Annotated in this window: 311 protein-coding genes, 5 tRNA genes, 2 other RNA genes, 4 pseudogenes and 2 riboswitches (1 of these 324 running past the window's edge); of the genes and pseudogenes, 199 read left to right on the top strand and 123 right to left on the bottom strand. The window is 65.2% G+C overall.

Features of this window, described 5'->3' with window-relative positions:
* Nucleotides 1-303 precede the first annotated feature (303 nt).
* The 4 genes from F791_RS0102455 (at nt 304) to F791_RS0102440 (ending at nt 3,630) form a co-directional block, all read left to right on the top strand.
* Entirely contained in the window at nt 304-654 is a 351-nt protein-coding gene (locus F791_RS0102455; protein WP_018137560.1) for a hypothetical protein, read from the top strand.
* A gap of 94 nt (nt 655-748) precedes the next feature.
* On the top strand, nt 749-1,366 hold the full coding sequence (lexA, locus tag F791_RS0102450; protein WP_018137559.1) for a transcriptional repressor LexA: 618 nt from the start codon (nt 749-751) through the stop codon (nt 1,364-1,366).
* 4 nt (nt 1,367-1,370) lie between these two features.
* The gene (gene imuA / locus F791_RS0102445) at nt 1,371-1,994 is read left to right on the top strand and encodes a translesion DNA synthesis-associated protein ImuA (RefSeq protein ID WP_018137558.1); all 624 of its coding nucleotides are present in this window, start codon (nt 1,371-1,373) and stop codon (nt 1,992-1,994) included.
* A gap of 169 nt (nt 1,995-2,163) precedes the next feature.
* Nucleotides 2,164-3,630, top strand: coding sequence for a DNA polymerase Y family protein (locus F791_RS0102440; RefSeq protein WP_019592127.1), 1,467 nt, complete (start codon nt 2,164-2,166; stop codon nt 3,628-3,630).
* Nucleotides 3,631-3,660: 30 nt separating this feature from the next.
* Here F791_RS0102440 and F791_RS0102435 read toward each other — a convergent pair whose 3' ends face one another.
* Entirely contained in the window at nt 3,661-4,680 is a 1,020-nt protein-coding gene (locus tag F791_RS0102435; protein ID WP_019592126.1) for an NAD-dependent epimerase, read from the bottom strand.
* A 390-nt stretch (nt 4,681-5,070) separates the two neighbouring features.
* Here F791_RS0102435 and F791_RS0102430 point away from each other — a divergent pair, with 390 nt between their 5' ends.
* Genes F791_RS0102430 through F791_RS0102420 form a run of 3 tightly spaced genes read left to right on the top strand, consistent with a single transcriptional unit; the run spans nt 5,071 to nt 8,850 of the window.
* A complete protein-coding gene (locus F791_RS0102430) occupies nt 5,071-6,201 on the top strand; it encodes a polysaccharide export protein (protein WP_018138354.1) in 1,131 nt (376 codons plus the stop codon).
* A gap of 2 nt (nt 6,202-6,203) precedes the next feature.
* Nucleotides 6,204-6,647, top strand: a complete 444-nt coding sequence (locus F791_RS0102425; RefSeq protein ID WP_018138353.1) for a low molecular weight protein-tyrosine-phosphatase — start codon at nt 6,204-6,206, stop codon at nt 6,645-6,647.
* A 22-nt stretch (nt 6,648-6,669) separates the two neighbouring features.
* Nucleotides 6,670-8,850 (top strand): polysaccharide biosynthesis tyrosine autokinase, encoded by a 2,181-nt coding sequence (locus F791_RS0102420; protein ID WP_018138352.1) that lies wholly within the window; start codon nt 6,670-6,672, stop codon nt 8,848-8,850.
* 488 nt (nt 8,851-9,338) lie between these two features.
* On the opposite strand, the gene F791_RS0102415 is transcribed toward F791_RS0102420, so the two are convergent.
* The 4 genes from F791_RS0102415 to F791_RS0102400 form a co-directional block, all read right to left on the bottom strand.
* On the bottom strand, nt 9,339-11,432 hold the full coding sequence (locus F791_RS0102415; RefSeq protein ID WP_019592125.1) for a YjbH domain-containing protein: 2,094 nt from the start codon (nt 11,430-11,432) through the stop codon (nt 9,339-9,341).
* Nucleotides 11,433-11,449: 17 nt separating this feature from the next.
* Complete coding sequence (locus F791_RS0102410) at nt 11,450-12,193, bottom strand: capsule biosynthesis GfcC family protein (RefSeq protein WP_018649039.1); 744 nt, start codon at nt 12,191-12,193, stop codon at nt 11,450-11,452.
* A 38-nt stretch (nt 12,194-12,231) separates the two neighbouring features.
* Nucleotides 12,232-12,771 (bottom strand): YjbF family lipoprotein, encoded by a 540-nt coding sequence (locus F791_RS0102405; protein ID WP_018138349.1) that lies wholly within the window; start codon nt 12,769-12,771, stop codon nt 12,232-12,234.
* Nucleotides 12,772-12,918: 147 nt separating this feature from the next.
* Complete coding sequence (locus tag F791_RS0102400) at nt 12,919-13,221, bottom strand: hypothetical protein (protein WP_018138348.1); 303 nt, start codon at nt 13,219-13,221, stop codon at nt 12,919-12,921.
* A gap of 274 nt (nt 13,222-13,495) precedes the next feature.
* On the opposite strand from F791_RS0102400, the gene F791_RS0102395 reads away from it, so the two are divergent.
* Nucleotides 13,496-13,951, top strand: coding sequence for an RT0821/Lpp0805 family surface protein (locus tag F791_RS0102395; RefSeq protein WP_018138347.1), 456 nt, complete (start codon nt 13,496-13,498; stop codon nt 13,949-13,951).
* Nucleotides 13,952-14,019: 68 nt separating this feature from the next.
* Here the strand turns inward: F791_RS0102395 and soxB are convergent, their stop codons facing one another.
* The 3 genes from soxB to F791_RS0102380 all read right to left on the bottom strand — a co-directional run bounded on the left by soxB (nt 14,020) and on the right by F791_RS0102380 (nt 17,897).
* Nucleotides 14,020-15,831: a thiosulfohydrolase SoxB gene (gene soxB, locus F791_RS0102390; protein WP_019592124.1), complete on the bottom strand. Its 1,812-nt coding sequence runs from the start codon at nt 15,829-15,831 to the stop codon at nt 14,020-14,022.
* A gap of 253 nt (nt 15,832-16,084) precedes the next feature.
* The gene (locus F791_RS0102385; RefSeq protein ID WP_018138345.1) at nt 16,085-17,527 is read right to left on the bottom strand and encodes a M48 family metalloprotease; all 1,443 of its coding nucleotides are present in this window, start codon (nt 17,525-17,527) and stop codon (nt 16,085-16,087) included.
* A gap of 58 nt (nt 17,528-17,585) precedes the next feature.
* Nucleotides 17,586-17,897: a hypothetical protein gene (locus tag F791_RS0102380; RefSeq protein WP_012982042.1), complete on the bottom strand. Its 312-nt coding sequence runs from the start codon at nt 17,895-17,897 to the stop codon at nt 17,586-17,588.
* A 268-nt stretch (nt 17,898-18,165) separates the two neighbouring features.
* On the opposite strand from F791_RS0102380, the gene F791_RS0102375 reads away from it, so the two are divergent.
* The 20 genes from F791_RS0102375 to F791_RS0102280 all read left to right on the top strand — a co-directional run bounded on the left by F791_RS0102375 (nt 18,166) and on the right by F791_RS0102280 (nt 35,636).
* Nucleotides 18,166-18,495, top strand: a complete 330-nt coding sequence (locus tag F791_RS0102375) for a rhodanese-like domain-containing protein (protein ID WP_018138344.1) — start codon at nt 18,166-18,168, stop codon at nt 18,493-18,495.
* Between the two features lie 140 nt (nt 18,496-18,635).
* Nucleotides 18,636-18,866, top strand: a complete 231-nt coding sequence (locus F791_RS0102370; RefSeq protein ID WP_012982044.1) for a sulfurtransferase TusA family protein — start codon at nt 18,636-18,638, stop codon at nt 18,864-18,866.
* Nucleotides 18,867-19,054: 188 nt separating this feature from the next.
* A complete protein-coding gene (locus tag F791_RS0102365; protein ID WP_017941141.1) occupies nt 19,055-19,729 on the top strand; it encodes a 4Fe-4S dicluster domain-containing protein in 675 nt (224 codons plus the stop codon).
* 45 nt (nt 19,730-19,774) lie between these two features.
* A complete protein-coding gene (locus F791_RS0102360; RefSeq protein ID WP_018138343.1) occupies nt 19,775-21,181 on the top strand; it encodes a heterodisulfide reductase-related iron-sulfur binding cluster in 1,407 nt (468 codons plus the stop codon).
* A 23-nt stretch (nt 21,182-21,204) separates the two neighbouring features.
* Complete coding sequence (locus tag F791_RS0102355) at nt 21,205-22,233, top strand: FAD-dependent oxidoreductase (RefSeq protein WP_018138342.1); 1,029 nt, start codon at nt 21,205-21,207, stop codon at nt 22,231-22,233.
* Nucleotides 22,208-23,044: a hypothetical protein gene (locus F791_RS0102350; protein ID WP_038038661.1), complete on the top strand. Its 837-nt coding sequence runs from the start codon at nt 22,208-22,210 to the stop codon at nt 23,042-23,044. The genes F791_RS0102355 and F791_RS0102350 overlap by 26 nt, the downstream gene beginning before the upstream one ends.
* A gap of 49 nt (nt 23,045-23,093) precedes the next feature.
* On the top strand, nt 23,094-23,810 hold the full coding sequence (locus F791_RS0102345; RefSeq protein ID WP_018138340.1) for a 4Fe-4S dicluster domain-containing protein: 717 nt from the start codon (nt 23,094-23,096) through the stop codon (nt 23,808-23,810).
* Nucleotides 23,803-24,714, top strand: coding sequence for a CoB--CoM heterodisulfide reductase iron-sulfur subunit B family protein (locus tag F791_RS0102340; RefSeq protein WP_018138339.1), 912 nt, complete (start codon nt 23,803-23,805; stop codon nt 24,712-24,714). The genes F791_RS0102345 and F791_RS0102340 overlap by 8 nt, the downstream gene beginning before the upstream one ends.
* 95 nt (nt 24,715-24,809) lie before the next feature.
* Nucleotides 24,810-25,256: a glycine cleavage system protein H gene (locus F791_RS0102335; RefSeq protein ID WP_018138338.1), complete on the top strand. Its 447-nt coding sequence runs from the start codon at nt 24,810-24,812 to the stop codon at nt 25,254-25,256.
* Nucleotides 25,257-25,264: 8 nt separating this feature from the next.
* On the top strand, nt 25,265-25,672 hold the full coding sequence (locus tag F791_RS0102330) for a DsrE family protein (protein WP_018138337.1): 408 nt from the start codon (nt 25,265-25,267) through the stop codon (nt 25,670-25,672).
* 37 nt (nt 25,673-25,709) lie between these two features.
* Nucleotides 25,710-26,147 carry a glycine cleavage system protein H gene (locus F791_RS0102325; RefSeq protein WP_081601199.1) on the top strand — a complete coding sequence of 146 codons (438 nt, stop codon included), beginning with the start codon at nt 25,710-25,712 and terminating at the stop codon, nt 26,145-26,147.
* Between the two features lie 77 nt (nt 26,148-26,224).
* The gene (locus F791_RS0102320) at nt 26,225-27,403 is read left to right on the top strand and encodes a radical SAM protein (protein WP_018138335.1); all 1,179 of its coding nucleotides are present in this window, start codon (nt 26,225-26,227) and stop codon (nt 27,401-27,403) included.
* Nucleotides 27,396-28,487, top strand: coding sequence for a biotin/lipoate A/B protein ligase family protein (locus F791_RS0102315; RefSeq protein WP_038056957.1), 1,092 nt, complete (start codon nt 27,396-27,398; stop codon nt 28,485-28,487). Before F791_RS0102320 ends, F791_RS0102315 begins: the two co-directional genes overlap by 8 nt.
* A gap of 37 nt (nt 28,488-28,524) precedes the next feature.
* Nucleotides 28,525-29,607: an NAD(P)/FAD-dependent oxidoreductase gene (locus tag F791_RS0102310; RefSeq protein ID WP_019592122.1), complete on the top strand. Its 1,083-nt coding sequence runs from the start codon at nt 28,525-28,527 to the stop codon at nt 29,605-29,607.
* A gap of 50 nt (nt 29,608-29,657) precedes the next feature.
* Complete coding sequence (locus tag F791_RS0102305) at nt 29,658-30,830, top strand: radical SAM protein (RefSeq protein ID WP_018174695.1); 1,173 nt, start codon at nt 29,658-29,660, stop codon at nt 30,828-30,830.
* Nucleotides 30,831-31,079: 249 nt separating this feature from the next.
* Nucleotides 31,080-32,399 carry an OmpP1/FadL family transporter gene (locus F791_RS0102300; RefSeq protein WP_018993701.1) on the top strand — a complete coding sequence of 440 codons (1,320 nt, stop codon included), beginning with the start codon at nt 31,080-31,082 and terminating at the stop codon, nt 32,397-32,399.
* 212 nt (nt 32,400-32,611) lie between these two features.
* Nucleotides 32,612-33,583, top strand: a complete 972-nt coding sequence (locus F791_RS0102295) for a hypothetical protein (protein WP_019592121.1) — start codon at nt 32,612-32,614, stop codon at nt 33,581-33,583.
* 142 nt (nt 33,584-33,725) lie between these two features.
* On the top strand, nt 33,726-34,145 hold the full coding sequence (locus F791_RS0102290) for a hypothetical protein (protein ID WP_012982060.1): 420 nt from the start codon (nt 33,726-33,728) through the stop codon (nt 34,143-34,145).
* Between the two features lie 3 nt (nt 34,146-34,148).
* Nucleotides 34,149-35,195: a lipoate--protein ligase family protein gene (locus F791_RS0102285; protein ID WP_012982061.1), complete on the top strand. Its 1,047-nt coding sequence runs from the start codon at nt 34,149-34,151 to the stop codon at nt 35,193-35,195.
* Nucleotides 35,196-35,249: 54 nt separating this feature from the next.
* The gene (locus tag F791_RS0102280; RefSeq protein WP_018174698.1) at nt 35,250-35,636 is read left to right on the top strand and encodes a hypothetical protein; all 387 of its coding nucleotides are present in this window, start codon (nt 35,250-35,252) and stop codon (nt 35,634-35,636) included.
* A gap of 91 nt (nt 35,637-35,727) precedes the next feature.
* Here the strand turns inward: F791_RS0102280 and F791_RS0102275 are convergent, their stop codons facing one another.
* The gene (locus tag F791_RS0102275; RefSeq protein WP_012982063.1) at nt 35,728-36,045 is read right to left on the bottom strand and encodes a hypothetical protein; all 318 of its coding nucleotides are present in this window, start codon (nt 36,043-36,045) and stop codon (nt 35,728-35,730) included.
* 245 nt (nt 36,046-36,290) lie between these two features.
* Between F791_RS0102275 and F791_RS0102270 the strand changes: the two genes are divergently transcribed.
* The 3 genes from F791_RS0102270 to F791_RS0102260 are packed head-to-tail and all read left to right on the top strand — an operon-like array spanning nt 36,291 to nt 40,923.
* Entirely contained in the window at nt 36,291-37,151 is an 861-nt protein-coding gene (locus tag F791_RS0102270; protein WP_012982064.1) for a CbbQ/NirQ/NorQ/GpvN family protein, read from the top strand.
* A complete protein-coding gene (locus F791_RS0102265) occupies nt 37,148-39,706 on the top strand; it encodes a nitric oxide reductase activation protein NorD (RefSeq protein ID WP_019592120.1) in 2,559 nt (852 codons plus the stop codon). Before F791_RS0102270 ends, F791_RS0102265 begins: the two co-directional genes overlap by 4 nt.
* Nucleotides 39,703-40,923 carry an acetoin utilization protein AcuC gene (locus tag F791_RS0102260; protein ID WP_019592119.1) on the top strand — a complete coding sequence of 407 codons (1,221 nt, stop codon included), beginning with the start codon at nt 39,703-39,705 and terminating at the stop codon, nt 40,921-40,923. The genes F791_RS0102265 and F791_RS0102260 overlap by 4 nt, the downstream gene beginning before the upstream one ends.
* 12 nt (nt 40,924-40,935) lie before the next feature.
* On the opposite strand, the gene F791_RS0102255 is transcribed toward F791_RS0102260, so the two are convergent.
* The 4 genes from F791_RS0102255 to F791_RS0102240 all read right to left on the bottom strand — a co-directional run bounded on the left by F791_RS0102255 (nt 40,936) and on the right by F791_RS0102240 (nt 45,624).
* The gene (locus tag F791_RS0102255; protein ID WP_018138327.1) at nt 40,936-41,496 is read right to left on the bottom strand and encodes an SRPBCC family protein; all 561 of its coding nucleotides are present in this window, start codon (nt 41,494-41,496) and stop codon (nt 40,936-40,938) included.
* A gap of 130 nt (nt 41,497-41,626) precedes the next feature.
* Nucleotides 41,627-42,853 carry an MFS transporter gene (locus F791_RS0102250; protein WP_019592118.1) on the bottom strand — a complete coding sequence of 409 codons (1,227 nt, stop codon included), beginning with the start codon at nt 42,851-42,853 and terminating at the stop codon, nt 41,627-41,629.
* The gene (locus tag F791_RS0102245; protein WP_018138325.1) at nt 42,854-44,392 is read right to left on the bottom strand and encodes a GTPase family protein; all 1,539 of its coding nucleotides are present in this window, start codon (nt 44,390-44,392) and stop codon (nt 42,854-42,856) included.
* On the bottom strand, nt 44,389-45,624 hold the full coding sequence (locus F791_RS0102240; RefSeq protein ID WP_019592117.1) for a GTPase family protein: 1,236 nt from the start codon (nt 45,622-45,624) through the stop codon (nt 44,389-44,391). Before F791_RS0102240 ends, F791_RS0102245 begins: the two co-directional genes overlap by 4 nt.
* A gap of 133 nt (nt 45,625-45,757) precedes the next feature.
* Here F791_RS0102240 and F791_RS0102235 point away from each other — a divergent pair, with 133 nt between their 5' ends.
* The 6 genes from F791_RS0102235 (at nt 45,758) to F791_RS0102210 (ending at nt 49,920) form a co-directional block, all read left to right on the top strand.
* Nucleotides 45,758-47,122: a replication-associated recombination protein A gene (locus F791_RS0102235; protein ID WP_018993696.1), complete on the top strand. Its 1,365-nt coding sequence runs from the start codon at nt 45,758-45,760 to the stop codon at nt 47,120-47,122.
* Nucleotides 47,123-47,128: 6 nt separating this feature from the next.
* Nucleotides 47,129-47,821, top strand: coding sequence for a TVP38/TMEM64 family protein (locus F791_RS0102230; protein ID WP_012982072.1), 693 nt, complete (start codon nt 47,129-47,131; stop codon nt 47,819-47,821).
* A 14-nt stretch (nt 47,822-47,835) separates the two neighbouring features.
* Complete coding sequence (locus tag F791_RS0102225) at nt 47,836-48,540, top strand: TIGR04283 family arsenosugar biosynthesis glycosyltransferase (RefSeq protein WP_019592115.1); 705 nt, start codon at nt 47,836-47,838, stop codon at nt 48,538-48,540.
* Nucleotides 48,533-49,219 (top strand): TIGR04282 family arsenosugar biosynthesis glycosyltransferase, encoded by a 687-nt coding sequence (locus F791_RS0102220; RefSeq protein WP_026296494.1) that lies wholly within the window; start codon nt 48,533-48,535, stop codon nt 49,217-49,219. The genes F791_RS0102225 and F791_RS0102220 overlap by 8 nt, the downstream gene beginning before the upstream one ends.
* 10 nt (nt 49,220-49,229) lie before the next feature.
* Nucleotides 49,230-49,472, top strand: a complete 243-nt coding sequence (locus F791_RS0102215) for a hypothetical protein (protein ID WP_012982075.1) — start codon at nt 49,230-49,232, stop codon at nt 49,470-49,472.
* A gap of 91 nt (nt 49,473-49,563) precedes the next feature.
* Entirely contained in the window at nt 49,564-49,920 is a 357-nt protein-coding gene (locus tag F791_RS0102210; RefSeq protein WP_012982076.1) for a DsrE family protein, read from the top strand.
* A 228-nt stretch (nt 49,921-50,148) separates the two neighbouring features.
* Here the strand turns inward: F791_RS0102210 and F791_RS0102205 are convergent, their stop codons facing one another.
* From F791_RS0102205 to hisI, 5 genes are all read right to left on the bottom strand, one after another.
* Nucleotides 50,149-51,957 carry a long-chain fatty acid--CoA ligase gene (locus F791_RS0102205; protein WP_019592114.1) on the bottom strand — a complete coding sequence of 603 codons (1,809 nt, stop codon included), beginning with the start codon at nt 51,955-51,957 and terminating at the stop codon, nt 50,149-50,151.
* An 80-nt stretch (nt 51,958-52,037) separates the two neighbouring features.
* Nucleotides 52,038-53,156, bottom strand: a complete 1,119-nt coding sequence (locus F791_RS0102200; protein ID WP_018994669.1) for a nickel/cobalt transporter — start codon at nt 53,154-53,156, stop codon at nt 52,038-52,040.
* Between the two features lie 69 nt (nt 53,157-53,225).
* The gene (locus F791_RS0102195) at nt 53,226-53,882 is read right to left on the bottom strand and encodes a DUF1007 family protein (protein ID WP_018138308.1); all 657 of its coding nucleotides are present in this window, start codon (nt 53,880-53,882) and stop codon (nt 53,226-53,228) included.
* Between the two features lie 2 nt (nt 53,883-53,884).
* Nucleotides 53,885-55,309: a cysteine--tRNA ligase gene (gene cysS / locus F791_RS0102190; RefSeq protein WP_018138307.1), complete on the bottom strand. Its 1,425-nt coding sequence runs from the start codon at nt 55,307-55,309 to the stop codon at nt 53,885-53,887.
* Nucleotides 55,306-55,749, bottom strand: a complete 444-nt coding sequence (hisI, locus tag F791_RS0102185) for a phosphoribosyl-AMP cyclohydrolase (protein WP_026182199.1) — start codon at nt 55,747-55,749, stop codon at nt 55,306-55,308. Before hisI ends, cysS begins: the two co-directional genes overlap by 4 nt.
* A gap of 290 nt (nt 55,750-56,039) precedes the next feature.
* On the opposite strand from hisI, the gene F791_RS0102180 reads away from it, so the two are divergent.
* From F791_RS0102180 to F791_RS0102170, 3 genes are all read left to right on the top strand, one after another.
* Nucleotides 56,040-57,407, top strand: a complete 1,368-nt coding sequence (locus F791_RS0102180) for a PAS domain S-box protein (protein ID WP_018174720.1) — start codon at nt 56,040-56,042, stop codon at nt 57,405-57,407.
* 168 nt (nt 57,408-57,575) lie between these two features.
* Nucleotides 57,576-58,556: a M14 family metallopeptidase gene (locus F791_RS0102175; protein ID WP_018993691.1), complete on the top strand. Its 981-nt coding sequence runs from the start codon at nt 57,576-57,578 to the stop codon at nt 58,554-58,556.
* Between the two features lie 6 nt (nt 58,557-58,562).
* The gene (locus F791_RS0102170) at nt 58,563-59,342 is read left to right on the top strand and encodes a sulfite exporter TauE/SafE family protein (RefSeq protein WP_018993690.1); all 780 of its coding nucleotides are present in this window, start codon (nt 58,563-58,565) and stop codon (nt 59,340-59,342) included.
* A gap of 130 nt (nt 59,343-59,472) precedes the next feature.
* Here the strand turns inward: F791_RS0102170 and F791_RS0102165 are convergent, their stop codons facing one another.
* The 3 genes from F791_RS0102165 to F791_RS0102155 form a co-directional block, all read right to left on the bottom strand.
* Nucleotides 59,473-60,531, bottom strand: coding sequence for a GTP-binding protein (locus F791_RS0102165; protein WP_019592113.1), 1,059 nt, complete (start codon nt 60,529-60,531; stop codon nt 59,473-59,475).
* A gap of 63 nt (nt 60,532-60,594) precedes the next feature.
* Nucleotides 60,595-62,136: a S10 family peptidase gene (locus tag F791_RS0102160; RefSeq protein ID WP_019592112.1), complete on the bottom strand. Its 1,542-nt coding sequence runs from the start codon at nt 62,134-62,136 to the stop codon at nt 60,595-60,597.
* Nucleotides 62,130-62,885 carry an FKBP-type peptidyl-prolyl cis-trans isomerase gene (locus F791_RS0102155; protein ID WP_019592111.1) on the bottom strand — a complete coding sequence of 252 codons (756 nt, stop codon included), beginning with the start codon at nt 62,883-62,885 and terminating at the stop codon, nt 62,130-62,132. Before F791_RS0102155 ends, F791_RS0102160 begins: the two co-directional genes overlap by 7 nt.
* A gap of 194 nt (nt 62,886-63,079) precedes the next feature.
* On the opposite strand from F791_RS0102155, the gene F791_RS0102150 reads away from it, so the two are divergent.
* Complete coding sequence (locus F791_RS0102150) at nt 63,080-64,441, top strand: sulfite oxidase (RefSeq protein ID WP_018138298.1); 1,362 nt, start codon at nt 63,080-63,082, stop codon at nt 64,439-64,441.
* 60 nt (nt 64,442-64,501) lie between these two features.
* Nucleotides 64,502-64,825 carry a cytochrome c gene (locus tag F791_RS0102145; protein ID WP_018138297.1) on the top strand — a complete coding sequence of 108 codons (324 nt, stop codon included), beginning with the start codon at nt 64,502-64,504 and terminating at the stop codon, nt 64,823-64,825.
* A gap of 161 nt (nt 64,826-64,986) precedes the next feature.
* Here F791_RS0102145 and rlmKL read toward each other — a convergent pair whose 3' ends face one another.
* The 5 genes from rlmKL to F791_RS0102120 form a co-directional block, all read right to left on the bottom strand.
* Nucleotides 64,987-67,191, bottom strand: coding sequence for a bifunctional 23S rRNA (guanine(2069)-N(7))-methyltransferase RlmK/23S rRNA (guanine(2445)-N(2))-methyltransferase RlmL (gene rlmKL / locus F791_RS0102140; protein ID WP_019592110.1), 2,205 nt, complete (start codon nt 67,189-67,191; stop codon nt 64,987-64,989).
* 50 nt (nt 67,192-67,241) lie between these two features.
* Nucleotides 67,242-68,030: an ABC transporter permease gene (locus F791_RS0102135; protein WP_018138295.1), complete on the bottom strand. Its 789-nt coding sequence runs from the start codon at nt 68,028-68,030 to the stop codon at nt 67,242-67,244.
* Nucleotides 68,030-68,935, bottom strand: a complete 906-nt coding sequence (locus F791_RS0102130) for an ABC transporter ATP-binding protein (protein WP_026332994.1) — start codon at nt 68,933-68,935, stop codon at nt 68,030-68,032. The genes F791_RS0102135 and F791_RS0102130 overlap by 1 nt, the downstream gene beginning before the upstream one ends.
* A gap of 161 nt (nt 68,936-69,096) precedes the next feature.
* Nucleotides 69,097-69,537, bottom strand: coding sequence for a DsrE family protein (locus F791_RS0102125; protein WP_018138293.1), 441 nt, complete (start codon nt 69,535-69,537; stop codon nt 69,097-69,099).
* 288 nt (nt 69,538-69,825) lie between these two features.
* Nucleotides 69,826-70,269 carry a DsrE family protein gene (locus tag F791_RS0102120; RefSeq protein ID WP_018993683.1) on the bottom strand — a complete coding sequence of 148 codons (444 nt, stop codon included), beginning with the start codon at nt 70,267-70,269 and terminating at the stop codon, nt 69,826-69,828.
* Between the two features lie 561 nt (nt 70,270-70,830).
* On the opposite strand from F791_RS0102120, the gene F791_RS0102115 reads away from it, so the two are divergent.
* Entirely contained in the window at nt 70,831-71,748 is a 918-nt protein-coding gene (locus F791_RS0102115; protein ID WP_018138292.1) for an NAD(P)-dependent oxidoreductase, read from the top strand.
* A gap of 9 nt (nt 71,749-71,757) precedes the next feature.
* On the opposite strand, the gene F791_RS0102110 is transcribed toward F791_RS0102115, so the two are convergent.
* The 3 genes from F791_RS0102110 to F791_RS0102100 all read right to left on the bottom strand — a co-directional run bounded on the left by F791_RS0102110 (nt 71,758) and on the right by F791_RS0102100 (nt 75,671).
* On the bottom strand, nt 71,758-73,059 hold the full coding sequence (locus F791_RS0102110) for an NRAMP family divalent metal transporter (protein ID WP_018138291.1): 1,302 nt from the start codon (nt 73,057-73,059) through the stop codon (nt 71,758-71,760).
* 100 nt (nt 73,060-73,159) lie between these two features.
* Nucleotides 73,160-74,743 (bottom strand): membrane-bound lytic murein transglycosylase MltF, encoded by a 1,584-nt coding sequence (gene mltF, locus F791_RS0102105; protein ID WP_019592108.1) that lies wholly within the window; start codon nt 74,741-74,743, stop codon nt 73,160-73,162.
* 67 nt (nt 74,744-74,810) lie between these two features.
* Complete coding sequence (locus F791_RS0102100; protein WP_018174730.1) at nt 74,811-75,671, bottom strand: diiron oxygenase; 861 nt, start codon at nt 75,669-75,671, stop codon at nt 74,811-74,813.
* Between the two features lie 119 nt (nt 75,672-75,790).
* Here F791_RS0102100 and F791_RS0102095 point away from each other — a divergent pair, with 119 nt between their 5' ends.
* The 6 genes from F791_RS0102095 to greA all read left to right on the top strand — a co-directional run bounded on the left by F791_RS0102095 (nt 75,791) and on the right by greA (nt 81,898).
* Nucleotides 75,791-76,132: a DUF1820 family protein gene (locus tag F791_RS0102095; RefSeq protein ID WP_018138288.1), complete on the top strand. Its 342-nt coding sequence runs from the start codon at nt 75,791-75,793 to the stop codon at nt 76,130-76,132.
* Nucleotides 76,133-76,225: 93 nt separating this feature from the next.
* Nucleotides 76,226-76,316 (top strand) — tRNA-Ser (locus F791_RS0102090).
* A 34-nt stretch (nt 76,317-76,350) separates the two neighbouring features.
* Nucleotides 76,351-76,502: non-coding RNA, RtT sRNA (locus tag F791_RS13375), on the top strand.
* Nucleotides 76,503-77,008: 506 nt separating this feature from the next.
* Nucleotides 77,009-78,142, top strand: coding sequence for a glutamine-hydrolyzing carbamoyl-phosphate synthase small subunit (gene carA, locus F791_RS0102085; RefSeq protein ID WP_026182198.1), 1,134 nt, complete (start codon nt 77,009-77,011; stop codon nt 78,140-78,142).
* A 46-nt stretch (nt 78,143-78,188) separates the two neighbouring features.
* On the top strand, nt 78,189-81,422 hold the full coding sequence (gene carB / locus F791_RS0102080; protein WP_018138286.1) for a carbamoyl-phosphate synthase large subunit: 3,234 nt from the start codon (nt 78,189-78,191) through the stop codon (nt 81,420-81,422).
* Entirely contained in the window at nt 81,419-81,898 is a 480-nt protein-coding gene (gene greA, locus F791_RS0102075; protein WP_018138285.1) for a transcription elongation factor GreA, read from the top strand. The genes carB and greA overlap by 4 nt, the downstream gene beginning before the upstream one ends.
* 21 nt (nt 81,899-81,919) lie before the next feature.
* On the opposite strand, the gene yhbY is transcribed toward greA, so the two are convergent.
* Entirely contained in the window at nt 81,920-82,219 is a 300-nt protein-coding gene (gene yhbY / locus F791_RS0102070; RefSeq protein ID WP_017925966.1) for a ribosome assembly RNA-binding protein YhbY, read from the bottom strand.
* A gap of 73 nt (nt 82,220-82,292) precedes the next feature.
* Here yhbY and rlmE point away from each other — a divergent pair, with 73 nt between their 5' ends.
* The 40 genes from rlmE (at nt 82,293) to F791_RS0101870 (ending at nt 123,688) form a co-directional block, all read left to right on the top strand.
* Entirely contained in the window at nt 82,293-82,919 is a 627-nt protein-coding gene (gene rlmE, locus F791_RS0102065) for a 23S rRNA (uridine(2552)-2'-O)-methyltransferase RlmE (RefSeq protein WP_018138283.1), read from the top strand.
* 45 nt (nt 82,920-82,964) lie between these two features.
* Complete coding sequence (gene ftsH / locus F791_RS0102060) at nt 82,965-84,917, top strand: ATP-dependent zinc metalloprotease FtsH (RefSeq protein ID WP_018138282.1); 1,953 nt, start codon at nt 82,965-82,967, stop codon at nt 84,915-84,917.
* A gap of 91 nt (nt 84,918-85,008) precedes the next feature.
* Entirely contained in the window at nt 85,009-85,902 is an 894-nt protein-coding gene (gene folP, locus F791_RS0102055) for a dihydropteroate synthase (RefSeq protein WP_019592107.1), read from the top strand.
* 33 nt (nt 85,903-85,935) lie between these two features.
* On the top strand, nt 85,936-87,276 hold the full coding sequence (gene glmM / locus F791_RS0102050; RefSeq protein ID WP_018993678.1) for a phosphoglucosamine mutase: 1,341 nt from the start codon (nt 85,936-85,938) through the stop codon (nt 87,274-87,276).
* A gap of 183 nt (nt 87,277-87,459) precedes the next feature.
* A complete protein-coding gene (tpiA, locus tag F791_RS0102045; protein WP_018138279.1) occupies nt 87,460-88,227 on the top strand; it encodes a triose-phosphate isomerase in 768 nt (255 codons plus the stop codon).
* The gene (gene secG, locus F791_RS0102040) at nt 88,224-88,604 is read left to right on the top strand and encodes a preprotein translocase subunit SecG (RefSeq protein ID WP_018138278.1); all 381 of its coding nucleotides are present in this window, start codon (nt 88,224-88,226) and stop codon (nt 88,602-88,604) included. Before tpiA ends, secG begins: the two co-directional genes overlap by 4 nt.
* 26 nt (nt 88,605-88,630) lie before the next feature.
* A tRNA-Leu gene (locus tag F791_RS0102035) sits at nt 88,631-88,715 on the top strand.
* 264 nt (nt 88,716-88,979) lie between these two features.
* The gene (locus F791_RS0102030) at nt 88,980-89,336 is read left to right on the top strand and encodes an NADH-quinone oxidoreductase subunit A (RefSeq protein ID WP_012982121.1); all 357 of its coding nucleotides are present in this window, start codon (nt 88,980-88,982) and stop codon (nt 89,334-89,336) included.
* Entirely contained in the window at nt 89,327-89,803 is a 477-nt protein-coding gene (locus F791_RS0102025; RefSeq protein ID WP_012982122.1) for an NADH-quinone oxidoreductase subunit B family protein, read from the top strand. The genes F791_RS0102030 and F791_RS0102025 overlap by 10 nt, the downstream gene beginning before the upstream one ends.
* Before the next feature lie 17 nt (nt 89,804-89,820).
* Nucleotides 89,821-90,540: an NADH-quinone oxidoreductase subunit C gene (locus F791_RS0102020; RefSeq protein WP_018138277.1), complete on the top strand. Its 720-nt coding sequence runs from the start codon at nt 89,821-89,823 to the stop codon at nt 90,538-90,540.
* The gene (locus tag F791_RS0102015; RefSeq protein ID WP_018138276.1) at nt 90,533-91,786 is read left to right on the top strand and encodes an NADH-quinone oxidoreductase subunit D; all 1,254 of its coding nucleotides are present in this window, start codon (nt 90,533-90,535) and stop codon (nt 91,784-91,786) included. The genes F791_RS0102020 and F791_RS0102015 overlap by 8 nt, the downstream gene beginning before the upstream one ends.
* Nucleotides 91,786-92,316, top strand: a complete 531-nt coding sequence (nuoE, locus tag F791_RS0102010) for an NAD(P)H-dependent oxidoreductase subunit E (protein ID WP_018141819.1) — start codon at nt 91,786-91,788, stop codon at nt 92,314-92,316. The genes F791_RS0102015 and nuoE overlap by 1 nt, the downstream gene beginning before the upstream one ends.
* A 1-nt stretch (nt 92,317) precedes the next feature.
* Nucleotides 92,318-93,598, top strand: coding sequence for an NADH-quinone oxidoreductase subunit NuoF (gene nuoF, locus F791_RS0102005; RefSeq protein WP_012982126.1), 1,281 nt, complete (start codon nt 92,318-92,320; stop codon nt 93,596-93,598).
* Nucleotides 93,599-93,632: 34 nt separating this feature from the next.
* Nucleotides 93,633-96,029, top strand: coding sequence for an NADH-quinone oxidoreductase subunit NuoG (gene nuoG, locus F791_RS0102000; RefSeq protein ID WP_019592106.1), 2,397 nt, complete (start codon nt 93,633-93,635; stop codon nt 96,027-96,029).
* Nucleotides 96,030-96,042: 13 nt separating this feature from the next.
* Nucleotides 96,043-97,107, top strand: a complete 1,065-nt coding sequence (gene nuoH / locus F791_RS0101995) for an NADH-quinone oxidoreductase subunit NuoH (protein WP_018138272.1) — start codon at nt 96,043-96,045, stop codon at nt 97,105-97,107.
* 10 nt (nt 97,108-97,117) lie between these two features.
* Nucleotides 97,118-97,606: an NADH-quinone oxidoreductase subunit NuoI gene (gene nuoI / locus F791_RS0101990; RefSeq protein WP_018138271.1), complete on the top strand. Its 489-nt coding sequence runs from the start codon at nt 97,118-97,120 to the stop codon at nt 97,604-97,606.
* Nucleotides 97,607-97,621: 15 nt separating this feature from the next.
* Complete coding sequence (locus F791_RS0101985) at nt 97,622-98,275, top strand: NADH-quinone oxidoreductase subunit J (RefSeq protein ID WP_018138270.1); 654 nt, start codon at nt 97,622-97,624, stop codon at nt 98,273-98,275.
* Nucleotides 98,276-98,364: 89 nt separating this feature from the next.
* On the top strand, nt 98,365-98,670 hold the full coding sequence (gene nuoK, locus F791_RS0101980) for an NADH-quinone oxidoreductase subunit NuoK (RefSeq protein WP_012982131.1): 306 nt from the start codon (nt 98,365-98,367) through the stop codon (nt 98,668-98,670).
* Nucleotides 98,671-98,676: 6 nt separating this feature from the next.
* Nucleotides 98,677-100,686 (top strand): NADH-quinone oxidoreductase subunit L, encoded by a 2,010-nt coding sequence (nuoL, locus tag F791_RS0101975; protein WP_019592105.1) that lies wholly within the window; start codon nt 98,677-98,679, stop codon nt 100,684-100,686.
* Nucleotides 100,687-100,738: 52 nt separating this feature from the next.
* Nucleotides 100,739-102,253: an NADH-quinone oxidoreductase subunit M gene (locus F791_RS0101970; protein WP_018174736.1), complete on the top strand. Its 1,515-nt coding sequence runs from the start codon at nt 100,739-100,741 to the stop codon at nt 102,251-102,253.
* A 13-nt stretch (nt 102,254-102,266) separates the two neighbouring features.
* Nucleotides 102,267-103,715 carry an NADH-quinone oxidoreductase subunit NuoN gene (nuoN, locus tag F791_RS0101965; protein WP_018138267.1) on the top strand — a complete coding sequence of 483 codons (1,449 nt, stop codon included), beginning with the start codon at nt 102,267-102,269 and terminating at the stop codon, nt 103,713-103,715.
* 3 nt (nt 103,716-103,718) lie between these two features.
* Nucleotides 103,719-104,063: a DUF2818 family protein gene (locus tag F791_RS0101960; RefSeq protein ID WP_018138266.1), complete on the top strand. Its 345-nt coding sequence runs from the start codon at nt 103,719-103,721 to the stop codon at nt 104,061-104,063.
* Nucleotides 104,064-104,160: 97 nt separating this feature from the next.
* Nucleotides 104,161-104,237 (top strand) — tRNA-Met (locus tag F791_RS0101955).
* A gap of 201 nt (nt 104,238-104,438) precedes the next feature.
* On the top strand, nt 104,439-104,894 hold the full coding sequence (gene rimP, locus F791_RS0101950; protein ID WP_026182197.1) for a ribosome maturation factor RimP: 456 nt from the start codon (nt 104,439-104,441) through the stop codon (nt 104,892-104,894).
* A gap of 59 nt (nt 104,895-104,953) precedes the next feature.
* Entirely contained in the window at nt 104,954-106,441 is a 1,488-nt protein-coding gene (gene nusA / locus F791_RS0101945) for a transcription termination factor NusA (RefSeq protein WP_018174738.1), read from the top strand.
* 79 nt (nt 106,442-106,520) lie between these two features.
* Complete coding sequence (gene infB, locus F791_RS0101940; protein ID WP_018174739.1) at nt 106,521-109,265, top strand: translation initiation factor IF-2; 2,745 nt, start codon at nt 106,521-106,523, stop codon at nt 109,263-109,265.
* Nucleotides 109,265-109,708, top strand: a complete 444-nt coding sequence (gene rbfA / locus F791_RS0101935; protein ID WP_018138262.1) for a 30S ribosome-binding factor RbfA — start codon at nt 109,265-109,267, stop codon at nt 109,706-109,708. The genes infB and rbfA overlap by 1 nt, the downstream gene beginning before the upstream one ends.
* 18 nt (nt 109,709-109,726) lie before the next feature.
* A complete protein-coding gene (truB, locus tag F791_RS0101930; protein ID WP_019592104.1) occupies nt 109,727-110,686 on the top strand; it encodes a tRNA pseudouridine(55) synthase TruB in 960 nt (319 codons plus the stop codon).
* 111 nt (nt 110,687-110,797) lie between these two features.
* Nucleotides 110,798-111,067, top strand: coding sequence for a 30S ribosomal protein S15 (gene rpsO / locus F791_RS0101925; RefSeq protein ID WP_012982141.1), 270 nt, complete (start codon nt 110,798-110,800; stop codon nt 111,065-111,067).
* Between the two features lie 125 nt (nt 111,068-111,192).
* Nucleotides 111,193-113,280 (top strand): polyribonucleotide nucleotidyltransferase, encoded by a 2,088-nt coding sequence (gene pnp / locus F791_RS0101920; RefSeq protein ID WP_018138260.1) that lies wholly within the window; start codon nt 111,193-111,195, stop codon nt 113,278-113,280.
* 65 nt (nt 113,281-113,345) lie between these two features.
* A complete protein-coding gene (locus F791_RS0101915; protein ID WP_019592103.1) occupies nt 113,346-113,969 on the top strand; it encodes a class I SAM-dependent methyltransferase in 624 nt (207 codons plus the stop codon).
* A 152-nt stretch (nt 113,970-114,121) separates the two neighbouring features.
* Nucleotides 114,122-114,553 carry a nucleoside-diphosphate kinase gene (gene ndk, locus F791_RS0101910; protein WP_018138258.1) on the top strand — a complete coding sequence of 144 codons (432 nt, stop codon included), beginning with the start codon at nt 114,122-114,124 and terminating at the stop codon, nt 114,551-114,553.
* Between the two features lie 143 nt (nt 114,554-114,696).
* Nucleotides 114,697-115,830, top strand: a complete 1,134-nt coding sequence (locus F791_RS0101905; RefSeq protein ID WP_019592102.1) for a bifunctional tRNA (adenosine(37)-C2)-methyltransferase TrmG/ribosomal RNA large subunit methyltransferase RlmN — start codon at nt 114,697-114,699, stop codon at nt 115,828-115,830.
* Entirely contained in the window at nt 115,830-116,600 is a 771-nt protein-coding gene (gene pilW, locus F791_RS0101900) for a type IV pilus biogenesis/stability protein PilW (RefSeq protein WP_018138256.1), read from the top strand. Before F791_RS0101905 ends, pilW begins: the two co-directional genes overlap by 1 nt.
* On the top strand, nt 116,590-117,789 hold the full coding sequence (locus tag F791_RS0101895; RefSeq protein ID WP_019592101.1) for a RodZ domain-containing protein: 1,200 nt from the start codon (nt 116,590-116,592) through the stop codon (nt 117,787-117,789). Before pilW ends, F791_RS0101895 begins: the two co-directional genes overlap by 11 nt.
* A 57-nt stretch (nt 117,790-117,846) precedes the next feature.
* Nucleotides 117,847-119,130: a histidine--tRNA ligase gene (gene hisS, locus F791_RS0101890; protein WP_018649002.1), complete on the top strand. Its 1,284-nt coding sequence runs from the start codon at nt 117,847-117,849 to the stop codon at nt 119,128-119,130.
* Between the two features lie 43 nt (nt 119,131-119,173).
* Nucleotides 119,174-119,788, top strand: a complete 615-nt coding sequence (locus tag F791_RS0101885; RefSeq protein ID WP_018138253.1) for a tetratricopeptide repeat protein — start codon at nt 119,174-119,176, stop codon at nt 119,786-119,788.
* Nucleotides 119,789-119,803: 15 nt separating this feature from the next.
* Complete coding sequence (gene bamB, locus F791_RS0101880) at nt 119,804-120,994, top strand: outer membrane protein assembly factor BamB (RefSeq protein WP_018138252.1); 1,191 nt, start codon at nt 119,804-119,806, stop codon at nt 120,992-120,994.
* A 50-nt stretch (nt 120,995-121,044) separates the two neighbouring features.
* Complete coding sequence (der, locus tag F791_RS0101875; RefSeq protein ID WP_012982151.1) at nt 121,045-122,499, top strand: ribosome biogenesis GTPase Der; 1,455 nt, start codon at nt 121,045-121,047, stop codon at nt 122,497-122,499.
* Nucleotides 122,486-123,688, top strand: coding sequence for an aminotransferase class I/II-fold pyridoxal phosphate-dependent enzyme (locus F791_RS0101870; RefSeq protein ID WP_019592100.1), 1,203 nt, complete (start codon nt 122,486-122,488; stop codon nt 123,686-123,688). Before der ends, F791_RS0101870 begins: the two co-directional genes overlap by 14 nt.
* A gap of 834 nt (nt 123,689-124,522) precedes the next feature.
* Here F791_RS0101870 and F791_RS0101865 read toward each other — a convergent pair.
* The 3 genes from F791_RS0101865 to F791_RS0101855 form a co-directional block, all read right to left on the bottom strand.
* Nucleotides 124,523-126,193 (bottom strand): Na/Pi symporter, encoded by a 1,671-nt coding sequence (locus F791_RS0101865; protein WP_019592099.1) that lies wholly within the window; start codon nt 126,191-126,193, stop codon nt 124,523-124,525.
* 214 nt (nt 126,194-126,407) lie between these two features.
* Nucleotides 126,408-127,799, bottom strand: coding sequence for a sodium-dependent transporter (locus F791_RS0101860; protein WP_019592098.1), 1,392 nt, complete (start codon nt 127,797-127,799; stop codon nt 126,408-126,410).
* A gap of 22 nt (nt 127,800-127,821) precedes the next feature.
* Nucleotides 127,822-129,459, bottom strand: a complete 1,638-nt coding sequence (locus tag F791_RS0101855; RefSeq protein WP_018174750.1) for an alpha-D-glucose phosphate-specific phosphoglucomutase — start codon at nt 129,457-129,459, stop codon at nt 127,822-127,824.
* Between the two features lie 250 nt (nt 129,460-129,709).
* Between F791_RS0101855 and F791_RS0101850 the strand changes: the two genes are divergently transcribed.
* Nucleotides 129,710-130,192 (top strand): DUF1249 domain-containing protein, encoded by a 483-nt coding sequence (locus F791_RS0101850; RefSeq protein ID WP_012982156.1) that lies wholly within the window; start codon nt 129,710-129,712, stop codon nt 130,190-130,192.
* Nucleotides 130,193-130,222: 30 nt separating this feature from the next.
* On the opposite strand, the gene fabA is transcribed toward F791_RS0101850, so the two are convergent.
* Together fabA and F791_RS0101840 are read right to left on the bottom strand one after the other, a co-directional pair.
* Nucleotides 130,223-130,735, bottom strand: coding sequence for a 3-hydroxyacyl-[acyl-carrier-protein] dehydratase FabA (fabA, locus tag F791_RS0101845; protein ID WP_012982157.1), 513 nt, complete (start codon nt 130,733-130,735; stop codon nt 130,223-130,225).
* A gap of 108 nt (nt 130,736-130,843) precedes the next feature.
* Nucleotides 130,844-131,158 carry a hypothetical protein gene (locus F791_RS0101840; RefSeq protein ID WP_012982158.1) on the bottom strand — a complete coding sequence of 105 codons (315 nt, stop codon included), beginning with the start codon at nt 131,156-131,158 and terminating at the stop codon, nt 130,844-130,846.
* Nucleotides 131,159-131,352: 194 nt separating this feature from the next.
* Here F791_RS0101840 and F791_RS0101835 point away from each other — a divergent pair, with 194 nt between their 5' ends.
* The 9 genes from F791_RS0101835 (at nt 131,353) to mnhG (ending at nt 139,504) form a co-directional block, all read left to right on the top strand.
* A complete protein-coding gene (locus F791_RS0101835) occupies nt 131,353-132,741 on the top strand; it encodes a hypothetical protein (RefSeq protein ID WP_012982159.1) in 1,389 nt (462 codons plus the stop codon).
* A gap of 129 nt (nt 132,742-132,870) precedes the next feature.
* Nucleotides 132,871-133,560, top strand: coding sequence for a TIGR04211 family SH3 domain-containing protein (locus F791_RS0101830; RefSeq protein ID WP_018138673.1), 690 nt, complete (start codon nt 132,871-132,873; stop codon nt 133,558-133,560).
* A 220-nt stretch (nt 133,561-133,780) separates the two neighbouring features.
* Nucleotides 133,781-136,084 (top strand): putative monovalent cation/H+ antiporter subunit A, encoded by a 2,304-nt coding sequence (locus F791_RS0101825; RefSeq protein WP_019592097.1) that lies wholly within the window; start codon nt 133,781-133,783, stop codon nt 136,082-136,084.
* Nucleotides 136,081-136,506 carry a Na+/H+ antiporter subunit B gene (locus F791_RS0101820; RefSeq protein ID WP_012982162.1) on the top strand — a complete coding sequence of 142 codons (426 nt, stop codon included), beginning with the start codon at nt 136,081-136,083 and terminating at the stop codon, nt 136,504-136,506. The genes F791_RS0101825 and F791_RS0101820 overlap by 4 nt, the downstream gene beginning before the upstream one ends.
* Nucleotides 136,506-136,853 carry a Na+/H+ antiporter subunit C gene (locus F791_RS0101815; protein WP_012982163.1) on the top strand — a complete coding sequence of 116 codons (348 nt, stop codon included), beginning with the start codon at nt 136,506-136,508 and terminating at the stop codon, nt 136,851-136,853. Before F791_RS0101820 ends, F791_RS0101815 begins: the two co-directional genes overlap by 1 nt.
* On the top strand, nt 136,850-138,355 hold the full coding sequence (locus F791_RS0101810) for a Na+/H+ antiporter subunit D (protein ID WP_018649001.1): 1,506 nt from the start codon (nt 136,850-136,852) through the stop codon (nt 138,353-138,355). The genes F791_RS0101815 and F791_RS0101810 overlap by 4 nt, the downstream gene beginning before the upstream one ends.
* Nucleotides 138,352-138,825 carry a Na+/H+ antiporter subunit E gene (locus tag F791_RS0101805; protein ID WP_012982165.1) on the top strand — a complete coding sequence of 158 codons (474 nt, stop codon included), beginning with the start codon at nt 138,352-138,354 and terminating at the stop codon, nt 138,823-138,825. Before F791_RS0101810 ends, F791_RS0101805 begins: the two co-directional genes overlap by 4 nt.
* Before the next feature lie 15 nt (nt 138,826-138,840).
* Nucleotides 138,841-139,116 carry a cation:proton antiporter gene (locus tag F791_RS0101800; protein WP_018138677.1) on the top strand — a complete coding sequence of 92 codons (276 nt, stop codon included), beginning with the start codon at nt 138,841-138,843 and terminating at the stop codon, nt 139,114-139,116.
* On the top strand, nt 139,109-139,504 hold the full coding sequence (mnhG, locus tag F791_RS0101795) for a monovalent cation/H(+) antiporter subunit G (protein ID WP_018138678.1): 396 nt from the start codon (nt 139,109-139,111) through the stop codon (nt 139,502-139,504). Before F791_RS0101800 ends, mnhG begins: the two co-directional genes overlap by 8 nt.
* 121 nt (nt 139,505-139,625) lie before the next feature.
* Here mnhG and F791_RS0101790 read toward each other — a convergent pair whose 3' ends face one another.
* Entirely contained in the window at nt 139,626-140,078 is a 453-nt protein-coding gene (locus F791_RS0101790) for a hypothetical protein (RefSeq protein WP_017925939.1), read from the bottom strand.
* 199 nt (nt 140,079-140,277) lie between these two features.
* Here F791_RS0101790 and F791_RS0101785 point away from each other — a divergent pair, with 199 nt between their 5' ends.
* Both F791_RS0101785 and F791_RS0101780 read left to right on the top strand, forming a co-directional pair.
* Nucleotides 140,278-140,952 (top strand): metalloregulator ArsR/SmtB family transcription factor, encoded by a 675-nt coding sequence (locus F791_RS0101785; protein WP_018993666.1) that lies wholly within the window; start codon nt 140,278-140,280, stop codon nt 140,950-140,952.
* Nucleotides 140,953-141,350: 398 nt separating this feature from the next.
* On the top strand, nt 141,351-142,670 hold the full coding sequence (locus tag F791_RS0101780) for an MFS transporter (RefSeq protein WP_018993665.1): 1,320 nt from the start codon (nt 141,351-141,353) through the stop codon (nt 142,668-142,670).
* A gap of 15 nt (nt 142,671-142,685) precedes the next feature.
* Here F791_RS0101780 and F791_RS0101775 read toward each other — a convergent pair whose 3' ends face one another.
* Nucleotides 142,686-143,144 (bottom strand): DUF6231 family protein, encoded by a 459-nt coding sequence (locus F791_RS0101775; protein ID WP_018993664.1) that lies wholly within the window; start codon nt 143,142-143,144, stop codon nt 142,686-142,688.
* Between the two features lie 103 nt (nt 143,145-143,247).
* On the opposite strand from F791_RS0101775, the gene F791_RS0101770 reads away from it, so the two are divergent.
* The 5 genes from F791_RS0101770 (at nt 143,248) to F791_RS0101750 (ending at nt 148,713) form a co-directional block, all read left to right on the top strand.
* Entirely contained in the window at nt 143,248-143,730 is a 483-nt protein-coding gene (locus tag F791_RS0101770) for a Crp/Fnr family transcriptional regulator (RefSeq protein ID WP_012982173.1), read from the top strand.
* A gap of 17 nt (nt 143,731-143,747) precedes the next feature.
* Nucleotides 143,748-144,536, top strand: a complete 789-nt coding sequence (locus F791_RS0101765; RefSeq protein WP_018138682.1) for a YdcF family protein — start codon at nt 143,748-143,750, stop codon at nt 144,534-144,536.
* A 62-nt stretch (nt 144,537-144,598) separates the two neighbouring features.
* The gene (locus F791_RS0101760) at nt 144,599-146,599 is read left to right on the top strand and encodes a hypothetical protein (RefSeq protein WP_018993663.1); all 2,001 of its coding nucleotides are present in this window, start codon (nt 144,599-144,601) and stop codon (nt 146,597-146,599) included.
* Nucleotides 146,600-146,685: 86 nt separating this feature from the next.
* The gene (locus tag F791_RS0101755) at nt 146,686-147,318 is read left to right on the top strand and encodes a YdbL family protein (RefSeq protein ID WP_038038620.1); all 633 of its coding nucleotides are present in this window, start codon (nt 146,686-146,688) and stop codon (nt 147,316-147,318) included.
* A 36-nt stretch (nt 147,319-147,354) separates the two neighbouring features.
* Nucleotides 147,355-148,713: a YhjD/YihY/BrkB family envelope integrity protein gene (locus F791_RS0101750; protein WP_018138685.1), complete on the top strand. Its 1,359-nt coding sequence runs from the start codon at nt 147,355-147,357 to the stop codon at nt 148,711-148,713.
* Between the two features lie 15 nt (nt 148,714-148,728).
* Here the strand turns inward: F791_RS0101750 and F791_RS0101745 are convergent, their stop codons facing one another.
* Both F791_RS0101745 and F791_RS0101740 read right to left on the bottom strand, forming a co-directional pair.
* Nucleotides 148,729-149,343 (bottom strand): YceI family protein, encoded by a 615-nt coding sequence (locus tag F791_RS0101745; protein WP_018993662.1) that lies wholly within the window; start codon nt 149,341-149,343, stop codon nt 148,729-148,731.
* A complete protein-coding gene (locus F791_RS0101740) occupies nt 149,340-150,116 on the bottom strand; it encodes a CDP-alcohol phosphatidyltransferase family protein (RefSeq protein WP_018138687.1) in 777 nt (258 codons plus the stop codon). The genes F791_RS0101745 and F791_RS0101740 overlap by 4 nt, the downstream gene beginning before the upstream one ends.
* 110 nt (nt 150,117-150,226) lie before the next feature.
* Here F791_RS0101740 and F791_RS0101735 point away from each other — a divergent pair, with 110 nt between their 5' ends.
* The 5 genes from F791_RS0101735 to F791_RS0101715 all read left to right on the top strand — a co-directional run bounded on the left by F791_RS0101735 (nt 150,227) and on the right by F791_RS0101715 (nt 154,249).
* On the top strand, nt 150,227-151,204 hold the full coding sequence (locus tag F791_RS0101735; protein ID WP_019592096.1) for a zinc-binding alcohol dehydrogenase: 978 nt from the start codon (nt 150,227-150,229) through the stop codon (nt 151,202-151,204).
* A gap of 31 nt (nt 151,205-151,235) precedes the next feature.
* A complete protein-coding gene (locus tag F791_RS0101730) occupies nt 151,236-151,634 on the top strand; it encodes a 6-carboxytetrahydropterin synthase (RefSeq protein ID WP_018138689.1) in 399 nt (132 codons plus the stop codon).
* Nucleotides 151,635-151,637: 3 nt separating this feature from the next.
* Nucleotides 151,638-152,681, top strand: a complete 1,044-nt coding sequence (locus F791_RS0101725; protein WP_019592095.1) for a glycosyltransferase family 4 protein — start codon at nt 151,638-151,640, stop codon at nt 152,679-152,681.
* A gap of 1 nt (nt 152,682) precedes the next feature.
* A complete protein-coding gene (locus tag F791_RS0101720) occupies nt 152,683-153,483 on the top strand; it encodes a hypothetical protein (protein WP_019592094.1) in 801 nt (266 codons plus the stop codon).
* A gap of 523 nt (nt 153,484-154,006) precedes the next feature.
* Nucleotides 154,007-154,249, top strand: coding sequence for a hypothetical protein (locus F791_RS0101715; RefSeq protein ID WP_019592093.1), 243 nt, complete (start codon nt 154,007-154,009; stop codon nt 154,247-154,249).
* Between the two features lie 86 nt (nt 154,250-154,335).
* Here F791_RS0101715 and F791_RS13875 read toward each other — a convergent pair whose 3' ends face one another.
* Nucleotides 154,336-155,127, bottom strand: coding sequence for a hypothetical protein (locus F791_RS13875; RefSeq protein ID WP_018138693.1), 792 nt, complete (start codon nt 155,125-155,127; stop codon nt 154,336-154,338).
* Here F791_RS13875 and F791_RS0101705 point away from each other — a divergent pair.
* The 7 genes from F791_RS0101705 to F791_RS0101675 all read left to right on the top strand — a co-directional run bounded on the left by F791_RS0101705 (nt 155,126) and on the right by F791_RS0101675 (nt 160,586).
* Nucleotides 155,126-155,839: a hypothetical protein gene (locus tag F791_RS0101705; RefSeq protein ID WP_019592092.1), complete on the top strand. Its 714-nt coding sequence runs from the start codon at nt 155,126-155,128 to the stop codon at nt 155,837-155,839. The two genes, F791_RS13875 and F791_RS0101705, sit on opposite strands and share 2 nt — an antisense overlap.
* 214 nt (nt 155,840-156,053) lie before the next feature.
* A complete protein-coding gene (locus F791_RS0101700; protein WP_018138695.1) occupies nt 156,054-157,643 on the top strand; it encodes a dynamin family protein in 1,590 nt (529 codons plus the stop codon).
* Nucleotides 157,644-157,729: 86 nt separating this feature from the next.
* Nucleotides 157,730-157,873 (top strand): hypothetical protein, encoded by a 144-nt coding sequence (locus tag F791_RS13750; RefSeq protein ID WP_018138696.1) that lies wholly within the window; start codon nt 157,730-157,732, stop codon nt 157,871-157,873.
* A gap of 116 nt (nt 157,874-157,989) precedes the next feature.
* On the top strand, nt 157,990-158,460 hold the full coding sequence (locus tag F791_RS0101690; protein WP_018138697.1) for a DsrE/DsrF/DrsH-like family protein: 471 nt from the start codon (nt 157,990-157,992) through the stop codon (nt 158,458-158,460).
* Between the two features lie 205 nt (nt 158,461-158,665).
* Nucleotides 158,666-159,559: an aldo/keto reductase gene (locus tag F791_RS0101685; protein ID WP_018648995.1), complete on the top strand. Its 894-nt coding sequence runs from the start codon at nt 158,666-158,668 to the stop codon at nt 159,557-159,559.
* 25 nt (nt 159,560-159,584) lie between these two features.
* Nucleotides 159,585-160,277 carry a DUF6064 family protein gene (locus F791_RS0101680; protein ID WP_018993657.1) on the top strand — a complete coding sequence of 231 codons (693 nt, stop codon included), beginning with the start codon at nt 159,585-159,587 and terminating at the stop codon, nt 160,275-160,277.
* Nucleotides 160,278-160,310: 33 nt separating this feature from the next.
* The gene (locus F791_RS0101675; RefSeq protein ID WP_018138700.1) at nt 160,311-160,586 is read left to right on the top strand and encodes a cupin domain-containing protein; all 276 of its coding nucleotides are present in this window, start codon (nt 160,311-160,313) and stop codon (nt 160,584-160,586) included.
* 323 nt (nt 160,587-160,909) lie between these two features.
* On the opposite strand, the gene F791_RS0101670 is transcribed toward F791_RS0101675, so the two are convergent.
* The 4 genes from F791_RS0101670 to ssrS all read right to left on the bottom strand — a co-directional run bounded on the left by F791_RS0101670 (nt 160,910) and on the right by ssrS (nt 162,935).
* Entirely contained in the window at nt 160,910-161,587 is a 678-nt protein-coding gene (locus F791_RS0101670) for a glutathione S-transferase family protein (RefSeq protein ID WP_018138701.1), read from the bottom strand.
* Nucleotides 161,588-161,591: 4 nt separating this feature from the next.
* Nucleotides 161,592-162,056 carry an EVE domain-containing protein gene (locus F791_RS0101665; protein ID WP_018138702.1) on the bottom strand — a complete coding sequence of 155 codons (465 nt, stop codon included), beginning with the start codon at nt 162,054-162,056 and terminating at the stop codon, nt 161,592-161,594.
* A 32-nt stretch (nt 162,057-162,088) separates the two neighbouring features.
* On the bottom strand, nt 162,089-162,724 hold the full coding sequence (locus F791_RS0101660) for a 5-formyltetrahydrofolate cyclo-ligase (protein ID WP_038038657.1): 636 nt from the start codon (nt 162,722-162,724) through the stop codon (nt 162,089-162,091).
* A 25-nt stretch (nt 162,725-162,749) separates the two neighbouring features.
* Nucleotides 162,750-162,935, bottom strand: a non-coding RNA gene (gene ssrS, locus F791_RS13365) — 6S RNA.
* 226 nt (nt 162,936-163,161) lie between these two features.
* Between ssrS and F791_RS0101655 the strand changes: the two genes are divergently transcribed.
* Together F791_RS0101655 and F791_RS0101650 are read left to right on the top strand one after the other, a co-directional pair.
* Complete coding sequence (locus F791_RS0101655; protein WP_018138704.1) at nt 163,162-164,328, top strand: aldo/keto reductase; 1,167 nt, start codon at nt 163,162-163,164, stop codon at nt 164,326-164,328.
* 149 nt (nt 164,329-164,477) lie between these two features.
* Nucleotides 164,478-166,067 (top strand): DNA mismatch repair protein MutS, encoded by a 1,590-nt coding sequence (locus F791_RS0101650; RefSeq protein ID WP_019592091.1) that lies wholly within the window; start codon nt 164,478-164,480, stop codon nt 166,065-166,067.
* 15 nt (nt 166,068-166,082) lie between these two features.
* Here F791_RS0101650 and F791_RS0101645 read toward each other — a convergent pair whose 3' ends face one another.
* The 3 genes from F791_RS0101645 to fnr are packed head-to-tail and all read right to left on the bottom strand — an operon-like array spanning nt 166,083 to nt 167,909.
* On the bottom strand, nt 166,083-166,652 hold the full coding sequence (locus tag F791_RS0101645; RefSeq protein WP_018138706.1) for a DUF2058 domain-containing protein: 570 nt from the start codon (nt 166,650-166,652) through the stop codon (nt 166,083-166,085).
* Nucleotides 166,653-166,699: 47 nt separating this feature from the next.
* A complete protein-coding gene (locus tag F791_RS0101640) occupies nt 166,700-167,185 on the bottom strand; it encodes a TIGR02444 family protein (RefSeq protein ID WP_018648993.1) in 486 nt (161 codons plus the stop codon).
* Nucleotides 167,178-167,909 carry a fumarate/nitrate reduction transcriptional regulator Fnr gene (fnr, locus tag F791_RS0101635; RefSeq protein WP_018138708.1) on the bottom strand — a complete coding sequence of 244 codons (732 nt, stop codon included), beginning with the start codon at nt 167,907-167,909 and terminating at the stop codon, nt 167,178-167,180. The genes F791_RS0101640 and fnr overlap by 8 nt, the downstream gene beginning before the upstream one ends.
* 230 nt (nt 167,910-168,139) lie before the next feature.
* On the opposite strand from fnr, the gene F791_RS0101630 reads away from it, so the two are divergent.
* The 17 genes from F791_RS0101630 to cobJ all read left to right on the top strand — a co-directional run bounded on the left by F791_RS0101630 (nt 168,140) and on the right by cobJ (nt 188,914).
* Entirely contained in the window at nt 168,140-169,378 is a 1,239-nt protein-coding gene (locus tag F791_RS0101630; protein ID WP_018138709.1) for a cyclopropane-fatty-acyl-phospholipid synthase family protein, read from the top strand.
* Nucleotides 169,379-169,488: 110 nt separating this feature from the next.
* Complete coding sequence (locus tag F791_RS0101625; protein ID WP_018138710.1) at nt 169,489-171,387, top strand: hypothetical protein; 1,899 nt, start codon at nt 169,489-169,491, stop codon at nt 171,385-171,387.
* Between the two features lie 45 nt (nt 171,388-171,432).
* Nucleotides 171,433-171,682, top strand: a riboswitch (cobalamin riboswitch).
* A gap of 141 nt (nt 171,683-171,823) precedes the next feature.
* The gene (locus F791_RS0101620) at nt 171,824-173,641 is read left to right on the top strand and encodes a TonB-dependent receptor domain-containing protein (RefSeq protein ID WP_018174772.1); all 1,818 of its coding nucleotides are present in this window, start codon (nt 171,824-171,826) and stop codon (nt 173,639-173,641) included.
* Nucleotides 173,642-173,644: 3 nt separating this feature from the next.
* Nucleotides 173,645-174,199, top strand: a complete 555-nt coding sequence (locus F791_RS0101615; protein ID WP_018174773.1) for a cob(I)yrinic acid a,c-diamide adenosyltransferase — start codon at nt 173,645-173,647, stop codon at nt 174,197-174,199.
* Nucleotides 174,200-174,323: 124 nt separating this feature from the next.
* Nucleotides 174,324-178,793 carry a cobaltochelatase subunit CobN gene (locus tag F791_RS0101610; protein ID WP_019592090.1) on the top strand — a complete coding sequence of 1,490 codons (4,470 nt, stop codon included), beginning with the start codon at nt 174,324-174,326 and terminating at the stop codon, nt 178,791-178,793.
* A gap of 136 nt (nt 178,794-178,929) precedes the next feature.
* A complete protein-coding gene (locus tag F791_RS0101605) occupies nt 178,930-179,373 on the top strand; it encodes a MotA/TolQ/ExbB proton channel family protein (protein WP_018174775.1) in 444 nt (147 codons plus the stop codon).
* Nucleotides 179,370-179,660 carry a DUF2149 domain-containing protein gene (locus tag F791_RS0101600; RefSeq protein WP_018138715.1) on the top strand — a complete coding sequence of 97 codons (291 nt, stop codon included), beginning with the start codon at nt 179,370-179,372 and terminating at the stop codon, nt 179,658-179,660. Before F791_RS0101605 ends, F791_RS0101600 begins: the two co-directional genes overlap by 4 nt.
* A 52-nt stretch (nt 179,661-179,712) precedes the next feature.
* The gene (cobO, locus tag F791_RS0101595) at nt 179,713-180,327 is read left to right on the top strand and encodes a cob(I)yrinic acid a,c-diamide adenosyltransferase (protein ID WP_018648990.1); all 615 of its coding nucleotides are present in this window, start codon (nt 179,713-179,715) and stop codon (nt 180,325-180,327) included.
* A complete protein-coding gene (locus tag F791_RS0101590; protein WP_019592089.1) occupies nt 180,324-181,616 on the top strand; it encodes a cobyrinate a,c-diamide synthase in 1,293 nt (430 codons plus the stop codon). Before cobO ends, F791_RS0101590 begins: the two co-directional genes overlap by 4 nt.
* Nucleotides 181,613-182,467 carry a uroporphyrinogen-III C-methyltransferase gene (gene cobA, locus F791_RS0101585; protein ID WP_019592088.1) on the top strand — a complete coding sequence of 285 codons (855 nt, stop codon included), beginning with the start codon at nt 181,613-181,615 and terminating at the stop codon, nt 182,465-182,467. The genes F791_RS0101590 and cobA overlap by 4 nt, the downstream gene beginning before the upstream one ends.
* A gap of 22 nt (nt 182,468-182,489) precedes the next feature.
* Nucleotides 182,490-183,599, top strand: a complete 1,110-nt coding sequence (locus F791_RS0101580; protein ID WP_026332993.1) for a cobalt-precorrin-5B (C(1))-methyltransferase — start codon at nt 182,490-182,492, stop codon at nt 183,597-183,599.
* Complete coding sequence (locus tag F791_RS0101575; protein WP_018993649.1) at nt 183,596-184,540, top strand: ABC transporter ATP-binding protein; 945 nt, start codon at nt 183,596-183,598, stop codon at nt 184,538-184,540. Before F791_RS0101580 ends, F791_RS0101575 begins: the two co-directional genes overlap by 4 nt.
* Nucleotides 184,537-185,310, top strand: a complete 774-nt coding sequence (locus tag F791_RS0101570; protein ID WP_081622247.1) for an ABC transporter permease — start codon at nt 184,537-184,539, stop codon at nt 185,308-185,310. Before F791_RS0101575 ends, F791_RS0101570 begins: the two co-directional genes overlap by 4 nt.
* Nucleotides 185,311-185,329: 19 nt before the next feature.
* Nucleotides 185,330-186,724, top strand: a complete 1,395-nt coding sequence (gene cobG / locus F791_RS0101565; RefSeq protein WP_019592085.1) for a precorrin-3B synthase — start codon at nt 185,330-185,332, stop codon at nt 186,722-186,724.
* The gene (locus F791_RS0101560; protein ID WP_018648985.1) at nt 186,721-187,374 is read left to right on the top strand and encodes a precorrin-8X methylmutase; all 654 of its coding nucleotides are present in this window, start codon (nt 186,721-186,723) and stop codon (nt 187,372-187,374) included. Before cobG ends, F791_RS0101560 begins: the two co-directional genes overlap by 4 nt.
* Entirely contained in the window at nt 187,371-188,126 is a 756-nt protein-coding gene (locus F791_RS0101555) for a precorrin-2 C(20)-methyltransferase (protein WP_038056873.1), read from the top strand. The genes F791_RS0101560 and F791_RS0101555 overlap by 4 nt, the downstream gene beginning before the upstream one ends.
* On the top strand, nt 188,123-188,914 hold the full coding sequence (gene cobJ / locus F791_RS0101550) for a precorrin-3B C(17)-methyltransferase (protein ID WP_019592083.1): 792 nt from the start codon (nt 188,123-188,125) through the stop codon (nt 188,912-188,914). Before F791_RS0101555 ends, cobJ begins: the two co-directional genes overlap by 4 nt.
* On the opposite strand, the gene F791_RS0101545 is transcribed toward cobJ, so the two are convergent.
* Complete coding sequence (locus F791_RS0101545; protein WP_019592082.1) at nt 188,887-189,705, bottom strand: cobalt-precorrin-6A reductase; 819 nt, start codon at nt 189,703-189,705, stop codon at nt 188,887-188,889. The two genes, cobJ and F791_RS0101545, sit on opposite strands and share 28 nt — an antisense overlap.
* A gap of 4 nt (nt 189,706-189,709) precedes the next feature.
* On the opposite strand from F791_RS0101545, the gene F791_RS0101540 reads away from it, so the two are divergent.
* The 3 genes from F791_RS0101540 to cobM are packed head-to-tail and all read left to right on the top strand — an operon-like array spanning nt 189,710 to nt 192,167.
* The gene (locus F791_RS0101540; protein ID WP_019592081.1) at nt 189,710-190,945 is read left to right on the top strand and encodes a bifunctional cobalt-precorrin-7 (C(5))-methyltransferase/cobalt-precorrin-6B (C(15))-methyltransferase; all 1,236 of its coding nucleotides are present in this window, start codon (nt 189,710-189,712) and stop codon (nt 190,943-190,945) included.
* Nucleotides 190,946-190,974: 29 nt separating this feature from the next.
* Complete coding sequence (locus tag F791_RS0101535) at nt 190,975-191,403, top strand: cobalamin biosynthesis protein (RefSeq protein ID WP_018174786.1); 429 nt, start codon at nt 190,975-190,977, stop codon at nt 191,401-191,403.
* The gene (gene cobM / locus F791_RS0101530; RefSeq protein WP_019592080.1) at nt 191,403-192,167 is read left to right on the top strand and encodes a precorrin-4 C(11)-methyltransferase; all 765 of its coding nucleotides are present in this window, start codon (nt 191,403-191,405) and stop codon (nt 192,165-192,167) included. The genes F791_RS0101535 and cobM overlap by 1 nt, the downstream gene beginning before the upstream one ends.
* A gap of 195 nt (nt 192,168-192,362) precedes the next feature.
* Here the strand turns inward: cobM and F791_RS0101525 are convergent, their stop codons facing one another.
* Both F791_RS0101525 and F791_RS0101520 read right to left on the bottom strand, forming a co-directional pair.
* A complete protein-coding gene (locus tag F791_RS0101525) occupies nt 192,363-192,923 on the bottom strand; it encodes a cytochrome c (RefSeq protein WP_012982222.1) in 561 nt (186 codons plus the stop codon).
* A 21-nt stretch (nt 192,924-192,944) separates the two neighbouring features.
* The gene (locus tag F791_RS0101520; protein ID WP_019592079.1) at nt 192,945-194,060 is read right to left on the bottom strand and encodes a porin; all 1,116 of its coding nucleotides are present in this window, start codon (nt 194,058-194,060) and stop codon (nt 192,945-192,947) included.
* Nucleotides 194,061-194,188: 128 nt separating this feature from the next.
* Nucleotides 194,189-194,423: riboswitch (cobalamin riboswitch) on the bottom strand.
* Nucleotides 194,424-194,692: 269 nt separating this feature from the next.
* On the opposite strand from F791_RS0101520, the gene F791_RS0101515 reads away from it, so the two are divergent.
* Nucleotides 194,693-195,673 (top strand): cytochrome-c peroxidase, encoded by a 981-nt coding sequence (locus tag F791_RS0101515; RefSeq protein WP_018138730.1) that lies wholly within the window; start codon nt 194,693-194,695, stop codon nt 195,671-195,673.
* Between the two features lie 68 nt (nt 195,674-195,741).
* Here F791_RS0101515 and F791_RS0101510 read toward each other — a convergent pair whose 3' ends face one another.
* Complete coding sequence (locus F791_RS0101510) at nt 195,742-196,185, bottom strand: DUF4399 domain-containing protein (protein WP_018138731.1); 444 nt, start codon at nt 196,183-196,185, stop codon at nt 195,742-195,744.
* 138 nt (nt 196,186-196,323) lie between these two features.
* Between F791_RS0101510 and gltX the strand changes: the two genes are divergently transcribed.
* From gltX to F791_RS0101490, 4 genes are all read left to right on the top strand, one after another.
* On the top strand, nt 196,324-197,730 hold the full coding sequence (gltX, locus tag F791_RS0101505) for a glutamate--tRNA ligase (RefSeq protein ID WP_019592078.1): 1,407 nt from the start codon (nt 196,324-196,326) through the stop codon (nt 197,728-197,730).
* Between the two features lie 42 nt (nt 197,731-197,772).
* Nucleotides 197,773-197,848: transfer RNA gene (locus F791_RS0101500), tRNA-Ala, on the top strand.
* A gap of 25 nt (nt 197,849-197,873) precedes the next feature.
* Nucleotides 197,874-198,104 (top strand): hypothetical protein, encoded by a 231-nt coding sequence (locus tag F791_RS0101495; protein WP_012982227.1) that lies wholly within the window; start codon nt 197,874-197,876, stop codon nt 198,102-198,104.
* Between the two features lie 20 nt (nt 198,105-198,124).
* Nucleotides 198,125-198,200: transfer RNA gene (locus F791_RS0101490), tRNA-Glu, on the top strand.
* 80 nt (nt 198,201-198,280) lie between these two features.
* Here the strand turns inward: F791_RS0101490 and F791_RS0101485 are convergent.
* The 6 genes from F791_RS0101485 to F791_RS0101460 form a co-directional block, all read right to left on the bottom strand.
* Nucleotides 198,281-202,102 (bottom strand): AAA family ATPase, encoded by a 3,822-nt coding sequence (locus F791_RS0101485; RefSeq protein ID WP_019592077.1) that lies wholly within the window; start codon nt 202,100-202,102, stop codon nt 198,281-198,283.
* Nucleotides 202,103-202,250: 148 nt separating this feature from the next.
* A complete protein-coding gene (locus F791_RS0101480; RefSeq protein WP_018138734.1) occupies nt 202,251-202,751 on the bottom strand; it encodes a hypothetical protein in 501 nt (166 codons plus the stop codon).
* 139 nt (nt 202,752-202,890) lie between these two features.
* Nucleotides 202,891-203,154: a hypothetical protein gene (locus F791_RS0101475; RefSeq protein ID WP_018138735.1), complete on the bottom strand. Its 264-nt coding sequence runs from the start codon at nt 203,152-203,154 to the stop codon at nt 202,891-202,893.
* A complete protein-coding gene (locus F791_RS0101470; RefSeq protein ID WP_019592076.1) occupies nt 203,151-204,590 on the bottom strand; it encodes a deoxyribodipyrimidine photo-lyase in 1,440 nt (479 codons plus the stop codon). Before F791_RS0101470 ends, F791_RS0101475 begins: the two co-directional genes overlap by 4 nt.
* Nucleotides 204,590-206,122 carry a cryptochrome/photolyase family protein gene (locus tag F791_RS0101465; RefSeq protein WP_026332992.1) on the bottom strand — a complete coding sequence of 511 codons (1,533 nt, stop codon included), beginning with the start codon at nt 206,120-206,122 and terminating at the stop codon, nt 204,590-204,592. Before F791_RS0101465 ends, F791_RS0101470 begins: the two co-directional genes overlap by 1 nt.
* A 63-nt stretch (nt 206,123-206,185) precedes the next feature.
* Nucleotides 206,186-207,169: a MerR family transcriptional regulator gene (locus F791_RS0101460; RefSeq protein WP_038038618.1), complete on the bottom strand. Its 984-nt coding sequence runs from the start codon at nt 207,167-207,169 to the stop codon at nt 206,186-206,188.
* Between the two features lie 253 nt (nt 207,170-207,422).
* Between F791_RS0101460 and F791_RS0101455 the strand changes: the two genes are divergently transcribed.
* Nucleotides 207,423-209,279: a thioredoxin domain-containing protein gene (locus tag F791_RS0101455; protein WP_018174792.1), complete on the top strand. Its 1,857-nt coding sequence runs from the start codon at nt 207,423-207,425 to the stop codon at nt 209,277-209,279.
* Between the two features lie 126 nt (nt 209,280-209,405).
* On the opposite strand, the pseudogene F791_RS13150 reads toward F791_RS0101455, so the two are convergent.
* From F791_RS13150 to F791_RS13345, 11 genes and pseudogenes are all read right to left on the bottom strand, one after another.
* Nucleotides 209,406-210,110: pseudogene (locus F791_RS13150) on the bottom strand (DUF6361 family protein); the annotation flags it as partial.
* Between the two features lie 206 nt (nt 210,111-210,316).
* A complete protein-coding gene (locus F791_RS0101445; RefSeq protein ID WP_018174067.1) occupies nt 210,317-211,024 on the bottom strand; it encodes a M48 family metallopeptidase in 708 nt (235 codons plus the stop codon).
* A gap of 8 nt (nt 211,025-211,032) precedes the next feature.
* Nucleotides 211,033-214,287 carry a type I restriction endonuclease subunit R gene (locus F791_RS0101440; RefSeq protein WP_018174068.1) on the bottom strand — a complete coding sequence of 1,085 codons (3,255 nt, stop codon included), beginning with the start codon at nt 214,285-214,287 and terminating at the stop codon, nt 211,033-211,035.
* Entirely contained in the window at nt 214,280-215,596 is a 1,317-nt protein-coding gene (locus F791_RS13660; RefSeq protein ID WP_155996918.1) for a restriction endonuclease subunit S, read from the bottom strand. The genes F791_RS0101440 and F791_RS13660 overlap by 8 nt, the downstream gene beginning before the upstream one ends.
* Nucleotides 215,589-218,321, bottom strand: coding sequence for a type I restriction-modification system subunit M (locus F791_RS0101425; protein ID WP_019592072.1), 2,733 nt, complete (start codon nt 218,319-218,321; stop codon nt 215,589-215,591). The genes F791_RS13660 and F791_RS0101425 overlap by 8 nt, the downstream gene beginning before the upstream one ends.
* A 7-nt stretch (nt 218,322-218,328) precedes the next feature.
* Nucleotides 218,329-218,630 (bottom strand): annotated as a pseudogene (locus F791_RS13145) (integrase core domain-containing protein); the annotation flags it as partial.
* 210 nt (nt 218,631-218,840) lie between these two features.
* Nucleotides 218,841-219,542, bottom strand: coding sequence for a YajG family lipoprotein (locus F791_RS0101415; protein WP_018174074.1), 702 nt, complete (start codon nt 219,540-219,542; stop codon nt 218,841-218,843).
* A 61-nt stretch (nt 219,543-219,603) separates the two neighbouring features.
* A complete protein-coding gene (locus F791_RS13745; RefSeq protein WP_018174075.1) occupies nt 219,604-220,170 on the bottom strand; it encodes a hypothetical protein in 567 nt (188 codons plus the stop codon).
* A complete protein-coding gene (locus F791_RS0101405) occupies nt 220,167-221,198 on the bottom strand; it encodes a YafY family protein (RefSeq protein WP_018174076.1) in 1,032 nt (343 codons plus the stop codon). The genes F791_RS13745 and F791_RS0101405 overlap by 4 nt, the downstream gene beginning before the upstream one ends.
* A gap of 164 nt (nt 221,199-221,362) precedes the next feature.
* On the bottom strand, nt 221,363-221,989 hold the full coding sequence (locus F791_RS0101400; RefSeq protein WP_018174077.1) for an outer membrane protein: 627 nt from the start codon (nt 221,987-221,989) through the stop codon (nt 221,363-221,365).
* 98 nt (nt 221,990-222,087) lie between these two features.
* Nucleotides 222,088-222,327, bottom strand: coding sequence for a hypothetical protein (locus F791_RS13345; protein WP_018174078.1), 240 nt, complete (start codon nt 222,325-222,327; stop codon nt 222,088-222,090).
* Between the two features lie 190 nt (nt 222,328-222,517).
* Between F791_RS13345 and F791_RS0101395 the strand changes: the two genes are divergently transcribed.
* The 3 genes from F791_RS0101395 to F791_RS0101385 are packed head-to-tail and all read left to right on the top strand — an operon-like array spanning nt 222,518 to nt 224,508.
* On the top strand, nt 222,518-222,721 hold the full coding sequence (locus F791_RS0101395; RefSeq protein ID WP_018174079.1) for a hypothetical protein: 204 nt from the start codon (nt 222,518-222,520) through the stop codon (nt 222,719-222,721).
* Nucleotides 222,722-222,766: 45 nt separating this feature from the next.
* Complete coding sequence (locus tag F791_RS0101390; RefSeq protein WP_019592070.1) at nt 222,767-223,759, top strand: hypothetical protein; 993 nt, start codon at nt 222,767-222,769, stop codon at nt 223,757-223,759.
* Nucleotides 223,759-224,508 carry a DUF3320 domain-containing protein gene (locus tag F791_RS0101385; protein WP_018174081.1) on the top strand — a complete coding sequence of 250 codons (750 nt, stop codon included), beginning with the start codon at nt 223,759-223,761 and terminating at the stop codon, nt 224,506-224,508. Before F791_RS0101390 ends, F791_RS0101385 begins: the two co-directional genes overlap by 1 nt.
* A gap of 51 nt (nt 224,509-224,559) precedes the next feature.
* On the opposite strand, the gene F791_RS0101380 is transcribed toward F791_RS0101385, so the two are convergent.
* The 5 genes from F791_RS0101380 to F791_RS0101360 all read right to left on the bottom strand — a co-directional run bounded on the left by F791_RS0101380 (nt 224,560) and on the right by F791_RS0101360 (nt 226,955).
* On the bottom strand, nt 224,560-224,892 hold the full coding sequence (locus F791_RS0101380; RefSeq protein ID WP_026305341.1) for an MbcA/ParS/Xre antitoxin family protein: 333 nt from the start codon (nt 224,890-224,892) through the stop codon (nt 224,560-224,562).
* A 93-nt stretch (nt 224,893-224,985) separates the two neighbouring features.
* On the bottom strand, nt 224,986-225,195 hold the full coding sequence (locus F791_RS0101375; protein ID WP_018174083.1) for an MbcA/ParS/Xre antitoxin family protein: 210 nt from the start codon (nt 225,193-225,195) through the stop codon (nt 224,986-224,988).
* A gap of 146 nt (nt 225,196-225,341) precedes the next feature.
* The gene (locus F791_RS0101370; protein WP_018174084.1) at nt 225,342-225,551 is read right to left on the bottom strand and encodes an MbcA/ParS/Xre antitoxin family protein; all 210 of its coding nucleotides are present in this window, start codon (nt 225,549-225,551) and stop codon (nt 225,342-225,344) included.
* Nucleotides 225,552-225,623: 72 nt separating this feature from the next.
* On the bottom strand, nt 225,624-226,274 hold the full coding sequence (locus F791_RS0101365) for an SOS response-associated peptidase (protein WP_018174085.1): 651 nt from the start codon (nt 226,272-226,274) through the stop codon (nt 225,624-225,626).
* 444 nt (nt 226,275-226,718) lie between these two features.
* The gene (locus F791_RS0101360; protein WP_026301057.1) at nt 226,719-226,955 is read right to left on the bottom strand and encodes a type II toxin-antitoxin system Phd/YefM family antitoxin; all 237 of its coding nucleotides are present in this window, start codon (nt 226,953-226,955) and stop codon (nt 226,719-226,721) included.
* Between the two features lie 937 nt (nt 226,956-227,892).
* Here F791_RS0101360 and F791_RS13740 point away from each other — a divergent pair.
* Together F791_RS13740 and F791_RS13655 are read left to right on the top strand one after the other, a co-directional pair.
* Complete coding sequence (locus F791_RS13740) at nt 227,893-232,650, top strand: hypothetical protein (RefSeq protein ID WP_038056868.1); 4,758 nt, start codon at nt 227,893-227,895, stop codon at nt 232,648-232,650.
* Nucleotides 232,651-232,667: 17 nt separating this feature from the next.
* Nucleotides 232,668-233,339: a hypothetical protein gene (locus tag F791_RS13655; protein WP_155996919.1), complete on the top strand. Its 672-nt coding sequence runs from the start codon at nt 232,668-232,670 to the stop codon at nt 233,337-233,339.
* A 126-nt stretch (nt 233,340-233,465) separates the two neighbouring features.
* On the opposite strand, the gene F791_RS0101340 is transcribed toward F791_RS13655, so the two are convergent.
* Together F791_RS0101340 and yjjJ are read right to left on the bottom strand one after the other, a co-directional pair.
* Nucleotides 233,466-234,578, bottom strand: a complete 1,113-nt coding sequence (locus F791_RS0101340) for a Fic family protein (RefSeq protein ID WP_018174089.1) — start codon at nt 234,576-234,578, stop codon at nt 233,466-233,468.
* Nucleotides 234,579-234,749: 171 nt separating this feature from the next.
* Complete coding sequence (gene yjjJ / locus F791_RS13135; protein ID WP_019592068.1) at nt 234,750-236,144, bottom strand: type II toxin-antitoxin system HipA family toxin YjjJ; 1,395 nt, start codon at nt 236,142-236,144, stop codon at nt 234,750-234,752.
* A 221-nt stretch (nt 236,145-236,365) separates the two neighbouring features.
* On the opposite strand from yjjJ, the gene F791_RS0101315 reads away from it, so the two are divergent.
* Nucleotides 236,366-237,127 carry a SprT-like domain-containing protein gene (locus F791_RS0101315; protein WP_018174092.1) on the top strand — a complete coding sequence of 254 codons (762 nt, stop codon included), beginning with the start codon at nt 236,366-236,368 and terminating at the stop codon, nt 237,125-237,127.
* Between the two features lie 16 nt (nt 237,128-237,143).
* Here the strand turns inward: F791_RS0101315 and F791_RS0101310 are convergent, their stop codons facing one another.
* Nucleotides 237,144-240,416, bottom strand: a complete 3,273-nt coding sequence (locus F791_RS0101310; RefSeq protein WP_019592067.1) for a helicase-related protein — start codon at nt 240,414-240,416, stop codon at nt 237,144-237,146.
* A gap of 670 nt (nt 240,417-241,086) precedes the next feature.
* Nucleotides 241,087-242,034, bottom strand: coding sequence for a LysR family transcriptional regulator (locus tag F791_RS0101305; protein WP_081622244.1), 948 nt, complete (start codon nt 242,032-242,034; stop codon nt 241,087-241,089).
* Between the two features lie 84 nt (nt 242,035-242,118).
* On the opposite strand from F791_RS0101305, the gene metE reads away from it, so the two are divergent.
* The 3 genes and pseudogenes from metE (at nt 242,119) to F791_RS13130 (ending at nt 246,247) form a co-directional block, all read left to right on the top strand.
* Nucleotides 242,119-244,437, top strand: coding sequence for a 5-methyltetrahydropteroyltriglutamate--homocysteine S-methyltransferase (gene metE, locus F791_RS0101300; protein ID WP_019592065.1), 2,319 nt, complete (start codon nt 242,119-242,121; stop codon nt 244,435-244,437).
* A 601-nt stretch (nt 244,438-245,038) separates the two neighbouring features.
* Nucleotides 245,039-245,329: pseudogene (locus tag F791_RS0101295) on the top strand (IS30 family transposase); the annotation flags it as partial.
* Nucleotides 245,330-245,365: 36 nt separating this feature from the next.
* Entirely contained in the window at nt 245,366-246,247 is an 882-nt protein-coding gene (locus F791_RS13130) for an IS3 family transposase (RefSeq protein WP_018875089.1), read from the top strand.
* Nucleotides 246,248-246,370: 123 nt separating this feature from the next.
* Here F791_RS13130 and F791_RS0101285 read toward each other — a convergent pair whose 3' ends face one another.
* From F791_RS0101285 to F791_RS0101260, 5 genes and pseudogenes are all read right to left on the bottom strand, one after another.
* Nucleotides 246,371-246,820 carry a DsrE family protein gene (locus F791_RS0101285; protein WP_018873758.1) on the bottom strand — a complete coding sequence of 150 codons (450 nt, stop codon included), beginning with the start codon at nt 246,818-246,820 and terminating at the stop codon, nt 246,371-246,373.
* Between the two features lie 407 nt (nt 246,821-247,227).
* A pseudogene (locus tag F791_RS13125) lies at nt 247,228-248,284 on the bottom strand (IS3 family transposase); the annotation flags it as partial.
* 74 nt (nt 248,285-248,358) lie between these two features.
* A complete protein-coding gene (locus tag F791_RS0101270; RefSeq protein WP_019592062.1) occupies nt 248,359-249,672 on the bottom strand; it encodes a serine hydrolase in 1,314 nt (437 codons plus the stop codon).
* 147 nt (nt 249,673-249,819) lie between these two features.
* The gene (gene hdhA, locus F791_RS0101265; protein WP_018174400.1) at nt 249,820-250,587 is read right to left on the bottom strand and encodes a 7-alpha-hydroxysteroid dehydrogenase; all 768 of its coding nucleotides are present in this window, start codon (nt 250,585-250,587) and stop codon (nt 249,820-249,822) included.
* Nucleotides 250,588-251,386: 799 nt separating this feature from the next.
* Entirely contained in the window at nt 251,387-252,286 is a 900-nt protein-coding gene (locus F791_RS0101260) for a cation diffusion facilitator family transporter (RefSeq protein WP_019592061.1), read from the bottom strand.
* Between the two features lie 91 nt (nt 252,287-252,377).
* Here F791_RS0101260 and F791_RS0101255 point away from each other — a divergent pair, with 91 nt between their 5' ends.
* Complete coding sequence (locus tag F791_RS0101255) at nt 252,378-253,259, top strand: LysR family transcriptional regulator (RefSeq protein WP_019592060.1); 882 nt, start codon at nt 252,378-252,380, stop codon at nt 253,257-253,259.
* Between the two features lie 767 nt (nt 253,260-254,026).
* Here the strand turns inward: F791_RS0101255 and F791_RS0101250 are convergent.
* The 6 genes from F791_RS0101250 to F791_RS0101220 form a co-directional block, all read right to left on the bottom strand.
* Nucleotides 254,027-254,566 (bottom strand): META domain-containing protein, encoded by a 540-nt coding sequence (locus tag F791_RS0101250; protein WP_018174397.1) that lies wholly within the window; start codon nt 254,564-254,566, stop codon nt 254,027-254,029.
* A gap of 1,219 nt (nt 254,567-255,785) precedes the next feature.
* Nucleotides 255,786-257,150: a hypothetical protein gene (locus F791_RS0101245; protein WP_231364677.1), complete on the bottom strand. Its 1,365-nt coding sequence runs from the start codon at nt 257,148-257,150 to the stop codon at nt 255,786-255,788.
* 334 nt (nt 257,151-257,484) lie between these two features.
* Nucleotides 257,485-258,936 (bottom strand): efflux transporter outer membrane subunit, encoded by a 1,452-nt coding sequence (locus F791_RS0101235; protein ID WP_019592058.1) that lies wholly within the window; start codon nt 258,934-258,936, stop codon nt 257,485-257,487.
* The gene (locus F791_RS0101230; protein WP_019592057.1) at nt 258,929-262,063 is read right to left on the bottom strand and encodes an efflux RND transporter permease subunit; all 3,135 of its coding nucleotides are present in this window, start codon (nt 262,061-262,063) and stop codon (nt 258,929-258,931) included. The genes F791_RS0101235 and F791_RS0101230 overlap by 8 nt, the downstream gene beginning before the upstream one ends.
* The gene (locus F791_RS0101225) at nt 262,063-263,088 is read right to left on the bottom strand and encodes an efflux RND transporter periplasmic adaptor subunit (RefSeq protein WP_231364676.1); all 1,026 of its coding nucleotides are present in this window, start codon (nt 263,086-263,088) and stop codon (nt 262,063-262,065) included. Before F791_RS0101225 ends, F791_RS0101230 begins: the two co-directional genes overlap by 1 nt.
* 194 nt (nt 263,089-263,282) lie before the next feature.
* A complete protein-coding gene (locus F791_RS0101220; RefSeq protein ID WP_019592055.1) occupies nt 263,283-263,924 on the bottom strand; it encodes a TetR/AcrR family transcriptional regulator in 642 nt (213 codons plus the stop codon).
* A gap of 1,297 nt (nt 263,925-265,221) precedes the next feature.
* On the opposite strand from F791_RS0101220, the gene F791_RS0101215 reads away from it, so the two are divergent.
* A complete protein-coding gene (locus tag F791_RS0101215) occupies nt 265,222-265,611 on the top strand; it encodes a hypothetical protein (RefSeq protein ID WP_018174391.1) in 390 nt (129 codons plus the stop codon).
* A gap of 244 nt (nt 265,612-265,855) precedes the next feature.
* Here the strand turns inward: F791_RS0101215 and F791_RS0101210 are convergent, their stop codons facing one another.
* From F791_RS0101210 to F791_RS0101160, 11 genes are all read right to left on the bottom strand, one after another.
* Nucleotides 265,856-267,148: an NAD(P)/FAD-dependent oxidoreductase gene (locus F791_RS0101210; protein ID WP_019592054.1), complete on the bottom strand. Its 1,293-nt coding sequence runs from the start codon at nt 267,146-267,148 to the stop codon at nt 265,856-265,858.
* A gap of 14 nt (nt 267,149-267,162) precedes the next feature.
* Complete coding sequence (locus F791_RS0101205) at nt 267,163-267,477, bottom strand: c-type cytochrome (protein ID WP_019592053.1); 315 nt, start codon at nt 267,475-267,477, stop codon at nt 267,163-267,165.
* 625 nt (nt 267,478-268,102) lie between these two features.
* Nucleotides 268,103-268,573 (bottom strand): DsrE/DsrF/DrsH-like family protein, encoded by a 471-nt coding sequence (locus F791_RS0101200; protein WP_018994867.1) that lies wholly within the window; start codon nt 268,571-268,573, stop codon nt 268,103-268,105.
* Nucleotides 268,574-268,612: 39 nt separating this feature from the next.
* The gene (locus F791_RS13735; RefSeq protein WP_018137714.1) at nt 268,613-268,780 is read right to left on the bottom strand and encodes a hypothetical protein; all 168 of its coding nucleotides are present in this window, start codon (nt 268,778-268,780) and stop codon (nt 268,613-268,615) included.
* A gap of 33 nt (nt 268,781-268,813) precedes the next feature.
* On the bottom strand, nt 268,814-269,356 hold the full coding sequence (locus F791_RS0101190; protein ID WP_018137713.1) for a methyl-accepting chemotaxis protein: 543 nt from the start codon (nt 269,354-269,356) through the stop codon (nt 268,814-268,816).
* Nucleotides 269,356-269,943 (bottom strand): DUF302 domain-containing protein, encoded by a 588-nt coding sequence (locus tag F791_RS0101185; RefSeq protein ID WP_018137712.1) that lies wholly within the window; start codon nt 269,941-269,943, stop codon nt 269,356-269,358. The genes F791_RS0101190 and F791_RS0101185 overlap by 1 nt, the downstream gene beginning before the upstream one ends.
* Before the next feature lie 99 nt (nt 269,944-270,042).
* Entirely contained in the window at nt 270,043-270,693 is a 651-nt protein-coding gene (locus F791_RS0101180; protein WP_018137711.1) for a division plane positioning ATPase MipZ, read from the bottom strand.
* An 81-nt stretch (nt 270,694-270,774) separates the two neighbouring features.
* Entirely contained in the window at nt 270,775-271,206 is a 432-nt protein-coding gene (locus F791_RS0101175) for a sulfur globule family protein (RefSeq protein ID WP_018137710.1), read from the bottom strand.
* Nucleotides 271,207-271,792: 586 nt separating this feature from the next.
* Nucleotides 271,793-272,482: a hypothetical protein gene (locus F791_RS0101170; protein WP_018137709.1), complete on the bottom strand. Its 690-nt coding sequence runs from the start codon at nt 272,480-272,482 to the stop codon at nt 271,793-271,795.
* A gap of 36 nt (nt 272,483-272,518) precedes the next feature.
* A complete protein-coding gene (locus F791_RS0101165) occupies nt 272,519-276,595 on the bottom strand; it encodes an efflux RND transporter permease subunit (protein ID WP_019592052.1) in 4,077 nt (1,358 codons plus the stop codon).
* Nucleotides 276,596-276,620: 25 nt separating this feature from the next.
* Nucleotides 276,621-277,727, bottom strand: a complete 1,107-nt coding sequence (locus F791_RS0101160; protein ID WP_018175521.1) for an efflux RND transporter periplasmic adaptor subunit — start codon at nt 277,725-277,727, stop codon at nt 276,621-276,623.
* A gap of 496 nt (nt 277,728-278,223) precedes the next feature.
* On the opposite strand from F791_RS0101160, the gene F791_RS0101155 reads away from it, so the two are divergent.
* From F791_RS0101155 to F791_RS0101145, 3 genes are all read left to right on the top strand, one after another.
* Nucleotides 278,224-279,588 carry a sigma-54-dependent Fis family transcriptional regulator gene (locus F791_RS0101155; RefSeq protein ID WP_018137706.1) on the top strand — a complete coding sequence of 455 codons (1,365 nt, stop codon included), beginning with the start codon at nt 278,224-278,226 and terminating at the stop codon, nt 279,586-279,588.
* Nucleotides 279,589-279,697: 109 nt separating this feature from the next.
* Nucleotides 279,698-280,018: a rhodanese-like domain-containing protein gene (locus F791_RS0101150; protein WP_018137705.1), complete on the top strand. Its 321-nt coding sequence runs from the start codon at nt 279,698-279,700 to the stop codon at nt 280,016-280,018.
* 6 nt (nt 280,019-280,024) lie between these two features.
* Nucleotides 280,025-280,753 carry a glycosyltransferase gene (locus F791_RS0101145; RefSeq protein WP_018137704.1) on the top strand — a complete coding sequence of 243 codons (729 nt, stop codon included), beginning with the start codon at nt 280,025-280,027 and terminating at the stop codon, nt 280,751-280,753.
* A gap of 17 nt (nt 280,754-280,770) precedes the next feature.
* Here F791_RS0101145 and F791_RS0101140 read toward each other — a convergent pair whose 3' ends face one another.
* Entirely contained in the window at nt 280,771-281,694 is a 924-nt protein-coding gene (locus F791_RS0101140; protein ID WP_018137703.1) for an MBL fold metallo-hydrolase, read from the bottom strand.
* 239 nt (nt 281,695-281,933) lie between these two features.
* Between F791_RS0101140 and dapC the strand changes: the two genes are divergently transcribed.
* From dapC to F791_RS0101125, 3 genes are read left to right on the top strand one after another with little or no spacing between them, the layout of a single operon-like run.
* On the top strand, nt 281,934-283,127 hold the full coding sequence (dapC, locus tag F791_RS0101135; protein ID WP_018137702.1) for a succinyldiaminopimelate transaminase: 1,194 nt from the start codon (nt 281,934-281,936) through the stop codon (nt 283,125-283,127).
* Nucleotides 283,128-283,158: 31 nt separating this feature from the next.
* Nucleotides 283,159-283,980: a 2,3,4,5-tetrahydropyridine-2,6-dicarboxylate N-succinyltransferase gene (dapD, locus tag F791_RS0101130; RefSeq protein ID WP_017925459.1), complete on the top strand. Its 822-nt coding sequence runs from the start codon at nt 283,159-283,161 to the stop codon at nt 283,978-283,980.
* The gene (locus tag F791_RS0101125; protein ID WP_018993553.1) at nt 283,973-284,326 is read left to right on the top strand and encodes an ArsC family reductase; all 354 of its coding nucleotides are present in this window, start codon (nt 283,973-283,975) and stop codon (nt 284,324-284,326) included. The genes dapD and F791_RS0101125 overlap by 8 nt, the downstream gene beginning before the upstream one ends.
* 927 nt (nt 284,327-285,253) lie before the next feature.
* On the opposite strand, the gene F791_RS0101120 is transcribed toward F791_RS0101125, so the two are convergent.
* Nucleotides 285,254-286,489 (bottom strand): methyl-accepting chemotaxis protein, encoded by a 1,236-nt coding sequence (locus tag F791_RS0101120; protein ID WP_018993554.1) that lies wholly within the window; start codon nt 286,487-286,489, stop codon nt 285,254-285,256.
* Between the two features lie 181 nt (nt 286,490-286,670).
* Complete coding sequence (locus F791_RS0101115) at nt 286,671-287,984, bottom strand: DEAD/DEAH box helicase (protein ID WP_038049117.1); 1,314 nt, start codon at nt 287,982-287,984, stop codon at nt 286,671-286,673.
* Between the two features lie 494 nt (nt 287,985-288,478).
* Here F791_RS0101115 and F791_RS0101105 point away from each other — a divergent pair, with 494 nt between their 5' ends.
* Together F791_RS0101105 and F791_RS0101100 are read left to right on the top strand one after the other, a co-directional pair.
* Entirely contained in the window at nt 288,479-291,007 is a 2,529-nt protein-coding gene (locus F791_RS0101105; RefSeq protein WP_018137697.1) for an EAL domain-containing protein, read from the top strand.
* Nucleotides 290,938-291,360 (top strand): PAS domain-containing protein, encoded by a 423-nt coding sequence (locus F791_RS0101100; RefSeq protein WP_255349509.1) that lies wholly within the window; start codon nt 290,938-290,940, stop codon nt 291,358-291,360. The genes F791_RS0101105 and F791_RS0101100 overlap by 70 nt, the downstream gene beginning before the upstream one ends.
* A gap of 93 nt (nt 291,361-291,453) precedes the next feature.
* Here the strand turns inward: F791_RS0101100 and F791_RS0101095 are convergent, their stop codons facing one another.
* On the bottom strand, nt 291,454-291,825 hold the full coding sequence (locus F791_RS0101095) for a hypothetical protein (RefSeq protein WP_018137695.1): 372 nt from the start codon (nt 291,823-291,825) through the stop codon (nt 291,454-291,456).
* A gap of 185 nt (nt 291,826-292,010) precedes the next feature.
* Between F791_RS0101095 and F791_RS0101090 the strand changes: the two genes are divergently transcribed.
* The 6 genes from F791_RS0101090 to F791_RS0101065 all read left to right on the top strand — a co-directional run bounded on the left by F791_RS0101090 (nt 292,011) and on the right by F791_RS0101065 (nt 296,172).
* Nucleotides 292,011-292,658, top strand: coding sequence for an ERCC4 domain-containing protein (locus F791_RS0101090; protein WP_019592049.1), 648 nt, complete (start codon nt 292,011-292,013; stop codon nt 292,656-292,658).
* Between the two features lie 153 nt (nt 292,659-292,811).
* Nucleotides 292,812-293,135, top strand: a complete 324-nt coding sequence (fdxA, locus tag F791_RS0101085) for a ferredoxin FdxA (protein ID WP_012982432.1) — start codon at nt 292,812-292,814, stop codon at nt 293,133-293,135.
* 440 nt (nt 293,136-293,575) lie between these two features.
* Nucleotides 293,576-294,481, top strand: coding sequence for a hypothetical protein (locus F791_RS0101080; RefSeq protein WP_018137693.1), 906 nt, complete (start codon nt 293,576-293,578; stop codon nt 294,479-294,481).
* A 137-nt stretch (nt 294,482-294,618) separates the two neighbouring features.
* The gene (locus tag F791_RS0101075; RefSeq protein WP_018137692.1) at nt 294,619-294,951 is read left to right on the top strand and encodes a hypothetical protein; all 333 of its coding nucleotides are present in this window, start codon (nt 294,619-294,621) and stop codon (nt 294,949-294,951) included.
* 10 nt (nt 294,952-294,961) lie between these two features.
* The gene (locus F791_RS0101070) at nt 294,962-295,669 is read left to right on the top strand and encodes a C39 family peptidase (RefSeq protein WP_012982429.1); all 708 of its coding nucleotides are present in this window, start codon (nt 294,962-294,964) and stop codon (nt 295,667-295,669) included.
* Complete coding sequence (locus tag F791_RS0101065) at nt 295,666-296,172, top strand: hypothetical protein (RefSeq protein WP_018137690.1); 507 nt, start codon at nt 295,666-295,668, stop codon at nt 296,170-296,172. The genes F791_RS0101070 and F791_RS0101065 overlap by 4 nt, the downstream gene beginning before the upstream one ends.
* 25 nt (nt 296,173-296,197) lie before the next feature.
* On the opposite strand, the gene F791_RS0101060 is transcribed toward F791_RS0101065, so the two are convergent.
* The 5 genes from F791_RS0101060 to F791_RS0101040 form a co-directional block, all read right to left on the bottom strand.
* Complete coding sequence (locus tag F791_RS0101060) at nt 296,198-297,214, bottom strand: transporter (protein ID WP_018174524.1); 1,017 nt, start codon at nt 297,212-297,214, stop codon at nt 296,198-296,200.
* A gap of 97 nt (nt 297,215-297,311) precedes the next feature.
* Nucleotides 297,312-298,742 (bottom strand): sigma-54 dependent transcriptional regulator, encoded by a 1,431-nt coding sequence (locus F791_RS0101055; RefSeq protein WP_018137688.1) that lies wholly within the window; start codon nt 298,740-298,742, stop codon nt 297,312-297,314.
* Between the two features lie 341 nt (nt 298,743-299,083).
* Nucleotides 299,084-299,473 carry a DUF4870 domain-containing protein gene (locus tag F791_RS0101050; RefSeq protein ID WP_018174522.1) on the bottom strand — a complete coding sequence of 130 codons (390 nt, stop codon included), beginning with the start codon at nt 299,471-299,473 and terminating at the stop codon, nt 299,084-299,086.
* 95 nt (nt 299,474-299,568) lie between these two features.
* Nucleotides 299,569-300,459 (bottom strand): DMT family transporter, encoded by an 891-nt coding sequence (locus F791_RS0101045; RefSeq protein WP_012982424.1) that lies wholly within the window; start codon nt 300,457-300,459, stop codon nt 299,569-299,571.
* A 42-nt stretch (nt 300,460-300,501) separates the two neighbouring features.
* Nucleotides 300,502-301,017 (bottom strand): hypothetical protein, encoded by a 516-nt coding sequence (locus tag F791_RS0101040; RefSeq protein WP_018174521.1) that lies wholly within the window; start codon nt 301,015-301,017, stop codon nt 300,502-300,504.
* A gap of 173 nt (nt 301,018-301,190) precedes the next feature.
* Between F791_RS0101040 and F791_RS0101035 the strand changes: the two genes are divergently transcribed.
* From F791_RS0101035 to F791_RS0100965, 15 genes are all read left to right on the top strand, one after another.
* Nucleotides 301,191-302,066 (top strand): decaprenyl-phosphate phosphoribosyltransferase, encoded by an 876-nt coding sequence (locus F791_RS0101035; RefSeq protein ID WP_012982422.1) that lies wholly within the window; start codon nt 301,191-301,193, stop codon nt 302,064-302,066.
* On the top strand, nt 302,063-303,034 hold the full coding sequence (locus F791_RS0101030; protein ID WP_018993560.1) for a lysylphosphatidylglycerol synthase transmembrane domain-containing protein: 972 nt from the start codon (nt 302,063-302,065) through the stop codon (nt 303,032-303,034). Before F791_RS0101035 ends, F791_RS0101030 begins: the two co-directional genes overlap by 4 nt.
* Nucleotides 303,031-304,329 carry an FAD-binding oxidoreductase gene (locus F791_RS0101025; protein WP_019592048.1) on the top strand — a complete coding sequence of 433 codons (1,299 nt, stop codon included), beginning with the start codon at nt 303,031-303,033 and terminating at the stop codon, nt 304,327-304,329. Before F791_RS0101030 ends, F791_RS0101025 begins: the two co-directional genes overlap by 4 nt.
* Complete coding sequence (locus F791_RS0101020) at nt 304,326-305,090, top strand: SDR family oxidoreductase (RefSeq protein WP_019592047.1); 765 nt, start codon at nt 304,326-304,328, stop codon at nt 305,088-305,090. The genes F791_RS0101025 and F791_RS0101020 overlap by 4 nt, the downstream gene beginning before the upstream one ends.
* Nucleotides 305,090-305,743, top strand: coding sequence for an HAD family hydrolase (locus F791_RS0101015; protein ID WP_018137681.1), 654 nt, complete (start codon nt 305,090-305,092; stop codon nt 305,741-305,743). The genes F791_RS0101020 and F791_RS0101015 overlap by 1 nt, the downstream gene beginning before the upstream one ends.
* The gene (locus F791_RS0101010; RefSeq protein ID WP_019592046.1) at nt 305,740-307,251 is read left to right on the top strand and encodes a glycosyltransferase family 39 protein; all 1,512 of its coding nucleotides are present in this window, start codon (nt 305,740-305,742) and stop codon (nt 307,249-307,251) included. The genes F791_RS0101015 and F791_RS0101010 overlap by 4 nt, the downstream gene beginning before the upstream one ends.
* Nucleotides 307,252-307,365: 114 nt before the next feature.
* On the top strand, nt 307,366-307,896 hold the full coding sequence (locus F791_RS0101005; RefSeq protein WP_018993565.1) for an invasion-associated locus B family protein: 531 nt from the start codon (nt 307,366-307,368) through the stop codon (nt 307,894-307,896).
* A 34-nt stretch (nt 307,897-307,930) separates the two neighbouring features.
* On the top strand, nt 307,931-308,485 hold the full coding sequence (locus F791_RS0101000; protein WP_018993566.1) for a Na+/H+ antiporter subunit E: 555 nt from the start codon (nt 307,931-307,933) through the stop codon (nt 308,483-308,485).
* The gene (locus F791_RS0100995; RefSeq protein WP_018993567.1) at nt 308,482-308,799 is read left to right on the top strand and encodes a monovalent cation/H+ antiporter complex subunit F; all 318 of its coding nucleotides are present in this window, start codon (nt 308,482-308,484) and stop codon (nt 308,797-308,799) included. The genes F791_RS0101000 and F791_RS0100995 overlap by 4 nt, the downstream gene beginning before the upstream one ends.
* Nucleotides 308,789-309,085, top strand: a complete 297-nt coding sequence (locus tag F791_RS0100990) for a monovalent cation/H(+) antiporter subunit G (protein ID WP_018139077.1) — start codon at nt 308,789-308,791, stop codon at nt 309,083-309,085. The genes F791_RS0100995 and F791_RS0100990 overlap by 11 nt, the downstream gene beginning before the upstream one ends.
* The gene (locus F791_RS0100985) at nt 309,082-310,077 is read left to right on the top strand and encodes a hydrogenase subunit MbhD domain-containing protein (RefSeq protein WP_018993568.1); all 996 of its coding nucleotides are present in this window, start codon (nt 309,082-309,084) and stop codon (nt 310,075-310,077) included. The genes F791_RS0100990 and F791_RS0100985 overlap by 4 nt, the downstream gene beginning before the upstream one ends.
* A 19-nt stretch (nt 310,078-310,096) precedes the next feature.
* Entirely contained in the window at nt 310,097-310,498 is a 402-nt protein-coding gene (locus F791_RS0100980) for a cation:proton antiporter subunit C (RefSeq protein WP_018139079.1), read from the top strand.
* Nucleotides 310,495-311,979 (top strand): complex I subunit 5 family protein, encoded by a 1,485-nt coding sequence (locus tag F791_RS0100975; RefSeq protein ID WP_018174512.1) that lies wholly within the window; start codon nt 310,495-310,497, stop codon nt 311,977-311,979. The genes F791_RS0100980 and F791_RS0100975 overlap by 4 nt, the downstream gene beginning before the upstream one ends.
* Nucleotides 311,976-313,499: a complex I subunit 5 family protein gene (locus F791_RS0100970; RefSeq protein ID WP_018139081.1), complete on the top strand. Its 1,524-nt coding sequence runs from the start codon at nt 311,976-311,978 to the stop codon at nt 313,497-313,499. The genes F791_RS0100975 and F791_RS0100970 overlap by 4 nt, the downstream gene beginning before the upstream one ends.
* Entirely contained in the window at nt 313,496-315,220 is a 1,725-nt protein-coding gene (locus F791_RS0100965) for a complex I subunit 5 family protein (protein WP_019592045.1), read from the top strand. Before F791_RS0100970 ends, F791_RS0100965 begins: the two co-directional genes overlap by 4 nt.
* A gap of 58 nt (nt 315,221-315,278) precedes the next feature.
* Here F791_RS0100965 and F791_RS0100960 read toward each other — a convergent pair whose 3' ends face one another.
* Nucleotides 315,279-316,178 (bottom strand): alpha/beta hydrolase, encoded by a 900-nt coding sequence (locus F791_RS0100960; RefSeq protein WP_019592044.1) that lies wholly within the window; start codon nt 316,176-316,178, stop codon nt 315,279-315,281.
* A gap of 234 nt (nt 316,179-316,412) precedes the next feature.
* On the opposite strand from F791_RS0100960, the gene F791_RS0100955 reads away from it, so the two are divergent.
* From F791_RS0100955 to F791_RS0100930, 6 genes are all read left to right on the top strand, one after another.
* Nucleotides 316,413-317,909 carry an FAD-linked oxidase C-terminal domain-containing protein gene (locus tag F791_RS0100955; protein WP_018995277.1) on the top strand — a complete coding sequence of 499 codons (1,497 nt, stop codon included), beginning with the start codon at nt 316,413-316,415 and terminating at the stop codon, nt 317,907-317,909.
* A gap of 106 nt (nt 317,910-318,015) precedes the next feature.
* On the top strand, nt 318,016-318,990 hold the full coding sequence (locus F791_RS0100950; RefSeq protein WP_018139085.1) for a sensor domain-containing diguanylate cyclase: 975 nt from the start codon (nt 318,016-318,018) through the stop codon (nt 318,988-318,990).
* Nucleotides 318,991-319,125: 135 nt separating this feature from the next.
* A complete protein-coding gene (locus F791_RS0100945) occupies nt 319,126-320,430 on the top strand; it encodes a citrate synthase (protein ID WP_018139086.1) in 1,305 nt (434 codons plus the stop codon).
* 388 nt (nt 320,431-320,818) lie between these two features.
* Nucleotides 320,819-321,022, top strand: coding sequence for a DUF2892 domain-containing protein (locus F791_RS0100940; protein ID WP_018139087.1), 204 nt, complete (start codon nt 320,819-320,821; stop codon nt 321,020-321,022).
* Nucleotides 321,023-321,132: 110 nt separating this feature from the next.
* Nucleotides 321,133-321,336 carry a DUF2892 domain-containing protein gene (locus tag F791_RS0100935; protein ID WP_012982402.1) on the top strand — a complete coding sequence of 68 codons (204 nt, stop codon included), beginning with the start codon at nt 321,133-321,135 and terminating at the stop codon, nt 321,334-321,336.
* Nucleotides 321,337-321,475: 139 nt separating this feature from the next.
* On the top strand, nt 321,476-322,210 hold the full coding sequence (locus F791_RS0100930) for a hypothetical protein (protein WP_019592043.1): 735 nt from the start codon (nt 321,476-321,478) through the stop codon (nt 322,208-322,210).
* On the opposite strand, the gene F791_RS0100925 is transcribed toward F791_RS0100930, so the two are convergent.
* Nucleotides 322,211-323,254: an acyltransferase family protein gene (locus F791_RS0100925; RefSeq protein ID WP_018139089.1), complete on the bottom strand. Its 1,044-nt coding sequence runs from the start codon at nt 323,252-323,254 to the stop codon at nt 322,211-322,213.
* 212 nt (nt 323,255-323,466) lie between these two features.
* On the opposite strand from F791_RS0100925, the gene F791_RS0100920 reads away from it, so the two are divergent.
* A complete protein-coding gene (locus F791_RS0100920) occupies nt 323,467-323,970 on the top strand; it encodes a heme-binding protein (RefSeq protein WP_018139090.1) in 504 nt (167 codons plus the stop codon).
* A gap of 80 nt (nt 323,971-324,050) precedes the next feature.
* Here the strand turns inward: F791_RS0100920 and F791_RS0100915 are convergent, their stop codons facing one another.
* From F791_RS0100915 to F791_RS0100900, 4 genes are all read right to left on the bottom strand, one after another.
* Complete coding sequence (locus F791_RS0100915) at nt 324,051-325,196, bottom strand: PQQ-dependent sugar dehydrogenase (RefSeq protein WP_018174506.1); 1,146 nt, start codon at nt 325,194-325,196, stop codon at nt 324,051-324,053.
* 111 nt (nt 325,197-325,307) lie between these two features.
* The gene (gene lysS / locus F791_RS0100910; RefSeq protein ID WP_018174505.1) at nt 325,308-326,798 is read right to left on the bottom strand and encodes a lysine--tRNA ligase; all 1,491 of its coding nucleotides are present in this window, start codon (nt 326,796-326,798) and stop codon (nt 325,308-325,310) included.
* 24 nt (nt 326,799-326,822) lie between these two features.
* A protein-coding gene (gene prfB / locus F791_RS0100905; RefSeq protein WP_155987368.1) for a peptide chain release factor 2 occupies nt 326,823-327,918 on the bottom strand; the annotation gives its coding sequence in 2 pieces (ribosomal slippage) (nt 326,823-327,845 and nt 327,847-327,918; 1,095 coding nt in all).
* Nucleotides 327,919-328,018: 100 nt separating this feature from the next.
* Nucleotides 328,019-328,966, bottom strand: coding sequence for a hypothetical protein (locus tag F791_RS0100900; RefSeq protein ID WP_018649379.1), 948 nt, complete (start codon nt 328,964-328,966; stop codon nt 328,019-328,021).
* A 167-nt stretch (nt 328,967-329,133) separates the two neighbouring features.
* Here F791_RS0100900 and F791_RS0100895 point away from each other — a divergent pair, with 167 nt between their 5' ends.
* A complete protein-coding gene (locus F791_RS0100895; protein ID WP_018139095.1) occupies nt 329,134-330,744 on the top strand; it encodes a DUF255 domain-containing protein in 1,611 nt (536 codons plus the stop codon).
* Between the two features lies 1 nt (nt 330,745).
* Here the strand turns inward: F791_RS0100895 and F791_RS13730 are convergent, their stop codons facing one another.
* From F791_RS13730 to F791_RS0100880, 3 genes are read right to left on the bottom strand one after another with little or no spacing between them, the layout of a single operon-like run.
* A complete protein-coding gene (locus F791_RS13730) occupies nt 330,746-330,919 on the bottom strand; it encodes a hypothetical protein (protein WP_018649377.1) in 174 nt (57 codons plus the stop codon).
* Nucleotides 330,919-331,668 carry a type III pantothenate kinase gene (locus tag F791_RS0100885; RefSeq protein WP_018995274.1) on the bottom strand — a complete coding sequence of 250 codons (750 nt, stop codon included), beginning with the start codon at nt 331,666-331,668 and terminating at the stop codon, nt 330,919-330,921. The genes F791_RS13730 and F791_RS0100885 overlap by 1 nt, the downstream gene beginning before the upstream one ends.
* Nucleotides 331,661-332,467 (bottom strand): biotin--[acetyl-CoA-carboxylase] ligase, encoded by an 807-nt coding sequence (locus F791_RS0100880; RefSeq protein ID WP_019592042.1) that lies wholly within the window; start codon nt 332,465-332,467, stop codon nt 331,661-331,663. Before F791_RS0100880 ends, F791_RS0100885 begins: the two co-directional genes overlap by 8 nt.
* A 60-nt stretch (nt 332,468-332,527) precedes the next feature.
* Between F791_RS0100880 and F791_RS0100875 the strand changes: the two genes are divergently transcribed.
* Nucleotides 332,528-333,313: a lytic transglycosylase domain-containing protein gene (locus F791_RS0100875; protein ID WP_018139099.1), complete on the top strand. Its 786-nt coding sequence runs from the start codon at nt 332,528-332,530 to the stop codon at nt 333,311-333,313.
* 35 nt (nt 333,314-333,348) lie between these two features.
* Here F791_RS0100875 and F791_RS0100870 read toward each other — a convergent pair whose 3' ends face one another.
* From F791_RS0100870 to F791_RS0100845, 6 genes are all read right to left on the bottom strand, one after another.
* Nucleotides 333,349-333,663 (bottom strand): DUF2007 domain-containing protein, encoded by a 315-nt coding sequence (locus F791_RS0100870; RefSeq protein WP_018139100.1) that lies wholly within the window; start codon nt 333,661-333,663, stop codon nt 333,349-333,351.
* A 26-nt stretch (nt 333,664-333,689) separates the two neighbouring features.
* A complete protein-coding gene (locus F791_RS0100865; RefSeq protein WP_018174501.1) occupies nt 333,690-334,316 on the bottom strand; it encodes a hypothetical protein in 627 nt (208 codons plus the stop codon).
* Between the two features lie 132 nt (nt 334,317-334,448).
* A complete protein-coding gene (locus F791_RS0100860) occupies nt 334,449-335,879 on the bottom strand; it encodes an FAD-dependent oxidoreductase (protein WP_018993579.1) in 1,431 nt (476 codons plus the stop codon).
* Nucleotides 335,879-336,259 (bottom strand): DUF302 domain-containing protein, encoded by a 381-nt coding sequence (locus tag F791_RS0100855; RefSeq protein WP_018993580.1) that lies wholly within the window; start codon nt 336,257-336,259, stop codon nt 335,879-335,881. The genes F791_RS0100860 and F791_RS0100855 overlap by 1 nt, the downstream gene beginning before the upstream one ends.
* 68 nt (nt 336,260-336,327) lie before the next feature.
* Nucleotides 336,328-337,467 (bottom strand): acyl-CoA dehydrogenase family protein, encoded by a 1,140-nt coding sequence (locus F791_RS0100850; protein WP_018139104.1) that lies wholly within the window; start codon nt 337,465-337,467, stop codon nt 336,328-336,330.
* A gap of 33 nt (nt 337,468-337,500) precedes the next feature.
* Nucleotides 337,501-338,049, bottom strand: coding sequence for an OsmC family protein (locus tag F791_RS0100845; RefSeq protein ID WP_012982379.1), 549 nt, complete (start codon nt 338,047-338,049; stop codon nt 337,501-337,503).
* Between the two features lie 435 nt (nt 338,050-338,484).
* On the opposite strand from F791_RS0100845, the gene F791_RS0100840 reads away from it, so the two are divergent.
* The 4 genes from F791_RS0100840 to F791_RS0100825 form a co-directional block, all read left to right on the top strand.
* Complete coding sequence (locus tag F791_RS0100840) at nt 338,485-339,309, top strand: ABC transporter ATP-binding protein (protein ID WP_018139105.1); 825 nt, start codon at nt 338,485-338,487, stop codon at nt 339,307-339,309.
* A gap of 59 nt (nt 339,310-339,368) precedes the next feature.
* Nucleotides 339,369-340,652, top strand: coding sequence for an ABC transporter substrate-binding protein (locus F791_RS0100835; RefSeq protein ID WP_018139106.1), 1,284 nt, complete (start codon nt 339,369-339,371; stop codon nt 340,650-340,652).
* Complete coding sequence (locus F791_RS0100830) at nt 340,649-341,488, top strand: ABC transporter permease (RefSeq protein ID WP_018139107.1); 840 nt, start codon at nt 340,649-340,651, stop codon at nt 341,486-341,488. The genes F791_RS0100835 and F791_RS0100830 overlap by 4 nt, the downstream gene beginning before the upstream one ends.
* Nucleotides 341,489-341,631: 143 nt before the next feature.
* Nucleotides 341,632-343,029: the 5' portion of a sigma-54-dependent Fis family transcriptional regulator gene (locus tag F791_RS0100825; protein WP_018139108.1), read on the top strand. The gene runs 243 nt beyond the window's last position; only the first 1,398 of its 1,641 coding nucleotides appear in the window; it begins with the start codon at nt 341,632-341,634; its stop codon lies off the right edge, out of view.

Raw genomic sequence — 343,029 nt, 5'->3', positions numbered from 1 at the left:
CCCGCCCAACCCTAAGGAAACACTGATCAATGTACACGCTCGCGTTGGTACCCCAGGTTTTCCGAGACAAGGCGCGGTGCGCAGCCGGTAGTGGTTCTACCGGCAAGGGCCGCAACGCAGGATCGGGGAACCTGGGGTACCAACCCCAAGGGGCTCGGCCGCTTTTGCGCGCGCACCGCGTTGCGGCTCCCTTGTGCAGAATGACTGCACGGCAGTCACCGCGCCTTGTTCGCACGCAAAAGCGACTCGAGCGCGAGCGTGTACATTGATCAGTGTTTCCTAATCTTCTGCGCGAGGAACGCCATGCAATTCGTACTGCTCGCCGCCGTGGTCCCGCGCAACCGGGCCGACCGTGCCATCGAGACCGTGCGCCGCGAGGGCGCCGCCGGCCTGACGCTGCTGGAGGGCCAGGGCATTGCCCAGCTGCGCCGCACACCGATCATGGATCTGAAGGACTCCGCGGCCCGCAACGTGCTGCTAATGGTCCTGGAGGCCAGCCTCGCCGAACGGCTGCTGAAACGCCTGGACGAAGAACTCGCTTTGAGCGAGGTCGGCAACGGCTTCGCGTTCACCCTGCCGATCAAGGACATCGCCGGCATCAAGCCGGAGCAGATCGAGCACCTGCGCAAGACACTGGAGCAGGGCTCGCCTTAGGGAAACACCGATCACGAAGGCGCTTGCCGCTACTTGCCTCGGACTTCGCCACGGAATACTGTATTTATGAACAGTTATCCGTGGAGCACCCGCCGTGTCCCTGACCGCGCGCCAGCAGGCCATCCTCGACTACATCAGCGAGACCGTCGCCACCCAGGGCACGGCCCCAACGCGCAGCGAGATCGCCCGTGCCTTTGGTTTCCGCTCGCCCTATGCGGCCGAATGCCACCTGAAGGCCCTGGAGAAAAAGGGCGCGATCGAACTGGTGGGCGGGGCCGCGCGCGGTATCCGCCTGGCCGGTACGCATGCGGCCCGACCGGCCGAACTACCTCTGGTCGGGCGCGTGGCCGCCGGCTCGCCGATCCTCGCCACCGAGCATATCGAACGCCACTACCGGATCGACGACAGCCTGTTCCGGGCCCGCCCGGACTACCTGCTGCGCGTGCATGGAGAAAGCATGCGCGACGCCGGCATCCTCGATGGCGACCTGCTGGCCGTCCGCCAGACCCCGGAGGCCCGCCCCGGCCAGATCGTCGTGGCCCGCATCGAGGACGAGGTGACGGTCAAGCGCTTCGAGCAGGACGGTGCCCGCGTGCGCCTGCTGCCGGAGAACCCCGACTTCGCCCCGATCGAGATCGACCTGGAGCGCCAGGAGCTGGCGATCGAGGGTATCGGGGTCGGCGTACTGCGCGATCTTGAAGCGCAGGGCTAAGCCCGTGCCCGGCATTGATGCCCTGCTCGATCATCCGGCGCTGTGGCGCGGGCGCAGCGCCGCCCCTGCCGCGAATGCCCCGGTCTGGCCGAGTGGTCACCCGGCGCTGGACCGGGCCCTCGGGGGCGGCTGGCCGCGCGGCCAGCTGATCGAACTCCTGGGCTCCCCCTTTGGCTGTGGCGAGACCCGTCTGCTGGTCCCCATGCTCGAGGCCTGCGGTCGCGAGGGGTACTGGATCGCACTGCTGGCGCCGCCCGCCACGCCCTGGCTGCCGGGCTGGCAGCCGCTTGGCATCCCGCCGGAACGGTTGCTGCTGATCCGCACCGAACACAACCGCGACACCCTCTGGGCCGGCGAACAATGCCTGCGCGACCCGGCCTTCGGGGTCCTGCTGGCCTGGCTGGGCGGCCCGGTGGAAACCGCGTTGTTGCGTCGGCTGCGCCTGGCCGCGGCCGAAAGCCAGGCCTGCGCCATCCTGTACCGCCCGCCGCGCGCCGCGGAGCAGCCCTCCCCGGCCCATCAGCGCCTGCGCTGGCAGCCCGCCACCGACGGCCTCGAACTGAACTGCCTGAAGGGCATCGGCGACTGGGCCCGTTCCGGCCAGGCCCTGCACATCCCGGTGCCCTGAGATGGGCCATCCGGAGCGACCACAAGCCGTCCCGCACCCGCGTGCCTCGCGCCCGGCCCGCGCATGGCACCAGGCAGCACTGATTCCGCCCTCGATTGCACCCTCGGAGCATCCAGCGGAGTCCGGCCCTGCCCCACGGATCGGACCACGCTCAGCAAACGAACAGTGGATGGCGGTCGAGCTGCCGCACCTGGCGCTGGAGACCCTGGCGCGTGCCGAGGCGGGCCGTTCACGGCTGACCGAACGCCCCCTGCTGGTGGTCGAGGCCGGCGCCGCTCCACGCGTGCATGCCGCTAATCGCGCCGCGCGCCGCACCGGGGCCCGACCGGGCATGGCGCTGGCCGATGCCCTTGCCATCCTCGACACCCCGGAACTCGTCGAGCACGACCCGCAGGCCCAGACCGCGCAGATCGCCATGCTGGCCGGCGTGCTGCTGCAGTTCTCCGATCACGTGCACCCGGAGCCGGAGGCCCGGCGCATCCTGCTGGAGGTCGGCCGCAGCCGGCACCTGTTCGGCGGGCTCGCCGCCCTGCGGGAACGGGTGCGGGGCACCCTGGAGGGACTGGGCTTCCACCCGCGCATCGGCGTGGCACGCAGTCCGGCCGCCGCTCGCCTGCTGGCCACCCTGCGTAATCCCGCGATCCCCGAAGATAGCGAGGCCCTGCGCCGCACCCTGTCACCGGTCCCACTGGAGGCCCTGCCGCTCTCCGCCGCGACCCGGGAGGGCCTGCGGGCCATCGGCCTGCGCCAGCTCGGCGACCTGCTGCGCCTGGCGCGCCCCGAACTCGCGCGCCGCCACGGCCCGGAGTTGCTGACACTGCTGGATCGGCTGCTGGGGCGGCGCACGGAGACCCTGCCGCGCTTCGACCCGCCCCCGGAACTGGACCTGTCGCTGCGCCTGGAACACGAGATTCATGCGACCGGGGCCCTGGCCTTCCCGCTCAAGCGCCTGCTGCGCCAGGCCGAGGCCCAGCTGCGCGGCCTGAACCGCAGCCTGCAGGGGATGACGCTGGAGCTGAAACACCGTGAGGCGCATGCGCGGATTACCGCTACCCGAATGGCCCCTACCCGAATAACGCTGGAACGCGGCGATCCCGGTATCCGTGCGGAGGACTGGCTGCCCCTGTGGCAGACCCGGCTGGAACGCGAGGTCCTGCCCGCCCCGGTCATCGGCCTGCGCCTGCGGGCCACGCGGCTGCTCGACCCGCCCGCGCAGGGCGCCAGCCTGCTGGCCGAGACACCGGGCCACCCGCCGCCAGACGCGCAGCTGCCGGCCGTGCTGGCCCGCCTGAGCGCGCGTCTGGGCGAGCAGGCGATCGTCCGGCTGACCGCCAGCGGCATCCCGCGCCCCGAGGCCGCCCAGGACGCGCGACACGATCTCGACGCGGCAGCCTCACCCCCGCCGCCGACACCCGCGCAAATGATCTGCGGCACGGCGCTGTGGCTACAGGACCCACAGCCGACCCCACCCCCGCTGCAAGCACACGGGCTGGGCCGGCTGGAGGATGGCTGGTGGGACCGCGGGCAGGATGTACGCCGCGATTACGCGGTCACGCGCGACCGGCAGGGTCGCAGGCTGTGGCTGTACCGCTGCCTGCGCAGCGGCCAGTGGTTCCGGCAGGGGTACTGGGGGTAGCGCGCCAGTACGGCGCGCCCGGGTTACTGATCAGACGCGGTAGTACTCGCGATACCACTCGACAAAGCGGGCGATACCGTCTTCCACCGCGGTCGCGGGGGCATAGCCCACGTCCTCGCGCAGGGCCTCGACATCGGCGTAGGTGTCCGGCACATCGCCCGGCTGCAGGGGCAGGAGGTTTTTCTCGGCCTTCTTGCCCAGGCAGTCTTCCAGCACCTCGATGTAGCGCATCAGCTCCACCGGCTCGTGGTTGCCGATGTTGTACAGCCGGTAGGGTGCCGCACTCGTCGCCGAATCGGGCTCGGCCCCGGTCCACGCAGGATTGGCCCGTGCCGGACGATCCAGCGCGCGGATCACGCCCTCGACGATGTCGTCGATGTAGGTGAAGTCACGGCGGTGGTGGCCGTAGTTGAAGACGTCGATCGGCTCGCCCGCCAGGATCTTCTTCGTGAACAGGAACAGCGCCATGTCCGGCCGGCCCCAGGGGCCGTAGACGGTAAAGAAGCGCAGGCCCGTCACCGGGAGCTGGTAGAGGTGCGCATAGGTATGCGCCATCAGCTCGTTGGCCTTCTTGCTCGCCGCGTAGAGGCTCAGCGGGTGGTCGACGTTGTCGTGCACCGAGAACGGCATCGTGGTGTTGGCGCCGTAGACGGAGCTGGAGCTGGCGTAGACCAGGTGCTCCACGCCGTTGTGCCGGCAGCCCTCCAGGATATTGCCGAAGCCGACCAGGTTGGTGTCGACATAGGCCGCCGGGTTTTCCAGCGAGTAGCGCACCCCGGCCTGAGCCGCCAGGTTGACCACCCGCTCCGGGCGATGCTCGCGAAACACCCGCTCCATCGCCGCGCGGTCGGCGATGTCTTCGTGTTCGAACACGAAGCGCTGGCGGGATGCCGGCAGGGCGCGGATGCGGTCCAGCCGGGCCCGCTTCAGGCTCGGGTCGTAGTAGTCGTTCATGTCGTCGACACCGATCACGGTGTCGCCACGCTCCAGCAGGCGCAGGGCCAGATGGGAGCCGATAAAACCTGCCGCGCCGGTGATCAAGACTTTCATGTCGCCTCTTCCTTGTCGGATGGATGGGACCGGTGTGTCCGGACGTTTCGCTTGCCCGCGGGCGTTGTGACGAGGGTCCGGGTCACTCGTTCATGGGGTGAACGCGATGGATTCAAGCATCGGCCGGAATGGCCCCGCAACGCCGGTTCCGGGAAACGTGAGGTCGATCCGTCGAAGCTGTGACCAGCCCCGTAAGTTTCGGATCGCGGCATTGCCCGCAAGGGGTTGGCTGCCGATATTTTGCGCCAGTTCGACGACGATCCGGCCCATTCATGACATGGTCGGCCCGCTTGAGGCGGACCCGGTGGGGCTCGCCAGGATGAATCGCAAGGTGACGACGCGGCCGTGGGCGCCAGGGGCGTTGCGGCCATGCGCAAAAGAGGAAGATCCATGAACGTGATTCCCCCCGTACGCTGGGTCCTGTTACTGATCCTGCTGGTGACATTGGGTGGATGTGCCTGGGCCCCTGGCGGGCACATTGCCGAGCGCACCTCCAGTGCCCCGGTGGAGGACCTGGTCGATATCGAGCCCATAACCTTTGGCCTGATCCGAGCCCAGGAGACTCGCTCGGTCCCGCCGGACCTTCGCCGTGTAAGCGACGAGATGGCACAGGACGTCGCTGAATACGACTACCGCATCGGTCGCGGCGACGTGCTGGCGGTCATCGTGTACGAGCACCCCGAGTTGACCATCCCCGCCGGGAGCGAGCGATCGGCCGTGGAGTCGGGGAATACCGTGCACCCGGACGGCACGATCTTTTACCCCTATATCGGGCGCGTGGAAGTCGAGGGGTACACGGTGTCGCAGGTGCGCGACCGTATTGCGCGCGATCTCGCCACCTTCGTGAACGAGCCCCAGGTCGAGGTGCGAGTGGCGGCCTTCAACTCGCAGAAGGTCCAGGTGACGGGCTCGGTACGCGAGCCCGGTGTGCAGCCGGTGACCAATGTCCCGCTGACGGTGCTGGATGCGATCCATCACTCGGGTGGGCTTTCCGACGATGCCAACTGGCACGAGGTGATCCTCACGCGGGAAGGCGAGGAGATCGTCATCTCGCTCTACGACATGCTGCGCTATGGCGACATGTCGCAAAACCGGCTCCTGCGTGACGGCGACGTGCTGCATGTCCCGGATACCGCCGGCCAGCAGGTCTACGTGATGGGCGAGGTAGGCGACCCGCAACGGCTGCCCCTGGGCCGCGGTCAGCTGACACTGATGGATGCGCTCAGCCAGGCCGGAGGGTTTAACGAGAACCGGGCGGACGCCAGCGGCATCTTCGTGATCCGCCGTGCGCCACCGGAGAGCGACAAGCTTGCGACCGTCTACCAGCTGGATGCGCGCAATTCCGCAGCGCTGATGCTGGGAGCCGAGTTCGAGCTGGAGCCGCTGGACATCGTGTATGTGACAACGACGTCGCTGGGCCGCTGGAATCGCGTGATCAGCCAGCTGCTGCCCACGGTCAGTGCCGTTTATCAATCCTCCCGTACCACGCGCGACGTGCGTCGCCTGTCGGATGACTTCTAGCCATGTTTAACCGGATTCTGGTGGTTTGTACCGGCAATATCTGCCGCAGTCCCGTGGGCGAGGCACTGCTGCGCGAGCGCCTGCCCGATCGCTCGGTGGAATCCGCGGGCCTTGGGGCGGTGGTCGGGGAGGGCGTCCACCCCGAGGCACGGCGCCTGGCCGAGGCCGACGGTCTGGACGTTACGGCGCACAAGGCCCGCCAGATCGAGGCGGACTGGCTGCATCACGCCGATCTGGTGCTGGTGATGAGCGAGGGCCAGCGCCAGGCTGTCGGCGGGCGCCACCCCGAAGTGCTCGGCAAGACGATGCGATTTGGTCACTGGCTGGAAGGCGGCCGTGGCCGAGATATTCCCGATCCCTATGGCAAGAGCCCCGAGGTCTTTGCGCAGGCTCATGCCCTACTCGTGGAGGCTGCCGATGCCTGGGCACGGCGGCTGAACCGATGATCTCCGACACAGGTAAGTCCCGATGACAAAGAACCATTCCCCCGGGGTGCCGGAAGGCGAACTGGATATTGGCCGACTGCTCGGCCAGTTGCTGGACCACAAGTGGCTGATCATTTTCATAACGGCACTGTTTGCCATTGCGGGCGCGGTATACGCCACGGTGTCCACCCCGATCTACCGCGCCGATGCACTGGTGCAGGTGGAGGACATGGGACGCTTCAGCAGCCCGTTGTCCAGTGTGCGCGAGATGCTGGGGCAGGAGCCGCGCGTCGAGGCCGAGCTGCAGATCCTGCGTTCACGCATGGTCCTCGGGCGCACGGTCGATCAGGAGGCACTGGATCTGGTGGTACGCCCGCACCGTATGCCGGTGGTGGGCGATTACCTCGTTCGCCGGGGCATGGAGCGCCCCGCCTTTGCTCAGTCCAGTGTCTGGGCGGGCGAGTCGATCAACGTGGGCGAGTTCCAGGTGGCCCGAGCCTACGAGGGGCGCACCTTTACGCTGGAGGTCCTGGATGACGATCGTTATCGCCTGATCAACGGGGATCACGAACTGGGCGAGGGGCGTATCGGCGAGGACGTGGAGTTCTTCGAGGGTGACGTGCGCCTGCGTGTGGCCGAAATGGATGCGGGGCCGGGTGCGCGTTTTGATATCCAGCGGCGTTCGCGCCTGGCGGCGATCAACAGCCTGCGTGGGCAGTTCGAGGTGGGGCAGCAGGGCCGCGAGAGTGGCGTGTTCAGCCTGACCCTGACCGATCCGGACCCGCAGCACGCCCAGCGCATCCTGAACACCATCAGCCAGATCTATCTGACGCAGAATGTTCAGCGCAAGGCCGCCGAGGCCGAGAAGAGCCTCGAGTTCCTCGAGGAGAAGGTCCCGGATGTGCGCGATCAGCTGCAAACCGCCGAGGATGCGCTGAACGAGTACCGCACGGAGCGCGACAGCGTGGATCTCTCGCAGGAGACCCGTGCCGTGCTCGACCGCCTGGTCAACCTGGAACGTCAGCTCAACGAGCTGGAGTTCGAGGAGGCCGAGATCTCCCGGCGGTACACGGCCAGCCATCCGACCTATGCGGCCCTGATCGACAAACGCCAGAAGCTGCAGGAGGAGCGCAACCGGCTGAACCAGGAGGTCAGCGCGCTGCCGGAGACCCAGCAGCAGATCCTGCGTCTCAACCGGGATGTGGAGGTCAACCAGGACATCTACGTCCAGCTGCTCAATCGCATGCAGGAGATGGATATCGCCCGCGCCAGCACGGTGGGCAATGTCCGCATCCTGGACGACGCCCAGGCGGGGCTGTCCGCGGTCGAACCGCAGCGCAACCTGATCGTGATGCTGTCCACGGTATTTGGTGGTGGCCTGGCGATCGCGCTGGTGCTGGTGCGCGGGATGTTCAACCGCGGGGTGGAATCGCAGGAGGAAATCGAGGCGATCGACCTGCCGGTGTATGCCAGCGTGCCGCGTTCCAGGGCGCAGGAGAACCTGCTGCGCCGCGTGAAACGGAGCAACCAGCCGCGCGGCTACGATGTCCCGGGGGGCGTGCTGGCCTCGATCGATCCGGCCGACGATTCAATCGAGGCACTGCGTGGCCTGCGCAGCAGCCTGCATTTCGCGATGCTGGAGGCCGAAAACAACCGCCTGGTGATTACCGGTCCGAGTCCGAATGTGGGCAAGAGCTTTGTCTCGGTTAACCTGGCGACCGTCTGTGCCCAGGCGGGGCAGCGCGTGCTGATCATCGACGCCGATCTGCGCAAGGGGCATGTACACCACGCCTTCGGTCAGCGCAGCGACGGGGGACTCTCGGAGTTTCTGGCGGGCCAGGAATCCCTGGAAGGCGTGCTGCGCCGCACGGACATCCAGGGGCTGGACTACATCGCCCGTGGCAGCGCGCCACCGAACCCGTCGGAGTTGCTGATGAGCGACCGTTTCAGCCGCATGCTGGAACAGCTCAGCCGGGATTACGACCTGGTGCTGATCGACACGCCGCCGATCCTGGCGGTCACCGATGCGGCCGTGGTCGCACGCCAGTGCTCGACCACCTTGATGGTGGTGCGCTTCCAGTTGAACCCGCTGCGCGAGATCGAATCGGCACGGCGCCGTCTCGATGCGGCGGGGGTCGATGTGCGTGGCTGTATCCTGAACTCGATCGAGTACAAGGCCTCGACCAGCTACGGCTACGGCTATTACCACTACTCCTACAAGTAGTGGTCCAGGGGGGCCGCTAAACAGTGGCCCCATCTGACGCACCCCTGGCCCCGGCAAATGCCGGGGCTTTTTTGTGGCGCGGATCGGGTGCCGCCAGCCATGGGCCACGCCTTTGCCCTGGCCGGTTCTGCGTGACCCCCGCTGCGCGTGTGCAGTCTTTCAGTCGATTGCCAGGCGAATGACCCGGGCGGCCCGCACTGGCTGCTGGCCAGCGGACGTTGGGGTGCCCAGTCTGCCGGCGGGTTTCAGTGGGTTTCCTGCGCGGCGCGGAGAGTCGAAAGCCAGCTAACGGGTGTGTACCCGGGGGCGAACGATGCCGTGCGGTCCGGTTGGGGATGCGCGGCCGTGGCGGGCTTCCCGATTCAGAGGGGGGCTGGTTGTGTCGAATCTGGCAGGCGAACAAGGGCAGGCGACGCGGGTGCGTGCAGGCACGCAGGGTGTCTGGAAGGAAGGGCTGCCCGGGACTCGATGCCCCGGACACCGGGGGATTAACGCCAGGTGGCGTCGGGCTCGTCCCAGTAGCGGCCGACCTGACGTTCTTCGGTGATGTCGAACAGCTGATGACGTCGGTTCAGGCGCGCACCACCGTCGCGGGTCAGCGGCTGCCAGGCGATGTTGGCCCGGTTGCGGCTGGAGGTGGAGAAGAAGGAGTCGTAGGGGACCGACAGGTACAGGCCCTTGTCGAAGCTGCCTTCGCCGAAATCGTCACCGGCATCGGTGAAGGTCGACCAGGCGCCGACCCGCACGCCATTGGCGAATTCGCGCGAGAAGTCGAGGGTGGTCCCGAGGTCGCCCGCCAGATAGCGGCCTACGCTCACCCGTGCATGGATGTCCTGCACGCCGGTGTTGATGTAGGTGGTCACATGCCCAGTCACCTGCTCGTAGTCCCGCAGGCCGAACTGCTGGTTAAACTCGCGCTGGCGTACCCAGTTGGCATCGACGCCGATGGCCCAGCGGCTGTTGAACGGCCGGTACAAGACCTCGGCCCCGACACCCGCGTACATCATCTCCAGAAGGCCACCGTAGCCCATCGCGTACCAGTTCTTGCCCAGTCGCTTGGTGTGGGTGGCCTGCAGGTTGGAGATGCCTACGCTGGTCTCGGCGAGATAGTCGCCGATGTGGGTGCGCACGCGGGGCAACTCGGAATCGGCGATGTATTCGTAGTTCTCGAGGTTGTCGGCCAGGGTTGTCGTGAGCATGGACGAGATCCAGGTGCCCTGGGCGAGGTGATAGCTGGCATCGAGATAGGCGGACAGCCGGTACAGATAGCCGTCGGGGCCGCCAAAGTTCTGTTCCAGAGAGGGGCCTGCGCCCCATTCGAAGCGCCGGGGTTCGGCCTCGTAAAGGACCTCGCCGCGATCATTGTTCGTCGTAGGTTCGATATCGCGTACCCGCACGCTGTGCCGGTAGTCGGTCTCGTGATCCGCGGAGGCCAGTGCGCGGCCAAAGGCCTCCCGGTCGTGCAGGCTCTCGCGCAGGTCGAGCCCCAGTGTCTGCCAGCGGTACTGGAAGGTGTGGATGCCGGCATCGGCCTGCGCCTCAAGCAGACGGTTGGCCCGCCCTTCGGACTGCTTCAGGTTGCGGTAACGGGCCGGTTCGCCCGTGACCTCGATGGTGTCGCCGACCTGGCGGATCTCGGTCACGTAGATCCCGGCATTGGTATTGAGGTCCGTGGCCACCGCATCCCAGTCGCGGCGCTCCACATGGGCGGGGTCGACTGGGGCCGGGTCGTCGGCCTTGGGCTGCGAGAGCCGCGCCAGGTTGGTCGTGAAATGGAGGCCCACCATCGCGGTATTGCCGCGCTGCCAGCCGGTATGCAGCTCAATGCTGTTGGTCAGTTTCAGCCGCGCGCCGAAATTAAAGCGGGAATCCTGTTCCTGGGCGTTGTCCTGAGGTTCTTGCTGATAGGTGTTGCCCTCGTATTCGACTTGAAGCAGCAGGCGGTCCCAGGGCGTCTGGTACTCGACCCCCCCGAACAGGGCCGCCGGGCCACGGAACATCTGGTGCGTGGCGACCTCGCCGCCTTGACCACCCCCGGCGGACCGTGGGCGTTCGTCAAAGCTGTCGTCAATCCAGCCAAGCGGTGATTCGATATCGCCGTGATTGCCCAGGTAACCCCAGCCAATCCCCAGGGAGAAGTCGAAGTTGTTCCAGCGCTTGTTGGCAACCAGGTACTCGCCACCGAACAGGGTCGTGCCGCCCAGGTCCTGAAAACCGACGGCCACTTCCGGGATATAGCGGCTCTCCTCGACCAGGCGGAGTTTGATGTCCGCGCCTTTGTCGATGTTGTAACGGTCGTCATCGCCGGCGGCCAGATATGGTCGGTTCTCGACCTGTATATAGCGAAAGCCGAGTTCCATCCAGTCGAGCGGCTGTACGAACACGCTCCAGCGACGGTAGGGGTAGGTGCGGTTCCAGCCGGCGGCGAAGTGACCGGCATCACCGGTGCGGGCCGTGGGGGTCTGCATCAGACCGATCCCGCCGGTATCCCGCTGGCCCTGGCCGAGTCCGAATTCCTCGGCCTGTGCCGTGGGCAGGCCCAGGCCGAGGAGCACGGCGACCACCAGGCTGCGGCGGCGCATGCGCAAAGGTGTAGCGTTCATGGCAGTTTCCGAAGTGTGCAGTTGTCGCCCGGCAAACGGGTCGCAAGAAAGCGGGGTAGGCGCTGGTTGAGCAGGTCACCCTCTACCGACCCCCCCAGGTCACGGACATGGAGGTGCGTCATCACCCGGGTCCCGGGGGCGATCGCGGTGTCCTCACGGTTCCAGGGCGCGGCGCCGAATACGTGGACCTCGCCGACCGGCGAAACCACGGCGGCCGTGTCCGTGCCGCGCAGCGCCGTGCGCGAGGGCTTGGCGAGCAGGTCCTGCAGGGTCATCCCCGGGGTCCATTCATGGCGGTCCACACCATCCAGGGACCACAGCTCCACCCAGTCGGGCGGGGTGCAGTAGCCAATGTGCTCCATGCCGGACGGGTCGGGCGCGTGGCGCAGATTGGCCAGGAGCCAGGGCAGGTCGAGGCGCTCGGCACTGCGTACATTGGGAGCCGCCTCCATCGCCTCGACGGTTTCGCTCCAGGAATCGAGTGCCCGGGCCACCTCGGGGCGTCCGCCGATGTCCATCGTCTGTCCGATCAGTTCGATTTCGGCCAGGAGCCGTCGGCGTTCGTGGTCGATGGGGCGTACATCGCGGCTACGCAGGGCGAAACCGTAGGCCCAGTCGATGGGTTCGGACAGTTCTTCCTGCCAGGTCACCCAGGTTTCGGCGAGCGAGGGCGGGACCGGCGTGTCGTCGGTCGAGCCCACCGTTGGGGCCAGGGCCAGCAAGCCCACGGCCAGCCACATGGGATGAAAATGGCGTTGCATCATGCCTCCTGCGAGGGCTACCACCAGGGGCGAGCCACCTGCCAGGCGATCGAGGGACCATCCGGCCAGGCCTGGCCGTCGTATGCCCATAGATCGCGGGTTTCGGGGTCACGCCAGAAATCGGCGCGAGTCGTTCCGGCACCTTCCCAGTCGATACGCTCGCGGCAGCGCTCGAGTTCCAGAGTCACGAGGGGGAGGTCCCGCGATGTGCGAGTCCCGCAGTCCAGGGTGCCCTCGCCGACATGGCGGACAATGGCGCCGGAGGGTGCGCGGACATGCCGTTCGACCTGGTAGGTGGCGGGGCTTGCCTGGCGCCAGGGGGGGGCATCGGCATCGGGGTGGTGGGTTCCCAGAAGGTCCTGTTCGAGACCGGACGTGGCAAACAGCCCCCCGTCGCGCAGCTGCAGCGAAAGGCCCTCGGCACTCGGCCAGAAGGTGTGTTCGTCGGAGAGGGCCCCAAGGATCAGCAACCCCTGATGGTGTTCGGTGCGAACCGCGAGCGACGCATAGGGAATCTCCTCTGCCCGGGAGCTCACATCCGGCCCGCCCGTGACCATGCCTTGCAGGGATGCCCCCAGCGGCGTGGGCCCCCCGCTACCGCAGCCCGTGACCAGGCTCACGAAAACTCCAAGGCCCAGACATGCGAAAGCCGCCCGGAGGCGGCCTTCGCGAAGGAAGTGCGAATTGGTTCGCATGGGCGTTCGTTACCGAGTGCCGGTAGCGGGGGTGGTACCCGTGCCCGGGGTGGTACCGGTACCCGGAGTCGTACCGGTGGAGGCAATCAGGCCCACCAGGCGACCGGAGCGGGTCGCAATACGCGACACCGCGCCCGGTTCCGAACGCGCGGCTGCGGAGATGCCACCCGAGGGGGTGCCACCGGCGACCGGCGAGCTGGGGTTCCCCTGCGGGGCACTGGCGCTGGCGCCCGCGCCGGCGGACTGCGCCATCACCGGGCCGGCTACGAACACACTGGCAACAATGGCTGTGGCGAATATCTTCTTGATCATGGTCACGTTCCTCACTTCACCGGGGGGTGTCTTTTACCGGAGGACAGTCTAGGAAGGGATGCCTGAAAGCGACAGCGGAGGGGGGCGATTCTGAGACATGAATACGAGGTTTCTCATACGTGTTTTGAACGGCTTGGAAGTTTTGCGGCCTGGAGGTCACATTCAGCCGCCGGCTTTGCGTGCCCGGATTTTCACGCAGCGTTCAGGTCTTCGCCGCTAACTTGAATGATGCAGTTGTGCAGTGCGGTCCGGTGGCCGCGCAACGGAGGCAGAGATGAAGAAGACAGTGTTGTTAGCGGCGGTGGCGAGCGTGACCTTTCTGCTCGCCGGTTGCCAGACGCCGCCCACCAAACAGCAGACCGGTGCAGTGATCGGTGGTGCGGCCGGCGGCGTCATTGGTTCCCAGATCGGCGGTGGTCGGGGGCGGACCGCGGCGATCATCGCGGGTACGCTGGCCGGCGCAGCGATCGGCGGCTCCGTTGGACGCACCATGGACCAGGTCGATCGCCAGCAGGTCTCGCATGCCCTGGAACACAATCCGGATCATCGGGCATCCACCTGGCAGAACCCCAATACCGGGTACCAGTATCAGGCCACCCCCACGCGCACCTATCAGGCGTCCGGGCAGGACTGCCGCGAGTACCAGGTGCAGACGACGATGAACGGACAGCCGGAAACGGTGAACGGTACGGCGTGCAGGGATGCGCAGGGACGCTGGGTCAATCAGTAAGACCGGCAATCTCCCACAAAAAAGCCCCGCGATCGCGGGGCTTTCTCGTTCCTGGACCTGCGGCAGGATCAGGAGGGACGGTACATGTCCTCGGTCGTCGGGACATAGCCGAGGTTGTCCTCGCCGATGCCCTTGACCTTCGGCTCGTTGAGTTTGCTGATGCGAACACCGTCGGACTGGTTGCGCAGGTACTCGGCGACGTTGTCCCAGATCATCGTGCCGGTACCGCCCGCCGGCTCCTGCTGGACGCTGGCCCAGCCGGCGACGACGTATTCCTTGTCCGGATCGATCTTCTCGCCGCCCAGCTCCATCTCGGAGATGCGGCTACCGATCTCGGCTTCCGGATCGATCGCATAGCGCAGGCCGCCCACGCGGACCATGTCGCCCCCCTGCTGGTAGAACGGGTCGGCGTTGAACAGGTTGTCGGCGACGTCTTCCAGGATGTCCTTGATCTGCGCGCCGGTCATGGCGTTGCGGGTCGTCTCCGGATAGGTCAGGCCGGTCTGGTCCATGATGTGCTCGAAGGTGATCGGCATGCCCGGGAGTACGGTGGTGCCCCAGCGGAAGCCCGGAGAGAACGCGATCTGGGCATCGTGGACCTCCATCAGCGCATCACAGATCAGCTGGTCGAAGGTGCCGTTGAAATTGCCGCGACGGAACAGCAGGTCCTCGGCCACGGCCAGCTCTTCGGAGAGCTTCTCTTCCATGTTGAAGGTGTCGCCGTCGTAGGTGACTTCCTGGCTGCGCATGCTGTCGACGAACTCGGCCATCTCCGGATCTTCGTCCAGGAGGTTGGCGAACACCGGGACCAGGCGGTATTCCCAGTCCTTGATCTCGCCGTCGCGGAAATCGAAGTCCAGCACGCCAACGAACTTGGCATTGGAGCCGGCGTTGGTCACCAGGCAGGTGCCACCATCGGGGCGTTCTACCGGCAGCGGCTGCGGGACGGCATCGTGCGTGTGACCGCCCATGATCGCGTCGAGACCCTCGACCATGCCCGCCATCTTGATGTCCACGTCCATGCCGTTATGCGACAGCGCGACCACGATCTCGGCGCCTTCTTCGCGCGCGGCGTTGACCTGGCGCTGCATATCGTCCGGACGAATGCCGAACGACCACTGCTCGACCATCCAGCGCGGGTTGGCGATCGGGGTGTAGGGGAACGCCTGGCCGATCACGGCGACGTTCACACCGTTCAACTCGCGGATCACGTACGGCTTGAAGATCAGGTCGCCCCAGTCCACGTCGCGCACGTTCTGGGCGACGAAGTCGATCCCGGCATCGGCGAAATCGCCGTTGACGACCTCTTCCACACGGTCGGCTCCGTAGGTGAATTCCCAGTGGCCGGTCATGATGTCGATACCCAGCAGCTTCTGTGCATCGACCATGTCCTGGGCATTGGTCCACAGCGCGGTGCCCGAACCGCCACCCCAGGTGTCGCCACCGTCCAGCAACAGCGAGTTCGGGCGCGAGTCGCGCAGCTTCTTGACCAGTGTCTTCAGCTGCGGGAAGCCGCCGACACGACCGTACTGTTCGGCCGCCTCCATGAAGTTCAGGTTGGTGTAGGCGTGGGCAAAGATGCTGTCGCGTTCGACGTCATAGTGCTTGAGGAAGTGCTCGCCGACGATGTGCGGCGGGCGGTTGCGCATATCGGCTACGCCCAGGTTCACGTTGGGCTCGCGGAAATAGATCGGCTTGAGCTGCGCATGGCAGTCGGTGTAGTGCAGCAGATGCACATTGCCGAAGCGATCCAGCATGTCGTACGGGTCTCCCGAGGTGCCGTACTTGCCATTGGTGGCCTTGGCGCAGCCCGCCAGGGGGAAGCCGGCCACGCTGGCGGCGGCCAGCAGCTGCATGAATTCGCGGCGTGAGATATGCATGAGGGTCCTACCTCTCTCTACAGTAGTTTATTGTGATTTTTGGGTTTCTCGAAGCAGCAATCTAGACGCTATTTCTTTGTGGAACATTCCCTGGGTATGGAGCTTCCTTGCCGACCGGCGCGACGCCCGGCTGGTATGAAGCCGTAGTCAGCCCGCAGCGCCTCAAGAACCGGATTCCCCGGTTTCTGGCCGTGACGGATGCTGATGTCTGCCCTTGACCGAGCCCCGAATCTTCGTGGGGGGCGGCGTCACCCTAGCGGCGCTGTTCGCGCGCCTGCCGCGCGGTTTCCTTGGCCGTGTCGCGCTTGTCCTCGATCCGCTGGATATCGCGCTCGCTGGCATCGCGTGCTTCGATGGCGGCCTCGAACTGGCGTACTGACTCTTCGTATTGCGCGCGGTGGAAGAAATATTCCGCCATGGCCTCGCGGCTGACCGCAATATAGCCGGCCCCATCCGCGATGTCTGCCTTCAGTCGCAGCAACTCGGGGTTGGGCGCGCGTTCATTGCGGATCATCTCGTTGACGATGCGGATGGCGCGGTCGGGGTTGTCGAGATCTCGGTGCACGCGGGCCAGCACTTCGCGGATGACCGGGTGCCCGGGGTAGACCGCGTCCAGGTCATTCAGGATCTCGAGCGCCGCTTCGTGGTTGCCGCGTTCGCGCTCCAGTGCGACGCGCGCCAGCTCCAGCGTCATCCCGGGGGCCTCCTCGACCGGGATTTCCTCCAGCCGTTCGGCGGCGCGGTCCAGTTCGCCGCGCTCCAGGTGAGCCACCATTGCGCCGTAGATCTGGTGCGGGGCCGGGTCCGAGGCCCCGCGATGGATCTCGATCGCACGGCGCGGGTCCTTCAGGGCCCGGGTGCGGGCCTGCATCCACTGGAACTCGGGGCCGCGGTTGCGCGTATCGACCGCCGGCAGGCCGGCCGCGCGATTGCGGGCGTCGGTGATGCGGTCGAGCGTGACCGGGTGGGTGCGCAGGTACTCGGGCACCGCGTCGCCAACGCCGCGCGAGAGTTCCTGTAGACGCTCGAAGAAATCCGCCATCGCGTTCGGGTCGAAGTCGGCGCTGGCCAGTATGCGCATGCCGGCGCGGTCGGCCTCGGCCTCGTTGGCGCGGGTGAAGTTGATCTGTTGCTGGATACCGCCCGCGACACCGCCGGTGATGATGGCCGAGCCCAGGGTGGGATCCGCCATCGATGCCAGGACCCCGGCGAGGATGGCCAGGCCGGTGGTGAAGTTGACCTCGCGCCCGCGCGCGAACATTCGGGCCAGGTGGCGTTGGGTGACGTGTGCAATTTCGTGGGCCATGACGGCCGCCAGTTCGGCCTCGTCGCGCACCTCGAGCATCAGTCCGGAGTGCACCCCGATGATTCCGCCGGGCATCGCAAAGGCGTTGACCTGACCGTTGTCGATCGTCAGGAAGTAGAACGGGCCATCTGCGTCAGGGGCATTGGCGAGCAGCTGCCGGCCAAGGGAGTCGACGTAGAAGGAAACTTCCGGATCGGTCACCAGTGGCAGGGACCGTCGGATCTCTCGAAGCAGTGAGCGGCCGAGCTCGCGCTCTTCCGCGGGGGTCAGTACGCCACCGGAGGCCTCGCCCAGATCGGGCAGGGCGGTCCCGGAGGCCGAAACCGTTGGAGCCCCCAGCGTGAGTACCAGGAGCAGGGTCGAAAGTAGCGTGAGAAGCCGTGTCTTCATACGACGGAGGCCGGCCGTTGGGGCCGGCCTCCGAAGGGTCTTGGCATCGCGGGGTCGGTTACTTGCCGAGGCCCGGAGCCGAAGAGTAGGTGCGCATGCTGTCACGGGTTTCCCAGAGCTTCGGCTTGAGCATCGCTTCCGGAATCATGAACTTCTTGCGGTCCAGCACCTTGTGGGTGCGCACGATCTTGACCACGTCGTCGTACTTCAGCTTGAACAGGAGACCCACGTCACCGCCGGAGGTGCGGCGCACGATCATGTATTCGTCTTCCATGCTGTGCACGTAGATGTTGGCCGGGCGCAGCTTGCCGTTTTCGTCCTTCATGGTCACGGCGTAGTGGCCGTTGACCTGGAATTCGCTCTTGTCCACCGCAAAGTCCTCCGCGAATGAATCAGGGGGTTGATCGTCTGGACGAGCCCGCCCGAGAGTCGGGTGCGTCCATCAGTCTTTCCTTCAACTCGGAACGATAGCACGACTTCTGTGCGCGAGAGAACAAACCACCTGCCGACCGTCGGACAAGTTTGCATTTGTGGTCCGTTTCGCTATTCTCCGCGCCCATCCTTCGTGACCGGTGCCATCTGTCGAGGCCCGCGAGCGAGGCAGGCAGATGCGGTTCAGCACACTTGGAGTGGGACGCATGTACGGATTCTCGGAGATTACGGCCGACGACCTCGAGCAGTGGCGAACGGAAGGCAAGTCCTTTCGGCTCGTCGATGTACGCTCCCCTGGCGAGACGTCCCGCGGCGTGATTCCTGGCGCCGAGCTGGTGCCGCTGACGGTTCTGCCATTGCGCAAGGACGAGTTTCTGGGAGGCGACACGCCGCTGGTCCTGTACTGCCAGAGTGGCGCTCGTTCCGCCCAGGCTTGCGCGTTTCTTGCGCAGCAAGGGCTGGAGACCGCAAACAGCCTGCGTGGCGGTATCGTGGCGTGGGCTCAGGCCGGCAAGTCGGTCGTCACCCCGGATTAGAATTCGGTTGTATTCCGATCCCGTTTCCCCTATAAGGGTGAATTCGGCTGGCAAGGGTTCGATCGTCGTGGTCCCCGAACCGCCACGATTGGTACCTCAGCACCCAACTGATTTTGGTAACGCACTAAAGGAGACACACCATGGCCAACTTTGACCAAGAACTCGACGCTTCCGGCCTGAACTGCCCGCTGCCCATCCTGCGCGCCAAGAAGGCCCTGGCGGCCATGGAATCCGGTCAGGTTCTGCACATCATCGCCACCGATCCGGGTGCCGTGAAGGACTTCCAGGCCTTCGCCAAGCAGACCGGCAACGAGCTGATGGAACACAAGGAAGAAGGCGGCAAGTTCTACTTCCTCGTGAAGAAGTCCTAAGGCGTCTCTAAGTGCCTGAAACGGGGCGGCGATCCGCAAGGATCGACCGCCCCGATTCCTGAAAAACGACGGTTGCCATGCGGTAACTGGATAGGTGCCTGGACGAGGTCTAGGCTGGCTGAGCAAGGTTCTCAAAGAAACCTGCCTCGCCAACAGCGAAGAGGTGACATATGGCGACATACGCTGAGATGCAGCAAATCTTCGACGACATCCGCGGAGATTTTCGCTACGACCACGAACTCAACGGCTGTCTGAACTGCGGCATCTGCACGGCGACGTGCCCCTCTGCTCAGTTCTATGACTACTCCCCGCGCGAGATCGTCCAGCTGCTGTGGACCGAAAACGTCGAGCAGATCTACGACGCGATGCAGGAAAAGATCTGGGCCTGCGCTCAGTGCATGACCTGCGCCGCTCGCTGTCCGTTCAAGAATTCCCCTGGTGGCCTGGTCGCGATCATGCGCGAAGTGGCCATCAAGCACGAAATGCAATCCGCGAAGGACGTGCTCCGCCCGTTCGGTCGCGTGATGCTGAAGCTGATCACCACGGGTAACCAGCTGTCGCCCGACATGATCCAGCCCGACCACTTCCCCGACTGGGGCCCCAATATCCAGAAGGTGGAAGGTGACCTGCGCATCCTGCGCAAGGCGATTCCGGTGAAGACGCTGCAGACGGTCGAGACCGCCTGGGAAGTGTCCCTGAAGACTTCGGTCGAGATGTACACCATCTGGGAAATGACCGGGGTGCTGAAGTCCCTCGAGCTGATGGACGAGAACCTCTTCGACGTGATCGAAGACTTCATCGACGAGAAGCGCGAGGACTACGAAGACTGGCTCGAGGAGCAGGAAGAGGAAGACGACGAATAAGTCGTCCCGTTTCCGACTCCACTCCAGGACATCAGGAGAAGCGTTATGAGTGAACAGACCCCAGGCAATCACAACCAGAACGGCGAAGGTGCCGGTGCTGGCACCATGAAGCCCGGCTTCCACAATACCGACGGTCAGGGTATCGCCGGTCACGGTTCCTTCTTCCAGGCGACCGACCTGTCCAAGGAAGATGCCATCAAGGCGACCGACTGGGTGCGCAAGCACGTTGACCGCCGTACGGTCGACCTCGGTGACCGCATGGATGACGTCCGCGAGCACATGTACGAGCTCGAAAAAGACGGCCAGATCATCATCCACCGCATCGAGGACCAACACGAGCCGATCTCGGTGAACACCCTGTTCGGCTGGGAGAAGAAGGTCCCGACCAAGCAGCTGTGGCACCACAAGTCCTGTGGCCAGTGCGGGAACATCCCGGGCTACCCGACCTCGCTGCTGTGGTTCATGAACAAGTTCGGCTTCGAGCCGGGCAAGGACTACCTCGACGAGACCGACCAGACCTCCTGCACCGCGTGGAACTACCACGGCTCCGGTATCGGGAACGTCGAATCGCTGGCCGCGGTGTTCCTGCGTAACTTCCACCAGTCTTATGTATCCGGCAAGCAGCACGGCCACGAGCTGGGCCACTTCTTCCCGCTCGTCCACTGTGGCACCTCCTTCGGTAACTACAAGGAGATCCGCAAGTATCTGGTCGAGTCTGCCGAGCTGCGCGAGAAGGTCACCAAGATCCTTGGGAAGCTGGGTCGCCTGGTCGACGGCAAGCTGGTCATCCCGGAAGAGATCATCCACTACTCCGAGTGGGTGCACGTGATGCGTAACCGTATCGCCTCCGAGCTCCAGACCATCGACGTCTCGAATATCCGCACCACGTCCCACGTGGCCTGCCATTACTACAAGATGGTCCACGAAGACGCGGTCTACGACCCGTCCGTGCTGGGGGGCAACCGTACCGCGATCATCACCTCCACGGCGCAGGCCCTGGGTGCGCAGGTGATCGACTACTCCACCTGGTACGACTGCTGCGGCTTCGGCTTCCGCCACATCATCTCCGAGCGCGAGTTCACCCGCTCGTTCACGATGGATCGCAAGATTCGCGTGGCCCGCGAGGAAGCCAATGCCGACGTGATGCTGGCCAACGACACCGGTTGCGTCACGACCATGGACAAGAACCAGTGGATCGGCAAGGCCCACAACCAGAACTTCCAGATTCCGATCATGGCGGAAGTCCAGTTCGCAGCCCTGGCCTGCGGCGCGGATCCGTTCAAGATCGTCCAGCTGCAGTGGCACGCATCGCCCTGCGAAGACCTGGTCGAGAAGATGGGAATCTCCTGGGACGAGGCCAAGAAAACCTTCCAGGAATACCTGAAGGAAGTCGAGGCCGGCAATATCGAATACCTCTACAATCCTGAGCTCGCTTACGGGGGCAAAGTCTGATGCAGCAAGATACTGTTCTAGTAGTGGGTGGTGGCCCGGCTGGGCTGGCCGCCGCCGCCAATGTCACCTCGGCCGGCTTCAAGGCCGTGATGGTCGAGAAGGAAGACGTCCTGGGCGGTGCCCCGATCCTGTCGGGTTACGCCAAGCTGGTCCCCTCTGGCGAGTGGGCCAAGGACGCCATTGGCCGCATGGTCAAGCGCGTGGAAGACGATTCCAACTCGACCGTGCACAAGGGTGCCAAGGTCGAGAAGCTGGAAGGCGAGGCCGGTAACTTCACCGCCACGCTGACCAACGGCGAATCGGTCCAGGCCGGTGCCGTCGTGCTGGCCACGGGCTTTACCCATTTCGATTCCATCAACAAGCCGGAGTGGGGCTTTGGCACGTACGAAGACGTGCTGACCACCACCCAGATGGAACAGATGGTCGCCTCCGGCAAGATCGCCTGCCCGTCCGACGGCCGTGTGCCGGAGCGGGTCTGCATCCTGCTCTGCGTGGGCTCGCGTGATCGCCAGATCGGTCGTGAGTGGTGCTCCAAGATCTGCTGCACCGTCTCCGCCAACCTGGCCATGGAGATCAAGGAACTGTCGCCGGAAACGGACGTGTTCATCTACTACATGGACATCCGCACCTTCGGCCTGTACGAAGACAAGTTCTACTGGAAGTCCCAGGAAGAGTTCAAAACCAAGTTCGTCAAGGCCCGTATCGCGGAAGTGACGGCCTCTGGCGACGGCCGGCTGCTGGTCAAGGGCGAGGACACCCTGGTCAAGCGTCCGATCGTGATCCCGTTCGACATCGTCGTGCACGCCATTGGCATGGATCCGAACGCCGACAACCCGGAAATCTCCCAGGTCTTCGGTGTCGGTCTCGAGAAGCACGGCTTTATCGAGAAGGCCGAGCAGTACACCAACACCTGTGGCACCACCCGCAAGGGCGTTTACTCCTGCGGTGCGGCCTATGGCCCCGAGACGATCGATGATTCGATCGCGCAGGGTGCTGCTGCTGGTGGCCGCGCGGTTGCGGACCTGCATGCGCTGGTTTCGAAAGCCGGCTGAGGTCGTCAGCGACGCAGCGGCTTCGGGGCTGGCCCCGGAGCCGCTGGAGGTCAGCTTCGACAAGGATATCCTTGCGACGAAGCTGAACAGTCTGAATGAGGCCATCGCCGAGGCGGGTGGTGTCGACGGGCTGGGGACTTTTATCGAGGCCCTGCGGTCGAAACACGAAGTGTTTGCCGCGATTGTCGCGAAAGGGGACGAGATCGATGCCGAGGATGTTCGCACCCTCGGCGGTCTGGTTTTCTCGGTTCGGCGCAAGCTTGGCTCGTTGATGGCCGAGCGTCAGGGCGCCCTGGTGGACGGTGTGCGCACTCTGGTTCGCCCGGATGTTGGGGTGAACGAGCGGCTCGCGAACTTTGCGGATCTTGCGGCTGACGACAAGAAGCTTCGGCGGGCGATCTGGGATTTTGGCGCCGAGATCCTGCACTTCGCGGATCCGGACGCGGTGCCTCTGGCCTGCCGTTGGGTGTGGGATACGTCGACCACGACGGGCGCGTTGCGCGAGTTCATCCGCGGCAATGACACGCTCCGGTCGATCCCTATTGGGGATACGGTCGGCTCGATCGAGGGGGCGCGGCGCTGGTTTTTCGATGCGCTGGCCGAGGAAGGCTTTTATCGAGACCTGCCGTTTGTGACGGACCTGGTCTGGGTGCAAGCCTATTCCGACTATGCCCGAGCGCTTTCGATGAGTCTGGGGATGATCGACAACCAGTTCGGCGCCAAGCAGGATCCGCTGGAACTGGCGGTGAAGATGCTGGGGATCGACTCCCCGGAAGGTCGCCTGAAAGGAACCGATGCGTCGCTGCATTAAATAACGGAACGAACTTGAGCCTGGCTACACAGGTTTTCGGAGAGACGTCATGGCAATACATGAAAAGGCACTAATCGAGGACGAGCGCCTCCAGCAACACGACGAGCTGGTGGTCGACGGCGTGGACGTGTCCGGACACTGGAACACGATGATCGCCCCGCGCACTGTTCGCGATTACGACGACGATTTCGAGACGAAGATCCAGAGCTTTGCGGGTGGCGAGAACGTCCATCGTTGCTGGCAGTGCGGGTCCTGCACCAACTCGTGCACCATGTATGCGCAGAACGTGCAGTTCAATCCGCGTTATTGGATCTACCTCACCCGCCTGGGCATGAAGGAAGAGCTGGTCAAGGACAAGGACATCATCTGGCAGTGCGTCTCGTGCAACAAGTGCACGAACATCTGCCCGAAGGACGTGAAGCCGGAAGGCGTGATGAAGGCTCTGGCGCACTGGATGGAAGAGGAAGGGATCACCGAAAAGGCCCCGTCCACGATCTTCGACGAAGAGTTTGCCGATCAGATCTACAAGACTGGCCGCATCGAAGACTCCAAGGTGATGCAGAACTTCTTCAAGAAGACCGGCCAGCCTCTGGTGCAGGAATGGATGAAGATCTTCATCTTCCGGATGATGAAGCACCTGCCGGTGAAGCATCTGATGGCGATGGGCATCAACACCGTACATACGCCGCGCACCAAGTCCTGGGGCAAGACCGGGGACGTGCTGAAGAATTACGTGCGCGAACAGAAGGAGGCCGCTCATGGCTAAGGTTGCTTACTATCCGGGTTGCGCGCTCGAGGGCTCTGGTGGTCCGTACGACCGCTCGACCCGCGTGCTGGTCAAGGCGCTGGGACTCGAGATGGAAAACCTGCGCGACTACAACTGCTGCGGCGCGATGGAGGTGAAGAACATTCACCCGATGCTGCAGACCTATCTGTCCGCGCGGAACATGGCGATTGCCTCCGAACAGATGGGCATGGACACCGTGATGGCGCCGTGCAACGGCTGCTACCACAACCTGAAGAAGGCCGAGTACGAGACCGCGACCTCCCAGGATGCGATGGACACCGTCCAGGATCTGGCGCGCAAGTCCGACGACCCGGTCTACACCGGTGACGTCCGCACCCTGCATCTGCTCGAGTGGCTGATGGAAGAGCTGGGGCCCGAGGGCATCAAGCAGAAGATGACCAAGAGCCTGAATGGCATCAAGATCGCCAACTACTACGGCTGCATGTACACCCGTCCGCGCCAGATTTTCCCCGAGAAGGACAATGGCCCGGGTTCGGATTCCAGTTACCAGCCGCATTTCATGGATGACCTGCTGGGTGCCGCCGGCGCCGTGAACGTGGACTTTCCGCTTAAGACCTCCTGCTGCGGCGGTGCGCATACGCTGTCGGATTCTGACACCTCGACCCAGCTGGTGCTGAACCTGCTGCAGTCGGCGGAGGATTCCGGTGCCGAGGTGATCGCTACCGAATGCCCGACCTGCCACTCTGGTCTGGAGATGCACCAGGTGCGGGCCGAGACCGAGTTCGGCATCAAGACCGACGTGAAGGTGGTGTACTTCACGCAGCTGCTGGGCCTGGCGATGGGGCTGTCCCCGCGCAAGCTGGGTATCCACGAGAACGTGAGTGACTCCATCGGGCTGCTGAAGGAGAAGGGGGTCATCTGATCCCCTGATTCGAGGCCCGAATGGCCCAGTAGTACTTTCAGAAGACGGGCGCCTGGCGCCCGTTTTTTGTGTCGATGCCAGGAACGAGGCGAAACATGGACTGCAACGGTTGCGAGTTTCATCCCGAACTGTTCTACGACGACGAATTTCAGATCTGGCTGCGCCGCGAGGATGACGACACCCTGACCGTGGGGATGACCGACCTTTCGCAGACCATCGCGGGAAAGATCATTCACGTACGAGTGCGTCGCCCCGGTACCCGGCGTCCGCCCGGGAAGCCGGTCGCCACGATCGAAAGCGGGAAATGGGCCGGTCCGATCCCGAACTTCATCGACTGCAAGATCGTCGAGGGCAACGAGGAGGTGCTGGAAAACCCAGTGCTGCTGAACTCGGATCCCTACAATGCGTGGATCGCGCGTGTCGAAGCCACCGACGGTGTGGATGTTGCGCTGGAGCAGTTTCTGACCGGCGACAAGGCCGAGGAGGGCTACTGCAAGCGCGCCAAAGATGAAGACATCGAGTGTCAGCGGAAACTGCGATAGAGAGAACGATGGCGGAACTGGGCAACGATTACTATCTGGACAACGACGAGCAGACGGTCGTGTTCATCATGACCTCGGGGCCGTCGACGCCGCATCGTTGTGCGACGCCGTTCTACCTTGGGGCGGTGATGGCCTCGATGGATGTGGACGTCTATATCTTCTTCACCATGGAGGGCGTTCGCCTGATGGAGAAGGGGGTCGCCGACGACCTGCGGGCCATGGAAGATGGCAAGTTGATCAAGGATTTTATCCAGGACGCAAAACGCGCAGGTGTGCGCCTGCACGTTTGCCAGCCCGCTTTACCGGGGTATAGAATCGACGCGTCTTCGGATCTCATCGACGAGGTCGATGAAGTGAATCGGGCGAGCGAACTGGCGGACCTGATTCTGCGTAGCGATAAAACGATAACGTTTTAATTTTCCCGCATTATTACTTTCACGCTTGGAGGAAAACATGGGCGCAGTACGGGGTTGTGATATTCCGGAAGATCTGATGTACAACGTTGAAAACAACGTGTGGGTGCGCAAGGAAAGCGACGGTACCGCGACCGTGGGCCTGACCTCCTACGCGTGCTCGCTGGCCGGCACCATCGTGTCCTTCACTCCCAAGAAGGTCGGCAAGACCGTGAAGAAGGACAAGTCCTGCACCACCGTTGAATCTGGCAAGTGGGTGGGTCCGGCGAAGACCCCGGTGACCGGTGAAGTGACCGAAACCAACGACAAGGTTGCGGCCAACCCGGGTCTGATCAACGAAGACCCGTACGGCGAAGGCTGGCTGATCAAGCTGAAGCCTGAAGACTGGGACGGCGAAGTCGGCGACCTGAAGACCGGTTCCGACGCCCTGGCGGCGTTCGAAGCCAAGATGGAAGCAGACGGTTTCGGCGGCTGCTAAGCCCCTACCGAGCCTCGGGCCGCCGTTCCCCAGTGTTCGGCGGCCTTTTTTGATTCTGTGGTATCCGGAGCAAGCTGATGACGACCTGGAACGAGGTGATCCAGCGGGTCGAACCCCTGGAAGACATCCCTGTCGATGCGGCGTTGGTGAATGACCTTCAGCACAGCGTTCAGCGGGGCTCCGATCCCGGATCGGTGCATTTCTATACCCCGACGTTCAAGTCGTACCAGTCCAGTGAACTGGCGGACTGCGGCAAGAGCGCCTGGCCGGCGATGTCGATCACCGGTGGCGACTGCAAGCTCGCCTGTGACCATTGCAAGGCCAAGATCCTGGACCCGATGATCCCGGTGCGCACGCCGGAGGACCTATGGGCTCAGGTGAACAACGTGATCGAGTCCGGTGCCCAGGGCATGCTCCTGACCGGTGGCTCGAACCACCGTAACGAGGTCGAGTACGACCCGTACTATTCCACGATTCGTCGCATCAAGGACGAATTTCCCGAATTCCGCATCGCGCTGCATACGGCGCTGGTCGACGACGACATCGCAACGTCGATGGAGCAGGCCGGTATCGACGCGGCGATGATGGACGTGATCGGCGCGCAGGACACGATCACGCAGGTCTACCATCTGCGCCGCAGCGTGGATGACTTCGAGCAGACACTCGAGAGCCTGGTGAACACCAACATGAAGGTGGTCCCGCACATCGTGATCGGGCTGCACTACGGCAAGCTGCTGGGTGAGTGGAACGCGCTGGAGATGCTCGCGCGCCACCTGCCCGATGCCGTGGTGCTGGTGGTCGTGATGCCGTTTTACGCCCCGGCGAGCCGCCCATTCGAGACGCCGGATGTGCATGCGGTCGGGCGCTTCTTCCACGACGCCCGCGAGCGCCTGGGTGACACGCCGCTGCTGCTCGGCTGCGCGCGTCCGCCGGGCGAGGCCAAGAGCCAGATCGATAGTTATGCGGTGATGGCCGGCCTGTCCGGTATTGCGCACCCGGCCGAGGGTGTGGTCGAACTGGCCGCGCGTCTGGGCAAGAAGGTCCGCGTGACTCCGGCCTGCTGCTCGATCGCCGTGGGCGACGAGGTGATGGCGGACGGGACCACGGTCGAGAGCGGTGTCGAGATCGACCTGGACACGATCGTCGCCGAAGAGGCGCGGCGTCGCGAGCAGGAACGCAAGGCGCGCCAGGGCCTCGGCGGGATCCGCATCGTGACCGAGGGCAATGTCGCGGCCGGAGGCGGTTGCCATGTCTGAGCGCGATCAGAAGACCCTGCGCGTCCTGGACACTGGCCTGCGCCCGGCGGCGGAGAACATGGCCTTCAACCGGGCCCTGCTCGAGTGCCACCAGGAGGGCGTGTCGCCGCACACCCTGCGTTTCCTGCAGTTCGAACCCTGCGCGCTGGTGGGTTTCCACCAAAATGTGGACCAGGAGATCAGCACCGAGTACTGCAAGGAAAACGGTATTGCGATCCAGCGCCGGATTACCGGTGGCGGCGCGATCTATTTTGATTCCACCCAGCTGGGCTGGGAGCTGTACCTCGACAAGCGCTTTCTCGGGACGGCCGACATGGGGCAGATCGCCGCGCGCATCTGCAATGCCGCGGCCGCCGGGATCCGCACGCTGGGGGTCGACGCGCAGTTCCGCCCGCGCAACGACATCGAGGTCGAAGGCCGCAAGATCTCCGGCACGGGTGGCGCATTCGATGGCGACTCGATCATGTATCAGGGCACGCTGCTGATCGAGTTCGATGTCGAGGACATGTTGCGCATTCTGCGGATTCCGGCCGAGAAGCTCTCCAACAAGGCGATCGAGTCGGCGCGCGATCGTGTGGTCAATCTGGCGACCCTGCTGGGCGAACGCCCGAATCTGGACCATGTGAAGGACGCGATTGCCAAGGCCTTTGCGGAAGAGTTCGCGGTTGAGCTGGCCCCCTTGGATCTGCTGCCCGAGGAGCAGAAGTCCTTCGAAGAGGCCCTGGCCGAGATCGACACCGAAGAATGGGTCTACCAGCGCAACCGTCCGGCCACCGATGCCCCGCTGTTCGAGAGCATCTTCAAGTGTGACGGCGGGCTAATGCGCGTCGGTGTGGCCCTGGACCCGGAGCGCAAGCGCCTGAAGCAGCTCTGGCTGACGGGCGACATCTTCGTGAAGCCCGCGCGTACCATCGCCGATCTGGAAGCGGCCCTGCGGGACACGCCGCAGGCCGAGATGGAAGAGCGTGTGCGCGCATTCTTTGCCGAGCGCGACGTCGAGATGCTGCAGTTGACGGTCGAGGACGTAATCGCGGCGATTCAGTCGGCTCTGGCCATGGCCGAGACCGAGGAATCGGCGGGATGAAGGTCCTTTGCGCGGTACTTGCCGGGAGGCAGCAGTAATGCTCCCCGAAAAGGTCGATGTCCTGGTGGTCGGGCTGGGGCCGGGTGGCGCCTCGGCGGCGCGCGTGTGCGCGGCGGCCGGGCTGTCCGTGCTGGCGGTCGAGCGCAACAAGGCCTTCGGCGAGCCGGTGCAGTGTGCCGAGTTCATCCCGAACCCGATGGGCGCCTATGCCAAGGCGGATGGAGTCCTGCTGCAGCGCATCGACTCGATGCAGAGCTTCCTGCCCTCCGGGGCCGTGGAGCACTCCGATTTCCCTGGCTTGATGGTGGACCGCGGCGAGTTCGACCGCGCGATCATCCAGGCGGCGAAGGCCAACGGCGCGCAGCTGGTGACTTCGACCCCGCTGCAGCGTGTGGATGCCGAGCGGCATGTGGCGACCGTCAAGCACCAGGGGCAGGAACACGCGGTCGAGTACCGTGTTCTGATCGCCGCCGATGGCCCGCATTCCCCGGTGGCCGAGTCCCTGGGTCTGTCCGCGCTGCCGGTCGTGCAGACCCGGCAGTACACGGTACCACTGAAAAAACCGTATACCGCGACGGACGTCTGGTTGTCGGACGACTACCCGGGTGGATACGCCTGGCTGTTCCCCAAGGGCGAATGGGCGAACCTGGGGCTGGGTGCGGACAAGCGCATCGACAACGACATGAAGACGCCGCTGGAATCCCTGCATGCCCAGCTCGTCGAGCAGGGGCTGCTGGGCGAGGAGATCCGTCACCGTACGGGTGGCGCGATCCCGGTCGGCGGCCTGCGTGATTCGCTGTACGACGGCGATGTCCTGTTCGTGGGCGATGCCGGTGGATTTACCCATCCGATTACCGGAGCCGGGATTGCCGCGGCGGTGGTGTCGGGCGAGGCGGCGGGCGAGGCCGCGATTGCGCATCTCGAGGGTGACGCCGAGGCCTTCGACGATTACGATGAAGAGATGCGCGATCAGTACGGCCCGGCCCTGGAGCGCGCCTGCAAGCGCCGCGCGTTCCTGAATCAACACTGGCGTACGCCGCGGGCGCAGGAAGACGCCACGCAGCGCCGCGGATGGATTGCTTTTTCCGAGTATTTCAACGATGGTGACCAGGCCGCGTAGGCCCGGTTGGCGGGTGCCCCGCACCCGGTGAACAACGCTGGAGGAATTCCATGAGTGCAAGTGCAGAGGAGATGGTCGCGCCGATCAACTTTTACCGGCCCGATTATCACATCAAGACCCCGGACATGCGTTCGCCGGAGTACGTGCAGATGTCCACGGCGGCTGCGATCACGCTGGGCCTGGTGCCGGGCACCATGCACCGTACGTCCTGCACCCACTGCCTGAACCTGCTGGTCACCTACCCGGAAGGCTGCCGTGCGAACTGCTCCTACTGCGGTCTGGCGCGCCACCGCGAGGAATCGCGTGACTACGCCGATCGCAACTTCATCCGCGTCGACTGGCCGACCGCCAAGTACGACGAGGTGATCGAGCGCGTGAAGAATCACGCCGACGCCGGGCAGTTCGAGCGCATGTGCATCTCCATGATCACGCACCCGAACTCCGACGCCGACACCGTCGAGCTACTCGAACGCTGGGTCGCCGAGGTCAACCACATCCCGGTGTCGATCCTGTCCAACCCGACCACCATGAGCTACGAAGATCTCCAGCTCCTGCGGGACAAGGGCGCCGATATCTTCACTGTCGCGCTGGACGCGGTCACGCCGGAGATCTTCGAGCGCACCCGTGGCAAGGCGGTTGAGAGCCCTCACAGCTGGGACAAATACTGGCAGTCCATCGAGTGGGCCGCCGAGATCTTCGGGCCGGAGAAGTTCGGCGCCCACCTGATCTGCGGCATGGGCGAGACCGAGGAAGAGATCTTGCAGGTCTGCCAGCGCATCCGCGACCTGGGCGGCCACAACCACATGTTCGCCTTCTTCCCGGAAGAGGGCTCGCTGATGGAAGACTGGAACCCGGTGCCGCGCGACCAGTGGCGGCGCGTGCAGCTGGGCCGCTTCGTGATCGACTACGCCGGTGGCCGCATCGACGACATGAAGTTCAACGCCGATGGTCAGGTGGTGGATTTCGGCCTGCCGCAGTCCGAGGTCGACGAACTGATCGCCTCCGGCAAGCCGTTCCAGACCTCCGGCTGCCCTGGCAAGTCGGATGAGGAAGTCTCGGCCTGCAACCGCCCCTACGGCGATTCCAGCCCGACGGACATCCTGTCCTTCCCGTTTGCCCTCAACTCGACGGACGTCGGGTTCGTCCAGCGGCAGATGGCCGGGGAGGATGTCGGCACCTTCGACTTCGACGCCGACGAGGCCGAGGACGAAAAGTCCGCATAAAACTCGATGCATGCTGAAAGCCCCGGTCTCCGGGGCTTTCGCACGTCAGGGGGGTTGATTAGACGTTTTGAATATTCAGGTTTCGAGCGGGGATATTTCAGGGGCCCCGTCGAAAGAACTCCCGGGGGGATGGGTCGTCCACCCGCGAGCGGTCACTGCACCACATAACTGGACCGGCGGCATACAAGGGGGCCGCTGGTAACCGGGGTGCCGGGCCATACAACAAGAAGACCACCAAAGGAGAACAACATGGAAGCACGCATCATTCGCCGCAGTCTGGTGACGGTCGCGGTTGGCCTTGCAATGGGCAGCGTCGGCGTCGCCAATGCCACCAACGGCTATTTCGCGCACGGCTATGGCACCAAGGCCAAGGGCATGGGTGGGGTCGGCATGGCCATCTCCCAGGACGCCTACGCACCCGGCACCAACCCCGCCGGTATCGCCGGCATGGAAACCCGCTTCGACGCATCGGTCGCCTACTTCCGCCCAGAGCGTTCATATGAAGTGTCTGGGATGCCATCAGGGCAAGGATTCGGACTCGCCCCAGGGAGCGTGGATAGCGACAGCAACAACTTCTTCATTCCGTCAATCGCTTTTGTTCAACAGATCGACCAGGATCGTTCTTGGGGCATTGCGCTCCTGGGGAACGGTGGGATGAATACGGACTACCCGGCATTCCAGAACGATTTCTGTCCAGGTCCTACGGGCGCGGGGGGGCAGACCCCTCCGACGGGTACGACGGGCCCGTTCTGTGACGGCTCGGCCGGGGTCAACCTTGAACAGCTCGCGATCATCCCTACCTACGCGCAAAAATTCGCGGATGGGCGAGTCAGTGTAGGTTTCAGTCCGATTATCAGCTATCAGCGGTTTAGTGCCGAGGGTCTTGGGACGTTCGGTGACTTCGGAATGAGCGAAGACCCGGAGAATCTTAGCAGTGGCCGTACCGATTCAAGCTGGGGTTATGGGGCCCAGATCGGTTTTCAGGCGGAACTGGCGGAGGGTGCGCGCGTGGGTGCGAGTTACCGCTCGAAGATTCGCGCTGGTGATTTCGACAAGTACGCCGGCCTCTTTGCCAATGGGGGCGAGTTTGATGTCCCGTCTACCTACGGGCTTGGCTTCTCAGTCGACGTTACGCCCGCTGTCACCCTGTCCGCCGACTATCAGAAGATCCGGTATTCGGAGATCGATGCAATCTCCAATCCAAGTACGAACCAGGCCCAATTTGGTGCAGATGGTGGTCCCGGATTTGGTTGGGATGACGTCAACATCTTCAAGTTTGGTGCCCAGATTGATGGCGGTAATGGCTGGACCTGGCGTGTTGGCTACAACCGTGGTGAGAATCCGATCCAGTCTCGAGATGTCACACTCAACATCCTTGCTCCGGCCGTGATGGAAGATCACTTCACCTTCGGCTTCACCCGCGAATTCGGGCAGCATGAGGTCAACTTCGCGGCGATGTACGCCCCTCGTCAAAGGGTCCGGGGAGCGAACTCGTTTGATCCGGCGCAAGACGTAGAGATCGAGATGCGGCAGTACGAGCTCGAGATCGGGTACGCGTACCGCTTCTGATCGATGGCGCCCGGGCGGTCGTGAGCGGCCGCACCGGTGCCCGGCGCGGGCTTCGGGATGAGCTGCCGACCCTGGAGGAGGGGGCGGTACCGCCATGGAGTGCGGACGGTGCCGGACACCGGGACCCATCGGGGGGTGGGGCCCGGGCCCTTTCGTCTAAGGCATCCTGATCGAGCCTGTGCTCGAACTAGCAAAATCAAAAGGAGAATCCCATGCGAGCAATCCACGCATTGCGCGGAGGCATTCGCGTGCCTGCCGTTCTCGCGTTCTTCGGCGCGTGTCTGCTGACCCTTGGCGCGGCCGCCACGGCGCTGGCGGACGATGTCTATCGGCCCCTGGTACTGGCCTACACCACGTCCGGCTCCGATGTCAGCGGTGAGGTGGATACGGTCCGCGAGCGACTGGAAGAGGCCGATTTCCAGACCCTCGGCGAGTACCCGGTCAGTGACGACCGGCACGTGATCGTGGTGACCCACGACGACCTGCTGGCGGTGGCGGGCTCCCAGGATCGGGCGGCGTACATCGCACCTATACGCGTCGCCGTGACCGCGACCAACGGCGGGGTTCAGGTCAGCTACAACAACCTCGAGTACTTTCGACATGCCTATCGCATTGATGACTCGGTGAACGCTGTGAGTTCGCGGCTGGCGGAGGTGCTGGGCGACGAGCAGCACTTCGGGTCGGAGGACGGCATGACCCCGCGGGAGCTGCAGCGTTACCGCTATACGTTTGGTATGGAGCGCTTCAACGCCCCGTATGACCTGGGTAGCCACGGCTCGCGGAGCGCCGCCCTGGAAGAGCTGGATGCCGGTCTGGGCGATCGGCGTGGGGGCGTGTCGGAGATCTACCGGCTGGATATCCCGGGAACGGACGCTACGCTGATCGGCGTGGCGATTCGGGCCGATGATGGCGCCGATTCCGAGGCCACCGACCTCAACACCCTGGAGACGATCGACGTGCGCGAGCTTCGCCACACCGCCTACGTGCCGTACGAGATCCTGGTAGAAGGGGGCGATATCGAGGCGCTGCACATGCGTTTCCGTGCGGCGCTGCACTGGCCGGACCTGCGCATGCTCGGCGATCACAGCTTCATGCAGCTTCGCCGCGTCCCGGGCGCGCTGGAGGATACCCTTCGCGAGGTGGCCGGCTTTGAGGAGCCCGCAGACGACGGTTTCGACTGGTAGAAGCATAACGCCAGGGATGGCGAACGAACCCAGCTAATAGCCCAGGGTTCCTCTCAAGAACCCCGGTCCGCCGGGGTTTTTTTACGGCCGGGGGCTGGACTTGTTTATGCTCCCGGTTCATTCGCGGCAGGACGCACGCCCCATGAAATCGATGAAGATCGCCAACATCGGCGAGATCCGTAACGAACTCAACAAGTACAAGAAGGGCAAGAAGCTCGATATTCACCAGTTCAACCAGGTCGCGCGCCTGGCCTGGCTGGGCAAGATCGTGATGCAGCCCCTGGATCTCGAGGACCCCGATTGCCAGTCGTTCCTGGTGTATATCCAGGAGCCGGAAGAGCTGGCCGCGCATTTCCTGAACACTGATCAGGAGCTGACCGGCGGGATCCACATCATCGACGGCGAGCAGGCCATGGCCATGGTCGAGATCATGCGCGGGGGTGTCGAGGAACGTGCCAAGCTGTACGAGGACCTCTCGCGCAGCGACTTCTACTTCCGCTACTTCTACAAGCCCGGCAAGGACGACGAGGCCCCGTCCGAGCAGGACAAACCCGAGGACTGATCCTTGGTCGCATCCACGGTCACCCCGGAATGGATTGATGCCGGGGCCCGCTCCGCGGAAGAACTCCACGCTCTCTATACCGGTCTGGCGAGCAGCACGCCGCCGGAGTCGCCGTTGCGCGTGTTGTGGGTGCACTCGCGAGAGGCGCACATCTCCGTGGGCGCCAGCCAGGACCCGGCCATGGATCTGGACCTGGTCGCCTGCAAGGCCAATAGCGTGCCGGTCGTGCGCCGCCCGCTCGGGGGCGGCTCCGTCTGGGTGGATGCCGACCAGGCCTGTTTCTTCCTGATTCAGCCCCGCCAGGTCCTCGCCCGTGGCCATCGCCACCTGTTCGCGCTGGGGCTGGGCATCGCGATGGATGTGCTGCGCGAGCTGGGGCTGGAAGGCGTCGAGGCGCGCGGTCAGGACGTCTGGGTTCAGGGGCGCAAGATCATGGGTACTGGTGCGGCCACGCTGAACGAGGGTTGTGTGTTCGGCGCTAGCTTCCTGCGCCGCTTCCCGGTGGAACGCTTTCTATCGTGTGTAAATGCCCCAAGCGACGGCTACCGCGAATGGCTGCGCCCGGCACTGGAAGAGGGCATGACCGATTGTGCGGAGCAGTGCCCCGAGGCGGCGCCGACGCCGGAACGTCTGGAGGCGGCCCTGAGCGAGGTGCTGGAGCGCCGCTTCAGTACCCCCGCGCGGTGTTACCGTCCGAGTTCCGCGGAATGGGACGAGTGGCTGGCGGCCGGGCGCGAGGAACTCGCCGACCTGGCCGACAGCCAGGGCGGGCCGGCCGTGCGCGACGGTATCCGTGTGAATCGGGAGAACCATGTCTTCGAGACGCGCGGCCACTGTGGCCGCCTGCGCTTGCATATCGCCGGGACACACATTGCACGCATTTGGTGCGAGGACCCGAGCGTGGATCGCGTGCTGCGCGAGACCCTGGTGGGCGAGTCGCCGGAGCGCCTGCGTGTGCGCTCGCGCCTGAACGGCCAGCTCGACGCGGTGATCGTCGACGAGGTCAGCGCGCGCATCGACGGTCTCTACCGAGGGATCGCCGCCGCCTGACCCTGCTTTGCACGCCGCTGGATACTTCCCCAAAAAGCTTTACGAGGCGAACCGATGTCCGAACCGACCATTCAGCGCCGGCTGGAGAAACGCCTGATCCTGATGAGCCAGGATCAGGCGATGATCGAGCAGATTCGCACCGCATTGCCGGATGACTGGCATCTGCACCCGGTGACCGATCTGGAAGAATTGGGCGCCTGGAACGAGGTGCTGCTCTACCGCTTCCTGCTGCTGGATCTGGACGAGATCGAGGTGTTCGACCCGCTGGACGTAATCCGCATCCTGCGCATGGAGTATCAGATCAACCTGCCCGTGTTCTGTTTTGGCGGGGACCAGGACATCCGCGACGAGATGCGCCTGGCGCGGGCCGATCGCTTCTTCGATCGCGAGGAGATGGTCGAAAAGCTCCCCGAGTTCATCCGCATGTACGACTGGGGCTGAGCGCCCCATCAAAAAGGCCCCGGGCGTTAGCCACGGGGCCTTTTTGATTCGCGGATCCGCATGATGCGGATGCGCGGGGCATCGCACGGCCTTAGCCGATCCAGGCGTGCTCCAGCACGTCGATGCGGATCTTCTCGTGGTAGGTCTCGCCGTTGGCCTCGATCACCAGGTCGCCCACGCGGGTGCCGGCGGTATCAAAGCTGAATTTGCAGTCGAAGGTGCCCGGCAGGGACACGCTGCTCTCGCACAGGGCCTCGCCTTCCACCGAGAACTTGCACTGGGCGGTGCCGGAGCCGTTCAGCAGGGCCTGCACCCGGAATTCCTCGTTGATCGGGCGCCGGTAGACTTCCGGATCGCGATTCGGGTTGTACTGCAGGTTGTTCAGCTTGACGAGTTTGACAAGTTTCATACCGGGTCCTCTATTGACGCGCTGAATCCGAGTTGCGGGCGCCTTCACCTGCCCGATCCCGTACCGGGAAGGGCGTTTGGTTCATGGAAGTGCGCAGGTTCGATAGAATATAAACAGCCAATGATACAACAAAGCCTGCGGGAACACGACGGGATGCCACGGGGCATGCCGCCAGCCCGGCGGAGGGTAACGCCGCTCCCGCGCATACACCAGCCCCGGCCCCCGCGGTCGGCATCGGAGACCCCATGAAGAACCTGATTAACCGTATCCGCGGTGTGGAACGCGACGTGATCGAGAAGCCCGGCGACGCGGGCGATGCCCCGTTCTACAAGGCCCAGGGCGACGAGATCGAGATCTTTCAGGCCGCGTACTCGAAGCGCCTGCCGGTGATGCTCAAGGGCCCGACCGGCTGCGGCAAGACCCGCTTCCTGGAACACGTGGCGCATACCCTCGGCCAGCCGCTGGTCACCGTCTCCTGCCATGAGGACCTGACCAGCTCCGACCTGGTCGGCCGCTTCCTGCTGGAGGGCGAGGAGACCGTCTGGCAGGACGGCCCGCTGACCCGCTCGGTCAAGGAGGGCGCGATCTGCTACCTCGACGAGATCGTCGAGGCGCGTACCGACACCACCGTGGTCATTCACCCGCTGACCGACCACCGCCGCCAGCTCCCGCTGGACAAGAAGTCCCAGATCATCGATGCGCACGAGGACTTCATGCTGGTGATCTCCTACAACCCCGGCTACCAGACGGTGCTGAAGGACCTGAAGCCCTCGACCAAGCAGCGCTTTGTCGGTATCCACTTCGACTACCCCGCCGAGGATGTCGAGCGCGAGATCGTGGCCAAGGAATCCGGCGGCCTGGATGCCGATCGGGTCGAGAAGCTGGTGGCTGCCGGGCGCAAGGCGCGGGCCCTGAAGGACCACGGACTGGAAGAGGCGACCTCCACCCGTGCGCTCGCCTATGCCGGCGAGCTGATGCAGGCGGGACTGAGCCCGCGCGTGGCCTGCCGTGCCGCGATGATCGCCCCGATCACCGACGACCCCGAGCTGATTCAGGCGCTGGAAGAGATCTTCGACGCCCACTTCCCCGAGTCCGAAGCCGCGTGAGCGACCAGGCCCGCAACAGCGGCGGGGCGAACACGGAAGCCGAAGATCTCGTCGAGATCGAAGAGATCCTCCAGCACTTGGAGGACATCAGCTTCGTCGCCCACCGCGACACCAAGGAGGCCCTCCCGGCCATCCGCGCGTTCGGTGCCGCCACTGCGCGGCGCTGGATCGAGACCGTCCGCGAGCTGTTCTTCCACGACCGCGAGGCCGGCAAGAGCTTCATGCGCAATTCCGCGCGGCTCGCGGAGCACATGCAGACGGTGGATCTGTGGCTGGAACAGGCCGTCCGGTTCAAGCAGTGGGTCAACTCCGCCGATGCACTGGAAGGCTTCATGGCCCAGGCCGATCGCGTGTATGACGCCTGGGGCGAGGCCGGCGAGCGCGAGTGGGCCGAGATCGGCCTGCGCTGGTGCGAACGCAGCCTGCCCGATGCCCGTGCCTACTTCGAGACGCCGTTCGACAAGCTCTCCGCCGGGCGCGGGATCGAGGGCCTGCGCGCGCTGATCGAGCCGGCCGAGACGCTGTTCGACGAACGCGGCCTGACCCTGGACGCCTATCTCGAGGGCGCCCCGATCGCCCGCAACCTGGTGGGCGACCAGGGCCTGCTGTCCTGGGCCCGGCGCGGAGCGGACCTGCTGAAGGCCGGGCGCTCGCGCGGCGAGGCCTATTTTCGCCTGGAGAGCGACGAGAGCCTGAAGCTGCTCCTGGAGGCGCTGCCGGGCTTTCGCCCGCGCATGCACGGGCGCTTCCTGCGCCTGGTGCTGCTGGCCTGGCTGGATGCCGATATCCCGCTGGCCGATTCCAGCTGGAAGCCGGGCGCGGGCCGCCCGATGCTCGAGACCGACGGCCGGCGGCTGTTTATGCCGGCGGTGATGGACTCGCGCGAGGAGGCGATCGTCGCCACCCAGCACGCGGCCGCGCATCTGGCCTTCGATACGTATGCGCAGTCCGACGTCGAGCGGCTGTTCGAGCGTGCCGGGGTCGAGCACCCGCCGCTGGATGACCGCTCGCGCATCACCTGGCGCCCGCTGTTCGCGCCATTCGAGGCGCGCATGTTCCGCTTCCAGGTGCTGTTCGACCTGGCCGAGGACCTGCGCGTGAACGCGCGCCTGGCCCCGCGCATCCCGAACTTCCTGCCGCGCCTGGTGGCGCTGGCCGAGGACCATGAGCGCCCGGAGGGCGCGGCCGGCGTCTACTTCGATTTCGCGCTGAAGGCCCATCAGGCCCTGCTGCGGGGCGAGGCGCAGGACCCGCGTCTGGCGCGCGTGCTGGAGCCGGACGCGGATGTGGTCACCGCCTGGGCAGTCGGCGAGGAGCTGTTCGCCGACGAGGCCTTCCCCGAGATCGTCATCGAGGAGCGCGCGGAGGCCTATCTGCCCGGGCTGTCGCTGAACCAGTCGCTGCCGGTGTATCCGCAGCGGAAACGCGACGGCAGCCTGGCCGACTTCCGCGACCACGAGGCGCACGACGAGCACAAGTTCGAGCGCGAGAAGCAGGAAGAACAGCCGCAGCAGGCCCCGGAGCAGGCGCAGAAAGACCCGGACGCCGACATCCAGACCCCGCAGCAGGAGACCTCCGGCACCGGCGGGCGCATCGGCACGGGTATCCCGCAGCCGGCCCAGGTGGCCAAGCGCGCCGCGCCCTACACCCCGAAGAAGGACGGCATCCCGTATCCCGAGTGGGACTACCGCGAGCAGCGCTACATCTCCGACTGGGTGAATCTCTACGAGCGGGTGCTGGACGACGAAAACCCGGAGCTGGCGGCCACGATCCTGTCGGAGAACGCCGATACCCTGAAACGCCTGACCCGCGGTCTCGAGATGCAGCGTCCGATGCGCCTGGCGCCGCAGCGCAAGCAGATGGACGGCGACGAGCTCGACACCGAGGCAGTAATCGACTTCATCGCCGACAAGAAGGCGGGGCTGTCGCCGAAGGCCTTCATCTACCGCCGCCGTGCGGTGCAGCACCGTGATACCGGCGTCATGATGCTGGCGGACATGTCCACCTCGATCATGGCGCGCCACCCGGGCGGGCAGGGCAAGATCGTCGACCGCGTGCGCGAGGGGATGATGCTGTTCGCCGAGGCGATCGAGAAGGTCGGCGATCCCTACGCGATCTCCGGCTTCGCCTCCAAGCAGCGCGACCAGGTCAACTACTACTGGCTGAAGGATTTCAACGAGGACCTGAACGACACCGTCCGCGCCCGCATCGCTGGGGTCTCCGGGCGCCTGGCCTCGCGTATGGGCGCGGGCATCCGCCACTCGCTGGAGGCATTCAAGCGCTGTTCGGCCCAGCGCCGGCTGCTGCTGATCCTGTCCGACGGTCGTCCGGCCGATTACGACGACGGCGGTGACCAGCGCTACCTGCACGAGGACACGCGCATGGCGATGAAGGAGGCGGTGGACGCCGGCGTGCACCCGTTCTGCATCACCCTGGACCCGTCCGGTTCGGAATACCTGCCGGCGATCTTCGGTCCCGGTCACTACACCATCATCGACCACGTGGACGAGCTGCCGCGCCGTCTGCCCGAGATCTATCTGAGGCTGCGCCAGTGAGTGCTACCCCCGAAGCCATCGACGCCTCCACCGGCGCTACGGCTCGGCACCCGGAGCCGGCCCGCCGTCATGCCACGCTGCTGCATGCCCCGCGCTATCGCGGGCACAGCTACGGCGACAACCACCCGCTCGGGATCCCGCGCGTCTCGCTGACCATCGACCTGATCGAGGCCTATGACGCGATCACGCCGCAGGAGATGGCCGTATCGCGCAAGGCACAGCCGGCCGAGCTCGAGTGGTTCCACACCCGCGAGTACGTGGCCGCGATGCAGCGCGCCGAGGCGCTGGGCAAGGTCTTCCAGCGCTACCGCGACCGCCACAACATCGGCAACTTCGAGAACCCGTTCTTCGCCGGGTTCTTCGCGACCCCGGCGACCGCCACCTGGGGCTCCATCCAGGGCGCCGAGGTGGTGCTGGACGGGCGCATGGCCTTCAACCCGGCCGGTGGCATGCACCACGCCGCCCCCGACCAGGCCCGTGGATTCTGCTATTTCAACGACCCGGCGCTGGCGATCCTGCGCCTGCGTCAGGCCGGGCAGCGCGTGCTCTATCTGGATATCGACGCCCACCATGGCGACGGGGTCGAGGCCGCGTTCACCGACGACCCGGACGTGCTCACCGTCTCCCTGCACATGGACACCGAATACGGCTACCCCTTCGAGGGCGGCCGCATCGAGGACACCGGACCGCTGGGCAACGCCGTGAACCTGCCGCTGCCGAAGGAGACCAACGACAGCGAGTTTCGCGCCGCCTTCACGGCCGTCTGGGAGGCCGTGCGCACTCGCTGGCAGCCGGATGCGGTCGTCGTTCAGGCCGGTACCGATGCGCTGCTGCCGGACCCGCTCGGCAAGTTCGGCATCTCCACCCAGTGCTTCCTCGCCTGCATCGACGACGTAATCGAGACCAGCCCGCGCCACGCCGACGGCACGCCGAGGCTCCTGGTGCTGGGGGGTGGCGGCTATCACCCGCTGGCGCTGGCGCGCTGCTGGACCGGGGTCTGGGCCCTGCTGACCGGTCGCGAGCTCCCCGCCCCGATTCCCGAGGCCGGCCAGGCCCTGCTGCGCGAGGTCGACTGGGACATGGACGAAGAAGAGGAATGGTACGAGTCCCTCTTTACCTCCCGTCTCGATGCGGATCGCGCCGGTCCGGTGCGCGACGAACTGCGCAATCGCCTTGAACGGCTGCTGGCAGGGCACCCGTTGTTCAGTTGCTCGTAGAGAGCCTGCGCGTCAGCGGCTGGCGCGGTAGTCGCGTTCGATGTAGCGCAGCAGCTCGGTCGTCTCCCGCAGGGTCGCGCGCTGGATGCGGGTCTTGCCGATAAAGCCGGGTACCCAGAAGTCCGGTTCCACATGCATCTGGATCGTCAGGTGCGTGCCGCCGGCATCGGGCTGCAGCTCCCAGCGGGTCGAGCCTGCACGCAGATTGCTGTGCTCCGGATCGACCTCGGCATCAATGCGTTCGGGGTAGTACTCGGTCACCCGTTCGTGCCTGCGGATGGTCCGGCAGAACACGAACACGCAGCTGTGCACGACGCTTGCGACCTCCACCTCGTCATCCGATCGGGAGACGATCCGGCTCTCGCGGATGGATTCCGAGTAACGGTTCAGCGCGTCGTAATCGGTCAGGTATGACCACAGGGCCTCGGGTGGGACTTCGACCCGGAAGGTCACCTCCAGCTCGTGCTGGTCACCGTCGGTATCAAAATGCCGCTCGACCACCTCCACCGCGAGTGCGGCACCGGGGGCCCAGCCGACCAAGGCAGCCAGGAGGAGGGCGGGCAACGTTCGCATCGCGGGTACCTCCTGGGCTTCGGTTCGGGGCCTGGCTGCTGCAGCTTTATGAAGAATTCGATCCCCGGATGCGGCCGGGGTTCAGGTTGCCCTACGACGGGCGGTTGGACTGTGATGATAGACAAAGACCTCAGGAGTCACTGTCGCGCTGGGGATGCGTGGTCCCCGTGACGGGCTCGTCGCGGATCGGCAGGGTGGCGAGAACGGCCAGAAGGCCGACGAGGTGGAGCGCGATCAGGATCATGAGATAGCCGCCTGTCAGGTCGACCCCGAGGCCGGTGAGGACCGGACCCAGCGCGGCGCCGAGGGCCACGGCGGTGTAGGTCATGCCCAGCAGGCGGCCCAGGCTGTACAGACCGAACAGGCGGGCCAGGATCGCCGGTGTCAGGGCGATGTACCCGCCGTACCCGAAACCAAGTACCACCGCGAACAGCATAAGGGCGGCGTAGCTGCCTGCGGTGCCCCAGATCAGAAAGCTCAGCGTGATCAGGGCGAAGCACCCGCGATAGAGATGCATCAGGGAATAGCGATCGCCCAGCATGCCGATCGCCAGCCGCCCGACCACGCTCGCCAGCCCGATAATCCCGACCAGGCCCGCCGCGCGCAGCGGATCGATGCCGCCCGCCTCGGCCGCGGGCGGCAGGTGGACGAACGGTACGTACAGGATCGTATTCAGCAGAAAGGTCGCCAGATAAAGCTGGGCGAAGCGGCGTCCACCCCAGCGGGTGGTGGTGGCGTGGGTGCCATCCGGGGCGCGCCCGGGCCGTGGAAACAGGATGCCGGCGAGCGGCAGGATGACGGCTGCCGCGAGCGCGTAGAAATAGTACGTCGAGCGCCAGCCGTGGAGCTCGATCAGCCAGGCGGACAGCGGCGCGAAGCCAAGTACGCCCAACCCGATCCCGGATACCGCGATGCCCAGGGCCATGGAGCGTCTGCGGGCAAACCAGCGCCCGACCGCGGCCACGACGGGCACGAATACGCAGCTCGCCCCGATACCCACGCCCAGGCCATAGGCCAGGTAGGCCTGCCAGAGTTCGCCGGCACGCGCCGTCCCGACCAGCCCCGCCGCGATGAACAGGCCACCCGCAACGAGCAGCGGCCCTGGGCCGATGCGGTCGGACAGGGGGCCGGTCACACCGCTCAGGCCGAAGAACAACAGAGCGGTGGCGGAAAAGAACAGCGCGGACCCGCCGTGCCGTGTACCGAACTCCTGCGCCATGGAGGAGAAGAACGCCCCGTAGCTGTACGCGATGCCAAAGGCCACGAACAGCGCCACAAGGGAGAGCCCGCAGGCGAGCCAGGCGGTCGGGGAGTCCAGGGAGGGGGCGTCCTGGTGCTGGCGTGGACGCAGGGTCATCTAGCGCGGTCGACCCAGCAGGCGACCGGCCCCCTTGCGGGTCTGACGCCAGATCTGGCGCAGGCTTCGGGATGACGGGTGGCGCAGCAGCCGGGTCTTGCGGGTTTGCTGCATGGCCGGGATCAGCGTCTCCAGTTCGGCCGTCAGGGCGTCGATGTTGTAGGGCGTTGTGCCATCGAGCCGGGCGGGAATCACCTCCTGTTCGGGCAGGCCGAAGTCCGCGGCGATCGCCTGGCGGGCGGCGGCGATGTTCTGCGCCTTGGGCCGTTCTTCCGGCGGGTCGAGCGTATACGGCGGCTCCCATTCGCGGGCGGGCGACAGGCGATCGATGTGGCTGGCCACGATGCGAATGGGCGGCTGGCGTCGATCCGGGCGCTCTGCAAAGAAGCGCCGTACGGCTTGCAGCGCCTCGTGGTCCGGGGAGCGGTCGGCCTGGTGCGCCGGCGCGACCCATAGCACCAGATCCGCCGTCTGGGCGGCATCAACCAGGGTATCCACGTCCATGCGGTCACCAAGCCCCGGGGTGTCCACCAAAAGCAGTTCCTGGCCGTCCGCGAGGGTCAGCAGGTAGCCCTCCTGCTCGGCGGTCAGCGGCAGCACGTCCGTGGCTGCGCGGTATTCCCCCAGCAGCGCGTTGACCAGCGTGGATTTCCCGGCCTGTGGCTGGCCCACGACCAGTATCTTCGGCCGGCCCGGGAATGCCTCCTCCGCGGGGCCGCTCGCCTGTGCTTCCTGGTCGGCGATCTCGGCCAGGGCGTCGGCATCGTGCTGCAGGCGGCCGGAGTAGAGCTCGATCGCGGCGCGGCCGACTTCCTCGATCCAGATGCGTGCGACCCGTCGCAGCAGGTATTCGCGTGCGCTGCCGGAGAGCTCGTTGAAGAAGCGATCACGCAGCTCCGCGGCCAGGGCGTGGAGGGGATTGGCCAGCCGCGCGATACGGTAGGCCTTGTAGGCCGTGCGCCCGTAGGACAGCCCCGATGCCACCATGGGCCGGTAGCCCCAGACGCGCAGGATCTGGCCCATGCGCAGGCGATCCGACAGCGGTACCTCCTCCAGCAGGATCTTGCGCAGCCGGGCGCTGACCCGCTCGCTGAGCAGCAGGGCCTCGGGCACGGTGAACTCCCAGATGGGGTCTTCCTGTTCCGGGTGATAGTGCGCGGCCACGGTACGCAGGGTCTCTTCGCCCGCTTCCCGCAGGCGGTCGTAGTCGGTGACGATCTCGCCGCTGGCCTGCTCGCTCAGGCGCATCACCTCGGCCCAGGCGGCGTGTTCCAGTGGCGCCCAGTCGCCATCGGCGGGGCGCACGGGCTCGGTCGTCCGTTCGCGGGTGTGGACCTTGATCCGGTGGCGCGCCCACAGCGTCATGCCCCATACGCTTCCGGCGGCGATGGCGGCCGCGGCGATCCAGATCAGCAGGGCATTGTGTTCGTAGAGCCAGAGCAGACCCAGGACGAAGGCCACCACAAAGGGCGACAGCAGCAGGAACGCGGCGAAGGTCACGCCCGTGACCTGCAGACGGGTGAGCCAGCGGCGTTTCATCGCGTGTCGTTCCCCGAGGGCTCGGTCTGGCGGTGCCGGGCGAGGTTCAGGGCCTCGCGCAGGGCGTCGCGATAGGCCTGCTCCACCCCGGCCGTGGCCTCGCGCCCGTCATGTCGCCGGGCCAGGTAGTGGCGTGCGGCATAGCCCAGCGCATAGGTGGTGGCAAAGCTGGTGGCGGCCGCCGCTGCAGCACCTGCAGTCTGACCGTAGACGGGGACCAGCTTGCCGACCTGCCGGGCCCCGTGGCTGAGGCCGAGGCCGAGCAGGGTGCTGGAACCGAGCGCCGCGGAGAACTCGCTCATACTGCGAGAATCCCAGGTGACCCCGTAGATGCTGGCCAGACTGTGCAGCAGTTTCCCCTGGACCGCCGGAACGGAGAACAGGCCCAGCAGGGGGACGGCATCGGTGGTCGCGGCGACGCTGGCGTAGCCGAGGATGTGTGATCGGGCGCGCAGCCGACGGGCATCACCGCCTGCGGACTGGCGCAGCCCCTGCAGGATCACCCCCATGCGTTCCGGAGCCAGGTTCTCCAGGGCATCGAGCAGGGCGTCCAGGCCGTAGTGGGTCGGGGTGAAGCCCTCGTCCTCGGGCGTGATATCGACGGGCACGACCTGCACCGGGCCGGTCCCGGGCAGGTTGCGAAAGGCCTCGGCCTGGGTACGCCGCGCGCGGGCCAGTTCCTCCAGCCCGGGGCTGCGGTCCAGTTCGGCGTAGGGCGGATGATCGCGCCCGTCGGGATAGCCGTCGTGCAGGCAGGTCTGGACCAGCAGGACCGGCCAGTTCGGATGCCGGCGGCGAATGTCCCGCAGGGCATTCAGCACGGGTTCCTGCTGCAGATCCATCGCGCGCGCCACGGCGACCACCATGTGCGCGTGGCCCGCGAGCTCGGCGAGATCCTCGCTGGGGTCGTAGGCGACCTCGCCCAGTCCCCGCGTGTCCAGAAAGCGCAGCACCGGCGCTTCGGCCGGGAAGTCATAGGCGCGTGCCGTCCGGGTGCAGCTCCTGAAACCGGTCCCGATCGCCACGTCGGAGTCGCCGGTGATCGCGCGCACCAGCGTGCTCTTGCCGGACTGCACCTTGCCCAGCAGCCACAGCACGGGGGCCTGCTCGCGCGCTCGCTCGGCCACGACGTCGGCATCGGGGGCCTCGGCCTCGGGTCGCAGGACGGCCTGCATGACTTTGCGCCAGCCGAGGCCCTTCGGCAGGCGCAGGGATTGCCAGGGCAGCTTCATGCTGTGATTCCGTTTCGCGGCATGGAAACCTTTCATCAGTGAAGAAGGCGCAACTGTGCAGGGCTTGTGAGCCAGCCCGCCGCTCAGTGTGCCATGTCTCGGCCAATGTTCGCGGCGGGCGCGGTACACTGAAATGATGAGCGATATCTCCGAAGGCGACCTGTTCGGCCCGGATGCGGGTGGACTGCCCCCCGAGCCCGAACCGGCCGCACAGGGCCCGGACCCGAATGCACCGCTGGCCGAGCGCATGCGCCCGGCGCGGCTGGACGAGATGGTGGGCCAGGATCACCTGGTCGGCCCGGATGCCGCCCTGCGCCAGGCGATCGAGCAGGGGCAGACCCCGTCGATGATCCTGTGGGGCCCGCCGGGTTGCGGCAAGACCACGCTGGCCCGCCTGGTGGCGGCGGCCGGGGCACAGCGTCTGGTGACGCTGTCGGCGGTGCTGGCCGGGGTCAAGGACGTGCGCGCGGTGGTGGACGCGGCCAAGGCCCGGCGACGCAACGGGGTCGGCACGCTGCTGTTCATCGACGAGATCCATCGCTTCAACAAGGGGCAGCAGGATGCCCTGCTGCCGCACATCGAGGACGGGACACTGACCTTCGTGGGGGCCACGACCGAGAACCCCTCATTTGCGCTCAACAGTGCGTTGCTGTCGCGGGCGCGTGTCTATCGCATGGAGTCCGTCGGCGCCGAGGCGATCGAGGCGCTGATTGACCGGGCGCTGAGCGATCCCGAGCGCGGACTCGGGGGGCGCGGGCTGCGGCTGGAGCCCACCGAACGCCAGCGGCTGGCCCGTGCGGCGGACGGCGATGCCCGGCGGGCACTGAACTGGCTGGAGACCGCCTCGGATCTGGCACGTGACGGCGAGATCACCGCCGACGCCCTGCGCGCGGTGATGGGGGCGCAGAGCCTGGCCTTCGATCGCCAGGGCGATGCCTTCTATGACCAGATCTCCGCCCTGCACAAGTCGGTGCGCGGATCCGATCCTGGTGCGGCGGTGTACTGGCTGACGCGCATGCTGGATGCCGGCTGTGACCCGGATTATCTCGGCCGGCGCCTGCTGCGCATGGCCTACGAGGACATCGGGCTGGCGGCCGTAGGGCTGGGTGCTCGGGTGCTGGCGGCCTGGCAGACGATGGAGCGGCTTGGGCGGCCGGAAGGCGATCTCGCGCTGATCCAGGCGGCGATCGAGCTGGCCGCCGCCCCCAAGAGCAACAGCGCCTACACCGCGTTGAACGAGGTCCGCGCCAGCATTCGCGAAACGGGCAGCCCCGGCGTGCCCCTGCATCTGCGCAATGCCCCCACGGAGCTGATGCGTGACGAGGGGTTCGGCGCCGGATACCGCTATGATCATGATGAACCGGACGGTTTCGCGCGCGGGCAGGTCTATCTGCCCGAAGGGCTGGAAGATCAGCGCTTCTATCGGGCGAAACGCGAGGGCACGGAGCGCGCGCTGGCCGAACGGCTGGAGCGACTGCGCGGCGACGGCAAAGAATAGAGACATATGCAGATACATCATCCCGAACGCTGGTGGCTGTTGGCCGCGGTCCTGCTGGCAGGGTCGCTGGTCTGGGTAGCACTGACCACCGAGTGGCCTGATCTGCTGCCGCTGCAGGACGTCGAGGCGTGGCTCGCCAGCTGGGGGATGGGCGCCTACATGATGTTTGTGCTGGCCTTTGTCGTCCTTGCGCTGTTTCCGTTGCCCAGCACCTTCTGGATCCTGCTGGGAGGGGCGCTGTTCGGGCCGTTCACCGGCGGGGCCCTGAGCCTGCTGGCGGCGACCATCGCTGCGATTATCGCGTTCATGCTGGCGCGCACCCTGCTGCAACCCTGGCTGGAACCGCGTCTGGGTCCGCGCAGCGCACGGCTGCGCGAGGATGTGGAGGCCGAGGGCTGGCGCGTGGTCGCACTGACACGGCTGGTGCCGGTCTTCCCGTTCGCCCCGACCAACTACGCCCTGGGCCTGGTGCGTATGCCGCTGACCGTGTTCACGATCACGACCCTGGTCGCATTGATCCCCAGCCTGTTCGCCTATGCCTGGCTGGGCCACGCTACGCGCGAGATGGTGGCGGGTGATACGGACAACCGGGTCCAGCTGGGGCTGGCGATTCTCGCCGTGCTGGCCCTGCTGCTGTTGCTGCCTCGGCTGTTGCGCCGGATCTGGCAGGGGCAGAAAGCCGTCCAGTCGCCAGCCTGAGTCCCGTAGCAACCATGTCGCGGGAGTCACCCTTCCTGTCCGTGATCATCCCGGTACTGAACGAAGCCGAATCTCTCCCGCCCTTGCTGGATACCCTGGGCGAGATCCTCGACTGCGAGGTGATCGTGGTCGACGGCGGGAGCACGGACGGGACTCTCCAGCAGGCAGGGCAATGCGGTGTGAGTGTGCTGTCCAGCGCCCCGGGGCGCGCACGGCAGATGAATGCCGGCGCCGAGCGCGCCCGAGGCGAGGCGCTCTGGTTTCTGCATGCCGACACCACGTTTCCGGACGGAGCCGGGGTGGCGGTGCATGCCCTGCGCGACGCGGTGGCCCGGGACGATCGCGCCTGGGGACGTTTCGACGTCCGCCTGTCGGGCGGTCGCGGAATATTCGCGCTGATCGCCGCGATGATGAACCTGCGCTCGCGTCTGAGCGGGATCGCGACCGGGGATCAGGGCATATTCATTACACGCTCGGCGTTCGATGCCGTAGGCGGCTGGCCGGACCAGCCGCTGATGGAGGACATCGAGCTCTCGCGGCGGCTGAAGCGATCGGTGGGGCGCCCAAGGTGCCTGCGCACGTGGCTGGTCACGTCGTCCCGGCGCTGGGAGCGGCAGGGCGCATGGCGCACGATCTGGCTGATGTGGCGGTTGCGCCTGGCCTACTGGCTGGGTGCAAACCCGGACGGGCTGGCGCGACTTTATCGTGGTGATGCCTGAACGTCGGCCGACGGATGCGCCGCGCGTGCTGGTCTTTGCCCGCGCGCCCGAGCCGGGCCGGACCAAGACGCGGCTGATTCCCGCGCTGGGTGCCAAGGGCGCCGCACGGCTGCACGAGCGGCTGCTGGAGCACGCGCTGGACGTGGCCCGTCAGGTGGCACCGGACCATGTGGAGCTGTGGTGCACCCCGGATACCGATCATCCGTTCCTCGAGCGTTGTGCGGAACGCTTTGGCTGTTCCCTGCACAGCCAGGTGGGTGATGACCTCGGGGCCCGCATGCGCCATGCACTGGAGGTGGGGCCGTTTCCGGCACTGGTGATGGGGTCCGATGCCCCGACGCTGGGTGTCGGGGACCTGGTCGCTGCACGTAAGGCGCTGGCTGAAGGGGCGGATGTGGCACTGATCCCGGCGCTGGATGGTGGCTATGTGCTGCTGGCCGCCGCGCGGCCCGTCCCCGGGCTGTTCGAGGCCGTCGAATGGGGCAGCGATCGGGTGCTGGAACAGACCCGTGAGCGGGCCCAGGCGCAGGGTCTTGTCTGGGCGGAGCTGGAAGCGCGGGCGGACATCGACCGACCGGAGGACCTGGTGCACTGTCCGCCGGTGCTCCTGCGTGGCATTGGGGCACCTCGAGAGTCCCCGATCCCAGAGCAGTCGCAAGTCGGCCCAGGCTTCGGGTAGGATGCGCGCCATGAAAGCCTTTGTTGCCTGGGTCGACCGTTCCCCACTGTGGTTGTTTGCACTGTTCGTGGCCACCCTGGGGCTGTCGCCCTATGTCCCCGAACCGCACATCGTCGAGAAGATCCGCTGGCTCTTCCAGGGCGAGCTGACCCGTCCGATCGATATCCTCGACCTGATCATGCACGCCATTCCCTGGCTGCTGATGGCCTTCAAGCTCTATCGCATGAGCATTACGTCGAAAGGCGCTTCCTGACTCGGCGTCTCCTTGAGGCTTGTGGGAACTCGACGGTCCCGACTTGGGTCGCTACGGTGCCTGCCACTTTGACGTGACCAAGGAGAGTCCCATGCGTTTTATTGTTGCTGTTACCGCCGGTACTGACGACCCGACCCGCGCCACTCTCGGCATGATTGCCGCGAACGTGGCCAAGCAGCAGGGCCATGACGTGACCGTCTGGCTGCAGGGCGAGGCCGTGAACATCGCCAACCGCAATGTCTACGACAAGATCGTCGGCCACAACATGCCGGCGATGAAGGACATCGTGGATTCGCTGGTCGAGGAAGGCGTCCCGTTCTGGGCCTGCGAGGCCTGCGCCAAGGGCCGCGACGTCGGCGAGCACAACTTCCTGCCGAACGCCGAGATGGCCGGCATGGGTCAGTACGTCCAGGCCGTTGCCGATTTCGACCGCTCCATGAGCTTCTGATCGAGCGGGCCGGTCCGCGGGCGGGGGCGTGAGCCCCCGCTCGCTTCTAGAATGGTTTTTCGGCGGGTACTGCACGTGGTGGTTGGCTGTTCAGTGAGGTCGTTTCAGACGGACAGCGGCCACATCACTCGCTATCCATTCCTTTCTCGAAGTCAATGCTGAGCTTTTCGACGTCTCGCGACTGCGCGAGACATGAGCGGTGAGTGGGGCTCAGTCTGTGCTCGGGTCTCAGTGACCGTCGTGGCCGGCGTACATCGCCTCGATGGCCTCGTTGTAGTGCTCGACGATCACCGGGCGCTTGAGCTTCATGGTCGGCGTCAGCATGCCGTTGTCTACGGACCAGGCCTCGTGGGTCACATGCACATGGCGGATCTTGGCGTAGCCGGGGAAGTCGCGTAGCTGGTACTGGATGCGCTGCAGCAGGGCGCGTTCGGCCTTGCGCGGCAGCCGCCCGTCGGCCTCGGCGTCGAGGCCGTGGTCGCTGGCGAACGAGGCCCAGGCCTCCGGTTCCGGAACGACCAGGGCGGTCAGGAAGGAGCGGTTGTCGCCGACGATCATCACCTGGTCGAACAGCGCATCCAGCGCGATCGCCATCTCCATGTCGGCCGGCGGGACCTTCTCGCCGTTGGTCAGCACCAGGATGTCCTTGATGCGACCGGTGATGAAGACATGCCCGCTGTCGTCGATGCGGGCCTGGTCACCACTGTGCAGCCAGCCGTCCGCGTCGATGGTCTCGTGGGTGGCCTCCGCATTTTTCCAGTAGCCGAGCATCACGCAGGGGCTGCGGGTGAGCAGTTCGTCCATCTCGCCAATCTTCACCTCCACCCCGGGCAGCGGCTTGCCGATCGAGGCGGGCAGGTTGTTGTCCGGGGTGTTCACGGTGACCACCGGGCTGGCCTCGGTCATCCCGTAGCCGTGCAGGACCGGCAGGCCCAGGCCGATAAAGAACTGGGCGATCGGCGGTGGGAGGGGGGCGCCGCCGCAGACCGCGAAGCGCAGCTCGCCGCCCAGGCGGTCCAGTACCTTGCGCGCGACGATGCGCTCGAGTACGGGCCAGAGCAGGAAGCCGGGAGACCATCCGCCCCGGCCCTGCTGGTGCTCGAAACGCTTCCAGCCGATATTGACGGTCGCCTTGAACAGGGCGCGGCCGAGGCCCGATTTCTGTTTCAGGCCGGCCTGGATGCGGCCGTGTACGCGTTCGTAGATGCGTGGTACCGAGATCAGCACGGTGGGGCGCACGTTGACCAGGTCCTCTCCCAGGGCCTGAATGGAGCGCGCGAAGGCGACCTCGGCACCGATCAGCATGGGCATGTACAGCCCGGCGGTGCGTTCCAGCATGTGCGACAGCGGCAGGAACGAGAGGAAACGGTCGGCGGGCGACAGCGGGCCGGTCTGCGAGGAGGCCCAGGCGTTCTCCAGGATGTTGCGGTGCGAGAGGATCACGCCCTTGGGGCGCCCGGTGGTGCCGGAGGTATAGACGATCGTGGCCATGGCCTCCGGATCGAGGTCCGGGTGGTGGAACTCGGTGCCCTCGTGCCGCGCGAGCCAGTCTTCCAGCTCGATCACGCGCTCGTCGTCGGGCTCCGTATCCTCGCCGCCGATGTTCACGATGCGCCGTAGCGATGGCATGTTCTCGAAGTGCTCGGACAGCCGTCGACTGTGGGCGCTCTCGCCCAGCAGAAGGATGCGCGCCTGCGTCTGGCCGATGATGTAGGCGACGTTGTCGGGACGATCGTCGGTGTACAGCGGGACCGGGACCAGCCCCAGCCCCATCGCCGCTTGGTCAAACGCGACCCACTCGCGTGAGTTGCCGAGCATCAGTGCCACGCGTTCGCCAGGCTTGAGGCCCTCCGCAGCCAGCGCGGCCTGCCAGCGATCCACCATCGTTCCCATCTCGCGCCAGGAGGTCTGCTGCCACCCTCCGCTTTCGCTGTTGTACTGGCGATAGGCCGGGGCATCCGGCGTCTGCTCGACGCGGACACGGAACAGCGAGGGGAGGGTCGGGGCCTGGTCGGGACGGATCGCGGAATCGGACATCGGCGCGTCTCGCAGCTTGGAGTATGTTCGGGACGTTAGAGGACCCGGACCTGTGCGGCAACCTTGGCGTCTGTGGCGTTCTACAGTCCCAGCGGGTGGGCGGCGGGCCGGTAGGCGACCGCACCAATCACCAGGCTGATACCGATCAGCGCGATGATGCCGCCACCGGCAAGCCCGAAGGCCGGGCCTACGTAGGTCAGGCGGCCGACGCGCGTCGGGCCCAGCCAGCGGCGGGTCCAGTCGCGTGCGGAGACGGCCAGTGTGGCCAGAACGGATACCGTGGCCGCGGTTCCCAGCGACATCGCCAACACGGCCAGCACGCCAGCCCAGGCCAGACCCAGGGCCGCCGAGACCGCCATGATCAGCACCGCGCCGGAGCAGGGGCGGATACCCACAGCCGCGACCGTACCCCACCAGGTCCCGCTGTGGTTCGGGTCGACATGATGCGGGGTGCCGCAGCCGCAGTGATCGTCGTGGGTGTGGTGGTCATGGTGGTGATGGTCTGCGTGCTCATGCCGGGCCTCCGCACGTGCCTGGGCATGGGCCTTGTGCAGGCGCCAGGCGTGGCGCAGGGCACGCAGCATCAGCCAGACCCCCAGCAGGGCGACCAGCGCGAAACTGGCGATCTCCAGGGTGCGCACCTGGCCCAGCGTATCGCGCGCCAGCCAGCCGAGCAGGCCGATCAGCACCCCGACCAGCACAATGGCCGTGACCCCCTGGGCCAGTGCCGAGACGGTGGAGAGCAGGATGCCGCGTTTCAGGTTCTGGGGCTGGGTCAGCAGATAGGCGCTGATGACCGCCTTGCCATGGCCGGGGCCGGCCGCGTGGAAGACGCCGTACAGCAGGCTGACCAGGATCAGGGCGCCGGCCGTCTGGGCGGTGGGGGCGTCGCGCAGGGCGTGCAGTCCCTGAGTGAGGTCGCGATGCAACTGGCGCTGCGTCTGCAGCATCCAGGCGGTGACGCGCTCCAGTGCCCCGGGTGGATCGGCAAGTGTCTCGGGTACCGGTGCGGTGGCGGTATCCGGCATGGCCGAGCGTTCCTCGGCCTCGGTTTCGCCCGCAGGGGTGCCGCCGCCCAGCGGATGGGCCGATTCGCCGGCGTGGGCGCTGAAAGCGCCCAGCAACAAGAAGAGCCCCAGGGCCAGGAGGACCAGGGGGCCAGTGAGGCCGTGAAGTCGATGGGCGGGGGCGACGATCATATCGTTACACTATAACGCTGTCCTGCGGATTCATCGAACGGTTTTCGTTCTAATCCTGTGTGGTCGCGCTCAGTCCGAACGGTTCCGGCATTGCAGGGTGGCGGTCTCGGCAAAGTGGCGTCCGAGATTGTCGACAGGACTGCGGTCCTGACGTTCCAGGGTGGCGGCATAGCGCATCAGTTGCGGGTCCGGGCGCGCCTCTTCGATCTGTACCTCGCAGCCCTGGCGATTCTCGATATGCACCACGTCGTCCGCGTCGTGCAGGACCTCGATCCAGTAGGTCGGGTCGAATACGCGATAGGTGAAGCCGCTGGCATCCTCGAGGGCGTGCTCGGCCAGCGGCAGGTCGAAGCGCAGATAGAGCCGCCGGTCCTCCAGCGAGAGCCGGGCGTTTTCCGCCCGGGGTACCGCGATCTCCGCGTCGTCGTGGCGCAGCTCGGTGAAGTAGTCGTAGGCGGCCAGGTTTTCCAGCATGCGCTCGGCGACCCGATCCAGCGCCTCGTCGATGCCGATATCGCCTTCCAGGTCCCGGGTCATCTCTTCCAGCAGCATGTGGCTGTAGGTCGGATCGATCAGCCAGGCCTGCTGCATGCGCTCCAGCTGGCCGTTGTCGTCGAACACCAGCCCCACGCGCAGGTCGATCCAGGCGTGGGGGTGTGCCAGCGCAAGGCCCGGGATCAGTAGCGCCAGGCCCAGCAGGAGTCGCCGGATGAGGCGTCGGGCCATGTTCAGGCGACGCTCCCGCTGCGCTGCCAGCGTGTCCCCTCCGGGGTGTCCTCGAGTTCGATCCCGCGGGCGGTGAGCTCGTCGCGGATGGCGTCGGCGGTGGCGAAGTCGCGGTTCTGGCGCGCGGCCTGGCGGGCGGCGATGCGTTCCTCCACCCAGGCGGCGAGTTCGTGGTCCTCGCCATCCCCCTGGAACCAGGCCGTCGGGTCCTGCTGCAGCAGTCCGAGCAGCCCGGCGCCGGCCATCAGTTCGCCCTTCAGGCGGGCCCGTTCGGCCGCGTCGCCAGCCGCGGCCAGGGCATCCGCCAGGCGGTGCAGGGCGGTGATGCCGCCGGGGGTGTTCAGGTCATCCAGCAGCGCCGTGAACACCGGGGTCTCGGCGGCGTTCACGGGGGCCGGTTCGACATCGGCGTGGTCGCGCAGCACGCGGTAGAGCCCGTTCAGGGCATTGCGCGACTGGTTCAGCGTGTCCTCGGAGAAGTTCAGCGGCGCGCGGTAGTGGCGCGACAGCAGCGCCATGCGCAGGACCTCGCCCGGATAGGCCTGCAGCAGGTCGTGCAGCAGCTGGAAGTTGCCCAGCGACTTGGACATCTTCTCGCCGTCGATGGTCACGTGCCCGTTGTGCACCCAGTAGCGGGCGTAATGCGTGCCGTGCTCCGCGCAGCCCTCCGCCGCGCAGCCCTGGGCGATCTCGTTCTCGTGGTGGGGGAAGACCAGGTCGTGCCCACCACCGTGGATGTCGATCATCGCGCCCAGGTGGCTGCGGATCATCGCGGTGCATTCGAGATGCCAGCCGGGGCGGCCATAGCCCCAGGGGCTGTCCCAGCCCGGTTCGCCTTCGGCGGCCGGCTTCCACAGCACGAAGTCGCCGGGGTGGCGTTTGTAGCTGGCGACCTCGACCCGGGCGCCGGCCTGCATGTCCTCCAGCGTGCGCCCGGACAGCGCGCCATAGTCTGGATAGGAGGTGACGTCGAATAGCACGTGCCCCTCGGCCGGGTAGGCATGGCCGCGCTCGATCAGCCGTTCGATCAGCTCGACCATCGGCTGGATGTGATCCGTGGCGCGCGGCTCGAGGGTCGGCGGTAGCGTGCCCAGCTCGGCGATGTCCTCGTGGAAGGCTCGGGTGAAGCGCTCGGTCAGCGCGGCGATCGGTTCGCCGTTCTCCGCCGCGGCCTTGTTGATCTTGTCGTCGACGTCGGTGATGTTGCGCGCGTAGATCACGTGCTCCGGGCCGTACAGCTCGCGCAATACGCGAAACAGCACGTCGAACACCACCACCGGGCGGCCGTTGCCCACGTGTACCCGGTTGTAGACGGTGGGGCCGCAGACATAGAGCGTGACGCGTTCGGGGTCCTGCGGACGAAAGGGCTCGTCGCGCCCGCCGAGCGTGTTGTGCAGGATCAGCTCGCGGCCGGGGTTGGCGCTCATTTCGTGTCGTCCTTGTGGCCGTACAGGGTCTCGGGGGCGATCTCCGGGTCGCTGGTGATCACGGCCTCGTCGTTGTCGATCTGCACGTAGAAGCAGCTGCGCCGGCCGGTATGGCAGGCGGGGCCGGTCTGGTCGACCTTCAGCAGGATGGTGTCGCCGTCGCAGTCCAGGTGCAGCGATTGCAGCTGCTGCACCTGACCCGACTGCTCGCCCTTGCGCCACAGCGCCTGGCGCGAGCGCGAGTAGTAGCACACGCGCCCGGTGCGCAGGGTCTCGTCCAGCGCCTCGCGGTTCATCCAGGCCATCATCAGGACCTCGCCGCTGTCGAACTGCTGGGCGATCGCGGGGATCAGGCCGTCCGAATTCAGCTTGAGTTTTTCCAGCACCTCGGCGGCTGGCTGGCGGGTGCTGCGCGAGGCTTTTTCCAGTGTCTTGAACATGTACGCCGGCATAGCGGAAACCAGCGCCAAGGGTACCATTCTGCGCCCGTGATGAGCAGAACGGGACGCGCATCCCGATGCGACTTCCGGGAAAACCGTTGTGGCCCGATATCGAATGCAAACAGCGAGCACGGGCCGTTGGCAGCCTGTGCCTTGGAAGCCCTTGCATCCCCGGGCCGGCTGGTCGATCCTCAAACGAAATTAGCAACACGCAGGCGGATTTCTGCGCGGGCTGGGGAACGGGATTGAGGCGCGACACGAGGGACAAGGCCGGTATTCCCGACAGAGGAGTGAGTGCCTGGCGTACCGCCAGCTGGGTGGCACTGGTCTATCTGGCGCTCGGGCTGCTGTGGATTGGGCTGTCCGACAAGGCGTTGCTGTGGCTGGTGGACGATATCCAGTTGCTGGGCTGGTTGCAGACGGTCAAGGGCTTTTTCTATGTCACTGTGACCGCACTGGTCCTCTTTCTGCTGTTGTACTGGGTGCTCGCGGCCCGTGACCAGGCCTCGGCCGAAGCCCGTTATCTGACCGAAGTGGTCAATCGCTCGCCGGTAGTCGCCATCGAGTGGGCCGCGCGTCCCGGCTGGCCGGTGGTGTATGTGTCCCCGAATGTGCGGCGCTGGGGCCTCGAGCCGGAGGATTTGCTGTCCGGTGCGGCGGACTATGCGCAACGGATTCACCCGGACGACCGGGAGGCCATCATCAAGGACGTGCACCGGCATATGGAACGCGGGCCGGACGAGTATGTGCAGTACTACCGCCTGGATGTCGGGGAGACGCGCTGGATCTGGGTCGAGGATCGGACCTGGCTGGAGCGGGACTCCGGTGGCGAGATCCTCGGCTTTCACGGCCTGCTGACGGATGTAACCGAACGGGTCGAGGCCGAGCGTGGCCTGCGCGACAGCGAGAAGCGCTTTCGGGCCATCTTCGACAACGTGCAGGAGGGTATTCTGCTGCAGGACTTCGAGACGGGTGCCTTTGTCGGAGCGAATGCCGCGTCGCTGGCCATGTATGGCTACGAGCACGAGGCGATTCTGCGTTGCACGGTCAGCGATCTTAGCGCCCAGGAGCCCGGCTACGAGGTCGAACGCCAGCAGGCCTTGATCAACCGCGCGCGACATGGCGAACAACTGTCGTTCGAGTGGCGCGCTCGCCACCGTGACGGCCATGTCTTCTGGGTGGAAGCGAATCTGCAGGCAACCGAGATCGCCAACGAACGTCTGCTGCTGGTGACCCTGCGCAATATCGAATCACGCAAGAAGGCCGAGCAGGCGTTGAATCGCCAGGTGGATCGCCTGGCACGCGCCGAGCGTCATGCGGGCCTCGGTTCATGGGAGTACGTGGTCGAGACTGGTCGCCTGTGGTGGTCCGATCACCTGTATGACCTGATGGGGCTGGATTCTCGCCACCATACGCCCAGTCTGAGCGAAGTCTGGAATGTGCAGTTCGACCCGGATGCCGGAGATGCGGAAGAACTGCGAGAGGTCTTGCGTAAGCTGGCCCCCGGTCAGGAGGGTGTTGGGCGGCGGTTCCGGCTGCGGCGGCATCCCTCGCGCGGCGAAGAGCGCTGGTTCAGCCTGGTGGTGGACTCGGTGGTCCAGGGCGACGACGGTCTGCACGCGGTCCAGGGGACGATGCTGGATATCACGGATCTGTAGCGGGAAGAGTCGTTATGTCGGGGGGTGACAGCGGAAGGGCCCAAATACGGTCCCGCTGTGACCGAAACAGCGGTTTGACCTCTTCCGCTTGAAGTAGTCGCCCGTTCGCGCTCACGGGGTGCGAGCGTACAATGGCGAGCTGATTCCCCGTTCGCCGGAGCTCTCGATATGTCGTCCCAGCCGCACCCCACCGCCATGCGTTCCCTGACCTTCCACGGCCTGACCCCGGGGCCGCGGCTGATCGTGCTGGGTGCGGTGCATGGCAACGAAACCTGCGGCACGCAGGCGGCCGAGCGGTTGCATGACGAGCTGGAGAGCGGCGAGCGTCGCCTGCAGTGCGGGACGCTGACGCTGGTCCCGCGCACGAATCCGCTGGCCTACGAGCTGGGGCAGCGCATGGGCGAGCGCAACCTGAACCGCAACTTGCGCGTGACCGAGGACCCGCAGGACTTCGAGGACCGCATCGCCAACGTACTGTGCCCGCTGCTGGCGGCGCACGACGTCCTGCTGGATCTGCACTCGTTTCATACCGGCGGTCAGCCGTTCATCATGCTGGGCCCGCGGAACAACGAGGGCGGACTGGAGGACTTTGCCCGTGCCCGCGAGGAGGAGGCCCTGGCCGCCTGCCTCGGCCCGCGGCGCATGGTCGAGGGCTGGCTGGATACCTACGCGCGCGGGGTCGCCCGGCGCATGAAGAACCCGAACGCCAGTCACCGCGCGCAGATGCTGTCCACCGACCCCAGCTACGGCATCGGCACCACCGAGTACATGCGCTCGCAGGGCGGCTACGGCGTGACGCTGGAATGCGGCCAGCACGACGACCCGCAGGCCCCGGTGGTCGCCTATAACGCGATCCTCAATACCCTGGCCCACCTCGGCATGATCGAGGCCCCGGCCACGCCCGGGCAGGACGACCCGGAGGTCCTGCGCCTGGTCGAGGTGATCGACCGCGACCACCCCGATGACCGGTTCGTGCGCGAGTGGAAGAGCTTCGACCCCCTGCACGAGGGTGATGTGATCGGAGTTCGCGCGGACGGGACCGAGGTGAAGGCCCCGGCCGACGGCTTTATCGTGTTTCCCAACCCCAGCTCGCTGCCGGGCAACGAGTGGTTTTATCGCGCCGAGTTCAGTGACCGCCGCGTGATCTAACGTCCCGTGGAGTTCGCCTTCTCCGGCGTTGCCGTATTGCTGCTTGCCGCCGGGTTCTTCGCTGGTGCCTTGAATGCCCTGGCCGGGGGCGGCAGCTTTCTTACGCTGCCGGCCCTGATGGCCGTGGGGGTCCCGCCGGTGGCGGCCAATGCCACCGGGACCGCCGCATTGCTGCCCGGGTACGCCGCCAGCCTGCTGGTGGACCATCGACGCCTGCGTACCCTCTGGCGGGATCTGAGAATGCGCCTGCTGGCGCTGTTCCTGATCGTGGGTGTGCTGGGCGGGGCGCTGGGTGCGGCCCTGCTCCTGCTGACGGGGGATGCGCGTTTTCGGGCCTTCATCCCCTGGCTGCTGTTGCTGGCGACCCTGCTGTTCGCGTTGGGTCCGTGGCTGCAGCGTCGCGCGGCCCATGCGGCCCGCCCGGCACTGGCCCGGGTGGCGGGCGCGGGGCTTGGCTGCGTCTACGGTGGCTATTTCAACGGCGGGGTCGGCATCCTGCTGCTGGCGATCCTGCGGGGGCAGGGGATGGCCGACCTGGCACAGGCTAATGCCCTGAAGAACCTGCTCTCCACGGTGCTGACGCTGATTGCCGTCGTGGTCTTTGTCGTGGGTGGACAGGTGGTTGCGACCGGGCTGCTGGCCGTCGGGGCCGGGGCCATTCTCGGCGCCCGGGTCGGGATTGGGCTACTGGGGGTTCTGCCCGAACCGTGGTACCGGCATCTGGTTACGCTGGTGGGTGCCGGTACTACGGTGCTCTTCTTCGTCGATCCGGTCTGGCTGGGGTAGTGCTCTGGCGTTGGGTTGATGCAATTCGCGGGGCTCATTGCATCCTACGGTCATCTCGGAGGGGAGCTCGGGCGCGTAGGATGCGATGAGCGTAGCGAATCGCATCGGTTGCCCGGGCCGTCCCCCTGACTTATTGCGCGATACGCTGAGGGCCGGTGCGAGCCTGCTGCAGGGCCTGGTCGAAGTTGTCCAGCGCCTGGGCGTCGGTCTCCGGAAGGATGGCCTCGATGCGCGGGCGGGTGCCGGCGGCGGGCGCTTCCATGGCCTCGAGTCCGCCGTCGCCCGTCACGCGGTTGATGCGCTGCCAGCCCTGATCGGTCAGCACCAGACCCTTGAGGCGTTCTCCGGTGAAGCCGCTCACCAGCGTCTCCAGGACCGTGTGGTCGAACGCCTGCCCCTCGGGCAGCAGCCAGCTGCGGCCCAGGTAGCCATCGCCCCGGGTGTCGATGGTCACGGGTTCGTACCCGTGCTCGTTGGGTGCATGACCATGACCATGGTCGTGGTCGTGGTCGTGGTCGTGGTCGGGCGTGTCACCCGCGGATAGAAACGCCCGAGCCTCCGGGAACAGGGCCCCGCCGCGTTCCAGCCGGGGGTGCTCCAGCCACGCCGGTTCCACACATCCCTGGGTCGTCTCGACCACCAGCGGACGTGGTGGCGGCATGGCAGCGACAAACGCCTGCAGGGCCTCGCGATCCGCCTCGCTGTAGAGGTCCGCCTTGTTGGCCAGCAGGACATCGGCCAGTGCGATCTGGTCGTTCCAGTTCGGGTGTTCGCGGTGGCGGGGCGAGGATAGGTGGCGGGCGTCCATGACCGTGATCGTGGCGCGCAGGTCCAGCACGCCATCGTAGGGGGGCTGGGTGAGGGTGCGGATGATCTCGGCCGGGTGCCCGAGCCCGGTGGGCTCGATCAGGATGCGGTCGGGGTGCTGCGAGCGGATCAGCCGGTTCAGGCCGACGGTGAACATCTGCGCGGAGACGCAGCAAAGGCAGCCGCCGGGGATCTCCTCCAGCGCGACGCCGGTATCCGCGAGCAGGCCGCCGTCTACGCCGATCTCGCCGAATTCGTTGACCAGCACGGCCCAGTGCTCGCCCTCGGGGCGCAGTGCGAGCAACTGGCGGATGGTGGTCGTCTTGCCCACCCCCAGAAAGCCGGTAACCAGGTGGGTAGGGATGTCGTGGTGGGTGGTCATGTGGTGTTGGCCAGGTTGGCGGGCGGACCCGGGCAGCGGGCACGCCACGCGATTGGTTTCGGTTCAGTCGTCGGCGCGCAGTTCGCCCTGATAGAACGCCTCGGCGTCGTTGAACAGGGCTTCGTTGGTGTCCGCCCGCATGTACAGCATGTGCCCGCCCGGGTAGGCGCGCGGGATGATGCGCGAGTCGGCCTCGTCGCCGGCGGCGAACGCGATCTGGCCCAGCAGCCACTCGGTGGTGAAGTAGGGCGTGATCAGATCTGCCTCGCCATGCACGCTGAAGATCCGGAAGTCGCGGTTGAGCGAGAGGGCGGTGGCCAGCTCGTCCATCGCGGTGAAGTGTCCCTCGCGGCCGCTGGCCTCCCAGTCCCAGGCCCGGAACACGTCGCGACTGAGCAGGCGGTACTGGTGCCCGTGTTCCCAGTCCAGGGTGTTGCGCAGGTGGTCCAGCATCGCGGTGGACAGCGGGGCGGTCAGGCCGTCCAGGATCGCATCGGCTTGCGGCATGATGTTGGTGGGCACCGGGTCGAGGTTGTCGATGCCGCCGTCGTACAGGCTGACCAGCCGGCCTTCGTCCATCAGCAGGCCGCGCTGGGTCATGTCCAGCGTGATGCGTCCCCGTGTGGCCTTCAGGCGATCGCGCGACAGTCCGGTAAAGCGGGCGACCTCGCCGATCCAGTCGTCGTCGATCTGCCCGGGGTGGATCAGACCCTGCAGGTAGTCGCCCAGGGCGAAGGCCTCGGCCTCTTCCAGGCTGGGCGGGTCATCGCCCAGGCGACCCTGTGCCTTCGCGGCGGCGGTGATCGCCGGCAGGCTCAGGGCCCAGCCGATCGGGCGGGCGGTGCCGTGTTCCAGCATGCCGTAATCCAGCGCGGGCGAGATCAGCACTGTGCCGCTCAGGCTGATGCCGGAGCCCTTGGCAATGCGCGCCGGCAACGCGGCGGCGCGGTAGCCCCCGTAGCTTTCGCCTGCCAGGTACACCGCGTCGCCACGCCGGCCGTGTTCATCCAGCCAGCGTTCCAGCGTCTCCTCCATCGCGGCCAGGTCGCCGTCGCGGGAGAAGTACTGATCGGCTTCGCCGCCCATCACGCGCGAGAAGCCGGTCCCGACCGGGTCGATAAAGACCAGATCGGTAAACGCCAGCCAGGTCTTGGGATTGTCGACCAGCCGGGGCGGCGTGGAGGCGGCCAGACCCTGGTCGTCGGTCTCCAGTACCCGCGGCCCCAGGCCGCCCACGTTCAGGTAGGCCGAGGCCGCGCCGGGCCCGCCGTTGACCATGAAGGTGACCGGACGATCTTCGTCGCTGTCCACCGTGTAACTGACGGTAAACACCCGGGCATCGGGGTCGTCCATCGACTCGCCCAGCGGGACATAGCCGACCGTGGCCTGGTAGTCCAGCGTGCTGCCGTCGAGCAGTTCCAGCGAGTGCTCGGTGGTCACGGCCTCGGGCAGGGGGGGCGTCGGTTCAGTCTCGTTGGCCAGCAGGGGAGCGGACATCCCGGGACCGATCAGCAGGCCGAGCGCCAGCCCGTAGAACGGGCTGGCGCTGGTGCGCGATGCAGGTGTGGGTTTGAGCGGGCGTCGTGGCGGCGCCGTTATCAGCATTGAGCGGTCTCCTCGTGATCGGGGCAGTCATGGCGTACGACACGGTCATCGTCCAGCCATTCCATGATCCCGTCGGTCACGTTGTAGATCTTGTCGTAGCCGAGCCCCTCCGACAGGGCCTGGGCGAGTGCGCTGGTGCGGTTGCCGACGCGGCAGATCAGGATCACCTCGTCGTCGGAGTCGACCAGCGCGGTGAACTTGCTGCCGAACTCCGGGTTGAGGCTGCCGTCTTCCTCGAACGCGGTGATGCGATGGCTGCCTTCCACCACGCCCGTCTCGGCCCACTCGTCCGGGCGACGGATGTCGACGATGGTGACCCCCTCATCCAGCTTCTCGGCCAGTCCCTCGTTGTCCAGGCCGGTGAACGGGGCGCGCTGGACCTCGACGACCTCGAGTTCGAAGCGAAGGGTGGCGTTCGGCGGGATGATGTTGCCGGCGCCGCGCTCGCCGTAGGCCAGCTCCGGCGGGATGATCGCCTCGCGCTTGCCGCCCTCGCGCATGCCCTTCACCGCCTGCTCGAAGCCGGGGATCGTCTGGCCGGACCCGATGGTCACGGACAGGGGCTGGCCGCCGCGGCTGGAGTCGAACTCGGAGCCGTCTTCCTCGAGGCGTCCGACATAGTGGACCAGGGCCGTGTCGTGCCGTACGAGTTCGGGGCCCTCGCCCTCCTCGATGTCGCGAATCTCGATGCTGTCGGCCAGCGCGAAGGCCGGGGTCAGGAACAGGGCGAACAGAAACCAGGCTTTCATCATTTTATCCTTATAAATTGCAAGTTTTTGTTTTACATGCCGGCTTTTACCAGACCAGAAAACTCCTTCCAAAATTCCTTGGAAAAACTTTGAAATTCATTTGAACCTGATCTAAATGATTCAGGGATCCCTGAATCGACAAGGCCTTGTTGAGGGGGATCTTGACCGCAAGGATCCGTGTGACGGAGGAGCATATGACCAGGAAACAAGAAAACCAATTCTGGGATCGCCTGCGAGGCGTAACGGAAGACGCCGGGGCGGACCCGCAGACCCTCGAGATCTTTGACGAAGCCGTCTCCCGGCGTCGTTTCATGGGCCGCATGGGCGTGGGCGGCGCTGCCCTGACGCTGTTCGGCTTTGGTGCCGGCACCGACGCCGCGATGCGCGGCCTGTTCGGGCGTGGCCTGATCCCGGCTGCCTGGGCGGACGAAGCGAATGGCCTCGAGGACGAGCAGGCGAAGTCCGCGATGTCCGACGCCGGCAAGGAGGATGGCCTGATCGTCCATAACGATCGCCCGTTGAACGTCGAAACCCCGCCGCACCTGCTGGAAGACGAGGTTACCCCGGCCAGCCGTCATTTCATCCGCAACAACGACCTGATCCCGCAGCAGGCGCTGGATCGCGACCCGAATGGCTGGTCGCTGAAGATCGACGGCGAGGTGCATGAAGAGCTGGAGATCGGTCTCGACGACCTGAAGAGCATGGACAGCAAGGACCTGGTCCTGCACATCGAGTGTGGCGGCAACGGCCGTGCGAACTTCGACCCGCAGCCGCGCGGCAACCCCTGGGACCGCGGTGCGGTGGGTAACGCCAAGTGGACCGGCGTGCCGCTGAAGGACATCCTCGAGCGGGCCGGCGTGAAGGACAGCGCCGTCTACACCGCGCACGAGGGCTACGAGCCGATCCTCGGTGACCGCGGTCCGTTCTCCCGTGGCGTGCCGATCGACAAGGCGATGGAAGAGCACACCATCGTGGCCTATGCGATGAACGGAGAGGACATCCCTGCGACCCACGGCTTCCCCGTGCGTCTGGTGGTGCCGGGCTGGTACGGCTCCTGCTCGCACAAGTGGCTGAACAAGATCACGCTGCGCGATCAGGAACACGACGGCCGCGGCATGACTGGCTACTCCTACCGCATGCCCAAGTATCCGGTGGCCCCGGGCGAGCGCCCGCCGGAAGAGGACATGAAGGTCGGCGGCCCGTGGCTGATCAAGTCCGTGATCACCGGTCCGAAGAAGGACACCGGTCTGGAGCGTGGCGAGACCGTCAAGGTCACCGGCCATGCCTGGGCGGGCGAGGACGAGGTCGCGGAAGTCTGGATCTCCACCGACTTTGGTCTCAACTGGGAGAAGGCCGATCTCAAGGGCGACCCGGTCAACAAGTACGCCTGGGTGCACTTTGAGAAGGAGCTGTCCTTCGAGAATCGCGGCTACTACGAGATCTGGGCCCGCGCGGTGGACGACAAGGGCAATACTCAGCCCATCGTTCAGCCGTGGAACCCGCGTGGCTACGACGGCAACATCGTCCACAAGATCCCGGTCACGGTCGCTGCGTGACAAACCTCCATACCCGGGGCATCATTTCCCCGGGTTTCTCTTGAGCAGAACGGAGTACGCATGAAGCGTTTTGTAATGCTGTCGCTACTGGGGTTGGCGTGTGCGGCCCTGGCTTCGCCCGTTGTTGCCGAGGAGGCCATTCCCGAGGAAGAACAACAAGCCCAGGAAGAGAAGGCCGAAGAGGTCTCGGCGACCAAGGAATTGTTTGAACAGACCTGTGCGGCCTGCCACGGTATCCGTCAGGCGACCAACCAGAACCTGAATCGTGCTGACTGGAACTGGGTCATGGACGACATGGAAGACTACGGCATGACCTGGCTCACCGATGAGCAGCGTGACGACATCGTGGATTTCCTGGTGGAGAACTACGGTTACGGTGATTAAGGCTGTGCAGGAGAGCTCCGTTGTCAGGAGCCGTACTTCCAGGCGCCCCACGGGGCGCCTTTTTTGTGGTGGTCTCTGTGCAGCGCGGCAAGCCGTGTGCGCTTCGCGAGCCTGTCCGTCGCCCTTGCATGGCCGGTGGCGATGCCGGGTCTCGTGGTGGGTCAGTCCGCGGCGTGCGAGATGGCCCAGCAGCGATGGGGTGGGGGTGGGCGGCGGAAATCCTCGTCCAGCGTCTCGCGAGTGATCTCGCGGACTTCCAGGCCCGCGAGGGACTCAGTGTCGAGTTCGAAGCGGCGGCGGTTGGTCGAGAAGTACAGGATGCCGCCCTCGGTCAGCAGGCGCGCGGCGTCCCGGATCAGTTCGACATGGTCGCGTTGCACCTCGAAGTTCGCCTCGGTGCGTTTCGAGTTCGAGAAGGTCGGGGGATCGAGGAAGATCCGCTCGAAGCGCAGCGCCGGGTCGTCTGCGGCCTCCCGTACCCAGGTGATGCAGTCGGCACGCAGCAGCGCATGGGTGTCGGGGCGCCGCCGACTGCGCCCATCGCGCACGCTGGCCTCGAAGCCGTTGGCCGCGAGGTTGTCGGCGGCCCAGTCGAGGTAGGTATTGGACAGGTCCACCGAGACGGTCTGGCGGGCGCCCCCCACGGCGGCATGGGCACTGACCGCGGCGGTGTAGCAGAACAGGTTCAGCAACCGCAGTCCGCGGCATTCTTCCTGCAGGCGGCGACGCATCGGGCGGTGGTCCAGGAACAGGCCGCTGTCCAGATAGGCATCCAGCTCCACCTTCAGCCGGCAGCCGTGTTCCTCGACCCAGAAGGGGGCGGGTTGTGCGGTCTCGGCGCGCTGGTACTGCGAGCGACCCTTCTGGGCGCGCCGCTGCTTGTAGTGCAGGTGGGCGGGCGCGACGCCGGTGACCTCCAGGGTCGCGGCCAGCGCCCCGCGCAGGCGTGCCTCGGCGCGCGCGGGTTCGACCGAGGCCGGGGCGGCGAACTCCTGCAGATGCAGGTGCACGGAGCCGTCGGTGGCCTGGTAGCGGTCGATCAGAAGCGGGTATTCGTCGAGGTCCGCGCTGTAGATGCGGTAGCAGGTCACGCCCTGGCGCCGCGCCCACCGATCCAGGTGCTTCAGGTTCTTGCGCAGGCGGTTGGCGAACTCGGGTGCAGGGGCTGCCGCCTCGGCCTGTCCCTCGCGGGCATGGATGTCGAACTCCAGCAGCTGGCAGTCGATCGGGCCGTTGTGTACGCGGTACTTGCGCGTGGCCCGCAGCCCGAGGCGGCGGGAGTCGGTGGTGTCCGCGACCAGCAGGGCCACCTGCCAGCCGCCAAAGGCCTGTTTGAGGTGCTCGCCCAGCAGGCTGTAGAGCTTGATCAGTTCGGGCTGGTCGCCGATGCGTTCGCCGTAGGGCGGGTTGCTGATCAGCAGCCCGTTCGGTGCGGGGGGCGTGAGGGTCAGCACGTCGGCGACCTCGAAGCGGGTGCAGGCGGCGACTCCGGCTGTGCGGGCCGCCTGACGCGCGGCCTGCACCGCGCGCGGGTCGCGATCCGACCCCAGCAGCGTCGGGCCCTGCCAGGGGCGGACCGCCGCCTGGGCCGTATCCACGCAGCGCTGCCACAGGGCGGCGTCGTGCCCGGCCCAGCCCTGCGGGCGGAAGTCGTGGCGCAGCAGCCCGGGAGCGGTGTGCGTGGCGATCAGGGCGGCCTCGATCACCAGGGTGCCGCTGCCGCAGAACGGGTCCAGCAGCTGCGCCTGTTCCGGGTCGTCCTCGACGTGTGCGGGCCAGCCGGCACGGGCGAGCAGGGCCGCGGCGAGGTTCTCGCGCAGCGGGGCCGCCCCTCCGGCGCCGCGATAGCCGCGCCGGTGCAGGCCGCCATTGCCGATATCCACGGACAGCCGGGCGTGATCTCCCTGCAGCTGCAGCAGGATGCGGACGTCCGGGTGTTTCGGGTCCACGTCCGGGCGGGCGCCGGTTGCCTCGCGGAAGGCGTCGGCCACCGCGTCCTTGATGCGTACCCCGGCGAAGTGGGTATGGCGGATGTGGCGGCTCTTGCCGCCGACCTCGACCGCGAAGGTCGCACCGGGGTCCAGCAGCGCGGGCCAGTCGATCGCGCGGGCGGCGGTGTAGCAGCCATCCCCGTCCGGCTGCTCGAAGCGCGCCAGTGGCAGCAGGATACGGCTGGCGATGCGGCTGCCCAGCAGTACGCGGTACAGCGTCTCGAGATCGGCCGAGAAGTGCACCGCGCCGCCCTCCTCGCGCACGTCGGCGGCGCCGAGGGTAACCAGTTCCTCGGCCAGCAGGGGGCCGAGCCCGCGGGCGACGGTGGCGCGGTATTCCTGCGGGGTACTGGGATCGTTCTCGGGCGTGGTCATGCGGTGTCTTCCTGGGACGGGGGCCTATCTTGCCATAGCCGCCGTTGCGGTCAGCGCAGCAGGCGGCGTCGGATCAGCGCGGTCGCCAGGATGATAGCCGCCGCGCCGTAGCCCGTGATCACCGCCAGGTGCGGCCAGACGCTGGCGGGCCAGCTGCCGGTCATCAGCGGACGCACGATCTCGACCACGTGCGCCAGCGGCAGGGCCAGCGCCAGGGTCTGCACCCAGTTGGGCAGCTCCTGTAGCGGGAAGAACACTCCGGAGAGCAGGAGCATCGGGGTCACCGCCAGGGTGAAGTAGTACAGGAAGAAGTCGTAGCTGCGCGCCAGCGCGGTGATGACCAGGGCGAGCGCGCCGAAGGTGAACGCGGCGAGGAAGATCACCGGCAGGGCGAGCAGGGCGCGAGCGTCGCTCACCAGCCCCAGGACTGCGGCGACGACGAGGATGGTGGTGGCACTGATCAGGCCCTTGCTCGCGGCCCATATCGCCTCGGCGAAAACGATGTCGTCCAGCGTCAGCGGTGTGGCCAGCATCCCGAGCCAGGTGTTCTGCTCCGCCATGCGCGTGTAGGCGGAATACATGCCCTCGAAGCTGGCGGTGAACATCGCCGAGGAGCAGATGATCCCGGAGGCGATGAACACCATGTAGCTCATGCCGTCGAGGTCACCCACCAGGCGGCCGAAGCCGTAGCCAAATGCGAGCAGGTAGAGGATGGGTTCGCCGAAGTTGCCGAGCATCGACGGCACCAGGAGCTTGCGCCAGACCAGAAGGTTGCGGCGCCAGACCGCGACGAAGCGCAGGCTGGGCCGGGGGAGCCAGGTCGAGGTTGGGTCGGACATCAGTCGCGCAGCTCGTGGCCGGTGAGTTTCAGGAACACGTCTTCCAGGTCCGCCTCGCGCAGGGTCGGTTCGAGGCCCCGGGCGCGCAGGCGTTCGCGCAGCCGGTCCGGTTCGGCCGTGTAGACCAGCCAGGTATCCGCGACCTGATGGGCGCGATCCCGGGGGCCGATCTCCTGCTCGATCGCGGTGCCGGCATCGGGCCCGCCGACCGTGACCACCCAGGGTTCGATGTGCTCGGCGATCAGGCGGCTGGGTCGGTCACAGGCAATGATGCGGCCGTGGTCGATGATCGCGATGCGATCGCACAGCTCCTGGGCCTCCTCCATGTAATGCGTGGTCAGCACCAGCGTGACGCCGGAGGCGCGCAGCTGCCGGAGCTGGCGCCAGAGGTGGTGGCGCGCCTGTGGGTCCAGCCCGGTGGTCGGCTCGTCCAGCACCACGACCTCGGGCTCGTTGATCAGGGCGCGTGCGAGGGTCAGCCGGCGCTTCATGCCGCCGGACAGGGCATTGATGCGCGCGCCGCGCTTGTCGTTCAGGTTGACCTGCCCCAGCAGGTGATCGATGCGCGCCTGGACCGTTGCGCCGGAGAGACCGAAATACGCGGCATAGGTTCGCATGTTCTCGATCACGGTGAAGTCCGGGTCCAGCGTGTCGAACTGCGGCACGATGCCCAGGCGCTTGCGCACCTCGCGCTCGCCTTCCGGCATCGGAAGGCCCAGTACTTCGACCTGACCGCCGTCGATCGGGGTCATCCCCAGCAGCATGCGCAGGGTCGTCGTCTTGCCCGCGCCGTTGGGCCCAAGCAGCCCGAAGAACTCGCCGCGCGGGATCTCCAGGTTCACGCCATCGACAACGGCTACGCCGTCGTATCGTTTGTACAGGGACTGGATGCGGATTGCGGGCAAGCAGGCGGTTCGCGGAAGAAAGGAGTGCATACCTTACCGGTTTGCCGCGGATAGCCCAATATGATTCGCGCGTGTTCCAGGGCTCTGGCGCGGGCACAAAAAAGGCCCGGCAGCTGCCGGGCCTTCAGACGACAAACGTGCGTGTGATGGCAGGTGTCGCTTTACGGGCGCAGGTAGACGAAGCCCTGCTGCTGCAGATGGGCGATCTCGGCCACACCGCTGGGGACGATGTCGTCCTCGGAGGCATCGTAGAGCTCGTCGGCGATGCTGATGTTGCCGCGGGTGACGGTGACGTTGCAGATGTTGAAATCAACACCCTGCAGCTTCAGTTCGTCGATGCGGCCGGCCAGGTCCTCGTTCTCCTTGGCATTGCGCAGAAGGCCCAGGCCCGGACCATGCATGACCACGCGGATGTCCATCTTGTCGGCGCCCACGGCATTGATGTGGTTCTGGATGTTGCCCATGGCGGCCATGTGGCGGTCCATGTCGTTGTAGTTCACGTGGTAGACCACCTTCTGGTCGCCGTATTCCGCCAGCGCGGTCGCCGGGGCGATCAGCAGGAAGGAGACCAGAGCCAGGGCGATAATATGCAGGTGCTTCATGACGCGTTTTCCTCGTTCAAGGTCCCGGTTGGGATTTTCCTTTTATTTTGGATCCGGTGCTTCCCTTTGGGGCTGCTTTGTCCGGCTTTGATATGACGCGTTAACGGGGTGATTGTTCCAGCTGGTCCGGCTGATTTTTGCGGGAATTTCTATATTCAAATAAAGACTGGAATTTTGGTTGTGTATTTCCTTCGGGAAACCTGGTTCCGCTTAAGAAAAAGGCCCGGCCAAGGCCGAGCCCAAAGGGCCACCGGGAGAACACTCGGTGGCTTGGAGGAAATGTGGCGCTTACGGGCGCAGGTAAACGAAGCCCTGCGTCTGAAGGTGGCCGATCTCGCCGACCCCGCTAGGCACCAGGTCGTATTCGGTGGCATCGAAAAGCTCTTCCGAGATGTCCACGTTGCCCCGGGTGACGGTGACATTGCAGATATTGAAATCAACGTCTTGCATCTTCAGTTCTTCGATGCGGGCGGCCAGGTCTTCGTTCTCCTTGGCGTTACGCAGCAGGTGCAGGCCCGGGCCATGCATGACCACTCGGATCTCCATGTTTTCCGCGCCCACGGCATTGATGTGATTCTGTATGTTGCCCATGGCGGCCATGTGGCGGTCCATGTCGTTGTAGTTCACGTGATAGACGACTTTTTGTTCGCCGTAGTCGGCCATGGCGGCGCCGGGAAGGGTGAGCATGGCGGCGGCGGTCAGGGCCAGAGGCAGGATAAAAGCTTTCTTCATTGGTGGGCTCCTTGCGGTTTTCCCGTTCTTTTAAATATTCGGTGTGGCGTATGCCGAGCTTCTAGGAAGCACACTGGACCGTTTTGCTTCCGTGTCTTTTTGAATCCAGTTGTGGGTAGGACGGGAACGCGGGGTAATTATTCCGATCTAATTAAAGATAATCGCATCATGAAATACGGTAAATAATTAAATAATAAAAAACCGTTCGGAGGTCTCAGTGAAGCCATGGGCGGGGGATTGGGTTCAGGGCTGTCGCGGTGACTGGGTGGGCAGGGCGGGTAGGACGAGGCGGCCTGCGGTCAGGGCGAGCCGGGCGGGGGGGGGGTCGGCGAGAGTTCGCCAGACCCATGACGTTTACTTCGGAGAAATCCGTCAGCCGGACCAGCGGGCCGCCAAAACTGACGGTCATGACGTGAACAAACGCCAGAAGTCAGCCGACCAGGGGGTGTTCGCCGATGCCTCGCGGTCTCCACCCTCCGGTTGTGTAGGTTGCTAGAGTGTGGGGCTTTCGAATCCACTGGACGCCCATTCGATGGCCGTCCCTCGCCAGGAGTCCTCGCCATGACCACTGCATCCAGCCTCCCCGAAGCACTGCAGCCGATCGGCTGCGTGGGCCTGGGCATCATGGGGGCCCCGATGACCCGCAATCTGCTGCGTGCCGGGGCGGATATCCGGGTCTGGGCACGTCGGGCGGAGGCGGCGGAGTCCCTGGTAGCCGAGGGTGCCGGGGCCGCCTCCAGTCTGGCGGAACTGGTCTCCAGCGTGCGCGTGCTGGTACTGAACGTCTCTGACACCCCGGATGTGGAGCAGCTGATGCTGGGCCCGGATGGGGTGCTCGAGCACGCCCGCCCGGGGCTGCTGGTGGTCGACCACAGCACGATCGACCCGATCCGCACCCGCGCGATTGCGCAGGCCGCGGCAGAACGGGAGGTGGTGTTTGTGGATGCGCCCGTGTCCGGCGGCGAGCCGGGGGCCCGCAGCGGCACGCTCAGCCTGATGGTTGGTGGCCCGGAGGAGGCGGTCGATCGGCTGCGGCCGATCTTCGACATCGTGGGTTCGACGCTGACGCATGTCGGGGCCAGCGGGGCCGGTCAGATCACCAAGGCCTGCAACCAGCTGGTGGTGGGCGAGACCCTGGTCGCCATTGGCGAGGCCTTCGCACTGGCGGAGCAGACCGGGGTCGATCCGGCGCGGCTGCGCGAGGCGCTGATGGGTGGGTTTGCCGCCTCGCGTATCCTCGAGGTGCACGGCCAGCGCCTACTGGACGGTGACTTCGAGCCCGGCTTTCAGGCTGGGCTCTACCACAAGGATCTGGGCATCGTGGCCGGTCTGGGCGAGCAGGTGGGCCTCAGCCTGGACGGCCTGGAGCCGGTGCGCCACGCGGTAGACAAGGCGCTGGCGGCCGGGCAGGCCGATCACGATGTCGCGATCCTGGCGCGTTTCTGCCTGCATGCCCGTGGCGAGGGCACCAGGGATTGAGGCGCGAGGTCAGCCGAACAGACGCCAGAGGATATACAGCAGCGAAAAGATCAGGCTGAACGCGATGCCGGCCCAGGCCAGACCGCGCAGGCCACGCCCCGGGCGGGCCGCCTCCGGCATGTCCGGCGACATGACCACCTTGAAGGTGATCCACGCGAGTATCGGTGCGGAGAGGAAGGACAGCAGCGTCGCGATATCCACCAGCCGCGTGAAGTGCTCCCCGGCCTGCGAGATCAGCAGCAACGCACCGCTGGCCACGGCCAGCAGCGCAATGCGATAGCCCCACCAGTCGAGTCCGCGCTCGCCCTTGCGCGACGGGTCCATAGTCTGCGGCGCGTGGCCGTCCTCGCGCAGGGTGCGGATGATCGCCACGATCACGCGTGGGTAGGCATCGGTGACGGCCAGTGTCGTCGAGAACATCGTGGTCAGGGCCGCCACTGCGATCAGGGTGCGGCTCCATTCGCCCAGGCTCTGGGCGTACAGGTCTACCAGCTGGGCCGAGAACGCGGCGGCCCCGGCGGCAAAGCCGATGCCGCTGCCGTACATCAGGACCGCGCCCAGCAGCATGAATGCGACGGCGATGACTACGGCCCCGAGATACCCCAGGCGGAAGTCGAAGATGGCCTCGCGCACGGTCGGCGCGTGGCCGGTCTGGCGGGCGCGTTCCTGGGTCCAGATCGAGTGCCAGGCGGCCACGTCCAGCGGGATGGGCATCCAGCCCAGAAGCGCGAGGATGAAGGCGAAGCCGGCCAGGGTCCAGAGGTTCGACCACTCCTGGGCGCCGGACAGGGTGGCGAGGTCCGGGGCCTCGCGAAAGGCCAGCGCGACTGCGGCCACGGTGGATACGCTCAGCGCGGCCATGATGATCTTCATGCCCAGGTCCAGGCCGCGGTAGGCGCCGATCATCAGGAAGGTGATGCAGGCAGCGAGGACCAGCGCCGAGACCAGCGTGACCGAGAGGTCGAGGTCGAATACCAGTGTGACCAGCCCGGCAGTGGTCAGCGTGACTACCGCCTGGATGGCGAACAGCGTGCCCACGGTCACCGCGATGTAGAGACCCAGGGCCCAATTGCCCAGCCGGTGGTAGCCGGTCAGCAGGTGATGGCCGGTGGCGGCTGCATAGCGCGGGCCGAACTCCAGAAACGGGTACTTGAACAGGCAGGCCAGTAGCACGATCGGGATCAGCAGAAGCCCGTACTCCGCGCCGCCCCGGGTGGCCTGGACCAGATGCGAGACCCCCACGGCCGCACCGGCCATCAGCAGCCCCGGGCCAATGGCGGCCCGAAGCGAGGCGCGAGTGGACGGACTCATCCAGGTTCCTTTCGGTCGGGAATTCGGCCCGCGATTATAGGGGAATTGCCCGCGACCGCCATCCGGCGACGGCTATAGCCGTGAGCCCGCTGTTACGTCGTTAAAGTGCCAGCGGGGTTCGGCGGTAGAGCTCGGGGGCGGGCGGCTTGAGTTCTTCGGATTCCGGGAAGCGCTGCACCAGCTTGTCGTAGTAGCTGCGGATGTTCCGCACGTAGTGGACCGGCTCCCAGCCGCGGGCGTAGCCGTAGCGGGTCTGCTCGTACCATTCGGACTGCGCCAGACGCGGCAGCCATTGCATCACATCCAGCCAGCGATCCGGGTCGTCGCCGTTGGCGGCCGCCAGGCGCCGGGCATCGTGCAGATGACCCAGTCCCACGTTGTAGGCAGCCAGCGTCATCCAGGTGCGGTCGGGCTCGGAGATCGATTCCGGCAGCCGTTCCCGCAGGTCGATCAGGTACCGCGTGCCACCGTCGACGCTCGCGGCCGGATCGGTGCGGTCCTCGACGCCCAGCCCCTCGGCGGTAACCTGGGTCAGCATCATCAGTCCGCGCACGCCGGTGGGGGAAACTGCATCGGGATTCCAGTGGGATTCCTGGTAGGCCACCGCGGCGATGAAACGCCAATCGAGATCGTGGGTCTCTCCGGCCTCCTCGAACAGCGGACGAAACTGGTCCAGGCGATGCTCGACGCGGCGCGCGAAGGTCAGGGCATCCACCAGGTCGTGGGTGTCCAGATGGCCGAGATAGCGATCGAGTAGCAACTCCAGTTCACGGTTGTCGCGCAGCCTGGCGATGTACTCCTCGGTGGCGTCGATAAGGCTACGATCAAAGCCTGCCGGGAATAGCCAGCGGACCTCGGCGCTGCGTTCCAGTTCGTGTGCCTGACGCAGGTTCGGGTGCATGCGCCGCAGTCGACGGTACTCCAGGGAATTCATCACTGCGTAGTCGATCTCGCCACGCTCCAGGGCCTCGCGCAGGGCCTCGGCGTTGGTGTAGGGGATGAGTTCGCCATTGGGCTGGTCCGTTTCTTCGTCGCCGTCCGGGAGGGAGGCGCTCGGGTCGAATGCCCCCCCCTCGGGCGCTGGCTCGGCCTCGGTTGCTGGATCCGGTGACAACCCCGGCGGGGTTTCCGGTTCCATGCCGACCTCGGCCAGCAAGGGCTGGCTCAGGCTCTCGGGTACGGGGGCCTGTGCGGTCATGCCGACGCGCGCCCCGGCTGGTATGTCGGTCAGCGCCAGCAGCGGTGTAGCCCGTTCGTTCTCGTTCCAGAAGACCACGACATGCTTCACGCTCAGGATTTCCGGGCCGGCTTCGATCAACGGATCGTGTGGCGGCACGAGCAGGCCGGCGGCGATGTCGATGCGGCGTTGGCGCAAAAGGCGATGGGCGGTGGCGGCGTCGTCCACGCGGGTCACGCGCAGGCGCGTGTCGAGCTCCTCGGCCAGACCGTACAGCAGCTCCAGCTCGAGTTGGTCCCGCCCGGCGGTGGCGGCGAGCTCGGAGCGGCCCAGGGGGCGCTCGACCAGGGCCACTCGCAACTCGTCACGGAAGGTGAGCTGTTCCAGCGCCGCTGGCGGGTTGTAGTACACCCGCAGCACGATGGCCGTCAGCAGCACGATGAAGAGCCCCAGTTCGATCTGGCGCCAGGTGCTGCTTGGGGGGCGGAGTTTCAGATGCGTGCCCATGGCACTGGATCATACCCAATTGCCCCGGTGGTCACCGGGGATGGTAGGGAAACACGTTCGTGTTTCCCTAGCGCCAGTTCAGCACCAGACCCTGGTCGCGCAGGATCTTGAGCGCGGGGTCAACGCAGGTGTCGATGAAGGAGGCGCGGCGTGGGTTCTCGCGGGCGATGCGGCGATAGTCCGGCCCCTCGGGCAGGCCGGCCAGTTCGTAGATGTCGCGGGTGGGGTAGTAGAACGCATGCACGAACTGGCGGAACACGCGGCGCATCAGCGGGCGGTAGGCCCATTTCTGCCAGGACGGGAGCGTATCCAGATAGGATTCCAGCGTGTCGCGGGCATGCGCCATGTGACGCGCCTCGTCGATCATGTGCCGGGTCACGATGTCGTCCACCGTCGGGCTGATCGAGTCCTTGTGCTGGCGGATCAGTCGGTTCATGCGATCCGGGACCTCTTCGCCGATCATCACCGCGATCCAGAAGATCGAGGACTCGAACGGAGAGAAACGACCGACCAGGGTGGCCAGCTTCGGCTTCGGGAACCGGCGTTCCGGCAGGGGCAGCCCGCTGCGGCGCATGAACTCGATGAACATCAGGCTGTGGCCGGCTTCCTCGCGCAGCTCGTGCAGGCGATAATTCAGCCGGTCCAGACGACCGGCCGAGTGCATGGATATGCGCGAGATGCGCTCCATGAAAAGGCCTTCCAGCCACAGCGCGCCACTGATGAAGTACAGAAACTCGTATTGCGACAGGCGCCGTTTGCAGGCATCGTCCAGCGCCGAGTATTCGGGGGTGCCGAAGAGCGAGACAGCCTCCTCCGGGATCCAGAAATCGTCCAGCGACAGCGCGTCCCAGCGCACGTGAGTGAGCGGGTCCTCGTACGGCTGGCTGTTGCGGCTCAATAGATCGAGCAGCTCCTGCGAGGGATTCATCGAAGGCGTACCGAAGGCGCTGGGCGGTTAAACGCCCGAATCATACCGGCATTGTCAGTCCGGACCAACGCCAACCCGTTGCAATCTGCGGTTGCTACCCCAATATGAGTCAAATGAATATGTCCGCCACCCGTTACCGCGTCAGCTTCCTCAACCAGGGCAAGGTCTACGAGATCTATGCCCGCGAGGTCTATCAGGACGAACTCTACGGCTTTGTCACTGTCGAGGATCTGCTGTTTGGCGAGCGCTCGCAGGTGGTAGTCGATCCCTCCGAGGAGCGCCTGCGCACCGAGTTCGAGGGGGTCGAACGCTTCCATGTGCCGATGCATGCGCTGATCCGGATTGACGAGGTCGCGGCCGTCGGCACGCCCCGTATCCGGGACGCCAGCCAGGACAGTGGCAATGTCCACGCCTTCCCGTCGCTCCCCAGCCGCGGCCCGGGCAAGCCCTCGGATGGCTGATGGTGCCCGTGCCGGGTGTCCGCATTGCTAACCGACCGCCGCTGGTTTACCCTTTCGCGCTTCGCGTAGGCCAGTGCCTTCGCGGGACAAACCGGAGAGGTGGCCGAGCGGTCGAAGGCGCACGCCTGGAAAGTGTGTATACGGTAACCCCGTATCGAGGGTTCGAATCCCTCCCTCTCCGCCAGATTCAAGCAAGGGGGCCCGAGTGGCCCCTTTCGCATGTCTGGCCCCGGAGCTATCGGGATTCGAACCCTCGATACATGAGAAAGCCGGGTTCGACGGGTGACGCACAGCGGCACCCGAACGTCGCCGCAGGCGACGACCCGAAGGGCGAGGCACGCAGTGCCGCGTAATCCCTCCCTCTCCGCCAGATTCAAGCAAGGGGGCCCGAGTGGCCCCTTTCGCATGTCTGGCCCCGGAGCTATCGGGATTCGAACCTTCGATACATGAGAAAGCCGGGTTCGACGGGTGACGCGCCGCGGCACCCGAACGTCGCCGCAGGCGACGACCCGGAGGGCGAGGCACGCGGTGCCGAGTAGTCCCTCCCTCTCCGCCAGATTCAGCAAGGGGGCCCGGGTGGCCCCTTTCGCATGTCTGGCCCCGAGGTGCTGTGATGTGATCCTCCCGGACAGGGCCGTATTTGAAGGCGTTCCACGAGGGCGCAGCGGCCATTCTCGTTGGACGTCGTGCGCGGCGCTCGCGTACACTTGCAGGCGTAACCGCACCCGTCACTCAGCCGCCGAACCGTTGTCCGAATGCGGGGTCCAGCCCCGGTAGACGGTGCGGGCGAGGTCGGGTCAAAGATCCCGAATGAATCGCAGTATCGCCGCCGGCAAATGGCCTGGCGGCCTCGACCCAGACCATCCGGAGGTCCCCGTGTCCGCGCCCGCTCTGCTCGTCCTGGAAGATGGCACTGTGTTTCATGGTCAGGCGATTGGCGCCCTGGGCCAGACGGTCGGCGAGGTGGTATTCAACACCGCGATGACCGGTTATCAGGAGATCCTGACCGATCCCTCCTACCACCGGCAGATGGTCACGCTGACCTATCCGCATATCGGCAACACCGGTACCAACCCGGAGGATGACGAGTCGGCCCGCGCCCATGCCGCCGGTCTGATCATCCGCGACCTGCCGCCGCTGGTGTCGAACTGGCGTTCGCGCGAGTCGCTGCCGGATTACCTGCTGCGTCACGGCATCGTGGCGATCAGCGGGATCGATACCCGCAAGCTGACCCGCATCCTGCGCGAGAAGGGCGCGCTGAACGGCTGCATCCAGGCCGGCGATGTGGACGAGGCTGCGGCCCTGGCGGCCGCGCGCGAGTTCCCCGGCATCAAGGGTATGGACCTGGCGCGCGAGGTCACCACGCGCAGCCGTTATGAATGGCTGGAGGGCACCTGGCAGCTCGGCGAGGAACCGGCGCGGGTGAACCCGGAGCAGGCCGAGTTTCACGTGGTGGCCTACGACTTCGGCATGAAGCAGAACATCCTGCGCAAACTGGCAGACCGTGGCTGTCGCGTGACCGTGGTGCCGGCCGAGACGCCGGTGGACGAGGTGATGGAGCTGAAGCCCGACGGCGTGTTCCTGTCCAACGGCCCGGGTGACCCTGAGCCCTGCACCTACGCGATCGAGGCGATCCGCGACATCTGCGAGCGCAAGCTGCCGCTGTTCGGCATCTGCCTCGGGCATCAGCTGCTGGGCATCGCCAGCGGCGGCAAGAGCGTGAAAATGAAGTTCGGCCATCACGGGGCGAACCACCCGATCCGACACGAGGAAAGTGGGCGGGTGATGATCTCGTCGCAAAACCACGGTTTTGCGATCGACGAGGACAACCTGCCCGATACGCTGACGCCGACCTACCGGTCGCTGTTCGACGGCACGCTGCAGGGGATCGCCCGCACCGACTGCCCGGCCTTCAGCCTGCAGGGGCACCCCGAGGCCAGCCCGGGCCCGCACGACGTGTCCCCGGCGTTCGACGACTTCGTCGAGATGATGCGCGCCGCGCGCAGCTAAAGCACCTCCCGAATTTCCGATTTCGACAGCCTGCGAGAGCCGTCACATGCCCAAGCGTACCGACATCCAGAGCATCCTGATCCTCGGGGCCGGCCCGATCGTGATCGGTCAGGCCTGCGAGTTCGACTACTCCGGCGCCCAGGCCTGCAAGGCCCTGCGCGAAGAGGGTTACCGGGTGATCCTGGTGAACTCCAACCCGGCGACCATCATGACCGATCCGGAGATGGCGGATGCCACCTACATCGAGCCGGTGGAATGGGAGACGGTCGCCAAGATCATCGAGAAGGAGCGCCCGGATGCGGTCCTGCCGACCATGGGTGGTCAGACCGCGCTGAACTGCGCGCTGGACCTGTCGAAGGAAGGCGTGCTCGAGAAGTACGGCGTGGAGATGATCGGCGCCAACGAGGCGGCGATCGACATGGCCGAGGATCGCGACCACTTCAAGGCGGCGATGGCCGATATCGGCCTGGATACCCCGACCGCGATGCTCGCGCATTCATGGGAGGAGGCGCAGGAGGTCCAGCCGAAGATCGGCTTCCCGGTGATCATTCGGCCGTCGTTCACCCTGGGCGGTTCGGGCGGCGGTATCGCCTACAACCGCGAGGAGTTCGAGTACATCGTCAAGAACGGGCTCGATCTCTCGCCGGTGAACCAGGTGCTGCTGGAGGAGTCCGCGCTGGGCTGGAAGGAGTTCGAGATGGAGGTGGTCCGCGACAAGGCGGACAACTGCATCATCATCTGCTCCATCGAGAACCTGGACCCGATGGGTATCCACACCGGGGACTCGATCACCGTGGCCCCGGCGCAGACCCTGACCGACAAGGAATACCAGATCATGCGCGACGCCTCGCTGGCGGTGCTGCGCAAGATCGGTGTGGAGACCGGCGGCTCCAACGTGCAGTTCGCGATCAACCCGGAGAACGGGCGCATGATCGTGATCGAGATGAACCCGCGGGTGTCGCGTTCCTCCGCGCTGGCCTCCAAGGCGACCGGCTTCCCGATCGCCAAGGTCGCGGCCAAGCTGGCGGTGGGCTATACCCTGGACGAGCTGAAGAACGATATCACCGGCGGACTGACCCCGGCCTCGTTCGAGCCGTCCATCGACTACGTGGTCACCAAGATCCCGCGCTTCACCTTCGAGAAGTTCCCGCAGGCCGAGGCGCGTCTGACCACGCAGATGAAGGCGGTGGGCGAGGCGATGGCCATCGGCCGCACCTTCCAGGAGTCGTTCCAGAAGGCGCTGCGCTCGATGGAGACCGACATGGACGGCCTTGACGAGCGGATTGATCTGACGGCCGAAGATGTCGTCGATCAGCTGCGCACGAAGCTCGCCAACCCCAGCCCCGACCAGGTGCTGTACGTGGCCGATGCCTTCCGCGCCGGCTTCTCGATCCAGGACATCTTCGAGCTGACCGCGATCGATCCCTGGTTCCTGGCCCAGATCCAGGAGCTGGTGGATGTCGAGAAGAGTCTCAAGGATCGCATCCTGAGCGACATCAAGGCCGAGGAGATGTACCGCCTGAAGCAGCGCGGCTTCTCCGACCTGCGCCTGGCCAAGCTCCTCAACGAGACCGAAAAGGCCGTGCGCAAGCACCGTCACGGCCTGGGCGTGCGCCCCGTGTACAAGCGGGTGGATACCTGTGCGGCCGAGTTCGCCACCACGACCGCGTACATGTACTCCTCCTATGAAGAGGAGAACGAGGCGGAGCCGACCGACAAGCAGAAGATCATGGTCCTGGGCGGCGGGCCGAACCGCATCGGCCAGGGTATCGAGTTCGACTACTGCTGTGTGCATGCCGCACTCGCGATGCGCGAGGACGGGTACGAGACCATCATGGTCAACTGCAACCCGGAGACTGTCTCCACCGACTATGACACCTCGGATCGGCTGTACTTCGAGCCGCTGACCCTGGAGGACGTGCTGGAGGTCGTGGCGACCGAACAGCCGGCCGGCGTGATCGTGCAGTACGGCGGCCAGACCCCGCTGAAGCTCGCGCGGGATCTCGAGGCGGCCGGCGTGCCGATCATCGGCACCAGCCCGGACTCGATCGACCTGGCCGAGGACCGCGAGCGCTTCCAGGCCCTGCTGAACAAGCTGGGACTCAAGCAGCCGCCGAACCGCACCGCGCGCAGCGAGGAAGAGGCGGAGAAGCTGGCCGACGAGATCGGCTACCCGCTGGTGGTGCGCCCGTCCTACGTGCTCGGTGGCCGCGCGATGGAGATCGTGCGCGACCGCGAAGACCTGCGCAGCTACATGCAGAACGCGGTGTCCGTCTCCAACGATGCCCCGGTGCTGCTGGACCGCTTCCTGGATGACGCGATCGAGGTGGATGTCGATGCCATCTCGGATGGCGAGAACGTGATCATCGGCGGGATCATGGAACACATCGAGCAGGCCGGCGTGCATTCGGGTGACTCGGCCTGTTCGCTGCCGCCCTTCTCGCTGTCCCTGGAGCTGCAGGACGAGATGGTCGAGCAGGTGCGCAAGATGGCACTGGGGCTCAAGGTCGTCGGCCTGATGAATACCCAGTTCGCGATCAAGGGCGACGATATCTACGTGCTGGAGGTCAACCCGCGCGCCTCGCGCACCGTGCCATATGTCTCCAAGAGCGTCGGCCGGCCGCTGGCCAAGATCGCCGCCCGCTGCATGGCCGGGCAGACCCTGCCCGAGCAGGGCATGGGTGATGCCGTCTACCCCGACTACTATTCGGTGAAGGAATCGGTGTTCCCGTTCGCCAAGTTCCAGGGCGTGGACCCGATCCTGGGGCCGGAGATGAAGTCCACCGGCGAGGTGATGGGGGTCGGTCGCAGCTTCGCCGAGGCCTTCGCCAAGAGCCAGTTGGGGGCGGGCGTGCTGTTGCCGTCCACCGGCAAGGCCTTCGTGTCGGTGCGCGAGATCGACAAGCCGCATGTGGCCGAGGTCGCCCGGCGCCTGGTCGAGCTGGGATTTGAGGTCCTGGCGACCCGCGGTACGGCGAAGGTTCTGGAGGAGGCCGACATCACGGTCACGCGCGTGAACAAGGTGACCGAAGGCCGCCCGCATATTGTCGACATGATCAAGAACGACGAGATCAGCTTCATTATCAATACCGTGGAGGGCAAGCAGTCGACCTCCGACTCCTACACCATTCGGCGCGAGGCGCTGATGCACAAGGTGGGCTATACCACGACCATCGCCGGTGCGCGTGCCACGGTGCAGGCCCTGGATCATCTGGGGGCGAACGATGTGTTCCGGCTGCAGGACCTCCATCAGGAGAATCTCGGAGGGAAGAGCGCATGAACAAGACCCCGTTGACCGTCACCGGCGCCGAGAAGATGAAGGCGGAGCTGAAGAAGCTGAAAGGCGAGGATCGCCCGCGGGTGGTGAATGCGATCGCCGATGCGCGCGAACACGGTGACCTGAAGGAAAACGCCGAATACCACGCTGCGCGCGAGCAGCAGAGCTTCATCGAGGGTCGCATCCGCGAGCTGGAGGGCAAGCTCTCCAATGCCCAGATCATCGACGTCACGGCCCTGCCGCAGACGGGCAAGGTCGTGTTCGGTGTGACTGTGGTGCTCGAGGCGACCGAGGACGGGCGCAAGGTGACCTACAAGATCGTTGGCGAGGACGAGGCCGACATCAAACAGAACATGATTTCGGTGTCCTCGCCGATCGCGCGCGCGCTGATCGGCAAGGAAGAGGGCGATGTCGTGACCGTCCAGGCGCCGGGCGGCGAGACGGAGTACGAGATCCTCGAGGTGCGCTACGTCAACTGACGTAGCGGCCTGCGGCTGGGATCAGGCCGGGTCGAGGGTCACCTTGGGCTCGTCCGGATTGCGCCGGAACAGGGTTGCCACGTAGCCGATTCGCTGGACCAGGGCCGCACCCGTGCGTTCGCACAGGTCCTCGACCGTGCCATTGCGGGCCTCGCGGTCGCCGATATTGACCTTGATCTTGACCAGTTCGTGATGTGCCAGTGCCTGTTCCAGCTCCTTGACCACGGCGTCCGTCAGGCCATTGCGGCCGATGGTTACGATGGGCTTGCGCGGGTGGGCGAGGCTGCGCAGGTGGCGGCGTTGCGCGTCGGTCAGATTCACGTGGGATTCGATTCGGTATTGGAACACGGAAATTGTAGCACGCGGATCGCGTGCCTGAGCCAGGAGAACCTCGGTGCCCAAGCGTAGCCGTTCCAGTCAACGCTGGCTGAAGGAGCACTTTGACGACCCGTACGTGCAGCGGGCGCAGCAGGAGGGCTACCGCGGCCGCGCCGTGTACAAGCTGCAGGAGATCGACGAACGTGACCGGCTGCTCAAACCGGGCATGCGCGTGGTCGACCTGGGGGCGGCACCGGGCGGCTGGACGCAGTACGCCGCCCAGAAGATCGGTCGCAAGGGGGTGCTCGTGGCCTCCGACATCCTGCCCATGGACCCCGTGCCCGGTGCCACGATCATTACCGGTGACTTTCGCGAGGATGCGGTCCTGGGGGCGATCCTGGAGGCACTGGACGGGCAGCGCGCGGACCTTGTGCTTTCCGATATGGCCCCCAACCTAACCGGTACGGATGCCATCGACCAGCCGCGGTCGATCCACTTGTGCGAGCTGGCGCTGGAGCTGGCCTGCGATGTGCTGAACCCTCGGGGTGCGATGCTGGTCAAGTTGTTTCAGGGTGAGGGATCGGACGCCTACCTGGCCGAGGTACGGCGCCGGTTCGAGAAGGTGCAGGTGCGCAAACCGCAAGCCTCGCGCCCACGGTCACGCGAAGTGTACGTATTGGCGCGCGGCCCTCGGGATGTGTAAAGCTCGCGAGAATCCACGTAGGTAAAAGTTTTTCGAGGTGGCGTTTTGAACGGTCTGGCCAAGAATTTGATCATCTGGGCGGTTATCGCAATCGTCCTGATGTCGGTATTCAACAACTTCAGCCCGCAACAGCAGCAGGATGTGCGGAGTATTACCTATTCCGAGTTCATCCGGGATGTGCAGGGCGGTCGGATCGACAGCGTCACCATCGAGGGCGACAAGATCCGTGGCCAGACCATCGAGGGTCAGCGCTTCACCACGGTCAATCCCAATGACACCGGCCTGATCGGTGATCTGCTGCAGAACAATGTGGAGATCAATGCACAGGAGGATGCCGAGCGTTCGCTGCTGATGAGCATCCTGATTTCCTGGTTCCCGATGCTGCTGCTGATTGCCGTGTGGATCTATTTCATGCGCCAGATGCAGGGTGGCGGTGGCGCCGGCCGTGGGGCGATGTCCTTCGGCAAGTCCAAGGCCAAGCTGATGTCCGAGGACCAGGTAAAGGTTACTTTCGGCGACGTGGCCGGCTGTGACGAGGCGAAGGAAGAGGTCTCCGAGCTGGTCGACTTCCTGCGTGACCCGTCCAAGTTCCAGAAGCTCGGTGGCCAGATCCCGCGTGGCGTCCTGATGGTCGGCTCGCCGGGTACCGGGAAGACCCTGCTGGCCAAGGCCATTGCCGGCGAGGCCAAGGTCCCGTTCTTCAGTATCTCCGGTTCAGACTTCGTGGAGATGTTCGTGGGTGTGGGCGCCTCGCGTGTGCGTGACATGTTCTCCGAGGCCAAGAAGCACGCCCCCTGCATCATCTTTATCGACGAGATCGACGCAGTCGGACGCCAGCGTGGCGCCGGCATGGGTGGCGGTCACGACGAGCGCGAGCAGACCCTGAACCAGCTCCTGGTCGAGATGGACGGCTTCGAGGGCACCGAGGGCATCATCGTGATCGCCGCGACCAACCGCCCGGACGTGCTCGACCCGGCGCTGCTGCGCCCGGGCCGCTTTGACCGCCAGGTGGTGGTGCCGCCGCCGGACGTGCGTGGCCGCGAGCAGATCCTCAAGGTCCACATGAAGAAGACGCCGATCGCCGAAGACGTGCGTCCGGACCTCATCGCGCGTGGCACGCCGGGCTTCTCCGGCGCGGACCTGGCGAACCTGGTCAACGAGGCGGCCCTGTTTGCGGCCCGGGCCGGCAAGCGCCTGGTCGACATGAGCGACTTCGAGCGCGCCAAGGACAAGATCATGATGGGCGCCGAGCGCAAGTCCATGGTGATGTCCGAGGACGAAAAGAAGCTGACGGCCTACCACGAGGCGGGGCACGCGATCGTCGGGCTCACGGTCCCCGAGCACGACCCGGTCTACAAGGTCAGCATCATTCCGCGTGGACGGGCCCTGGGTGTGACCATGTTCCTGCCCGAGGAGGATCGCTACAGCCACTCCAAGACCCGACTGGAGAGCCAGCTGGCGAGCCTTTTTGGGGGGCGTCTGGCGGAAGAAATCATCTTTGGCGACGACAAGGTGACCACCGGTGCCTCCAACGACATCGAGCGCGCCACACAGATTGCGCGCAACATGGTGACCAAGTGGGGTCTTTCCGAGAAGCTGGGTCCGCTGGACTACGGCGAAGAGGAAGGGCACCCGTTCCTCGGCGGGCAGATGGGGGCGAAGTCCAAGCCGATGTCCGACGAGACCGCGCGCCAGATCGACGCCGAGGTGCGCCGGATCATCGACACGAACTACCAGAATGCGAAGCAGATCCTGCTGGACAACCTCGACAGACTGCACGCGATGGCCAAGGCGCTGATGAAGTACGAGACCATCGATGACAAGCAGATCGAGGACATTATGGCCGGACGCGAGCCCCGAGAACCGGCGGACTGGGACAGCGATAGCGGATCCGGTGGGTCGGCGCAGGCGAGTGACGAGCCCGCTGGCGATTCCGACGACGGCCGCGAGGACGACGACAGCAAGGGTGTCGTCGGCGGGCCTGCCCCGCAGTCCTGATCGAGCGAGGTATCACTCCGGTGGCGAAAGGCCACCATGGGCCGCCAGGGACTCCTTGGCGGCCTTTTCATTTTGGCGGGGAGGCAAAGACATGGGCATGGATACGGAAGGCGCGCCTGCGGTCCTGCGCTGCGGAAGGCACCGGCTGGCGCTGGATCGCCCGCGGATCATGGGCATCCTGAATGTCACGCCCGATTCGTTCTCCGATGGCGGCGCACATCAGCGTGTGGAACAGGCCCTGGAGCATGCCCGCACGATGGTGGAGCAGGGCGCTGACCTGATCGATATCGGGGGCGAGTCGACGCGTCCGGGGGCGCAGCCGGTCGCACTGGACGAGGAACGGCGACGGGTGTTGCCGGTGATCGAGGTCCTTGCCGCGGAACTGGATGTGCCGCTGTCGGTGGACACGATGAAGCCGGCCGTGATGCGCGAGGCCGTGGCGGCCGGGGCGACGCTGCTGAACGACGTTAACGGGTTTCGCGCCGAGGGGGCCTGGGAGGCTGCCGTGGCCGCCGCCCGCGAGCAGGGTGTGGCCTTGTGCGCGATGCACATGCAGGGGGAGCCGCAGTCCATGCAGCAGGCCCCGCACTACCACGACGTCGCGCGCGAGGTGGGCGCGTTTCTGCGCGATCGGCGCGACGCGTTCGCGCGCGATGGCGTGCCAGCCGAGCAGTTGTTGCTGGACCCGGGGTTCGGATTCGGCAAGACGCTGGAGCACAATCTGGCACTCTTCCATGCGCTGCCCGCGCTGGCCGAGCTCGGGTCCCCGCTGCTGGTGGGGGTCTCGCGCAAGTCGATGATTGGTGCCCTGCTGGGGGGTTGCCCGGTGCAGGAACGTGACGCCGGTTCCGCGATTGCCGCGTTACTGGCGGCGCAGGCCGGCGCGCGTGTCCTGCGTGTGCACGATGTCGCAGGGACACACGATGCGCTGGCGCTATACTCCGCACTGACACCACAGGCGTGGCGGGGCTCCCGTCAGTCGTGATTCGTATTCAGTATTAAGGGAGAAGCAAGCGGCATGGGGCGTTATTTCGGCACCGACGGGATTCGTGGGCGTACAGGCGACTGGCCGATGACGCCCGAATTCGCGCTGCGTCTGGGCTATGCGGTAGGCGAGGTGCTGGGCGCGCGGGCCCAGCGTCAGGGTCCGGTGCTCGTGGGGAAGGACACCCGGGTCTCGGGCTACATGTTCGAGTCTGCCCTGCAGGCCGGGTTGTCGGCTGCGGGCCTGGATGTCGCCCTGCTGGGGCCGATGCCGACCCCCGCAGTGGCCTATCTCACGCGGACCTTCCGTGCGACCGCCGGTGTGGTGATCAGCGCCTCGCACAACCCGTTTCACGATAACGGCTTCAAGTTCTTCACCCCGGAGGGCGACAAGCTCGCGGATGCGGTGGAGGAGGCTATCGAGGCACGGCTGGAAGAGCCACAGCGCTCGGTGGACGGGGCCCACCTCGGCAAGGCCGTCCGTATCGCCGACGCCGCCGGCCGTTACATCGAGTTCTGCAAGAGCGCGATCCCGGCGCGCTCCGAGCTGCGCGGCCTGCGTGTTGTGGTCGATTGTGCCCACGGCGCGACCTACAACGTCGCCCCGCCGGTATTCGAGGAACTCGGGGCCGAGGTGGAAGTCCTGGGTGCCCGCCCGGATGGCTATAACATCAACGCCGGCGTGGGCGCGCTGTACCCGGAGGTCGTGGCCGAGCAGGTGAAGGCCTCCGGGGCTGACCTCGGGATCGCCCTCGATGGTGACGGTGACCGCGTGATCCTGGCCGATGCGAACGGCAACGTGGTCGATGGTGACCAGATCCTGGGGATTCTCGCCCTCGATCGCCAGCAGTCGGGCCTGCTCCAGGGCGGCGTGGTCGGTACGCTGATGACCAACCTTGGGCTCGAGAATGCCCTGGGCGAGCACGGGATCCCGTTTATTCGCGCCAAGGTGGGTGATCGCTACGTGCTCGAGGAGCTGCGTCAGCGCGCCTGGATGCTGGGCGGAGAGGGATCCGGGCACATCGTCTGCCTGGAGCACACGACGACCGGTGACGGGACCGTCGCGGCCTTGCAGGTGGCCCACCTGATGCATCGCACCGGCTGCTCGCTCGCGGAGCTCGCGGCGAAGATCCCGAAGCTCCCGCAGTGCCTCGTGAACGTCCCGGTCTCGGGCAAGGCCAATGGCTGTCTGGACGCGCCCGCCGTGCGCTCCGAGGTCGCCGCGGTCGAGGCCGAGCTGGGTGCGCACGGGCGTGTCCTGCTGCGCCCGTCCGGTACCGAGCCCCTGGTGCGCGTGATGGTCGAGGCCGAGGACGAAGTCATTACCCGTCAGGCCGCCGAGCGCATCGCCGACAGCATCCGCGCGGCTGTTTGATCCCGGTCTGCGGGCGTCGTCGGCCGATGGGTGATTCTTCACGGGACAGGCCGCCCGTTTGCCCGGACCTGGGCTCGGTTGATTTGCACCGGGTGCGCCGGTAACATCCCGCCGCTCTAATCATCATGATCGGACTCCGTGTATCCGCACGGATCCGACCGTTCTCGCAGGAGGAAGATCCGCATGCGCAAGCCGCTGGTCGCCGGTAACTGGAAGATGAACGGTTCGCGCGAAGCGAACCGCGCCCTCCTGTCGGCCCTGAAGGGCAGTCTGGGTGACCTGCAGGGTGTCGACGTTGCGGTGTGTCCGCCCGCCGTCTACCTGGCCGAGATCGCCGAGACCCTGTCGGGTAGCGTGATCGAGGTCGGTGCGCAGGATTGCTCGGACCAGGAAAAGGGCGCGTATACCGGCGAGCTGGCCGGCTCCATGCTGGCTGAGGCGGGCTGCCGTTACGTGATCGTTGGCCACTCCGAGCGCCGCGAGCGCCAGAACGAGACCAGCGAATGGGTGGCGGCCAAGTTCATCGCCGCCCAAGCCGCTGGCCTGACGCCCATCCTGTGTGTTGGCGAGCAGAAGAGTGACCGCGAAGGCGGGCGCACCGAATCCGTGGTGGCCGAGCAGCTGGATGCGGTGCTGGATGCCGCCGGCGTCGAGACCTTCGATCGCGCCGTGATCGCCTACGAGCCCGTCTGGGCAATCGGAACCGGCCTGACCGCCACGCCCGATCAGGCGCAGGAAGTGCACGCCTTTATCCGCAACCGAGTGGCGGGCCGCGACCCGCGTGTCGCTGCGGATCTGCGTATCCTCTACGGCGGCAGCATGAAGGCGGACAACGCCGCGGGCCTGCTGGCGCTGGAAGACATCGACGGCGGGCTGATTGGTGGCGCCTCGCTGGACGCCGATGCCTTTACCGCGATCGCCCGTGCGGCGGCCGAGCGGGTCGCGGCATGATCTACGGGTTGCTCCTGGTCGTTCAGGTCTCGGTCTCGATCGCCCTGATCGCCCTCGTGTTGATGCAGCATGGCAAGGGTGCCGACGCGGGGGCGGCCTTTGGCAGTGGTGCGTCCGCGACCGTGTTCGGTGCGCGCGGGTCGGCCAATTTTCTGAGCCGCTCGACCGCGTTTCTGGCTGTTGTGTTCTTCGTGAACAGCTTGACGCTGGCCTATCTCGCCTCCTCGACGCCTCAGGCCGAAAGCCTGATGGATCAGCTCGAAGCGGAAGAGATGCGCGAGGAGGGTGATATTCCGGAAGGCATTCCCGGTACAGTACCCCGGGATGACGAATCGGATGCCCCGGCCTCCGACCGCCCGGCCGACGTACCTGAATAGGCCGGCGACCGCGGCCTCTTAGACAGGCAGATGTGGTGGAATTGGTAGACACGCTATCTTGAGGGGGTAGTGGCGAAAGCCGTGTGGGTTCGAGTCCCACCATCTGCACCATTTCGAAGGCCCCTGGCGACGTTCGAGAATCGGCGTCAGGAGTCAAAACAAAATAAAATCAGTAACTTATAAAATTACAAATACTTGACACCGTTTTCACGGTTCACCTAGACTCCGTGCCCGGTATGCGCCCTTGCCTCGTCCATCGAGGTGGCCACCAACCGGTGCATTCAACCAGCAACGCTAGAACGGCTCGCGGACGCGCCGGATCCACGCGGCACCCTGCGAACCGACCCGCCCGAGGGCGGTGTACGGGAGAGAGACATGCTGGAAGGTTATCTACCCATCCTGCTGTTCATCGCAGTGGGGATCGTGATCGGCATCGTGCCGCTGGTGGTCGGGATGGCCGTCGGGCCGCGCAAGCCCGACGCCGCGAAGAATTCGCCATACGAGTGCGGCTTTGAGGCCTTCGAGGACTCGCGGCTGAAGTTCGATGTGCGCTTCTACCTGGTCGCGATCCTCTTCATCATCTTCGATCTCGAGATCGCATTTCTCTTCCCGTGGGCGGTATCGCTGGATGCCATTGGCCTGTTCGGGCTTCTTGCGATGGCCGTGTTTTTGCTCATTCTGGTCGTCGGATTCATTTATGAGTGGAAGAAGGGGGCGCTGGAATGGGAATAGAAGGCGTTCTTGAAAAGGGCTTCGTCACCACCTCGGCTGACAAGCTCATCAACTGGGCCCGTACCGGCTCCCTGTGGCCGATGACCTTCGGGCTCGCCTGCTGTGCGGTCGAGATGATGCACGCCGGTGCCGCGCGCTATGACCTCGACCGCTTCGGGATCATCTTCCGGCCCAGCCCGCGCCAGTCCGACGTGATGATCGTCGCCGGCACGCTGGTCAACAAGATGGCGCCGGCGCTGCGCAAGGTGTACGACCAGATGCCCGAGCCGCGCTGGGTGATCTCCATGGGCTCCTGCGCCAATGGCGGCGGCTACTACCACTACTCCTATGCCGTGGTGCGCGGGTGCGACCGCATCGTGCCGGTGGATGTCTACGTGCCGGGCTGTCCGCCCACGGCCGAGGCACTGCTCTACGGCATCATCCAGCTGCAGAACAAGATCCGGCGCACGAACACCATCGCGCGCTGACGCACCCGGGGTTTCAGATGGCTGAACAAGACAACTGGATCGACGCCCTGCGGGCGGAACTGGGCGACGCCCTGGAGACGGTCACGGAGGCCTATGACGAGGTCACCGTCGATATCCGGCCGGAGTCCTGGCGCGAGGCCGCCGAGAAGCTGCGCGACGCGTTCGGCTTCGAGATGCTGATCGACCTGTGTGGCGTGGACTATCTCGAATACGGCCAGGACGAATGGGGCACGGAGTCCGCGACCAACACGGGTTTCTCCCGCGGGGTCGAGGCGGCCACCTCCGGGCGCTTCACGTTCGACGACGCGCCGGAAGACAGCCTCTGGGACGGGCCACGCTTCACCGTGGCCGTGCAACTGCTGTCGATCCAGCACAATCGTCGCCTGCGTATGCGCGCCTGGCTGGCCGATGACGAATTCCCCGAGATCGAGTCGCTGGTGGAGGTCTGGGCCTCGGCCAACTGGTTCGAGCGCGAGGCCTTCGACCTGTTCGGGATCCTGTTCTCCGGGCACCCGGACCTGCGCCGCATCCTCACGGACTACGGCTTCGTCGGTCATCCGTTCCGCAAGGACTTCCCGCTGGTCGGTCATGTGGAGATGCGCTACGACGCCGAACAGGCGCGCGTGGTGTACCAGCCGGTGACCATCGAGCCGCGTGTGCTGGTGCCCAAGGTGATCCGCGACGACCATCGCTACAGCGAGGGCGAGAAGCCAGGCGAAGGAGCCGAGAATGCCTGAGATTCGCAACTTCACCCTGAACTTCGGGCCGCAGCATCCGTCCGCCCACGGCGTGCTGCGCCTGGTGCTGGAGATGGATGGCGAGGTCGTGCAGCGCGCCGACCCGCATATCGGCCTTCTTCACCGCGGGACCGAGAAGCTCGCCGAGAGCAAGCCGTACAACCAGTCTATCGGCTACATGGACCGCCTCGACTACGTGTCGATGATGGCCAACGAGCACGGCTACGTGCTGGCGATGGAAAAGCTGCTCCAGATCGAGGCCCCGCTGCGGGCACAGTACATCCGGGTAATGTTCGACGAGATTACCCGCATCCTGAATCACCTGATGTGGCTGGGCGCCCACGCGCTGGATATCGGCGCGATGGCGGTGTTCCTGTATGCCTTCCGCGAGCGCGAGGACCTGATGGACTGCTACGAGGCGGTCTCGGGTGCGCGCATGCACGCGACCTACTACCGGCCGGGTGGGGTCGCGCGCGACCTGCCGGGGACCATGCCGCAGTACCAGCCGTCCTCCTGGAAATCTCAGGAAGTGGTGGACGACCTGAACAAGGTTCGCCAGGGCTCGCTGCTGGACTTCATCGAGGCCTTTACCGAGCGCTTCCCGGGCTGCGTGGACGAGTACGAGACCCTGCTGACCGACAACCGCATCTGGAAGCAACGCACCGTGGGTATCGGCGTGGTCGATCCCGAACGTGCCATGCAGCTGGGCTTTACCGGCCCGATGCTGCGCGGCTCCGGCATCGAGTGGGACCTGCGCAAGAAGCAGCCCTACGAGGTCTATGACCGCCTCGACTTCGATATCCCGGTGGGCGTCAACGGCGACTGCTACGACCGCTACCTGGTGCGGATCGAGGAGATGCGCCAGTCCAACCGCATCATCCGCCAGTGTGTGGACTGGCTGCGCCAGAATCCGGGTCCGGTGCTGCTCGAGGATCACAAGATCACCCCGCCAAAGCGCGAGGAGATGAAGGCCGACATGGAGGCCCTGATCCACCACTTCAAGCTGTTCACCGAGGGGATGTGCCTGCCGGAAGGCGAGGCCTACGCCGCGGTGGAGCATCCGAAGGGCGAGTTCGGGGTGTATCTGGTCTCGGATGGTTCCAACAAGCCCTATCGCCTGAAGGTCCGTCCGCCGGGCTTTGTGCACCTGTCCGCGCTGGACGAGATGGCGCGTGGCCACATGCTGGCCGATGTGGTCGCCATTATCGGGACCCAGGACATCGTATTCGGGGAGATCGACCGCTGATGGCTGCCGAACAGAAAACCGTCGCCTTCCACAAGCCCGCCGGCAAGAAGGTGGAGCTCAGCGACCACGAGCGCGAAGAGATCGACGCCTGGCTGGCGCGCTATCCCGACGACCAGAAGCGCTCTGCGGTGCTTGGCGCCCTGCGCGCGGTGCAGCACGAGGACGGCTATCTCTCTACCGCGAAGATGGATGCCGTCGCCGAATACCTCGGCCTGCCGGCGATCGCGGTGTACGAGGTGGGCTCGTTCTATTCGATGTACGAGCTGGAGCCGGTCGGCAAGCACACCATCATGGTGTGCAACAACATCTCCTGCATGCTGCGCGGCTCGGAACAGATCATCGAGCACCTGGAGAACCGTCTCGGCATCAAGCTCGGCGAGAGCACGCCGGACGGCAAGTTCTACCTGAAGATGGAAGAGGAGTGCCTGGCGGCCTGCTGTGGCGCCCCGATGATGCAGGTGGATCACGTCTACTACGAGAATCTCACCCCCGAGAAGGTGGACGAGATTCTCGACGGTCTGGAGAAGTAGCATGGCCAACCAGATCTGCTTTGCGACCCGCTACCTGGACGATCCGGCCTCGCTCGAGACCTACAAGAGCGTCGGCGGCTACCAGGCCCTGGAGAAGGTCTACAAGGGCAAGATGGCCCCCGAGGATGTGATCGAGGAGGTCAAGACCTCCAACCTGCGCGGCCGCGGCGGTGCGGGCTTCCCGACCGGGCTCAAGTGGTCGTTCATGCCGCGCAACACCCCGGGCCAGAAGTACATCGTTTGCAATTCGGACGAATCCGAGCCGGGCACCTGCAAGGACCGCGAGATCCTGATGTACAACCCGCATGCCCTGATCGAGGGCATGGCGATCGCCGGCTACGCGATCGGCGCGACGGTGGGCTACAACTACATGCGCGGCGAGTTCATGGACGAGGTGAACACGCGCTTTACGGCGGCCCTGAAAGAGGCCTACGACGCCGGTTATCTCGGCAAGGACATCTTCGGGTCCGGGGTCGATTTCGATCTCTACCCGTCGCTGGGTGCCGGGGCCTACATCTGCGGCGAGGAGACGGCGCTGCTGGAGTCCCTGGAGGGCAAGAAAGGCCAGCCGCGCTTCAAGCCGCCGTTTCCGGCCAACTACGGTCTGTACGGCAAGCCGACCACGATCAATAACACCGAGTCGCTGGCCTCGATCCCGGCCATCATCCGTAACGGCGGGCAGTGGTTCGCCGATCTGGGGGTGCCCAAGTCCGGTGGCGAGAAGCTGTTCTCCGTCTCGGGCCATGTGAACAAGCCGGGGAACTACGAGATTCCGCTGGGCACGCCGTTCAAGGACCTCCTGGAGATGTCGGGTGGCGTACTGAACGGGCGCAAGCTGAAGGCGGTGATCCCCGGTGGCTCGTCGGTGCCGGTGGTCCCGGGCGACGTGATGCTGAAGGCCAACATGGACTTCGACTCCATCGCCCAGGCCGGGTCCATGCTGGGCTCCGGCGCGGTGATCGTGATGGACGAGACCGCCGACATGGTCAAGGCCCTGCAGCGCATCTCGCGGTTCTACTTCTCCGAGTCCTGCGGGCAGTGCACGCCCTGCCGCGAGGGGACCGGCTGGCTCTACCGCATGCTGACCCGCATCGTGGAAGGGCAGGGCCGTCCCGAGGACCTGGAACGCCTGGACGACGTGGCCAGCAAGATCGAGGGGCACACCATCTGCGCCCTGGGCGACGCCGCGGCCATGCCAGTGCGCAGCTTCATCAAGCACTTCCGCCACGAATTCGAATACTACATCCAGCACGGTCGGAGCCCGGTGGCAGACGCCGCCTGACGCCCCCCCCGCGCATCCGCAGCAGGAATCGAGCATGAGTCAGGATCAGAAGCAGGATCTGGTCAGCATCGAGATTGACGGCCGCACGATCGAGGCGCCCAAGGGCGCGATGTTGATCGACGTGGCGGACGATGCCGATATCCGCATTCCGCGGTTTTGCTACCACAAGAAGCTGTCGGTGGCGGCGAACTGCCGTATGTGCCTGGTCGAGGTCGAGAAGGCGCCCAAGCCGCTGCCCGCCTGCGCGACCCCGGTCATGGACGGGATGAAGGTCTACACCCAGTCTCCGCTGGCGCTGCGCGCGCAGAAGGGGACCATGGAGTTCCTGCTGATCAACCACCCGCTGGACTGCCCGATCTGTGACCAGGGTGGCGAGTGCGAGCTGCAGGACGTGGCCATGGGCTACGGCGACAGTGTGTCCAAGTACACCGAAGCCAAGCGCGTGGTGAAGGACAAGGATATCGGTCCGCTGATCGAGACCGAGATGACCCGCTGTATCCACTGCACCCGCTGCGTGCGCTTCGGCGAGGAGATCGCCGGCGTGCGCGAACTGGGCGCGACCGGGCGCGGCGAGCATATGCGCATCGGCACCTATGTCGAGAAGACTGTGGCCCACGAGCTGTCGGGCAACGTGATCGACCTGTGCCCGGTGGGCGCACTGACCGCCAAGCCGTCGCGCTACACCGCGCGCGCCTGGGAGCTGTCGCAGGCCGCGACCATCGCCCCGCACGACGCGGTCGGTTCCAACCTCCACCTGCATACCCACGATGGGCGCGCGATGCGCGTGGTGCCGCGTGACAACGAGGCAGTCAACGAGACCTGGATCTCCGACCGCGACCGCTTCAGCTACACCGGCCTGTACGCCGAGGACCGCCTGACCCGCCCGCGCATGAAGGTGGACGGCCAGTGGCAGGACGTCTCCTGGGAGACCGCGCTGAGTTATGTCGTCGAGGGCCTGAAGGAGACTGCCCCCGACCGCATCGGTGCGCTGCTGTCGCCGTCGCTGTCGGTGGAAGAACACTACCTGGCGCAGAAGGTCCTGCGCGGCATGGGCGTCACCGATATCGATCATCGGCTGGACCAGGTGGATTTCTCCGACGAGGCGGCCGCGCCGCTGTTCCCGTACCTGGGCGCGGCCATTAGCGATCTGGATACGGCCGATGCCGTGCTGCTGGTGGGCTGCAATCCGCGCCGCGAACAGCCGCTGCTCGCCCATCGCCTGCGCAAGGCGGCCTCGCGCGGGGCGCGGGTCAGCCTGATCAATGACATGCTGCTGGATCTGACCTATCCGGTTCAGGCCCAGCTGGTCGGCCACGAGCGCGATCAGGTCATGGCCCTGGCGGGTGTGGCCGGGCAACTGGCCGCCGCCGGCAAGTCGCTGCCCAAGAAGCTGGAAAAGGTCGTCAAGGCCGCCGAGGCCGATGACGCCGATACGCGGGCCGCGTTCGAACACATTGCCAAGTCGCTGCTGGATGCCGAGCAGGGCCATGTCCTGCTGGGCCAGGTCGCGATCCACGGGCCGGCCTTTGCGACCCTGCGCGCCCTGGCCGGCTGGATCGCCAAGCACACCGACGCCCGTCTGGGATACCTGCCGGCCGGCGCCAGTGCCGCGGGTGCCTGGCTGGCCGGCGTGCTGCCGCACCGCGGCCCGGCCGGGGCCGAAGTGGAGGTCGCCGGCCGGAACGCGGCCGAGATGCTGGCCGAGGGTCGGGATGCCTTCGTGGTCGCCGGTATCGAACCCGGGCGTGACGGGGCCGATCCGGTTGCGCTGCGCGCCGCGCTCGAGAAAGCCGGCTTCGTGGTCGCACTGAGCGCCTATGCCAATACGGATCTGGAAGCCGTGGCCGATGTACTGCTCCCGGTTGCCACCAGCTTCGAGAACTCCGGGACCTTCGTGAACGCCGAGGGCCGTTGGCAGAGCTACCGTGCCGCGGCCCGCGCGCAGGAAGACACTCGCCCCGGCTGGAAGGTCTGGCGCGTGCTCGGGAATCTGCTGGAACAGCGCGGCATGGACTATCTCGACTCGCGCGCGGTGCGTGACGAGCTGAAGGGCCTGCTGGCGGATGCCAATTTCGATACTGCGGTCAACATGAACAAGGCGCAGATTTCCATTCCGGAGCCGGCGCAGGGCGACCTGTATCGCGTACAGGCGGCCGGGCTCTACAGCACGGATGCTCTCGTGCGCCGTGCCGAGCCACTGCAGACCAGCCCCGAGGGCCAGCTGGCCGAGTGCGTAATCGTGCATCCCGAATCCGCCGGCGGGCTTGATACCGGCTCGCGCGTGAAACTGCGTCAGGCCGGCGCCGAGACGGAGCTGACCCTGATCCTGGACGACGCCGTGCCGGTAGGCCTGGCGGTGACCTTTGCGGGCTCGACGGCCATGGGCCGGTTGGGCGCCCCGAACGCCACGGTCACGCTCGCGCGTGCCTGAGGGAACGTAAGACATGTTCGACTGGATGATGAACCTCTACAGCAGCCTGCCGACGGTGATGCAGATCCTGATCGGCATTCAGCTGATCGTGATCCCGCTGATGCTGGCCGTGGCCTACACGACCTTCGCCGAACGCAAGGTGATCGGCTATGCGCATGTGCGCGTCGGGCCGAACCGGGTCGGGCCGCGCGGCTGGCTGCAGCCGATCGCGGATGCGCTGAAGCTGCTGACCAAGGAGGTCATCCTCCCGACCAATGCCAACCGCTTCCTGTTTCTGAGTGCCCCGGTGCTGACCATCGCCCCGGCGCTGGCCGCCTGGGCGGTAATCCCGTTCTTCGATGGCGGGGCGCTGGCCAACGTCAATGCCGGGCTGCTGTACCTGCTGGCGCTGACCTCGCTCGGCGTATACGGGATCATCATCGCCGGCTGGGCCTCGAACTCGAAGTATGCGCTGCTGGGGTCGCTGCGTTCGGCCGCGCAGCTGGTCTCCTACGAAATCGCGATGGGTTTTGCCCTGGTCGGCGTGCTGATGGCTGCCGGCACGCTGAACGTGGGCGGCATCATCGAGGCGCAGTCGGGCAGCATGTACCACTGGTTCCTGCTGCCGCTGCTGCCGCTGTTCTTTGTGTATTTCATCTCCGGGATTGCCGAGACCAACCGCGCGCCGTTCGACGTGGCCGAGGGCGAATCCGAGATCGTCGCGGGTTTCCACGTCGAGTACTCGGGCATGGCGTTCGCCGTGTTCTTCCTGGCCGAATACGCGAACATGATCCTGATCTCGGCCCTGACCGCGATCCTGTTCCTCGGCGGCTGGCTGTCGCCCTTCCAGGGCATCCTGCCGCAAGCGGCCTTTGACCTGCCGGTCATCGGTGCGCTGCTGGATCATGGCATCCACTGGTTCTTGTTCAAGACGGCGGTGTTCCTGTTCGCCTTCTTGTGGTTCCGTGCCACTTTCCCGCGCTATCGCTATGACCAGATCATGCGTCTTGGCTGGAAGGTGCTGATCCCGGTGACCATCCTCTGGCTGTTTGTCGAGGGCGTGCTGGTCGCGTTCAACGTCGGCCCGTGGTTCGCCTGAGGAGTTCGTGATGAAAGCGTTCCGCCGATACCTGAAGAGTTTTCTGTTCTTTGAACTGCTGCTGGGGTTGCGCCTGACCGGGCGTTACCTGCTGAGCCGCAAGTTCACCGTGCAGTACCCGGACGAGAAGACCCCGATGTCGCCGCGTTTCCGCGGGCTGCATGCGCTGCGCCGCTACCCGAACGGCGAGGAGCGCTGCATTGCCTGCAAACTGTGCGAGGCGGTCTGCCCGGCGCTGGCGATTACGATCGACTCCGAGGAGCGCGCGGACGGCACGCGCCGCACGACGCGCTACGACATCGACCTGTTCAAGTGCATCTTCTGCGGCTTCTGCGAAGAGGCCTGTCCGGTGGATTCCATCGTCGAGACGCACATCTTCGAGTACCACTTCGAGAACCGGGGCGAGCAGATCATGACCAAGGACAAGCTCCTGGCCATTGGTGACCGCTTCGAGAAAGAGATCGCCGAGGCCCGTGCGATCGACGCCCCGTACCGGTAACGCAGGGACCGCCCCATGACCTTCGAGTTGATCCTTTTCTATCTCTTCGGCGCGATCCTGCTGGGCGGCGCCCTGGCGATGATCAGTGTGCGCAACCCGGTGCACGCGGCCCTGTTCCTGGTGCTGTGCTTTGTCGCCGCGGCCGCGATCTGGCTGCTGGCGGAGGCGGAGTTCCTCGGCATCGTGCTGGTGCTCGTCTACGTTGGCGCGGTGATGGTGCTGTTCCTGTTCGTGGTGATGATGCTCGACATCAACCTCGCCAAGCTGCGCGAGGGCTTCACCGAATACCTGCCGGTGGGCATCGTGGTCGCGGTCGCGATGGCCACCGTGCTGGTGGCCGTGATTACCCGCTACATCACGATGGATGTGCCGGAGCGCGCAGGGCCGGAATACGCCAACACCGAGGCCCTGGGCGCGATCCTCTACACCGAATACGTCTATCCGTTCGAGATTGCGGCGGTGATCCTGCTGGTGGCGATCATCGCGGCGATCTCGCTGACCATGCGCAAGCGTCCGGACAACAAGTCGATCGATCCAGGCCAGCAGATGGCGGTCTCCCGCGAGGGTCGGGTCCGCATGGTCTCCATGGCCTCCGAGAAGAAGAAGTCCCCGCGTCGTGCTGCCCAGAGCAGCGATGCGGATGGACAGCAGGACGACTCGTCGAAATAGGCAATCCGAGTAACTAGGCATTCCGGCCAGAGGTCGGGACCCGGACACCGAGGGCGGATACCGCCCCCGAAAGAACTCAGGGCTAGAACATGATTACGCTAGAGCACTACCTGGTGCTGGCCGCGCTGTTGTTTTCGATCAGTGTGGCCGGGATCTTCCTGAACCGGAAAAACGTGATCGTTCTGTTGATGTGCATCGAGCTGATGCTGCTCGCGGTGAACATCAATTTCATTGCCTTCTCGTTCTTCCTGCAGGACCTCGCGGGCCAGGTGTTCGTGTTCTTCATCCTGACCGTCGCCGCGGCCGAGGCGGCCATCGGCCTCGCCATCCTGGTGTTGCTGTTCCGGAATCGCGGAACCATCAACGTCCAGGACCTGGACGCAATGAAGGGATAACGGGCCATGGATACGATCTATCTACTTATCGTCCTGGCGCCGCTGTTCGGCGCGATCATCGCCGGCCTGTTCGGGCGTCAGATCGGCCGCACCGGGGCGCACAGCGTCACCATCCTCGGGGTGTCGATCTCGTTCATCCTGTCGGTGGTGGTCTTCTGGGCCCATGTGTTCGGTGACGCCGGGGTCTACAACGAAACCGTCTACACCTGGATGGTCTCCGACGGCATCCAGTTCGAGGTCGGGTTCCTGGTCGACAACCTGACCGCGATGATGATGCTGGTCGTCACCTTCGTCTCGCTGATGGTGCACATCTACACCATCGGCTACATGAAGGACGATCCGGGCTACCAGCGCTTCTTCGCCTACATCTCGCTGTTCACCTTCTCGATGCTGATGCTGGTGATGGCGAACAACTTCATGCAGCTGTTCTTTGGCTGGGAGGCCGTGGGCCTGGTCTCCTACCTGCTGATCGGCTTCTGGTACAAGCGGCCGACCGCGATCTACGCGAACATGAAGGCGTTCATCGTCAACCGGGTGGGGGACTTCGGGTTCCTGATCGGGATCGCCGCGCTGGTGTTCTACACCGGCAGCCTGAACTACGCCGATGTGTTCGCCGAAGGTCAGTCGATGAGCGAGGCGACCATCACCATCTGGCCGGGCTGGACCTTCGGCCTGCTGGATCTGGCGCTGATCTTCCTGTTCATCGGTGCGATGGGTAAATCCGCCCAGGTGCCGCTGCATGTCTGGCTGCCGGACTCGATGGAAGGCCCGACCCCGATCTCCGCGCTGATCCACGCGGCGACCATGGTGACCGCGGGTATTTTCATGGTGGCGCGCATGTCGCCGCTGTACGAGTTCTCCGTCCCGGCGCTGTCGTTCATCCTGATCATCGGGGCGATCACCGCGTTCTTCATGGGCCTGATCGGGCTCGTCCAGAACGACATCAAGCGGGTGGTGGCGTATTCGACGCTGTCGCAGCTGGGCTACATGACCGTGGCGCTGGGCGCCTCCGCCTACGCCGCCGGCCTGTTCCACCTGATGACGCATGCCTTCTTCAAGGCGCTGCTGTTCCTGGCCGCGGGCTCGGTGATCATCGCGATGCACCACCTGCAGGACATGCGCGCGATGGGTGGGCTGCGCCGGCACATGCCGATCACCTACGTGACCGCGCTGATCGGCTCGCTGGCGCTGATCGGGTTCCCGTTCTTCTCCGGGTTCTTCTCCAAGGACGCGATCATCGAGGCGGTCGGCTACTCGCAGATCCCGGGGGCGACGTTTGCCTACTGGCTGGTGCTGGCCGGGGTGTTCGTGACCGCGTTGTACACCTTCCGCATGTTCTTCATGGTGTTCCATGGCGAGGAGCGCTATGACCAGGCGCACAAGTACATGCCCGACCATGGCGATGACCACGACGACGAACACGGCGATGATCATCACCACGGCCCGCTGCAGCCGAAGGAATCGCCGTGGGTAGTCACTCTGCCGCTGGTCCTGCTGGCGATCCCGTCGGTGGTGGCCGGCTACTTCATCGGCCCGATGCTGTTCGGCGACTTCTTTGCCGACAGCCTGTTCGTGCTGCCGGAGCAGGACGTGCTGGCGACCAAGGGCGAGACCTACACCGGCGTGATCGGCTTTGTGCTGCATGGGCTGATGCTGCCCGCGTTCTGGCTCGCGATGGCGGGTCTGGGCACGGCCTGGTACCTGTACATGAAGCGGCCCGAACTGCCGGGCGTGATCGCCGAACGGCTGAAGCTGGGCGTGTGCATCCTCGAGGACAAGTACGGCTTCGACCGCTTCAATGACTGGTTCTTCGCCGGCGGCAGCGTCCGCCTGGGGCGTGCGCTGTGGCGCTACGGTGATGCTCTGATCATCGACGGGCTGCTGGTCAATGGTACCGCGCGCTCGGTCGGCTGGATTTCGGCGCGCATCCGCCACATGCAGTCCGGCTTCCTCTACCACTACGCGTTCGTGATGATCATCGGCCTGCTGGTCCTGATGTTCGCCTTCGTGATCTGAGCGGCTTCGACACCCATGCGCTCGAAGCCCATCGCTGTTTCAAGGAACGACCATGTTTGCTGACTGGCCTATCTTGAGTCTGTTGATCTGGCTGCCGATTCTCGGCGGCTTCCTGGTGCTTGCCGCCGGGCGCGACGCGCCCCATGTGGCGCGGCGGCTCGGGCTCGCGGTGGCCGTGGCGACCTTTGTGGCCAGTTTGCCGCTGTGGTTCACGTTCGAGCGTGGCACCGCGGACATGCAGTTCCAGGAACTGGCCTCGTGGATCCCGGCGTTCAACGTGAACTACCACCTCGGGGTGGACGGCATCTCCATGCCGTTGATTCTGCTGACCACACTGATCACCGTGATCGTGATCGTTGCGGCCTGGGAGTCGGTGAAGGACCGGATCGCCTACTACATGTCGGCCATGCTGGTGATGGAAGGCCTGATGATCGGCATGTTCGCGGCGATGGATGCGGTGTTGTTCTACGTGTTCTTCGAGGCGATGCTGATCCCGATGTTCCTGGTGATCGGGATCTGGGGCGGGCCGCGGCGCGTCTATGCGACCATCAAGTTCTTCCTCTATACCTTCCTGGGCTCGGTGTTCATGCTGGTTGCGCTGATCTGGATGTACATCCAGTCCGGCAGCTTCCTGATCCAGGACTTCCATGCCCTGCAGATCGGCATGACCGCGCAGATACTGATCTTCCTCGCGTTCTTTATGGCGTTCGCGGTGAAGATCCCGATGTTCCCGGTGCATACCTGGCTGCCGGATGCGCACGTGGAAGCGCCCACCGGCGGCTCGGTGATCCTGGCGGCGATCATGCTGAAGATTGGGGGCTACGGCTTCCTGCGCTTCTCGTTGCCGATCACGCCGGATGCCTCGGCGGTGCTGGATACGCTGATGATCGTGCTGTCGCTGATCGCGATCGTCTACATCGGCCTGGTGGCGCTGATTCAGAGCGACATGAAGAAGCTGATCGCCTATTCGTCGATCGCGCACATGGGCTTTGTGACCCTGGGCTTCTTCCTCGCCTTCTACATCTACCGCAACACCGGTGACTGGGAAGGGGCCTCGCTGGGTATTGCCGGCGGCATGGTGCAGATGATCTCGCACGGCTTTATCTCCGCGGCGATGTTCCTCGCGGTGGGCGTTCTGTACGACCGTCTGCACAGCCGACAGATCTCGGACTACGGCGGTGTGGTGAACACCATGCCCTGGTTCGCCGCGTTCTTCGTGCTGTTCGCGATGGCCAATACCGGCCTGCCGGGTACGTCCGGGTTCGTGGGCGAGTTCATGGTCATCCTGGCCGCGTTCAAGGCGGACTTCTGGATTGCCTTCCTCGCTGCGACCACGCTGATCCTGGCCGCCGGCTATACCCTGTGGCTGGTCAAGCGCGTGATCTTTGGCGCGGTGGCCAACGACAACGTGGCCGGTCTCTCCGACATGAACCGCCGCGAGTTCTTCCTGATGGGCGTGCTGGCCTTCTTCACCCTGCTGCTGGGTGTGTGGCCGGCGCCGCTGCTGGATGTGATGAACGCGACCATCGACCACCTCGTGGCGCATATCGCGCACTCGAAGCTCTGAACGGACGCCTGACATGACTTTCGAGATCCCCAACTTCCTCCCCGCCGTGCCCGAGATGTTCGTGCTCGGGATGGCGTGCCTGATCCTGGTGATCGACGCGTTCCTGCCGGATTCGCGGCGCGACATCACCTACGGCCTGGTGCAGGCGACCCTGGTCGCGGCTGCCGGCCTGACCCTGTGGATGATGGGTCCGGAGACGGTGCTGACCTTCTCGGATACCTTCGTGAAGGACCCGATGGCGGACGTCCTGAAAGTCGCGGTCTACGTGACCAGCTTCCTGGTGTTCCTGTATGCGCGTCCGTACCTGATGGAGCGCGGGATCCACAAGGGCGAGTTCTACATCCTGGGCCTGTTCGCGGTGCTCGGGATGATGATCATGATCTCCGGGCACAACCTGCTGACGCTGTACCTGGGGCTGGAGCTGCTGTCGCTGTCGTCCTATGCACTGGTCGCGTTCTGGCGCGACAACACGCGCGCGACCGAGGCGGCGATGAAGTACTTCGTGCTGGGCGCGCTGGCCTCCGGTCTGCTGCTTTACGGTATGTCGATGATCTACGGCATGACCGGCTCGCTGGATATCGCGGTCATTGCCGCTGAGCTGACGGCGGCGGACGAGAGCCTGAACATCCCGCTGGTCTTCGGTCTGGTGTTCCTGGTGGTCGCGATCGCGTTCAAGCTGGGGGCGGTGCCGTTCCACATGTGGGTGCCGGATGTCTACGACGGTGCCCCGACCGCGGTGACGCTGTTCATCGCCACGGCGCCGAAGATCGCCGCGTTCGCCTTCCTGATGCGCCTGCTGGTGGAGGGCATGGGCCCGATGCATGCCGACTGGCAGGGTATGTTCGTGATCCTGGCCGTGCTGTCGCTGGCGGTGGGCAACGTGATCGCGATCGCCCAGACCAGCATCAAGCGCATGCTGGCCTACTCGACCATCGCCCATGTCGGCTTCGTGTTCATGGGCATCCTGGCCGGGACTGACAGCGGCTACGCCTCGGCGATGTTCTATGTGATCGTCTATGCGATCACCGCGGCCGGTGGCTTCGGCATGATCGTGTTCCTGTCGCGCAAGGGCTATGAGGCGGACCAGATCGATGACTTCAAGGGCCTGGCCAAGCGCAACCCGTGGTTCGCGTTCATCATGCTGCTGCTGCTGTTTTCGATGGCCGGGGTGCCGCCGACAGTCGGCTTCTACGCCAAGCTGGCGGTGATCCAGGCCGCGGTGGGCGCGGATCTGGTCTGGCTGGCGATTGTCGCCGTGATCTTCTCGATCATTGGGGCCTTCTACTACCTGCGCGTGGTCAAGATGATGTTCTTCGACGACCCCCGCGAAGACGCGCAAGAGCCGGTGCAGCCCTCGGGGGCGCTGGCCACCGCGCTCAGCATTAACGGATTGGCGGTACTGCTTCTTGGAATTTTTCCGGGGCTGCTGTTGTCTGTCACCCACTACGCAATCATGGGCTAAGTCGTGACACAGTGGATTCCATTTGAAGTTCTGGTCTGGGGTTTTGTCGTCGTTGCCTTTATTTCGGCAAACCTGCCCTGGCTGACCGAACGCATCGGCCTGATGGTCCTGCCGGCCAGTGGTGTGAAGGGCCCCTGGACCCGTATCTTCGAATGGGTCGGGCTTTATCTGCTGGTGGGACTGATCGGCAAGGGCCTGGAGTTTCAGGCGACTGGAGGCATCCACACGCAGGGTTGGGAGTTCTACGTGATCACCCTGTCGTTGTTCGCGGTGTTCGCGCTGCCCGGATACATCTGGCGCTACGATCTCCGGCAGCATCTGCGGACTCGCGCGCACCGTTCGCGGTAAGGGGTACGGCCGGGTGCGAGGGGGCTTGGAATCAGGAAAAATCTCGCTCTTTTCCTTGCAGCCCCCAACCCGCTTTGTTATAGTTTCGCGTCTCGGATGCGGGGTGGAGCAGTCTGGCAGCTCGTCGGGCTCATAACCCGAAGGTCGCAGGTTCAAATCCTGCCCCCGCTACCATTTTTCAGAGAGGCCCCATATGGGGCCTTTTTGTTAGGCAGGTCCGTTGTGGCGGTCTTGCCGGGCTGCGCTCCCGCGCGCCAAGCAGTCAGTCTGACTGGCTGCGCTCATCGCTGAGGTGTTCGAGGGGCGTTTATCGCCCTTTTTTTGTTTCCGGGCCCAGGAAAGGGCCAGTTCGTGAATCGTTCCGAGTGGAGTCAGGTGGCGGAAAAGCCCGAACAACTGAAGGCGCTGCTGGCCCCGGTGGTCGAGGGGCAGGGGTTTGTGTTCTGGGGATTGGAGTACCACCCCGGTTCCAAGCCCGTGATGCTGCGCATCTACATCGACAGCCCCGAAGGGGTCACGGTGGATGACTGCGCGCTGGTGAGCGACCAGGCCGGTGCCGTGCTCGAGGTCGAGCAGGCGCTGCGCGGCAACTACACCCTGGAGGTCTCCAGTCCGGGTATCGAGCGGCCGCTGTTCACGCCCGACCAGTACCGGGGATATATCGGACACCCGGTGAAGGTGCGGTTGAGTTGGCCGGAGCACGGGCGGCGGAATTACCGCGGCACGCTGATCGGCGTGGACGAGGAAATGATCGAAGTCGAGGTCGACGGCACGGGCTACGAACTGCCGTTGAACGCTATCCACAATGCGCGGGTCCTGGAACAGCTGTAGACCGGCGCGCGGTTTTTGTTGAATCGGCGGGTAACCGCCGAGGTGCGGAGAGACAAGAGATGAACAAGGAGATCCTGCTGGTCGCGGATGCCGTGGCGAACGAGAAGGGTGTCGACAAAGACATTATTTTCGATGCCCTGGAATCGGCATTGGCCATGGCGACCCGCAAGTATCACGGTGGCAAAATGGACGTGCGCGTGAGCATCGACCGTGAGGAAGGTGACTACGACGCGTTCCGTCGCTGGACCGTGGTCGATGACGAGGACCCCGAGTTCGAATCACCGGAGTACCAGATCCTCCTTTCGTATGCGCAGCAGAAGAACCCCGATGCGCAGGTCGGTGACGTGATCGAGGAGCCGGTGGAGGCCGTGGATTTCGGCCGTATCGCCGCGCAGACCGCGAAGCAGGTGATCGTGCAAAAGGTGCGCGAGGCCGAGCGCGCCAAGGTGGTCGAGGAGTACCAGGACCGCGTGGGTACGCTGGTAATGGGTATCGTCAAGCGCACCGACCGCAACGGCACTTACGTCGATCTCGGCAACAACGCCGAGGCCCTGATCCCGCGCGAACACATGATTCCGCGCGAGACCGTGCGCACCAATGACCGCCTGCGCGGCTATCTCAAGGAGATCCGTCCCGACGCGCGCGGGCCGCAGTTGATCCTGAGCCGGAGCGCGCCGGAGTTCCTGATCGAGCTGTTCAAGCTTGAGGTGCCGGAGGTTGGGCAGGAGATCATCGACATCATGGGCGCGGCGCGTGACCCGGGCCAGCGTGCGAAGATCGCCGTGCGCTCCAACGACCCGCGTCTGGATCCGGTCGGCGCCTGCGTCGGCATGCGCGGTTCGCGTGTGCAGTCGGTGTCCAACGAGTTGGCCGGCGAGCGCATCGACATCATCGTCTGGGACGAGAATCCGGCTCAGTTCGTGATCAACGCGATGTCCCCGGCCGAGGTCCTGTCGATCGTGGTGGACGAGGACAAGCAGTCGATGGACATCGCGGTCGAAGAAGACAAACTCTCCCTGGCCATCGGCCGTGGCGGACAGAATATCCGCCTGGCCTCCCAGCTGACTGGCTGGGAGCTGAACGTAATGACCGAGGAGCAGGCGGCCGAGAAGAGCGAGGCCGAGGCCCAGCAGCTAGTGACCTTCTTTATGGAGGCGCTGGATGTGGATGAGGAAGTGGCCGGCATCCTGGTGCAGGAGGGCTTCAGCACGCTGGACGAGGTGGCGTATGTCGACGAGGCCGAACTGCTGGCGATCGAGGAGTTCGACGAGGACATCGTGGGCGAGCTGCGCAGCCGCGCCAGCGACGCCCTGCTGACCCGAGCGATCGCGGGCGGCGAGAACTACCAGCCCGCGGAGGACCTGCTGAACATGGACGGCATGACCCAGGGCGTGGCCAACAAGCTGGCCTCGCATGGTGTCTGCACCATGGAGGACCTCGCGGAGCAGGCAGCCGACGACGTGGTCGAAATGACCGGATTGAGCACGGAAGAGGCGTCCGAGCTGATTATGACGGCGCGCGCCCCGTGGTTTGAAACCGGGGAATAACCCCGGACGAAGAATCGCGAAGCCCGTGTGACAGGCCGTCGGCTGGCCTGAAAAGAATATGGAATGGAGGTAAGGCGCCATGGCGCAAATGACAGTGCAGCAATTCGCGGAATCGGTTGGGAAGCCGGTAGACCGCCTCATGGAGCAGCTCAAGGAGGCGGGCGTCGAGGTGGATGGCCCGGAAGCGGCCATCACCGATGCCGAGAAGCGCAAGCTGCTCGATCACCTCCGGCAGTCGCACGGGGAGAGTGAGGGTGGCCGCGTGACGCTCAAACGGCGCGCCCAGGCCCAGACCCTGAAGGTGAGCTCCGGGCCCGGACGCTCCAAGACGGTCAATGTTGAGGTGCGAAAGAAGCGCACGATCAAGCGCAAGCCAGCCGAGGAGCCCGTCGAGGCCCCGACCGAAGCCCCGGTCGAGGTCGAAGCTGTGCCGACCCCGGAGCCGACCGCTGAACCGACCCCGACTCCGAAGGAAGTCCCGGCTGAGCCGGTGGCCGAGGAGCCCAAGCCGGAGGAAGTCGAGGTCGAGGAGCCCGCCGCCCCTGAAGTCGAGGCTGCTGCGGAAGAACCGGTTGAGGCTGAGGCCAGCGAAGAGGCCGAAGCACCGGAACCCGAGGCTGAGCCCGAACCCGAACCCGAACCCGAGCCGACCCCGGCTAAGCCGAAGCGCCCGCTGAGCCGGACCGAACAGCTTGCCTTGCAGGTCGAGGCCGAACGCGATGCCCAGCGCAAGGCGCTGGAGGCGCGCAAGCAGGAAGAGGTCGAGCGTGGCGAACGCCAGAAGCGCCGCCAGAAGGAACTGGAGGCTCAGGAGGCCAAGCGCGAGAAAGAAGAACAGGCACGCCTCGAGCGCGAGGCGGCCCAGCGTCAGGCCACCGCCGAGGCCGAAGCCGGCAAGACCGCGGCCGGCGCCGGCAAGGGTCGCAAGACGCGCAAGGACGACCGCAAAGAGCTGCATGTCGCTGGGGATCGTCGTGGTCGGCGCAAGAAGGGCGAGGGCCGCAAGGCGCAGTCCGCCGCCGCGCAGGCCGTTGCGAGCAAGCATGGTTTTGCCAAGCCGACCGCGCCGGTTGTCCGCGAGGTCGAGGTGCCGGAGACGATCACGGTCTCCGAACTGGCCCAGGCGATGGCGATCAAGGCGCCACAGCTGATCAAGGCCCTGATGGGTATGGGCGTGATGGCGACCATCAACCAGTCCATTGACCAGGACACTGCGATGCTGGTGGTCGAGGAGATGGGCCACACGCCGGTCGCGGCGAAGGAGACCTCGGTCGAGGACGAGATCGACACCGGTCTGGAGCAGACGGCGGAGGCCAAGGCGCGCCCGCCGGTCGTCACCGTGATGGGTCACGTCGACCACGGCAAGACGTCTTTGCTGGACTACATCCGGAAGGAGAAGGTCGCCTCGGGCGAGGCTGGGGGTATTACCCAGCACATCGGTGCCTACCACGTGGACAATGGCCACGACGGCGTGACCTTCCTGGATACCCCGGGGCATGCCGCGTTTACCGCGATGCGTGCCCGTGGCGCGCAATCCACCGACATCGTGATCCTGGTAGTGGCAGCGGATGACGGCGTAATGCCGCAGACGCTCGAGGCGATCCAGCACGCGAAGGCGGCGGGCGTCCCGATCGTGGTCGCGGTCAACAAGATCGACAAGCCGGAGGCCGAACCCGAGCGCGTGATGAACGATCTCGCCCAGCACGAAGTGATCCCCGAGGCCTGGGGTGGCGATACGCAGTTCATCAACGTCTCGGCGCATACCGGCGAGGGCATCGACCAGCTGCTGGAGGCCCTGGGCCTGCAGGCCGAGGTGATGGAACTGAAGGCCCCGGCCGAGGGCCCTGCGCGGGGCGTGGTGATCGAGTCGCGCCTGGACAAGGGGCGTGGCCCGGTGGCGACCATCCTGGTCCAGTCCGGCAAGCTGAAGCATGGCGATATCCTGCTCTCGGGCAAGGAATACGGTCGCGTGCGGGCAATGTTCGACGACACCGGAAAGTCGGTGAAGGAGATCGGTCCGTCCATGCCGGTCGAGGTCCTGGGTCTGTCCGGTGTGCCGGAGGCCGGGGACGAGGTTCTGGTGGTTGCGGACGACAAGACCGCCCGCGAGGTCGCCGAGCACCGCGACGCCAAACAGCGCGAGCGCAAGCTGGCCGCGCAGCAGGCAGCCAAGCTGGAGAACATCTTCAACCAGATGCAGGAAGGCGAGATCGCGACCGTGAACATCCTGATCAAGGCGGATGTTCAGGGCTCGGCCGAGGCCCTGCGAGAGTCGCTGATCAAGCTGTCCACCGACGAGGTGCGCGTGAAGGTGGTCTCCGCCGGTGTCGGCGGGATCTCCGAGTCCGACCTCAACCTGGCCATGGCCTCCGAAGCGATCGTGATCGCGTTCAACGTGCGTGCCGATGCGGGCGCCAAGCGCCTGGCCGCCGAGAACGAGATCGACGTGCGTTATTACTCGGTGATCTACGAGGCGATCGACGACGTGAAGCAGGCGCTGTCGGGTCTGCTGTCGGCCGAGATCCGCGAAGAGGTCGTGGGCCTCGCCGAGGTGCGCGATGTGTTCAAGGCCTCCGGCTTTGGCCAGGTCGCCGGCTGTCTCGTGGTCGAGGGTGCGGTCAAGCGGGGCAACCCGATCCGCGTGCTGCGCGACAACGTGGTGATCTACGAAGGCGAACTCGAGAGCCTGCGTCGCTTCAAGGATGACGTGAACGAGGTCAAGGCCGGTACCGAGTGCGGTATCGCGGTGAAGAACTACAACGACGTGAAGGCCGGTGACCAGATCGAGGTCTTCCAGCGCGTCGAGGTGGCTCGGAGCCTCTGATGCCCGGGAATCGCGACTTCCATCGTTCCGATCGGGTCGGTGACCAGATCCAGCGCGAGCTGGCGGAACTGATCCGTCTGGAGGTCAAGGACCCGCGCGTGGGGATGATTACGCTGGCGGATGTCGAGGTCTCGCGGGATCTCGCCCATGCCAAGGTGTTCTTTACCCAGCTGGGTGGCGAGGAGAAAGGCCGCGAGGCACAGCAGGGACTGAATCACGCGGCAGGATTCCTGCGCCGTGCGCTCGGTCAGCGGATGCGGCTGCGTAGCGTGCCCCAGTTGCGGTTTGTCTACGACGACACGCCGGAGCGCGGGGCTCGTATGTCCTCTCTGATCGATCAGGCCCTGGCCGAGGATCGCGCGCATCATGCCGATTCGGATGGGGGCGACAGCGGTGACAATGGTGGGTCCGAGGACCCGAAGGACCCGGGCCGCGAGGCCTGATCCCGGCCGGTTTCCTTGATGGCGCGCGCACGTCGCGAGGTCGACGGTATTCTGCTGCTGGACAAGCCCCGCGGGCCGAGTTCTACCCAGATCCTGGGGCGCGTGAAGTACCTGTTGCAGGCCAAGAAGGCCGGTCATACCGGGGCGTTGGACCCGCGTGCGACCGGCCTTTTGCCGTTGTGTTTCGGTCAGGCGACCAAGGTCTCGGGCTGGCTGCTGGACGCCGACAAGCACTACATCGCGGAGGCGCAGCTGGGGGTCGAGACCGATAGTGCGGATCTCGATGGCGCGGTCATCCGCGAGGCGCCGGTGCCGGCCATCGAGCCGGAGCAGCTGCGGGCGCTGGAGCGGCGGTTCAGCGGGGCGCAGGAGCAGGTGCCGCCGATGGTCTCGGCCCTCAAGCACGATGGCAAGCGGCTCTATGAGCTGGCGCGCCGGGGCGTGGAGGTCGAGCGCCCGCCGCGGCCCGTGAAGATCCATGCCCTGTCGATCGAAGCCATCGCGCCCGAGCGGCTGCGCATCGATGTGCGCTGCAGCAAGGGCACCTATGTACGCTCCCTGGTGGCCGACATCGGGCATGCGCTGGGTTGCGGGGCGGCGGTCGACAGCCTGCGGCGCATCGGGCACGGCCCATTCGAGGCCGCCGCGATGGTAACGATGGAGCAGGTGGAGGCCGCATTCGAAGCGGGTGGTGCGGCCGCGATCGAGGCTATGCTGCAGGCCCCGGAAACGGCGCTAGGGCACTGGCCCTCGGTTTCCCTCAATGCACAGGCCAGCGCGGCCATGCGCCATGGCCACGCAGCGGGTGCCGAGGCGATCGAGTCCCACACCCCGGGTGCAGAAGGCGCGCCGGCCGAGGCCGAAACTGGCTGGCCGCTGGTGCGGGTGTATGACGCCGAGGGCGGCTTTCTGGCGGTGGGGTCGCGCGAACCGGACGGCCGGGTGCGGCCCCGCCGCCTGTTTGTCGCGGCGTCCTGACGACGCCGCGGTTCTTTCTATTCAAGGCCGGTACGTCGTGCTAACATTGCGCGCCTATCGCCAGCGCCACTGGTCGATTAACGGTCAAGTAATCTCAGGAGTCAGGTTTTCATGTCGCTCACTACCGAAGAAAAATCGGCCATCGTCGAGAAGCACAAGCGCGATGCCAACGACACCGGTTCGCCGGAAGTCCAGGTCGCGCTGCTCACGGCCCGCATCCAGCATCTGATGGGGCATTTTGAAAAGCACAAGCAGGACCACCACTCGCGTCGCGGGCTGCTGAAGATGGTCAGCCAGCGGCGCAAGCTGCTGACCTATCTCAAGCGCAATGACCAGGACCGCTATCAGGCCCTGGTTCAGGAGCTTGGCCTGCGCCGCTAAGGCAGGCACAACGGGCCCGCGCCACTGGTGCGGGCCCGTTCAGTTTCAGGGGCGGCCGCGCAGGGGCGCTGGTCGGCCCATCGCAAGCAAGACCGATGCACGCATTACGGGAAACGGGATATAACGTGGCACACAAGAAGTCGTTCCAGTACGGAAACCATACCGTCACCTTCGAGACCGGTGACATCGCCCGCCAGGCCAGTGGCGCCGTCCTCGTCAACATGGCCGAGACCGTGGTCCTGGTGACCGCCGTCGCGCGCAAGGAGGCCGAGCCAGGTCGCGACTTCTTCCCGCTGACCGTGAATTATCAGGAACGGACCTACGCCGCCGGCAAGATCCCGGGTGGTTTCTTCAAGCGCGAAGGGCGTCCGAACGAAAAGGAAACGCTGACCTCGCGCCTGATTGATCGTCCGATCCGCCCGCTGTTCCCCGAGGGTTTCAAGAACGAGACCCAGATCGTGGCCACGGTCATGTCGATCAACCCCGAAGTCGATCCCGATATCCCCGCCCTGCTGGGCGCCTCCGCCGCGCTGGCGCTGTCCGGTGTCCCGTTCGCGGGACCGATCGGGGCCGCGCGCGTCGGCTATCGTGCCGGTGAGTACCTGCTGAACCCGACCTACAGCGCCCTGGAAGACTCCGATCTCGACCTGGTCGTGGCGGGCACGGAGCATGCCGTGTTGATGGTCGAATCGGAGGCCAGCGAGCTCTCCGAGGAGGCGATGCTGGGCGCGGTGATGTTCGGCCACGAGCAGATGCAGGCCGCGATCCAGGCGATCAAGGAACTGGCGGCCGAGGCCGGGAAGCCGGCCTGGGACTGGCAGGCACCGCCGTCCGAGGCGTCGCTGGAAGACCGCGTCAAGGAGGCCGTGGGCAACGACCTCGTCGAGGCCTATCAGATCGCCGAGAAGCAGGCGCGTACCCAGCGCATTAGCGAGCTGCGCAGCCAGGCCGTCGACGCGATCGCCAGTGAAGACGAGTCCGGGCCGAGCGCGGAAGACGTGAAGACGGCATTCCACGATCTCGAGTACCGCCTGGTGCGCGACCGCATTCTGGATGGCAATCCGCGTATCGACGGACGCGACAACAAGACCGTACGCCCGATCGGCGTCCAGACCAGTGTGCTTCCGCGTACGCACGGCTCGGCGGTGTTTACCCGCGGCGAGACTCAGGCGCTGGTCGTGGCCACGCTGGGCACGGATCGCGACGCCCAGGTGATCGATGCGATCGAGGGCGAGCGCCGTGACCGCTTCATGCTGCACTACAACTTCCCGCCCTATTGCACCGGCGAGACCGGTTTCGTTGGCTCGCCCAAGCGCCGCGAGATCGGGCATGGGCGCCTGGCCAAGCGTGGGGTGGCGGCCGTAATGCCGAAGGTCGAAGAGTTCCCCTATGTGGTGCGCGTGGTCTCCGAGATCACCGAGTCCAATGGGTCCAGCTCCATGGCGTCCGTTTGTGGTACCTCGCTGGCACTGATGGATGCGGGCGTGCCGCTGAAGGCCCCGGTCGCGGGGATCGCGATGGGCCTGATCAAGGAAGGCGAGCGCTTCGCCGTGCTGTCGGACATCCTGGGCGACGAGGATCACCTCGGCGACATGGACTTCAAGGTGGCCGGTACCACCAATGGTGTGACCGCGCTGCAGATGGACATCAAGATCGACGGGATTACCCGCGAGATCATGGAGCAGGCGCTGGCGCAGGCGCGCGAGGGCCGGATGCATATCCTCGGCTGCATGAACGAGGTGCTGCCGAGCCACCGCGAGGAGATGTCTTCGCACGCGCCGCGCTTCATCACCATGAAGATCAACCCGGACAAGATCCGCGACGTGATCGGCAAGGGCGGGGCGACGATTCGTGCCCTGACCGAGGAGACCGGTGCGACGATCGACATCCAGGACGATGGCACGGTCAAGGTCGCCTCCACTGACCAGGCCGCCGGCCTCGAGGCCAAGCGCCGTATCGAGGAGCTGACCGCCGACATCGAGGTCGGCCGTCAGTACACCGGCAAGGTCGCGAAGATCATGGACTTCGGGGCGTTTGTCTCCATCCTGCCGGGCCGTGATGGCCTGGTGCACATCTCGCAGATCTCCGACGAGCGGGTGGAGAACGTGGCGGACTTCCTGTCCGAGGGCGACTCGGTCACCGTGAAGGTGCTGGAAGTAGACAAGCAGGGGCGCATCCGCCTGAGCATGAAAGCGGTCGAGTCCGAGGCCTGATCTGGGCTCCGTCACGCAACGGGCACCCTTGGGTGCCCGGCCATCGGTATTCGGGACGTAACGGCATGGATCTGGTCAGTATCCGCAAGAGCTACAAGCGCTACGCCCGCCACTACGACGCCACCTTCGGGCGGGTGTTCGCAACCGGTCGCGAACGCGCCCAGGAGACCCTGGCGCCGCTGTCCGGCAAGCGCATACTCGAGGTGGGTGTGGGCACCGGACTCTCGCTGCCGGACTATCCGGACGACTGCGAGATCGTCGGGATCGACGTCTCGCGCGAGATGCTGAATGTCGCACGGGGCCGCCTGAATGGTGGGCTCCCCGCGGTCTCCGGCCTGTGCGAGATGGACGCCGAGCAGCTTGCGTTCGCCGACAGCAGCTTTGATGCGGTGGTCGCGATGTATGTCGCCACCGTGGTGCCCAACCCGGATCGGCTGTTTGCCGAGATGTGGCGCGTTTGCCGTCCGGGCGGGCAGATCCTGGTGATCAACCACTTCGCGTCTAGGCAGTGGCTGCTGCGCGGGTTCGAGCGCTGTCTGCGCCCGTTGTCGCGCGCGGTCGGCTTCCGACCGGACATGGAGTTCGAGGACTTCGTGAGCGTGACCGGTCAGGAACCGGCGATGGTGGCCCCCGCCAGCCTGTTCGGATATTGGAAGCAGGTGGAGTTCCGCAAGCCCGCGCACGCCTGATGCTGGCGGCTCGGCCCGCGTGCATGCGGGCGCGAGTTTGCCTACACTACGCGCCGCACGCTGTTCCTGCCTGGAGCCCGCCGTCTGGCGGGTTCTCGCGTTTGCGACGCAGGATAGCCCCCGTTTATTCAACCTTACTCAGGAGAGCCAACATGGCCGCAGAACGTACCCTGTCCATTATCAAGCCGGATGCCGTTTCCAAGAATGTGATCGGCGAAATCTACAGCCGTTTCGAAAAAGCCGGCCTGCAAGTCGTGGCCGCGCGCATGATGCAGCTGAGCCGCGAGCAGGCCGAGGGCTTCTACGATGTGCACAAGGAGCGCCCGTTTTTCAACGATCTGGTGGAGTTCATGATCTCCGGTCCGGTGATGGTGCAGGTCCTCGAGGGCGAGGGCGCGATCGCCAAAAACCGTGAAATCATGGGTGCGACCAACCCGAAGGACGCGGCCCCGGGCACGATCCGTGCGGACTTCGCGACCTCCATCGACGAGAACGCCGTCCACGGCTCGGACGCCGCGGAAACGGCCGCGCGCGAGATCGAGTTCTTCTTCGGCAACGACGGCGTCTGTCCGCGCACCCGCTAAGCGCCGGTCGGGAAAGGGCGCGGTCCCTGTCGCGGCGGCGCCTTTTCTCCCTGCTACGGGGCCCTCGCGGGTCCCGCCGGGCCCCGTAGGCAGGCATCCCCCTTGCGCAGTACACTAGGGGGTGTTTTTAACTGGTCGCGAGCATGGCAGCGGAAACCTCTACACCTCTGAATCTGCTGGGTTACAGCCGCAGTCAGCTCACCGAGCTGCTGGCGCAGTGGGGTGAGCCGCGTTTTCGTGCCACTCAGCTCGTCAAGTGGATGCATCAGCGCGGGGTCACCGACTTTGACGCGATGACGGATGTTTCGCGCAATCTGCGCGAGCGCTTGGCGCGCGAAACCGAGATCGCCCTGCCCGAGATCGCGCTGGAGAAGGCCTCCGGTGACGGCACCGTGAAATGGGTGCTGCGTCTGGCGGATGGCAACGCGATCGAGACCGTCTTCATTCCCGAATCCGGACGCGGCACCCTGTGCATCTCTTCGCAGGTCGGCTGCGCGCTGGACTGTACCTTCTGTTCGACCGCTCAGCAGGGCTTCAACCGCAACCTGACGGCCGCCGAGATCATCGGCCAGGTCTGGCTGGCGATGCAGCGCCTGCCGGCACCGGAGGGCCGCCAACGCGCGGTGAGCAATGTGGTGTTGATGGGCATGGGCGAGCCACTGGCCAACTACGATGCCGTTGTGGCGGCCTGTCAGTTGATGACCGACGACAACGCCTATGGCCTCAGCCGTCGGCGGGTGACGCTGTCGACCTCCGGGCTGGTGCCGGCGCTGGACCGCCTCAGCGAGGACACCGATGTCGCCCTGGCGGTCAGCCTGCATGCCCCGAACGACGAGCTGCGCGACCGCCTGGTCCCGATCAATCGCAAGTACCCGATCGCGCGCCTGATGGAGAGCTGCCGGCGCTATGTCGAGGCGACGGGCGCGCACAGTGGCGTGACCTTCGAATACGTGCTGCTGGCCGGCGTGAATGACCGCCCCGAACATGCCAATCAGCTGGCCGGCGTGGTGCGGGGCATCCCCGGCAAGATCAATCTGATCCCGTTCAATCCGTTTCCCGGTGCGCCTTTCGACCGTCCTGCGGAAGCGGATATCGAGCGTTTCGAGCGTCAGCTGCAGAAGGCGGGTTATGTCACCACGGTGCGACGCACGCGTGGCGATGACATCGATGCTGCCTGCGGACAGCTGGTGGGGCAGGTGGAAGACCGTACCAACCGGGGGATGCGCATGATTCGTCTGCACGCCGAACTGCCTGAGCGCCCGCGGAGGGCCTCTTGATGGGGCTTCGCTGGGGGCGCCCGGCCGTCGTGGTACTGCTGGGGCTGGCCCTCGGAGGATGCGCGGCGATGGCTGAGCGCGAGGTAACCGGAGAACGCGCAGAGGCCGCGGAGGTCAACGCCGAGCTGGGTATCGGGTATCTGCGCGAGGGGGAGGTCGACCAGGCCGAGCGTAATCTGAAGCGGGCGCTGGAGTTCGATCCGAACCATCCGCTCGCCAATCTGGGCATGGCCAATGTCTACGAACGCCGGGGTGCGCATGAGCGCGCGGAAGAGCACTACCGCCGGGCACTGCGCCGAGACGATGGCAACCCCTACGTGCAGACCAGCCTTGGGGCCCTGTTGTGCCGGCGCGAGGCCTTTGACGAGGCGCAGGAGCTGTTTGCCAAGGCGATCGACAATCCCGATTACGACCAGCGCGAGATTGCGTTGATGAACTCCGGGGTGTGCTTCGCCGATGCCGGGCAGACGGAACGCGCCGAGGAGAAGCTGCGCGAGGCGCTGCGGATCAACCCGCAGTACCCGCGTGCCCTCCTGGAAATGGCAAGCCTGACCTACGAAGACGACCGCCCGATGCAGACAAGGGCATTCCTGCAACGCCTGGAAGGGCTGGGTGTGGAAAGTTCCGAGACGCTGTTCCTCTGCTATCGGGCGGAACTGGCGCTCGGGAACCGGCGTGCGGCGAACGACTGCGCGGAACGCCTGCGGCGTCAGTACCCGGACAGCATGGAGCTGGTCCGCCTGGAAGACATGGAGCGCAATGGTGGCTGAGCCGCGTGATGACAAGGAGCCGGGTCTGGGCCGGGTCGAGGAAGTCGACGATTCCGTTTCCGAGATGGAACCGTTACGAACCACGGACGATGACCCCCATGCGGCCGCGGAGTTTCCCGCTGCAAGTGGGCTGACGACTCGGGATCAGCCCCCGCCTCCCGATCCCGAGGGTGGGGAGGGCGAGCCCGGCAATAGCCTGCGCCGCGCGCGCGAGGCCGCCGGTCTGGATACCGCCACGCTGGCACACCGGATCCACCTCGGTCGCGGGACGCTGGAAGACCTGGAGGCGAACCGGTTCGATCACATGGCCCCGGCCTATGTACGGGGCTATCTGCGGGCCTGTGCGCGCGAGTTGGGGGTGAACGCCGATCCCTGGCTGCGCGCCTTCGAGGGCCATGGCCTGACCGAGCCGGAGCTGCGGGCGGTGGCTACGGCCTCGGCCCGGAGCAAGAGGCGGCGGCGTTCCAGTGCGCCGTACTGGCTGACCTTTCTGCTCCTGCTGGCGTTACTGGGTCTGGGGGTTTACGCGTGGTCCGAGCGCGGCGGCGGTACGCCGTCATTCCCGTCTCTGGGATGGCTGGAAGACGATCGCAGTGTCCCGTCCGAGGATGCCGCCGCCCGCGCGCCGGATGATGAATTGAGTGCGCCGCCGTCGTTGATCGAGGAAGCGGAACCCGAGCCCGAGGCGCCGAGGGCTGCGGAGACGGATCCCGAGGTCAGTGAGGCTGGTGCAGAACAGGACCCGGAACCCGCGATGGACACGCTGGCCGAGCCGGTGCCCGCAGAGGACACGGCGACCGACGAGACCTCCACTGAAGAGGCGGCCGAATCCTCGACGTCCGGCCCGGTGTCGGAAATGACGTTACTGACCGGTGGTGCCGCCGTGGCCCAGGACCAGGACGAGGATGCGGCCGCACCGAATGGTGGAGAGGCCGATCGCGACGGCCTGTACCGACTGGTGCTGGAGGTCAGCGAGACTTCCTGGCTTGAGATTCGCAATGCGGACGACGAGGTCGTGTTTACCGGTGTGCTGAGCAGCGGCGACCGTGAGGAACTGGAACTCACGCTTCCCGGGCGTGTGGTCCTGGGGAATGCCCGGGGCGTCGAACTGACCCTGGATGGCGAGCCCTTTGACTTCGAGCCCCATGTCCGGGGAGACCGCACCGCACGCTTCGACCTCGAACCCTGATCTTTCGACGCCGGCTACGCGCCCTGGGCAGGCCGGTCCCGAGTCCACAAAGGCAACATGAAAGCGATCAAATCCATTCGCGGGATGCACGACATCCTGCCCGAGTCGATCCACGTCTGGCAGCAACTGGAAGACGGCCTGCGTGGCCTTCTGGATGGCTATGGCTATCAGGAGATCCGGATGCCGGTGGTCGAGGCGACGGAGCTCTTCAAGCGCTCGATCGGTGATGTCACGGACATCGTCGAAAAGGAGATGTATACCTTCGAGGACCGCAATGGCGACAGCCTGAGCCTGCGGCCCGAGGGCACCGCTTCCTGCGTGCGCGCCGGGATCCAGCATGGCCTGCTGCACAACCAGGTTCAGCGCCTTTGGTATTTGGGCCCGATGTTCCGGCACGAGCGCCCGCAAAAGGGTCGCTACCGGCAGTTTCACCAGGTGGGTGTCGAGGTGTTCGGGCTGCAGGGCCCGGATGTGGACGCCGAGATGATTGCCATGACCGCCCGGCTCTGGAAGCTGCTGGGCCTGGAAAATGTGCGCCTCGAGCTGAACACGCTGGGGACGCCGGCAAGCCGCGCCCAGTACCGGGACCAGCTGATCGCCTACTTTGAGCAGCATCGGGATTCGCTGGACGAGGAGGCGCTGCGGCGGCTGCACGACAACCCCATGCGCATCCTCGACAGCAAGCACCCGGAGACGCGCGCCGTGGTGGCGAACGCGCCGAGCCTGATGGATCACCTGGATGCCGAGTCGCGCACGCATTTCGACAGCCTGTGCGCGCACCTGGATGCATTGGGTATCGAGTACGTCCATAACCCGCGGCTGGTGCGCGGTCTGGACTACTATACGCACACCGTGTTCGAGTGGATTACCGACGACCTCGGGGCGCAAGGCACGGTCTGCGCCGGCGGGCGCTATGACGGCCTGGTGGAACAGCTGGGGGGGCGTGGCACCCCGGCCATTGGCATGGCCATGGGGCTGGAGCGCCTGGTCGCGCTGCTGGAGGCCCGGGAAGATGCACCGCAGCCGCCGGGGCCGGATGCCTACCTGGTCGTGGGCGGTGACGAGCTGGTGGGGCCCGCGCTGGAGCTGGCCGAGCGGCTGCGCAGCGAACTGCCCGGGCTGCGGCTGGTCCAGCACTGCGGGGGCGGCAGTTTCAAGTCGCAGATGAAACGGGCGGATCGGCTGGGCGCCCATTTTGCCCTGGTGCTCGGAACTGACGAACACGCCGCGGGCACCGTGACGGTGAAGCCGTTAAGATCGCCCGGAGCCGAACAAACTGCCGTACCGCGCGAGGAACTCGCGCGCCATCTGGAACAGGCCCTGCACGCGTCCGCCGCCTGACGAACGTCAAGGCGCGTACCGCAACCGAAGGATCAAGAGGACGATGAGCTACCTCACCGACGAAGAAAAAGCCGAACGCATCAAACAATGGTGGTCGGATAATGCCATCGCCATCATTGCCGGTCTGGTGCTGGGCATTGGCGGCCTGATCGGCTGGAACTGGTGGAGTGGCCACCAGGACGAGCGCGCGGCCGGCGCCTCCGACATGTATATCGCTATGCAGGGCGCGGCGCAGACCGGCAACAACGCCCGTGCGATGGAGCTGGCCGACCAGCTGATCGAGCAGGGCCGGGGTACGCCGTATCGCTCGCTGGCCTGGATCTTCCGCGCAGACCTGGCGGTCTCCGAGGGCGACCACGAGGCGGCCATAGAGGCCTTGCGCTCGGCGCGTGATGCGGCGCCGGATCGGGGTTACCGCGAACTGCTCACCCTGCGCATGGCGCGGCAGATGATCCTGGCGGAGCAGTATGACGATGCCGAATCGGCCCTTGGCGACGTGCGCCGCGATGCGTTTCGCGGCCTGCGCCTGGAACTGGAAGGCGACCTCGCGCGGGCGCGCGGGGATCGCGACCTGGCCCGCGAGCGCTATCGCGAAGCGCTTGACCATGGCCATACACCCGAATACCTGAGCCTGAAGTACGAAGAGCTCTCGGCCTAAAGGAACTGACCTCCCATGTCCGTGTCTGCCCCGACGAAGACCGCCGTGCGCCTGCTGATTGCCGGTGCGCTCATGCTGTCGCTGAGTGCCTGTGGCCTGTGGCAACGCGATACCACGGAGCCCCCGGCCGATCTGCCCGAATTCGAGGCGGAGGCGCAGCCGGAGCAGCTGTGGTCGCGCTCGGTCGGGAGCGGCGGTGAGCGCTTCCTCTGGCAGGTCTATCCGGGGGTGGTCGACGACATGCTGGTGATGGTCGATGCCGATGGCCGCGTCTCCGGGCTGAATCCGGAAACCGGGAGCCAGCGCTGGCGCGTACGCCTGGACGACGCCCGGGTGTCGGCGGGTGTTGGTGTGGGCGACGAGATCGCGGTGGTCGGCACTCTGGATGGCGAGGCTATCGCGGTGGATCTGCAGGGTGATGGCGAGCGTTGGCGCTCGCGTCTGTCCAGCGAGGTCGTGGCGATTTCGGACGTCGCCTCGGGTGTTGTGATTGCGCGCACCAACGATGGTCGCGTGCATGCCCTGGATGCGGCCTCCGGCGCCACGCAGTGGACCGCGCTGCGGACCACGCCCTCGCTGAGCCTGCGCGGTGCGCATCGACCCCAGATGACGGCCGGGCGCGTACTTACCGGCTTCGATAACGGGCGTGTGGTAATGCTCGGGCGGGAGCGCGGCAACGTACTGTGGGAGACGACGCTCGGCATCCCGACCGGCCGCTCGGAGGTGGAGCGCATGGTCGATGTCGACGGTTACATGCCGATCTATCAGGGTGCGGCGATCGCATCCGGCTATCAGGGGCGTCTGGCCGCCATCGACCTGAATTCCGGCGAAATCTTCTGGGCCCGCGACTTCTCGTCCTATCAGGGTGGGGATGTGACGAACGAGGCGAACGTCCTCGCGGTCACCGATGCCGAGAGCCACCTGTGGGGGCTGGATCCGCGCAATGGCGCCGATCTCTGGCAGAGCGAGCAGCTGCGCCTGCGCGGCGTCACCGCCCCGGTTGTGGTCGGTGATTACGCCATCGTCGGCGACTACGAAGGCTACCTGCACTGGTTCCACCTCGAGGACGGCCGCATCGTGGCCCGTCTGCGGGCGAGCTCCGGCGCGGTCGTGACCCGCCCTGTGCTGGTGGACGACATCCTCTACGTGGTGACCGACAACGGTCGGCTCACCGCGGTCAATCCGCGTCTGGACTCCGGGGAATGAGCGTCGCTGGCACGTACCCCCGGATCCAGCTGTTGCGGTAGCGTTGCCTGATGATCCCTGTCATTGCCCTGGTCGGCCGACCCAATGTCGGCAAGTCGACCCTGTTCAATCAGCTCACGCGCTCGCGTGATGCGCTGGTGGCCGATGTCGCCGGCCTGACCCGCGATCGCCAGTACGGCATCGGCAAGGTGGGCGACTTCCCCTACCTGGTGGTGGATACCGGTGGTCTGTCGGGCGAGGGTGCCGAGATGGACCGGGCGATGGCCGAGCAGACCCAGCGGGCCGTCGCGGAGGCGGACCATGTCCTGTTCCTGGTGGATGCGCGCGATGGCCTGACGCCGCAGGACCAGGCGATCGCCGACCAGTTGCGTTCGGCCGGGGTCAAGGCCCGGGTCGTGGTGAACAAGACCGACGGCCTGGATGCCGACGCCGTGAGCGCCGAGTTCTATACCCTGGGCATGGGCGAGATCACGTCGATTGCCGCGGCCCATGGTCGTGGCATCAAGGGCCTGATGCAGAAGGTCCGGCGGGCCGTGGCCGCCGAGCGGCGCGAGGCCGAAGCAGCCGAGGGTGCAGCGGAGGAGGCCGCGGAGGACGGACTGGACGAGGCCTCGCAGCAGGCCGCGCTGGACGACTGGCCGGGCATCCGCGTGGCCATTGTCGGGCGCCCGAATGTCGGCAAGTCCACGCTGGTCAATCGCATCCTCGGCGACGAGCGCGTGGTGGCCACGGATGTCGCCGGCACCACTCGTGATTCCATCTTTGTCCCATTCTCGCGCGATGGACAGGATTACACCCTGATCGACACTGCGGGGGTGCGGCGCCGGGCGCGTGTACACGAGGTCATCGAGAAGTTCAGCGTGATCAAGACGCTGCAGGCGATCGAGGCCGCGCATGTCGTGATCCTAGTGATGGATGCCCAGGCCGGGCTGTCGGAACAGGATGCCCACCTGCTGGGCCTGGTGATCGACTCCGGCCGCGCGCTGGTGCTCGCGGTGAACAAGTGGGACGGTATGGCGCCGGAGGAACGCGAGCGCGTGCGTGACGACCTGGACCGGCGTCTTGGCTTCGTCAACTTTGCCCGGCTGCGGCTGATCTCTGCCCTGCATGGCACCAATGTGGGCCACCTGCTCGAAGACGTGCAGGAGGCCCATACCAGTGCGTTTGCCAAGGTCTCGACCCCCGAGCTGACCCGCTTGCTGGAGAGTGCCGTCGCCGAGCATGCTCCACCGCTGGTCAGCGGTCGCCGCATCAAGCTGCGCTACGCCCATCAGGGCGGGCAGAATCCCCCGGTCATCGTGATCCATGGCAACCAGACCGATGCCCTGCCGGGCAGCTACAAGCGCTTCCTGGAGAACTTCTTCCGCAAGCATCTGGGGCTGGTGGGTACACCGCTGCGCATGGAGTTTCGCTCGGGCCGCAACCCGTATGCCGGTCGCCGCAATACCCTCACGCCGCGCCAGCAGCGCAAACGAAAGCGCATGATGCGCCATGTCCGCCGCTGATCCGAGCCGGGCATCACTGGAGGGGCCGAGTGCCCCTGCGCTGTCCGCGTTCGGCCGAGCGGTCGAGCCCTTCCGGGTGATGGATATCCTGGCGCGCGCCCAGGCGGCCGAGCGTGCCGGGCGCGATATCATCCACCTGGAGGTGGGTGAACCGGACTTTCCCACGCCCCCCGCGGTGCTGCGCGCCGGGGAGCTTGCGCTGGCGGCCGGGGATACCCGCTATACCCCGGCGCATGGTACCCGCGAGCTGCGCGAGGCCATCGCGGCCGACTACCGCCGTCGCCATCAGGCCGAGATCGACCCCGAGCGCGTCGTGGTCACGGCGGGGGCCTCTGCCGCGATCCTGCTGGCGCTGGCCGCCGGAGTGAACCCCGGTGAGGAAGTGCTGCTCCCCGACCCGGGCTATGCCTGTAACCGTCAGTTTGTCGCGGCGCGCGGGGCGGTCCCGGTCGGGCTGCCGGTGGCCGCCAAGCACGCCTTCCAGCCGACTGCCGAGGCAGTAGCGCAGGCCTGGGGCGAGCGAACCCGGGCCATCCTGCTCGGTTCACCCGCGAATCCCACCGGTACCCGGTTGTCCGGCGATCGTCTGGCCGCCATCGTGGACGTCGTGCGCGCGCGGGGCGGTCTGGTAATCGTGGACGAGATCTATGGCCAGATCCTGTTCGACGAGCCGCAGCGCAGTGCCGCGGCCTTCCACCCCGATGTCATCGTGATCAACAGCTTTTCCAAGTACTTCGCGATGACCGGCTGGCGGCTGGGGTGGATGGTGGTCCCACAGATGTGGATCGACCCGGTTCGCAGGATCGCCCAGAACCTGTTCGTGGCCCCGGCCAGCATGGCGCAGACGGCCGCGGTCGAGGCCTTCGCCCCCGAGACCGAGGAGATCCTGCAACGCCAGGTGCGCGAACTGCAGACGCGGCGTGACGTGCTGCTGGAGGCCCTGCCGGCGCTGGGCCTCGAGGTTCAGGCCCGCCCCGATGGGGCGTTCTACGTCTACGCCGACTGCACGGCACACGGGGACGACTCCGAGGCGCTTTGCGCGCGCATCCTCGACGAGGCAGGCGTGGCCCTCACGCCCGGCACGGACTTCAGTCCCAGCGCGGGCCAGCGCTACCTGCGCATCGCCTACACCCAGCGCGAGCCACGCCTGCGCGAAGCACTGGACCGCCTCGCGTCGGTCCTCGCCTGACACTCACCTGTTTGAGGCTGGCCCTGGTTCGGCACCCGGTTTTACGGTGGCTTCGTCTTGCCGCCTGCCAAGCGCTGTTTCGCCAGCGCACCCCGAGTTACTTCTTTGCTCGTGCAAAGAAGTACCCAAGAAACACGCCCGGGATTCGCCCGGGAACCTTGCTCCGGACGCGCCAGGCCGGCGGCGCTGAAACTCGCTTCGCTCAGACAGTCAGCGCCTTCTCCCGGCCTGTCACGCCCTCCACAAGGGGCTCATATCGGGAGGGAAGGTCAAAAACCGCCGGTGTTCCCGCACCTGTCCTAAGCCCCGAGCTGTAGGGTGCGTTGAGCGCAGCGAAACGCACTGTTCCGACGCCGGAGAAACCCTGATGCGATTCGCTGCGCTCATCCGCATCCTACATGGGGTCTGGCGCCCGCTCGCGGGCGCGGCACGCCAGGGCCGAAGGCCGCGCGTGCCCAGGATGTCGGAACACCTTGCCTCCAACCATTGGCACGAACGTCAGGACAGCCGTTGTTTTGACCTTATCCCCCCCGTATGAAGCCCCTTGCGGAAGGGTGCTCGGGCCGGAAGAGAGGCGCTGACTGTCTGAGCGGAGCGTAGCGCAGCGAGTTTCAGCGCCGCCGGCCCGAGGGCCCTGGAGCAAGGTTCCCGGGCGGAATCCGGGTGCCCTTCTTTGGGTACTTTCTTGGGCAAGCAAGAAAGTACCTCGCGGCGCGCTCGCGAGTGAGCGCTTGGCAGGTGGCGGACCGAAGGCACGTAAACACCGGATAACGAACCAGGCCCAGCCTCAGGGCGCGGGGCAACAAGCTTCGCCGTCTGATCAGGAATATAGCGTTAAGACTTGGTGGAGGCGGTGGCGGGGTCGGCCTCGTAGGAGGCCCCCACCGGCGGCGTCAGGAGCAGCGCATAGCGCCGCAAGACCCAGATGCCCCGCTCGAACAGGCTAGTCGCGCCGAACACCGCTTCGCGTACGCTGCCGTCGAGATCACTGGAGGCGAGTAGGCGGCGACGGATGGAATCCATCAGCTCTGAGCGATCATGGGTCAGGGACTGCAGCAGGGCGATGTCGTCGGCATCCCCGCTGTGCGCCGCGTCGGTCAGCGTCAGCAGCATCATGTGCAGGGTCTCGACCAGGTTGTGGGTCAGGGCGCGGGCTTCGGCGGAGGCGTCGGCATTGAGCGAGCGCTCGATCTCCGTGGCGAGGTCGTTCAGCGTATCTTCCAGCTGCAGCAGCAGCTGATTGCGGTTCTTCAGCACGATCGCATGATCGAGGGTGGCCCCGCTCAGGGCACCGGAAAGGATCTCGTCGAGAAATTGCTCGATTGCCTCGGTGACCTGCAGGTTGCCGCGGTGCAGGGCCAGGCGCTCGTGGTGGGCACCGTCGCTGTCATCGCGCACGCTTTCGAGGTAGTCGGGCAGTCGCTTGAGCAGGCGCAACTGTTCCTTTTCCACCAGCACCAGCGCGGACCCGGCGTCGTTCTGTGCCCCGGCGTAGATGAAATTCGGCTTGCCCAGGGCCTCTTCCTCGGTTGGCGGTGCGGTGCGCTCCAGGAAGCGCGCGACGGGGCCGTGCACCGGGTGCATCGCCAGGTCGCAGACGACCTGGTAGAGGATGTAGGCCAGCGCGATCTGCAGGCTGATGCCGATCGCGAGCGCTTCCAGGCCCGAGGCGATCAGCGGGACGCCGCCGTAGAACTCGATCCAGAACAGCGGCAGCAGGAGGATCAGACCCAGTCCCTTCAGGATGAACTGATAAAGCGCCAGCTGGCGGCCCAGTCCCTTGTGCGAGGCGGCGAGGATCAGGGTCGACACACCGGTGCCGAAGCTCGCCCCGTAGACGACCATCAGGCCGTATTCGAGATCGATCACGCCGCTGGCGGCCAGGGCCATCGTCACGATGGTGATACTGGAGGCCGAATGCGCGATCACCGCAAACACCAGGCCGGTGGCGAATGCGATCAGCAAGGACTGCGCCGACAGCGACATCAGGCCGGTCATCCAGGTCAGCTCGCTGAGCGGTTTGGCGCCTTCCTTGATGAACATCAGCCCGAGGAACAGCAGGCCAATGCCGAGCATGGCTCGGATCAGGTGGCGCAGGCGTGCGGACTGGTCGCGGTCGAAGTAGAACAGCAGCCCCGTAACGCCGACCAGGATGAAGACCATCAGGGTCAGGTCGAGCGCGGCGATCAGGACCAGCAGCGAGGTGCCCAGGTTGGCGTAGTTGATCACCGGCTGGGCACGGCGGGCGTCGAGTACGCCGGCGGTGACCAGCGAGATCAGCACAAAGATGACCGCATGGATGCTTTGTGTAATCGCCCCGCCGACCAGGCCGAGGAACGCGGCCGCCCGGTTGGAGCCCGTGGCGCGCCCGACCAGTGCCCGCAGGCGCTGGTCCGCGAGCTGGCGCAGGTGCTCGCTGATCAGGCGTATGCCGACGAAGAACAGGCCGAGCCCGGCAAACAGCGTCGCCGCGATCTCGAAGGTGATCATCCACTCGCCATTCATCCGCGCATTCTAACGGGGCCTTTTGTGGTCTGCGTCCGCGTCCGTGAGGTGGTCGTGACAAGGAACGCCGGTAACGGCAAAGGGGAACACCCTCAGCCAGGCCGAGCAGTCCGATGGCGGTCCCCCATCCGGTGGCCCCGGTGCTCGGGGTGGCGGTGGTTCCAAGGGCGGCTCCGTAATCAGGGTTCCGCGCGGGGTGCCGGGACGTGGTCGTTTAGGTCAATGGCAGGTGGTTGACGATCACCGAGTTCTGCCAGAACAGGGTCAGCAGGACGATCGGCGCGATATAGCGCAGGATCAGACGCCAGATATGAAAGGCTAGTGGTGGCCGCCCCAGCTCGTCGCGTGTGATCCTCACCGGCAGGATCCAGCCGGCAAACAGTGCGATCAGCAGGCCGCTGACCGGCAGCAGGATGTTGATGGCCGTGTGTTCCAGCAGGTGGTAGAGCGTCGGCAACTCGCGCCCCAGCACGACCAGGTCGATCTGGGTCCAGCCGGCCCCCGTGAAAGAGAATATCGTGATCAGGCTGAAACCCCAGATGCCCAGCGCGCTGCCCAGGGCGGCCTGCAGGTTGGAGATGCCGAAGTGGTCGTGCAGCAGGTGCACGAATACCTGGACGTTCGCGATCATGGTGCTGAAGGCCGCGAGGCTTAGCGCCGCGAAGAACAGCGTCGTGAGCAGGACCCCCGCCGGGATCGCGGACAGGGCCAGCGGCAGGGCCTCGAACATCAGGCCGGGCCCGGCGGCGGGATCGAGGCCATAGCCAAAGACCACCGGGAAGATCGCGACCCCTGCGATCAGTGCGATCACGGTGTCGGCGATCGCAACCCCGATGGCCGTGCCGGCGATGGAGGTTTTCCTGGGAAGATAGGCGCCAAACATCATCAGCACGCCGGCTGCCAGGGTCATGGTAAAGAACGCGTGCCCGACCGCGATCAGCAGGCTGTGTCGGTCGAGGGCGGAGAAGTCCGGGCGGAACATGAAGTCCAGAGCGGTTTCGGCGTCGCCGACCCAGAGACCGCCAACCATGGCGGCCAGCAGCAGCCCGAACAGCAGCGGCATCACCAGTGCTACACCGCGTTCCAGCCCGTTGCGTAGCCCCAGGGCCACAATCGCGAAGGTCGCCGCAAGGACCAGTGTAGTCCACAGCAGCATCCCCGGAAGCGATGTCTGAACGCCTTCGAAGATCGCGATGACCTCGGGCGCGTCTACCCCGGCGAAGGCCCCGCTGGCGGCCCGTGGCACATAGGAGAAGACCCAGCCGGTGACCACGGCGTAGAAGGTCATGATCACGAACAGGGCGATGATCCCGACCCAGCCAACCATCTGCCAGGCGTCGCGGACGCGCGCCTCGCGGGCGACGGCCAGTGCCGCGTACCCCGGAGAACGGCGCCCGCGCCGTCCGATCATGACCTCGGCCATCATGATCGGGATGCCGATCAGCGCAATCGTCAGCAGGTACACAGCCAGAAAGGCGCCGCCGCCGTTCTGGCCGAGGATGTAGGGAAACTTCCAGATGTTGCCGAGCCCGACCGCCGAGGCGGTGGCGGCCAGCACGAACGCATAGCCATGCGTCCAGCGCTGCCGGGTGGCGACGATGTCCATCAGCGGTGGACTGAAGGTCGGGTCAGGTAATCACATCGGGTTGGTCGCGCCCGGTCAGGCCCGGCAGGTCACCCAGCCGCACGGCAGCCTCGATCAGCGGACGCAGCAGCTCCTGCGGCTCGCGGTCCAGGTGCTCCGGGTGGGTCTCGTACTGCTCGATGTAGATGCGCAGGGTCGCTCCTTCAGTGCCAGTCCCGGAGAGGCGGAACACGATGCGCGCGCCGCCCTCGAACAGGACCCGCAGGCCCTGGTGCTCGGTCACGCTGCCATCCACCGGGTCGCGGTAGGCGAAGTCGTCCGCCTCCGTGACACGCATGCCGGCGAGCGACTGCCCCGGGAGGCTCGAGAGCTGTTCGCCGATGCGCGCCATCACCTGTTCGGCGCGGGCGGTGTCCAGCCCTTCGTAGTCATGCCGCGTGTAGTAGTGGCGGCCGTAGTCGCGCCAGTGATCGCGCACGATCTCTTCCACCGACTGGCGGCGGGCGGCCAGCAGGTTCAGCCAGAACAGCACGGCCCACAGGCCATCCTTCTCGCGCACATGATCGGAGCTGGTGCCAAAGCTCTCCTCGCCGCACAGGCGGATGCGGCCGTCGTCCAGCAGGTTGCCGAAGAATTTCCAGCCGGTGGGTGTCTCGAAGCAGGGGATGCCGAGCGCCTCGGCGACCACGTCCACCGCCTGGCTAGTCGGCATGCTGCGCGCCACACCCTTCAGCCCGTCGGAGAACGCGGGGATCAGGTGGGCGTTGGCCGCCATGATGGCCAGGCTGTCGGACGGCGTGACGAAGAAATTCGGGCCCAGGATCAGATTGCGGTCGCCGTCGCCGTCGGAGGCCGCGCCAAAGTCCGGCGGGTTGCGCCCGTACAGGGCCTCGCACAGCTCGCGGGTATGGGCCAGGTTCGGGTCCGGGTGGCGTCCGCCGAAATCGGCCAGTGGTTCCGCACGCAGCAGGGTTTCGGCGGGGGCGCCCAGGCGGTTGATCAGGATTTCCTCGGCGTAGGGTCCCGTGACCGCATGCATCGCGTCGAAGCGCATGCGGAAAAAGTCCGAGCGCAGCAGTTCGCCGATGCGTTCGAGGTCGAACAGTGTCTCCATGTGGTCGGCGTAGGCACCCACGGGGTCGACGACCTCGATCGACATCTCGCCGAGATGGGTGGTGTGCAGATGATCGATATCGACGTGCGGCGTGCCGCTGGCGATGCGGTAATGGGTGAGCGACTTGCTGTGCTCGAAGATGGCATCGGTGACGCCGGGCGGTGCGGGCCCGCCGTTGGCCGTGTTCAGCTTGACACCGAAGTCTCCCTCCGGCCCTCCGGCGTTATGGGAGGCCGAGAGGATGATGGCGCCGGTGGCACCGCGCGAGCGGATCAGGTGGCTGGCGGCCGGGGTCGACAGGAGTCCGGCATAGCCGATCGCGACCTTCTTGACGTCGTTGGCCGCGGCCATGCGCAGGATGGTCTGGATCGCCTCGCGGTTGTGGAAGCGGCCATCCCCGCCGAGGATTAGCTCCCCTTCGCACAGGCTCGGGTGTGCCTCGAAGATGCTCTGGATGAAGTTTTCCAGATAGTGAGGCTGCCGGAACTGCCGTACCCGCTTGCGCAGGCCCGAGGTGCCGGGCTTCTGGTCGTTGAATGGCCGGGTCGTGACGACACTGATATCCATGAAGTCGTGAGTCCTTTTGGGTTGCACGCCGGGGATTCTCTTCTGGTTTGACGGTACCAAAAAGGGCTCGGGGTGTCCCGTGCCGGGCGAAGGGTTTGCGCATGGTTTTCGACACCCGCTGCGTGCCGCGCGCCTCGGAAGCGATGGATTCGGCTTGTATCGAGGCGGAAAGTCGATCGTGCAGAACCGGACATTATTCCTTGCGGGTACATTGGCCTGTGGTTGCCCGGGGGCTGTTAGACTGCGCGGCATGTTGCTGGATACCCGCACCCCCGCCCACCTCGAGCCGCGCCCGGTGACCTTCGCGGCGCTGATGGAGATGTACGAGGAGAACTACCTGTCCATACGGCGTCTGTGCCCCGAGTTGCACTGTCAGCCGGTGCACTCGGTCTCGCGGGTCGAGGGGGCGCTGGATCTGCATCTGGAGGTGCTGGAGCGCACGCGGTACACGACCACGCTGCGACTGACCTATGCCTTTGCCGGGCGCGATGAACCGCGCCTGCAGCCGGATGCCCGGGTGCGCCTGTTCCACGATGCGCGGCAGGCCGAGGTGCTGGGGCGTCACTGCCGGCGCAGCGGCGAGGACCTGGTGATCGACACGATCGCGGGGCACCCGGGGCTGGGCTGCCGCTGGCGGCATAACCGCTTTCTGTTCAAGTGGCTGCGCTACTGCCTGCGCCAGGGCCACCGCTTCTACCCGGACGCCACGCCCGCGCCGCTGGCGACGGACTAGTGCCCTGCCGGAGCAGGCTTGCCGGTCAGGTCAGAAGTTTTCGGTGGAGGTAAACAGGCCCACACGCAGGTCATGGGCCTCGTAGATCGGCCGGCCATCGACCTCGACGATGCCGTCGCCAATGCCGAGCACCAGCTTGCGCGAGATCACCCGCTTCATGTCGATGCGGTAGGTGACCTTCTTCGCGGTGGGCAGGACCTGACCGGTGAACTTCACTTCGCCCACACCCAGGGCGCGGCCGCGGCCGGGGTTGCCCAGCCAGGCCAGATAAAAGCCGACCAGCTGCCACATCGCGTCCAGCCCCAGGCAGCCGGGCATCACGGGATCACCGGGGAAGTGACAGGCGAAGAACCACAGGTCTGGATTGATATCCAGCTCGGCGATCATCTGGCCCTTGCCATGCTCGCCGCCATCGCTGTTGATCTCCAGGACGCGATCCATCATCAGCATGTTGGGGACCGGCAACTGGGCGTTGCCCGGGCCAAACATGTCGCCGTAGCCGCAGGCCAGGAGTTCGTCGCGATCGTACTGATTTTTCTGCATGGGGGGCGTCGCTCGGGGAAAAGCCCGGTATTGGACCGAAACCCGCGCCTAAAAGCAATTGTGCCGGGCGAGGGCGCTGGCCGCCGGGCGGCGCCAGAGACGCAAGAATCAGGCGTCGGACGGGTAGCGCAGCAGCTCGGCCAGGGTGTAGAAGCGCGACCCGCGCAGGTAGCCGGCCTGGATGTCGGCCACCAGGGCACCGGGGCGGCCCTCGGCGTCGCGCTCGGCGATCCAGGACGCGGGCAGGGTGTCTAGGATGTGCGTGCAGGCCAGTCGACCATCTTCCAGGTGGCTGGCATGCACCTCGCCCGTACCTCGATGACGGAACGCGGGCAGCCAGCCGGCGGTGAAGCCGGCATCCAGCCAGCCGGGTTGTTCCATGCGTTCTGGGCCGGCGATGGGAAGCAGGTCGGTCTGCAGCATTGGGATTCTCCGGAGATTTACCCTCCCTATCGGCGCGCTTGTCGCAAACTTGAGCCAGGGGGGCGCGCACCGGATGGTTGGATCGGCCATAATCGCGGCGGGGAGAACCGGCGACAGGTGAGTGCCGGTTGCAAGCAGGGTAGGTGTGGGGCCCGGCGTGTCCGGGCGACAGGCAGGACCGACGAGGGGGTGGCGTGGCGATCACAATCCTGATGGTGACTCTGGCGATCGTGGTCGCCATCGTGCTGCTGGACTGGGCGCGGAATCCGGTGCGCACGGTGCTGCTTGCGATCACGGGCGGGCTGGTCCACCTGGTATGTGCGCTGCGCCGGCATCTCGTACATGTGCGGGATGCCGTGACCGGTTGGCATCGCCGGTATCTGGCACGGCTGGAGGCCGATCGTATCCACGGGGCGGTGGAGGCCCTGGAACGTCGGTATGCCCACCTGGTGGGGCATGACCTGGCGCAGATGCCGCAGCTTCGCCAGGAGTCCACCGAAACCTTGCGCGCCCTGCGCGAGGCCTACGAACGGGACGAGACCCGCCTGCTCGAGGAACCCGCCTGGGTAAGCCGTCTCGAGGCACTGGCCAGCACCCCCGTCAGTGATACCCCGCAGAGTCAGCGTCTCGCGCAGGATCTCCAGGAGACGATCCTGCGTATCGCGCGGCTGGGCATGGAGGAACACCGGCAGCTGGCGCAGGGCATGCTGGCCGCCCGGCGGCGGCTGGAGAGCCCGGTGGATCAGCTGGTCGGCCGTCTGGAGGGTCTGCAAAGGCGTCTGGGCGACCTGCAGCGTCAGGGGGGCCGCCTGGACCACGCCCTGACGCGCTGCGAGCAGACCGAGCCTTCGATCCGCCATCAGATGCCTTCGTATATCCAGGCCGTCAGCCAGGGTTTGCTGGGCCTGCTGGGGCTTGCGCTGACGGTGCTGGCGGTCACGGTGTACCACCAGCTCTTCGGGCCGCCGTTTGACGGGCAGTTCCCGGGTGCCGAGGACGCGGGGCCCGGGACGCTCTCGGATCGGATCATTGCGCTGCTGCTGGGGATTGCGCTGGTAAGCGGGTGGCTGCTGGCCGAGAGCCGCGGGGCGGTCCGGCTGCTGCCGCAGGCGGTGATGGAGCGCGACAACTGGGCCCGAATGGGCCTGGTGGTCACGGCATTGCTGGTGCTGGCCGCCGTGGTGGTGCTGTCGGGCCTGGCCGGTTATCACCTGGAGTGGGTCCGCTATCGCAACGATTTGCTGGAGACCCTGATGGCCGGGGAGGTCGCGCCACCGCCCACGCTGTACTGGACCGAGCAGATGGTTGGTGCGGCGGTCGGGCTGGTGGTGCCGCTGGTGGTGGCGCTTGCGCCGCTGTGGCTGGTCTCCCTCCTGCAGGCGATACGGGTGCTGGTCGGAGGGCTTCTTGGCATCCTGCTGGCGCTGCTGACGGGTGTGCTGCACCTGCTTGCCGTGATTGCATTGCAGCTGCGCAGGCTGCTGCCGGCCCTGTTCGAGCTGGTCACATTCCCGGCGCGCGCGGTGCGCGAACGGCTCGCGGACCGTTCGACGTCGGCCCGGGATGCGGATGCCGGAGTGTGACGCGGATCACCCCGCAGGCGGTGCGTTGCCGCGAGCCACGAATGCCACTGTAGAATGCGCCCCCGGCCATGCAGGCGACGTTGACTCCATGGTCGGATCAGGCAACCAGGCGAGAGGCAGGACATGGGCATGCAGATGCAGCGGGTGATGCGCGGACTTACGGTATCCGGGATTCTGATCCTGGGCGGCTTGACCGCGACGGCGGTGATGGCCGAGACCACGCGTTTCGTCAGCGACGAGCTGGAGGTCGGGGTGCGGAATGGCACCGGGCCGAACAGCCGCATTATCAGTTCAGTGCGCTCGGGTCAGGAGGTCACGGTGCTCGAGGAGAGCGGCGATGGCCATACCCGTATTCGCCTGCCCAGCGGCACCGAGGCCTGGATCCTGACCCGTTACCTGCAGGACGAGCCGCATTCCCGTGAGCGCCTGGAAGAGGTCGAGGCCGAGCTGGCCGAGATTCGCTCGGGTGCGGACGACCAGGAAGGCCGGATTGCCGAACTGCTGGATACCCGCCGCGAACTCGAAGCCGAGCGCGATGGCCTGGAGACGCAGGTGGCGGACATGGAGTCCGAGCTCGAGGAGCTGCGCGACGTCGCGGAACGGCCGCAGGAGATCCAGCGCGAAAACCGGCGCCTGGAAAGCGAGCTGGTAGAGGCCCGTGATTCCGCGGACGAGTATCGCCGCCAGGTGGAGGTGATGCAGGCCGACAGCCAGCGGCGGTGGTTCATGACGGGTGCGGCGGTGACGGTTGGCAGCCTGATTCTTGGCATTATCCTGACGCGCATCCCATTGCGCCGCCGCCGCAGCGACTGGTACTGATCCCCCCTTCCGTCTCCGGGGTTGCCCGGGGACGCGCGCCGAAACGTGCCCCCATACGCGTTTCTTGCGTGCCGGCGATCGAGCCATTAGGCTTTCGCAGCTGTTTTGAAGCCGTCGCCGGTGGTCCTTGGTGGCGGACGCAACTCCAGGAGCGTGATTCCGGGCAGGTCGTACGGGGTCACGCGGATAACGCCCGACGCAAAAGGACTCAGCTGGCCGGATGCTCTACGCAATTCTGTCAACATTCCTGGTGGCCGCGATCGCACCCGCGGTCCATCGTGTCACCGGTCGCGCCAGCGGCTGGGTGCTGGGGCTCCTCCCGGCGGCGCTGTTCCTCTATTTCCTGAGTTTCCTCCCTGCGGTCTCCGCCGGCGAGTCCATCGTGCTCAGCTGGCCCTGGCTGCCGGGGCTGGATATCCACCTGTCGTTCCTGGTGGACGGCCTGTCGCTGCTGTTCGCGCTGCTGATCTCGGGTATCGGGTTCTTCATCGTCACCTATGCCGGGCGCTATCTCGAGGGGCACCGCGACCTCGGGCGCTTCTACGTGATTATCCTGGCCTTCATGGGCTCCATGCTGGGGCTGGTGCTGGCGGACAACCTCATTGCGATGTTCGTGTTCTGGGAGCTGACCAGCATCACGTCCTATCTGCTGATCGGCTATAACCACGAGAACGCGGACGCCCGGAAGTACGCACTGCAGGGCCTGATTGTCACGGTCGGTGGCGGCCTGGCGCTGCTCGCCGGGATCATCATGCTGGCGATGGCCGGCGGCTCCTACGAGCTCTCCGAGATCCTGGCCAACGGCGATGTCGTCCGCGAACACGCGCTGTACCTGCCTTTACTGATTCTGATACTGATCGGGGCCTTTACCAAGTCGGCCCAGGTCCCGTTCCACTTCTGGCTGCCGCGTGCGATGGCCGCGCCGACGCCGGTCTCCGCCTATCTGCACTCGGCCACCATGGTGAAGGCCGGGGTGTACCTGATGGCGCGCCTGAATCCTTCGCTGGGTGGGACCGATATCTGGTTCACCACGCTCGCGCTGTTCGGCGCGATCACGATGTTCACGGGCGTCTTCCTGGCCTTCCGCAGCACGGGCGTGAAGCAGGTCCTGGCCTATTCCACCGTGATGGCGCTGGGCACGCTGACCATGCTGATTGGTATCGGCACCGAGACCGCGCTGATGGCCGCGATGGCCTTCCTGCTGGCGCATTCTCTGTACAAGGGCGCGCTGTTCATGGTCGCCGGCATCCTCGACCACGAGGCCGGGGCCAAGGACTTCCTGCAAACCGGGGGGCTGCGCACCGCGCTGCCGATCACGGCCGCCTTCGCGATTCTTGCAGCGTTGTCGCTGGGTGGGGTTATTCCGCTGTTCGGCTTTGTTGCCAAGGAGCTGATGCTGGAGTCGGTGCTCGAGGCACCGGGTCTGGTGGGTATCCTGACGCTGCTGGCGGTACTGACCGCGATCCTCGGGGTGGCGGTCGCCGCGATCGTCGGCATCCGGCCGTGGTTCGGGGCTCGGGTGGAAACACCCAAGACCCCGCACCACGAGGCACCGCCGGCGATGCTGGCCGGCCCGGTCGTGCTGGCGAGCCTGGGACTGATCTTTGGCCTTGGGCCGGGGCTGGCGGACGACGGGCTGGTCAACGCCGCGGCGGCGAGCGTGCAGGGCGCGCCGGTGGATGGTTACCTGGCGCTGTGGCACGGCATTAACTGGCCGCTGGCGATCTCCGCGTTCAGCCTGGTCGCGGGTGGTCTGCTCTACTGGCGCTGGGAGCAGGCGCGTCGGGCCCTGGACTGGGTCGATCGGGCCGCTGAATACGGCCCGGAGAAGGGCTACTTCAAGATGATGGATGGCCTGGTCTGGATCTCCGAATGGCAGACCCGGGTCCTGCAGAACGGCTATCTGCGCTATTACGTGATCGTGATCGTGGCGATGACCGCGGGCCTGGTCGGAGTGACCGCGCAGCTGTTCAACGTGAGTGTCGGCACGGCGCACCTCGAGCGCCTGCAGATCCACGAGATGGCCATTATCGCCATCCTGGTGGCGTCGATGCTGTTCGCGGTGCTGACGCGCTCGCGTCTGGGCGCCGTGGCAGCGCTGGGCTCTCTGGGCTTTACGGTCGCCCTGGTGTACGTGCTGTACAGCGCGGCCGATGTGGGGATCACCCAGGTGCTGGTTGAGACCCTGACGGTAATCCTGCTGGTGCTGGTGCTGTTCCGCCTGCCGGGTTTCCTGAATCTGTCGTCTACCGCGCTGCGGCTGCGCGATGCCGGTATCGCGCTGGTCACCGGCGGCATGATCACGCTGCTGATGCTGAGCACAATGGATGCGCGCCTGTTCGACTCGATCTCGCAGTACTTCATCGAGGAGTCGGAGCCCTCGGGCTATGGCCGTAACATCGTGAACGTGGTGCTGGTGGACTTCCGGGCACTGGATACGCTGGGCGAGATCTTCGTGCTGGCCCTGGCCGCGATCGGGGTGTACGCGATGATTCGCTTCCGTGCGGAGGACCACCGCCGATGAACATGCACTCGCTGATCCTGCGCACGGCCGGGCACTTTCTGCTGCCGCTGCTGCTGCTGTTCTCCGTGTTCCTGCTGCTGCGCGGCCACGACGAGCCGGGTGGCGGGTTTATCGGTGGCCTGGTCGCGGCGGCGGCGATCGTGTTGTACCTGTTTTCCATGGACATCCGCTCCGCGCGCAAGGTGCTGCGCGTGGACCCGCGCGACCTGCTGGGTGCCGGCATGGTGCTGGCGGTCGTGAGCGCACTGCCCGCGGCCTTCCTGGGGCAGGCGTTCTTCACGGCCCAGTGGTGGGAATTCACGGCCCCGGTCTTCGGCGAGATCAAGCTCTCTACCGTGCTGATCTTCGATATCGGCGTCTATCTCGTCGTGATCGGGTCGGTGCTGACGATCATGCTCAACCTGGCGGAGGCAGAAGACTGATGGAAGTCGTCATGGCCTTCGTGGTCGGCGGTATGTACGCCGCGGCCATCTACATGATGCTCCGGCGCTCGATCGTCAAGCTGGTGATCGGCCTGGTGCTGCTGTCGAACGCGGCCAACCTGCTGATCTTTACGCTGGCCGGCATGCTGCCGGGCGCGCCGCCGCTGATCCCGCCGGGTGCCACGGTTCCTGAAGGGCTGTCGGCCGATCCGCTGGCGCAAGCCGTGGTGCTGACCGCGATCGTGATCGGCTTCGGCGTACTGGCATTCGCCGTAGTGTTGATACATCGCGCCTACGAGGTGGTGAAGGTCGATGATCTGGACCAGATGAAGGACACGGATCGATGAATATGTCCGTTGCCCTTCCGGTCATCATCCCGCTGCTCGCCGGCGCGCTGTCGGTGATGTTCTGGCGCTCGCATTTCGCGCAGCGTGCGCTGGGCGTGCTCGGCACCGGCGCCATGCTGGCGGCCACCGTCTGGCTGCTGATGGAGACCTGGGAGAACGGCCATGTCGTGATGGAGATGGGCTCCTGGCCGGCGCCGTTCGGGATCGTGCTGGTCTCCGACATGCTGGCGGCGATCATGGTGGTGCTGACTGGCATCATCGGCTTTGCGACCGCGATCTATTCGCTCTCGGGCATCGGCAAGATGTCGGAGAAGTTCGGCTACTACCCGTTGCTGCATCTGCTGCTGGCGGGCGTGAACGGCGCGTTCCTGACCGGCGACATCTTTAACCTCTATGTCTGGTTCGAGGTGATGCTGGTCGCGTCGTTTGCGCTGCTGATCCTGGGTGGCGAGCGCTCGCAGATGGAAGGGGCGATCAAGTACGTCACCCTGAACCTGCTGTCGTCGATGATCTTCCTGACTGCGATCGGCCTGACCTACGGCCTGACCGGCACGCTGAACATGGCGGATATCGGCGACAAGCTCTCCACGGTGGAGGACACCGGGCTGATCACCGTGATCGCGATGCTGTATCTGGTCGCGTTCGGGGTGAAGGCGGCGGCGTTCCCGTTCTTCTTCTGGCTGCCGGCCTCTTATCACACGCCGAAGGTCGCGGTCTCCGCGCTGTTCGCGGGCCTGCTGACCAAGGTTGGGGTGTACGCGCTGTACCGCGTGTTCACACTGATCTTCAACCAGGATGTGGACTACACCCACGAGATCCTCCTGTGGGTGGCCGCGGCCACGATGCTGACCGGCGTGCTTGGGGCGGCCGCCCACTACGAGTTCCGGCGCATTCTGTCGTTCCACATCATCAGCCAGATCGGTTACATGATCATGGGTCTGGCACTGTTCACACCGCTGGCACTGGTCGGTGGGGTGTTCTACATCATGCACCACATCATCGTGAAGGCGAATCTGTTCCTGATCAGCGGGATCACCTTCGTGATGAAGGGGACCCATGAGCTCAAACTGATGGGCGGGGTCTACCGGACGAACCCGATGCTGGGCGTGCTGTTCCTGATCCCGGCGCTGTCACTGGCGGGTCTGCCGCCACTGTCCGGGTTCTTCGCCAAGTTCATCATCATCCGCGCTGGTATCGAGGCCGAGGCCTACTGGGCGGTGGGCGTGGCTCTGCTGGTGGGTCTGCTGACGTTGTATTCGATGATCAAGATCTGGGCCGAGGTGTTCTGGAAGGCGCAGCCGGAGGGCGTCGAGGGCGAGCTCCGTGATGTCAGTTCGGGCCCGATGATCTGGATGTGGGTGCCGGTGATCATGCTGGCGCTGATGACCGTGGCCATTGGCCTGTACGGCGAGCCGATCTACCAGATGGCGGCGATGTCCGCCGAGCAGCTCCTGGATCCGTCGCAGTATATTGAGGCCGTGCTGGGAGAATCACGGCAATGATCGCGCTGACCTGGAATATCGCGCTGGCCCTGATCTGGGTGTTCCTGACCGGGAACTTCACAGGGGGCAATCTGCTGATCGGGTTCTTCCTCGGCTATGTCCTGCTGGCGTTCGCGCTGCGTGACAAGCCGGCCTTCGCGAGCTACGCGCGACGGGTGCCCAAGTTCATCGCCTTCATTGGGTTCTTCCTGTGGGAGCTGTTCCTGTCGAACCTGAAGGTCGCCTACGATGTGATGACGCCGACGCACCACATGGTGCCGGGCGTGATTGCCTTTCCGCTGGATGCGCAGACCGATGGCGAGATCACGATCGTCGCGAACCTGATCTCGCTGACACCGGGCACCCTGAGCCTGGACGTCTCGACCGACCGGAAGGTGCTCTACATCCATGTAATGTACCTGGAAGACCGCGATGCGGTGATTCGGTCGATCAAGTATCTGGAACACCGGGCCCTGGAGGTCCTGCGCTAGGCGCGGGGGACACAGATGTTCGAAATCGCCATCATCGTGGCCAATGTACTGCTCAGCATCTCCCTGGTGCTGGGGTTCTGGCGTCTCTATCTCGGGCCGACGCTGCCCGATCGCGTGGTGGCGCTGGAACTGATCGCGTCCCTGACCATTGGCTTTATCGCGGTGTACGTGATCTCCAGTGGCCGGACCCCGTTTATCGACGTGGCGATGGTGCTGGCCCTGACCGCCTTCCTCGCCGCGGTCGGATTTGCCCGCTATCTCGAGAAAGGGGGGCACCGCGAAGATGATTGAGCTACTGACGGCGTTGTTCCTGGTGTCCGGGGCCGCTTTCATGGTGGTGGCCGCGCTGGGGCTTGTCCGCATGCCGGATTTGCCGATGCGCCTGCACGCCACCACCAAGGCGGGTGTGCTTGGGGCCGGCCTGATGATGGTGGGGGTCGCCGTCTATTTCGGCGACGGGGGCGTGACCACCCGCGCCGTGGCAGTGATTGGTTTTCTGCTGCTGACGGCCCCGGTGGCCGCGCATGCGATCGGCCGTGCAGGGTATTTTGTCGGGGTGCCGTTGTGGGAACACACACGCTCCGACGAACTCAAGGGTCGCTACGACAACAAGACCCACACCCTTGCCTCGCCCCCGGAGATGAACGAGTCCTCCTCGGACGACGAACCCCGGCGCTAAGTCCGACCTGGCTGGCATCATGGTCGGTCAGCCATAAAAAAGCCGGGACGCAAGGTCCCGGCAATGGGCACAGTCGCAGGAGAGAAATACGACTGGAGGTCACTTAGCCATCAGTGCAGGTTCAGGCCGCCTGATGGGTTTCCTTCGCCTCGCGAGCGGCCTTGGCCTCTTCCGGCGAATAGGCCGCGCCAGACCAGAGCATTTCGTAGGCAATCTCTTCGTTACCGTTTTCGCACAGCTCCAGGACCTCCTGGAACAGCGGCTGGAAGGTCTCGCTGCGATGCGAGGCTTCGTGTTCTTCGAAGCTGCGCCAGAAGGTGATGATCAGCGCCTCCTTGTCCTTCATCGGGCTCTCCACTGCCTGGCCGATGGTCGAGCCCTCGTTGGAGACGGCGCCGGAATTCAGCGCGACAAAGCCGCCGACGAAGCCGGTGTCCGAGTGATAGGTCTTTACGTTCTCGCACAGCATGGCGACGCGCTCCTGCAGGTCGTCGATGCTGTACTCCGGCTTCAGGATCACGCGGTTGATGGTGACGACGCCGTCGGCCGGGAAGTTGTGGATCAGCTGGCTCATGGTTGTCCTCCTTTCGGGAACGGGTACCCCTCGGTTGGGGCACGGCTTGTTGGTTAGTTTGTTACCAACTGCTGATGAATAGTTCCTGAGTAATCTAGTCAAGAAAAAATTCGGTGCAACAAACCCGCGTTCCTGTTCAGGCCTTGCGCGTCAGGGCAGGGCGGTCTACCTTGCCGACTTCCCCATCAGGAATGCGTTCATGTCTGATCGCGAACTGAAAGATTTGCTCTATGACCAGGTCGCCCGGATCGGCAAGGCGGCGTCCAGCCCGAAGCGGCTGGAACTGATCGAGATCCTGGTGCAGGGGGAGAAGAGCGTCGATCAGCTCGCGGCGGATGCCCAGATCAGCGTCAAGCTGGCCAGTGCCCACCTGAAGGACCTCCGCCAGGCCTGCCTGGTGGAGTCCCGGCGCGATGGACGGCGTATCTTCTACCGGCTGGCAGACCCACGTGTGGCCGATTTCTGGGTCGTGCTGCGCGAGCTGGCCGAGAGCCGCTTGCTGGAGTTGCAGGGCGCTGTGCGCGACATGGCGGCCAGTGCCGGCGACATGGTGCCGCTAGGTGGCCAGGAGTTGCTGGAGCAGGCACGCAAGGGTGAGTTGATCGTGCTGGACGTTCGTCCGGACACCGAGTACGCCACTGCGCACCTGCCGCACGCCCGGTCCATTCCTTTGCGCGAGCTAAAGCAGCGCCTGGACGAGTTGGCGCCGGATGTCCCGGTCGTTGCCTACTGCCGGGGCCCGTACTGTCTGATGGCGCGCGACGCGGTCGCGATCCTGGGTGAGCATGGCTTCCGCGCCGTCCGTCTGGATGACGGTGTGGCCGAGTGGCGCCACCAGGGGCTCCCTCTGGAGCAAGGCCCCGTCGATCGTTAGCCCCTGCCGTCACTGGTGGCTGCGTACTGTGTGCCGGCACATCGCGCCGATCCCGAGTTGTGAGTGCCCCGGTGGTTGCCCAAGCCCCAGAGCCTTGAAGAACGACCCATCGGGTTTTGGATTCCCTCTCGAAGAAGGGGTCTCAAAATGGACTTCCGGACGGGCCGTGCTATTCAGCCGGATCCGTCGATATTCGACCTGCCGTATTTGACATCCCCCCCTCGCGCAGAATAACTTCGTTCTAACGAACATTAGAACGAAAGATGCTCGTGGTGCGCCAATCGGCCGTCTGGCACGTACGCCGACCTTGCTAGCCGGCACCAGCCCCGCCTCCATTAGGCAAGGAAGCCGGTCCTGCCGCGACTCTCACGGCCCGGGTGCGCCACAGAGGACCCCTTATGAGCGATCCATTCAGAGCCGCGCAGGCCTATGAACACCTGACCCACGGGATTCGCGAGAACCTCGGGCAGTTCGGGCAGCAACTGATCCAGGTCTTCTTTGTCGGTCTGACGATCGGGATGATGCGCACCGTCATCCCGGCGCTGGCCGAGGACGAGTTCGGCGTGGCCGAGGGCTCGTTCATGCTGCTGACTGCGTTCGTCGTCGCGTTCGGCGTGGTCAAGGGCGTGCTCAATTTCGTTGCCGGGCGGCTGTCCGAACGCATGGGGCGCAAGACCGTTCTGATGCTCGGCTGGATGGCGGCCATCCCGATCCCGTTCATGATCCTCTACGCGCCATCCTGGAGCTGGATTGTGGCCGCGACCGTCCTGTTAGGCGTGAATCAGGGGCTCGCCTGGTCGATGACCCAGACCGCGAAGATGGACATCACCCGGGGCGACGAACGCGGCTTCACGATGGGCATGAACGAGTTCTCCGGCTATGTCGGGGTGGCCGTGGCGGGGATCGTGACCGGCTATATGGCCGCTGCCCTCGGGCCGCGCATGGGGGTGTTCGTGTTCGGCATAGTCGTGATCGCGATCGCGGTCCTGATGACTGCACTGTGGGTGCGCGAGACCCTGGACTGGGCCAAGGCCGAGGGGGCCCGGCATGCGGCCGGGCAGTCCACCGGGCCACAACCGCGCTATCCCAAATCGATCGCCGATACGCCGACCACCTGGGAGGTGTTCACGCTGATGTCCTGGCGTGACCGGCGCATGGCCGCGTTCAGCCAGGCGGGCCTGGTGGAGAAGTTCGTCGATGCCCTGGTCTGGGTGTTCTATCCGGTGTTCCTGTATCAGCAGGGGCTGAGCCTGGCCGCGATCGGCTGGGTCGTGGGGATCTACGGCTTTGTCTGGGGTGGCTCGCAGTTCGCCACTGGCAAGCTCTCCGACCATGTGGGGCGGTTGCAGCCCATCGTTTGGGGTATGTGGATCTGTGGCGCGGGCGTGGCCCTGACGCTGCTCGGCGAGGGGGTCGTCTGGTGGTCGTTCGCGGCGGCCGTAACCGGCCTTGGCATGGCGCTTCTGTATCCCAATCTGAGCGCGGCGGTCGCCGATATCGCCCATCCGAACTGGCGCGGCTCGGCGATCGGGACCTACCGCTTCTGGCGGGACCTGGGCTATGGCATCGGTGCACTGGCCCTGGGGGTCGTCGCCCACATCGGCGGTTCAGTCACCTGGGGCTTCTGGTTCGTGGCCATCGCCATGTTCCTGTCCGGTGCGCTGGTACTGCTGTGGGGGGAGGAGACCCACCCGCGGCTGAATCCCGAGAAGGATTAGGCACCCGCCGCGCGCCTACCAGCGCGCCTTGTCCCACATGTCCGGGTTGGCCCAGAAGCGGGCATTCAGCCAGTCCGGCGTCAGCTTGTAGTCGTACAGGCTGGTGCGGTAGACCGCATGATCCGGCGCGGCCGATTCGGCGTCCGGGTCGCGGCGAAAACCCAGTGCCAGAAACTCGTTCAGTCCCCAGCGTTCATCGTCCAGCCGATGCAGGATCAGCACCTCGTCGGCCCAGCGATCCCGCAGCCCGCCGAGCAGATGCTGGCCGATCGGGATATCCAGGGCGCTGAGGGTGTCCAGTAGCAGGACCAATGGCACGCGGGATTCGGGTGGGTGTTCGAGAAAGGCCTCCACGGTGATCTGTTCCAGCCCCGGTGGGCTGTCCGGTGGCTGGGCCCCGGCCGCGAGCAGAAGGGCCCGACCTTCGCGCAGACGGCGCGGCAGATGTCGGCGCAGGGCATCAATGTCGATCAACGCAGGCCTCCTTGGTAATTCCCGTCGCCTGTGCCGACGGCGTGTTCGTTATACTCTAAATGACTCCCACTGCTACTGCGGACCCGTTAGAAGGAAGCCCCTCATGTCCAAGGAACTGCTGACCGAATTCCTCTCCAAGCACCCGATCTCCGCGTCCCTGACGCCTGCGGAGGTGGAAGTCCTGCTCGAATACCTGGAGGTGGTGGAGACCCACCACAAGCAGGTGATCGCGGATATCGGCGAGGTGGGCGAGTCGCTGTTTTTCGTGGTGAGCGGGACGGCCGCGTTGTACCACGACGACGGCAGCCAGGAGATCGAGGTGGGCCGCATGCAAACCGGCGAGCTGGCCGGGTCGATGTCGTTCTTTGACCGGGTGCCGCGCGGCGTGCGCATGCGTGCGCTGAGCGACAAGACGCGGCTGCTGCGCCTGTCGCGCTCGATGTACGACCGCCTGCGTGTGGAGAACCCGTATATCGCGGTGAACCTGCTGGAGTTCGCGATCATCAGCCTGGATCACCTGATCCGCCGTGTCTCGGAGGACGTGGCGACCTACGCCCACTACCTCTACTCCCCGGGCAAGAAGTAAGCCCCGCGGGACCGCCCATGCTCGCGTCCCTGCAAACCATTGCGGAACACCTGCTGTTGCCGCCGGGGCTGGGTATCGCCCTGACGGTGCTTGGCGTGCTGTTGTGGCGGGCCGACTGGCGTGGTGGCCGGCCGCTCCTGGCGCTGGGGCTGCTGGCGCTGGTGCTGCCCAGCCTGCAGGTCGTGGCACAGCCCCTGGCGGATACCCTCGAGCGCGAGGTGCGCGACAGCGTACTGGCGACCGGGCGGGCGGATGCGATCGTCATCCTGGGCGGTGGCCGCTGGGTGGGGCGCGCGGAGGACGCCGGACACGACGCCCTGAACCCCCGCACCCACGAGCGTGTGCGCGAGGGCGCGCGGCTGCATCGTGCCACCGATCTCCCCATTGTGGTCTCGGGCGGGGTACCGAGGGCCCTGCCCGGGCGGCGTTCGGAGGCCGAACTGATGGCCGCGACCCTGCAACAGGATCTCGGTGTCTCGGCACGCTGGCTCGAGAACACCTCGCGCAACACCTGCGAGAATGCCACGCATACACGCCAGCGCTTGCAGGGGCAGGGCGTGGATACCGTGCTGGTGGTGACCCAGGCGATGCATCTGCCGCGGGCCCTGGAGTGTTTCGAGCGCGCCGGGTTCGACGCCTACCCGGCGCCCGCCGGTTTCCGCGGTGCCACCGGTGACCCGCGTAGCCTGCGGGACTTCCTGCCCACGACCGAGTCTATCGAGACCTCGCGCTTTGCCCTGCGCGAGTGGCTGGCGCGGGCGGCGTTGCCCCTGCGCGAGCGTCAGCGCGGCAGTTCGGGAGACTGAGGCCCGTGCCCCGTCCGGTGCGCTGGATACTGGCGGGGCTTTGCGCGGGCGGCATCGTGGCGATGCCGTTTCCAGTGCTGGCCGAGTCCGATGTGTCTTTTGGGGCCGATCTGAACATCGAATCGCTGATGCACGAGGCCCTAAGCGCCGAGGGGCTGAGCTCCCGCATTGGCTGGCGTGACGGGCGCCTGAGCCTCGAGCTGCGTGCCGAGCGCATCGAGCTGCCGGAGCCGGTGGGCACCCTGACGGCCGCGCGGGTGGAATGTACCGAGCTGCGCCTGACCCGGCGCGAGGTGGTCTGTGACGACGCGCGTCTGTGGGGACGCTCGGGCGACCTGCGACTGGACGGGCACCCCCTGTCGCTGGCCTGGGGCCGCGACAGCGGCGATCTCCGACTGGCTGGGGACTGGCCCGGTTGGTTCGGCGGGCGCGGGAGCCTGCGCGCGGATTTCGCCCCCGAACGCGGCTGGGATGTCGATGCCCGGTTGCGAGGATTGGATCTCCAGGCGCTGGCCGCATTCGACCGCTTGCCTCTGGAACTCCCCGTCGCCGTCGACGGGGGACGGGCGGACCTCGATCTGCGGTTGCGTCCGGATGGCCGGCTCACCGCACGTCTGGGGTTGGAAGATGTTGCGTTCAGCGATCCGCTGGGCCTGCAGGCCGGCGAGGAACTGCGCGGCCAGGCGCAGTTGTCCGGGGACGGCACGCGCTGGGACCTGGATCTCGCCCTGGAGGGTGGCGTGATCTACATCGACCCGTGGTTTGTGGACCTGGACGACGAGGGGCCGGTGGAGATTTCCCTCAATGGGTTGGAGGGAGACCCCGGGCCCCTGACGTTCCGGATGGATGTCCTGGGTCTGCGCTACGGCGCTGCGCTGGAGGCTCGCGGCGAGGCGGTGGCCTACGATCCGGAGGGGGGGCTGGATGGCGTATTTCACGGGCGGGTCCATGCGCTCGCCCCAGTCTACGATTCCTTGTTGGCGCCCTGGCTGGCCGGGACGGTACTCGGCGATCTGGCCACCGGGGGGCAGATCGCAGGGCATGTGGAGCTGGCGGGCTCGCAGCCCCGGCGCGCGGATCTCGAGTGGGCGGAACTGGATGCCAGCGACCGGCGGGGGCGTTTCGGCCTGGCCGGTGCGCGCGGGGCACTTGACTGGTCGGCGGACGAGGCGGGCAGCCCCGGGACCTTCGCGTTGGATGCCGCGCACCTGTATGGGCTGCCGTTCGATGCGTTCGAGGCGCAGGTCCGGGCCCTGCCAGCCGGCATGGAGCTGCTGGCCGAAACCGAGATCCCGATCTTCGATGGCGGGTTGCGGGTCGGGGCCTTCGAGTTGCGCCAGACCGACGCAGGACCGGATGTGCGCTTCGAGGGTGGTATCCGCGCGATCAGTCTGGAGCCACTGACCGAGGTGCTGGGCTGGCCGCGATTCTCCGGGCGGTTGGCCGGCATGATCCCCCGGGTGCGCTACGAGCGGGGGGATCTGAACGTCGATGGCCGTTTGCTGGTCCAGGTGTTCAACGGCGAGGTGGTGTTGCGCGATGTGTATATCCACGACCTGCTGGGCTATGCCCCGGAGCTGGGCCTGTCGGCCGAGATCCAGCGGCTGGATCTGGATCCGTTGACGCAGGCGTTCGACTTCGGTCGCGTCCAGGGCCGTATCTCCGGGCATGTGCGCGATCTGGTGATGGTGGACTGGTCGCCGGTGCGCATGGATCTGGAGTTGATGACGCCGGAGCGTGATCGCGGGCGCCGACGGATCAGCCAGCGGGCGGTGGAGAACATCACCGAGCTGGGCGGAGGGCTGCAGGCCGCGGCTTCGTCGGTCTTCCTGCGGGTGTTCGAGAACTTCAGCTACCGCCGTCTCGGGTTTCGCTGCGAGTTGCGTGGCGAGGTCTGCACCGCCTCCGGCGTGGCCGACCGTCCGGATAGCGGCTTCGTGCTGGTGCAGGGCGGGGGCATCCCGCAGATTCAGGTGATTGGCTACAACCGCCGGGTCGACTGGCCCGAACTAATCAACCGCCTGGCGACCATCCAGGCCGGAGATGGCCCGGTGGTGCAATAAGCGGCTTGGCGTTTGGTTACCGTTCAGGGTGTTGGTGTAGATTGGGCATCATGCGGGTTGAACCGCCTCGACAAGGGAAGTACGGCATGAAGGCTTTATGGAGTGTTCCGGGATTGGCGCTGGTGTTCGCTCTGATGGCGGGCTGCGTGACCATCAATATCTATTTCCCGACGGCCGCGGCCGAGGAGGCGGCGCGCGCGATCGTGCGCGACGCGCTGCAGGTCGAGGAGGGTACCCGGGAGCCGGAAGCGTCGTCTGAAGCCGAGCCCGGTGCGATGCTGATGCCGCGCAACAACCCGGCGAACGCCAACCTGCCGGTGCTGGCCTGGGTGCTGGATCGACTGGTGAGCCCGGCCTCCGCGCAGAGCCCCGATCTGCAGATCCAGACCCCCGCGATCAACCGTATCCGCGCCTCCATGCGCGAGCGGGCGCCGCAGCTCGCGCCGCATTTTCGCAGCGGGGCAATCGGCTTTGGGCGCAACGCCGATGTGGTGATCCGTGATTTGTCCGAGGTTCCGCTGCGCGATCGCAGTACCGTGCAGCGGCTGGTGAGCGAGGAAAACTCGGACCGCGACTCGCTTTACCGCGAGATCGCGCGCGCGAACGACCGCCCGGACTGGGAAGACCGGATTCGCGAGACCTTCGCCCGGGTCTGGGTGGAAGAGGCGCCCTCCGGTTACTGGTACCAGGACCGCAACGGCCAGTGGCAGCAAAAATAGCCCGCTCATGAGCCTGCCAGGCACAGGGAGTGGTTCGTGCCGGCGCTGACGCTGGCCGAACGCATCGAGGCCCAGCGCCAGCGTCTGGTATCGCTGGTGCAGGATACCGACCTGACGCGGCTCCCGCGCTGGAAGGCCCTGCTGCTCGGGATCGTGCGGGGTGCGGGCGCGATCGTGCACGAGGCCAAGGAAGGCCAGCTCACGCTGCGCGCGATGAGTCTGGTCTATACCACGCTGCTGTCCATCGTCCCGCTGATCGCGTTGTCGTTCTCCGTACTCAAGGCCTTCGGCGCGCACAACGCAGTCGAGCCGGTGGTGCTCGGGTTTCTCGAGCCGCTGGGGGAGCAGGGGGTCGAGATCGCGAACAACGTGATCGAATTCGTCGACAACATGCGGGTCGGCGTCCTCGGTTTTGTCGGTCTGCTGTTCCTCGTCTACACCGTGATCGCGCTGGTGCAGAAGATTGAACTGGCGTTCAACACCATCTGGCGGGTCGAGAACAGTCGCAACTTCGCCCAGCGCTTCTCCAACTACCTGTCGGTGATCCTGATTGGTCCGCTCCTGGTGGTCTCCGCCCTGGGTATCACCGCGACGGTGATGTCCACCACGGCCATGCAGACTCTGGCCGGGATCGAGCCGTTCGGCACGCTGATCACTGGCGCCTCGCGCATGGTTCCGTATCTATTGATCATGGCCGCGTTCACTTTCATCTACGTGTTTGTGCCAAACACTCGAGTACGGTTGTTCCCGGCCCTGGTTGGGGCTGTTGTGGCCGGCTTGCTGTGGCAGAGCGTGGGCTGGGGGTTCGCGACCATGGTGGCCGGTTCCACTCGCTATGACGCGATCTATTCGGGCTTCGCGATCATGATCCTGTTGCTGATCTGGATCTATCTGGCCTGGCTGATCCTGCTGATCGGGGCCAATGTGGCCTTCTACGTACAGCACCCCGAGTACATGACGGTGCGCGGCCTGCGCCTGCGCCTGTCCGGCGCGGCGCGTGAACGCATGGGCCTGCATCTGATGCAGCAGGTGGGTCAGCGTTTCCTCGACGGCCGCTCGCCGCCAACACTGGACCATGTGGCGCATGACCTGTCAGTGCCGGGCAATGCCCTGGGCGAGGTCGCGCAGGCGCTCGAGTCGGCGGGCCTGCTGGTGCGGGCCGGCACCGATGCCACCTGTTATGTGCCAGGCCGTGATCTCGAGCGGATCCGGGTGGACGAGATCCTGGAGGCCCTGCGCCAGGATGCAGATGCCCGCGCCCTGCGCCGTTTGCAGGGCGACCCGGCAGTCGAGGCCACGCTGGAGGAACTGGAGACCGCACGCCGTGACCGTCTGGACGGGCGTACGCTGCGCGACCTGTTGAAAAGCGAGGGGGCCGCGGCGGCGGCCACCTGATTCCCGGCGCCGGGCTTACTGGCGCTGGGCCTCGAATTCGATGATCAGTTCGATCTCGTCACCCACGATGTCGCGCGTCAGGCCATAGGTCATGCCGAAGTCCGAGCGGTCGAAGCTGCCGCGCATCGAGGCGCCCAGCACGTAGGGCCGTCCGAACACCCCACCGAGCGGAAACGGATAGCGACCGACCTTGTTGATCGTGACGTCCAGGGTCACCGGGCGGGTCTCGCCCAGCAGCTCCAGGTCGCCGGTCAGGCGTCCGGTGTCGTCGCCGGTGGGCTCGTACTGGGTCGCGGTGAAGCGCATCTCCGGGTATTCCGCGACGTTCAGGAAGTCGTCGCTGCGCAGGTGGTCGTCGCGTTCCTCGTGGTTGGTAAACACGCTGTCGGTCTGCACGACGAAATACCCTTCGCGCAGCTCCCGCGTCTGCGGATCGAAGGTGAATTCGCCCTCGGCCTCCAGAAACATGCCCAGAACCTTGGCGTAGCCGGCGTGATCCACCAGAAAGCCGACCGCGAAGTGTTCCGGGTCGATCTCCCAGCGATCGGCCTGGGCCAGCGCGGAAACGGGGAGGGCCAGGGCCAGCAGACCGGCCAGGAGCAGGGAGCGTGGGGTGCGGGCGTGGATCATGTCGAACCTCCGGGACGATGACGGTGTAGCCAGTGGATGTCGGTGGCGAACGAGCTGGTCAGGGCCGCAAGCCCCGCCAGGGCGACGGCGATCGCCGCCATCGGGGGCAGGCTCGGGAGCAGGGCGACCAGGAGTACGCCGGTCTGTAGTACGCAGACCGTCTGGCGCCGCCGGCTCGGGGGCAGGTCCGCGCCCAGCCAGGGCCAGATGCGCTGCGCACCCAGGAACAGATAGCGCATGGCACCGATCAGCACGACCCAGGCCCCGACCGCAGTCATCCACCAGACCAGAATCGAGAGGACGAGGATGATGGCCGCGTCCAGTTCCATGTCAAAGCGGGCGCCGAAGGCCGTGCGACTGTTTGTGCGGCGGGCAACGGCACCATCCACGCCGTCCAGGATCAGGGCCGCTCCGGCCAGGCCCAGGATCCACAGCATGACAGTGGTACCGGGGACCGCGCCCGAGGTCAGGACGAGCGCCCCTAGGGGCGTGGCGATGGCAGCACGGGCCAGCGTTACACGGTTGGCCGGGCCGGGTCCGCGGTGCGCATCGGTCAGACCGCCCTGCGGAGTGTTCAGGACCAGCATCAGCCCCAGCAGGATCCAGATCCCTGCGTGTGCGACCAGCAGGGCGGCCACGGCACCGATCTGCCAGCCCAGCAGTGCGGAGAGTACGAGCCCGCCCGCGCCGGCCAGCGCCCAGTCCCGCGCCCAGGTGCGCAGGCCCGTGCGCGCGCGTTCCGGCCAGCGGTTGGAGCTCAGCGTGGAATCCATGGCTCGAGTGTAGTCGCCTCGGGGAAACACGGTGGAAACGCCCGCGAGTTGCCGGGAATCACGACCATCGACCACACTGGCCCTATGTTTGACGATGATCGAACCGCTCCGTGAGCGCTCCCTCTGCCACCGCCTTCTGGGTCATCGGACCGGGCCAGGGCGAGCTGCGTGATGAGCCCCTGGAGGCACCCGGTGTCGACGAGGTGCGGGTGCGCAGCCGCTATTCCGCGATCAGCCGCGGGACCGAGTCTCTGGTGTTTCATGGCCGCGTCCCCCCCAGCCAGTACGCCGCGATGCGCGCGCCTTTTCAGGCGGGCGAATTCCCGGCGCCGGTCAAGTACGGCTATATCAGTGTCGGCGACGTCGTCGAGGGCCCCGGGGCGGGGCAGATGGTGTTCTGCCTGCACCCGCACCAGTCCGACTATGTTGTTCCGACCCAGGCTGTAGTGCCGGTGCCGGCGGGCGTCCCGGCCGAGCGTGCCGTGCTGGCGGCCAACATGGAGACGGCGATCAACGCGGTCTGGGACAGCGCCGCCGGCCCCGGGGATCGCATCGCCGTGATCGGCGCGGGTGTGGTGGGCCTGCTCGCCGCCTGGTTGTTGCGAAGGATTCCCGGAACCGAGGTCTCCGTGATCGACCCCAACCCTGCGCGCGAAGACATCTGTGCCGCACTGGGCCTGGCCCTTCTGGCCCCGGAGCAGGCCGCCTCCTTGCAGGACCTGGACCTCGTGGTGCATGCCAGTGGAAACCCGGCTGGCCTGCGCCAGGCGCTGAGCTTGGCGGGTGTCGAGGCGCGGGTGGTGGAGATGAGCTGGTACGGTGACGCAGGCGTGGATCTGCCGCTGGGGGAGGGCTTTCACGCGCGTCGCTTGACCTTGCGCAGCTCGCAGGTCGGGCGCATCCCGCCCGAGCGGTCGTCGCGCTGGGATTACCGTCGCCGGCTGGCGCTCGCACTCGCACTGCTCGATGACCCGGCGCTGGACGGCCTGATTACCGGTGAGGATGCGTTTGCCAATCTCCCGGCCGTGATGCAGCGGGTGACAGGGCCAGAGGCGGACCGTACGCTGTGCCACCGAATTCGCTACTGATCCTGCTCACCCAAACGCGCAAGGAAACCGCATGTACAGCCTGAATGTCCGTGACCACTTCATGATCGCCCATAGTTTCTCCGGCGACACGTTTGGTCCGGCGCAGAACCTGCACGGCGCCACCTATGTGGTGGACGTGACCTTCCGCCGCGTGGCACTGGATGCCGATGGGCTGGTGGTGGATATCGGCCGGGCAAGCGAGGTCCTGCGGGCCATCCTGGCCGAGCTCAATTACCAGAACCTCGACGATCGTGAAGACTTCCGTGGTCAGAACACGACCACCGAATTTCTCGCTCATGCGATCCACCAGCGCGTGGCGCAGGCCATCGCCCAGGGGGAACTCGGTGAGTCGGCCCGGGGACTGGACGCCGTCGCGGTGACGCTACACGAGTCCCATGTGGCCTGGGCGAGCTACGAGGGCGCTCCCTGAGATATGCCCGAGCTTGGTTTCGTGGTCCCGGGGGCACTGGACCAGCCCACGGGCGGGTACCGCTACGACGCGCGCATGATCTCCGGGCTGCGCGAGCAGGGCTGGCGGGTCGAGCTGCGCGAGCTGGAGGGCGAGTTCCCCGGGCCTGATGCGCGCGCGGAACGGGCCCTCGAAGAGGCCCTGGCGAGCTTTCCGGATGGCATGCGGGTGCTGGTCGACGGACTGGCCGCGGGTGCGCATCCCGCCACCTTGCGGCGTCACGCAGGGCGCCTGCGGCTCGTCTACCTGATGCATCACCCGCTGGGTCTGGAGGTGGGGCTTGCGTCTGCGCGCTCCCAGGAACTCCTCGAGTCGGAACGTGCGGCCGTGGCCCTCGCCTCGCGGGTGGTCGTGACCAGTGACTACACGCGGGCGCAGGTGGCCGACTGGGGTGTGCCGTCCGAACGCCTTTGCAGTATCCCGCCTGGCGTGGAACCGGCGCCGCTGGCCCGTGGCCCGGAGGATGAGGTGCCGGTGCTGTTGTGCGTGGCCGCCTGGGTGCCCCGCAAGGGACAGCTCGAGCTGGTGCGCGCGCTGTCCGGCCTGCGCGATCGGTCCTGGCGGGCCGAGCTGGCTGGTGCCATGGATCGCGATCCGGACTACACGGCCGCTGTGCGTGCTGCCATTGCCGAGAGTGGTCTGGATGCGCGAATCTCGGCCCCGGGAGTGCTGACACACGAGGGCTTGGCGGAGCTCTATGACCAGGCCTCGATCTTCGTGCTGCCGAGCGCCTACGAGGGTTTCGGCATGGCCTTTACCGAGGCAATGATGCGCGGCCTGCCGGTCGTTGGGACCACGGGGGGCGCCATCCCCCAGACCGTGCCGGAGACTGCGGGCCTGCTGGTGCCGCCCGGGGACGTGGAGGCCTTGCGCCGGGCACTGGGGAGTCTGCTGTGCGACGCCGAACAGCGTCGGGGCATGGGCCGCGCGGGTCGCGCGCATGCCGAGTCTCTACCGGGCTGGACGGAGGGTGCCCGTCGTCTGGCTCTGTGGCTGGAGGTGGCCTGAGATGGCCGAGCGCTTTGCCGGAGACTGGCTGGCTCTGCGCGAACCGGCGGATCATGCGGCCCGGCCGGAATCCCTGCTCGGGCCCTTAAACGACGCGCTTGCGGGGTGCAAGACACCCCTGCAGGTCTTGGATCTAGGTAGCGGGGCCGGTTCCAACCTGCGCTATCTGGCACCGCGCCTGACCGGGCCGCAGAACTGGACCCTGGTGGATCACGACGCCGACTTGCTGGCGACGATCTCAGCGCCGGACGGGGCCGTTACCGTCACCCCGCAGGTGCTCGATTTCTCGGGTGCCCCACCCCCGGTCCCGCCGGATGCAGGTTTGGTGACGGCGTCCGCCCTGCTGGATCTGGTCTCGGCGAGCTGGCTCGACCGCCTGGTGATCACGCTGACCGAATGGCCGGTCCCGGCGCTGTTCGCGCTCAGCTACGATGGGCGTATCGAGTGGAGTCACCCGCATGCGGCCGACGAGCGCGTGCGTAATGCGGTGAATCGCCATCAGCGCACGGACAAGGGCTTTGGCCCGGCCCTGGGGCCCGAGGCTGCGGCTTATTGTGCTCGAGCCTTGACCGCCAACGGCCTTCGCGTGATCACCGAGACCAGTGACTGGCAGCTGAGGCAGGGCCAGGCGGCGCTTGCGGCTGCCCTGATCGGAGGCTGGGCGGAGGCGGCGGCCGAGATGGAGCCGCAGGGTCGTCCATTGTTCCAGGACTGGGCGCGTTCCCGAGTCAGGGATATCGCGGACGGGCGGGTGCATCTGAGCGTTGGGCACTGCGATATGCTGGTGTTAGGGAAACACTGATCTGCCCTCGTGTAATTGGCGGGAGTAACTGCGGCGATTGTGTTGTCACACGCCTTGAGGAGAACGTGCAGTTCGCCGGAATCCCGCATGGCGGTTGAATCTGGCGGCGCCTGGAGAAGGAGCCCAAAACATGAAACGACCACAACACTTTTTTTGGGGGTTTGCATGCGTTGCCGGCCTGCTACTGGCGGGGCCGGCGCTGGCCCAGGATGCAGATTCCGCGTCTGACAGGCCGGGTGCCATGCACGCGCCCACTATCCCCGGTCCCTATGGCTACCCGGGAATGCACGGTCAGGGTGGACATCCTGGCGGGCCGGGCATGATGCATCGAGAGGCGGTCCCGGGGCCGTATGGTCAAGGCCCCCGGGGGGCTGGCCATAGAGGCATGATGTACGGGCCCATGGGTTCGGGCCCCCATGGTTCCGGGCATGGCTACGGGCCTGGTTACGGCTATGGCTACGGGTACGGCTATGGTCCCGGTTACGGCCAGCGGCCACATCACGGTCCCTATCACGGCGGGCCGATGCAGTACGGCATGCCGTATGGCCCCGGCGGGAAGGAGCGCATGCGCGACTTTGACCCGGACTTCGATCCCGAGGACCGCGAGGCGATGCGCGAGCAGATGCGCGAACGCCAGGCCGAGCACGAAAAAATGCGCGAAGCACACCGCCAGGCTGCGGAGCGCGCGCGCGAGGTCTATCGCGAGGAAATGCGCCGTCACCGCGAGGCCATGCAAGAGCAGCAAGACGACGCCAACGGATCCTGAACCCTGGCGCGACCTACGGGGGCCGGGCGTTCGTCCAGCCCCGAATTCACATAGTCAGCTCCGACGGAGGTTTCGTCATGAGCCAGTCACGCAGTCTTCTCAAGGCCGGGGTCTTTGGCGCCCTGATGGCCGTCCCCTTCGCCGTTTCCGCGCAGTACGCACCTGGCGACAACTCTGGCCTTGCGCCTTACTCCGGGCCTGCCGGTCTGGGTGAGCGCCCCGCCTTTGAGAGCGAGCGGGGCCACGGTCTGGATCAAGCCCAGGCACCTGGTGGTGGTTCGGGTGGCGACCCGGGTGGCCCGGCTGGCGGTGCCCCTCCGGGTGGCGAGCCAGGGGGTCCCCCGGGTGGAGCGCCTCCGGGCGGTACCCCGGGCGGTGCACCGCCGCCTGGGCAGGACCGAGGCGGAATGCCGGGGCAGGGCGAACCGCCGCAGCAACGAGACCCGCAGCAGCGCGATGTCGAGCCGGGCGAGCCCCCGGGCGCGCGTGATCCCCAAGGTCGTGACCCGCAGGGCGCGCCGCCAGGACAAGGGCCGCAGGGCCAGCCGCCCCAAGGGCAACCGCCTCAGGGCCAGCCTCCGCAGGGTCAGCCACCTCAGGGCCAGCCTCCGCAAGGGCAACCGCCCCAGGGCCAGCCGCCGGGTGGTCAGGGCATGCCCCCTCGTGATGCCGAGCCCCCGGGTGGGGCCAGCGGGGATGGCCCCGGCGATCCTCCCCCTACCGAGGGTGGTATGGGTGATGAACCGTCCTTTGACGACGACACTGACCTGACCCCGGAGATGAACGATTGACCGTTCCGGGCGAATAACGCGCGGTGCGGACCGGCCGCTACAGAGGATGTAGGATTGAACTGGAAGGTAAATCGAAAGGTGACGCATGGATAACGCAGACAAGCCGCGAAGCTTTATCAACCGCTACTTCATCGTGATCGTGATCGTGCTCTGGTTCATCGCCTGGTCGGCACGTGACGTGCTGGCCCCGAGCGCCGAGGCGGTCCCCGAGGACGAGACCGCCGAGCAGGCCGACGCAGTGCCCGCCGACGATGCCGATGTGCAGGACGAGGCAGCCGCGAAGGATGAAGCCACGGAGGACGATGTTCGCCCTGGCCCGGCCCGTGAACTCGATGACGAGGGGGACCCCGATCCCATGACCGGGGCTGCGCATGATCAGCCGTACGTTCAGGAGGACGCGGAGGATGAGGCGGCTGCCGACCTGGCTACCGAGCGCGAGCCCGCGTTCGAAGGTGATGCAGCGGTCGAGGTGGACGCCGAGCGTGCCGCGCAGTCTGCCCAGGCGGCTCTGCAGGCTGGGCGTGATGCCTACTGGCGTGCGGGACCGCGCGCGGCGGTAGCGGTACTGCGCGAGGGGCTGGAGGCGCTGCCTAAGGATTCGGTGCAACGTGCGGATCTGTATGGCGAGCTCGGCAACGCGTTGTTTGCCATGCGCGATTTCGGGGCCGCGATGGATGCCTGGGAAGGTGCCCTCAAGGTGCTGCCCGAGAGCGAGCGGCAGCGTATGATCGAGCGCCTCGCCCCGGTTTACGACCGTCATCATGAGGAGGGTGCGGCGCACCTGGATGAGTATCGATAGAAGAACGTGAGCCAGTAAGCGTTTCTTCGGCGTTTTCGAACCTTTGTGAGGGAAACGCTGGATCGCCAGCGTTTCCCGGGGTCGTAACCCATACCGCGGACCACACAGGCGTGGGCGCAATGGGTATGATGAATGGAGCCAATTCACATCGCGGAGGCGTCCGGGCACGGAGTAGCTGTGTCTGCCGGGTGGCCGCCGCCGCAACGGAGTCCCCATGTTTAATCGTCCTGGTCGCCGCGTGCGCAAGCAGCTCAAGCTGCTGAGCGATCGCCTCGCCGAAGAAAATCCAGTCCTCAAAGGGGTTGTCGACCCCTTCCGTGATCTGGATCGAGTCGGCTATGCCTCGGGACTGTTGAATCCTCAGGAGGATTCTTACGCCTTTACGATCTCCTGGTGGCCGATGATTGCGGTGCTCGGGACGTTCTCGTCGGGCAAGTCGACGTTCATCAACGAGTACGTCGGGACCACTGTTCAACGCAGTGGTTCGCAGGCGGTGGACGACAAGTTCACCGTCATCAGCTACGGCGGCAGCGAGCGGGTGCAGGAGCTTCCGGGGTTGGCGCTGGATGGTGATCCGCGCTTCCCGTTCTACCGCGTGTCCGACGAGATCGAGCGCATTACCGATGGTGGTGGCCGCACCGTGGACCATTTCCTGGCGATGAAGACCGCCAATTCCGAGCGCCTGCGCGGGCGTATCCTGATCGACTCGCCCGGGTTCGACGCCGACGAGCAGCGTGCGACGATCCTGCAACTGACCGACCACATCATCGATCTGTCGGATCTTGTGGTCGTCTTCTTCGATGCGCGGCACCCGGAGCCGGGCGCGATGCGCGATACGCTGGAGCACCTGGTTAATCGGGTTGCCGAGCGCAACGACTTCAACAAACTGGTGTTTGTGCTCAACCAGATCGACACCACCTGGCGCGAAGACAACCTGGAAGAGGTCGTCTCCGCCTGGCAACGTGCGGTCGTGCGCCAGGGCAATGCCACCGGGCGTTTCTACTGCATGTTCAACGAGAGCGCCGGGGTCGAGATCGGCGACGAGCAGGTGCGCGAACGCTACGAGGAAAAGTCGCAGCGTGATCGCGCGGAGATCCACGAGAAGATCCAGGAAATCAGCTCGTCACGCTCGTATCGTATCCTCGGCTCGCTGCAGGCGATCGCCGAATCCATCGAAATGGATGCGTTGCCTGCACTGCGAAGGGCACTGGAGCGGTGGCGGCGGCGGGTGTTTCAGTTCGACGCCGCCATGTTCGCGGTGATTGCCGTGATCCTGGGTGTGATCGGGTACAACACGGCGGGCGGATTCGGGCCCTGGATGGACGGTTCGGCCTGGGCGTCGATGGGCGAGCACCCGATCTGGACGTCGACCGGCATTGTTGTATTGGTCCTTGTGCTGGCCGGGCTCCACTTCTTTAACCGCCGCTGGATCGCCCGGCGCATCGCGCGCACGCTGCCGACCGAGTCGGCCGCCGGTAACTGGCGGGCGGCTTTCGAAAAGAACACGCGCCCGTGGCGCTGGATGCTGCGTCGCGCACCGCTGGGCCTGGGACGGCGCAAGATCGGCCGCCTGCATGCGTTGCGCGATCGCGCCGAGGCCTATATCCAGCGCCTGAACAACCAGTTCGTCGATGCCCGGCCCGTATCGCGTACGGGGGGCCGAGCCTCGGCTGCCGATGTGCATCGCTCGGCAGAACAGGCACAATCGGATACTGTATCGGAGTCGACCGGTGATGCTGTACATCAGTCAGCGGCCGCCGAGACGCCAGGGGACCTGACCGCGGAGCGCCCCGAAGCGCGTTAGTCAGGAGGACGCCGCGGCGTTTCCTTGTTTAGTCCGCGATGCATGGTTTCCTCGTCGGGGGGCGAGGGCCATGACGGAGTATCACCATGACGGTTGTCGCCTGGATGCTCTTCGCGCTGGCCATGATTCTGGTCCCGATCTCGGTCTGGGGCAGTTTGGCAGCGCTCGGGGTATGTGCGGGGTGTGCATTGATCCGGGACTGGCGCAAGGCGCGCCTGGCCTCGAAATAGCCAGCCCGCACTAGATCGAAATATTGGGGTCGCACGGGGCGGCCCCGATCCACAGGGGGGTGGGGTTACGCGCAGGGGGCTGTGGCGGACCATCCTCCACCACCAAGGAGGAGTGAATGAGCGATACCAAGAAATTGGCCATCATTGCGACCAAGGGCAGTCTGGACTGGGGCTATCCCCCGTTCATTCTGGCCTCGACCGCTGCCGCGCTCGGCTATGAAGTCGAAGTGTTCTTCACCTTTTACGGGCTGCAGCTGCTGCGCAAGAAGATGGATTTGCAGGTCACGTCGCTGGGTAACCCGGGGATGCCCATGCCTATGCCCATGCCGGTCATGCTCCAGGGGCTGCCGGGCATGCAGCGCATGATGACGACGATGATGAAAAAGAAGATGAAGGCGAAAGGCGTCTCCGATCTCGAGGATTTGCGGGAACTGTGTCAGGAGGCCGAGGTGCGCATGATCGCCTGCCAGATGACGGTGGATCTGTTCGATATGGACACCAGCGAGTTCATTGACGGCATCGAGTATGCCGGCGCCGCCGCGTTCTTCGAGTTCGCCGGCGAGTCGGACATCTGTCTGTTTATCTAGGCGGATGTGAAGCCCCGGGCGGCCCGTCCGCCTGTCCCGGCCCCGCGGCATCTGCCCGGGGCCGTTTTCGTTCTGGCAGGCCAAAATACTCCCGTGCCGGAACTTCTGGCGCGTTCGGCGGGACCACGTGGGTAAGGTTCCGAAGGATAGCCGTCGCATGGCGAGAGTCCCGAATCAGAGTTCGCGCCGGTCGTTTCTGCAGTGGATGGCCGGTTCGGCCATTGCCGCCGGTACCGGCTGGCCGCTCGCAGGCGCGGCCGGCGAGGGACGCGAACCGAACAGGAAGGCGATTCCCTCCTCGGGCGAGGAGATCCCCGTGATCGGCATGGGCACCTGGATCACCTTCAACGTCGCGGATGACCCGGATGCCCTCGCGCTGCGCACCGAGATTGTCGATACCTTCTTCCGGCGCGGCGGCGGCATGATCGACTCCTCGCCGATGTACGGGCGCGCGGAGGCGGTAGTGGGGCACTGCCTGCAGGAGCTGGGCCACCCCGAAGGGCTGATTTCGGCGACCAAGATCTGGACAGGTAGCACCGGCACCGGGCGCAACCAGCATGCGAAGTCGCTGGACCTGTGGGGCGTGGATACCCTGGATGTGCAGCAGGTGCACAACCTGCAGAACTGGGAGGCGCATCTGGAGACGATGCGCGAGAAGCGCGAGGCGGGCGAGATCCGCTATATCGGGGTGACCACCTCCCACGGGCGCCGCCACAACCAGCTGGAGCGCATCCTGGAACGCGAGGACCTGGACTTCGTACAGCTGACCTACAACATCCTCGACCGCGAGGCGGAGGAACGCCTGCTGCCGCTGGCCCGAGAACGCGAGGTGGCGGTCATCGCCAATCGCCCGTTCCGCCGCAAGGAGCTGATCAAGCGCTTCGAGAGCGAACCACTGCCCGATTGGGCGGGGGAGATCGACTGCGAGAACTGGCCGCAACTCCTGCTCAAGTTCATCGTCTCGCACCCCGATGTCACCTGTGCGATCCCGGCGACCTCGGTCGTGGAGCACATGCGGGAGAATATGGGAGCCCTCTACGGCCCGATGCCGGATGACGACATGCGCCAGCGCATGATCGAATACGTCGAAGCACTTTAAGTCTCAAAGTTTACCGGGAGTGCGGATGCTGCCATTTGCCGCCGAAACCCTGCTGTCGATCTTCGGGCAATACAATCGCGCCATCTGGCCGCTGCACGGGGTCGCGGCCCTGATGGTGCTCGTTACACTGGCGCTGGCCCTTGTAGGCGGGCGCGGGGCCGGACGCGTCGTGGGCCTGCTGCTCGCTGTGATGTGGGTCTGGATCGGGGTCGTGTTCATCGGGGGTGTGCTTGCCGAATTCCATTTCTGGGCGGGCCGGCTGGCGGGCGTGTTCGTCGCGCAGGGCCTGATGCTCCTGTTCGCCCTCACGCTGCTGGGGCGCCACGGCTTTGGCTGGCCGGGTGGTGTGGCCGGCCTTGTCGCGATCGTGGTGATGGCCTATGCCATGGTCGGCCATGCCCTGCTGGAGGTCCTGCTCCTGGGGGTGTCCTGGGCCCAGGCCCAGTACGTGGGTGTCGCGCCGGGACCCACCATGCTGTTCACCCTCGGCATCCTGCTGCTGGCCCAGCCGCGCCCGTCGCTGATCCTGGCAATCATTCCCTTCCTCTGGGCCCTGGTGACCGCCTATATCGCCTGGGAGCTGGGCATTTGGCTGGAGTATCTACCGGCCGCGCTGGGCCTGATCGCTTTCGTATTGTTGCTCGTTCGCCGGCTTTACCCGGGCGAGAGGGGCCTGTTTCGCTCCGATACTTTTGGCGCCCGGTCGCGGTCCCGTTAGGCTTGCCATTTCCCCCAGACAGAGGAGCCCGTCATGTCCATCGAAGTGATCCATCGGCCGGAGCAGGACCATCTGGAACGCCTCGGCGTATTCGACTGGCCGGTCTGGGAAAAGGAGGTCTCGACCTTCCCCTGGCACTACGACGAGCGCGAGGTCTGCTACATCCTGGAGGGGCAGGTGACGGTCACCCCGGACGGTGGTGGCGAGCCGGTGACGGTCGGTGAGGGCGACCTGGTGACCTTCCCCGAGGGCATGGACTGCACCTGGGAGATCCACCGCGACATCCGCAAGCACTACCGCTTCGGCTGAGTGTATCGTCGCAGGTCCGACACGGACGCTACGACGTGGTGTGTCCGGTGGAGCGTGCTTGCGCACGAATGCAGGGCCTTTTCCAAACGGCGTAGGGTGCCGTTGAGCGTAGCGAAACGCGCCATTCCCCACGCCTTGTCCGACCCCTGATGCGTTTCGCTGCGCTCAACGCATCCTACGAGTAGGCGGTTGGTCGAACAGCGTTGCGAATCAGGTCGGTCAGTGCGTCTTGCCGGCCTTTGTGGGGTTCGCCTGAATCTGGAGATGCGCCGGTGGTGAAATCAGGTTTCGTGTTCGCGGCCGAGGCCGCTCCCACAGGGCCTTCAGCGGGCGAGCCACTGGCTGTCGAGGCGGGTGCTGAAGGTTTCTTCGACGCGGCGCAGGTAGTAGAGCATGTCGACGGGCAGGTTGATGCCGTCGTGCATTTGCAGGGGGTAGAGGTCGGCGGCGATTACGCAGTCGGCGATGGAAGGGTGGCCGAGATAGAAGCGACTGGCCGCCAGGTGCTTCGCCAGTTCCGGCAGGCGGCTCAGTTTCGCGAGCTGGTTGTAGCCGTCGTAGCGGTCGTTGGCGAGTTCTTCCAGCGACAGGCCGAAGCGGTGCTGCACCTGGGCCTTGTAGTCGGCCAGGGTCTCGGCGCTCTCGCCGATGCCGTGGAAGCCCGGCGCCAGCGGGGCGTACAGCCGATCGAGCACCACATCGACCTTGCCGCGCCAGTCGACCAGGGCCTGCCAGGCATCCTCGGGGATTACGCCTTCCGCCAGGGGCTCGCCGGTCGGGAACAGGTGGTCGATGTCGCGCAGCGCCGTGAGCGTGTCGGTTACCAGGGTACCGTCATCCATCTGCAGGACCGGCGACTGGCGGGCCACGCCCAGCTCGAAGAAGGTCTCGTCGTCGAACCAGTCCAGCGCGACGGTTTCGAGCTCCACACCCTTGTAGCCACAGGCCAGGCGCAGGCGGTCGGCCTTTGCGTCGTGCGGGAAGTGGTAGAGCGTGGCCACGCGGCTACTTTCCGCGCTGGGCGTGGCTCAGGATGAAGTCCCACTGCTCCTGGGTGATGGGCATGACCGACAGGCGGTTGCCGCGGCGGACCAGCGGGCAGTCCTCGAGCTGCGGCTGCCGCTTCAGCCAGTCGAGGGTGATGATGTCGCCGAACTTTTCCTCGAAGGCGACGTCCACCCGCAGCCAGCGCGGGTTGTCCGGGTCGCTCTTCGGATCGTAGTGCGGGTCCTCGGGGTCGAAGGCGCAGGAGTCCGGGTAGGCCTCTTTCTCGATGCGCAGGATGCCGACGATGCCCGGTGGCTTGGCGTTGGAGTGGTAGAAGAAGGCCAGATCACCCTTCTTCATTTCGTCGCGCATCATGTTGCGCACCTGGTAGTTGCGGATGCCGTCCCAGGGCTCCACGCCCACGCGTTCCAGGTCATCGATGCTGAACTCGTCGGGCTCGGATTTCATCAGCCAGTAGGCCATGCGGGCTCCTTGTGCCGGATCGGGCGTGTGGGTCAGGTGTGCGTATTGTGCCGCGCGCGGCGGGGCAGCGCATGCCAGCCGTCCTCGGTGACCACGCCGTCCAGCGGGACGTCCCATGGCTGGCTGGGCAGGGCCTCGACCCCCTGCAGGGCATGGGCCACGCCGATCAGCTTCGGGCGGTGGATGCCGAAGCGGCGACGGGCGAAGTAGCGGTCGTAATAGCCCGCGCCCATGCCCATGCGGTTGCCGGCATGGTCGAAGGCGACCAGCGGCAGCAGGACCACCTGCATCTCGCGGCGCCAGATGCGCGGGGCATCGGGGCAGGGCTCGGCAATGCCGAAGCCGTTCTGGCAAAGCGGCACGTCTGGCCCCCAGGCGTGAAAGTGCATGCGCCCGGGGCGTTTGGCATCCATCACCGGCAGGGCGATGCGGGTGCCGCGCCGGGCCAGGGACACGGTCAGGGGGGTCAGATCCACCTCGCCGCGCAGGCCCCGATAGGCACCGATGCAATGCGGTTGCCAGCGCTGGAACCAGCGCAGCAGGTGATCGCAGATCAGGGCGGAATGAATCTCGAGCCGCTCGTCGGACAGCGCGGCGCGCTCGCGGCGCAGGCGCAGTCGTAGCTGGCGCAGTTCGTCAGGCGTGAAGGAGGTCTCGTCCCTGGACATACGATCCGCAAAATAATGAGGTGGACGCGCCCCGCGGGCGCCGAAGTGACCATCGACCTTGAACCAGAGGTTCAGGTGGGAGAAGCCTCCGAATCTTAAGGCTTTCCGCTCGATGACGGACATGCGCAACGAAACGGAAGTGCTCGGTCCCGTGGTGAAGAATTAAGGCTCAAGGGTACCACCAGGCCACTTTCGCACGCCGCAGCGACGCGTCCGCCACCATTATGAACCAATCCCCCAGGGGTGTGCGCAACCATGATCACATCAGGGTTGCACGATCCACCCAGAGCGGAATCCGGCCGCTTGGGAGACTCGCCGGTTTGGATGGGTTTTAGCAATCACGCTCGGGTGACGTAGGATTCGCGTTTTCCGGATGGATGCGAGCGGGCGGTGCGCGATCGAGTACCGGCCTTCTCCGGACTGTGCAGAGGAGCTCTATGGAATCGCCGCAGAAACTGATCCCGGGATACGCCAACGCCAAGGCGACGCGCCGCTATGCGGAGCACTACATCGCCGAGGGCAAGGCCGCCGAGGGTCACTACAGCGAGTTCTCGCGCGCGAAGATGCGCTTGTCCAGCCTGGGCATTGGCACCTTTGGCGGCGCCGCCACAGCCGAGGTGGATGCCGCGATCTCCGCCATCGTCGCCCGCGGGCTGACCGAAGGCATCAATGTCGTCGACACCGGTGCCCACTACCGCTATGGTCGTTCGCTGGCGGCCGTTGGGGCAGGCGTGCGTACGGCCCTGGAGGCTGGGGTCCCGCGCGAGGCGATGTTCCTGATCTCCAAGGGCGGATTCATGACGCTGCGCGGCGGGCCGCCGGACGACATGGATGCCTGGTTCCAGCGGGAGATCGAGTCCCAGGGCATGGGTACCCGGGACGATCTCGCCAAGGGCGCGCACCTGCTGACGCCAGAGTACATCCACTATCAGATGGAGCTGTCGCGCTCGCTGATGGGGGTCGAGACGCTGGATGCCTTCGTCATTGATCAGCCCGAGGTCCATATCCACGAGATTGGCAAGGAGGCGACCAACCGCAAGCTGGAGCCAGTGTTCCAGATGCTGGAGCGGGCGGCGCGGGAAAAGAAGATCCGCGCCTACGGGATCTCCACGTTCGAGGGCTTCCGCGAGGAGACCGATGCCGCCGTGTTTCAGTCGCTGACCTCCATGCAGGGGCTGGCCGAACGTGCGGCCCAGACCGTGACCGGCGACGACCACGCCCGGCACCACTTCAAGATCGGGATGCTCCCGTTCAACCAGGTGATGCTGGAAGGCTTTACCCGCTTCAACACCGCGACCGGGCAGGGCAATGTGGCCAGCCCGTTGCAGGCCGCGCACCAGCTGGAGGTGTACATGTTCGCCTCCCACTCCATGCTGAAGGGACACCTCGCCCAGCAGTCGGTGGAGGTGGTCGAACAGCAGCTGGCGAACCTGCCCAATCCGGCGCAGCGCGCGATGCAGTTCAACCGCTCCACGCCGGGCTTGGGCACCTCCCTGGTTGGTATGAGCACGCCGGAACACCTAGACGACATGCTGGCGGTGATGCGCGAACCGCTGCTGGAGAAGAAGGCCTACCTCGGGATGTTCAAGAAGGCCGAGGAGTGAGCCGAAGCCTGGTCTCCCCCCTTGTGGGAGCCGGCTTGCCGGCGAAGCCCCGCCTGCATCCGGCTTTGGCAGGGGCTTCGCGTGCAAGCACGCTCCCACAGGGTCCCGAGCCCCGGCCATGGTAGAGAATTCATGCACAAGGGTATGTCATGCAGGTTGATCTGAAGGCCCTCGAATTCCCCGCGATCCAGCGTCTGCTGGAGCGCCTGACCGCGACGCCCTACGGCGCGGATGCCGCGCGCGGGCTGGAGCCGGCACCGAACCTGGATGCGGCGCGCGCACTGCAGACCGCGGTGACCGTTGCGCGCCAGCGTCTGGATGCCGGGACCCTGCCGCGTCTGGGGCAACTGCCGGACGTGCGCGCGGCGCTGCGCCAGGCGTCCAACCCCGGGGCTGCGCTGCCGGTGCAGGCCCTGCACAACCTCCAGACAATCATGCGTCAGGCCCGCGAGCTGGCGGATCAACTGGCGGACACCCCCGAGATCTATCCGGCGGACCTGAACAAGCTGTATCCGCCCGAGGGGCTGGAAGAGCGCCTGTCGGCGTGCCTGAACCCCGGCGGGTCGCTGCGCGAGGACGCGAGCCCCGCGCTGGTCGAGGCCTTCGAGCAGCGTGGGCGCCTGCGCGACGAGGTCGAGGCGGTGGTGAAAAAGCGCCTGGCGGCCTCCGATGTCGCGCAAAAGGGCGAGGACGCGCTGAAGGTGCAGTGGCACCAGGAACGCGCGGTGATGGTGCTGCGTGGCGAGGCGGCCAATGCGGTCAAGGGTGTGCGTCGCGGCACCGCGATGGGCGGGCGCGACCAGATCGTCGAGCCGATCGAGGCGGTGCCGCTGAACAACCAGTTGGATACGGTCAACAGCCAGATCAATACCGAGCAGCAGCGCCTGCTGCGCGAGCTGACCGACGTGGTGCGCCAGTATGGCGAGCCGCTGGAACTGATGCTGACCGCACTGACCTGGATCGACCTGGCATCCGCCGCCGCGCAGCTATCCGCACAGATGAATGCCCATGCCCCGCGGTTGGAGGCGGAGGCCGGGGTGGAACTGATCGAGGCCTACCACCCGCTGCTGCTGTTGCAGTTCGCCGAGGGCAACGGGCCGCAGCCGGTGCCGCTGTCGATCCGGCTGGATGGCGAGCAGCCCCTGTTGCTGATCACCGGGCCGAATACCGGCGGCAAGACGGTCGCGCTGAAGACGCTCGGGCTGCTGGTCACCATGGCCTGGTGCGGGCTGCATATCCCGGCCGAGCAGGACTGCCGCATCGGGCGCTTCGATCAGGTGATGGTCGATGTCGGCGACCATCAAAGCCTGTTCCACCACCTGTCCACGTTTGCCGGCCATGTGGAGGTTCTGAAGCGGATTCTTGATCACGCGGGGTCGGAGACCCTGATCCTGCTGGACGAGCTGGGTACGGGCACCGACCCCGACGAGGGCGCGGCACTGGCGATGGCGATGCTGGACGAGTTGCGTGCGCGTGGCACGCGCGGGATTGTGAATACCCACCTGGCGCCCCTGAAGGACTATGCCGCCCAGCACGCGGGCATCGTGAACGCCTCGATGCAGTTCGATGCCGAGACGCTGTCCCCGACCTACCGGCTGCTGATTGGCGAGCCGGGTGTGTCCTTTGGTCTTACGATTGCCGAGAAGAACGGGCTGCCGGCCCAGCTGGTTGCCCGTGCGCGCGAGCATTTCGCCGAACTCCCCACCGCCCAGGCCGGGGGCGATGCCGGCAAGGCGTGAGCCCCGAGCGAGGCGTTACCACATGAGGTCGTCGGGGACGACGTAGTCCTTGTACGGGTCGTCGGGATCGGGCTCGGAACCGCCGCTTTCCTCGGCCGGGATAACCAGCGGCCATTCGGCATCCCGCTCGCGGATCTTGTCCGCTATATCGCGCGGGATTACGCGGAACCCCTTGCTCGGGTGCAGCTCCAGGCCGGCCAGCGCCGCGCGGCCGTCGACCAGGCGCTTGCGGGTGTCCTCGGTCACCGGCAGGTGGCGGACCTGTCCGTCGAACTGGAAGTGATAGTCGATCGCGGCGTCGCCAGTGGGGATCGGGGCCAGGTGCTGGTTCACCAGCTCGCGAATCTGCGCCCGGCGCGCGCGGCGTTCGGCCTTTTCCTGCCGTTCCTGGTTCTTCTCCCGCGAGCGTTGGGCCTGCTCGGCTTGACGAGCCGCAGCGGCGCTAGCCTCGGCGTCGGCGGGCTTGCCCTTTTTCTTTTTCGGTTGTGTCTTCTGGGCCTTGTGCTTCTGGCTCTTGGCCTTGCGCACCTGTTTTTCGTCCACCAGTCCGGCCTTCAGGAGCTGATTGCGCAGATCGTCCGACATGCCGCTTGCCTGTAGAAAATGTGTCGGGAGGATAGCCCGAACCTCTGCTATGTGCAGCCGACGTGTGTAAGTTCGGGTAATCCGTCCAGGATCTCGGTCATGGGAAGGGTGGGAAACAGCAGGTGTAAACGCCGCGCAAGATCGGGGGTCGCAGCGGGATTGCCCAGCGCCTGCGTGCGCTGACACAGTCGCATCGCAGCCGTGCGCTCGCAAGCCAGCTCCAGCCCTTTCACGGCGTCGTACAGGGCTTGGCGTTGTCGCTCATCGGGGCTGTTGGGCTTGAGACGGCGGCGCAGGGCGCGCACGCGCGAGGTGGTTTGCTCGCGCCAGCGCGCGGCGGCCTGCATCAGCGCCTGCCAGTCGTGTGTGTGTACTCGCCGTGGGTACCACAGGGCGAACAGGGCGAGGATGGCATCGACCTCATGGGCGTCCTGCCAGTTCAGCAGGCGTTTCCGTGCGGGGGCGCAGGCCCATATCCGCAGGGCGAAATCCCAGAAGCAGTCGAAGTCGTGTGGCCGGGCGGCCTCAGGCACTACTGGCGGCGGGCGTAAAGGTCACGCCGGCGGTGCTGCGCAGGGTCGTCGGCTCGAGGATCTCGAGATCCCGGGTGTGCAGGTTGATTACCCCCTGGTTGCGCAGCTGTGTGAACAGGCGGCTGATGGTCTCCTGAGTCAGCCCCAGGTGGTTCGCGATGTCGGCGCGCGACATCGGGAGGTAGAAGCGCTCGGTGGACAGGCCCCGTGCACGATGCCGCTCCGACAGGGTGACGAGGAATGTGGCCAGGCGCTGCTCCGCCGTGCGCTGCCCGAGCAGGGCATGCAGGCTTTCGTCCTGAGCCAGCCCCTGGCTCATCACGTTCATCATGTGCTGGCGGAATGTCGGAAGCCTGCCGGCGAGGTCGTCCACATGGGTGTACGGGACTGCGCAGACACTGGTGGATTCGAGGGCGACCGCGCTGACCGGATGTTTTCTGGAGTGGATCGCATCCAGCCCCAGCAGATCGCCTGCGAGGGCGAAGCCGGTGATTTGCTCGGTACCGTCGTCGCCGATCAGAACGGTCTTCAACGCCCCGGTGCGTACGGCAAACAGGGTGTCGAAGCGCTCGCCCATGCCGAACAGCAAGGCCCCCTTTTCGATCGGACGGCGTTGCTGCACGATCTCGTCGAGTTGCCAGAGTTCGTTTTGTGGCAGCCCCATCGGCAGACAGAGCTGGCGCAGGGTGCAGTGTTCGCAGGCTTGGGTCGGGCGCAGTGTCATGTGCTCAGGTTAGCGGTTTTGCCATCGGTGAGGGAAGGTGTGTGAGGCCCCCGTGAGGGAAGGTGTGTGAGGCCCCCGTATAGAGGTTGCCCGTATGAGGAATTCCGGTATTGTGAGTGTGGAACCTTTTGGAGTGGCAGGGATCAGCCAATTCAGAGGCTTGCGGCGGAGCGAGTGCGATATCTAGACTCTGTTTAATATAGCAGGCGATTCGCATGGGAAGGGACGCAATGATCGAACGGATGCTGAACGAATACATGCACCACGGCACGCTGATCCTGCGCGAGCCGGACGGGAGCGAGCGCCGTTTCGGGCAGGGGGCACCCGAGATCACGCTGCAGGTCCATGATCGGGCGGCCCTCAAGCGCATCGCGCGAGATCCCGGGTTTCAGCTGGGCGAAACCTATATGGACGGGCTCTGGTCGCCGGGTCCCGAGGGCATCCGGGTGTTTCTGGATGTGGCCATGCGCAACTTCGCGCCCAGATTCCAGCGTCGTGTGCACCCGCTGGTGTGCATGTTTCGCGCGGTCCTCGAGCAGGGCAACCGTATCGCGCGCAGCTACCAGAACATCTCCCATCATTACGACGTGGACGAGTGGCTGTTCCGCCGTTTTCTCGACGAAGGCATGTTCTACAGCTGTGCCTATTTCGAGCGCCCGGACATGACCCTGGAGGAGGCCCAGCAGGCCAAGTGCGCGATGCTGCGCAAGAAGCTGGTGCTGGAGCCCGGTCAGCGGGTGCTGGATATCGGCTGCGGCTGGGGTGGGCTGGCCTTTCACCTGGCCGAGAACGCCGATGTCCAGGTGGACGGAATCACCCTGTCCCGGGAGCAGCTGCGAGTGGCCCAGGCCGAGGCGAAGCGCCGCGGGCTGGACGATCGCGTGCGCTTTTTCTATCAGGACTACCGCGAACACGACGACCAGTACGACCGGATCGTCAGTGTCGGCATGTTCGAGCATGTCGGCGTGCCCAATTACGGCACGTTCTTCCAGCGGGTGAACGACCTGCTCAAGGACGATGGCGTGGCCGTCCTGCACACGATTGGCCGCCAGGGGCCTCCGGGGACCACCAACCCCTGGCTGAGCAAGTACATCTTCCCTGGCGGTTATACCCCGGCACTGTCCGAGGTGATGGAGGCGTTGGAGCCGACCCCGCTGCATACCACCGATATCGAGTTCTGGCGGCTGCACTATGCGGAGACGCTCGCCGAGTGGTATCGGCGGTTCCAGAACATCCGTGCCGAGGCAGTGGGCCACTTCGACGAGCGCTTCTGCCGCATGTGGGAGTTCTATCTGGCCAGTTGCGAGGCGACCTTCCGCTGGTGGCGCCAGGTGGTGTTCCACATCCAGGTGGCCAAACAGCAGGATGCCGTGCCGCTCACCCGCGACTATCTGTATGCCGACGAGGCGCCCAAGGTGGTTTCGACGCCGCCGGGGGAGGCGGCAGTCCGGGGTCGCAGTGCTGCGTAGGGATTGCGGACTACTTCCTGGCTCCCTGAACATTTTTTCCTGACCGGGCACCCGCAACCGGTCTGTTTTCCCTACACTTCACGGAAACGCTGAGGGGGCAGGGACGACGCGTGTTTGGCAGGTTTCGCAAGCGGCAACAGCGGCAGGAGGCCCCCCAGGCCGCCAGTCCGAGCCAGGACCATGTGCTGATCGAGGCGGCCGGACGCAGCCGGATCACCGAGGTCGCGGCGACCGCGCGCAAGGTGCCCTGGTCGCTCAACATGCTGCAGCTGCTGTGGGCGGCCGGCCCGGTGACCTTCCTCGCGATGCAGGGGGGCTATTTCCTGGGCTTTGGCCACGCCGCCCCGGCCCAGAATTTCATCTTTTTTGCCGTCTACACGCTGCTGTTCGGGGTGATTGGCCTGCTGGCGCGGTTTATTGCCGATGCCACGCGGGGCAAGCGGCAGGAGCGCTCACGCGATCAGCTGCGCAATACGATCGACTTTTTGCCGGACCTGCTGTTCGTGACCCGCGACCTGGCGATGGCCGAGATGGCGCCGGACATGCGGCGACGCAAGGCCGCCGAGGTTCTGCTTCATGAGGTGGATATCTCGCCGGAAGGCGTCGCGGTCGCGGTGCGCGAGATGACCGGCGATACCAGCCTCGCAGCAGCGGCCGAGCAGATCGAGATCTACCGTCGGCTGGGGCTGCGCTCGCGCGTCGCGGATCTGGTGGATGCCACTGCGGATGCTCGTCTGGCCGCGCTGGAAAAACTGCACCACGATGCCTCCGAACTGGCGGATCCGCTGCGCGACCGGCTTCAGGGCGTCGCGCCAACCCGTGAGGATGGCGTCCGGCGGATCGATCAATTTCTGGACCGCCTGTTTTCAGCGGCGGACTCGGATGACCTGTCGCGCTGCACACTGGATGATACGCAGGCCATGTTTGTACTGGCCTTCGAGATGGTCAACGGGCGGCAGATCCGGCGGCTGAGTTTCGAATGGTCGGGTGGTTGGCGGTTGGGGCATGCGCTGGATCGGCTGGAGTATCAGGGCAACCGTTTCCGCGTCGCTCAGGCGGGTGTGGTCAGTCGCCTGCGCTCGCTCGCGATGTTGCTGGCGCAAAGCCCGGCCAGTGGCCTGGATCCGCAGGTCCTGCGTTCGCCGACTCTGGGTATCGGGCGCGAGGTGCTGGATGCACTTTCGCAACTGGAACAGTCCCGCCCCGCTGTGAATTCGCCGGAAGGCCGCCTGCTGGGGCGGGCGCTGCGTCATGTCGAAGACCTGCGCGCGGCGCGGGACCAGCTCATGCAGGCGCAGAGTCGCTATACCGCCGCGGTCGAGCGCTGGGAGGCGCTGCGACGACAGCAGGTCGAGAGAAAGGGGCAGCAGAGCTGGTTCAAGCGCAGTGCGCGCGGTATCCGCGTGAGCGAGGAGGTGATCGAGCTGGCGGACGACCAGAAGCTGCGCCTGGCCGACCGGTTCTGTGAGTACCTGTCCGAGCTCGGCATCCGGCGCGAGGGCGACCTGTTCTACTTTGGTGGGCACCCACTGGATGCGGACACCGCCAAGCGCATCGGCATCCAGCTCGCACTGATTCTGGAGCCTCTGGTCGACCTGACCAACCCGAGTATCCAGCGCGCGATCTATGCGAATCCCGCCGCCTATCTCGGAGGCCTGTACGTCGGCATGAGTGCGGATGCCAAGGCGGGGTTGGGTTCGGCGATGGTGCGTATGGTGCGTCAGGATCTCAGCCGTATGGCGGAATGGCTGGCCCTGCGTCTGACGCGCATCTACCATCTGCCGCTGTCCGACTCCATGCGTGATTTCCTGGTACGGCAATATGGCGCCAATCCCGACCGCCTGGAGATGCTGGCCGCCCATCCGGTGGAGGAGGGCGCGCAGGCGGCGCCGGTGGCTTTGCGTGCCGAACGGTCGCCGGAATTTGACGCCATGCTGCAGGACAAGTCCTGGGGGCGGTTGCTCAAGAGCGGCGCACGTTATGTGCAGGCTGAGGCCCAGCGATCCTGACGCCGCGCATTTCCCGGGTCTGGTAATTTCTTGACCAACTGTGTAGGCTTTCGTGCGTTTTCTGGTGCCCCTCGGCGTGTCTCGCCGAGGGGTTAAACGGGAAGTTCGGTGAGCCCGCTACAGGTATCTGGATGCCTGCGGACGAATCCGACGCTGCCCCCGCAACGGTAATTGAGCGAGAGGCCATGACGGCCTCTGATGGTCGCGGCACACGCCACTGAACGGAATCGTTCGGGAAGGCGCCGCACCGGAACGCTCGTCAGCCCGGAGACCGGCCAGGGAATGATCGCGCGGCATGCGGCGGGCATGCGAGGCGGATGATCGGGCCTGGTCGCATAGCGGCTGTGCCCGGTCCCCCTCGTGTCTCTCTCCCCCTGCCTGCGTGGTCCCGACGAATTTACGGCGTGCGGGCGGCTCGCCGGGAGACACGGACGACATGAAACGCACAGCACTTTCCACGGCCATCCTGCTGGCCACCACCCCGGTCCTCGCCGAGACGCCGGACGCCGATTCCGAAGCGCACACCCTCGACGTGGTCCAGGTCACGGCCGCGCGCGTCGCGCAGACCGTCGACGAGACCCTGTCCTCGGTCACCGTCATCGACCGCGAAGAGATCGAGCGCCTGCAACCGCAGCAGTTCACCGACCTGCTGGAGGGCCGCGCCGGGATCGAGACCTCCCAGAACAGTGCCTTCGGCAAGACCACCTCGGTCTACACGCGTGGCACGAGTTCCGACCACACCCTGCTCCTGATCGACGGCGTGCGCATGGGGTCGGCCACCAGTGGCGGGGCAAGCTGGCAGTTCCTGCCACCGGAGGAGATCGAGCGCGTCGAAGTGGTGCGCGGACCGCGTACCAGCATCTACGGCTCCGACGCCATTGGCGGCGTGGTGCAGGTCTTTACCCGCGAGGGCCAGAAGGGGCCGCCCAGGGTCAACGCGTTTGTCGGGGGCGGCAGCTTCAACACCTGGGAAACGGGTGTGGGCGTCGCCGGCGGAACCGAGAACACGAACTACAGCTTCTCGCTCAGCCATTTCGAGACCGACGGCATCAATGTGCAGGATGACGTTGGAGACGATGACCGTGACGGCTACGACAACACCTCGCTTGCGACCAAGGTGACCCATCGTCTTGATAACGGTGCGGAGGTCTTTGGGAATGTCTTGTATTCGGAAGGCTCAACCGAATTTGACACTGATTCCCAGTTCTCGCCGGACTCCTCGGACTTTGTGCACGCGGCTTTGCGGGCTGGCTTCCGTATTCCGGTTACACGGCAGTGGGAGACTGAACTGTCGGTCGGCCACAGCCGGGACGAGTCGGAGAATTTTCTCGACGGTGAATTTTTCTCCCAGTTCGATACCCGTCGCGACACGATCGACTGGCGCAATGATATCGATATAGGGGATCGCGTGTACCTCGTGACTGGCATTGATGCGCACGAGGACCGCGTCGAGAGCGACACCGATTACGATGAAGGGTCGCGTTACAACGTTGGAGCTTACTCCGTGGTGCAGGTGGATCTTGGGCGCCACGATCTCGAAGGCAGCCTGCGCTACGACGACAACGAGCAGTTCGGAGACAAGACGACCGGCCAGGTCGCATGGGGTTTGCAGGCTTCGGAAACGGTTCGGTTGCGAGCTTCCTACGGAACGGCATTCAAGGCACCGACGTTCAATGATCTCTACTTCCCGGGCTTCGGGAACTCCGATCTTGATCCGGAGACTTCCCGCACGTTTGAACTCGGCGCGCGCTATTCCAGTGGTCCGTACTATGCCGATGCCGCCGTCTTCCGGACTGATCTCGACCAGATGATCACCTTCGATCCCGTCGCATTTCGGGCAGAAAACGTGGACGAAGCCCGGATTCGCGGCATCGAACTGGAAGGCGGTTACGAGGGAGCCCAATGGGTCTCTCGCGCCTCCCTGACCTTCCTGGACGCCGAAGACCGGGAGACCGGAAACGAATTGCGCCGCCGCTCGCCCGTGACAGCGCGGGTGGATCTCGATCGCCAGTTCCAGCGTTTCTCCGTAGGGGGATCGGCTATCGCCAAGAGTCGCGCCTATGACGATCGCGACAATCAGGAGCGACTTGCCGGCTACGGCCTGCTCAATCTGCGTGCGAGCTATCAGATTGCGCCGGAATGGCAGATTCAGGCGACGGTCAATAACGTGTTCGACAAGGACTACGAGACCGCCGGAGGGTACAACCAGCCGGGTCGGGCCGCTTTCGTCAAGCTGCGCTACCAGCAGAGGTGATGCATGGGTAATCGACTGTCAAAGATTGCGACCCGCACGGGTGACGAAGGCCGGACTGGCCTGGGGGATGGCTCGCGGGTGGATAAGGACAGCCACCGCGTCGAGGCGTTTGGTGACGTGGACGAGCTGAACAGTGTCGTGGGCCGGGTCCTGGTCCACGATCTCCCGGAAGAGGTTCGGCGCGTGCTGGCCCTGGTTCAGCACGAGCTGTTCGACCTGGGGGCGGAGCTGGCGGTGCCGGGGCATCAGGCGCTACCGGATGCCTCTGTCGAGCGGCTCGATGTCGAGCTGGAAAGCTTCAACGCCGATCTGCCGCCGCTCGAGGAGTTCATCCTGCCGGGCGGTGGCCCGGCCACGGCCGACTGCCATATCGCCCGTACGGTATGCCGCCGTGCGGAACGTCGTCTGGTGGCGGTGAATCACCATGAGGCGCTGCGGCCGAGTTCACTGGCCTACATCAACCGCCTGTCGGATCTTCTGTTCGTGCTCTGCCGTGTGCTTGCACGTCACGAGAACGGCGCGGAAGTCCTCTGGCAGCCGGCCAACAAACGCGGCTGATTGCATCTGCCGTTGCTGGTTTTCGGGTGCCGTTTCCACGGCACCTTCCTGCGTATAACGGATTGGCGACGCCACCATTGCACCGGTGGCGTCGCCCCATCGAATTTTCTTCGGGGTTTATCGCATGTCCTTCTGGAAACGCAGCCTGGTCCTGCTGATCGTCGGCCTGTGGAGCACGCCCGTATGGGCAGGGCCCCAGATCGTCGGCATCGTCTCCGAGCGCTCGGCCCCCGAGGTGGCCGCCGGTGCGCATCGATTCCTGGAGGCCGTGCCGGATGCCGAGGTGGTGCTGCGCACGCCTGAGCAGCTGGCGGATAAGTCGGACTCGTCAATCCGGGCGTTGTGGCGCGATGCCGACGCGGTGCTCGTGGCAGCGGTGTTCGGGGACCAGGCCGGTCGTCTCGAACGTCTGCTGCGCGAAGAGGCACCGGCCGAGTCAGCGCCGATCCTTGCAATCAACAGCGAACGGCGCCTGACCGCGCTGTCCCGCATCGACGGCCAGGCGGTGCTGGAGGAGCTGGACGAGGAGGCCCGGACCGAACTGACCGAGAACCCTGAAGCGGGCGAGGATCCGCGCGAGCACCTGGCCCGGCAGCAGGAGCGCTTCTCAAACCAGGCCGACTGGCTAACCGGACGTGCGTTCTATCAGGGCCGCACACCGGAGAACATGGAGGGTCTGATGCGCTGGCTGGCCGCTCGGGGCGGGCACTCGATTGACGTGCCGGAACCGGATCCGCGCGAGACCATCCGCTATTACCGGGATGGCCAGTCGGTGGCCGACCCGGGGGATCTTGGCCTGGATGCCAGGCCGGCCGTGGCCGTGCTGGACCTGGATACCGGTGACCGTCCCGGTGACCGCGAGCTTCTGGATGCGACCTGCGAGGCGCTGGAGGCCCGGGATACCCAGTGCTTCGCGGTCCTCGCGCGCTGGGGTGGGGCCAGCCGCGAGGCAGTCGAGAACCTCGCCGCATCGGCGGCACCCGCCGAGCTGAGCGGGATCGTCAGCCTGCAGGACTTCGTAGTGGGCGGCGGTGGCAACCGCGAGGCGGTGGCCGAGGCCTTCGCCGAGCTGGATGTCCCTGTGGTCAAGGGGATTCGTCTGGCGGACGTGAGCGAGACCGAGTGGCGGCTCTCGCACGAGGGCATCCCCTGGGACAAGGTCCACTATCACGTGGCCATGCCGGAATTGCAGGGCGCCAGTCAGCCGATGGTGCTGGCGACCGCGGGCGAGCCCACGCAGGACGAACGCACTGGCGTGCGATTGGCGCTGCCCGAACCGGTGGGCGAGCGGGTGGAGGCCCTGGCCGACCGGATGCAGCGCTGGAACCGGCTGCGCCAGCTGGACAACACAGACAAGCGGGTCGCGGTCGTGTACTACAACCATCCGCCCGGTCGCCAGAACATTGGCGCCGACAAGCTGGATGTCCCGGAATCACTGCTGGAGATCCTGCAACGGCTGGAGGCCGCCGGGTATGACCTCGGGGACGAGGTGCCGGAGGATGCCGAGGCCCTGCTGGACATGATCCAGGACCGGGCGGTGAATCTGCCGGAACAGGCGGACGCGCTGGACGCGATCGCCGGCCGGGTCGCCTCGCTGGATCGAGATCAGTACCAGGCGTATTTCGACGGCTTGCCTGCCGCGGTGCAGGCGGAGCTGGTCGACGGACCGATCGGCTACCTGCAGGCGCGTCTGGAGGCGGCCAGGGACGCGGACAAGCACGAACTGGCGGAGGCCGCGCTGGACAGCGGTGTCGGCGATCTACGGCATATGCTCGAGAGCTACCCGCACGACGCCCAGGAACGGGCGCTGGACCTGCTCGCCCAATACGAGGCCGCCTGGGAGGCCACGCTGGCCGGTGAAGACGAACACGAAACCACCGAACAGCTGCGCAAGGCCCTGGTGCGTACAGGCATCCCGGGTCTGACCGGATGGGGCGAGCCGCCGGGCGAGGCCATGACGCGCGACGGCGAGATGCTCTTCCCCGGCATCGAGTTCGGCAACGTGTTCATCGGCCCGCAGCCGCCGCGCGGGTGGGAGGTCAGCGAGCGCTTGCTGCATGCGAACACGACCTTCCCGCCGACTCACCAGTACGCCGGTTTCTATCACTGGATTCGCGAGCATTTCGAGGCGGATGCGCTGGTCTACGTCGGGCGTCATTCCACTCGCGAGTTCCTCCCGCGCCGCCGCGCGGGTCTCGCCCCGGACGACTACCCCGAGATCCTCGGCGGTGACCTGCCGATCATCTATCCCTACATCGTCGATGGTGTCGGCGAGGGCATCCAGGCCAAGCGGCGGGCGATGGGCGTGATGATCAGCCACCTGACGCCGCCGCTGGCGGCCACCGAGCTCTACGACAGCCTGCTGGAACTGCGCCAGCTGGTGGAGACCTACGAGGCCGCGGCCCAGCCCGATGCGGCCACCCGCTCGCGCGCCGCCCAGACGCTGCGCGAGCGTATCGACGAGCTGGGCCTGACCGAGACCATCGAACGCGAACTGGCGCGCGGCCATCACCATCACGGCCACGACGACGGAGATGGGCACCACGATGACCACTCCGACGGGCATGAGCAGGACGGTGGCCATGGACATGACGACCATGGCAGGGACGATGATCATGGGGATGACCACGGGCACGACCACGGGCACGGTGACACTCCGCTCGCGGAGATGGATGAAGAGCTGCTGGTGCACGAGATCGGCCACTACCTGACCGACATGCAGGAGGACCAGATGCCGCTGGGTCTGCATGTGTTCGGTCGCGACTGGTCGGACGAAGCCGTGGACACGATGCTCGAGTCGATGGCCGGGGGTGGTGAGGCCGGTGACGACTGGGACGACAGGCTGCGGGGTTCGCCCGCCAGTGAACGCGCCCATCTGCTGGCCGCCCTGGAGGGTCGGTTCGTGCCACCGGGTCAGGGCAACGATCCGATCCGCACGCCGGATGTACTGCCCACCGGGACAAACTTCCATGCCCTGTCGGCGGACCTGGTGCCAACACGAATCGCCTGGGGCATCGGTCAGGAACTCGCCGCGGATGCCCGCGAGCACGGTGATCCGGAAGCGGATGGCAGCGAGGCCATCATCCTCTGGGCCTCCGACACCGTACGTGACGAGGGGGTGATGATCGCCTTCGGCATGGACATGCTTGGAATCCGGCCCGCCTGGAACAGTCGCGGGATCGTCGAGGGCCTGGAGCGCATGGATCTCGACGAGGCCGGGCGCGACCGTCGCCGGGATGCCCTGTTCACCACCTCCGGGCTGTTCCGCGATCTCTACGAGGACCAGCTCGTGTGGCTGGACCGGGCCGCACGGCTGGCGCTGGATGGCGCCTCGGAGACCATCCTCGAGGAGCACCCGGAACTGGAAGAGGCACTGGAAGCAGCCCTGGCTCCGCTGGCGGAGGATCTGCGCGATCCCGGCGGCGAGTCGTTGGCGCGTAATGATGTCGCCGCGCAGTGGGTGGAGGACACCGAGGCCTTGCGCGCGGCCGGACTGGACGGTGCCGCCGCCGGGGAGCAGGCCGCGTTGCGCGTGTTCGGCACCGCACCGGGGGCGTACGGCGCCGGGGTCAACCGCCTGGCGGACCGTTCCGGCGCCTGGGAGGATCGCGCCGAACTGGGCGCGGCCTACCTGCGCCGCATGGGGCATGCCTACGGCACAACGGCATCCGGCGATGCGGCACACGAGGCGTTCGAGTCGCGCGTGGCCGGGGTCGGGCGCACCTATCTGGGCCGTGCCTCGCACCTGTACGGGCTGCTGGACAACGACGACGGCTTCGATTTCCAGGGTGGGCTGTCCACTGCCGTGGAAAGCCTGCGCGGCGAGGTGCCGGACAACCGCGTGCTGCAGCATGCCGACCCGGACAACCCGCAGGTGGAGACGCTGGGGCGCGCGCTGATGCGCGAGCTGCAGGGGCAGAACCTGAACCCGCAGTGGATCGAGCCGCTGATGGATCACGGTTATGCCGGGGCCCGCACCATGGCCCGCGACTTCGTCGACAACCTTTGGGGCTGGCAGGCCACCAACCCCGAGATCGTGCGCTCCTGGGTCTGGGACGAGGTGCACGACATCTACCTGCAGGACCGGCACGGACTGGGCGTGGACGAATTTCTCGCCGACGGCCACAACGTGCATGTGAAGACCCACCTGCAGGCCGTGCATCTGGTGGCTGCCAGTCGCGGGTTCTGGGAGGCCGAGCCGGAGGTACTGGACGCCCTGTCCGAACGCTTCGCCGAATTGGTTGCGGAACACGGCCTGCCGGGCAGCGGGCACACGCGCCCCGACCACCCGATGCTGGACGAGGTGGCCGAGCGCCTGGAGGACCCCGAACTGCGCGAGGCCTTCGAGGCCGTGCGCGCGTCCGCGCAGATCGATCGTGCACAGGCGGAGGCCGACCCCAGTCGTGTCACCGAGATCCAGCCGCTGGAGGACCCGGACGCCCGGGAGATGCAGGAGATGCCGGAAGCGGCCGAGGCCGAGAGTGGCCAGGAGACCGGCGACGAGGCAGCCGGCATGCCCTGGCTTCCCTGGCTAGTCGCCGCCGCGCTGTTCCTGCTGCTGATCGGCGGTATCGCCGCAGGCCGCCGCCGATAACCGCCGCTTGGGCATCTCCTGTAGGAGGCCAGCCCCCTGGCCGATGGGCCGCCGGATATACCCCATCGGCCAGAGGGCTGGCCTCCTACACAGGAAGGTGAGAAGCGCTGAACAAAGGTTAGTGAGGTAAACGCGAATGCCGTTCTCGATCACGATGGAACTGATGGACACCGTAGTGCGCTGGCTGCTGGAGCCGGTGATTGTCGGCCTGCTGGTGCTGGTGGCGGTGGCCGTCTGGGAGCTTGGGCTCGCACTGGGCGAACGCTCCGGCGGGGTGCGCCGGCTGGAGGCCACCGGCGATGCCGAGCGCCTGGCCTACCGCGCACGGCGCCGCATTGACCGCGCGGATCTGCTGGCACGCATCGGCCCGATGCTCGGGCTGATGGGGACGCTGATCCCGCTGGGTCCAGGGCTGGCCGCGATGGGCCGGGGCGAACTGGAAATCCTCGCTCAGGCCGTTACGGTGGCGTTCAACACCACGGTGCTGGGGCTGCTGGTTGGCATCCTCGGTTTCCTGCTCGGACGCCTCCGGCGGCGCTGGTATGACGCCGCGATGGAGCGCCTGGAGGCGGCGGCATGAGGGTCCCGCACTACCGCGCCAGCCGCTTCGATGCCCCTGACGAGGAACCAATGGGGCCATTGGCCAACCTGGCCGACATCATGCTGGTGTTCGCCGTCGGCCTGATGGTGGTGATGGCCGCCTCGGGGAGCGGCCTTGAACCGGCCAGTGGCGGCGCCGAGATCGAACCAGGGCGCGAGATCCCGGACCCGCCCGAGGGTGCCGGCGAGGCCGGCTCCGGCTTCGAGTCGATGGGCCAGGTCTACCGTGACCCGGAGACCGGACGAATGATCCTGATCGGCGAGTAGGCCCGCCCCCTGCGCACCCCGAACAAGCAATGAACTCAAGGAGTACATCAACATGACCGACGACACCGAAGCGGCACGGGCCGAACGCCACGCCCAGCGCATGGCCCGCAAGAAGGAGATTGTGGATCGCAAGATTGCCGAGGCCCAGGAAGAAAAGGGCGTGTTCCTGATCCTGACCGGAAACGGCAAGGGCAAGAGCTCCTCCGGCTTCGGCATGGTCGCGCGCGCCCTGGGGCACGGCATGCAGGTCGGCATCGTGCAGTTCATCAAGGGTCAGTTCGCCACCGGCGAGGAAGCCTTTTTCCGGGGGCAGGACAACGTGCAGTACCACGTGATGGGCGAGGGCTACACCTGGGAGACCCAGGACCGCGAGAAGGACGTGGCGGCGGCCCGCGAGGCCTGGGCGCATGCCCGCGACATGCTGCGCGACCCGAACGTCGACCTGGTGCTGCTCGACGAGTTGCACATCGCGCTGAAATATCAGTACCTGGATGTGGACGAGGTGCTGGAAGATCTCGCCAATCGCCCGCCGATGCAGCACGTGATCACCACCGGTCGCGCCGCGCCCAAGGGCTTGATCGAGGCGGCCGACACCGTGAGCGAGATCGGTGTGGTCAAGCACGCCTTCCAGGCCGGCATCAAGGCGCAGAAGGGGATCGAGCTGTGAGTGTGAGCTGCCCCGCCGCGTTCGTGGCGGCCCCGGCCTCGGGCCAGGGCAAGACCACGATCACCGCCGCCATCGCCCGCTACCACCGCAACCAGGGACGCCGGGTACGAGTGTTCAAGACCGGTCCGGATTTCCTCGACCCGATGATCCTGGAACAGGCCTCCGGCCATCCGGTCGACGCCCTGCATCTGTGGATGGTCGGGGAAGAAGCCTGTCGAGCGATGCTGTACGAGGCGGCCCAGGGATCCGACCTGATCCTGGTGGAAGGCTCGATGGGGCTGTTTGACGGGGATCCGTCCGGTGCGGATCTGGCCCAGGCCTTCGGCTTGCCGATCCTGGCCATGGTGGATGCCAGTGGCATGGGCCAGACCTTCGGGGCGCTGGTGCATGGCTTGTCGACCTACCGTCCGGGCCTGTCGTTTGCCGGCGTGATTGCCAACCGGGTGGGCAGTCCCGGCCATGCGCGGATGCTGGAGGATTGCACCCCGGAGGCGATCCGCTTCTTTGGTGCTGTGCAGCGTAACGAGACGCTGAGTGTCCCGGATCGTCACCTGGGTCTGGTGCAGGCAGGCGAGATCGCCGATCTGGATGCGCGGCTGGAGGCGGCAGCGGCCGCGATTGAAGAGGCTGGGGTGACCGGACTCCCGGAGCCGGTGACCTTTCATCCAGAAACAATTGCGCCGACCGAGGCGGCGCTGTCCGGCGTGCGCATTGCGATCGCGCGGGATGCGGCTTTTGCTTTCATGTATCCGGCCAACCTGCGCCTGCTGGAGAAGATGGGCGCCGAACTGCGGTTCTTTTCCCCGCTTGCGGGGGACGGGTTGCCAGAGGCCGATGCCGTCTGGCTGCCGGGTGGCTACCCCGAGTTGTATCTGGATCAGCTGTCCGCCAATGCTGCCCTGAAGTCGGACTTGGAGGCCCATCATGCGGCGGGCCGCCCCATCCTGGCGGAGTGCGGGGGCTTTCTCTACCTGCTGGACGAACTGGCCGACCGCGAGGGCCATGCCGCGGCTATGGCTGGGCTGGTGCCGGGCAAGGCCCAACTGGCGGACCGCCTGCAGGGTCTGGGTCTTCAGGCGGCCCCGCTGCCGGAGGGCGAGCTGCGCGGGCACACCTTCCATCACACCCACTCCGAGGTCGGGCTCGAGCCCTATGGCCATTGCTGGCGCGCGCGCGGGACGGGGTCGCAGGGCGAGGCGATCTATCGCGACGGCCGCCTGACCGCGACCTATCTGCATGCCTGGTTCCCCTCCAACCCGGAGGCCACGGCCCAGCTGTTTCGAGCATGAGTGATCGACCGCGGGACAATGTGACGCGGATCGAGCCCGGGGCGCGCGCCGGGGCCCGCCTCCCGTTGTGCGGCGAGCGAAAGCCCGGTTGCGTGGATCTGGTCGGGGCAGGGCCGGGCGATCCGGGCTTGCTGACACTGGACGCCGCCGCAGCGATGCAGCACGCCGATGTCCTGCTGCACGACCGCCTGATCCCGGAGGCGATCCTCGATCTGGCCAACCCGGAGGCGCAACGCCTGTATGTGGGCAAGGCCCGCTCACGGCACAGCTGCGATCAGGGGGATCTGAACGATCGCATGGTTGCACTGGCCCGGGAGGGGCACTACGTGGTGCGCCTGAAGGGCGGCGACCCGTTTGTCTACGGGCGGGGTGGCGAGGAGGCTGCCGCGATTGCCGCTGCCGGGGTGCCCGTGCGCATCGTGCCGGGGATTACCGCGGCGGGTGGTTGTGCGGCCTATGCAGGAATCCCGCTGACCCATCGCGATCATGCCTATCGCTGCCAGTTTGTGACCGCCCACCGGCGTGCCGGCGAGACCGATCTGGACTGGGCCTCGCTAGTGCATCCGCAGCAGACCCTGGTTGTCTACATGGGGCTGCATACCCTGGCCGAGGTGTGCGGCGAGATGATGGCGGCGGGTGCGGATGGCGCGATGCCGGCCGCGCTGGTTGAACAGGGGACGCGACCGGGCCAGCGTGTCATCGAAGGCGTTCTGGCCGATCTCCCCGCGCGGGTCGCGGATCTGGATATCCAGTCGCCGGCGCTGCTGATCGTGGGCGAGGTCGTGCGTCTGCGCGAGACGATCGCCATGCAGGGTGCCGAGTCCGTCCCGGGAGCGCATGGAACCGGCTGAGCAGAACAGCTCGGCGGGCGCCATGCGCTCGGAGACGCCCGAGACCAGCGGGCGTCTGCGCACGGGGCTGACCACCGGTGTGTGTGCGACCGCCGCCGCCGTTGCCGGCGCACGGTGGCTGCTGGAGGGGTGGCGGCTCGAGACGGTGGAGGTCGTCCTGCCGAAGGGGCAGGTGGTGAGCCTGGCACTGAACGACCTCGAACCCACTCCGGGTGGCGCGGTTGCCGGGGTCATCAAGGATGCCGGCGACGACCCGGATGCCACCCACGGGGCCCGAGTTTGGGTGGAGATAAACCTGTGCGGTGCGCCCGGTGTCGAGTTCGTGGCGGGTGCCGGGGTCGGGACGGTTACACGCCCGGGCCTGGTGCTGGAGCCGGGCGAGGCCGCCATTAATCCGGTCCCACGACGCATGATCCAGGGGCATCTGGAGACATTCGCTGCAGCCGCCGGGTACAGCGGGGGCTTCAGGGTTACGGTTGGCGTGGACGGTGGCGAGCGCATTGCCGGGCGGACCATGAACGCTCGCCTGGGGATCCTCGGGGGGCTCTCGATCCTGGGCACGACCGGCATCGTCCGGCCATTCTCCTGCGCCGCCTATATCGCATCCATCCATCAGGCCATAGACGTGGCCCGCGCCAACGGTTGTCCGCGCGTGGCCTGCTGCACCGGGGGTACCAGCGAGGCCGCGATGCGTGAACAGTACGGTCTGGACGACATGGCGCTGATCGAGATGGGGGATCTGTTCGGGGCGGCACTGAAGTATCTGAGGCGTCACCCCTTGCCCGCGGTGGTGCTGGCCGCGGGGTTCGGCAAGCTCAGCAAATTCGCGGCCGGGCACCTGGATGCCCACAGCCGCAAGTCACGCATCGATCTCGACGCGCTGGCGGAGGAGGCGGCGGATCTGGGAGGCAGCCAGGCACTGGTCGCGCGCATCCGCGCGGCTAATACCAGCGCCCAGGCGCTTGCGGATTGCCTGGAGCAGGGTGTGGCGCTGGCCGACCGTATCAGTGCGCGCGCCTGGCAGCGGGCGCGCGGGATGCTGCCGGAGACCACGGCGCTGGAGGTCTGCGCGGTGGATCGGGCCGGACGCATCGTCGGGTTTGCCGATGGTGCCGGGGGGCTCGCGCCATGACGGCCGCCGCGATTGCCCTGCAGTCGGTGGCCAAGCGCTACGCCGGTGGCCGGGTTGGGCTGGCGAACGTGGATCTGGAGGTGCCGGCGGGCAGCTTTTTCGGCCTGCTGGGGCCGAACGGGGCTGGCAAGACCACGCTGGTGGGGTTGTTGACCACGCTGGTGCGGGCGGATCGGGGCTCGATCCGCGTCTGCGGGTACGACGTGGCCACGCAGGCGGTTGCGGCGAAGGCGTGCATGGGCGTGGTACCGCAGGAGGTCAACTTCAACAGCTTCGAACCGGTGGGCGAGATCGTCGAGGCCCAGGCGGCTTACTACGGGCTGTCCCCAAGGCGGGCGCGCGAGCGAACCGGCGAGGTGCTGGAACAGGCGGGGCTGCTGGACCGGCGCGAACAGTCGGCCTGGGGCCTGTCGGGTGGCATGAAGCGGCGACTGATGATTGCCCGGGCCCTGGTGCACCGCCCCCGCGTCCTGCTCCTGGACGAGCCGACGGCGGGGGTGGACCTGGAGGGGCGCCATGCCACCTGGGAGCTGTTGCGTGGCTTGAACGCGGACGGCGTGACGATCCTGCTGACCACCCATTACCTGGAGGAGGCAGAGACCCTGTGCGACACCCTGGCGATCCTCGATCAAGGCGAGATCGTCGCGCGCGGTGATACGGGCGAACTGCTGCACGGGCTGAACGTGCAGACCCTGGTGCTGGAACTGAGCATGCCGCTGGACGCGGCCCCGGCGCTGGACGGGTTGGCGATTCGTTTGAGTGATCGCTGGACCCTGGAGGTCGACCTGCCGCAGGGCATGGAGGTGAATGACCTGTTCGACCGCCTGGGCGCAAGCGGGGTGCGTGTCGCGGGAGTCCGCAACAAGCGCAACCGGCTCGAGTCGCTGTTCCTGCAGCGCATCGCGGAACGCGCTGCCGCCCCGCCGGGGAGGGAGACATGAGGCTCGCGGCGTACGGATTTGCCTATCGCGGGATGGTGGTCAAACAGGTGCGGCGTTTCCTGCGCGCCTGGGTGCAGAACCTCCTGCCATCGGTGGTGACGACGGTCCTGTTCCTGGTGATCTTCGGTCACCTGATCGGGCGCGAGCTCGGCACCATGCGAGGGGTCGATTACGCTGATTTTATCCTGCCCGGCCTGATCATCCTGGCGGTGGCCACCAATGCCTACAGCAATGTGACACTGGCGTTCTACGGGGCGCGGCTGCAGCGACATATCGAGGAGCTGCTGGTCGCGCCGCTGCCCGCCTGGCTGATTGTGGCCGGCTTCGCCACCGGTGGTGTCATCCGAGGCCTGCTGGCCGGGGCGCTGGTCGCGCTGGTCGCGATTCCGTTTGCCAATCTCCAGTTGCACCACCTGGCGGCCACGCTGGGGATCGCGCTGATCAGCGCCTTGCTGTTCGCCCTGGCCGGGCTCCTGAACGGCCTGTATGCGCGCAGCTTCGACCATACCTCCGTGGTGGCCACGTTCGTGCTGACCCCGCTGATCTACCTGGGCGGCCTGTTCTACCCGGTAGAACGGATGCCCGAGCCCTGGCAGTCCCTGGCCGTACTCAACCCGCTTTATTACATGATCGAGGGCTTTCGCTACGGCCTGCTGGGGACCGGCTCCTTTGCCTGGGCCGCGACCTTCTGGGTCCTCGCAGGGGCAACCCTCGTCGTTGGCGTGCTGGCCTGGGCCCTGGTCGCCCGCGGCGTGCGGATCCGGACATGAGTGGGGGCGGGGTGCAGCGATGAGTGCCGATCATTCGCGGGTGCGCCGGGCCTGTCCGGGGGTGGCCGCGCCGATGGCCACCGGGGACGGTCTGTTGATGCGGGTGCGTCACCCGATCGGGGGGCTGGATGCGGGGCAGGCGGAGACCATTGCGGAGGTGGCGCGGCGTTTTGGGTCCGGTGTCCTCGAGCTGACCAGCCGCGGCAATCTGCAGCTGCGTGGTTTGGACGCGGCGGGGCTGGAGCCGGCTCGCGCCGAGCTGGAGGGGGCGGGGTTGGCAGATCGCGACCCTGCGGCGGAAGCGGTGCGCAATGTCCTGGCGGCCCCGGTGACGGATATCGACCCGGAGGCGGCCATGGATGTGCAGCCGGTCGCGCGGGATCTCGTGCGAGCACTGGGGGAGCACCCGCGCCTGAGGGCATTGCCCCCGAAGGTGGGGGTGGTGGTGGAGGCGGGTGGCGGTTTGCCGCTGGATGGGGTGCCGGCGGATTTGCGACTGGAGGCCTGTACGGCGCTGGGAGGGGTGTGGTTCCGAGTGGCCTTGGGGGCGTCCAGTCGCACGGCCACGGTGCTGGGCTGGACACGCGCGGAGAATGTGGTGGACGTCGCCCTCGCGGTGTTCGAACGCTTCGTTGCGTTGCGCGAGGGCGATGTGGATCCGCCGGGACGGCTCGCGGGTGCCGTAGCCCGATGGGGCCCGGAGGCGTTGACGCCGCCCGGGCTGGAGCGGGTGCTCCCGGGCGGGGACTGGGTCGCGGCGCGGATCCCCGAATACGCGGATGCCGGGATGGGGACGTGCCTGAACGGGCGCGCCTTCGGGATCGCGTTTCCGTTCGGTGCCCTGCGCGCCGAGGCGCTGCAGGGGCTGGCCGAGCACATTCGGGCGCACGACGGACGCCTGCGCCTGACACCGTGGCGCAGCCTGCTTCTGACCGGGGTACCTCCTGTGGAGCCGGACCGTGTCGCCGAGTGGGGTGGCGTGACCGATCCGGACGACCCGCGCCTGGCGATGAGTGCCTGTATCGGGCAGACGGGTTGCTCCGCGGGCAGTACCGCCACGCGGGCGGATGCCGAGAGGGCCGGGGTCGCTGCCTGCGGGTTGCTTGCGGGGGGCGGGCAAGTACATGTGAGTGGCTGCGACAAGCACTGTGGGCGTCCCGCGAATGCGCAGGTCCTGCTCACGGCGTGGGAAGGCCGCTATGAGCTCTCGCTGCAACGCGCCCCCGCGCGATGGGAGACCGTACTGACGAGGCTGGAGCCGGGGCAGGTCGAACCGGCCCTGACGGCCCTCGATGCCATCGCCCGCGAAGAGGGTGGCGGGCATGAGTCGGGGCTCGAGGCCCTGCAACGGTTGGAGGGAACAGCGCTGACGAGACGTATGAACGCGATGATGAACAACGGAGATCCAGCATGACGCAGAGCGATACGGCCGGGGCCATACCCGACTATATCCGCGACGGGGCGGCCATCTATCGGGAGTCGTTTGCGATTATCCGATCCGAGGCGGAACTGGACCGCTTTCCGCAGGAGCTGGTGCCCGCGGTGGTGCGCATGATCCACGCCTGCGGCATGACCGACCTGCCACGGGACGTCGGGTTTTCGGCCGGCGTGGCCCGGGCGGCCACTGATGCGCTGGCCGCCGGCGCGCCGATCCTGTGCGACAGCAACATGGTGGCCCACGGGATCACTCGGACCCGGCTACCGGCGGACAACCCGGTGATCTGCAGCCTGCGGGAGGAGGGTGTGGCCGCGGCCGCCGAACGCCTGGGTACCACGCGATCGGCGGCCGCCCTGGAATGGTGGCGACCGCATCTGGAGGGTGCGGTCGTGGCGATCGGGAATGCACCCACGGCCCTGTTTCACCTGCTGGAGATGCTGCACCAGGGCGCGCCACGTCCGGCCGCGGTACTCGGTATCCCGGTGGGCTTTGTCGGTGCGGTGGAGAGCAAGGAGGCGCTGGCCGCCAGCCCGCTGGACCTCGAGTACCTGACCATCTTCGGACGCCGCGGTGGCAGCGCCATGGCCGCGGCGGCCATCAATGCCTTTGCGAGTGACCGGATATGACGACTTCTCCCCCTGTGAATGGATCCCCGGAGGCGGGCTGCCTGTATGGAGTCGGCACCGGGCCTGGCGATCCCGAGCTGCTGACGTTGAAGGCCGCGCGTCTGATCGCACAGAGTCCGGTAGTGGCCTACTTCTGCCGCCGTGGCGGGCGCGGTCAGGCGCGTGCGATCGTGGATGCCCACCTGGGTGCCGGCCAGTGCGAGATGCCGCTGGAGTACCCGGTGACCAACGAGATTCCGCACGGCTCCGAGGAATACCGCCGCCGCATCGAACAGTTCTTCGACGCCTGTGCCGAGCAGCTGGCGGCCGAACTGGAAGCCGGGCGCTCGGTGGTGGTGCTGAACGAGGGCGACCCGTTCTTCTACGGATCGTTCATGCACGTCTACCTGCGGCTGAAGGATCGGTTTCCCACCCACGTGGTCCCTGGCGTGACCTCGATGATGGCCTCGGCTGCGCAATTGTCGACGCCGCTGACCATGCGCGATGACCTGCTGACGGTGATCCCCGGCACGATGCCGATCGACGATCTGCGCCAGGCCCTGCAGGGGACCGATGCGGCGGTCATCATGAAGGTCGGAACCCATCGCGATGCGGTGGTGGGTGTCCTTCAGGAGCTGGGGCTGGACGAGCGCGCCTGGTACGTGGAACGCGCCAGCACCGCCGAGGAGCGGGTCCTGCCAGTGTCCGAGATCCCGGAGCGGGTGCCCTATTTCTCGATGATCGTGATTCCCGGGCGCGGGGTTCGGCGATGAGCGGGGATGGTGGTCCGGTGGTCGGTCGGTTGAGTGTGGTCGGGGTGGGTCCGGCGGGGCCGGAATGGATTACGCCGGAGGTCGCTGCCCGTCTCGAAGCGGCCACCGACCTGGTGGGGTACGGGCCGTACCTGGAACGGATTGCGGGCGCCCACCACCGTGTGCACGCCTCGGACAACCGCGAGGAGCTGGCGCGCGCAACCCACGCCCTGGATATGGCCGCCGAGGGGCGGGACGTGGCGGTGGTTTCGGGCGGCGACCCGGGTGTGTTTGCGATGGCGGCAGCGGTCTTCGAGGCCCTGGAAGGGGCGCAGCCCCGGCGCTGGGCGGGCGTCGAGGTGGATGTGGCCCCCGGGGTTTCGGCGATGCAGGCTGCCGCGGCGCGGCTGGGCGCACCGCTGGGGAACGATTTCTGCGTGATCTCGCTGTCGGACAACCTCAAGCCCTGGTCGCTGATCCAGCGTCGGGTACGGCTGGCGGCCGAGGGCGACTTCGCCATGGCCTTCTACAACCCGATCTCGCGCGCACGTCCCTGGCAGCTGGGCGAGGCACTGGGCATCGTGCGCGAGGTGCAGGGGCCGGACACCCTGGTCGTGCTGGCCACCGCGGTGGGCCGCGGCGAACGCGAAGACGTGCAGATCTCCACCCTCGGCGAGGTGGATCCGGCGGCGGCCAACATGAGCACGCTGGTGATCGTGGGCGCCGCCTCCACCCGGGTGCTGGAGCGCCCCTCCGGCCGGCGCCACGTGTACACCCCGCGCTATGTCGAGTCGGCGGAGTCGCGGTGAACGCGCGCGAGGCCTTCCAGCCACTCCAGGGCCGCCTGCGGGGCGTGGAAGCGGGGCACCCCGGGGGCGTCCGGCGGCCGGTCCACCATCACCACCGGGATGCCGCGTTCGCGGGCCGCCTGCAGCTTGGGGGCGGTGGCCTCGCCGCCGCTGTCCTTGGTGACCAGCACGTCGATAGCGTGGGTCTCCAGCAGCCGGTGCTCGTCGGCCAGGCTGAATGGGCCGCGGGCCCGCAGCCAGGTGACCCGGGGCAGCGCCGGCAACGGTTCGGGCGGGTCGATGGTGCGGATGACGTAGTCCAGCTCGGGCGCCGCCTCGAAGGCCTCCAGGTGCTGGCGCCCGGTAGTGATGAGCACGCGCCGGCCGAGGCCGGGGAGCGCGCAGGCGGCGGCCTCCAGGTCGGGCACGCGCAGCCAGTGATCCCCGGGGCCGGCCTGCCACGGCGGCCGGGTCAGCCGGGCCAGGGGTACGCCGGCGTGGCGCGTGGCGGCGACGGCATTGGCCGAGATCTGCCGCGCGAACGGGTGGGTCGCGTCCACCAGGGCGTCGACCGCGTGTTCGTGCAGCCAGGCGGCAAGGCCCTCGGCACCGCCGAACCCGCCCGTGCGCCGCGGCAGTCGCGAGGGTGCGGGCCTGCGCGTGCGTCCGGCCAGCGACACGGTGGCGTACAGCCGAGGGTGCCCGTCCAGCAGCGGCTCCAGCGCCGCGGCCTCGGTGGTGCCGCCCAGCAGCAGGATCCGCCGCGGGCGCGCCGCCCCGGGGCCGGTATCGGTGGATGAACGGGAGCTCATGAGGATGACCAGTCTAGCCACGAATGAGGAGCGAGCGCCATGGCTGAATATCGTCGGCGTGGGCGCGGGGGGACTCGCCGGGCTGGCCCCGGATGCCCGCATGGCGCTGGACACGGCGGCGACGGTGATCGGCGGCGCCAGGCATCTGGAGATGCTGCCGGAGCGGCCGGGGCAGAAGCGCCTGGTGTGGCCGTCGCCGCTGGAGAGCGCGCTGGACTGGATCGAGGCGCGCGCCGGGCAGCCGCTGTGTGTGCTCGCCAGCGGCGACCCCTTCTGGTTCGGGGTGGGCGCGACCCTGATGCGGCGTTTTCCGGTCGCGCAGACCTGCGTCTGGCCGGCGCCCTCGGCGTTCAGCCTGGCCGCTGCGCGCATGGGCTGGCCGCTGCAGCAGACCCGCTGCCTGTCGGTGCACGGCCGGCCGATGGAGGCGCTGCGGCCCTGGTTGCATGACGGCGCGCGACTGCTGATCCTGAGCCGCGACGGGGATACCCCGGCGGAACTGGCGCACTGGCTGACCGGGCTCGGCTTCGGCGATTCCACCCTGACCGTATTGCAGTCCCTGGGTGCGGACCGCGAGGCGGCGGTCCGCGCGCGCGCCGGGGCCTGGCCGGAGGTCGCGATCGAGGCGCTGAACACGGTGGCGCTGGAGTGCCGGGCCGATCCGGCGGCGCAGGTGCTGGCGGCCAGTGCCGGCCGGCCGGAGGCGCAGTTCGAGCAGGACGGCCAGATCACCAAGCGCGAGGTGCGGGCGGTGGCGCTGGCCCTGCTGGCGCCCGGACGCGGCGAGCGGCTGTGGGACGTGGGCGCCGGCTCCGGAGCCATCGGCATCGAGTGGATGCTGACGGATCCGGCCAACACCGCCGTGGCCATCGAGCCGCGCGCGGAGCGCCTGGAACGCATCGCGCGCAACGCGAGCACGCTGGGGGTGCCGGCGCTCCGTCCCATCCACGGGCGGGCGCCGGAGGCACTGGGAGACCTGCCGCCACCCGACGCGATCTTCATCGGCGGCGGGCTGACCACGCCGGGGCTGGTGGAGCACTGCATCGGCCAACTGCGCCCGGGCGGGCGGCTGGTCGCCAGCAGCGTGACCGTGGAAGGGGACGCGGTGCTGGCGGCGGCGCACGAGCGCCACGCCGGCGAGCTCACGCGGATCAACGTCAGCCGCGCGGAGCCGCTGGGCGGCATGGCCGGCTGGCAGCCGCTGCGGCCGGTGACCCTGTGGTCGCTGCGCCGGAGCTGAGGGAAACGCCGAGTGGGGCGCATGTCCGGGTGACCCCCGGCGTCGGCTTCGCCTCGGCCTGCACGGCCGGCGAGCTGGAGGCACTGGTCCGCGAGGTGCTGGCCGAGGCGCACGCCGGGTTGCGGGCGGGGGGCGGCGAGGCGATCGAGATCCGGCAGCTGGCGGCCCCGGCGCACAAGGGCGACAGCCCGGTGCTGTGGACGGCCGCGCGCGACCTGGAGCTGGAGCCGGTGTTCGCGTCGGCGGCCGCGCTGGCCGAGCACGACGCTGCCCTGTCCACGGACTCCTCGCGCTCGCGTGCCGCCGCCGGGGTCGGTTCGGTGGCGGAGGCGGCGGCGCTGGCGGTGGCCGGCGACGGGGCGCGCCTGCTGCTGCCGCGGCGGCTCTCGGCACGGGCGAGCTGCGCGGTGGCCGTGCGGACGGTGAACGGGACAGACGGGAATTTCGAGGAGTTTTGATGACGGTTCATTTTGTCGGAGCGGGGCCCGGTGCGGCCGATCTGCTGACTTTGCGCGGGCGCGATCGTATCGCGGCCTGCCCGGTATGCCTGTATGCCGGTTCGCTGGTGCCGGAGGCGGTGCTGGAGCATGTCCCGGAGGGGGCGCGCGTGGTCAACACCGCGCCACTGACGCTGGACGCGATCATGGAGGAGATCGAACGCGCCCACGCGGCGGGCCAGGACGTGGCGCGCCTGCACTCCGGCGATCTTTCGGTCTACAGCGCGCTGGGCGAGCAGATCCGCCGGCTGGAGGCGGCCGGGATCGACTACAGCATCACGCCTGGAGTGCCGGCGTTCTCTGCCGCCGCGGCGACCCTGGGGCGGGAACTGACGGTGCCGGAGGTGGCGCAGTCGTTGGTGCTGACGCGCACGCCGGGGCGGGCGTCCTCCATGCCGGAGCGCGAACGGCTGGCGAGCTTTGCCGCCACCGGGGCGACCCTGGCGATCCACCTGTCGCTGCACAATATCGAGACCGTGGTCGAAGACCTGCGGCCGCACTATGGCTGCGACTGCCCGGTGGCGATCGTGTTTCGCGCCAGCTGGCCGGACGAGACCGTGGTGCGCGGTTCGCTGGGGAATATCGCGGAGCGGGCGCAGGCCCTGACCACGCGGCGCTCGGCGCTGATCCTAGTGGGGCCGGCGCTGGACCCGGGGGATTTTCGCGACAGTGCGCTGTACGACCCGTCGCACGTGCGCCGTTACCGCGGCATGGACGGGGACTAAGCGGTGGCGCCCCTGATCTTCCGCAGGCAGGGATAACGCCGGTGGGTGTTGTGGGACACGGGGCTTTTCGCCTGCAAGCAGGCTCCCACATCGCCAGGAACCTGTAGGAGTCTGCTTGCAGGCGAAGGCGGTTTCTTCCCGATCAGGGTCATGGCAAGGGGCCGCCATGCGGCGGCCCCTTGGTTCCCGGCCGGTTTAGCGGCGGCGGTAGTTGTCGTGGCAGGCCAGACAATGGTGGCGCACGCCGTTCAGGGCCTCGGTGGCGCGAAGCTGGAAGTCTTCGTTCTCCAGGTCGTCGGCCGACTCCACCTTGCGCTGCAGTCGTTCGGCGGCCTCGCGGTAGGCTGCCTTGTACTCGGAGAACTCCGGGTCCTCCCAGGCCGCGGGCAGGGCCCCGGGTTCGCCGTCCCGCGCTGGTGTCTCGCGTGCGAACCAGGTTTCGATGTCGTCGGCGCGGCGCGCCAGTTCCTCGGCCAGACCGGGCAGACGTTCGGCGAATGGTGCGTCATAACGCAGGATCTGCTCGATGCTGCGGTAGGTGGCCGAGGTGCCCTGCATGCTCTGCTGACGGAAGCGCTGGAAGGCCTCGGTCGCATCCACTTTGGCCGGATCGTCCAGGGTCTCGTCATAGTCGCCCCAGGGGCCCGGCATTGTGACAGTGACCTCCGCGGTGGCCGGGCTGCCGGTGGCAGCCAGCAACAGGATCGCAAAGAGGGTGGTTCTCAACGGGTGGTGGATCGGTTGCATCCAGTTCATGTCGATTCTCCCGGTCATTTCTCAGAAGCGGAACTGGTGCTGCAGGTGCAGCTCCCAGTCCGAGGTGTCGGTGTCGCGGTCCAGCCACATCAGTTGGGTCTTGTGCCGCTGGCCACGGTGATACCAGTTGAGGCCGGCACCCCATTCACGCTGCCAGCGCTCGTCAGTGCCAAGATCGTCGCCTGCGTCGTGGCGCAATACGGCGTGGCGCGCGGCGAACTCCAGTCCCTCCACCGGCAGCGACTGCGCCAGTTCCAGTTCGGCCCCCAGGTCGTGGTAGCTCGCGGTGCGGTCGGGGGAGACATCGCGGCGGAAGGCCGCCAGCGACAGCGAGGTATGGGCGAACTTGACCACCGCGTCGGCGGTGGCGGTGATCCAGTCGGCGCGTTGGTTGGCCACCGTGTCTTCGATGCCGCGGCTCCAGTCGCGCAGGTGGTTGCGGCTGGCGGCCTGTACGCCGGCGCCCAGGGCGACGGTGCGCTCCACGGCCTGGCCTAACGTGGTGTTGTCACGTGGGACTGCGCCGACCGGGGCCCACGCGCCGCGCGCGCTGAACAGGTGGCCGGATGTGGAGGGGCGCTCGTCGCGCTGATCCAGACGCCCGCGACCGTCAAACACGCCGATGGCCCATGCCCGGTTGTCGCCGGCGCCGCCCAGCAGGGCGATACCGGTGTCGCGGCCGGCCGGAACCTCGAACTGGTTGCCGGCGATGCTCAGTTCGGTGAACAGGCGGTTGGGTCCGCCGATATCCCGCGACAGGCCGAAGGGGACCGTAAACTGGCCAGCCCGCAGGCCCAGGTGTTCACCCAGTGCGTACTGCAACCAGATGTCGCGCATGGACAGCTCGCCGCTGCTGAAATCCGGCTGCAGGCGGAAGCTCAGATCGGGGTGGAACAGGGTGCCCGAGGTGTCCAGCCAGGCACGACGGAAGTCGAATTCGCTGCTGGAGCCATCCGGGTCTCGTTCGTAGCTGTAGCGGCCCTGGATCAGCGGATCCAGGGTGACCTGCAGGCCGTCTTCCGCGTCGCCGAATTCGAAGCCGGCTTGTGCCGGCGCGATGCCCGCGGCCGTCATCAGGCACAGGGTGGCCAGGGCCGGGACGGCATGCTGTCCCGGTCGGAGATGGGTATGGTTCATTGTTGGGTTGCTCCCTTGGACGCGCGACCCCGCACGCCGTGGATGAAACGACGCCGGAAGCTGGACAGGGAGCAGGGGAGGCCGGGCGATGCGAGCACGCCGGACTGGCCCGCTCGGCCGCCCACCGCGGCGTCGGGTGTCGTCCAGGCCGGTCTCCGGACTCGCGAAGTGGATGCGCGATGCATCCAGGGCGGATCGCCTTCCCGCGGGCATCCCGGGGATGCGCCGCAGTGGCATTGGATCCGCCCGTCTCCGCCTACCGTTGCGGGGGCAGTGCCGGCCTTGCGAATGTCGATTCGCGCACCGGCTTCCCGATTATCCCCGGCGGCTGAGCGCCGGGGCACCTAGAGAGGGGCGAACCGTAATGGAGGGAAAAGGGGGGGTCAAGTTTGTCCGGGTATCCCGGGAAACGGTGTAGTGGGGGCGAACCCGGCTCCCCTGGAGGCTGATAATTGATGCAGATCATCTCCGGGGCGGATTTTGATCGCGACCAGGTTTCCGCGTCTGTAGGGTGGGTTTTAAGTGGTTTGGACCGAGTCTATTTCGGTTCGCGCCGATATCCGCTTCTCAGATGTCTGTTACTCATCTGTTACTCAAGGGAGACCTGTATGAAAACGCTTTCCGGATTCCGCATGACGGCGCTGGCGGCTTGTGCAGCCGTCGCGTTCGGGGCCGCAGCCCCGGCCGTGGCCGATACCGACTATTCCGAATACCGCGACGTGTTCGAGCCGCTGCCGGCGCTGCCGCCGATCCCGGCGGACAACTCGATGACCAAGGAGAAGATCGAGCTGGGCAAGATGCTGTTCTTCGAGCCGCGCATCTCCAGCTCCGGCGTGATCTCCTGCGCCACCTGCCACAACCCGGCGCTGGGCTGGGCGGACCGCATCCCGCGCGCGGTGGGCCATGACGGCCAGGTTGGCGAGCGCAATACCCCGACCGTGCTGAATTCCGGCTTCTTCACGGCCCAGTTCTGGGATGGCCGCGAGGACGATCTGGAAGGCCAGGCCCTGGGCCCGATCCAGGACGCGATCGAGATGGCGATGCCGCTGGAGGAGGCGATCGCGCGCCTGGAGGAGTTCAACGAGTACCAGGAGAAGTTCGAGGCCGCCTATCCCGATTATGACGGCGACAACGTGATCAATACCGACCACGTGGCCAAGGCCCTGGCGACGTTCCAGCGCACGCTGAACACCCCGAATTCGCCGCTGGATCGCTGGCTGGTCGGGGACGAGGGTGCGATGAGCGAGCAGCAGATGCGCGGGATGAAGCTGTTCGCCGATAACGGCTGCGTGGCCTGCCACAGCGGACCGGCGTTGACCGACAGCAACTTCCATCGCATCCAGGTGCCGGGCTCGGAAGACAAGGGCCGCTATCTGGTCACGGGCGATGAGGCCGACAAGTTCGCGTTCAAGACCCCGACGCTGCGCAATGTGGCGCTGACCTACCCCTACATGAACAACGGCGAGACCGCGACGCTGGACGAGGCGATCCGCATCATGGGGCAGGAGATGCTGGGCATGGAGTTCAGCGATGACGAGGTCGCGGACATCGAGGCCTTCATGCACGCACTGACCGGCGAGATGCCGCGCTTCGATATCCCCGCGCTGCCGTAACTGGCCGCACTGGGATCGGGTGTTACAAGCCCCCTCCGGAGACGGAGGGGGCTTTTTCGTGGGTGCGTTTATTCGACCGTGATAGTGATCTTTTCGGACACAACCGGTGGGTCGAAGCTAATGTGGCGGTAGTCCATGAACAGCAACTGCAGGGTGTACTCGCCGGGTTCCAGTTCCAGCTCGCCCTCGGTCTGTCCACCACCGAAATGACGCTTGTGGTCGGAGAAGGGCAGCGAGGCATCCAAGTCCACCTCGTCGAGTGGCTTGTTCACCAGCAGGTGGTGGTGGCCGGTGTTGTCCATCTCCACGCCGGCCGGCGCGACACCCATGCCGCGCAGGCCCATCTGGACACGCACTGGACTTTCGAGCGTTTCGCCATCCTGTGGACTGATGAAATAAACCTCGGCCCCGTCCGGTGGCGCAATGCGGTCGGTCGCCATGGCATTCCCGGCCAGCGCCAGGCCGCCGGTCAGTGCCAGTAACGTGGAAAGTCGGGTGAGCGTGGGATTCATGAAGGCTCCTTTGGCCCGCGTTCGGGCATCCGTGTGGTCCCAACTCCAGTATAGACCGCGGTCCCTGCGGCAGCCCCGCGGCGTTCTGCTACCCTAGGCGCCTTCAAATTCCACCTTCCTCAGGAACGAGTGCTTCGCATGACTTTTCGTACCCGTTTTGCCCCCAGTCCGACCGGCTATCTGCATATTGGCGGTGCCCGCACCGCGCTGTTCTCCTGGCTGTATGCGCGTCACCACGGTGGCGAGTTCGTGCTGCGCATCGAAGACACCGATCTGGAGCGCAGCAATGCGGAATCGGTCAACGCGATCCTTGAGGGGATGAACTGGCTGGGGCTGACTTACGATCACGGGCCGTTCTATCAGACGGAGCGTTTTGATCGGTACAAGGAGGTAATCGACCAGCTGATGGCCGCAGGTCACGCCTATCGCTGCTACTGCACGAAGGAAGAGTTGGATGCGATGCGCGAGGAGCAGAAGGCGCGCAAGGAAAAGCCGCGCTACGACGGTCGCTGCCGGGCGCGCACCGAGCCGCGCGAGGGCGTGGAGCCGGTAATCCGTTTTCGCACGCCGGACGAGGGGGTAACCATCGTCGACGACATGGTGCGCGGCAAGGTCGCGTTCCAGAACAGCGAGCTGGACGACCTGATCATCGCCCGCTCCGACGGCTCGCCAACCTACAACCTGACGGTGGTGGTCGACGACATGGATATGGGGATCACCCATGTGGTCCGTGGCGATGACCACTTGAACAACACCCCGCGCCAGATCAACATCCTGAAGGCGCTGGACGTGGAACCGCCGCGCTACGGCCACCTGCCGATGATCATGGGCCCGGACGGTGCCAAACTGTCCAAGCGCCACGGGGCGGTCTCGGTGATGCAGTACCGCGACGAGGGCTATCTGCCGGAGGCCCTGCTGAATTATCTGGTGCGCCTGGGCTGGGCCCACGGCGACCAGGAGATCTTCTCGGTGGACGAACTGGTGCGCCTGTTCGATATCGAGGACGTCAACCAGTCCGCCTCGGCGATCAACCCGGACAAGCTCCTCTGGCTCAACCAGCACTACATCAAGACCCTGGACCCGGACCATGTGGCGTTGGAGTTCGGCTGGCACCTGGGCCAGCTGGGCATTGACCCTTCTAATGGCCCGGTGATGCGCGACGTCGTGATCGCTCAGCGCGAGCGAGCGCGCACCCTTCGCGAGATGGCCGAGAACAGCGTGTACTTCTACCGCGAGTTCGAGGACTACGACGAGAAGGCCGCGCGCAAGCAGCTCACCGCCGAAGCACTCCCGGTGCTGCAGACGCTGCATGACGGTTTCAGTGCGCTGGGTGCCTGGGAGAAGGAGCCGCTGCACGAGGTCGTGGTGCACACCGGCGAGCGGCTGGATCTCAAGCTGGGCAAGGTCGCGCAGCCGCTGCGTGTGGCCCTGACCGGCGGCACAGTATCGCCGCCGATCGACGACACCCTGGTGCTGATTGGGCGTGAGCGATCACTGGCTCGGATCGAGCGGGCGCTGAAGAAAATTTCGGCGGAAGCGGGTTGACACTCCAGGGGGTGCTGGCTACAGTACGCGCTCGCCTGACACGGGGCCATAGCTCAGCTGGGAGAGCGCCTGCATGGCATGCAGGAGGTCGGCGGTTCGATCCCGCCTGGCTCCACCAAATTCGGGTGTAAGCGAGTTCACCGATGCATCGTTTTGGGGTTATATCCATCTGGGTGGGTCTGGTGATTGCAGTGGTTGGGCTGTTCGGCGGTTTCGGGCTGATGTTCACCGGGGAGCAAACCTGGTCCAAGCCCCTGATTGCGGCGGTTCCGATCGGATTTCTTCTGGTGTTTACCGGTGTTGTAACCACGATCATTTATCGTGAGACCGCCGGAGGCCACAGAAGCGGCCGGCCCCAGGGCCCGCCAAACTAGCAACAAGACGTTGCCTCTGCGTCCCCATCGTCTAGAGGCCTAGGACACCGCCCTTTCACGGCGGCGACCGGGGTTCGAATCCCCGTGGGGACGCCATTATTCCGAGAAGGCCCGAATCGAAAGGTTCGGGCCTTTTCTTTTGTGCGCGCCGGTACCCGTGCTGGCGCGGGACCGGTTCAGGCGAGCTGCGGGTTTTGCTGCAGCGCCTGCTCGGATGGGTGTCGTCGGGGGATGATGCAGTGGTTGATGCGCAGGAGTTCGCGTTCGCTCCACTGGCGCCAGACGTCATCGCGAGCAAAGCGGGCATAGTCGAGCAGGGTTAATCGTTCGATATTCGGGTTGCCGTGGTCGTGGGCCAGACGTCGTGCCCGCTCCAGCTCCTGCCAGCCCTCGTTGTCGGTGCCGTCGCTGCGTTCCAGTAGCGCATGCGCCCGCAGTCGCCGGATGGCGGGTTCGAAGCCGTGATCCCCTCGTTTCAGGCAGTTGGTCAGTGTATCGGTGGCGATCTGCAGGCGTTCCGCCGGCTTGGCGCCGGTTGCATGCAGGGCGTCGAGCAGGAAGAGCTGAAAGATGGTGCTGACGCCATCCATGATGTGGCGCAATGCATCTGCCTGTTCCCGGAGTGGAGCCACAGCCGAGGGGTCGCCTTGGCGCGCGAGAGCCCAGTGCTGTAGTGCCAGGCCTGAGGCCCGCCAGAGGGGATAGTCATAGTCCTCGGCAATCGCGAGCGCGCGGCGGGCGGAGGTCAGGGCTTCGTCAGGGTCGTCGGCGAAGAAGCCAAGCGCTGCCCGGAAGGCGTAGACAAAGGCCTCGGTGGGGCGGTGTTCCAGCGCTGTGGCCTCGGCGCAGGCCGCATCCATTTCATCCCACGCGCGAGCGTGGTTGCCGAAGAAGAGGAGCGTCCAGGCCATGAAGCCGCGTGAGCTGATCGCAGGGTTTTCGGTGTGGCGCGCGACCAGGTGTGGGTGGTCGTCTTCGCGGTACAGGGCGAGCGCCTGGGTCTGGTGTTCCAGCGCCAGCGGCAGCTGGCCACTCCAGAAATGCGTGTTGCCTTGTACATAGTGAGCGGCGATGCGTAGCAGGCGGTCGTTCGACTGCTCTGCGACCTGTTCCATGTCGTTGGCCAGGCGGTGGGCTTCATCAAAGCCATGCCAGGATCCGGCACCGTGCCAAAGTCCCCAGAGCACACGGAAGTACTGCACCGCGTCTCGCTGGGGCGCGGTGATGCCCAGCGTACGCTCAAAGATCGCGTGCACTGTGCGCGAGCCGTATCCCAGTAAGGCGAGGTTTGAGGCACCCAGTCCGCCCAGGGCTCGCTGGGTCTGCGCATCGCGTTCTTCCGAGGGTTCCCGCTCACCCAGCTCGCGATCGAGGCAGCTGAGCGCGTCTTCGAAGTAGTGCGAGGCCTCCAGCAGCATGCCCCGGGCGAACGCCGCCTCTCCCGCCTCGAGCCAGGCGGGCACCGCCTCCTCCACACGCCCGGCGTGATAGAGATGGCTGGCCACCTGGCCCCAGTCGATACTGCTTGAGCCTCCATCGTCACGCAGGAGATCGGCCAGGCGGCCGTGAAGACGCGTTCGTTCGGCCACCAGCATGGATTCGTAGGCGGCCTGCTGAAACAGCGCGTGACGGAACCGGTAGCGCACACCGTCCAGGACGCCGACCGGCTCGATGAATCCGCGGCCGGTGAGGCGGCTGAGCTGGCGGCGGATCACGTCGGCCGGCTGCTCCAGGAGGTGACTCAGGATGCGCGTATCAAAATCGCGTCCGATTACGGCCGCGGCGTGGGCCAGGTCACGCGCGGTCCCGGTTTGTTCCAGACGTGCCACCAGCAGATTAGCCAGCCCGGGCGGCAAGGTGTCGGGCAGGGTCCCGGTGCGCGCCGCTTCGAGGGTGTAGCGCGTCAGCTCCTCGAGAAAAAGCGGGACGCCCTCGCCGCGCTCGATGAGTTGTTCGCGCAGGTGTGTCGTCAGGCGATGCTGGGTGTCGCAACGCTCGATGAGTTCATGTGCAGCCTGGTCGGGCAGGGCGTGCAGTCGCAGGTGCTCGAGCGGGACATCGCGCCAGTTGGAGCGAAAACTCATGCGGGCCGTGAGCAGGGTCAGCAACGGGCGGTCATGCAGGCGCTGATACAGGCGTCGGAGGAATTCGGCCGTGCCGGAATCCATCCAGTGCAGGTCGTCGCAGATCAGCAGGATGGGGCCTCGTTGGGCTCGGCGCCGGGCGAGTTCGACGAGGACGTCAATGATGTGATCCCGGTCGAGACCCTGTGCGGCCAGTGCTTCGAGGCCGTTGCTGTCCGGGTGTGTGAGCCAGTGCGCCAGGGCGTCGGCGATGTCCGCATCGAGTGACCGAGCGGTGCCGAGGGCATGTGCCAGTCGGCGCTGGCGGCTGGCATTCATGCTGCCGAGCCCAAGCCAGGTGGCGAACGCTTGACGCACGGGCGTCAACAAGTGCCGCGCGCGGTCCTCGCGGCACTTCAGCAGGAAGCGCGAGCGCGCCTGGCCGCGGATGCGCTCGTCGAGGTGTCGTGCGAGACGGCTCTTGCCCAGGCCGGCTTCACCCTGAATCAGTACATAGTGTGGTTTGTGATGTTCGAGTGTCTGGCGCCAGATCATGTGCAGGCGCTCAAGCTCCTCTGTGCGTCCTGCCAGAGGAGTGAGGCCACCTCGGGCGTGCTGGGCATCGACGCGATCCAGGGGGCCGGGGTCGCCGGTGACGCGCTGGCTTCCTTCGAGTACTCCCGTGCCTGCGTGAGGGCTGAACAGAAAATACCCCGAGACGCGCTGGTGCACGGATGGCGAGACCACGAGCGTCCCCGTGTCGGTCGAACGTGCCAGAGCCTGTGCGCGCTGGCTGAGCAGGCCAGCGGGGTCGGGGGTGTCCGGGTCTACCCCGGTTACGATGAGGTCGGTATCGACGCTTATGCGCAGCTCGCAGTCGCTCGGGGCTGTTTGCAGGACTTGCCAGGCGGCGTGGACGGCATCGACGGTGGCCTGCTCGCGACCTGCAGGATAGCCAAAATAGGCGAGGAGGCCGCTGCCAGGGGCCCGAACCACATGCCCCCGATGGTTCAACAGGACCAGGTCCAGTTGCTCCAGGGTGTGTTGCATGCGTTCATTCTGCAGCTCGACGTCAAGCTCGGCGTCCGCCTGGACTAGGCAGGCCACAACGGTGACCCGGCGGCGCTCGGCACGCAGAGAGGCTGTTTCGGGTGTGGCAGTAGAAGACACCGTTGCCGGTGTCTTTGGTGTTGGGGCCAGGATTTCGTCGCGGGTTCGCACCAGCAGGTGGCCAGGGCCATCGACCGCCTGGCGCTCCAGGCGGCCAAAGTGTTCCAGCGCCCGCTCGCGGTTACCCATGCCGGCCAGGGTCAGCATGACCAGGCGGTGCAGGGCCTCTTCATGGGGCTCCATCGCCAGCAGTCGCTGGAGTTCGGTGAGCAGGGCTTCGGCGTCTGCGGAGTGGCAGAGATCGTCGAGATTTTCCTCGATCAGGAGGAGCAGCTGGGACCAGTAGTGGTCGCGCTGTGTCTGTGCCCAGGCGGCGAGCTCGGGGAGATCCTGGAGTGCGCGCACGGGATCAAGAAAGGGGCCATGGTAGTGGCGGATGCTCGCGAGGGTTTGTGCGGCCAGTTCGTTGCAGCTCAGGTGGCTGCGGTCGGCCCGCAGGCGGTGCAGGGCGAGGAAATCGATCTCGGTGCCGGGCTGAAGCTGGAAGTGGACGTAGCGCGGTGTGGCCTCGAGCAGGGCGGCGGGCGGGTCCGGCAGTTGCCGCCGCAGTTGAAATAGCCCCTGGCGCAGGTTGACACGTGCGCTGTCGCTGTCCAGCTCGGGCCAGAACAGGTGCGCCAGCTCCTGGCGTGGCACGCGCCGTGGGCATTCGGCCGCCAGGTAGGTCAGCAACAGCCCCAGCTTGGTGCCGGACAGGGCGGGCACATCACGGCCCTCGACCCGCACGCCGACTGTGCCGAAGGTCGTGATCTCCAGATGAGCCAACCATCCCCCCTGTCGCAAACGCCGGGCGCATGCCAACGGGCGTCGTCGCCGCTGTTGCCGGTGCCCGGGTGGTTATTGCGTGTCTTGCCCGCGCTGTCTGGCCGCGAGACGAAATCACCCGGATTGTACCGGGATTTGAGGTGCTGGGTCAGTCGATCCGGATAGTAGTGTATCCCTGCTGCTCGTAGCCCATGATGGACAGGAAGGTGTTGCCCACCAGATTGACGCCCGGGATCAGGTCGTCCTGGCCGAGATCGAAGCGACGGGTGGCGATGTAGCAGGCCTCCATGTGGACACCATCCAGCTCCTGGATGTCGGCCAGGCGGTCATGGATGTGGCGTACCGCCGATACGTCCTCGATCTCCAGGTGGTCGGTGTCGCGTGCAATCAGCGCGGCGGCACCACCGCGAAACGCGAACACCATGTTCGGTTCCAGACCCTGGCGCACCATGTCCTCGTGGGTCTCCTCGATAACGCTCAGCCGGGCAATCAGGCGTTCGGGATCGCCAATGGTGATGTCCCAGAGGATCTGGCCGTGTTCGATGCCTGCGAGTGCACGCTCGTCGGAGGGCTTTTCCGCCGCCACCGGACCCGTGAGCAGGAAGGCCAGCAGGACAGTTCCGATCATGCCGATCAGCCGGTATTTCATGGCGAGCTCCTTGCCGACCCAGAGCCGGTTTCTGCGGTGACTATGCCTCAAGTTTAGGGCATGGGGACCCGTGTGCACACGAGTTCCCATGCCCAGCCTGCTTCGGGGGGGGCGGTTGGATGGCCCCCGCGCGGGCGATTTAGTGCCCGTGGTAGCCCTTGTGCAGGTACTCGACACCCTCGAGGTTTTGCACCTGGATCTCGCGCACCGGGATGAAGCGTGCAGTGCCGGGCCCGACGATCTCCTCGGTCACTCGGATGCGGTACGGGGCTTTCGAATTCAGGACCTGCCCGACGTATTGCTTGCCCTCGTGGGTCACGCGTACCGGGGTCGTCTTGTCGTGGCGGCTGAAGTTGTAGCTAACGCCTTTGGGGTAGTTCAGGTTGCGTTCGGAAAAGGTCATGTCTGGGCCTTGCTGGATGACTTGGTTTGACTGGTTGATGTGTTCTTGATGGCCTCGAAGGCCTCCAATGCGGCCTGGCGGCTGGCTTTCAGGTCGACGATCGGGTCGGGATAGCCCAGGGTGCCGCCGGCGCCCGGGGCGTGAATATACCGTGTTTCGGTCTTCTTGAGCACCGGCAAAAAGCGTCGCACGAATCGGCCGTCCGGGTCGTATTGTTCCCCTTGGCGTTGTGGGTTGAAGATTCGGAAATACGGTGCGGCATCGGCGCCGCAGCCACCGGCCCACTGCCAGCCCAGAGTGTTGGAGGCAAGATCGGCGTCGACCAGGGTGTCCCAGAACCAGCGGGCGCCGTGCACCCAGTGCAGGCGCAGGTTCTTGGTCAGGAAGGATCCTACGACCATGCGCAGGCGGTTGTGCATCCAGCCGGTTTCCCACAGCTGGCGCATCGCCGCGTCCACGATCGGGATTCCGGTGCGGCCCTGTTGCCAGGCGGCGAGGTCGGCCTCCGATTCGCGCCACGGGAAATCCTCGAAGCGCGGGTTCAGGGGCTGTTCCGGCGTGTGCGGGAAGTGATAGAGCACATGGTGCGCAAAGTCGCGCCAGCCGAGTTCGCGCACGAAAGACTCGGGCCCCTTGTGCTCCAGGCTGATGTCGGCATCGCGCAGGGCGCGCAACACTTGCCGCGGCGAAACCTCGCCAAAATGCAGATGCGGTGACAGCCCGGAGGTGCCGTCCTGGTCGGGGCGGTCGCGGCTGTCGGCATAGCCTGTGATCGACTGCCCGAGGAACCGCTCCAGGCGTGCCTGGGCGCCGCGTTCGCCGGGTGCCCAGGTGGCGCGCAGGCCGGCGGCCCAGTCGATTCGGGGCAGCAGTGCCAAGTCGTCGAGCGTCAGGGAGGCCGGTGGTTTTTCGGGCCCCGGCAGGCGAGAAGGGGCGGGGAGCGGGTCCTGTTCAATCCCGCGCTGCAGGCAGGCGCGCCAGAACGGGGTGAAGACCCTGTACGGGCCGCCCTGGCCGGTCTCGATGTCCCAGGGCTCGATCAGCAAGGCCGCGTTGAAGCTGCGAACCTCCAGGCCGTCGGCACGCAGCCCGGCCTTGATCCCCTGATCGCGCAGGACGCGGGCCGGTTCGTATACGCGGTTCCAGTACACGGCCTCGGCGCTCGTCTCGACGACCAGCTCGCGCAGGGTGTCGAGGCTCGGGCCGGCGCGAACGACCAGAGGGCTGCCGGCCTTGTTCAGCGCCTCGTTGAGCGACTGCAGGCTGTGGTGCAGCCACCAGTTGGAGGCGGCCCCGGGGGCCCACTGCAGGTCCTCGTCCGGGGCATGAATGAAGACCGGGATCACGGGCCCGCCACGTTCGGCGGCGGCTTGCAGTGCGGGCTGGTCGGCCAGGCGCAGGTCCTGGCGCAGCCAGACGAGGGTGGGTCCGGGCATCAGAGTCGCTCCCCCTGCTGCAGCCGTTCGCGGATCGCGGCGGCCTGTGTGCGAATGGCCTGAAGGCGTTCGGTGTCCATCTTCTCGATGTGCTTCCACTGCAGCGCGGTGCGCGGATGATTCGCGAAGCGTTCGCGGTGGCGATCGAGGAAGTCCCAGTAGAGGGTTGTGAACGGGCAGGCGTCGTCGCCGAGCGCCTCGGTCGGGCGGTAGCGACACTGTGTGCAGTAGTTGCTCATGCGCTGGATGTAGCGCCCGGTGGCGACATAGGGCTTGGAGGCCATGCGGCCGTCATCGGCGTATTGCGACATGCCGATTACGTTCGGCATCTCCACCCATTCCACCGCATCGACGTAGATGCCCAGATACCACCCGTGAATGGCGGTCGGTTGTACCCCCAGCAGCTGCGCGAACAGGCCGGTGACCATCAGGCGCTGGATATGGTGGGCATAGCCAAGACGCAGGGTCTGTCCGACGGCTTCGCGCAGGCAGCGCATCTCGGTGTCGGCATCCCAGTACAGCGCCGGCAGGGGTTCCCCGGCTTCGAGCGCGTTCCAATCGTGCCAGCGCTCGCCGAAATGGAAATACAGGCCGCGCACGTATTCGCGCCAGCCCAGGATCTGGCGGACAAAGCCTTCCACTGCGGCCAGCGGGGCATGGCCACGGCGCCAGGCGTCCTCCGCTGCAGCGATCACCTCGCGCGGGCTGAGCAGGTGCAGATTCAGGGCGGCGGACAGGCGGGCGTGGTACAGCCAGGGTTCGCTGCTCCACATCGCGTCCTGGTACTGACCGAAGTGTGGGAGCCGGTGGGCGATGAAATCGTCCAGCGCCTCGCGCGCATGCGCGGGTGTGACTGGCCAGTCGAAGTCCTCGCAGCGGCCGGGGAGGTCGGGCAACTGCTCGGCGACGATCTGGATGACCTCGCGCGTGACGGCGTCGGGCGGGAAGCGTCTCGGTGCGGGCAGTAGGCCGGGACCTTCGCGGCCGAAATGCCCCCGGTTCTCGGCGTCGAAGTTCCACTGGCCGCCGGCGGGCTCGCCGTCATCCATCAGCACATCAAGACGGCGGCGCTGGTCGCGGTAGAAATACTCCATGCGCAGTTGCTTGCGGGTCCCGGCCCACTCGGAAAATGCCTCGAGCGATACCAGGAACAGCGGGTCGGGCAGGATGGTGAGCGTGACCCCGGCTCTGCGGCAGGCCGTCTCCAGCTCGCGCTGTACGCGAACTTCGCCGGGTTGCAGGACCTGAACTTCGCGCGGACGCAGGCGGCGCAGATCGGCCTCCAGGGCGGACTCGAGCGTGTGATGCCCGTGGTCGCCCAGGGCATGGTAGTGCAGCGCCCATCCGTCCTCGCGCTGGCGCCGGGCGAAGTGGCGCATCGCCGAGAGAAACATTACGGTACGGACGGCGTGCGACGGGACATGCAGCGATTCGCCCGGCACCTCGGCCATCCAAAGGGCGTCGCGGGAGGGGTGCAGGGTTTCCTGCACGGGGTGCGGCTGGGCGAGCTGGTCGCCGAGTACCACCAGCAATTTCGTCGGGTGGTCGTTCGCGCTCGGAGGTTGGCCGGAGTCCACGAGCCGTGGTGGACCGGCTCAGTGAGGCAGTTGTCGGCTGAGGAGTTCGGCCGCTTCGAGCGGCGCGCCGGGCAACACTTCGATTTCGCGCTGGTGATTCACCTGGGAGAGTTCGAGCGCCGCGGAACCCGCCAGATAGCAGCGAGGCCCGGGGCGATTCAGGATAGCCTCGATGCGCGGCAGTTCGGGGGAGCGCATCAGCTGCGAGGAGCCGTGGATTATCACGGCAGGCGCGGACTGGCGTTTCACCAGCGCCTCAAGGGCCTCGGGGCTGGTCGCGTCAAACAGGGGCAGTGTTTTGAGGCCTCGCCGGGCGCAGGCCAGTTGCAGGAGCATGCCGCCAACCTGCTGGTGCCCGCCGCCCAGGACCAGGCAAGGAATGGCGGGACCTTCGCAGGCCCGGATCGCTGCGCGCAGCTGATCGGCAAAGGCCGCGGTGGCCCAGGCCGCGAAAACCGCCAGGCGAACCTCGCCTTCGGGCGAGTGCCGCGATTCTTCCCGCAGGCGCCGATAGACCTCGAGAAAGGCGCTTTCATGCACGCCGTTCCAGCCGTGGCGCATAACCAGGCGCGCGTAGGTCCTCTCCAGCTGAGCCGTGTCCAGTTCCGCGGCAGAGGAATAGAGCGCCTCGGCCAGTGGGTCGAGCGTGTGAGGGGCGATACCGGGTTTGCTGGTGCCCGTGCGATTGCGGCTGGCGGATGCTTCGGATTGGGTATGCGACGAGGGGGGCGGTTCCACCGTTGCGCTTTCGCTGGCCAGGACACGATGGACCTGGGAGACCGGAATCCCCTGATCGAGCAGCTCCAGGATGCGCTTGATGCGGGCAATGTCGTCTGCGCTGTATAGCCGATGACCCTTGGGGGTGCGCATCGGGCGAATCAGCCCGTAGCGACGCTCCCAGGCGCGCAGAGTGACGTCATTGATCCCGGTCTCCGCGCACACGTGGCGGATGGGATAAAGACCTTCCTGTTCGGATGTGCCCAATTGTGTCGCGCTGGCCATAGGTTAATTGTACAGCATCTGTACGGATCATGTACTGCGTATTCGGGCCGAGCATCGGCCGTACTGATGGTTGCCGTCAACCCCGGCCTCGACCGCTCCCCCCGCGATTGGCCACCAGGCCTTCATGGGGGGTTCTGTTGGAATGAACCCGAACGGGGTTTAGTCCCCTAATAGGGCAAAGGATCCCATACGGAGGCGAACCATGCCGCAGGACGGACACAGAGCGCGACATCCGGTCATTCGGGGAGGTTCTATGCTGGCCGTGATTACAGCCCTGTCCTGGGCTGTGGCCATGCCGGTGCAGGCCAATCCCGAAATGGCAGAAAGTATTTCCCCGTACCTCAGATTGCATGTCGACGACCCGGTAAAGTGGCGTGCCTGGGATCCTGCGCTGCTGGAGAAAGCCCGCGAGGAACAGCGCCCGTTATTGATCTCGAGTGGGTATTACTCCTGCTATTACTGCCACGTCATGCAGGAGGAGAGCTTCCAGGACGAAGGCATCGCCGAGCGCCTGAACGAGCATTTCATCCCGGTCAAGGTCGATCGCGAGGTGAACGGTGCGCTCGATACCTATCTGCTCGAGTTTCAGCGCGCCACCGCCGGGGCGACTGGCTGGCCCCTGAACGTGGTGGTCACGCCCGAGGGGTACGCGCTGACCGGTGTGGTGTATGCCCCGCGTGATCAGTTCGCGGAGTTCCTGGATGGCATTGCCGACCGCCTCGAGGCCGACTATGACCGGCTTCTGGATCTCGCCCGACGCGGCAGTGACGAGCTCTCCGAGCAGCTGCGCAAGGGCGAAGAGCCCATGTCCGACAGCCGGGCGGCGCGTCTGCCGCAGGTCCTCTGGAACGCGATGGAACGCGAGGCCGATGACCTCCAGGGTGGGTTCGGGAGTTCAACCAAGTTTCCGCACTCGCCGTGGCTGCGCGCGATGCTCGAAGCCGAGCAGGCCGGCAAGGCGCCGAACTGGGTCCCGGAGTTTCTCGAGATCACCCTGGACGAGATGGGCGGGTCCGGATTGCGTGACGTACTGGGTGGCGGGTTCTTTCGTTATTCCGAGTCGCCGGACTGGGACGAGCCACATTTCGAGGTGATGCTGGAGGACCAGGCCCAGCTGGCCTGGCTTTACCTCAAGGCGGGTACGCATTTCGATCGTGACGACTGGATCGATATCGGCCTGGAGAATCTCGATTTCGTGAAGCGCGACATGGCCCTGCGCGAGGATGATCTGGGCGAACAGGCCGACGTCGGTCCCGATGGCTTTCGTGGGTTCGCCGCCAGTCTTTCGGCTATCGACGAGCAGGGGCGCGAGGGCGGCGCATACCTGTGGCCGGAGGAGGATCTCGACGCGGCGCTGGCGGATCACGAGAACCCGGAACTGGTGCGGGCCTATTTCGGGATGGAAGGCGCCTCGGTGTTCGACCTCGGATACCTGCCGCGTGGAGGCGATTCCATCACGCAACTGGCCGAGCGCTTCGAGCTCGACGAGGAGGTGGTGCAGGAGCAGGTGGACAGAGGCCGCGAGGCCCTGATCCAGGCTCGCGAGGAGCGCGGTCTGCCGCGCGATGAAAAGGTCCTGACCGGGGCGCACGGGCTCCTGCTGTCCGCGCTGGCGCTGGCGGCGGACCACGACGAGCGCTTCGAGGAGGCCGGAAAGGCCGTGCGCTCGTGGTTGCTGGAGGTGGCCGAGTCGCCTGATGAGTTGCCGACGCTGATGGGCCTCCCGAGCGAGGATGCCGGTGAGGCGACGCTGAACGATTACGCCTATGTTGCCCAGGGGCTGCGTGACTGGGATTCGACGCGCGACAGTGGTGATCGCGACAACGCAATCGCCTTGCTGGAGACGGCCTGGGAGCGTTTCCGCGACGACGACGGCTTTCGGTCCGAGCCGGAACCCCCGCTGCCCGGGATGATCTCGCAACGCTTCCATCCAGCGGTTCACCGGCCGTCGCCGACCACTCTGATCCTGCGGATGACCGAAGAGTGGCTGGAGGAGAGCGAGACGCTCAAGACGGCCTTCGAGGAGTACGACCTGCGCCCGGGGCGCGGAGTCGAGGGGCAGCCGAAGCATCATGCGCGGCTGATCCTCTGGTTCGAGGACCGCGACTGATCGCCAGCGCCCGGCGTGTGGCGCACCTGTCCGGGGCCGTTGAGGCTGGGCCTGGTTCGTCTTTCAGTGTTTACGGTGGCTTCGGTCCGCATACTGCCGAGCGCTCACTCGCGAGCGCCAACAACAATAGGGGTATTCCACGTCCGCTGGAGCACAGCGCTCGAACAGATGGGCCAACAGGCTCGCCGGATGACACTCGCGCACCCGGTCCAGAATGAACGCCGCCTCCGCACGGCCCAGCGCCAGCGTCACATCTGCCGGGAATTGCTCAGGCGCTTCCGGCAGACCGGCATGCCAGGTGCGAAATTCCGAACCGCTGTCGCCCGATTCACCCTCGCCCGCCCGAGCCACACCCTCGCGCCGCCGTTCCACCAGCCCGGCCACACTGCGGTGGTAGCGCTCCTGCGACAGCGGCACCTCCCGAATGCCCCACGACGCCAGTCCCGCCCAGTACACCGAGCTCGGCAATCGCTGCAGCGTCCGCCCGGATCCGATGCCGAATACTCCGGCGCGGTCGTCCGCCTCGCGCAGCACATCCACAATGCGAAACTCCAGATCGGCCGCGCGCGCCGGCACCTTCTCCGCCGCAAGCGCGCCCTGCCCCAACTCCGACTCGACCTGCTGATACACCCACCCCACCAACAGCATGTAGCGCAAGCGCGTCTGGATCGTACTCGTGCCCGGAAACAGCAGATCCGCCAGGTTGTCCCGAATCGCCCCAAGCCCCAGCTCATCGCGCGTATCACGCTCCCCGAACATCGCCAGCACACGCATACTGCGCTCGCGCGCCTCCGCATCGTGATCAAGCCAGGCAATTCTGGACTGGAGCATTCGCTTACCCTCTTCCCTGCGGGCGCTTCACCAGCAGCCGGGCCGAACCACAGCGCCAGACGGTCAGTTCCGCCTCAAAACCGCGCTTCTAAGCTCCATAGAAGCGGCTGCAAACCCCTTGACGCCGCTTTTACAGTCACTTTCCAAGGTCCGACCCCGATATGCGTGCTGAAATTACGTGGATACGTTGCTGCATTGGATAGCGCTCAAATATCCAGACTTGCGCCATACCTACGCAACCACTCCTTACGCTCCCGGCAATCAGGGAGGACTTTATCAACCTCGTTCCAAAAAGCTTCAGTGTGATTGCCTTGGTGGAGGTGGCAGAGCTCATGGACGATGATGTAATCGACGATCTTCGGAGGTGCCATCATGCACTTCCAATGGAAGTTCAGTGTGCCAATGCGTCCGCAGCTTGCCCACCGATAGCCCATGTCTTTCACTTTGACCTTGCCTACTTCTACGCCAACTTTCGGCGCAAAGAAGGACACGCGATCCTCGAAGCGCTGCTGAGCCTTCTCGGTATAAAACTGTTCGAAGGCTTCCCGGGCGGCACGGGTGCGGCCCTGCTCCACCACGTCACGCCGGAGTCGGAAGCGTCCATCCTTTAGCGTCAGTGGTTGCTCTTGTTCTGACACGAGTGCCAGCCGATACCCTGCTCCCAGATACATGAAGGTTTCCCCATTGACCCACTCCCGTGCCACGGCGGAACCATTCAGATCCTTCCATTCGGCCAAGTTACGGTATATCCACAGGCGCTTGCTAGCCACCACCGCATCCACCTGCTCCGGCGAGCATTGCGCCGGCGGTCGCACAACCACTCGGCCGTCTCTCTCAATCACGATATCGGTCGTTCGACGCTGGTTGCCAGGGAGCAACTGATACTCGATATCACCAACCCGTCTGGTCATCATGGCGTTAGTTACTCCCCCATGCCCTTCAGCAGTTGATCGTGACGGTTCTTTGCCAGCTTCATGATCTCCACTGCAATCCGCTCCCGGTTCTGTTTCAACTCAGGGATGTCCGACAGTGTCAGCGCGGTTTTGATCTCGCTTCGGGTCCGTTTCTGTTTATCGCTGTTCTGCCAGAAGTCGATGCTGCCAACACTGTGCTGCAATGTCTCGATGATCGACTCCATCAAGGCTTTCATTTGCGCCCTGGCATTATCCGGAACTCCGCCACCCTCGAAGGCCTCATTGGCGATGTGCTCGAAGAAAGTAGTCGCCTCACGGCTCATACCGTCGGCGCCCTGTTGGCGTCCCTGGGCCGCTTCGTTGCGCAGGTGGTCCAACTCCTCGGCCAGCTTCTCCCACTCGCCCTGATACTGGTCAATCAATTGTTCGACCTTCTCCGACAGGCTCTTGTAGAACGCTGGGTCCTCGTCGTGGTGCACCGTGCAGTGCTTGCGGATGGCGTGCTCCATCTCGCTAGCCTTTGCCTCGGCGTTGCCGCCCGCGTGCTGCTCGAGCTGTTCCAAGAAATCGCCGGATAGCAATTCCACCGGGGCCACCTTAGGGTTGATGCCGAGGCTAATCAGGTGCTCATTGATCAGGTCACGAACCTTCTGCCCAGCATCACCCAGGTTCAGGGTGTCATCCTTGTAGCGCTCCTTGGCCACCCTCTGAATGTACCCCAAACGCTTGGCCGGTACCCGGTACGGCTGGCCGGCGGCATGGGGCAGGATGATGTCCAAGCTGGCCAGGAATTTCTTCAGGTAGACATCGAAATCCGCCCGAACCTTTTCGTCCTTCAGCAACTTGACCGCCTCGTGCACCACGGCGGCATCGGCTTCGACATCGCCAAGTTCGCCTTCCACGAACGCCTGCACCTGCCTCACCTTGTTTTCGGAGAACAACTGCAGTAAGCGCTGGTAGCGCTCCTGAAGTACCGGTACCTCGGAGGTGATGTTCTTCAGCCCTTCAGCCAGCTCCTGTTGCTCGTCGGTCGTCGCATACAGGGTCAGCGCCTCAGTGAGCTTGTGAGTCAGACCAATGTAGTCCACCACATAGCCGCGCTGTTTCCCCTTCCGCACCCGGTTGGTACGGGCGATGGCCTGAAGGAGCGTGTGCTCGCGAATCTTCTTGTCCAGGTACATCACCTGCTCGATGGGGGCGTCGAAACCGGTCATCAGCATGTCGCAGACCACTAGGAAGGCGATACCACTGTAGGGTTGGTCCGGATCGTCGAAGGCGAAAGGCTTGCAGAAGTTCTCCACCGCGTTCCAAGCCCGAGCCTCCTTGCGGGCCTCCGTCACCCAGGCCGCCTCGTTGGTGCCGTCGCTGGAAATGACCACCGCTGCCTTTAGAAATTCGATGCGACGGATCTTTTCTTCATCCGGGTTCGGAGCGGCGCGCAGGGCCGCCACTGTCTCGGCCAACGCCCGGTGAATGGCCTGCTGGTAGCGCACCGCCGCCAGTTTGGAATGGCACACCACCTGCGCCTTGAAGCCATTGGGAAAGATATGTTCCAGGTAGTGCCGAACCATGTCCTTCGCGATGGCCTCGATGCGCTGCTCTGCCTCCAGGATGTCGCCAGTGGCACCGTATTTCTTCTTGATGGCCAGCAGTTCCTCCTCGCTGCGATCACGGAACAGGTTCTCGAACTTGGTCTCGAAATCCGCCTTCTCATTCAAAGCCGCGTCGGCGGTGCGGCCCTCGTAAAGGATCTGGAGCGTCGTACCATCCTCTACTGCATCCATCAGCTTGTACTGGTCGATGTACTCGCCGAAGCGTTTAACCGTGCGCTTCTCGCCGTGGCGCTCGGTGATCAAGGGCGTACCGGTGAAGGCGATCCGCGCAGCGTTGGGGAAGCCCTCGAAGATGTTCTCGCCCAGCTCCGAGCTCTGCGTACGGTGGGCTTCGTCGATCATCAGCACAATGCGCGACGAGGGGTTCACCACCCCGAAAGTGCTCTTGCCCGGCATGGCCTGGTAGGTACCCAGCGCCTCGGCGACAGCCGTTGGCAGGCTCTCGTCCGCCACCTGGAATTTGTGTGCCATCACCATGTTGATGTCGGACTGATCGGTGCCCAGGTCCCGGCGCAGCGCCTCGCGGCTTTCAATGATGTTCACCCGCCCGCCGATAAGGGTAGCGGTCTCGGTGAGCTGTTCTTCCAGGTCCACACGGTCGTTGACCAGCACGATCTTGTAATCGTGCAGATCCTTCGACGCACGCAGCATGCGCGCGACGAATACCATGGTCAGACTCTTGCCCGAACCCTGCGTGTGCCAGACCACGCCGCTTTTCTCGTCGGCCGTGCGCCCGTGACACAGGCGCTCGATAATGCGCCCGGCGGCACGGAACTGCTGGTAGCGCCCCACCACCTTGATGCGCGGACCGCCGTCGGTTTCCATGAACACCGAACAGGTCCGCAGGAGCTTGAGCAGATTGGGCTTGTTGAGCATCCCGGCGACGAGTCGCTGTTGCGGGTTCATTCCCTCGGCATCGACGTTATCCCGAGGCCAAAGCGTCTTCCACGGGTAGAAGTGCTCTTCGCCCGAGGTGATCGTGCCGTAATCCGCCTCGGCGCCGCTGCTGCGGATCAACAGCAGGTTGCTATGGAACAGCCTCGGCTCGCCTTCCTTCAAACCGTGCGATGCGGTGTCCTCACGCCGGTTCATGTAACGCTGCAGCTGCTGGAACGCCTCTTCCATGGGATCGGCGCAAGTGGGGCCGCCTTTCTTGCACTCCACTACCGCCAGTGGAATACCGTTCACGAAGAGCACGATGTCGGGAATGATGAACTGCTTCACGCAGCCAGGGGTATCGATGCGGAACTGGTTAATGGCCAGGAAGTGGTTGTTCTCCGGGGTGTCGAAGTCGATCAAGCGCACCACCGGGTCCTGCTCGCCGGTCTCCTCGTTCACATCCACCTGGGCCTTCAACAGCAGCTTCTGCACCGCCTCGTTGGCTTCCAGCAGGGTGCGGTTGGGTTGCCGCAACAACTGCTCCTGCACCTCCAGCAGCTGCTTGTCTGTCAGCCAGGTGCCGCCGTGCGCACCGGGATTGATGGCCGCCACCGCCCGATTGAACACCTCCGGCAGCAGCCACTGGCGGAAGTTGGCGCGGCGACTTTTGGTCGGGTCCGAGGGAATCTCTTGGCCTTGGTTGACGATGTCCCAGCCCAGTCCCTGTAACTGCTGCAGGATCGGCTGTTCGACTTCCGTGTACTCAGACATGGGCGGCCTCGGGTTCGTGCTCAGGCTCGACCTTGACCGGGACCTTTCCGGTAAGAAGGTCGTGCATTAGGCCGGATTTCTGTTGTTGAAGCTTTTCGCGTTGCCTCTCCAAAACGGTCAGCTTTCTCTCTACAGGACTAAGCATAGAAACAATATTTCTTTGTTCCTCTATAGAAGGAAAAGGTACAGCAAATCGTCTAATATCCGAACTATTCAGCTTGACCATGCTTCCAGATGTTCCGACAGCAACAGCTCCAAGCCTTTTTCGTGAATTTGGCGAAAGGAGGTACCTCTCAATGAATTCGGGCAATAGATTCGCATTGAGTTGCAGCTTCATCATGAGATCAGGGTATATTGCCGGATATCCAACATCCCTGTATATGCCACACAAGCCTACGCGCTCAGGGGTGTTGGACCGACTTAACAATAGATCCCCGTTATTAAGTAAAGCGCTACTTGCAAGAGAGCTTCGAGGCGCATTTTTAATTTGAATAGGCTTGTACCCAAACCGGGTAAGACAGCTTAGGCCTAAAACATATACCCCTTGCCAATCCTCTACTTCGATTGGGCTATACCCGTTCTTCGGACCAGCGGCCAACCCCTTCTCAAGGGGCTTCTGTTCCCAATCTTTGGGAATCCACCCGATCGGCGTTTCCTGATACAACTCTGGAACGTGTTCGCGTGATGGGCGCAAGTGGCCGTCGGCGCCGATCCCGCGCGTAAAAAGATCGTCCATCAGCCCAGCTTTGATCTGCTGATACTTATCGATCAGCGCCTCGGTCTTCTCGATGGCTTGGTCGATGGTTAGCAAAATGTGGGCAATTTTCTTTTGCCTGAAGGGGCTATGAAATGGTATATCAACCGCTCGCACAAACTGAGAATTCAGTCCCGGCTGAGCTGATCCTGTTATTCTTCTTTGGATTTTTTGCTGCGTTTCTGGCAAAAGCACACAATAAAATAGATAGACTTGGTTAAGTTCGCCAGGATCTTGGGCTCTAAGGATAAACAGGTGCTCGTTAACAGCAGCTTCCTCGAATGCACCGTCGTAGAGTCCGACCTTGCCAGTTTGCGCGCCGTCTTTGTTTATCAAAACATCTAATGCTTGCAATTTCCCTCTTGGCATACGGGCATAAAATACCTCAGGAATAATCCTAATATCGTCATATTTCATACCGCCGTTGGGCTTTATATTTTCGCCGCCGAGACTCGGAACACCCTCTGAGTCGCCATTAATACCACCGGCTGGGCGCCCTCCGGATATGGGAGGCAAAAGGACTCCACTTAGGAGCACTTTACGTGTCTCAGGCATATCTCAGCTCCACCAAAAACGCTTCTAACTGCCGTGACGCCTCATCTCGCTCAGCTTCGATCTGTCGGGCGGTGACCGCGTACTTGTCCCATAGGTTTTCGACCGCCCGGATACAGGCACGTTTCTCGTTGCGCAGGTAGCCCCTGTAGGTATTCAAGAGCAGAGTCCTGAGCCGATCGATGATCACGGTGCGGGCCTTGTCTTCGGAGATCCTCTCGCGAGCGCTGGCCACCAGTTCGTCGCGCTTGTTCTCGATCGCCTTCAGCGCTGCCTTGAGTTCCTTGGCCTCGTCTTCCAGTGCCTTGTGGCGGGCCAGCTGGTCTTCGATGCTCCGGGCCGTGTTCCAGGCATGTTGGCCCAGGGCAACCGACTCGCGCAGGGGTTCGACCCGCTCGCTCTCGAAACCAAGTTGTTCGGCCAGTTCGACGATGCGCAAGCCATTCTGGAACGCGGCATCCTTCTGCGTCAGGCCCTCGGTGCAGTAGTAGCCTTTCTTGCTACCCTTGGGCAACTGGCCGGTAGCCTTTAGTTCGGCGAATAAGTCGGCTGCCAGTTGCTTGATAGTCTTGAGCTGCTGCTTCCATTCGGCGTTGGTGGCTTTTAGTTCCTCGCGCTTGCTCTTGATCTCCTCTCCGGGCAATACGCCGGTGTCGTCGGTGTCCTCAAAATCCTCTTCGTCGGCGGCGGCGAACAGGGCTTTCAGCTCGGCCAGCCGGGTCTGTGCCTGTTGTTGCTCTTCCAGAACCCCGGGGAACTGGCTCTGCAGGATGCCGTCGTCGGGGATCAGTTCCGGCCCCCAACCACTGGCGGCGATGGATTTGAAGTCGGCCTTGAGGTCGTCGAAGAAGCTGGCCAGCGCACCGCGAACCTGAAACGAAGTGAGCAGAGCGTTGTCCGCCAAAGCGGCTTCCATGCTGGCTAGCAACTGGGTGCGCATGACATAGACATTGCGGGGCCGGGCCTGTGGGTTGGCGGCATCGGGCGCCAGGGCCTCCACTACGGGCAAATTCTCCTGCCACCAGGCTTCGAGCCGCTCCATAACGGCCTGATTGGCCTCCGCCACGCCAGAGTGATCGTTGATCAAGGCAGAGATGTCGCGCTTGTCCTTGAGCGCGGGAGCGAAATCCCGGTAGTTCTCATCCCGTGGCACGAACTGGTCGTCTTTCAGACCGGCATAGTTGGACCAATAGCGCTGGAGACTATCGATCTCGGCCAGAGGCACGCCGCCGTGCAGATGGGCACGCACGTCGTGGGGCTCCGGCGGCGGCGCATTGTCCACATAGCGCCGTATGTTGCAGTTGTAGTCTTCTTCGTGGATTTCGGTCACCGGCACCGGACGAGCGTAGGCAGGGATCTCCTCGCCCTGACGATAGGCGTAGACGATCTTGTCGATGTCTTCCGGGCGCAGGTGGTTCTGCGCCTTACCCTCGCGATATTCGCGGTCGGCATTGATGAACAGCACGCTGTCGCGATCCCGGGCACCGGCCTTGTTCAGCACGAGAATGCAGGCGGGGATGCCGGTGCCGTAGAACAGATTGCCGGGTAGGCCGATTACTGCCTCCAGGTAGCCCTGCTCGATGAAATACTTGCGCGCCTCACGCTCCTCGCCGCCACGGAAAAGAACACCATGGGGCATGACCGTAGCCATGCGCCCATCGTGCTTGAGCACGGCCAGCATGTGCTGGACGAACATCAGGTCGGCCTTCTTCCCCTTCTCCGGCATCATCACCGGAAAACGGCCGGAGAATTTCAGGTCCTTCTTGATGTAGTTCTGGCTGAAGGGCGGGTTAGCCACCACCCGGTCGAAACGCTTGAGCTCGTTGGTCTCGTCGAGGTGCTGCGGCTCGCGGATGGTGTCTTCCTGGCGGATATCGGCGTGGGAAATGCCGTGCAGCAGCATATTCATCTTGCATATCGACCAGGTGGTACCGATCTTCTCTTGGCCGTAAAGCGCCAGCTCCGAGGCGTCACCACCTTTCTCCCGGAGGTAATCGCGCATCTGGATCAGCATGCCCCCGGAACCCGCCGTGGGATCGTAGATGCTCATCGACTCCTGCGGGTCACAGATCTCGACGCAGAGCCGAACCACCTCCCAAGGGGTGTAGAATTCACCAGCCTTCTTGCCGGCAGAGTCGGCAAAGTACTTGATCAGCCATTCGTAGGCTGCGCCCAACAGATCCGGGAACTCGAAGTCCTCGTCACGAAGGGGAATGCGGTCGAAGTTCTGGAGGAAATCAGACAGGGTATCGTCATCCAGCGTGCGCTGGCCGATCTTGCGGTTGAAGTTGATGCCGCTTAGCACATCCTGCAGGGCGTCCGGATTGGCATCTTCGATAGCCGCTAGGGCCTTGTTTAGCGTGGTGCCCACGTTCTCCTTGACGTGCTTAAGCGCCGGCCGGTCAACGATCTTCTTCTCGCCATCATCGACGACTTCCTCCTGCCACGGCTCGTTCCAGCGGGCCCGTGGCGGCACGTAGAAATACTGCCCCGAGTAATGATCCGGATCTTCCAATTCAATAGCGATGTCATCTTCAGCCATGCCATGCGCCGCAAGCTGACCACGAAGTTGCCTCCGGCGCTGATCGAACAAGTCGCTGGCACGCTTGAGGAATAGCATTCCGAAGACGTATTCCTTGTATTCACTCGCATCCATGCTGCCCCGAAGATCGTCGCAGGCCCGCAGCAGCAGGTTTTCGAGATGGGGAAGTGTCAGCTTCTTTTTCATTGGATCCCTAAGTGTCAGGTCTCGCCTGGTCATATACACGTTTTCGAAAAAAAAATCGGGGTGTTCATGCTGCCAGGCCTTGAGGGTTTACACCGGGGTCCGATGCCCCAGCGCCTTCTGGCCGATGTGATGGTTGTACAGCCGCTGGTAGTGCCACAACGCCTCGTCCAAGTGCTGGCCAGGGTCGAAGTGGCGAGTGCGCAGCAGGTCGGCGATGCGCCCGTTGAAACGTTCGACCATGCCGTTGGTCTGGGGCCGCTTGGGTCGGATCAGGCTATACTCGATCCCGTGCACGGCGCAAAGCCGGTCGCAAACGAGCTTCGAAATTCCTTTCATATCACCACCTTGATTCGCTAAGCGCGCCACAGGACCAGAATTTTTTGGTTAGAGGGCGAAGCCGCGCGAACGCACCGCGCACCCTATCCATTACCCCAAGGCTGAAACGCAGACTCGATGTTCTCGAAGAGGGACGAGAACATCAGTCAGATTCCAGGAACCCACCCGATTTGCAACCGCCCGTCAGTCCACCAGATCCAGTACGCGCTCGCGGTACTCGTCTTCCGTAATCACACCGCGGTCTCGAAGCTGTCGGAGCGCCTTAATATCCGCCTCCAGTTCGCTGGATGGCTGAGCCTCGGCGGGGCCGTCGGCGATGGCCTGGTGCAGACGCTCGTCGTCCAGGGCCTCGTCGATGGTCTCCCACAAGGTCCGCGTGAGGATCTCTTCGAGCTTCTCGATGGATGCAAACACGCCGCCCCCGGCACCGCCCTCGACGTTGCTCGAGCGCACGGAATTTTCGTACGCGACCTGGCGTGAGCCCTGCTCGATCAGGGCGACATCCAGTCTCGAATACGCCTCGCGCCGCATCACCTGGTTCGAATCCAGTTGCTCGATATCAACCTCGAGAATGAACTCCCCCTCGCCTTCCTGCGCCAGCATGCCGCGCTGTTCCAGCCCCGTGATGAACTGTTCGCGAACCACCTCGGATACCGGCTCCTCGGTCTCGAGCGTCTGCAAGGGATTTCCGAAACCGCCCCGAATGGCCCCCAGCCAGTTCGCGCCGTGCTGGCGACTGTCGGTCACGGTCCCCATCTCCACATTTGCCTCGCCGGCCACAGCCGCATCACGGCTCGAGGCCGGATCCAGCGTGACCGGTGTGGTCGTACACCCGGCCAGAAGCAGCCCACCCAACACCAACCCTGCCAGTCGTCCGATGATCACCCTGTCTCCTTTTCAAGTTGCGCGGGCCGCGCCCGCGCGCCGGTGTATACATCGCGCCGGTTCAAAGAGGCGCGCTGGCTCCACGATGGATTTCGATCGCCGCGTCTTCGCGGAAAAGATCGTGGCCGCGTTCGCAACAAACGCGTGTGGTCGAGAGGGTGAATGCGCCATCCTGGGCTCTGCCCTCTTCCTCCACCCGCGGGGACGCCACGAACGCCTGGCACTGCACACAACGAAGGTCTCCCGTGGTCGCCGACAGGATCTCCCTGTAGCGGCCCCGCACCTCGGCTCGAAACACCTCCGGAAGATCCGTGGTGGCATCGCCCTGATCATCCGCGGCCTGGAGCCACAGGTGGAAGGCCCGGCGGACCCCGTCCGGCCTTGCGGCGACCACGGGCTTGGGACGCGACTGAATCCAGTCCGCCAGGTCACGCGCAGGTAGTATCCATTCACAGCCTGTGGTCGTCCGGCCATTCTCCGGCCACAGGAGCCGTACGCGAGGGCCACAGCGCGGCAACTCCAGCAGGAGATTGCCGACGGTCCAGGCCTGGACGTCCGCTTGCGTGGCGGGGCGGCGGCGACCGGAGAGTCCCAACCAACCATCCCGCAAAGCACGAAGGCCCTTCACGCACGCGCCTCTGATCGGTAGGCGACCCGGGCCGATTCCAGCTCCCGGGCAATCGCATCGCGCAGCGCCTTCGGCCCGACCACCTCTACGCCCGCACCCAATCCGAGCAGCCACCACTTGAGGCGGGCGGTATCCCGCACGGTCGCGGTTACTCTGGATGTGCCATCGGCCTGCGCCTCGATTGTCTGATCGTCCGACAAACGCGCCTCGTGGAGGTGGTAGGCCAAGTCTCCATTCACTCGAATGTCGAGCTGGATGCGCTCGCCCTCGGGGTAATCGAAGGCGCCATCCCGGATGAGTTGATCCAGGTCGAACCCATCGACGGGATCGCCGGCGGGGCAGTCCGTCAGCGTGGCCGCCTCGATGCGGTGGGCTGCCAAGTGAAGGACATCCTGATGGGGCTCGATGGTCGCGAGCAGGTAGGTGACCGGCTCGCGGAACACGAAGGCCAGAGGGTGGATTCGGTGATCCTTAACGCGCCCACGCGAACGGGAGCGGTAGGTGATGTCCAGGCAGCGGCGCTCCAGCAGGCCCTGTTGAAGGACCGGGAAAACACCCTTGGGCATTTCGGGCGGATCCAGCGGGGGACCGTTCGAGAGAATACGGACCCGCTCGGGCCACAGGCTCAGGCCGGAATCCTGACCGGCGGCATCCAGCACGTCGCGCGCTCGTGAGATCTGCGGCTTCAGGCGCTCGCGCGCGGATGGCGGTAACAGCCGCGCGGCATGCGCATCCAGGATCTGCAGGGTCAGGGCTGTCTCCGGGTCGAGCGCGGGGACATCCTGAAGCGGTGCCTCGGACAGCCAATACCAGCCGTACGGGCGATCGCGTTCATCACGCCCCAGCGGCAGAAAGGCCGACAGCGCCTCAAGATCCCGCTCGACGGTGCGCAGGGTGGTCGTGAGGCCGCGGGCCTGAAGTCGTTTGACGAGGTCCGGCGCGCTCGCACGCCGTGGATGCCGTGGCACCATTCCCAGCAGCAGCATCCGCCGCTGCAACGTGGCACGCATTCCGTTGCCCTGATTCATATCCGTCCCCTTCACCACTCGGCTTCGCCGCCTGCCTTGAGAGGAAGCCTGACACCCGGGAACCCCCAACGCAAAGCCGGGGGATGGCATCGCCGCCACCCCCGGTGCTGGAAGTCTGCTGAGAATGGCTTTCGACGAGTACGTGCAGGCTCGCTGGCGTCCGCTCAGAACCGATAACCGATACCGAACTGCACACGGGTCGCGCCGGGATCGATATTCAGGTCGCCGTACGATTCGCTGCTGTACGCGGTGTACGACACCTCGCCACGCATGAACCAGTTGTCGTCACGTTGAACCTCGACACCCGCACCGATCCGGGGACCGCTGATGTGATCGGTCTCGGAGGCATTGTCGAATGCCGGGCCACGGACGCGGCTGCGCACATCGGTGCGCTGATAACCCAAAAGACCATAGACGAGCACGTTGTCGCTCACCAGTCCGCCGATACGTCCGGTGACTCCGTAGCTGTGACGGGCCTCGACGCTCGCGCGGCCTTCTCCGTCGATCGACACGGAGGCATCCGCATCCTCGGCCTGGGCGTCGATTTCGATACCGCCGTAGACGCCTCCATCGGATACGCCGCCATAGCCGGCGAAGATCCCGCCGGTGACTCCAGTACCGCTCAGTCCGGAAAGACTGCCGACCCCACTCACCGACGTGTCGATATCGTACGAGGCTCCTCCAATCTGGCCGCCGACATAGCCGCCGTTGAAACCCGACGCCTGCGCCTGGGCCATTCCAAGGCCAAAGATTGCCACGATCGTTGCGGCGGAAATGATCCGTTTTTCCATGTTGATTCTCCCCTTTGATGTGAACCGAGCCCGTCGGGACTCCGGATCCACGAGCGTGCAGGGGAGGAGCGTCAATTCATGACGCCTGAAAATCGCGCTCAATTGATCTCGTAGAGAATCCGACCGTCCGGCCTTCGAATACGCGTGGGCGCCGAACCCGGCCCCTCTTCAACTGTACCCAGGATGCGTCCGTCGGGTGCGCGGATGTAGGTCGACCCATAGCGCTTCTCGTCGATGTAACCGGTGATACGGCCATCCGCGTCACGGATCAGGGGTTGGCCCGTGTAGGAATGATCACTGGTGGACGGCTGAGAGGCCGCACATCCGGCAAGCATCATCAAGGCAGAGGCTACTGCGATATAACTGATTGGATCTTTCACGTGACGCCTCCGGGGCATACGCAATCCGGGTCCACTATCACGCCTTGACGCGACCATTATCGTCGCCTGTGTCGATCAAAGTGAATTTCCGGCAACCCTACTGGACGTTGCCGGAGCAAGTCCGACCCGCCCCCTACTGGAGCCACCCATGAAAACGAATCCCGACCCTGCGCCCGACTCGCTCGAAGTCCTGGAGGGGATAACCCTTCACCCGGAGTTCGTACAGATTGAGGACGGTTCGCGCGTGGTCCTGCTGCGCGAGGGGGAGTTCGTCCAGATGCTCGCCGCGCTACATCAGTACGAGGCGCTGCGCGAACACCTCGGAGGCGACCCACTGTCGGATGGACGCTGATCGCCTTCGTGCGCTTGCTTTGAGCGCGGGTGATACGCTCGATCCATGGCATTGCTGAAGGTTGGCGAAAAGGACCGCGACGGCCGCCAGAAGCGCATCGAACATACCGGGCGTTATCTGCGCGCGAGTCGCACGGGAGGCCTTGCGCTGCGGGCGCAGACACGAGCCGCGGGCGTCAACCTGACGGGCAACACCAACCGAGGGGTGCGCGTCTCCACCCGTCTGGCCACGAACACCCAGGTCGCCTTCCAGAACGGTCGCTTCATTCTTCGAGGGCGGTACGGTTCGGATGCCGCCAAGTTCAACCTGTCCAAGTCCGGCGTCACCGTCTCTACCAAAACCCCCATCGGCTCGTTCAACTGGATCCGGCCCGGGCGTTCGTCGGCAAAGATCGCGGGCGTGCAGCTTCGCGGGCACAACGCAGCGGCCATTCAGGGGATCTTCGCGCTCGTCGCCAGTGTTTTCTGGTTGGTTCGGGGCATTCTTCGTCTGTTCACCGGGATCATCGACGGGACGGTCCGGTTGGCCGGCGCCGCCCGGGCCCGCCGCGAACTCGCACAAGAGGAAGCCGCACGTCCGACGTTTGAACGGGAAGCTGTCGAGGCGCTTGGCGAACAGGTCCTTGCTGAGCATGGCGACGACCCTTCTGGCTGGACGGCACGGGATCAGCTCGCCGCCGTGGCCTTCGCTTTTCTGGTGATCGGTCGCGGTGCGGCGAGCGCCCCGCCAACAACGACCCCCGATGGCTCCACATCCGCTGCCGAAACCGCCCTGCTCGAAGATCTCCAGACCGCCGGTAAGCGCTGGAAAGCTTGGCTGGGTTCGTTGCCACCAGAAGATATCGAACCGGCCATGGGCATCCTGGTGGTTCTGGCCCGGAATCTGGCCAGCGCCGAGTCTCCCGAGTGGCGAGGCGAGACGCTGCTGGCACTGGATGATGCCTGCCTGCGCGATGGCCCCAAGACCCTGCTGCAGGAAGCGATGATCGATCTCACCGCCGAGGCCATGGGCATAGAGCTGGTCCTGGAGGGCGAGTGATGAGCGCGGCACGCCCCGGCACGCTCGATGCGCTGGTCCAAGTGCATCAACACCTGATCCGGAACCCTGGATCCACCGAGACCTGTGCCGCGTGGCGAGCCTACTGCCGCGAGCATCGCTGCCAATGGGTAACGACCTGGGATACCGAACCCTACCGGGAAACGAACCCAGACGAACTCTCGCTGCCCGGGCACGATCGGTTCGACGACATCCCACAGGAGGCGCTGGACGAGGCGGTGCTGCAGATCGTCGATACCGAAGGACCGGTCCACCTGTTCATCCTGACCCGAAGGTTGCTGGACGCAGCGGGCTTTTCAAGGGCGGGCTCCCGAGTCCAGGCGCGCATCCACGAGGCTCGGGCCCGGCTGGGAGCGCAGGGTTTGATCCGACTGGACGGTGAGTTCTCCGGGCGCCCGGAACAGTTCGCGGTCCCCTGCCTGCGGGACTGGAGCAACCTGCCGGATGCGTTGCGCCAGCTCGACCACGTCCACGACTCGGAACTGATGCTGTCGCTGGTGCGCACCGTGGCGGAGGCCGGCACGCTCGAACGGGGCACCGCCATGAACGATGCCCTGCACCGGATGGGGTTCATCCGGCTGACGGACAATGGCCGAGAGCGCCTCCGGGTACCGCTGGAGCGCGCGCTAGAAATGGCTCTTCTAGTAACCCAAAACGGCGTTCTCGAGGCCGGGACAAAAGCCTTTCACCGGCCTCGGTCTCCTGCGGACCCGATAACGTCCCTGCGGTAATCCCGGGGTCCCAAGAGCCTCAGCAGCAACCGGGCCATTCCCGCACAGCCGCTACTCGACGGCCCGGCCCAAATAGCCCCTGATGCGCGACAGGCCCTGCAATCCCTCACGACTGACGACTTCGACCGGGGCGCAGCCACCGAACGCACGGTTGTGCGATTTCATCCAGCGATAGGCCCTGTCTCGCTCATGCGGAAACAACAGGCGCAGGTCCTTGTGGATCCCCAGGATGTGGCCCGCACGATCCAAAGCATCGCGCTCATCCGGTAGTGGCTCTCCTCCGCGATAGTGCGAAAGCGCGTCCAAGTCGCCCGGCGCATGGCCCAGCATCGTGAGGGCTTCGTCCGTTTCAAGGCCCCAGTGATCCAACGCCTGCATCACCATTTTCGCCAGGGCGCTTCGGTCATGGGCCGATACCTCTAAGTGCGCTGAATCCGTCATGCAGCCTCCGACTCCTTTTGCAGCCCATTTCGCCTGTTACGAAAACACCCCATGCTCGATCCGGTGGAGAACCGTTTCGACCATCTCTGCACCCTCATCCGAGTCCAGCAGATCGATTGGCGCCGACTCAAGAACCCGATTCCTCGCCCGCATCCAACGTTCCGCTTTTTCCGGATCCTCAAAGATCACAGCTGCCTTCTCCCGGATGCGGGCAACGCGTGCCTCAAACTCGCTTTTCTCTGCCACGGCTCCGTTCCTATGCTCGTGCTGACTCGGGGTTCCTTGAAGGTAGCACCAACCAGTAGGCATACGCTCCCAACGATCTGCCCACCGGAGCCACCTGGCGCCTCCGCCGCGGCGTGGCTCCAATGCCTCCACGTGCACCTTCCCCTTTACGAATACACGCCATGCTCGATCCGGCCCAGGATGGCCTCGACCCTGTCGGCGCCCTCCTCCGTCTCCAGAAGATTGATCGGGGCATCGCCGAGCACAAGGTTCTCCGTGCACATCCAGTCATCGACGATTTCCTGGGTGTCGAAAACCGATGCGGCTTTCTCGCGGATCCGGGTGATGCGCGCTTCAACTTCGCTCTGCTTGGCCATCGCTACCACCTGCCTGAGTACCCGTTCCGGACTTATTCACCACGGTAGCACTACCCCATGGCCTGAAGCCCTTCAGGCGATCGCTTCGATCAATCCGGAGTCGTCTTCGGTTGGGCGGTTCACGCGCGTTGAAACGGGATGATAGACCAAGGCATCCGGGTTCAGACGGACGGTCCCGGCTCGGATGGCCTCACGCTCCGTCCGTTCCGGATCAAGCCAGTCCCAGCGACACTCGGCATCCAGTACCAGCGGCTCGCGGTCGTGAATGTGCGCCAGACGCTCGGATGTGGGTTCGGTGATGATCGCGCAGCAGGCGCCGCCGTCGCTTGTTGTCTCCCAGATGCCCGCCATCATCAGGATGTCCTGCGGCGCGCCCTCGGCCAGGGTGATGTAGTACGGCTGCTTGCCGTCATCGGTCTTGCGCCACTCGTACCAACCATCGGCCAGCACGATGCAGCGCCGGCGGGCGAATGCAGACCGGAAGTACGGACTTGTGGCGACCTTTTCGGCGCGGGCGTTGATCGGCCGAGGACCGTCCTCCACCCGCTTCGGCCGAAAGCCCCAGAACATCGGCTGGAAGGCAGCGGATGTTTCGTCGCCGGCGCGGAATGCTTCGAGGTCCGTGCCGGGTGCAACGTTGTACCGAGGCGTGTCAAAGGTCTCGTCGACCGGCACCTGGAAGTACCGCATGCCGAGTTCACTCGTCGCGCTGTAGCGCGTCATACGTCCGCACATCCCATCGATTCCTATCGAAAGGGCATGCCCTTTGGCATCGCCTCTATGCACCCGACCGTGTTCCTTAATGCCGCTATTCGTTCAAATTGACCGGCACTAGGAGCAGTTTTCCGTGAAGCGGAGAACATTCACCTAGGGCATTTGATCTCGTACGCAAGCGTAACCCTCACCGGCCGAGGGACTTCGCGGCTTTGGGCATCCCAAGCGTTTCCTTGACTAGACTCGCCCTTGACGGCAAGCCGTGTCCCCACCTCGCTCGCCTCAAGCATGACCGCGAGGAGGCAGCCCCATTGTCATTACTACATCAGGATGTTTGATGTCCCCCTCAACTACGAGTTCGGCTAACGCTGCCCGAGGAAGAGCGGCTCGACGACATCGTTTGGGGGGCACTGCGGCAAAACGGCAGGACAGCACTGGTGCCCGCGAAGCACGTCAGTAACGTTCGGTATCCCGCACTGTACGAACCGTATCAACGGCGGTTTCCCGCATGGCCGGCAAGCTCTGTCGCAAGTCGGCACGTGAACGAAATCTCGGGGGATCCCCGGCAGGTTGAACCACACGCGCGACGGGCCGACCTCGACGCAGGATGCATACCTCCTCGCCCCGCTCCACTTCTTTCAGAATGCTGGACAGCTGTTCTCGCGCGTCGCGGACGTCAATCTCTTTCATGTGGCCCCAGACCCTAGGAGTTAGGTAACGGAGGATTCTATATCGCACGAGCAGGTTCCCCTGTTTCGTGCCCGGGAGTAGCTGAATACCGTGTACGGTGGGGCCACGCAGGACGAATAGCATGGCGATTACGATCCATTCGAACGCGTGCACCACACCCCAGATCCAGCGAGCGCTGCAGAAGCGCGGCCGAGCGTGAACGAGCCCGAACTGGCCCGGCGCTACGGGATTACCCGCATAACCGAGCGTAAGCGGCGCTACCGCCGGGACGTGGAAGCCGGTCCCATTGCCCAAAGCGACTGCATACCACTCTGATGATCCGGCCCAAACGGCCCCAGACCAACGGTATGGCCGAACGCTCCAACGGGCGCATCGCCGACCTGCTGCGCACCCGCCACTTCGACTCCGGTCTGCACCTGGACGACGCCCTCTGCGGCACTACCAGAGGCTGTACAACCATCACATCGGGTAGAAGGCGCTTGGCATCGGACACCGGTGGAAACCCTCAAGGCCTGCCAGCATGAACGTCCCGATTTATTTCCAATAACGTGTATATGACCACGCGAGACCTGACACTTACTCCTCCCCAACAGCAAATTGCACTCCGAAAATGCCGAGGGGATGATCGAAGCACCGAGGCATGAACCGATGGTCGTTCCGCTTGCGCACGAAGCGCTCCAGCCTTCGAAATCTCATTCCACTCCCGCGCCTAAAACGACCTGTGACATCCAAGTCCCGATCCGCTAACGTCCGTCAGTGAACAATGCATGGAATCCCGAAGGCTCGATATCATCGTGCCCCAAGCCATCCCGTAACAGAGAGGACGCATGGACGCGCCTTTTCCTAGCAGCGACTTTAGGCCACTAACTCATCAAGCCTATCTTGGGGCGTACCTACCCGGCACAGGAGGCGATCACACCATCCCGGGAGAGTCCCGTTGATTTCGTCTACAGACCCGTGGGCTCAGTACCGAGCCATCGAATCGCCCCCCGAGCACATCGACGGCAGGGCCCAGTTGGCCGGGTATGTACTCTTCCCAATCCCAGCCACCGCCACCGGGCAAGTCGCTCACGGGGCGATTGTCGCTCGTACCATCGAGCGCATACTCCAGCAATACGGGCATCGTTTCACGGTCGAACACACGCACCTATTGACCTGTTTGTGCGATGAAATTCGTCAACTCCATGAGCACTACGTCGCTCATGATCCGCACCGGCCCTACTACGGTCTGGGTACATCGGGGAACATATTCTCTGCTCTCCATGATCACGACGCTCAACATCGCGACGTGGATGCCCTGAGATGCTGGCTCCTAACAGCGCTCTACACCTATGGTGCATCACCGGAACAGCGCGGCGTCCCGCAGTTCATCAAGCGTCTGGCAGCACACATATCCGCTACCAAGGAATCTACATCCACTACTCGCCAGCTCCACGCTGCACTCGCAGCACACGGTGCGATTCCGCGAGCCGATGCCAACATCTTGGCCGATACGTTGAATTTCCAAAAGAATCCTGCCCGAACCCTTGCCTTGCAGTCCCTGGAGGCCATCCCGTCAAGAACTCCCATCGAGCCACAGGCCCTTCGTTCGATCGAAGCCGTGCAGACGCCGGACCATGCCCGACAGGATCAACCCAACGACTTGGCGCATCCTGCTGAACGGCTGGAAGACAACATACTGCAGGAGTTGCCCGCCCCCGACAGTCGTCTGCGATTTGGTGCGCACTTGATACCCGACACAGACGCCAGCCTCTCCGCCGAGGAGGCTAGGCTGCTCTACCACGCCCTCACCCAAGGGCTCAAACGTCGATTGCATACCCGCGAAGGGGTCATCGACTTCGTTCTCGCCCTGATACTGACCACCTCGCGCTGTGCGTCAACGGTCATCGGCGCACTGAAAGCATTCCACGCAGACCCTCTGGACGGAACACCCGCCCCCGGCACCACCCTTAAACTCACGGACACGTACTGGGAATCCCTCAGAGATAGTGAAGTTGTCTACCCGACCGTCGAAAGCGTTGTCGAGTGGCAGGCAGACCACTACCCCAATCTCCGGCTTCCATATCCCAGCGACATATCTCGGTTGTTTTCGCTATTTTTGAAGTCGGACTACGACCTCGACAAAATTAGCAAACCTGCTCTCGAATCCCGAATTCGGGAACACTCCTCAACCGTCGCAAGAATTAGCCAAGTCCGAATCCGGAGAACGCTCCCCGTGCTTCTCTATCAAGCCTGCGGCCACCCACGAACTAGCCAACTGGTTGCAGGGACGAATGGTTTTATTTCCGCGGCACCACTTAGCTACTATGCCCCTTTGCATGAGACCATCGTCAAACAGTACGCGGCCGCTCTGGACTTTGCAGACATAACGGTTCGCACAAACGTAAACTATGCTGCGTTCCGCACCGGAGCTCCCCGTGCGGCCATCAATATCGATTTTCTCCGTGATCGATTGCATCAGACGCAAAAACGCGTCCAGGAAAGCCGTCCAAAACGCCGTACCCTCGCGAGCGCTATTACGTGGCTAACTGAACTGATGCGCCATACAGCTCTGATGTTCGCAGCCGCCACAGCCCATCGAGTGGGGTTCGGCTTGTCCCAATTCCGGATCAGCCATATCGTGGCATATTCCGATCAATCACCCGGGATTGCCTATATCGCCGACAAGCGCACTAAGGGTGATGACCGAATCGCAGTACTCCCTCGACCTGTTCTCCACCAGATCGATCACTTGGTCTCATTGCTCGGATGGATTCGAGACGAACTCCGGATTTTCGGCACTGAACGGGAAAAACAGGCCGCACACTTCATCGACCAATCACTCAGCGGCAAATCCCCCCTGTTTTTTTCCCTCGACCCCAACGATCTTAGCCCACGGCTTCTACGCGCAGGAGATCTAGAACAACACACACAAATCCCCATAGAAATCGGGCGACTTCGTCATCTATTCGCCACTCGGATGGAAGAACTTGACGCCCCGCCTTGTGACATACAACAGCACATGGGACACCGCCACCTCGGTGAACCCTATGATGTAATCGACCCCGACGCACCTTACTCGTTCGCGGTGCGATTCGCGCCGTTCATCGAACGCTACTTGACAGACCTTCGGCTCGAGGTCGTGTCGACCAGCCACAAATTGGAGGAAACCCGATCGACGTGTGACAACCTTACGGTCAGGGCGTTCTTTCAGACGTCGAACCTTGGTCGATCAGGGTCCGCATCGCCCGGCCCCAAAGCCGATGACGATGACGATGACGATGAGAATAATTTCCCCATCTCGAACATCCAGCCAGACCACTTACGTGCATACCGGATCACACGGGCGCTTGAAATGGTGCTCATTGGACTGCTCGAAAGCAGCGATCCGGAGCAGTTGGAGTCGCCCCAGGCCCAACAAGCTGCGGTCTTGCTCTGCGTCATTTGGGGGCTCACCACGGACCCCGAAATGCTCAGCCGATTGCTTGATGAGGGCCATTTACGGCGAATACCAGGGGCGCCGCACGTCGCAGCTCTGATGCTTCCCCGTCTCGATGCAACCCAGGGGGTCCAGCTGCTTTCCGCGAAGCAGGCAACCGTATTTCGACTCGCCCAGACCGGAGACCACAGGCACTTAGCGAGTGATACCGGTCTCAAGGCCCTCCTCAGCCACGCGCCCGCTCGTGAAATACTCGGGCGAGGGGTCCGCCTAAAACAGATATGCTGGACCGCGAGCATGGCGCGCAGACTTACGGCTCCCGGAAATCGTGCCGCTTGGGAACGCGGAGCTCTGAAGGTGACCGGCCCACGAAGCAACCGACTCCTCGCCATGATCACGGGCCTACGAGTCACCCCTCCGGTCGAACCAGATCTGCCAACCGCCGGGCGCACGCCCTCCCGGGTCCGGACGGGCGCGGGTCCATTCGATGACTTCGTCTCCATGCGCATAGCAATCCGTCGATGGCGCGACGACCAAGTACCCCACCGCGTCCAAGCCGTGATCAAAGCCGCGGACCAACTGACCTCAATATCGCCCGCCGGCTCCATTCCGCTGCTCCTGGCCCGGGCAATCCGTCATCACATGACGACCGCCAAGCGTGCTCGAAAAATTCGCGCCTCTACCACCTATCAGTATGTCACCCAACTCAGTAACGCCGTCGAACTCGCGTTTGTTAGCGACCCGAGTGAAGATCCCCGGGACTCTACCGAGCTGATCCTCACTCACGTCTGCAGCGACCTGCGGAAGATGAAACCGGTCGCTTGGGTCCTGCGCCATAACCGCGATCACCCAGAGGACATCCCACGCGAAGTCCAGGCACTCCTGGCGGACGCTGGGGAGCTTGGGATAACCAATGCTCGCGCCGGCGATCCCATCACAGGGCCGGAGTCAGAGCGGATACTCGAGTTTCTAACTCCCGCGCCCTCACTGCAGTTGCCGGAGCGAATGAATCCCGCTCCACGGGTCATCCACTATGCAGCAACGCTACAGGCTACGTATATGCTCCGCACCGGCGAGCTAACAACTCTAACCACTGATGCCCATCTCATCACTCCCCATCGGTCTTGCTTATGGGTCCATCCACGTCGCCATCAAAAACTCAAATCCGTCGCATCGAAACGCCTTGTTACAAACTCTTTAGACATCGAAAAACGACGGGAAATGGACGATTTGTATACCCGCATGACAGGGCCAGAAGCGGAACCCAGCGCTGCACGCGATTTGCTCCCAATCCCTCAGAATCGCACGCCGCTAGACTGGCAACGGCACTACCATTCGACGTTCTCACACGTCGGAGCTCAGCTGTTCGAATCTGATGGACCGCCACCCTTTCGCTGCCACAGCTATCGACATTCGTATGCGACCCACGCCGGATACGCGATCCTACCTTCACATTTTCCGGGGCTAGAGCTACATCTACCGCGCGACTCCTCTCCCACGGCCACCGTTTCTCGACTATCACTGCGCGCACAATATCGATACATCTCGCGGCAGTTGGGTCACGGGCATCCTTGCACAACCCTCGAACACTACGATCACTCCATCCCTCTGATGACAGATGTATCACATGGCTGGTCCGAGCCCAGCAACCGATTCCTCGCAGCGTTGGTAGGGAGAAGCCCCGGGGCCTTATCGCAGGCCATGCTGCGCAAGAGGCGCGCCAAGCAGCCTGAACATGCCGCAGTCATCGGAGCACTACGCTTGGATTCCCTGGAATCCGACTGGACAGTCCGTGAGTATCCAGAAGAGCCGAACGGTCCAATCCAGGCCACCACCGACTATTACCCACCTTCGCCCATGGGCAATAGCGCCAGGCACCGCCTGATGCAATTTCTTTACACAGCCATCAGCCTACGGGAGGGCCGCTCGGATGTCGAAATCGCCAGCGCTCAGGACAGGACGGTCGGTCAAGTCTCGGCGGACCGGTCCACCCTACATTCGATCGATCAAACCCTGCGCCTCAATGTGCTTAGCGGTAGCGTTCCTGAAAGGCGGAAAAGCCGCACAGAATCCCTCATTACGATTTTTCCGGACCTATGCCAATTGCCACGAGACAAGCTCGCCTCGCTGAGCTTGGAACTCATGACTTCAAAGCCGGACGCTGACCAAATCGTGAGACGATTCCTTCCACAGACTTCAATGATCCCAAAAATTGGACAAGTCCGCCGCAATCTTCTTATCCTAGCGACACAGTCGTATCTCACCACCACCCCATAATCCGGAGGAAGAAGTACATGGATGTACGAGAAAACCGAAATTCGATCGAGGTAAGGATTGAAGCAATCGAACGTCGAACTGCCCACTCCCTTGCCGTGCAATTTCTGCATGATATTCAGCCTATGCGCCTGAGTGCCGACGAAGAGCCACAGGAGACATTAATCAGGCGAGATGATGTGCACGTGACCCTCATATTCGTGTTCCGGGATCGCGCTCATATAGAGCCTTTTCGGAATGCGCTATCCGCGCAAGTCGGAATGCTGCGGAATAAGCTTGCATCAGCGAGCGCACGCGACAAGAAACAGCTCCGAAGATCGATAGAGAAAATGACGGTCGATGGTCTGCCCGCGAACGATAATTACGTCCTAGAGCGACCATTCATACCGAAGCCCGAGGGAGAACCCGCCACTCTAAAGGTTGAGGAACCGAAAGTACGATTCAAGATCACTGCTAATCTTTTCCCCAGGCGAGCACTCCCCCTCCCAAATACTCGCAGGATCGACACAGAAGTAAAAGGATGGGCGGCAGAACTACCTCTCGGCTTTACACACGGTGGAGGAAAAAAGCTGGATTGGCTACAGCCGAGAGATGAGGTGCAGGTGCTAGAGGCTCTTTTGGCGGCGCTTGAGCTGCGTCTGCAGGAACTTAGGCGTGATCTCGCAACAGCTGGTTTTGAAGACGACGGATAACCATGTAGGGAACGGCGATTACGTCATTCTTGCGGGAGACGGGTGGACCTTCATCAAAATGGCTTACCGCGATGCCGTGGTTGAGAGCGGACAGCATTGCTTAACAGCTCGGCGCCCTGATCGGGGTCATGCAAGCGTTTCTGGCAAAGAGTAACTCGTGCTGCGTCCACTGCCCGGGTTCTTCTTCAACGCGCCCCGGCCCACCAGGTCCGCAATATCCCGCTGTGCCGTGTCCTGCGAACACTTGGCCATCCGGGCCCAACGCGAAGAGGTCATCCCGCCTTCGAACCCATCCAGCAAGCGATTGAGCACCTTGATCTGTCGGGCATTGAGCGGCTCGGTGGCGAACCGCTCCCAGAATTGTGCCTTGAACAGCACGTGCTCGAGTGCATCCTGAGCGCTGTCCAGCGAACGCTGCAGGCAGCCCAGGAACCATTCCAGCCACAGGGTGATATCCAGGTCTTCCTGTTTCTGGGTCCGCTCCAGGATCGCGTAATAGTCGCTGCGTTCCCGAAGGATCTGCCCGGACATGCTGTAGAAACGTTCCGCCGAACCATCCGCTCGTGCCAGCGCCATATCGGCGATCGCCCGCGCGATACGCCCGTTTCCATCCTCGAACGGGTGAATCGTCACGAACCAGAGGTGAGCCAGCCCCGCCACCAATAGCGGATCCAGCGGTCCAGGTGTCTTGAACCAGGAGAGGAAAGCGTCGACCTCCCCCGGGATTCGTTCGGCCGGTGGCGCGGAGAAGTGCACCGTCTCCCGGCCAACGGGACCCGACACCACATCCATCGGCCCTTCTTCGTCATCCCGCCAGCGCGCGACCGGAATCCGCGTCATTCCGCTACGTCCCGTCGGAAACAGCGCCGCGTGCCAGTCGAACAGCCGATCCACTGTCAGTTCACGGTCAAAGGCCTTCGTGGCATCCAGCATCAGTTCGACCATGCCGTCGACATCCCGCCCTGAAGCGACCAGTCCCCCGGCCTTCAGCCCGAGGCGACGTGCCAGGGAAGAGCGCACCTGATCGAGGGGGAGCCGTTCGCCCTCGATCGCGCCGGAATCCACGATATCCTCCGACAGCATCCGAAGCGACGCTTCCTCGCGCAGCGCGAAACCCAACCCCTGCATCCGCCCGAGCAGCCGACCCTGCTCGCGCGCGGCCGCGGCCAGCATCGGCGCGATATGTTCCGCGTCCCACTGCCAGTGGGGCCAACCGGTCAACTCCCAGATATATAGCACGCCAATCTCCGCATAATATGCGGAGATTATGCGGATCTTTCTCCGCATTTCCAAGCGTATGCGGAGTGCGGCGGATGCCGAGCGCATCTGACGCTGTAGGTCTTCTTCGACGGCCAGAGTAATTGTCGTTAGATAGATGCCCGCGTCCAATGGGCACCGCACGGCGAGTGATCAGGGCACAACGAGTGCCATGCGCCTTTGCAGCTCGAGGGCGTTTTCGGATGCAATCCTGCGAAACGTGGAACGGATGCGGGTGTCATCCGACACGGTTTGCCAGTACCCGATCGCGGCGTGACAAGTGGCGACCCACGCACCATGTTCACGGGGCAATGGCAGGGCGGGCTCGAACGTCACGCGCGGCAACTCGCCACCCGGGAGCGGCGCGTAGGCCATCGGGAGCATGTCGTAGACCGGGCACAGGACAAGCCGACCGCCCTCCGGTCGAAAGGCGAGATTGCCCAGGTGCATGTCGTTATTGGCAATCAGTCTTCCGAACCAGGTGATGTGACGGATGGCTGCAACCGCCTCCGGCGCCAGCAGACGCTTGTCGGCGAGTCCCTGGGCGAGGGCGTCCCATGCCAAAGGCGCATGGCCAAGCAAGGCCGCGTTCACGGTCTCCAGCGTCACCACCGGGCTGCGGCCGAACAGTCCGTTACGATCGAAGCGCTCGATCTCCAGGAACGTGCGACCCTGTTGCTGGAGGATTCGGCTGGGCGGACTCTGCACGCCGGGGAGCGCCGCGACCGCCTCCAGAGCCAGATGCTCCGCCACCAGCAGATCGGACCAGCGCTGCACGGTCGCGGACTCGTCCGCACCCGAAAACTTCACGATGACGTGCGGACTATGACTGCCCTGCAGGTCCCGAAGGGCGGTGAACTTCGGGAACTCACCCGCAGCACTGGAGCCCGCAAGACCCAGCGAGATGGCCTCCTCCGCCGCCTTCACATACATCCCTTCGATTTTATCCGCCCCGAGAATCGGAGGGGGATCCAGGCGGGCCTTCTGCCAGCCCTTGAATGCGACATCACCAACGACCAGGTTGCCCGGGAGATCGGACCCCACACGACTCAGAACCCAGAGGATATCGTCGTCACTCCAGGCATCTGGATTGGGTGACACCCCGAGCGTGTCTTGCAAGCGATGCGCCAGCTGGCGCCCGAGGTAGCCCTGGGGGCGCATATCGTACAAAGGGTATGGCAGACCGGCCCACCATCCTTCGGGGGTCTCGTCGTCATCTTCCAAAGGCCAATCCGAGCCACCGAAGTCGGCATGGCAGCCCTGTGGCTGGATGGGCGAGAGCTCCGTGAGCTCGTGCGGCTGGCCGGCTTCATCAATCACACGGATGGGAGTGGGCGCGAAGTCGCCTCGCAGCGCTCTGCGCAGAGCGTAGCGAGTACGCCGGGCCCGCCCGGCCGCAAGCACGGGCTCGGGCGTCTCCTGCAGCAGTCGGTGAAGGGTGGGGACCGACAGCCCCAGCTCGCGGGCAAGATCGGCTGCACGCACCGGGGCGAGTCTGGCAAGCGCCAAGCCGAGCTGCTGATGCGCTGCCTCTCGCTTGCTCCTCATCCGAACCTTCCAATTGAAATGATTATTGAGAAGATACTACATCATTAAAGGTCTGATATATAACCCTTCGATTTCTCTCCCAAGCATTTGGTGAAACGATTCTATGGACGAACCCGATCCTGGACGGGACAGGTCTCGGCTCGCCCAGTTTGTGACCGGATTTGTGACAAAAACGGGGCGATACAAGCTCGGGACTCAAGGCTCGATCCCGGAAACGCACCATGACCGACTCCCCCACCCTGTCGATGTACTCTGCCCTGCAGCGGGCCTTCGATCATTTCAACGAACAGCTTTTCGACAACGAACTGCCGCCCTGCCTGATCACGCTGCGCAGCTCCCGCCGGCAACGCGGCTACCACCACGCCGAGCGCTTCATCTCCGGTGACGGCACGATCATCCACGAGCTGGGTGTTCATCCGGGGTACTTCACCCTGAATCCTCTGGAGGTCGCGCTGTCCACGCTGGTGCACGAAATGGTGCATCACTGGCAGGAATGCTTTGGCCGACCGAGCCGCTCGAACCACCACAACCGGGAGTGGGCCGGCAGGATGGAAGCGATCGGTCTGGTGCCGAGCGATACCGGCCTGCCGGATGGCAAACAGACCGGACGCCGGGTCACGCACTACATCCAGCCCGACGGTCCGTTCGCCCGGGCCTGCTCGGACCTGCTGGCCACCGGGTTCGAACTGCCCTGGTTCGACCGGCATGCCCCCACCGATCCCGAATCGGTTGCCCAGGTGCAGGAGGCCCTGGCCGAACAGGGGCTGGCCGTGACCAGCGCCCCCGCGCCGGCCGAGACGATCGCGATACCCGACGATACCGAAAAACCGGCGGTGTTCGCGCCGCCCGCGCCACGCCCGGATCCCCGTGTGCGCATGAACTGCCCGACCTGCGAGGCGCGGGTCTGGGCCCGACCGGAAACCGAGGTTATCTGTGGATCGTGCATGGAGCCGATGAGCCATCTCTCCGACGAAGCAGGCTGACCCGGCCGGCGCCGGATCAACGAACGGGCATGCCGAGAATGGCCGCGACTACTCGCTCCTCCGCCGAGCTGTGAAGCGGGAGGGTGGCAAACGCCTCCAGCACCTCGGGTCCCAGTTCGGCCTCCGCCTCAATGAGATCCTTGCGCAGGTCCCGCAGGCGCAGAAAACCCCGGCGCTGCTGGGTCAGGCGGCGATACCAGTAGGGACGGATAAGCTCCAGCCAGCGATTGGCGAGTGCCTCCCAATCCGGCTCGCCGCCCGTCAACGTCTCCGGCTTTTGCGCCAGCAGATTGCGCAGATCGAGGTAGGCGTCGAGTCGTGTCTGCTCCCTCTGGCGAGCCGCCTCCTCGCAAAAGCCCTTGAGGACCTCGGCCATCTCCTGCAGGGCACGTTGCTTGCGCAGCGGCAACTGCGCCCGCTCGGCCTCCGGGAGGCGCTCGGAAAAGTGCGCCAGCCATCTCGCGGCCGGCTCGTCGATTTCACCATTGGGTGGATCGGGCGCCAGTCGCTCGCGAAGCGCGGCGGCCACTTTGTCCAGTGAAGTCGCGGCTTCGGCATCCGGGCCGGAGAAGAAGAACCAACGCGGTGCGCGGTCCGCACTGCCGGCCAGGCAGAAGAAGGCCCATACCGTGTCGCTGGCCACCACGCTGACCCGCGAAAGGACCCGCACGGAGCGCTGACGGTAATACTCGTAGATTTCGGATTCGACCAGCGCACCCGCGCCTTCCACCAGTCCGCGCACTGCGGCAAAGGCATCATGCGGTTCGGCTTCCTCGATGGAGCGAGCGGTACGCTCGTATTCGCGGATCAGGGTGTCAGCGTCAACGCTATCCCGTGACCGCTGTTCCAGGTCTTCCGGCAACGGGAGATTGGTCCCAAGAAGTTCCGTCACCGCATCGGCCCGGTCCAGGAAGCGAGCATCGGCACTGAGAGCGAACTCCTCGGCATCCCGAGGCCACCAGACCTCGACCTCGGCATGGGGACTGTCGAGGCGATCGACGCGCCCAGTTCGCTGTTCGGCCACGCGTATCACCGAGGGCATGTCGAGATGGACCAGCGCCGAGGCCGCCTGCAGGTTCACCCCCTCGGACAGACTATCCGAACACAGCGCCACGCCGGCCTGCTCGTCGTCACCCGGCCGAAATGCACGGAGCACCGCCTGGCGGCTTCGCTCGTCGCTGCCCGTGGCCTGCCAGATCTCGACGCCCGGCAGCCGCTCTTCGAGCTGGGCGCTCAGGGCCGCGATGGTAATCAGACGGCTGTCGAAAGCCAGCACCCGTTCGTGGCGCGCCGCCAGTCTGGCCAGATGGGCGACCTTGGCGTGCTCCCGCGCCGGACTCATGGCGCGCACCTCGTCCAAGACCTGCGAGAGGATCCGGTGATCGTGCGCGTGGGCTGATGCCCAGGCGTCCGCATCGGTAAGCCACGCAGGCAAGGGCACGCCCAGCCGGTTCTCGGGCACACGCCCGGGTTGCTTGAGCTTGCCCAGGACATCTCCTGTATCGGCGGACTTGGCGTAATGCTCCAACCCGAACTCGGCCCGAGCCACCGTCGTTCCGCACAGGTGCTCGACCAATGCCGCACGCGAAGACCGCAGGGCCGCCATGACCCGGTAGCGGACCAGCTTGTGCGCCCCGAGCAGCAGGTTGTCACGATACTGATCCTCGGTGAGCCCCTGCTGCCGTTGTACGGCGCTCAGCTCCAGGACCACCGGAATCTGGACCACGCCAAAGAGCTGATCGAGAAGCCCCCGGATCCGACTGGCGCGTTCACGGTCGGTAGCCGGTTCCCCCAGGGAATAGCTGTACGAGCGGTGCTCCGGATACCGGCAGGGCCGCCCCGAGTGATCCCGATAGGCCTCGGGCTCGCGATCAATCAGCGCATTGAACATGCGCTTGGTACGGCGAATGGTGAATGTACGGATCTCGTCCCGCAGCCGGGCGGCCTCATCGTCGCCCAGTCCGTGCCAGCGACCGGGACGATTGACCCTTTCCAGGGCTTTCAGCGTGCTCGGCTGCAGGTTGTCGGCGCCGAGGAGATCCGCGATCCGGACCAGGTCATCGACATTCCGGTTGATCGGCGTAGCGGTAAACAGCAGCACGTCATCGGCAAGATGGTTGGTAAACAGCCGCCGTGTCCGGCGCGAGCGGCGATTGTGGAAGTTGTGGCACTCGTCCACGGCCAGCAGGCGCGCCCGCCTCAGGGCATCATCCAGCTGCCATGCCTTGCGGCTGCCGTGACTGAGCAGGCCAACCGAAAAGACATCCAGCGCGGTGTCGGCCCGGGAGGCCTCCCGCTCCCACTCCTCCACGACCGTCGATGGTGCAATCATGACCGAGCGGGGCATCCCGCCCGCCCCCTGGATCCGCGCCTGCTGCGCCCGCAGGAGATGCGCACCCATGCGCGTCTTGCCGGAACCCGTCGCATCCGCAATCAGCACCGCAACCTGACGATCCAGCAGATACAGCGCCTGTGCGATCCCCTGACGCTGGGCCGGCCACAGCGCACGGAAGGCCTCGCGGTCGACCTGCTGCAGAAAACCCTTCGCCCAGTCACCCTCCAGCAGCTCCCCGCAGGCGCGGGCCAGCGCATCACGCCACCCGACGACATGCAGCAGACGCTCGAGCAGCGCCAGAAGCGCATCGGTGTAGTCATGCCCAAGCGACCAGAACTGCTCGGCCAGCGCCGCCGCCTCGCGGTAACGCCTCGGTTCACCCGTTGCAGTGAACCGCGCATTCGCCTCGTGCTGACGCTCCAGCCCGTTCTTGCTGAAGTTGCTCGAGCCCAGCGTTACGGCCCCCGCCCCGAGATAGATCTTGGCGTGCAGCGGCCGCTGCGTGTCGGGCCAGTACCGTGCCTCGACGGCGCCCTCCCGGAGCCGCTCCCGAAAATGAATCAGCCGGGCCGACAGGCGCAGGGAGATCCCTCTATCCAGCCAATACTGCTCGACCTCTTCGGGAAAACTCGACGCCTTCAGACTGCGGTGACCACCCTCCCCTGCACTCGGCTCGTTACCAAAAAGAACGCGAAGCGGCCGAACCTCCCCCAGATCCGCCTCCAGACGGATGAGCTCTTCCAGTGCCCCGTAGCCCGCCACCACCAATGGCGAATCCGCAGACACCAGGTCCGCAATCACCCGCTCGCGCACCGTCCGCCCGTCGACATTGAGCGGGAAACGATCCGGCGGTGGCCAAAGGACCTCCACATCCACCTCTCGCGACTGATCCGGGAAGTCGCTGAAGAGGTCAGCGGTGCTACTGGCAACGGGGAAGGGATCTTTTGCGCTCATGACCACCTCGGGGACAACTCCAAGACTAGCGCACGTGACACGCATCAGGCATGCGCTAGAAGGCCACTCAGACGCGCCAAGCCTGTGCCAGCTTCCGTGACAGTAAAAGCCCTTGCCCCCTCGTCTGTGACACTCCCATTCGCGACAAAAGCGGGGCGATACAATCCCGGAACTCAGCGCTCGATCCGAGAACACGCAATGACCGACTCCCCCACCCTGTCGATGTATTCCGTCCTGCAGCGGCCTTCGATCATTTCAACGAACAGCTGCCTGTCTGATCACGCTGCGCGGCCCCCGCCGGCAGCGGGGCTACTGTACACATCCCCGGATTAGATCCACGCCACAGACCCGCGCCGTGGCCCGAACAGTCTGGCCATGGTCGACCACCAAACGGATCCTCCGCTCTCGACCACGGGGGCCCATTAAGGCATTTTGATGAAGGTTCACGGGGCGTCCTCCTTGGAATCGCTCAGTCGGCAAACTCAGCATCCTTCGGAGTCGTCCCGTAGACCACCTATTGGGAGATCACATCTAGTTCCAGCCGCTAGCGGGCACTCGTACCCCCCCTGTCGGCTCCCCAGCAGGGGACTTATTTTTGGTGCCTCGCGGCCTCCCAGACCCGCTTATCCACCACGAACGTCCGCCACATCCGAAAATCGAGTTGACAGTTCTACGCCCGAGCCTCACGCAAAATGTCGCGCGCAGTCGCGATGAAGTCGAGATTGTGAGGACGCTCCCGGTCTGCACGGCGCATCGTGATGGCAAGGTTGCTCCACAGACCGTCGTGACCAAGCCGGACACGACGGGTCGCGACACGCTCACTCTCTCCCCCGTTGAGCCCCGCCTCCAGCTCGGGCAGGGCCCAATCCGGCAAAACCGCCACACCACGGCGGCTCGCTACCAGTTGCAGCAGCATCGCACTAACCTCGGTCGTCCGGCGCGGGACCGTCACCCCGGCCGGGTGCAGAAAGCGCCGATAGATATCCAGACGCTCCTCGCTGACCGGGTAGGTGATCAGCGTCTCCCCGCGCAGATCCTCAGGCAACACGCAGGGCCGCTCGGCCAACCGGTGGCCGGCCGGCACCACGAGCAGGTTCTCGTACTCCATCAGGTGTACCGACTCGAGTTCGGGATCATCCACAGGGTCGACCGCAACGGCGACATCCACGTCACCGTTGCGCAGGGCGTCCAGTGCCGTGAATCCATGGCTAAGGGTAAGATCCAGCTCCACCTCCGGCCAGTGCCGTCGAAAGGCACCTACCGCCGGCATCAGCCACTGAAAGCAGCTGTGGCACTCCAGCACCAGAAACAGTCGGCCACGTCCGCCGTCGCGGATCTGCACGACATCACGCTGCGCGGCGGTGACTTCGGGCAACACCCGATCAGCCGCCTGCAGTAGCCGTTCTCCGGCAGCCGATAACCGCACCGGACGCGTTCGGCGTTCGAAGAGGGTCACACCCAGTCGGTCTTCAAGCTGGCGCAACTGATGCGACAGTGCCGACTGAGTTACGCAAAGGCTATCAGCTGCGGCAGTCACACTCCCCAACCGCACGATCTCGCAAACCGCCCGCAGATGCCGGAGCTCGAGTACTCCCGACAGATCATGAGTGGCATTCATGGTGTCCGTGAAGAAATATCGTTTTACTCATGCATCAAGCATGACGAGACTGGGCGCCGTGTTCAACCCGGAGTCTATAGATCCATGATCACCACCCATAATCTTGGCTTTCCCCGCATTGGCGCCCGCCGCGAGCTGAAGACGGCTCTTGAGCGTTACTGGAGCGGCAACATCAGCCGCGATCAACTGGAAACCTCGGGCCGCGAGTTACGGCAGCGTCATTGGGCCTGGCAACGCGAAGCTGGCATCCAACAGGTCCCGGTCGGCGACTTCAGTTTCTACGACCACGTGCTCGACATGATGCTGACGCTGGGCGTTCTGCCGGAGCGCTTTCATGCCGCAGCGGCCGAGCACCCGCTGGACCTAGCTTTCTACATGGCTCGCGGTCGTTCCCACAACGATGCGTTGCCCGATGTGCCGGCGCTGGAGATGACCAAGTGGTTCGACACCAACTACCACTACCTGGTCCCGGAGCTGACCCTCGAACAAACCTTTGCGGCCATTCCGGACAGACTACGAACGGAGATCCGGGAGGCGCGCGAGATGGGTCTGCAGCCCAAGCCTGTCCTGCTGGGGCCGGTCAGCTTTCTGTACCTGGCGAAGATGAAGGATGACGGGGAGCCACTGGAACTGCTTGACCGGCTCCTCCCGGCCTATCAGGAACTCCTGGAGTGGATCAGCGCAGAGGGAGCTTCTTGGGTTCAGATCGACGAGCCCATCCTCACACTGGATCTGCCCGTCGAGTGGCAGTCGGCGCTAAGGGCGGCTTACGACCGTCTCCACCGCGGCGGGCCACGCCTCTTGCTCACGACCTATTTCGGTGGCCTTGGCAGCCAGCGCGACCTGGCACTGGAACTACCGGTAGCGGGGCTCCACGTGGATGCCGTGCGCGGCGCGATGGAGGTCTCGACCCTCGTGGCCCGGCTGCCGCAGGACAAGATTCTGTCGTTGGGAATCATCGACGGACGCAACATATGGGCCACCAATCTGGAGGCCGGCCTGGACACTCTGGAGCCCGCCGTCAGCAGCCTCGGCATTTCTCGCCTGTGGCTCGCGCCCTCCTGCTCGATGCTGCACGTGCCCGTTGACGTGGAACAGGAAACCGGCATGGACACGGAGGTACGCAGCTGGCTGGCCTTCGCGCGCCAGAAACTGGCGGAGCTGGCGATCCTCCAGCGCGGCTTGACCGAGGGACGCGCGGCCGTCGCCAAAGAGCTGGAACACAGTCGGCGCGTGCACAGCAACCGCCAGAACGCCGTTCGTACTTGCATTCCGCAGGTTCGGGAACGGGTGGCGGGACTGTCCCCGGATGACGCTCGCCGTGCCCTGACCTATGAACAGCGTGCACCGTTGCAACAACGCTCACTCGACCTCCCATTATTCCCGACCACCAGCATCGGTTCGTTCCCACAAACGCAGACCATTCGCCGGGTGCGCCGTGACTACCGCCGGGGTGAGCTAACCCGGGATGATTACCTGCGCACCATGCGCCAAGAGATCGCTCGCGTAATCCGCTTCCAGGAAGACATCGGCATGGACGTGCTGGTGCACGGTGAGCCCGAACGCAACGACATGGTGGAGTATTTCGGCGAGCAACTCGACGGGTATGCCTTTACCCGGCACGGCTGGGTTCAGAGCTACGGATCGCGCTGCGTGAAACCCCCCATCATCTACGGCGATGTGCAGCGGCCCAGTCCGATGACCGTCGACTGGACACGTTACGCCCAGTCCCTCACAAGCAAGCCGGTCAAGGCCATGCTCACGGGGCCGGTGACCATGCTGCAATGGGCCTTCGAGCGCGATGACCAGTCACGCGAGGCCACTGCCCTGCAGATCGCCCTGGCGCTGCGCGACGAGATCGCCGACCTCGAGGCCGCTGGCATTGGCGTGATCCAGGTCGACGAACCCGCGTTCCGGGAGGGCCTGCCGCTGCGTCGAGGCGAATGGAATCACTACCTGGAATGGGCTGCGCGCGCCTTTCGCGTCGCCACCTCCGGTGTAGCCGACGTGACTCAGATCCACACCCACATGTGCTACTCGGAGTTCAACGACATCATTGAGGCCATCGCATCCCTGGATGCCGATGTCATCACCATCGAGACCGCCCGCTCGGACATGGAACTGCTGGATGCCTTCGAGCGATCCATCTACCCCAACGAGATCGGGCCGGGTGTCTATGACATCCACTCTCCGCGCCTCCCCACGGTACAGGAGATGGTGACCCTTCTCGAAAAGGCGGCTCGCGGGATCCCGGTCGAGCGGCTGTGGGTCAATCCCGACTGCGGACTCAAGACCCGCAGCTGGGACGAGGTCCGTCCAGCGCTGGAGGCAATGGTTGAGGCCGCGCGCGCCATGCGTGACCAGCAGCCCGCAACCGAGAAGAAGTCACAGGCCAAGGCTTGACATGTAAATGCACTTGCGTATGATTCGCATTTAGATACGCAGCCCGGACAGCTGTGTGTCGCCGGGACGAAAGGTGACTTCCTGCCTTTGGTCTCTCCAACCTCCGTTAACATTGCCGCCGGATGGGTCATCCGGCGGTTTTTTTATGCCACTCTGGCACGAATGCATCCCAAACTCGCTCGACGATCGTCCCGACTATGCGTCGCACGGCGTGCATTCCCTAGGTGTGATCTCTCAATAGGTTGTCGCGCACGGTGTTGGTCCACTGGAACTCGGGCATTTGCCGGGGCTTTCGGCCACCGATGACCGTGGCTACGTGGTGGCACCGAAGCAACCCAAGCCGTCGAATTGCACAGTGCTGCCTGGCGTCCGCTAGGTGCGGTCCCACTTGCCCATGACCTCCGCGCTGAAGGTGACTACCGGGGTCACAGCTTGACCCGTAGTGGATGCCCAGCGACCTTTAGCAATACCGCCGCTACGAGTGCACCTTCTTCTCAGAACCCGCGTGCCGCCCTGCCAGCGCTGCGTTCACCACACAGATAGCCATCATCCACCTGTGCGATCCAGTCGAGCATATTGCGTCCACCCTCGCGACATGTGACGCACCCTGACCTGGGATCGCGGCAGCGAGATGGCCAGCCATAAGGTCTTCATCGCCGAAACGGATGTGAAGGTGTACTTCTATGACCCGCAGAGTCCTTGGCAACGCGGTACCAACGAGAATTCCAACCGCCTGCAGCGCGAGTACTTCCCCAAGGAGACGGAACTGGCCGGCTTCTCACAGACCGGCCTGGATGAACTCGCCCTCCGTCTGAATCGGCGACCGCGGAAAACCTTGGGCTTTATCTCCCCGGCGGATAAACTCACGGTCACTGTTGCGTCGGCCGGCTGAGCGCACCTCCGCCTTGTTGGCCCGGGAACTGAAGTGATGCATCCCTCCATCAGGGCCTTGATGGAGAAGGCTTCGGTGCAGCGGGTCTGCGATCTGCTGGAGGAAAACCGGGCCGGCTATTACGCGGCGCGGGCGCGGGCCGAACGCCCAAGCGTGCCCTGCGCCGCTGGCGCTCACCTCGAGCGGGTGTTCGCGGCTTCCGGGCGAACCTACGGCAGCCGGCGTCTGGCAAAAGCCTTACAGGCGGATGGCACAGCCGTGGGCCGTTACCGGGTGCGGACGCTGATGCGCGAGCGCGGCCTGCGGCCCGTCTGGCGGCGGCGCTTCGTGGCCACTACGCAACGCGACGACCGGGTCCCGGTCGCCGAGAACCATCTCAACCGCAAGTTCACCCCGGCCGGACCGAACCAGGCGTGGGCGTCCGACATTACCTATATCCCGACCGCCACCGGCTGGAGCTACCTGGCGGTCATCCTCGACCTGTACTCGCGCAAGGTCATCGGTTGGGCCCTCGATCGGCAGATGCCGGCGAGCCAGACCTGCGAGGCCCTGCGCATGGCGCTGGAGCAGCGCCAACCGGAGCCGGGACTGCTGCTGCACTCCGACCAGGGCTGCCAATACACCAGCGCCGCCTGGCGGCGGCTACTGGCCAGGCACCGGATCCAGGCGAGCATGAGCCGCCGGGGTAACTGCTGGGACAATGCCGTCGTCGAGTGCTTCTTCCTGAGCCTCAAGACGGAACGCGTCTGGCAGCGCCGATACGCGAACCACGGCGAGGCGCGGCGGGATTTCGCGGACTACATCGCGCGGTTCTACAACACCGTTCGCATCCACTCGACGCTTGGCTACCTGCCTTCCAGCGACTATGAGCATCCAACGGCAGCCAATCCACCTAACGCGGTATCCGGAATGACTTAACCACCAAATCCAACACCGGGGCTGCCCCTGATGCGACTGGCAACGCTCATCGAGATCCTACCTACGTCCCCCCGATTGTTTCCCAAGGTCGCCTCTTCTTCCATGATTTCTTCCGATACACGCCTATGGTTTCAAGAAAGTGTATCCTTGTCGTTGCAGATACGAAATATGAGCATTACCGCTGACTACGACGTCCTCTTCCGACGCGTCGTACAGGTCGTCATGCAGGCTAATTTGTCTACCTTCCAAGGTATTATTGCAAACCAAGAACCGGACATTCTGCATCTTTAGATTGTCGATGTTCGCTCGAAGATCATCGTCATCTTTCGCCTTGTTAAGGAGGCTTAGTCCGTCTCCACTCAAAACGACTTTTACCTGAATATTGTCGACACCTAATGCATTGACGTGGTTCTGTATGTTCCGCAGGACCATCGTATGCCGGTCACTGTCATCATAGTTCACGTCGTAGACCGCCTTATCTTCTCCATAGTCGTAAGTAACGGCAGACGCATTCCCCGAAAATATCAACGCCGTAGTAATCAACAGCAATGGAATAAAGAATATTGTTCTCATGCCTGTCTCCTAACTTATTTAGGTGTAAACGGAACTGGAGGTTCCCATTGTCGCCACTAAAGGGCCACTCCTCACTAGCTGGAGGACCGTTAGAAGAATAGACTGGAACTGGAGGATGTTTATTCCGGCTTATGAGTACCGACATCATTCGATAAGCGTAGGCTTTGTGGCCGCACCCCTGCTCCCGCATCAGGCGCCAGACCCGGTAGCGGCCCACGGTCACGCCTTCCGAGCGCAGCGAAAGACCCCATGCCAACGCCGGGGCAACCCTGATGCGATTCGCTGCGCTCACCCGCATCCTACGATGGGAGCTGGCGCTCGCTGGCGGGCGCGGCACGCCAGGGCCGAGGCCGCGCGCGCCAAGTGTAGTGGTCAAGTGATTTCTGACACCTCGATGGGTGTTTCGGCTGTCCCTTTTTTCGCTCGTAGGCGTTGGGCGACAGGTATCCCAAAGTCGAGTACCTTCGGCGCTCGTTGTACCGGTCTCCGGTCGGCGTTCGGAAGACGTAGAGGTCCAGCACGCCGCGGCGGTAGCCGCCGTTGAACCGTTCGATGAAGCCGTTCTGCATGGGCTGGCCTGGCTGGATGAAGCTCAGTTCCACGCTCCTCTGCTCGGCCCAGTCGGCGATCGCGGCCGAAACGAACTCGGGACCATTGTCGAGCCGGAGTTACTGCGGATAGCCCCACCAGGCCGCAATACGCTCCAGCACCCGGATCACACGGGGTGCGGGCAGATTCAGATCGGTCTCCACCGCCAGCGCTTCCCGGTTGAAGTCATCTACGACGTTGAAGGTGCGAAAGCGCTGTCCGTCCCACAGCGCATCCGACATAAAGTCCGCTGACCAGCACGCGTTCGGAGCTTCGGTCGATGCCAGAGGTCGTGGCTCCCGTGGTGGCAAGCGGCGCTTGCCCTTACGCCGCAGGTTCAGCTTCAGGGCGCAGTACACGCGCCAGACCCGCTTGTGGTTCCAGGGCATGCCCCGACGTCGGATCAGCTTGAACAGCTTGCCAAAGCCCCGCTCCGGATCGCGTTCCACCCGCTCCTGCAGTAGCGCGACCACCGCATCGTCCCGGTCCGGTTGCTTGCGATACCACACCACCGACCGCGCAACCCCGGCCACCTGACAGGCCCGGCGCTGACTCTGCCCATGCTCCCGCGTCAACGCAGTGACCACACAGCGCTTCTCGTCCGGGCTCGGAGCTTTTTTGGGCAATCACGTCCTTCAGGGCCGTGTTCTCCAGGGCCAGCTCGGCGTACATCCGCTTGAGCCGGTTGTTCTCGTCCTCCAGCTCCTTCAGCCGTCGAACGTCGGCCGCTTCCATGCCCCCGTATTTCGACTTCCACTGGTAGTAGCTCGCTTCCGAGACCCCGATCTCCCGACAGACGTCCTTCACCTTCCGGCCGCCTTCGACCTGCTTCAGCGTCTGGACAATATGGCTTTCCGTAAACCGACTCTCGCGCATCTCGGCCTCCTTGGGCTCTAGTGTGCCCGGAGACCCCCAGTTTTCAATGGGCCAAATTTACGGGAGGGCGACAATCAGCGGGCCGTGTCCTGCCCCATCAGATACTCGGCCAAGACCCGGTAGGCCGGCAGCGAGGTTGCATCGTTAGCCGCGTTGGTCGCCAACGGGTGGGAGGCCAACCGCACAATTACCATCTCTGCGGACGGGTCGATCCAGATCGTCTGGCCGTGTACGCCGCGAGCGGCAAAGACGCCATGGTCGTCGTGACCTATCCACCACATGCTACGATAACTCCAACCATCAAGGCCTCCGAAGCCGGCCTTAGAGAAGGCTGCCTTGTCACCGCCCTCGCGGATGCGTTTTATGGCCTCCTCGGGCAGCACCTGCTCGTCTCCGAGGCGCCCCCCATCGAGAATAAGCTGGCCCAAACGGCCCAAGTCTCGCAGGGTGGCGTTGAAGCCACCGCCTGCGAACGGCGTACCGATCGAATCTACGGTGAAAAAGGCCTCTCGCTCCGCCCCTATCCGCGACCAAACCCGCTCAGCCAGCCAATCGGCGACACTCTTTCCGGTGGCCCGAGAGATGATCCATCCCAAAGCATCGGAGTTGATGGTGCGATAGCCGAAGGCCTCTCCGTGCTCACCAGCCTTCTCTACAGTCTCAAGGAACGCGAAGTAACCGCGAGGCCCATCGTAATCTGCTGGCGGCGGCAGCGGGCTGCCAGCTTGAGCATAAGCCCATACGTCGGCCTCGGGGTCAGAGTAATCCTCTGAAAAGTCGAGCGCGGTGGTCATATCAAGCACCTGGCGCAGAGTGGCGTCGCCAAAGGCGCTGTCAGCGAGCTCCGGCACCAGTTCACCAACGCGAGCCTGTTCATCCAGGGTGCCCTCAGCCACTAGCGTCTCGCCAATCAACCCTGTGAGCGACTTGGTAACCGACATCACCCCATGCAGGGTGTGTTCATCCAGACAGCCGGCGTAGCGCTCGTACACCACCCGACCTTGGTGAAGCACTAGCAGACCGTCGGCGTGATTCACGTCGAAGGCTTCACTCCACGTCATCAACTCTGAACCGTCGGAGGGCTGGAATGTCAGGTCATCAATCGCGGGGTCGGATGCATAGGGCAAGGCCCGAGCACCCTCGGGCCCAGACCGCACACCGACGGTGGGCATCAACTCACGGAAGTGGCAGACCGTCCACTTGAGCTTATCGCCGACGAAGTAATCGTCATCGGTGAAACGGATAGTGCGATCCTCCGGTGGCGGGAAGCCCTGCATCCAATCCATTGGTGCTACCGTTTCGACACCGGCGGCTGAAGTCGGTGGCGCCAAGGCTGCCCCGATCACGAGCAGGGTCGGGATAAGTGCTGCGTTCGTGGTTCTGATCATGATGTGCTCCGATTGGCGTTGGATGGCCACGGCGCACCGGCAATCGCCCGTCCGATCAGTTGCCAGGTAGGCGCGCGGAAGGGACACCGTGCAGTATGATGGCTTCGCAACGCAGATTGTGACGGATACCACGCCAATTTCATCGGGTTAATCCAGTTCCTGTACCCCTCCACCCGAAACGGTAAGGATCTGACCGCTGATCCAGCTGGAAGCCCGAGAGCACAGGAATAGTGCCGCATTGGCAATATCCTCAGGCTCGCCGAGTCGTTTTAGGGGAGTACGGGCAAGCATGCGCTGCTCAATCTCGTCGTTGAGCACCGACATCAGCGCCCTGGTGCGAGTGGCTCCCGGCGCGATGCCGTTGATGCGGATGTTTTTTGGGCCAAGATCAAAGGCGATGTTACGCACCAAGTGGCTGGCGGCGGCCTTCGAGGAGCCGTACGCTGCCATGTGTTGGTTCCTATTCTCGGCCGACATCGAGGTAATGGCGAGAATCGCGCCACCGCCGACCCTCTCCATCTCAGGCGCGGCCAGCTGGGCAAGGCGAAACAGCGGAAACACGTTCAGGTCATAGGCGCGACGAAAGTCCTCCATAGGCATGTCGAAGGGCTTGGGTCCACCGCCGCCGGCGTTGCTGACCAAGAGCGTTAGCTTGCCGAAGGCCTCTACCGGTTTGGCCACCGCTGCGGCAAGATCCTCTTCTCGGGTAACGTCACATGCCATGCTGGTCGCACGACCACCTTCGGCCTCGATACCTTCGGCTACCGCAGCGGCCGCAGCGGCATCCAGATCGCTGACGACTACTGCAGCTCCGGCCCGGGCGAAACTTTCGGCTATGGCTCGGCCGATTCCGGCGCCGGCCCCTGTAACAAGGGCGGCTTGACCGCTCAACGCGAAAAGCTGGGGATCGTACATAAAAACCTCCGATATAGCGATGAGGGGGAAGTTGCCAAGTCAAGCTTGCTTGGCTCTGGCTCATCATCTACCCCTCTCTACGAGTCGAATCTGAGAGCAGATTAACTTCTTGTAGTGGTCGGGTGATTTCCTGCTCTCAAGAATTGTTGGGGCTGCCCACTTACGCTCGTATGCGTTGAGCGACAGTTAGCTCAGGGTCGCGCGCCTTCGGCGCTCGTTGTAGTAGCCAACGATGTAGACCGTGATGCTTCGGTGAGGCTCTCCCTGGTTTGCCTGATACTTCCTTCAAGCCCGCGCGGGTCCGTATGTAGGTGATGTCCGCCACACAGGCCGCGTGCGGGCACGCGGCTGGACTGCTTGTCCAGGTATTTCGCCACCACATCCTCCGGCTCGTCCCGCTGCGCCGTGACCCCGAACCCCCGCTTTCAGACCCGGCACAGCCCATCCTCCCCCATCAGATGGCGGACCCGATAGCAGCCGACCTCAACATCGCCCATCCGCAGCTCCGACTGCACACGGCTTCTGCCAACGGGCCACCCACACTGTTCGAACGTCTCTTTGCCCCAGTGCAAGGCCGGCGCGGTCGCCGGCCGCACGTCTGCAATGCCCAGTAGCCCGACCGGTTCATCTCCAGCAAACCGCAGAACCGCTGCTCCGAGGCCTTTTTTGGAATGACCTTGCCCTCACAGCCGGCGGTTCTCTTCCTCCAACTCCCGGATCCGGCGCTGCACCGGCGTCAGGGGCCGGCCATCGCCGGCCTCCGCGGGCCTTCCAAGTCCGATGGTAGGACTCAACTGCCCTAGGGCCCAGCCTCAACGACCCGTTCCGCCTTACGACCCTCCGTGTGGATGACGACCACCGGACGGACAGGCAAGTCGGCTAATAAACGGTAAAGCCGGATACGCAACCGCTCGGCTCTCCGCATGTCCCTTGCGGGCAACCGAATCTCCAGAAGGAGGTACGGCCCAACCTTCGTATAGCGTGCCTGCCGGGCCGGCACTGCCGCCTCATTCAGAGCCGTGATCACCCGGGCTCTCAGCTCAGCCGGCGGGGCAGCCAGAACCAGCTCGCGTACAGCTTCCAAGGTCATCTTCAGCGGTACACCAATGAAGTATCCAGCCACCAGGACCACCATGACCGGATCCGCATAGACGGCATACTCCGAAAATGCGGTGCGCTCCAGCAACACCGCCAGGCCGAAGCCCGCAAGGACGGCCGCACTCAAAAGCGTATCCATCAGCCACTGGCGGCGCTCGGCAGAGACCAACCCGCCGGGGGTACGAACCTGCACCCAGCGCAGATAACCCCACACGACCACACAGGCCACTGCGCTAATGGCCGCGAATAACATGGCCATGCCCGTCTCCACTACGCGACCGCCGGTCAACAGCGCGTGCAAGGCCAATGCAATCGACAACAGGGAAACCAGCGCAATAGTCAGCCCCTTCACGGTAATAACCAGTGGTTCAATCGCGGCACGACCGAAGGGGAAACGCTGGTTTGCTGGCCGCCGCACAACCCGTGCGGCGTACACCGAGAGCAACGACAGCACCAGACTTACAAGGGAGTACGCCCCGTCGAACAGGATCATCAGGGAGTTAACCCACAAGCCCCAAACGATACCCCCAAGGGCAAACATGCCGGCCATGGTGGCAGACAGATACAGCGCCGTTTTTTCCCGCGCCCAGAACGAACTCATGATGACCTCCCATTGAATTGCTGGCTATTCTAGGGAGCCCAATTCAATAATGTGAGTCGCTGAGCGACGGGTTTTCCGTCACCATGAGGCTATGAAAGACAGCCAGATCGAAACGTTTCTCGCCGTGGTGGAACAGGGCAGCGTCGCGGCCGCCGCACGCACCCTCGGCCGCAGCCGCACCACGGTGAGCACCGCCTTAAGCGCGTTAGAAGACGAACTGGGGGTGGTGCTGTTCGAGCGCAGCGGCAATCAACTCCACCTCACCCCGGTGGGCGGCAGCATCGTGACCGACTGCCAGCGCCTGCGGCAAGTGGCCGGGCAGATCCACGCCCGTTGCCGGCACCACATGAGCGGTGCCGAATCGGCGCTGCGCATCGCCCGCGACGACGCCATCCCTGAGGCTACGTGGCGGGACCTGCTGCGTCGCCTGAAGAACGCATTTCCGCATACCAGCGTATCCGTTTATCTGGCTCCACCCCGGGAGCTGCCGGAGCTTGTGGAACGCCAGGCCGTGGATGTGGCCTACGGCTTGATGCCCCAGTTGCTCACCGTGGGCTACCAGTGGTTTCGTGAGCTCGCAGACGTGCGCATGCTTACGGTCACCGCCACCGACCATCCACTGGCAGCCCTCCCCCGGGTCACGCAGGACGACCTCGTCGGACATACGGAGATTGTCATGGCCTATTTGGACAGGGACGGCCTGATCCCAGAGTCTCCCGACACTGACAACTACCTCGCCTTCACGCAGTACGAACTGATCCGCGACGCAGTGATCGAGGGTTCCGGCTGGGCCGATTTACCCTTTCCGCTCATCAGCAGCGCCCTGCGCCAGGAACAACTTCGCACAATCCCTCATCCGGCCGCTAAGTGGTGGAAGACCTTCTGCGTACTGGAATCCGAACAGGCCCACGGAGGTCCCGTGGTGACCTGGCTGGCCAATGAGCTGGAAACCTACCTGACCCGAATCAACTGAGAGCACGAATTCAACGGTGTCGTATTGCCCTGATCTTCTCCTGCGCCCCTGTGGCTCCGGTACCTGTTCGATCAACTCCGTTCTCACGTTGAAGAAGAGGCGGTCGGCCACCGCATAGCCCCAGCACTAAATTCGCCGGCTCGAAATGCAGCGGACGCCATACTGCGACAGAAGATGCCGCCAGACGTCACTGGTACACTGACCGGGTCGGTCGGCTTGAACCAGAGCCCCGGCTCGTGTTCCTGACTGTGCAGCCCCATCCCACAACAGCGCCGCCTGGACGCGGCGGCTGCCGTACGACTACCCCCGACTGATCGAGCGCCACCATGACCCGCTGTGCTAGCACACAAGGCCGGCGCGGCCGCCAACCGCACGTCGGTGCCACGTCGCAGCCCGACCGGCTCACCTCCGGTAGATCGCAGACCCACTTCAGTTAAGTCTTCTCGCTCAGAGCACTGATGCAGCGCTGCATTACTTCAGTTCCCTGGAGTGGAAGGGGATTGTGCGTCTTCTAGGGTCTACCTGCCCCCCCTAGCCGGCGGTTCTCTGACTCCAGCCCCGGGGCCACCGCTAATGCGGCGTCAGGGGCCGACCATCGACGGCGCCCCGGATGGATCTACCTTGGGTTGCTCGACCCAGCGACGAGCCGTCGTTTCGCCGACCCCGGCCCCCCTGACGTCTCCCCGATCAGTTCCACGTCATTCCACCGCTCGAGGTGCCCACGACAGTTGATCAACACACCCGGAAGCGTCAGAAGTCGCTTCCACTCACTGGAGGTGCACCGCCTCGAAGCGAGCACGTGCCTCACCATCACCGTCGATGAGCGTCAACATTTCGCCGTCGATTTGCCAGCTGGCGACGTCGCCAAGAGCATCGAGAAATTTTCTCTCGAACTCCATGATGGCGGCGGGGCAGGCCATCATGGTGGTGGCCACCTGGCCAAAGCTTAGCTGGTCACGGTCAAGTTCATACCCACCCATCATGCGGTTGCAACCGGTGGCGCCTGCCAGGCGAGCATCTTCAGCGTGCAGCACCAAGTGTGCCTCGCGTGCCTCTTCTGTAGCCACCGCCTCATCCTCTCCCAAGGTCACCAGCTTCCAGTAAGTATTCTCCAGACGCTCCGTGTCGCCGCTCCCATCTGTCGGTGCATCAAGCCCAGCACACCCACCCAAGAGCAAGATGCCAGCCAAAAGACCTACGAGACTCCAGTTCTGTTTCACCGCAACCAGTCCATTACCATTCACGAGCTCTATGAGACCACACAGAGGCACAAGGTTCCACATGGGCGATGGCATCAGCGTAAGCATGCGCAGTGCCCTCCCAGAATGAAAGCCGTGGCGCGCGCCCATAACGTTCAGAGCCACACTATTGGCCGGGGACTCGTCATACGACTCGGGAAGGCCTGCCCTTGGCCCTGCGCGAACCATCTACCCGCGAGTGGCCAATAAAAGGCAAGGATTCTAAGTGACCCACCCGGGGAACGTGACACTTACCAAATCCGCCGCACGTATTTAGTTCGGGCCGTTCTCGCAAGGACCTCGCTTATAGCATCGACCTCGAGAGAGCCCTGCAGAAAAGCGCCATTTGCTTTTTCGGAACCCCGGGCCTATGGTTGGCCTTAAGGTTCCACCTACCGCGAAATATGTCGCTCTACTAACCGATCATTCAGGCTTGGTAGCACCGATGGAAACGTACCTTATCGTCCAGTTCCGTCCTTCCCTGACCTTTCCGGTCTAAGCCGGACGCGGCATCGCGTCCGGCTATCCGATCTCCCAACCGAAGCTGTCGTCTGACTTTTCATATAAAAGTCGGGCCGGGCTCGTTATGTCTGCACAATCTGCGGAAATGGAGCACGAAGTGTATCAAGCATCTTCCCAATGGTATCCGCACAACCCGCTCGGATCCGGTCGCGCAACACAGGAACAGCGTTCACTGCGGGCGGAACTCAGAAATCTCGGAGAATCCCACGCCAATCTCGTCACGGCTTCGCACGGACAACGTGCGAATCGCGCCAGCGTAAGGATGCTCAATCTCACAGACATAAGGACGGCGCACCCTGGGCCTTTGCATCCTGCGCGTATCGCCCGAACGAGTAGCCAAATCTCTAAGTTCCGGCTTCTTTGGGGCACGCCCCAAACGCCCGAGGAGGCGGATCTCGATCCAGTCCGCCTCGTACAAGGCTACTTTACTAACCGCGTTTTCGGTCCTAGCTCCGGGCACACACCGGCACGATCAAGCGACCGAAACACTCTCGTCGTGCCGTCCTAGCAATGCCCCCGAGGCGCACCCGAACACTGACAATATCACTCTACAGGAAAGAATCATGAGCAAAGAAAAACCGAAGAAGAAGGCCCAAAAGAGTCTCAAGGAACGACGGCAGGAAAAACGGGAACGGAAAGATGAGCCATCCAAATCCTGACTGACCCGGACAATGGGAACCGCGCCGGGTCGCGCTTGCACTATGAACTCCACCGGTGAGGCGCAAGGACGCGCCATATCACCCGCCTGCAAGGGGCCATACCGGCCTCACCCCCCTGCCGCAGGCCAGTCCGCTTCCCTAGATTCGCACTGTGTGATTCCAGACCCTGACAGGGTAACGCGCCAGCGTTGCGCCCTTGTCTCAGGATCACCCGGACCCGCGCACACCACGAGCAAGGTGTAGATATGCTGCCGCTCGATGTCATGGGCCTGAACTCCGTCCTGCATCACTTCACCAATCTTTCCGGAGTACAACCGCTTCTGTCCACCTTCGACTAGCTCGCACAGGGGTCCTAGGTCCAGCCCCACCACCTCCTGGACGTGGCCCTGGTCCAATGCCTTCGGTTCCAACATCAGACGTGCCCTGTAGAGGACCGTTTGCATCTCCTCACCAATCTGCCCCCTGCCCGCATTGCGCCTGACCTTGCTTGGTAGGCCCGCCTGAGGCAAGTAATCAAACCAAGTCAACTGTGCACCCATCCTCTCTTCGGTCAGCGGCTTCAGAATTTGCGTCCTCTCCAGAGGTCTTCCTTTGAGAAGCCACCCCGTGATCCTGTTGACCATTTCGTCATGAAGATAATCTCGAAGCGCGTGAATCAGTGCAATCATGATCAGCAGCGTAATTGTCAGCCTGTGCACTGCCCTTATCGTGTGGAATATAAGCACAGTAAATAAAGTCATTATCACCATCGTGTAGAGCGCCTTCACTGCCCTGTATGTGGCGCGCCACAAATCGGTGGTTCGGGTCTTCGTGACGACAGAGTGCTCCAGCAATTTGTGGTACAGCGCCATCCGGTGCCACACTTGCGTCGGTGAGCCCCGGAAATCCGCCAAATATCCCTGCCGCTCTCTGTATTGACGCTCCGCAGCCAGATAGGCTCGGACACGTCCGCTGTATGGTTCTCCCAAATTGGAAAACTGGGGCTTGCTCGCGCATTCCAAGAAAAATTGTTCCGAGTACCATGAGAAATATATGTCCATTCGTCTGAAGTATGACAGCTGCGCTTTACTCTCAGGGGGGAACTGTCGCAATCTGCGCGCTAAGTTCTCGCTCAGCTTAAGTGCGCGTTTCACAATCTCCTCGGAATTATCGCTGTCTTCGAATCGCTGACGAAGGTGATCTATGGAAGCTTGGTAACGGGACAGCCAAGTGCCACATAAAACTTCGTAGTGCGGCGACAGCAGAGAAATTGATGTATCCGCTAGGCTTGCCTTATCTTCAGCAGGCAGGCCTAGCATCCGAAATCCATGACGCCAGCGGTCCGGTACCGCCTTCGTCCCGCCAAGAGCGCGTTCGAGAGCCCCGCGATCATGAGGCGTAAACAGGTAAAGGGTAACCTCGTGTTCGCCCCCCTTCTGCAGGACTCTCTCGAGCTGCAGCCCATGCTTTCCTTTTCGTCTCAGCGTGAACAACTAAAAAACCCTCGCGATGACGGTGCGCCTCCGCAGAAGCGCGGCATACACTCCTGAATAATCCGTACAGCTCCCCAATCTGGGGCTCGGGTGTCCGATTTGGCGAAGCGGCGCCCTGGCGCCGACTCGACATCTCGAAGCATGAGAAACCTCATCCTCCGTCCGATGCACCTAATCTTCACCTATTCCTAGGCTCCCATACCCGCAAGAAGGCCTCTTAAGCTCCCGGACGAATAGTCGAATGTCTATTGTGTCGACAGATTGAACTCACCATTCGCGTGTCCACGCGCAAGTTAAGGCCAAAATCTCGCGGTCAGCGGTCAGCGGTCAGCGGTCAGCGGGCATCGGCACCCTCAGCATCAAAGACGTGCGCTGTGTGTCCTTCCCAGCCAGCCCCTCCCATGGCCTTGAACAGAGTGGCCGTTGCGGTCAGGCGGTCCCGAGCGGCCTCAACTGCCGTCAGCTCCGCCTCAAGCAGAGCCCGTTCGGCGTCGAGCAGCTCGAACCGCCCGGTCAGCCCCTCGTCATACTGTAGCTGGGACATGTCACGGGTATCCTCGATGGCCTCGAGCTGGCGCCCCACGGCTTCTATGCGGTCACTGCTCATGTCGTAGGCGATCAGGGCGTCGCGGACCTCGCGAAACGCGGTGGTTACGGTAATGTTGTACTGGGTCTCCGCCTGCGCCCGTAGAGATTCCGCCGTCTCCACCTGCGCTCGACTGCGCCCAAAGTCGAACAACGGCCCACCGACCGATGCGCCCAGCCCCCAAGTCTCGGAGGGTCCGGTGAATAGGTCGCCGGTGGCCGTGGCGGCGGTGCCGAGAACGGCCGAGAGCCTGACCTGCGGAAGCCGGTTCGCCTCGGCGATGCCGATTTCGGCGGTGGATGCCATCAACCCCGCTTCGGCGGCGCGGATGTCCGGTCGACGGCGGAGGATGTCGGCGGGCGTGTCCTCGGGCATGGCATCCGGTAGGCCCAACTCGCGCAGACGGCCTTCGCCGAAGTCCAGCTCGCCGAGCAGCTCGCCCGGCTGCGCACCCACCAGCACGGCGAGCGCGCTCTCCAGGGTCATGACCTGTTCACGCATCGGCGGCAGGCTGGCGCGGGTGGTCTCCAGATCCGATCGGGCCTGGCGCACAGCCAGCGCATCGGCACTGCCCTCCTCGTAGCGCGCCTCCTCAATGTCCAGAGACCGCTGCCGTGAGCGGACCGTCTCCTGGGTCAGGGCGAGCTGTTCCTCCGCGGCACGCAGGCTGATGTAGGTGGTCACTACGTCGGTAGCGACGTTCAGACGCACGGCATCGCGGCTGAAAGCGGACTCCAGCAGCATGGCCTCGGCGGCCTCCCGCTGGCTGGCGAGCCGGCCCCAGAGGTCCAACTCGTAACCGAGCATGCCCGAGACCGAAAACAGGTTGCCGGTGCCTGCAGTGCCCGGGAGCGGTGAGGTCGCCTCGGGCTGGCGTTCCCGCGCGGCTTCTGCCTGGGCATCCACCGTCGGCATGCGTTCGGCATCCGCCAAGCCAAGGCGGGCGTGGGCCTCCATCACCCGCTCGGCCTGCAACCGCACATCCAGGTTCTCTCCCAGGGCACGCTCCACCAGGTCGTCCAGTTCCGGATCGTCAAAGTGCGTCCACCACTCCTGCCAGTCGGCATCTTCGGCGGTGTCGAACAATTCGTGCTCCGGCCACTCATCGGGCAGGTCGGTTTCCGGCCGCTCGTACTCGGGTCCCACGGCGCAGCCCGTGATCAGGATCGTGGTGGCAGCCAGACTCAGTAGCTTACGCATGGGCTGCCTCCTTGCGTCGCCCGCGCCGCCCCTTCTGCCATGTGGCCAGGTCCTCCAGCAGTTTGTAGAACAGCGGCACGAACAGCAGCGCCAGGGTGCTGGCGGCGATCATGCCGCCCACCACCACGGTGCCAATCTCTTGGCGGCTGACTGCCCCGGCACCGGTGGCAAACACCAGCGGCAGGGTGCCGATGATGAACGTCAGCGCGGTCATCATGATGGCGCGGAAGCGCTGGCGGGCGGCCGCGAGTGCGGCGTCCAGAGACGACATGCCCTGGCTTCGGTTCTGGGCCGCGAACTCCACGATGAGAATGGCGTTCTTTGCCGCCAGACCGATTAGCACCAGCAGCCCGATCTGGAAGTAGATGTCGTTGGGGAAACCCCGCAGCGCCGAGGCAAGCGCCGCCCCGAACACAGCGAACGGAACTGCGGATGCGACGGCAATAGGCAAAGTCAGACGCTCATACTGGGCCACCAAAATGAGGAAGACCATGATCAGCCCCAAGGCGAAGGCAATGCCGCCGGCAGCCTCCGCCGCCTGGAGCTGGTAAGCCTCTCCGGTCCAACCGAGCAACTCATTGTCCGACAGCACCTCCGCTTCCACCGCCTGCATGGCGGCCAGGGCATCGCCGGTCGTATAACCCGGCGCCGGATCCGCCATGATCTTCGCCGCCGGATAGACGTTGAAGCGATCAATAATGTCGGGCCCGGTAGTGCGCTCCAGCGTCACCAGCGAGCTCACCGGCAGCATGTCACCATCGTCATTACGTACGAAGACCCGCCGGAGGTCGTCCGGGTGACTGCGGTAGGCGCTCTGGGCCTGCATGTTCACCTGCCAGTTACGCCCCTCAAAGGTGAAATCGTTGACGTAGTCGGCCCCAAACGTGCTCTGCAGGGCGCCGAACACCTGGTCGATGGGCACGCCCGCGGCGCGCGCCTTCTCCCGGTCAACCTCGGCGTGGTACCGCGGAATACTCGTATCCAAGGTAACGTTCACGTTGGCCAACTCCGGGCGTTCGTTGGCGGCGGCGACGAAGCGCTCGCCAATTGCTTGGATTTCTTCCGGTGACTCGTCACCACGCACTTGCAGAAATCCTTCTACGCCACCCGTCAGTGACAGGCCCTGGATGGGAGGCGGTACAAAGGCGAGGATATTGCCCTCCTGCATCTGCGCCCCCATGCCCATGAACCGGTTTGCGAGGCCCTGGGCATCTTGTCCCTCGCCGGTGCGCTCGCTCCAATCCGCTAGCGTGAGAAATCCGACACCCGCATTGGGGCGCAAAGCGCCGGCGATCATGTCGAAGCCGGCAAAACTCACCACCTCGTCCACCTCATCCATGCCGACCAGCCGGTCGGTCACGGCGTGCCGGAAGGCCTCGGTACGCCCCAGTGACGCGCCGGCGGGCAGCATGGGAGCCACCAGCACGAAACCCTGATCCTCCTGTGGCACGAGGCCATCAGCCATGCGCGAGAGGGTGAAAAGAGCCACCCCGATCACGGCAACGAAAGCCAGTACGCCCACAACGGCATGACGCAGGAAGAAGTGCACGACACGGACGAACCCATTGGTTAAACGGTCGAACCCGGTATTGAACCAACGCAGCGGCGCCACCGGCTCCTTGAGCGGTTTGTCCAGCAAAATGGCGCACATGGCGGGGGTTAGGGTAAGGGCAACGACGGCAGAGATCACCACCGAGACCGCAATGGTGATAGCGAACTGCTGGTACAGCTCACCGGTCAAGCCACCGAGAAAAGCCACGGGCGCGAACACCGCCACCAGCACCAGGGTGGAAGCCACCACTGCCCCGGAGACCTGCTTCATGGTCTCCACGGACGCGTGGTAGGCCGACAAGGCCTTCTCCTTGATGAGCCGCTCGACGTTCTCCATGACGATTATGGCGTTATCCACCACCACGCCAATGGCCAGGATGAGCCCAAACAGCGTCAGCAGGTTGACCGAAAACCCAAGTGCCTGCATGCCTGCGAACGTGCCGATCAGGGAGACGGGTATCGCCGCCAGCGGGATAAGCGTGCTACGCAGGTGCTGCAGGAATAGAAACGTCACCGCCATCACTAGCAGAAGCGCGATGACCAGGGTTATCAACACTTCCTGGATGGAGGCCTCAATGAAATCGGTGGTGTCGTAGGGGACCTCGTACTCAAGGCCCTCGGGGAACCGCGGTTCCATCTCCTCCAGCACGTCACGGACCCGCGCCGCCGTATCCACCGCGTTGGCTCCCGGTTGCAGATACACGCCAATGGGAACAGTGGGCTGGCTGTTGTAGGTGGCGGAGAAATCGTAGCTCTGAGCGCCAAGCTGAACATTGGCCACCTGCCCCAAGCGCAGAGACTGCCCGTCGGCGTCGCTGCGAATGATGACGTCCTCGAAATCTTCAGGGTCGGTCAGCCTGCCTGGCGTGCTGACGCTGAAGGTAAAGGCTTGATCGCCCTCAGCGGGCTGAGCGCCAATGCGACCCGCAGCGAACTGCGCGTTTTGCTCCCGCAGGGCCGAGGCAATGTCCGACGAGGTAAGCTGGTACTGCGCCATGCGCTCCGGATCAAGCCACACGCGCATGGAGTAGTCTTGGGCACCGAACAGCGACGCGTTCCCCACACCCGGGAGACGGACCAGTTCGTCGATAACGTTGAGCAGCGCATAGTTGCTGATGTCCACGTCATCCATGCTGCCGTCCTTGGAGAATAGTGCTAGGACCTGCAGGATATCCGTGGAGCGGGCTTCAACTCGCACGCCCTGTTGCTGCACTTCTTCTGGCAGACGTGCCAGCGCGCGCTGGACCCGGTTGTTGACGTTGATCGCCGCCTGGTCTGGGTCGGTACCCATGTCAAAGGTCACTACCAGCTGGATCGTGCCGGCGTCGGTGCTACTCGATTCCATGTAGATCATGTCGTCGACGCCGTTGATCTCCTGCTCCAGAGGCGCAGCCACGGACTCGGCGATCACTTCGGCACTAGCGCCCGGGTAACTGGCCTCGACCACGATTTCCGGCGGCACCACGTCCGGGTACTGTTCCACGGGCAGCGTGGCCAATGCCGCGCCGCCCATGATGAGTATGATGATGGAGACCACCGAGGCGAACAGCGGCCGGTCGATGAAGAAGCGGAACATCAGGTGCCCTCCTCATCGGTTATATCCACCGGTGCGCCGTCGCCGACAGAGGCGTGGCCGTTGATGATGACCCGGTCACCGTCGTCGAGACCGCTCAGCACGACCTGGTCACCGTCAACTACTCGCCCGAGCTCCACGGCGCGGGCACTGGCGTTGCCGTCGTCGTCCACCACATAGAGCAGGGGTCCGTCGGAACCTTCGCTGATGACCGTCTCCGGTACGCGGAACACGTCGTCCAGGGTCTCCAGAACCACGCGGATCCGCACGAACTGGCCGGGGATGATGGCGCCGTCCGGGTTGTCGAACACCGCTCGGGCGGTCACCGAACCGGTCCCGTGGTCGATGGTGCTGGCGGTGAAGTCCACTACACCGTTCTGATCGTACTCACCCCCCTCGGGCAGCAGCAGCGCGACCTCACGGCGGTAGTCCTGGTCGTCACCGTCGGCGGCGCGGGCGCGCCGCGCGGTGCGCTGGATAGCGGCATCGTCCTCTGGGAGGGCAAAGCGCACATGCACCGGGTCGTGTTGCACAATTGTAGTAAGCTGCGTGCCTGGATCCAGCAAGCTGCCTTCCGGCACCGCTTCCAGGCTTGTGACACCGGAAACCGGTGCCTCCACCGTTGCGTAATCCAGTTGCAGGCGCGCTTGGGTGACATGCGCCTCCGCCAACGATACGCCAGCTCGTGCGAGTGTCACGGCGGATCGAGCTGAGTCGCGCTCCCGCTCGCTGATGGCATCACGTTCATACAGCCGCTCAATCCGGCGCCACTCACGCTCGGCTTCTTCCAGGTCGGCCCGGGCAGATTCCCGCTGAGCTGCTGCCTCCTCTAGCCGCGCTTCGAACGGCTCCGGGTCTATGCGGAATAGAGCGTCGCCCCGTTCAACCAACTGTCCCTCCTGGTACAGCCGCTGTTCGAGAATGCCCTCGACCCGGGCGCGAACCTCCACCTCGCGTGCCCCGTGGACGCGACCGGCGTAGTCCTGATGCACATCCACCGTCACTGGAGACACGGCGACGACGGTCACAGGCTGACGTGGCTGATCCGATTCGCCGGGACCCAGTTCGTCCCCAGAACAACCGCCCAGCAACAAAGCAGCAAACATTGGTACGCCAACGGCCGCGATACGCCGGCCGTGGTTCTTTATTCGGAAGGTGGCCATCGCTGGCTTCTCCAGTTGTGTTCAGTCTTAGATGTGATGTGACCGCCGACCTGTCAGGATCAGAGAGTGTCCGGCTCAGATTCGGGTATAAGCATGCCGTGGAGCATGATGTCGACGATTAAGTCCGTCCGCCCAACTAAGGAAGACGTTTCGCCCGTGAGCCTGTGGGCGATAACCGTTCCGTACATGGCGTACGAGAAGAATCGGCCAGCTTCGGCGGAGTCTATTTGTCGGATGCGGCCTTGCTCCCTGAGCTGATCCATCAACACACTCCAGTCAGGCCGGTTACGCTCCCAGTGGACGAAGTACACCGGCTTTCCTCGATCCCTGAACTCGGCACGCTCCTGGATGAATAACTCGATGACTTCCGGGTGTTCATCGAAAAACTCCAGGTAAGACCGCACTGCAAGCCGCATCTTCTCTACCGGATCCCGACCCCTCTGTGCCGCAACCGACGCACGGGTGTTGATCGTTTCAACCGCGCGTTCCACGCAAGCGACGAAAAGATCTTCCTTCGTCGGGAAGTAGCGGTAGATGGTCCCTTTGCCAACGCCGATGGCATCCGCGATATGCTGAATATCCGAGCATCGATACCCGTGCTCGGCAAAGTGCGGCCCGGCAGCGCCTAGGATCTGCTCCCGCCGCTCCTCCGCCGAGAGCCGCGTGCGTTTCGTCGTAACCTGCTGGTCATGCTGTGTCATTAACTAACGGCCTACCCTGTTTCTCCACTGGACGTAAGCGGAATACGATCACTGTGACTTCGCTTGGGGTCGAGCCGTGGAGGACCGATCCCAAGCGATACTGACGGACGCGTCAGTCCGTACGATGGCAACAAACAGGACCCGAGTCAACTCCACGGGGCCGCCGATAAGCATATATTGCGGGACTGCGTCTCTCCAGGATCGGGTCTGCGGCGCCCCAGCTCCGACAAAACCCCAAGGGCACGGATGCAACCAGCTCAGAGGAACTTCGTGCCCAGTGCCGGTCCACCGGCCCACAGCAACTCGCCCAGCGGCTTTTAAAGATTCACGGGCAAAGCTACGCGTTGTGCCGAACGTCCTTCGCACCTTAACGCAGAAACCCCGACGCAAAATGCATCCGACCATAGGAGCCCATGCCACACCAACAACGACTTCCGCTCCCGCTCCGAAGTCATTCACAACTTCGGCAACACCACAAGTTCTTTGCAACGTGCTCGAAACGTGTGCGACGCCCGCCTTGCTTCCATGCGCCATTTCGATAGCCCCAGAAAGGGTGGCGCTTCCTCTTGCAAGCTAGGCCTCCTCTTCTGCGTTACACCCATGGAGACCTGGGAGGCATCGATATAGCAGGAATATGACTTCTGCGAGCCCGGCACAGCACCCAGCCATTGAAAGCGCCAGGAGGTCGAAAGGGCCCGTAAGGCCTGTGCCACACGCCGTGACAGGCGGCAGGCTTTAGAGGCCCTTTGTGACATCTCTAACCGGGCGCAATAGGGTTAATCCGTCAGATACGCACGGGCTTTTAGCGTCGAGGTTTCAGAGCGTTATCTTTTTTTCGTGTTTATTAATGCCGATCTATGCAGGCTTTGGCCTACCAGTGACGTGTAGGCTAATTCGGTCTACGAACCAGGTGGTCGGAGGTTCGAATCCTTCCGGGCGCGCCATATTCCCGAGAAAGGGCCCCCACATCGGGTGGCCCTTTTTCATTTGTCCGATCTCAAAGGACTCGAACCTCCGATAAATTCGTTGGTTCGATCCCGAGCGCAGCGAGGAACGTGTCGGACACGGGCCGACACCCGGAAGGGCCAGGCGCGCAGCGCCGCCGCTATCCTTCCGGGCGCGCCATACTTCAGAGAGAGGGCATCCAGATCCGGGTGCCCTTTCTCATTTGCAGGAAGCCCCAAGAAACCGAACCGCCGGATGAACGCGGCGGCCCGGCCGACCAAGCAAACAGCCCCTCATGTACCAGACCACTGCCCCCGCTCCCGACTCCATCTCCGGCCTCCGTCCCTGCTGGATGGATGCGCTGATCACACCAAAGGCCTCTACCCGCCTGCGGCACGTCGCCCTGGGCCTGGTGCTGGCGATCGCCCTGCTGGCCGCGGAGCTTGAAGCCGCGGCGGCGGGCTGGATCCTGCTCGGCCTGCTGGGCTCGGTCGCGGTGCTGGCCCTCTCGGTCGATCCGCGCTGGCTCTACCGCATGGCCTATCCGGGCGTGGTCGTACTGGCGGTGGCCGTCGCCGTACCCACCGCCTATGCCGCCTACATCCTGGGTCTGGCCGGGGCCGTCGCACCGGCGACCGTGTTCGCCCTGATCGCCCTGGCGGCCACACTGTTAGGCCCCGAGGAAGGCAGCCGCTGGCTGGAGCGCCGCAGCCGCGAAGAGGACCGCCTGCGCCGCACCTGATCAGCACGGGCACCTTTCCCGCCCCGCCCCGCCAGGCCAGGCCAGCCAGCAGCCAGTCACGTGACGAGCTCCCCTGGAACCATCTGGCACGGTTCAAAGCACCGAAATTGGCGGGTCGATCTCCGGACGCCCCTGGAGCTGGAGCTGAAGATCCCCTGGCGAACGCGTAGCCGAAACCGCAAGCACAAAAAAGCCGGACACCCCGTCAAGGGGATGCCCGGCGCAATCGAACAGCCGAGGCGGGCTAGCCCCAGATGTCGTAGGTGATGCCCTTGTACCAACCTCGGGTGTATTCGGCTTCCCGCTTCCTGAAATCCGCGCTCTCGCCGGAGGGACTCACGCCCCCTGAACCGTCCACACCCGCCTGAGCTCCATCCTTGTATTGATACACAGCCGCAACACTGACCCCATGATCGGGCGTGATCAGGCTGTAGCAGGTGTTGGCGGACGAGGGATCGAAGGGCTCCTGATCCATCAGTTCGCGCACGATCGCCGCGGCGACGATCTTGCCCTGGTTGTTGGCCGAATGACCGGACTTCGGCATGGCACCGGCCACGCTCGAATCCCCCAGTACGTAGATGTTGCCGTCCATCTCCGACTTGAAGGTGCGCTGATCCACCGGGACCCAGCCCTCGTCATTGGTCAGGCCGACATCGTGGGCAATCTTCGCCGCATGCTGATGCGGTATGAAGTTCATCACGTCGGCCTTCACCCGCTCGAAGCCCTCTTCGGTGATCGCCATCTTCTCGCCAACGTCGATCTCCTGGACGTTGCCACCGTCGGACGCACCACGCCACTCGATCATGTCGCCGTAGTGCTCTTCCCAGCCTTCCTCGAACAGGCCCTGCTTGGAGAAGTTGTCCTTGGCGTCGAGCACGATGATCTTGGATTTGGGCTTTTCCTGTTTGAAGTAATGTGCGATCAGCGAGACACGTTCGTACGGCCCCGGCGGGCAGCGGAACGGGTTTGGTGGGGCGACCATCACGAACACGCCGCCATCCGGCATGTCGGTCAGTTGCGAACGCAAGATGCGGGTCTGCTCCCCGGCCTTCCAGGCGTGCGGGATCGCCTCGGCGTCGTCTTCGGAAATCCCTTCGACCGCGTCATAGCGAAAGTCGATACCCGGCGACATCACCAGCTTGTCGTACTTGACCTCGTCGCCTCCGGCCAGATGGACGCGACGCTTGTCCGCATCCACAGCCGTCACCGAGTCTGCGACGACCTTGATCCCGTGCCGGTCACGCAGGGCGTCGTACGTCTGGGCGATATTGTCCATGTCCTCGAACCCCCCGATCACCCAGTTACTGCCGTAACAGGTGTGGTAGGTCGAATTGGGCTCGATAAGGGTCACGTCCAGCCCCGGAGAAAACGTCTTCAGGTACTTGGCGGCCGTAGCCCCACCCGAACCGCCGCCGACCACGACGATACGTGCGCCATTGGAATAACCACCGGCGATCGCGCCACTGACCCCTGTGACGGAAGCCAGACTCGTAATGCCGAACGCCTGCAAGAAGCGGCGTCGATTGAACTGTTGCATGATGGACCCCCTGTTCAGAATCGGGCGAAGTACGACGCCATGGCGTCGATTTCTTCGTCGGTGTAACCCTTGGCGTGACGATCCATGATCGTCGCGTCACGATCGCCATCACGGAATGCCCGCATCTGATTGGCAATCAACTCCGGTGACAGACGAGCGAGATCCGGTACGCCTTCTTCGGCACCCGCGGCGTTGTGACATGCCTTGCACGACGCCGCCATTAGCTGCCCTCGAGTCACTTCGTCGTTATCCGCCAGCACAGTGCCGGGCACCGCGGCGGCCATCAGCAGCGAGGCCGCAAACCCCGCCATGTATGTACGCGTCGTCATTGAACAAACTCCTCCACTTGATGTGAATAGCCACTTTGTCGGCCGCCTTCTGGGGCTGCCTTCCTCCTCGATCCCGGTGTTGGCCCCGGGTTGAATGGTCTGACATTCCTTATCCGGCCTCTGTCCCTGCACTCACAGGGACCGGACATTCCCTGAACACCCCGCCAAAAAAGGGTCGGGCATGCGTACCCGACCCAAGCGACGGAGAACAATCATGTTGCCGGTTCGCAGCGGAACCGCCGGCATCCTGGCCGGACAACATGCTTCCTTCCGACAGCCGGCTTGTCCGCAAAACTCAAGCCGGCCACTGACCCTTGTTTCCGCACGAACGCTGCACGCCCCTCTCCAGGAGGGAGGGTGCCACCAACGCTTCAATGGCAGGGGGTCCATTCGCGGTGATGAATTCGCGGGCCAAGGGTCTCGGCCTTGTCCTTGGGGCCGACAGCAAACTTCACGCCAGCTTAATAAACCACTATTAATCCGTGAGTTACAGGTTATGTGGAAGCGGACAGGCGTTTCAGATCGCATCGTTGTTGCAACGCTTTTGAAACAGCACTCCCAAACGTTCGAATATATACATCCATTACTTCTTCAGAATGAAAGACGATGTTTCCGCGGGAGATTGTCATATGAACAGGCAGATATCGGAGTCCCCGGCGAACTCAAAAAAAGCCGCCGCACCCGCGTATTCCAGTCCGTCGATGAACTCGTCGGTGTCCATGTCGAAGAGGTCTACGGTCATCTGGCAGGCGATCATGCGCACGTCGGCCTCCAGACACATCTCGCGCAGGTCCTCGAGATCGGAGACCCCCTTCGCGGCCATCTTCTTTTTCATCATGGTCGTCATCATGCGCTGCATGCCCGGCAGCCCCTGGAGCATCACCGGCATGGGCATGGGCATCGGCATCCCCGGATTGCCCAGCGACGTGACCTGCAGATCCATCTTCTTGCGCAACAGCTGCAGCCCGTAGAAGGTAAAGAACACCTCCACTTCATAGCCGAGCGCGGCCGCCGTCGAGGCCAGAATGAACGGGGGATAGCCCCAGTCCAGACTGCCCTTGGTGGCGATAATCGCCAGCTTCTTCTGCTCGCTCATAAGAGACTTCCTTTGATTTCGTAAAAAGCAGACCCTCGCCTACATGGATCCTCGGTTGCCCCCGTCCGCTTTCGCGCGGCGCGTTCGATTCCAGTCGCGGATCATGGTGCAGCCCACGCACAACCCGAGGGCCGCCAGCGTGCCCCAGATGGATATGGGGACCATCACCATCGCCAGTACAAAAAGAACCCAGGCCATCACGGTCATTGTTTTCTCCTCGGCTCCCTGGAAGCCGGTCGGTCAGTGGGGCATCCAGGGCCCCGGGGGCCCGCCACCCTGAAACGGGTTGAACATGTTCATCGTGCCCATCGGTCCGCCCACGTTTCGGTTCAGGTTCCACATGTCCCGCTGCATGCCGGACGTGGAGGCGGCCATCAGCTCGGTATCGCGCGTCATCGAGGCAATGCTGAGCTGCATCGCCGCGGTGTCCTCGCTGATGGTCCCGACATGGCTGTCCACCCGTTCCATGCTGGCGGCGATCTGCTGCATTCGTTCGTCTACATCCGACATGTGCCCCGCGATCACGGAGAGATCGCGATCGACCACACGCGTCATCTTGCTAATCTCCTCGGTCAGCCGGCTGACGTCGTTGGTGAGACTGGTGATCAGCCAGAACCCGTAAATCGCCAGGATGATGAAGGCCGTCAGGGCCGAGTACACGACAAGCTCCAGTCGTCGGGCCCTCAGATAGGCCTCATCCGCCTCCTCCGCAATACGTTCGTACTCCGGCGGATCAACGCCGGGCCCATGGGACGTTCTCGCATAGGGGTCCTCAGTCGCCATCAGAACTCACCCCGTGCGGCGCGATCGATGATGGTCTCGAGCGACTCTTGGACAAACAGCGCCTGTTCGTAGAGTTCTTCCGGCAACGGCCGGCCACCGTGGATCATCGGATCGAGGTTCAGCGTCATCAGCCAGAGCTGGCCCTCTTCGTCTTCCTGGAGCACGATGCGGCAGGGGAGATAGGCCGCCATGGCCTGGCTGTGCCGCACCATCTGCGCGGCGATTCTCGCGTCGCAGAACATGTAGATCTTCAGGAACGGGAAGTCTTCACCAGTAACGTTACGCACCTCCTCGCTCATCGGCATTTCGCCAACGTTGGCAATATTCAGTTCGTTGGCGACCATCCTCAGCGTGTCTTCCACCTCGCCAACGTCCAGGCCTTCTTCGACCTTTCTCTTGTATACCGTGGCCTCGGCCATATCGCCGGTTTCCAGCACCGTGCGCGCCATGCGCGCGTAGACCGTCGTGGCCTGTGAATCGAGGGCCCGAGCGCCCCCGGCGTAGGGTTGAAGAACGTAGATCGCATAGCCGACAGCGATCACGGCCAGCAGGCCGATAATGGCCAGTACATTCCAGATCACTCGCATGCCTCTATCCTCCTTTGGTGCCTTGTCAGGCTTGTTGTGAGAGCGGCGCGTCTTGTTGTTCGTATTCGCGGTCTCGCTTGCACTGTTGGTCGTCCGGCTCTACTTCCGGCGCCGCCGCCCGGGCTTGCCGAATAACGCGATCGCCAGGGCCTCCAGTTCCCGTGAAGCCTTGCCACGGGGTTCCAATTCGCGCACGGACAGTCCTTCGCTGAACGAACGACGAAACGCCATGCGTTGTTTCAATCGGGGAGCGAGTCGTTTCACGCCCGGGATCTGCCCCAGTGCGTCAAAGGTCTCGTCGGTTTCACGGACCGCCTGGTGCGTATCCGCTCGGTTAATGAACACGAGGATTTGCGGACGTCCGTCCGTCTGGTGTGACTCCTGTACCCGGCGCACGAAACGCTGGGTGGACCAGACATCGGCCTGACTCGGGGGGACGGGGATCAACAAGCGATCCGCACTCTCCAAAGCCTCGAACAAGGACCCCATGTCGGATGCACCCACATCGACGAGGATCTCCTGCCAAGCCTGCTGACCCTGTTCCGCAACCGCCTTGAGCGACGTTGCATGCTCCAGCGCAGGTATGTAGCCCTCTTCCTCGCGAACCTCCAGGACATCGGTAAGGGTCCCCTGGGGATCCAGATCAACCGTGCATACCGAGCGCCCCTGCTCGAGCAGCCAGAGTGCGAGATTGAAGGTAACGGTGCTCTTGCCCGTACCGCCTTTCAGATTGGCTACGACGGTGCGCATGCATACTCCCGCGGTTCAGCGTGTTGCCTGGGAAAAATGGGCCCGCCCCTGGTGGACGGGCCCCACGAATGACCGGCAACCTCAGTTGCGGTCACCCTCGCCCTGCGGCATCTGCTGCTGCGGCATTTGCTGCGGCATCTGCTGCTGCATCGGGCCGCCATAGCCCGGGCCCCAGCCGTAGCCAGGATGGCCGTAGTAACCCGGGCCATAACCATGCCCGTGACCATAGCCATGACCGCGGCCGTGACCGTGACCATAGCCATGGCCGTGACCGCGACCGCGGGCGGAGAAGTCAAAGTCGCCCATCATGTCGCTCATCATGTCGCCCATGCCCCAGCCACGGCCGTAGCCCGGGCCGCCGAAGAACGGCGTGCCGTAACCCGGGCCGTAGTGCCCCGGGCCGTAGTGCCCCGGGCCGAAATGCCCAGGACCAGGACCATAGCCGTAACCCGGGCCATAACCGGGCCCGCCCCACTGGGCAGATGCCATCATCGGAACGGCCAGGCCGCCCATGGAAACCGCAAGAACGGCTGCTTTAATGAAAGTCTTCATGGTGTTCCCTCCATTTGGAGTGTGTTGCCCTCGATATTCGTGACGCCGGGACGAAGAGGGCGGTCCCGCACCGGCGCTTTACTTATGCCCTCAGGGTGTGAACGGAAACCCGCCCATACCCCACGGCATCATCCAGGGGAATGGCCCACCAGCTGGGCCTCCCCATCCACCGGGCCCGAAAGGTCCGGGGTACGCCCCGTAAGGGCCCGGATACCCGGAATACGGACCTCCATGTCCGTGGTAACCCCATTGGGGTTGACCGGGGTGAGTCCGTGGTGCCTGCACGTCGGCACGCTCCCGAGTTCTGGTGGGGTCGTAGTCCGGGTCCGGGAACTGCAACCTGGGCTGCGCCGCCTCCGCGGCTGGGAACTCCGGCGCCGGCGCCACGCCGGCCCAGGGGTTCACACGCTCGCGCGCCTCGACACTGGCACCGGAGACCCCCCAGGCCAGAACGACGGCCACGAGCAGCCCGAGGACGGGCTTGCCCCTTCCGGCTGCCAGCCCGCGAGCGCATGAACCGATGTGCACGGCGTTCACCATCGGTCGCTCAGTAGCCGCCCTGCTCTTCCATAGCCTCGCGGCGCTCGCGCATGGCCTCCATGCGTTTTTCGCGCTGGCGTTCCATCTCTTCCATGTACGCCTCACGGCCCTTTTCCATGGCTTTCATTCGGGCTTCGTGCATGGCCTGCATCTCTTCCATGTACTCCTGGCGCTCGGCGTGCTGCTTCTTGATGCGCTCGCGCATTTCTTCCGGCATGTCCTCGGGCAGGTCATCCGGATCGAACTCGGGCATGGAGCCATATCCCGGCCCGTGCATCGGGCCCGGCATGCCGTATTGCGGCTGCGGGCCGTAGCCGTGTCCGTAGCCGTGTCCGTATCCCGGCCCGTAGCCCGGATAGCCCTGGCCGTAGCCGTGGCCATAACCCTGTCCATGACCCTGGCCGTAGCCGCGGCCATAGCCGTGACCATGACTGCGACCGGACATGCCGAAGCCCATGTCGCCGGAGAACTGCCGCTGCTGCATCATCCCGCCGCCGGGATGACCGCCCCAGCCGTGTCCGCCCTGAGGCCCGTGGCCATAGGGACCCATGGGTGCGCCCTGCTGGGCCATCTGGCCACTGGCGCCGTCCTGGTCATTGGCATAGTCGTCGGCCTGGGCCGCACCCAACGCCAGGGCCGTGGCCATGGCGAGTCCGGTCAGCCCCGTGATCAACGGTTTTTCAAATGTTTTCTTCATTGCGTACCTCCAGATTGAATAGAGAATCGAGATCGTTCATTTCAGACGGATCCCGCGTCGCCCGCGGCCTTTGGCGGATCCGCCACTGCTGCCCCCTGTACCCTTGCGCGCACCGCTCGAACGGCCCGCCGTACTGGAGGTCTTGCCTCCTTCTGATGCGGACGACTGGCTGGTCGCCTTCTTCTTGCTGGACTCGGAACTGGATGGGGTCTTGCCCGCCGGCTGGCCGGAGGCCGTAGTACCGGACCGGCTGGACGAGGACCTGGAAGAGGTCTTTGCAGACCGGCCACCGCTCTTCCCCGCTTGCGTCGGTTTCGTACTGGTCTTGCGCACTGATTTCTGCTTTGTGGCCGGCGCGGCGCTCGTACGCCGGGAAGAACCCTGCCCGGAACCTGACTGCGCTTTCGCAGCGGGGGAGGTGTCCTCGTTCTTCGACTTCGTGCGACTGGATTTCGGCGGTGGTTCCGCGGGGGCCTCGGGGTGTTCCGGACCGACGGAGGAATCGGCCCCATTGGGGGCTTCGACGGTCGACCCACCCGATGTGTGGGCCGGGCCCGAGCCCTGCGGGCCAGAACCGGAACCACCCGGTTGCGGACCCGCGCCGCCACTCGGGCCCCCCGGCCCACCGCCCCCGCGCCACCAGTTACGCAGCAGGCGGAAGATCGCCAGCGCCAGGTCCCGCATCCCTTCGAGGAATGCCAGCACGAGGCTCTTCAGATACAGGCCGGCCAACTGGACCGCCTGAGTAACCGGACCACCATCGCGCGGACCAAACAGGTCCTTCTGCTGACCCGAACCCAGGGGCGCCTGCCCAGGGCCGGCGGAATACGCGGCGTTACCACCGTCGGCATCGACCGTTGAGGGACAGAAAGCCCGCCGACCGGATATACAGCCCAGCGGGATCACTAGCAGGGTCAGCAGCGTGGCCACCACGGTGCCGAACATCAGCGAGATCGCCATGCCCTGGAAGATGGGATCGAACAAGATCACGCTGGACCCGGCCAGAAGCGCGAAGGCGGTGATGATGATCGGGCGCGTACGGGCCTGGCAGGCCATGATCATGGCCTCGCGCACGTCATGGCCCTGATCGACGGCCTGACGGCCGAAGTCCACCAGCAGTATGGAGTTGCGCACGATGATCCCCGCGAGGGCGATAAACCCGATCATCGAGGTCGCCGTGAACTCAGCGTTGAGCAGCCAATGGCCGGGGATGATCCCGATCAGCGTCAACGGGATCGGCGCCATGATGATGCCCGGCAAAACAAAGTTGCCGAACTCCCAGACGACCAGCATGTAGATCAGGATCAGCGCGATCGCGAAGGCGATGCCCATATCGCGGAAAGTCTCGTAGGTGACCGTCCACTCGCCGCCCCACTCGAATGCCACCGATCCGTCGTTGGCTGGGGGCCCGATCCAGTGCGGCTGCACTTCGCTGCCGTCCGGTGCCGTGTAGTCCGCGAGCTGCTGCTGGACCTCGAGCATGCCGTACACCGGCGCAGCCAGGCGCCCCACGACCTCGCCCGTCACATACTCCACCGGGCGCAGGTTCTTGTGGTAGATCGGCTCGTCCTGCGGGCGCTGGACGAAGCCACCCAGCTCGACCAGCGGGATCAGATCACCATTGCGCGACGCTACCGGGAGCAGCTCCATCTGCCGCACGTCTACCCGCTGTTCGTGTGGCAGCCGCAGCTGGATCAGGTGTGGCTCGACCAGGGACTGGGCTTTCACGTCGCCCACGATCCGACCGTCGAGCGCGGTCTGCAGGGTGCGGTTGACCGCCTCCACCGTGACACCGCGACGCAGCGCCTTGTCTCGGTCGACTTCGAAGTGCCAAACGTTGTGCGGCGCCTGCAGGAAGGTGTCCACGTCGTCGATGTGCTCGGCACCGGCGAACATCTGCTCCAGATCGCGGGCAACCGTCCGCCGCGTACTGGCATCCGGCCCGTAGACCTCGGCGACCACCGACTGGAGCACCGGGGGGCCCGGCGGCATCTCGACCACCTGGATGCGAGCACCCGCGGCTGCCGCGAGCGGTGCGAGCCGCTCGCGCGCCTCCGTGGCGATCTCGTGGCTGGAGCGGCGGCGATCTCCTTTGTCCACCAGCTGCACCTGCAGATCGCCCTGCCAGGGCTTGTCCCTCAGGTAGTAGTGCCGCACAAGACCGTTAAAGTTGAACGGCGAAGCAGTCCCGACGTAGCTTTGCACGCCGGTGACTTCGTCGAAGCCGCGCAGCACACCGGCCATTTCCTCGCTCAGCGTGGCGGTCTCGGTCAGCGCCGTCCCCTCCGGGAAGTTGACCATCACCTGGAACTCGGGCTTGTTGTCCAGCGGCAGCATCTTCACGCGCACGTCAGTGGTGAAGAACAGGCTGACGACCAGGAAAAACACCAACACAATCCCGATCAGAAACGCGTAGCCGCGCCAGCGGTGATCGGCCAGCCCGGGGATCGCCCAGCGAAAGAACCCACCCAGTCGTTCGGCCTGGCGGTGCTCCTTCTCCGTCGCCTTGGCGAGATAGCCCATGCTGGGTCGCAGCCGTTGAGTCAGCCAGGGGGTAAAGACAAACGCGGCCACCAGAGAGAACAGCATCGCCACCGACCCCAGCACCGGGATCGGCTGCATGTACGGGCCCATCATTCCGGACACGAAGCCCATGGGCAGAAGCGCCGCGATTACGGTAAACGTGGCCAGAATCGTGGGATTGCCCACCTCGCGGACCGCATCAACCGAGGTCTCGGCATCGATCCCGCGTTTCATCAGCCAGCGGCGATAGATGTTTTCCACCACCACGATGGCATCGTCGACCAGGATCCCGATGGCAAAGATCAGGGCAAACAGGCTTACGCGGTCGATGGTGTATCCCAGCACCCATGCACTGAAGACCGTGAACAGGATGACCACGGGGATGACCACCAGCACCACGATGGCCGCACGCACCCCGAGGAACAGCCCCACCAGGATGGTCACCGCAAACGTCGCGATGAAGAGCTTGAAGATCAGCTCGTTGACCTTGTCGTTGGCGGTCTTGCCGTAATCGCGCGAGACGGCGACCTCGACATTGTCGGGGATGGTGTCGCCCTTGAGCTGCTCGAGGCGCTCCAGTACGCCGTTCGCCACCGTTACCCCGTTACTGCCTGGCTTCTTCGCAATCGCGAGCGTCACAGCGGCAGCACCATTCGCCGCTGCATCCGGGTCCGCGGCGGCGGCGCCGGAGTAGTGGCGCACGAACTGATCAACCTCGCCCGGGCCGTAGATCACCTCGGCCACGTCGCGCAGGTAGACCGGCTGCCCGTCGTCCACCGCCACCAGCAGTCTTTCCAGGTCCTGTGCCCCGGTGAAAAAGCGCCCCGTATACACCGGCGTGCTGAGGCCGCCGCTCTCGATGCGTCCAGCGGTGTCTTCCAGATTGGCCGCCTGGATCGCTTGCTCGACCTGATCCAGGCTCACCCCGAACCCGGTCAGGCGATCGGGCTGCACCTCTACCCGAAGCGTCTCTTTGCGACCGCTGACGACAAAGCTCTGGCTGGTATCGGGGACCTCATTCAGCTGCTGTTTGGCCTCCAGCGCAATCTGCCGCAGCAATGCATCGTCCACCTCGTGCGACCAGAAGGTCAGGTTCACGATCGGCACGTCATCCGCACCCTTGGCCCGAACCAGTGGCTCGCTGGCCCCGGGAGGGGTCAGATCGCGATGGGCCAGCAGCTTGTCATGCACCTTGACGATCGACGATTCCATATCCTCGCCGACGTCAAACTGCACGGTGACCATCGCCTCGCCCCGGTGAGAGACGGAGTACACGTTGTCCACGCCCGAAAGCTCGCTCATCAGGCGCTCCAGCGGCCGGGCGACCAGGCTGGCTACCTGCTCCGACGGCACGCCGGGATAGGTCACCATGATGTCGACCATCGGCACCGAGATCTGCGGGTCTTCCTGTCGCGGCGTGACGATGAGCCCGAGGATCCCGATCGCGATACTGGCCAGCAGCAGCAATGGCGACAGCGGCGAATGGATAAACGCGGCCGCCATGCGACCGGCGATGCCGGGCTGATGGTGGTGGTTGTCACCACCGTCTTCCGGCGACGATCCGGAGGGATTGTTGGTGTGTTCAGACATGCGTCGGTGTCGGTTCCTTCCTCACCTACATCTGCGCCCCGGGCGCGAGGCCCGGAGTAGCGGGAGGGTGGTGGTAGCCGGAGGCGCCAGGCGTCGCAGGGGCATGAGAAGGCCGCTGACGCTCGCCCTGCAGCAGGACGTACTCGCCAGGCTCCAGACCCGAGGTCACGACCACCTCGCCATCCCGCACCGCACCGAGCCGGACGGCCCGGATCCGGGACTGGCCTTCGCCGTCGACCACCGCGACGCGCGGCAGCGCCCCGCCCGGAATCAGCGCGCTCTGAGGGATCAGCGCATGGCCGGGTGCGCTGTCGGCTGACGGCAGACCGACCGAAACGTGCATACCCGGGCCTCCGGAGACGCCTCGTGGCAGATCGAACTGCACGGTCACGGTATGCCGACGCGGGTCAGCCATGGGGAAGATCCGGGACACCCGTGCCTGGACCGTGCCCCCGGCATCCAGGCGGGCGGGCACCACATCGCCCTCGGAAAAGGCGGCAACCAGGCGCACCGGTACCTGCGCTTCAATCCGCAGGTAATCGACATAGCCAAACGTGACCAGCGGCTGCCCGGGCTGAACGGTGTCGCCCGGTTCCACATGCTTGCGCATCAGCAATCCGTCGAACGGGGCCTCCGAACGCGTCTCGCGAATGGCCGCATCCAGTTCCTCCACTCGCGCCCGCGCCTGCTCCCAGCGGGCCTGGGCCTGATCGACGCCGACGTAACGGGAGTACAGGTCGGTATGCCGATCCAGCGAAGGATCACCGAACCCCATGAACTGCCCCATGGGCCGGGTGAACATCTGGTCGAACATCGAGGGCATACCCATGCCGGGCATCTGCCCCAGGCTGCGCGACTGAGGCGAGATCATCTCGCGCCCGTACTGCATGCGCGCTTCGTTGATCGCGGCCTCGGCCACCCGCATCTCGGACATGGCCGCGCGCCGCTGGGCCAGCAGACGGTCGTCGGAAATACGTGCCAGGAGCTCGTCCTGCTCGAAGCGATCGCCTTCGGCACCGGTGAGTTCCACAACCCGCCCCGCGGTCTGGGCGCTCAGGGTGACCTCGCGAAACGGAATAACGGTGCCACTGACCGTGCGGTATTCAGGAGCCGCCGCCCGGACCTCGACCATTTGACTGCTGGCGGCAGCCGTACCAGAGGCACTCGCCAATATCGTGGCGAGCAGGGACAGGACCACAAGAGCAGCCCTCGATGACCTTGTCACGTTCTCCCTCCTACGCCGGACCCCGGGGCTCCGGCGAGCTCGACGTTCTTTATAAATAGCCCAATTTCGAAGAAACGGACCTTTTGGCGGCCTGGACGCCTGGAGAGACAGGGAGAGATGACACCGCACCAGTTCGACAGCAGGCCCGCTTCATGCCGGGCGGAGGAAGCAGAGTCTATGCCAATATACGAAACTACTTATTTATCAATAAGTTCATCTATATTTTCTTATTTTTTAAACCTGGTGTTGCAACAGGAATGCAACGATGCTGCAACGTACGCGCAACGTTCTGCAGCAATCAGAAAAGGCCTTGCATTTGCTGCCAGGACCATTGCCACCTTTACTTCACTGGCCGTATGCTCGAGATAAGACCTCGCACAAACAAAGCGGGGCGGGAGGAGACATGACCGGTACGGAGTTGGCGAAGATCTGCATACGGCACAGCCGCGATCCCCACCTGATCGTCGACCATCAGAATCAGGTCCTTTACGGAAATCCCGCCTTCTTCCAGCTATTCCGACTATCCGAAGACATACCCCTTTCCCTGGAGCATTTGGGCCCCGTCAACCTGCTTGCCGAATTGCATGCGGCTTCGCCCATGACCGCCACCGAAGTCCCGCCTCACCTCGACTTCAGCACCCGACTCGAACTGCACGGCGAAACCCTGCCGGTGCGCGTGATCACGCAGTCGATCCGCATGCAACGGGACGAACGTCTCCGCCTGTTGACCCTTCAGCCGCTGCGCAGGCGCCCCGACGAGAACTGCGAACCCCTGACCTCCAGAGAGGAGGCCCCGGAGGCTGCGTCGGCGGTTGTGGATCCAGTGCATCCGCTGGTTTCCCGGGACCCCGAATGCCGCAAAGCCCTGCACTTCGCCCGCAAGGTGGCGTCGAGTGACGTGCGGGTCGTGTTGCTGGGCGAATCGGGTACGGGCAAGACGCACGTCGCACGGGCGATGCATGCCCACAGCCCGAGGGCATCCGAACCGTTCATCGAGGTGAACTGTGCGGCCATCCCCGAGGAACTCCTGGAGTCCGAGCTCTTCGGTCACATTCGGGGGGCATTCTCCGGCGCCATCAGCGACCGGGTGGGGCGTTTCGAAGCCGCAGACGGGGGCACGCTTTTTCTCGACGAAATCGGCGAGATGAGCCCGAAGCTGCAAGCCAAGCTTCTGCGCGCGGTGCAGGACGGTACGTTCGAACGTGTGGGGGAGAATCAGCCGCGTTCGGTAAACGTCAGGGTCATATCCGCATCCAATCGCGACCTGACGGCCATGGCCGCGAACAACCAGTTCCGCACCGACCTGTTCTATCGCCTGGCGGTGGCCAGTGTGTACCTGCCGCCACTACGGGAACGCCCGCTCGATCTCGCCGAAGCCATTTCCCAGTTCGAGCAGAGGCACCAGGTGGTTGTGGCCGACGCGTTGCGCAACAAGCTGCTGAACTATTCCTGGCCCGGCAACTTCCGCGAGATGGAAAATGTCTTCCAGTGCATGTGCTTGCGCGCCAAAAATGGGGTCATACATGACTTCCCGCTCTCCGACCCTCTGGCCCCCGGCCTGGCCGGAATGCGGGAGGCCACCTCCAACCTGAACGCAGCGGCACAGGACTATGCCCCTGCCCCCTCGTCCCGGATGGAACACCCCGAAGCGCGACGGCTGCGCGAAGCCCTGGTTGCGAATTCCGGAAACCGCACCCGGGCCGCTCGCGCCCTGGGGATCGACCGCACCACACTCTGGCGCAAGATGCATCGTTACAATATGACCTAGCCACAATCTGATCGAGCCGCCGGACCTGGTCTGGGTCCCGAACCGACCGCCCCGATCGTCCGGGGCGGGGCTTTTCATGTCACACGCAACACACTAGACGGTCAATCGTATGCGCCAGATGTCCCCCCGGGAATTGCAGGATCACCTTGCCGAGACGGACCAGCCGCCGGTCCTGCTGGATGTACGCGAGCCCTGGGAATACCAGCGCTGTCGCATCGACGGCTCGAAGCTGCTCCCGATGGGCGAGATTCCGGCGGCGTACCAGGAGCTGAACCCGGACGACGAGATCGTGGTGATCTGTCACCACGGAGTTCGCAGCCAGCAGGTGTGCTGGTTTCTTCAGCGGGCCGGCTTCAGCAAGGTGATCAATCTGTCCGGCGGCATCGACGCCTGGGCGCGTGACGTCGACCCGCATATGGCGACCTACTGATACCCCGTGCGCGGGCTCCCGGCGCTGTCGGTCATCGTCCCGGCCTGGAACGAGGCACAGTGGCTTCCGCACACCCTGGCAGCCCTGCAGCAAGCCCTCGCGGACGTGGATCGACGAACCGAGATCATCGTAGTCGACAACGCCTCCACGGATTCCACCCCGCAGATCGCACAGCAAGCCGGCTGCCGCGTCGTGTTCGAGCCGGAGCGGCGCATAAGCCGCGCCCGCAACGCGGGTGCCCGGGCCGCCTGCGGCGATTACCTGCTGTTCGTTGATGCCGATACCTGGCCGGACGCCGATCTGATCCGCACGACACTCGACGCCCTGGACAGCGGCAAGGTCTGCGGCGGCGGCGCACGCGTCGCGTTCGATCACCTGACCCATCGCATCTACCGCTGGGGTGCGGCGGCCTGGAACACCCTGTCGGCGCGGCTGGGACTCGCCGCCGGCTGCTACGTCTTCTGCACCCGCGAGGCCTTCGAGGCAGTCGGGGGGTTCAGCGAGCGGGTTTATGCGGGCGAGGAGGTGTTCCTGTCGCGCGCGATGGCGCGCTGGGGCCGCCACCACGGGCAGCGGTTCCGGATGCTGGAGACACCCGTGTTGACCTCGGGACGCAAGGCGGACTGGTTCAGCCCCGCCCAGCACATCCTGGTGGTGCTGCAGGCCCTGCTACTGCCCTGGAGCCTGCGCTCGCGCCGGCTGGCCTGGTTCTGGTACACGCGCCCGAAGGGATGATGAGCGCCCGTTGCGCGCTACTGGCGACGGGCGGCGTCGAGACGCGCCATTAACGTGAGCAGGCGCATGATGTCCGGAGGGGCGGTGTCGCCGCGATACTCGCGGTACAGCGTGTCCACGTTGACCGCGATCCGCTCGGCATCCCCCCAGTTGGCGTAGTCGCCCAGTGCAATGTCGAACGCGGCCTCCTCCGCCGGCATTCCGGCTTCGAAACGCGCCCGCGCCTGCGCATCGATGTACACCAGATAGTCACGCACGCGTCGGGCACCGGCCTTGTCGGTGATGGGCCCGTGGCCGGGCACAATCAGCTCGACATCCATCGCCAGGATCCGGTCGATCGCGGCGATCCAGTTGCCCACCGGGCCAGCCCACATGATGGGTGTCCCTTCGATGAACAGGATATCGCCGGTGTAGACGACCCGGTCAGCCGGCACATGCACCAGCACATCCCCCTGGGTGTGAGCGGGACCCACCTCGATCAGCTCCACGGCCTTGTCGCCTACCGTCAGATCGAGCCGCCCGGAAAAGGTGCGGGTCGGGAGTGTCAACTCCACTCCACCGAAATCGAACGCACCGAACGAGCGCTGCAGGTACTGCCCTACCTCGCCCATCGCGCCGCTTTGCGCCATCAGGCCGGCCAGCATCGCCGGCGGCAGCTCCGGCATCTCGTCGGCACTGGCCTGTGAAGCAATGATCTCGGCCTGGTGCACCAGGCGGTTGCCAAAGGTGTGGTCACCATTGGCATGCGTATTGACCAGGAGATTGATATCCCCCGCGGCGATCCCGGTCGCGGCATCCATTTGCGCGAGCATCTCGGCCGTCAGGCGCTCGTCGAACAAGGTGTCGACCAGCAGCGCCTCTTCGCCATCGCGGATCAACCCGGCATTGCTCCAGCCCCAGCCACCATCGGGCTGCAGATAGGCCCAGGCGCCGTTCCCCAGGTCATGCAATCCCTTGCTGTACGAACTCGGCCCCCGCTTCCCCTGCGCCGTGTGGTCGTGGCTGCACGCCATGCATCGCTCCCGATCGGAAACGGCCAAGCCTGCCGCATGGCCAGCGCGAGAGCAAAACCAGTGCATCCACACTGGCCGCACAGGAAGCGAGTGGATCTCCCATTGGTGTTTGGCTCCGGTATACTGCGCGGTCTTTCGTTTCCCTCGAACACGACGCCCGAGCCGCCATGAACCCGCGCCTGGACCGGCTACAGCCCTATCCGTTTGAACGCCTGCGCCGGCTGTTCGCGGATCTGCAACAACCCGCCGACCGGGAGCCGATCGCCCTGTCGATCGGCGAGCCGCGTCATGCGCTGCCGGGGTTTGTCGAACCGGTGCTGCGCGACACCCTCCAGGGCTACAACCACTACCCCACCACCCGCGGCGAGCCCGCGCTGCGCGAGACCATCGCCGCGTGGCTGCAACGGCGGTTCCAGCTGGACGGAGTGGACGCCAACCGGCAGGTACTACCCGTCAGCGGTACCCGCGAGGCCCTGTTCGCGATCGCCCAGGCCGTCGTCGCAGAGAAGCCCAGGGCGCGCGTGCTGATGCCGAACCCCTTCTATCAGATCTACGAAGGTGCGGCCCTGCTGGCCGGGGCGGAGCCGGCCTTCTACGACCTGGCGCCGGAGAACGGCTATCTGCCCGATTTCTCCGCGGTCGATGCCGCGACCTGGGATGCGGTGCAACTGGTCTATATCTGCAACCCGGGCAATCCGGCCGGGGCCTGCATGTCCGAGTCGGCAATGCAGGAGCTGATCGGCCTCGCCGACCGGCACGACTTCGTGATTGCGGCGGACGAGTGCTACTCCGAGATCTACCACCCGGATGCCGAACCCCCGGGCGGACTACTCGGCGCGGCGGCCCGCATGGGCCGTACCGGCTTCGAGCGCTGTATCGTGTTCCACAGCCTGTCCAAGCGCTCCAACCTGCCGGGCCTGCGCTCGGGGTTCGTCGCCGGCGATGCCGAGCTGCTCGACCGCTTCGCGCTGTACCGCACCTATCACGGCTGCACCCTGCCGCCGCCCACGCAGGCGGTCAGTCGGGCGGCCTGGGCGGACGAGGCCCATGTCGCCGATAATCGCGCGCTGTACGCCGAAAAATTCGCCGCGGTCGTGCCGATCCTGCAGGAGGTCCTGGACGTGGAACCGCCCGCCGCGGGCTTCTATCTCTGGCCACGCGTGCCGGATGGCGACGACGAGGCCTTCGCCCGTCGCCTGTATGCCGAAGCCGGCGTCACGGTGCTGGCCGGACGTTACCTCTCCCGCAGCGACCCCGAGACCGGGCACAATCCCGGGGCCGGACACGTGCGCATGGCGCTGGTCGCCGAACCGGCGGCCTGCATCGAGGCGGCCGAACGCATCGCCGAACTATACAAATAACGAATTTTTAAACACTTAAAAGGACTGTTTCATGTCGGACATCAAGAGCATCATCGAGACCGCCTTCGAAAGCCGCGCCGAGATCAATCCGCGCAACGTGGAAACCAACGTGCGTGACGCCGTGAACGAGGCCATGGAGATGCTGGACAGCGGCCAGGCCCGCGTTGCCGAGAAAAAGGGTGGCGACTGGGTCGTCAACGAGTGGCTGAAGAAGGCCGTGCTGCTGTCGTTCCGCATTGCCGAGAACGAGTTCATCAAGGGCGGCTTCACCAACTACTACGACAAGGTACCGTCCAAGTACGCCGACACCTCCAGCCGCGACTTCCGCGAGGGCGGCGTGCGCGTCGTGCCGCCGGCCACCGCCCGTCGCGGCAGCTACATCGCTCCCAACGTGGTGCTGATGCCCTCCTACGTGAACATCGGCGCCTACGTCGACGAAGGCACGATGGTCGATACCTGGGCCACCGTCGGCTCCTGCGCGCAGATCGGCAAGAACGTGCACCTGTCCGGCGGCGTCGGCATCGGTGGCGTGCTGGAGCCACTGCAGGCCGCCCCGACCATCATCGAAGACAACTGCTTTATCGGTGCGCGCTCCGAGGTGGTCGAGGGCGTGATCGTCGAGGAAGGCGCCGTGATCTCGATGGGCGTGTACCTCGGCCAGTCGACCCGCATCTACGACCGCGAAAACGACGAGATCCTGTACGGCCGCGTGCCGGCAGGCGCGGTGGTGGTGCCGGGCAACCTGCCCTCGAAGGATGGCAAGTACTCGCTGTACTGCGCGGTGATCGTGAAGCGCGTAGACGAGAAGACCAAGGCCAAGGTCGGGCTGAACGCCCTGCTGCGCGATGTCTGATCTCGTCCTCTACGGGATCGCCAACTGCGACACCGTGCGCAAGGCACGCCGGGCGCTGAATGCGACCGGCGTGGACTTCCGCTTTGTGGACTTTCGCAAGGACGGGCTCGAGGAGGCGCAGTTGCGCCGCTGGGTGGATGCCGTTGGCTGGGAGACCCTGGTGAACCGGCGCGGTACTACCTGGCGCCAGCTCCCCGAGGATACGCGTGAGGCCATCGACCAGGAGCGTGCAATCGCACTGATGCTCGAACATCCGACGCTGATCAAGCGCCCGGTCGTCGAGCGTGGCGACGACGTCTACGTTGGCTGGAATGCGGCGACCGCGCGTGAGCTTGGGGCTGGCTAACCGTTTCTAGCGGGCTCCGGCGCTCGTGGCTCTAGCCGGCACTTCGTATTGGCTGGGCCGGGTTCGGCATCTGGAGTCTACGGTGGCTTCGTCCGGCCGCCTGCCTGCGCTGTCTCGCCAGCGCACCGCGCCCGTTTTTGATCAACAACTGGCTTCTTTGCTCGTGCAAAGAAGTACCCAAGAAACACGCCCGACTGCCGCGACCCCGGCCCGCTGGGCGGGCCGGGGTTTCCCTCGCTCCGAGGGTTTTCGCGGGCGGCGCTGAAACTCGCTGCGCCTTCGGCTTCGCTCAAACAGTCAGCGCCCCCGTTTCTATTTTGAATCGTCCCGCGAAAACCCTCTCCACTCGGCGCGACGACAACGGGGGGAAGGTCAAGACAACGGCTGTCCCGGCGATTGTGCTTATGGATGGAGGCTAGGTATTCCGACATCCTGGGCACGCGCGGCCTTCGGCCCTGGCGTGCCGCGCCCGCCAGCGGGCGCCAGACCCCATCGTAGGATGTGATGAGCGCAGCGAATCGCATCAGGGGTTGCCCCGACGTCGGAACGGTGCGTTTCGCTTCGCTCAACCGCACCCTACGGCGCTGGAGTTGGAAACAGGCGCGGGGATACCTTCTGTTTTAACCTCCATCCCCCCGTATGAAGCCCCTTGCGGAAGGGTTCTCGGGACGGAAGAGAGGCGCTGACTGTCTGAGCGAAGCCAAAGGCGTAGCGAGTTTCAGCGCCGCCGGCCCGAGGGCCCTGGAGCAAGGTCCCCGGGCGGAATCCGGGTGCCCTTCTTTGGGTACTTTCTTGGGCAAGCAAGAAAGTACCTCGCGGCGCGCTCGCGAGTGAGCGCAGGCAGGCGGCCGGCCGAAGCCACCGTAAACACCGGATGCCGAACCAGGGCCAGCCTCAAGGACGCTAGTAGAGGGCAGGCCCCGGGTGTCAGGCGGGTTGCTGGCGGAAGCCGGCTACCTCGGCCTGCAGGCGTTTGGCCAGGCCTTCCAGGGCCTCGACGGCCTCCTGCATCTCGCGGGCGCCGTCGGCGCTGCGTACCGCGATGTCGTTGATGTGGTGTACGTTGCGGTTGATCTCCTCGGCGACCTGGCTCTGCTGCTCGGTCGCCGAGGCGACCTGGCGCGTCATGTCGTCGATGGTGGTCACGGAGTCGTGGATGTACTCCAGCGTCTCTTCGGCCTCGCCGGCCTTGCTGACCGAGGACTCGGCCTGCTGCTGACTGACCTCCATTGCCTGCACGGCCTTGCCGGCCGCACCCTGCAGGCGCTGGATGATCTCGCGGATCTCGCCGGTCGAGTCATTGGTACGCTGCGCCAGGTGGCGCACCTCGTCGGCGACCACGGCAAAGCCGCGCCCCGCCTCGCCCGCCCGGGCGGCCTCGATCGCGGCATTAAGCGCCAGCAGGTTGGTCTTCTCGGCGATCTCCTCGATCACCTCGAGGATGGACCCGATATTGTCGGAGTCACCCTTGAGCTCGTCGATCACCGTGCTGGCCTTGCGAATCTCGCTGGCCAGGGCGTTGATCGACCCCTGGGTCGCCTGGACCACATTACGCCCACCTTCGGCCGCGCGGGTGGCCTGCCCGGCGCTCTCCGCCGTGCTCTGGGTGTTGTTGGCGACCTCCTGCACGGTCGCGGACATCTGGTTCATGGCGGTGACCACCTGCTCGACATCCGAGCGCTGGTCATCGGTCTCGCGACTCAACTCGTTGCTGCGGCCCTCCAGCTGGCGCGCGGAAGCGGCGATCCCGTCGGCCGCGTCCGCGACCTGTGCAATCAGGCCCGAGAGACGGTCCATGACCGCGTTGAATGCGTTACTGGTGCGGCCAATCTCATCGTCAGTGGTGACCTCGACCCGATGGCCAAGGTCCGCCTGACCGGAGGCGATCGCTTCCAGCCCCGAGGCCAGCCGCTCCAGCGGGCGCACCAGCATGTTGGCCGCAAACCAGCCGATGGCCAGCGCGACCAGAAAGGCCACCACCCAAAGCCCCCAAAGGAGCCACCACAACTGATCGACCAGCGCCGCGTCGACATTCGCCGCCAGGTCACCCTTCATCGTGTGGAAGGTCACCCCACCCATGATCGAGAGGGGGATGGTACTGACGAGAATCACAAGGATCACAAGCTTGAGGCGCAGTCCGCCGATCTTCAGAAGCCGGTTCATGGGGTCCCTCCTTTCCCCGCTATAACGGCCAGGGTGGCCGCTTCTTGATAGCGGGCCCATCTTCGCGCAGGGGTCACCAAGAGCAGGTGATCCGGATCAAGTCGAACGCGGGTTCGCGGACACAAAAAAGCCCGCGTCCCAATGGAGGACGCGGGCGGATGCGGTCAGGACGGCCGGGAATCTAGCGGCTGCGCGCAGCCCGATTGCCCTGGGCCGCACGACCCTGTCCAGCCCCGCGGTTACCGCCAGGCTTGCCGCCACGACCCTGGCGCGGCTTGCCATTACGCGCACCACCGCCCGGCTTGGCGCCACGGCGATGGCCGTTGCCATCGTTCGCCGCCGGCTTCGGCGCGTCGAACCCTTCGGTCTCGATCCGCTCGATCGGGCGCTGGATCAGGCGCTCGATACCCTTCAGGAGCTTCAACTCTTCGCCATCGACCAGCGACAGCGCGGCACCCGCAGCTCCGGCGCGACCGGTTCGACCAATGCGGTGCACGTAGTCTTCCGGCACGTTCGGCAGCTCGAAGTTGACGACCTGCGGCAGCTGGTCGATATCCAGGCCTCGAGCCGCAATATCGGTCGCAACGAGCACCGGCACGGACCCGGTCTTGAACTGCTTGAGCGCCTTGGTACGCGCCGCCTGGCTCTTGTTGCCGTGAATCGCCTCGGAGGGCACGCCGTCCTGCGTCAACTTCTGCGCGAGACGGTTGGCGCCGTGCTTGGTGCGGGTAAATACCAGCACCTGCCCCCAGTCGTTGGTACGAATCAGATGACTGAGCAGCTCACGCTTCCGGCTGGTTTCCACCAGGTGTACCGTCTGCTGCACGGTCTCGGCAGCCGTATTGCGCGGGGCCACGTCGACCTCGGCCGGCTTGTTCAGCAGGCTCGACGCCAGCGTGCGGATCTCGCCGGAGAAGGTCGCCGAGAACATCAGGTTCTGGCGCTTTTTCGGCATCAGGCCAATCAGGCGGCGAATATCGCGGATGAAGCCCATGTCCAGCATGCGATCGGCCTCGTCCAGCACCAGGATCTCGATACCGGAGAGGTCAATCGTCTTCTGGTTGGCATGGTCCAGCAGGCGACCCGGCGTAGCCACGACGATATCCATCGGGCCCCGCAGCGCCTTGATCTGTGGGTTCATGTTCACGCCGCCAAAGATGGTCATCGACTTCAGCGACAGGTGGCGGCCGTAGGTACGGACGGAATCATGGACCTGAGCGGCCAGCTCGCGGGTCGGCGTCAGGATCAGCGCCCGCGGACGCCCCGGCTTGCGCTCGGGCGCCGGGCCATCGGTCAGTCGCTGCAGGATCGGCAGGGTAAAACCGGCGGTCTTGCCCGTCCCAGTCTGGGCGGCGGCCAGCAGGTCACCGCCTTTCAGGACTTCGGGGATCGCCTGGGTCTGGATCGGGGTCGGCGTTTTGTAGCCGGCCTGGTCCAGCGCACGCAAAAGGGATTCGGCCAACCCAAGGTCGGCAAAGGAAGAAACAGAAGACATGCAATACTCCAACGGCTACCCGCCGCTCGCAATCGAGGGGCACCCATCGGGGTATGACGAAATCGGGGGGACGGGAACCGAGAAGGTTCCGGATCAGTGAACGGACGCTGACGGGCGGGGCGTTCGGTGAGGCCACTATACCGGGTCGGAAGGTGAAAGCAAGTGATTCTCCGCGGTTTTTTCGCTTAATACCTGATTCACGCGGTAAAGACTCTGGGCCGATTCCACAAACGCTCGTATAATGCACGGATTATAAGAATAAACGCGCCAGGGATGGCCGGGTGACGCAGGTCCAGCGATGCGGATCCGTGTGGCACCCAGGGTCAGACGCGCGTGCCTCACGGTTACGGCATACATCTGGTAGTTCGATCGTCCGTTGCCGACTGTACTGTGGAGGAGCACGATGATGAGTACGTCCGGGGCAGCCGCCCGAGCAATGGGTCGCCATTTCCGATCCCGAGCGTGCACATGACTGATTTCGCTCAGGGGCCCCGATGAACGCCCTTCCCCGCTCCCCGGCTTCACGCTATGTGCCCCTGATGTGGCTGGTACTGCTGGCACTGTTCATGCTGCCTGTACTGCTCTGGATGGTCGGCATCCCGGTCCCGCCGCTGGTGCCGCTGGAGCATATGACCGCATTCCACACCGCGACCGAACTGTTCGCGGTGGTCGTGGCGATCGGGGTGTTCGCAGTCGCCTATCATGTGCGCGACCGCCGTCGGGTAATGGCCACACTGGTCCTCGCCACTGGGTTTCTCGCCGTAGGCCTGCTGGATTTCCTGCACCTGATGACCTATCCGCAGATGCCGGATTTCATCACGCCCAATTCCTCGCAACAGACCATCTTCTTCTGGCTGGCCGCGCGGCTCGTCGCCGCAACGGCGCTCCTCCTGTATGTGGCACTCCCCTTGATGCCAAGAAGCCAGGAACCCGTTCCCAGGGGCATGCTGGTGGGTGCTTTGGCGCTAGTCGCAGTGCTTGCCTGGGTGGGGCTATGGCACGAACAGCGCATTCCGGCACTGTTCGTCCCGGGCGAGGGACTGACGCCGTTCAAGATCGCGCTGGAGGGCGTGGTGGTGGTGCTGCACGCCGCCACCCTCCTGGTCCTGCTGCTGCGCCCTCAGCTCATGCAGCGCCCCGGTATGCCGCTGGTGGCCGCCGCGCTGATGGTCCTGATGGCCAGCGAGGTATTTTTCACCCTGTACGATAACCTGTCCGACGGCTTCTTTGTGCTCGGCCACATCTACAAGGTGGCGGCCTATGCGCTGATTTACTGGGCGGTTTTCATCGAAAGCGTACGCGCGCCCATGGCACAACTCCGGGCCGCCCACCGGGATGTCGAGCTCCGCCAGCAGCGCTACGAGCAACTGATCGACACGGCGCCGGACGGGGTACTGGTGACCGACGGCGACGGCACCATTCTGATGGCCAATCGCAACCTCGAACGCCTGTTTGGTTACCCGCGACGGCATCTGATTGGCCAGCCCGTGGAGACCCTGATCCCCGAGCGCCTGCGCGAACACCACCAATCGGTCCGCGAGCAGCAGAGCGACGACATCTCGGAACGGACCATGGGCCAGGCCCCCGACCTGCGGGGACGCCGGCTCGACGGCACCGAGTTTCCGGTCGACATCAGCCTGAATGCCTTCGAGGACCAGGGCGGGCGGCGCATCACCGCCTTTATCCGGGACATTTCCGACCGCCAGCGCCGCGAGGCCCGCATTCAGCACCAGGCGACCCACGACAGCCTGACCGGCCTGCCCAACCGCTGGCTCCTGCACGACCGGCTTGCCCAGAGCATTGCCCACGCCAGCCGTCACGATCATCGCATCGCGGTGATGCTGCTTGATCTCGACCACTTCAAGATGATCAACGACACCTTCGGCCACCACGAGGGTGACGAACTGCTGCGCGAAGTCGCTCAACGCCTGAAGGACGCAGCGGGCAACGACGCCACGATCGGGCGTTTTGGCGGCGACGAGTTCATGATCCTGGTCCCCGAGATTACGGATGAGCTGCAGATCGGGGAGCTGGCCCAGGAGATTCTGGCGCAGTTTGACCGGCCGTTTCAGACCGGCCCCACGCGCCAGTTCAGCTCCAGTGCCAGTCTCGGGATCGCGCTGTTCCCGCAGGATGCGCGGGACGCGAACACGCTGGTGCGCTATGCCGACATGGCGATGTACGAGGCCAAGCGCTCCGGGCGCAATACCTACGCGTTCTATTCCGAACACCTGGATGCCCAGGTACGGGCGGAACAGCAGCTCCAGGAGCGCCTGAAACACGCGCTGGAACATGACCAGCTGGCACTTCATTTCCAGCCGTTGATCGATGCCCGCACCGGGGCCGTGACCGCCGCCGAGGCCCTGCTTCGCTGGAACGATCGGGAACTGGGTGCCGTACCACCATCGCGCTTTATCCCCAGCGCCGAGGCCAACGGGTTGATCCTGCCACTCGGTGACTGGGTGATCCGTCGCGCCTGCCAGCAACTGGCCGACTGGGCACAACAGGGTGTCGACACGTCCATTTGCATCAACGTCTCGGCGCTTCAGTTCCGCCAGCCGGATCTCGTCTCCCGACTCGAAGCGGCACTGAAGGAGGCCGGTGCTTCGCCCGAACGCCTCGAGATCGAGGTGACCGAGACCGTGGCCATGGCCGATGTCGCCCTGACGCGCGAGCACCTCTCCGGGCTCAAGGCGCTCGGTGTGCGCGTATCGCTGGATGATTTCGGTACTGGGTATTCCTCGCTCGCCTATCTGAAGTCGCTGCCGATCGACAAGATCAAGATTGACCGCTCGTTCATCGCGGGGATCGGCCACGACCGCGACGCCGAGATGATCCTGCGCTCGGTGATGGGCCTCGGCCACAGCCTGCACCTGAAGCTGGTGGCCGAAGGCGTGGAGACCGCCGAGCAACTCGCCTTTCTGCGCCGAGAAGGCTGCGACCTGTACCAGGGATGGTTCTACTCGCCCGCGCTGTCGGTGGAAGAATTCCGTGCCACCGTCCACTCTCAACTGGATGCCTGAGGCTCGCCCTGCTGGCTGCGCATGCCATTGGCGATGGCGTGATCACCACGGACCTCGAGGGGCGGCTCAATTACCTCAACCCGGTCGCCGAGCACCTGACGGGATGGAACCAGGCGTCCGCCTACAACCAGCCCCTCGCAAGCGTGTTCCACCGGCTACTTCAAAAGACACTGAAGATCGATGGCAGCTTTGTGCGCGACATGGCGGAGGATCGGGTCAGCCGCGCGATGGTCGAGAGCATCCACCACATTGGCCGCGTGATCGGGGTCAAGACGGTCGCGGAGCGCGTCTCGCACGAGAGCCTGATGGACTCCATGTGCCGAAGCCCCTGGAACCATGCCCTGTTCCGGTAGCGGAAAAGCGACGTTCCGGGTCGGTCGCCGGCTGAATACCGTGGAAAACCGGTGCGGCCGGGAACAAACCCCGACCGCCCGGTTAACCCCTGGTCAGTAGCCCATGTTCGCGTGGACGTCCGGCGGGGCCTCGTGCGTTAGCAGCGACCAGGTCAGATGCGCCATGACCTCGGGCGCCACCACGGTGTGGCGATTGCCCCCGTGCTGCATCCCCTCGCGCAGGCGCTGGCGAACCTCGGCCTGCCCCGTGAGGTCGTAGATCACATCCACCTGATCGCCACGGGCCAGGATGTCCTCGACCGATTCCAGCGGAATCCCGCGCGCCTGCGCCAGTTTGCAGCCCTCGGTTTCGCCCTGCTCCGATACCGCGCAAATCTCCATTCCCGGCGTATCGCTGTCCAGCAGCAGTTCCAGAAAACGGCCCCCCACACGGCCCAGCCCAACAATCGCGATCTGAATCGCCATCACTCCCTCCTTGGTTTTCGTTATATCCGGCATGCATCGTTCGGCATGCCCATCCGAGTATAGGGGACATGCTCGCTTTCGCACGCCTGAACGATGTTTGCGGAGACATGGGGAAGATCGGGCCTTTTGGGCGCCGGCCCCGAGCCCCCTACACTCGGCGCATTCACTGCAATGGAGTACACCGCATGAGTCAGTTGCATCTCCCGATCCGCGTGGATCGCCGCGAGCAGGGCAAGATCATCCAGCGCCTGGAGCGCCTGGAGGGCGTGGAGCTGGAGTTCGTCGACCTCGATGTCGGCGACTACGAACTCCCCAATGGGGTCGTCGTGGAGCGCAAGTCCGCCACCGACATGGTGCTGAGCGTCGTGGACCAGACCCTGTGGGAGAACGCCGCCAAGCTTAAGGCGACGCACGACAAGGTGATCTACGTAGTCGAGGGGGACCTCTACGAACCACGCTTCCACCAGCAGGCGCTGGACATCCACCGCGCCCTGACGCATCTGACGATCGCGCTCGGGATCAGTGTGCTGCCCTCCAATGACGAAGACACCAGCGGCATGCTGATCTACCTGCTAGGCATGAACGCCCAGGTGGACCCCGACCCAATCGCACGCCCCGCCAAGCCCGAAAAGCGCCGTGCAGCGGCGGAGTTCATTGTCAGCGGCCTGCCCGGTGTGGAACCCGATCTGGCCCGCGACCTGCTGCGCCAGTTCGGCAGCGTGCGCGACGTGCTGAACACGGATGCCGAGCAACTGGCCGAGGTCGATGGCATGGACCTGGAACGCGCCCAGCGCATCGAGTCCGTCGTGACCCATGGCAGCCGCAAAGGGTAATCCCGCAGGGTGCGGGGATTCACGTGTCTCGCCCCTCGCCTGACGTTACAATGCGCGCTGCAGCCCATGCGCAGGCCCCGGGGGCACGCGCGGCGGCGCTCGCCAGACCACCGGAAGGCGGGACCGCAATTAACTGATTTCAGGGAGAAACCAATGGCGTTCATCGTTCTCGAGAACTGCATCAAGTGCAAGTACACCGATTGCGTCGAGGTCTGCCCGGTCGACTGCTTCCACGAAGGCCCCAACTTCCTCGCGATCGACCCTGACGAGTGCATCGACTGCACGCTCTGCGAGCCGGAGTGCCCGGCCGAGGCGATTGTGCCGGAGGATGATGTCCCGGAAGACCAGCTCCAGTTTATCGAGCTGAACGCCGAGCTCTCGCGCACCTGGCCGGTGATCACCGCGCGCAAGGATCCGCCGGAAGACGCCGAGGAGTGGGACGGCGTCGAGGGCAAGCTGAAGCATCTGGAACGCTAAGTCCGCATCAATGGGGCTGCCAGGCAGCCCCACAATCTCGCTGCATCCGCCTGGCCAGGCGCCCCCCTCTGCATCTCCCGATGCGCTGCAACGGCCTTCTTCCCGACCGCCACCCACCCTCCTCGTCCCTGCAAGTCAGCCCGCGGCAACCGTAGCTGGGGTACCCGGTGTCTCCTCGTTGAGTCACTCACGCGAAACCCGATTCCCTCGTGATTTCAATAGGTTCAACCTCGAATGGCCGCGCCCGAGCGCACGCACTGTATCGCGGATGGCACAGATTGGGTCCGATCGCGATACCCCTTGACTCTATAAGTCATTGTTCTCCCGGACAAACCGTCCGCTGGCCCAAGTCCTGCTAGTTGGGTTGTTGCGTAGCACGGGCCACGTGCACCGGGGCTACGACAACCGTCTATTGCTGGCTAGCCAATGGAGACAAAGCCATGAACTTCAAAAAGACCCTGATTGCTTCCGCTATCGCCCTGGCCTTCGGCCTGAGCTCGGGCCTGGCCCTGGCCAACCCGACCAATACCGCCGAAGGCGAAGTCGGTGATCAGACCGCCACCGCCACCTCCTCGGCCGATGGCGGCGGCGCCTCGGCGAACGAGTATTCCCAGGCGTTCGCAATCAATGACTCCGACCTGTCGAACAGCTCGGACAACAGCACCGCGATCTCGGACTCGGGCAATGACAGCTCCGACAACAGCACGAGCATTTCGGATTCGGGCAATGACAACTCCGACAACAGCACGAGCATCTCCGACTCGGGCAACGACAGCTCCGACAACAGCACCGCGATCTCCGACTCCGGCAACACCACAGTCTCGGATTCGGGGAACGACAATTCGGACAACAGCCTGAATGTCTCGGATTCGGGCAATGACAGCTCCGATAACAGCACGAATGTCTCCGACTCCGGGAATGACAGCTCCGACAACAGCCTGAACATCTCCGACTCGGGCAACGACAACTCCGACAACAGCATGGCCCACGCGGACGACAACAGTGCAGCCGCCAACAACGGTTCCACTGCCTCGGTGACCCGTGATCAGAGCGACAACTCCGACAACAGCTCGGCCATCATGGATTCCGGCAACTACACCGCAACTGACAGCTTCAACACGTCGCTGCAGGTGAACGCCGTGGTCAGCCAGAACGAACTGTCGGGTACTGTGACCGGGAACTACGTCGACATCGCCGGTCGTGCCAACCAGGAGAGCCACAACTACATCGGCTCGGATTCCTTCGTGGCCCCGGCGGGGATTACCCAGGTGTCGCAGAACAGCGGCGCGAACAGCCTGACCCAGCAGCAGGTCTCGGTGCAGGCGCATCTGAACCTGGGCAACTAACCGACACGGCGTGTCGGAACGGCATGCGGCGGGATCATCCCCGCCGCATTCTCCCTGCCATGCAAGAGGGTCCGGTCATGTGTAATCCGTCAGCCCACCGGGGCGGCATCGGTTCTGCTGCCTTTCTGTCCGCCGGCATGCTGCTGGTGACAGCCATCGCCCATGCCGAAGTCCCGTCGGCCGGCGATGCACTGCTGTTCGGCTCGGCTCCCGACGCCTATGAGGTGGTCGATCTGGCCACACTGGACGCGCAACGGGCACGCCAGGGCGTGACCAATATTCAGCTCGGTCAGATCCACTCGCGCATTGACCTCGCGAACAACCACGCCGTGAACTCCACCACCGGCAAGAACTTCGTGGCGGCCGGGGCCTTCGACAATGCCCGCGGTATCTCCACGGTCATTCAGAACAGCGGCAACAACGTCGCCATACAGGAATCGATGATCGTGAACATCACGATCAACCCCTGAGGAATCACCAATGCCCATCCGCCGTTGGTTCCTCTGCGTAGTCATCACCACCGCGCTGATGCTTTCGCCTGCCCTGTCCGCATGGGCCGGCGGGGCCCAGTTCCCGGGCATGATCGGCAGCATGAACGTGCCGGTGGAGAGCCTGAAAGACCTGCGCTTTCGCTCCATCGTCCCGCAGCGATACGACTTCAGCTGCGGCTCCGCCGCCCTGGCTACGCTGCTCACGTACCACTACGACCGCCCCACCACAGAGGTCGAGACCTTCGACAGCATGTTCCGACGCGGCGACCAGGACCTGATCCGCGAACAGGGGTTCTCCATGCTCGACATGAAGCACTACCTGGAGGCCGAACAGGGCATGCCCGCCGACGGCTTTCGCATCGGGCTGGATGACCTCGACAATCTCGGGGTGCCGGCGATCGCGATGATCGAGACTCGGGGCTATCGCCACTTCGTGGTAATCAAGGGGCTAGAAGGCGGACGGGTACTGGTGGGAGATCCGGCTCTCGGGGTCAACAGCTACACCCGTAACGAGTTCCAGCAGATCTGGGTCAACGACATCCTGTTCATCATTCGCGAGGACGTGGACCTCGCCCGGCATCGCTTCAATGCCTCCGAAACCTGGGCCGCCGTGACCCGCGCGCCGATCGAGTCGGGTGTCGTGCGCAGCGACCTGGCGAGCTTCACCCTGCATCTGCCCCGCGCGAGCGACTGGTGAGCGCGATGATGAAACGCCTGCCCTGCTGCATCCTGGGCGTCATCCTGGCCAGCGCGACATGGGCTACAACGGCTCATGCCCTGGATGTCCTGCCCCCCCTCGGCGACGAGCGCGTAGTACCGGATTCGGTACTGGAGGCCCAGCGCGGCGGCTTCTTCGGGCGCGATGGTCTGGAGATCTCGATCGGGCTGGAACAGATCACGTCACTCAATGGCGAGGTGATCAACCACTCCACCCTGCGCCCCCTGAGCGATATCACCAGCGGCTCCCACTGGCCCGGCACCGACCTGCGTTCGGTCGTCATCCAGACCGGGGGCGCGATGCCGGCGGAAAGCTGGACCTCGGGCATGGGCTGGGTCACTGCGATCCAGAACGAACTCGACGGACAGGACATCCGCCACCAGACCATCCTGCAACTGGAGCTTGGCAATCTGCAGATGCCGCGCGGGGACCTGGGCCGGGCACTGGAACAGCACATGCTCGAGCGTGGCGGAGGCTTCTGAACCCTCCGCCACGGCAACGCGCCCCTCAAAAACGGATCGGCACCCGCAGGGTGGCCTGCACATCCGGTGCGGCCTCGGTCGCCCCGACACCGAGCGAGAAATTCACACTGGTGCGGTCCGTCAGCCGGTGCGAGATACCCCACAGTACGGTCCCCACCTGGCGCCGCCCGAACACGGGCTCCAGCCCGCTTTCGTTCTCCACCCGCGTGCGGAATACCGTGCTGTGGTCGTAGCCAAAGCTCATCGAGGTGCGGTCGTTCAGGCTGATGGCCATCCCCAGGCTCATGCCGACCGCGTCGCCGGGATTGACCTTGCCATAGCCATCGCCCACATCGCGCTCGATGTTCCAGAGATAGCTGACGTTCGCAAAGATCACGGCCGGGTCGGTCGGATAGATCATCGTCACGCTGGGCTGGATACTCCAGAACCCGGAACCGGTGGGCTGCTCGAGGAAGATCTCGCCCAGGCGATTGCCCTCGTCATCCAGGATCTCGCGGCGGGCGACATCGAAGGGCCCCTTACCAGTCGTGCTCTTCGCCTTGAGGTTGCCGATAAAGAACGGCCGACCTCGATCCGCCATGTTGAACTGGTAAGACACGCCGAACTCGATATCGCCCAATCCCTGCCCGGTGGAGCCCGTCACACGCTCCAGCGCGGTCGCCTCGAGGATGTCGCGCCGGCGCACCTGCTGCTCGCGGTAGACATACGGGATCTTCATCCCGACCTCCAGCCGCTCGGTCAGGCCATAGCGAAAGCTCACCGCCGCGGTCAGCGTGTCGCGCTCCGTCTCGCTGACATCAATCAGCCCGATCGCCAGGGCCGGGATGATGGTGAACCCCTCGATCGACACATCCAGCGAACTGCTGTGCACGTACGACAACGACGGCTCCACTACCCACTGCCCCTTCGGTGTGAGCACACCACGTTCCTCGAAAACCGTCACCTCGGGGCCCGAATCCACCGGGGCGTCCCCGACCGCCTCGCGAGCCTCCTGGCCCACGGCCGGCCCGGCCAACCCGATACAAAACGGTACGATCCCCAACCCACTTCTCCTGACCCATCGCTTGTCCACCGTCGTTCTCCATGGCCCCAGGGGCCGAACTGTTACGCAAGGGCCACTCTCTTCCCCGTCACAAGATTCAGGGCGCATTGGAACGCAGCCCGTACTTGTCGAGCAGGCGGTAGAGCGTCATCCGGCCCACCCCCAACTGGCGCGCGGCCCGCGAGACATTGTTGTCGCACTGGCCCAGCACCTTGATCAGCAATTCCCGTTCGGCGGTCGAGCGCGCCTGGGCCAGCGTTTGCGGCTTCTCGGCATTGCCCGAAGCGGCCAGTCCCAGATCCTCCGGCCGAATCAGGCGTCCCTCCGCCATCGTCACCGCCCGCCGCACCCGGTTCACCAGCTCGCGTACGTTTCCGGGCCAGGCATGGGCATACATCGCCTGCCACGCGGCCTGGGTAAAGCCGCGCAGCCGAGGGTTCTGGCTGCGGAACTGCTCGAAATAGAAGCGCGCGAGTTCTTTCAGATCCGTGCCCCGCTCTCGCAACGGGGGCACATCCAGCTGGATGACATTCAGGCGGTAGTAGAGGTCCTCGCGGAAACGACCGCGCTCGACGGCCTCGTCCAGCGCGACATGGGTCGCCGCGAGCACGCGCACATCCACCTTGATGGGCTGTAACCCGCCGAGCCGCACCAGCGTTCCCTCTTGCAGGAAACGCAGCAGATTGACCTGTAGCTCCAGGCTGAGATCGCCAATCTCGTCCAGCAGCAGCGTGCCGCCATGCGCCAGCTCGAACTGCCCGATCTTGCGTCGACCCGCCCCGGTAAAGGCGCCTGCCTCGTGGCCAAACAGTTCCGACTGGATCAGCTGCGCCGGCAATGCCCCGCAGTTCACTGCCACAAAAGGCCCGTTCGCCCTTCGTGAATGTCGGTGCACCGCCAGCGCAGCCAGTTCCTTGCCGGTGCCGCTCTCGCCCTGAAAGAGCACCGGTGCCTCGGAGCCCGCGACGCGCTCGATCTGGCGGGCCAGTCCCTGCATCGCCGGGCTATGCCCAACGATGGGAATATGGTCCGACTCGGCATCCTGATTGGGACGAGTGGGCCGCGCTTCCAGCGCCGCCATGCCGCATGCCCGTCCCAGCGTGATTTCAAGGCGCGCCTGGTCGAATGGCAGGGTATGAAAGTCGTAACAGGACTCGCGAATCAGCTCGCGAACGTCGTCGCGCAGTAATAGATCCGGGTGAACGAGCGCGATCCACTTCACATGCTGATGAGTGTGTACAAACTCGGTCACCCAGTTCGGGATGGGGCTGCCCAGGTCGACAAGCCCAACACGCACCTTGCTGAGTGTCCCCTCCGTTACCCCACCCGGCCCCGGGACGCGCCATAGCGTCCAGGCATCGGAGAAGCTCGGCATCGATTCCCCCGCGCCGCCGCCACCGTCTACCCATGCCACCTCGCGCACCATCGCAGTCGCACAGGCGCGCTGCAGTGCATAACGCGATTCGTCGGAATCCCCCCGGGGCAGGAAAGTCCCGCCATCCACCGACCGCAAAAAGGAACCATTCAACCTTCGCGATCCGGCCATGCCCGTCCCTATTGTTCAGATCCAGCTTTACTTGCCGGTTCGACGCAACCGACCCATCGCTGGAAGTTCAGCGTTGTCTCTGCCGGAATATAGGGGAAAAGAACGATCTCAACATTAAACAAGGAGCGCGAAATTAACCACCAAAAAGACTTACAATTTATTTTAATGAAGGGCATTAATATTCCCGAATCCAGATTCGCCCGAAAATAAAAAGGGCCGCTCGAGAGCGGCCCTTTTTGTGATGCATTTAAAATCCCCGACCGTATGATACGGGGACACTACGTCTCAAACACGAGACAATTCCTGAGTATCACTAACCAATGTCACCACAGCCAGGTCTCCGGCTGCTCGATCGACCGGTCTTCGTTATTCGCCAGCAGACCCTTGATGCAACGCACCAAAAGCCAGACGATCATGAACAGCAAGACCAGGAATCCAATACCGATCGGGGTCAAAACAGCCCCTACGATCACGCCGAGCAAGCCAATCCAGAATGTACGAATCTGGTAGGTAAAATGCGTGTCGCTGACCGCGTCCCCGTCGTTGCGCTTGATGTAAGCAATAATCAAACCGGCGATCGCGGTGAGCGCGGTCAGAAAGCTGACCAGATACAGTACGTACACCACAGTCACCATCGTGCGCTCCTTGCGCGGACCCGGCACGGGGCGGCTCACATCGCTCGGTTCGACTTCCGGTCGTGTTCCTTCGCTCACCTTGCACCTCCTGTCGGCATGGTCATGCTCATTGCGAGCCTGTTCGCCGAGACTAGCACTTCTGCTACTGACCCAGTGACAGGCGCAAGCCCCCCCTACGCTGGACCCGCCCAGACGATCAGCACGATCCCGAGCAGGGCGAACACGAAGCCTGCCAGTTGCACACGCGACATACGCTCGGCCTGAAACAGGCGGGCCATCAGCGCGGTCGGCGCGGGCGACAGCGCCCCGGCCACCGCAATGATCGACAGCAGTCCCATGCGTACGGCCACGACAAAGGCCAGGGTCGCTGCCGCCTGGAACAGCCCCGCCAGCGCCAGCAGCACGAAGGTGGAGCGGCTCATCCCGCGTTCGGGCCGCAAGACCAGCATGACAAGGGCAAGCGTCAGGGCCCCGACCGCCGAGGTGGCCACCACGGGCCACAACGGTGATCCGGCCTGGGCCTGATCGAGAAACACGAAGACCAGGCCGAAGCAGACCCCGGCGATCACGGCGTCCAGCAGCCCCTTGACCGGATGCTCACCCCGCGCCAGCGCAATCAGGCCACGAACGGGTTGATCCAGACGCCGCGGGCTGGCCTTGCGCGCCCCGCCCGAGATCATGCCGATGGCCACCACGATGGCGGCAATGCCGACCAGCGCCAGCACGCCCGGCCGCTCACCGAGGGCCAGGCCCACCCCCAGCGGCACCAGAGCGGAGATCACACCAGTAATCGCCGCCACCAGGCCCATCGAGCCCTCGGCCAGCCCGCGATAATAGGCGAGAAGGCCCAGCGCCAGCGCCAGCCCGGAGGCACCCCCCCAGATCAACGCCTGCGGGCCCGGCAGCCCCGCAAGCGGAACGGCGATCAGCAGCAGCGCGCCGGTGGCCAGGAACTGCGAATAGCAGGCCACCACGAGCGCGGGGATTCGGCGCGAGGCCAGGCCACCAAAGAAATCCCCAGCGCCAAACCCGAGCGCCGTCAGGAGTCCGAGGAAAAAGGCCATCAGCGACGCCGCCGCGAAACCGGCGCTCGCCGCTTCAGGGGCTTATTCACCCGCCTGTTCGAGCAACTCCTTCAGCCGGTCCTCGTTCGCGGCGCTATGAATACCGGTAACGGTGCCGTCACCGTCCAGCAGGATCACGGTGACCTCTTCCGGTGTGTGCGGCATGAAGCCCGCGTCCTGTTCGGACTGGGTCACCACCGTCGGGTATTCACGTGCCTGCATGCGCGGCAGCACGACGTTCTCCATCACGTGCGGCGGCATCTGGTGGATATCCGCGATGTAGATCACACCGATCTCGTTGCGCTCTTCCTCGGTCATCTCGCCGAGCACGGCGTTGGCGATATCGGCCGGGGCCATCTCCACCGTCTTGAGGATCACGCGCGCATCACCCGGTATCTGCAGCGGGTTGCCGTGCTGGTCATTCAGCGTGCGCTCGGGGAAGGCCTCGCCTTCGGCCACTTCGTCGGCCGAGGCGTTGGCACCGCCGTCGCAGGCCGCGAGGAACAGGGTGGAAGTCGCCAATAGCGCGGCGAGCAGGAGTGCGGACAGTCGGTTCATGGGGGTTCCTCCAGGGCTGTGAAACAATGCGCGCCGTGAACGGTCGGTCGTTCGCGGCAAACGCCGCCGATGGTAACGCATCCCTGGCCCCAGTAGACTTCACGGACTCGCCGACCCATGTACCCACTCGCGTTGGTCCGTGTTTCCCAGAGCAAATGCCCCGGAACCCCTCGATGCTTCAGCCACTGATCAAACTGCTGCGGCCGCACCAGTACATCAAGAACGGGTTTGTCCTGCTGGGCGTCGTATTCGCCCACGAGTGGGAACCGGCGATGCTGCTGGCCGCGGGGGTCGCCTTTATCGCCTTCTGTGCGATTGCGAGTGCGGTGTATGTGCTGAACGACATCGTCGATGTCGAGGCCGACCGCCAACACCCGGTCAAGTGCAACCGGCCCATCGCCAGCGGGGCAATCCCGGTCGGGACGGCCTGGGCGATCTTCGCCACACTGGTGGTGGTCGCCCTCGTACTGGCGGCCATGGTCAGCACCGGCGTGACCGCCCTAGTGCTTGCCTACCTCGTGCTGAACGTCGCCTACTCCTGGTGGCTGAAGCATGTCGTCATCCTGGATGTGTTCAGCATCTCGGCGGGCTTCATGCTGCGCATCCTGGCCGGCACGCTCGGGCTCGGGATCGAGCCCTCGCAGTGGCTGCTGCTGTGCGGCCTGATGCTCACGCTGTTTCTCGGCTTCGCCAAGCGCCGCGCGGAACTGGCGGATACCGCAATCGAGCGCTCTCCCGAACGGGAAGGCCCGCGCCGCGTACTCAATGACTACAGCGTGGGCCTGGTGGACCAGTTCATCGCGATCAGCGCGGCCTGCACAGTCCTGTCGTACGGGCTCTACACGGTCAGTGCACAGACGATCGACCTGCACGGCACGGATGGACTGATCTACACGCTGCCGTTCGTGATCTACGGCATCTTCCGCTACTTGTTCCTGCTGCACGCCCGTGGTGGCGGCAACGACACCTCGCGCGACCTGGTCACCGACCCGCACCTGCTCGCAACGGTTGCCGTCTGGCTGGGCGTCACCATCGCCGTACTCGCATGAGTGCGGTCCTGCTGTCCGGCTGGCGCATGCGGGCCGTGATGCTATCCGTCATCGCGGCCGTTGTGCTGTATCTCGGGGTTGCGCTGTGGGCGGGGGCCGCCGAGGTCTGGCATGCCCTCGCGCTGGTGGGGATCGGGGGCCTGCTGCTGGCCCTGTCGCTCTCATTGGTGAACTACTCGCTGCGTTTCACACGCTGGCAGCTCTATCTGCGCCGGCTGGGTCACCACGTGCCCCTGCGCAGGAGCGCCCACATCTACCTGGCGGGCTTTGCCCTGACCACCACACCCGGAAAGGCCGGCGAGGCCCTGCGCGGCGTATTGCTGAAGCGACGCCATGTTCCCTATCCCGACAGCTTCGCGGCCTTCGTCAGCGAGCGTCTGTCCGATCTGATCGCGGTCGTGCTGCTGTCGATGCTGGGCTTCACCCTGGTGGCCCAGGGTGGCTGGCTGATCCTCGCCGGGGCCAGTGCGGTGGCGCTCGCGCTGGTCATCCTGTCGTGGCGCCGACCACTCGCACGACTGCAGACGTGGACGGACCGGCCCGGCCAGCGCCTGTGGCGGACCGTTCATCACCTGGCGACTATCCTGCTGCAGGCCCGGCGCTGCCACCGCCCCACCCTGCTGGCCGGGGCGACCATTCTGAGTGTGGTCGCCTGGAGCGCGGAGGCGCTCGCCTTCTGGTGGATCCTCAACGCGATGGGCTTCGAGGCCAGCTTCGCCTTCGCCGCATTCGTGTTTGCGCTGGCGATGCTGGCCGGCGCGCTGAGCTTCCTGCCCGGCGGGCTCGGCGGGACCGAGGCCGTGATGGTCGGCCTGTTGCTGCTGCACGACATGCCCGCGGCCGATGCGGTCGCCGCCACCATGCTGATCCGCTTCACCACCCTGTGGTTCGCGGTCATCCTGGGCCTGATGGCCCTGGGCACCAACCCCGAGGCTCGCGGCCGCGAACAACCGGAGGCCACGGCATGACCACGAGCTGGAACCGCATCCCGCGTGTCGCGCACGCCGCCGAGGTCACGCTGAACCGGCGCGGCCAGCCCCTGCCCGGGGCTTCACACCCACTGCTGGCCTACGGCCTCGGCCGCAGCTACGGCGACGTCTGCCTGAATCCCGGCGGGAGCCTGCTGCATACCCGCGACCTCGACCGCTTCATCGCCTTCGACCCGGACACGGGCCGCATTACCGCCGAGGCCGGCCTGACCCTGGACGACTTGCTGCGCTTCGCGGTCCCGCGCGGCTGGTTCGTGCCGGTGGTACCCGGCACGCGCTTTGTAACGCTCGGGGGCGCGGTGGCCAACGACGTGCACGGCAAGAACCACCACCATGCCGGCAGCTTCGGCGAGCACGTCCGCGCCATGACCCTGCGCCGCTCGAACGGCGAATGCCTCGAGGTGACCCCCGACGACACCCCGGACTGGTTCGCCGCGACCGTCGGCGGGCTCGGGCTGACGGGCCTGATCGAGACGGTCACGCTGCAGCTCGTGCCCGTACGCACGCCCTGGATGCGCGCGTGGTCGCAGCGCTTCGACAGCCTGGACGAGTTCTGGGAGCTGGACGCCCGGGCCGAGCGCGAATGGCCCTACACCGTCGCCTGGATCGACTGCCTGAACCCGGGCCCGCGCGGCGAGGTCGGGCGCGGCATCTACAGCGGGGCGCGCCACGCCACCACCGCACCGGCGCGCAGCCAATACCGGGAGCCCCGCCGTGCCATACCGCTGGACCCGCCGGTTTCACTGGTGAACCGGGTGACCCTGCGGCTGTTCAACCAGCTCTATTACCGCCAATCCGTACACCCGACCGCCCGCGCCGTCCATCACCTGCCCTGGCTTTTTCCGCTGGACGCGATCCGCCACTGGAACCGCATCTACGGGTACAAGGGCTTTTACCAGTACCAGTGCGTGCTGCCCCCGCATGCGCAAAAGGACGGCATGCAGGCGTTGCTCGACGCCGTGGCCGCCAGCGGCCAGGGCTCGTTCCTCGCCGTGCTCAAGCGCTTCGGGGATCGCGCGGGGCCGGGCATGCTGTCATTCCCCCGTCCTGGGGCGACCCTGGCGCTGGACTTCCCCGAACGCGGCAACGAGACCGAGCACCTGTTCCGGCGCCTGGACCACATCGTGCAGGAGGCCGGCGGCGCGCTGTACCCGGCCAAGGATGCGCGCATGTCACCCGAGCTGTTCCGCAGCGGCTTTCCCCGCTGGGAGGAGTTCGCTAGCTTTGTCGACCCCGAATTCTCTTCCGGCTTCTGGCGCAGGGTGACCAAATGAACCGTTTGCAGTCTGTCGTGATCCTCGGCGCCACCTCGGCGATCGCCACCGCCGTCGCGCGCGAACTCGCCGAGCACGGCGCCCGACTGTTTCTGGTCGCGCGCGACGGCGAGCGGCTGGAGCCCCTGCTGCAGGATCTGCGCGTACGCGGCGACGATGCCTCCGGCACGCGCATCCTCGGCGCAACGGCCGACCTGGCGGACGTCGACGCCCACGCGGACGTGTGGACACAGGCCCAGGAGGCGCTGGGCGACAACATCGATGCGGTGCTGCTGGCCTGGGGCACGCTGCCGGATCAGGACGCGTGCAACGCGTCGGTCGCGACCACGCTGGAGGCAATCCATGTGAACGGCACCAGCGCCATCGCCTTCCTGGCCCATATAGCGCCCGACTTCGAACAGCGCGGCCGTGGCGTGATCGCCGCCATCGGGTCGGTCGCCGGCGACCGCGGGCGTCAGAGCAACTACGTCTACGGCACCGCCAAGGGCATGCTGGCCACCTATCTCCAGGGGCTGCGCAACCGGCTGTTCTTCAGCAGCGTGGATGTGGTCACGATCAAGCCGGGCTTCGTGCGCACCCCGATGACCGAGGGCTTCAACCGCGCCGGCGCGCTGTGGGCAGAGCCCGAGACGGTCGCGCGCGGGATCGTCAAGGCCATGCGCCGCGGCCGCGATGTCGCCTACCTGCCCTGGATCTGGTGGGGCATCATGACCGTGATCCGCCTGATCCCCGAGTACCTGTTCAAACGCCTGAAGCTGTAATGACGGCGCCGCAACGCATCGTGCTGTTCGACTTCGACGGGACCCTGACCCGACGCGACAGCCTGTTCCCGTTCCTGCGCTTCGCGCTGGGTACGCCGCGCTTTCTCGCGGCCCTGCCCGGCTGCCTGCCGACACTGGCGGGCTTCGCGCGCGGCCGCATCGCCAACCAGGTCGCCAAGGAGGCCGTGCTCCAGCGGATGATCGGCGGCGCATCCCTGGACGATCTGCAGGCCCGGGGCCATGCCTTCGCGGATCGCGTGCTGGACCGCCTGCTGCGACCGGCCGGCATGGAACGCCTGCAACACCATCAGGCGGCCGGCGACACCTGCGTGCTGGTCTCGGCCTCGCTGGATCTGTGGCTGCAGCCCTGGGCCGAGCGCCATGGCCTGGCCGACGTGATCTGCTCGCGCCTGGCGGTCGACGAGCACGGCCGCGTCAGCGGGCATCTGGACGGAACCAACTGCCAGGGCGCGGCCAAGCCCGCCGCGATCGCCAGCTGGCTGGGGCGCTTCGATCCGGATACCCCTGTGGATCTCTACGCCGCCTATGGCGACACCGCGGGGGACGAGCCCATGCTGCAGATGGTGACCACGGGTTATCGGCTGCGGGGCGGCCGGTTCGAGCCGGTCCAGACGGGCACGTCGTCGGCATGAGTGCAGATCGGCTGCCTCCCGGCGCGCCCTGGCTCGCGCGCCACTACGGTGCGGCGCTGCTGACCGCCCTGGCCGCCAAGATCCTGATCGCCTGGACCCTGCCGATCACGGGCGACGAGGCGTACTTCCTGATCTGGGGGCAGAATCCCGATCTCGGCTACTACGACCACCCCCCGATGGTCGGCTGGTGGCTGAGCCTGGTGCTCGCGATCTCGGACCACCCGCTCGCGATCCGGTCACTGGGGATCGCCGTATCCATGGCCCCCGCCCTGCTGATCCTTGCACTGTGGCACCGGCAGGACCCGGTCCGGGCGCGTCTGGTCTCGCTGATCGCCCTGTTCATGCCGCTGCTGTTCATCGCGGTGCTGACCGCCACGGACACGCCGCTGCTCCTGTTCGGCCTGCTGGCCACCGGCCTGACCTGGCACGCGCTGCGCACCGGGCGTCCGGGCTGGTTCCTGCTGGCCGGGATCGCGCTGGGGCTGGCCTTCCTGTCGAAGTACTTCGCGGTGCTGCTCGGGATCGCGCTGGGGCTGCACATCCTGCTGTTCGCGCCGCGCCACTGGCGCGGACTGCTGTTGATCATCCTCGGAGTGGTGCCGGCGGTGGCCCTGAACCTGTACTGGAACTGGGACAACTGCTGGTACAACGTGATGTTCAACATCGTGAACCGGCATGGCGGCGACGGGATCGACCTGACCAACCTGCTCGCCTACGCGGCGATGCTGGTCTATGTGTTCACCCCCTGGCTGCTGTGGTTCATCGCCCGCGAGTTCCGCGTACTGGGGCCCGGCATCCGTGAACATCGCTTCGGGGTCTTCCTGAGCGCCGGGCTGATCCCGCTCGCGGTGTTCGCCCTGCTGGCGCCGTTCAAGAGCATCGGCCTGCACTGGCTGGCGGTGTTCGTGCCCTTCCTGCTGCTGCCCGCCCTGTTCCTGAGCACCCGCGCGCTCAACGTCAGCGCCTGGCTCTCGGCCCTCCTGGCCGGCGTACATGCGGTGGTGCTCCTGATGATCGCGCTGATGCCCGTGGAATGGCTCGAGAACCACGACCGTTACGCCGATGCGGTCTACTACCTCGCCCCGGAATCCGTGGCCGCGGCCGTGAACGAATACGAGCCGGACTGGCACGTGTTCACGCGCAGCTATTCACGCTCCGCAGTACTCGCCTACTACGCCGGACGCGACGTCGGGGTGTTCGGCTCCGGCTCGCACTACGGCCGCCAGGACGACCTGCTGACCGACTTCCGCGCCCTCGACGGCGCCAACCTGCTCTACGTTGCGACCCGCGGCGAGGTCGACCCCGACGACCTGGAACCCTTCTTCGACGAGGTCGTGGTCCGCCGCCAGGCGATCCGCGGGATCGACTGGGAGATCGCCGAGGGCCGCGGATTTCGCTATGACGCCTACCACGAGCAGGTCCTGAGCGAGGTCCTGGCCGACTACTACGCTATCCCCGCCTGGCTCCCCGAAGGCCGCTGCGACTTCACCGATCGCTACAGCCAGTAACGCCGCGAACATCGGTGCGGTATTACGGTCACACAGGCATGCCGATACGCTTGAACCTGCCGCAACGCGCGTTCAAGCTGACGCGTTTGCCAATGCAATGACGGAGATCCCTACATGAAGCCTTACCTGGCATTCGCTGGTGCGCTGCTGCTGGCCATCCCGGGCCTGACCCTGGCCCAGGCCCAGACCGACCCGCAGATGGAAGAGCAGATGCAGCAGCAGGAGCCGGAGACCACGACCTACCAGGACTGGGAGGTCGCCTGCATCGAGACCCAGGGCGGCGAGCGCTGCCGCATGCAGCAGACGCTGCAGATCCAGGACGAGCAGGCACAGGGCGCCTACCTGCAGGCCTCGCTGTTCCGCGATGGTGACAGCTACATCATCGAGATCCTGCTGCCACTGGGCGTGGACCTGCGCCCCGGCATCCTGATGCAGGTGGATGACGATGGCGAGGAAATCGAGGCCCCCTACATCGCCTGCGTGGAGCAGGGCTGCGTCGCGGGCCATGAGCTCAGCGAGAGCCAATTCAACGCGATGCGTGGCGGTAGTGCGCTGACGGTCGGCTTCTGGCCGCTGCACGGCGACCAGCCGCTGGCCTTCGACGTCTCGCTGATGGGCTTCACCGACGCCAGCGAGCGGCTCTAGGCCTTCGCTTGGCTGCGCCACACGGGCCGGTACAATGACCCGTGTGGCGAAGCACAGGGACGCAACGAGCCGGGCCGGTCTCAACCGCGCCCGGGCACGCTGGCGGCGGGCAGCCTGGACTGTCCTGGCCGCCGCCGTACTGTGGTGGATCCTGGCCGGGCTGGATGCCCTGCTGGAACCCCTGGCACTGCTCGCGGTTCTGCTGGCCGGGGCCGCCAGCCTCGTACTGCCCACCGGTCGCCCCCTCGCCGTCCGATTCCGGGCCATACCGGGCCTGATCGGCTATTTCCTGCGAGCTTCCTTCCTCGGCGGTATCGACATCGCCCGACGCGCACTGGACCCCAAGCTGCCCATCGCGCCGGACTTCATCGAGTACCGGGCCGACCTCCCGCATGGACCACCGCTGACCCTCTTCATGGCCGTGCTCAGCCTGCTCCCGGGGACCCTCAGCGTTCGCCTCGAGGGGCGCCTGCTGACCGTGCATGTGCTGGATCGCCACAGCCAACCCGAAGTCGCGCTGCGCGAGCTCGAACGGCGTATCCACGATGCCTTCGAAGACCCCCGCCGGCAATCAGAGGAGACACAATGACTGTCTTCTATCTGGGTGCCGCACTCTTTCTGCTCGCGACGATCCTGCTCGGCCTGATCCGCGTGTTGCGCGGCCCCGGCTCCGGCGACCGCATGCTGGCCGCCCAGCTGTTCGGAACTACCGGGGTCACCATCCTGCTGCTGCTGTCACTGACGCTGGAGACCCCGGCACTGGTCGACGTCGCGCTGGTCTTCGCGTTGCTGGCGGTGGTGGCCGCGGTCGCGTTCGTCCGCCAGCACGGCCTACCGGAACCGTCGGGCACCCCCATCCGTCAGCGCCACGGCCAGAAAAAGGAGCCGGACGATGATCGCTAACACCCTGACCGTGATCCTGATCCTTTCCGGGCTCGTGTTCTTCGCGGCCGGGACGGCCGGGCTGCTGCGCTTCCCGGATGTGTACTCCCGCCTGCACGCCCTGACCAAGGCGGACAACGTCGGGCTGGGGCTGGTGATCCTCGGCCTGATGCTGCAGGCCGGCGGGCCGGCGGACATCCTCAAGCTGTTCCTGATCTGGGTGCTGGTCCTGGCGGCCGGCACCACGGCCGCGCACATGGTGGCGCAGCGCACCTGGACTCACGGGGAATTCGAGTCCGATCGATGAGCGACCTGCTCCTCGTCGTCTTCGATCTGGTCCTGCTGGTCGGACTCCTCGGGGTCGCCTGGCGCTGCCTCGCGAGCACCGACCTGTTCCGAGCGGTGGTGCTGTTCATCACCTTCGGGCTGCTACTCGCGCTGGCCTGGGTGCGTCTGGAGGCCCCGGACATCGCCCTGGCCGAGGCCGCGATTGGTGCCGGTATTACCGGTGCCCTCTTGCTGGTCACGCTGGAGCGGTTGCGCAGCATCGCGGTCGAACGCCGGCGCGGGCGTCCCGACCAGCCACCCGACCCCGCCGGTGCCGATGCCCTGCTGCACGCCCTGCATGACCCCCCGCCGCCGCGACGGACCTTTGTCCCCGCGCTGACCTTTGCCCTGGTGGTCGGCGGGCTCATGGTCACCGCCCTGTGGCACCAGCCGGACGCCGTGGGTCTGGAACCGGTGGTCGACGAACATATGGATATCTCGGGCGTGGATCACCCGATCACCGCCGTCCTGCTCAACTTCCGCGCCTACGACACCTTCCTGGAGCTGGCGATCGTACTGATCGCCCTGCTCGGGGCCTGGTCGCTGGGACGCTACGACCACCTTCCGGCACGCCCGGCGCCGGGCCCGATCCTCCCCGGTACCCTCCGGCTCCTGGTGCCGGTCGCGATCGTCACGGGCGTGTATATCCTCTGGGCGGGCAGCCATGCCCCGGGCGGTGCATTCCAGGCCGGGGCCATCCTGGGCGCCGCCGGCATCCTGCTGGTGCTGGCGCGGCCCCGCGACCTGCCGATGGCGCCGAGTACGCCGCTGCGTCTGGGCCTGGCCGCGGGGGTGGGCCTGTTCCTGGCGATCGGGGTCGTCGGGCTCTTCATCGGCCCGGGCCTGCTCGGCTATCCGCCCGAATGGGCCTACCCGCTGATCATCGTGATCGAGGTCGCGGCCACGTTGTCGATCGCGCTCACCCTGGTGGCGCTGTTCATTGCCGGACGGCCTGCCGGAGACGATCACTGATGGCCGGAGACGCACGCTGATGGAATGGCTCGCCCAGCAACTGGCCCCGGGCCTGATCTATCCGACGGCTGGCGCGGTCCTGTTCGCACTCGGCCTGTACGGGCTGATCCGCCGCCATCACCTGGTCCTGCGGATTCTTGCGCTCAACATCATGGGTTCCGGGGTCTTCATGGTGCTGCTGGGCATTGCGGCCCGTGGCGAGGGCCCACCGGACCCGGTCGCGCAGGCGCTGACACTGACCGGCATCGTAGTCGCGGTTAGCGCCACGGCATTCGCGCTCGCGCTGGTCGTGCGCCTGGCGCGCATCACGGGCCAGGCGATGATGCTGCCCGGCCCGCCGGACGATGACGCGCCGGTGGACGACATCTCGCGCGAGGAACATGCCCCCTCCGCGGAGTACGAGCGGGAGCGTCGCGAATGAGCGAGACACCCGCCGCAATGCTCCCGCTGGCGATCAGCGGCCTGGTGGCCCTGTCGCTGGCGCTCGCGATCCTGGCCACGATCTGGCCCCGTCAGGCGCACCGGATTGGGGGTTATGGCGCGGTGCTGATGACCGCAGCCGTCGTGGTGCTGAGCGCCCTGTTCCTGGCCGCGGGACCCGACCCGGAGTCCGCGGCCACGCGCGTGGCGCTGGGCGGCTGGGAGGCACCACTGGGCGTGATGCTGCACCTGGATGGCCTGTCGATGACCTTGCTGGTACTGACCGGCGTGGTGGGGCTGGCAACCAGCCTGTACAGCCTCGGCTACGTGCACGACCCGATCGAACGTCGCCAGTTCTGGCCCCTGTGGCTATGGCTGTGGGCCGGGTTGAACATGCTGTTGCTGTCCGGCGATGCCTTCAACCTGTACATCTCGCTGGAGGTGGTGTCGCTGTCGGCGGTGGCGCTGGTGGCGTTCACCGGCACCGCCGCCGCGGTCTCCGGGGCAATGCGCTATATGCTGATCAACATCCTCGGCTCGCTCAGTTTCCTGATGGGGGTTGTACTCCTGTTCGGGGAGCACGGAGTACTGGACCTGGTGCTGCTGGAGGCGCGCACCGAGATCGGCCCCACCGAGCGCATGGCCGCGGTACTGATGACCGCCGGGCTGATGCTGAAGGCGGCGCTGTTCCCACTGCATGTCTGGCTCGCCCCGGCACACGGCTCCGCCCCGGCCCCGGTCAGTGCCGTACTCTCGGGCCTGGTAGTCACCGGCTCGTTCTACCTGATCCTGCGCCTGTGGATGGGGCCCTTTGCCCCGCTGGCCACACCGGCGTTCGGCATCCTGGTGGGGCTGCTCGGCGTGGCCGCGCTGGTCTGGGGCTCGGCCCAGGCCCTGCGGTCCGGGCGTCTGAAATCCATCGTTGCCTATTCCACGGTGGCCCAGTTCGGCTATCTGCTGATCGCCTTCCCGCTGATGCTGGTGGACTCCGGGGCATGGAGGGTCGTGGTGTTCTTTGCCGTCGTCCACGCGCTGGCCAAGGCCTCCGTCTTTCTCGCCGCCGGTACGCTGCAACACGCGGCCGGACATGACCGTCTGGCCGACATGGGCGCGATCCTGCGCGCCCGTGGACGCACCGTGTTTGCGCTCGGGCTGGCCGGGGTCAGCCTCATGGGCCTGCCCTTCACCGGCGGCTTCATCGCCAAATACCTGCTGCTGGAGGCAGGGCTGTCCACGATCCTGGCGGGCAGCCTGATCGGCGTGCTGTGGGTAATCGCGATTGCCGGTGGCGGGCTGCTCGCCGCCGGCTACGTACTGCGCATGGTGGCCCCGGCCTTTCACCGCGGGCCCCGGGACGCCGGTGAGGCCGTCTCGCCGTGGATGGACTGGGTGCCGCTGGGGCTGGCCGTGGTTGCGGCCGCCGCCGGATTCGCCGGCACCCTGACGCTGCACACCCTGACACTGACCCCGGGGGCACCATGACCGACGGCGGCTGGCTGCTCCTCGCCATCCTGATGAGTTCGCTGGGCCCGGGCCTGGCGATCTTCTTCCTGCCCGAACGGCGCTATGGCCTGCGGACCCTGCTGAATCTCGGCGGGGCCGGGACCAAGCTGGTACTGGTCGGCTGGCTGCTGCTGGGCGTCCTGCGCGGCGATGAATATCAGCTCAGCATCCCGCTGCTGCCGGGGATCGACTTCGTACTCGCGGCGGACGCCCTGTCCCTGCTGTTCGCCACCCTCTCAGCAGTGCTGTGGTTCGTCACCACCGTGTACGCCATCGGCTATCTGGAAGGTTCGCCACGTCGGAGCCGTTTTTTTGGCTTCTTTTCCCTTTGTGTCAGCGCCACGGTCGGGATCGCGCTGTCGGGCAACCTGATCACGCTGCTGATCTTCTACGAGCTGCTGACGCTGGCCACCTGGCCGCTGGTGGTGCACCGCGGCACACCCGCCGCCCTGCGCGCCGGACGCCTGTATCTGGCCTACACCCTGACCAGCGGGCTGGTGCTGTTCACCGCGATCGTCTGGCTGACGCTTCTGGCCGGTGCCGAATCCTTCGTGCCGGGCGGCTACCTCGGCGAACTCGCGACCACGCACGAGACCACGCTCAAGGTCCTGTTCGTGATGTTGATGATCGGGTTCGGGGTCAAGGCGGCTTTGGTGCCGCTGCACTCCTGGCTGCCGATCGCGATGGTCGCGCCCGCCCCTGTTAGTGCCCTGCTGCACGCGGTCGCCGTGGTCAAGGCCGGGGCCTTCGGGATTGTGCGGGTGGTGAACGACGTCTATGGCGCCGAGGTCACGATGGAACTCGGGCTCGCCGCAGGGCTGGTAGTGGTCGCCGCGATCACCATCCTGTACGGCTCGATCCAGGCCCTGCGCACGGACGACCTGAAGCAGCGGCTGGCCTTTTCTACCGTCAGCCAGGTCTCGTACATCGTGCTGGGTGTCGCGCTGGCCGGGCCGCTGGGGGTCATCGGCGGGCTTGTGCATCTGGTGCATCAGGGGATCACCAAGATCACGCTGTTCTTTTGTGCCGGCAACTTTGCCGAGACACTCGGCATCCACAAGATCAGCGAGCTGGACGGCGTGGGCCGGCGCATGCCGTTGACCATGCTGGCCTTTACCCTGGGCGCCCTGGGCATGATCGGGCTGCCGCCGCTCGCGGGCTTCGTCACCAAGTGGCATCTGGGCCTGGGGGCGCTGGAGGCCCAGTTCCACTGGGTACTGGCCGTGCTGATCGTCAGCAGCCTGCTCAATGCAGCGTATTTCCTGCCGCCGGTGATCCGCGGCTGGCTGGGCGAGCGACGCACGTCCTGGCACGAGCGTATGGTCGAACATAGCGGCCCCACACGCTTCGAGACCCACTGGATGCTGCTCGTCCCCACGATGTTCGTCGCGGCCCTGAGCCTGCTCGGCGGGCTGCTGGCCGGGATGAGCCTGAGCCCGCTCGACTGGGTGACCCTGATCGTGGAACGCGACTATTCGATCCCGGGGTTCGCGCCATGAACGCCCTGATCTGGCTCGCGATCCCCCTGGTCCCGCTGCTGCTCGCGGTACTGATCGGCCTGCGGCCGCACAGGACCCGCTTCAACCGTTGGGTCCCGTGGGCGGCATTGCCGGGCCTTGGAGGTGCGGCCTTCGGGGGCGATATCGAGCCCGCCGCCCTGGACTGGCTGATGCTCAACACACTGCTGGGGCTCGACCCTCTGGGACAGGCCTTTCTGGCGTTGACCTCTGGGCTGTGGCTGGCGGCCGGCCTGTTTGCGCTGAGCGATCGCCAGGATGACCCGCTGCGTCACCGCTTCTACGCGTTCTGGCTGCTGGCGCTCTCCGGGAACCTGGGCCTGATCCTCGCCCAGGACGCCCTGAGCTTTTATCTGTTCTTCTCCCTGATGAGCCTGGCGGCCTATGGCCTGGTGGTGCACTCCAATACAGCGGAGGCCTGGCGCGCCGGACGCATCTATCTGATCCTGGCGGTCGTCGGCGAAATCCTGCTGTTTTCCGGCCTCGTCATGGCGATTCACCAGGCGGGTGGCGATACGCGGCTGACCGCGATCGCCGAGGCGCGCCCCGAAGGCTGGGGCCTTGCGTTGCTGGTGCTCGGGTTTGGCATCAAGGCCGGGATGCTTCCACTGCATTTCTGGCTGCCGCTGGCCCACCCGGCCGCACCAGTCGCGGCCAGCGCCGTGCTGTCGGGGGCGATGATCAAGGCCGGCCTGCTGGGCTGGCTGCGGGTATTGCCACTGGATGAGACCGGCCATGTGCTGCTCGGCGAGACCCTCGTGCTCCTGGGTCTGTCGGCAGCCTTCCTCGCCGCACTCGCCGGGGTTCTGCAGTCGCGTCCCAAGACCATCCTCGCGTACTCCAGCATCAGCCAGATGGGGCTGATGACGGCCGGGGTCGGGCTGGCACTCGCCCTGCCTGACCTGCGGGCCTGGCTGCTGATGGCCGTTACGCTCTACGCCGTGCACCACGGCTTTGCCAAGGGTGCGCTGTTCCTGGCCGCCGGGATGACCGCGCAGCGCCCCGCGGGTGGCACAGGCCGCCTGGCCTTTTTCCTGTTCGCGGTGCTGCCAGCACTCGCCCTGGCCGGGATGCCGATGACCAGCGGCGCGCTGGCCAAGAACACCCTGAAGGAACCGCTGTACGACGCCGATCTGGCCGGCTGGATGGCTCATACGGAGTTCGCCCTGACCCTGGCGGCCGCCGGCACAACGCTCCTGATGCTGCGCTTTCTCTGGCGCTGGTATCAGACACAGCAAGACACCCAGACGCCCCCGCGCGCGGACTCGCGCCGCTGGTGGGCCTGGGGCGGCCTGGCGGCGATGTCGCTGGTCTTCCCCCTGCTGGGGGTGGCAGTCGCCCCACCGGAGCAGGTTTCCGCCTGGGTCGTCCTGACGAGTCTGAGCCTTGTCTGGCCAATTGGTGTCGGCCTGGTCCTGGGGCTGCTGGCCTGGCGATGGGCTCGGGATCGCGATCGGCCGTGGCTCCAGGAGGGCGATCTCGTCGTGCCCCTGGAGTGGCTCGCGCACACCAGCCAGCGCCTGTGGCACCGCCGCCCTGCATTGATCGGCGTCGGGCGCCACCCGGCGCGCCTGCGCTGGGTACGCTACCGGCTTCGTGAACGGCTGGAACTGGCCGAGCGTGTACTCACCCGCTGGGAGACCATCGGCCTGCTGTTCGCCGCCGCGATGCTGGGTCTGTACCTGACCCTCTGGGCCGGTTGAGACACACACAAAAAAGGCCGACCCGAAAGGGCCGGCCTGATGGGCTCAGATCAGCCGATCAGTGCTCATCGAGAAAGTCGACGGTGAAGTCCACCACGTCGTCGGCGAAGAAGTCGCGGAAGAAATGATCCGCACCATCGACGGTGTTCACCGTGATGTGCTCCTTGTCCTCGACCGCATCCATCCGCTCCGGCAGATCTGCCACCACGTCATCCTCGGACCCGATCACCACCAGCGTCGGGGTCTGGATGCCGTCGATCACGCTTGGCGTGTTGTGGACCGGGGCCGGATCGTAGTAGCTCAGGAACGCATGGGGTGCGACATCCAGTTCGCCACATTGCAGAAAACGCACGCCTTCCAGCATGGAGCCGTCGCCACGGTCGTGTTTCTCCTGGGCGCGGGCCAGTACTTCACCCAGTGGTTCCCCGGCCTGATCTTCGTAATCCGCCGCGACCTTGTCCGCATCAAAGGTGGACGGAGCGACCAGAACCATCGCGCGGATGTCGTCCGGATCGTGCTCGGTCAGATAGCGGGCCACCTGGTTGCCTCCACGCGAATGCCCGAACAGCGTGACCGGGCCATAGCCTTCGCCCTGCAGCCACTCCTGCCAGAGCGCGACCTCTTTCATGTGCTCGTCCACGCCATGATGAATCGGCGCGTCGCACTCGAACATCCCCTCACGTTCGTCGATCCCGTAGCTCAGGTTGATCGACAGCGTATTGTGGCCTCGGTCGGCCAGCTGATCCTGGACCGCCTGCATGACCTCCATGCGGCCGTGGGCGAGCGTGCCATGCAGCATCAGCACCACACCGTCTTCAGGCGAGGCACCGGCCCCTTCCTGGAAATGACCGATCAGGGTCAGGTCGTCATGCTCCAGCGTGACCTTGTCGGCCGCAAACGCCGGGGCTGAAGCCAGGTAAGCGGCCGCACAGGCCGTCGTGATCCATGAATGCCGCATCTCAATCTCCTTGGGTCGGGGTTGGAATCATTCTAGTAATCCCGCGAATGACTAGACTGTCACGAAACAATAAAAATTCCCGACCCTTACTCTGTTTATTGCATCCGCCGTTGCTGCGTCTTGCCAAATCAGCGTTTCCTAGAGACACCACGAAGTGACACGGACATTTCCTGCGCCGCCCACGGCCTGTAACCTGAGGGGCCTTTCGCCCTCCTGGACGCCCCTGACCACACCATGACTGCCGCACAGCCCCTGCCCCCGGATTCCACTGCGCTGGATGCGCTGGCGGCTGCGATCATGGTCCTGCAGCAAGAGCTGCCCGCGGATCGGCTGATCCTGGAGGCCCACGAGCGCCGCACCTACGAATGTGACGGGCTGTCCGCCTATCGCCAGACCCCCGGCGCCGTCGCGCTGCCCCACACGCGGGAGGAACTGCTCACCTGCCTGCGGGTATGCCGCGAGCACCAGGTCCCGATCGTACCCCGCGGGGCGGGCACCGGACTCTCGGGCGGGGCCCTGCCCAGTGCCACCGGGTTGCTACTGTCCCTGGCCCGCTTCAACCGCATACTGGAGATCGACGCCGACAATCGCTGTGCGGTCGTGCAACCCGGCGTACGCAACCTCGCCATTTCCGAGGCGGCTGCCCCCCAGGGCCTCTACTACGCCCCGGACCCCTCCTCCCAGATCGCCTGCTCGATTGGCGGCAATGTCGCCGAAAACGCCGGCGGCGTGCACTGTCTGAAATACGGCCTCACCGTGCACAACGTGCTGGGGCTGGAGATGGTCACACTGGATGGCGAGATCATCCGCCTGGGCGGCAAGACCCTGGACACCGCGGGCCCCGACCTGCTGGCGCTGATGATCGGCTCCGAGGGGATGCTCGGCATCGTCACCGAGGTCACGGTGCGCCTGCTGCCCCGGGCGGAACGCACCCAGGTCCTGCTGGCGAGTTTCGACGAGGTAGAGGCCGCCGGGCGCGCGGTGGCCGGGATTATCGCGGCCGGGTTGATCCCGGCCGGCCTGGAGATGATGGACAACGCCGCGATCCGCGCGGCCGAGGACTTCGTGCACGCAGGCTATCCGGTGGACGCCGCCGCGATCCTGCTATGCGAGCTCGACGGCACCAACGCCGAGGTCTCCGAGGACATCATGGTGGTGCGCCGCAAGCTGCTCGAGCTTGGCGCCACCGAGGTTCGCACCGCACGCGACGCCCAGGAGCAGGCCCTGTTCTGGGCCGGGCGCAAGGCCGCCTTTCCGGCCGCGGGCCGAATCTCGCCGGACTACTACTGCATGGACGGAACTATCCCCCGTCACCAGCTCGGTACCGTGCTCGAGCGCATCAATGCACTGTCGCGCGAACATGGCCTGGGCGTGTGCAACGTCTTCCATGCCGGCGACGGCAACCTGCACCCCCTGATCCTCTACGACGCCAACCAGCCCGGCCAGCTGGAAACGGCCGAGGCCTTCGGGCAGCAGATCCTGGAGCTGTGCGTGGAAGTTGGCGGGACCGTGACCGGCGAACACGGCGTGGGCGTCGAGAAGCTCGACGGCATGTGCGTGCAGTTCGCGCCCCTAGAGCTCGAGCAGTTCCACCGGCTGCGGCAGGCCTTCGATCCGCTCGGCCTGCTGAATCCCGGCAAGGCGGTGCCCACACTGGCACGCTGCGCCGAGTTCGGTCGCCAGCACGTGCATGGCGGCCAACTCCCGCACCCCGACCTGCCGCGCCTTTAGCGTTGGCGAATGCGGCCCGGGACTATTTAGTCTTGGAGACATATCCTCTAAGATGCAGCGAGAATCCAAGATCACGGGCCCTTGACGAGGTGCCCGACCCAATCGAATGAAGCGTTCCCGGGACCGGTGCGACGGCACCTACGACTCGTTCAACCAGGGCGTCGACAGCACGCTTCGGCTACTCCATTTGCTGGCCCCGCTCGACACCTGGATGCTGACACGGGTGGAGGGCAACGAGCAGATCGTAGTGCGCGCGGATGACCACGGCTACGGCATCGAGGCCGGCTCGGTCTTCGACTGGAGCAATTCCTTCTGCATCCGCATGCTCGAGGGCCGCGCCCCGCGCATTGCGGCGGACGCCGCGCGCGAACCCTCGTATGCCGAGGCCCTGGAAGCGCTCGCCGCCGCCGGTAGCGAGACGCCAATCAGAAGTTATATCGGCTACCCCATCCGCGACGTTGACCACCAGCTGTATGGCGTCCTCTGCGCCATCCATCCGGAAACCATCGCCATCTCGTCGGAGGAACACAACGCGCCGATACAAGCCGCGGTGGGTACGCTGGAGGCCCTGATTCACATGCGTCACCAGGTCGACAGCCTGGAGCGGGAGCAGGAGGCGCTCAGACTGGAGGCCCACACCGACACCCTGACCGGCGTGTACAACCGCCGTGGCTGGTCGCTCGCCCTTGCCTCCGAGGAGGAACGCTGCGCGCGGCACGGGCTACCGGCCGGCGTCGTCATGGTCGACCTGAATGGACTGAAGCGGCTCAACGACAGCGAGGGGCACGAGGCCGGCGACCGACTGATCGCAACCGCCGGCCGTGTATTGCGCGAGACCGTACGCGACATCGACACTGTCGCCCGCATCGGTGGCGACGAGTTCGCGGTCCTGTTCCCCGAGACCCCCATCGACTACATCCCGGATCTCGCCCGGCGCCTGCGTGACGCACTCGACCAAGCCGGCGTCTCCGCCGCACTTGGCGCTTGCTCGCGCGATATGCGTGGCGACCTGCAAACAACCCAGGCCTATGCCGACAAGGCCATGTACGACGACAAGCGCAGCCAGCGCAACGACCACTGACAGCCCGGGGTGGACCCTGTCCAGAATTCGGAACAACGGGCCCGAACGACGCTGCCCACCGGGTGTCGATGGTTTACCATGCCCCTTTTCGACCCCGCGCGTTCGGGCGCCCCAGCGAATCTTCGAGGCCGTTTCATGAGCAAGACCGTCACGCTGACCGACAACACTACCGGCAAGAGCATCGAGCTGCCGATCCAGGAGGGTGCCCACGGCCCCAATTGCATCGACATCCGTGCGCTGTACAAGGAACTCGGTTACTTCACCTACGACCCGGGGTTCATGTCCACGGCCAGTTGCCGCTCGGATGTGACCTTCATCGACGGGGACGAGGGCACCCTGCTCTACCGTGGTTATCCGATCGAACAGCTGGCGGAAGGGAGCACCTATCTCGAGGTCTGCTACCTGCTGCTGAACGGCGAGTTGCCCTCCTCCGACGACCTGCACGACTTCTCGCGCATCATCAAGGACCACTCGATGCTGCACGAGGCGGTCCGCCGCTTCTTCGACGGCTTCCGTCACGATGCGCATCCGATGGCGATTATGGTCGGCGTGGTGGGGGCCTTGTCGGCCTTCTATCACGACAACGTCGACGTGCATAACCCGGAACACCGCCGCATCGCCGCGCACCGGCTGATCTCCAAGATGCCAACGATCGCCGCCTGGTCGTACAAGTACGCCCACGGCCAGCCGTTCATGTATCCGGACAACAACCTGTCCTACACGGCCAACTTCCTGTCGATGATGTTCGGGGTGCCCAGCGAGCCCTACCAGCCGAACCCGGTCTTCGTACGCGCACTGGACCTGATCCTCATCCTGCATGCGGATCACGAACAAAACGCCTCAACCTCCACCGTGCGCCTGTCCGGCTCTTCCGAGGCGAACCCGTTTGCCGCGATCTCGGCCGGCATCGCCTCGCTGTGGGGTCCGCTGCACGGGGGCGCGAATGAAAAGGTCGTGCGCATGCTCGAGGAGATCGTGAACTCCGACAAGAGCGTGCAGGACTTCGTCGCCCGCGCGAAGGACAAGAACGACCCGTTCCGCCTGATGGGATTCGGCCACCGCGTGTACAAGAACTACGATCCGCGGGCGAAGATCATCCGCAAGATGTGCCACGAACTGCTGGCCGAGATGGGCGACATGGGCGCCGAGAATCAACCGCTGTTCGACGTCGCCATGGAGCTCGAGCGCATCGCGATGGAGGACGACTACTTCATCGAGCGCAAGCTCTATCCGAACGTGGACTTCTACTCCGGCATCATCCTGCGCGCGATGGGCATCCCGCTGAACATGTTCACCGTGATCTTTGCGCTGGCCCGCACGGTGGGCTGGATCTCGCACTGGAACGAGATGATGCAGGATCCGGAATCACGCATTGGCCGTCCGCGCCAGCTCTACACCGGGCACCCCTCACGCGAGTACATCGCGATCGAGGAACGCTAGGAACGTTCTTCGGAAACACTGATCAATGTACACGCTCGCGCTCGAGTCGCTTTTACGTGTGAACAAGGCGCGGTGACTGCCGTGCAGTCATTCTGCACAAGGGAGCCGCAACGCCGTGCGCGCGCCCGTTTTTGATCAACAACGGGCGGCCGAGCCCCTGCTTTAAATGGATTGTGGGGTTGGCACCCCAGGTTCCCCGATCCCGCGTTGCGCCGCTTGCGGGTAGAACCACTACCCGTTGCACGACGCGCCTTGTCTCGGAAAACCTGGGGTACCAACGCGAGCGTGTACATTGATCAGTGTTTCCCTTGGCGCTCCCCCTCCCTTGCCGTGCGACTGCGCCAGTGCTATCACTGGGTAAACAACGGACGCAAGGGAGGGACCGTCCATGACGCTTGATCGCTTTTTCCTGGTGTTTGCCGGGATCGTTGTACTGATCAGTGCCCTGCTGACCTGGGCCGCCAGTGGATGGTGGCTGCTGCTGACGATCTTTATCGGCGTCCACCTGATCCAGTCCGCCTTTACCGGATTCTGCCCGCTGGCCATGGTGCTGAAGAGCCTGGGCATGAAGCCCGGCGAGATCTTCCACTGAACCGACCTGTTCCGGCACGTGTGCGGACCCACCGACCAGTGGGCCCTTGTATTTCTGTGTCTGCGGGCACATATTAGAGTTGTCTAATAGATAACCCGGGAGAATCCCCCATGAGCATCGATCGCATTGTCCTCGCCTTTGCCGGCACCGTCGTCATCATCAGTGCCATCCTGGCCTGGGTGTTCAGCCCCTGGTGGCTGCTGCTGACCCTGTTCGTCGGCTTCAACCTGCTGCAGTCGGCATTCACCGGCTTCTGCCCGCTGGCCATGATCCTGAAGGCCATGGGCGTCAAGCCCGGCGAGGCCTTCAACTAGGTCCGCAATATGGCAAGGCCCGGGCCGCTCGGTCCGGGCCTTTTTGCTTTAAGGGAACACTGAACAGTGTTTCCTTAAGGGCCTGCAAAACGCCCCGCCCTGGCGCACAATGGAGGGGCACCCAAACCAGCCTCCCACGATGCTCTCGCTGATCCCGCGTCTGTTCCAGCGCGCCCCCGAACCCGACACCGAGGCCCGCCAGTGGGTCCGCGCCGTTACGCTCTGGGCACGGCGCCAGGCCGTCTGGGCGCAGCCGCTCGGTCAGGCCCACCTCGTTCTGCCGATTCGCGAGCATTTCCCCGGGCAGGCCGATACCCGCCACGGGATGGCGCAGATCGTGTTCGACGCCGTATGCAGCCATGCCGGCTTTGCCGACGGCCCGTTTCGGCTCGCGCAACCGGATGACCTCCTGGATAACCCGGTGCCGATGGGCTCCTGGGGCCATACGCCCCGCCCCGAATCCATACCGATTCCCTACGATCCCCGGCTGGTCGGCGAGAACGAGGCCCTGATCGGGCACTTTGCCCGCGAGATCGCGCTGAGGCTCCTCCCCACCTCGGAAGAACCTGCCCCCTCGCAGGAGGGCAACGAGGGGCATGTAGCCGAACTGCTGGCCACACAGATGGGATTCGGTGTGATGCTCGCCAATACGGCCTTTCACGTGCGGGTCGGTGGTTGTGGCTCCTGCAGTGCCCCGAGTGCGGAACGCCAGGCATCGCTCGGGCGCGACGATCTCGTCTACGCGCTGGCCCTGTTCTGTCACCATCAGGGCATTGCCCCGAGCCGGGCGCGAACCTTCCTCAACAAGCCGTTGCGCCCGGTGTTCCGCCAGGCCACACGCAGCCTCGCGCAGCAAGCTCGCCAATCGGCCTGATCAGCTCTTCGTCGGGCGCCTCCATGCCCACGGCACGACCAGCAGGCTTTCCAGGGGCCCCTTGCGGAACAGTCGGCGCCAGCCCACCGCAAACAGCATGAACAGCCCGGTGAATACCGCGACCACCACCAATGCGGGGCCAACGTCCTGCTTGAAGACCACGTCGTCGCGCCACAGGGCGATCACAACCAGGTGCAGCACGTAGAAGGTCAACGCCAGCTGGCCGGTCGCGACCAGCGGCCACAGCGCACGCCCGAGGCGATCCGCCGCCACCAGGCACACGGCAAGCACGGCTACCGCCACCCCGGTCGCATTCAACAGCCATAGCGGACGCTGGCTGTGGGCCTTCATGTCGGCGAGATCGGCCCAGCGCAGACCTCCGCCTGGCTCGCCCCACCACGCAAAGAGGGCGACATGCAGCGCCCAGGCCACCCCTGCAACGGCGGCACCCACCAGCAGCATCCGCAAACGCAGCGCATCGCTGCGCAGATCGCAGCGGCCCAGCCACAGCCCCACCACAAACGGCACGATCCAGGTGATCAGCGGGTACGGGCCCGAGAACAGGAGGGCGTGCAGCATTACACCGGGCGGGTTGTCCGGCCCGATACCGACCCGCTGGAAGGTATCGGGGTCCAGCATCTGGCCATATAGGTACAGCGGTGGCCCCAGCACCAGGGCGAACAGGCCCACCAGGAAGAGCACCGTGGTGCGTAACCGCACCAGCCCGATGGAGAGTACGAAAAACAGGGCATAGGTCTGCAGGATCACGTTCAGTTCGCTCTGCATCGCCTGCAGGGCCAGACCCAATGGAAACAGCAGCAAGGCACGCCAGAGGAGTTGCCCGGCCAGGCCCTCGGCCGCGACACGCCGCGAGGCCGCCAGGAACGAGATTCCGACCCCGGCCACCAGCATGAACAACACCGAGGCCCGCCCATGCGGTAGCGCGTACCACTGGCCTGCAACCGAATCGAGACGAGTGGGCCCCACATGCACCATCAGCATGCCGATCATGGCCAGCGCACGGGCCGCATCGACCCCTTCCATCCGTCGCCGGGCTTCCGTGGCGTTACTCAAGCCCACCCAATCTCCCAAACACTTGTGGCTCCTCGTTCTCACCACCCGACCGTGCCCGACACGCGCCGAGAGGTCACCCGTCAGACGAGCGTTTCGCCGATCACGTTCGTATTCCACCGGATTGCGAAACGCCCGAGCAATGACTAGATAACAGATGGGATCCAAACAAAGGAGTCGCTCCCATGCGCATGACCAAGCTCACCCCCCTGTTCCTCGCCGGCGCCCTCGTATTCGCCGCAAGCCCGGCGCAAAGCAGCGAGGGCACCTTTAACACTCCGACGCTCCTCCCCGAACTCGCCGTCAAGGCGGTCGAGGCGGCCATGGAGGCCTGTCGTGATCGCGATACCCAGGTCGCGGTGGCCGTCGTGGATCGTCACGGCGTAACCCAGGCCGTCAAACGCGACCGCTTCGCCGGGGCTCATACCGTCGATACCGCCGTATCCAAGGCCTGGACGGCGGTCAGCTTCCGTACCGATACCCTGGAACTGCGCGAAATGACGATGCCGGGCGAAGCCGGTTACGGCATTCAGCACCTCCCCAATGTCACCATCCTGGGCGGCGGTGTGCAGATCACCGATAACGGGAGCATCATCGGCGGCATCGGCGTCTCCGGCGCCCCCAGTGGTGAAGTCGACCACGAGTGTGCCGAGGCAGGCATCGAGGCCATTGCCGACGACCTGTTCTAGGCCCGCAACGAACAAGGCCCTTCCCGCTCGGGAAGGGCCTTCTACTGTCCGGACCTTGGTATCCGCCAGGACCGGTGGTGCTAGCGGGCCTCCATCCGGTACAGCCCGCCGTCGGACTCGTCTGTCAGCACGTAGATATGCCCGTTCGGGCCCTCGCGCACATCACGGATGCGCCCGATCTTGCCATGCAGCAGCTCCTCCATGTGCACAACTTCGTCGTCCTCGATCACGATGCGCAGGATACGCTCGGCGCGCAGGCCGCCGGCCAGCAGATTACCCTCCCAGGCCTCGAAGCGATCCGAGGTGATCAGCGCCAGCCCGGAGGGCGCCAGCGTAGGCAGGAACTCGTAAATCGGGGGAATCACATCGTCCGATTCACGGGCATCTCCAAACGGGCGCTCCGTCGGATATTCACGTCCACGTGTGACACCCGGCCAGCCGTAGTTACCGCCAGCCTCCATCCGATTGAGCTCGTCCCCGCCGCGCGGACCATGATCGGTCAGCCAGATCGTGTCATCGGCGGGATCGACCACCAGCCCCTGCGAGTTGCGCAGGCCGTAAGAATAGATGTGCGGCTGGGCGTCGTCACGGTCGGCAAACGGGTTGTCGGCCGGGGCCTCGCCATCCTCGGTCAGGCGCAGCAGCTTGCCGGTGTGGCTGGACAGGTCCTGGGCCGGCTCCTCCTGGCGGCGGTCGCCGATGGTCATCAGCAGGGTGCCGTCGGCGAGCCAGGCGAGGCGAGAACCGAAGTGGCCATGATTGCTGCCCCCGCGATCCTGCTCGAAGAGCTTCTCGAAGTCGTGCAGCTCGCCATCCTCCAACAGGCCACGGCCCATCGCAGTGTAGGACTGATCTTCGTCACCAGAGGAATAGGTCAGGTATACCCAGCCGTTGTCACGGAAGTCCGGGTGAAGGGACACATCCAGCAGCCCGCCCTGGTCGCGGGCCACCACATCCGGCACACCCGCCACCTCGCGGACTTCGCCGTTCCTGCGGATGTGCTTCAGCGCGCCGGTACGCTCGGTGACCAGATAGCCTCCACCGGGCAGGAATGCCACCGACCACGGGTGTTCCAGATCGCCCGCAACCCGCACCAGATCGAACTGCTCGTATTCGGTGCTGATGCCGGACTCGACCGTCTCGCCGGCCTGGGCACCACCGGCCAGCAGCGCCGTGGCGGCCGCAGTACCAACCAGACTGCGCCAGACAGGGCCGTAATTCGCCATGACAACCTCCCGTTCTTTCCGTGAAACCACAACCATGCGACCGACAGGGTTTCCCGGTGTTCCCGCAATCGGCTTGCCCGTCGGCACGGTCTCGGCGGAGAAAGGGCGGCTTCAGGCCTCCGGGCGCAGGTGCGGGAACAGCAGCACATCGCGGATGGAGGCGCTGTTGGTCAGCAGCATCACCAGGCGGTCGATGCCGATGCCCTCTCCGGCCGTGGGTGGCAGGCCGTATTCCAGGGCGCGGATGTAGTCGGCGTCATAGTGCATCGCCTCGTCGTCGCCGGCGTCCTTCTCCGCGACCTGGGCCTGGAAGCGCTCGGCCTGGTCCTCGGGGTCGTTGAGCTCGGAGAAGCCGTTGGCGATCTCGCGCCCGCCGACAAACAGCTCGAAGCGGTCGGTCACGAACGGGTCTTCGTCGTTACGCCGCGCCAGCGGCGAGACCTCGGTCGGATAGGCGGTGATGAAGGTCGGGTGACGCAGTTTGTTCTCGGCGGTGTACTCGAAGATCTCGGTCCACAGCTTGCCGAGGCCGAAGCTCGCCTTGATCGGGATCTCCAGGCGCTCGCAGTGCGCGCGTACCTTGTCGATGTCCGCCAGGTCCTCGCTGGTGATCTCCGGGTTGTGCTCGAGGATCGCCTCGCGCACCGTCATGCGCGTGAACGGCTGACCGAAATCGTAGGTCTCGCCCTGGTACTCGATGGTGGTCGTGCCCAGCACGTTCTCGCACAGCCCGCGCAGCAGCGTCTCGGTGCGGTCCATCAGCGCGTGGTAGTCGACGAAGGCCTCGTAGAACTCGAGCATGGTGAACTCGGGGTTGTGCCGGGTGGACAGCCCCTCGTTGCGGAAATTGCGGTTGATCTCGAAGACCTTCTCGAAGCCGCCGACGACCAGGCGCTTCAGATACAGCTCCGGCGCGATACGCAGATACAGCGGCATGTCCAGCGCATTGTGGTGCGTGGCGAACGGCCGCGCGGTCGCGCCGCCCGGGATCACCTGCATCATCGGGGTCTCCACCTCGATGAAGTCCTCGCGCTCGAAGTACTCGCGGATGTAGCGCACGATCCGGGTGCGGGTGCGGAACAGCTCGCGGCTGTCCGGGCTGGTGATCAGGTCCACGTAGCGCTGGCGGTAGCGCTGTTCCTGGTCGGTCAGGCCGTGGAACTTCTCCGGTAGCGGGCGCAGGCTCTTGGTCAGCAGGCGCAGCTCGTCCAGCTGGACCGTCAGCTCGCCGGTCTTGGTCTTGAACAGCGTGCCCTGCCCGCCGACGATATCGCCCAGGTCCCAGTGCTTGAAGGCCGCGTAGGCACCCTCCGGCAGGCTGTCACGCTGGGCGAACAGCTGGATATCCCCGGACTGGTCGCGCAGGCGGACAAAACTCGCCTTGCCCATCACGCGCTTGCCGATCATGCGCCCGGCCACGGTCACGCGGATCCCCTGCCCCTCCAGCGCCTCGCCTTCGGTGTCGTCATGCGCGGCGTGCAGATCGGCCGCCAGGGCATCCCTGCGGAAGTCATTGGGGAAAGCCGGGCCGGCCTCGCGCAGCTCGTTCAGCTTGGCGCGACGCTGGGCGATCAGCTTGTTCTCGTCGGTAATCTCGGTCATCGGGAATCCCGGTAAAAGAAAGCGTTACAGCCCACTCTTAAGGCTGGCTTCGATGAACTGGTCCAGGTCGCCGTCGAGCACGGCCTGGGTGTTGCCGACCTCCACGCTGGTGCGCAGGTCCTTGATCCGCGACTGGTCGAGCACATACGAACGGATCTGGCTGCCCCAGCCGATATCGGACTTGGCGTCCTCGGCCGCCTGCTTCTCGGCGTTGCGCTTCTGGATCTCCATCTCGTAGAGCTTGGCCTTCAGCTGCTTCATCGCCGTGTCGCGGTTCTTGTGCTGCGAGCGGTCGTTCTGGCAGGCCACCACGATGCCGGAGGGCTCGTGGGTAATGCGGATGGCCGACTCAGTCCGGTTGACGTGCTGCCCACCGGCCCCGGAGGCGCGGTAGGTATCCACGCGCAGATCGGCCGGGTTGATCTCGATCTCGAAGCTGTCGTCCACCTCCGGCGAGGCGAACACCGACGCGAACGAGGTGTGCCGGCGATTGCCCGAGTCGAACGGCGACTTGCGCACCAGGCGGTGCACGCCGGTCTCGGTGCGCAGCCAGCCAAAGGCGTATTCGCCCTCGATACGCACAGTCGCACTCTTGATACCGGCGACATCGCCCTCGGAGAGCTCGATGATCTCGGTCTTGAAGCCGTGGTTCTCGGCCCAGCGCAGGTACATGCGCAACAGGATGTTGGCCCAGTCCTGGGCCTCGGTGCCGCCGGAGCCGGCCTGGATGTCGAGATAGGCGTTGGCCTCGTCCATCTCGCCGGAGAACATGCGCCGGAACTCCAGTGCCTCGACCCGCGCGGTCAGGGCCGCGACGTCGGCCTCCACCGCCGCTGCCGTCTCGGCATCGTCATCGGCCTCGGCCATCTCCAGCAAGTCGCGGCTGTCGGCCAGCTGCGTGCCGATCTCGCGGATGTTGACGACGATGTTCTCGAGCTGGGCGCGTTCCTTGCCCAGCGCCTGCGCACGATCCGGGTCGTTCCAGATGTCCGGGTTTTCCAGTTCGCGCTGGACCTCTTCTAGGCGTTCTTCCTTGACCGGGTAGTCAAAGATACCCCCTAAGGCCTTCCAGGCGGCCTTTCAGGTCATCAATCTGGGTATACAGCGGATTCAGTTCCATGATGCGTCGATTTCCGGTGTGCGGGTGGGCAGAAAAGCCGCGCAGTATAACACCCCTGACCCGGCGTCTGGCGCACTCGGGTCCAACCGGACGGGGTGCGTCAGAGGACTCGCGCGCGCCGCCAGAAGGCCAGGCTGTCCCGGCGTTCCAGAACCCTGGGCGGCTCCGAGCGCGCAAGCGGATCGTGAAACTCCAGCGCCTCCAGGTGTCCCTTCCGAAGCAGAGGCAGCAGAGGCCGTACGACGTCATCGGCCAGGGACTGCATCACCTCCGCATGGCGTTCGAGATCGCGCGCGCCTGCCAGGGCATCCAGTACCACGACGGTATCGCGCACCGCCTCCGCCGCGGCGGCCGGATCCGGATTCCAATCAAGCGCCGTCCAGTCCGCCAGAAAGTGCGCGACAGGCCCACCGCCACAGACCGCGCGCACGGCCGTGGCGCCCTCTGGACGCCCCGGTGACCAGAACCACAGCCCGTGAACGGGCTCGCGCCCGGATTGCTCGCGCGCCTGGTTCACCGGATGCTGGAACCAGGTCATCTGCAGGGCGTTGTTTAGGACCTGCAGACGGCGCGCGACGTCACTGTCCATCGCACCCCGGCTCATCGAGCGACCCCAGCCCGCTGAGGGCGGCTCGCCCGCTCCATCCCCCTCGCCCTCCATTTCCAGGAGCCACAGCCCAGCCGACGACAGCCGCAGCGTGGCCCCCGCCGCTTCCAGATCCGGACGCGCGGCCTCCCACAGCGCCTCGCGCTCTTCCCGGTGGACCTCGAAGACCGGATCCGCGACCAGGTCCTTCATCCCGGGCGTCAGCCGCACGGGCCAGGCCAGCCACAGGCGCGATCCCGAGACCGGCTGCTCGAAGCCCAGCCGCCGCGCGAGCTGGACCTCCCAGCCCTCCCGGGCATCCGCCGGCGCAGCTACCAGCGGGCGTGCTCGGCCCAGCCAGCGCGCCAGATGCCGGATTCCCGGGGGATCCTCGCCGTCCTTCGGCAAGGCCGCCTCGGCACGCCGAAACAATCCGGGCAGCAGAAGCGTCACCCTCGCCATCTCGGGTCTCCCCTCGTCGCGGCCGTCCCTCCCCTGCAAAAGCGCATCTCGATCCCCCCGTGGCTTGATCCACGGCCATGCTACCACCGAGGCGGATGTCTCCCGAGGAACGGCAACCCCTTGATTGTGGTCTACCGTAGTAAGCAGCCCAAATCTCCAGGTGCGCCATGGACGAGCACAAATTTTTTGCAGTCGCCACCATCGGCGGGTGGACCAGTCCCGTCCTGGGCCTTGTTCTGCTGGGCCTTGCGGGCATTGTTGGTGCTCAAGGCGCGGCCGGACCCGCCGAGGCCCCGGATAACGGGCCCGACAACGGTTTCGAGGTGGATGACTACCCGGAAGGCTCCCAGATCGACTGGCAGTCCTGGGACAGCGAACTGTTCGAGGAGTCGAAGGAGCTCGAACGGCCGATCTTCTTCTACTTTCACGGGCAGTGGTGCACCTGGTGCCGCGACTTCCAGGACGAGTCGCTGGAGAACCCCGACGTCGTCGACACCATCGATCAGCACTACATCCCGGTCCTGGTCGACCTCGACGAGCGCGCCGACCTGTTCCGCCGCTACGGTGGTCGGGGTCTGCCGTTTGTGGTGATCGTGAACCACGAGGACGAGATGCTGACCCGCTTTACCGGGCATGTGAATCCACGCGACCTGCAGGGCATCCTGGAGGCCCAGCGGGACATGTTCTCGGTCACCGGCCGCGAGATCACGCCGGACGACGCCGCGATCAATGACCTCGACCGCTTCCGCGAGATGCTCGACGAGGTCTACGACCGCTCCGGCCACCGCCTGAGCGGCAGCGCGGCCTTCGGCACGCTGAGCAAACGCCCGCAGCCCTGGACCTATCGCTTCCTGCTCGACGAGGCGGACTGGGAAGACCGCATGCCCGCCATGCTCGACCAGATCGCCGCCGACCTGTACGACGGAGTGGAGGGAGGATTCTTCTTTTTCCACGACTGGGATCAACGCGATCCGGTCCTGGCCCTCGAAACCTCCAAACGACTGGACCAGAACGCCGCGTTCCTTTGGCTGTATGCCGAGGCCTACGAGCGCTTCGGCAAGGAACATCACGCCGAATTCGCCCGCGGTATTCGCGACTATCTGCGCGACCAGCTCTGGGACGAGGCTCAGTCGCGCTTCGGCAACAGCCAGTATGCGGATCGCGACTACTACCAGCTCGACCCGGAAGAACGGCTGGAGACCGATCCCCCGCGGGTGGACCGCAACACCTATGCGGACAGCTCCGGCCAGGCGATTGCCGCCCTGGCCAACATGGCCCGGGTCATGGAGGACGAGGACACCCTCGACTGGGCGCGCGAGGCCATGCAGGCCCTGGACCGGTACCTGGGCACAGAGGCCGGCTTCCTGCACGGCATCACCGCCGACGGGCGCCCGGCGATGGAGGGATACCTGCCCGCACAGATCTGGCCGGAGATCGCCCGCCTCGAATTGGCCCGCGCGATCGAGGCGCTGGAGGGCGAGAAGCCCGATCTGCCCGATCCGGTCGCCGCGCTGGACCGCCTGAAGCCGTTCTTTGACGAGGAGCTGGAGGCGCACGCCGAGCGTGTCGGATCGGACCTTGAACCGTGGTCAGAGACGCGCAGTCAGGCTGCACTGGCCTGGTGGCTGCACCGTCTGCCGGAAGAGATCGTAGAAGAATCCCACATCGATCCGGAGAAGGTTCGCGCGCGGCTGCACATCGAACCCGGCGCCGATCCCGACGACGTGGCCATCGGCTTCCAGGCCCTGCGCGCCGGCATCCCGGGACTGGACGACTGACCTAGTCGCCCCCGTCGAGCGGGTGAATCCGCACATCTCCCTCGTCGAGCATCTGCGTACCCCGCTCCGGTGGGGGCACGTCGGCGTAAGGGTCGCCGTTCCAGTGCCCCTGCTGCCAGCTCCAGCCAAACAGGGCAAGATTCGCCAGCAGCAACAGCACGACGAACCAGCGCATCACGAGCCCCCCTCCGCGCGTGCAATCTGCCACAGGCCTTCCAGCACGAGGTTCTCGCGCAGAGTGACGAATTCGGTGAGCTGCCCGGCAAGCCAGGATGCATCCCCACCGTGTAGCCAGCAGACGGTGTCATTGCCCAGGTGGGTGCGGGCCTCGACGATCAGGCGATCGACCGCGCCGGAGAGACCCAGCGTCAGTCCGCGCTCCAGGCCCTGTTCGCTACCAAGCCCCGGTGTCGAGTCGAGGGTCGCGGGCCAGTCACCCGGATCACGCGGGGCAACGCGGTCGGCCAGCCGGGCCTGCAGCGAATCCCAGCCCAGCTGTCGCCCCGGCAGCAAGTACCCGCCCCGATGCCGACCCTCGGCATCCAGCAGGTCGACCGTAATCGCGGTTCCCGCATCCACCAGCACGCAGGGCCCCGGCCCTTCCGCCCGGGCCGCCACCAGTGCACAGAAGCGATCCACACCCAGCTGGCCTTCGGCATAATCACTGCGCACGCCATAGCGCCCGCCCCCGTGCGTTCCCACCCAGTGGATGGGTACCGCCGCCCCCACCGCGTCTTCCAGCGCCGCCTGGCGCTCCGGGCTGCCGACACGGGCGGCCCAGATCGCCAGACCAGCGTCTTTCAGCGCCTGAGCACAATCATCAATCGCGAGGCTTGTGCCCTCGTCCAGCACATGACCGGCCGCGTCGCGGCGCTGCCACTTGATTCGGGTACTGCCGATGTCGATCAGCGCGCAGTCAGGCATGCCCAGCCCTCCGGATGGATACTTCTCCTGCGTCGACATGATGCAGGACGCCCGCCTCATCCTCGACGCGCAGACGCCCCGAATCCAGGCAAATGCCCCGGGCAATGCCCGACAGGCCCGTATCCGGTACCTGGATGGGGCGTCCGGCCAGCACATCGAGGCGGTCGAGATCGTCCGCCAGCGCCGCCAGCCCCTGTGCCATCAGCAGCGAATGCAGGCGCATCTGCCAGCCTGTCACCTCGGCCGCCAGCGCCAGCCAGTCGGGCCCCTGCCCGTCTGACAGGGCTTCCAGGTCGGTCACCTCGCGATCCAGGCCGAGCGCTCCGGAACCCCGGCGATTGAGCCCGACCCCCACCACCAGGCGCCCGGGCCGATCCGGCCGGGGAAGCCGCTGCTCGACCAGGATACCGCCCAGCTTCGCAGCGCCTACCACCAGGTCGTTCGGCCACTTGAGACCCGGGCCTTCCACACCGAGCGCCTCCAGCGCGCGGATGACCCCGATCCCCACGCCGACCGGATAGGCCGCAGGCACCGGCTGGTTGGCGGCAATCGGCCAGGAGAGCGAGAGGGCCAGGCCGGCATCCGGGGGCGCCACCCAGGCCCGGCCTCGTCGCCCCCGCCCAGCCAGCTGCTCGCGCGCCAGACACACCCTGGGGCCGGCATGCATCTGCGCGGGGTCGAGCAGTCGTGCATTGGTGGAATCCACCCGTTCCAGCACCTCCACCAGCGGCGGTTCCAGCGCGGTTCCCGCCAGGGCCTCGCGCAGCAGCCCTTCCAGTTGCGCAGTTTCCGGCGCCATAATGGGATCGGTCGTCTGGGGAGCGTTCATTCGGACGTGGGCGACAAGGGGGGGATTCGGTTGCGCAATCGTGCATATGGTAAGCGTTTCGCGGGCGGACTGCCGGCGTTGCTGCTGGCCGCCGGCGTCCTCGCCTTGCCCGCCCAGGCCGACCTTTACACCTACTACGACGCCACGGGTGCCCGCGTGATTACGGACCAGCGCCCCGAGGGCATCGAGTACGAGACCGTGCCTTCGCCCCAGCGTCCCGGCACCTCTGCCAGCCAGAGCGGAACGGCTTCAGGGGGTAGCTGGTCGCCCAGCGAGATCTTCGTGTTCGAGGGCCCGGACGGCCAGCGTCTGGTCACCAACCAGCGGAGCCAAAACGCCAACATGAACCTGATCGCCACCTACGGCCGCCCGACAGCCCGGGCGCGCTGCGGCGAACGGGCCCGCCAGGCCCTGGCCAGCGGCGGTGGCGAGTTCGCCGAGCTGATCCGCGCCGCCGCGGGTCACAACGGTGTCGACCCGGCCCTGGTACAGTCCGTGATTCACGTCGAGTCCTGCTTCGACCCCGAGGCCGTCTCGCGGGTGGGTGCGCACGGCCTGATGCAGCTGATGCCGGCCACCGCCGCCGACCTGGGCGTGACCGACCGCTTCGACCCAGCCCAGAACATCCATGGCGGCACGCGCTACCTGGCCGAGATGCTGCAGCGTTTCGACGGGGATCTGGACCTGGCCCTGGCCGCTTACAACGCGGGCCCCGGGGCGGTGGAGCGTCATGGCGGCGTACCGCCCTTCCCCGAAACCCAGACCTACATCCAGCGGGTACGGGCCCAGTACGGCTCGGGTAACGGGATTCGCTAGAAAGACGCCCTGCGTAGCGGACTAGTGGTGGAGAATCAGCGCCGCTCGCGCCCGCAGTTCCAGCACTGGGTGAACTGCGGCTCGATCCGCTCGCCGCAACGCGAGCACTTCCATTCCTTCCCGTCGTGCTCCGGCTCGCCTTCCAGGTACTCCACGATCAGCTCGCGGGCCTGCTCGGCCTGGGCCTCGTGCACCACCATCACCCGCCCCCAGCACTCGGTCGGCGGGATCTCGCCGGCGGCGCCATAAAGCCCGGCCTGGGCGACATAAGCGGGGATGCCGGCCTCCTTCAGGAGATTCTCGATGAACCCGGCCATCACCGGGTCGGCAGCGGTGTAAACGGTACGCATGACCCGACCCTAGCAGTCAGTACGTCCTATTGCACCGTGCCCTGGTTGGCTGCCTGGAAGTATTCCATCGCCTTCTGGATGGCATAGAACGGGGCCTCGTCGAGGGCCTCGCGGGTGTGCGGCTCATGGACGTCGGCGTGATACTTGCGCATCGCGAGCACATGGATCGGCAGCTCGCGCGCAAACATCGGGTTGTCGAAATTGAAAAACTGCCCCAGGCCCAGCACGAGGTTCTTGCGCTCCTCGGCCTCGAGCGCCTCCGGGCTGACCGCGACATCCGGCAGCTGGCCGGCCTGACCGGTCACGGTCACGACGATCTCGCGATCACCGTCAGCCGCGACCGGGCGTTCCTCGTCACCGCTGATCAGCTTCAGGTCTTCCGACAGGTCCAGGTAGCCCTTCGCCAGGATGTGGCCATGCGGCTGGAATACCTTGCTGGACATATTCACGGCCCACAGCTCCAGGGCCTCCTTCAGCTGCTGAGCCGTCTGCGTCTCGCCTAGGGCAAACAGCTGCTGGGCGTAGAGGATGTCCCATACCCAGACCTGGCCGTACTCCGGCAGCTCTTCGTCCTCGCCCGCAGTCACGGACACGCGCTGAATTTCGGGCTCGTCCGCCGCGCGGGCATGCAAGGTGATCGTAAAACTGGCCAAGGCGTTCTCTCCTGCCGACGATGGAACGGCCATCGCGTAAATGCATCAGCGCCCCAGTATAACGAACACCCCGTACAGCACTCGGTTCTTCCACGCCGGCCGGGGCCTTGCCGCCAACGGCCATCTCACCTGTTAGCTGGCCATGCGCGGCCGCTCGGCACCCACGGGTTGTCCCAACCGGGCCTCCAGGTCGGCCGCGCGCCGCGCCAGGGACCCTGACACCGCGAACCCGGCCAGCACACCGTCGGCATGGAACTCCAGCTGGCGACCGGAGGGAGTGGATTCAGTCTCGACCCAAGCGCCTCGAGCGACGTCGCGCGGCGGACAGACATTCAGGGGCAGGCTTGTGGTCTTCACCTGGACCGTACCGGGTCCGGGCACATACTCCGTCACGTCGCCACCGAGGGTTCGAGCCAGCACCGCCGCCTGGTCGCGCAGCGTCTCCACGTACGGGCGCAACCGGCCGGCAAACTCGCAGCCGTCGCCGAGGGCAAAGATCGCCGCATCGGAGGTCGCCAGTTGTGCATTCACGCGGACCCCGAGGCCGCAGTCCAGACCAGCCGCCCGGGCGATGTCGTTCTGACCCTCAAGCCCCAGTGCGGACAGCACCACCGCCGCCTGGACCGGTTCGCCGTCCTGCAGCTCGATGGTCGTCCCCGGCCCTCCCTTGTTCAGGCCAACGATATTGGCATCCAGCCGCAAATCGACACCACTCTTCTCCAGGGCTGCGGCGAGGTCCCGGCTCATGGGCAACGGCAACAGCCCCGCGAGTGGTTGTGTGGCGCATTCGATCAGCGTGACCGGGAAACCTCCCCTGGCCAGGTCATCGGCCAGCTCGCAGCCCACCAGACCCGCCCCAATGATGGCCACCGGCGTCTCGGCCGGGCTCTTTCCCGGCGCTTCCAGTGCCTCGCGCAGCAGACAGTAGTCATCCAGGGTGTTCACGGCCAGCGGGGCCGGCGCGTCCCCCGGAAACTCGATGCGGCGCGGCCGGGCACCGGTGGCCAGCACCAGCTGGCCATAGGGGATACCTCCCCGGGCCGTGATCACACGCTGGCGGTCGCGATCGATGCCCAGCACGCGCAGAAACGGCATCAGCTCCACACCCAGACGCCCCGCGCGCTGCTGCCCGCCCTCCTCGACCAGTTCGTCGAGCGCGGTCTCGCGGCCAAACGCGTTCGACAGCCGCGGCTTGGTGTAATAGTCGCCACTGTCCGCGGTAATCATGCGGATGGTGCGGCGCGGGTCCTGCTCCCGCAGGCGCTCGGCCAGGGCCCAGCCGGCCATGCCGGCACCCACGATCACGACCGCGTCGGGATCGTCGCCGCGCGGGCCACTCCAGGCGCTTGCGGCGGAGACCGCGTCGGTGGACTCGGCCCGCGGCTCGAAGGGACTGAAGTCCGCCTTGGTCACGTTGCAGTCCGGGCAGTACCAGTCCTCGGGGATGTCCTCGAAGCGGGTGCCCGGCGCGAGGCCGGAGTCGGGATCACCCTTCGCCTCGTCGTAGATATAGCCGCAGACCTTGCAGATATAGCGCTTGTAGTCGTCGGTTTCGGTAGTCATCACGCGGCCTCCAGAGTGTCCAGAATCGCCTGCAGCTTCGGATCCAGCTCCGCACCGATGGTGTCGAGCTCAGGGCTCGCCCAGGGCTTGAATACCTCCCGCGCCGAGCGCGTGCGTATGCACAGGGCATCGCCCTCATCCGATACATGGATGCGCAGCGGGATATCGATTCCGGCGCCCTTGCAGGCCTGCCACACGCGCACCGCGTAGCTCGGGTGAAAGACCTCGAGGATCTGGTCGGTAGGGACCTCGACCCCGATCTTTGCCGCATTGGCCTGGCCGTTGATGTGCGAGACCAGCTTCAGTCCCTGGGCTTCGATCGCCTGCTTCAGCCGTTCCACGGCGGTCTCGGGGTCCAGTCGGGTGGTGGTTTCCAACATGGGGATTCCTTGCATTCGGGGCGCGGTCCCGGCTTCACCGGGGCTGCGCGGGTTCGAGGGGCACCGGTTCAGTGGGCGTGGATCCGTGCAAGCTCCTTGCGCAGGTGCTTGATCGCGGGCGTCACAATCGCGACGAAGTACGACTCGCGCAGCTTGCGCTGGGCCGCCGCGTCCGCCTTGTAGCCCCGCGCACCGCAGTGCAGCAGGGCCGACTGCGAGGCGCGCAGCGACAGCTCGGAGCCCGTCAGTCGCATCTGCAGCACATCGGCAAAGAAGCGCTCGGAGTCATCGAACGGTGTCTCCGACAGCGCGTAACAGGCACTGCGGGCATCCGCCAGGGCCTCCTCCAGCTCGCCGACCTGGTCATCCAGATAGCCATTCACGTGCGCGAGGGTCTCGTTGGACTCGCGCATGGTCTCGATGCAGCCATCGATCAGGCCCAGCCCCATGCCCATCTGCAGCAGCACAAAACCGGGGCGAATGCGGCGGATGTACTCCGGCAGAGGGTCCGCAAGGATATGGGCATCCGGCACGAACACCCGGTCGAAGTGGCAACCGAAGGTGCGCGAGCCCTCCAGCGCGGTGAACTCGGGGCAGGCCGTCAGGCTGAAACCGGGATCGGCACAGTTGATCAGCGCCATCAACGGACGCGGGTTGGCATCAGTGGTACGGAAGATCGCGCCAAAATAATGGTCCTCGCCCAGGTTGGACACCCAGGGCAGCGCGCCGGAGACGATATAGCCGCCATCGACGCGCTCGGCATTCAGCTTCAACTCCTCGATGTTGGCGAACCACTTCATAGGATTGGACAGAGCGGTCGCGCCCAGCGCCTCGGCATTGGCGAGCTTCGGCAGGGCCTCGCGCTTGAGCACGTCGGAGTCACTGTTCTCCGCGTACCAGGCGCAGGCGTTCTGGCACCAGGCCACAAAGCCTGTGGTCATACACTCGGCCGAAATCACCTCGGTCGCGCGGATCGCGCCGGCAATGTCCGTCGTACCGGTCGCGTTCTGGCTGGCCAGGTGGCGATTGAATGCGCCGAGGCGACCCGCCTCGCGCAGGAAATTCTCGGGGTAGACGCCCTCGCGATCGATGCGGGCGGTTAGCGGCGCGAGTTCGCGTTCCACCAGCGCCTTCAGCGGGGCATCGGCGTCCGCCGGCCCTGCGGCCGGCGACACCCCCGTCTGTTCGTCAGTACGGGTCTGCAACATGGGTTCTCTCTCCCGTTCGGGATGGCAGGTGGTTCAGGCCAGCTCGACGCTGACACCAACCGGGTTGCGCATGGTGTTGGCCACGGGCGACCAGAAGTCGGCATGGGCCACCAGCTCTTTCAGTTGCTCCTCGCTGGCATCTCCCTCCAGGTGCGCCTTCACGCGGATATCGGTGAAGCCGAGGCGCTTGTTGACGTCGGTATCGCCCACACCCCACACGGCGGTCACGTTGATGTCGCCCTCCAGCGTCAGTTCCAGCTTGGTCAGCGTGATGCCGCGGTCGATTGCGTTGGCGTGCATGCCGACCGAAAGACAGGCGCCCAGGCTGGCCAGTACCGCCTCGGAGGGGTTGGGGGCGGTGTCGTCACCCAGCAGGTGCGGCGGCTCGTCGATCACATGCGCATCCAGATCGCGCACGTAGGTCAGGTTGCGGAACTTGCCCTCGCAGACCGTGGTGGCCTTCAGAGTGACGATGCTTTCCGGATTGGCCTTGCCCTTGGCAGCCAGATCGTTGAGACCGTTCTGGTCGATCGGCTCCAGCGCGTTCATGGACAGGGTGGTGGTGGCTTCGGCAGTGGACATGGTGTAGCTCCTCTCGATGGTTGGCGGTCAGGGCCACCGGCTGTGGTGACCATCCCGGATCGCGCCGGGTCGACCATCGCAGTGCAGAAGCTGTGCCAACCACCGAAAAACGGCTTCATGAAGCGATTTCCACCTGAACACGACAAATTGACCAACCATCCGGGCCAGACGATTTGTCCGCTTTGTCGCCCAAGCCGGACACTTTGTCGTCTTTGTCCGCGACACGCCGGACGCCCCGGGCCGTTCGACACCCACAGATGCCCCACCCCCGCCGTGATTCAAGACCTGCGGAACGGCTCCACGTCGCCGTTTATCAGAGGGCCCGGGAATCCTCGGGCGATCACACCGCGAGGTTTGGCACGCCCCTTGTAAGGACACCTGTGAACGCGCCGTCCACCGGGCGGCACATGAACGCAGGCTTACGAGGGAAATGCCATGGGCGCCGCCATCTCCATCGACTACATCACCCACCACTATCCGGGTCAGGAAGATCCGACCCTGAAGGACATCGAGGTCACCGTCGCGCCGGGCGAGACCGTCGCCCTGATCGGCCAGAGTGGCTGTGGCAAATCCACCCTGCTGCATATGCTCGCCGGGCTGCTGCTGCCCAGCGACGGCTGCGTGCGCATCAACGGCCAGCAGGTCATCAAGCCCAGCCCGCGCTGGAACATGATGTTTCAGAAGCCTTCGCTGTACCCCTGGATGACCGTGCGCAAGAACGCCTCTCTGGGGCTGATTTTCCAGGGTCGCCGGAAAGGTCTGAAGGAGCGCATCGATCAGCTCCTGGACACGGTGGGCCTGGCGGACAAGGCCGAGGTCAACGTGCAGTCGCTCTCAGGGGGGCAGCAACAGCGCGTCGCGCTGGCCCGCAGCCTGGCGACGGACCCGGAACTGCTGCTGCTGGACGAGCCGTTCTCCGCACTGGACGCCTTCACCCGTGTTGCCCTGCAGGACGAGGTCACGCGCCTGGCACGTGAACGCGGCATCTCGGTGGTGTTTGTCACCCACGACATCGACGAGGCCGTCGCAATGGCCGACCGCGTGCTGGTCATGGGCTCCAACCCCGGCACGATCACCGCCGAGCTGAAGGTGGAACTCCCCTACCCCCGTGATCGCGCCAGCCATCAGTTCGTGGATCTCAAGAGCGAGCTCATGGAGTTCTTCGGCGCCACTCGCCACCCGGGCGGCTCCGGGGTGCAACCCCGCGCTGAATCCGAAAGCGAATCCAGCCGTCGTCAGGCGCGAATCCGCGCGGCCTGAATACCCGCAACCAACCGATACCCGTCGTCCCCGTCATCGCCAAAAAAGGAACCACCGTCATGTGCAACTGCGACCACCACCACGATATCGACCGCGAGCTCGACCAACTGCTGTCGACCAATTTCTCGCGGCGCAACTTCCTGCGCACCGCCGCCGTCGGCGGCCTGGCCGGCACCGGTCTCGCCCTGCCGGGGTCGCTGTTCGGCGCCGAGCCGGATGGCCTGGAAGAGCCCGAAGGGATCACCCGTGACTTCGACGGCGTGGTGCGGATCGGCTACATCCCGATCACCGATGCCGCCGCGCTGCTGGTGGCCCACTCCGAGGGCTATTTCGAGGACGAGGGCCTGGAGGTCGCCGATCCGACGCTGATCCGGGGCTGGTCGCCGCTGATCGAGTCCTTCGCGGCCAACCGCTTCAACCTCGTGCATCTTTTGAAGCCCATCCCCCTGTGGATGCGCTATCAGAACGATTTCCCGGTCAAGATCATGTCCTGGGCCCATATCAACGGATCGGCCGTGGTCACCGGGCGCCACGTAGAGGTCAATGACTTCTCGGATCTGGGCGGCAAGAGCGTTGCCGTGCCCTACTGGTACTCGATGCACAACGTGGTGATGCAGATGGCCCTGCGCGACGCCGGTCTGACCCCGGTGATCCGCGACCAGGGGGCGGCGCTGGAGTCGCACGAGGTCAACCTGATGCTGATGCCGCCGCCGGATATGCCGCCGGCCCTGGCCGCGCGCTCTATCGATGCCTTTATCGTGGCCGAGCCCTTCAACGCGGCAGGCGAGATGCTGGCCCACGGCAACCTGCTGCGCTTTACCGGCGACATCTGGAAGAATCACCCCTGTTGCGTGATCTGCATGAACGAACGCCTGACCAACCGCGAGCCGGAATGGACGCAGAAGGTCATGAACGCCGTGGTCCGCGCCCAGGGCACCATCCAGGAGGACAAGAAGGCGGTCGCCACCCTGCTCTCGCGTGACGGCAAGGGCTACCTGCCAATGCCAGCCGGTGTCGTCGAGCGGGCCATGACCAACTACACCAACGACTCCACCTACACCGACAGCGGCGCGATCCGCAACGCCGACTGGGGCAACGGTCGCATCGACTTCTCGCCCTGGCCCTATCCGTCCGCGACCAAGTATCTGGTCAGCGCGATGAACGAGACGCTGGTCGGTGGCGACACCACCTTCCTCCAGGACCTGGATCCCGATTTCGTGACCGAGGACCTGGTGAACTACGAGTTCGTCAAGAAGGCAATGGAGAAGCACACCGCCTGGCACGGCGCGCCCGGCGTAAACCTCGATTCGCCGTTCGAGCGCGAGGAGGTGATCGCGCTATGAACCGCGAAGCCACGATGAACGAGCTGAACCCGGCCCTGGAACGGATGATCCCGTTCCTGCGGCTGGCGGATCAGGTCCGGCGCCGGGTGCAATACCCGGCGGTGGGCATCGCCGGGCTTTTCGCCCTGTGGTGGTGGGGCGGCTGGCTGATCGCCAATAACGAGGACACGATGGCGTTCGCCAGCTTTGCCCCCGGCCCGACTCTCACGGCGTTCTGGGACCTGGTCAGCTCCGGCAACGTCTGGAAACCGATCGAGTCCAGCCTGTACCGCGTGGGCTGGGGCCTGTTCTATGCCATCGCGATCGGCGTGCCGATGGGCGTGATGATCGGCTACTTCCTGACGCTAAAGCAGATCACCCATGTGCCGTTCCAGTTCCTGCGCATGATCTCGCCGCTGGCCTGGATGCCGATTGCGGTGCTGGCCTTCGCCACCTGGGACGGGGCGATCATCTTCCTGATCGCGATCGCCGCGATTTGGCCGATCACCTATGCCACGGCCCATGGCGTCCAGCGCATCGACCCGATGTGGCTGAAGGTCGGCTCCAACCTCGGGGCCAACCCGATCCACACCCTGCGCTACATCGTGATGCCCGCGATCGCCCAGGATGTGTTTGCCGGCATCCGCCTGGCGGTAGGTGTGGCCTGGATCGTGCTGGTTCCCGCCGAGTACCTCGGCGTGACCTCCGGGCTGGGCTATGCGATCAACGATGCCCGCGACACGCTGGAGTACGACAAGCTGGCGGCCTTCGTGCTGGTGATCGGCATCATCGGCTACATGCTCGACGCGATCTGCGTGCGCCTGATCAAGCGCAGCAGCTACCACGCCGAGAGCTAGATTTAGCAAGTCGCAAGCCTCGCCGCGGTGCAATACACGCCCCGCGGCGAGGCAGACAGCACCACAACAGACCACAAAACCGCCTGCCAGCCCGCCTTACGACAGGAAATACGGGCTGGCAGGCTTTCTGCATATACCCACCCATGGCACTGCACTCGCTTTCCGAACCGGCTGCACCCGACCTGGCCACCCGCGAACAGGAGATCACCCTGTTGCTGGAGGTGGCCAAGCTGATGGGCCGTTCGGGCGATCCCGACGCCGCGATCTACCGCATCCTTGGGATGATGTCGCAATTGCTGGGGCTGAACCGGGGGCGCGTACTGCTGCCGGACCCGGACACCGGCAAGCTCCGTATCCGCCATGCCTACGGGCTGACCGATGCCGAGCGCGAACGGGGCCGCTACAGCCTCGGCGAGGGTGTGACCGGGCGCGTGATGAAGACCAGCCAGATCGCGCTGATCCAGGATATCGACAACGAGCCGGAGTACCTGGCCCGCGCGATCGACCGCGCCACCCTGCCGCAGGAGACGGTCGCCTATATCGCCGTACCCATCGTGCAGGACGAACACGCGATCGGTGTACTTGGCGTGCACCGCCTGCGCCGACGCTCGCGCCAGTTCCAGGACGACCTGAATGTGCTGCGCGTGATCGCCAGCATGATCGGCCAGGTCCTGCGCATTAACCAGCTGATCGCCGAGCGCACCGCCGAACTGGTATCGGAAAACCGTTACCTGAAAAGTGCGCTGGATACCCAGGGCGGGCAGTACGGCATCCTCGGCGAGAGCCCCGCCCTCAAGCATGTGCTCAAGCAGGTGCACCGCATCGCGGATACCCAGGCCACGGTCCTGATCACAGGGGACTCGGGGACCGGGAAGGAGAAGGTCGCGCGCATGATCCACCGGATCAGCCAGCGCAACGCCCGCCCTTTCATATCGCTTAACTGCGCGGCCATCCCGGCCGACCTGCTGGAGTCGGAGCTGTTCGGCCACGAAAAGGGGGCATTCACCGGTGCCAGCAGCGCCAAGACCGGGAAGATCGCGCTGGCCGACGGCGGCACGCTGTTCCTCGACGAAATCGGCGACATGCCGGAGGCGTTGCAGTCGAAGATCCTGCGCGTGCTGCAGGAGCGCGTGGTCCAGCCTATCGGGGGCAATCGTGACATCCCGGTGGACGTGCGCATCGTGGCCGCCACCCACAAAAACTTGCAGGCGGCCGTCAACGCGGGCGAGTTCCGGCTCGACCTGTTCTACCGTCTGAACGTGATCCCGCTGCACATGCCCGCCCTGCGCGACCGGGCCAGCGACATCCGCCTGCTGACACGACACTTCCTTGACCGTTTCACCCACCTGCACGGCTGGAACGTGGTGCTGGACGAACGCGTGCTGGAACGGCTTGAGGCCTTCGACTGGCCGGGCAACATCCGTCAACTGGAGAACGTGCTGGAACGCGCCGTTCTGCTCTCCAGCGACGGCCGCATCACGACGGCACTGATCGACGAGATCCTGCACGAGGAATCGCGCATCAGCCCCCACGAGCCCACT

It is taken from the genome of Thioalkalivibrio sp. ALRh, from assembly GCF_000381425.1.
In the GTDB taxonomy this organism is placed as follows: domain Bacteria; phylum Pseudomonadota; class Gammaproteobacteria; order Ectothiorhodospirales; family Ectothiorhodospiraceae; genus Thioalkalivibrio.
Note: the sequence above shows the minus strand (reverse complement) of the source record. Positions and strands in the feature narration are given on the sequence as shown.

Coding starts and splice junctions, on each gene's coding strand:
- F791_RS0102455 (WP_018137560.1), top strand. CDS start 304: ATGCAATTCGTACTGCTCGCCGCCGTGGTCCCGCGCAACCGGGCCGAC.
- F791_RS0102440 (WP_019592127.1), top strand. CDS start 2,164: ATGGCGGTCGAGCTGCCGCACCTGGCGCTGGAGACCCTGGCGCGTGCC.
- F791_RS0102435 (WP_019592126.1), bottom strand. CDS start 4,680: ATGAAAGTCTTGATCACCGGCGCGGCAGGTTTTATCGGCTCCCATCTG.
- F791_RS0102430 (WP_018138354.1), top strand. CDS start 5,071: ATGAACGTGATTCCCCCCGTACGCTGGGTCCTGTTACTGATCCTGCTG.
- F791_RS0102425 (WP_018138353.1), top strand. CDS start 6,204: ATGTTTAACCGGATTCTGGTGGTTTGTACCGGCAATATCTGCCGCAGT.
- F791_RS0102420 (WP_018138352.1), top strand. CDS start 6,670: ATGACAAAGAACCATTCCCCCGGGGTGCCGGAAGGCGAACTGGATATT.
- F791_RS0102415 (WP_019592125.1), bottom strand. CDS start 11,432: ATGCGCCGCCGCAGCCTGGTGGTCGCCGTGCTCCTCGGCCTGGGCCTG.
- F791_RS0102410 (WP_018649039.1), bottom strand. CDS start 12,193: ATGTGGCTGGCCGTGGGCTTGCTGGCCCTGGCCCCAACGGTGGGCTCG.
- F791_RS0102405 (WP_018138349.1), bottom strand. CDS start 12,771: ATGGTCACGGGCGGGCCGGATGTGAGCTCCCGGGCAGAGGAGATTCCC.
- F791_RS0102400 (WP_018138348.1), bottom strand. CDS start 13,221: ATGATCAAGAAGATATTCGCCACAGCCATTGTTGCCAGTGTGTTCGTA.
- F791_RS0102395 (WP_018138347.1), top strand. CDS start 13,496: ATGAAGAAGACAGTGTTGTTAGCGGCGGTGGCGAGCGTGACCTTTCTG.
- soxB (WP_019592124.1), bottom strand. CDS start 15,831: ATGCATATCTCACGCCGCGAATTCATGCAGCTGCTGGCCGCCGCCAGC.
- F791_RS0102385 (WP_018138345.1), bottom strand. CDS start 17,527: ATGAAGACACGGCTTCTCACGCTACTTTCGACCCTGCTCCTGGTACTC.
- F791_RS0102375 (WP_018138344.1), top strand. CDS start 18,166: ATGTACGGATTCTCGGAGATTACGGCCGACGACCTCGAGCAGTGGCGA.
- F791_RS0102370 (WP_012982044.1), top strand. CDS start 18,636: ATGGCCAACTTTGACCAAGAACTCGACGCTTCCGGCCTGAACTGCCCG.
- F791_RS0102365 (WP_017941141.1), top strand. CDS start 19,055: ATGCAGCAAATCTTCGACGACATCCGCGGAGATTTTCGCTACGACCAC.
- F791_RS0102360 (WP_018138343.1), top strand. CDS start 19,775: ATGAGTGAACAGACCCCAGGCAATCACAACCAGAACGGCGAAGGTGCC.
- F791_RS0102350 (WP_038038661.1), top strand. CDS start 22,208: ATGCGCTGGTTTCGAAAGCCGGCTGAGGTCGTCAGCGACGCAGCGGCT.
- F791_RS0102345 (WP_018138340.1), top strand. CDS start 23,094: ATGGCAATACATGAAAAGGCACTAATCGAGGACGAGCGCCTCCAGCAA.
- F791_RS0102340 (WP_018138339.1), top strand. CDS start 23,803: ATGGCTAAGGTTGCTTACTATCCGGGTTGCGCGCTCGAGGGCTCTGGT.
- F791_RS0102335 (WP_018138338.1), top strand. CDS start 24,810: ATGGACTGCAACGGTTGCGAGTTTCATCCCGAACTGTTCTACGACGAC.
- F791_RS0102330 (WP_018138337.1), top strand. CDS start 25,265: ATGGCGGAACTGGGCAACGATTACTATCTGGACAACGACGAGCAGACG.
- F791_RS0102325 (WP_081601199.1), top strand. CDS start 25,710: ATGGGCGCAGTACGGGGTTGTGATATTCCGGAAGATCTGATGTACAAC.
- F791_RS0102320 (WP_018138335.1), top strand. CDS start 26,225: ATGACGACCTGGAACGAGGTGATCCAGCGGGTCGAACCCCTGGAAGAC.
- F791_RS0102315 (WP_038056957.1), top strand. CDS start 27,396: ATGTCTGAGCGCGATCAGAAGACCCTGCGCGTCCTGGACACTGGCCTG.
- F791_RS0102310 (WP_019592122.1), top strand. CDS start 28,525: ATGCTCCCCGAAAAGGTCGATGTCCTGGTGGTCGGGCTGGGGCCGGGT.
- F791_RS0102305 (WP_018174695.1), top strand. CDS start 29,658: ATGAGTGCAAGTGCAGAGGAGATGGTCGCGCCGATCAACTTTTACCGG.
- F791_RS0102300 (WP_018993701.1), top strand. CDS start 31,080: ATGGAAGCACGCATCATTCGCCGCAGTCTGGTGACGGTCGCGGTTGGC.
- F791_RS0102295 (WP_019592121.1), top strand. CDS start 32,612: ATGCGAGCAATCCACGCATTGCGCGGAGGCATTCGCGTGCCTGCCGTT.
- F791_RS0102290 (WP_012982060.1), top strand. CDS start 33,726: ATGAAATCGATGAAGATCGCCAACATCGGCGAGATCCGTAACGAACTC.
- F791_RS0102280 (WP_018174698.1), top strand. CDS start 35,250: ATGTCCGAACCGACCATTCAGCGCCGGCTGGAGAAACGCCTGATCCTG.
- F791_RS0102275 (WP_012982063.1), bottom strand. CDS start 36,045: ATGAAACTTGTCAAACTCGTCAAGCTGAACAACCTGCAGTACAACCCG.
- F791_RS0102270 (WP_012982064.1), top strand. CDS start 36,291: ATGAAGAACCTGATTAACCGTATCCGCGGTGTGGAACGCGACGTGATC.
- F791_RS0102255 (WP_018138327.1), bottom strand. CDS start 41,496: ATGCGAACGTTGCCCGCCCTCCTCCTGGCTGCCTTGGTCGGCTGGGCC.
- F791_RS0102250 (WP_019592118.1), bottom strand. CDS start 42,853: ATGACCCTGCGTCCACGCCAGCACCAGGACGCCCCCTCCCTGGACTCC.
- F791_RS0102245 (WP_018138325.1), bottom strand. CDS start 44,392: ATGAAACGCCGCTGGCTCACCCGTCTGCAGGTCACGGGCGTGACCTTC.
- F791_RS0102240 (WP_019592117.1), bottom strand. CDS start 45,624: ATGAAGCTGCCCTGGCAATCCCTGCGCCTGCCGAAGGGCCTCGGCTGG.
- F791_RS0102235 (WP_018993696.1), top strand. CDS start 45,758: ATGATGAGCGATATCTCCGAAGGCGACCTGTTCGGCCCGGATGCGGGT.
- F791_RS0102230 (WP_012982072.1), top strand. CDS start 47,129: ATGCAGATACATCATCCCGAACGCTGGTGGCTGTTGGCCGCGGTCCTG.
- F791_RS0102225 (WP_019592115.1), top strand. CDS start 47,836: ATGTCGCGGGAGTCACCCTTCCTGTCCGTGATCATCCCGGTACTGAAC.
- F791_RS0102220 (WP_026296494.1), top strand. CDS start 48,533: ATGCCTGAACGTCGGCCGACGGATGCGCCGCGCGTGCTGGTCTTTGCC.
- F791_RS0102215 (WP_012982075.1), top strand. CDS start 49,230: ATGAAAGCCTTTGTTGCCTGGGTCGACCGTTCCCCACTGTGGTTGTTT.
- F791_RS0102210 (WP_012982076.1), top strand. CDS start 49,564: ATGCGTTTTATTGTTGCTGTTACCGCCGGTACTGACGACCCGACCCGC.
- F791_RS0102205 (WP_019592114.1), bottom strand. CDS start 51,957: ATGTCCGATTCCGCGATCCGTCCCGACCAGGCCCCGACCCTCCCCTCG.
- F791_RS0102200 (WP_018994669.1), bottom strand. CDS start 53,156: ATGATCGTCGCCCCCGCCCATCGACTTCACGGCCTCACTGGCCCCCTG.
- F791_RS0102195 (WP_018138308.1), bottom strand. CDS start 53,882: ATGGCCCGACGCCTCATCCGGCGACTCCTGCTGGGCCTGGCGCTACTG.
- cysS (WP_018138307.1), bottom strand. CDS start 55,309: ATGAGCGCCAACCCCGGCCGCGAGCTGATCCTGCACAACACGCTCGGC.
- hisI (WP_026182199.1), bottom strand. CDS start 55,749: ATGTTCAAGACACTGGAAAAAGCCTCGCGCAGCACCCGCCAGCCAGCC.
- F791_RS0102175 (WP_018993691.1), top strand. CDS start 57,576: ATGTCGTCCCAGCCGCACCCCACCGCCATGCGTTCCCTGACCTTCCAC.
- F791_RS0102165 (WP_019592113.1), bottom strand. CDS start 60,531: ATGACCACCCACCACGACATCCCTACCCACCTGGTTACCGGCTTTCTG.
- F791_RS0102160 (WP_019592112.1), bottom strand. CDS start 62,136: ATGCTGATAACGGCGCCGCCACGACGCCCGCTCAAACCCACACCTGCA.
- F791_RS0102155 (WP_019592111.1), bottom strand. CDS start 62,885: ATGAAAGCCTGGTTTCTGTTCGCCCTGTTCCTGACCCCGGCCTTCGCG.
- F791_RS0102150 (WP_018138298.1), top strand. CDS start 63,080: ATGACCAGGAAACAAGAAAACCAATTCTGGGATCGCCTGCGAGGCGTA.
- F791_RS0102145 (WP_018138297.1), top strand. CDS start 64,502: ATGAAGCGTTTTGTAATGCTGTCGCTACTGGGGTTGGCGTGTGCGGCC.
- rlmKL (WP_019592110.1), bottom strand. CDS start 67,191: ATGACCACGCCCGAGAACGATCCCAGTACCCCGCAGGAATACCGCGCC.
- F791_RS0102135 (WP_018138295.1), bottom strand. CDS start 68,030: ATGTCCGACCCAACCTCGACCTGGCTCCCCCGGCCCAGCCTGCGCTTC.
- F791_RS0102125 (WP_018138293.1), bottom strand. CDS start 69,537: ATGAAGCACCTGCATATTATCGCCCTGGCTCTGGTCTCCTTCCTGCTG.
- F791_RS0102120 (WP_018993683.1), bottom strand. CDS start 70,269: ATGAAGAAAGCTTTTATCCTGCCTCTGGCCCTGACCGCCGCCGCCATG.
- F791_RS0102115 (WP_018138292.1), top strand. CDS start 70,831: ATGACCACTGCATCCAGCCTCCCCGAAGCACTGCAGCCGATCGGCTGC.
- F791_RS0102110 (WP_018138291.1), bottom strand. CDS start 73,059: ATGAGTCCGTCCACTCGCGCCTCGCTTCGGGCCGCCATTGGCCCGGGG.
- mltF (WP_019592108.1), bottom strand. CDS start 74,743: ATGGGCACGCATCTGAAACTCCGCCCCCCAAGCAGCACCTGGCGCCAG.
- F791_RS0102100 (WP_018174730.1), bottom strand. CDS start 75,671: ATGAATCCCTCGCAGGAGCTGCTCGATCTATTGAGCCGCAACAGCCAG.
- F791_RS0102095 (WP_018138288.1), top strand. CDS start 75,791: ATGTCCGCCACCCGTTACCGCGTCAGCTTCCTCAACCAGGGCAAGGTC.
- carB (WP_018138286.1), top strand. CDS start 78,189: ATGCCCAAGCGTACCGACATCCAGAGCATCCTGATCCTCGGGGCCGGC.
- greA (WP_018138285.1), top strand. CDS start 81,419: ATGAACAAGACCCCGTTGACCGTCACCGGCGCCGAGAAGATGAAGGCG.
- folP (WP_019592107.1), top strand. CDS start 85,009: ATGGGCATGGATACGGAAGGCGCGCCTGCGGTCCTGCGCTGCGGAAGG.
- glmM (WP_018993678.1), top strand. CDS start 85,936: ATGGGGCGTTATTTCGGCACCGACGGGATTCGTGGGCGTACAGGCGAC.
- tpiA (WP_018138279.1), top strand. CDS start 87,460: ATGCGCAAGCCGCTGGTCGCCGGTAACTGGAAGATGAACGGTTCGCGC.
- secG (WP_018138278.1), top strand. CDS start 88,224: ATGATCTACGGGTTGCTCCTGGTCGTTCAGGTCTCGGTCTCGATCGCC.
- F791_RS0102030 (WP_012982121.1), top strand. CDS start 88,980: ATGCTGGAAGGTTATCTACCCATCCTGCTGTTCATCGCAGTGGGGATC.
- F791_RS0102025 (WP_012982122.1), top strand. CDS start 89,327: ATGGGAATAGAAGGCGTTCTTGAAAAGGGCTTCGTCACCACCTCGGCT.
- F791_RS0102020 (WP_018138277.1), top strand. CDS start 89,821: ATGGCTGAACAAGACAACTGGATCGACGCCCTGCGGGCGGAACTGGGC.
- F791_RS0102015 (WP_018138276.1), top strand. CDS start 90,533: ATGCCTGAGATTCGCAACTTCACCCTGAACTTCGGGCCGCAGCATCCG.
- nuoE (WP_018141819.1), top strand. CDS start 91,786: ATGGCTGCCGAACAGAAAACCGTCGCCTTCCACAAGCCCGCCGGCAAG.
- nuoF (WP_012982126.1), top strand. CDS start 92,318: ATGGCCAACCAGATCTGCTTTGCGACCCGCTACCTGGACGATCCGGCC.
- nuoG (WP_019592106.1), top strand. CDS start 93,633: ATGAGTCAGGATCAGAAGCAGGATCTGGTCAGCATCGAGATTGACGGC.
- nuoH (WP_018138272.1), top strand. CDS start 96,043: ATGTTCGACTGGATGATGAACCTCTACAGCAGCCTGCCGACGGTGATG.
- nuoI (WP_018138271.1), top strand. CDS start 97,118: ATGAAAGCGTTCCGCCGATACCTGAAGAGTTTTCTGTTCTTTGAACTG.
- F791_RS0101985 (WP_018138270.1), top strand. CDS start 97,622: ATGACCTTCGAGTTGATCCTTTTCTATCTCTTCGGCGCGATCCTGCTG.
- nuoK (WP_012982131.1), top strand. CDS start 98,365: ATGATTACGCTAGAGCACTACCTGGTGCTGGCCGCGCTGTTGTTTTCG.
- nuoL (WP_019592105.1), top strand. CDS start 98,677: ATGGATACGATCTATCTACTTATCGTCCTGGCGCCGCTGTTCGGCGCG.
- F791_RS0101970 (WP_018174736.1), top strand. CDS start 100,739: ATGTTTGCTGACTGGCCTATCTTGAGTCTGTTGATCTGGCTGCCGATT.
- nuoN (WP_018138267.1), top strand. CDS start 102,267: ATGACTTTCGAGATCCCCAACTTCCTCCCCGCCGTGCCCGAGATGTTC.
- nusA (WP_018174738.1), top strand. CDS start 104,954: ATGAACAAGGAGATCCTGCTGGTCGCGGATGCCGTGGCGAACGAGAAG.
- infB (WP_018174739.1), top strand. CDS start 106,521: ATGGCGCAAATGACAGTGCAGCAATTCGCGGAATCGGTTGGGAAGCCG.
- rbfA (WP_018138262.1), top strand. CDS start 109,265: ATGCCCGGGAATCGCGACTTCCATCGTTCCGATCGGGTCGGTGACCAG.
- truB (WP_019592104.1), top strand. CDS start 109,727: ATGGCGCGCGCACGTCGCGAGGTCGACGGTATTCTGCTGCTGGACAAG.
- rpsO (WP_012982141.1), top strand. CDS start 110,798: ATGTCGCTCACTACCGAAGAAAAATCGGCCATCGTCGAGAAGCACAAG.
- F791_RS0101915 (WP_019592103.1), top strand. CDS start 113,346: ATGGATCTGGTCAGTATCCGCAAGAGCTACAAGCGCTACGCCCGCCAC.
- ndk (WP_018138258.1), top strand. CDS start 114,122: ATGGCCGCAGAACGTACCCTGTCCATTATCAAGCCGGATGCCGTTTCC.
- F791_RS0101905 (WP_019592102.1), top strand. CDS start 114,697: ATGGCAGCGGAAACCTCTACACCTCTGAATCTGCTGGGTTACAGCCGC.
- pilW (WP_018138256.1), top strand. CDS start 115,830: ATGGGGCTTCGCTGGGGGCGCCCGGCCGTCGTGGTACTGCTGGGGCTG.
- F791_RS0101895 (WP_019592101.1), top strand. CDS start 116,590: ATGGTGGCTGAGCCGCGTGATGACAAGGAGCCGGGTCTGGGCCGGGTC.
- hisS (WP_018649002.1), top strand. CDS start 117,847: ATGAAAGCGATCAAATCCATTCGCGGGATGCACGACATCCTGCCCGAG.
- F791_RS0101885 (WP_018138253.1), top strand. CDS start 119,174: ATGAGCTACCTCACCGACGAAGAAAAAGCCGAACGCATCAAACAATGG.
- bamB (WP_018138252.1), top strand. CDS start 119,804: ATGTCCGTGTCTGCCCCGACGAAGACCGCCGTGCGCCTGCTGATTGCC.
- der (WP_012982151.1), top strand. CDS start 121,045: ATGATCCCTGTCATTGCCCTGGTCGGCCGACCCAATGTCGGCAAGTCG.
- F791_RS0101870 (WP_019592100.1), top strand. CDS start 122,486: ATGTCCGCCGCTGATCCGAGCCGGGCATCACTGGAGGGGCCGAGTGCC.
- F791_RS0101865 (WP_019592099.1), bottom strand. CDS start 126,193: ATGAATGGCGAGTGGATGATCACCTTCGAGATCGCGGCGACGCTGTTT.
- F791_RS0101860 (WP_019592098.1), bottom strand. CDS start 127,799: ATGGACATCGTCGCCACCCGGCAGCGCTGGACGCATGGCTATGCGTTC.
- F791_RS0101855 (WP_018174750.1), bottom strand. CDS start 129,459: ATGGATATCAGTGTCGTCACGACCCGGCCATTCAACGACCAGAAGCCC.
- F791_RS0101850 (WP_012982156.1), top strand. CDS start 129,710: ATGTTGCTGGATACCCGCACCCCCGCCCACCTCGAGCCGCGCCCGGTG.
- fabA (WP_012982157.1), bottom strand. CDS start 130,735: ATGCAGAAAAATCAGTACGATCGCGACGAACTCCTGGCCTGCGGCTAC.
- F791_RS0101840 (WP_012982158.1), bottom strand. CDS start 131,158: ATGCTGCAGACCGACCTGCTTCCCATCGCCGGCCCAGAACGCATGGAA.
- F791_RS0101830 (WP_018138673.1), top strand. CDS start 132,871: ATGCAGATGCAGCGGGTGATGCGCGGACTTACGGTATCCGGGATTCTG.
- F791_RS0101825 (WP_019592097.1), top strand. CDS start 133,781: ATGCTCTACGCAATTCTGTCAACATTCCTGGTGGCCGCGATCGCACCC.
- F791_RS0101820 (WP_012982162.1), top strand. CDS start 136,081: ATGAACATGCACTCGCTGATCCTGCGCACGGCCGGGCACTTTCTGCTG.
- F791_RS0101815 (WP_012982163.1), top strand. CDS start 136,506: ATGGAAGTCGTCATGGCCTTCGTGGTCGGCGGTATGTACGCCGCGGCC.
- F791_RS0101810 (WP_018649001.1), top strand. CDS start 136,850: ATGAATATGTCCGTTGCCCTTCCGGTCATCATCCCGCTGCTCGCCGGC.
- F791_RS0101805 (WP_012982165.1), top strand. CDS start 138,352: ATGATCGCGCTGACCTGGAATATCGCGCTGGCCCTGATCTGGGTGTTC.
- F791_RS0101800 (WP_018138677.1), top strand. CDS start 138,841: ATGTTCGAAATCGCCATCATCGTGGCCAATGTACTGCTCAGCATCTCC.
- mnhG (WP_018138678.1), top strand. CDS start 139,109: ATGATTGAGCTACTGACGGCGTTGTTCCTGGTGTCCGGGGCCGCTTTC.
- F791_RS0101790 (WP_017925939.1), bottom strand. CDS start 140,078: ATGAGCCAGCTGATCCACAACTTCCCGGCCGACGGCGTCGTCACCATC.
- F791_RS0101785 (WP_018993666.1), top strand. CDS start 140,278: ATGTCTGATCGCGAACTGAAAGATTTGCTCTATGACCAGGTCGCCCGG.
- F791_RS0101780 (WP_018993665.1), top strand. CDS start 141,351: ATGAGCGATCCATTCAGAGCCGCGCAGGCCTATGAACACCTGACCCAC.
- F791_RS0101770 (WP_012982173.1), top strand. CDS start 143,248: ATGTCCAAGGAACTGCTGACCGAATTCCTCTCCAAGCACCCGATCTCC.
- F791_RS0101765 (WP_018138682.1), top strand. CDS start 143,748: ATGCTCGCGTCCCTGCAAACCATTGCGGAACACCTGCTGTTGCCGCCG.
- F791_RS0101760 (WP_018993663.1), top strand. CDS start 144,599: ATGCCGTTTCCAGTGCTGGCCGAGTCCGATGTGTCTTTTGGGGCCGAT.
- F791_RS0101755 (WP_038038620.1), top strand. CDS start 146,686: ATGAAGGCTTTATGGAGTGTTCCGGGATTGGCGCTGGTGTTCGCTCTG.
- F791_RS0101745 (WP_018993662.1), bottom strand. CDS start 149,343: ATGATCCACGCCCGCACCCCACGCTCCCTGCTCCTGGCCGGTCTGCTG.
- F791_RS0101740 (WP_018138687.1), bottom strand. CDS start 150,116: ATGGATTCCACGCTGAGCTCCAACCGCTGGCCGGAACGCGCGCGCACG.
- F791_RS0101730 (WP_018138689.1), top strand. CDS start 151,236: ATGTACAGCCTGAATGTCCGTGACCACTTCATGATCGCCCATAGTTTC.
- F791_RS0101725 (WP_019592095.1), top strand. CDS start 151,638: ATGCCCGAGCTTGGTTTCGTGGTCCCGGGGGCACTGGACCAGCCCACG.
- F791_RS0101720 (WP_019592094.1), top strand. CDS start 152,683: ATGGCCGAGCGCTTTGCCGGAGACTGGCTGGCTCTGCGCGAACCGGCG.
- F791_RS0101715 (WP_019592093.1), top strand. CDS start 154,007: ATGCAGTACGGCATGCCGTATGGCCCCGGCGGGAAGGAGCGCATGCGC.
- F791_RS0101705 (WP_019592092.1), top strand. CDS start 155,126: ATGGATAACGCAGACAAGCCGCGAAGCTTTATCAACCGCTACTTCATC.
- F791_RS13875 (WP_018138693.1), bottom strand. CDS start 155,127: ATGCGTCACCTTTCGATTTACCTTCCAGTTCAATCCTACATCCTCTGT.
- F791_RS0101700 (WP_018138695.1), top strand. CDS start 156,054: ATGTTTAATCGTCCTGGTCGCCGCGTGCGCAAGCAGCTCAAGCTGCTG.
- F791_RS13750 (WP_018138696.1), top strand. CDS start 157,730: ATGACGGTTGTCGCCTGGATGCTCTTCGCGCTGGCCATGATTCTGGTC.
- F791_RS0101690 (WP_018138697.1), top strand. CDS start 157,990: ATGAGCGATACCAAGAAATTGGCCATCATTGCGACCAAGGGCAGTCTG.
- F791_RS0101685 (WP_018648995.1), top strand. CDS start 158,666: ATGGCCGGTTCGGCCATTGCCGCCGGTACCGGCTGGCCGCTCGCAGGC.
- F791_RS0101680 (WP_018993657.1), top strand. CDS start 159,585: ATGCTGCCATTTGCCGCCGAAACCCTGCTGTCGATCTTCGGGCAATAC.
- F791_RS0101675 (WP_018138700.1), top strand. CDS start 160,311: ATGTCCATCGAAGTGATCCATCGGCCGGAGCAGGACCATCTGGAACGC.
- F791_RS0101665 (WP_018138702.1), bottom strand. CDS start 162,056: ATGGCCTACTGGCTGATGAAATCCGAGCCCGACGAGTTCAGCATCGAT.
- F791_RS0101660 (WP_038038657.1), bottom strand. CDS start 162,724: ATGTCCAGGGACGAGACCTCCTTCACGCCTGACGAACTGCGCCAGCTA.
- F791_RS0101655 (WP_018138704.1), top strand. CDS start 163,162: ATGGAATCGCCGCAGAAACTGATCCCGGGATACGCCAACGCCAAGGCG.
- F791_RS0101650 (WP_019592091.1), top strand. CDS start 164,478: ATGCAGGTTGATCTGAAGGCCCTCGAATTCCCCGCGATCCAGCGTCTG.
- F791_RS0101645 (WP_018138706.1), bottom strand. CDS start 166,652: ATGTCGGACGATCTGCGCAATCAGCTCCTGAAGGCCGGACTGGTGGAC.
- fnr (WP_018138708.1), bottom strand. CDS start 167,909: ATGACACTGCGCCCGACCCAAGCCTGCGAACACTGCACCCTGCGCCAG.
- F791_RS0101630 (WP_018138709.1), top strand. CDS start 168,140: ATGATCGAACGGATGCTGAACGAATACATGCACCACGGCACGCTGATC.
- F791_RS0101620 (WP_018174772.1), top strand. CDS start 171,824: ATGAAACGCACAGCACTTTCCACGGCCATCCTGCTGGCCACCACCCCG.
- F791_RS0101615 (WP_018174773.1), top strand. CDS start 173,645: ATGGGTAATCGACTGTCAAAGATTGCGACCCGCACGGGTGACGAAGGC.
- F791_RS0101610 (WP_019592090.1), top strand. CDS start 174,324: ATGTCCTTCTGGAAACGCAGCCTGGTCCTGCTGATCGTCGGCCTGTGG.
- F791_RS0101605 (WP_018174775.1), top strand. CDS start 178,930: ATGCCGTTCTCGATCACGATGGAACTGATGGACACCGTAGTGCGCTGG.
- F791_RS0101600 (WP_018138715.1), top strand. CDS start 179,370: ATGAGGGTCCCGCACTACCGCGCCAGCCGCTTCGATGCCCCTGACGAG.
- cobO (WP_018648990.1), top strand. CDS start 179,713: ATGACCGACGACACCGAAGCGGCACGGGCCGAACGCCACGCCCAGCGC.
- cobA (WP_019592088.1), top strand. CDS start 181,613: ATGAGTGATCGACCGCGGGACAATGTGACGCGGATCGAGCCCGGGGCG.
- F791_RS0101580 (WP_026332993.1), top strand. CDS start 182,490: ATGCGCTCGGAGACGCCCGAGACCAGCGGGCGTCTGCGCACGGGGCTG.
- F791_RS0101575 (WP_018993649.1), top strand. CDS start 183,596: ATGACGGCCGCCGCGATTGCCCTGCAGTCGGTGGCCAAGCGCTACGCC.
- F791_RS0101570 (WP_081622247.1), top strand. CDS start 184,537: ATGAGGCTCGCGGCGTACGGATTTGCCTATCGCGGGATGGTGGTCAAA.
- cobG (WP_019592085.1), top strand. CDS start 185,330: ATGAGTGCCGATCATTCGCGGGTGCGCCGGGCCTGTCCGGGGGTGGCC.
- F791_RS0101560 (WP_018648985.1), top strand. CDS start 186,721: ATGACGCAGAGCGATACGGCCGGGGCCATACCCGACTATATCCGCGAC.
- F791_RS0101555 (WP_038056873.1), top strand. CDS start 187,371: ATGACGACTTCTCCCCCTGTGAATGGATCCCCGGAGGCGGGCTGCCTG.
- cobJ (WP_019592083.1), top strand. CDS start 188,123: ATGAGCGGGGATGGTGGTCCGGTGGTCGGTCGGTTGAGTGTGGTCGGG.
- F791_RS0101545 (WP_019592082.1), bottom strand. CDS start 189,705: ATGAGCTCCCGTTCATCCACCGATACCGGCCCCGGGGCGGCGCGCCCG.
- F791_RS0101540 (WP_019592081.1), top strand. CDS start 189,710: ATGACCAGTCTAGCCACGAATGAGGAGCGAGCGCCATGGCTGAATATC.
- cobM (WP_019592080.1), top strand. CDS start 191,403: ATGACGGTTCATTTTGTCGGAGCGGGGCCCGGTGCGGCCGATCTGCTG.
- F791_RS0101525 (WP_012982222.1), bottom strand. CDS start 192,923: ATGAACTGGATGCAACCGATCCACCACCCGTTGAGAACCACCCTCTTT.
- F791_RS0101520 (WP_019592079.1), bottom strand. CDS start 194,060: ATGAACCATACCCATCTCCGACCGGGACAGCATGCCGTCCCGGCCCTG.
- F791_RS0101515 (WP_018138730.1), top strand. CDS start 194,693: ATGACGGCGCTGGCGGCTTGTGCAGCCGTCGCGTTCGGGGCCGCAGCC.
- F791_RS0101510 (WP_018138731.1), bottom strand. CDS start 196,185: ATGAATCCCACGCTCACCCGACTTTCCACGTTACTGGCACTGACCGGC.
- gltX (WP_019592078.1), top strand. CDS start 196,324: ATGACTTTTCGTACCCGTTTTGCCCCCAGTCCGACCGGCTATCTGCAT.
- F791_RS0101495 (WP_012982227.1), top strand. CDS start 197,874: ATGCATCGTTTTGGGGTTATATCCATCTGGGTGGGTCTGGTGATTGCA.
- F791_RS0101480 (WP_018138734.1), bottom strand. CDS start 202,751: ATGAAATACCGGCTGATCGGCATGATCGGAACTGTCCTGCTGGCCTTC.
- F791_RS0101475 (WP_018138735.1), bottom strand. CDS start 203,154: ATGACCTTTTCCGAACGCAACCTGAACTACCCCAAAGGCGTTAGCTAC.
- F791_RS0101470 (WP_019592076.1), bottom strand. CDS start 204,590: ATGCCCGGACCCACCCTCGTCTGGCTGCGCCAGGACCTGCGCCTGGCC.
- F791_RS0101460 (WP_038038618.1), bottom strand. CDS start 207,169: ATGGCCAGCGCGACACAATTGGGCACATCCGAACAGGAAGGTCTTTAT.
- F791_RS0101455 (WP_018174792.1), top strand. CDS start 207,423: ATGCTGGCCGTGATTACAGCCCTGTCCTGGGCTGTGGCCATGCCGGTG.
- F791_RS0101445 (WP_018174067.1), bottom strand. CDS start 211,024: ATGATGACCAGACGGGTTGGTGATATCGAGTATCAGTTGCTCCCTGGC.
- F791_RS0101440 (WP_018174068.1), bottom strand. CDS start 214,287: ATGTCTGAGTACACGGAAGTCGAACAGCCGATCCTGCAGCAGTTACAG.
- F791_RS13660 (WP_155996918.1), bottom strand. CDS start 215,596: ATGCCTGAGACACGTAAAGTGCTCCTAAGTGGAGTCCTTTTGCCTCCC.
- F791_RS0101425 (WP_019592072.1), bottom strand. CDS start 218,321: ATGAAAAAGAAGCTGACACTTCCCCATCTCGAAAACCTGCTGCTGCGG.
- F791_RS0101405 (WP_018174076.1), bottom strand. CDS start 221,198: ATGAATCAGGGCAACGGAATGCGTGCCACGTTGCAGCGGCGGATGCTG.
- F791_RS0101400 (WP_018174077.1), bottom strand. CDS start 221,989: ATGGAAAAACGGATCATTTCCGCCGCAACGATCGTGGCAATCTTTGGC.
- F791_RS13345 (WP_018174078.1), bottom strand. CDS start 222,327: ATGATGCTTGCCGGATGTGCGGCCTCTCAGCCGTCCACCAGTGATCAT.
- F791_RS0101395 (WP_018174079.1), top strand. CDS start 222,518: ATGAAAACGAATCCCGACCCTGCGCCCGACTCGCTCGAAGTCCTGGAG.
- F791_RS0101390 (WP_019592070.1), top strand. CDS start 222,767: ATGGCATTGCTGAAGGTTGGCGAAAAGGACCGCGACGGCCGCCAGAAG.
- F791_RS0101385 (WP_018174081.1), top strand. CDS start 223,759: ATGAGCGCGGCACGCCCCGGCACGCTCGATGCGCTGGTCCAAGTGCAT.
- F791_RS0101380 (WP_026305341.1), bottom strand. CDS start 224,892: ATGGTGATGCAGGCGTTGGATCACTGGGGCCTTGAAACGGACGAAGCC.
- F791_RS0101370 (WP_018174084.1), bottom strand. CDS start 225,551: ATGGCCAAGCAGAGCGAAGTTGAAGCGCGCATCACCCGGATCCGCGAG.
- F791_RS0101365 (WP_018174085.1), bottom strand. CDS start 226,274: ATGACGCGCTACAGCGCGACGAGTGAACTCGGCATGCGGTACTTCCAG.
- F791_RS0101360 (WP_026301057.1), bottom strand. CDS start 226,955: ATGAAAGAGATTGACGTCCGCGACGCGCGAGAACAGCTGTCCAGCATT.
- F791_RS13655 (WP_155996919.1), top strand. CDS start 232,668: ATGGATGTACGAGAAAACCGAAATTCGATCGAGGTAAGGATTGAAGCA.
- yjjJ (WP_019592068.1), bottom strand. CDS start 236,144: ATGAGGAGCAAGCGAGAGGCAGCGCATCAGCAGCTCGGCTTGGCGCTT.
- F791_RS0101315 (WP_018174092.1), top strand. CDS start 236,366: ATGACCGACTCCCCCACCCTGTCGATGTACTCTGCCCTGCAGCGGGCC.
- F791_RS0101310 (WP_019592067.1), bottom strand. CDS start 240,416: ATGAGCGCAAAAGATCCCTTCCCCGTTGCCAGTAGCACCGCTGACCTC.
- F791_RS0101305 (WP_081622244.1), bottom strand. CDS start 242,034: ATGAATGCCACTCATGATCTGTCGGGAGTACTCGAGCTCCGGCATCTG.
- metE (WP_019592065.1), top strand. CDS start 242,119: ATGATCACCACCCATAATCTTGGCTTTCCCCGCATTGGCGCCCGCCGC.
- F791_RS13130 (WP_018875089.1), top strand. CDS start 245,366: ATGCATCCCTCCATCAGGGCCTTGATGGAGAAGGCTTCGGTGCAGCGG.
- F791_RS0101285 (WP_018873758.1), bottom strand. CDS start 246,820: ATGAGAACAATATTCTTTATTCCATTGCTGTTGATTACTACGGCGTTG.
- F791_RS0101270 (WP_019592062.1), bottom strand. CDS start 249,672: ATGATCAGAACCACGAACGCAGCACTTATCCCGACCCTGCTCGTGATC.
- hdhA (WP_018174400.1), bottom strand. CDS start 250,587: ATGTACGATCCCCAGCTTTTCGCGTTGAGCGGTCAAGCCGCCCTTGTT.
- F791_RS0101260 (WP_019592061.1), bottom strand. CDS start 252,286: ATGAGTTCGTTCTGGGCGCGGGAAAAAACGGCGCTGTATCTGTCTGCC.
- F791_RS0101255 (WP_019592060.1), top strand. CDS start 252,378: ATGAAAGACAGCCAGATCGAAACGTTTCTCGCCGTGGTGGAACAGGGC.
- F791_RS0101250 (WP_018174397.1), bottom strand. CDS start 254,566: ATGCTTACGCTGATGCCATCGCCCATGTGGAACCTTGTGCCTCTGTGT.
- F791_RS0101235 (WP_019592058.1), bottom strand. CDS start 258,936: ATGCGTAAGCTACTGAGTCTGGCTGCCACCACGATCCTGATCACGGGC.
- F791_RS0101230 (WP_019592057.1), bottom strand. CDS start 262,063: ATGTTCCGCTTCTTCATCGACCGGCCGCTGTTCGCCTCGGTGGTCTCC.
- F791_RS0101220 (WP_019592055.1), bottom strand. CDS start 263,924: ATGACACAGCATGACCAGCAGGTTACGACGAAACGCACGCGGCTCTCG.
- F791_RS0101215 (WP_018174391.1), top strand. CDS start 265,222: ATGGATGCGCTGATCACACCAAAGGCCTCTACCCGCCTGCGGCACGTC.
- F791_RS0101210 (WP_019592054.1), bottom strand. CDS start 267,148: ATGCAACAGTTCAATCGACGCCGCTTCTTGCAGGCGTTCGGCATTACG.
- F791_RS0101205 (WP_019592053.1), bottom strand. CDS start 267,477: ATGACGACGCGTACATACATGGCGGGGTTTGCGGCCTCGCTGCTGATG.
- F791_RS0101200 (WP_018994867.1), bottom strand. CDS start 268,573: ATGAGCGAGCAGAAGAAGCTGGCGATTATCGCCACCAAGGGCAGTCTG.
- F791_RS13735 (WP_018137714.1), bottom strand. CDS start 268,780: ATGACCGTGATGGCCTGGGTTCTTTTTGTACTGGCGATGGTGATGGTC.
- F791_RS0101190 (WP_018137713.1), bottom strand. CDS start 269,356: ATGGCGACTGAGGACCCCTATGCGAGAACGTCCCATGGGCCCGGCGTT.
- F791_RS0101185 (WP_018137712.1), bottom strand. CDS start 269,943: ATGCGAGTGATCTGGAATGTACTGGCCATTATCGGCCTGCTGGCCGTG.
- F791_RS0101180 (WP_018137711.1), bottom strand. CDS start 270,693: ATGCGCACCGTCGTAGCCAATCTGAAAGGCGGTACGGGCAAGAGCACC.
- F791_RS0101175 (WP_018137710.1), bottom strand. CDS start 271,206: ATGGGCGGCCTGGCCGTTCCGATGATGGCATCTGCCCAGTGGGGCGGG.
- F791_RS0101170 (WP_018137709.1), bottom strand. CDS start 272,482: ATGAAGAAAACATTTGAAAAACCGTTGATCACGGGGCTGACCGGACTC.
- F791_RS0101165 (WP_019592052.1), bottom strand. CDS start 276,595: ATGTCTGAACACACCAACAATCCCTCCGGATCGTCGCCGGAAGACGGT.
- F791_RS0101160 (WP_018175521.1), bottom strand. CDS start 277,727: ATGGTCGAGGTCCGGGCGGCGGCTCCTGAATACCGCACGGTCAGTGGC.
- F791_RS0101155 (WP_018137706.1), top strand. CDS start 278,224: ATGACCGGTACGGAGTTGGCGAAGATCTGCATACGGCACAGCCGCGAT.
- F791_RS0101150 (WP_018137705.1), top strand. CDS start 279,698: ATGCGCCAGATGTCCCCCCGGGAATTGCAGGATCACCTTGCCGAGACG.
- dapC (WP_018137702.1), top strand. CDS start 281,934: ATGAACCCGCGCCTGGACCGGCTACAGCCCTATCCGTTTGAACGCCTG.
- dapD (WP_017925459.1), top strand. CDS start 283,159: ATGTCGGACATCAAGAGCATCATCGAGACCGCCTTCGAAAGCCGCGCC.
- F791_RS0101125 (WP_018993553.1), top strand. CDS start 283,973: ATGTCTGATCTCGTCCTCTACGGGATCGCCAACTGCGACACCGTGCGC.
- F791_RS0101120 (WP_018993554.1), bottom strand. CDS start 286,489: ATGAACCGGCTTCTGAAGATCGGCGGACTGCGCCTCAAGCTTGTGATC.
- F791_RS0101115 (WP_038049117.1), bottom strand. CDS start 287,984: ATGTCTTCTGTTTCTTCCTTTGCCGACCTTGGGTTGGCCGAATCCCTT.
- F791_RS0101105 (WP_018137697.1), top strand. CDS start 288,479: ATGAACGCCCTTCCCCGCTCCCCGGCTTCACGCTATGTGCCCCTGATG.
- F791_RS0101100 (WP_255349509.1), top strand. CDS start 290,938: ATGGTTCTACTCGCCCGCGCTGTCGGTGGAAGAATTCCGTGCCACCGT.
- F791_RS0101095 (WP_018137695.1), bottom strand. CDS start 291,825: ATGGCGATTCAGATCGCGATTGTTGGGCTGGGCCGTGTGGGGGGCCGT.
- F791_RS0101090 (WP_019592049.1), top strand. CDS start 292,011: ATGAGTCAGTTGCATCTCCCGATCCGCGTGGATCGCCGCGAGCAGGGC.
- fdxA (WP_012982432.1), top strand. CDS start 292,812: ATGGCGTTCATCGTTCTCGAGAACTGCATCAAGTGCAAGTACACCGAT.
- F791_RS0101080 (WP_018137693.1), top strand. CDS start 293,576: ATGAACTTCAAAAAGACCCTGATTGCTTCCGCTATCGCCCTGGCCTTC.
- F791_RS0101075 (WP_018137692.1), top strand. CDS start 294,619: ATGCTGCTGGTGACAGCCATCGCCCATGCCGAAGTCCCGTCGGCCGGC.
- F791_RS0101070 (WP_012982429.1), top strand. CDS start 294,962: ATGCCCATCCGCCGTTGGTTCCTCTGCGTAGTCATCACCACCGCGCTG.
- F791_RS0101045 (WP_012982424.1), bottom strand. CDS start 300,459: ATGGCCTTTTTCCTCGGACTCCTGACGGCGCTCGGGTTTGGCGCTGGG.
- F791_RS0101040 (WP_018174521.1), bottom strand. CDS start 301,017: ATGAACCGACTGTCCGCACTCCTGCTCGCCGCGCTATTGGCGACTTCC.
- F791_RS0101035 (WP_012982422.1), top strand. CDS start 301,191: ATGCTTCAGCCACTGATCAAACTGCTGCGGCCGCACCAGTACATCAAG.
- F791_RS0101030 (WP_018993560.1), top strand. CDS start 302,063: ATGAGTGCGGTCCTGCTGTCCGGCTGGCGCATGCGGGCCGTGATGCTA.
- F791_RS0101025 (WP_019592048.1), top strand. CDS start 303,031: ATGACCACGAGCTGGAACCGCATCCCGCGTGTCGCGCACGCCGCCGAG.
- F791_RS0101020 (WP_019592047.1), top strand. CDS start 304,326: ATGAACCGTTTGCAGTCTGTCGTGATCCTCGGCGCCACCTCGGCGATC.
- F791_RS0101015 (WP_018137681.1), top strand. CDS start 305,090: ATGACGGCGCCGCAACGCATCGTGCTGTTCGACTTCGACGGGACCCTG.
- F791_RS0101010 (WP_019592046.1), top strand. CDS start 305,740: ATGAGTGCAGATCGGCTGCCTCCCGGCGCGCCCTGGCTCGCGCGCCAC.
- F791_RS0101005 (WP_018993565.1), top strand. CDS start 307,366: ATGAAGCCTTACCTGGCATTCGCTGGTGCGCTGCTGCTGGCCATCCCG.
- F791_RS0101000 (WP_018993566.1), top strand. CDS start 307,931: ATGACCCGTGTGGCGAAGCACAGGGACGCAACGAGCCGGGCCGGTCTC.
- F791_RS0100995 (WP_018993567.1), top strand. CDS start 308,482: ATGACTGTCTTCTATCTGGGTGCCGCACTCTTTCTGCTCGCGACGATC.
- F791_RS0100990 (WP_018139077.1), top strand. CDS start 308,789: ATGATCGCTAACACCCTGACCGTGATCCTGATCCTTTCCGGGCTCGTG.
- F791_RS0100985 (WP_018993568.1), top strand. CDS start 309,082: ATGAGCGACCTGCTCCTCGTCGTCTTCGATCTGGTCCTGCTGGTCGGA.
- F791_RS0100980 (WP_018139079.1), top strand. CDS start 310,097: ATGGAATGGCTCGCCCAGCAACTGGCCCCGGGCCTGATCTATCCGACG.
- F791_RS0100975 (WP_018174512.1), top strand. CDS start 310,495: ATGAGCGAGACACCCGCCGCAATGCTCCCGCTGGCGATCAGCGGCCTG.
- F791_RS0100970 (WP_018139081.1), top strand. CDS start 311,976: ATGACCGACGGCGGCTGGCTGCTCCTCGCCATCCTGATGAGTTCGCTG.
- F791_RS0100965 (WP_019592045.1), top strand. CDS start 313,496: ATGAACGCCCTGATCTGGCTCGCGATCCCCCTGGTCCCGCTGCTGCTC.
- F791_RS0100960 (WP_019592044.1), bottom strand. CDS start 316,178: ATGCGGCATTCATGGATCACGACGGCCTGTGCGGCCGCTTACCTGGCT.
- F791_RS0100955 (WP_018995277.1), top strand. CDS start 316,413: ATGACTGCCGCACAGCCCCTGCCCCCGGATTCCACTGCGCTGGATGCG.
- F791_RS0100950 (WP_018139085.1), top strand. CDS start 318,016: ATGAAGCGTTCCCGGGACCGGTGCGACGGCACCTACGACTCGTTCAAC.
- F791_RS0100945 (WP_018139086.1), top strand. CDS start 319,126: ATGAGCAAGACCGTCACGCTGACCGACAACACTACCGGCAAGAGCATC.
- F791_RS0100940 (WP_018139087.1), top strand. CDS start 320,819: ATGACGCTTGATCGCTTTTTCCTGGTGTTTGCCGGGATCGTTGTACTG.
- F791_RS0100935 (WP_012982402.1), top strand. CDS start 321,133: ATGAGCATCGATCGCATTGTCCTCGCCTTTGCCGGCACCGTCGTCATC.
- F791_RS0100930 (WP_019592043.1), top strand. CDS start 321,476: ATGCTCTCGCTGATCCCGCGTCTGTTCCAGCGCGCCCCCGAACCCGAC.
- F791_RS0100925 (WP_018139089.1), bottom strand. CDS start 323,254: ATGGAAGGGGTCGATGCGGCCCGTGCGCTGGCCATGATCGGCATGCTG.
- F791_RS0100920 (WP_018139090.1), top strand. CDS start 323,467: ATGCGCATGACCAAGCTCACCCCCCTGTTCCTCGCCGGCGCCCTCGTA.
- F791_RS0100915 (WP_018174506.1), bottom strand. CDS start 325,196: ATGGCGAATTACGGCCCTGTCTGGCGCAGTCTGGTTGGTACTGCGGCC.
- lysS (WP_018174505.1), bottom strand. CDS start 326,798: ATGACCGAGATTACCGACGAGAACAAGCTGATCGCCCAGCGTCGCGCC.
- F791_RS0100900 (WP_018649379.1), bottom strand. CDS start 328,966: ATGGCGAGGGTGACGCTTCTGCTGCCCGGATTGTTTCGGCGTGCCGAG.
- F791_RS0100895 (WP_018139095.1), top strand. CDS start 329,134: ATGGACGAGCACAAATTTTTTGCAGTCGCCACCATCGGCGGGTGGACC.
- F791_RS13730 (WP_018649377.1), bottom strand. CDS start 330,919: ATGCGCTGGTTCGTCGTGCTGTTGCTGCTGGCGAATCTTGCCCTGTTT.
- F791_RS0100885 (WP_018995274.1), bottom strand. CDS start 331,668: ATGCCTGACTGCGCGCTGATCGACATCGGCAGTACCCGAATCAAGTGG.
- F791_RS0100880 (WP_019592042.1), bottom strand. CDS start 332,467: ATGGCGCCGGAAACTGCGCAACTGGAAGGGCTGCTGCGCGAGGCCCTG.
- F791_RS0100870 (WP_018139100.1), bottom strand. CDS start 333,663: ATGCGTACCGTTTACACCGCTGCCGACCCGGTGATGGCCGGGTTCATC.
- F791_RS0100860 (WP_018993579.1), bottom strand. CDS start 335,879: ATGACTACCGAAACCGACGACTACAAGCGCTATATCTGCAAGGTCTGC.
- F791_RS0100855 (WP_018993580.1), bottom strand. CDS start 336,259: ATGTTGGAAACCACCACCCGACTGGACCCCGAGACCGCCGTGGAACGG.
- F791_RS0100850 (WP_018139104.1), bottom strand. CDS start 337,467: ATGTTGCAGACCCGTACTGACGAACAGACGGGGGTGTCGCCGGCCGCA.
- F791_RS0100845 (WP_012982379.1), bottom strand. CDS start 338,049: ATGTCCACTGCCGAAGCCACCACCACCCTGTCCATGAACGCGCTGGAG.
- F791_RS0100840 (WP_018139105.1), top strand. CDS start 338,485: ATGGGCGCCGCCATCTCCATCGACTACATCACCCACCACTATCCGGGT.
- F791_RS0100835 (WP_018139106.1), top strand. CDS start 339,369: ATGTGCAACTGCGACCACCACCACGATATCGACCGCGAGCTCGACCAA.
- F791_RS0100830 (WP_018139107.1), top strand. CDS start 340,649: ATGAACCGCGAAGCCACGATGAACGAGCTGAACCCGGCCCTGGAACGG.